The organism is Allorhizobium sp. NPDC080224, assembly GCF_050281005.1.
Taxonomy (GTDB): domain Bacteria; phylum Pseudomonadota; class Alphaproteobacteria; order Rhizobiales; family Rhizobiaceae; genus Allorhizobium.
In genome coordinates this window covers 3358657-3742948 of sequence record NZ_JBNNWJ010000001.1, presented here as the reverse complement: position 1 = coordinate 3742948, position 384292 = coordinate 3358657, and the positions used below count along the sequence as shown (strand labels likewise).

The following is a 384292-nucleotide window of genomic DNA, read 5'->3' as shown; positions in this document are numbered from 1 at the left end:
ACAAAGTTGCGCTCTTGGCGCGGGGTGGAGCAGCCCGGTAGCTCGTCAGGCTCATAACCTGAAGGCCGCAGGTTCAAATCCTGCCCCCGCAACCAATGAGAATTGTAAATTCTCCCTCGCTGGAAACATCTTCACAAGCTCCTCGGCATAAAACTCGAGGAGCTTTTTGCGTTTGATCGAGATGATGTCGAGCAGATCACCTGTGACCTGAGCCCCAATTTCCCTCCAGTTTTCGGGACAGTCTTGGTTTTTTTGCTCTGGTACCAAACCTTGGACCGCCGGGAACTAGAGTTTTCCGGCTCTGATCACGATGGCTGGCTGGTTGCGCCACCGGGATTATGCATGGCGATCGGGACGTTATATCCGATCGCTGAGTGAGGACGTTCCTCGTTGTAGTATCGACGCCAAGTCTCCAACTTTTCGCGCGAATCCGCAAGGGTCAGGAACCAATGGGCGTTCAGGCACTCCGATCGCAGCTTGCTGTTGAAGGCCTCGATGAAGCCGTTATCAGTCGGTTTGCCCGGGCGTGAGAAGTCCAGGGTGACGTTGTTGGCATAGGCCCAGAGGTCAAGATCACGGGAGATGAATTCGCTGCCATTGTCCACCCTGATCGTCTTCGGATAGCCGGTCTTTCGGCAGATGCCTTCCAGTGTCTGGACGACATCCTCGCCGCGATAGGTGAAGCGTGCGTCGGCGGCTGGGCAGTAGCGCGAGTGCGTGTCGACCACGGTCAGGATACACAGCTTCTTGCCGGTTGCGAGCTGGTCATGAACGAAGTCCATCGCCCAGACGTCGTTCGGCCCGACAGCTTCCTGACGATCATCTCGGAGCTTTGCCTTCACACGCCGCTTGGGATGCTTGTTGCGCAGCTGAAGGCCAAACTCGCTGTAAATCCTGCGTGTCTTCTTCATATTGATCTTCCAACCGTCGCGGCGCAAATGCACATGGACGCGGCGGTAGCCATACCGCACACATGTCTCGCAAATCTCCTTGATGCGTCGTTCGAGTGGGGCCTGTCCGGTGCGGCGGGATTTGTAGTGGTAGGTCGATGTATCGAACTTCGGGACCTTGCAGGCCCGTCGAATCGATATGCCCCAGTCCACCAGCATCCCGTCGATCAGCTTGCGCTTCCGGACAGGCCTCAGAGCTTTCGCCGGATAACGTCCTGCAACATCTCGCGGTCCAGCGTCAGATCGGCAACGATCTTCTTGAGCCTGGAGTTCTCATCTTCCAGAGCCTTCAATCGGCGCATCTCGTCGGGCAGCAGACCCGCATACTTCTTGCGCCAATTGAAATAGGTCGCCGGGCTGATCCCGGCCTTCCGGCAGATCTCTGCCACCGGCACGCCGTCATCGCCCTGCTTCAAAATAAACGCCTTCTGCGCGTCCGAGAACTTCGATGCCTTCATGCTTCCGCTCCTTTTCCCAGCCGGGAAATTACAGCGGAAAACTCCAATTATGAACGGTCCAGTTTTTGGGGATCAGAGCACCGGCAATGGGTCTGGCTCCCTTCACGCGGTTCGGACCGCGCTCGTCTGTGGCCGAAGGCATCGCTTATGGGAGAGGCCTCTCTAGGTGTGCAAGATCGGGGTGCCACAGACCTTGAACCTCAAGCATATGCCGGGCCTGACAGTAAAGTACGAATATTGTGGTTAGCGAGCCCACCAGATCGGGACGATTGGCGAATGCTCGATCAAAGGCCTTGACCAAGCCGTATTCTGCGCCTCCTCGCTTGACAAGCTCCCGAGCGAGCAACGCAGCCGGTCCTGTGAAAAGTACCTGGCCCCTTGAGGCTTTTCTCTCGCCTGACAGAGACACATAGCGCTCAAGGCGGCTCATGAAATGGCCGGGGGCGAATAATCGGTTGAGAAGCCACGTCATTCCCGATCGCAATTGCTCCCTGCTCATTGAGGCTGGAATGATGTTCGTGCTCACGAGCGATGCCGAGTGATCGGCCCCTTCAGTCAGGCGTCCCTCTTTCAACATACGGGCATACAGCGGTGTTGTCTCGGGTGCGACGAGCACTCCTGGAGTGATCAGAGGAAGAGGCATGCTCTGGATAAAGTCGAATTGCCGTTCAAAGATATCGAAGCCATCCTGATCGAAGCCGACGATGATGCCCCCGTACACCATCATGCCATGTTGAACGATCGTCTCGACCTGAGCAATCATGTCGTGCCGCAGGTTCTGGCGCTTGCCGGCCTCGGCGAGGCTTTGTTCATTGGGTGTTTCTATCCCGACGAAGAGGGTTTCAAAACCGGAATTTCGCATGAGTGCGAGAATGTCGTGGTCGCGACTGATATCGATCGACACCTGCGTTGCAAAAGCCATACGATCATCCGGTCTCCTCTCGTTCCAGTCAAGGAGCCGTTCGAGCAGAGCCCTGGTCCGCCGTCGCATAACCGTCAGATTGTCGTCAGCAAAGAAGACACTGCGAACACCGCGATCACGCAGGATGTCGAGTTCGGACGTAATCTGCTCCGGCTCCTTCCATCGTTGCTTGCGTCCGAGATATTGGATGACGTCACAGAACTCGCAGTCGAACGGGCACCCGCGAGATGTCTGCACTTGGGCAGACCAGGTCCGCTCGAGCGGATAAAGGTCCCAGCGCGGCACAGGTGAATCGATAAGCGCAGGCTTGCCACCTTGATAGACTGGTCTGTACTGACCCGAAGCAAGGTCCTCGAAGAGCTCGCCTGCAAGCTCTTCAATCTCGCCGATAACGAGAATATCGCAATGCTCTCTCAGGGTATCCGGCGACAAAGAGGCATAGGAGCCCCCGATGAGCACGGTCTTGCCGCGACGTCTGAACTCCGCCGCAAGCTCGATCATCCGGGCCTGTTGGGTCACTTTCCCCGTGATGCCGACGTATCGAGCCGGATGGGAGTAATCGACAGGATCTAGACGCTCCTCGCAGATCGTCACCTTCCAGTTGTCAGGGGCAAAGGCTGCGACTGTCGGGGTTGCCAGATCGGCAATCGCTGTCGCATTGACACCTGTCCATGCGCCGAGAACCTCCAGGCCGAAATAGCCCGGAGCGTTTTCTGCCGGATTGATCAGGTAGATTTCGTGCATCGGGGGATCCGGGAAAGCAGTCCAGGGATGGAGCAGACCTATCTCTGGTCGGCCTGCTCCACTGGGCGCTCATGGATGTTGAGCGGGGTCATGCTTCGTTGCTGAGGTATTCTATGAGTCAACCAGCGGCTGAAAAAAGGCAAGTTATCGGCCAAAAGAGCCTTTCGTGGGCTCCTTGGCGCTAGGTGGCATCATTATTCCACCAGCGACCAGTTCCAGCTCGTCGTCGGACAGCTCGTCGTTCATACTTGCGTGATGCGCCAAGGCGACGCTCAGCTCCTCCGTCGTGAATGAGAAGCCTTCGCGCTCCGCAAGCTTCACGACGGCGTCAGCACCTTCCTGCAAGGCCATAGTCGCCTGCGCCTCCAGGGCCTGATCACTGCGGACGTGTTCATAGAATTTTTCCAAAGCATCGATCGACATAAGATATCCTTTCTTCTGGACTGTGTGGGGAGAGGTTACTGGAGGGGGCCATCGGATCGAAAAATGGTGTCTACCCTGTCAGCGATCGGGGCAAAGCGGCGGCGGGTCAAGTGGACCATGCGTGGCCGCGAGGTGTCGGTGTAGTAAAGGGCAAGCGACTGAGGGCCGAAGAGCTCAACCTGCTTCCTGTAGCAGTGAAAATAGGCACCCACAGCGATGGCCGTGTGCCAATAGCTCGGGTCGAGAAAGGCCTCGAAATACTCGATCAAAGGATCGGTTGGAGTGCCGTTCAAGGTCTCCGAGCCGGACAAGGTTTGCCAGCGCTCGCTGGAGGGGCCGGCCAGTACCCAGCCGACCAGTTCGCCCTGACGGCGCACCAGGCAACTGACCTCTGGCTCCAGTCGCGGCCAAAGTCGCAATGGCCCTTGCATTTGCGCAGCATCGTCGACAGCCAACAGATCATTGACCCTTTGTTCGTCGGTGGCAGTCAGGCACAGCGGATCGAAACTGTAGACTGATTGTTTTGTCAGCTTCTCGGAGACCGGCGCCCAGCTGCCGACTGCCCGCACCATGGGACCGGCTCTTCCGAGTACGAAAAGCCCGTCTTCGACCGGCGGAGTCCAGCCGGCCCCTGCCAGAAGAGCGCAAAGAGCTTCATGCCTTGCTCTGCGCTCCACAAATCGCACGAACATGGAGCGCGCGCCGCGTCCAACCGCATCAGCCATCCAGGTTTCAAGAAGCCGTTTGCCCAGTCCCCGCCGGCGGCGCGCTGTTGCCACCATCAGTGACACCAGTTCGGCCTGTCCCTTATCATCCACGAAGCCCAGTGCCAGTCCCACCGGTAGGCCTGCAACGACCGCGCCAACTGCAAACCATTGGGTCGGAAGTTCAGCCATCAATGGACGCAGGCGCGGAAAGGTCAGTTGAGAAAACAGGCTGGCACTGCCTTGAAGAGACAGGAGCCGAGCCTCGCCGCATGAGGCGGCCGGTAGGGGGGCTGCGTCAGCAAGCAGTGACGTTCCTCTGTGTGTCTTGTCCGTGATCATCAGCATGCACCTTTGGTCACCGGAATCTCCCGGCACCTGATTGGCCGGCAATGTGAAGCGACGGCTTGCTGATGAAAAGTGATCTGCGACGTATCTCTCCGTTGCGCCCAGATTTGGCCTCGCTGTTCGAAACCGATTGGTCGCACTTGCAATCGAGATCCGATAGATCCTCAAATTATTGTTTTGGCTGAAGGGGCAAGCCACACCATGATGAAAATGCAGCGGGAAGACTTGGTCGATGAGCGCTGACAAGCTCTTTCGCCGGGAGGCGCTCCAGAAGCTCGCGTCGCCCGAACGGCTTGATGAAGCCGTGCAAATCAATTCCAGAGGGACCTGGATTGCGGTCACGGCATTTGTAGGGCTCGCTTTGCTGTTTGGATTGTGGAGCGTGGTTGGACGTATCCCCTCCCGTGTCGATGGGCAGGGCATATTGCTCCTTTCCGGGGGGAACGTGATCGACACTGTCGCGCTCGCATCGGGCACTCTTGTCACGCAAGGTGTGGCAGCTGGTGCGGCTGTCACGCCGGGAATGACGATCGCGCGGATCGAGCAACCTGATATTGCGCTTCGGCTGGCGGACATTAACCGTCGCCTTGAAACACTTATTGCAAACCGGCAGCAAGCATTTCTGGATGAAGAACAGCTGCGTAAGGCGAAACTTTCCAATACGAAGGCACGGCGCATTGCTTATGAAGGAAGGTCACGAGACGCCCGGCAGCGCCTCGAGGCCTATCAGGCGCAACTGAAACGGCAGGAAAATCTGGTCGCCACTGGTGCGCTGGCGGTTGCGACCTTGCAGCAGACGCGCGAGCAAATAGAGCTTGCCGCCCAGGACCTGTCGAATGTCGAAGCCAGCCTGCTGGAGATGGAGGCGTCCGGCTTTGCCGCGGATGCCGAAAGCCGCCGTCTGATCAGCGCGCTCGATCAGGAGGTCAGCAAGGTCGAGGCGGAGCGCGATCAACTCGCCCAGATGCTAAGAGAATTCGGCAAGGTTCAGGTGCTTCAGTCTGGAACGCTTGTCGAATGGAAGGTGCCCTCCGGCACCTTTGTCGCGTCCGGAGCGCCGGTGGCGAGTATCGCGACGGGCGATGGCGGCCTGGAGTTGCGCCTTTTCTTGCCACCGGCCAGTGGCAAACGGGTACGGCCGGGCATGCGCGTCGACATTGAAATTTCCGGTCTGCCGCGCGAGCAATGGGGAACGCTGACTGGCCATGTCCGCTCTGTCTCCGATTTTCCGGCGACCCGAGAGGGAATGCGCGCCATCCTGCAGAACGATACACTGGTCTCCAGTTTCTCGTCAGACGGGGCCCCTTTCACCGCAGTGGTAACCCTTGATGCAGATCCTTCCGCGGCGAGCGGATATCGTTGGGTTGGAGGGCCCGGCCCGGCCCAAGCGCTCAGCCATGGCGCCATCGGAAAAGCCAAGGTCACGATCGAAGAGCGCGCTCCGATTGATTTCCTGGTCCCCATGCTTCGCAGACTCACGAGTGCGTAACATGGCACCACGACCACATGCCAAGCGGCGCAAGCCGGTGCCGACTATTCTGCAGATCGAACAGACCGAATGTGGGGTCGCTTGTCTCGCCATGATCCTGGCGTCATATGGGATGCATATCGGCCTCGAGCGACTGCGTGAAATGGCCGGTGTCTCGCGTGATGGTACGAGAGCAAGCAACCTCTTGAAGGCTGCTCGCAGAGTGGGCCTGACGGCGAAGGGGTTTCGCAAAGAGCCTGAACAACTCCACGAAGTTCCATGGCCCGCCATCCTTCACTGGAACTTCAATCACTTCGTGGTTCTTGAAGGTCTCAACGCAAGTTTCGCCTATCTCAACGATCCCGCGACTGGTCGGCGCAAGATCCCTCTGGATGAGCTCCGCCAGGCATTTACCGGTGTCGTCATTGCGTGTGAACCAGGCGCCGACTTCGAACCCTCAGGAGCGCAGCCATCCGTTCTTTCGGCCCTAGCGCAACGGCTCGAAGGCACCCGGGCGCTCTTGCCGCAGATCATCATCACATCCGGTCTCCTGGTCGTGCCCGGGGTCGCCCTACCGGTGCTGTCCCGGGTCTTTGTCGATGACATATTGACCACCCGACAGACAGACTGGATCATCCCCTTCAGTGTCCTGCTGGCGACCATCACGCTTGCGCAGGCGGCGCTCGTCCTGCTGCAACAGATGTTGTTGGCAAGGCTGGAGGTCCGCCTTGCCTTTCTTCCAGCGACGAAAATGCTCTGGCATATGTTGCGCCTTCCGATGAGCTTTTACGCTCAGCGTCATCCGGGCGAACTGGCAAATCGGCTGGACGCCAATGAAAAGTTGGCCAGTCTTCTGTCAGGACAGTTTGCAACAAGCATTTTCAACCTCTTGAGCATGATCGTCTACGCAGGCGTCATGCTGTTGCTTGACCCGGTGCTGGCTGTCGCCATCATTCTCCTGCAATGCATCTATTTCCTCACGCTGAGCGTATCCAACCGTCTTCAGTCCCGTAATGCCCGGCTGCAAGCGGCGCAGTCGGGAAAACTGATTGCGGCGACGGTCGGCGCGATCCGCGCTATCGAGACCATCAAGGCATCCGCAACGGAACGGGAGGCATTCCAGCGCTGGGCGGGGCATCAGGCCCGGCTTCTAAGCCTGCGCAGCAGCCAGGGCAGGGTGGAGGCCCTGATTGGGATCGTGCCTGGGCTTCTTTCTGCCTTGTCAGCCGCAGCAGTTTTGGGCCTGGGCGGGCTGCGTGTCATGGACGGCGCAATCTCGCTGGGAACCCTGATTGCCTTTCAGGCCCTGGCGGTCAGCTTCTACACCCCCATCGCCAGCCTCGTGCAGCTTGCCGGTCAAATACAAATGGTTAAGGCCGACATTGATCGTGCCGATGACCTTATGAGGGCGCCTGCCGCGCACTTTGAGGCTGAAGATGCAACACCGGCCAGTTTCGAATTGCGGGCCGAAGACCTGGTCTTCGGCTACAGTCCTCTTGATCCTCCCTTCGTCAATGGGTTCTCGCTGACATTAAGACCGGGTGCGCGAGTGGCACTTGTTGGCGGGTCCGGCAGCGGCAAAAGCACGGTTGGTCGCCTCCTGGCAGGTCTGTTCACTCCGTGGTCAGGCTCGATTTCCATCGGTGGGATTGGGCTGAACGAATTGGATCCAGCACGTCGGGCGGCTATATGTGGCTATGTTGACCAGGAGATCTTCCTGTTCGAAGGCACGGTCGAGGATAATCTCAGCCTTTGGGACCCGGGCGTCTCGGATCGGCGCCTTATCCGGGCACTCTCTGATGCCGCCGTTCTCGATGACGTCATCATGCGGAAGGGCCAGCTCCTGTCTCAGGTCAATGAAGGGGGTACCAACTTCTCGGGAGGGCAGCGCCAAAGACTGGAAATTGCCCGCGTTCTGGCCGCCGAGCCATCCATTGTCATCCTCGACGAAGCCACCTCAGCGCTTGATCCGGCAACGGAAAAGCGGATTGACGATAACCTGCGGGCACGCGGCTGCACGACCATCATTATCGCCCATCGGCTCAGCACGATCCGAGACTGTGACGAGATCATCGTCATGAAGGACGGGCGGATCGTCGAACGCGGTGACCATGAGACACTGATGGCGGCTGCAGGAGAATATGCCGCGCTGATTGCTGAGGGTGCGGGTCATGGCTGAACGTCAAGCGACCATTGCCGGTGGCGCCAACAGACCCCTGTTTCTTGACGAGGCCGACCGCTTCTACAGGTTGACGCGTGGTTACGCCGATCTTTTTGCGATAGGCGGAGACGGTCTCAGACGGCATCTGTTCCGTATCGAGGTCGGTGAATATCTTTTTCCAGCTGTCTCTTTCGGCCAGCATCGGCTGTGCGCCATCGGTTCTCTTGGTTCGGAGTTTGCGGTCTGCGAGGCAGGCGCCCCAAAGCCACCGCCGGAAGCCGTCATGTCTTGGGTTCAGGCGATGATCGGGGTCCTGGGCCAGACGCCGCAGGGCTGGACTGATCGCATCCTGTTGACGGGCGAGTTCGATCTACCTCAGGGCATGACAGTCTCTGCACCTCATCGGACACTCTGCTTCGGTCGCCCCTTGGGCGGAAGCGTGACCTGGTGCGACCGAACCTGGCCAGTTGGCCTTGAACTGCCGATCACCTCGACGACCTCGGTGACCGCCATTTCCGATGCGGCCCTGCAGGTATCAACCGAGTGCCCCGACCACGCAATTTTGGCAGAAGGCCTCTGCTTCATCGGCGGCGAGGTCCTGTCGCAACTTGATCGAGAGGCGGCTCAACATGGCGCCAAGCTCGAAGATCGGCTGAACATCCGCCGTCAGGCCATGGACCGAAGCCTTGGCAAAAGTCTTTCGGATCTGCTGACCTTGAGGGAGCCGAAAACCGGTCAGATGTCATCTGCCCGGCTTTCGGTTTTTGTTGCCGTCATGCAGACGAGTGGACTGGAGGTATCACAAGCTCTGCGGCGGGATCTCGAGGCCCTGGGCGACAAGGGCTCTTACGAGCCGCTTTTACGATCTGCGGGCCTTTACTATCGCCAGGTGATGCTCGACCACGACTGGTGGCACCGTGACGGCACTGCGATGCTTGCAACGCTGAAGGACGGCTCGCCGGCAGGCCTGGTTCCGGGCAAAGGCGGCGGTTGGCTGCTGGTGACGCATGAAGGTATGCGTCGCCTGACCAAACCGCTTGCGCAAGAGGTTTCAACGGGCGCGCTGCAGATCTATCCGTCGCTTGAGGATCGCCCCATGGGCCTCCTCGAAACCATGCGGTTTGGCTTTTCCGGCACACGCTACGATGTTGTCGCCACACTCACCGTGGCGCTGGTCGCCAGTTTGGTGGTCATGGTCCCGCCGATCGCAGCCACCATGCTTTTTCAGCATGTCGTGCCAGCTGGTGACCGGGGCAATCTGCTATTCATACTGGCGTCACTGGTCGCGCTCGCCTTTGGCCAGTCCGCCTTCGAACTGATGCGCAGCCTTTGCGTCGCACGGATAGAAACGCGTCTGGATTCGTCGATACAGGCCGCGCTTTTCCAGCGCCTTCTAAGACTTCCAGTGAATTTCTTTCGGGCCTATTCCGCAGGTGATTTGACGGAACGGGTGCTGGGCATTCAAGAGGCACGCCAGATGATCACCGGCGCGACCATGTCCGGACTCTTCGGCGCCATGGGAGTGATCGCAAGTGCCGGGGTGCTGGTGTTCCTCGACTGGCGACTGGCATTGACGGGCATCGCCGTCCTTGCCCTCTTTCTTGTCATCTCGGCAATCCTCTCCTTCAGACAGCTTGCACAGGAAAGACGCCAAGCAGCGATCCGGGGGCAGAACCAAGGTTTCGTACTTCAATTGCTGATCGGCATGACAAAGCTGCGCGCCGCCCATGCGGAGAAACTGGCCCTCGCCCAATGGGCCTGGAAGAGCCTTGAGCACCGAAAGGCTTTTGCCACGTCAAGATCCATTCAGTCCGTGCATGCAGCACTTCTGGCACTGATGCCGTGGTTTTCCTTGCTGATGATCTATGTCACGCTTTTGTGGCTGATGAAGTCTGATCAGCAGCAAGCGGCGCTGCTTGCTCTCTTGCCGTCAGGTGGAAGCACAGCTTCCACCGCGCTGCGCGAGCCTTTGACGGCCGCAGCCTTTATCGGTTTCACGACCGCCTTCGGGCAGATGACGACCGGATTGAAGGCGACAGTCGAGGCGTTTACCCATCTGGCAAGCGTGGCCCCCTTGGCAGAACGCACAGCCCCCGTGCTGAAAGCCGTGCCAGATGGTGCCTCGACCAGCCGGGGATCATCACCACAACTCACCGGCAGTCTTGTGTTCCGCAATGTCAGTCTCCGCTACGGCATGGATAGCCCCCTCGTTCTGAAAAGCCTCGATCTTGAGATACAGCCGGGCGACTTCATCGCGGTCACCGGGCCTTCTGGGAGTGGCAAATCCACATTGCTGCGCCTTATCCTGGGCTTCGAGACACCGGATACTGGGGAGATCTTTTATGATGGTATCCCGTCGCATGGGATCGAGCTTGCGTCGCTCCGGTCCCAGATCGGCATCGTGTTGCAAAATGGGGGCTTAAGCGCGGGCTCGATCTACGACAACATCGTCGGATCCTCCGGTCTAGGCGTTGCCGATGCATGGGCTGCGGCCAGAATGGTGGGCCTGGCAGAAGAAATAGAGAGCATGCCGATGGGCATGCACACCGTCCTGAACGACGGCGCCATGACCATCTCGGGTGGGCAGAGGCAGAGGATCCTGATCGCCCGAGCGCTGGTCAGAAAACCGCGCATCCTTCTGTTCGATGAAGCAACCAGCGCCCTGGACAACCGGACCCAGGCGATCGTCACCCGCAGCCTGACCAGTCTCGAGGTTACGCGCATCGTCATCGCACATCGTCTGAGCACCATCAAAGAGGCCGATCGGATCATCGTCCTCGATCGTGGCAGCCTCGTCGAAAGTGGAACTTACAACGACCTGATTAGCGCGGGCGGCACCTTCAGTGACCTCGCTCGCCGGCAATTGCTCTAGGAGATGGTATGCGCAAGGTTCTCTACATCCTTGGCCAGTTGAACGATGAAGATGCCGAATGGCTCGCTCGAACGGGGCGCATCAGGACCTGTAAGGAGGGTGAGGTTCTGATCAACGAGGGTGTGGCGACCCAAGATCTCTACTTCGTCTTGGACGGAGAAGTGGGCGTACAGGTCAAAGGCGCCGGCGAGGTTGCCCGCCTGGGTCGCGGTGAGCTGGTGGGCGAAATGTCCTTTGTCGATTCATCGCCGCCCTCCGCAACAATCCTGGCGCATGGTGGTGCAAGAGTGCTGGCGGTGGAGAAGGCCGCGATCGACGCGCGTCTGCGACGGGATAACGGATTTGCCGGCCGCTTTTACAAGGCCATCGCAATTTTTTTGGCCGATCGACTGCGCTCGACCATGGGCCGCATGCGCAGCACGGAAGGCTTGCACCGCGACCAAATCATGGACGATGAGCTCGATGAGAGCATTCTCGATCAGATTTCCCTCGCCGGCTCAAGGTTCGAACACATGCTGTCAATCCTGTCCAAGGTAAACTGAAGCCCATGGGGTGGGGCCACCGAAGCTGACCCACCGCAAAGACCGTCAGCGAAGTCTAAGCAATCCAGACGATGAGAGACAAAAGCAGAAGGATCACGCTCAGCATGGTCAATGGAGCGGGCAGACTGGACAGCCTCAAAGGGCTGTCGAGATCCTGGGTTGCCGAAAGCCTGCTGAGCGCTTGTGAACGAAAAAGTCGAGCCCCCTTGATCAGGGGCAAGTCGGCGTCTTTCTCTGAAGACATGACACAGTGAACTCCCAGACATCAAAGGGGCAGCTAAACCACTCTGCAGCAGGGCAGCAAGAGGATATTGACGCCCCAGCTTTAGGCGGGCGCCTAAAAGCCTTGATCAGGGGCAGGGAGCGGCCGGTGCATACACCGCAGCTGCGTCAGTCTGCGCTCACCGAATGCGGTCTCACGGCATTGGCAATCATCTTTGCCTGGCACGGGCTCGATGTTTCACTCGAGAGATTGCGCAATGAGATCGGCTCGAGCCGACTGGGGCTCACGGCCCGCCAACTCCTCGAACTTGCCCGACGCTATGACTTCGAGACCAAGGCTTGTCGGCGTGAGATTGATCAACTGGCGACGCTTCCCCTGCCATTCATCGCCCACTACCGATTCATACATTTCGTCGTGGTCGAGCATGTTACAGACCAGCATGTCACGATCAACGATCCTGCAAGCGGGCCACAGCGTCTGACGATTGAAGAATTTGCCAGGGACTTCACCGGTATCGCCCTGACATTCGTCCCACGCTTTGCGCCGCCGCCGCCGGTCCATCCAGCAAGGCGGGAATTCTGGCTGCAGCTGAGCGACAATCGGGTTTCGGCAACCATCATTCTGCTGCTTTGCCTGATGCAAACATCAGCAGTCGCGTTCGGGCTCGTGAGCATGGCCAAGGCTCTGGACGGACATCAGCATCCCAGCGTTGCGCTTCTCGCGTGGATCCTGGTGGCCAAATTGCATCTATTGCTGCACTGGGGCACCGAGAACTTTGTAGAGCGCCTTTCCACTCGGACACGAGACCTCACATGGCAGCGTTTCAAGAGCATGCCGCCCGAATGGTTTTCTACAAAGACGGCAAGCCAGCTCGCAGATATTCTCACCCTCGGTGAGCGCTGGTCTTTGTTGCTACCCATGGCCGCTTCGCTTCTACGGTCGCTGCTCTTGATCCCGGTCCTTCTGGTTGCGCCGTTGATCCAGCTGCCCATTGGACTGGTCATCGCATCGTTGACGGCAATCGCCTCTTGTATCGTTCTTGCAGCATGCCTTCGCCGCGGCGAGACCCGGATGAGACGTGTGCGTGAGGCGCAGCTTCTTGTCCTGCCCGATACGCATATCCTTGCAGATCTTGAGAGCCGACAGTTTGCAAGGCGCGACAGCGAGCTCATCTCTTATTTGGCAGCAGAGCACGCTCAGATGCATTCGCAAGCACAGGTCAACCTGGGCTGGCAGGCGAAACTCGATGTGTTTGTGTCTCTGCCGATTGTCCTCGCTCTGGCGATCATCATGGCCGACGGGCTATTCACTCAAGAGTGGGGAACTGCCGCAGCGCTTGGCACAGTTTGCGTCGTGATTGGCCTCTGCCTGCGAACGGCACGACGCAGTTTTCCCGCTATTTCAGAAGTGATGGGTTTGCTCTCGCGTTTGCACGACCTGCGCAACACAGACTGTGACTCCACAGGATTGCAGTCGCAGCCGGGATCGCCCGCAGGCCTCGCCATTCATCTTGACGATGCGAACCTGTTTTTGAGCAAGGGTGATCTGCTGCAGATTACTGGACCGTCTGGAAGCGGAAAGACACGACTGGCGCGCCAGATTGCAGGCCTCGAACCAAGCCCGAATGGCACCATTACCTTTGATGGAATGGCGACCGAAACGCTCTGTCATCAGGGATTGCCGCGGGTGCTGCTTGTCGACGAGCAGGTTCTCACGATCTCCGGCAGCCTGGCGGAGAACCTCTGTCTCGGTGATAGCCGCTTCGACCGCCAGGCTTTGGACGCGGTGCTGGATCTGGTCGAGCTCAATCAGGAGCTTTGCCAGCGTGGAGGGCTGGATCTGGAACTTTCTGCGGAAAGGCGGCTGTTGAGCGGCGGCCAGCTCCGTCGCCTGGCGCTTGCCCGCGCGCTCTTGCGCCAACCTTCGGTCATCGTGCTGGATGGAGCCCTCGATGCCCTGGACGCCCCGCTTGCTGGACGTATCGTCGAGCGGCTGCGGGAACGACATATACTGGTTCTGATTGGTGAGCGTGGCACGCAATCACGCCGGCCGGACGCGACCATCGATCTGGGCCGTTGCTGATGGTCGATGTCGCGCGTTGTCTGGCAATCTTGGCGCAGGGCCTTGACCATAGGCAGGAAGCAGAGCTTCTGGTTGCAGCGCAAAAGCGGGGGCTTTCGCTTCGGCGCGTCCGGATGCAAGACAGGAACTGGAGAAGGCAGGATCTTGGTATCCTGATCGCCTGGCAGACAGCGACAGGGCAATTCGTCGTGATCGATGCCACTGGCTGCGGATCACCATCTCGTGTCAGCATCGACGGCAGCCGGCAACGGTTGTCCAGGGCCGATTGCGAAGCCTTGGATACAGACATGTTTGCTCTGGCAAAGCCGCAGGGGCGCTCGATCCGAGCGAGCGATGCTGTTCTCGCACTCCTTGTCATGGTTGCGGCGCAGTCCTTGATCCTTCTGGTGTTTTGGAGGCACCCACCTGGAATGGGTGCGATGTTCATCTTGCTGATGGCGGGCCTTGCATGGATCCTGGCGCGCGTTGCCTATTCAATTGCCGCGTCGCGGGCGTCCATCTTGCTCGGATGGCGTCGTCATTCTGATCTCTGGGCCGAAATACTCGACAGAGGAGTAACGATCCTTCAGAGCCGCACGCCTCACGACTACGCCCGGGCGATGCGTTCATTGCTGAAGAACCGGGTCAAGACCTTGTGCGGAAGAATGGCCCTTCCGATGGGGCTTGCCAGTCTGTTGCCGGGTCTTGTGGCCTTGAGCATTTCGGTTCCGCAACTTGGTCTCTACTATGCTCTCATCTGGATACCTCTGCTCGCTTGCGCAATCGCGTCTCGGCGTTTGGTGGGACTGATCGAAAATGCGGAAGGGCAGAGTTTGGGCGAGATGGAACAGTGGCTGGATCTCGCGGCGCAAGGCAGCTTGGGTTTGCGGCCGTTGGGCGCGGAGAGTTTTGCCCTGACGCGTCTGGAGGCTGCTCTGAGACGTCAGAGAAGACTTGCCCGTCGAAGGAGGACGCTGCAGCAGGTTATCTTTGCGTGTGAAGCACTGTTTTTCGTACTTGCAGGCGCGGTATCGATCATCTCGACACTGGACACGCCCCTCACCGCCTTGGTCACTGTGGCCAGCTTTATGGTTGCGCTGGGGCTCGTGGAAGTCGGTTGCGCAGCAGCCGCCATGACTGCGAGCGGGGGATCGTCACATGATAACGCGTCCAAAAGCCGGTTCACACGCGATCTGGCCGAGGAGCACGAAGCACTCGAATCCATCGAACTGATTGGGGTCACCTTCCAGTATCCTGGCGCGTCGCGCCCCCTGTTCAAGCCGCAAGATCTCAGCATCCGGCGGGGCGAGATTGTTGCCATCACAGGACCGTCCGGTGCAGGTAAATCGACCTTACTGAGGCTCGCCCTCGGCATCTTGCCGCCGACCACGGGTGAGGTGAGGATCAACGGGAAATGCGTTTGCGCACAAGAGCAGAAAATCTGGCGAAGACAGCTTGGTGTTGTTCTCCAGGATGAGCATATGGCCGTCGACACCCTCAAGTCCTTCCTGCAGGGGATGAGCGGCCTTTCACTTGAGACAGCGCTTCGAAGTTCCGACAGGCTTGGCCTCCTGAAGGAGATCGAGGCTTTGCCCATGGGCATTCAGACACTTGTTGCGGAAGGGATGGTCCCGGCGGGTTTGCGTGAGCGCTTGCTGATTGCAAGGGTTCTCTTGCGGCAGCCATCACTGCTGATCCTGGACGAAGCGACAACTGGTCTCGACGAAGAGTTCCAGACCAGACTTCTGGAAGAGCTGCGCACAGCCGGGATCGGCGTCCTGATCGCTACACACCGTAAAAGCGTGGTGGCAATCGCTGATAGATGCGTGATGGTGACCCCTGTTTGAACAACACAGGTCTCAAGGCCGTAACCCTTTACAGGGTCAGCAAGCCTTGTTGCTCCACAGGGCGCGTCAGGGTAAAAGCTGCTCAAAGAGGCGATGCCGTTCTGTCGATCAGCTGGCGCGTCGGGATTGGTCGAGGCTCTAAGGGTTAGGTCGCCCCACAAAGAATTGCGGGGCGACCCTGAGACTCGACCTTATTTCGGCTTCCTCTCCGGGTAAGGAGGACCGTAGAGAATGAAGGCGCTGAAAGATGTTCCGCCGGATGCGAGATCCAGCAATTCATCTGGCAATTCATCCAGCTTGAATGGGGCCCGCAAGACGATAGTCGCCTCGCCCGGCTTTTCCTCGATCACGTTGATCTTCAGGTTCTTGAGTGGGTTTTCCCGCTCCAGAACTTCGGCCAACGCCGCATGGGGGTCCTGTTTGAGACGTTCACGGAAGGCAGTGTCGTTGTTCGCCTTTTCAACCACGGCCTTTTCAATGTGAAGTCGCAGGTCGGACATCACATCAGTTTGCGCATTTAACATATTATCACCAGCATCTCTGTATAAATCTGAATATTCAGACTTTCCAAGTATCGAGTCTTCAATGGCAAGGTCAATAATCGAGATGGCGTTGGATACCGTCCAAAGCTGGGCAGAAATAATTTAGGATTTTGAAGGCCATCCCACCGCACTGTAAAATAAGTCTCACGCTTTGATCGCAAGGACTTTGTTTTGGAACGACTGAAGGACTCTATACATTTCATTAATGTTGAGAGCATACGTGAAGAAAAATGTCTGGAAGACTGTGCCGGTCTCACCTGGAAAAGCTATCGGCCGTTTCTTGAGGCAGCGCAGTGCGACAATCGCCTGGCTCTGGCCGCATGCGTGGGAAGCGTCCCCGTGGGATTGTGGTTGTCTGCCAGAACTCCTTCTGAAGACACACCGAAAACCCACACCCTTCTATCGCTGTTTGTCGCTCCGGAATGGCGACGTCGCGGCTTGGCGACTGACCTCATGCAGGCGGCTGAGGGCGAGCTTTCAGCTCTTGGAATCTCATCTGTGACCACCTGCTATTCGTCGATATTGCCTGGCGCCGACGCGATGTGCTGCTTGTTGCGCAAACAATCATGGGCTGAACCTGTACCAGACCGCATTCGCATCTGCGGCCGTGTCGGTGATACGTTTGCCACCTCAAGGGCCTGGGATTTGCTGCTCAAGCGGCTGCAGCGCCAAGGTGTCCGCTATCTGAGTTGGGAAGAAGCCGGTGACGGCGTTCTCGAGCAAGCTGCGGCGATGGTCGATGCAGGTGAGGCACCCGCGTGGTCTGACCCGCGCCCATGGAAGGACGCCCTTTCCGCAGAATTTTCGCTGGCGATCTTCGATGGGGCAGGGGGGCTAGCCGGTTGGGTCATATGTGAGCATCAGGCGAAAATGGACCGCTGGTACTTTCCCATTGGGTGGGTAACGCCGCCCGAACAGGATCGGGGGACTTTGGTTGGCGCATATCTTGAAGGCTCGATGCGCATTGAGATGCGCAACGGCGCGTCGGCACTTGCCGTTCTTGAAGCCTCACCCAGACAAGGGCGCGCATGGAGATTGTTCGAGAAGCACTTCTCAAAGCTGGCACTTTGGTCCGACCGCCTGCTGATCTCACAGAAAAATCTCGGCACTGAACCTACACCGCTGCTTGATTAACCCCAAGCCCCGTAGATCCGCTGGGGCTGCGTCTTTTGCAAGCGATCGAACTCGAGAGGCGAAGCTAACGAAGATGTGGCCTGCTGCCGGTTTCTTGGACACCGAGTTAAGGTGCTTCCAGGCCATCTCGGGGGATGGCTCGAACTCAACTCTCACGGCTAAGGCTTACGCGCGACGATGTAGGGGTTTTGCGGATTCTTGCCGAAGATACGCTCGTCCGTGATCACGAAGCCAGCATCTGTGATCGACTGCAGAAGCTCGGGGATACTGTGTCGTTTGACCGCAGGAAACAGACCGACGGCCCGAAGCGCACTGAATAGCAGGCGGAACCTGAACTTCAGGTCGGCGAAACACCAGGTTTTGGAAACAAGCAGGCCGCCAGGTTTCATATTGGTGAAAATCTGCGCCAAGGTGGCTGGTTGATCTTCCACCAGGTGCAGAACGTTGAATGCGCAGATGACGTCGAATGGTCCGCCGTCATAGGCATTCCCAGCGTCTGCCAACTTGAAGGTCAGATTGGCGCCCGCAGGTTTGTCCTGAGCGATCTTGATCATCTCAGTCGAGAAATCTGTCGCCATCCAGTTTAAAACATGGGGCGCAAGCCGAATTGCCGTGCCGCCGGTACCGCAGCCGAGCTCTAGGACGTGATCTCCGGGTTTGAGACGTGACGCGACATCGCCGATCATGGCGTCATAGGCCGTCACGTCTTTGAGCGGGCGTGCTGCATAGCGCGCAGCAATTCGGTTCCAGAACTTCTGCTGCTTTGACAACGCCATTTTCAAACCTTTCGTCAGAGCGGCAGAATCGCAGCGCTGCTTTTGTACAGGACATAAAATGCAACGACGATGATCAGCACAGCGAAGATCCGGTTGAGGAGGTTTCGCTTCGTCGACAGACGAGTTGCAAGCAGCATGCCGCCGACGCCGCCGATCACGCCGCCACTGATGAACTCGGCCGCGATCGTCCAGTCAATCAAGCCCGAGGCCGCGTAGTTGATCGCAGTGGCGAGGCCGAAAGTCCCGACGGGGAGAAGCGACGATCCGACCGCGTTGATCATCGGCATGCCGGTCGCGAGCATCAGACCCGGTACGATCAGGAACCCTCCGCCAATTCCGAAGAAGCCCGAAGCTGCTCCTGCCGCTATGGCAACTGCTGCCGTTTTCCAGCATGTCAGGCCATCCGTTTTGACGACGTCTGACGCTATGGCCCTTCGGGGCCGGAGCATCAGGCCTGCAACGACCAGCATCAGAAGGCCAAACAGGAAAAGCAGCTTCTGCCCGTTGAAAGCTATTCCAAGTGTCGAGCCCGCGAGTGCGCCAACCGTCCCGGTGGCGGCAAAAACGAAGGCGCAACGCCACCAGACATGTCCTTTTCGGGCATGACCGATGAGATTGACATAGGCATTGACCGATACGGCCAGAGCGCCGGTGCCGATGGCGATATGTGGCTGTGAGATGCCGACGACATAAAGCAACAGCGGCGTTGCCAGGATGGAGCCGCCGCCACCGATGAGGCCGAGCGTAAAACCCACCAGACCGCCGGAGCCGATCGCCGTCAGAGCCTGGGTGACCAGATCGTTCATTCCCACGCAGCCCCTGCGAGTGCATCCAGCGGGATCTTCAGATAGCGCTTGCCGTTCGCTTCCGGTTCTGGGAGGCGTCCTCCACGGATGTTAACCTGTAGTGCATGCAGAATGAGCTTCGGCATGGGAAGGGTTTTGTCGCGTGCGTCGCGCAGCGCGACGAAGGCCGTCTCGTCCTTGCCGGCGATGTGCGGATTGCTGCGCTTCTGTTCGGCGACGGTGCTTTCCCAGAGGGGTTCACGCCCGTCCGGCTGATAATCATGGCCTGTGAACAGGCGCGTGTCGTCGGGCAGTGAGAGGATCTCCTCGATCGAGGCCCAGAGCCGTTTGGCGCTTCCGCCGGGAAAATCGGCGCGCGCCGTGCCGCTGTCGGGCATGAACAGCGTATCATGCACAAAGGCGGCGTCGCCGATCACATAGGTGATCGAGGCAAGTGTGTGGCCGGGTGAGAAGAGGACCTTTGCCTTGAGATTGCCGACCGCGAAAGTGTCGCCTGCTTCAAACAGCCGGTCCCACTGCGAACCATCGGTTGGCAGATCCGGCCAGTTGTAGATCTCCTTCCAGAGCTTTTGTATTTCGGCGACACGGGCGCCGATGGCGGTCGGGGCGCCGGTCTTGTCCTTGAGATACCTGGCAGCGGAAAAGTGGTCTGCATGGGGATGTGTATCGAGGATCCACTCGACGCTGAGCCGCTTTTCCTTGATGTAATCCAGTATCGCATCGGCATTGCGGGTTGCGGTTGCGCCCGACTTTTCATCATAGTCGAGCACCGGGTCGATGATTGCACATTTTCCCGTTGCCGGATCACTCACGACATACTGGATGCTGAATGTGCGTTGATCGAAGAACCCTGTTACATCGGGTTTGCCTGCCATTCGTGTCGACCCTCCTATGGATCATGCAGCCCGGGACGCTTTCTTTTCGTCCTGCCGCGACAAAATATATGCAAACATATATATCTTCATAGTATCGAGATAAAGGCTTGAACCTTCTTGCCTCTGCCTTTCTGCAGCCTTTGGGGCAGGTCTGACGAGTGCTTTGGCGGTTGCCCCTGTGACGGCGCGTCTATCTTCACTTCGGCCTCAGAAGCACTTCCATCTGGGCGTCACTGGGAAGGCCGGGAAAGGTATCGACGGTGCCGTGCGCGCTCTTGAAGACGATCGCTGGCGTGCCGCCGAAACCAAGTTCCTGCATATCGCTCATCACTTGCGAACGATCGGATTCGGCGTCGATCTGGCTTGTGAAGTAGTCCACTGAGCAGAACTTTGAGTATACCCAGTTCGAGCGGCTATCGGACTTGGTTTATTCTGCCAAATACCGAGGCCAAGACCCAAAGCCCCGTTGTAGTAATCGACCGCAATTGACCGCCTTAGGACCTAACTTGGACAGCAGCGCAAGATGTTCTGATGTCCGCTTTCGCCGCTGGGCACATCGTCCTCGGACTGTCCGCACACGGCCCCATTCCTGCCGCCAACCTCGACGGAGTCCATGTCGCCTATTAGCGCTCCTGCGCCATGACCGCCGTCAGCGGATGCAGTTGAAATGGCGCGTACTTATCTGGTGCTCGAGTGAGCAAGTGCACCTGAACGAGGCGTAAAATGTCCGGCTCTAAACCTGGTCTCGCGCGGTTACGAGCCGACGCCAGTTTCCGTTGCCGACCGGCGAGGGTTTAGATCAGCACCCTGAGTGATCTTTGCGCTTCTGTCGGCAAAACTGATCAACGACATGATCGACGTTTGTGGTGAAGGCCACGATATATCTCTCGCTCCCCGGGGAAGCGACGGTAACATCGCATCAGCGATAGATAGTTTTGATATGGATATTGTAACGCTGGTCGGCATAGTGGCCGCGCTTTTCGTTGTTATTAGCCTTAGCGAGCCAATAGCCGACTGGTTGCGGCTTCCTTACACGGTTGTATTAGCCGTCATCGGGACCTTGATAGGTGCGGCAGCAACTGTACTGGTTGAGAACGACCAGGTCGTCACAGAGCTGGCACCATCTCTGGAAATCTTCGAGTTCAGCATTCGTGCAAATGTATTCTTGTATGTCTTGCTACCAACGCTCTTATTTCAGGTATCTCTCGGCCTTAATTTGAGACGTATGGCAGAAGATTGGGTGCCGATCATGGTCATGGCGGTGGTTGCGGTCGTCTTGGCCACCTTTGCTATTGGGCTCGCGTTGCAACCATTCACCGGCTTGTCACTGGTCGCCTGCCTAATGCTTGGTGCCATTGTCGCGACAACTGATCCGTCCGCCGTAGTGTCGATTTTCCGCAACATTGCGGCGCCGCAACGCCTGACGCGCATTGTCGAGGGCGAGAGCCTATTGAACGACGCCGCCGCCACTGCACTGTTCGGTTTTTTCCTGACCTTCGTCATGCTCGGAGTGCCAAATCCGACGGTGCAAGATGCTCTGGTCGGATTTCCGATCCTGATTTTCGGTGGTGCGGCGTTCGGCTGGTCGATGGGTCGTATCTGCTTGAGGATCCTCGCGACGCTTGGCCGTTTTCCCTTGGCTCAGATATCTCTCAGCGTAGCATTGCCTTACTTCACGTACATCATTGCAGAACAGGGTTTAGGGGTATCAGGCGTGATTGCCGTGGTGATGGCGGGGATGACCTTGAATTATCTGGGCCCCGGCCGATTGGCGCCAATGAACTGGACAAATTTGCGGGAGGTCTGGGATGTCCTGGCGCACTGGGCCGGTGCGTTAATTTTCCTTCTCGCCGCTCTGCTCGTTCCGCGGCTACTTGGCGACATGAGGCTCTATGATCTTTTCTTGATAGGGGTCGTTGTCGTTGCTGCCACCACCGCGCGGCTTTTCATGCTGTATTGCGTCCTGCCATTACTCACGACGCTGGGTTTGTCGCCCAAGGTCGAGCCTCCTTTCCGCGTTGCGATCATGTGGGGAGGACTGCGCGGCGCCGTTACACTTGCCTTGGCCTTGGCTGTTTCCGAGAACATCTGGGTTCCGGAGAATGTAAAAGGGGATGTCGGAGTTCTGGCAACTGGGTTCACGCTGTTCACTCTTTTGGTGCAAGGCACAACCTTGCGGTGGGTGATCACTCTTCTCGGATTAGACAAACTGGCCCCCCTGGACCGCGCCTTGTCGAATCAGGTCATTGCGGTCGCGCTGCAGAATGTCCGTGAGGAGGTGGCTGAGACTGCGAAGAAACATGAACTGACGCGCGACATCGTGCGATCTGAAGCGAAGCGCTTTGCTTCAAGGCTCGATGACGCCATGCAGCAAGCTGAGGTCGCTGAGGAAATTCCTGATCGCGATCGTATCAAGCTCGGACTTGTTGCCTTGCGGGGACCCCTGCGCCGGTTCATCGCGCAGTTTCACAATGTCCTGATCTACGTGCTCATCGTGGCTGCCATCGTCACAGCGATCTTGCAGCACTGGGTCGATACCGGTGTGATCCTCGCCGTGGTTTTCGCCAATGCTACGATCGGCTTCCTCCAGGAGGGAAAGGCCGAATCGGCGATGGCGGCCATTCGTCAGATGCTGGCACCGCGCGCGGCGGTTATGCGCAGCGGTCAGAGGATGACCATCAGCGGCGCCGACCTGGTGCCCGGAGACATTGTGTTGCTTGAGGCTGGGGATAAAGTCCCTACGGATCTGCGCCTGATCGAGGCGCACGGGCTAAGCGCCCAGGAGGCCATCCTCACCGGCGAATCCGTGCCGGTGGACAAGGCGACGCCCCCGGTTGCCGTGGACGCACCCCTCGGCGACCGTCGCTCCATGCTCTGGTCGGGAACCCTTGTCACCCAGGGAACCGCGCGCGGCCTCGTCACCGCCACCGGTTCGGCGACGGAAATCGGGCGCATTGGCGGCCTTCTGGCCGGCGTTGAGCAGTTGACGACGCCGCTCGTCGCGCAGATGGATCATTTTGCCCGTTGGCTGTCCTTCCTCATTCTGCTTGTTGCAGCCCTGCTCTTGTCCTGGGGCTATTTCGTCGGGCACATGCCCTTTGCGGATCTGTTCATGACGGTGGTGGCCATTGCCGTCTCGGCCATCCCGCAACGAGATGGTGGTTACCGCCGCCGATACCCCGGAGGGCAGTTTTGCCATCACCGGTGATGGCTATGCACCACGTGGGGAGATCACACCGGCGGGTGACCTGTCAGCGCTCGCCCGCGCCGCTGCTCTCTGCAACGACGCGGCGCTGCATGACCGCAACGGTATCTGGACCGTGGAAGGTGACCCAATGGAAGGCGCGCTGCTTGCTTTTGCCGGCAAGACGGCTCCGGGGAAAGCGGCGCACCGGCTGGATGCTATCCCTTTCGACAGCCGCCATCGCTTCATGGCCGTGCTCACCGATTTAGCGGAAGGCCGGTTTATCCATGTGAAAGGCGCGCCCGAGCGTGTGCTGCGCATGTGCGGGGATATCGACCATGACCAATGGCACGGACGGGCCGAGGCCATGGCACGACGGGGCCTGAGACCTGGCATTTGCCGAACGGCCAACCTCTGACGAACGGATCGAGGCCGCAACTCTGGAGGGAGACCTGACCTTTGTGGGCCTGCTCGGTCTGATTGACCCACCGCGTCCCGAGGCGATCGCTGCGGTCGCCGAGTGCCGGGCAGCCGGCATCCGCGTGAAGATGATCACCGGAGACCATGCCGGCACGGCCGCAGCGATTGCCGCTGAGATCGGCCTTCAGAATTCGGATCGGGTGCTGACAGGCGCCGATCTCGACAAGCTGGACGATGCGCAATTGGCCACTGAAGTGGGAACGGTGGACGTCTTTGCCCGCACCAGCCCCGAGGACAAGCTGCGCCTCGTCACCGCATTGCAGGCCAATGGCCTGTCGGTTGCCATGACGGGCGATGGCGTGAATGATGCACCAGCCCTCAAGCGGGCCGATGCTGGCATCGCCATGGGCCTGAAAGGTTCCGAGGCCGCGAAAGAGGCCGCCGATCTCGTTCTTGCCGACGATAACTTCGCCAGCATTGCGGCCGCCGTGCGCGAGGGACGAACGGTCTACGACAATTTGAAGAAGGTCATTAGCTGGACGCTGCCGACCAATGCCGGGGAGGCGCTGGTCGTCATCGTTGCGCTGGTTGCCGGCATGGCGCTGCCGATGACGGCGGTTCAGATCCTTTGGATCAACCTGATCACCGGGATTACGCTGGGCCTTGCTCTGGCCTTCGAGCCGACGGAAAGCGGCACGATGGCGCGACCGCCGCGCAAGCGGAGCGCACCGATCCTTTCCGGCGAATTGGTCTGGCATGTCGTTTTAGTGGCAAGCCTGTTTTTGGCGCTTGTCTTCGGCATGTTCTCCTATGCGCTCGACCGCGGCTACTCACTGCCGCTCGCCCAGACCATCGCGATGAACACATTGGTGGTCCTGGAGATTTTCCACCTGTTCTTCATCCGCAACATCCATGGCACTTCGCTGACATGGGCTGCGGCGCGTGGCACGAAGGTTGTCTGGACAGTGGTCATCACGATCACTGCGGCGCAATTTGCGATCACCTACGTTCCTGCTCTGCAGTCTGTGTTGGGCACAGAGCCGGTTGCCATTCTCGACGGCCTTCTGATCGTTGGCCTGGGCGCCGTTTTCTTCGCGATCATCGAGATCGAAAAGCAGATCCGACTGGGTCTGCAGGGACGGTGAACCTGCCTTCCAGCTATTGTTCGTATTAATGTCACCAGCATCTGCGTCAGCTTACCTTTTGGCTGACGCTGCTGATGCTATCGCATTTGTGTTTCGTGGAAGATGGACACGACTGTCCCAATTGTTGTGGATTCGATCCCTGTTGACGAGCAGTGACGCCGCCGTCGTAAAAGCCACGATCCAATTGGTTGCGTTGGATATCCCAGTCACGGCCGAAGGTATGGAGACAGAGCCACAGCCAAGTCTTGCGCACGATGCTGGCTGCGAGCTTTTGCAGGGATATCTGATCGGTAGGCCTATGTCATTTGGCCACCTTGTGAATGAGCTGCCTGATGATGCCGATAAGCGGCCGCTTCGTTTGCGTGTCAGCGTGATCGCGCATCATGTAGAGCATGGTGTGGATAACCGTGCGTACTGTGTATGCCGTCCAGAAGCATGATGCGCAGTTTGTAGCTGGCCGCCTCAGGACGGATTGAATGACTGGGTGTTGGAGGCGGTGCTACATTCGGCTGGTCGGCTCTGGCGATTTTGTCGCTATCGTCGGTGCGCAGTTGGCGGATGTTGTGCTCACGCCATATCGGGGGCGAAATCCTGTCCATCTTCATACTATACAGGAAAGACAAGCGGCATATTCAATCAGATTAGGACGTATGACATGGCAGATCCTGTTGAAGATGCGACAGAGTTGAAGGCAATCCTCAGCGATGTTGTCGCTCAAGTGAAAACACGTGCACCTGCGATTTACGACGAGGCCGTTGCGGAAGCCAAGGAGGAGGATAAGCCGACCCCGCGCAAGGCAGACTTTGAAAAGTTCGGCATCGCAGTGTTCACCAAGACCGGTGAACTCGCCTTCGCCGGCAATGCCAGCATCGGCTTTCCGATCCAATCCATATCCAAGGTCTTCGCCCTGGAGCTTGCGCTTGAAGCGCTCGGCGAGGCTTTGTGGAAGCGAGTCGGGCGTGATCCATCGGGCGACCCCTTCAATTCCATTATCGATCTTGAACGCGCCAAGGGTGTTCCACGTAATCCGTTCATCAATGCCGGTGCATTGGTCGTATGCGACGTTCTCGCTGGTCTCGCAGGAAGCGCAGGTCCAAATCGTCACGTGGTTCGCTTTGTTGAAAGCATGCTCGACGGTGAAGCGGTGGTGCTCGACAAGGATGTTATGGCCAGCGACCGTACCGGCGGCGACCTCAATCGATCGCTGATGTTCATGGCGAGGCACCACGGCAATCTGAACCATCCGGTAGATAAGGTCATGGAAGCCTATATCCACCAATGTGCCATCACGCTGGATTGTCGCGGACTTGCCAAGGCAGGCCGCTTTCTCATCCTTGACGACCCCGAACAAGAGAGCGAGGCGACCCTGGCGGCGGCGCGGCGCGCTCGGCGGATCCTTTCGGTGATGATGCTGTGTGGCCAATATGATGGCTCAGGTGACTTCGCCTATCGGGTCGGATTACCAGCCAAATCGGGCGTCGGCGGCGGAATTCTCGCCGTTGTACCCCATTGCGCCTCAATCGCCGTGTGGTCGCCAGCACTCGATTCAATGGGCAACAGTTGGCTCGGTACGCTGGGGCTGGAGTTGGTCAGCTATAAGACCGACTGGTCGGTCTTCGGCAGAGCGCGCCGGCGAATTGCCAGCCAGCACGAATTTCTTTGAAAGAGCTCGCTCGTTTTGGTCGAAGAGCTTCGGGGAGATCACCTCAGGCTTGCCCGGCTCGACTGCGACCATCCGCTGGAAATGCGGTCTTTCGCATGCCATAGACCCGATGTTCTCGTTGAACACCGGCGGTCTCCCCCAACCCAAGGCAGTTCAGTGCGGTGGTGGGGCGGCTCTGAAGAGCCGCCCTCGTTCTGACCTTTGTCGCCAGCACTATTTCGAAAGCGTGGCCTTGATCTCGGACACTTCCGAAGATTCCATCTGGCCCACGGTTGTCACCTCGCCGTCGCTGATCTTCCAGAGGCGGAAGGGGCCGGTGATGTCGCCGTATTGGTCGAAGCTCACGGGGCCGATGACGCCTTCGTATTTGATCGGCTTGCCGTCCTTGAGCAGGCCGAGGGCCTTTTCGAATTCCGCCTTGCCGGCATAGATCGGCGTGCCGCCAGGCGCCGTTACCTCCGAAATTGCCGTCTTGATGGCGTCCTTGTCGGCCTTGCCGGCTTTGGCAATCGCGAGGGCCACGATCGCACCGGCATCATAGGATCGATCGGCTGCCGGTGCAGACGGTTCAATGCCACCGGAGAATTCTGCGTAATTGGCGTTGAAGTATTCGGTCGAGGTCGTCGGTGTCGTTCCCGACGAGGTACCATAGGCTTCGTTCAGATACTGCGCGCCAACGCTTGCGATGAAGTCCTTGGAGTTCATGCCGTCGTTGAACAGGAATTTCTGGACGCCGCCGCCAGAGATCCAGGCGCGGGCAATCGTTGCACCGTCCACCGGTGTCGAGATGAGGTAGAGGGCATCCGGTTCGCCGTCCATGGCAACCGAGGCCTCGGAGGAATAGCTCGCCTGCTTTTCGTTATAGGGTGTCGTCGAGGTGATCGTTCCCCCGAGCTTGGTGTAGGCGGCGGTGAACTCCTGCTTCAGATTGTTACCAAAGTCGTTGTTGACGTGGATGATGGCGATCTTCTTCATGCCCTGGTCGAGCGCATATTTGGCAGCCGCCGTTCCCTGAAGCGCGTCCGAGGTGATGGTGCGGAAGAAGACACCATTGGTCTTGCCCTCGCGGCCGAGTGCGGTCAGCGTCGGGGATGACGATGCCGGAGACACCTGAACCACACCGGCTGGCGCCGTGACGGAGGTCAGGATCGGGATCGAGACCGAGGAAATGATGCCGCCGATGATCACGGGCACCTTCCTGATGTTGACGAGCTGGGTGGCCTGATCCACGGCCACGTTGCCCTGGCTCTGGCTGTCACGCGTGTCCATGACCAGCTTGCAGCCGTCGACGCCACCCGCCTCGTTGAAGTCCCGGAAGGCCATTTCGACGGATTTGGCGCCGGCCTTGCCATATTCGCCGGCAGGGCCGGTGAGTTCCATGACCACGCCGACGGTGATGTCGCATTCTTGCGCGAATGCCGGTGCTGCGCCGATTGCGAAGCCCGCCAGCATGGTTGAAGCCAGGACGAGGTGTTTCAGATGATTTCCCTTGTTCATGTCATTCCCCTTTGTTGAGATTATATTTCATGATGCTGCCGTGGCGCCCGGTGCGGTCCCGCTCGAGCGTATAGACGTCGCCTTCCAGTTCGCGAGCACCAGCCATAGCGGCGTCGATCTCTGCGAGATCGGTGTCCGACAGAACGACATCGGCGATGGCGAGGTTAGAGGCGAGGTGATCGCGATTGCGCGCGCCGACAATGACTGCCGTCACACCCGGCCTACGGAGCATGGCGGCACTGGCAATCGTTGCGATGTCGGTCGTGTGCCGGTCCGCCACCTTGCGAAGCGTCGACAGCAAGGCCTGGAACAGATCCCAGCCACCGAGATCATCGATGATCAGCTTGTATTTGGTCAGCGAGCGGTTCTCGAGCGGATGCTCCGGTTCAGCCTTGCCGAGCCAACGGTCGGAGAGGAAGCCGCCTGCGACCGTGCCATAGCAGAACAGCGCGAAGTCGTGTCGGGCCGCAAGGTCGACCATGCGTTTTTCCGGGCGCCGGTCGAGCAGCGAATATTGCAGCTGCAGCGAGGTCAGCGGGATCCCGCCGTCGAGGATCGCCGTGATATGGTCGCTGTCGAAATTCGTGGCGCTGATCTTGTCGATCCGCCCATCCTGCTGCAGCTCTTTCAGCCAGCCGAGGGTGTCGAGCCAGGCCGGCATTTCGTAGTCCCACCAGTGAAACTGGACCAGATCCAGCCGCTCCATGGCGAGGCGCTTGCGCGACGTGTCGATCAAGCCCTCCACATAGGCCTTGGTGATCGTCGGGAGCACGCCGAGATCGGGCACGAACTTCGTATGGACGCGAATGCGGTCGAGCGCCGCCTGCCCTTGCAGATCGCGGTAGCGCAGCCGGAAGCGCCCGATCAGATCCTCCACGCCGGTGTAGATGTCTGCGCAGTCGAAGGTGGTGATACCGGCGTCGGCAAAGGCCACCATGTCTTCGATGGCTATCTCTTCGTCGATGGCGCCATGGCCACCGGCAAGCTGCCATCCACCGCGGATGACGCGTGAGATCTCGTAACCGGGGGCGATGGAGATACGCTGCATTACTCTTTTCCTTCGAGGGGCACGGCTGTCGTGGCGGCATGGCTGAAGCGGCGAAGCCCGGTGCGCCGAATTCGCAATCGGGTGGAGCAGTTGGGATCCGGGCAGGCGATGTCCGCATCCGTCGTCATCCAGTCATGCGCATGGGTCGGGCGCTGCTTGGCGGCGAGAAGCGGAAGCACGGAGGCCAGGGAGTAGATCGACAGTCCCTGTCCCGGCGGAAGATAGAGCATCTCACCCTGAAGCTCGAAATAATCACCGGGCTTGGCGCCGCAGTAGACCGCGCCGTTTTCGGGGATCACCACCTCGACGCGCAGGTCAAAGAGTTCGAATGTATCGTCCGTTCCGCTCATCTGTGCCTTCCCTCACGCCGCTTCTTCGCCGGCGTCGAGACGCCCTCGCACGAGATCGAACGAGCGACCGATATCATTGGAAAGCGCGTTAACGGCTGCGTCTTCATCGCGCGCTTCGAGTGCTTCGATGAGCGTCCAGTGGTGATTGGTGGCTGCAAGGCCGCCTTGTTCGTCGTGGATATGGGCGGCGGCGCGCACGACTGGACCGGACTGAAGCCAGAGGCTTTCGACCATCGGGATCAGCACGCGCGAGGAGGCGGCGCGATAGATATGGAAATGGAAACGATGGTTGATTTCAGAGGTCACCGGGCCAACGTCCTGGCCATGGCGCTCGAAAGCCGCCTCGCAATCCCGGTTGATCTGTTTCAGGCTTTCGATGTCTTCCGCCGTCAGCCTGTCACAGGCGAGCGCCACAAGACGCCCCTCGATCAGGATCCGCGCACGTTCCAGGTCATCCAGGCGTTCGCGGGTGATCAACGGCACGCGGATCGAGCGATTGGGCAAGGCTTCCAGGGCCTGTTCGGAGACAAGCCGGCCGAGCGCTTCCCTGACCGGCATGGTGCTCGTCTTCAGCCGGTCTGCCATGTCGACGATGCGCAGCATGTCGCCCGCGGCAAAGCCGCCGTTGATCAAGGTGCGGCGCAGCTGGTCATAGACGCGATCCTGTAGCGTCTCGCGGCCCACAGGCGTGAGGACGTCGTCCGACTGGCCTATCGTATCCGTCATGCCGCCTCCCAGAGCCTATCGGAAATATCGGTTGATTTTCGCGTCTGCGTAAAGTTTGATCAAACATCACCGATCAAATCAAGGCTCATTTTTGAAGATGAATGCCGCGCATTCCCCACCCTCTGCGTCGTTTCCGAAAGCCTCAGCCGCCGCCGCCATCGAAGCACGGCATCTGACGAAGCATTTCGATGGGCTGACCGTGGTCTCCGACATGTCGCTTCAACTCGGCCAGGGCGAGATCCTGGGCCTGATCGGGCCGAATGGTGCTGGAAAGACCACCATGTTCAATCTGCTGGCCGGCAGCCTCAAGCCCAGTTCTGGAGAGATCTGGGTCGGAGGACGAGAAGTTTCCAGCGAAGCGCCGGAGAAGCGCATTGGCCGCGGCGTCGCGCGAACGTTCCAGATCCCACGCCCGTTTATGGAAATGAGCGTGCTCGAAAATCTGCTGGTCGGCGCTCAGAGGCAGACAGGCGAAGGCCTGTTTGCCAATTTTCTGAAATCCGGTCTGGTGCGGCGCGAAGAAACGGCAGCGCTTGAGAAAGCGCATGCGATCCTGGAGTTCGTCACGCTGTCGCGGCTGGCCCATGAGCCCGCACGCGTGCTGTCCGGAGGGCAGCGCAAGCTTCTGGAACTCGCGCGCGTGCTCATGGCCGATCCGCAAGTGATCCTGCTCGATGAGCCAGCTGCAGGGGTGAACCCGGCTTTGCTCGAAGTGATTATGGAGCGGGTGGTGGCGTTGAACGCCGAGGGCAAGTCTATCCTGCTCATCGAGCACAACATGGACATGGTATCGAGGCTGTGCTCGAGGGTGGTGGCCATGGCGCTTGGCAAGCTGCTTGCCGAAGGTGCGCCAGCTGACGTGGCGGCTAATCCTGCAGTCGTCGAAGCCTATCTCGGCGGTGGCGCATGATCGATCCGGTTCTCACAACCTCGGCGCTGGTCGCGGGCTATGAGCCGGACCTTCCCATTGTTCGCGGCGTCGATTTTTCCGTCGCACAGGGCGAACTCGTGATCCTCTTGGGGCCGAACGGTGCTGGCAAATCCACTTTCGTCAAGGCGATCGCTGGCATGGTGCCGGTGCATTCGGGTCTGATACATCTGGCAGGCCGGGATATCACGGATGTCGCGCCGAACCGCAAATTGGCTGAGGGTCTCGCCTTCGTGCCGCAGACGGAGAATGTCTTTGCCAGCATGAGCATTCTGGAAAACCTCCAGATCGCCGTGGCACTCCTGCCGAAATCGCAACGTAACCTCGCCATCGAGACGATGCTGACCCGCTTTCCGGATCTCGCCGTCAAGCCGAAGCGGCTGGCCGGTGCGCTCTCCGGCGGGCAGCGACAAATGCTGGCAGTGGCGCGTGCGCTGGCGCTCGACCCGCCGATACTCATCCTCGACGAACCATCTGCAGGCCTCTCGCCGAAAATCGTCGGCGAGGTTTTTTCCATGCTCAAGCGCATCAATAGCGAGGGCGTGACGGTTGTTCTGGTCGAGCAGAACGTCAAGGCAGCCATGGCGATTGCCGATCGCGCCGTCATTCTGGCCGAAGGGCAGATCCGCCACGAAGGGACGCCGGCCGATCTCGCCGATGATCCGCTCGTCGGACAGATCTATCTCGGCACGACGAGCCGCAGTGGCCTGGAGAGGACGCCATGAACCCGCAATTCCTGATGGACGGGCTGATTGCAGGGGCAATCATCGGGCTGGGCGCGGTCGGCGTCACGCTCACCTATTCGATCCTGCGCTTCTCCAATTTTGCCCATGGGGAACTTCTGTCCTGGGGTGCCTATCTCGCACTGGGCATCAGCAGTGCGCTTGGCGTCCTGGCATCTGGACTTACCACGCCGCTCGGGCCGTTCTCCTTCGGCTGGTCGCTGCCGATCGCAGCGGTGCTCGCCATCGCTTTGACGGGGGTCCTTGCGCTTGCGGTGGATGCCGCGCTGTTTTCGAGCTTCCGGCGACGCGGCAGCGCCATCATCATCATGGTCATGGCAAGCTTTGGCGCGTCGCTCGCCCTGCGCAGCCTGCTCGAATTCCTGTTTACCTCGAAGCCCGCTTATTTCAGCCAGGCGCTGCAGATTGCCATGAAGCTCGGACTTGGTCTCAGAGCAACGCCGGACCAATTGGCCATGCTGGCTGTGGCCCTGGTCTCTGTCATCACCGTGCATCTCGTCATGACGCGGACGGATATCGGCCGGGCCATGCGCGCGGTCAGCGAAAATCCGGGCCTTGCCGGTATCGCGGGCATCGATGTCCGCCGGGTTATCCGCACGGCCTGGTTTCTGGGCGCGGCACTTGCCTGTATCGCCGGCATTATGAGCGGGTTGATCATTCAGATCCGCCCCTATCTCGGGCACGACCTTCTGTTGCCCCTGTTTGCGGCTGCCATTCTCGGAGGGATCGGTTCGGTCCCGGGCGCCATGATTGCAGGCCTGTTCATCGGCATTTCGGAAGCCTTCACGGTCCAGCTCATCGGTGCCGAATGGCGGGCGGCGGTGTCATTTGCCATCCTGATTGCGGTTCTTCTCGTCCGCCCCCGCGGCCTGTTCGGAAAAGCGACATGAGCATCGATCTTATCGCCTATGGCGCCTTCTTCCTTACGATGGCCCTCACCTATGCGATCATCTGCCTGGGGCTGAATGTTCAGTGGGGCATGACGGGTTTGTTCAATGTCGGTATCGCCGCATTCGTCGCGGTCGGTGCCTATACCTCGGCCATTCTGACGACACCTGATACGGCAGAGCGCTTTGGCGGCTTCGGCATGCCGATTGCTGTTGGCTGGCTGGGGGCTGCCGTCGTCTCGGGAGCGCTTTCCTGGACCGTCGGCGCGCTGACCATCCGGCTGAGAGCCGACTATCTTGCCATCGCAACCTTCGGCGTCGCTGTCACCGTCCAGCTCTGCATGCTCAACCTGCAGAGCGTCACCGGCGGATCCTTCGGGATCGGCTTCATTCCGCGGCCTTTTGCCGACCTGCAGGGTGACGCGTTGCTTTTCAGCCTGGCCAATTGCGGCCTCATGGCGCTTGTCGTGCTGGTGCTCTATCTCGGTCTGCAACATCTGTCGCACAGCCCCTGGGGGCGAGTTCTGCGGGCGATCCGTGAAGACGAGACGGCGGCGCAGGCGCTCGGCAAGCGGTCTGTCCGCTTTCGCTTGCAGGCGTTCACGGTCGGTGGCGCCATCATGGGCCTTGCCGGGGCCGCCCAGGCGCATTTCATCGGCTTCATCGCGCCCGACAATTACATGCCAGTTCTCACCTTTCAGGTCTGGGCCATGTTGATCGTTGGCGGCTCCGGCAACAATCGCGGTGCGATCGCCGGCGCCATTCTCGTCTGGGGGCTCTGGGCGCTGACGGCTGCTGCCGTCTCGGCCTTCGTGCCGCCAGAGGAACAGGCGCGGGCGGCCGCTTTGCAGATCGTCGCCATTGGTGTCGGGCTCTGCCTCATGCTCCTGCTGCGTCCGCGCGGCCTGTTTGGCGAGGTGAGCCCGCTCGCGCGCCTTAGCCGCAACAAACAATCCTGACCATCGAGGAATGATCTCCGTGTCCCAGCATCCCCAACGCATCACTCTCACTCCGGACCTGTCGATCAGCCGTCTCGTTTGCGGCCTCTGGCAGGTTGCCGATATCGAAAAGAATGGCGCCACGGTCGATCCGGAGCAGGGGGCTGATGCGCTTCAGGCCTATGCGGAGGCCGGGTTCGACAGTTTCGACATGGCCGATCATTACGGATCGGCAGAGATCATCACCGGACATCTCCTGAAGCGCTATGGCCCTGGGGAGAAGAAGCCGGTTGCCTTCACCAAATGGTGCCCGGAGCCTGGCCCAATGACCCGCGATGTGGTGCGCCGGGGTGTGGAGGAGAGACTCGTCCGCCTTGGCGTCGACAAGGTCGACCTGTTGCAATTCCATTGGTGGACATTCGAACACCCGGCCTGGCTCGATGCCTTGCATGAAATGCAGGCGATGAAGGAGGAGGGGCTGATCGGCGCCCTTGGCCTCACCAATTTCGATGCCGCGCATCTTAACCTCGCGCTGTCTGACGGGATTGAGATTGCCAGCAACCAGGTCTCCTTCTCCCTGATCGACAGGCGTGCGGCCGGCGACTTGTCGGCGCTATGCCTCAGTCGCGGCGTGAAGCTTCTAGCCTATGGCACGCTCTGTGGCGGCTTCCTGTCGGAGAAGTGGCTCGGTCAGCCGGAGCCCGCCTCGATCCCCGACTGGAGCCGCTTGAAATACAAGCGCTTCATCGATACGGCCGGCGGATGGAGCGTTTATCAGGGAATTCTCGGGGCGGCATCCACCATTGCGCGAAAGCACGGGGTCTCGATCTCCAACGTGGCCAGCCGCTGGGTGCTCGAACATCCGGCCGTTGCCGCCACGATCATCGGGGCAAGACTGGGTGAGAGCGAGCATCGCGACGACAACGTGAAGGTCTTTACCTTCGAGCTCGATGCGGATGACAAGGCGCTGCTCGGCAGCGCCTTTGCAGCGAGCACCGCCATTCCGGGCGATTGCGGCGACGAGTATCGCAAGCCTCCGTTCCTCACGGCATCCGGCGACCTCAGCCATCATCTCGATGCGATCCCGTCCGTCTACACGGCGGTGCCGGTGCCGGGGCGCGAGGATCGCATGCGGGTTTCCTCCGGTAGCATCTGGGAACCGCTGGCCGGCTACAGCCGGGCCATACGGGTCGGTGACCGGATCCTGGTATCGGGCACGACGGCGACCCACGGCAGTAACCGTTGTGTGGCACCTGGCGATCCGGGCGCCCAGGCGACCTATATCCTCGACAAGATCGCCGCTTCCATCTCGGCTCTCGGAGGCAAGATTGAGGATGTCGTCCGCACGCGCATCTATCTCAAGGATGCATCACAGTGGGAGCCCGTCTCTCGTGCCCATGGTCGCTTCTTCTCCGAGGTCCTTCCGGCGAACACCTTGGTCGAAGCCGGTGCCCTTGTCGGTGACTATGAGGTCGAGATTGAAGCGGAAGCCGTGGTCTAGTTGATGAAGTAGCGGCTCTTTGCTGCGTCAAAGACCCGTTCGCTTTGCCCGCGCCTTTATGAGGCGATGCAAATGGTCTCGAATACGTTCGCGAAGATCTCAAGAGGGAAGGGGTGCGGCGCTCCTCTAAGGCGCCGACACCTTCAATTTGGCCTGCTCGAGTGACCAGTATTCCATATCGAAGAGATCGGCTTCCCCGATCGGTGTAAACCTGCCGTAAGCCTCGGCAGCATTGATTGCCCGTGTCGCCTGCTCGCAGATATCCCCGCCGATTTTCGCCGCTTTTTCCGTGCTTCCGACCGCATACATGCCTTTGTGCCGAACGATGATCACGCGCGGATAGACATCGAGCATCTGCTTGGGCTCGCTTTGGCGTGCGGCATTGCGCTCGAAGTATGATGTGTAACGGCTGGCGTAGCCAGCGAGTGCCTTGTTGATGGCCGCATCGTCTGCGTCGGCCTCGATGATCATCGGCCAAGGCTTGATCCGGATGACGTGATCCGGTGTCACGGTGCCTCGCTGGGCGATTTCTTCAAGCTGGTCGTTGGCGGCATAGTCCCTGATGGCAGACGTCGAGCGATAGTCCAGAAAGACGGCCTTTTCGAATGGTGAGGTCTGCTGAGACAAGGCGCGTTGCAGCCGAAGTTTAAGGGACTGGTCCTCTTGGCCATCATTGCTCTGCGGCCCGGTCAGCGTGACGCCCGCACGGCCGAGTTCCTCCTCTGCCATCGTCACGAATTCTATCATCAGCTCATAAGACGCACGTGCGTCGTTCGCGAAGGTGAAAAGCCCGTGGTTTTCAAGCCAAAGCCCCTCGCAGCCCGGACTGTCCCGATAGATAAGGTCGCCGGCAATAGAGAGGTCAAAGCCTGGCATGACGTAGGGGACATATGCGACGCGGCTGCCGTAGATCCGCTTGACCGTTCCGCGCATGTCCGGCTGGTCGGCCAGCGCGAGAATGGCCGTGGCGTGTGTGTGATCGACAAAGGTGAAGGGCAGGAAGGCATGCAGCAACGCTTCGACCGATGGATTTGGTGCATCCGCTGAGATCAGGCTCCGGCGTAGCAGCGCGACCATGTCAGGATCGGAGAGCTTCGGCCCGTTGCGCACCTCAAGCAGGGGGGCGAGGTGCACGGCAGGTAAGCCCGGAGCTTCGATCGTGTCGAGATCCCATCCGCTGCCCTTGATGTGCATGAGTTTTGAACCATCCTCGGCGACAACCTTGACCGATGTGTTGCCGCCGCCATGGAGGACGAGGTCCGGGTCGCCACCGATGATGCGGGAGGAGTAGATCCGAAGGCCGAGGGCATCACTTTGGCCGGCACCGCGTGCGGCTTCCACATAGCGGTTTGCGTCTTCGTCGTTCCAGCGGCTTTGCATCGGCATATCCTGTCTCTTGAATGAAGTCGGCGGGCAGCCGAAGCCGCCCGCCGTGAGTTTGTCAGTTTGTTAGAAGTCGAAGTTGCCGATGTTGTCCTTGGTAAAGACGGTCCGCTCCGGAAGCAGGATGATGCCATTGCCCTCCGCCTCGTAGTCGTAACCCTGGACGCTGTTTGCCGAGACTTCGACGGTGCCGACGCCAGGGATTTCCAGCTTGTCGCCAACCTTCATCGGTCCGTTCTTCAGGACGTGATCGGCGACGTAAACGGAGATCTTGCCCTGCTGCGTGACGTCCCAGAGGCCGAAGCGCTGGATCGTGCCGCGCTCGATATAGGGGCGCATCACGTTCGGCGTGGAGAAGCCGACAATCGTTACACCTTCGGCGCGCTTGAGGTTTTCGGCGGCCTGCGCCGCAGCGGGAAGCGCGTTGGCATCGGGAGCGATGATCGCATCGAGGTCGGGATAGGTCTGCAGAATGCTTTCGGCTGTCTGCAGGGACTTCTGCGCATCATTGTAACCGTATTGTGTGGTGACGATCTCCCAACCCGGGTGCTCCTTGGCGATCTTCTGCTTTGCCGCTTCCGCCCAGGCATTCTGGTCAGTGACGGTCGGGCTCGAGTAGAAGAAGGCGACCTTTGCCTTTTCCTTCGTCACGCCTTCTGCTGCCATCTCGACCAGCAGGCTACCGAGCTGCTCCGGTGTTCCCTGGTTGATGTAGTAGCTGCGGCAATCCGGATTGACGTCACTGTCCCAGGTCATGACCAGAACATCGCGTTCCATGGCGCGCTTCAGGGCAGGGCACAGGCCGTCAGGCGAAACCGATGACACGATCAGGGCATTGTAGCCCTGGTTGACGTAGTTGTTGATGAACTGCACCTGGCCCGAAACACTCGGCTCGGTCGGTCCGTCATAGGTCACCTTGGCGCCGAGCTCTTCGCCGGCTTTGACGGCACCTGCGCCACCCGAGGTGAAGAAGCCGACACCGACCAGCTTGGGGATGAAGGCAATCTGGTTTTCGGCACTGGCCGAGCCTGCGCCCAGCATGGTTCCGGCTGCAAGAACGCTCGCCAGAGCGCCTGATTTCAACATGGTCTTAATCATTTACTTTCTCCTCCTGAAGTAACCGTTGCCGTGGGCTTTTTCTGTTGCCGGGCAACGGCGATGAAATCGGCCAGCATTGCGCTCCCATGACGCATTGCGACCGCGACAACCAGCAACCCTCCCGAAAGCGCGCTGGAAATCTGGCTGGGGACCCCGGCTGCCTGCAGACCCTGCTGCAGATAGCCGATGACGAATGTCGCAAGGAGCGTGCCGAGGATTGAGCCCTGGCCGCCATAGATCGATGCGCCACCGAGTACGGCTGCAGTGACCGCCGGAAGCAGCGTCGCGGAACCTAGATCGACGCGGGCCGAGCCGAAATAGGCTGACATCACGAGACCGGCAATTGCGGCTGAAAAGCCTGTGATCACATAAGTGATTGTCTGAACGCGCATGACGGGAATACCGGCGAAGCGTGCTGCGTCCTCGGACTGACCCGCAAGGAAGACGGTGCGACCGAAACGGGTGAAATGCAGCAGGACAACAAGGACAAATGCGAGCGCGAGGAACAGTGCAAGCGACGCAGGCAGTCCGAGAAACTCGGCATATCCGAAGGCATTGAAAGCCTCAGGGAAGTTGCCAATTCCCTCGTATCCACCAGCGCCGACAAGGCCGGATGCGACCGTGGCCGTGCCCTGGAAGAGGTAAAGGCTTCCCAGTGTGACAACAAGGGGCTGGATCTTCGACAGGTGAATGAGTGTCGCGTTGAACAGGCCACACAGGCCGCCCGTCGCGAGTGCCAAAGCGATCGCCAGCGGTAAAGGGACGCCGTAGAATGTAGCAACGCCGAAGATGATGGCAGCCAGGCCGATCACCGAAGCGAAGGAAACGTCAATGCCTCCGGCTATGATGACAAGGGTGAGCGGCAGGGCAACCATCCCGATCTGGATGAAGTCGGATGCGCCGTATACGAGGTTGGCGACATTCAGGAACCTGGGATTTATCAGCCCGAAGACCGCGAGTTCGACAACGAGCATGGCAAGGAGAGCGGTCTCCCAGCGGAAGAAGAGATTCTTCATCGGGCAGCCTCCGCTGTGCGTGCTATTTTCTGTTCGGGAGATGGCGAGCGTTCATGGACCGCATAGCGGCGGGCACGGATGCGCCGATCAATGAGCTGCCGGATCCGGCCATCAAGCAGCAACACGCTCAAGAGCAGTGCGCCGGCGATGAAGTCGTTCCAGTAGGCGGGAATTTTCAAGAATACGAGAGCACTGTCGATCGAGGTGATGAAGATCACCGCGGCAAAGACGCCAGCGACCGAGCCTGTGCCACCAAGGAGGCTGACGCCGCCGAGTACGTTGACGGCAATAGCCTTCAACTCGATCCCGTTGCCGGCCTGGTTCGGGATAAATCCAATCTGGGCTGCAAAGACGAGGCCGGCGAGAGCCGAGCAGATGCCTGTCGCAACGAAGGCTGCAAACTGGACACGGCGCACGGGGACGCCCAAGTGGTGAGCGGCCGCCTTGTTGTCGCCGACAGCATAGAAGAAACGACCGAACCGTGTCTTGCGAAGGCCAAGCCAGGTCAGAACAACGAGCGCGAGGACGACGACCGTAAGTGAGGAAAAGCCAAAGCCGAGATTGGCGGCCAGTGCCTTCAGGCCTTGCGGGAGGTCTTCGATCCAACGGCCGCCCGTCATGACCAGCATGATGCCACGATAGAGGCCAAGCGTTCCAAGTGTCGCCACGATGGAGGGGATGCCGAGATAGGCCACCATCAGACCGTTGAATGCGCCGGCAAGGGCGCCTGTCAGAAGGCATGCAGCGATTGCCAGCGGCAGGCTCATGCCGGCATTCAACGAGAGACCGAGAACAGCTGCGCTCAATCCAAGGACCGAACCACTCGAGACGTCGATATTGCGTGTCAGGATGACGATCATCGTGCCGAGCGAGATCAGCATCAGGACAAGGCTGCTCGAAAGGACAGAGGAAAGCGTGGCGCCAGACAGGTAGCCCGGTGCCGCAGCGCCGATGGCGGCATAGGCGAGGGCAAGAACGAGAATGAGGGTTGCGACGCGGTTCTTGGCAAAAAGGTCAAGCATGACGGGCCTCCGAAGCGCCGAAGGCAAGCCGCGCAATCGCATCGACCGAGATGTCGTCCTTCAGTTCGCCCCCTTGCCGTCCGAAGGCCATGACTTCGACCCGGTCGGCCAATTGCTCGATTTCGTCGAAGTCGGAGGAGATGAGGATGATCGCCACGCCTTCGAGAGCGAGTTTTTCGATGAGATTGTAGATGTCGTTGCGCGCCGAAACGTCGACGCCACGTGTCGGTTCGTCGAGGATCAGCACCTTCGGTCGTGCTGCAAGGCATTTCGCCATCAGGACCTTCTGTTGATTGCCGCCCGACAGGCCGCGCGCCTCCTGGCCGGCGCCGCTGCATTTGATGCCCATGGACTGACGAAACGTCTCGAAGCTCTTTTTCTCTGAGCCTGGCCGCAGGAAGAAGGGCAGGCGGTGCACGAGATAAGAGGAGACGTTCCAGAAGAGAGGGGCTTCGAGGAAGAGCCCATGCTGCTGGCGATCCTCCGGCAAATAGACAAGCCCGCGATCGATGCAGAGGCGTGGAGACCTCTTCCTGAGCTCCTGTCCATCAAGTGTGACTTTTCCTGCCGACTGATGTCTCAGGCCGAACAGGGTTTCGGCGAGCTCTGTTCGTCCCGCGCCAACGACGCCGGCAAGCCCCAGGATCTCGCCACTGCGGACCTGAAGACTGATGTCCTGAAATCCTTCACCACTCAATCCGGACACGGAAAGGCGAGGCGCATCAGTGTTGTCTGCGACGCGTTGCTCTCGAATCCTCGAAGGTGTCGCGCCGATCTGGACCCGACTCATCGCTTCGACGATGGCTGCATCGGTATAACTGTCGAGAGACCCTGAAAGCACGATAAGACCATCCCGCAAGACGCTGATCGTCCCGCAGATTTCCCGGATCTCGCGCAGCTTGTGGGAGATGAAGAAAATTCCGACCCCCTGCGCCTGCAGTTTTCGAACGCGGTCAAACAATGCGCTGGTTTCGAATGGGGTCAGTGCCGATGTGGGTTCATCAAGAATGAGGACGCGTGCGTCACGAACAAGGCCACGCAAGATCTCGACAATCTGTCGTTCTGCAATCTCCAGGGCTGCAGCCTGTCCATCGAGATCAAGCGTTACGGAGAGCTCGGCGATGAGTTGCTCGACACGGGGGCGAAGGGCCTGTGGCGAGGACCGCAGGCCAAGGCAGATGTTCTCCAGAACAGTCTGGTTGGGCAGAATATGGGCTTCCTGCGGCACGAGATAGAGACCGAGTGCCTGGGCCTGAGCGGGCGACGCATGTGTTAGTGCTTGCCCATCGATCTCGATCGAGCCCGAATTGGCCGCGATCACGCCCGACATGATCTTCATAAGCGTGGATTTGCCTGCACCATTGCCGCCGAGGAGGGCGTGAACCTCTCCGGCTTGCAAGTCGAGCGAAACGCCTTTCAGCACGGGGATTGCGCCGTAGGATTTCCAGATTTCGGTGAGCTTCGCGACCCTCCCGGTCGTCTGGCTACCTGTCATGCTGCACCTGTTCATATGTATTTTCTGGCAATCAAATGATCATAACGGTTTGGGTTCGTCAACATGTTCGCGAGAGCGGGACAGCTCCTAATGTCACAATGTTGCGCTGCAAATGATGAATATTTAGTGGAAATCAAATGATTAGGTGCGGGAGAATTTTTTCTGCCAAACTCGACGTTGACGGATCAAATGTTTATTTGATATTCAAATGATCAGAGAACGCCGAGGGAGCCCGGGCGCATGGCATCGGAAAATGGTGAATGGAGTTATGCGGATGCAGATGAGGAAATCCTCACGCGGATCGCATGGTACTATTATAATGACGGCCTGACGCAGAATGAGATCGGCGACAAGCTCAACATGTCGCGGATCAAGGTGTCCCGCCTCCTGGAAAGCGGACGGCGGTCCGGCATTATTCAGGTGCGCATCAACTCGCGCTATCAGGGGTGCCTCACACTCGAGCGGCAAATCAAGGAACGTTACGGACTGCTGGAAGCCTATGTCGTTCCGCAGCTTCCCGATCAGGATCCGAGTGATCGCCTTGGCCAGGCTGCAGCACAATTCCTCATGCAAAGGCTTCAGACGAATGATCTGCTCGCCGTCGGCTGGGGGGCAACGGTTTCGAACACGATCCAGCGTCTCGGACACCTGGCAAACGAGCGCAATATCGGCCTGGTCAGCCTGACCGGGGGTGTCGGTACCTATGTCGACGGGATGCGCACGGCCAACTGGGGAAGCAGCGTTCACCTTGTTCCTGCCCCGCTCGTCGTCCGCGATCCCGATGTTGCGCGCAATCTCTCCTCCGAGCCTGCCGTTGCCAATCTCCTCGATATGGCACTCAACGCGACCTACCAGCTGGTGGGTATTGGTGAACTCTCCGGAGCCTCGACAGTCGTGCGCTCCGGCTATGTGAGCCCCGACGAGGTGGAGCCTCTGCGCCGGAAGGGTGCTGTCGGCGATATCCTGTGCCAGTTCTACAATGAACGCGGTGAGCCGCTCGACCTACCTCTGCATGACAGGGTCATCGGGGTTAAACTGGCGGCGCTGTCTCGCGCCGAGAAGGTCGTGGCCGCGGCAGGTGGTACGCACAAGGTACAAGCCATCCATGCCGCATTGCGTGGAAAGTTCGTCGGGATCCTTATTACCGACGAGACGACGGCTGCGGGCCTCCTTGAAATGAAGGACTGAAATCATGACCACTTCCTATCTGCTCGCTGTCGATGCCGGAACTGGCAGCGGGCGCGCCGTCGTTTTCGACGAGAACGGAAACCAGGTGGCGAGTGCGCAGCAGGAGTGGTGGCACAAGGCAGATCCGCGGTTTCCCGGCTCCATGGATTTTGACGTGGAGGGGAACTGGTCTCTTCTTTCGCATGCCATTCGCGGGGCAATCGCCGAAGCCGGCATCAAGGCTGGTGATGTCAGGGCCGTCAGCGCGACCAGCATGCGCGAGGCGATTGTCGCCTATGATCGCAGCGGCCGGGAGATCTGGGCCTGCGCCAATGTCGATAGCCGCTCTGTCAACGAAGTCCGGGACCTGAAACGGGAATTCCCTGAACTGGAGCGAGAGCTCTATGAGAAAAGCGGACAGACGTTTGCGCTAGGGGCTCTGCCCAGGCTTTTGTGGCTCAAGAGAAACCTGCCGGAGGTTTATGGCCGCATTCACCGCATCAGCATGTTGTCCGATTGGGTTCTGGCCCGTCTCTCCGGTGTCATCGCCAGCGAGCCCTCCAATGCGGGAACGACCGGCCTTTACAGTCTGACGGCTCGCGACTGGCTGCCAGACGCGATGGCGAAGGCTGGCCTGCGCGATGACATCTTTCCAGAGAGCGTCGAACCAGGAACCATGATCGGTCGGGTGACCGAAAAGGCCGCGCTGGAAACGGGACTTGAGAAGGGCACACCTGTCGTCATGGGCGGTGGCGACTGCCAGAGCGGTGCTGCAGCAATCGGCGTTGTGCGGGAAGGGGACTGCGCCGTGCTCGGCGGCACGTTCTGGCAGCAAGTCGTCAATGTCGGTCTCGATGTATCCGATCCGTCGATGGACCTGCGGATCAATCCGCATGTGGTGACCGGCCTCAACCAGGCCGAAGCAATCAGCTTCTTCGTAGGCGCCGTTATGCGCTGGTTCCGTGACAGCTTTGGCGCGGAAGAGATGGCCGCTGCCGGACCAGACGGAGACGCCTACACGCTGCTGGAGCAAAAGGCAGCGGCCATTCCACCCGGCGCTTACGGGATCATTCCCGTTTTCTCCGACGTCATGCATTACGGCAATTGGTATCACGCTGCGCCTTCTCTGCTGAACCTGTCGATCGATCCGGAAAAATCCGGCAAGGCCGCCATCTTCCGGGCCTTGCAGGAGAACGCAGCCATCGTTGCTGCACGTAATCTCGATGCGATTTTCAGGCTGACGGGGAAGACACCCGAGAGGATCGTTTTTGCTGCCGGTGCTTCGAAGTCTGCCCATTGGTCACAGATCCTGTCTGATGCCACGGGGCTGCCCGTCGTGACACCGGTCGTGAAGGAGGCAACCGCCCTTGGATGTGCTGCTTCCGCTGCGATCGGCATCGGCCTCAGACGCGATTTTATCGAGGCTGCGGAAAGCTGGGTTCGATGGGACAAACAGTTCGAACCAAACTTAGCGCACAAGGCCATCTATGATGACGCGGGCGACCGATGGGCACGCGCCTACGCCTTGCAGCGCCAGCTCGTCGATGAAGGCATCACCACGGCCATGTGGAAGGCACCCGGCCTCTGAATTTCAAGACAGAACAACAAGTCAGGATTAAAGATATGCTCATTCAAATGGTCGCAATTCACGTCAAGCAAGGCCATGTCGACGAGTTTCTCGATGCTTTCCGGATCAATTATGAAGGCACCCGTCGCGAACCGGGAAACCTTCGCTTTGACGTGCTACGCAGCCCCGAGGATGACCACAGCTTTGTCATTTACGAGGTATTCAAGTCTGCAGAGGCGCTTGATGACCACCGCAAGACCGCGCATTACCTGGAATGCGTCCGCCGCATTGATCCCATCATCACAGGCCCTCGGACGAAAACTTTCTACAATGTCGAGATGGCGGATTTTCTCACTGCCTGATTCATTCAGCTGACGCGGCTTTGCATATCGGATGGCATGGCGTGCTTCTCGGCTAAGGAGTTCCGGACGGACATCCAAGATGTCCGTCCGTTTTGCTTAATCCGGCTTCAGACAGACCTTATGGCACCGCCATCCACGCGGATCTTGCTTCCCGTGACATAGGAAGCTGGCTCGGAGGCCAGGAAGATGGCAACGGCGGCAAATTCCTCCGGCCGGCCGTAGCGTCCGGCCGGAATGCCGGCTGCAGATTCGGCCGCGATCTCCTCGACACTCTTGGCTGAGCGGCTCGCTGCGGCTGCGTCGAGTTCGTCCACCCTTTGCGTGTGAATGCGCCCTGGAAGAATCACGTTCACGGTCACGCCGTCTGCAGCGACTTCCGCAGCAAGTGTTTTCGACCAGCCGATCAGGGCCGAGCGGATGCCGTTGGAGAGCGCCAACCGTACGATCGGCTGCTCCACGCCGGAGGAAGCGATCGATATGATCCGACCCCAGCGTTTTTCCCGCATGCCGGGCAGGAGACTGGTGGTGATATGGAAGATGTTGGCGGCCATGGTCTCGAAATGAGTAAGCCAGTCCGTTCTTTTCGCATCGATGGCTGCAGCCGGCGGCGGGCCGCCAGAATTGTTGACGAGGATGTCGACGCCCCCATCTGCTAAGAGCGACTGGACGGCCTTATTCACGCTGTCGATGTCGGAGAGGTCGAGCTGGAGCGGGATGACGGGACCGGCCGTTGGTGCGAGCTCGGAAGCCCAAGCCGATATGGCTGAGGTGTTGCGGGCGGCGGCATGCACTGTCACCCCTTCTTCCGCGAGCCCTCGGGCGATCGCGGCACCCAGTCCGCGGCTTGCACCCAGCACGAGAGCGGTCTTGTTTTTCAAGCCGAGTTTCATTACCCGAGTTCCTTCAATCTTCTGTCCTGCCGCGCAATCAGGCGCTCGATCTCGCTGATATCGGCGGGAGACAGGGCTCCTCCCGGTTTGCGCAGGGCCGGTGTGGCGATCGCGCCGCGTTTCGCCATGATGTATTTCCGGATGGAGAGGCCGAGGCCCGGTTGCTGTTCGTAGCGGGCGAGGGGAAGGTAAGCGTCGAAGATGTCCTGCGCGCGCTCCGGATTTCCCTGCTCGCTATAGTGAACGACGTCGCGCATCATTTCGGGATAGGCAAAGCCGGTCATCGCACCGTCTGCCCCGCGCGCCATCTCTTCCGGCAGGAAGACGCCGCCATTGCCGCACAGGATTGATATGCGCCTCTTGCCGGACGTCTCCGAAGCGGTCCGTAGTGCGGTAATTTTCGACAGACCGGGCCAGTCCTCGTGTTTCAAGCAGACGCAGGTCGGGATCTGGTCGATGATCGTCTGGATCACGGAGACGGGGATTGTGACGCTGGTGACGAGCGGGAAATCCTGCAGCACGAAAGGCGTATCGCCGATGAACTCCGCCGCCTGCTTGTAATAGGTGACGATCTGCTGATCGTTGCGCAGGGACGAGGGGGGAGCGATCATCACGCCAGCCGCACCATCATCCATAACCATCGACGTCAAGGCCTGCATCTGGGCAAAGCCTGCAGCAGAGACACCTGCAACCACCGGAACGCGACCATCGACCCTGCGAAGGATGCGTCGGACATAGGTCTGCGATTCCTCGATGGTGAGCTTCTGCGCTTCGCCCATCATCCCCAGCACGGTCAGTCCCGTCGCGCCGCGTTCAAGGTAGAAATCGACCATGCGGTCCGTGCTGTCCAGGTCGAGATCACCCGACTCCGTAAAAGGGGTGAGGGCTATGACGTAGACGCCTCTTGCCTGTTCATTCAGCCGCATCATTGGCTGTCTCCTTGATGTTTCGGATATCGTGCATGGCCAAAAAAGCCTTCGGGCTGGCCGATCATCTTCTCGAGGCCCATGCGCTCGATCAGCAGCCGGGCTTGCCTGTCGGCTTCTCCAATCACCTCATCGAGGTTCGTCCGCAGCGGGTGGCCTCCTTCGAGCAGGATCTGCCCGTCGATCACGACGGTGTCGACGTCATTGCCATTGGCGAAATAGGCTAGGCGGAAGATCGGCATCTGGTAGGGCGCGAGGTGCGGGCGCTGCATATCGACCACCACGATATCGGCCTTCTTGCCGACTTCGAGGGAGCCAAGCTCCCTGTCGATCCCAAGGGCTGTCGCCGCATCGATCGTCACCATTTCGACGGCCTTGCCCGGAGGCAGGACCGAGGGATCGCGAAAATGCGTCCGGTGATAATGCATGCACTGCTGCATGTGTCGGAACATGTCCGCCGACCGGTCCGGCGCAGTTGCATCGGAACCGATAGCCACCACAGCACCGGCCTCGATCAGTTCGATCGCCGGGCATCGGCCAAGAATGGAGGCGATCGCGCTCGGATTGTGGGCAATGCGGGTGCCGGTGTCGGCGATGATGCGGATTTCTTCGGGCGTGATATCGATGGCGTGGGACAGGAGCGCATCCGGTCCGAGGATTCCAAGCTTTTCGGCGCGGGATACCGATCCCTTCCAGTGGCCATCTTGGGTGAACACCACGCCCGCCTCGCGCGAGAGCGCCCGCACGGCCTTGGTTTGGGCGACTGCGGCTTCGTAGTCTGCGGCTGACATGTCGCGCTGATGTTCATCACGCAGGACGGGGGTGAGCAAGGCGATCTTCAAGCGTCCGCGCCCGTGCCACGTATCAAGCAGCGTGCGGCTGACGGCAAACTGCTCCTCGAAGGTTACAGGCCTTTCTGACGCCCTGCCGTCGTGCCACGATGCATAGCTTCGCGGATGCGGAGGGCGGGTCGGTCCAACGGCGACGACCGAGCGCGTACCGACGGCTGCGACGCCCTCGCAGTGGGCGCTCCCATAGGTGACGTCATCCGTCCGCATGATGGTATCGCCGCCACCGAGAAGCGAAACGCCGGTGGTGACGCCGAAGCGCAGGCGTTCGAGGGCTGCCAGCCGCGCCTCTGCGAACCAGAATTCCGGTGTCGAGCCGACGGTATAGGCAGCGTTGCAGATCTCTTCCCAGTGATTGCCTTGCTCCATGCCCATGGTCTTGATCAAGCCGTGACCAGCATGGGCATGCACGTCGATCATGCCGGGAATCACCACCTTGCAGTGGGCGTCGATGTGGCGCTCGGCCTGGTATTCTCTGGCGATCTCGTCCGCGCGCCCGACCGCGACGATGCGATCGTTAAGAACGGCGACAGCACCCTGGTCGAGGACGCGGCGACTGCCGTCCATGGTGAGGACGGTACCGCCGCTGATGATCAGGTCGACGCGCCTCATGATGCTTTCTTCCCGGACTGGAAATCAGGGAGCCGCGTCACGTCGAGCACGCAGTCGTGGCGCATGCGCCAGTCCGGCCAGGACCCCGACAGGCCTGTCACCCTCAGGGGATTGTAGAGATAGAGCCATGGGGGATCCACTTGCAGCGCGCGGAAGGCCTTCTCGAAGATCGCCGCACGTTCACTCGGATCAACAGTTGCCCGCCCCGCGTCGAGCAAGTCTTCGGCCTCGGCATTGTGAAAGCCCAGCCACCAGGAGCCTTGGGCTCTGTGATCGATCTTCTCGGCGAGGATGCGGAAGGTGCTCAAGGGGCTTGAATCGAAAACGCACATGTCGCGCACCTGCTTCAGGCGGACACCATGCGCATAGGCTTCGCGGTCTGAGTGGCGGTGAACGTTCAGCGTCACACCAATTGGGGCAAGCTGCGCCGCAAGAGCGGCCGTCAGTGCCTCGGCTTCATCCGGAAGGCGTGTCGGGCAATCGACCTCGATGGTCAGGCCTTCGCTGAAGCCGGCCTCGGCAAGCAGCTTTTTTGCCTGATCCTGATCAGGGCGCAGATCCTCTGACGGCAGGCTGCCGAAATGAATGGGGCTGACGAAGCCGGTCAGTGGCTTTGCTGCTGCTCCCACCACCCGATCGATCAGGGCCTGGCGGTCGATCGCGAGGTTAAGTGCGCGGCGAACGCGGCTGTCGGTGAGCGGTCCCTTGAAGGCATTGAAGAGGTAGATGATGGCGACGGGCACGAGCGATGTGACGCGTGTATGCTTAGCCGTTTCCTCGAGCGCCTTGGAGGCTTCGAAATCGAGGCTGTTTGCCACCTGCGCCTGGCCGGAGATCAGCATCTCCAGCCGCGCTTCCCGGTTTGGCTCCAAGCGGAAGGTTAGTTCAGCATTGGCTGGTCGTTCGCCATGCCAGCCATCGAAACGTTCGAGGTGAAGGGCTTGGCCGGGTTCGTAGGAAACCAGACGATAGGGGCCCGTGCCGACCGGCTTTGACGTGTCTCCCGCCTCGTAGTTGTCCAGTGCCGAGGGAGCGACCACGTAGCCGTAGACCAGGATGTCGAGGAGATCGGCGATCGGCTTCGACAGGCGGATGGTGACGGTCAGGGGACCGACCGCCTCGATCTCCGCGTCTCCGAGATATTGATGCCAGACCCCGGGCGCCCCGAGTGTGTAGCCCTTGTCTGGACGGGCCATGCGTATCAGCGATTGGCAGACGGCCGCCGCATCGCAGGGGGTGCCATCGTGAAAGCTCAAGCCTTCCTTCAGCCTGAACGTCCAGTGTCGCGCGTCTGGTGTGACATCCCAGGCGCTGCTGAGTGCTGGTACATAGCCGCCATCCTTGCCATAGCGCACAAGCCCGTCGAACAGGGCGTCGAAGACGGCCAGCATGTCATTCGCATCGGTGCAGTCATGCGGATCTTCGAGGGCAAGGCGCGGTTGGACAATGACGACGGGCGAACTCACTGGCTTTTCCTTTCGGCATCATTCCGATCGTGGAGGTGGCATGCAACGGCGCTGCCATCCGGCTGGGGCGTCAACACAGGACGCTCGATCGCACATCGATCGAAGGCCATGGGGCAGCGGGTTCTGAAGCAGCAGCCGGAGGGCAGGCGCAGTGCGCTTGGCACTTCGCCGACGATTTCAATCTTCGGCTTAGCCAACGACTTGTCGATGGTCGGCGCGGCCGACAGCAGAACCTGCGTGTATGGATGTTTCGGCTGGCTGAACAACTGGTCGCGGCTGGCCGTCTCCACCATGAAGCCGAGATACATAACCCCGATCCGGTCGGCGATGTGGTGAACGACCGAGAGGTCGTGCGAGACGAACAGATAGGAGAGGCCGAACTCGTCGCGCAGGTCCATCATCAGATTGAGGATCTGTGCCTGGATCGAGACGTCGAGCGCCGAGACGGGTTCGTCGGCAATGATGATCTTCGGCCGGACCGACAATGCGCGTGCGATGCCGATCCGCTGCCGCTGACCTCCGGAAAACTGATGCGGGTAGCGTCCCGCCTGTTCGGCATTGAGGCCGACCTTCGCCAGCAGCGCGATCGCCTCGTCATGCAGTTCGCGTCGGCTGAGCTTACCACCGGCCTGAGCGCGTCTCGGCTCCATCACGATGTCCCGGACCCGTTGCCGGGGGTCGAGAGAGGCATAAGGGTCCTGGAAGATCATCTGCAGCTTGCGGCGGATCGGGCGCATTTCCCGAAACTGCAAACGGGAAATGTCTTCGCCGTCGATCCGGATCTCGCCTGATGTCGGCTCGTAGATCCGGGCAATGGTCTTGGCCACGGTCGACTTGCCGCAGCCGGATTCGCCCACCAGAGCCATGACCTCGCCGGGTGCAATCGACAGGTCGACACCATTCACCGCCCGCAATTGTTTCTGGGGAGCGAGGAGCTTTCCCTTTCCGAACTGTAGCCGATCGAAAAGACCTCCCACGGGAAAGGCTTTGACCAGGCCTCGAACATCGAGCACGGGGGTCGTCATGGCGCCGTCTCCTCCAGCGGGAAGTGGCAGGCTGCATCGAGCGAGCCGCGCACGGGGGTGAGCGCCGGCGTTTCTGCCGAGCAGATGGCCTGGGCCCGGAAGCATCGGTCCCTGAAGCTGCATCCTTGGCCGAGCGTGCGGATGTCCGGCACGGTGCCGGGTATCTGGCTGAGGCGTTCCCGGCGATCGGTGATCTTGGGAATGCTGTCGAGGAGCCCGCGCGTATAGGGATGGGCAGGGGACTGGATGATCTCGCTCGTCAGCCCCCGCTCGACGACCTTGCCGCAATAAAGCACGACCACCCGGTCGGCCATCTCGGAGACAACCGCGAGATCGTGCGTCACGAGGATCATGGCGGATCCGCGATCGACGATCTGGCGCCGCATCAGCTTCAAGATCTGGGCCTGGACGGTGACATCGAGGGCCGTGGTCGGTTCGTCCGCGATGATCAGGCGGGAGCCGGCCAAGAGCGCGATGGCGATGACAACGCGCTGGCGCATGCCGCCCGAGAACTGGTGCGGATAGGCGTCGAGGCGGCTGGCGGCCTCCGAGATGCCGACATCTTCGAGCATCTCGATGCAGCGAGCCCGTCGTGCCTTCTGGTCGAGGTCGGTATGCAGGCGCAGCATTTCGTCCATCTGGCGCCCGACCGTGTAGACCGGATTGAGAGACGTCATGGGGTCCTGGAACACCATGGCGATCTCGCCGCCGCGCACCGCGCGCATCTGGTCTTCGCTCTTGCGCGTCAGGTCTTCGCCGGCAAAGACAATGCTGCCTGCCTCGATACGACCGGGGGGATCGATCAGGCCGAGAATGGAAAAGCCGATGACGGATTTGCCGCCACCGGACTCGCCGACAAGGCCGACCACTTCGCCCGGGCGGACGTCGAAGCTGACGCCGTCGACGGCTTTCACCACGCCGCCGAACGTATGGAAATGAGTTTTCAGATCCCGGACTTCGAGAAGTGCTTCGCCCATGGTCGCTGTCTCCTTCGTCATCTCAGCCGCGGATTGAGTTCGTCCCGCAAGAAATCGCCGAACAGGTTGATGCCGAAGACTAGGAACATGATGAACAACCCCGGGAATGCAGAGGTCCACCAGATGCCCGAGAACAGGACGTCGAAGCCCTCCTTGACGAGCAGGCCCAGCGATGGCTCTGTGATGGGGACGCCGACGCCAAGGAAACTCAGCGAAGCTTCGATCAGAATGAAAGTACCGACCTGGATCGTCGCAACCACGATGAGCGGCGTCATGACATTCGGCAGCACGTGGCGCAGGATGATCTCGCCGTTTCCGAGCCCTGCCACTTTGGCCGCCTGGATGTATTCTTTCTGGATTTCGCTCAAAGTCGATCCGCGCACCGTCCGGGCGTAGACCACCCAGCCGACGGCGGTGAGCGCGATCAGGACCATGCCGATGCCGGTCCCGAAGGCCGACATCAGGAAGAGCGCAATCAGCATCGAGGGAAACGACAGCTGGATGTCGGCGATGCGCATGATAATGCTGTCGATGATGCCACCGTAATAGCCGGAAATCAGGCCGAGTGCCGTCCCGATCACGCAGGAGAAGATCATGGCGGCGAGGCCGATGAAGGCGGAGATCCGCGCGCCGTAGACGACGGATGCAAGCACATCGCGGCCCTGCCCATCCGTCCCGAGCAGATACCTGCTATCGCCACCCTCCAGCCATACCGGCGGCTTGAAGCTGTCCATCAGCTCCAGTTGGGAGACGTCGTAGGGGTCCTGGGACACGAGAAGCGGTCCGAGCGTCGCAAGCAGGGCGAAGAAGGCGAGCAGTGCGCTTCCGAAGACGGCCGGCAGGTTTCGGCGGTAGTGAAAGAAGAATTCCGAAGAGAAGAACCCGGTCATGCGATCCTCACTTCACGGTAATGCGGGGGTCGATCAGCGTGTAGACGATGTCGACGATGAAATTGATGGCAACGAAGATGAAGGCTGTCAGCATCAGGTAGACGACGATGACCGGGCGATCACCGCGGTAGATGGAGTCGATCAGCAGCTTGCCTGTGCCGGGCCATGCGAAGATGGTTTCGGTGATCGTCGCGAAGGCGATGAGGTCACCGAGTTGCAGGCCGAAGATCGTGACGACCGGGATGAGTGCGTTCTTGAGGCCGTGCCTGAACAGGATGTTCTGGCGGGACGCGCCTTTGGCACGGGCAAATCGCATGTAGTCCTGTCGCATCACCTCCATCATGCCCGCACGGGTCATGCGTAGCATGATCGCAAGAGTGGCCAGCGCCAGTGTCACTGACGGCAGGATGATGTGCGACCAGCCATCCGCCGTGAAGATTGATATGCGGAGCCCCAAGATTTCGACCGTATCGCCGCGTCCGGACGAGGGCAGAAACTGGTAGCGGACAGAGAAGAAGAAGATCAGCATCATGCCCACCCAGAAGCCGGGGAGGGAAATGCCTAGCAGTGAGCCCGCCATGATGCCGCGAGACACTGGCTTGTTCGGATTTGCCCCGGCATAGACGCCGAGCGGCACGGCGATCACTGTCGCCAGCATGATTGCGACGAGCACCATTTCGATCGTTGCCGGCAGACGCTCCAGGATGAGGTCCATGGCCGGCTGGCGGAACACATAGGAACGTCCGAAATCGCCCTGCAGCATGTTGCCCAGGAAGATGAAATACTGGCTCAGCAGGGATCGATCGAGACCCAGGAGACGGCGGGCCTGTTCGATCTCGGCGGTAGTGGAATCGATCGGGATCACCATGAAGACGGGATCGCCGGTAAAGCTCATCATCAGGAAGACGATGACCGATACGCAGAAGAGTACCAGCACCATCTGCAGGAGCCGCTTGATCGTGTAACCCAGCAAGGCAGTGTCCCGTCATGAAGAAGTGAGAAATTCGGGACCGTCTCCCTCGAGGTCGACAGTCCCGCGCTTGTTCGTGTCGGCTTATTCCTTGACGTCGATCTCGTAGGCCCAGAGGAACTTGTCCGCACGCGGTGTCATCTCGACATTCGTCTTTGCGGCATAGAGATCCTGCTCGTAATGGATCGGGATCATCGGGATGTCTTCCATCAGGATCTTGGTGACTTCCTGCAGGTATCCGTCGCGCTCTTCGAGCTTGGAGGTCGCATCGGCCTTGTCGATCAGCTCGTCCACCTTCGGATTGGAATAGGATCCGCGGTTGACCTGGCCATAGCCTTCCTTCTTGTCGCGCGAGTAGAACATCACGCTGTACATCGAGCCGCCGTCACCGGAGGGAACGTCCCAGCCGCTCATGATCATGCTCGACTTATCGCTCGGCACCCGGATGTAGCCGAAGAAATTGGACTTCGGCATCAGGTTGAGCTTGAGATCGATCTTGATCTTGCCGAGCATCGACGCAAGCGCCTGAGCGATCTGCTGGTCGTTAACATAGCGGTTGTTGGTGGTGTCGAGGGTCACCGTGAAGCCGTCTGCATAACCGGCCTCAGCCATAAGAGCTGCCGCCTTTTCAAGATCGAAGGGATACATGTCGCGGAAGCTTGCACCTTCGACATAACCCGTGTGGGAAGCAGGGATGTACTGCTCCGACGGTGTCGACAGGCCGTTCATGATGATCTTGTTGATCGCATTGACGTCGATTGCGCGGACCATGGCTTCACGAACACGACGATCCATCATCGGGTTCTTGTCGAGTGCGATCGTCGGGCTCTTCTCGCGATGGTCGATCGACACGACGACGTTCAGCAGGCTCGGCTTGGTCATGACCTTATAGCGGTCATCCGCCTTGACGCGGTCGACGTCGCGGACGTTGAGATCCTGGATGACATCGACTTCGCCGGTCAGCAGGGCTGCCGTGCGGGTGGCGCCATTGGTGATCGGACGGAACGTGACTTCTTCGATCTTCGGTGCGCCAGCGAAGTAGTCAGTATTGGCGGCAAGCGTGATGTGATCTTCCTTGATCCATTCGGCCAGCTTGTAGGGGCCGGTGCCGACAGGCTTCAGGTCCAGCTGCTCGTCGCCCACTTCCTTCGCATACTTCTCGCTGAGGATCAGGACAGCTGCCAGATCGTTGGGCAGGACTGCGTAGGGCTTGGGTGTCGTGATTTCGACCGTGTAGTCGTCGACAGCCGTGAAGGAGGCGATGTTGGCGCCGAGATTGGCCATCAGCGACTTCTTCAGCCGGTCCAGGGTGAAGACGACGTCGGACGCCTTGAAGTCTTCGCCATTGTGGAACTTGACGCCCTGGCGCAGCTTGAACACCCAGGTCGTGTCATCCTTGAGCTCCCAGCTCTCTGCAAGGCCGGGTCCGAAGGAGAGATCGGCATTGCGGCGGACCAGAGGATCGTAGATGTGGTAGAACAGGATGTTGCTGGACAGCTCCTCGCCCGCCTGGGGGTCGAGATTGACGGCGTCCGACGTCAGGCCGACGGTCAGTTCCTTGGCATGGACCAGGCCGCCCAAGGCCGTCGAGCTCAAGAGGACGAATGCGGCAAGGGCCGCGATACGTCCGGATTTCATGCGAAGATTCAGCATTTTTAGTTCCCCTTTTTTGGTATGCCGACACGTTTGCATGCGCGTTTTCACCGAAGTACGGATTGCACCTCGATCTGGTAGCCTTCCGGGTCTTCCAGCACGAAGGCTCGAATTCCCAAGGAGACGCTGTCCTTTGGTTCCGTCAGCCCGATCGCGTTCTGGCTCGAGAGATAGCGATGCCAAGCATCGACATCGGGCACGCGGATGCAAAGCTGCACGGGCTTGACCGGATTGGCGCGATGCATGCCGCGGGTCTCGTCGACTAGGCCGACATAGGCATGCTCGGCAATCTTCAGGATCTTCGACCAGCCCTGATCGATCTCGAGCGGGAAGCCCATTACCTCTGTGTAGAAATAGAACGCTCTGGGCAGGTCGACATAGTAGAAGAAGGTAATCGCCTTCTCGACGATGCCGTGATCGGGCCGGGTGGCTGCCTCAGTCATGTTGTGAGATCCTTCAGAAACCATGTGCTTTCGCCGCGGCGCAGATAGCGTCCGCTGCCGGGCTTGTTGAGGACCGATTGCCCGTCATAGGCGAGCTTGCCCGCGTGATAGGTTGCGGCCACCCGTGCGGCGAAACGCCGTCCGTCATAGGGGCTCCACTTGAGGCCATCCTGAGCGCGGCTGGCGTCCCAGACATCGTCGCCCTCGGCGAGGATCGTGATGTCGGCATCGGCACCGGGGACGAGAGCCCCCTTGCGTGGATAAAGGCCGAAGAAGCGGGCAGGGCGTTCGGCGAGATATTCGGCGCAGTAATGCGCAGCATCGACGCCGCGCTGTTTTGCGACGGTAAAGAAGGCAGGCAGCAGCGTCTCCATTCCGGGTACGCCCGCACCGGCATCGAAGATGCTGTCGGTGAACTTATTGTCGATGGGCCAGCTGGAATGATCGGAGCTGACAAAGGCAATCCGGCCCTCGACCAGTTCCTGCCAGAGCCGATCGATCTGACCGGGACGAATGGGTGGGTTGACCTTCATCCGCGCGCCGAGCTCTTCACCGTCGTGTTCGGGATCGAACCAAAGATAGTGGACGCAGAGTTCGCCGGTCGCCCTGAAGCCCTCTCGCGCATAACTGTCGACCAGCCTAAAGCCGCGCGGCGTGCTGATATGGACGATGTGGGCATGACCGCCGCCATTGGCGGCGAGCTCGAGGAAATGCACTGTTGATGCCAGTTCCGCAACTTCAGGCCGGCTCGGCGAATGCGCGGTGATGCCGTTTCGACCCTCGGCCCTTGCGCGTGAAACCCGTGAGCGCACGATTTCCTGGTCTTCGTTGTGCAATCCAAGCGGCAGGTCGGTCGCGGAAAGCGCTTCCAGCAGGTCGAGGGCGAGGGCCGCATCGATCCTCGGAAAACGGGTAGGGCTGCTTTCGAAAGCGGAGATCTTGAAGGCGACGACGCCACCATCGGCGAGCGATTGCACTTCGTTCAGGGATTGCCCGGGCATGACCGTGCCGTAGAGCGCGACATCGCAATGGGCAAAGCGTTCAACGGCTTCGACCTTCGCGTCCAGATGTTCCCTCGCGCTCAGCGGGGTCGGGTTGTCGTAGGGCATATCGACGATGGTCGTGACCCCGCCGGCAATGGCAGATCGGGTCGTCGGCTCGATCCCCGGGAGGCCGAGATAGCTGCCTGCATGCGTTTGTCCGTCGACGATCCCCGGCAGGACGAAAGCGTCTCCAGCGTCGTGCAAGGTGGCGGCTGCAGGGGCTTCGCCTTCTCCGATTGCGTGGATGACCGAGCCTGAGACCGCGACCCAGCCATTGGCAATGGTCATTTGAGGCGTGACGATCTGCCCACGAATGACGAGATCAATGCTCATGCCGTCCTCCTGCGGTAGCCGAGTTCCGCCTGCATGCAGGCAAGCGCCACGCCGGCCTGAACCGGGTCGATGACAGGCAAGCCGAGTTCCGCCTGCAATGCCTCGCGGTAAGTCCCCAGGCCGGCACAGCCGAGGATGACTGCCTCGGCGCCGTCCTCATCGCGAAGCACGGAGGCGATGCGCGTAACGGGAATGACCGCATTCTGGGCGATAAGTTCAGCAACGGTCATGTCGATCGACCGATCGCCTGCAAGCCTGCCATTGAGTTGAAGGTCCTCAAGGTAGCGCAGATGGCGGTCAATAGAAGACGGCCCCATCGACACGATCCCGAAACGCTGTCCAAGTCCGAGTGCTGTCAGATAGGCCGCTTCGGCGATGCCGACGACCGGAACATTCGTGGCGGCTCGTACGGCCGAAATGCCGGGATCCGAAAAGCAAGCAATCACGATGGCGTCTGCCTTTGCCGCTTGCACAGCTTCGATCAGCATCGGCACGACTTCGGCGACATGGGCATCCGTTTCGATACCAACAGGCGCGCCCTGGAGCTCAGTGCAGCGGATTTCGTGGCCATTGCCTTCGAACGGTTTCAGGCACGCCTCCATCGAGCGTGTGACGGCCTTCGAGCTGTTCGGATTGACCACCAGGATCTGTGCCACGGTTCCTCCAAGGACGGCTCTCCCAAGCCGTTATGCTGTGATATGTATCGTAGTATACTACGAAATATCTCATGTCAAAGGCTGGCCGTCTTGCGAAGTCAGAAAAAGTGGAGGAAGACAGAAAGGGGCGTAAAGCCTTATGATCCACGAGCGGGTCCACAGATCCCATCGAGCTTGGAGAGAAGCCGCCTTGCAGAGTCTCAGCGTCGACAGTGATACCTCGCCGGCCCGGCAGAAGAAAATTTCCCTGACGGAGACCGCTTATGTTTCTCTGCGTGCGCGGGTGCTTTCCGGCTCTTTGAGGCCCGGAGCCGAGTTTTCTGAGCTCGAGCTGGCAGACCAGCTTGCCATGAGCAAGACGCCGGTGCGGGAAGCCCTCGGTCGATTGGTGGCGGAAGGACTGATCGAAGCCTTTCCGAGGCGCGGCTACCGGGTTACGCCCGTGACGGTAAAGGACATCAACGATCTCTTTGCCATCCGCGCGATGACCGAAGGCACAGCCGCCGCCATGGCCGCGCTCAATCTCTCAGCTGAAGACCTCGACCGGCTCGAAGCCCTGGCGGATGCGCGTTACGATCCGCAACAGGGCGAGAGTGTGCAGTCCTTCGTCAAGGCCAACCGCGATTTCCATCTTGCGATCGCCGAGGGCGCGAACAATCCCCGCCTCCTGGCGCTGGTGGCGGCGCATCTCGATGAGTGCACGCGGCTTTTCTATCTCGGCGCCGTCAGTCGCGACGTCAATCCGGAGACCAGCGCGGATCACCGCCGCATTGTCGACGTGCTGCGCCTGCGTGACCCGGACCTCGCCCGTGCGGCGATGGTCGAGCATAGCGAACACACACAGAAGGGCATTCTGAAGGCGCTGATTTCGAGCGACACCACGGCTTTGACTCTGTGACACGCTGCGTCAGTGATGGATAGATGCCGTCCTGGAAACCGTCTGCCTCGGTCCGGATTGGCCGCGCCAATCGCTTCAGCCGCTCGATCTTGCCTCAGCGGCTGGCGACCAGCACGCCCGCCCCGACCATCAGGGTCCCGGCGCCACGATTGAGCACGCCGATCTTTTTCGGATCAGACAGGGCCGTCTTTGCTTTGTAGCCGAGGAGCACATGCCCTCCGACTACGATCACCTCTATCATGGCAATGATAAGCAGCAGTTCCACGGTATCAGATACGGTGAGCGGACGGATGCCCAGAACCCCCGGCAGTAGAGCCAGATAGAAGATCGGCATTTTGGGGTTGGAGATGTTAAGCAGGAAGCCCGTGAGGAAAAGGCGGATCAGGCCGCCCCGCATCACGCGAGGTTTGATCTCTGGCTTCGAGCGCCACATCATGATGCCCGTGTAAATCAGGTAGATGGCACCGACATATTGGATGAAGCGCAGATTTTCGTTCATGTATTGGGCAATGGCGTTGAAGCCGATGGCCGCAAGGATGACGAAGAGGAAGATGCTGCAAACGACGCCGACACCATAGGCGACACCATGGGCAGGGCCACTGGACACGGTCTTCGACAAGATCGTCAGATTGTCAGGGCCGGGGCTCGCCGCAAACACGAAGAACGCCAGGCTAAACGTCAGGACTGTTTGTAGATCCATCATGCGCTCCTTTTCTCCGTTAACTCATCGAATTTAAAATATCCGCCTTTGAAGTAATCGGTTCCGAGCTTCTTATAACGCTCAGCAGGGGCAGTATAACCGAACTCGAGGAAGAGCATTAGTGCATTCCGCACTTGCGCCGTGCGTTGGAGATCGGTGCGATAGAGCTTGTCGCTGCAAGGTCCATCACGTCATTTGCCTTTAACAGGCTCCTCTGACGCCCGATGACTTTTTGGGTGCGACCACCTGCTCCGTCTGGATCAGTCTACCCAGGGGAGAGTGCCCCGTGGCAGACGGCGGGCGGCCGCCGTGGCGAGGGCGGCGAGGATCAGGACCAGAAGCGTCGAAAGGACCGCGACCGCAGCTGCGGCGGTCGAGTTGCCTTCGTATTGCAATGCAAAGATCATGACCCCGATCGTCTCGTTGCCGGACGACCACAACAGAGCCGAGAGCGTCAGTTCGTTCAGCGCCGTCATCACCACCAGGATCGCGCCGGCCGCGGCGGCGGGCAATACACCTGGCAGGAAGATCGCCAGGATGCGGCGCAACAGGCCGGCGCCTGTCACGCGGGCGGCTTCGTCAAGCGAGGGATCGGCTGACTGTGCGGCGGCAGCAACCGGCCGCAGGACCAGTGGCAGGAAGCGCGCGAGGTAGGCGATGACAAGGATCATCATCGTCCCGTAAATAGATACCCCGAGGAGCGGCAGAGGCTTCAGGAAGGCGAGGATCATTCCAAGGGCGACGACTGTTCCGGGGACGACCCAGGGGGCTTCGATGATGATATCCAGCAGTCGCAACACCGGGTTCTGCCGGCGCCTGGACACAAAGGCCAGCGGTACGGCGACAAGCATCGAGATGGCAGCCGTGATCAAGGCGAGCCATAGCGAATTGGCAAAGGCGCGTCTTACAGTCTGATTGTCGAGGACGGCATGGAACTGATCGAGGCTGATCGTGTCAGGTCCGAATGTCACGCCGATGGCTGGCAAGAGTGCGGTCATCGTGAGAGCTGCGAGGGGGACCAGGGACAGGATCAGCACCAGGATCCAGATCAAGATCTCGATCACGGGTGCGCTGCGCTGTGCGACGAAGGGGGCGCCCGCTGGCAATGGCACGGCGAGACGCGTTGTAACGACATTGCGCAAGACGATCGCGATCGCTGCCATCGTGGCGAGCACGAGCGCCAGCGTCGCCACCTGTCCGGCCGCAGCTGGACCAAAGCCGTTGAGGCGCTGGTAGATCAGCGTCGTCAGGACAGAAATGCGGCCAGGAATGCCGAGCAGTGCCGGTACGCCGAAATTGCCGATCGCGGCTGTGAAGGCGATGAGGCTGCCAGCGAGAACCGAGGGCATGACGATCGGCAGCACAATGCCGGTTCCGATCCGCCGTGGCGGGATGCCTAGGATGCGCGCGGCTTCGACCAGGTCGGACGGCAGCGCCCGTAAGGCGGCTCTCACCGCGATGAAGACGAGTGGCATATGCTCAATGCCCATGACCAGTGCTATTCCGCTCACTGAATAGAGTGGGTTGGTCGAGCCGGGCGCTGCGGCAAGACCGAGCGGTTTGAGGATCGGTGACTGTGCGCCGAAGAGTTCGATCCAGGCGAGCGCCATGGTCTGCGAGGGTACGATGAGCGGCATAAGAATGAGGAAGGTCAGTGCTGCGCGTGTCCTGAGCTTGAGCAGGCTGACGGCAAAGGCGAGCGCCACGCCGATGAGCGTCGAGACGACGACAGACAGAAGGGCCGTCTGCAGCGTGCCGGAAAGTGCCCTCAGGGTCGAGCGGCTGGACAAGGTTGCAAGCATCAGCCCGAGCGGTGTGCCATCTTCGCCTGGCTGGAAGGCGCTTGAAAACAGCCGGGCGAGCGGCCAGAGCGTGGTTGCGGCGACATAGAGAACGAGAAGGGAGACGAGCAGATGCTCGCCTCCCCAAGCCGGCATAGCCTGACGGGTTTTGGCCCAGGCGGTGTTGCGCATTGCGGGATCAGCCGCCGAAGAGCTCGGCGAACTTTTCCTTGTTCTCGGTGTCGGCCTTCAGCATGGCATCGCTGTCGGCAGGCAGGATCTTCAGCGTCGTGAGAGCCGGATAGCCTTCCGGCTGGGTGACGCCGGGCAGGATCGGGAAGTAACCCTGGGCGGTCGCCTGTTCCTGCGCGGTCTTCGACAGCTGCCAGGCGACGAAGGTCTTGGCAGTGTCCACTGCATCCGAGCCCTTGAGGACGGCAACCGGCTGGGTGATCGAGCTGACGCCTTCGGCCGGGAAGACGAAATCGACGGGCGAGCCCTTCTTCTTGGCGTTCAGCGCCATGTATTCGATGATTATGCCATAGGCCTTCTCGCCGCGCGCGACGGCCTCGATCACCGTACCATTGCCTTGACCTGCGACCGCGCCGGCTTCTGCCAGCTTCTCGTAGTAGGCCCAGCCAAATTCCGGCTGCTGTGTCATGGTGCCGACATGGATGACGGCGGCACCCGAATAAAGTGGGCTCGGCATGATCAGGCTTTTTGCAGCATCGGCTTCGAGCAGATCGTTCCAGCTTGTCGGAGCCGTCTTTACGAGATCGGTGTTGTAGACGATGCCCGTTGTGATCACCTTGGTGCCGAAGAACGTCTTGTCGGCATCGATGAAGGCCGGATCGATGCCCTCGACCGGAGCGTCGGTGAAGGCGAGCAGACGGTCGTCGTTCTTCAGCTGGGTCATCGCGACCGTGTCGGCGATCAGAATGACGTCGGCGGGGCTGTTGCCGGCGGCATATTCGGCCTGCAGCTTGGCCATGACTTCGGTGGTGCCGGAGCGGAAGAGCTCGACCTTGATATCCGGGTGGTCGGCGTTGAAGGCCTCGATGACCTGGGTCATCTGATCCTGCGGCTGCGAGGTATAGACGGTGATCGTGTCCTCTGCCTGTGCCGTGAAGGAGAGACCGGCAAGGATCGTGGTGGTTAGGAGCGTGCGGATGAACATGGAAACCTCATTGAAGGGGCGGAGCAGGCCCGGAAACTGTCGAATGCCGGCCCTTGGGCGGCAGGAGTTGTCGCCTAGCGCAGCGAGATGACGCCCGGACGACAGGTCGATGATCTTCGTGTGACATCACCACCGCTCTGGTCGCTTCCGTCTTCTCCGATGATCCAGCCGTCGGTGATGACAAGTTCGACAGTTGTGCCCGGTGCGATCCGCTCGTCGAGGGGCAGGCTGACCACGTCGCTGTCGATCTCGGTCGGCAGGCAATGGCTGAGAAGGCTGCCGTTCTGAAAGACCTGGCCGACGAGCTCGGTCTTCAGATGTCCACCCTCGTTGACGCGCTTGAGATCCGAGGCGTGAAAGCAGAGCCAGCCATAACCGACGGGTGCATTTCCCGGCATGTCGAGAAGTTGCTGGCCTAGCATCACCCGGGTCCGGCCGCCTTCCGATTTGATCACTCGGACCGGTAGTGTTCGACCGCGCCCGATGAAGCGGGCGACCATTGGCGAGGCCGGCCTCCTGTACAGTTCCTCCGGCGTTGCCAGTTGCTCCAGCCGGCCGTGGTCCATGACGGCCACATGGGTCGCGACCGCCATGGCCTCGTCCTGGTCGTGGGTGACGAAGACGAAGGTGGAGCCGGTCAGGCTGTGGATGCGCCGGAATTCGGCGAGCATCGCCTCGCGCAGATGTGCGTCGAGATTGGCGAGCGGTTCGTCGAGGAGGATCAGATTGGGTCGGGTCGCAAGCGAGCGGGCCAGTGCCACACGTTGACGCTGTCCGCCGGACAGCTCGTGCGGGCGTCTGTCGTCGAGACCCGCGAGGCCGACGACCTTCAGCACCTCCTCGATCCGTGCGGCGCGTTCCCGGGGTTTCAATCCACCGACCTTCAGGCCGAATTCGATGTTACCGCGCACGGTCATCGTCGGCCACAGCGCATAGGACTGGAATACCATGCCGATCCCCCGCTTTTCTGGAGGAAGGAAGGCGCCATCCCCGGCAACGATCGTCTCGTCGAAGCGAATTTCGCCCCCGTCAGGCACCTCCAGCCCCGCGATCAGCCGCAGCACGGTGGTCTTGCCGGAGCCCGAGGGACCGAGCAGGGCGAGAAATGCACCGTCGGGGATTGTGAGCGAGACGCCGTCGACAGCCTGAAAATCGTCGAAACGCTTAGAGACGGTGGAAAGAGTAAGACGCGGCAAGGATTGTTGCTCCCGAATTTCCCTCGTCCTCTGCCACGTTTGGATGACGTCTGGATGAAGCAGCTGGCGTCGTTGCCATCTCCTCGGTGGTGAGCTTGTGGCGACCAATTTCAGTGGCTGTCATCCGCGTATTCAAGCAGACGTTTCGCCTGTTTGAGATGCGGTGCGTCGATCATTCGGCCAGCGAAACGGAGCGCGCCTGAATTGGGATTGGCGGCAAAGGCGTCGACGATCGCCTGGGCCTCGGCCAATTCCTTTGCGGAAGGCGTGAATGCCTGGTTGATGACGGGCACCTGCGCGGGATGGATCGCCATCATGCCGTTGAAGCCATCGAAGCGGGCGCGCCGCGCATAGACGGCAAGCCCGTCCGCATCGGCAAGCGCGGGGTAAACGGTCTCGATCGCAGCCACGCCGGCCGCGTGGGCGCCAAACAAGGTCAGCGAGCGGGCGAGTTCGTAAGGGGCGGTGTAGCGGCCCGTCTCGTCACGTGCGCCGAGTGCCCCGATGGCAGCCGGCAGGTCTTCCGCGCCCCAGGTCAGGCCGACAAGCCGGTCGGTGACGGATGCGTAGGAGCCCAGCTGGAAGATCGCAGCCGGCGTCTCGGTGGCGATCGGCAGGATGGGGATGCCGGGCGCTTTAGCGCTTAGGGCTTCCACACTTGAGGCGCCCTCCGCCTTCGGGAGCACCAGCCCGTGCGGCGGCACTTCAAGGATTGCGGCGAGATCGTCGTCCAGAAGGCCGCTGTCGAGCGGGTTTATACGGACGAGTAGCGGGATCCTGCCTTTGGCCTGACGGAGGAAGTTGGCCGCCGCCCGCCGAGCCGCAGGCTTGGCGTTCAGCGTCACGGAATCCTCGAGGTCCAGGATCAGGGCATCGGCGCCGCAGCCGAGTGCCTTCTCCATGCGATCGGGTCTATCACCCGGCACGAAGAGCAGCGAGCGCAGCCTCATTGAGGCCTCCGCGAGACGAGTGCGGAGCGCAGGCACTGGCAGACCAGTTCGCCCCGCTGGTTGAAGAGTTCATGCCTGAAGGTGACGATGCCAGCGGTCGGGCGCGATCGACTTTCTCTCAGGTCGGCAATCTCGCTCTCTGCCCGCATCGTATCGCCGATGAACACCGGCTTCGGCATCACGACCTTGTCGTAGCCCAGGTTGGCGACGAGCGTGCCGAGCGTGGTATCGCCGACCGACAGGCCGACCATTAGCGAAAAGGTGAAGGTGCCGTTGACGAGGATCTGGCCGAATTCGCTTGCCTTCGCCGCTTCGACATCGAGATGCAACGGCTGCGGATTGTGGGTCATCAGCGTGAACATCAGGTTGTCTGTTTCGGTGACGGTGCGCCGGAGCTCGTGGGCGATCCTGTCGCCTATCGTCCAATCGTCGAAATAGCGTCCGGCCATCAACCTTCTCCCTCGATCCTGACCAGCAGGCTGCCCTCGACCACCTGACTGCCCTGGCTCGCCCTCAGCTCCGCCACCTTGCCATCGAAGGGGGCGTGGAGCACCTGCTCCATTTTCATGGCTTCGATGACGATCAGCGGCTGGCCGCGGCGGACCGGATCTCCCTCAGCAACGGAAACGGCAATTACGATGCCGGGCATCGGCGCCATGATCGTGCCATCACCGGCGCCTGTACCATGGCCGCTATGCCCCGCCCGTGGCAGCCCGATCTCCCAGGCTTCGCCATCAAGGAAGACGACCCCGTTCTGGCTTCGGACGGTCGACGGCACATCCTGCATCCGAACCAGATAGGGCTTGTTTGCGACCTCGATGGCAACCTGCCGGTCGCATCCGGCGTTGAGACGAAATCCTGTTAGGGCGGTCCAGACATCGGATGTATTCCTCGGCAACAGTGCGGCTGCGGCAGCCTGCAAGACTTGCTCGTCCGGCTCCCTTGATCCTACCAGTTCATCGGCATGCCGATCGATGAAGCCGGTGTCGACCGCCCCTGCCAGAAAGTCTGGATGACGTAGCGTGCGGGCGAGAAAACCGGCATTGCTGCGCACCGGCCAGATCTCGACCTGGCCTACAGCCTTGCCAAGCTTGCGGGCTGCCTCTTGCCGGCTGGTGCCATGGCTGATGAGTTTGGCCAGCATCGGGTCGTAATGCGGGGTGACCTCGTCACCCTGCTCGACGCCACTGTCGGTGCGAAGCGTATCCGGCAGACGTACATGGTCCAGGCGACCGATCGACGGCAGGAAGCCATTTGCGGGGTTCTCCGCGTAAAGCCGCGCTTCCATCGCCCAGCCAGTGATGGAAAGCTGATCCTGTCCCAAGGGCAGCGGCTCGCCCGAGGCGACCCGCAATTGCCATTCGACCAGATCCTGGCCGGTGATCGCCTCGGTCACCGGATGCTCGACCTGAAGCCGCGTGTTCATTTCCATGAACCAGATACGATCGGCACGCAGGCCCTCCGAGGCATCGGCGATGAACTCGATCGTGCCCGCACCGACGTACTCGACCGCGCGGGCCGCCTTGACTGCCGCCTGGCAGACTGCATCCCGGGTCCCGGCATCCATGCCGGGGGCGGGGGCTTCCTCGATCACCTTCTGGTGGCGGCGTTGCAGCGAGCAGTCGCGCTCGAAGAGATGCACGACATTACCTCTGCTGTCGCCGAACACCTGCACCTCGATATGGCGCGGCGAGAGGATGTATTTCTCGATCAGCACGCGGTCATCGCCGAAGGAGGACGCCGCCTCGCGCCGGCAACTGGCGAGCGCGGTAGGGAAATCCTCAGAGCGCTCGACACGACGCATGCCCTTGCCGCCGCCGCCGGCCACCGCCTTGATCAGCACCGGATAGCCGATGGCATCGGCTTCACGTTGCAGTCGTTCTAGGCTCTGGTCTTCCCCGAGATAACCCGGCGTGACTGGCACGCCGGCTGCGATCATCCGTTGTTTGGCGGCGTCTTTCAGGCCCATGGCCCTGATGGCAGCGGGCGGCGCCCCGACCCAGACCAGACCCTCGGCCATCACGGCTTCGGCAAACTCGGCATTTTCCGACAGGAAGCCATAACCCGGATGGATCGCCTGAGCGCCGCTCTTCCTGGCGGCCTCCAGGATGCGGTCCTGACGCAGATAGCTGTCGCGTGCGGGCGCCGGACCGATCGGCAGAGCCTCATCGGCCTCGTGCACGAAGGCCATGTCCGCATCCACATCCGAATGGACCGCGATCGTTCGGATGCCAAGCCGTTTTGCCGTGCGAATGATCCGCCGGGCGATTTCACCACGATTGGCGATCAACAAGCTTTCGATCATCCTCGCCTCACATCCGGAAAATGCCGAACTGCGCCCGCTCTAGGATCGGGGCGTTCAGTGTTGCGGAAAAGGCGAGGCCGAGCACGTCGCGGGTCTGGGCGGGGTCGATGATGCCGTCGTCCCACATCCGGGCCGTCGCGTAATAGGGGTTGCCTTCGTCCTCGTATTTCTGACGGATCGGCGCCTTGAAGGCTTCGGCTTCCTCCGGCGTCCAGCTTTCGGCGTCGCGGTGGACGGTTGCCAGCACCGAAGCGGCCTGCTCACCGCCCATGACGGAGATGCGGGTATTCGGCCAGGAAAACAGGAAGCGCGGCTGAAAGGCGCGACCGCACATGCCGTAGTTGCCGGCCCCGAAACTGCCGCCGATGAGCACGGTGACTTTCGGCACCTGCGCGCCCGCGACTGCGGTCACCAGCTTGGCGCCATGTTTGGCGATGCCTTCCGCCTCGTATTTCCCGCCGACCATGAAGCCGGAAATGTTTTGCAGGAAGAGCAGAGGGATGCGCCTCTGGCAGGCGAGTTCGATGAAATGGGCGCCCTTCAGGGCACTTTCGGAAAACAGGACGCCGTTGTTCGCGAGAATGGCGATCGGCATGCCCCAGAGATGCGCGAAGCCGCAGACCAGGCTTGCCCCATAAAGTGGCTTGAACTCCTGCAGTTCGGAACCATCGACGAGACGGGCGATCACCTCGCGAACGTCATAGGGCGTGCGCAGGTCCTGCGGGATAACGCCGTAGAGCTCACGGGCGTCGAACAGGGGCGGGCGCGGCTTGGCCAGCTCGATGTCCACTGTCTTTGGCCGGTTCAGCGTCGCAACAATGTCGCGCACGATCAGTAGCGCGTGTTCGTCGTTCTCGGCGACATGGTCGACAAGGCCGGACTTGCGGCCATGCACATCAGCCCCGCCCAGATCTTCGGCCGAGATCACCTCGCCGGTTGCGGCCTTGACCAGGGGTGGGCCGGCGAGAAAGATTGTGCCCTGGTTGCGGACGATCACCGTTTCGTCGGACATAGCAGGCACATAGGCGCCGCCCGCCGTGCAGCTTCCCATGACGCAGGCGATCTGCGGGATGCCGGCCGCAGACATCTGCGCCTGATTGTAGAAGATCCGGCCGAAATGATCGCGGTCGGGGAAGACCTCGGCTTGGTGCGGCAGGTTGGCGCCGCCGGAATCCACCAGATAGATGCAGGGCAGGCGGTTTTCCGAAGCGATCTCCTGGGCTCTCAAATGCTTCTTGACCGTCATCGGGAAATAGGCGCCGCCCTTCACCGTCGGATCATGGGCGATGATCATGCATTCACGACCGGAGACGCGCCCGATGCCGGCAATCATACCGGCGCCCGGGGCCTCGTCACCATACATTCCGCCTGCGGCCAGTTGTCCGATCTCGAGGAATGGAGAGCCAGGATCGATGAGCCGCAACACCCGATCCCGGGGCAGAAGCTTGCCACGCGCGACATGCCGTTGGCGATGGTTTTCACTCCCGCCCAAAGCGGCGGTCGCCACCTTCGACCGCAGTTCCTCGGCAAGGGCGCGGTTGCGGGTCGCATTGGCCTTGAAACCTTCGCTTTCGCTGTCGAGTACGGTGGAGAGTATCGGCATCAGCTGATCGCTCCCGCGCCAATCACTTCCCGGCCGATCAGCATGCGGCGCACCTCGTTGGTGCCCGCGCCGATGTCGAGAAGCTTTGCATCGCGCCAGTAGCGCTCGACGGGCCAATCCTTGGTGTAACCCGCACCGCCCAGGGCCTGGATCGCCTGTTCGGCCACCTTCACGGCGCTTTCCGAGGCATAGAGAATTGCGCCGGCCGCATCCTGGCGTGTCGTCTGACCAGCATCGCAGGCCCGCGCCACCGCATAGACATAGGCGCGGGCGGAGTTCAGCGCCACGACCATGTCGGCGATCTTGGCCTGCATCAGCTGGAAGCTGCCGATCGGTTTGCCAAATTGTCTGCGCTCCCTGACATAAGGCAGGACGACGTCGAGGCAGGCCTGCATGATGCCGAGCTGGATTCCTGACAGCACGACCCGCTCGTAGTCGAGGCCGGACATCAACACCTTCGCCCCGCCGTTCAGCGGACCCATGACGTTTTCCTGAGGAACGAAGCAGTCCTGGAAAACGAGTTCGGCCGTGGGCGAGCCGCGCATTCCAACCTTGTCGATCTTCTGACCGATCGAGAAGCCGGGGAAATCCTTCTCGACGAGAAAGGCCGTGATGCCCTTTGATCCAGCCTCCGGCTCCGTCTTGGCATAGACCACGAGCGTTTGCGCATAGGGGGCATTGGTGATCCAGAATTTGGTGCCGTTCAGGCGAAAACCGCCCTCGACCCTGTCGCCGCGCAGGCGCATGGAGACGACGTCGGATCCGGCGCCGGCTTCGGACATGGCGAGACTGCCGACATGGTCGCCGGAGATCAGGCCGGGCAGATACTTCGCCTTCTGCTCGTTCGAACCCCAACGCGCGATCTGGTTGATGCAGAGATTGGAGTGAGCACCGTAGGACAGGCCGACCGAGGGTGAAGCGCGACTGATTTCCTCGCAGGCAACGACATGGTCGAGATAGCCAAGGCCGAGACCGCCGTCTGCTTCCGCGACCGTGATGCCATGCAGGCCGAGCGCGCCCATGGCCGGCCAGAGTTCGACCGGGAAACGATCATTCTTATCGACGTCCGCAGCGATCGGGGCGATGCGCTCGCGGGCAAAGCGCGCCGTCGTGTCGCGGATCATGTCCGCCGTTTCGCCAAGCCTGAAGTCCAATTCGGTCATGGGGCTTCCTCTGCTATTTCAGATCATGCGAACCGGAAGGCCGGTCAGATATGCAGTGCGTGGCCGAGCGCCTTGAGTGCGGCTTCCTGCAGAGCTTCGCCGCGTGTGGGGTGGGCATGAATGGTGGCTGCGATATCCTCCAGCCGCGCACCCATTTCGATGGCGATGGCAAAGGTCGAGGCAAATTCTGAGACACCCGCGCCGACGGCCTGCAGGCCAAGCACGGCATGCGTATCCGCACGCGCCACGACACGCACGAACCCATGTTCATCCTCCACCGTCATCGCCCGTCCGTTTGCGGTGAAGGGGAACTGGCCGATCTTCACATCGAAGCCAAGGCCACGGGCTTCATCCGGCAGAAGACCGGCGCTGACGATTTCCGGATCGGTGAAGCAGATGGCGGGTATGCAGCGCTTGTCCCAGGCGCGCTTGCGTCCGGCAACGATCTCCGCGACCATCTCGCCCTGCGCCATGGCCCGATGCGCCAGCATCGGTTCGCCGGTCACGTCGCCGATCGCGTAGACCCCGCGCATGGATGTGTGGCAGCGGTCATCGACCTGCAGGAACGAGCCGATCCGGTCGAGATCGAGTTCTTCGAGGCCAGAACCCGTGGTGCGCGGTCGTCGTCCGACGGCGACCAGAATGCGATCTGCCGGCAGTTCGCGCCGTCCCTGGGCGGTCTCGACGACCAGCGCCTCGCCCGTGTCGGAAAGCCCGACGGCTCGCGCATCCGTCAGCACCTTGATGCCGCGTTCGCCAAGCCTGCGCAGAACCGGTTTGACCAGATCTGCGTCGTAGAGCGGCAGGATCTGCGATGTCGCCTCGACCACGGTCACCTCGGAGCCCATTCTGGCGAAGGCGGTACCGAGTTCCAGCCCGATATAGCCGCCGCCGACGACAACGAGGCGCTTGGGCAGCTCCGTCAGGGACAGCGCCTCGGTTGAGGAAATGACCTTGCCGCCGAAAGGAAGGGCGGGAAGCTCGACGGGATCGGAGCCCGTGGCGATGACAACGGTCTCCGTGCGGATGACCTGCAGGCCGGTCTCGGTCTCTACCTCCACCGTCTTGCCGTCACGCAAGCGCGCGCGACCGTGAACGATCTTCACCCGTGCCTTCTGCAGGAGGCCGGAGACGCCGCCGGTCAGCCGACCGACGATGGCGTCCTTCCAGGCCATGGTTTTGGACAGATCGATCGAGGCGCCCTCGACGCGAATGCCAAGAGCGTTCTCGCCGGAGGACAGCGCACGGGCCTTGTCGAAAGTCTCTGCTGCATGAATGAGCGCCTTGGACGGGATGCAGCCGATCGTCAGGCAAGTGCCGCCAGGACGGCCCTGTTCGACGATGACGGTATCGATGCCGAGCTGGCCTGCCTTGATGGCGCAGACATAGCCGCCGGGGCCAGCACCGATGATAAGAAGTTTGCAGGAAATCTCTTTCATGGGTCAGCCTTCGATAAAGATCAGCGCCGGCGTCTCCATCAGCACCCGCAGGCGCTGGACGAAGGTGGCGGCGTTCCAGCCATCGACGATGCGGTGATCGAAGCTGGAAGACAGGTTCATCATCTTGCGCGGCACAAACTGCGTGCCGTCCCAGATCGGTCGTATGGCAATTTTGTTGACGCCGACGATGGCGACTTCCGGGTGGTTGATGACGGGGGTCGAGACGATGCCACCCAGCGCGCCGAGCGAGGAGATGGTGATGGTCGAGCCGGTCAGTTCGTCCCGCGTCGCCGTGCCGGCGCGGGTCGCTTCGGCAAGCCGGTTCATTTCGGTCGCGCAATCCCAGATGCCGCGTGCCTCGGCATGTTTGACCACCGGCACCGCTAGACCCGCTGCTGTCTGGGTGGCGATGCCGATATGCACGGCACCGACACGGGTGAGCATTCCAGCGTCGTCGTCGAAGGTGGCGTTGACATCCGGCTGCTCGACGACTGCCTTGACCATGGCGCGCATCAGGAAGGGCAGGAGCGTGAGCTTTGGCTGGTCAGGCCGGCGTTCGGCATTCATCTTGGCGCGCAGTTCTTCAAGCGCTGTGACGTCCACTTCCTCCACATAGGTGATGTGGGGAATGCGCGAGGTGGAGACGACCATTTTCTCGGCGATCCGGCGCCGAAGGCCGGTCAGCTTGATCTCCTCGCGGGATGTTTTCCTGGCGAGCCCGGATACCGCGGGTGCTGGATCGGCACCGCGAGCGAGGTATTGCTCGACATCCTCGCGCAGGATGCGTCCGGCTGGTCCGGTTCCCCGCAACAGGCGCAGGTCTATGCCGTTCTCGCGGGCCAGCAGGCGGACCGAGGGGGCAGCGAGCGGCTTGTCGAATTCCGGAGAGGGTTGCCGGGCGGGGGCAGGGGCAGCTGCAGCGGTGGGTGCTGAGGGCGTGGCTGGCACGGGCTGTGGGCGCGGCGCGTCGTTGTTCGCAGGTCGCTCGGGCTGAGGCTGCGACGTACTCGGAGAATCCGAGGTTGCCGGCTCGTCGCCCGTTGAGTCCGTCGCAATCCGTATGAGGGGGGCCTTGACCGCGATCGTGTCTCCCACTTCGCCGCCAAGCCACACCACTGTGCCACTGACAGGTGTGGGGATTTCCACGGTTGCCTTGTCGGTCATGACAGCGGCCACCATCATGTCCTCGCGCACATGATCGCCGATCTTCACCATCCACTCGACAAGCTCGGCCTCGGCCACGCCTTCGCCGACATCTGGCATCTTGATCGTAAACTCGCCCATGGCTCAGGCCTCCATGACGTCGATGAGCGCGCGGCCGACCCGGGCAGGTCCTGGGAAATAGTCCCATTCCTGGGCATGCGGATAGGGTGTGTCCCAGCCGGCCACGCGCATGACCGGCGCTTCCAGATGGTAGAAGCAGTGCTCCTGCACCAGCGACACGATCTCGCCGCCGAAACCGGAGGTCAGTGTCGCCTCATGCACCACGACACAGCGACCGGTCTTGGCGACGGATTTGACGATGGCGTCGAGATCCAGCGGCATCAGGCTGCGAAGGTCGATCACTTCGGCGTCGATGCCGGTTTCTTCGGCTGCGGCCAGCGCCACATGCACCATGGTCCCGTAGGTGATCACGGTCACGGCGGAACCTTCGCGGCGGATGTCTGCCTTGCCGATCGGGATCGTGTAGTAGCCTTCCGGCACCTCGCCCAGGTCATGGCGGGACCAGGGCGTCACCGGCCGGTCGTGATGGCCGTCGAAGGGGCCGTTATAGAGGCGCTTGGGCTCCAGAAAGATGACCGGATCCGGATCGGCGATCGCCGCAGTCAGCAGTCCCTTGGCATCATAGGGATTGGACGGGACAACCACTTTCAGACCGCAGACATGGGTGAACAGGGCTTCCGGGCTCTGGCTGTGGGTCTGTCCGCCGAAAATGCCGCCGCCGGTTGGCATGCGCACGACGATCGGGCAGGTGAAGTCACCATTCGACCGATAGCGGATGCGGGCCGCCTCCTGGGTCAACTGGTCATAGGCGGGATACATGTAGTCGGCGAACTGGATCTCGACGCAGGGCTTCAGGCCATAGGCCGCCATGCCGATTGCAGCGCCCACGATGCCGGATTCGTTGATCGGCGTATCGAAGCAGCGGGTCTTTCCATATTTGGCCTGCAGCCCCTGGGTACAGCGGAACACGCCGCCGAAATAGCCGACGTCCTCGCCGAACACGACCACGTCGTCGTCGCGTTCCATGGACACGTCCATGGCGCTGCGCACCGCTTCGATCATCGTCATTCTGGCCATGTCAGTATCCTGCCTGCTGTCGCTGGCGGCGCAGATGCGGCGGCATTTCGGCATAGACGCCTTCGAAGATGTCCCGCACCGATGGCTTGCCACCGGCATGCAGCGTGCCGTGTTCTTCCGCCTTGCGCTGGGCCGTGATCACCTCATCCATGATTTCGGCTTCGGCCTGGACATGCCGTTCCTCGGACCAGGCGCCGCGGACGATCAGATGCTTCTTCAGGCGCAGAACCGGATCGCCGAGTGGCCAGGCTTCGGATTCGGTTTTCGGCCGGTAAGCGCTCGGATCGTCGGAGGTCGAATGGGCGCCGACACGGTAGGTCACGTATTCGACAAGTGTCGGGCCCAGATTGCGCCGTGCCCGTTCGGCGGCCCAACATGCAACCGCATAGACCGCGAGATAGTCGTTTCCGTCGACCCTGAGCGCTGGAATGCCGAAGCCAAGGCCTCGGGCGGCAAAGGTGCCCGAGCCGCCTCGGGCTATGCCCTGAAAGGTGGAGATCGCCCACTGATTGTTGACGACATTGAGGACCACAGGCGCCCGGTAGGTCGAGGCGAAAACCAGAGCCGAATGAAAATCCGACTCGGCTGTCGAACCGTCACCGATCCAGGCGGCCGCAATGCGGCTGTCGTTCTTGATCGCCGATGCCATGGCCCAGCCGACAGCCTGGACATACTGGGTGGCGAGATTGCCGGAAATGGTGAAAAAGCCATGCTCCTTCGAGGAATACATGATCGGCAACTGCCGCCCGCGCAGAGGATCGGCCTCGTTCGAGAAGATCTGGTTCATCATCTCGACCATCGGATAGTCATCGGCGATGAGCAGGCCTGCCTGCCGATAGGTCGGGAAGTTCATGTCGCCCTTCTGCAGCGCCTTGCGAAAGGCGCAGCTGACGGCTTCCTCGCCGAGATGCTGCATGTAGAAGGAGGTCTTGCCCTGCCGTTGTGCCATCAGCATGCGGGCATCAAAGGCCCTGAGCGTCATCATGTGGCGCAGGCCGGTACGCAAATCGTCGTCTGTCAGCAGGCCAGCCCAAGGGCCAACCGCCTCGCCATCGCGGTTCAAGACTCGGATGATCGAATAGGCAAGGTCGCGGATGTCTTCTGCGGCCGCATCAACGGGCGGCCGGGGCACCGCACCTGCCTTGGCTATTTTGTCGTTGGAAAAGTCCGGTTCTCCACCCGGCCGAACGGCGGGTTCGGGAACATGCAGGCTCAGGTGAGCGGGTTCCACCATCGATTTCCTCCCGTGAAGACTGCTTCTCTCCCCAGAAGCGTGTCAATCAAGAGGGATGGTATGCGTCTTGCGAGTGGCAAGCCATGACAAAATTGCCTCGAATTTTTGGGCCAGTTTTGCCATAGGTACAATGACTGCCCGTGCTTCCGCTAGGCGAGCTGCATGGATCTTGCGCTCCGGCGGAATGCCTCGGGGCTTTCGCCCATCCACTTCTTGAAGGCGCGGTAAAAGGCGCTCGGTTCGGAATAACCGAGACGGGTGGCAATATCGCTGACGGTCTGTGGCGTGTTGATCAGCATGTCGCGTGCGAGGTCGCGGCGGATGTCGTCCTTGATGCCGGCATAGCTTTGACCTTCGTCGTGCAGTCTATGGCGAAGCGTCGAAGACGACATGCGCATCTCTCGGGCGAGGTCTGCAAAACTGCCCCAATCGGCCGGCCCCTTCTGGCTCAGCCGACGCCGGACAGCCGCTGCCGTGCCCGCGTCGTATCGGTAGCGGATCAGGATATTGGCCGGTGCTCCCCTCAGAAATTGCCGCAAGGCCTGCTCGTTGCGGGCGATCGGCAAATCGAGCAGCGACGCATCGAAGCCGAGGCGGCTTATCGGTTGCGAGAAGCGGATGGGAGCGCCGAAGAAAAGCCGGTGCTCGGCGCTCAACTCCGGTTCGCTGCAGCGGAAATCGACGAGGCGGATCGGGATGCGGCGCCCCACCAGCCAGCAGGTCAATCCATGCAGTATGATCCAGTAGCTGCGATAGGCGAAGGCGGAGCGGGGCTTGCCTGTATCGCAAAGCTCGATCACCGCCGTGCCGTCACGGACCAGGAGCCGCCCGGTCGGTTCGCCCAGGACGACATTCAAAAACCGCAGCGCCCGCCGCAACGCGCGGTCGAGTGTCGGCGCATGCATGACGCAATGGCAGAGAAGCGTGAAGCTGCCGCGTGGCATCGGGCGATCGCCAAGTCCGAAACACTCGTCGTTCAGTTCCTCGGCAATCGCCAGCCACAAGCGGCCGAATGTTTGGGTGGAGACGGGCTTGTCGACGACAGCCGGAAGGCCGAGCCGAGACAGGAGCGGTTCGGTCGGCCGGCCGGCACGTCTGAGGCTGTCGAGCGCCTCCTCTACGAAGCCGGTCGAGATCATATGTCGTTCCATGTCGGCCATGACTGCTGTCGGACCCTCCCGAAGTGGCAAAAGTGGCCGCGATGATGGATCTATTTCGTCATCGGTTGCAACACTGAAACGCGATAGAGTTTGGTTCCGATGGGAGACTGCCGCGGCCTCTGGGAGGAGGATTCAATGCACATTAAGGATGCCGGTTTCATCGTGACGGGCGGTTGCTCCGGTCTCGGGGCCGCTACCGCGCGCATGATCGTCGCGGCTGGCGGCCGCGTGGTGATTGCCGATCTCGATCGGGATCGCGGTCAGTCTCTGGCGCGGGAACTCGGTGAAAACGTGCGCTTCATCGAAACCGATGTCACCCGTGCGGATGATGCCGCAAGGGCTGTCGGTGCTGCGACCAGCACCTTCGGCAGCCTGCGGGGATTGATCAACTGCGCAGGTGTCGCCCCTGCGGAGAAGGTCGTCGGTCGCGACGGGCCGCACGGGCTGGAGAGCTTTTCACGGACGATCGGGGTCAATCTCGTCGGCACCTTCAACATGATCCGGCTTGCCGCTGCCGCGATCCAGAGAAACGAACCCGATGCCGAGGGTGAGCGTGGCGTCATTATCAATACCGCCTCCGTGGCCGCCTTTGACGGCCAGATCGGTCAGGCGGCCTATGCTGCGTCCAAAGGCGGGATCGCCGCCATGACCCTGCCGATCGCCCGTGAACTCGCACGGTTTGGCATCCGGGTGATGGCAATTGCGCCGGGTGTGTTCGAGACGCCGATGATGGCCGGGATGCCGGAGCAGGTGCGCGAAAGTCTGGCGGAGAGCGTGCCGTTTCCGCCCCGGCTCGGCAGACCGGCCGAATTCGCAGCCCTTGTCCGCCATATCGTTGAAAATACCATGCTGAACGGCGAGGTCATCCGTCTCGACGGCGCCATCCGCATGGGCGCGCGCTGACCGCTGCCGCAGGAGGAAAGATGAACTTGCACGATCCCATTGTCATCGTCGGTTCCGCCCGAACCCCGATCGGCGGTTTTCAGGGCGAGCTTCAAGGTATGACGGCGCCTGAGCTCGGTGCTGCCGCCATCCGGGCGGCGCTTGATCGTAGCGGGCTTCCGGTCGAGGCCGTCGAAGAGATCCTGTTCGGCTGTGTTCTGCCGGCCGGCCAGGGCCAAGCGCCGGCACGGCAGGCCGCGATCGGTGCCGGTCTTCCTGTCTCGGCGGGTGCGACGACCATCAACAAGATGTGTGGGTCGGGCATGAAGGCGACCATGCTCGCCCATGACCTGATTGCCGGTGGCAGCGCGTCGATTGCGGTGGCCGGCGGCATGGAGAGCATGACCAACGCGCCGTATCTGCTGGATCGCGCTCGCGCTGGTTACCGCCTCGGTCATGGGCGGGTGCTCGACCACATGTTTCTCGACGGGCTCGAGGATGCCTATGACAAGGGCCGGCTGATGGGTACCTTCGCCGAAGACTGCGCCGAGGCCTACCAGTTTACGCGTGAGGCACAGGATGCCTATGCCGTTGCCTCGCTGACGCGGGCGATGAAGGCGATTGCCGATGGCAGCTTCGATCGCGAAGTCGTGCCGGTGGTTGTCAAAGCAGGCAAGGCGGAGCAGGTGGTCAGTCGCGACGAGCAGCCGGGCAAGGCAAAGCCGGAGAAGATCCCAACCCTGAAGCCCGCCTTCCGCGACGGCGGTACGGTAACGGCTGCCAATTCCAGCTCGATCTCCGATGGTGCTGCAGCACTCGTCCTGATGCGCCGCTCGGAAGCGGAGCGGCGCGGTCTTAGCCCCCTTGCCACGATCCTCGGGCATGCCACCCATTCGCAGGCGCCTAGCCTTTTTGCCACCGCGCCGATCGGAGCCCTGCAAAAGCTTTCTGATCGCATCGGCCTGCCACTTTCAGAGGTCGACCTGTTCGAAATCAACGAAGCCTTTGCCGTCGTCGCCATGGCCGCGATGCGCGATCTCGATCTGCCGCATGACAAGGTCAACGTTCACGGCGGTGCCTGCGCGCTCGGTCATCCCATCGGCGCCTCGGGCGCGCGTATCCTGGTGACGCTGATTGCGGCGCTCGAACGCTACGATCTGAAACGCGGCATGGCAGCCTTGTGCATCGGTGGCGGCGAAGCCACGGCGATTGCCATCGAGCGGGCGTGATTGGAGGAGACCCATGATCCTTTCGGAGCTTCAACAGCAGATACTGGACATGACCCGCAGCTTCGCCCGCGAGCGGCTTGCCCCAGGTGCCGCCGAACGCGACCGGCAACACCGTTTCCCACGTGAGGAACTGACCGAGATGGGTGAGTTGGGGCTGCTTGGCATGCTGGTGCCGGAAGCCTATGGCGGCTCGGATACGGGCGTGCTTGCCTATGCGATTGCGGTCGAGGAAATTGCCGCCGGCGATGGCGCCTGCTCGACGATCATGAGCGTCCACAGCTCGGTCGGGTGTGTGCCGATCCTGAAATTCGGGACGGAAGAGCAGCAGCAGCGCTTCCTGCCGAAACTGGCCTCAGGCGAATGGATCGGCGGCTTTGCCCTGACGGAACCTCAGGCCGGATCGGATGCTTCCAACCTCAAAACCCGGGCACGGCGTGAGGGTGACCATTACGTCATCGACGGTGCCAAGCAGTTCATCACCTCTGGCAAGAACGGCCATGTCATCATCGTGTTTGCCGTGACCGATCCCAGCGCGGGCAAGAACGGGATCACGGCCTTCATCGTGCCGACGGATACACCGGGCTACGAGGTCCTGCGTGTCGAGGAGAAGCTCGGTCTCAACGCGTCAGACACCTGCCAGATCGCCTTCAACGGGATGAAGATCCCCGTCGAGAACAGGCTCGGCGAGGAGGGGGAAGGTTATCGTATCGCGCTTTCCAATCTGGAAGGAGGGCGTATCGGCATCGCCGCTCAGTCGGTCGGGATGGCGCAGGCGGCCTTCGAGGCGGCGCGGGATTATGCCGGTGAGCGAAAGGCTTTCGGCAAAGCGATTGCCGAGCATCAGGCGGTTGCCTTCCGTCTCGCCGACATGGCGACACAGATCGAGGCCGCGCGGCAACTGGTCTGGCATGCGGCCTCGCTGCGGGAGGCGGGCATCCCCTGCATTTCACAAGCCTCGATGGCGAAGCTCTTCGCGTCCGAGATGGTCGAGCGGGTCTGCTCGGATGCGATCCAGATCCATGGTGGCTATGGCTATATGCGGGATTATCCGGTTGAGCGGATCTACCGGGATGCCCGTATCTGCCAGATCTATGAAGGCACAAGCGATGTGCAGCGGATGGTGATTGCGCGGAACCTGTAGGATTCCAAATGGACATCATCCAGGGACTGACGTTTACAGAGGGAGGAAACGGCATGGTTGAGACGATCGCCTTCATTGGTCTTGGCAATATGGGAGGGCCGATGGCCGCCAATCTCGTCAAGGCGGGGTATCCGGTCCGGGGCTTCGATCTTTCCGAGCCAGCCAGGAAGGCCGCGACGGAGAACGGCATCACGCTTTGCGAAAGTGCTGCGCAAGCCGTCGAAGGTTCCTCCATCGTCATCACCATGCTGCCTGCCGGGCACCATGTCCTGTCGGTCTGGAGCGAGCTGGTCGAAGCCGTCGGCAGGGGGACACTGTTGATCGACTGCTCGACGATCGACGTCGACAGTGCCCGCAAGTCCCATGCGCTTGCCAACGAGGCCGGCTGCCTGTCGCTCGACGCGCCGGTGTCGGGCGGAACGACGGGGGCGAGTGCTGCCACGCTGACCTTCATGGTCGGTGGGGAGCCGGACGCCTTGTCCCATGGTCGGCCGGTGCTTGAAGCCATGGGACGACGGGTCGTCCATTGCGGTTCGGCCGGTGCCGGCCAAGCGGCCAAGATCTGCAACAACATGATCCTCGGGATCACCATGGCGGGGGTCTGCGAGGCCTTCGTACTCGGTGAAAAGCTTGGGCTGTCGCATCAGGCCCTGTTCGACGTGGCCTCGACATCATCGGGCCAGTGCTGGGCGATCAGCACGAACTGCCCGGTTCCGGGTCCCGTTCCGACATCGCCTGCAAACCGGGACTACAAGCCGGGCTTTGCCGCCGCCCTGATGCTGAAAGACATGCGGTTATCGCAAGAAGCGGCAAAATCGACCGGTGCGGCCACGGCCCTTGGCGCGCATGCGACTGAGCTTTACGAACTCTTCGACCAGCTCGGGAATGGCGGCGAAGATTTCTCGTCGATTATCAATTACATCAGAGACAAGGCTAGCTAAAGAGCAAGTTGCCAAGGCCTCAAGCGACCAGCGGCATCAAGCTCCCGTTGCCGAGTTTGAGCTGCCGTGAACTCACCCGCTTCAGCAAGGCGGCATCATGGCTGATGGCGAGGATGCCCAGCCCCTGGCGGCAACGGTCCATCAAGAAGGACCAGATTTCCACCTGGGTTATCGGGTCGAGCATGGCGGACACTTCGTCGGCGACCAGGAATCGGGTGTCGGGGCCAAGCGCCCTTGCAAGGACCACCCGTTGCAACTCACCGCCCGAGATTTCATGCGGGTAGCGGTCGAACCAGGTCCGCGACACGCCGATGGCATCCAGCGTCTGATCATCCGGCTGCCAGGCTTCCGCGACGATCCGGCCCAGACGCCATCGCGGATTGACGGCGAAGATTGAGGATTGGTGGATGTGCTGAACCCCGCGGTAGCCGGGGGCAGGGGTGGTGCCATCGAGGAGAACCTCTCCCTTCTGCGGCTTCAGATAGCCCGCCACGATGCGCCCGAGCGTCGATTTGCCGGTGCCGGAGTGGCCAGAAAGGCCGAGGATCTCGCCTTCTTTAAGCGTTAGCGATACCCCATCAAGGATGGGCTCTGCTTTGCCAAAGCCGAACTCAACGCCTCTCACCTCAAGCACGCGCGGCCTCGCGCTCAAGCGGTGCGGTCGTGAACTGGTTTCCTGGCATGGCAAGCCACAGCGCTTTTGCATAAGGCAGCGTCAGCCGTCTGCCATCATCGGAAAACGCATTGGCCGGCTCGATGCCGAGCAATGTGCCCTGTTCCAGGATCGCGACCCGGTCGGCATGGGAAACGGCGGTGACGAGATCATGGGTAATCAGCAAAACGGCCTTGCCGCCATCGGCAAGACGTCGAAGGAGGAGAAGCACGTTTTCCGCTGCGTCCGGATCAAGCCCGCTTGTCGGCTCGTCGGCGACGATCAGATCCGGCTCTCCGATGGTGGCGATGGCGAGAAGCAGGCGGCGCGCCATGCCGCCGGAGACCTGATGCGGATAAAGCCGCATGACCTCGGCATCGAGGCCGAAACTCTCAAGGGTGTTCACGAGGTCTGCCGTCGTTTTCGCTTTGCCGCTGCGTTTGGCGGCCCACAGCAATTGTTTGCCGCAGCGCGCCAGCGGATCGAGATGGCTGAGCGATTGCGGAACCAGTGCCATGCGCGTGCCTTGGCATCTGCCGCCATTCACCGCTTCAACCGGCTCCCCGTTCAGCGATATGCTGCCGCGTACCACCGCATTCTCCGGCAAAATGCCGAAGAGTGCGTGCGCAAGCAGGCTCTTTCCAGCCCCGGAGGCGCCCACCAGCGCAAGGATCTTGCCGCGATCCACCTCGAGGTCGATGCCGTCGAGTGCCGGCACTTCGCTGCGATGGATCAGGCCGTCATAGCGCAGGAAGCCAATGGAGAGGTTTTCAATTAAAAGCATCACGTCTGCTCCTGCCGGGGATCGGTCAGCAGCCGGAGCCCATTGCCGATGGCATCGAAACTTAGGACCACGAGGAGCAATGCCAGCCCCGGAAACAGACCAAGCCACCATTTGCCGGCAGAGAGATAGCGCATCGAATCCGACAGCAGAACGCCGATGGCGGGTTTGGAGGGTTCCAGTCCGAAGCCGATGAAGGTCAGGCCAGCCTCATGCAGGATGGCATGGGGAAAGAGAAGCACGAGGCCGACAAGCAGTTGCGGCACCAGATGCGGCAGAAAGTGGTGCCAACCGATGTAGAACCAGGATTTGCCGAAGTGCCGGGATGCCTGGACGAACTCAGCCTGGCGCAGTTGCAGCAACTCGGCTCTCAGAATGCGGGTGAGCCGCGGCCAATGGGTGACGGCAACGGCGATCATCACCGCCGTCGTGCCGCCGCCGAGACCGAAAGAGATGAGGATCAGAAGCACAAAATGCGGCAGTCCCATCGCAGCATCGATCAGGAAGGAGATGGCTTCATCGGCCAGCCGCCCGCCTGTGGTTGCTGCAAGTGCCAGCAGCATGGCGATGACGACGGAGCCTGCAGCCGCAATCAAGCCGACCCAGAAGCTCAAGGCGAGGCCATGCAAGGTCCGGGCAAACATGTCGCGCCCGAGCTGATCGGTTCCCGCGGGATGGCTCAGCGACGGCCCGAGCAGGCGCGTGGAAAAGTCGGCATCAATGCCGTAGCCGCCGTAGAGATGGGTTGACACGAGAACGGCAGCCAAAGCGAGCACGGCGATGGCAGAGACGAGCAGCGTTCGTATTCGGTGCCCATCCGGCGTGCGGTCGGGGGCGGAGGGCGGGAGATCGAGGATGGCACTCATGCGATGCGCGCTCCCGATGCCATGCGGGGATCGACCAGCCGGTAAAGGAGATCGGCAATCGAGTTGCCGACAAAGACGACAAAGGTCAGCGCCAGCGTGATGGCAAGAAGCAGGGGCACATCGCCCCGGATGCCGGCTTCCACGGTTGCCTTGCCAAGCCCTGGATAGGAAAAGACCTGTTCGGCGAGAACCGAGCCGCCGAAGAGTTCGCCGAGCGAGGCAAAGAGAACGGTGATCGCCGGGAGCGCTGCATTTCGTGCGCCATGATGCAAGGCGATGTCCATGCGCGAGGCGCCCTGCGCCTTGGCATAAAGTGCGTAGTTGGATTGCATGATCTCGATCATTTTTGCGCGGGTGTGCAGCGCGATCTGGGCAATGCCGAGCACGCTGAGCGCCATCAGCGGCAGGGCAAGATGCCGTGCGCGATCAGCCAAGGTCACGTCTTCAGGCAGAACTCCGATCGGCGTGGCGCAGCAGATGGGTGCCCAGTTGAGCCCGACTGCAAAGACGACAAGCAGCATGATCGCCAGCCAGAAGGTGGGCGTCGAAGCGAGCACATAGGAATAGAGCCGGATCAGCCTGTCCGCCCAGGAACCGGCAAAGGCACCGGCGATCACGCCGAGGGCGAAGCCGAGCACGCCGGAGAGCAGCCAGGCAAGCCCCATCAGGGGAAGCGACGCCTTGAACCTCGAGACGAGGATGTCGGCGACCGGCGCGTTATAGGTCATGGAGTAGCCTAGGTCGCCGGCCATCAGATTCTTCGCCCAACGCCAGAACTGCGTGGACGCCGGTTGGTCGAGCCCCCATTTTTCGGCAATCAGGGCGCGCTGCTCAGGCCCAACGCGTGCGATGTCAGCCCCGAGATAGGCGTTGATGGGATCGACAGGGGAGTTCTTCATCAGCGCAAAGGCGACGATCGCGACGGTCAGAAGAACGAGCACAAGCCGGATCGCCTTTGCAGCGATCAACCTGACCCAGCCGAATTGGCCCGCCTTACTCACACGTCCATTTCCAGTTCTGGATCATCGCGGTAACCGGCCAACCATGGCCATGCGGCTCGATCTGGGTGGCGCCAATCTCCAGGCATTCGTTCACGTAGTAGATGTGGTCGAGGTTGACGAGCCAAGCCCATGCGGCGTCGCCCTTGACACCAAACCCAGTCGTCCCGTCCCACTCGGCTTGTCGCCAGTCTGGGAAGGATGCTTCCAGGCTTTCTGCACTCTGCGCTGCGGCAAGATGCCGGTCGACGGCGGGGTTCGAATAGAAGCCGGCGTTAAAGAATTCCACGCCGCCAAGGCTCGACTGGTAGAGATTGTAGACCTCGAGCGGCGAATGGCTGCCCCAGCCAAACATCACCGGCTCGGAATGCATGATGCGGTCGATTTCGTCCCAGCTCTTGCCGGTAGCCTTGGCTTCGATGCCGAGGCCCTTCAATTGCGCCGACACGGTTTCAGCCAGCATGCGGCGGGTGGAATCCGAAGCGGGGTAATTGATCGGGAAGGCTGCCCGGAGGCCATCTTTCACACGGATGCCGTCGTCGCCGAGCGTCCAGCCGGCGTTCTCCAGTTCGGTTTTTGCCTGCTTGAGATCGAAGCTTACCGCTGCGTCCGGATTTGACCAGGCGAGCCCGTCGGCCGGGCCTGCTGCGGGGCGCCCGTGGCCGAGCAGGGCAACCTCTACCAATTGATTCCGATCGATACTGAGATTGACGGCATGCCGGATGGCAGGATCGGCCGTGATGTTATTGCCGAGTTTCTTGCCCTCGCCGACGACCTTGCCCTCGTCTTTCACCATAGGGAAGACAATGCCTCTGTTGTCGACCGACTGGGCAACGACCTGCCTGAAGCCCTGTGGCGGCGCATCGGCGGCCGTCGCCGGCACGGAGACCATGTCGACCTGTCCGGCCTGTGCTGCCGCGAGGCTCGTATCTTCTTCGGTGAACAGGAAGGTGATCCGCTCGAAGGGCCCGGTATCGCCGTAATAGTTCGGGTTTTTCTCGACGATCAACTGTTGGCCTTCGGTCCAGGAGACGAGCTTGTAGGGTCCTGATCCGATCGGATTTCGCGCGTAGCCCTCGCCATAGCTGTCCGAGGGTACGATGCCGAGGGCGTAGAAGTTTTCGGTGAAGGTGATCCAGGGCTTCTTCAGCCGGATCTCGACAGTCTGGTCGTCGATGGCGCGGGCGGCGTCGAGTGCTGTCAGGTCGGCGGCGCTGCCGATCTTGGCCGCCTCGTTGAAGGTGAAGGCGACGTCTTCGGCGGTGAGCGGCGAGCCATCGGAAAACCGTGTGTCCGGCCGGAGCTTGATGGTCCATGTGAGCCGATCATCGGAGAGCGACCATTCCGTCGCCAGATCGGGACGGGTCTTCAAATCGGCATCGCGTCGCAGCAGGGTCGATTGAAAAAGGGGATGACCATAACGTCCCCACCCCGACAGAGGGTCGTAACCGCTTTCGGGTTCGCCGCCGATGGCGAGCACCAGTTGAGATTTCGGCGCGGCAAGGGCGGTGCCTGACAAGACGGCGGCAGCGAAAGCAGTCGAAACTGCAACCCGCAGAATTGCCTTGGTCATTAAAATTCCCCTATACCCAATCAGACGGTGCCGGGCGCACCTACGAAATAACCGGACCATAATCCTGGGAAAGTATGATGTCTATATCAAAACATCATACGATCGGAGTTTGATATGCAGCGTGTGACAATCACCCTTGATGACGAGCTGATGCAGGAGCTTGATGCGCTGATTGAGACTCGCGGCGATCAGAACCGGTCAGAGGCGATCCGCGATCTCGTGAGAGCAGGTCTGAAGGAAGCCACCCGAAATGCGAAGGGTGACGAACCCTGTATCGGCGTGTTGAGCTATGTCTACGATCATGCCGCCCGCGACTTGGCCCGGCGGCTGACGAACAGCTTCCACCATCATCACGACCTGACGATCGCAAGCCTGCATGTGCATCTCGATACCGAGAATTGCCTCGAAGTCGGCATCCTGAAGGGTTCGATGAACGAGGTGCAGCATTTTTCCGACCACATCACTGCAGAGCGATCGGTGCGTCACGGGAGTGTCCAGATCATACCGCTGCAGGGCAGCGAAGACTGACCGCTCGATCGGGCCCTCCTTGAGCTTCGTCCCCGTCTCAGGGCTCGGACAGTCTCACCGAGCCTGGCGCGAAACCTTCATCACCTCGGCTCTGATCTCTGCGCCATGCTCATCCAGTCGCGGTGGGGGCGAGACGGCAAATTCGGGCTCCCCATCAAAGCTGTAAGGCGGCCGGACGGTCGTGAAGTCTCCCATCTCGGCATTCGGAACGGTGACCGCAATTTGCAGATGCCGTGCCTGTGGGTCTTCGAGCGCCTCGTCGCTATCGTAGGCCGGTGCATAGGGCACTTCGTTCGCTTCCAGCAAACCGCACCATTCGTCTCGCGGCTTGCTTCGAAACACCGGAGCGAGAATATCGATCAGCTCATCCTGATGCCGGATGCGATCCAGGCGCTCGCGGAAGCGGGGATCATCTGCCAGATGGCGCTGCCGGGTCGCATCGAGCAAACCTTCCCAGAACTTCTGTGGCGAGGAGAGATGGAAGGCGATCCATTTCCGGTCGGCGCATTCGAAGGTGTAGGACTGGCTGACCACCGGCCGCGATAACGGACCCATCACCTCTCCGGCGCTGTAGTAATGGGTAAAGCTGTCCAGATTGAAGTGGCTCATGGCCTCCAGCATCGAGATGTCGAGCCTGCGACCCTTGCCTGTCTGACCGCGCTCGATAAGAGCTGCCAGGATACCGGTTGCCGCATAGTGTCCCGTCACCGCATCGGCCAGAGCCGGGCCGATGACGCGCGGGCGGTCGGGTGGTGTCACGAGGCGCAGGAAGCCGCTGGCTGCCTGCGCGACAGTGTCGTAAGCCGGCCTGTCCCGCGCCGGCCCCGAGGTGCCGAAGCCTGAAATCGCGCAGTAGACGAGCCTCGGATTGTGTGCTCTCAGCTCGGTTTCGCCCGCGCCGAGCTTTTCGGCGACCCCCGGGCGGAAGTTCTGGATGAAAACGTCTGCCGAAGCGATCAGGGCGTGAAAGACATCGAGATCCTCGGGGTTTCGTGTGTCGAGGGCAATGGAGCGCTTGTTGCGATTGTAGGTCTGAAAATGGGGCGAGTAGAGCCCGCCCTTGAAGGCGCGGAATGGATCGCCCTCTCCGGGGCGCTCGACCTTGATGACGTCGGCACCGAGGTCGGCCAGTTGCATCGCTGCGGCTGGACCCGTGATGTAGGTCCCCATCTCGATGACCCGAATGGACTGAAGCGGTTTCATTCGGATGTCTCTCCGTCATAGGAAATCGCGAGATCCGCATTGTGGGACAGGATGAAGCCTATCGGCCGTTCGCTTTCCTCATAGAGATGGGCGGCAAGGCCTGCGGCTCGGGCAATGAGGGGGATGGCCTTGAGGGCTGCGAGCGGCCATCCGGCATCGAGCATCACGGCGGGAATGGCGCCTGAGACATTGATCGGCAAGGGCCGGTTCATGATGCCTGGGGCAAGCTTGCCGAGCAGTCTTAAGGTTGCGATGTGTGGTCCGGAAATCTGCAGTTCGTCGGCCACGGCCAGCAGACGGTCTGCGCGGGGATCTCCGCTTGCGTGCTGGGGGTGACCAAGTCCCGGAACCTTCAGGCGCTCTTTCAGGTAAACATCAAGCGAGTGGCGGACCGCCGCCTCGTTTCCGCCAGCGGCGACCAGTTCGGCCAGATATCGTCCCGCCACTTCCGAAGAGCCGGCAACGACGGTGCCCATGCCGAGAAGACCGGCGGCCATGGCGCCCTGCCAGGCCTCCGGGGCTGCGGCAAGCGTCATGCGGGCCGCCTGCACCGATGGAACCAGTCCATGCTCGGCAATCGCGACCAGGCAGGCGTTGAGGGCCGTGGTCTGTCGCTTGTCCGGTCGTTTCCCGCAGACCAGCAGCCAGAAATAATCGGTGAAATCGATCTTACCGATCAGGTCGTCACACAGATCATGGCCTCTGACCGTGATGGATGTTGCATCCGATGTGGCGATCGCGGTGAAAGCCTGGTCCTGCTTGCCAATTCTCATTCAGAGTTCCTTTTCGCATAGCGAAAATAAATTCACTTGCCGAATAATAGAACCTGTTCTAGCTTTGCGTCAACCCGGCGGGAGACGGGTCACGAGTGGAGGATGTCGATGGCTCAGATCAATCAGTTCACGATTACCGAGGCGGTGAAGGAAAGTTTCCAGACTGAGGAGGGCAGTCGTTTCAAGTTCCTGCTTGAGACGTTCATCGACCACCTCCACGACTATACGCGTGAAGTGAACATGACCCATGAAGAATGGATGGGCATGCTGATGTTCCTCTATGATTGCGGGAAGATCTCCACCCCGGAACGGCACGAGTTCATTCTGCTGTCCGACGTCGTGGGCCTGTCCGCCCTGGTCGACATGATCAACACCCGCGGCGGGGCGACGGAAGGCTCCAATCTCGGTCCCTTCTACCTCGATGATGCGCCGGAACTCGGCCTAGGCGGCGATCTCGCCCGGGGGCGTGACGGCACGACGTTGCTGGTGCATGGCATCGTGCGTGACTCACTTGGCAATCCGCTTCCAGGAGCGATCGTCGACACCTGGCAGGCGGATGGCAGCGGCACCTATCCGATCCAGGAACATGGGCAGGACAAATACGACTTGCGTGGGAAGATCACCGCAGACGGCGAAGGTCGCTACTACTATACCACTGTCCTGCCGAAGCCCTACACCGTGCCCTATGATGGTCCGGTCGGACGTCTGCTGCGTGCCGGCAACCGCCATGCCTGGCGGGCAGCGCATCTGCACTTCATCGTCCGCGCCGAAAAAATGCGGGCGATCACCACGGAACTGTTCTTCGAGAACACGGAATACATCGACAATGACGCGGTTTTCGGAGTGCGAAAATCGTTGATCGCCAAACTGGAACCTGTCAAGAAATCCGAAGAATTCCCGTTTGACCTCGAGAAGCGTCCGGACGCGAAGTGCAGGTTCGACTTCGTGCTTGCACCCGAGGGCTGAACTTTGCTGGACAGGGTGGACATGGTTGAGGATCCGAAGCGATCGGCGGAGTTTGTTGAAGCGCTGGCAAAGGGGATAGCCGTCATCGAATGTTTCGATGCCGCGCATCCCGACATGACCCTGAGCGAGATTGCGCGGCGCGTCGGTCTGTCACCCGCTGCTGCCCGCCGCAGTCTGATCACGCTTTCGGCGCTCGGTTACGTCGGCTCCGCTGGCAAGCGCTTTTTCCTGAAGCCCAAGGTTATGACACTCGGCTCCGGCTTCTATTTTGCCGCCCGCATTGATGAGATCCTGTTGCCGGAACTTAGGCAGATCGTCGAAACCCATGGTGATGCCGCCTCCGTCGCCATGCTCGATGGGCACGACGTCATCTATATCGCACACCATTCCACCCAGCGCGCGAGAAGGGCGACGGCCGTGGTCGGAGCGCGTTACCCCGCCCATGCGACGTCGCTGGGGCGCGTTTTGTTGGCCGGTCTTCCGAAGGCCGAGCTCGAGCGTTACTTCGCGAGGGTGGAGCCGAAGGCGCTGACTTCACGGACCGTCACTGACAAGAATGCCCTGCGTGCGCTGATCGACGAAGCCGGGGAGCGCGGCTATGCGACGACTGTCGATCAGCTCGATTACGGGATTACGGCTCTCGCAGTGCCCATCCGCAATGCAGAGGGCAAGGTTACGGCTGCGGTCAACTCCTCGGGCTATTCGGGGCTAATCAGCCCGGACCAGATGGTGAGGGACCGACTGGGGGATCTTCGGGTTGCTGCTGGCCGGATCAGCGCGGCTGCGGCCCGAACACCAGCGCTATCGGCAGCACTGAACGGATAAGGGAGCCGAAGGGCCTGCGCAGGCTTTGCGCGCCCGGTTTAGGGTGCGAATTAAATTTCGTATTGCGAAAAATGGGAGGTGGGCATGTGTAAATTCTGTGATGTGAGACTGAGATCCCCTGCAGATGTCGGCGGAGGATCCCTTCCGCAGCTTGGTCGCTCCAGCGCGACGCAGCCGTTGCCGGCTGGACTGGGCCAGCCCGGTCGCAAGACCTTGATCAAGGGCGGCGCCGTCCTGTCCATGGATCCGACCGTCGGCAATTACACTATCGGTGATGTGTTGATCGAGGGGGCGAAGATCCGCGCCGTCGGCCCTCACCTGGACTCTGCTGATGCGGCGGTGATCGATGCCAGTGGTATGATCGTTATGCCGGGTTTCATCGACACCCATCATCATCAGTTCGAGACCGCTCTGCGCAGCCTCTTGTCCGATGCCATTCTGGTGAATGACGGGCGTCCGGAAAGCACCGCCAATTATTATGAGTGGATGCTGCAGAAGTTCTCGGTCCTCTATCGCCCGGAGGATGTCTACATCTCCGAACTCTTCGGCAGTATCGCGCAGATCGATGCCGGCGTGACGACCGTGATGGATGTGAGCCAGATCCATCACTCGCCGGAGCATTCGGATTCGGCCATTGCTGCCCTGAGGGATGCGGGTCGTCGCGCAGTCTTCGGCTATTTCGAAGGCTGGGGCGATCTTGCCAAGTATCCGGGCGATGCGCGGCGGATCAGGGCCGAACATTTCTCCAGCGATGATCAATTGCTGACAATGGTGATGGGCGGGGAGATCTACCTGCCTTTCCATGAAGAGGCGTGGGCGACGGGCCGCGAGCTCGGTCTGCCGATCGCCCTGCATGTTGTCGGAACCTTCGGCATGCAGCCGACCTTCGACGGCCTGGCCATGGCCGGGAAGTTCGGCCCGGACAATATCTTCATCCATATGACCGGCATGAGCGATATGGCCTGGCAGCGGGCGGCGGATGCCGGCGCGCATATCTCGCTCTCCGTGCCGATCGAGATGCAGATGCGTCATGGAGAGCCGCCGCTACAGAAGGCCCTCGACCTTGGTCTGCAGCCATCGCTTTCCACCGATGTCGAATGCACGATGACCGCAGACATGTTCACGCAGATGCGCTCGACGATTACCCTGCAGCGGATGATTGCCAATGAGAAGGCGCTGCGCGGCGACGACTATCCCAAGCTGCTCTCGGCCATGGACGTGATCCGGTTCGCAACCATTGAGGGTGCGCGTGGCCTGAAGCTGGAGCACAAGACGGGAAGTCTCACGCCCGGCAAGGATGCCGATATCATTCTGCTTGATGCAACCGCGCTCAATGTAGCACCCTTGAACCATGTGCCGGGCGCCGTGGTCACGCTGATGGAGCGCAGCAATGTCTCCACGGTCTTCTGCGCGGGCCAGGTTAAAAAGTGGCAGGGAAGTCTGATTGGTCACGATATCGCAAAGCTGCGGCGTGAGCTCGAGGCGAGCCGCGACTATCTGTTCGAAAAGGCGGGCGTGGAGCAGGATCTGTTTCGCCAGTAGCGCGGAAGCTGGCGCACAAAGAAGCTGACGGGCGCATCCGATATGGGCGCGCCCGTCAGCGGGGAGGAAAAGAAGATGAGTTCCGGACCTCAGCTGCTGGTCAAGGGCTCAATTGATCCGCAGTCACACTTGGTCCTTTCGCACCAGCACGAAGTCGTGCTTCACTTCCCAGAATTCTTCGCTGAAACCGTATTCGGCGGCACGCCGCGGATCTTTTCGGCGGTCGAATTTCGCCAGCAAGCTTTCCTTGACGCCGAAGACGGCGTCCGAATGGATGTATTGATCATCTGGATCGAAGATGTGGGTCACGAGCGTCTCGTAGCCCTCGGCCTTGATGATGTAATGCAGATGGGCCGGGCGATAGGGATGGCGGCCGAGCTTGCCGAGCAGCTGGCCGACCGGCCCGTCGTCGGGGATCGGATAGAATTTCGGCTTTACTGCGCGGAACCAGTAGTGTCCGTCCGGCCCTGTGCGGAAGACGCCGCGCAGGTTGAAGTCGGGCTGGATGCCCTTCTGCTGGACGTCGTAGAAGCCCTCGTCATTGGCTTGCCAGACATCGATCACGGCACTTTCGATCGGCTTGCCCTCGGTGTCGAGAATCCGGCCCTCGATCACCATGTCCTCGCCCTTGGAATCCAGGCAGATATTGGCCCCCATCGGTAGTTCGGGAGCGTCGGCCACATGGAAAGGGCCGAGCACGGTGCTTTCCGAGGCGCCAGAGGGTTTGCGGTTGTTGACCGCATCGATCAGCATCGAGACGCCGAGCACGTCTGACAGCAGGATGAATTCCTGGCGCCATTCGTTGCACATCTGACCGGTGCGGGTGAGGAAGAGGATCGCCTCCATCCACTCGTCCTGGCTTGGCTCCAGTTCCTTCACTGCCTCATGCAGCTTGCGGGTGATGACCTCCATCACCTGCTTGAGACGCTCGTCCTTGGCATTGGCGTTGCGGCCGGTGACGACCTCGACCGAGGTCTCCTCAGTGAAATAGCCCTTTTCATGCGCTTCCATGATCGTTCCTTACCGGTCCAGAATGGTTTTCAGGACGCGCCGCAGCTCGCCTTCGGGGTCAGAGACCGCGGCTTCCGCGCGCCAGGCGACGTGATGGTCCGGACGGACGAGCAGTGCACCGGAATCGCGGATTTCGCGGACGCGCGCCCAGTCCCCGGAGAAGTCCTGCCAGGTCTGGCGAGGGCCGATCTTGTGTACCGTGATCGGCAGGCCGAATTCCTTCGACAGGGACTTCGCGGCCGCCACCCAGCCATCGCCGCCGATGCCGGTCAGAACAGTGAAGACGCCATGGCCGGTCAGATCGAGGCTCGAGACCTTTTCGCCTTCCGGGCCGAAGAGCCAGACATGCGGCAGGCGGGCGCCGGGCCAGGTGGTCGGCTGATAATGCAACTCCGCGTCCTTCTCGAATGCCGGTTCCGGCTGGCCATCGGTGACCACGGCGCCGGACTTGTAGCGCTGGTTCATCTCGACACCATGGGCGTCGAATTCGTAGACCTTGTTGGCAATCGCCTGACGGATCGCCTCGCGCTGCTTTTCCGCATCTGATGTGTTGTCGCAGCGGGCGTCCATGTTCTCCTGCATCTTCACGGGGTCGACGGAATCGAGCATGCCGAGCGCCTTGAAGATCGGACCGAATTCCTCGATCGACTTGTTGGCGCGCGTTACGATCTGCTTGGCGACCGGGGCCCGTTCGGCCTGGTAGCTGTCGAGCAGGCCCATGCCGGCCTGGCCGCGGATGACGGCGGCGAGCTTCCAGGCAAGGTTGAAGGCGTCCTGGATCGAGGTATTGGATCCCAGGCCGTTCGACGGCGGATGGCGGTGGGTGGCGTCGCCCATGCAGAAGACGCGGCCGTTCGACATGGTGGTCGCGTACATGTTGTTGACGGTCCAGGTGGAGACCGACTTGATCTTCGGCTGCAGGTCCTGGACGCCTACGAGATCGCGCACAACCTTGGTCGCGAAGGCATCATCGACCGCCGGTGCCGGCTGGTTGATGTCATAGCCCCAGACGATCAGCCACTCGTTCCACGGGCGAACCATGCGGACGAGGCCCATGCCGATACCGCCGACGTCAGCACCTGGCTGCAGCACCCAGTAGAGTACCGAGGGGCGGTGGGCGACATAGCGGGAGAGGTCGCATTCGAAGAGGATGTTCATCGAACCGGCGACGCCCATCTTGCCTTCGAAGGAGAGGCCGGCATGTTCGGCCACCTTGGAGTTGCCGCCATCGGCGCCGACCAGGAATTTCGATCGCACCGTGAATTGCTTGCCGGTCAGGCGGTCCAGGCAGGTTGTCGTGACACCGTCGGTATCCTGCTCGTGGCTCACATATTCCGTCGACATGCGCGACTGCGCACCGCGCGAACAAGCCGTCTTGAAGAGGAGCGGCTCCATATAGGTCTGCGGCAGGTCGTTCATACGGCCGGGCGAGGAGAGGAGGTGTTCGGCGCGCGAGAGCGGATGGTTGCCCCAGCTCTGCATGCGGCCGATTTCTTCGCCGGCGACCGCCGTGCAGAAGACGTTCTGGCCCATCAGGTCTTGCTCGGTCGCGAACATATAGGCTTCGTCTTCGACGTCGCGGCCGAGATCGCGCAGAACCTCCATCGTGCGCTGGTTGGTGATGTGGGCGCGCGGCGTGTTGGCCAGCCAGCGATAGCGGTTGATGACCATTGGCTCGAGGCCGTAGCTCGCGAGCAATGCGGCGGTTGCCGAGCCGGCCGGCCCGGTGCCGATGATCAGGACGTCGGTGGTGATGTCAGCCATGTGGCCCTCCCTTTGTCGTTTGTTCAAGCGATCCGCCTCTCAAGGTGCGACGGACCGGAAAGAGTTCGATGCCGGTGCGGTCGGTGATCAGGCCCCAGATCCCGCGCGGCGCAAACAGCATGGTGATGATGGCAATCGCCCCGAGCAGCAGCAGGTACCAGGACCCGTAGCTCGACAGCGCATTCTGCATCAGGAAGAAGATGATGACGCCGACGATCGGCCCTTCGATGGTGCCGATGCCGCCGATGATGACGATGAACAGCACATAGGCCGTCCAGTCGGTCAGCGAGAAGGCGGCATCGGGTGAGATACGGGCCTTCTGCAGATAGATGATCGCGCCGACGATGCCGGTGATGAAGGCGGTCGAGAGGTAGATCACGAGCTTCAGTCGGAGGGCATCGACTCCGAGAGCACGGGCGGCCGTCTCGTTGTCGCGGACGGCAGCAAGGCCCAAGCCCTGCTTGGAGCGTAGCAGGCGATAGACAAAGCCGATGGTCAGGACGAGAACCACCAATGCTAGCCAGAAGGCGACGGCGTCGGCTGCGGCTGCGGCCCGCATGCCGAACCAGTCTTCAAGCAGGGCGACGCCGAACATGTCGCGCGTTGCCTCGCGCGGGAGCGACGTACCAGTGCCGCCGCCAAGCGCCTTCCACTGGGCAAAGAGCAGCCGGCCCACTTCGGCGATGACCCAGGTGCCGATGGCAAAATACGGACCGTAGAGGCGGAAGGCAAAGAACGCCGTCGGTATCGAGACCAGCACTGCGAAGAGGCCGGCCAGCGGTATGGCCAGGATCGGGTCGAGGCCGAGAAGGATGACGAAGCCGAAGAGGGCATAGGCACCGCAGCCGACGAAGAGCTGCTGGCCGACGGAAATCAGCCCGGCGTAGCCGGCAAGCAGGTTCCAGCTTTGGGCGAGCGCCAGCATGGTCAGGATAAAGAAGAGGTCCTGCACCACGCCGCGCGAGACGACGAAGGGGGCGGCTGCCAGGAGCAGCACGAAGAGGATGGCTGCGATTGAAAACAGCGTGGAGAGGCGGGTGCGGGTTTCGACCCGCCAGGAAGGCGTCGGGCGCATGACGTTCGACAGGATGTCTCGGTTCGGGGTCATCGTCACCTCAATCGACAGCGCGCGGGAAGAGACCCCGCGGGCGGAACAGCAGGACCAGCAGGAAGGCGATATGGCCCGAGAGGATCTGCCATTCCGGGTTGATAGCGGCTCCGAACGTTTGTGCGACACCCAGAATGATGCCCCCGGCAAGCGTGCCCCAGAGTGAGCCGAGGCCGCCGATGATAACGGCTTCGAAGGCGTAGATCAGGCGTGCCGGACCGGCGGTCGGATCGAAATTGGCGCGGGTGCCGAGATAAAGCGCGGCGATCGTGACGATCACCATGGCAAGGCCTGTTGCGATGGCAAAGATCTGGTTCGGACGGATGCCCATCAGGCCTGCTGTGACGACATCGTCGGAGGTTGCGCGGAAGGCACGGCCAAGCGCCGTCTTGTAGATCAACTGGTTGAGGCCGACGATGACTAGGACCGCGGAGGCGAAGGTCAGGAGCGGCATCACGCCGGCATTGATGCCACCGAGCGAGAGCGATGCCTGCTCCAGGGCGCCAGCCGGGATGCGCTGGCTGTCCGCGGTAAAGGCTTCGAGCAAGCCGTTCTGGATGACGATCGACAAGCCGAAGGTGACGAGCAGCGGCGGCAGGATGTCCTTGCCGAGTGTGCGGTTCAGCAGGTGATATTGCAGCAGGTAGCCGATCGCGAACATCAGCGGACCGGCGATCAGTGCCGCGACGAAGGGGTTAAGCCCAAGTGTCGAGACGAGCAGCAGGATCAGGAAGGCGGCAAAGACGATGAGATCGCCATGGGCGAGATTGACGAGCCGCATGATGCCGAAGACGAGCGACAGACCCGCCGCGAAGAGGGCGTAGAGCCCGCCGAGCAGGATGCCCTGGAGAATGGTATCAAGCCAGTTCATGGGTTTCCGCTCCGAAATAGGCCGCGTGAATATCGGCGCGGTCGAGCTCTGCCGGACGCCCTTCGAGCGTGACCCGACCTTCCATCATGCAATAGACGCGGTCTGCGACCTGCAGCGCCTGGGCGATATCCTGCTCGACGATGACGATGGCGGCTCCCGTTTCCCGGATGCGCGGGAAGGCGGCGTAGATGTCCTTGATGACAACGGGGGCGAGGCCGAGGCTCAACTCGTCGCAGAGCAGCACTTCGGGATTCGACATCAACGCACGGCCGATTGCGACCATCTGCTGCTGCCCGCCGGAGAGTGCCGTCGAGGGATTGCGGCGCCGCTCTTTCAGGATCGGGAAAAGTTCGTAGATCGTTTCGAGCGACCAGGGACCATTCACCTTTCGGCCGTGGCGACCGACGAGAAGATTTTCCTCGACCGTGAGTGAGGGGAATAGCCTACGCCCTTCGGGCACGAGCGCGATGCCGCGGGCCATGACATCGGGTGATGCAAGCGAGCCGATCGGCTGGCCACGATGCAGGACGGCCGCTGGATCATTGCGTAGCACGCCTGCTATCGAGCGCATCAATGTCGATTTTCCTGCGCCATTGGCGCCGATAACGGCAATCGTCTCGCCGGGATTGAGGACGATGTTAACGCCGAACAGGGCCTGGAAGTCTCCATAGGAGGCGGTGAGGTTCTTGGTTTCGATGAGGCTCATGGTTCAGACCTCCATGCCTAAATAGATTTCGCGCACCTCGCGCGAGTTCATGATGGTCTGCGGATCGCCATGACCGATCATCCGACCGAAGTTGAGGACGAGGATCTTTTCCGCGACCGCGTTCAAGGCATGAAGGACGTGCTCGATCCAGATGATCGCCATGCCGCGCTGGTGGACGCGCTTGATCGTGGCGACCAGCTGACGGCACTCGCCTTCGGTTAGCCCGCCGGCGATTTCGTCGAGCAGCAGAAGCTTCGGCTTGGTGGCAAGGGCGCGGGCGAGCTCCAGCCGCTTGCGCTCGAGGAGGGTGAGGCTGCCGGCCGGGCGGTTGGCCTTGGCGATCAGGCCGGTCTCGACCAGGATCTCGGCGCAGAACTCGGCGACGTCGGCTTCGCTGCTTTCGCTGCCGAAGGCGCCGGCGACGAGCAGGTTTTCGTAGACCGTCAACCGTTCGAAAGGCTGCGGGATCTGGAAGGTGCGGCCCATGCCGGCGAAACAGCGCTGCATCGGCGGGACATTCGTCACGTCACGACCATCGAAATGGACAGTGCCCCTGGCGACGGAGAGGTTGCCGGTGATCAGGTTGAACAGCGTCGACTTGCCGGCACCGTTCGGTCCGATGACCCCAAGCGCTTCGCCGGGCTCGACGGAAAAGCCGATATCCTCGGCGACCACGAGGGCCCCGAAGGATTTCGACACTCCATTCAATTCCAGGATCGGCATGGACACTCCTCCGTCAGGCTGGCGGCGGCCCGGAACGATCGGGACGCCGCTGCCATGGGTTCACAAGGTTCAGCTCAGCGCTTCCATCTTGCCGCCAAGCGGGATGTTCGGTGCCTGGCCGTTCTCGACGACGACGAGGTCGTAACCGCCGCCGGTTTTGAGGCGCCACTGACCACCGACGAGCGGGGTCTTGGCGACGTTCTTCTGGGCGAAGGGAGGCAGGTTGGCGTTGTTCCAGGCGATCGGGCCGACCAGCGTGTCCAGCTTGGTTTCGCCGATGGCCTTGGCCACGGCATCGCCATCCGTCACGTCTTCCGCGCGCTTCATGACGTCGACCGCCAGTTCGAAAAGCGCATGGGCAAAGCCGATCGGCTGTGTCCAGGGGCGACCGGTCGCTGTGGTGAAGGCCGTTGCCACATCGGCAGCAGTCTCGCCTGTCAGCGAGGACTTGAAGGGATGAGACGGCGTCCACCAGACCTCGGTCGAGAGGTTGTGGCCGGCATCACCCAGGGCTTCCACGGTCTGCGGGAAAAGCAGCGCCTTGCCGATCGAAGCGATCTTGGGTTTGAGGCCCTGCTGCTTGGCTTGGTTCCAGAAGGTCGTGAGGTCAGGCGGGATCATCACGCCGGTCAGGATTTCCGTCTCGGCCTGCTTGAAGGCATTGATCTGGGCGGAGAAATCGTCGGTCAGGTTCTGATAGCGGCCGGTGTCGGTCAGGCCATAGCCGAGCTTCTCCAGCACCGGCGGGAAGCCGACGACCTTGTCGCCCCAGGCATTGCCGTCGCCGTCGTTCGGGAAGAGGCCACCGACCTTTTTGTTGGTCTCGACCTGGCCCCACATGCCGGTGAAGACGGCGATGATGTCCTCCAGGCCCCAGAAGAAGTGGTAGGCGTAGTTGAACGGCTTCCAGCTTGCGGGATCGCCGGGATTGCCCTGCTGGCCGATGAACCAGGGCTGCCAGGGAGCGACCGTGGACAGGCAGGGGATCTGCTCGGCTTCGCAGGTGGTGGAGACCGGATTGGTGGTTTCCGGTGTCGAGGAGACGAGCATCAGGTTGATTTCGTCGTCGACGATCAGTTCCTTGGCGACTTCGGCGGCGCGGTTCGGATTGGACTGGCTGTCCTTGACGACGACCTCGTAGTTCAGGCCCATCTTCTTCGTCGTCGCAAGGAAGCTGTCGATGACGAATTTGTCGGCTTCACCAAAGGCAGCAAGCGGGCCGGTTTGCGGGCTGACATAGCCGAGCTTGACCGCCGCTGACTGCGCAATCGCCGGGGCTGCAAGGCCCGAGGTTGCCAGCACGGCGCCGCCGGCTGCCGTCGTCTGCAGGAATTTCCGTCGCGTAATCATATTTCCTCCCATCATCGTCTCTCCTCCCAAAGAGTGCGCTATGCGCGGGATGTCTTGTCGGTTAGTCGGGCCTGACGCCCTCCCAGGCCTTTTGCAGAAGTGTGCGGATCGACGCCCGGTCGATCGGACGCGGGTTCCAGTAGGGGTTTTCCGTAGCGATATCGGCGGCACGATCGAGATCGGCTTCAACAAGCCCAAAATCCTTGAGCGACAGCGGCGCGCCGATCGACTTGGCAAAATCCCAGAGACCGCCGCCGATGGAGCCGCCGAACAGTTCGGCGGCACCTGAGAGTTCCGCTTGCGCGGCCTTCGCATTGAAGGAGGCCGTGTGCGGCAGCATGACTGCATGGGTTTCGGCATGCGGTGTATCGAAGGATCCGCCCAGTGTGTGGCAGATCTTGTGGTGCAGCGCCATGCCGACTGTGCCGAGCACAGTGCCGCAAAGCCAGGCGCCATAGAGCGCTTCCGCCCGCGCATCAGGATCACGAGGGTTCTTCACCAGAACCGGAAGGCTGTCCCGGAATGCGCGCAAACCGTCGAGCGCCATCAGTGCCGAGACCGGATTGCGATCCTGGGCATAGAGGCCCTCGACCGCATGGGCCATGGCGTTCAGACCACTCGTGACGCTCATGCCGACGGGAAGGCCGAGGGTGAGGTCCGGATCGTAGATGACGACTTCCGGCAGGATGCTGGCGTTCCGGACCGTGGTCTTTCGACCGCCTTCGGTTTGCCCGAGGATCGGGGTGACTTCGGAGCCGGCATAGGTGGTGGGGATGACAACCTGCAGCAGATCGGTGCGGTAGGCAATCGCCTTGCCGAGCCCCGTGGTGGAGCCGCCGCCGAGCGAAACGACGCAATCGGCTTTGGTATCCTGGACGACCTTCAGCGCTTTCTCCGTCACTTCGACGGGCGTGTGCATCACGGCACCCGAGAAGACACCAACTGAGAGGGCTCCGAGCCGATCGGAGAGGGCTTCGGCATCCGCCTTCTGGTGCGGCGTTGACAAGAAAAGCGCTCGGCGGCAGCCGAGGGACTCTACCGCGCTGCTGACCTCCGCGCTGCGGCCGGAGCCGAAGAGAATACGCGCCGGGCTGCCGGCATAGGTGAAGCTCTTCATTTGCCCCTCCCGGGTCGTGCGCGGACCATGACGAACCTGACGTTGACGCGTGAGGCCGGTTTTTCGTCGATCACCGTCTGCTCGAAGGAATGCACCAGTTCCGGTCGGACGCCGAACAGCGCGTCTTCGCCAAGCCTCGGATCATCTGCGTCGTAGATGTGGGTGGTGATCGTCTCGAAACCCGGTGCGCGCACGACGAAATGCAGATGCGCGGGACGGTGCAGCGGATAACCCGCCTGGGCGAACAGCCGCCCCACAGGCCCATCACCGGGAACGCCGTATCCGGCCGGACGGACCGTGCGATAGTGAAACTCCCCGTCCTGATCGGGGCGGAACAGACCCCGCAGATTGAATTCCGGCTGCAGATCCGGCTGCTGGTTTTCGTAGTAACCTTCGGCGTTCGCCTGCCAGGTGATGATTTCGGCCGTGGTGACCGGCACGCCGTCGAGGTCTTCGACGCGGCCCTCGACCAGCAGCGGCTCGCCTTTGCCGTCGAGCGAGATGGAACTGCCGAGTGCCCGCTCCGGGGTATCGGGACGGAAGAAGGGACCGCGGATGGTGTTGGGCGTTGCGCCGGACGGACGCCGCGAGTTGATGTCTTCCACCAGAGCCGACGCGCCCACGAGATCGGAGAACAGCACCCATTCCTGGCGGCGTTCGTCCGAGGCGTGGCCGACCTCGGTCAGGAAGTCGAGAACCTTGCGCCATTGCTCCTGGGTCGGGCGGAATTCCTTGATGAGGTCATGGACGTGACAGACCACGGCAGAGAGCAGACGCGCGGTTGCATCATCTGTTGTGCCGAAGCGGCTTGTGAAGGCCTCCTTCGAGGTCGCTTCGTCGAAGGAAATGAGGTCTGCGGCCCGCGACATGCATCTCCTCCCAAATCCGCATTGCTGGTCGAGAGGAAACTAGCAGGGCTCGCATGCAGGATTGATGATTTGTTTGGGAGGCAATATAACAATCCGTTATGAAGTTCGACGAACGACACCTGATCCAGCTGGCTGCCGTGGTCAAAACGGGTGGCGTGACGGAAGGTGCAGCCCTCCTGGGGCTTGCCCAGCCGGCGGTGTCGCGCACCCTTTCGATGCTGGAAAAGAGGATCGGCGAACCGCTGTTCATCAGGGGTAGGCGCCCAATGCAGCCAACGCCGCTCGGGATTGCGCTCGCCGAACATGGGCTTGCCATGTTGGCGGCCTCGCGCAAGGCCTCCGATCTGATGGAAAGCTTCCGGGTCGGCAAAAGCGGCGTGGTGCGTGTCGGCGGCAGCCCGTTCTTCATGGACTCGCTGATCGCCGGCATGTGTGCCGAGTTCCAGGAGACGCATCCGGATGTGCGGATCGACCAGTCCTATGGCTATTTTCCGGATCTGCGTGCAGCGCTAAAGGCCGATCAGATCGATCTGGCTATCTGCCCCATTGATATTTTGGACGAAGGCTCGGGGCTTGCCTTCCAGCAGATTTTGCCCGGCCGCAATGTCATCGCGTGCCGCGTGACCCATCCGCTTTTGTTGAAGCGCCGCGTGCAGCCGTCCCATCTTCTCGACTACTCCTGGGTAGCGCCGCCGCCGGGCAGTCCGCTTCTGGCCGACCTCAGAGCACTGCTCCTCTCCTTCGGAGCGACGGAAATCCGCATCCGCTATTCCGGCGGGTCGCTGGCGAGTGTCGTCAATTATCTGAAGGGCGCCGATGCGCTCACCGTGATGCCGCATAGCGTGGTCTTTGCGCAGCGCAAGGAAAAGATGATCACGGCCTTGCCTATCAACATTCCGCATCCGGAGCGTGCGCTGGCCATCTTGAGGCGTGTCGATGCGCCGCGGTCTCCGGCGGTCGAGCAGTTTTCATCCTTCGTGCGGTCGAGCTTCGAAAACCTGCGCCACCTGATCAAGCGTCACGAAGAGGCGGTCGTCTGGGGAAGCTGACGGGCCCGCTTGAGCGGGCCCGCCTAGGTCGTGTCCTCAGGCTAGTGCTTCCATCTTGCCGGCCGTTGGTATGTTCGGTGCCGTCTTGTTATCGACGATGACGAGGTCGAACGTGCCATCGTCCTTGCGCCGCCACTGGCCGCCGACCAGAGGCGTCTTGGTGACGTTCTTGGCCGCAAAGGGCGGCACACCCTTGCCGTTCCACTCGACGCGGCCGACGATCGTGTCGACCTTGGAGGAAGCGATCGCCGCGGCCACGGCTTCTGCATCCGTCACGTCGTCGACCCGACCCATGACATTGGTTGCCATCTCGAAGAGCGAGTGGATGAAGCCGATGGGCTGTGTCCAGGGACGACCGGTCTTGGCGGTGAAGTCGGCGGCGAGTTCGCCGGCACTCTGCCCCGTCAGCGATGACTTGAACGGATGCTGCGCCGACCACCAGACCTCCGACGAGAGGTTGTGGCCGGCCGCCCCCAGTGTTTCGACCGATTGCGGGAAAAGGATCGCCTTGGCGACGGTGACCGCTTTCGGATTGAAGCCTTGTTGTTTCGCCTGGTTCCAGAAGGTTGTGAAGTCAGGCGGAATGACGACGCCTGTGATGATGTCGCACTGGCCGTCCTTGAAGGCATTCACCTGGGCGGTGAAGTCGTCGGTCAGGTTCTGGTAGCGGCCCGGATCGAGCAACTCGAAGCCCGCCTGGGCGAGGCCCGGCTTCAGGCCGACATTCGGATCGCCCCAGGCATTGCCATCGGCATCGTTGGGGAAGAGGCCGCCGACCTTTTTGTTGGTATCCAGCTGGGCCCACATGTTGGTGAAGACCGCGATGACGTCTTCCAGGCCCCAGAAGTAATGGTAAGCGAAGTCGAACGGTTTCCAGCTCTCAGGGGCGCCAGGATTGCCCTGCTGGCCGATGAACCAGGGCTGCCAGGGCGCTTTGGTGGAGATGCAGGGGATGCCTTCGGCTTCGCAGGTCGTGGCGACCGGATTGGTGTTCTCTGGGGTCGAGGCGACAAGCATCAGATTGATTTCGTCGGAGAGGATGAGTTCCTTCGCCACATCCGCTGCCCGGTTCGGGTTGGACTGGCTGTCCTTGACGATGATCTCGAAGTTCTTGCCTGCCTCGGTCGCGAGGAAAGAGGCGATGTTATAGGCGTCGCTCTCGCCGAAGCTTGCCAGCGGTCCCGTCTGCGGGCTCACATAGCCGAGCTTGATCTTGGCTCCCTTGGCGATCGCCGGTGCGGCGAGGCCCCCGAGCCCATAGGCGAGACCGGTAGCAGCCCCCGCCTTCAGCAGTTTTCTGCGCGTAATCATGCTGTCCTCCTCCCTGTTGTCCTTGCAAAATCATGCCGCGACGCGGCGGAACGGCTGGCTTCCTTCCACAAGATCCCGAAGCATTGCATCCAGAGCTGCAACCTCCATTTCGGACGCCTGATGGGCGCGCCCGGGAAAGAGTTCACACCTTAGCCTCGCACGCGCCCTCCCAAGCGCTTCGGATGCTTCTGCAAAGGCTGAGACCGGGATCCATGGGTCCTGGTCCGAGCCGGTCAGATAGACAGGAAGCCCGTCGAGGTCGTTTTCGGGACGCGAGTCGCTTGCCTGACCGACGCGGCAGCCGGTCAGGTTGACCATGGCACCGTTCCAGGGCCCGAAGGCCATGGCATATTCGAGCGACAGGCAGGCGCCCTGGCTGAAGCCACCGATGAGCAGCGGCTTCTCGCTGCCGCCCGCCTGTCGCAGGCCCCCAACCAGCCCATGGAGATAGTCGAGCGAGGCTGAAAGTTCGATGCGCGTCGGGTCTGTCAGCGCGTCGGTCGCGCGTGCTGCATACCAGCTGTTGCCGCTCGCTCGGGGCAGACAGAAAGCCACCCCGCGCACCGATAGTTTCCCGACGACCTGCTCGATCATGTCCTCGGGCGATTGGGTTCGTCCGTGAATGAAGACACAGAGCACGTCGGCCTCCGCCGGTGCGACGCCCGCGGTCAGAGGCTCGCCATGGATCGTCATCATCGCCTCCGGGTTAGAAGTTTGCGGGTTCGAGGCCGGCGATCAGCTCCTCGCGGCGATCCTCGAACCATGGCGGGAAGACCAGCGTGGTGCCGATGGCGTCTGCTGGCTCGTCCAACGCCCATCCTCCTTCAACCGACCACGCGATCTCGAAGAGTGCACCGCCCGGCGAGCGGACGTAGCAGGACTTGAAGTAGTTGCGATCCTTCTGGTCGGAGACGTCGGTAAAGCCGAGACCTTCGATATGAGCCTTAAGCTTCAGCTGGTTCTCTTCGTTGACGGTGTTGAGTGCGAGGTGATGGATGGTCCCACCGGACAGCGTCCAGGTCCCCTGAGGTCCGCTCGGCTGGTGAAGCACCTCGACCATGCTCGACGGGCCACCATTGTTCGGCACCGAGAACATCAGGCCCTCGTCGCTGTCGGCTTCCTTCTTCATACCCATGCCGACCGTCAGAAAGTCGTCCATCGAAGTGCGGTCGAAGACGGCGATCGCGGCGCCATAAATGCCCCGGATGCCGTGTGCCTCGCTTATGCCCTTAGCTTGATTGGAAATCGGTGGGCGCGTGTCTGCCGGGCTCTCGACCAGTTCGTGGTCGATGCCGCAGGGATGGGCGAGCGCGACGCGGGTGATGCCGAAGCGGCTGATCTTGGTGGCGGGGATCCCGCGCTCGTTCAACCTGTCGACCCAGAAATCGGCCGAACCGACGGGGATCGCCAACTGGATGATCTTCGACTGGTTGGTGCCGCGCTTGCCATAGATGCCAGGCTTCTTGAAGGGGAAGGTGGTGACGATGGTCGAGGGATCGCCGCTCTTGGCGCCGTAGTAGAGATGGTAGACCGGGATCGTGCCATCGAAGAGCACTGTGCGCTTGATGGAATGCAGGCCCAATGTCTTCGTATAGAAATCGTAGTCCTCTTGCGCACCGTCGGTGCTCAGCGTGAGGTGATGATAACCCGAGATGAACGACATGCTTCTTCTCCTCCAGAAATGCAAATGCACGGATCGCGCCGATCCCGACACACGGGCCCTCCAGCGGCTGACCATGCCGCACCCGTTCTCTTCGTGTCGGAGCGGATCTGCTCCAATTGTCGGACTATAGAGGGCGCAAGGCCGTCTGTTGATAAAATTGCTTATGACCGATATAGCAGATTGCTATGAAGATCGATGAGCGCCACCTCGTCCAGCTTGCTGCCGTCGCCGAAACCGGTGGTGTCACGGAAGGCGCTGCCATGCTTGGCATGACCCAGCCGGCCGTCTCGCGAACCTTGTCCATGCTGGAGCGCAGGGTGGGCGAGCCACTCTTCACGCCCGGCAAGCGGCCGCTGCAACTCACGCCGCTCGGCCAGCAACTGGCCATCCAGGGCCGTTCCATCCTGGCCGCATCGCGCAAGGCGGTCGAGATCGTCAGAAGCTTTCAGTCAGGCACGGCAGGCCGGATCAAGGTGGGTGGGGTTCCCTTCTTCATGGATGCCGTCATCTCGCAGATGATCGCGACCTTCCAGCTTCGCGAACGCGATATTCTCGTCGAGCAGTCCTACGGCAACCTGCCGGATCTGCTGACCGAGCTCGATTCCAGTCAGATCGATATGGCGATCACGCCGATCGGAAGCGCGGACCTGAAGAGCGATTTCGAGTTCCAGTCTATCCTGCCGGGGCGCAATGTGCTGACCTGTGCGGTAGGGCACCCGCTGCTGAGGAAGCGGCGGCTCAGCATCGAAGATATCATGACCTATCCCTGGGTGGCGCCGCTGCCGGGCTCTCCCTTGGTGCTGGATCTGCACAACATTCTGATCACGCTCGGGATCAGCGAGCTACAGGTCCGCTATTCCGGTGGATCGCTTCTGTCCGTCGTCAACTACATCGCCTCGACCGACGCGCTGGCGATCCTGCCGCATTCGGTGGTCTTTTCCTTCAAGGGTGAGAACAAGATCTCCATCGTGCCCGTCGATATCCCGCAGCCGGAGCGCACGCTGGGCATCATTACCAAGCGCAAGACCTATCCGAACCCGGCCTGTCGCAAGTTTCAGGATCATATTGTCCGGGAATTCACCGACCTGAAGAAGGTGATCGAGCGTCACGAGAGATCGATCGTCTGGGGTGAGGGGCCATTCCTGCCCGAACGTGATCGCTGAGCCATTCCCGAGCCTATCCTCGGTATCTAAGAAAAAATGTTCTGAAGACTGTAACGAAACGCAGTTTGCGCCGTCTAATCCGTGAAACCCCATTGTGCGTACGGGACTGTTGATGAGCAGTATGAAACAAATGCCAGGCGCCGCAGATGCGCAGTGGACAAAGCCCAAGCGCTTCGATCGCAACCTTGTCGTGATCGGTGCGGGCTCGGCCGGGCTCGTCTCTGCCTATATCGCCGCCGCCGCCAAGGCAAAGGTGACGCTCGTTGAAGCCAACAAGATGGGTGGCGATTGCCTGAACTTTGGCTGTGTTCCGTCCAAGGCTCTGATCAAGAGCGCCAAGGTGGCGCATCAGATGCGCCATGCGGATCGCTACGGCCTCGAAGCCGTCGAGCCCACGGTGCCCTTTTCCGCCGTGATGGAGCGGATCCACAAGGTGATTGCTGAGATCGAGCCGCATGACAGTGTCGAGCGCTATACGGGGCTCGGCGTCGAGGTTCTCCAGGGCTATGCGAAGCTCGTCGATCCGTGGACGGTGGAGATTGCATTGAGCAGCGGCGGTACGCAGCGGCTGACGACGCGGGCGATCATCATCGCAACCGGCGCGCAACCCTTCGTGCCTCCGATCCCGGGTCTGGCTGAAGTCGGTTATCTCACGTCCGACACTTTATGGGAGAGGCTGCGCGACCGGCCGGAGGTGCCGCGTCGTCTCGTCGTTCTCGGCGGTGGGCCGATCGGGTGTGAACTGGCCCAGAGTTTCGCCCGGCTAGGCTCGCAAGTCGCTCAGATCGAGATGGCCCCGCGGGTGATGATGCGTGAGGATCCGGACGCGGCCGGCTTTGTCGAGGCATCGCTGAAGACCGATGGTGTGCAGGTGCTGACTGGGCACAAAGCCGTGGCTTGCGGCACGGATGGCGACGACAAATGGCTCGAGGTGGAGCATGCAGGTGGCCGAGACCGTATCGGCTTTGACGAAATCATCGTTGCCGTCGGGCGTGCGCCGCGCCTGAAGGGCTTCGGGCTCGAGGAACTCGGCATCAAGGTCGACCGTGTCGTCGAGACCAACGAGTATCTTCAGACGCTCTACCCGAACATCCTGGCCGCCGGTGACGTGGCCGGCCCTTATCAGTTCACCCATGTCGCCGGACATCAGGCCTGGTTTGCGGCGATCAATGCGCTGTTTGGTGACCTCAAGCGCTTCAAGGCCGATTACTCGGTCATCCCCTGGGCGACATTCACGGACCCGGAAGTGGCGCGCGTCGGTCTCTCGGAAACGGAGGCGAAGGAAAAGAAGATCCCCTACGAGGTGACGCGCTTCGGTATCGATGATCTCGATAGGGCGATTGCCGACGGCTCGGCGCATGGCTTCGTCAAGGTGCTGACCGTACCGGGCAAGGACAAGATCCTTGGCGTCACCATCGTCGGCGCACATGCGGGCGATCTAATCGCGGAATTCGTCTTCGCCATGAAGCATGGCCATGGGCTCGGAAAGATCCTCGGCACGATCCACATCTATCCGACGCTGGCCGAAGCGAACAAGATGGTCGCCGGGCAGTGGCGGCGGGCGCATATCAATGGTTTTCTGCTCTCGCTGCTCGAGCGTTTCCAGACCTGGAGACGTGGATGATCGATGCGAAGATCCTGCCGCTGCAAAAGGCGGCGCTCCAACCAATGGCCGCGTTTCTTGCCAGGCGTGGTGTGCGGGCGGATCAAATCAGCGTCGTGGGTTTCCTCGCCGGGCTTGGTGCTTTCGCCGCAATCAGCTTCGGGTACTGGCTGGCAGCGCTTCTGTTGATCCTCGCCAATCGCGGCTTTGACGGCCTCGATGGTGCGGTCGCCCGTATCCAAGGGCCGACGGATCGCGGTGCCTATCTCGATATCGCTTTCGACATGGTCTTTTACGCCTTGATCCCGCTTGGCTTTGCGATCGCCTCGCCTGAGGTGAACGCTCTGCCGGCGGCCATCCTCATCGTTTCCTTCGTCGGCACGGGATCGTCCTTTCTCGCCTTTTCGGCGGTCGCCGCAAAGCTTGGCCGCAAGGCGCCAGAATTTCCGACCAAGGGCATCTATTATGCCGGCGGTCTGGCGGAAGGATTCGAGACGATCGCCGTCTTCGTTGCCATGTGCCTTTTCCCCGAAAACTTCGCCGTGATTGCCTACGGTTTTGCCGCGCTTTGTGCGCTGACCACCGTCATCCGCTGGCGTCAGGGATGGGTCGCCTTTTCGGAGGGATCGCGATGAAGGCTCGACACGCCGTTTCAGCCGGCCGCGTTCAAACGGTCGAGTGCGTTGCGAACCGTGAGCCGGGCGCGATGCAGGAGCACGCGCATATTGCCTTCGCTGATGTTGAGCAATGCGCATACCTCGCTGGGGTCGAGCTCCTGCTGGCCGCGAAGAATGAGCACCGCCCGTTGCGTCGGCGGCAGAGTGTCGATCACATCTTCGACGTGCTGCAGCACGCTTCGACCCTCAATGTGACGTTCCGGGGTCAGGTTCTCCCAGAGTTCCGGGATCTGGCGCCAGTGGCCGCGACCGTCAAACGCGTCTGCCAGGCTGTCGCCACTGGCGTGATCGTCGAAGAAGACGGTACGCCCTTCGCGGCGGGCGCGGCTGCGCGCCTTGTTGATGAGGATGGTGTAGATCCAGCTGGCAAGCGAGCTGCGTCCCTCGAAGAGATCGATACGACCGAGCACGGCGATCCAGGTGTCCTGAACGACCTCCTCGGCAAGGTGCCGGTGCTGAACGATGCCGGTGCCAAAACGGATCATCGCGGCATTGTGGCGCCGATAGAGAACATCGAAAGCCGCAGCATCGCCATCCACCAGGCGCAAAACCAGAGCCTGATCATCCCCTTCGACCTGCGTCACGCCGCCCCTCACATCAATCCGGCGGCCATTAGCGAAACAATCATCTTTAAAGTCCAGCCGCATTCGCGCCCATCAAGTCATAGTGACCATGCCGTGTCTGTCGTCGCGAGCGGTGCGGTCTTACAGCGCGCCGACTGCTTTTCGGGAGATGTCCATGACTGATCGCAACGGGTCTCGTCCTGGCCATCTTTCGCCGGATGCCAACGACACCGCCTCAGCCATCACAAGCCGCCGAAGCAAGATCTGGCGATTTGTGCCCGTGGTCGTCGTCCTTGCTGGCCTCGCTCTCGGTTATGCCTTCGGCCTGCAGGACTATCTGAGCCTGGCGTTTCTTGCCGAGCAAAGACAGGCTCTCAGGGCCTATGTCGATGCCAATTTTCTCTGGTCGGCATTGCTTTTCCTTGGGATCTACATTGCCGCCGTTGCCTTCTCATTCCCGGCCGCGTCGGTGTTGACCATCTTCGGCGGCTTTCTGTTCGGCTGGATGATCGGCGGCGCACTCGTGGCTGTCGGAGCCACCGTCGGCGCGTCCATCCTCTTCCTTGCAACGCGATCGGCCTTCGGCAGTTTCCTTCGCCATCGCGTCGATGGTGTCGTGAAGAAGCTTGCCGACGGCTTCCGCGAAAACGCATTCGGCTATCTCTTCGCCATCCGGTTGGCGCCGGTCTTTCCGTTCTTCGTGGTGAACATTGCCGCTGCTCTGTTCGATATCAGCCTTGGCCGTTTTTTCGCGGCGACATTCTTCGGCATCCTGCCTGGCACCTTTGCCTATGCCTATCTCGGGCAGGGCGTCGACAGTGTGCTTGTGGCCGCACAGCAGAGTGGCCAGCAAGCGAAGATCTCGGATCTTGTCACCCCGGAAATCACGCTCGCCTTTTTCGCGCTGGCGCTTGTCGCGCTGATCCCCACGGTGGTGCGGCAGATCCGCAAGCGAGGTGCTTCGCGATGAACAGTGAGATCACAGGGTTGAGGGAATCGTAAGTCATGTTTCGATGCAGCGAAGTCGCGGAGCGGGCGAGCCTTTTGATCGATGGCGAGCTGGGCTTGTGGCCACGACTGAACATCCGGCTGCATCTGGCGATGTGTCGCGGATGCCGGGCTTTCGTCGAGCAAATGCGGATAACCCGCGATCTTGCCGTATTGGCTGGAGCTGCTGAGGATCCGCTGCCGAGTGCCGAGATCCAGGCCGCGCTGGCCAGACGACGGATCCAGTCTGGACGACCATCATGAAATCCGTCGGACATCATGAGCGTAGTTCCAATGAAGAGAGCTGAAATGCAGGCATGTGACATCGTCAATTTGAGGGAGAAGGGCAGATCATGCGATCAATGACAGGAATTTTCGCCGCAGGCTTCATCGCGGCGGCCAGCGGTTTGCCAGCACTTGCGTCCGGCCCGGATCTTTCCGACTGGGCTGCCATCGAGAAGAGCGCTTACGGCCAGACGGTCTATTTCAACGCCTGGGGCGGATCGGAAAACATCAACGCCTATCTCGAATGGGTCGGCGCCGAGATGCAGTCACGCTATGGCGTGACCGTCGTTCAGGTGAAGCTCGATGACACTGCGAGTGCCGTGGCCAAGGTGATCGCCGAAAAAGCCGCCGGCAAGGATGCAGGTGGCTCCGTCGATCTCATCTGGATCAACGGCGAGAACTTCGTGTCGATGAAGCAGCAGGAGCTGCTTCTTACACCCGGCTGGGCGACGTCCTTGCCGAACTGGGTTTATGTCGATGTTGAAAACCAGCCGACAATCCTCACCGACTTCACCGAGCCGACGGAGGGCTTGGAAAGCCCCTGGGGCGGGGCGAAGATGGTCTTTTTCTACGATGGTGCCCGGACCGAGGCCTCGAGCCTGCCTGACAATGCAAGCCAACTGCTCGACTGGGCCAAGCAGAACCCAGGTCGCTTCTCCTATCCGGCTCCGCCTGATTTCATCGGGTCGTCCTTCCTCAAACAGGTGCTGAGTGAAGTGATCGACGATCCGGGCAAACTTGCCGAACCTGTGAACGAGGAAAGTTTCGAACGGGACGTCGAGCCGCTGTTTGCCTATCTCGACCAGCTCCATGATGCCGCATGGCGGTCTGGCAAGGCCTTTCCGCAAAACTATCCGGACATGAAGCAAAAGCTCGCCGATGGCGAACTCGACATCATCTTCGCATTCAACCCGTCGGAAGCCTCTGCCGGCATCAAGGCAGGGGAGCTTCCCGACACGGTGCGATCCTTCACCTTCTCCGGCGGCACGCTCGGCAATACCCATTTCGTCGCCATTCCCTACAATGCGAATGCCAAGGAAGGCGCGCTGCTGACGGCGAATTTCCTGATTTCGCCGGAGGCGCAGCTGCGCAAGCAGGACCCGACCTATTGGGGGGATCCGACTGTCCTTTCGATGGCGAAGCTGCCGGACGCCGATCGTGCTGCCTTCGCCGCACTCGATCTTGGCGTCGCGACGCTCTCGCCGGACAAACTCGGACCCGTGATCGCCGAGCCGCATGCCAGCTGGATGGAGCGGATCGAAGTCGAGTGGCGTCGACGCTATGCCAGCGGCAACTGAGCCGTGCAGGGAAGACTGAAGGCTCGCAGTTTGGCCGACCGATCGGCTGCGCTTCTTCCCCGAAGCGCGGTCGCCGTCACGCTCGGCCTGCTCTTGCTGCCGATCGCCTTCGGCCTTCTCGGCACATTCCTGCCGGCCTTCGGCTATCTGCCGGCGCTCGGCGGTGTGGGCCTCAGCCTTAATCCTTTCCGAGCCCTTTTTGCAACGCCGGGGCTCGTTCCGGCCGCCGTCCTGAGTCTGGTCACCGGACTTGTCGCCACCATCCTCTCGCTCGGTATAACCCTGTTGTTTGTCGCAGGCTTCGCCGGGACACCTGTTCTTGCGCGCATCCAGCACCTCATCTCCCCGCTTCTCGCGGTGCCGCATGCAGCCGCAGCCTTCGGGCTTGCCTTCCTCATTGCGCCCTCCGGCCTTCTCATTCGGCTCTTGGCACCAATTCTTGGCATCGATCGACCGCCCGACATTCTCATTCCGCATGATCCCTGGGGGCTGGCCATGATCGCTGGCCTCGTGATCAAGGAAACGCCCTTCCTGTTCCTGGTGACATTGGCGGCTCTGCCGCAGGTCGACCTCGCACCCGCCCGAAGGCTTGCGGCCTCCTTCGGCTATGGGCGGATTGCGGGCTTCGTCTATCTGCTCTGGCCGGCGCTCTACCGGCAAATCCGTTTCGCTGTTTATGCCGTGATTGCCTACTCGTCCTCGGCCGTGGATGTCGCGGTGATCCTCGGTCCCAATCTGCCCGGCACGCTTGCCACGCGTCTCGTCCAGTGGATGAACGATCCTGACCTCTCCGTGCGGTTTCTCGCGTCGGCCGGTGCCGTCTTGCAGCTCGGGGTCACGCTGATCGCACTGCTTGCATGGTTCAGTCTGGAAAAGGTCAGTGCCATGCTGGTGAGAGCTCTCAGCGATCGCGGCTATCGTTTCGTGCATGACCTGACTGTCCGCAGGCTCGCGATTATCGCAGTCACCATCATAGGCGCGAGCGTGTTCGCGGGTCTTTTCCTCCTCGGTCTTTGGTCGCTCGCCGGCCTCTGGCAGTTTCCAGATCTCCTGCCGCGCGATTTCACCCTGCGCAGCTGGATGACGACCCTTCCGCGCATCGGCGACCCCTTGGTGACGACGCTAATCGCGGGGCTTGCATCGACGCTGATCGCGGTGGTGCTGACGGTCGGCTGCCTCGAGCGCGAGATCCAGACGGGGCGACGGGGCGGGGACAGGAGCCTGCTGCTTCTGTATCTGCCGCTCATCGTGCCCCAGATCGCCTTCGTTTTCGGCCTTCAGCTGCTCTTCGTCGGCAGCGGCAGCGACAACCGGCTCGCCGGCCTCATCCTGGTGCATCTTGTGTTCGTGCTGCCTTACGTATTCCTGTCCCTTGCCGATCCGTGGCGTGCGCTCGATCGCCGCTATGAAATCATCGCCACCGCGCTCGGCCGCTCCCGTCTCTCGGTGCTTCTGTCGATCCGCCTGCCGCTGCTGATCCGACCGATCCTGACCGCTCTTGCCGTCGGCTTCGCTGTCTCGGTCGGGCAGTATCTGCCGACGCTGCTGATCGGGGAGGGACGGCTCACCACCATCACCACGGAGGCTGTTGCACTCGCCTCCGGCAACAACCGCCGCGTTATCGGAGTTTACGCCCTGTTGCAGACCATTCTCCCCTTCCTCGCCTTCGCGCTTGCCGCATTTTTGCCGGCTGTTCTTCATCGCAACCGTCGTGAGATGAGGGTCTGATGGGGCTGCAAAGACAGGTCGAGACAGGCCTTCACCTCTCCAAGATTAAGATCCGCCTTGGAGACAATCTTCTGATCGCGCTCGATGCAGAGGTGCCTTCCGGCTCGGTCTTCACGGTCATGGGCCCTTCGGGGTCGGGGAAATCGACGCTGCTTTCCTTCATCGGCGGTTTTCTCGAGCCTGCCTTTCATGCGGAGGGTGCGGTCTCCGTTGGTGGTGTCGATCTCCTGGCGCTCGCGCCGGAGCAGCGACGGGCTGGTATCCTCTTCCAGGATCCGCTGCTCTTTCCGCATATGTCCGTCGGCGCCAATGTTGCCTTCGCCATTCCGGGGGAGGTTTCGGACCGGAAGGTCAGACGGCGCATGGCGGCCGACATCCTCCGCGAAATGGAGCTCGCAGGCTTCGAGGATCGCGATCCGGCGACGCTTTCAGGTGGCCAGAAGGCGCGCGTGGCGCTCGCCCGTGTCCTGGTCTCGCAGCCCCGCCTGCTGTTGCTCGATGAACCCTTCTCCAAACTCGACATGGCGCTTCGCAACCAGATGCGCGCACTTGTCTTTGCCCGCGCTCGCAGCGCCGGTCTGCCAGTCATTCTCGTCACGCATGACGAGGCCGATGCGGAGGCGGCGGGCGGGCCGGTTCATCGGTTGGGCGATCGGGAGAACGATCATGGATGAAGATGCCGGCATCAACGCCGAGATCCTGCTGCTCGGCGGCGGCCATGCGCATGTCGAGGTGATCCGGCGGCTTGGCCAGTTGGGTCTCGGGGCGAGGATGACGCTCGTCTCCCCCGGCCGGTATGCGCCTTATTCCGGTATGCTTCCGGGCTACATCGCCGGCGTCTACAGCTTTGACGACTTTCATATCGATCTGGCCGCATTGTGCTTGCGCTTCGGTGTGACCTTTCTCGATACGTCGGCCACCCAGATTGATCCCGAAGAACGGATCGTGAGTTTCGCAGAGGGCAGCTCTATCGGCTATCGCCTCCTTTCGGTCGATATCGGATCCACGCCGTCGCTGCCGCTGGGGATATCAGCCGGCATTTCCGTCAAGCCGATTTCAAGCTTCACCGATCGCCTCGGACGGCTCGATGCTCTGATCGCTGCGGGCGAGCGCGTGAAGCTCGCAGTCGTGGGACAGGGGGTGGCGGGGGTCGAGGTGGCCTTTGCCCTGAAGCAGAGATTTGCCGGCCGGGATGTCGAGATCGCGCTGATCGGACGGTCTGCGGAGCCGGTGCCGGAGCGTAGTGTTCGAGCACGGCGACTGGTGGAAAAGGAGCTAAGGATGGCAGGGATCGCCCACCATCCGGCTTTTGACGTGGTCGGTTTTCAAGCCGGCGAAGTCGTCGCGCGGGATGGCCGGAGGCTTGTCGCTGACGAAGTCATATGGACGACATCGAGCGGTTCCCAAGAGTTTCTTCGAGAGACCGGGCTTCTGCTCGATGCCGGAGGCTTCATTCGGGTCGATGAAAACCTTCGCTCCCTGTCGCATCCGGATATCTTCGCCGCCGGCGACGTGGCATCTCTGGCTGACCCACGTCCCAAGGCGGGTGTCTTCGCGGTCCGTCAGGGTCCTGTCCTTGCGAACAATATCCATCGAAGTCTGAAGGGGGAGGCGCTTCAAGCCTATCGCCCGCAGCGCTCCTGGTTGGTGCTGATATCGCTGCCGAACGGCCGGGCGATTGCCGACAAATGGGGATTAGCCGTTGTGGGGCGCTGTGTTGCTCGCTGGAAGGACCGGATCGACCGAGGTTTCATGCAGCGCTACAAACAGGACATGTGATCGCGCTCCATCACCTGGAGATTGGCTGTGTGGGTCCTCAAAAAGGCCCCGCATACCGAAGTGCGCGAGGCAGGCCAGGGAGGCCTTGGGGAGTCGGGCTGGGATCAGAGATCGCCGAGCAGTTCGTTGACGCGGCTTTCTGCCGAAGCGAGCGCTTCGTCGACCGACTTGTCGCCATTCACGGCAGCACCGATTTCCTCACCGATGATGTCCTGGATCGGGAACTGGCGCTGGACTTCGGCCGGCAGCGAGCGGCCGGTGTCGGCGATCTTCGCGATGTTTTCGCGATGCGGCAGGGACTTGAACTCGTCCATATCGAAGACTGCCTTGGAAGCCGGCAGGTGGCCGGTGCGGGCCCACTGGAAGTCGTTGTCCGACAGGAACTTGAAGAGCTTGCCGATCGCGTCCACCTGCTCTGGTGTGCGGTCCTTCTTCGGCATCACCCAGCTGTGGCCATCTGCATAGGTGCTGTCCTGCGCCGGGAAGAGCTGCGGAACGGGATAGACTGTGTAGCCATTCGAGAGCGCCGTGCCTTCCTTTTCGGACTGGGCAACATAATCGCCGATCAGCCAGGTGCCGTTGACGGCAATACCGCCCGCCCCGTTGGCGAAGCCGGAGACGGCGGCTGCATAGTCGAGGCCGGTGGTTGAGATGCCTTCATCCTTGGTCGCCTTCATCAGCTCGACGGCGGCCTTGGCTTCCGGTGTGTTCAGCTTGATGGCAGTCGGATCGGAGAAGAAGTCGGAGTTCTGCTGCTGCAGCAGGGTGTAGAGAATGCGGGCATAGGACGCCGTCTCGTTGGCCATGATCTGGATGAGATAGGGCTTGCCGGTTTTCTCGGTGAACTGCTTGCCCTGCGAGATCAGTTCTTCCGCCGATGTCGGCAGCATCGGGGTGCCGTCTGCATTGACGAGGCCTGCTTCCTTCATCAGGTTCAGGTTGACGTGGAAGAGCATGGTCCAGTTGTCGAAGGGCAGCCCGAACAGCTGGCCGTCCTTGGTGACGCCGTTGCGGCCGGCATCGGTGAAGTTCTCCGGCGACACGCCCTGAGCGGCCAGCACTTCGTCGATCGGCTCGATGAGGCCGCGGCTCTGATAGTCGGAGATTGCCGAGTAATGCATGGAGACGACGTCGGGTGCTGCACCGGATGCGAGCTGTGCGTTCAGCTGGTCGTAGCCCGGCCATTCGACCGTCGTGACATTGACGTCGATATCCGGGTTGTCGGCTTCGAACTTGTTGATCAGCGCAGTAATGATGCCGCATTCGCCGACGGCGGCCGATACGTCGGTGACGTTGCCATATTCCGCCTCGCAGGCGCCGAAGAAGCGTTGCAGCTCGATCGTCGTCTGCGCCTGCGCCGAGGCGCCGTAGCCCAGCGCGGCGATCGCAACGGTGGTCATCAGAATCTTTTTCATCGTGTCTCACTCCCTTGTGTCGGGCTCTTGGCCCTGTTGGACTAAAGCCGGCCGGCTCCTCTCCGGCCGGGTCGGCTTCACTTCACCGCGCCGCCGGATACGGCCGTGACGATGTGTTTCTGGAAGATCACGTAGACGATCAAAGCTGGGACGCTGGCGAAGACCGCCTGGGCCGCGAGAAAGCCCAGGCCCTCGCTCTGGGCAAAGTTGGATTGCGACGAAGCAAGCCCGACCGTCAGGGTGTACATTTCCTTCTTGGTCGCGGAGATCAGGGGCCACCAATAGTCGTTCCAGCCGCCGAGGAAGGTGAAGATACCGAGCGTTGCCTGTGCAGGCTGGGTCTGCGGCAGCATGACCTTCCAGAAGATCCGCCATTGCGAGGCATTGTCGAGCAAGGCCGCCTCGTCGATCTCCTTGGGGATCGCCCGGAAGAACTGCGTCATCAGGAAGACACCGAAGGCGCCGGACAGGCCCGGCAGCATCAGGCCGAGATAGGTGTTGTGCAGGCCGAACCAGTTGAACATCTGATGGCGGGCGATGATGACCGCTTGTTCGGGTACAGCGAGACCGAAAAGGACGATGATGAACAGCGTCCGGCGGAAGGGGAATTCCAGCCGCGCAAATCCGTAGCCGGCAAGCGATGACAGCACCAGAACAAGCAGGGTCTGACCGCTGGCCACGACCAGGCTGTTGAAGAACCAGCCGAAGACCTGGGATGAATGCCAGATGTTCAGGTAGTTGGCGATCGTGTAGGGCGCACGGAAAACCGAGTCCGTGCCGACCATCAGTTCCTGGTTGCTCTTGATCGACAGGCCGATCAGCCAGGCCACGGGCGCCATCATGACGACCGAGAGGAGGGCTGCGCCCCAAAGCAACGGCCGGTAGGTCGTCAGCACTTCCGGCTTGTAGGTGTCGTCTCGGGCGGTCATGCGCCGTCCTCCGTCTTGCGCGAGGACACGATGTATTGCGCCATCGCGGCCACGAGGATGATCAGGAAGAGGTATTGCGACGCTGCTGCCGCACGACCGACATCCCAGCGGACGAAGCCGACCTCGTAGATGTACATGACCAGCGGACGCGAGGATCCGTTCGGGCCGCCATTCGTCATCAGCTGCGCCTGTCCGAAAAGCTGGAACTGGAAGACGATCTGGATGATTGTGACCAGCATGATGGTGCGTGCTATCGACGGCAGGGTGATCCGTGTCAGGACCCGCCAGGGTCCGGCATTGTCGAGGGCAGCTGCTTCATAGAGATCCTTCGGGACCTGCTGCAGTGCTGCCAGAAAAAGCATCATCGGCAGGCCGACGCACCACCAGACGGTCGCGACACCGACGGCGAACAGCGACCAGCCCCTGGTCGAGATGAAGTTGATCTGGTCGATGCCCGCCTCCGTGAAGAGTACGGACAGCAAGCCATCTCCGGGGATGAAGACGAAGCGCCAGATCAGGGTCACGATCGTGACCGATAGCACCGAGGAGGAGAAGAAGAGGCCTCGGAAGAAACTGGTGGTGCGCGTCGTCCTGTTGAGCGCGAGCGCCAGAAATAGGCCGAGCGCCACGAGTGTCGGCACGCTGACCAGCACGAAGACGATGGTGTTGCGCAGGGCCTGCAGGAAGACGGCGTCACCGGCGACCCGGAAGTAATTGGTCAGGCCGACGAAGCGACCCGGACCGAAGAGGTCCACCTTGTGCAGGCTGAGCCACATGCCCCAGAAAAGGGGAAACACGAGAAGGGCGAGGAAGACCAGCAGATAAGGCAGGATGAAGAGCCCATGGCTCCACTGGCTGCGGCGATAGCTTTCGGCCATGTCACTCCCCCTCCCGGCGATAAGCGCCGCCGTCGGCGCCGAAGAGGTGGAAGGCATTCGGATCGGCCGAGACCATCACCCGGTCTCCGGCCTTGATCAGGGAGCGGCCATCTGCTTCCACGACAAGCTTGCTGCCGTCGTCGAGCACGCCATAGACGAGGGTTCGATCGCCAAGACGCTCGACCACCTCGGCCGTCAGCGGTTCACCGGCGGTCCCGTCGGTCACCACGCGGATATCCTCGGCACGGATGCCGAGCGTTGCGCCCTCTGAACTGGTGCCAAGGGGCATGTGGAAGCCTGTTTCCACCGTTCCAAGGCCTGCCGTGCTCACGGCAAGGCCCGTCGCGCTCTTCTGCCAGCCGGTCACGGGCAAGAAGTTCATGGCCGGAGAGCCGATGAAACTTGCGACGAACTTGCTTGCCGGACGCTGATAGACATCCATCGGCGTGCCGATCTGTTCGATCTTGCGCGCATTCATGATGACAATCCGGTCCGCAAGCGTCATCGCTTCCACCTGGTCGTGGGTGACGAAGATCATCGTTGAGCCGAGGCGGTGGTGCAGTTGTGCAAGCTCGAGACGTGTGCGGCCACGCAAGGCAGCGTCGAGGTTCGACAATGGCTCGTCGAACAGGAAAGCCTTGGGTTCCTTGACAATGGCGCGGCCGATGGCGACGCGCTGGCGTTGGCCGCCTGAGAGCTTCTGCGGCTTTCGGTCGAGCAGGTGGCCGATTTCGAGTGTCTCGGCGGCGGCGAGCACGCGGCTTTCGATCTCGCCCTTGGCCATGCCGATGTTTTCGAGACCGAAGGACATGTTCTGCTTCACGGTCATATGCGGGTAGAGCGCATAGGACTGGAAGACCATCGCAACCCCGCGTTTGCCGGGCGGCAGGGTGTCGACGCGCTGTCCGGCTACCGAGATGGTGCCGCCTGTGACGTCTTCCAGGCCTGCGATCATGCGGAGCAGGGTCGACTTGCCGCAGCCCGACGGGCCAAGGAAGACGACGAATTCGCCTGCTTCGATAGACAGCGAAATGTCCTCGAGCACGGTCAGTGCGCCGTAGCGCTTGGTGACGTTATCGATTTCAATCGAAGCCGACATGGTTTCTCCTCCCCGTCGTCGATTGGTTACTGACCCAGCCGGATCATCCGGTAGCTGAGCGGCGCGATCTCTCCCGTGAGGCGTCCGCTTTTGATGGTTGCTCCATCGCCATCTACCGGAGCGACGGTCTGCTGCTCTGGACCGTTGACCGCCTTCAGCGCATGTCCTGCGATGACCTTGTCCATGATCACCTTCCGGTCGCCGAAGCCTTCGAGCGCGACATCGAGAGCGATGGCGTCGGTCTCGTGGCGGTTGACGATGAAGAGGGTCAGCGCGCCATCGGTGTCGCTTTCGACAGCCGAGACGTCGAGATAGGGAACGGCCTCGGCAAAGTCGGTTGCGTATGTCGGGCAGTCGATCGACAGCTGGTAGGAGGTGCCGCGGCCGTAGCGCGAGGCAAACAGATAGGGGTAGTAGGTCGTCTGGCGCCAGGCAGGGCCACCGGGCACGGTCATGATCGGGGCAATCACATTGACCAGCTGGGCCAGGCAGCCGACCTTCACCACGTCTGCGCGGCGAATGAAGGTGTTGAGGATGCAGCCAACCTGCAAAACGTCCTCGAAATTGTAGATGTCTTCGAGCAGCTCAGGCGCATGCGGCCAGCCATCGCGGCCTTCGAGAACCTTCCGGTCAGCCTCGTTGGAATGATACCAAACGTTCCACTCGTCGAAGCTGATATAGACATCCTTCTTCGAGCGCTTCTTGGCCTTGGTCACCTTGATCACGGAAGCGATGGTCTCGATGTAGTCGTCAAGGCGGGCGTTCTGCGCCAGATAGGCGGCGGTGTCGCCGGCATGGTTCTCGAAATACATGTGCAGGCTGATGTAGTCGACGCTGTCATAGGTGTAGTCGAGCACGGTCGCCTCCCAGGCCGGATAGGTCGGCATCTTCGGGGAAGAGGAGCCGCAGACGACGAGCTCGATCGACCTGTCGAAAGCGCGCATGGCCTTGGCGGTCTCGAAGGCGACCCGACCATATTCTTCGGCCGTCTTCTGGCCGATCTGCCAGGGGCCGTCCATCTCGTTGCCGAGGCACCACAGCTTGACGTTCCATGGCTCTTCGCGACCGTTCTTACGGCGCAGATCCGACCAGTAGCTGCCGCCGGGGTGGTTCACGTATTCGAGGAAGGCACGGGCTTCGTCGAGGCCACGCGAGCCGAGATTGACGGCAAGCATCATCTCGGTATTGGCGGCCTTGGCCCAGTCGGCAAATTCGTGAATGCCAACCTGGTTGGATTCCAAGGTGTGCCAGGCGAGGTCGAGGCGAACAGGGCGTTCTTCCTTCGGTCCGATGCCGTCTTCCCAGTTATAGGCCGAGACGAAGTTGCCGCCGGGATAGCGTACGACGGGCACATCCAGCTCACGCACCAGATCGATCACGTCCTGACGCATACCGTTTTCGTCGGCGGTCGGATGATCGGGCTCATAGATGCCGGTGTAGACCGCGCGACCGAGATGCTCAACGAAGGAGCCATACAGACGTGGATCGATCGTGCTGATCTTGTAATCGCGGTGAACGGTGCCGACAGCCCGCATGTGCATTTCCTCCAAATATATCCGTTTTTCGGATATCTATCATAATTGAGGATATGATACACGGGATGGACCGGAGGTCAATCCGGCAAAATCGACGGGAAAATCAATTGTGATCAGGTCTTGATGCGCAGGACGATGTCTTGGTCGTAATTGCCGAATCCGCGGCCGAAGATATTGATTCCGCCTGGATGTTCAGCCGTTTCCGGCACTTCGATACGAACGCGGATCGAGCGGTGGTCGAGCAATTCGAGATCGCCGAGTGTCGTCTCGGAGACCCGCATGCCATCGATGAAGGTGCCGTTGTCCGTCACCCGGAAGCTCTTCAGAACGCCATATTGGCTGCCACGCAGCTTCCACCAATCCGGTGTGAACTTGCCGCGCCGATCGCCGAAATCGCCGGGTGAGGTCCAGGTCGCGACCGCCTTGCCATTGATCGAGATGGTGATGTCGGACGGCCAGTTTTCGGAGGTGCCAGGCACTTCCGAGGAGAGTTCCATGAGCAGTTCCAGTTCCCGGATTGGGGCGCCCTTGATCCTGGCATTGTTGGGAAACTGGTAGTCGACATAGCCCCTTGTGAACCAGAGCAGGCCGGCTTTCATCCGGTCCGGAGAGAGGAAGGTGTCGGGGCTATCAAGATAACCAATGATCGCGTCTGGACCGCACATGCCGCAGGGGGCGTAGATGTCGTAGCCGCTGTAAAGGCCGACCGGCATGGAGACTTCGATTGCCTCGTCTGTCGCTTCATTCGGGCGCGTGAACGTCAGGACGATCTCGTCGTGAACGGCATGGCAGATCTTCTGGCTACCCTTGCGTGCCTTCTGAACCTCGGTGCGGATGAGGCCCGCGTTCTCCATCTGGTTAAGATGTGTGGATGTCGTGGATTGCGGGAGTTCCAGCACCTCGGCAATCTCGTTGACGTTCAGAGGCCCCCTGGCGTGAAGCAGTTCCAGGATCGCCAACCGTGCAGGCGCGGCGAGGCTCTTGAGGACATCCTTGCCGTCCTCCGGCGTGATCATCAGAAAACGGCTGCTCAAATCGGGTCTCCCTGCATTTCTCAATGCGTATCAGAAATGCTGATGAAAACAAGTCGGGAAGAGCGCCTCGGGTGGTTGTTGAGGATGATGTCGTTGTCTTTGAGCCTGGTTTCCGGCCTTAGGGCGTGTATACATCTGAGGCTTGGGCGGTGAGATTTTTCGCTCACAAGCGGTCTGTACGTAGCTGTTGTTGACATGCTGTATACAGTGTGGCTCTCTATGGCTCGATAGAGGAGGAGCTGTCATGTCCAAACCCACCTTTCCGCTGAATGCCTGGTATGCTGCGGCCTATGATGTCGAATTGAAGCGTCAGCTTTTGCCGCGGACGATCTGCAACAAGCCCGTCGTCCTGTATCGCAAGGAAAATGGCATGCCTGTCGCGCTCGCCGATGCCTGTTGGCACAGGCTCGTGCCGCTGTCGCTCGGGCGGCTCGAGGGTGATAATGTCATCTGTGGCTATCACGGTCTCGAATTCGATGAGACGGGGCGCTGTGTATACATGCCGTCGCAGGACACGATCAATCCGTCGGCCTGTGTGAAGTCCTATCCGATCGCCGAGAAGCATCGCTTCATCTGGATCTGGCCGGGCGATCCGGCGCTGGCCGATCCCGCACTCATCCCCGACATGCACTGGAATCAGGATCCCGACTGGGCTGCCGATGGCAAGCTCATCGAGGTGAAGTGCGATTATCGTCTTGTCGTCGACAATCTGATGGATCTCACCCACGAGACCTTCGTACACGGCTCGTCGATCGGCAATCGCGCCGTCGCCGAGGCGCCGTTCGAGGCAAGTCATTCTGATCGCTTTGCCTATATCACCCGCTGGATGGAAGACATCGACCCGCCGCCGTTTTGGCGCAAGCAGTTTGGTCGCCCGGGCAAGGTTGATCGCTGGCAGATCATCCGCTTCGAGGCACCTTGCACGGTCACCATCGACGTCGGCGTTGCCGAAGCGGGAACCGGCGCCAAGCAGGGTGATCGCTCCAAGGGTGTGAATGGTTATGTGCTCAACACGATCACGCCGTCGACGGACAAGACCTGTCTCTATTTCTGGGCCTTTGCGCGCAACTACGACCTTGGCAATCAGGCGCGCACACATGAGCTGCGCGAAGGCGTCGCCGGTGTCTTCCGTGAGGACGAAGAGGTGCTCGAGGCCCAGCAGCGGGCGATCGATGCGAATCCCGATCACCAGTTCTACAACCTCAACATCGATGCCGGATCGATGTGGGCGCGCAAGCTGATCGACCGTATGATCGATGCCGAGACGAAGCCGCAGGCCGGGCCTCATGCGGTGGCTGCGGAGTGATGGCATGACGGCTGATAACGAACGCGCTCCGAAACAGCAGACGGCAAAGGCACTGCTCGGACTGCGAGATCTCATCCTGACGGCTGAGATCGAGCCGGGCGAGCGGCTGTCGGAAGTCGCTCTTGCAGAGCGTCTTTCGGTATCGCGCACGCCGCTTCGTGCCGCCTTGCAGCGGCTCGAACAGGAGGGTCTGGTCGCGCTCATTCCGTCCGGCGGTTACGCCGTGCGTTCGTTCAGCCGGCAGGAGGTGATCGATGCCATCGAGTTGCGGGGTGTGCTGGAAGGCACCGCCGCGCGGCTTGCTGCCGAACGCGGTGCGACACCGGTCCGGATGAAGGCCATTCGCGACGTGGTCGCGCAACTCGATGAGGTGCTGCTGGTCGATGCGTCTGCTATGGATTTCGAGCGCTACGAAGCCCTGAATGGCAAGTTTCACCGCCTGCTCTGGGATCTCGCGGGAAGCGAAGTTCTGCGTCGCGAGATCGAGCGGATGACGAGCCTGCCCTTTGCGAGCCCGAATGCCTTCGTCAACACGGAGTCCGATGCGCCGGCCTTTTACAGGACACTCGTCGTCGCACAGGCGCAGCACAAGGCAATCGTATCGGCCATCGAATTGCGGGAGGGCGCGCGCGCCGAGGCGCTGGCGCGGGAGCATGCCCGGCTTGCCCGTCAAAACCTCGACTTCGTGCTGGAGGAGCAGCCCGATCTGCGCCGCAAGGTTCTGGCGCTTGCCCTGATGGCGGGCTGAGCGGTCGACAATAGATTATCTGGGAGGATTTCATGCGTTCCAAGCTGGAATGGCGTGCAGCGCGCGTCGTATCGATCGAAACCCCGGCAGAGGATGTCCGGGCCGTGACATTCGCGGTGGAAGGGCTGCGGCAGGCGTTTGATCCGGGCTCGCATACCAATATCAAGGTTGTCATCCGGGGCGAGCCGGCGATCCGGACCTACACGGTGCTGCCGAGTGCGTCGGGCACGCTGAAGATCGCGGTCAAGCTGCATCCCAACAGTCGGGGTGGCTCAGCCTTCGTCTGGAACATGGCTGTCGGTGACGAGACCGAGATGACCGAGCCGGAGAACCGTTTCGAACTCTCCTGGCGAGCGTCGCGTTATCTGCTGATTGCCGGCGGTATCGGGATCACGCCGATCTATGGCATGGCAAAGGCGCTCATCGCGCGCGGTCATTCCGTGCGGCTGCTTTATGGCGCGAAGAGCCGGGCGCAGATGGCTTTTGTCGACGAGCTGCAGGCTTTGCTGGGAGATGGTCTCGAGACCTTCGTGCAGGACGAGGGGCGGGCGTTCGATCTTGCGGCCGAAATTGCCGCCCTTCCAGTGGACGGCGAGGCCTATATCTGCGGCCCGCATGGGCTTCTGGAAGCGGCGCGCAATACCTGGCGCGAGAGCGGCCGGTCTATGAGCCGGCTGCGCTTCGAGGTTTTCGGCGACAGCGGGCGTTTTGCCGAGCAGCCTTTCTCGGTCACCGTTCCGCAATATGGCCGAACCGTCGAGGTGCGTGCGGACCAGACCATGCTCGATGCGCTGATGGAGGCGGGCATCGACATGGTCTATGACTGTCGCCGCGGTGAATGTGGATTGTGTGCGGTCAGCATCGTCGACGCATCCACGCCGATCGATCATCGTGACGTGTTCTTTTCCCCTGAAGAGCGGCATGAAGGCGAAAAGATGTGTGCCTGTGTCTCGCGTGCCGTGGGTGGAAGCGTGACAATCGACACCGGTTATCGGCAGGAGGCATTGCGGGCTTGAGCCCGCAGTGGCATCAGTCGCTCTCACCCTCGATCAGGATCATCGGCCACAGGCGCCTGCGCACGGCATCCGGATAGTGATGTGCAAAGTCCGGCATGGTGGCGAGCAGGCTTTCGGCGAGCGCGATGCCGAGCGCCCTCAAGTCCGGCCGAAAGCAGGTGAGAACCGGGTTCAGGAACTGCGCCTGCGGGCTGTATTGCCCGATGACCGCGATATCCTTGCCGGGCTTCAATCCTACCTCCTGCAGGCCGCGATAGAAGCCTACCACGGTCGCCTCGTTGAGGAGGATGATCGCTGTGGGACGGTCGCGTGATTTCATCACCTGCTGGGCGACGTGATAGCCGCCCGGCTCGTTCGGGCCTGAGCGATAGACATGCGCCGGGTCAAGCTCCAGGCCGTGGCGGGCGAGCACGACGCGGCAGTGGTTCTCGAAGACATGGCCGAGGTTGATGTCGCCATGCGGGCGGCTGATGGCAATTCGCGTGTGGCCGCGCGCCACCAGACGTTCGACCGCGTCTTCCGCCATGCCTTCGAAATCCAGATCGTACCAGGGCTGGCCAACATCGGTCTGGCTTCGGCCAAGCGTGATGAAGGGGATCTTCGTCTTATGCAGGAGTTCGAAGCGCGGATCTTGATAGCGTGTGGCCGACAGGATGATGCCGTCGGCGAAGCCGCGCGCGACGATGCGCTTCAGGTAAGCGTCCGGATCTTCCTCCGATGAGCAGAGCAGGGCGACGAGGTCGAGCTTGTGGCGGGCAAGCACAGTCTGCATGCCGTCGAAGACGCGCATGAAGAAGGTATCCCCCTGACCGGTAATGTCATGGCCGGTCTGCATCATGAAGCCGATGATGCCGGTGGCGCCCTTGCGCAGCGAGCGGCCGGCCTGATTGGCCACGTAACCCAGCTTCTCGGCGGCTTCCAGCACGCGTCGGCGTGTCTCTTCGTTGACGTCGGGCTTGCCGTTCAGCGCACGCGACACCGTCCCGATCGAGATGTCGAGATGTTCGGCCAACTCGCGAATGCCTGTCATTTGCCCTCCCCAAACGATGGTCCGTAATCGTTTACGAAAAACTATTGACACATGCGAAGTCTCGTTCATAGTGTCGTAAACGTTTACGGGGTGTGCGGAAGAGGAGTTCCGCTCATCCTTTGGGAGGATATCAGTGACATCAAGAGCCGTTTTGTGCGGGTGCGGAGCTATGGCCAAAGGCTGGCTTCGAGCGCTTCAGTCTGCTTCCGATCTGAGCGGAGAAGTCGAGATCGTCGGGCTCGTCGACCTTGATCTGACGACGGCAAAGTCGCTCGCGGCTGAATTCGCGCTGGACGACGTTAACATCGGTACGGATCTTGCGTCGGTGATCGAAACGACGCGGGCGAATATGGTGTTCGATGTCGTGGTGCCATCCGCGCGCTTCAACGTCGTCTCCACAGCGCTCAATCTCGGCTGCCATGTGCTGTCGGAAAAGCCGCTCGCCACGTCCATGGATGAGGCCAAGGCGCTGCTTGCGCTCGCTGCCGAGACTGGCCGAGTGCATGCCGTGGTGCAAAACCGCCGTTTTATTTCCGGTGTCCGCCGCCTGCGCCGCGCCGTCGAGGACGGCTTGATCGGGGAGCTCTCCGGTATCCATTGCGACTTCTTCCTGGGTCCGCATTTCGGCGGCTTTCGAGAAGAAATGGACAATGTCTTGCTCCTCGACATGGCGATCCACACGTTCGATGCCGCCCGCTTCGTCTCCGGCAAGCAGCCGCTTTCGGTCTATTGCGTGGAGAGCAATCCGTCCGGCTCCTGGTATGCCCATGGCGCGTCGGCGAACGCGATTTTCAAGCTCTCAGGCGATGCTGTCTTCACCTATCGCGGCTCCTGGTGCGCCGAGGGGAGGCGCACCAGCTGGGAGAGCGCTTGGAGGCTGGTAGGCTCCAAGGGCATGATCACATGGGACGGCGAGGAGAGCTTTGAGGCCACGGTCGCCGGGAACGAGCCGGGGCTGTTGCGCGGCCAGCAGGTGGTCCCGGTGCCGTCGGCGCCCAATGAGGATGAGACCCACGGACATCAGAGCGTACTCGCCGAATTTATTGACGCGGTGAAGTCCGGGCGGAAGCCCGAGACGGTGAGCGACGACAACATCAAGAGCCTTTCCATGGTTCTTGGCGCGATCGAAAGCGCCCGAACCGGACTTCCCGTCAGCATTTCAGTCGAAGGACATTAAGCCCGTGAGCAATCCCGCAAATTCCATCCGTATCGGAACCATGGTCAGCGCCAGCGGCGGCAAGGCGGCCGAGAGGATCGGCCAGATCGCCGACATGGGCTTCGAAAGCTTCGAGCCTTTCTTCTGGCAGACCACCAACGGCCAGGATCTCGCGGATCTCGGCAAGCGCTGCGTCGAGGCGATCGGTGACCGCGACATCACCATCTCGACGCTCGGCATGTTCGGCAATCCGCTGGAAGAGACCGACATGGACCTTCAGACCCTGCAGGGCTGGAAGGACTGCATCGACAATGCCCATCATTTCGGCGCGAGCTGCGTTGCGGGGTTCACGGGGCGCGTTCGTAATAAGCCACTTACAGACAGCTTGCCGCGGTATCGCGAGATCTGGAGCGAACTTGCCAAGCGGGCAGCCGACAAGGGCGTGAAGATTGCCTTTGAAAACTGCGCCATGGATGGCAACTGGCAGACCGGCGACTGGAACATCGCGCACAATCCGGATGCCTGGGAGCTGATCTTCAACGAGACACCGGACGAGCATATCGGGCTCGAATGGGAGCCCTGCCACCAGATGGTCTATCTCATCGACCCGATCCCGCAGATTCGCAAATGGGCGCACAAGTTCTTCCACGTGCATGGCAAGGACGCGACCATCCGCTGGGACGTGATCCGCGAGCATGGCGTCTTCGGCAAACATCCTTTCGTCTTCATGCGCACGCCGGGCTTCGGCGACACCAACTGGACCGATGTGATTTCCGAGCTTCGGCTCGCCGGCTGGTCTGGTTCGATCGATATCGAGGGCTGGCATGACCCGGTCTATCGCGATGCGCTGGAAATGACCGGCCAGGTGCATGGCCTGAATTACCTGAAGAATTGCCGGGGCGGGGACTTCGTCATCGATCCGGTGTGAGCTTTCGGAAATATGGGTCTTGTGGAGGACAAGACCCATGCAGAAACCCAAGAGGAGGAAACCATGGGTATTCGCAAGCATATCGTCTTCGGCGCCTGGGCGCTGGCCAGTGTCTCCCTGTTCGGGCTTCCCGCCCAGGCAGAGGATGTGAAGATCACCGTCTGGTCGCTCGACCGCGATATCCAGCCGGCACCCAACCTGATCAAGGACTTCAACGCACTCGGCAACGGCATCACGGTCGAGTATCGCCAGATCCAGTTCGACGACGTCGTCAGCGAGGCGATGCGCGCCTATTCGACCGGCCAGGCGCCCGACATCATCGCGATCGACAACCCCGAGCATGCGCTTTTTGCATCCCGCGGCGCGTTTCTCGATCTCACGGACCGGATCGCAGCATCAAAGGTCGTGAAGCCCGAGAACTACTATCCCGGTCCGCTGAAGTCGGTCATGTGGGACGAGAAGTATTTCGGCATCCCCAAGGCGACCAACACGATTGCGCTCTACTACAACAAGGACATGTTCCGGGAAAAAGGCCTTGATCCGGACAAGCCGCCGCAGACCTGGGCGGAACTGGTGGAGGCCGCGCGCAAGCTCACCGATCCCTCCAAGAATGTCTATGGTCTGACTTTCTCCGCCAAGGCCAATGAAGAGGGGACCTTCCAGTTCCTGCCCTGGGCCCAGATGGGCGGTGGCGGTTACGACAAGATCAATGCCGAAGGTGCGGTGAAGGCGCTCGAAACCTGGAAAACCATCATCGACGAGAGGCTCGCTTCTCCCGACACGCTCACGCGCAGCCAGTGGGATTCGACCGGCACCTTCAATTCCGGCAATGCCGGGATGGCAATCTCCGGTCCCTGGGAACTCGACCGGATGCTGAAAGAAGCCAAGTTCGACTGGGGCGTAGCACTTCTGCCGGTGCCGGAAGAGGGTGCTCAGCGCTCGTCGGCTATGGGCGACTTCAACTGGGCGATCTTCTCCAACACGGAACATCCCGACGAAGCCTTCAAGGTGCTCGAATACTTCGTCTCGCAGGACGACCGCATGTTCAAGGACTTCGGACAGCTGCCGCCGCGGTCCGACATCACCATCCCGCCGACTGGCGAGGCGCTCAAGGATGCTGGCCTGAAGGTCTTCATTGAGCAGCTGCAATATGCCCAGCCGCGCGGACCGCATCCTGAGTGGCCGAAGATCTCGAAGGCGGTGCAGGATGCCATCCAGGCAGCCCTGACGGGCCAGATGTCGCCCAAGGAAGCGCTCGACCAGGCGGCCGAGAAAATCAGCGCCGTGCTTGGCTGATCACTCGGCAGGCGCCGCGACTGCTGCGCCTGCCCTTCAGACCCTCCCGGAAGGCCGTCCCTCGTTTTCGATCGGGGGGCGGCCAGACCGGACGAGCATTAAGGCAGTGCGGAGACATCCATGCGCAAGATCCTGACCAGCCTGACGGACGGACGAGGCTTCGATATCGGCCTGGTAACCCTGCCGCTCGGCTTCCTATTCCTGCTGTCCGGCCTGCCGCTCATCTACAATGTGCTGATGAGCTTCCAGGAAGTCGACATGTTCTCGCTGGGTAGTTTCATGCGGCCGTTCGTCGGCTTCAAGAATTACCAGACGCTGTTCTCGCAACCCGAAACATGGCCGATCCTCGGCAATACCGCTCTTTTCGTCGTCGCGTCGATTGTCGGCCAGTTCGTCATCGGTTTCTCGCTGGCTCTGTTTTTCTGGGTCAACTTTCCGGGGGCATCCTGGCTCCGCGGTCTCTTCCTCGTGTCCTGGGTGATGCCGGGTCTCGTCGTCGGCGCGATCTGGAACTGGATCCTGTCCGGTGATTTCGGTGTGCTGAACTACATGCTGCGCGAGACCGGCATCATATCCAGCAATATTTTCTGGCGCTCGGATCCCAATTTCTCGCTCTGGGCGGTGATCATCGCCAATATCTGGCTCGGCACCTCCTTCAACATGATCCTGCTTTCCGTCGGCCTCTCCGGCATCCCCAAGGATCTCTACGAGGCTGCAGAGCTGGATGGCGCCAATGTCTGGCAGCGCTTCTGGACGATCACCCTTCCCATGATGCGCTCGACCATCGGCGCGATCATTTCGCTCGGACTGATCTTCACGCTGCAGCAGTTCGACCTGTTTGCCGCCATCACCTCCGGCGGACCCAACAACTCGTCCAATGTCACGCAATACTGGGCCTGGGACCTGTCTTTCCGGCAATACGACTTCGCGCAGGGGGCGACGATCTCCGTCATCATGATCGTCTTCGTGATGTTCGCGTCTGTCGTCTATGTGCGGTCAACACGACACGAGGTGCGCGGATGAGCGAGACCACTCGAAACCGGCTGATGCTGGCGATTGCGCTCGTGCTCGCCGCCATCTACCTCTTCCCGCTCTACTGGATGTATATCACCACCTTGAAAAGCGGCTCGGCGATGTTTGCCACGCCGCCCAGTTTCTGGCCGTCCGATCCGCAATGGTCGACCTATGCCTATGTCTGGGAGAGCCGCAATCTCGCCCGCTACATGTGGAATTCGCTCGTCATTGCCGTTGGCGCCGTAGCGCTGATCACGGTGCTCGGCACGGGATGTGCCTATGTGCTCGCCCGCTATCGCAACCGCTGGATCGATGTCGGGCTCTTCCTGATCCTCATGCTGCAGGTCCTGCCAGCTTCACTGATGATCACGCCGATCTTCGTCGGTTTCTCGCAGCTCGGAATGCTCGACTATCCCAGACTGTCGGTCATCATCGCGATTGCCGCCAAGAGCATGCCGTTCTTCGTGGTACTCGTCAGGGCCACATTCATGAGCGTGCCGATGGAGCTGGAGGAAGCAGCGCTCGTCGACGGCAATTCGCGGATCGGGGCCTTTTTCAACATCGTGCTGCCGCTTGCCCGCAACGGCATACTGGTCGCAGCCATCCTGATCTTCATGCAGGCCTTCGGCGAATTCGTCTATTCGAAGTCGATGATCCAGAACGCTGACCTGCAGCCGGCAAGCGTGGGGCTCAATTCCTTCATGGGGCCGAACACCAACGAGTGGAACAACATCATGGCTTTTGCCGCGATCTATGTGACGCCGATCCTGGCGGCCTTCGTCCTTCTGCAGCGCCGGATCGTCTCCGGGCTCACGTCTGGAGCTCTCAAATGACCCATCAGATCGAACTGTCCGGCGTCAACAAATACTACGGTGCCTATCACGCGTTGCGCGACATCGACCTGAAGATCAAGAAGGGTTCCTTCGTGGCTCTGGTCGGGCCATCCGGTTGCGGCAAGTCGACCTTGCTGCGGTCGCTGGCCGGGCTCGAAAGCATCTCGGCGGGTGACCTGATCATTGCTGGCGAGAAGATGAATGGCGTCCCGCCACGCAAGCGCGACCTTGCCATGGTCTTCCAGTCCTACGCGCTCTATCCGCATATGACGGTCGAGCAGAACCTCACCTATTCGCTGCGCATCCGGGGCGTGAAGAAAGCGGAAGCCAAAAAGGCTGCGGAAGAAGTGGCGGCAACGACGGGCTTGTCCAATCTGCTGCATCGCTATCCGCGCGAACTCTCCGGCGGTCAGCGCCAGCGCGTGGCGATGAGCCGGGCGATCATCCGGCATCCCAAGGCGTTTCTATTCGATGAGCCGCTCTCCAATCTCGACGCAGCACTTCGCGTGCATATGCGAAAGGAGATCCGCTCGCTGCATGACCGGCTGGGCGCAACCTCCGTCTATGTCACCCATGACCAGATCGAGGCGATGACCATGGCCGATCATGTCGTCGTCATGCGGCAAGGCGTAATCGAGCAGCAGGGCGCGCCGCTCGAGCTCTATGACCGTCCGGTCAACAAGTTCGTTGCAGGCTTCATCGGGTCGCCCGCCATGAATTTCATTCCGGCAACGGTGGGGACTGATGGCAAGTCGTTGGTGCTCGATCTCGGCAGCCCGCAAACCATCGCCCTCGATCGACCTGTTCCTGCGGCCTCCAATCTGACCGTCGGGCTGCGGCCCGAGCATCTGCGGCTCGTGCCGGATGAAGAAGCAAAAATCCGCCTGCCGGTCGGTGTCGTCGAGAGCACGGGGTCGATGACCTACATCACCTCGGCCAGCCAGCCGGAGATCAACGTGGTCGTTTCCGAGCGGCAGTCGCTGAGACATGGAGAGATGGTATCGCTCGGCTTCGATCCGGCGCATCTGCATCTCTTCGATGCAGACAGCGAACAGCGGATCGAGATCGCGAGCTGACCAAACGGAAGGCGTCAGATGTCCAGTGTCATCTGGCGTTCCCAGGCCGTGAAGTGGCCGCAATAGCTGTTCCACTCATCGTGCTTGAGCTTGATGTAGGCGTCTGAGAAATCCGATCCGAGAGCGGCTTTCAGGACTTCATCCTGTTCGAAGGCGCGCAGCGCGTCGAGGAGGTTCAGCGGCAGCCGGGGCGCATCCTTCACTGTGTGGCCGTCGCGGTACATGTCGATGTCGTGATGCGGGCCGGGATCGGCATTGCTCTTCAGGCCGCTCAAGCCTGCCGCGATGATGATCGCCTGCAACAGGTAGGGGTTCACGGCGCCATCGGGAAGGCGGAGTTCGAAGCGGCCGGGGCCGGGCACGCGGACCATATGGGTGCGGTTGTTGCCGGTCCAGGTGACCGTGTTCGGTGCCCAGGTGGCGCCGGAGACAGTGCGTGGGGCGTTGATGCGCTTGTAGGAATTGACCGTCGGGTTGGTGATCGCGGCGAGTGCCGAGGCGTGCTTCATGATGCCGCCGAGGAAGGTCTTGCCCTTCGTCGAGAGGCCGAAGGGCATGTCCTTGTCGGCAAAAGCGTTGACCTTGCCATCGATATCCCAGACCGAGATATGCGCATGGCAGCCGTTGCCGGTGAGCCCCTTGAAGGGTTTCGGCATGAAGGTGGCGCGCAGTCCGTGTTTTTCGGCGACTGACTTCACCATGAACTTGAAGAAGGAATGTTTGTCGGCGGTAACAAGGGCATCGTCGAATTCCCAGTTCATCTCGAACTGGCCGTTCGCGTCCTCATGGTCGTTCTGGTAGGGCTTCCAGCCGAGTGCCAGCATGTGGTCGCAGATCTCGGCGATCACGTCGTAGCGGCGCATCAGCGCCTGCTGGTCGTAGCAGGGCTTTTCCGCTGTGTCGTACTGGTCAGAGATCGCCTCGCCGTCAGCCGAGATAAGGAAGAATTCCGCTTCGACGCCGGTCTTGACGCGCAGGCCATGCTCCGCGGCCTCTGCCACCAGTTTCTTCAGAACGACACGGGGGGCCTGGGCGACAGGCTGGTCGTCCATCATGCAGTCGGCGGCCACCCAGGCGACCTCAGGCTTCCACGGGAGTTGGATGACCGAGGAGGCGTCAGGGATGGCGAAGAGGTCGGGATGGGCGGGCGTCAGGTCGAGCCAGGTGGCAAAGCCGGCAAAGCCCGCGCCGTCCTTCTGCATCTCGGCGATCGCCTGAGACGGGACCAGCTTGGCACGCTGGGCGCCGAAGAGGTCCGTGTAGCTGATCATGAAATATTTGATGCCTCGCTCCTTCGCGAAGCCTGCCAGATCCTGTGTCACGTCGTTCCCCTGTTTTTATGGATTGAGACACATGTGTTGAAAAAGAATGGCCGCATCCGTGGGATCAGATGCGGCCATTTTAACGTTAGAAACCTCCCTTGCCGGGATACCAGCTGGTGCCGGCAAGAGGCACCTGCGCCATGGCGGCGGCCTCCATCGTTAGTGCGCAGAGATCTTCCGGCTCCAGGTTGGTGAGCTTGTTCTTGCCGCAGGCGCGGGCAATGGTCTGCGCCTCCAGCGTCATGACCTTGAGATAGTTGGCGAGCCTGCGACCGGCGGCGACCGGGTCGAGGCGGGCGGCAAGCTCGGGATCCTGCGTGGTGATGCCGGCGGGGTCCTTGCCCTCGTGCCAGTCGTCATAGGCCCCGGCTGTGGTGCCAAGCTTCTGGTATTCCTCTTCCCATTTCGGATCATTATCGCCGATGGCAACGAGGGCTGCCGTGCCGATCGAGACGACGTCGGCGCCGAGCGCCAGAGCTTTGGCCACATCGGCTCCCGAGCGGATGCCGCCCGAGATCACCAGCTGCACCTTGCGATGCATGCCGAGGTCCTGCAGGGCCTGGACGGCCGGACGGATGCAGGCGAGCGTCGGCATGCCCACATTCTCGATGAACACGTCCTGGGTGGCCGCCGTTCCACCCTGCATGCCGTCGAGCACGACGACATCGGCGCCGGCCTTCACGGCAAGAGCGGTGTCATAATAGGGACGGGCGCCGCCGACTTTCACGTAGATCGGCTTTTCCCAGTCAGTAATTTCGCGCAGTTCGAGGATCTTGATCTCGAGATCATCGGGACCGGTCCAGTCGGGGTGGCGGCAGGCGGAGCGCTGGTCGATGCCCATCGGCAGATTGCGCATCTGGGCGACGCGGTCGGAGATCTTCTGGCCAAGCAACATGCCGCCGCCGCCGGGCTTTGCACCCTGACCGACCACGATCTCGATCGCGTCGGCGCGGCGCAGATCCTTCGGGTTCATGCCGTAGCGGGAGGGAAGATACTGGTAGACGAGTTTTTCCGAATGGCCGCGTTCCTCATCGGTCATGCCGCCGTCGCCTGTCGTGGTTGAGGTGCCTGCGAGTGTTGCGCCGCGACCAAGCGCTTCCTTGGCGTTGCCCGACAGCGCGCCGAAGCTCATGCCGGCGATGGTGATCGGGATCTTCAGCTCGATCGGCTTCTTGGCAAAGCGGGTGCCAAGGACCACCGAGGTGTCGCATTTCTCGCGATAGCCTTCGAGCGGATAGCGGGAGATCGACGCACCGAGGAAGAGCAGGTCGTCGAAATGCGGGACCTTGCGCTTCGTGCCGCCGCCGCGGATGTCGTAGATGCCAGTGGCTGCTGCGCGGCGGATTTCGGCGAGCGTATGATCATCGAAGGTGGCGGACTTGCGCGGCGGGGTGAAGGGGTTGTGGTAGCTCATGGCCTGTCCTCGCCTTAGTACGCGTCGGCATTGTCGATATTGAAATTGTAGAGCTTGCGGGCCGAACCATAGCGCTTGAACTCCTCGGGCTTGGCATGCGTCACGCCGGCCTTGGCCAGCAGCTCGGCGAGCTTTTCGAGATGTTCCGAGCGCATTTCCTTTTCAATGCAATCCGCGCCGAGGCTCTTCACCGAGCCGCGCACGAAAAGCTTCGCTTCGTAGATGCTGTCGCCCAGGGCCTCACCCGCATCGCCACAGACCACGAGATGGCCTGATTGCCCCATGAAAGCCGACATGTGGCCGATCGAGCCGTGCACGACGATGTCGATGCCCTTCATCGAAATACCGCAGCGGGACGCGGCGTTGCCCTTGATGACGAGCAGGCCGCCTCGACCGGTGGCGCCGGCATATTGCGATGCGTCGCCCTCGATCACCACCGTGCCGGACATCATGTTTTCGGCCACACCGGGACCGGCAGAACCACGGATGGTGACGGTGCCGCCGTCATTCATGCCTGCGCAGTAATAGCCCACCGATCCCTTCACCTCGACGGTGACGGGCGCATCGATGCCGACGGCGACAGCATGATGGCCACGCGGGTTCACCACTTCGAACAGTGTGTCGTTTGCGCCGGTGCCGAGATTGTGCAGCGCGCTGTTCAGTTCTCGAAGTGGGGTGTGGGAGAGGTCGAAGACGGGCATCGGCAAGCTTTCTCGAAAGGGAGAGGTTTCAGGCGGCCTTTTCGTGGTCCCAGAAATAAACGGTCGCCGGCTCCGGCTCCCAGACCCGGGCGGTCTCGATACCGGGCAGGTTGACCAGCGCGCGGTATTCGGAGCCAAAGGCGACATACTGGTCGGTTTCCGCCATGACGGCTGGCTTGCAGGCGATCGGGTCGCGCACCACGCCGAAGCCGGTCTTGGTCCCGACGACGAAGGTGAAGAATCCGTCGAGATCGTCGAGCGCGCCGGTCAGCGCTTGCCCCAGATCCTTGCCCTTGGCCATTTCCGCCGTGAGATAGGCGGCGGCGACTTCCGAGTCGTTCTGGGTCTCGAAGGCCATGCCTTCGCGGATGAGTTCACGGCGCAGGTTGTTGTGGTTTGACAGCGAGCCATTGTGCACGAGGCACTGGTCGGCACCTGTCGAAAAGGGGTGAGCGCCGAGCGTGGTGACTGCGCTCTCGGTCGCCATGCGGGTATGGCCGATACCGTGGGTGCCGCCCATGGCGCGGACGCCGAAGCGCTGGACGACGTCCTTGGGAAGACCGACTTCCTTGAAGATTTCGACGCTTTCCCCGGAGCCCATGATGCGGACATTGGGGCGGATTTCGGCAAGGGCTGCCCGGATCTCGGGCAGCTTGCTCGCAGCGATCGAGATGACCGCATGGGTACTCTTCAATTCGATTTCGGAGTCTATGCCTGCTTTAGCCAGATCTTCCGCGAGACCTGTAAAATCACTTTCCGGGTCGGCCGACTGGATGGTGACCTTGGCGGTCTTGCCGTCGACGCCGCCATAGATGGCGATGCCGGCCGAGTCCGGTCCTCGGTCGGTCATGGTGATCAGCATGTCGGAGAGAAGATCGCCGAGCCGGGGCTCCAGCGCCTTGTCCTTGAGAAACAGACCGACAATTCCGCACATGGCCACGCCCTCCAATGTCTCTGGAGAAAGGGCTAGCAGCGGCATCCAAGAAAATCAATCAAAAGGAATAAAGTTTTCTTGGTGGGCAACTATCGACGTTGGGGATAGGAGATGATCGAGATGTATCGTGCGGGCAGGCTTACGAGTTCTTCAGGGCCATGTGGTGCATCGGCGTCAAAGAAGAGACTATCGCCAGCTTGCATCCGGTAGAGGCTGTCCCCATGGCGATAGACTACTTCGCCCTCCAGCATGTAGAGAAATTCCATGCCCTCATGCTGGAATGTCGGGAATATGTCGGACTCGGCGTTCAGTGTGATCAGATAGGGCTCGACGACGACGCCGGAGGTGTTGTTTTCGATGTGGCCTAGCAGGCTGTAGTGATGTCCGGCGCGGGTTCCACGGCGCTCCAAGTTCACGCCTTCGCCTGCCTTGACGAAGCTCGCCGACTTCGGCTCCTCGAAGCCCTTGAAGAAGGCTGTGATCGGCATGCCCAGTGCCTTCGACAGCGCCTGAAGCGTGGTCAGAGAAGGCGAGATATTGCCGTTCTCGATTTTCGAGAGCATGCCGACCGACATGCCGGTGGCCGCAGCGAGATCGGCGACCGTTATGCCCAGCTTCTTGCGATAGGTGCGGACCTCATGGCCAATCGCCATTTCGAGATTGTTGGCGCGCGGTTCGCGCACGGCATGGGGATCCTGCATCAGCGCCGGCTTCGGGGTGCTCATCGCTGTCTTGGTTGTCTTCGCCATGGATCCTCCTCAAACGCTGCCGACGTCACTCGATGCTCTAGCGGATTCTGCGTCGCTGCCCAATGGGCGAAGAGCAGTCGGTCACAGTCCGACAAAGACCAGAACGGCAAGCACGATGGCCGCCAGGAAGACGGTGTCGGCAACCAGCAGGCCGATCGCCCGTCCGCCGATCTTGAAAACCTCGGGCAGGGAGGTCTTAACACCGACGGCGGCGATCGCCACGAGCAGGGCCCAACGCGACACCATGCCCGCCCAGTCGCCGACCATGGGTGGGATGGTGACGAGCGAGTTCAAAGCGGCGAGCAGCAGGAAGGCGACGACGAAGCCAGGCAGAAGGGGCGGGCGCTTGACGTCGCTTGAGACCGTGCGGCGGAAGGCGAGTGCGGCGACCAGCACGACGGGGGCCAGCATGGTCACTCGGATGAGCTTAACAAAGACGGCCGTTTCGCCTGCGGGCACGGAGACCGAGAAACCGGCGCCCGCGACTTGAGCGACGTCATGGATCGTCGATCCAAGGAAGATGCCGGTCTGGTGGTCGTCAAGGCCGGCAAGGCTTGCGAGGATCGGGTAGAAGATCATGGCGAGCGTCGACAGCATGGTGACGCCGATGACCGTGAAGACCATCTGCTGGTCGGCATCCTTACTGCGGTTTCCAAGGGTGGCAGAGATCGCAAGGGCTGCCGAGGCGCCGCAGATGGCGACCGCGCCGCCGGTGAGCACGCCGAACTGCGTGCCCTGTCCTGACAGGCGCGAGGCGAGGATGCCGAAGAGGATCGTGAGCAGAACTGCACCGACGATCATGGCGATCACGGCAGCACCCAGTTCGGCGAACATCGCCACACTGACCCTGAGGCCAAGCAGCGCGATCCCGAGCCGCAGCACCGTGCGCGAGGCGAAGTCGAGGCCGGCCGCGGTCTTCGGATCCTCGGCCAGGAAATGCAGCGCAAGCCCAATCAGGATCGCCAGCAGCATGGCCGGCGCGCCATAGTGTTCCGAGAGGAAGGCCGATGCCAGCGCGATCAACACCGTCACGGACAGACCGGGAAACAAGGCTTGCCAGCGCTTGCGGAGGGGCAAAGTGCGGCTGTCCCGCTCATGGTTGGGCGAGGCGGTGGACGGGTCTGGCATGGATCACCTCAGGTGGAGCGCCCTTTGACACGATGGCATCAAATGATGCGGGAGGGCGGTATGAAGGGATGCGCGGTCCTGCCGCGCATCCCTGATGTCATCAGTTCAGGTCGGCTGCGCGCTCGGCGTCAACCTTCTTCTGGGCATCGGCGACCGCTGCCGTGAACTGGTCAAACACTTCGGCACCGCCGGTGACATTCGCCTTGAACCAGTCGAAGACCGGCGACACAGCGTTCTTGAAGGCTTCCTTCTCGGCAGGCGTCGGCACGTAGATTTCGCCGCCGGCCTTAGCGAAGTCCTGATAGGCGGCGATTTCCTTGCGCTTCGGCGAGGCGAATGTCGCCTGCTGGAGGGCGGCGAAGCCATCAACGACGATCTGCTTCTGATCCGGCGTCAGGCCTGTGAAGCGGTCGTTCGACATCCACCAGAAGGCGCCCATGTAGCTGTGGCCATCGAGCGTCAGGTATTTGAGACCTGCATCCGGGAACTTCATGGACATGATGTCGGTAATGCCGTTGGCGGTACCTTCGACAACGCCGGTTTGCAGCGAGGTGAAGAGTTCCGGCCACGGGATCGGGGTCGGGGCTGCTCCCACGGCGGTCGCAACCTGCTGCGGCAGATCGGCCGGCACGGTGCGCATCTTCAGCCCTTTCAGATCCTCAGGCGACTTCACCGGCTGCTTGGTGTTGGCATAGTTGCGCCAGCCGCCGGTATTGCCGATGGTCATCAGGCGGATCTTGTTGTCGCTGTCTGCCAATGCCTTCTCGCGCAGCTTGCGGGTGAAGTCGCCGGTCAGCACGGTCTCTGCCACGCGGTCGTCGCTCATCAGGTAGGGCAGGTCGAGGACCTGGATATAGGGGAAGAGACCTGCCGCGCCGCCGGAGGTCGAGATGTATATGTCGAGCGAGCCGTCGGCGATGCCCTGGAGGCATTCCTCACCGGTGGCGCAGAGCTGGGTGCCGATGAAGAGTTCGACGGCGATCGCGCCGTTCGAGGCGTTCTCGACATAGTTCTTGAAGACGACGAGGCCGTCATAATCCTCGTCGTTTTCGTTGGAGTTGGCGGTGGCGCGCAGCGTGATGTCTGCTGCCTGCGCAACACCGGTGATGGTGAGTGCGCTGGCCAAAGCTAAGGTTTTCAACATGGACTTGAGCATTCTGGTTCCTCCCTTTTCTCAAGTTAGTCGACGAAGCCCGCAAGGCGCGGGAGCGTGAGCGTCAAAGCGGGGAAATAGGTGATCAGAAAGATCACGACGATTTCCGCCGCCAAGAACGGCAGTGTGGCCTTGGCGATCGTCTCGACCTTTAGGCCTGAGACGGACGACGAGACGAAGAGCACGAGGCCCATGGGCGGGGTCAAAAGGCCAACTGTCAGATTGACCGCCATGATGATGGCGAAGTGGACGGAGTCCACTCCCATCTGGGTGAATATGGGGCCGAGGATCGGCCCGAGAATGATGATCGCGGGACCTGCATCGAGGAACATGCCGACCACGAAGAGAAGCAGGTTGATCAGCAGCAGCAGGACCAGCGGGTTTTCGCTGAGGCTGAGGATGATCGATGCGAGCAGCTCCGGCGTGTGCGACAGGCTGGCGACCGTCTTGAAAGCCATGGCCGCGCCGACGAGCAGCATGACGACTGCCGAGGTCATGGCGGCGCGCATCAGAATTCTCGGCATGTCGCCGACTTTCAGGCTGCGCAGCACGAAAAGGCCGATGAAAATTGCATAGCCCACAGCAACGGCAGAGGCTTCCGTCGGCGTGAAGATGCCGCCGAGAATGCCACCCATGATGATGACTGGGGTCATTAGCGGCCAGAAGGCATTGAGGCTTGCACGCCCACGTTCGGACCAGGTTGCGCGGGTGGTTGCCGCCGGCAGGTTCTCGCGATCGGCAAGCAGGTAGACGATCGCCATGAGGCTCAGACCGATCAGGACGCCCGGAACGATGCCAGCCAGGAAAAGCGCAGCCACGCTTTCGCCCATGACATAGGCATAAATGATCATGATGCCTGATGGTGGGATGATCGGGCCGATGAGCGAGGATGCGGCCGTAACGGCGGTCGCAAATTTACGGCTGTAGCCCTGCTTTTCCATTGCCGGGATCAGCATCGAGCCAAGGGCGGAGACGTCCGCCACGGCCGAGCCTGAGAGGCCGGCAAACAGCATCGAGGACAGAATGTTGACGTGCGCGAGGCCTCCGCGCAGATGGCCGATCACCGCCTGGGCGAACTCTACGAGGCGCATGGTGATGCCGGCCCGGTTCATCAGTTCCCCGGCCAGCATGAAGAAGGGGATCGCCATCAGCGGGAAGCTGTCCATCCCGTTATAGACATTGCGATAGAGGAGCACGATGTCGCGCTCCTGGCCGTTCAGCCAGAGGAGAATGGCGGGTGCTGCGATCAGGCCGAACACGATCGGGAAGCCGAGCAGCAGAAGGAACATGAAAAGGGGGAGGAAGAGGCTCAGCATCACTCGGCTCCCAGTCCTGCGAGCGAGGCGACCGGCTCGAGTTTTTGCTGATGTCCCGTCAGTTCGATCAGGTTGCGCAGGATCAGTTCGATGCTGACCACGAACATCATGGTCACACCCGTCGCAAGCGATGCCATCATCCAGCCACGCGGCACCTTCATCCAGGTGCTGAGGTCAAGAGACGTCGGCACCGCAATTGCCGGCATGGCAAACCGTCCGCCGAGCCCTGTCACTTCTGCCCAGCCGATGCGCATGGCGACGTAAAGAAGGACTGCAGTCAGGACGAGGAAAAGCAGGTTGATGATGCCGCCGATCAGGCGCGGAAAGATGTCGAGGATCATCGTGATGGCGACAAAGCCGCCCTGGCGGAATGCCGTCGGCACCATCAAGCCCGTCATCCACAGCATTAGGAAACGGGACCCTTCCTCACTCCACGGCAGCGCATTGCCGAGAACATAGCGAAAGAAGACCTGAACGAGGATGAACACGAGCATGATGCCGAGCGCGCCGGCCCCAAGCCACAATCCGACCGTCAGCACCGCGGCATTCAGCCGGCCGAGCAGATTGGTCAGGTTCGAAAGTGCCGTCATGTCTCCACCCGTTTCTTGTCATCGGTCAATTCGGCGCAAATATCGAAGACTTGTTCCCGCCGCGCAAACACGGCTGTTCCAGTTTCCGTACGAGGAGAGGTAAATTTCTCCTCGCATACCTGTTGCTGATCGTCTTTGACCGTTCGCCGCGGCATGTCCAAAGTGCCGCCGACGACCTCCTCCCAAACTCAACTCAGACGGCGAAGCGTCCGAACCGTCCCCCTGAGAAGCACAGCGGTTCTCCCTGCCGATGTGCAACCCTTAACACCTTGCCGATGATGATCGTGTGATCACCGGCGTCGTGCTGCGCCTGCTCGGTGCATTCGAAACGCGCCAGCGTGCCGGGCAAAACCGGAACGCCTTCGTCGTTGAACCTGACCTCGATCCCGTCGAAGCCGCTGCCGCCGCGGGTGAAGGCGGCGCTCAGGTGATCCTGATCCGCGCCGAGCACGTGGATCGCGAAATGCCGGGCGCCCGTGAAGGCGACATATCGCGATGAACTCTTGGCGGGCGACCAGAGCACCAGAGGCGGATCGAGCGAAACGGATGCGAAGCTATTCACCGTCATGCCGATCGGACCGTCCGGTGTCATCGCCGTCACCACGGTGACACCCGTCGTGAAACTGCCCAGCGCATTGCGGAAATCCCGATGATTGTCCGCGCCAGGCACGAAGACGGCCTCCAACGCATGAATGTCATTGGCAGCCATCATCAGGCAACCTCCCGTCCGATCGCAAGCGTGTAAAGCTCGAACCATGTCTGGCGATCCATCTCCACCTTCGTCGCGTCTGCAATCTTCGCAATACGCTCGAGTGAGTTGGTGCCCATGACCGGCAGGATGGCAGCGGGATGCCGCAGCAGCCAGGCGACGGCGACAGCCGTTTCGTCGACGCCGTGTTCTGCGCCGATGCGCTTCAGGGCAGCCAGAAGTTCCGGCTTCGATCCGTCCATGAGACGACCGCCGCCGAGCGGCGACCAGGCCATCGGCGACACCATGCGCTCCTGCAGATAAGCGAGGTCGCCGTTGACGAAGGTATCGGTCGCCAGGAGGCTCATCTCGATCTGGTTGGTGACGAGATTGTTCTCCATCGACGACTGAAGCAGCGAAAAGTCCCAGGGCCGGAAGTTGGAAACGCCGACGGCGCGGACCTTGCCGGAGGTGACCAGCGCATCGAGAGCAGGGCCTGTTTCGTCAGGATCGATCAGCGGATCGGGGCGGTGGATCAGGAGCAGGTCGACATGATCGGTGCCCATGTCGGTCAGCGAGGCTTCGACCGAGGCGGTGATGTGAGCGGCCGACGTGTCATAATGTTTGACGCGGGCTGCCGAATGTCGACCGGCCGGGGCGACAATGTCACATTTGGTGACGATTTCGAGCTTGTCGCGCAGGCCGGGGGAGGCCTTCAGAGCATTGCCGAGCACGGCTTCCGCCGTATAACCGCCATAGATGTCGGCCTGGTCCATGGTGGTGATGCCCTGGGAAAGGCAGGCCTCGATCTTGGCCTGGACATGTTTGGGCGAGGTGTCGGCATCGTCGCCGATGCGCCACATGCCGTAAACGATGCGGCTGAAGGTGAGGTCAGGGGTAAGATTGACGCGCTGCATTAGCGGCGAACTCCATTTCCGAGAGGGGTGGCGGGCGTTTCCGCGGGAACGCGGCCATAGGCATGCGGGAGCGAGACGGTTTTCAATTCCGGCAGCACCATGGTGCCGAAATGAACCGCCTCGTCGATATGCGGATAACCGGACAGGATGAAGGCGCGGATGCCCATCTTTCTGTAGGCTTCCAGTTCCGAAAGAATCTGGTCCGTCGAGCCGACAAGGGCCGCACCACAGCCGGAGCGGGCGCGACCGATGCCGGTCCACATATGCGGCTCGATATAGCCGAACTGGTCGGCGAGTTCGCGGGCACGGGCCTGATGGGCGACACCCAGTGAGATCGAGTCATGGGCGCGATCGCGGATGAGCTTGCCGTATTCGTCATCGAGCTTCGAGACGATGTATTCGGCGTATTCGCGGGCTTCCTTCTCGGTGTCGCGCACGATCATGTGGACGCGCAGACCGTAATCGAGGGTCCGCCCATGGGCTTCGGCGCGTGCATGCACGGCCTTCATGCGTTCTGCGAGCTGATCCTTCTTTTCCGGCCACATCAGATAGACGTCGCATTGCGCACCGCAGAGTTCGAGCGCGTCGGGCGAATAGCCACCGAAATAGAGAAGCGGCCCGCCGTTCTGCTGATAGGGCCGGGCGGGTTCGGTCGAGACGCCCTTGAACTGGTAGACCTCGCCTTCGTGGTCGATCGTGTCTCGTGTCCACGCCTGGCGGAGGATCTCCACCACCTCGTGGCTGCGCTTGTAGCGGAAGGCGCTGTCTGCGACTTCGCCGGGGAAGTCTGAGCTGATGACGTTGAGCGTCAATCGACCCTTCAGCATGTGATCGAGGGTGGCGACCGTGCGCGCCAGCATGATCGGCTGCATCTCGCCGCAGCGGATGGCGGCGAGCATGTTGATCTTGGACGTGATCGGGGCACAGCCGGCGACGAAGCTCAGCGTGTCCTGGCCTACCTGATAGGAGGAAGGGCAGAGGATGTTGCGGAAGCCCAGCTGCTCGGCCTTCTGGACGATGTCGGAGCAGTGCTCGAAGCTTGATCGCAGGTTTCCGTCGGGCACGCCGAGGAATTGATAATCGTCAGAGCAAAGGGCTGCAAACCACGACACTTCCGCGCCATCGATATCGGCCGATGTGACAGGTACGACAGTCATTGAGGTCTCCTCCACGGCTCCAACTTTCCTCTTGCCTAACACTCGATTTGATGTAGATCAATAGTGTATCAATTTTTTCTCGGCGATACCGAAGTGCCACAGAACCACGCAACGCAGCCGCCTGGCAGCCTTCCCATCTATGTGCAGATCACCGAGCTGCTGGTGCGTGACATCGCGGCGGGTCGGCTGATCGATGGTGAAAAGCTGCCCCCTGAACGGGATATGGCGGAAGAGCTCGGCATTGCCGTCGGCACGCTGCGCAAGGCATTGGCAGAGCTGCAGAATCGCGGGCTGCTGGAGCGCATTCAGGGTTCCGGCAACTATGTCCGGGCGATCTCTGATCCGAAATCTGTCTATGCCATGTTTCGCTTGGAGTTGCTGGGCGGCGGTGGCCTGCCGACGGCCGAGATCCTGTCCATCGACCGGCTGCCGAAGCCTTATGGACTGCCGACATTCGGAACGTCCGCGGAGGCGCACCGGATCCGGCGCCTGCGGCGTCTCTCCGGCAGACCGGCTGCACTCGAAGAGATCTGGCTCGATGGCTCCTATGTCGAGACCATCGATCCGGAGGCGGTTTCTGAATCCCTCTATCTTTTCTATCGCACCAAGCTGTCGCTCTGGATTGCAAGGGCCGAGGACCAGATCGGACTCGACGTGGTGCCGGACTGGGCGCCTGCGAGCTTCGGTCAGAAGGCCGGCGCGCCCGCTACACATATTCAACGCATCAGCCAGGATCAGGAGGGAGCCCGTGCGGAAGTCTCGCGGACCTGGCTCGATCACACCGTCGCTCGATACGTATCGCGGCTGAAATGACATGACCGCGAGGAGCGGTTCAATTGAGGAGGAAAGCGTGGCAGGACTTCAATACGGGATCATCGGCTGTGGCATGATGGGGCAGGAGCACCTGCGCAACATCGCCCTTCTGCAGGATGCATCGGTGGTCGCGATCTATGAGCCGGATTCCGGCATGCGCGCGCTCTCGGCGGAGGCTGTCCCAACGGCAAAGATGGTCGCCTCGATCGAGGAGCTTCTTGCTGTCGAGGCCGTGAACTGCCTGCTGATAGCAAGCCCCAATTACCTGCATCTCGAGCAGCTGGAAAAGATCGCCGCAATCCGGCCGCTGCCGGTGCTGGTTGAAAAGCCTCTGTTCACCGATCCCGCCGATGCGCCCCGCCTTGCCGCGCTTCGAGCCGCCTATCCGGCGCCGATCTGGGTCGCCATGGAATATCGTTACATGCCGCCGGTCGCGCGGATGATCGAACAGGCGGACGAGGCCACCGGTGGCATCCGCATGTTGACCATCCGCGAGCATCGTTTTCCGTTTCTCGAAAAGGTCGGCGACTGGAACCGGTTCAATCGCAATACTGGCGGAACGCTGGTGGAGAAATGCTGCCACTTCTTCGATCTGATGCGGCACATCCTGAAATCCGACCCGGTTCGCATCATGGCTTCGGGTGGACAGACCGTGAATCATGTCGACGAGGTCTATGACGGAAATCGCTCCGACATCTGGGACAATGCCTATGTGATTGTCGACTTTGCCTCCGGGGCGCGGGCGATGCTGGAGCTCTGCATGTTTGCCGAAGGTGCCCGCTATCAGGAGGAAATCTCGGCAGTTGGCCCCACCGGCAAGATCGAGTGCTTGGTGCCCGGCCCCGGTCGCTTCTGGCCCGAACACCTCGGCGAGCCACCGATCGCTCAGGTCATCGTCTCGCCGCGCGATCCCAAGGGGCCGCACGTCGTTGAAATCCCGGTTGATTCGCAACTGCTGGAAGCCGGTGACCACAACGGCTCGACCTTCTATCAGCACCAGCGCTTCCAGAAGGCGGTGAAGGGCGAGCGGCCGGTCGAGGTTGCGCTCGATGACGGCTGGTGGGCGGTGGCCATGGGGCTCGCAGCACAAAAGTCCGCGGAAACGGGTCAGGCTGTCAGCTTCCCGCTGCCGTTTTCACCCAAGGCATCGTGACGCGATAAGCGTCCTTCCACCTTTCGCGCTGGGGTGCGAACCATTCATCGCTTACTGCGTTGCCTCCCCGTGGCAGCGTAGGAGAAGCAGCGGTGACAGACTATCTTTTTGGCCCCGTCATTGAAGATGACGGGGTTTTGTTTCGGTTGTGGGCGCCGCATTGCAAATCGGTGACGCTCGAAATTGACGGCACTCCTGCGAAGGACATGGACCGGCAGGCCGATGGAGTGTTTGACCTCAAGGTTATGGGGGCAGGGCCAGGTACCCGCTATCGGTTTCGACTGCCGGATGGCATTCTGGTCCCGGATCCTGCAAGCCGGCACCAGCCCGAGGACGTGTTCGGGCCGAGTGAGGTCGTCGATCTTTCGACGCAGAAGACCCGCGACGCCATTTGGCGCGGGCGGCCCTGGGCGGACATGGTCACCTACGAGCTGCATGTCGGGACATTCACGAGCGAGGGCACTTTCCGAGGCGTAATCGAGCGGCTGGATCACCTGAGTAGCCTCGGGATAACGGCCATTCAGCTGATGCCGATCTCCGACTTTCCCGGCCGTTGGAACTGGGGCTATGACGGCGTCATGCCTTATGCGCCGGACAGCCGGTATGGGCGGCCGGAAGATCTGGCGCTTCTCGTTCAGGCAGCGCATCAAAGGGGCATCTCCGTCTTCCTCGATGTTGTCTACAACCACTTCGGCCCGTCCGGAAACTTCATGCCGGCTTATGCGCCGCTGTTCTCGCCGCATCATCAGACGCCATGGGGCGACGGCATCAACTTTGATGATGCGCAGAGCGAGATGGTGCGCGCATTCCTGATCGAAAACGCGCTCTTCTGGATCGAGGAATTTCATGTCGATGGACTGCGGCTCGATGCTGTGCATGCCATCCGCGACGACAGTGAGCCGCACTTCTTGCAGGAACTTGCGGCGCGTGTGCGGGAGCGTTTTGTCGATCGCCACATTCATCTGATCGTCGAGAACGAGGAGAATGACCCGCTTCTGCTCGAGCGGGGTCAGCCCAAGACCGACACGTTCGACGCTCAGTGGAATGACGACGTCCACCACGCCTTGCATGTGGCCACGACCGGCGAAACCTTCGGTTATTACGCCGATTACCGGGATGCCGGTGCGGCTCTCGCAAAGGCTCTCGCCGAAGGCTTTGTCTATCAGGGCGACGTGATGCCCTATCGCGGTGAACGACGCGGTGGGCCGAGCGCCCATCTGACGCCTTCCGCCTTCGTTTCCTTCCTTCACAATCACGACCAGATCGGCAACCGCGCCCAGGGTGACAGGGTCATGGCCGCGCTTCCCGAACAGGCGCTCGCCTTCGCCGTTTCGCTGATACTGCTCTCACCGCAAATTCCCATGTTATTCATGGGCGAAGAGTGGTGTTCGCAAAAGCCGTTTCCCTATTTTTGCGACTTCGACGAGGAGCTCAACGCAGCCGTACGCGACGGCCGGCGGAATGAGCTTTCAAAGTTGCCGGGTTTCGACGGCGATCATGTGCTCGACCCGACATCGCTGGAGACATTCCGCTCTGCGATCCTCGACTGGGAGCAGGCAGGTTCAAAGCATGGTTCGACCTGGATCGAACGCTACCGCCAGCTCATTGCGCTTCGGCGAGAGCGTGTCGTGCCGTTGCTGGCGCGGATGCGTCAGGGCGGGCGTTATGCTGCCGAGAATGGCGTCATCCGAGTCGAGTGGCCGCTTGAGGACGGACGGCACTACATACTCGTCGCCAATCCCACATCGCATGCCGTGAGTGCCGCTTTTGAGGTGGATCCTATCGAGATCATCTATGCACTTGGCGAGCGCCGGACTGACGCTCGCGGACCCTGGTCGCTGGTCTTTGGTGTCACGGGCTGACGCCAGCGACCTCACCGCTTGCAATGCGGTCAGGCACCCATCCTGTCCGCCAGATGCATGACCTCAAGTGCTGATTTCGCCACCATGTCGGCGCCGATATTGCCGAAGGCGCGCGGGTCCTTCATCACGGCCGGACCGCCGACCGCGATCTTCATCGGACCCGGGCTACGCCTGGACTGTACCCTACGAATGGCGGCGGCGCATTCATCCACTTCGTCGACACGGCCGACCGAGATGCCCAAAAGAGTGTAGGAGGAATTCGACAGGCGCATGTAGAGGCTGTCGTTGAGTTCGAGGTCTGCCCCACCTTCGACGTCCCAGCCCATGTCGCGAAAACAGGAAGCGACGATCGATACGCCGATGGTGTGGAGGGCGCCCTGGGTCCGCGCCAGCAACACACGGCGCGCCTTTTGGCGATCGCGAATGGTCTGGCTGCGGTTCTGCGACAGATGGTTGACGATCATGCCGAGCCTGGTTGAGGCCACCGCAACCTGGATGAAATCGGTTTCGTCATTGCACCAGAGCCGACCGAGTTGCGCGGCGACAGGCGAAAAGAGCTGGATCGCGAGCGTATGCATGGGCAGGTCAGTGCGCTGCAATTCCTCGATGATCTCGCGGTGACCACGAGGATCTGCCTGGACGAGGGCCTCAGTGAGCGCGGATCGGTAGGTGATCGCTTTCTCGGTTCCGGGTAATTCGCGCGCCTTCGGATCCAGTTCCGGATGAAGGTGAAAATCGATCTCCGGCGGCATTTCGCTAACATGCGGACCCGCTGTCAGATCCGTATGGCTCGCTCCCACAAGCCGCGGCACGGCATCCCGGATCGCGCTTTCGAGAATACGCTGCTCCAGGCTTGTCAGCCGCGTATCCGATTTCGATAGTACAGACTTACCATCGCCATTGGACGGAGGTTCGTCCGCCCTTCCGGGTGGTCCCCCGTTCTTTTCACCCGCCATGTCACCCTCCCGGTCATCGGTTTGGGCGGATCCGCTCATCCCGATGGGATATTAGTGCATTCTTGCGCCTACGCCAAACCTCTCGTAGTCGAATACGCCTGATGTCGTCTTTTGGTTTAGCTCAGCGGTCCTCCGCGCGGTGAAGGCGCGTCGGCAGTTCCTGCTGTCCGGCCCTTGCGGACCTGCGAATATCGGCATTAGGCCTTGCCACCGTAAGACCGTTGCGCGCTGCAGCTGCAATGTGGCGGGCCGTCAGCTTGGCTTCCTCGTACATGTCCTCGGGGCTTGCCTGGGCAATGAACGTGTCCGGTAGGGTCAAGGTGCGGACGGCACAACGTCCGTCGAGCATGCCACGATTGGCGAGGTGGTGAAGGACGAGGGCGCCGAACCCGCCGGTCACGCCTTCCTCGACCGTCACCAGCATCGAATGGTTGTCGACGAGTTCAGCCAGAAGCGCGGTATCGAGCGGCTTGGCAAAACGCGCGTCGGCGACCGTCACGGAAATTCCTTCGAGTGCCAGAAGGCGGCGGGCCTTGAGACAGTCGGCAAGCCGGGTGCCGAATGACAGAAGCGCGATCTGGCCTCCCTGCTCGATGATGCGACCGCGGCCGATCGGCAGAATTTCGCCACGGATCGGAAGTGGCGCGCCCGTGCCCTCGCCACGCGGGTAGCGAAATGCAATCGGGCCGTGATCATGGGCTGCCGCCGTTGCAACCATGTGGACGAGTTCAGCCTCATCGCTTGCGGCCATCACGGTAAAGCCCGGCAAATTTGCCAGGTAGAGGATATCGAAGGCGCCGGCATGGGTCGGGCCGTCAGCCCCCACGAGCCCGGCTCTGTCGATCGCGAAACGGACAGGCAACTGCTGCAGGGCCACGTCATGGACGATCTGATCATAGGCGCGCTGCAGGAAGGTCGAATAGATCGCGCAGAAGGGTTTCATTCCGGCGGCCGCGAGACCGGCCGCGAAGGTGACCGCATGCTGCTCGGCAATGCCGACATCGAAGGTGCGATCGGGAAAGGCGGCACCGAAGCGGTCGACACCGGTGCCGGCCGCCATAGCGGCGGTGATCGCGACAATGCGGTCATCCGTTTCCGCTTCCGCAATCAGGGCGTCGGCGAAGACCCGCGTATAGCTCGGCGCCTTTGCTTCTGCCTTGTTCTGCTTGCCCGTGGTCACATCGAACGGGGTGACGCCATGATACTTGTCCTCGGCTGCTTCGGCCGGTGCGTATCCGGCGCCCTTGCGCGTGACCACATGCAAGAGGATCGGGCCATCCTTCTCGTCCCTAAGCTCTGCCAGAAGTGGAATTAGCACGTCGAGATCATGGCCATCGACTGGGCCGCGATAATCGAAGCCGAAATTCTCGAATACGTTGCCGACATTCGAACCAGCTTTCCGGCGGACGTCCGACAGGTGGCGGTTGAGCGCTCCAGTCGAGGCAGAAATCGACATATCGTTGTCGTTGAGAATGACGATCAGCGGGCGGCCTGATGCCCCGGCATTGTTCATCGCCTCGAAGGCCATGCCGGCGGACATCGCGCCGTCGCCAATGATGCACACGACGTGTCCGTCTTCCCCCTTCAAGTCCCGGGCAGTGGCAAAGCCGAGGCCTGCCGAAATCGACGTGGAGGAGTGAGCGGCGCCAAAGGGGTCGAAAGGGCTTTCACCGCGGCGGGTGAAGCCTGACAGACCGTCCTTCTTGCGCAGGCTGCGCATGCGGTTCCGCCGTCCGGTCAGGATCTTGTGGGGATAACACTGGTGGCTCACATCCCAGATGATGGTGTCGCGCGGCGCCGAGAAGGAGGCGTGAATGGCGACCGTCAGCTCTATGACGCCGAGACTGGAGCCGAGGTGACCGCCGGTCTCGGACACGACCCTGAGGGTCTCGCCGCGCAGTTCCTGCGCGAGACGACAGAGCGTTGCATGGTCCATGCTTTTCAGGTCGTCAGGGACGAACACCTGGTCGAGCAAAGGGGTGGCGACATCATTCGCAAAAGAAAAACCCACTGCGCTCTCCTCCCACGAAAGAGCCCTATCCTCCTCGTTCCGCTGTCGCTGCGAGCGCCGATTTGGCGCATCCGCTGAGCGGTTGCATGAGAATGGTGCAATATCTGCATATTCGGAGAAGACGAGCGATATGTAAACTTTTTTTTACACTCCTGAGCGGAATTCCGCCGGAATTGGCATCCCGGCGGAACGAACCCCCAACGATCAGGGGGCCGGGAAGGTTTTCATATACGCGATGACGTCGGCGATTTCCTTCGGATCCTTCAAACCGGCGAAGGCCATGCGCGTACCCTTGACCACGCCACGGGGGTTCTCGAGGTAGGCAGCCAACTGTTCGTCGTCCCATACCTTGTCGGCGCCAAAATCCGTCATTGCCTTGGAGTATCTGAAGCCTTCAGCCACACCGGGTTGACGGCCGACGACACCCTGAAGGGAAGGGCCGACCTTGTGCTTGGCGTCGGCGACGTTGTGACAGGCCGTGCATTTCTTGAATACGGCTTCGCCAGCTGCCGCGTCTCCTTCTTGCGCGAAAGCATTCTGAGACAGCAAAAGGGCTGCGGCGGTGCAAGCGGCTGCAATTATCCTCGACATGTGTATCCTCCCATGGCATCGCGGATGAAGTAAGAAATCATGCTGGCATAAAATTGACCAGTCCGGTTCACTCGCCGGGTGGTTCGCTTCTCATTCTGAAGCCCAGTTTGGAACCAGAATGCAGGCCATATGCTTCAATATACGCAAACCAACCCGGAGCCGGATCATGGCCGCAGTCGTCTTTCTCGTCATCGTTCTCGCAGCCGCCTCAAGCGGCGCGGTCTTCAAGCCCGGTGAGTGGTACGAGAATCTGCGCAAACCGAGCTGGACTCCGCCCAATTGGGCCTTTCCCGTGGTCTGGACGATCCTTTACGTGCTGATCGGCTATGCAGGCTGGCTGATTTGGGATGTTGCCGGCTGGTCGCTGCCCATGGCCCTGTGGTCAGTACAAATCGTGGCCAACGCGCTCTGGTCGTATTTCTTCTTCGGCATGCGGCGCATGGATCTCGCGCTCGCGGATGTTTCAGTTCTCTGGCTTTCGATTGCGCTGTTCATCCTGTTTGCCTGGCCCGTGGCGCCGCTTGCCTCCGCCTTGTTCGTTCCCTATCTTGTCTGGGTGACGGCTGCTGCCGCACTCAATCAATCCGTCCGACGCCTCAATCCGGAGGCCTGATCCGCGAGCCTGATCCGCAGATCGATCAGGAAAGCGACCAGCGAGACCGCCAACAGCAGTGCCAGCCACACGACCTGTGTCTGGCGCATGGCAAGGCCGAAAGCGGCGAGAAGCGCGCTGCCAGAGATGGCATTGGGCGCGAGATTGGCGATAGCCACTCGTGGCTCTGGTGAGCGCCCGGCGACAACCAGAGTGATTGTCCACAATATCGCGATCGCCACTGCACTGATCCAGCCCGACGTGAAGAGAAAGACCAGCGGTGCCGTCATCTTTGCCCCGCAGGGATGCCGAACAGCTTGGCGAGATCTTTGAAGAAGACCCGCACATGGGCGAGGGGATCACGGCGCACCAGTTTCTTGTTGAGATAGGATTCCCAGGTCAGTCGCTGCACGTCGGGGTCGGCGCACATGGCCACGAACTTCTCGCGCAGCCTGTCGTTGCGATACCAGATCATCTGCATGATACCGAGAATCAGAAAGACCCGGCCATGGGCGCGCATGAAGGTCCGACGCGCATCTGCCAAGGCCCGTCCGCTGTCGGTCAGCAGTGACTGGTGTACGGCGTCTGCCGATAGCCTCCCGCAAAGCATGGCGTAATAGATGCCTTCGCCCGATGACGGCGCGACGGTGCCTGCGGCATCGCCAGCCAGCAGAACGTTGCGACCGTTGTCCCAGCGCTTCATCGGTTTCAACGGCAGCGGCGCCCCTTCTCTTCGTATGACCCGACAGTCGCCGAGGCCAGCGGCAAGCTTCAAGGCCCGGGTTGCTCCCCGGATGTTGTGTCCCTTGACTGCGGTGCCGGTGCCGATGCTGGTCTGTCCGCCATGGGGGAAAACCCAGCCGTAGAAATCCGGCGAGATCCGGCCATCATAGACGACGTCACAGCGGTCGGCCTTGAAGACGGCCTCATCGGCGTTGGGCGGGCTTTCGACGATCTCGTGATAGGCAAAGACATAGGGCGGCTTGCGGGAGGCCGGGAACATCAGGCGCCGCACGGCCGAGTTGGCGCCGTCTGCACCGATGACGCGTCGGGCCCGGATCTGGATCGGTTCCGGACCGGCATCCTTGATCGTCGATTCCACGGTCAGTTCGAGCAGGTCGCCATCTCCTTCCGTCATCTCGTCGAGCTTGCCGCAAAGTCTCTCCGCCCCGGCGTCGGCTGCGCGCTGACGAAGGTAAGGGTCGAAGGCGGCGCGATCCACCATGCCGACATAACCGATGTCGCCGATCGTCATGTCCACGGTCCGACCCGATGGTGCGATGATCCGCGCGGCATTGGCGCGCGCCACCAGCTGGGTCTCGGGAATGGCGAAATCGGCCAGCGCTCTCGACGGGATTGCCCCGCCGCAGGGCTTTATGCGGTTATCCGGGTCGATGAGGAGCACGCTATGCCCCTTTTCGGCCAGCCGCTCGGCCGCCATGGCGCCACAAGGGCCTCCACCGACAACGACAACGTCATAGATCTTCGACATGCGCGTCTCCCTGCCGGGCATCCGGCCTCAGGGTTCATTCTCCAGGCATGATTGCAGCGTTTTGGATCGGGGGTGGCGATCGCATCGCTTGACGTCCGATCCGCGTCGCGACGAGGGCAGACACGAGGAAAAGGCCCGCCTCGATCGAGAAAACTGCGGCGAAAGCATGAGCATCACTTGCCGTCAGCCAGCGACCAAGATCGAGCGCCACCGTTCCCAGGACGCCGCCGAGTCCAAAGGCGATGGCCTGTGCGGCTCCCCAGACGCCCATCCGCATTCCGTAGTTGGATGTCCGGCCCTGTCCCGCAAGGATCATCATCGTGCCGACGGCCGCCACCGCGAAGGCGCCGTTGGCTGCGCCGAGCAGAAAGATGTTGAACTTCAGCGGCCAGATGGGCGCGGCTTGCGTGGACAGTGCAAGGGCGCCCAAAGCCACGGCCGAGCCGAAGCAGCCCCAGGTGATGAAATGTCTCGGCAGACCGGGATGGCGTTTTCCGAGAAGCGCGCCCGACAGCCCGACCGTCATCATGCCAAGCAGCACGCCGCCATGCTGGATGCCTGAGAGGGCTGTCGTTTCGCCCGGCGTCATGCCGAAGAGAAGGCCGGCATAGGGCTCGAGGATGAGGTCCTGCGTGGCGAAGGCCAGCATGGAGACGAAGATGAAAAGTGTGAAGAGCCGCGACTCCCGATCGTCGAGCACGTCTCGGAGGCTCTCGCGAAGACTCGCCGCGGCCGGCCGCGCTTCCGATGCATCCACCGTTGGCCGGGATTCCATGCCCATCACACCGATGATGCCGATCAGAAAGGCAACCACGCCGGTCGCTGCCGTGACGGCTATGAGACGCTCGTGGGAATAGGGATCAAGCTGCGCGCCAACGACGATGGATGTCACGATGATGCCCGTGATCATCAGCATCCAGGTGATCGTCGCGGCTGCTGCGCGTTTCTCGACTGCGGTCTTCATCGCGATCAGCGCAAGCAGAGATGTTCCAGAGGCGCCAATGCCGATGCCTATCAGTATGTAGGCAGCGATCGCTGCCATGATGCCGGCGAGAACCGACTGCTCGAAGAGAAGTGTTGTTGCAGCCGCGCCCGTTCCAGAAACGGCGAGGAGGGCAAGGCCGCCGAGGATCCAGTGTGTTCGCGATCGGCCGGTATCCGACTTGTGGCCCCAGATCGGGCGCGTGATCTGGACACCGTAGTGCAGGCCGACCAGAAGGCCAGGGATGACGGCGGCGAGACCCAGTTCAACAATCATCACCCGGTTCAAGGTTGAGGTCGTCAGCACCACGATTGCGCCGAGTGCTGCCTGGACAAGGCCCAGCCGGATGATCGCGAACCAGCCTAGGCCTTTGTCTGCGGGACGGCTGGATCGGGGCTTGGTGGCGAGCTGACGCATCATCGCCCTTTCTATCCGAAGGATGGCGCGGGGGACGTCAGTGAGCCGAGCGCCACGGCTGCCGCCATCATTCCGGTGACATAGAGACCCACACCCACCGCCGAATACCAGATGGCCTTGCCTTCTGGGTCGCCCAGGAAACGGATCATGCAGAGGAGCTGCAGTGCAAGCACGACGCCGACGAGCATTGCCCCTGTCTGAAGACCTGCTTGTGCGAGCAGAAGAATGACGCAGGCCTGCGGGATCGCCATGACGAGGCAGGCAATCCGGGCGGCGTTTTGCGCGCCGTGCAGAACCGGCAGCGTGTCGACGCCCATCTGCTGGTCGCCCTTGATCGATTTGAAATCATTCAGCGTCAGGATGCCGTGAGCGCCGACGCCGTAGAGAAGTGCAATCAGCAGGGTGCGCGTGGACGGCGCATGGCCGAGCGCCGCCGTCGCGGCCGTGATCCAGGGTAGGGTCTCGTAGCTCAGGCCGACCACACCGTTGCCAATCCAGCCATTCTGCTTGAAGCGGAAGGGCGGGGCGCTGTATCCCCAAGCGAGCGCGAGGCCAACCAGGGCAGCGGCAAAGACGAGTGGCCCAAGAAATGCTGCAACGGCCATGGACAGAACGGACATGGCTATGGCGATGGCCAGTCCCCATTGGCCGGGCATTCGGCCCGATGGAATGACCCTATGCGGCTCGTTAATCGCATCGACATGGCGATCGAACCAATCGTTGACCGCCTGGCTCATGCCACACAGCAGCGGTCCGGCAAGGAGCATGCCGAGCGCGATCGGAAACCACCGGTCGCCTATGCCGGCACCCGAAGCAATCGCCCCGCAGGCAAAGGCCCACATCGGCGGAAACCATGTAATCGGCTTCAACAACTGCACCACCGCCTTGGGCGACGGGTAGGAGGCTGCCGGGACATGGGAAGGGATCTGAGCCATGGGAGGAGGCTAGTCCGCACCCCGGAATGTGTCAACTGAAATTGACGGTTTTGATCGTCTGTCAGGCTTGACGATCAGAGCCGGGACGGTAGTCCTCAAGGCCGTGGCGCCGGAGCTTGATATAGAGGCTCTGGCGCGAAAGGCCGAGGATCTCCGCTGCGTAGGCGCGGTTGTTGCTGGTTTGGTCGAGTGCCGCCTCGATGCAGATCTTTTCGATGACGTCGAGGGATTCCCGGATCAGATCCTTGAGCGGAACCTTACCCACGAGTGCGGAAAATCCCTCGGCCTGGTCGGACATGCCCGGAGACGGAATGGTCAGGCGCTCATTGCCCGTCTGCTGCGGGATCACGATCAACTGGATCGTGTTGCTGCTGGCATTGAGCCGGGCCGAGATGCTGACGGCGCTCTCGCCGGAAAGGTTATCGGTCAGGGTCGAGGTGAAGCCGCGAATGGAGGGCTCGTCCAGAAGGCGCGTGTAGAGCACGCGTATATCGATGGCGGCACTCGTGAACCAGGAGCCGATGTTGCGACCCAGAACCTGGGTCAGAGACGGCGCATGAATGAGGTCCAAAAACAGGGTATTGGCCGCGAGGACGACACCTTCGGCATCCGTCAGCAAGACGGCCTCAGGCAGATCCGCAATCTCGACCCCCGTGCCGCCGACCGGTCGCTCTGTACGCTGGCGCTTGCTTTCCTTGTCCTGATCGGCTGGCCAGATCGCCAGAAGAACATTGGTGATGCCGTTTTCCCGATAGGAGCGGATTGTGAGCGAAACGGGCTCGCCCTTGGCGACGCTTACGCCATCCAGACTGACCGGATTGGGACTGTGGCGTGCCTCGCTGATCGCGTCTCCAACCCGATCCCGGTCTTCCTTTGCGAAGAGGTCGCGGATGGACTTGCCGGACAGGGGGGCGCCGGTCGAGGAAAGAAGCGTGCTGGCAGCCGGATTGGCATCCAGAATCGTACGCCGCTCGCCGTCGAGCATGATATAGGCGACGGTTGCGACCTTGAAAGCCGTCCGATAGCGGGTCTCGGCTTCCTTCAGTTCGCGGTAGTCGGCCTCCAGTTCCATCTGGGTCTGCACGAGGCGCTGCTGGTCGAGCATCTGCTGACGCAGCTCGCGGCCAACCACGATAGTATAGGGAAAGTCTCGGGCGGTGTACGCGGAGTAGACGACCGGAAGATCGGGCTTGCCGCTGCACTTGTGGTTGACCTGGTAGCCGCGCAGGGGGCGGTGGCTGGTCTCTGCCGACAGCATGGAGTCGATCTTCGGTACCGACTCGATCGTCACGCAGTCCTGCAGCCGCTTGCCAACCGTCTTTGACAAGCCATAGTCTGCAAGATCTTTGTTTGTGAAATAGACTTGCGAGATGATCGAGGATTGGTCGACGAGCAGAACGACGTCTGCGCCGAGGCTCACCAGCGAGCCTATCGAATCCGGATCGAGCGTCTTCAACAGGCTGTCTGCAACCGCGAAGCCATCTGTACCGCTATGACCGTTCAGTGGCTTCATGGAGTGAGCCAATCGATTCCGCTGGGTGTAACCACTGCCGTTCGGCCAGCGGCGCTAGCCTGCTGGCTGATTCTTTCCAATTCATAGTAACTTTCGCAGATCTTCACGGCGGAGTAAACGCTGTCACAGATGCAGTCAATCCCCAAACCTACAAGAAAATCAACGGAATCCAGCGCTGCTGCGCCGCCGACTATGAGGGGTAGGCGCGGCCCGGGGCGAAGCTTGCGCACATCCTGAATCAGGGTCTTGAATTCTGTAGCAAGCCGGATGTTGCTCCAGCCGATGCAGGCGACATCCGCCTCTTCGACGGCACGTGCGAAGGTCGAGGTCTTGAGGGCTGAAGGCTCTAACACCTCGCTTGTCCAGCCGAGGCTGTCGAAGAGCACTCCGATCAGGTGCGGCATGAGCGTGTGCTGCTCGCCAGACGGCGTCAGAACCAGGGCTGTGGGCGCATTGCGAGTGCGGTCGGCTTCCCGCAGGTCGAGCGACAGGGAGATCGCCAGGGCCTGCAGACGCGAAGTTGCGATCGTGACGTCGATGAAGTCACAATCATCCGAAACCCATTCCCGGCCGAGCAGGCGCGCGACGGTTTCCAGGAACAGAACCTTGACATAGTAAGGCCGGCCGCGCGGAAGTTCATGGTCGAGAAACGCGCGCAGGGACGCCAGGCGCGTGCGTGGGTGAAGAACGAGCATGCGAAACTCAGCGAGCGCCCTCTCATAGAGGCGATCGTGCTCCAGACCTCGGTCGTAACGCGTCGACAGCTTTTCGGCGGTCATCGAAGCCACCGTTCCCTCAATCAGGCGGCGGAGTTTGTCCCCGTCGCATTGGGTTAGGTATGCTCTCTTGCCTTCCGCGGCAACCCTTGTGAGCGGCTGCAGGCCCTCGCAATGCGACGGAGCCGTGCCATCTTGCCTCTCATTCATTCCCTGAAGTGATCCGTCCATCATCCCGCGCCGTGCCCCCGCCCGCGAAACCGTTTCAATGCGGCGTCAGGCGTGGACGGCAGGCATCCCGTCAGACGAGCACGAGTAACATGTACCCAGTTTTCATTTCTGTAAATCAAAATATACGTCAATCTAAGTTGACACTTTCATCGTGGCGGGCGTAGTCTTCAGTCAATCCCGATTTCCCTTGGGAGGGGATGGGAGAAGGGATGACCGCCATGCGCATACCCAAACCATCGGCATCAAGCCGAGCCCTTTACACACCGGACGAGCGCCGTAGGCGCGACGAAAGCGTGTGGACCTTGGTGCAGGGTATCTTGGCTCCCGTGCAGTTTCTCGTTTTCCTCGTCAGCCTCGGTCTGATCTTTCGCTTTCTGGTGACGGGTGAAGGTCTGTTCGCCGCCCAGATGTCCATCGTCGTGAAGACGTTGACGCTCTATGCAATCATGATCACCGGCTCGATCTGGGAAAAGGTCGTGTTCGGCCGCTATCTGTTCGCTCGCCCGTTCTTCTGGGAAGACGTCTTCTCGATGTTGGTCCTGGCGCTGCACACGGCCTATCTCGTCGCTTTGTTTGCCGGCTCGCTGACCTCGGGCGCATTGATGGCGCTCGCGCTTGCCGCTTATGTCACCTACGTCATCAATGCCGGGCAGTTTCTCTGGAAGCTGCGTCTTGCCAGGCTTGATCATGCCGAAAAGCTGAGATCGTCTGCGGCGCTCGGCAACGGCTCCTCTCTCACGGGGAGCACGTCATGAACCAGCCGCTCGTCTCTTGCGCCACACCTTCCGCCACCATTCGCCAACGCGGCCAGCATGAGGTCTTCTGCGGGCTGACGTCCATCATCTGGCTGCATCGCAAGGTGCAGGATGCCTTTTTCCTGGTGGTCGGATCGCGCACTTGCGCCCATCTCATCCAGTCCGCCGCCGGCGTGATGATCTTTTCCGAGCCGCGCTTTGCGACGGCGATCATGGAAGAGCGCGATCTGGCCGGCATGGTCGACATGCATGACGAGCTCGACCGCGAAGTTGCCCGTCTTCTCGAGCGTCGCCCCGATATCCGCATGCTGGTACTGGTCGGCTCCTGTCCGTCCGAGGTCATCAAGTTCGACCTCAACCGCGCCGCCGAACGGCTCGACAAGCGTTTCGGCTCAAAGCCGCGGGTCCTTTGCTATTCCGGCAGCGGTATTGAGACGACCTTCACACAGGGTGAAGACAATTTCCTTGCGGCTTTGGTGCGCGACCAGGCCGTGCATGGCGCAGGCGACAAGGTCGCCAAGCTGGTTGTCGCCGGCTCGGTTGCCGATGTGGTGGAAGACCAGTTTGCCCGGCTGCTCGATGATCTTGGTCTCGAAGACGTCGTCTTTCTGCCCGGCCGCAGCAGCGAACGTCTGCCACAGATCGGCCCCCAGACGCGCTTCATCCTCGCACAGCCCTATCTTGGTGCCACAGCCGCCGCACTCGAAAGCCTCGGCGCATCGCGCATCAATGCAATCTTCCCGCTCGGCGAAGAGGGTACGACGGCGTGGCTGAAGGCGATTGCCGATACGTTTGGCGTGTCGCCGGCCCGTTTTGCCGCTGTCACCGAAGCTCCGCGCCGCCGCGCGCTCGAAGCAACCGCGCATTACCGCAGTGCCCTCCAGGGCAGACGCATCTTCCTCTTCCCCGACAGCCAGATGGAGCCGTCTCTCGCCCGCTATCTCAGCCGCGAGCTCGACGCCACGATCATCGAAGTCGGCAGTCCTTATCTGCATCGCGAGCATGTGGCTGGCGAACTCGCCATGCTGCCGCCGGGCGTCTCCATCTCCGAAGGTCAGGACGTCGAGATCCAGATCGACCGCTGCCGCGCAGCCTCGCCAGACCTGGTCGTTTGCGGAATGGGGCTTGCCAATCCCTTCGAGGCGCAAGGTATCGTCACCAAGTGGTCGATCGAATTCGCCTTCACACCGATCCAGGGCTACGAACAGGCAGGCGACCTCGCCGAGCTCTTCGCCCGCCCGCTGACACGCAAGGCCATGATCGCGGGCGACCGCTCCGGCAACCGGAGGGCCGCATCATGAAACTCACCATGTGGACCTATGAAGGACCGCCGCATGTCGGTGCCATGCGCATCGCCGCCTCGATGAAGGGCGTGCACTACGTGCTGCATGCGCCGCAGGGCGATACCTATGCCGATCTGTTGTTCACCATGATCGAGCGTCGCCCCTCGCGTCCGCCCGTCACCTACACCACCTTCCAGGCGCGTGATCTCGCAGGCTCCACGGCCGATGTGTTCAAGACCGCCTGCCGCGATGCGGTCGAACGATTCCAGCCGGATGCGCTTCTGGTCGGCGCCTCCTGCACGGCCGAACTTCTGCAGGACGATCCGGCGGGGCTTGCCAAGACGCTCGATGTCGGTATCCCGGTCGTGCCGCTGGAGCTTCCTTCCTATCAGAAGAAAGAGAACTGGGGTGCGGCGGAGACTTTTTATCGGCTTGTGCGCAGCTTTGCCGGCGGTCGCGAGCGTCCCACTGAGATTGCTCCGAACAGCTGCAATATCCTTGGGCCCTCCGCCCTCGGTTTCCGCAATCCTGACGACGTCACCGAAATCTGCCGGCTGCTCGCCGCGAACGGTATCGACGTGCGTGTCGTGGCACCCCTCGGTGCAACCGTAGCCGATCTCGCCCGCCTGCCGGACGCCGCCTTTAACATCGTGCTCTATCCGGAGATCGGCGAGAGTGCGGCGCGCTATCTGAAGAAGACCTTCGGGATGCCCTTCGTCTCGACCGTGCCGATCGGCGTCGGCGCGACACGCACCTTCCTTGCGGAAGTCCGGGCGCTAGCAGGCCTTTTGAACGATGAACCTGTCGGCGAGGCCGAGGACCGGGCAACCTGGTACGCCCGCTCGGTCGACAGCAACTACCTCACCAACAAGCGTGTCTTCGTGTTTGGTGATGCAACACACGCCATTGCCGCTGCACGCATCGCTGCCCGAGAACTCGGTTTCAAGGTCTGCGGCATCGGCACCTATATGCGCGAGTTCGCCCGAGAGGTCCGCGAGGCGGCCGAAGAATTCGGCGTTGAGGCCTTGATCTCCGACGACCATCTCGATGTCGAACAGGCGATCATCGACGCTCGTCCGGAGCTTGTTCTCGGCACGCAGATGGAGCGCCACATCGCCAAGCGGCTGCGCGTTCCCTGCGCCGTCATCTCGTCCCCCGTGCATGTCCAGGATTTTCCGGCCCGTTACTCGCCGCAAATGGGCTTCGAAGGCGCGAATGTCATCTTCGACAGCTGGGTTCATCCGCTGATGATGGGGCTTGAAGAGCACCTTCTGCAGATGTTCCGGGATGACTTCGAGTTCAACGATCAGGCGCAGGCATCGCATCTGCATGCCCACGCCCCGGCAGCCGCAGCCGCTGCGACCGAAGTGGTCTCCGACGATGAGACGCTCGTGCTCGCCGAGGTACCCGCTGACGACGCGGCCTGGACGCCAGATGCCGAGCGCGAGCTGAAGAAGATCCCCTTCTTCGTGCGTGGCAAGGCCCGCCGCAACACCGAACTCTTCGCCGCCCGTAAGGGTATCCGCCCCATTACCGTGGAGACGTTGTATGACGCGAAAGCCCATTTCGCCCGCTGACGCGACCCCGGTCCGGGTGGTGTTCGTGACACTCGACAATCATATTGTCGCAGCTGTCGATGATGCACGGCGCAGCCTCGCACAAGACCTGCCGGGGCTCACACTCTCCGTGCATGCCGCAACTGACTGGAACGACAATCCGGCGAGCCTTGAAGCCTGCCGCGCGGCGATCCTTGGTGGCGACATCATCATCGTCTCGATGATCTTCGTCGAAGAGCATGTGCGCGCCATCGCAGACGTTCTGGAAGCACGCCACCTCGAATGCGACGCCATGGCCTGCTGCATGTCGGCCGGCACGATCATGAAATACACGACCATGGGTCGCTTCAAGATGAGCGAGGAGCAGAAGGGTCCGCTCGCGCTCCTGAAGAAGCTTCGTGGAAAAAGCTCGCGTGGTGGCAAGGACAGCGGCCGCACCGCAGGCGAACGCCAGCTCGCCATGCTGCGCCGCCTGCCGCAATTGCTGCGCTTCATTCCGGGTACCGCGCAGGACGTGCGCAATTATTTCCTGACGCTGCAATACCGCATCGCGGCTTCGGATGAGAACATCGCCAACATGGTTCGCCTGCTGGTCGGCAAATATGCCAAGGGCGAGCGCAAGGGCCTCCAGGGCCGCATCACGGTCGGAGATCCGGTCGAATATCCCGATATGGGTCTCTATCATCCGGGCCTGAAGCCAAGGGTCACGACGCAGCTTTCCAGCCTGCCGCACAAGGCGGGTGCGCGTGGGACGATCGGGCTTCTGCTTCTGAGAACCTACATCCTGTCTGGCGATACCGGCCACTATGATCGTGTCATCCGCGAGTTGGAAACGCGCGGCTTCAATGTCGTGCCGGTATTCTCGAGCGGTCTGGACATGCGCGGCGCAATCGAGCGGTTCATGACGCCTGGAACGGGAGGCGTCCGCATCGATGCCCTCTGCTCGCTGACCGGCTTCTCGCTGGTCGGCGGACCGGCCTATAGCGATGCCGCTGCCGCTGCCGAGACACTTGCGGCGCTCGATGTTCCCTATTTCTCCGCGATGGCGACCGAGTTTCAGAGCAAGGAAGTCTGGTTCTCGTCGACACAGGGGCTGACCCCGATCGAAACTACACTGATGGTGGCGATCCCTGAACTCGACGGCTCGATCGGCTCCATGGTCTTCGGCGGTCGTTCTGACGCGGGCGGCGGGGCGAGAGCCTGCATCTGCTCGAGAGAGCTTGCCTCCTGCCCGTCCGGCAGGGCCTGCATGCAGCCGGATGACGAACGCGTCGTGCTGCTCGCCGATCGCCTCGCTGCCATGGTCGACCTGCGGCGCAAGGAACGTGCCGAGCGCCGTATCGCCATTGCGATGTTCAACTATCCGCCGAACAGCGGCAGCATTGGCACCGCCGCCTATCTCTCCGTCTTCGAGAGCCTGTTCGAGACCATGCGCCGGCTGAAGTCGGAAGGGTACGATGTCGACTTGCCCGCCGATGCCGAAGCGCTGAAGGACGGCATTCTTGAAGGCAATGCAGCACTTTATGGCGTCGAGGCGAATGTCCACACGGTCATCCCTGTCGACCAGCATGTGCGCCATGAGAAACACCTCGCCGACCTCGAAGCCAAATGGGGACCGGCACCGGGACGCGTTTTGAGCAATGGCCGCGGCATCTTCGTGCTCGGCCGCCAGTATGGAAACCTCTTGATCGCGATCCAGCCGCCCTTCGGTTACGAGGGCGACCCGATGCGCCTGTTGTTCGAAGGCGGTTTCGCCCCGAACCATGCCTTTGCTGCCTTCTACCGCTATCTGCGCGAAACCTACCGCGCCGATGCCGTCTTGCATTTCGGCACCCATGGCGCGCTCGAATTTATGCCCGGCAAACAGGTCGGCCTGTCTGCAGATTGCTGGCCGGATCGCCTCCTGGGCGCGCTTCCCAACTTCTATCTCTATGCCGCCAACAACCCGTCGGAAGGCACGATCGCAAAACGTCGTTCTGCCGCGACGCTGATCTCTTATCTGACGCCGCCGATCACGCATTCCGGGCTCTACAAGGGCTTGAGCGAGCTAAAAGGCAGCCTGGACCGCTATCGCAGTGCAGCCCCCGAAGTGCGTGTCGAGCGGGAAAGGCTGTTCCAACTCATTCAGGTCCAGGCCGAACAACTGGATTTGGGCAAAGATAGCCTCGGGCTTGCGGAAGCCGACATGATCCAGGCGCTCGTGGCCGAGGTGGCTGAAGTCGAATACGCGCTCATTCCGCACGGTCTGCACATTGCCGGTCGCGCCATGGAGGAAGGCGAGCGTCTGGAAATGCTCGACCATGTCGCCGCCAACATGCCACCTGCCGTGCGTCCGCACCTTCAGACTGAGTTGATCGCCGCGATCGCCAAGGGTGACGCCGCGACGACTGCGCGGATGACGAAAAACGCAGTCGGTGAGCTCAAGGAGTGCATCGACAAGCTCGTCACGATGAACCGCGAACTCTCTCACAATGGAGAGATCGACGGCCTCGTCCGGGCTCTGGACGGTCGGTATGTGCTACCGTCGCCCTCTGGTGACCTGCTGCGCACGCCTGAACTCCTGCCGACCGGCCGCAATATCCACGGCTTCGACCCCTTCGGCATTCCGAGCGCCTTTGCCATCCAGGATGGCGAACGTCAGGCCGCGAAGGTGCTCGAACGCTATTTCGCCGCCGATGGACGCCTGCCGGAAACGGTTGCCGTGGTTCTCTGGGGCACCGACAACCTGAAGACTGGCGGTGCGCCGCTGGCGCAGGCCATGGCACTCATGGGTGCGCGCCCGAAACTCGACGCCTACAATCGCGTCTGCGGCGCTGTTCTGGTGCCACTCGAAGAACTGCAACGCCCACGCATCGATGCGGTCATGACGCTGTCTGGCATCTTCCGGGATCTCCTGCCGATCCAGGCGAGCATGCTGGCCGAGGCGAGCTATCTCGCAGCTGTCGCAGACGAACCGGTCGAGATGAACTTCATCCGCAAACATGCGCTCGCCTATTGCGAAAGCCATGGCTGCGACATCGAGGCTGCGGCGTACCGTGTCTTTTCGAATGCCGATGGCGCCTATGGATCGAACGTCAACATGCTGGTCGCATCCTCCTCTTGGAGCGACGATGATGAGATCGCCCAGACTTACAGCAATCGCAAGAGCTTCGCGATCAACCGTTGCGGCAAGACCAGCGCGCAGGCCGAGGTCTTCGATGCGATGATCGGGCAGGTCGACATGGCTTACCAGAATCTCGACTCGGTCGAGATCGGGGTGACCACGATCGAGAACTATTTCGATACGCTGGGCGGCCTGACCAAGGCGGTCTCGAAAGCCAAAGGCGGTGCGACGCTGCCGGTCTTCATCTCCGACCAGACACAAGGCGAGGGACGCGTGCGTACCCTCGGCGAGCAGGTGGCTTTGGAGACACGCACACGCACGCTGAACCCGAAGTGGTTCGAAGGCATGCTGAAGCATGGCTATGAGGGCGTGCGCAATATCGAGACGCAGGTCACCAACACCTTCGGCTGGTCGGCGACCACAGGCGATGTCGACCCCTGGGTCTACCAGCAGATTACCGAGACCTTCGTGCTCGACGCTGACATGCGCGAACGGCTGGCCACACTCAATCCGGCGTCTGCCGCCCGTGTCGCCAACCGGCTGATCGAGGCGCATGAGCGCAACTATTGGCAGCCGGATGCAGAAACGCTCGCCGCCCTGAAACAGGCCGGTGAAGAATTGGAAGACCGTCTCGAGGGGCTGGTCAGGGAGGCTGCCCAATGAACATCTACACCCATGGCAAGATCGCCGAACGCGAGGCCCGCATCGCCGAGAAGCTCCGGGAGCGCGCCGATGGCGAAGGCAGCGTGCAGGTCCATCTCGACCCGACGATGGAAATCGATGGCGCCAAGGTCTTCGCGGTCTACGGCAAGGGCGGGATCGGCAAATCGACGACGTCGTCGAACCTCTCGGTTGCCTTCTCCATGCTCGGCAAGCGCGTGCTACAGATCGGCTGTGATCCGAAGCATGATTCCACCTTCACGCTGACCAAGAGCCTGATCCCGACCGTCATCGACGTTCTCGAAAAGGTCGATTTCCATTCGGAAGAACTCCGTCCGGAAGACTATATGGTCGAGGGCTATAACGGCGTTCAGTGCATCGAGGCGGGTGGCCCGCCGGCCGGCACCGGCTGCGGCGGTTATGTCGTCGGACAGACGGTCAAGTTGCTCAAGGAGCATCACTTGCTCGACGACACCGATGTCGTGATTTTCGACGTTCTCGGCGATGTTGTTTGTGGTGGTTTTGCCTCGCCGCTGCAACATGCCGAACGCGCGGTCATCGTTGCCGCCAACGACTTCGATTCCATCTTCGCGATGAACCGGATCGTTGCTGCCATCAAGGCGAAGTCGAAGAACTACGATGTGCGCCTCGGTGGCGTGATCGCCAACCGGTCGCGCGAGACAGACCAGATCGACCGTTACAATGATGCGATAGGCCTCAAGCGCCTCGCGCATGTGCCTGACAGTGACCATGTGCGGCTGAGCCGGCTGAAGAAGAGCACGCTTTTCGAGATGGGCGACAGCCCGGAGATCCTGGGCATCCAGAAGGAATACATGCAATTGGCCGAGCGCCTTTGGGCGGGCACGCCAGCACTTGAAGCCGAACCGATGAAGGACCGGGAAATTTTCGAATTTCTCGGCTTCGAGTGAGGTTGCCATGAGCCAGGCCGATTACATCAGACGCACCGGCGAGATCGAACACTACTTCGACCGCACCGCGCTCGATGCCTGGAAGCGGCTGACCGGCGACCAGCCGGTGAGCGGCATTCGCGCGACGGTCCGCAAGGGGCGCGAAGAGATGCGTGGCACGCTTGCTTCGTGGCTGCCGCAGGACCTCACCGGCTGGCGCATCCTCGATGCAGGCTGTGGCTCCGGCGTTCTCTCGTTCGAACTGATCGCACGTGGTGCAGAAGTCGTCGGCATCGATCTCTCGGCGCAGATGATCGCCCACGCCCGCCAGCGGGCGCATGAAATCGAAGCATCGCAGGGACGCTTCAAGGGCTCGGTCACCTTCCACAGCGGCGACATGCTCGACCCGCGTCATGGCCGTTTCGATGCCGTGGTCGCGATGGATGTGCTGATCCATTACCGCCCTGCGGACGCCGTTCGGGTGCTTCACACTTTGGCCGGGCGCACCTCGCGCCAGATGATCTTCACCCTGGCGCCTGGATCCCGCCTGCTGCGGGCGATGCTCGCTGCCGGCAAGGTTTTCCCTCGTGGCAATCGTGCGCCGGCGATCTACCCGGTCGATCCGGTGCGGCTTGTCGCGCAGATGGTCAACCATCCGGAGTTTGCCCATTGGCAGGCTGGTCGCAGCCACAAGGTTGCCGTCGGCTTCTACACCTCGCAGGCCATGGAGGTGATCCGGTCATGACGATCGCTGCCGCCAACCGCAAAATGATCTCGTTCTGGCAGAAGCTCGGAACGCGCTTCATGCCGTTTGCGGATGCGGCGTCGGCGGAGATGCCGTTGTCGAGGTTGTTGCGCCTGTCGCTCTTCCAGATCTCTGCCGGTTGCGTGCTCGTCCTTTTGACCGGGACACTGAACCGCGTGCTGATTGTCGAACTCGGCGTTTCCGTTGCGCTCGTCTCGGCGGTGGTCGCCATTCCGGTTCTTGCCGCTCCACTCAGGCTCCTCTTCGGTTTCCGCTCGGACACCTACAAGTCCGTGCTCGGCTGGCGGCGGGTGCCGTATGTCTGGCTCGGCAGCCTGCTGCAATTCGGCGGGCTCGCGATCATGCCGTTCGCGCTGCTTCTGCTCCAGTCGCAGACGCTTGGCCCCGAATGGGCCGGTGCTGCAGGTGCGAGCCTCGCCTTCATTCTCACCGGTTTCGGCATGCATATGTCGCAGACGGCCGGTCTGGCGCTTGCCAGCGACCTCGTACCGGAGGAGAAGCGCCCGCGCGTCGTCGCACTTCTCTACTTCATGCTGCTCATTGGCATGATCGGGGCATCGAGCTTCTACAGCTTTTTCCTGGTCGACTTCTCGCCGAAGCTCTTGATCCAGGTGATCCAGGGCACGGCGCTGCTCACCATCATCATCAATGTCATCGCCATCTGGAAGCAGGAAGCGCGCGATGTGCGCCGCACGGCCGTCGATCGCGATCTCGCAAGCTTTTTCGATGCGCTCGACGACTATCGCAGCGCGCCCGGCGTGATGCGGCTTCTTCTGGCCGTCGCCATCGGATCTGCAGCCTTCTCGATGCAGGACATCCTGCTTGAGCCCTATGGCGGGGAGATCCTGGGTCTATCCGTCGGTGAGACGACAAGGCTGACGGGAATCTGGGCCCTCGGCACCATGGTCGGCTTTGCCTGGGCGGCCCGCAGCCTGCAGAATGGCGCCCAGATGTACCGTGTCGCGGCGCGGGGCTTGCTGATCGGTCTCGGTGCCTTCTCGGCCGTCATCTTCGCCTCGCCGCTTGGCGTCAACCCGCTCTTCCATCTTGGTGCATTTGGCATCGGTCTCGGCGGCGGACTGTTTGCCGTCGGCACGATGCTCGCCGCCATGGGTATCGCCGAGCGCTCGGACAGTGGTCTCGTCGTGGGCGCCTGGGGTGCCGTGCAGGCGACCGCCATCGGTGCGGCCATGCTGGCCGGCGGCGTGATCAAGAACACGATCAATGCACTGGCGCTCAATGGCTCGCTGGGTGACGTCATGATGACGCCGGCTGCTGGCTATCTGGTCGTCTATAGCTTTGAAATCATTCTCCTCTTCCTGTGCCTGGCGGTTCTCGGTCCGCTGACCGGCCGGCGCTATCAGAGGGACTATCTGCAAGACATGCGTTTTGGATTGGCGGAGCTGCCCGGCTGACCGCCGGCAGATGCGCTTTACACGGGAGGGTCTGGATATGACCGGGTCGCTGGTTGGGAATATCGATGTCGCACAAGTGGTGCTCTATGCGTTCTGGCTCTTCTTCGCGGGGCTGATCTGGTATCTGCGCCAGGAAGATCGTCGTGAGGGCTATCCGCTCGAAGAAGATGTGACGGGCCGCTACAACAAGAGCCCCTGGCTGTTCGTGCCGCCGAAGAAGACCTTCATCCTGCCGCATGGCCAGGGCGTCCGACATGCGCCTGACTTCAAGCGTGACGAGCGGACGTTCTCGAGCCGCCGCATCGCGCCAGCGCCGGGCTATCCGAGCGAGCCGGTTGGTAATCCGCTGCTCGCGGGCATCGGCCCCGGCTCCTGGGCCGAACGTTCCGACAGGCCTGACGTGACGGCTCATGGCGATGCCCGCATCGTGCCACTCCGTGTCGCCGAAGGCTTCGGGCTTGCCGAAGGCGCTGCCGATCCGCGAGGTCTCGCCGTCCTCGGTTGCGACAAGCAGATTGCCGGCACCGTCAAGGATATCTGGGTCGACCGGGCCGAGCATCTGATTCGCTACTATGAGGTGGAACTCGCCGATGGCGGACGCACCGTGCTTTTGCCGAACAACTTCGTCGTCTTCCAGACCGGTCGTGGCAATGTCCGGTATCTCTATGTGCATGCGGTAACAGCCGCGCAATTCGTCGATGTGCCGGCCACCGCCCGCCCCGAACTCGTGACCCTGCTCGAGGAGGACAAGATCGCCGCCTATTTCGGTGCCGGTCTCCTCTATGCGGATCGCTTTCGTCAGGAGCCACTGCTGTGAAAAAGTTCGTCACTCGAGAACATGAGATCGAGCCGCTGCCGGGCCTTCCAGGCGTGCCTCCGGCAGGTGAAGTCATCCTCTGGCAGGGGCGGCCATCGTCCGCCCTTGTCGCCCGGCACCTTTTGAAAGTTCGCTGGATCGTCGGCTATTTCCTGATCCTCGCCAGCTGGGCCGTGCTTGCCGGCTTGAACGATGCTCAACCTGTTGGCGGCATCGTCTTTTCGGTTGCCGTTCTGACCGCCCTGGCCGGGGTGCTGATCGGCATGATCGAACTCTTCGCCTGGGCCGTTGAAAAGACGACCCTCTACACGATCACCACGGAGCGCGTCGTCATTCGCTTCGGTGTGGCCATTTCGATGACGCTGAACCTGCCGTATCGGCAGGTCGATGGTGTGGCTCTCGCACGGCTTGGCGAAAAGGCGGGCATGATCGCCATTGCCCTTGTGCCAGAGCAGCGCCTGTCCTGGCTCATCCAGTGGCCGCATGTGCGGGGCTTCCGTTTCTCGAGGCCGGAGCCGAGCCTGATCTGCCTGCCCGACGCGGACAAGGTGGCAAATGTGCTGTCGGCCGCGATCGGCCAGTATCGTGGCGCGCGGGCCGAACAGCCGCGGATCATCATCCAAGAGACTGCCGGAAGCGCCATGCCGCCTTCCGTCGTTGCCGCCGAATAGGAGCCGTGTGATGGGATCGGCCTCGCATCTCGGTTACTGGGCAGACCGCAAGGGCAAGACGCCCAATCGTGTGCCTCGCGGCGTGTTTCTTGGTCTTGTCGGTCTGCTGGCTTTCACGGCAGGCGCAATCCTTTTCGGAACAACGACAGGGATCGGGCTCGTCAAGCAGCAGCAGGCCGCACCGATCGCCATCCGCGATCTCATCATCACCCGCACCACTTCAGACTTCGTCGTCGTGAGAGACGCTGCGACGGATCAGGAGATCGCAAGCTATGCACCACAGGCCGGTGGCTTTGTGCCGGGCTCGTTGCGCGCGTTCGAGCGCATGCGCCAGGTCTCGAAGGTACCGTTCGATACGCCTTACCGACTGATCAAATGGGATGCCGGTGGACTGAGCCTGTCCGATACGGGCACAGGCGAGCGGATCTATCTCGATGCATTCGGCCCGGACAACGTGGCCGCATTCGAAGCCCTTCTGGGCTCACAGGGAGGAGAAAACCAATGAACCCGGTCTTTGCCTTGATGCGACGGAAGGAGACGGTCGATTGTACCGTCGAGATCAACAACACCTTCGAGGCGCTCGGTGCGCATCTGAGGTTCGACAACGGGGTGGTGGTGCATCCGGGTGACGAGGTCTTGGTGCATGGCGCACCGGTCCAGATCCCCTATGGCTCCTGCCAGAATTTTCGCCGGAAGGCCACCATCACCCGGGCGGGTTTCCTGGAGCGGGCCTGGACCCGCGCCACCGGCGATCTCGACATGATGGAATTGTGCGAATTCAGCTTCACGGAGAGGGCACTGTCATGAACAATCATGTTTCGCCTGTTGATCTTGCCGATCACGAACCGACCGTCGAGGAACGCATGGCCGGTGTCAGCGACACGACCCGCAGCGCGCTCGTCTCGACGATGCTGACACCGCGCTTCTACACCACCGATTTCGAAGAGATGGACAAGATCAATGTCGAGCCGGTGCGTGCCGAATGGGACGTGCTTATCGCGCAGATGAAGAGCGATCCGAACCGCGGACACTTCAAGCGCAACGAGCAGTGGGACGATATCGACATCGACGCCCTGCCGGACGATCTGCGCGAGGAGTTCATCGACTTCCTCGTCTCGTCGCTCACCTCGGAGTTTTCCGGCTGCGTCCTCTACAAGGAGATGAAGCGACGCGGAAAGAACCAGGAAATCTGCGAGCTCTTCGGCTACATGAGCCGTGACGAGTCCCGTCATGCCGGCTTCATCAATGATGCGCTGAAGGAATTCGGTATCGGCGTGAACATGGGCTTTCTGGCCAAGGCGAAGAAATACACCTTCTTCAAGCCAAAGTTCATCTACTACGCGACCTATCTGTCCGAGAAGATCGGCTATGCCCGCTACATCACGATCTTCCGCCATTTGGAAAAACATCCGGACAAGCGGTTCCATCCCATCTTCAAGTGGTTCCGTGAATGGTGCAACGACGAGTTCTCCCACGGCGAGGCTTTCTCGCTGATCATCCGCTCCGACAAGCGGCTGATGGAGGGCATGAACAAGTACTGGATCAAGTTCTTCCTGCTTGCGGTCTTTGCCACCATGTATGTGCGCGACCATATGCGGCCCGCCTTCCACAAGGGGCTCGGCGTCGATATCGACGATTACGACATGAAGGTCTTCCGGCTGACGAGCGAAATCTCGCGCCAGTGCTTTCCGCTCGTGCTCGATCTCGACAATCCGGCCCTGCATGAAGGCTTCCGTCGCATGGAGCGGATCAACCGCAAGGTCATGGCGGCTGACGCGAAGGGTGGCCTTTCGGGCAAGATCGCCAAGGGCTTCTGGTCGGCGGCTGCTGCCGTCAACTTCGTCCGGATGTATGCGATCCCGACCAAGTCGAACGCCATCCCGGCGACGTCGCGCCTGCAGCCGGTCTGGTGAGGAAATTGCCATGACGATCACGCACCCGATCGTTGTCGTTCTGGTCGCCATCTCGGTATGGTGGCTTTCGACCGGGCTGGTGCTCGCCATGGTCAATCGATCCGACGGGCCACGGGCGAGGAGCTTCGTCCTCATGGCGCTGATGACCGTTGTCGGCGCCTTCGGCTTCGCCCTCATGCTCTGGGGCGCAGGGGAACCAACGGTGCTCGGTTCCTATCTCGGCTTCTTCGGCGCGCTGCTCGTCTGGGCTTGGCATGAAGCGGCCTTCCTGACAGGGATACTGACAGGTAGACGGACCGGTGAATGCCCGCCCGGACTGACAGGCTTTTCCCGCTTCCGCGCGGCCTGGGAGGCGGTCAGCGATCACGAGATCGCCATCCTGGTGACCGCGATTGCTCTGTGGTTAGCGCTCGAGGGATCGGCCAACCTCTTCGGGCTTGCCGCGTTCGGGCTCCTCTGGGGCATGCGGATCTCCGCCAAGCTGGTAATTTTCCTTGGCGCGCCGCATGCGATCAGCGAGTTGATGCCGAAGGGCATCCGTCACCTCAAAAGTTATTTCAAGACCGATCGGATGACGCCGCTGTTTCCGATCTTCCTGGCCCTCGCGGCTGGCATCTTCGCCGTCCTCGTCGTCGGTGCCAACCGCGCGACGCAGGCGCATTCGGTCGTTGGCCATACGCTGCTCGCGACTTTCATGGCGCTTGCCATCATCGAGCATCTGGTTCTCGTCCTTCCCGTCTCGGACACAGCGCTCTGGCGCTGGGCGATGGCGCGTCAGGATCGGGGCAATCTTGCCATTCGCCCGGTGGCGGACGGCGTTTCCGCACTCAAGGAGGGTGGGCCGGTGTCCGGGCCACACACCGCCTGGACAACAATCGGACACGACACGATCGGGAAGAGGAAAGACTGATGACTGTTTTCCAGCACATGGAAGAGGCGCTCGCCGGCCTGCATACCGCCGGCAATTACCGCGTTTTCGCGGATCTGGAGCGTCACTGCTCGGCCTTTCCGAAAGCCGCGTTTCATCATGCTGACGGGACGGCCCGCGATGTCACCGTCTGGTGCTCCAACGATTATCTCGGCATGGGCCAGAACCCGCTCGTGACCGAACGGATGATCGAGGTCGTGCGCAAGTGCGGCGCCGGTGCCGGCGGTACACGCAACATTTCAGGCACCAACCACTATCATGTCTTGCTGGAGCACGAACTCGCCGACCTGCACGGCAAGGAAGGCGCGTTGATCTTCACGTCGGGCTATGTCTCGAATTGGGCAGCGCTCGGCACGCTGCTCGCAAAGATCCCCGGCATCATCTGCTATTCGGACTCGCTCAATCACGCCTCGATGATCGAAGGTATCCGGCATTCGCGCTGCATCAAGCGACAGTTCCGTCACAATGATTACAAGCATCTGCGTGAGCTGATGGCGGCGGATGATCCGGCAGCGCCGAAGCTCGTCGCCTTCGAAAGCGTCTATTCGATGGATGGCGACATCTCGCCGATCAAGGAGATCTGCGATGTCGCCGACCAGTTCGGCGCCCTGACCTATCTTGATGAGGTGCATGCCGTCGGCATGTACGGGCCGCGCGGCGGTGGCGTGGCTGAGCGCGAAGGTCTCATGGACCGGTTGACGGTCATTGAGGGGACGCTCGGCAAGGCTTTCGGCGTCATGGGCGGCTATATCACCGGTCCGGCCGTTCTGGTTGACTTCGTTCGCTCATTCGCATCAGGCTTCATCTTCACCACCGCGATCCCCCCGGCGCTTGCGGCCGGCGCGACTGCGTCGATCCGCCATCTGAAAGAAAGCCCCTTCGAGCGCCATATGCACCAGGCGACGGTTGCGAAGGTCAGGCGGGCGCTCGACGTGCGGGGGATCCCGCATATGCATAACCCAAGCCATATCGTGCCGGTCATGGTCGGCAATGCGGCCAAGTGCAAATGGATCTCGGACGTGTTGCTCGATGACTTCGGCATCTATGTCCAGCCGATCAACTATCCGACAGTCGCCGTTGGCAAGGAAAGACTGCGGATCACGCCAACGCCGCTTCATACAGACGCGGATATCGAGCACCTCGCCGAAGCGCTCTGTTCGCTTTGGTCGAAATGTGCATTGGCCAGGGCGGTTGCCTGAGGCTTACAAAAGCCGTATCGGCACGGCGCAGCCAGGAGTTTGGAGCCGGACAGGATGACGGACAGCATTTACATTCCGGCAATTGCCGGCGACGGATCGCTTTATCCGATCGAAAAGATGCAGGCGCATCTCGATGGCCAGCTGCATCTGGCCGTGTCCGTCTTCGTCTTCGACGGTGACCTGTTGCTCATCCAGAAACGTGCCTCGACGAAGTATCACTGCGCTGGACTCTGGGCGAATACCTGCTGCACCCATCCGCATTGGGAGGAAAGGATCGAGGACTGCGCCGAGCGCCGCCTCTCCGAAGAGCTCGGCTTCACTGTCCCGCTCACCCGTCATCAGACAGTCGAATATGCCGCCGATGTCGGTCAGGGGCTGAGGGAGCACGAGCGCGTGACGCTGTTCAGCGCCCAAGTCGACAGCCGGACACTTGAGATCGCGCCTGTGGAAGGCGAGGTCGAAGAAACCCGCTGGATTGGCCCTCGTGAACTGATGCGGGAGGTGCGTGAGCGCCCGCAGGATTTCACGCCCTGGTTCCGCATCTATCTTCAGCGCTTTCCGGGCTTGAGTTTCGCCGAAGCGGCCTGACCCTCTGGCCTGTCTCTCCCCATCATGATCCAGCCGCGATCGGTGCCGTCGTGCGCGCCTATATGCGGGTATAATCCGCCCAACTTCATTGAAGCTCGGAGCCTGGCCACGGCATTCAGTAATACGATCAAGGACAAAAAGAAGGGGAGCTCGAGAGCTCCCCTTTTCATTGTGGTCCGCCTTCTTAGGGCGTTGCGGGCGGGGTCGCCGCAGGTGGTGAGGTCGCCTCGGGTGTAGAGGGTGTCGCCGGGTCAGCCGGTGGCGTGACGGCGGCGGGGTCTGCCGGAGGTGTGGCTTCGACCGGATCAGCAGGGGGGGTAACGTCCGCAGGGGCGGCCGGGGGCGTCGTGGTGTCGCCTGCAGGTGCCAATCTCTGGGTCGTGCCGGGCTGGTAGCTCGCAAAGTCTGGAACTTCCGTCGGTCCCTTCCTCGTCAGCGAGTCGGCATAATCCTGCAGCATCGAGACACCGTAGAGCGGCTTCTGAACACCGGCATGGCAGGTGCCGCAGCCGACCTTGAAGACATCGCCTTCCGGTCCCTTGCGGGTGTCCGGGAAGACCGGCGTCAGGCCGACCATGTAGTTCGCGTTGATGTCCCTGACCATGCGGATGCCGTGCCAGGCGGTGACGCGCTGCGGCGGGCTTTCATCCCAGGCGTTGAAGGCTCTGGAGTTGTGGCAGGTGGTGCAGTTCACGCCGAGCGATTCCGACATGTGCATCATCAGAGACCACGTGGCTTCGGTTTCCTTGGTGCCAGCCAGATTGGCGCTTGTCGGCAGAGCCGTGGTGGAATGCACGCGGATCTGCTTTGCATCGAGGAGGTAATCCTTGAGGACATTCTGCGGCAGCGAGGAATTGCCGGCGAACATTGCGACGACATTCTGTCCCGCGCGGTTCTGTGTCATGCCGCCGGCCGGCTTCGGTTCGAGATCCTCGTACCAGTAGTTGGCGGGGATCGCCTGTCCGCGGTGACAGGTGTAGCAGGTGGCGCCAACCTGACCGACATGGCTCTGCCAGTCGACATTGATCGCCTGGGTCATCTGGATCATGCGGCGGGAGACCACCTTCTGGTAGACCTCGTCGGAGGCGAGGTTTTCCGGATTGTGGCAGTAGTTGCAGCCAGCTTCCGGGGCGATCCATTCGGTGATCGAGGCCATGAACTGATTGAACTGATCGTCCGACAGATCGCCCAGTACCTGGACGTTTTCATAGATGTCGCCGGCCCGGTCGCCCGAAGGGTCCGCCTCCCACGGGGCGGGCGGCACGACGTTTGCCAGCTTCAATGCTTCCTGATTTTCGACATCCCGGTGGACATACATGCCGGTACCGCGAAAGCCGATCTGTTCGCTCTCGACGGGTGGAGCATCCCAGCCGGCGCCGACGAAGCTCGCGATCGTCAGCAGGGAACCGGCGGAGATAGCGAAGGGAATCCAGAGTTTCATCGTCCTTCTCCTTAAAGCGCCGGGTCGACGACACCGGGATAGCCCGGCAGCGGGGAGACGATCCCGTGATTGATGCCCCAGAGGTACCAGTTCTCGACGACGGTGCCCGTGAGCAGGATGCCGATGCCACCGGTGATGGGGGTGAGGATCGCGAACCACCAGGCCCAGCGGTGGACGGATTCCATGGTGGCGTTGAAGCCCATGGTCCATCTCCAGAAGAGGGCTGCGCGTTCGGAAGCGGTGCCGCGATCGGTGATCTGTTCCAGCTCGCGTTCACCGCCGTATTTGCCAACGGCCAGGATCGTTGCACCATGCATCGCAAAGAGCAGGACCGAGCCATAGAGGAAGACGATCGAGAGGCAGTGGAAGGGATTGTAGTAGAGGTTGCCGTAGCGGATCGAAAAAGCCGCCGTCCAGTCGAGATGCGGGAAGATGCCGAAGGGCACGGCTTCCGAGAAATTGCCCATCAACAGTGGACGAATGAAACCGAGCACCAGGAAGAGCCAGATCGCGGCGGCGAAAGCCCAGGCGACATGCGTGCCCATTTCCAGCTGACGTGCGCGGCGATAGACGCGCACCCACCACAACAGGACCGAGATGGTGAGGAAGAAGCCTGCGATCAGCCACCAGCCACCTTCCGCGAGCGGCGGCAGGACTTTCAGGCCGTATTCGGCAGCTGGCGGCTCCAGCCCCAGCCAGAATAGCTGGCGTACGAACTGGATCGGATCCCAGCCGACCGAGGCCAGCATGTTGAGGCCGATGATCTCGAAGGCGATGAAGCCGAAGACCAGCGACAGTGTGCCGAGCCAGCCGAGGTAGATCGGTCCGATCTGGGCGTTGCCGATGATGCCGAACAGACGGACGAAGATAGGTTTGCCGGTGCGCGGGCTGTCGCCTGCGGGAAGGGGCATGCCCTCTTCCGCTGGACCGCTGACCTGGATCGGCGTGATGATATTTTGATACTGCGCTAAGAACATGGTCCGGTCCCCCTCAGTTCCAGATCGGCAGCGTCAGCCACCAGTTCCACCATTGCGGCCAGCCCTGGTTCCAGAACGGTCCGCTGATGACGATGCAGACGGCGCTCCAGAAGCCCGCGTTCAGCGCCAGGATCAGGCCGAGGCGGTGGATGCCGAGCGTGCCGATCGAGTAGCCGATGATGTCGCGGAAGAAGGTGTCTTCGTATTCGGGTGTCTTCACTTCCGCCTGCTTGCCGGCCTCGGTGTTCGATGCACCTGGATTGGCGGCTGACAGAATGAGGCCACCGTGCAGAGAAAGAGCCAGCGTCGTGGTGAAGAAGAAGGTCACCGCGATCATATGCGCCGGATTGTAATGGAAATGCAGATATTGGTAGCCGACGTTCGAAACCCAGTCGAGATGGCTGAAGATGCCGTAGGGAAAGCCATGCCCCCAAGCGCCGAGCAGCAACGGACGGAAAACGACGAGCGTCGCATAGGCGAAGATCGCGACGGAGAAGGCAAAGGGTACGTGGTAGCCCATGCCGAGCTTGCGGCAGATCTCCACTTCACGAAGCGCCCAGGATATGAAGGCGCCGAGCGCGCAGACGGTCACGATCTGCCAGAGGCCGCCTTCCTTCAGTGGCGCCAGCGCCAGACCGTAGGACAGGTCGGGTGGCGCGATCGAGATCCGCCAGATGTTCCAGGTCGGACCGATGGCTGCGCCATAGATCAGGAGTGCCGTCCCGAGGATCGCGAAGAATGCCGTGGTGACGCCGAAGAACCCTACATAGAAGGGTCCCACCCAGAAATCGAAGAGATCGCCTCCGAGCAGCGTCCCGCCTCGTACGCGATATTTGCGTTCAAAACTCAGCAGCGCCATGTTCGTTTCCTCCAGAGGTGATCAGCCAGGCGGCGTTGTCGGGTCATGCCGTTTGGCGGCGGGCGAGACCGAAGTGCCGCCCGCTGCCGTCTTGGTTCTTCAGCCAATGAGCCGGAGATCCACACCTTCAGAGATCGAATGCTCGATCGAACTGGTTGTGAGGGGCCTGCCCTCCAGCCAGTTGAAGCGTTCCGTGCTCAGCAGGATGAAGTGGATCAGGATCGCAAGCGTGAACAGGAATACAGACAGTGCAACCAGCGCCTTGCGCGGGTCGAACATAAGCCAGACTCTCCACATATCGCGTCCTCCTCAGGTCAACATCGGCAGAAGCGTGAGAGCCGTCTGGTTAATGCCCTCGAGAGAGCTGTAACCTTCCGGACCCGGGATCCAGGGACGCCACATCCAGACCAAGATATGCGCGACGATGGCAATCGCCGTGAATATCATGAAGCCTTGGATGAAGAATCCATGGACCTCGCGCGCTTCGCTTTCGGTCAGACCCGAAAGTGAAACATTTGATGTTTCAGCCATCAAATTCACCTCCTAGTCTCGAACACCGCGGCGCCCCCGCGGCGGGGTTTCGGGAGGTCTTTGAAAAGACCTGCCGGGTTTCTGCCGGTGTCGAGAACACCGGCAAAGGGATCGGGTTACGCGTGGAAGGCGTAACCGGCAGCTGCATAGGCCGAGCAGCGAGCCTCGGCGAAGATCGATTGAGCGGGCCGCTCGGCGGCCTCTTCCGCATGGCCGGTCATGCGCGACGCGACGGCCGCGAACAGGCAGAGCGGATAGAGGAGCAGGTAGAGGCGCCGCATGTTCTGGCGCTCGGACTGGCGGTCGCGATGTCGACGCAGGTCCTGATCGGATCGGGTTGCAGTGATCATGGCTTTGCCTCCAGTTGTCCCGTTGATGGGTGTCGTTCCGATATTCATGCGTAGGCTCCCTCAAGTCGGGCGGCCGTTTCGACATGATCCCGGGTAACTTCGTGGTCTTCGGCACGGCGAGCCTCGCGTTCCGCTGCTTCCCGCAGCCGCTTGGCGGCCGAGATGCGGACGAGGACCGGCTCGTTGCCGATGAGTTTTTCCAGCGATGCCTGAGCATCCGATTGCCAGGCCATCTCCGTGCGCGGGCGTGCCGTCGTCGCCTCGATCGCGTCGAGTTCTCCGGCGCGCGGCAGGATGTCGAACAGCATGTCGAAGAGGGCGTTGCAGACTTCCTGGATCAGCCAGGCCGCACCTGAATAGCCCATGACCGGCGTGCCGGGATGGCGGCGGACGATGGCGCCGGGATAGGACAGCTGCACGAACTTGCCGCGCGCACCGCGCTCGGCCATGTACATGTGCTCGTTGAACGAGCCGAACATGATCATCGGTGGTTTCTTTGCGGTCAGCTCCGCGACCTCGATGTTGTCGGTTTTCGAGCCGGCCTTGCGCGGGATCGCGAAGTTGCAGGGCAGGCCCATTTCTTCTTCGAGGAAGTTGCGAATGCCGCGCACATAGGTCTCGTTGGCGACGATCGCGAAGCTTGCAGTTGCAAAGAAGTCCTGGGTGACGGAGCGCCAGAGATCCCAGAGCGGTTTCAGCGTCGTGTGCTTTTCCTTCAGGATAAAAGGTTCAGGGTCGAGCCCGAGCATGTCGCCGAGTTCACGCAGGAAGGCCGTCGTCGAATGGATGCCGATCGGTGCCTGCAGATAGGGGCGGTCGAGTGTTTCGCAGAGCAGACGGCCGAACTCGCGGTACAGGCAGATATTGGCATCGGCATCGGCGAGCTTGCGCACGTCTTCAAGATGGCTGCCCAAGGGGAAGACCATGTTGATCTCGGCGCCTAGCCCCTCGACGAGGCGGCGGATCTCGGCGAGGTCTGAGGGCATGTTATAGGTGCCGTAGATCGGGCCGATGATGTTGACGCGGGGCTTGGCGCCTTCCGGGCGTCGGCGCGGAGCCGGCACCTTGCCGCCCTTCGGGCCGAATTCGGTCCAGAGCCATTTCAAGGCGCGGTCGGCGCTCTGCCACTGGTCTTCGTCGATCGTGCGCGGCAGAAAGCGGACGATGTTGGATCCTTCAGGCGTCACGCCACCACCGATCATTTCGGCGATCGAGCCGGTGACGACGACGGCGGGCAGGTCCGGATCGAGAGCGAGCCGCGCCCGCTTCATCGCGCCTTCCGTGCCGTGCTGGCCGAGTTCGTCTTCCGACAGACCGGAGACTACGATCGGCAATTCGTGCGGCGGCAGGGCGTCCGTGTAGTGGAGCACCGAAGTGACCGGCAGGTTTTCGCAGCCCACGGGGCCGTCGATGATGACCTGGAGGCCCTTGATCGCGGTGAAGGCATAGACGCTGCCCCAGTATCCGCCGGCTCTGTCGTGGTCGAGGATCAGCATCCGACGCTCTCCCCATTGTCGACGGCGTTGCGGGACTGCTTGACCTTGGCGGCGAACTTCTTGCGATAGGCGCTGCGGTCTTCGGGCACGCCTTCCCAGATGCCGGCGCTGTCGCCCGAGCCGACGCCCTCGAAGAAGGCGTTCATGGCGAGGAAGCGGTCCTTGTTGCCGATCGCGGCATTGATAACCGCTGGCAGCGAGGCGACACCGGCAGGGCCCATCAGGGGACGGGCGGAGATCAGGTTGGTGAAGTAGAGGGCAGGGGTGGCGCTCTCCTTGGCTTTCTGAACGACGGGGGTCGTGCCGATGGCGAGGTCCGGCTTGAATTCTTGGAAGGCGGCGAGGTCCTGCTCCAGCGAGGCGCGGAAACGGAGTTCGACGCCGTGGGCCGCCAGCCACTCGGCGTCCTCGCTGTTATAAGGCGTCTTCGGACAGGCCGTGCCGACATAGCGCAGGTCAGCGCCGAGTTCGACCAGCAGGCGGGCAACGAGGAGTTCGGAGCCCTCATAGCCCGAGAGCGTGATGCGGCCGTTGATCCTGTTTTCGGCGAGTGCCGCCTTGATTGCGCCGCGCATGGCGTTGCGGCTGATGTTGGTCTTGGCTTCAGCCACGCCGCAGCTATCACCAATAGCTTTCAACCAAGCATCCGTTCCGTCGACACCCACCGGGGCCGAGCCGATGATCGGACGACCGGCTGCCTGAAATTCGCGGATACTTGCCGTGTAAAACGGATGGATCGCCGCGACCGCAGCGCAGTCGAGGGCGGAATAGAGTTCACGCCATTCGCGGACGGGGACCGTCGGGCCGGCTGCAAGCCCCATGGGCTCCAGCATGCCGCCGATCACAACCGGATCGACCGGGAACATTTCGCCGAGCAGGGTGACTGTCGGCCGGTCCTTCAAACCGCCACGCGGGCGCTGCACCGGGCCTTCGCCAATTTCCTGGCGAGCATAGGCGAGCATGGCGCCCGAGAGCACATCCTTGGCTTCTGCATGGGTCGGGACACCAAAGCCGGGGACGTCGATGCCAACGATGCGCACGCCATCGATCTCGCGCGGCAACATCTTGAGCGGCACGCCCGAGGCGGTGGGGACACAGAGGTTGGTGACCACGACGGCATCGAATTTCTCCGGGTCTGCCATCTGATGCACGGCCTCGACGATGTCCTCGTAGAGCTTGCCGGTGACCAGCGTTTCGGAGGAGAAGGGCACGTAGCCAACCGAGCGCTTGGCGCCATAGAAATGCGAGGTGAAGGTCAGGCCGTAGACGCAGCAGGCAGACCCTGAGAGGATCGTGCCGACGCGGCGCATGCGAAGTCCGACGCGCAACGAGCCGAAGGCGGGGCACATGGATTGCGGCTGGTCATGTGGGCCCTTGGGATAGTCCGCCTCGAAGCGGTCCATCAATTCGCCCTGGCCGGCGGCGCGGGCCGCAGCCTTGGAGAGCTCGACGCCGCCATGGCAGCCGATGCCGTTTATGTCCGCGACCGCCGCGTCGCCAAGGACGGCGGCATCGTTGCCGACGGGAGCAGTCCCGCTGGCATCGTCCAGCTCGAATTCCTTGCGCAGGTCATCCATGGTTGTCACCCGATCTCACACGTTGTCGTAGACGACTTCCAGCGACGGCCGTTTCAGTGCGCCGGTGGCGCACATGTCTTCCGGCAGGGCTGGCTGGAGTTTGTAATCGGCACCTGTTTCGCTCGCGTCGAAGAGGCCGAGCAGGCCGTCCTGGTCGAGCGGTCGGGGGAGGACCGGGGGAGCTTCGGCAAGATTGATGGACAGCGCTTCGAAGAGCGGTCCCCAATGGCTCTCATGCGTGCCGATGATCTGGTAATTGGCGCTCTTGCGGCGGATGTCGTCGTCCTGCGGGATCGAGGCGAGCACCGGAATGCCGACCGCTTCGGCAAAGGCCTGGGCCTCGCCTGTGCCGTCGTCCTTGTTGATGACGAGGCCGGCCACTCCGACATTGCCGCCGAGATTGCGGAAGTATTTCACCGCAGAGCAGACATTGTTGGCGACATAGAGCGATTGCAGATCGTTCGAGCCGACCACCACAACCTTCTGGCACATGTCGCGGGCGATCGGCAGACCGAAACCACCGCAAACCACGTCGCCGAGGAAGTCGAGCAAGATGAAGTCGAAGTCCCATTCATGGAAGCCGAGCTTTTCCAGCGTCTCGAAGCCGTGAATGATGCCGCGGCCACCACAGCCGCGGCCCACTTCCGGTCCGCCGAGTTCCATGGCAAAGACGCCGTCGCGCTTGAAGCAGACGTCGGAGATCGAGACTTCCTGACCTGCTTCCTTGCGGCGCGAGGCTGTCTGGATGATGGTCGGGCAGGCACGGCCACCGAAAAGCAGCGAGGTCGTGTCGCTCTTCGGATCGCAGCCGATCAGCAGGACCTTTTTACCGAGCTGGGCCAGCATGTAGGAGAGGTTGGCGAGCGTGAAGCTCTTGCCGATGCCGCCCTTGCCGTAGATCGCGATGATCTGAGTTTCCTTGGTGACCTTGCCTGTGGCCGGCGCATCGGGTTCGATGCCGGCTTCTTCGCGAAGATTTTCCTGCAGGCGCTCCAGGCCGTCCTGTGCGAGGTCGAGGCTCATGCGGCATTCCTCCAGTCGATGATCATTTTCAGGCAGTCGGGGTCGTTGAATGCGATCCGATAAGCGGAGGCCGCATCCGATGGGGCTGAATGGTGGGTAATCAGGCCGCCCAGGGAGAGGCGTCCGGCTTCGACAAGTGCGAGCACCGCCTGGACGTCGTCAGGCGTAAATTCTGCGGAGATGGCGATCGAGGCTTCCTTCATGAAGGCCGCCGGGAAGGCAAAGTCGAGCCGTTCGCCATAGAAGCCGGCGAGCACGACTTCTCCGCGCCGGTTGAGGCGCGCGACGGCCTTGTCGATCACGCCGGAATCGCCGCTTGCATCGATGACGGTGGCGTGACGCTCGTCGCCGGCGGCCTCCGGTGTCTCGACGACATAGCCGGTCGCTCCGTCACGGCGGGCCAGACGTGTCTCCCAGACTGTCGGGGCCGGATGCCCGGTTGCGATGACAATCCGGGCAATCAGGCGGCCGAGGACGCCATGGCCGATGACAAGTGTGGCCGCATGGGCCGATCGACAGACTGCATGGTATGCGGTTGCTGCCAGCGCGAGCAGCGCTGCCTCTTCCGCATGCTGGAAATGGGTCTTGACGGTGCGGGCACCGGGAACCACGAGCCTTGCGGCACTGGCACCGAACAGTCCGGCAGCATCTTCATAACAATTGGCGCCCGGGACAAAGACCTGATCACCGACAGAGCGGCCCGAGTCTGGGCCCGCCTCGACTACCGTGCCAACCGTCTCATAGCCTGGGACCAGGGGATAACGCATGCCCGGAAAGGCGGGCATGGTGCCCTCGTAGAGCATCTTCTCGGTGCCACTCGAGACACCGCTGAAGCAGGATTCGACAACCACGTCCGACGCCTCAGGCGCGCGGAGCGCCAATCGCCTGACGGCGAGTGTTCCCGGTTTTTCAAAGACGATGGCTGAACTGCGCATTGTCGTGCCCTCCCCGGACACGGGATGCTTTCTGCTCCCAATGTCATCTTAAGATTACGCAACAAAGTGTCAATCTAAATTTACACATGAAGGTGTCCAGAACGGGTTTCATTCACCGTTCTGCGGTCACCAGCGTCGCCAGAAGCGGATTGGTGGTGGTGAGGGCGCGGGCATTGCGAAAGCCTGAGCGCGTCAGCAGGTCGATGATTTCATGAGACGAACGGCAACGGCCTGAGCCCATGGCGGCGAAATAACTGGTGAAATACAGGGCCGCGAGATTGGCGCCTTGGCTCTCCCCGGCCATGGCCTCCGCGACCACCAGGCGCGTGCCCGGCTTCAGCGATCGCTGAAGGTTTGCCAGAATCAGAAGCACGCGGTCATCATCGTGGTCGCAGAGAATGCGGATCAGGGTCACGCAGTCGCTGTCCGCCGGAATGGCGTCTCTGGCAAAATCTCCGCCGCGGATCTGTGTCCTGTGCAGAACGCCTCTCTCGTTGAGATGTCTGCGCGCCAGTTGGGAGACCACGGGCAGATCAAAGAGGGCGAGGTCAAGAGCGGTATGGTGTGTGCCAAGCGCGGCAAGGAACGCACCTTCGCCGCCTCCGACATCCAGCACGGACGTGAACCGACCGAAATCGAAGGAGGCAAGGATACAGTCGGCCAACATGGCCTGACTTTCGCGCATCAGCGCCGAATAGGGGGCCGCGTCGTCATTTTGCAGCGCGGCGGGATCATTGCCCCGAACATAGGCCCAATAACGGCGCAGCTCCGTTTCGCCGCCATCGCCGCGCCAGAAGGTTTCGGCATCGGCGAGGTCACGATAGAGCATGTCATGATGGCGGATCATCTCGCGCAGCCCGCGATCGGTGGCCAGCACGGTGCCCGCATCGGTGAGCATCCACAGATCCGGGGCGGGGCTGACGACGAGATCAAGGCGTCTTGCCTGCTCCAGCAGGCGGCGCATGGGCTCTAGCGGTACGCCGCAGCGCGTTGAAAGGGCGGAACTCGGCAGCGCCTTGCCGTTCAGGGCTTCGAAAAGACCAAGGCTGACGCAGGCCGAGAGGATCTGGGTGTGCACGAAGCCGGACGTCAGGCGGAAAAGATGGTTCGCCTTGCGATTGGAGATCCGCCGCAACAGCGGCAGACGCGCGACCAGCGAGCGGAAACGGGGTGAGGCGATCTGGCGGTTTCGCCAGAGCCGCATGCGGATCGTCAGGGACTGCAACAGTCCGGGCTCGCGCCCCGGTCGGTCACCGGTGCCGGTCAAACCGAGTTTGGCTGGCAGGCTGTGTCGGCTGCCGGTATCCATCGCACTACGCGGCGCTGGTGGCGAGCGTTTTCGGCATCAGCCGCGTCGCTTCGTTGCGGATCATTGCGCGGAAAGCATCCGCACCGGGGCAGTCGGGGACGCTGTCGACAGCCTCAGCGACGAGGCGCTTGAGGCGGACCAACGCGGCTTCGAGGCCGATGCTGGCGACGATGTTGGGCTTGCCGTTGCGGCTGTCCTGTCCTGCCGGCTTGCCGGCATCGGACTGCCCCACGGCATCATAGAGGTCGTCCGCCACCTGATAGGCGGCGCCGAGTGCATCGGCGAGCACCAGCCATTCGCGTGGATTGCCGCCGGAGGCGATGGCGCCCGTCGAGACCGCGCCGCTGAATAGGGAGGCGGTCTTGGCCCGGTGATAGGCGGCGATGTTGATCTCGGGTTCGCTTTCCCAGGCCTGGCCGGCCACGAGGCCATAGGGGCTGCCCACGGCATTGGCGATGGTGGCGATCATTGGCGCCGTCAGCAGTGGCGTCTGTTGCGTCTCTCTCGCTACCGTCTCAAAAGCGGCGATGATCAGGCCGTCGCCAACGAGAAGGGCGATTTCCTCGCCGAACTGGGCATGCACGCTCGGTGCTCCGCGGCGGGTCATCGCGTTATCGAAACATGGCATGTCGTCATGCACGAGCGAGGCGCAATGCAGAAGCTCGATGGCCACGGCGGCGCAGTCGGCGGCAAGAGGTTCGCGGTCGCCGCAGGCTGCAGCGACCGCGAGGCAGAGGCGGGGCCTTATGCGCGCACCACCGGGAAACACCGCATGCCGCAGGGCTTTCGCCAGGATGGGCGGACATCCGTTGGCGGTCGCGTAACGCAATGCGCGCTGCATGCCGGTTTCGATGCGCTCGGGGAAATCCATAAGGCCTGCCTCCGAAGAATGCGCAGTTGTAAAATCTGCGCAACTCAATAATGTGTAAATCAAGATTGACACATTGAGTCCGTAAGTCAACTAGCCACAGGAGTTCAAGGTGCCTGTTTCGACAGACGATACCGTCCTGGTAATCGGTGCCGGCATGGCGGGGCTCTCGGCTGCCATTCAATTGGCTGCGGCCGGCTATCGCGTCGTCGTCTGCGAGGCGCAGGCCAAGGCCGGCGGTAAGATGCGTCGTGTCGAGGTGGCAGGCAGAGGCTTCGATGCGGGCCCGACGGTGCTGACGATGAAATGGGTCTTCGAGGCGCTTTTTGCCGCTGCAGGGCGCAGGATGGACGATGACCTCAAGCTGGTCCCATCGACCGTGATCACGCGCCATTACTGGCGGAGTGGTGCCTGTCTCGATCTCCATGCCGACCAGAACGAAACGATCAGGGCAATCGGAGACTTTGCCGGACGGCGGGAGGCCGAGGGATATCGACGCTTTGCTGCCGACAGCCGGCGCACGTTCGAGGTGTTGAAAGACAGCTTCATCGACGCCTCCAGACCCAATCCGGTTTCCCTGTCCCGCCGCATCGGGCTCGGTCGGCCGGCTGATCTGCTCGCGATCAAGCCGTTCTCGACGCTCTGGTCCGCGCTTGGCGGCTATTTTTCCGATGTGCGCCTGCGCCAGCTTTTCGGCCGTTACGCTACCTATTGCGGCTCTTCGCCCTTTCTGTCTCCGGCAACGCTGATGCTGGTCGCGCATGTCGAGCAGGAGGGTGTATGGACCGTCGAGGGCGGGATCAGGGCGCTTGCCATTCGTCTCGAAGCGCTTGCCGCCGATCTCGGTGTCGAGTTCCGTTATGGCGATGCTGTCAGCGAGATCCTCATCGATCCCTCGCGACGGGCCGTGTCCGGGGTCGTCACCCGCAGCGGCCGAAAAGTCGAGGCCCGGCAGATCGTCTACAACGGCGATGTCGCCGCGCTGCCCCGGCTGATCGGCGCCCCGCTTCCGGACCCAGCTCGCAGCAGGGCACAACGGTCTCTGTCGGCCCTGGTGTCCTGCAGCGTCGCCGAGCCCAAAGGTGTCGAGATTGCCCATCATACGGTGTTCTTTTCCGACGACTATGAGCGCGAGTTCGAGGCGGTCTTCAGGCGGCGTGAAGCACCTTCCGACCCGACCGTCTATCTCTGTGCTCAGGACCGCGATGCGACCGGTTGCCTTCAGGCCGGCTCTGTCGGGCCCGAACGCATCTACGCCCTGATGAACCTTCCGGCGGATGGCGATCGGCACCGGTTCGATGAAAGCGAGGTCAATGCATGTCTCAAGAGCATGGAACGGCGACTGGAGCTGAACGGCCTGACGCTCTCGAACCAGCAGGGCTCGGCGAGTATCACCACGCCGGATCGCTTTGCGAGCCTCTATCCGGGAACGGGAGGAGCCCTTTACGGGATGGCCTCGCACGGGTGGATGGCATCCTTCGCTCGGCCGGGATCGGAGGGGCCGGTGCCGGGGCTCTATCTGGCGGGGGGCAGCGTACATCCGGGCCCGGGCCTGCCGATGGCGGCGCTCTCCGGCAAGCTCGCGGCCGAACGGTTGATGGCGGACCGGCCTTTGACCAGGCGGTCGCGCCCGGCGGGTATCACTGGTGGTATGCCGACGGAACAAGCGACTGCGGGCGCTTCGCCTTCACCGTGATCGCCTTTATCGGCTCCGTGTTTTCGCCCTACTATCACTGGTCCGGCCGGCATGATCCGGAAGACCATATCGCCTTCAATGTCGCGCTCTACGGGCCGCAGGGACACGCCTGGGCGATGACCGAGCGTGGCAAGGCCCGGCTCAGTCGCGACCGGCATTCCCTGGCGATCGGCAAAAGTTCGTTCCGCTACGATGGTTCAGGTTTCGTGATCAGCTTCGACGAGATCTTCCTGCCCTGGCCCGGACAACGCTTGCTGCCAAAACGCATGCGGGGCGACATCCGTCTTGCCCCGGATTTTCTCGGTGCGCGGGCCTATGGTCTCGATCGCGCCGGGTTTCACATCTGGCAGCCGGTCGCTCCCAATGGGCGGGTCACCGTCGCCTGCGAGGCGCTGGCCGATGGTGGATGGATAGGGACAGGCTATCACGACATGAACCATGGCGCCCGGCCGCTCGAGACGGATTTTTCCGGCTGGGATTGGGCGAGGGGCACTACGGATGATGGCCGTACGGTGATCCTTTACGATTCCGTGCTGGCCGACGGGACAAACAGCCGTTTCGGGCTCGTATGTGGGCGTGACGGTGCGGTGGCGGAGTTCGATCCTCCGTCGAGGAAACCGCTGAAGCGCGGGTTCTGGGGCGTCGGCGGCGGGATCGCCTGCGACGGCGGCGCAAGTCCCGTCTTGAAGAACGCTCTGGAAGATACGCCGTTCTATAGGCGCTCGCTGGTCGAAACGGTGATTGCCGGGGATCCGGTCGAAATGATGCACGAGACGCTCGATTGTCGCCGACTGGCAAATCCTGTTGTCAGGATGATGCTTCCGTTTCGTATGCCGCGGCGCGCCTAGTCGGTTTTCGGCTCGTCTGTAAGAGGCTGGCTCGCCTGCCGCTCGCGGGCTTCCGCCTCGCGCTTCGCTTTTTTCAGATCGCGCATCTGCCAGACATAGAAGGCGATCGCCAGACTGAAGACGAAGATGGCTTCAATGATGCCGAAATAATGCTCAAGCAAGGCTCGCCGCCTTTTCTCGCGCCGCCTCTCGGCGTCTCAGCGTCTCAAGTCGAGCGTCGGTATGCAGCCTGAGCAGGATGTCGGTGACCCGTCCGACGGCCGTTTCCGCATCGGAGGTAGGCTTATCAGCACGTTGCATTGGTGCACTCTCGCGTAAGAGTCCACTTAGTGTCACCAGCGATCGCGCGACAGGTTCTGTTCCGGCATGGAGATCGCGCACGGCCGTCGCCGTCCAGCGGCGATCGTCGGAGCGTGCCTTGATCAGGAGGCGAAGCTTGGTGCTGAGCCCCGTCGTCGCACGATGGTTGACGCTGTCATAGCCATTGGCTGCGATGCCCTGGCCGATCGCCTCATAGACCAGGGCGGCCGTGCGGATCGCATGACGACAGGGTTTCGGCAGGCTGCGAATGCCGGCATGGCCGAGCCGGTAGTGGCGGGCAGCCTCGTCGAGCAGCCGCCTTACCACCAGACCGAGCGCGGGGGTAAAATGCGGAGTCTCGAGGAAGGTTGCGACGTCGACACCCTGTTCTTCCAGCCAGTCGAGCGGCAGATAGAGTCTTCCGTTTCGCGCGTCTTCTCCGACATCGCGGGCGATGTTGGTCAGTTGCATAGCGATCCCGAGGTCGGCTGCACGGGCAAGTGCTGCCCTGTCGCTGACGCCCATCACCGATGCCATCATCAGCCCGACGCTTGCTGCGACGCAGGTCGCATAGGCCTTCACGTCGTCGATGGTCGCGTGGCGCCGGCCATCGAGATCCATGGCGAAGCCATCGAGCAGGGCTTCGACGACCGGCTTGGCGATGGCATGGTCATGCACCACCCGTGCGAAGGCGCGGTCGCAGGCAAAGGGTGCCGGGTCGCCGGCATAGATCAGATCCAGCCGCACGCGGAGGCGCTGAAGGGCTGGCATGCCGCTGCGTGGATCATCGATCAGGTCATCGGAATGCCGGCAGAAGGCATAAAGCGCGCGGGCGGCCTCGCGGGTCGGTCCAGGCAGAAGCAGAGAGGCGAGGTGAAAGGATTTCGAGCCACGACGGATGGCCGCCGAACAGGCCCTTTGATCCTCGAAGTCGCCCGAGAAACCATAATTCAAGAGGATGGGGCGACGGGCGAGCGGACGGGCGAGCAAACTGTCCAGGGCGGCGCTGTCGGGAGGGGTCATGGGCGCTTCTCCCGTGTCTGGCGATGCCAGGTTTCGGCCAAGATGCTGGCTGGATCCGGTACGAGATCGGCAACGATGCGCGCCGACGACACGACGCCCGGGAGGCCTGCACCGGGATGTGTGCCAGCACCGCAGAGGAAGAGATTGTCGAGTTCCTCGCTTCTGTTATGCGGTCGGAACCAGGCGCTCTGAAAGAGCTTGGGTTCAAGCGCGAAGGCGGCCCCCTGCCAGGAGAGAAGCCTGTCGCGGAAGTCGAGCGGTGTCGCAATTCGCGAGGATACGATGCTCTTTGAAAGACCGGGCAGCATGGTTTCCTCAAGCCGTTTTTCGATCTTGCGGCGGTAGATTTCTGCTGCCTCGTTCCAGTCGGTGCCGCTTTGAAGGTTCGGCACCGGGCTCAAGACGTAGAAGGCATCGCCGCCGGGCGGAGCCAGCGAGGGATCGCTGGCCGTCGGCCGATGCAGGTAGAGGCTGAAATCGTCTGCGAGGCGGTGGTTGCGGAAGATGTCGTCGAGAAGTCCTCGATAGCGCGGGCCGAAGAGCATCGTATGATGCAGGACGTCGTCATAGCGACGGTTCGTGCCGAAGTACCAGACGAAGAGGCTCATCGAATAGTCGCCACGTTTAAGCTTGGCATCGGTCCAGCGTTTCCGGGGGTGGTGCTTCAGGAGCTTGCCATAGGTGGTGGCAGGATCCGCACTCGAGATGACAATGTCGGCAGCGATCCGCTCGCCGGATGCCAGGCGCACGGCCTTTGCCCGACGCCCGTCCGTCTCGATTTCGGTCACGGTTTCATTCAGCCGTATCTGTCCGCCGTTGCGGGTGACGAGCGATGCGATGCCGCGCACCAGCGCGTTCGTGCCGCCGATGGCGTGATGTACGCCGTATTTGCCCTCGAGATGGGCGATCAGGCAGTAAAAAGAGGTGGCCGAGAAGGGATTGCCGCCGATCAGCAGCGGATGAAAGGAGAAGAGGGTGCGCAGCTTGTCGCTCTTGAAATGCTTCGAGACGACCGAATAGACGGAGCGATAGCCGCCCAGGCGCACCAGACCGGCAAGCGTCTTGGCCGTGAACAGCAGGCTATGGAAGGGTTTGTGCGCCAGTTGCTCGAAGGCGACTTCATAGATCCGCCGGCTCTCGTCGAGAAAGCTGCGATAGCCCGCGACATCCCTGGGCTCGATCCCCGCGATCTGCGTTTCCATCGCCGCGCGGTCGCCGGAATAGTCGAAGACCGTACCGTCGTCGAAGCGCACACGGTAGAAGGGCGTGTTGGGCCGCAGTTCGACATCGTCGCTCAGGCGGCCGCCGCAGTCATGCCAGAGCTTTTCGAAAAGCCAGGGGGCGGTGATGATGGTCGGGCCGGCGTCGAAGGTGAAACCGTCCTGGCGATGGGCATAGGCCCGTCCACCGGGTTCGTCCAGCGGATCTATGATCGTGACGCGATAGCCTTTGGCGCCGAGCAGGGCACCGGTCGCGAGGCCTCCGACACCCGCGCCGATCACGACGGCATGCGGCCGGGTATCGACGGGTTTGGGTCTGTGTCTGGGAAAACGGCTGGCGACATTCATGCTGCGTCCGCTCCGTTTGGTCTTTCGTTTCCGATGGCCTCGTCCAGCCACCGCACGATGTCGGCGGGCCGGCATTCATGTAAAAGGTGTCCGCCCGTGTCGGTCAGCACGAGCCGGCTCCCTGGAGCCTGTCGCGCTGCGTGTTGAGAGTTTTCGATCGGTAGCATGGGGTCGTCCTTGGCGGCGATCAGCGTCATGGGGAAGGGCAGGCGCTGCAAGGTGGCGTCGAAACGGGACAGGTCCCAGGCGGCCATCATGCCGAGCGCGCCGCGAACATGGGCGGGGGAGGCAAGCAGCACGCGGTAGATCGCGCGCCCTTCCTCATCGATCGGTGAGCCGGTGGCGGTCAGCAGATTGCCGCCTAGCGGGGTCACCCGTGACATCAGGGAAAACATCGAAGCGGAAAATGGGTTGGCGAAGAGCGCCTTGGCCAACGGCGAAAACAGTGCGTTGCCACGGATCGGCAGGTAGGCGCCGTTGATACCGATGACATGGCGCGGCACGGCAGCGGCCTTGCTGGCCGCCAGCGTGACGGCGATGGCAGCACCGGCCGAATGTCCGATGATGACAGCGGGGCAGCGATCCAGCTCCGAGAGCAATTCCGTCAATGCCCGCACCATGCCGGAGAGCGAGAGGTCTGTTGTTCCGCGCGGACGGGTGAAGCCGTGGCCGGGAAGGTCGGGCGCCACGACGCGGAAGCGCGTGCTAAGCAGCGGCACGAGATGGCGCCAGGAATGGGAGGACGCGCCTGTGCCGTGCAGTAAGAGGATCATCGGTGCAGTGTCAGGCCCCGCGATCTGAACATGCCAGTCACAGGCATTGGTCTTCACGAACTGGCTTGCGCTGCGGTTCGGCCAGTTGCGGCCGTCCGTTTCCCAGTTCAGTCGATCGCGCCCGAGTGTCATGCGCGCGCCTCCTGCATCGAGCGGTCCACGAGTTGTGAGACATGACCGGCATCGGCTTTTCGCAAGATGTGCAAGTCGGCGTCGAGCATGTTCGCAAGAGTGGTCACGCTTTCGCGGGGGCGGCGTGCAATGTCGATGCAGATCGTCTTCAAGTCCCTGGATTTGCAGTTTCGGGCAAGACGCGAGAGTTCTTCGGCGGCCAAGGCCCGATCAGGGGTGCCATCGAGGGCGATGTTGCCGCTGCCATCGGTCAGCAGGACCAGCACAGGGCTGCTGCCGCGTCGCTCGACAGAGAGCGCCAGCTCAAGGCCGGCTTTCAGCCCCGCAGCAAGCGGTGTCGGTCCACCGCCTGGAAGGGCGGCAAGTTGGCGCTTCGCGGCGGTGAGCGAGCGGGTCGGTGGCAGAAGCAGCTCAGCGCTTGTGCCCCTGAAGGCGATCAAGGCTACTTCGTCGCGGCGGACGTAACAGCGCGTCAGGAGTTGTTCAATCGCGCCCTTGGTTTCGCCGAGGCGTTCCAGCGCGGTGGAACCCGAGGCGTCGACGACAAAGATTGCCGTGGACGGGGCTGCATGGCGCAGACGCAGATACCGGAAGTCATCGCGGCTGACATAGGCGCGCGGCGCCGTGGCTCCGGACGATGGACGAGGGTTCGCCACACCCAGAGCCTGCCGCTGGGCGGCCCGGATGCGCTGAAAGGGCGCTGCTGCGCGCAGGGTCGCGATGATGTCGGGCCTAGCCTCCGCATGGGGCGGCGCGAGCCCGATGCCGAAAGGCCGTCCCCGCCGGGTGTTCTTATGCAGGTCACCCGATTTACCCGCCCCGCCCCCGTTGCGGCTGGGGCGCTGGGCGATAGTGAGCCAAGGATCTGCCGAGAGCGCACCTGCCTTGATGGCCGCCAGCATTTCCTTCAGCGCGTCGAGCTGTGTTGGCTTATCGGCATTGTTGTCTTGATCCTGATCGGCCGGGTCCGTCGAAGCCGAAGGATTAACCGGTTCTTCGTCCTGGCGGGGAGGAACATCTGTCGATGGATCGTCCGGCTGCTCGGCCGGCGCTTCAGCCTGAGGCGTCAGTCGCAGACCAAGGCAAAGGCGAAGGGCCGTCAGGGCGTCGCGCTCCTCAACTGCCGTACGGTCCTCGCGACACGCCAGAAGTCGTGCCGTGCGTGCGAGATGGGCCAATATGCGGGTCGAGCCATGGCCTGATATTGCCGAGATCGTGGAGAGGCCCTTCAGCAGCCGATCATTGATCGTCACATCCTGCCAGTTGGTGGCCGGGGCCTGCAATCGTGCTGGTTCTGTCTCCGTGCCGTTCACATGATGCCAGCCGATGCCGTCGAGATCGATGCGCAGCGCAAGGCGATCGGCAATTCCTGTGGAAAGCGGGGCTTCATCATCAAGGGATTCGTCGAGGGCGACCAACAGAAAGCTGCTCTCTGCAGGTTGATCCATCGCGCGGGCGACCATGGCGGCGAGCGACGGGTCGAGGCGTTCTGCCATGGGAACCATCAGTCCGCCACCTTCGGCCCTGGTCAGAAGACCCTGTTGTCGGACGAGGCTTCCTGTCGCAGCGGTTGCCGCGAGATCCACGCCGCCTGAGAGATTGGCCGCAGATGTGCCGGGTGGCAGGCGGACAAAGCCGATCCCGAGGCGTTCCTGGAGTCGTGACATGAAAAAATCGCGCACACCGCCCGATCGGCCCTTCAGCCAGACGCCGCCGAGGCTCGCGCCTCCCAGGCCAAGTAGCTCGATCGCCAGCCGCGCATCCGCCCACAGTTCGGCCCCCCTGTCGTCAAGGGCCTTCTCATAGGCGTCGTGGGGGCCAAGTTCAGCCATGGGCGTGACGGTCTTTGCCTGTGTCGTTGATCGACGCCAGGGCGCGCTCGATGCGTGGTGCAGAACCGGCATCGTCAAGCGGGTCGCGGCGCAGGCGATGACAAAGCACCATGGGCGCGATGTCGGCGACATCATCCCAGGTGACCTGCAGACGCGCGGAGAGCGCTGCGGCAGCTCGACTGGCGCGCATCAGGGTCAGCTCGCCGCGCATGCCGTCGATCCCGAGACGCAAACAGAGCTGCGACATGCGCCTCACCACATGGTCGGGGATCTCCACCTGACGGAGAATTTTTCGCGCGGCGATCACCCGGCGACCGACGGCTGCGTCTCGCTTGGCCCAGAGCTTGATGAAACCGCGCGGGTCTGTCTCGTAGGTATCGCGGCGACGGATCACCTCGATGCGCTGGTCGAGATCGTCGATGGTGCGCACGTCGACGGAAAGACCGAAGCGATCGAGCAATTGCGGTCTGAGATCGCCTTCTTCCGGATTGCCGCTGCCAACGAGGACAAAACGGGCAGCGTGGCGGATGCTCAGGCCCTCGCGCTCGACGACATTGACGCCGGAGGCTGCTGCGTCGAGCAGCAGATCAACAAGGTGATCTTCCAGCAGATTGATCTCATCAATGTAGAGGAAGCCGCGATTGGCGGCGGCCAGGAGCCCGGGCTCGAAGTGCTTCTCCCCGGCGACCAGGGCCTTTTCGATGTCGAGCGAGCCGCAGACACGATCTTCGGTCGCGCCTAGTGGCAGATCGATCATCGGTGCGCGATGCTTGACGATAGCAGGTGGCTTAAGTCCGCTTGAGGCATTGCAGACGGTGCAGGCGGATTGCGGCTCTGCCGGAAGGCAGTTGTAACGGCAACCGTCGCGCGTTTCGATCGGTGGCAGTAGCTCCGTCAGGGCGCGGACTGCCGTGGATTTTCCCGTGCCGCGATCGCCGAAGATCAGCACGCCGCCGAGCAGAGGCTCGACGGCCGCCATCAGGAGGGCCTTCTTCATGTCCTCTTGGGCGACGATGGCGGCGAATGGGAATGGTTGGGCCATGGGTCCCGCCTCAGCTTGAGTGTAAAATTTAATTTACACTTTTTAATGTCGCTTTGAAGGGGGTGTGCTGAGAATCTTCTGTCCAAATAAAAATGGCCGCGCTTGCGGCGCGGCCATATGTGCTCAGCTCACCTACTTTCAGGTGCGTAGCACCCTGTAGATGGCGGGGATCACCAGGACCGTCAGCAGGGTCGACGAGATAAGGCCGAAGAGCAGCGAGATCGCCAGCCCCTGGAAGATCGGGTCGGTCAGGATAACGGCCGCACCGATGATCGCGGCAAGCGCGGTCAGGAGGATCGGCTTGAAACGGATCGACCCGGCTTCGATCAGAACATCGGTTAGCGTTTTCCCGGTGTGATCGGCGTGGCGGATGAAATCCACCAGCAGGATCGAGTTGCGGACGATGATGCCTGCAAGGGCGATGAAGCCGATCATCGAGGTGGCAGAGAAGGGCGCGCCGAAGAGCCAGTGGCCGCCGAGAATGCCGATGAAGGTCAATGGCACGGGTGTGAGGATCACCAGCGGAACCTTGAACGAACCGAACTGGGCGACGACGAGGATGTAGATGCCGAGGAGCGCAATCATGAAGGCTGCCCCCATGTCGCGGAAGGTCACCCAGGTGACTTCCCATTCGCCATCCCAGAGAAGCGTTGCCTGATCCTCGTTGGTCGGCTGGCCGTTGAGGGAAATCGCCGGTTTGGGAAGTCCCGTCCAATCCTGCGCGTCGATCGCTTCCTGCACGGCGAGCATGCCGTAAAGGGGCGCTTCGAAGTCGCCGGCGAGTTCGGCCGTCACCATTTCTGCATTGATGCCGTTGTGGCGGAAGATCGGCAGCGTGGTCATTTCGTCGATGACGCGCACGACGTCGCCGAGTTCGACGACACCCTTGTCGCCGGGCAGGACATTGGCCGGCATCGGCGTCGAGAGGAAACGCTCGTCGATCACCTTCTCACTCTTTGCGCGTTCCAGCCGGATCGGGATTGGCGGACGGCCTTCGCCGCGATGCGAGTAGCCGATGGTCTTGCCGTTCGCGAGGATCGCGATGGTGTCGAAGACGTCGCCTTCCTCGACACGGTAGAATTCCGCGTCGTCGGTCGAGATGACCAGCCGCTTGCGCGGTGCTTCCACGCCATAGGAGTTGTCGACGTCGACGATGAAGGGCACCGAGCGGAAGGCTGCCTCGACCTTTTCGGCCACGGCGCGGCGGATCTCAGGCGTTGGGCCATAGATCTCGGCGAGCAGGGTTGCCATGACCGGCGGTCCCGGCGGTGGCTCGACGACCTTAAGGCTGGTGCCCTCGGGCATGGCGATGCCTGCAATCTTCTGGCGGATATCGAGGGCAATATCGTGGCTCGTGCGATCGCGATCGGCCTTGGGCGTCAGGTTGATCGCGACGTCTCCCTGATAGGAAGCGGCGCGCATATAGGCGTGACGGACAAGACCGTTGAAGTTGAAGGGTGCCGCTGTTCCAGCATGCGTCTGGACGGAGACCACTTCCGGCATGTCGAGCACGGTGCGCCCCACGGCCTGGGCCACGGCGTCGGTCGCCTCGACGGAGGAGCCTTCCGGCAGATCAATGGTGACCTGCAGCTCCGACTTGTTGTCGAAGGGCAGCAGCTTCACCGTGACATGCTTGGTGTAGAAGAGGCTCAGCGATCCGAGCGTCAGTACGCCGACGAGGATCAGGAAGACCCAGCTGCGGGTCTTTGTTGCAAGGATGGGGCGGGCAGTCGCCGCGTACATCCGGCCCAGTATGCCGCCGGTCTCGTGATCGGCATGGGTGTGCACGGGTGCGTTGCCGGCAATCTTCAGCATCAGCCAGGGGGTGACCATGACGGCGACGAAGAAGGAGAAGATCATCGCGGCCGAGGCATTGGCCGGGATCGGGCTCATGTATGGGCCCATCATGCCGGAGACGAAGAGCATCGGCAGGAGGGCGGCGACGACGGTCAGTGTCGCGACGATCGTCGGATTGCCGACCTCGGCTACCGCCTCGATGGCGCTGCGACGGCGCGAGCGCTTGTCGCCCATGCCCCAGTGGCGGGCGATATTCTCGATGACGACGATGGCGTCGTCGACGAGAATGCCGATCGAGAAGATGAGCGCGAAGAGCGACACCCGATTTAGCGTGTAGCCCATCAGCCAGGAAGCGAAGAGGGTGAGCAGGATCGTCACGGGAATGACGATCGCCACGACCAGCGCTTCGCGCCTGCCGATCGCCAGCCAGACCAGCGCGATGATCGAAACGGTCGCGAGGCCCAAGTGGTAGAGGAGTTCGTTCGCCTTTTCATTCGCGGTTTCGCCGTAGTCGCGGGTGATCTCGACACGGATGTCCTCAGGGATCAGCTTGCCTTCCAGGGCTTCGACGCGCGCGAGGATCGCTTCGGCGACCACGACCGCGTTGGAGCCGGCGCGCTTGGCGATGGCAAGCGTGACAGAGGGCACGCGTTCGACTGTGTCGCCGTCCTTGCGCAGGGTGGAAACGAGGGCTTCGCTGGTGTCGGTGGCAAAGTCGATGGTCGCGACATCGCGGACGTAGACGGGGCGGCCATCGCGAGCTGTCAGCAACAGGTTGTCGATCTCGGCCGGTGTGGACAGGGTCTCGCCTGCGATTACGTCGATCTGGAGGCCGTTTTCGCGGACCTGAGAGGCCGGCATGGCGGTATTTGCGCCGCCGACCTTGCCGGCAAGCTGTTGCAGGGTAATGCCGTAAAGGGCGAGCCTTTCCGGCTGTGGAGAGATGCGGATGATCTCGTTGGTTTCGCCGACGACATAGGTGAGGCCAACATTTTCGACCTTGGCGATCTCGTTGCGGACTTCGCGGACGATGCGGGTCAGGTCGTTTGCGCCCACATGGCCGCTCGCGTCTTTCGTCGGGGAGAAAGTGAGGGTGACGATCGCAACGTCATCGATGCCACGGCCGACCACCTTGGGCTCGGCGATGCCGACGGGGATGCGGTCGATGTTGGCGCGCACCTTGTCGTGGACGCGCAGCACCGCGGCATCCGCGGAGGTGCCGACCAGGAAGCGGGCGGTGACCATGACCATGTTGTCCATGGACTGGGAGTAGATGTGCTCGACGTCGTTGATGCTCTTGACGATGGTCTCGAGCGGCTCGGTGATCAGCTTCTGCGCATCGTCGGCGCGCAGGCCCGGGGCCTGGACGATGATATCGACCATGGGCACGGAGATCTGTGGCTCTTCCTCACGCGGGAGCGAGAGCAGGGCCACAAGACCGAATGCGAAGGCGGCAATCAGGAAGAGCGGTGTGAGCGGCGACTTGATGAAAGCGCGTGTCAAATGGCCGGCAATGCCCAGATTGGTCATGGGCGTATCGTCATCCGGTTCCGGCCTATTGGGGGATCTGTCGATGGGAGTGCTCATTCTGTCACCACGATATCGCCGGCCGCGAGGCCCGAGAGTATTTCGACCTGCTTCTCACCGTCGATCCCCAGAGGCCTGCCTGCAACCACGGCGCGTTCGACGATCTTGTCGTTCTCGCGCACGGCGACGAAGTTGACGCCGGAACGGTTCGACAGGGAGGCTGCCGGCACCACAAGCGCCTGACGCTTGCCCACCGGCAGTTCGACCAAAACCCTTGCTGCGACGAAATCGGTATCGAGCCCGTCGACCTCGACGTCAGCGGTAACCCGGCCGCCTTCGATCTGCGGATAGATCTTGACGAGTTCACCTTCGAGCGTCGCGCCACCCGCCTCGATGCGGATCGGTGCCCCCTGCGTGAGGTCCTGCGCATGACGCTCGGGGATTGCGAGCCGCAGGAAAAAGCCGCCGCCGGCAATCGTCGCAACCGTCTCGCCCGCCATGACGACGGCATCGCGGGTCACGGGAACGGCAATAACACGCCCGTCAGAGGGGGCGAGCACTGCGCCTTCCGATGCCTGCTGGACGAGTACGGAGCGCTGAGCTTCTGCCTGGCGGACCTGGTTGGTGACGACGTCCAGCTGGGTCTTCAGCTGATCGAGACGCTGGGTGCTGGTGGCGCCACTGCGCACCAGCCGATCGGCACGATCCAGTTCGACCTCAGAATCCCGCAGAGAAGCATTGAGGCCCTGTAGCTGAGCGTCGACGGCCTTGATCTGGAAGTCGATCTTGTCGTCCTTCACTTCGGCGATCACATCGCCAGCCTTGACGATGTCGCCTTCGGTGACATTCAGTTCGACCAGGGTGCCTCCCAGCCTTGTCCGGGCCAGGACGCTGTTGCGCGGCTGGATCTGGCCGTAGACCGCCTTCATCTCCGTGATGTCGACAGCTTCGAGTTTGAGATCAGCGGCATGGCTGACGGTCAGTCCCATGGCAGTCGCTGCCGCAAAAAGGGCGATGAAGGCGGATTTCGGCATGACTTGACCTCAGAATGCTGTGCCGGGGCGCAGCCCCAGCTTGCGGAAAATCGTAGCCGCCGGACAGAAACCGGTGAAGGCCGACTGTATCATGTTCACGCCGATAAAGGCGGTGAACCAGACAAAGCCCGGATGCACGAAGTACGTCAGCAGAAGGGAAAGCAGGATCATGAACCCTGCGAAGGCGAGAACGGCGCGATCGATCGACATGTTTTTCTTCTTAAGATACATATCTACGATGATTCGTATATATTAGGTAAGCCGATGTCAAGCCGTCATTCGTAGAATGGAAGACGGCGTTGGTTGCCGTCAGGCGGCGCAGTCGGAGGTCTTGCAGAAGCTGTCGTAGAGTGTGCCGATGATCGCGCGTGCCGGTTCGCTTTCGATCCGGTACCAGATGGTCTGGCCGTCGCGCCGCCCCATGATGATCTTCTCCCGGCGCAACAGCGCCAGATGCTGCGACACGGTGCTGTCGCGGATCCCGAGGAATTCGGCAAGCTGACCGACGGAGTGCTCGCCATCGGCCAGACGGCAGAGGATCAGCAGTCGATATCGATTGGATAGCGACTTGAGGAGTTCGCTGGCCATGTCGGCACCAGCCTTCATCTGTTCAGGATCAATCTTCATAGATACGAATATATATGAGAAATCGGCGCTGGCAAGTGTTGACACCTACTGCAGATCCTAAATATATAAAAAATAGTATGTGTTGGGCGGCGACTTCGGTGGGCAGCCGTCTTTAGAAGGACTTCTCATGAGCATTCGCAGCATAGATCCGAGTTTCCATGTCACCGGACAGATCAAGCCGCAGCAGCTGCAAGCGATTGCCGGACTCGGCTTCAAGACCGTCATCTGCATGCGGCCGGACAAGGAAGGCTTCTTTCAGCCGGCCTTTGACGAAATTGCAAGTTCAGCCCGTGAGGTCGGGCTCGACGCGCATTATCTTCCGGTCGTCCCAGGCTCCATATCCATTGATCAGGCGCGCGATCTAAAAGCGATCATCAGCCGGCAGTCGGGACCGATCCTCGCTTATTGCGCATCCGGCCAGCGATGCGCCGCAGCCTACGATCTTGCCAAACGCGTTCCCTGATGCGGGGCGAGGCGTCGCAGGGTGCCTTCAGATCTTCGTTGATTAGGGTTGACTACTAAAATTACCAATCGACGGCATCAGTGAATTGCCGTCCTATGCACAACTCTGGTCTGGAGTTGTGCCATGGATCAATTGCGTGCCGAACCTGATCGGGACCGACTGGTGGTCCATCCCGGTGTCGCGGAGCTTCTGGGCGAACCTGTGTGGCAATTGGCGAGCGGCTATCTTGCCCATCCGGGCTTCGACAGGGCTGTGTACGCCTATTGCCGCAGCATGGTGGAGGCCAGTGCATTCCGCTGGCCGGCCAACAAGATCTTTGCGCAGAAGATGCGCTACATCACCTGCTATATGCTGATCGGGTTGTCGGCACGTTTCGAGGAGGGCACGGGCCCCGCGCCGACCATGACCCTGCTGCAGACGCTGGTGCCCGGCAGCGCTCGCCAGGTCAGCGATCTCATTTCGGGCTTGCGGGCCGGTGGCTATGTCGTGGCAGAACAGAATGCGCGAGACCGGCGAGAAATCAGGTTGCGTCCAACGCCGCCCCTCGTCATGGAGATCGCCCGCTCCCCTCTTGCCTTCATTGCTGCTTCCGCCATGCTTGAAGGCCATTCACTTCGTGAAGCGCTGGACGCCGATGTGTCGCTGATCTGTCGGCTGATCGGCCGATCGACCGTTGCCTTCCAGTCGATGGATGTCCTGTTCACACCCTTCGAGACGGTCGTCGACTTCACCGGTCGCGACAGCGGATATCTCATGCTCTGTGCCGTCATGGGTGCCCATCTGGCTGGGGTGCTGGGCGAAGACTGGCCGCTTGCGCTCACCTATGATGCACTCTCGCAGCGCTTTCAGGTGTCTCGCCAGCATGTGGGAAATGTACTGGCGATCGCGACGACGCAGGGCATGCTCAGCCTTCAAGGCGGTCGCATCGGTGAGGTCGCGCCCTCACTGCTGCGAGAATTTTCTTGGTGGAGTGCCGGACAGATGGCGCATTTCACCATGCTTGCCCGGTGAGGGGCATGTCCGCAGCGCCCGTTGCGCATTCTCCTAATTGATTTAGATATTCTTTAATTACTGGTGGGCTAAATTGATTTGGAGTGCAGAGCAGGCCTCTGCCGCCGGGATCCCCGGTGAACCAACATCGTGACAAGCTGCCAGCCGACGCAGGCTCGCAGCAGGAGGAAATCGCAGATGAATACGACGTCGAACGCCGCCGATGCCCTCGAAATCATCGCCTTCCGGCTTCATCAACAGGAGTTCTGCGTCAAGACGACATCGATCCGCGAAATCCGCGGCTGGGCCCCGGTTACGCCCATCCCGCACTCGCCCTACGAAGTCCTCGGCGTCATGAATCTTCGCGGGACGGTCATCCCGATCGTCGATCTCGCTGTGAAGCTCGGAATGCCGGCGGCCCAGGCGACGGAGCGCAGTGCCGTTGTTGTCACCGAAGTCAACGGCATGACCGTCGGTCTGCTGGTCGACGGCGTCTCCGACATCCTGACGGTGGCTGGCAGCACGCTGCAGCCTCTCCCGGCCGCGACCGGCCCGAGTGCAGCCTTCTCCGACGGCATCATTGCCCATGACAAGAGCATGATCTGCTTCCTCAGCCTCGAGCGCATGTTCGGCGATGACGATCCCTCCGCCTGGGGCATGGCTGCCTAATTCAACTCCGGGGGCGCAAAGCCCCCGTTGAGTCTTCCGGCCGACGCTCACTGATCATCACACTTTGTTTGCCATTCTGCTCGAAAGCGGCGTGCTTGGGCGCGCCGCTCACGAGGAATTGCGACTTTTTTAAGTGTTTGGGGCCAGCTTTGATGGCGAACGGCTTCCGCAATGCCCATGTTTGTAGCAGGATGTCGTCAGAGGAGCACCGAGGTGACGCAGTCCCCGCATATCCCGACCGAAGACCTTCTGAGCCGCCTGGGCGAGGCGCTGGCCGGCACGCATGGCCGCGAGCGGTCGCTCGACGCTGTCCGTTCGCTCGTCCAGCTTGAAATTCAGGACTGGCAGATGGACTCTGGCGCAGACGCTAGCGTGGCAGGTGCTGCCCGAAGCGATCAGCCCCTGATTGGTCATCGTATCCGGCTGTCCTCGGACTGACCCTGATCAGTTCTGTACCGTGATGGTGCAACTGATCCTTTGATCGTCGTAGAGATTGGTCTGGTTTCCGCCCAGCTTCGAATTTGAAAGCGGTCTCAGCGACGCGAATTCCTTCTCCATGTCCAGATCGTTGGTGAGCGCCACATAGGGTTCCAGCCAAGCCAGTGACGTGAGGTTGTTCTTCAGCCCCGGTTTCACCGTCTGGCTCTTGCCATTGATCTTCTGCACGATCTTCGGGTCCTTCACGGCCTTGACCGAGAAGTGCGCCATGGTCCGCAGTTTGTCGAGATCTGCACCGCCCTTGCCGTATCCTGCCTCGCAGAGCCTTGCGACGGAGGCGACCAGCGGCGTCATGGCGTGCAATTGGTAGTGCAGGGCATAACGCTGGCGATTCATTTCCAGCGGCAGGCTGCCATCGGTCGCCGCATTGGTAATCATGGTGTTGTTGCTGAGGATCGACCATTCGACGAGACCTCGGTCCCGGTTGAGCACCCCGACCTCGCCGACAGCCATGCTGGCCCAGGCGCGCAGGTTGTTGCGGGCAGCCCCCTTGGTCGCTTCGTTTTCGAAGAAATAGACGATCTCCTGCGCGCGCTTCTGCAGCCACTTCTCCACGATGCGTTCCCGGTCGTGGAGCCCCGGAACCTGGTCACGGCTTTCGGCAAAGAGGATGGCGAGGCCGCCGATCCGTGCCGGCACCGACAGCTTGGCGTTGAACGTGCGCATGTCGTTGAGAGCATCCGCCTTCGCCCAGGCGTAAACAGAATCCACGACACAGCGGTGATAGGCGCGCCTTGTCGCGACGTCCTTCTCGGTTTGTGCCTTCGAAACGATCTTGGCGAGGTTCTGGATGAACTGGTCTATCGGCTTCAGAGCCTTGGTCACGGCTGCATCGGACTCCTCATCGATGTCGGAGCGACTTTTGGAATCGGCTTCGTAGCGACTGCCGAAGCCGAGACTCATGACCGGCGTCGGCGTCTTGAAGCAGGTCTCGTCTGCAGCCTGCGCCGCTGGCGCTGTTGCCATCGCGGCTGTGATTGCGAGCAGCGAGGCTGCGATATGGCGGTTCAGTGTCCAATGGTTGAGATCGGCCAATGGTCAGCCCTCCGTTCCTGCGTTGTTGAGCTTCAGGACCTGGGTGGCTGCGGGATGCCCGGCTTCCGCCGCGCGTGCCATCCAGGCTTGTGCGTCGTCGAGAGCTGTGCGCGTGCCCAGCCCGTAGGCGTAGGATTGCGACAGGAGGAACATGGCCTCCGCATCGCCGGCCTCTGCCGCCTTCTTCAGCCAATTGAAGGCGGCGAGAATGGATTTGCTGTCCTTCGCATCGCTGCGCAGCAGTTTTGCCACTTCGCGCATGGCCACCGGCTGGCCGTTTTCAGCTGCCTCCTCATAGAGACCGCGCACGTCGATCCGCTGTGACACCTGACGCCGGATATCCGGCTTCATGTTGGCCAGCATGAGGAGTTTTTCGGGCACGTCCTTGATGTCCGAGCTCTCCACGAGGTCCACGAAGATGTCGCTTGCCTTCTCGGGGTCGTAGCTCCCGGTCGCGTCGTTGGCATAGTATTTGACGAGGCGATAGAAGGCAGCCGGCTCGCCGCCGAGGCGCGCTTCTTGGTACAGTTCAAGCGCCCGTTCCCGGGTCTTCGGCTGGTTGAGCGCCATGTAGACGTCGGCGATCTTGACCTTGCGCCAGGCGTCGTCACCAGCAATGTGGCTTGCGATCGACAGCCAACGCTCGGCATCCTGGCGCTGATGCCGGATGGAGAATTCGGCCAGAGCCATCGTGTCGTCGTAGTCGCAGCGCTGCGTGCTGATCGCCTGGTGATACAGGCGTGCCTGATCCTCTTCCGAGGTCGCGTTTTCAGCCAGCAGAAGTTGCGCCGACATGTCGCCGCGACCGCGCATAACGTCACCAAAACGCTGGAGTGGCGAGGAACTGGTCTCGACGTTGGAGCCCTCCAGGTCCTTCAGCAGCCCGACGGCCCGGCCCGAACCGGTCTCCGCGAGCGGCATCAGGATCTCCCTGGCAAGGGCGACGCTTTCCGGATCGGTCGCGTAGTTGTTGACGAGAAAGCGAGCAAAGCTCAGGCCGGCATCGACGGTCATGCCTTCGCCGGTCATCTGGATGCTGCGCTTGGCATCGTTGATGCGGCCTTTCTCCAGGTTCTGCTTGAATTCGAGGAGTGCTGCTTCGACTGTCGCGCCGCGCCGCACTTCCGCGCGCTCCGCCCAGAACTTGAGCACCTGGTCGGAGTAGCCCGCGCCCTTCAGGTAGCGCTGGTAAAGCGCGAGCGCGCTGGCTCGGCCATAAAGTGCCTGGGTCTGGATGGCCGCAATGACCATCGGATCTTTCAGTTCCGGCAGCTTGTCGATCTGTTCGGGTGCCAGGTTGAGGGTCTTGTTGCCGGCGCCCGCCTCGATGTTCGACCAGTATTTGGATGCCTCGATGTCGGGGCCTGCCGGATCCATGCAGAGATAGACGCGCTGCAGCTTGGCAATCGCATTGATTTCGCCGTTGATGTGGATGGCGCCGGACAAGAGGTCGGTCGAACGGGCGATGGTTTTCGGCGACAGGTCTTCCCGCATGAGAAGCTCTGCCAGGTCGATGCCCCCCTCGATGTCACCGCGCTTGACGGCTTCTTCCAGGAGCGGTTTGACCTCCGCTGCCGATTTCCAGATGCCGTCACGGGTCTGAATGACACGCGCGAGGCGAGTAAAGGCCCATGGCGGCGGGTCGTTGCGGGCGATCAGTTGGCGCAGGAGATCTTCATAAGCAGCCGCATCTTCCGGTGACCGGTCCTTGGTCTGTTCGAGCAGTTGCGCCTGCTTGATGATGCCAGCCTGGTTTCCGGCGGCTTCCGCCTGCTTGAAATAGTCGAAAGCCTTTTTTCTATCGCGGGGTAGGAGGGCGCCCTCGGCATAGAGGCGGCCCATCTCAAGGATCGCGGACATGTTGCCGCCGTCGGCTGCCTTCTTCAGATATTTGAGCAGGACCTCGTTGTCCTTGACGATCTTTTCGCTGAGCAGGTTCAGTTCCGCGACTTCCCAGGCTGCGGCCGTGTCGCCGAGATCAGCGGCGAAACGATACCAGGCCATGCTCAGCTGCGGGTCCTTCACCACCACTTCGCCATCGTCATATTCACGGGCCACGCGGCTGATGCGGTCGCAGATGCCTTCGTCGAGAACGCCGACCAGCGAGCCGAAGGCCATGTTGACGGCAAGTTCGGGTTCAATGTCCCAGCCGTCCACGGTCTGGCCCTCTTCGGTCATGCGGGCGAGATCGAGGATCGCATCGGCATTGCCGCCATAGGCCGACTGGACCTTCATCTTCAGACCGGCCTGCTTGTCCTGGGCAATGCCGCGGCCTTCGATCAGATAATCGGCGAGTGTGTTGAGCGAGCCTGCCGGATGGGAGCCGGCGTCGATGAGCTTCTGCACAAGGCCCTCGTTGCGCACCTTGTCGCCTTCGCCCTTGGCCAGCATGAGTTTAACACGATCGAACAGGGCGTCTGTTTCGTCGTAATTCTTCTTGACCGTCGGCATCAGCGCCTGGATGCGGGTGATGATCGGTTCGAACCTGCGCGCATCGAGATCGCGCATGCGGTTCATGTCGCGGGTGATCGCGAAGGTCGCTCGTTTGGGCAGGGCCTTCTGATCCCAAGCCGTCCATTCGGCGATCATGTCTTCGTCGCGGACGCGCGGTGCGCAGACCGCCTGCTTCGGCAGTTCGACATCCGGCGGTGCGAACCGGACGTCGATGGCGGCCGAGCGCCCCGGGGTTCCGGCGGCCATCGTCATCACGCCTGCCATCAGCAGCGACTTCGCCATTCTTGCAATCGTCATGATAAACCTCCGGAACCTGTCTTCAATTATCGGGCAATGGTGCTGGGAACGGCGACTGCGTCGACCTGATCGCCTTCGCCGGTGACTACGATGGTCACACCGGCGAGCCGCTTGAATTCGACCTTGTCGAGCTTGGCGAGATCCTTGTCGCCTTCGCGAACGACCAGATCGACGGCAAGCGGTGCTCTGAGCGCCACGGACTTCGAGCCGCCGCTGTCGACATCCGAAACGGCTTCTGCGCCTGCCTGGGGCACGAAGAGATCGATCGCGGCCTTTTCGGTGAGGTTGTAGAGCGAAAGCGTCGCCTTGGACGGATTCTTGGTCATATCGTCGACGACGGTCGTCGCACCCGCCTTGGTGACGACGACGGAATAGAACTTGCCGGCGCTCGCCTTGACGCTGCCTTCGCCGAAGCTGGAGGAGACAGGAATGTCTCCGGGCGCCACAGCTACATAGGGCGAGACACCCTCTTCGAGCTGGTTGAAGGCGCTGTTCTGCACGGATGCCGTCGTCGCACCCGGTGCAATCACCCGGACGAAGGCGGAGTTGGGATCGAGCGGCTTTTCATAGAGCCCGCCGTCGTCGGCGAAAGCCGCAGTCGAGAGGGCAAGGGTGGCCGCAAAAGTTGCGAGGGCGAAGCGTGTGGGGACCTTGGTCATCATGACTGTTCTCCAGTTTTGGTCTTGCAGATGGATAGGGTGGTGGTGTCGTCGATCGGAGCGTCGAAGCTGACGGCGACTTTCTCGATCGAACCTTCGGGGAAGCCGCCGAGCGAGAAGAAATAGCGGCCGGTGGAGCGCAGGCGGTCACCGCGTTCGATCGAGCGGGTGCGCACGGTGCCGTCGGCGCCGGTCAGCGTGAAGGTGGCCTTGCGGCTGACGTCACTGCCGATATCGGCAAGGATGACATCGTCATCGCTGAGCTTCGTCGTCGAAAGATCGGCTTTGACCGTGTTGCTGCCGCTGGCATTGGCAGGAATGGCGGGGCTGCATTCGCCGAGCGATGCGGCGACGATTTCCGCCCAGGGGGCTGCACCATACTGGCCGAGATTGTTGTAGATCGGGTTTTCCCAGATCAGGAAACGAGGACGGCGCTCCTGGAACTCGCGGGAGGTGATGTAGGAGAGGATCGAACCGAACTGGTTGCCGCCCGAGATCGAGTAGTTTTCGACCGGGATGCTGCTCCAGTGCTCCAGATAGCCCGAGAAATTGCTGATCGGCTTGTCGGAGTAACTGGTGCCGATCAGGGCAATGGCGGTCTCATCGCCGCTGCCGAAGATGTCCATGGCGCCTGACTCGGCTGCGTCATCCTCGACGCGCACAGCCTCGTAGGTGTGGGCCGTCACGGTCGGCACATGCGAGATGCAGTGCTTCTGCAGCATTTCGCGCATGCTCGAGAATTCTTCCGGCGGTGGCACTTCCCGCATGTCGAAGCGGACCGGGGTCACGTCAGCATAGGCCGGCAATGCCTTCAGCCGGTCGCCGATCGCCTTGGCTGCGACGTCTGCGCCGTGGGCCGTCCAGTGGAAGTCTGCCTGGAAGAAGGAATACTCGCCGAAACTATTGCGATTGTTCTTTCGCATCGGCGTGGCGATGTCGACGGCAGCGACGCCCTTGTCGTTCAGGCGGCGAACGACGTCGTCGTAGATTTCCGTGGCGATCCCGGCATCGAAGCCATAGAGGGAAGCGCGCTCCGGCACGAGTTCCGGAAGAACCTGCGACTTGGTGGGAAGCGGCACATAGATCAGGGTCGTGCCATTCTTCTCCAGGGCTTTCGCCATGGCGGCAAGATGATCGACCGTCTGATCGGTGAAAGCGTGCTGCAGGCGCAGGTCGGCAAGGATACGGAAGAACATTCCATCCTGACCTTCGATCATCTGGAGCTCAGCGATTTCCTCCAGGCTGCGGCATCCGTAGCTGGAGGCGGCATCGCCTTCGGGCATTTCGGCGCGGGCGTGATGGCCGGACGCCACGATGACGGCCGCGAGTGCGGTGCCGGCGAGTATGCGTGTCTTGCGAACTCGGGTCATGGCATAACCTCCATGTTTGTTTCACTGGACTTCGTCTCAAGCTGGGCCAGAAGGTTGCTGGCCGCCGCCTTCATCCCGATGCTGCCGTTCTCCTTGGCGATCGTCAGAAATCGGCTGGCTTGCTCGGTCTTTTCAGGCGTGCGGTCGCGATCGGAGAGGAGAAGCACGGCAAGCTTGAAAGCGGTGTCGCCGCTCTTCTTGCCCTTGCCGGAGGCGAGCAGGGATTCCAGTTCGTCGCGCTTGTCGCCGAACCGCCGGCCCTCGCTGTAGAGCCGGATGAGACCCTCAACCGCCTGGTCGTTTCCTTTGCGTGCCTCCCGCCGAAGGGCTGCTTCCGCGCTTTCAAGATGGGAAGGCGCGAGCTCCAGGCTGTCGTTGCCGAGGATGTCCATCATGTGCCGCACCGCGTAGCCGCGGTCTTGATAGGCGGCGATGGCGAAGTAGTGCAGCGCGTCGGTCGCGAGCTTCGGATCGCCCTGTTTCTGGATCCGCTCGGCCAGCTTGAAGGCGCCGATCCCGTCCTTGGCATCAGCGAGCGACTGAAGCTCTTGATAGGAAACCCGCTTGCCGGCCAGCAGCCGCTTGCGCGCCTCCTGCAAGGCGAGCGGCAGATGCGAGGCAGGCCCCATCGTCTTGCGCTTCACCGGTTTGGCAGGTTCGGCGGCTTCCGGCGGGTTGCGTGGAAAGAGGGGCTTGACCGCATGGGCGGGCGAGGCTGCCATCAGAGGCAATCCTACAAGGGCCGAGCAGAGCAGGCGGACGAGACGATCAGACATTGCCGCCCTCCGTCTTCGTCTCACCGTCACGCTGCCAGAGTGTCTTGGTGCCGAGATAGCGGACCGGGAACTCCCAGACGACGACGGTCGGGTCGGTCTCGTCGAGCGTGGAACCGGCAAGCAGGTCCATCATCGGGACGCCGGGTCCGAGACCTTCCTTCGCCACGTTCACGACATCGGCTTGCAGCGATTGGCGGAGGAAATCGGCGAATGACCAGTTCTCGTTGGCGCTGTAGCTGGTGCCGACGAGCATGACCGGGACGGAGGAATCGTCGCCGAAGATGTCGGCGCCGCTTGCCGCCTCACTGACCCGCGTCCGGTAGATCGGCACGCTTTCCTCCGCCAGGCCGACCGTCGGTGCATAGTCTGGAGAGGTGACGAACTTGGTCAGATCTCCCCACAGGGTCACCGGGGTCTGCCACTGCGCGGTCAGATCCTGCGGGGCAAGATCTATGCCGCTCAGCTGAAGGCTTGACTGGACGGCCTCTGCTGCGGCATTGGCGCCGGCCGGCGACCAATGCGTGTCCGACTTCAGGAATACGTCGCCGAATGGTTTTGCCGTCAGCATCGTGGCGCGGGTGTCCGCGACGATGATCCCCTGTTTCTGAAGAGCAGTCGAAAAGTCGCGATAGGCGTCAGCCATGGCGGCGCTGCGGACGAGGGAGGGCACGTCTTCGGCATAAAGGTCGGACTTTGCCGGCAGCGGTGCGAGCACCAACTGGATGCCTCGGGCTTCAAGCTCTCGCTTGACTTCCACGATCCGCTGGACGGCGTCGTCAATGTCGCTGGGCGAGACGGTCTTGAATTCTTCTGCGGTGAAGAACCATCCGTCGTCACCGACGACGACGCCCTTTCGGCCCGCTCCGAGAAGCGCGTAGCGCGCGTTGCCGAACAGACCGACAGAGGCTGCGCGATGGGGAAGTTCATTCTTGTAGAGCGTATCGAGATCGCGTGTCGCCTCGCCGTCCATGACGTAGGAAAGCGAGAGGTTCCTCGCCTCCGAAGCCTGGGCTGCCGGGGAGGCCGCATTCGTCAGCAGGGCCGAATTCGCATAGAGCGCGTAGCCGAAGAAGGCGGAGGGCAGAAGCAGTGTCGCTGTGTACTGGCGCAGACTGGGCATGGTCTTGCTCCTGTCAGAACTGGAAATAGAGGAATGGTGAGGCCGACTGCTCGGCGAGGCGTGCGATCGTCACCGCCAGGAGAGCGGTCATTGCGAGCGGATAGGCGATCGACGACGTTGCAATCACCGTGCCATCGGCCGCCACCTGCGGTGTCCCGATAAGCGGCACGCGGTCCGGATCGGTCAGGTGCTTGAAGCGGGGCTCCATCACCACGGCCACGACGGCAATCATGATGAAGACGAGGTGCTCCTGGTTGACGCTTGCTAGGAATTCCAGGCTCGGCGCCATGCCGTTTAGTCCGAGCATGCCGGCATAGACCGAGAAGGCTTCGCCAACGCTTGCGGCGCGGAACATGACCCAGCCGATGACAACAAGCAGGAGGGTTGCCGGAACGGTGAAGGCTTTGTTGAGCCCGGCCCGGGCGTATCCCGTGTAACGCTCGATCGCGAGCCATCCGCCATGCCAGGCGCCCCAGAATACAAAGGTCCAGGCAGCGCCGTGCCACAGCCCGCCGAGCAGCATCACGAGGAAGAGATTGAGATAAGTGCGCAGCGGACCCATGCGATTGCCGCCGAGTGGGATGTAGAGATAGTCGCGCAGCCAGGTCGACAGGCTGATGTGCCAGCGCTGCCAGAATTCGGTGATCGAGGCGCTCACATAGGGCGTGTCGAAGTTGCGGACGAACTTGAAGCCCATCATCAGGCCAAGGCCGATGGCCATGTCAGAATAGCCGGAGAAGTCGAAATAGAGCTGCAGCGTGTAGGCAGCTGCACCGAGCCAGCCCTCGACGAAGGTGACGTTGCCTGACGCGAAGGCTGCGTCTGCGACAGGGGCGATCGAGTCGGCGAGGAGGACCTTCTTTGCAAGGCCGATCGTGAAGACACCGAGGCCAGTCGAAAAGAGAGCGAGGCTATGGCTGCGGGAATGGAACTGGTCAGCCAGATCCTTGAAACGGAGGATGGGGCCGGCGATCAACTGGGGGAAGAGCGCAATGAAGGCGGCAAAATCGACGAAGTTGCGGGTTGCCGGCGTGTCCTTTCGGTAGACGTCGATGACATAGCCGACGGCCTGGAAGACGTAGAAGGAAATGCCGATCGGCAGGATCAGGCGCCAGTGGATTCCGAGATCATCGGGCGTCGTGCCGAGCAGGGCGGCAAAGCTGTCGACGAAGAAATTCAGATACTTGAAGACGCCAAGGACGGAAAGGCAGCCCACCACACCAAGTATGAGCGGGATTTTCGCCTTGGCCTGGCCTTCCCACCGCTCGATCATCAGACCACAGCCATAGGCCCAGGCCGTCACGCCGACGAAGAGCAAGAGGAAGTCCGGTCGCCACCAACAGTAAAAGAGGTAGGACCCGATCAGAATGGTCCAGGACTTGAACCGGTCCGGGGTCAGGTAATAGGCAGCCAGGAACAGCGGCAAAAAGAGAAACAGGAAAGTCTCTGACGAGAAAACCATTGTCAGCTCCCGGTCTTGCAGTCCACCGGATCGGCGGACGACGTGTTGGCGTGAATGGTGAGGGCGCGACTGTCCGCGTTGGAGCCTGCGGCTGCCCGCAAGAGATGCGGCACGTACGGGGCGAATTCGCCGTCGAGCAGGATCGGCGACTGGCCGCTAAAGTCATTGGCTGTCAGAGCTACTTCGCTCGCGGCGCCGCCATGGATGCCGGACTTGTTGCCCGTAAACACATTGCCGTCGACGACGACGCGTGCGTTCTCATCCTGGTCGACGATCGAGACACCCGCGCCGGCATTGGCGACGAGATCATTGCGCGAGAGGGTCAACGCGTGGCTGGCGCGCAGCTTGATCCCGACCTGGCTGTTCGACAGCACGATATTGTCGGTGATCGTCACGCAGGCGCTTCGAACAACGGAGACACCGCCGCGTCCATTGCCCGACAGGAGATTGTCGGTGATTGCAATGTCGCGCGCATCGTTGGCAACGAAGATGCCGCTGCCGCGATTGCCGATGAGGATATTGCCGGTGACGTCGATCGAAGAACTGGTGTTCTGCACATCGATCGCCTGGGCCTCGGTGGTGCCGGTGATGACGTTGTCCCGGATTTGTGCCCCGGTGACGCCTTTCAATGCGATGGCCGGACCTGTTCCGCCAGAGAAGTGGTTGTCTGAAACGACCACCCGATGGGTGTTTTCGAGACTGATGCCCGACATGTTCTCGAAGCTGCTATCCGTCAGATAGGAGGCAATCTTGGAGGGGAAGAGGGCGGCGCCAAGCACGGAGAGGCCGCTGGTTGCGCCGGAACCGCCAAAGCCGAGGCTTTTGAAGTGGGCTCGCCGGGCCTGCACAGCGCCGGTCATGGCGGTCGCCACGAAGGGACGGAAGGCGTTGAGACCCGGGTTGGTGCCGTCCGAAGCGGAGAGTTCGCCGCCGTCCACGGTCAGAAGCCCGGAATTCAGGATAAAGGCACCATCCTCCGTCGACAGCTCGAGCGACTGCCCGGGGGCAATCACCAGCGCGGAATCGGACCAAATGACGATCGGCCAATGGGAGACGACTTTCTCTCCCTTCTGCTCCAAAGCGCCGGGATGACTGTTTGCTGCTTCGGCCAGCAACTGGTCGAGCGTCATCGAGCCGCCGCGGATGAAGAGCGCCGGTGCCGCGCGGTTGGCCAGCGCCTTTTCGATCTCGACATTGAAATGCCTTGCCGTCTGCAAGCGCAGCTGGGCCAGCATGAAGTCGATGGGCACCGTATGCAGCTTCCCGGCGGTCGCGAGGCGGTCGAGGGCGAGGGGCGTTTCAGCGCCGTCCTGTCGAACCTCGGCCAAGCGACCGGAGAGGAGCGCGCGCACGTCGTCCTTTCGGGAGGCGGGGTCGCGAAGCTGTCCTCTGATCTCCGAAACTGTCCGGGTCAGTCCGTCCACGTCAGCGTGGCCGAAGCTCTCGGCGCGCAGGCCGGGAGCGGTCGACGTCATCAAGAGTGTCAGAAGAAGAGGGAGCCCCTTGCGCATCGCCATTCCTCAGCTGTGCACGAGTTGCAGGGTGGCCACCGCATCGACGGATGCGGCGACAGCGACTTCGCAGACGACTTCGACCAACTGCATTTCGGTTTCCGGGCCGCAATAGATCGACGCCGCCTCGCCGGCTGGCACCTCGAAATTGTCACCCATGCGCAGCGGCCGTGTGACGGCACCGGTCTTCAAAAGCCCGGATCCTGTCGTCACCGTCACCATGCGGTGTGACGAGGCATCTTCTGCGATCGGCAGCATGGTGCCGGGGCGCAGCGTCATCATTCGCAGCTCGTAGCCCGGGCCTGATTGGACACGGCGGACCTCACCCCAGGCCATCTGGTTGCGCATGTGCTGGGCGAGTTCGCGGCGCTTGATGCTCTCAAGCTTCTTGACGATCTGCTTGACCTGCTGGGCCTGATCCCGCGTCGTGATGAGCAGGGCATCGTCGGTGTCGACCACGACCACATCATCCATGCCGACAACGGCAACCAGCTTGCTCGATGCGCGCACATAGGAGTTGCGAGTGTCGATGCTGATGACGTCACCGCTCAGGACGTTGCCGTCATCGTCTTTCTCGGCGATGTGGTGCAGGGCATTCCAGGCCCCGACATCGCTCCATGCCACGAGCAGGGGAGCAATCACGGTGCGGGGCGAATGTTCGAAGACGATGGACTCGGTTGGCAGATTGGCGGCCGGCTGCAGGGCCTCGGCATTGAGATAGAATGCGTGCTCGGTCTCGAAGCCATGATCGAGCGCGTTCTTCACGGCCTCGAAGGTCGTTGGATCGAGGCGCTTGAACTCTTCGATCAGGACGTCGGCTCTGAAGAGGCTCAAGCCCGAGGCCCAGTAAGCGCCGCCGGCGTCGATGAGGGCCGTTGCGACTTCCACCGGCGGCTTTTCGATGAAGCTCGACACCTTGCGGGCGCAGGTGAGATCCTCGAGGGCGCCGCCGTCGACGATGTAGCCATAGCCGGTCTCCGGGTATTCCGGCGGAACGCCGAAGAGAACTATGTGGCCCTGTTCCGCGGCCCTGCGAGCGGCGAGCACGTTGGCCGGCAGGTCTCCCTTGACGATGTGGTCGGAGGGGATGACGCAGATCAGCGATGCCGGATCGGTCTTGGCAAGTGTCAGGGCGGCTGCGAGCACGGCCGGACCGGTGTTGCGCGAGATCGGCTCGGCGAGAACGCGGGCCGGGCACTTGAGGTCACTCAGCTGGCGTAGCACCGTTGCGACATGGGCGCTGCTGACGGCAACGATCGGGTCGGCGAAGCCCGGCGCGCGATGGCGTTCGACGGTTGCGTGGAAGAAGGTGGTCTCCGAATTGCCGTCGATGCGCTGGAACTGCTTGGGATGTTCCGTGCGCGACAGAGGCCAGAGGCGCGTGCCGATTCCTCCGCAGAGGATAAGGGGATGAACGTCTTGCATGGCTGCTCCTGTGAATCCGTTGGAGTGATTGCGCGGGATAGTCTGCCTGGACGGGCTACTCAGCTTGCCGCTCCTTCGCTGAACCACTGGCCAAGCTTCTGGCGGAGCGTGAAGATGCGCTGGCTGATGATGCGGACGGAGACGGGGGAGCCGACGGCTTCGCTGCCGAGCTCGGTATTCGGCTCGATCAAGGCACGCATCTCGCCTTCGTTGCCAACCGCCGTCAGGGCTTCGGCATTCTGGGCGAGGCTGCCGAAGGCGACCTTGCCGTCCGAGAAACGCAGTTCGGCGATGTCGCCAGAGACGAGTTGCTTGGCCTGATCGGCGGAAACGACGGCCTGCACGATCGGGGTTGCCGTTTCGTCGACGACCTCGACGATCGCGTCGCCGGCCATGACCGTCGAGCCCTCACCGGCGCGGGTCGGCAGGATACGGCAATCGCAGGGCATGTTGACGCTGAGCGTCGTGCCGGAGACCGATTGAAGCGTGTAAAGCACCTCGCCGCGGGTGGCGCCAAGGTCGAGATAGGAAATCTGGCCGCTGGCAATGGCACGCAACGGCTGGCCGCCGGCAGACAGCACCGCAAGCTGCTTCACCTCCTTGGAGAAGACGCGCTCGTAGACGAGGTTGGCGGCGATCCCGGCAAGGGCAAGGCTGAAGGCAACGGTTGCTGCCATCTTGAGACCGCGACCGACGATGTTGCTTATGCTCGCCTGACCCGCCTGCTTCTTGCTGCCGCTGACTGCTGCCCTCTCTCGCAGGGTGATGATGCCATCGACCGAGGTGATGTCACCGGCGATATAGCTGTTCAGGAGGTAACGCAGGGTCGGGAGGTGTTCGCCGGTCGGCTCGAGGAAATCGAGGCGCACTTCGCCTGTTTCTGCATGGGTGCGGCTGATGCGGACATCGACCTGCAGGGAAATCGTGTAGCCATCGAAATCGAAACGCAGGACGGCAATGCGCTCCTTGCCCTCGAGTTCCGGACCGGCAAGGCCGGAGACTGTGGCGGAAACGAGCGAGAGGCTGCGGCCGCTGAACTGGCGACCGTCGATCACGGTGACGAAGGGGATGTTGGTCTTCGGGTGTTCGGTGCCCGTGTCGAGCAAGATCGGGAAGCTTTCTGCCTGTCCGGCGTAGCCCTTGGAAGCGGTGTCGCGTACGGCCTTCGTTTCGATATCCATGGTTACGGTCCTTAACGGGTTAGATGATGTTGCCGACATAGGCCACGCCGAGGATGAGCCATCCGATGGCAAGGCAGTGCATGTAGGTGGAGCTCATGGCGCGCCAGCGCTGGCCAAGTGGGATGGTCCGGTTTGAGCCGGAGCCCGACTGACGGGTCCATCTCTGGCGATCGAGGCGGAAGAGGATGAAGCTCTTGACGATCGCGCCGCCGACCTGGCTGAAATACAGCAGGAAGGGGTAGGTGATCGGGAAGCTCTCGCCGCGAAAGGCCATGATGACCGTGCAGAACAGGTAGCGGGTGAACATGACCCAGGCGATGTAGATCGGCAGGATCCAGGGGCTGACGAAGAAAGCGGCCAAGAGGATGCTCGCGGGGCCGGCCAGCGTCGTCCAGATCGACAGCGCCTGATCGAGGATCGACCACCAGGTGAAATAGCCGATGCGCGAGGCGGGAAGGGCGAGCGCCCGGGCGTTGGTGCGCAGCATGTTGCCGAACCAGCGGGTCATCAGCGTCGTGGCGGATTCGAAGAAGCCGTCCTTGGGCTGGGTCTCGATCGACAGGGTGCAGAGATCCGGCAGATAGAGCATCTTGTAGCCGCGCTGCAGCAGCCAGAACCAGGTAGACTTGTCGTCGCCGGTCAGGAAGTGGACACGGCCGAGACGCCAGTGGTCGATGAAATCGTTGCGGACGAGGTCGACGAAGCCGGGATCGGTCGCAAGGCTTGCGCGAAAGATCGACATGCGGCCGGTAAGGGTGAGCACACGTCCGCCCAAAGACATCGACGACATCATGACGTGGCGCTGCGAGAAGCGGAGGTCGAACCAGTCGCGGAAGAGGCGTCCGCCCTGGGTGTCGCTGAGTTCGTCGGTGGTGACGGCACCGATGCTCGGATCGGTGAAGAAGGGAATGCTGCGGTCAACGACATCATGGGGCACGCAGCTGTCACCGTCGACGAAGATGACGATGTCGTTGCGGCCGGGATTGAGCCTTGCGATCGAGCGGAGCGAGGTTGCGAGCGCGTCACGCTTGCCGGTACCCTCGATCTTGTCGATCTTCAGGCCGACGGTCGCTTCGCGGCCGGGATGGTGGAGGGCAACCGATGCCATGACCCGACGGATGAGGCGCGCATCTGCCTCATCGACGATGGAAGCGACAATGGTCGCGCCGCCGGATGCCCGGAAGGCGGCCTCGAAGATCGAGCGATAAACGCGGGTCGAAATCTCAGGAGCGATTTTGTAGGTCGTGACCAAGAAGTAGGCATGATCCTTCAAACCCCGGGCTTTGTAGGCCTCGGCGGCCTGACGGCGCCGCCGAGGATAGGCGAAGTTGAGGAAATAGGCGGCCCGCGCCAGGTTGATCCCGGCCCAGGCATAACGCCAGGCGCCAATCAGTCCGACGGTGATCAGGGTGCCGGAGACCGCAGATACGGTCGGGTGCGGCACGCTGAGCGCCAGGATCGTCATGGACAAGAGATAGATGACGTGGGCCAGCATATCGGCGCTCCTTACCAGCAGATGCCCTGGTAGGTGCCGGACGAGCGGATGTCCGGCCGGATGCGCAACAGGTCGACCATCGGCACCTTATCGCTCGACTGGTCGAGAGCCTGCATCGCCTCGGCATAGTGATTGCCGACGAGGATGACATCCGAGGAGTCGATGAGGTCGTCGAGTTCTCCGACCAGCCGGTTCTTCAGGTCGATCGAAGTGTCGTTGCCGCGACCGGCCCCGCTCATGCCCTCGGCATAGGCCTGCTGGACGAAGGGGTCGTAGATCTTCAGATCATAACCCTTGGCGATCAGGCGTGACGCGAGGCTCGCCAGCGGGCTCTCGCGCAAGTCGTCGGTGCCCGTCTTGAAACTGATGCCGACCATGCCGATCGTCTGGCCGCCCATCTGGGAAACCATGGTCTCAGCGCGGTCGATCTGGGCTTCGTTGGCTTCGAGGACTGCGTCGAGAAGGGCGCTTTCGACATGCGCTTCCTTGGCCAGATGGCGGAGCGCACGCACGTCCTTGGGCAGGCAGGAGCCACCGAAGGCGAAGCCCGGACGCATGAAGTAGGGGGAAATGTTGACCTTGAGATCCGAGCACAGGATCTTCATCACCTGCTGGCCATCGACGCCGCAGGCCTTGGCGATGTTACCGATTTCGTTGGCGAAGGTGACCTTCACGGCGCGCCAGGAGTTGCTGGTATACTTGATCATCTCGGCGGTCGCGAGCGGCACCGAGTGGCAGACGCAGGGCAGACCGGCATTGATCTCGTGCAGGATCTTGTCGGTCGTCTCATCGATCGCACCGAACACGATCAAGCCCGGATCGTAGTAATCTTCGATGGCCGTGCTTTCGCGCAGGAATTCGGGATAGTAACCGACGCCGAAATCCTTGCCCGCGATCAGGCCAGACGCGGCTTCCAGTGCCGGGATGCAGACCTTGTCCATCGTGCCGGGCACGATGGTCGAGCGAACGACGACCGAATGAAAGGCTTTCTTACGGGCAATAGCCTCGGCGATGGCCTCGCAGGCCTTGACCACATAGGTCAGGCCGACGGAGCCATCCGGCGCACTCGGCGTGCCCACGCAGACAAAGGATAGATCGGTCGCGGCGATCGCCTCGTCGATATCGAGCGTGGCCCGGAGGCTGCCATTGGCCACCGTCATCTCGATCAGCGGTTCAAGGCCCTTTTCGACAATGGGGGTCTTGCCGCGATTGATCGTATCCACCTTGGCAGGATCTATATCCACCGCGACCACTTCATGGCCGTCCTTTGCCAGGCATGCCGCGGCGACGACGCCGACATAACCGATCCCAAATACGCTGATCCTAGCCATTTGCTGCCCTCTATCCGGTCGGCAGAACCCGAGCTTGGGGCTTGCCGATTGTTAACTTCCGTTAATGTCGGCTGTAGAATTGGCAGTATTGCTGTCCTGATCAAAGTCAGGAAAATACGACGTTTGTCAGGAATTTCCCGTCTTCTAAAAAGTAAATTTCAGAATTTCATGATAAATAGAAAATTAAAACGCAAAAAAGCCGCAATCAAAATGACGCGGCTTTTCTAATGTCTATGTGGAAATTACTAGTGCTGAAGCCAGCCTACGCTTATTGCATAATTTACAATATCTGATCTTGTCCGAAGATCGAGCTTTTTTATTGCTCTATACTTATATGTCTCGACCGTCTTTGCGCTCAGCTGAATGTCAGCTGCGATCTCTTTCATCGCTTTGCCGAGTGCCACATGGCGAAGGACGAACTCTTCCTTCATGGACAGCTTCCGCTGGTCGATTGCGCAGGGTCTGGACGGTCGATCCGACAGCGCGAGCACTGTTTCGTCGATGACGACATCTCCGGCATGGACGCTTTTGATCGCGCGCAGGAGGCGTGGGCTGGCAACCGTCTTCGTGACCACACCACTGTAGCCACGGTTTATATAGGTCTCTCCAGACTGCGTTTCTCGCGCATCACAATAAGCGATCAGCTTGGTCCTGGCGCGAAGGTCCTGCAGTTGCAGGCCGCATTCGGAGACCAGTCCGTCCAGGAAGTTCGGGTCTGCCACGATCACGTCGGGCTCGAGCTTTTCGATGGCTTCGCACAGCTTTTGATTGCGTTGCGGCAGGATAATCGCATGCAGTTGGCGGGTAGAGTTGATGAGGAAGTTCAGCCCGTCGATGAGAACCGGGTTGTCGTCCAGAACCAGCACCCAGATCTTGCTAGTGTAATCCATTGCAGCTCCAATCTTTCGACAACGCCACAAAACCCTTCTCCGGTCACAACCGGTTGAACAAGTCTCACCCACCTAGCCAAGTGCGGGAATGGTCCGGGAGAACGTCCATGGTGTCAAGATGTTGCAGTGCCGCGAAAATTCTAGACAAATTGTTGGGCTGCAAATCCGGTTTTGGCGTGTCATGTCACTTTTGCGAAAAAATACGTATTTCTATCAGTGCATTAGTTGACTTCTCAGCGCGCCGCAAATCGGTTGCGAATGGTACCAATGCAATTTTGCGCTGCGAAAAATTGTATCTTTTTGGCGCACCAGCGGTCCTTTCGATAGCTGCTTTATAAGGAATGACAGATGAGAATTTCGCGTGGGCCGGGCTCAAGGCCACTATGAAATCCGGCAGGAATGTGGCGATTTCGCCCATCGCCCGCGCTGTTCCGTCATCTCTTACGTCGCAATCTCCTTGTTGCCTTTCACGACGCCTGACGGAATCGTGATTTGGCGAAGGCTAGAGAAGTTATCGGGCAAAATTGCAGCAGCGACATCGCTGTCGCAAAATGACCAGAAAACGAAAGGAGGCGCCGGGCTGTTGGCCGCGACGCCTCGCAAGAATTTCTGCTTCCGTTGGTTGTGTTGTGATGGAGCCCTCAGGCGGCGGTCTCCAGTGTCTGCAGATTGCGTCTTGCAGCGCAAGCAGGGGCTGCTGCCTTGCCAATATTGACGTGCGACAGGACCTCGTCGGCGAAGGCCCGTGCGTTCAGGATTGCCTTTTCGCCACCCGCGGTCGGGGCATTGTCGAGCTTTCGAAGCGGGCGATGCATGTCGAACATTTCCCGGAATGCGGCGCGTTCAGCAATCGGTGTGTCGAAGACGCGGATGTCCTGCTCCGACAGCAGACGCTTCACCGCCTGCATCGAACGAGTCGTGATGGCCGGATTGACCCGGGACAGGACGACGGAATGCGGAATGCGAATGCCCGCCTTGCGGTCGAGGTAGCGCAGGAGATCAAGCACCTGGGCGCCTCCCTGCGCGTCCATGCTCGAGCCCTGGATCGGAACGATGACGTGGTCCGATAGTCCAACGGCCGAGGCGAGCAGGGGTGACTGGAGGCCGGGAAGGTCGACGATGACGAAATCCCACTGGCTGCGGCGCTCGTGGACGATCTTTTGAATGGTTGGTGCGGAGACATAGGTCTCGACGGAAAGCCTCGGCATCAATGCAGCGCCTTCGTACCACTTGGAGAACCACCGCTGGGGGTCGGCGTCTATCACGCAAACTCGGTAGTTGCGGTGGAGAAGTTCGGTGGCCAGAAGAAGGGCCGCAGTCGTCTTTCCTGCGCCGCCCTTCGTATTCGCGAAGGTGATCACTGCCATTTGGTATTCCTGTCTCGAATAGCGGGAGCCGGAATCGCTCATGCGGAGGCACAGCCATCGTGCATCGGGAAATATAAAGAAAACTGGTTAACAGGAAATTACGAAAATTGGGGAGGCGTCGCTGTAACCCCTGTATTTCAGGGCTTTCGCGTTCGCCTGCTTTGCCTATACTCGGCCAGTGCTTTTTGACCATGTTAACCTTTCGGCCCCCGAGGTCCTGACGAGGGGCGGCGAAGTGTAGCTCAGGATTATGCTGCAACGCACAACATATAATAGTACTTTTGCACTTTACAGGTCTCGAAGCTTTGCCTATGCATAATGCCAGGCACCGTGGAGGCGGTGTCTTTTCAAGGGAGGACATCATGACATTTCTTCGCAAGCTTGCGCTCAGCGCAAGCGTGATCGCACTCGGCTGCTCGTCTGCCATGGCTGCAGACCTGACCGTCGGCTTCTCGCAGATCGGTTCGGAATCCGGCTGGCGCGCTGCTGAAACTTCCGTCACCAAGCTCGAAGCTGAAAAGCGCGGCATCGAACTGAAGTTCGCCGATGCCCAGCAGAAGCAGGAAAACCAGATCAAGGCCATCCGTGGCTTCATCGCCCAGGGCGTTGACGCCATCCTGGTTGCTCCCGTCGTCGCAACCGGCTGGGAAGACGTTCTGACCGAAGCCAAGGAAGCCGAAATCCCGGTCATCCTGCTCGACCGCGGCGTTGACGCTCCGCAGGATCTTTACCTGACCTCGGTCGCTTCCGACCAGGTGAAGGAAGGCCGTGTTGCCGGCGAATGGCTGGTCAACACCGTCGGCGACAAGCCGTGCAAGGTGGTCGAGCTGCAGGGCACCGTCGGTTCGACGCCTGCCATCAACCGCAAGAAGGGCTTCGAAGAAGCGATCGCCGGCAAGTCCAACATCTCGATTGCTCGCAGCCAGACCGGCGACTTTACCCGCGCCAAGGGCAAGGAAGTCATGGAAGGCTTCCTGAAGGCAGAAAATGGCGGCAAGGACATCTGCGCGATGTATGCCCACAATGACGACATGGCCGTCGGCGCCATCCAGGCGATCAAGGATGCCGGCCTGAAGCCGGGCACTGACATCCTCGTCGTTTCGATCGACGCCGTTCCGGATATCTTCGCTGCCATGGTTGCCGGCGAAGCCAATGCGACCGTGGAACTGACCCCGAACATGGCGGGTCCTGCCTTCGACGCGCTCGACGCCTTCCTGAAGGACGGCAAGGAGCCGGAGAAGTTCATCATCACGGAATCCAAGCTCTACACGCCTGCGGACAACCCGCAGGGCGAGTATGACAATCGCAAGGGCCTCGGTTACTAAGGTAACCCTCCCGGCAGAGACCCCGCCCTCCCTGGTGGCGGGGTCTCTGTCGCTTTCTCGCGGCATCGTCGTGGGCTAGCTTCGTGGGAGTGGGGGAAGAGGCATATGACCGAGCATTCATCGATCGTGCTTGCGGCGGCGGGCATCACCAAGACATTCGGCAATCATACGGCGCTCGACGCTGTCGATATCGCGTTTCATCGCGGCGAAGTGCATGCGCTTCTCGGCGAAAACGGTGCCGGTAAATCCACGCTGATCAAGATCCTGACCGGTGCCTATATCCCGGATGGCGGGACCATCACCGTCGATGGCGAGCCTGTGAATTTCACGACGCCGCAGCAGGCCCAGACGCTCGGCATCGGTACGGTCTATCAGGAGGTCAATCTCCTGCCGAATATGACCGTCGTCGACAATCTGTTCATTGGCCGGCAGCCGACCAACCGCCTTGGTTTGGTCGACAAACGTCGTATGGAGCGGGAATCGCGCGAGATCCTGGCGACCTACGGCCTCGACATCGACGTGAAGGCGGAGCTTTCGACATTCTCCGTCGCCGTCCAGCAGATCATTGCGATCGCCCGTGCCGTCGAGCTCTCCGGCAAGGTGCTGATCCTCGACGAGCCGACTGCCAGTCTCGACCGGTCCGAGGTCGAAAAGCTGTTTAGCATCGTCCGGCAGCTGCGCGACCGTGGTCTCGCGATTGTCTTCATTACCCACTTCCTCGACCAGGTCTTCGAGCTCTCGGACCGCGTGACGGTCCTGCGCAACGGACGTCTCGTCGGCACCCAGGCGATTGCCTCGCTCGACCGCACCAGCCTGGTGCGCATGATGCTCGGCAAGGACCTGGCATTCCATCACCCCGATGTTCTCGGTGAAGAGGCTGAAGTCGGCGAGACGCTGATGGAATTCGAGAACTTCGGTCTCTCGAACAGCGTGCAGCCCTTCGATCTCAAGATCCATCGCGGCGAAGTCGTCGGTGTCGCGGGTCTGCTCGGCTCGGGTCGTACCGAGATGGCGCGGCTGATGTTCGGCATCGACCAGGCCGACAGCGGCTCGATCAAGATCGACAGTTCAAGCCGCCAGGTGCGCAATCCGCGCGAGGCGGTCGAGCTCGGTTTCGGCTTCTGCCCTGAGGATCGCAAGATCGACGGGATCTTCGGCGACCTCTCGGTGCGCGAGAACATCGTGATTGCCATGCAGGCCCGGCTCGGCTGGTTCAAGGCGCTCAACCGCGACGAACAGCTGGAGATCGCCGGCAATTTCATCGAGGCGCTCGACATCCGCACGGCGTCTGCCGAGCTTCCCGTCAAGCTTCTCTCCGGCGGCAACCAGCAGAAGGTGATCCTTGCCCGCTGGCTTGCTACCGATCCGCGGTTCCTCATTCTCGACGAGCCGACGCGCGGCATCGATGTCGGCGCTCATGCCGAAATCGTGCGCATGATCAGCCGGTTGCGCGAAGACGGCCTCGCGCTGGTCGTCATCTCGTCCGAGCTCGACGAAATCGTCAGTTATTCCTCGCGTGTCGTCGTCATGCGTGACCGCAAGATGGTCGCCGAACTGCATGGCGCCGACATCACCCCGGGTGTCATCGTCCAGACCATTGCCGCCCAGCCGGCGGAGGCCGAGGCATGAAAAGGCTTTCCATGTCCCGCATCATTTCCCCACAGCTTCTGGCTCTTGCCGGCGTGCTGTTTTTTAACTGGCTGGTCTTTCCCGGCTTCTTCAATGTGACCTGGCAGGATGGCCGGCTGTTCGGCAGCCTGATCGACGTCATCAATCGTGGTGCGCCGGTGGCAATCCTGGCGATCGGCATGACCGCGATCATTGCCACCAAAGGCGTTGACCTCTCGGTCGGTGCCGTGATGGCGGTTGCCGGAGCTGTGGCTGCGACCTCGGCCGTCGCCGGTCAGCCGCTGATCGTGACGCTCGCGGCAGCGCTTGCCGTCGGGATCCTGTGCGGTCTGTGGAACGGTATTCTGGTCGCCTATCTCGGTATCCAGCCCTTCGTTGCAACACTGGTGCTGATGGTGGCCGGACGAGGAGTGGCGCAGCTGATCACCGAGGGCTCGATCGTCACTTTCTCCGATCAGGCGCTGATTTTCGTCGGGACCGGCAATCTGTTCGGTCTGCCTATGCCGGCTGTCATTGCCATCGTGCTGATGGTGGTCGCGCATTTCGTGATGCGCCGGACAGCCATCGGCCTGTTCATCGAAGCCATCGGCATCAATCTGTCGGCCGCCAACTATACCGGTCTGCGCAGCAAGGTCGTCATCCTCGCCATCTACGCCTTCGGCGGCTTCTGCGCTGCTACCGCGGGCATCATCGCCGCTGCCGATATTCGTGGGGCCGATGCCAACAATGCCGGCCTTTGGCTCGAACTCGACGCCATCCTCGCGGTCGTCATCGGCGGCACATCGCTGCTCGGTGGGCGCTTCTCGATCCCGATGTCGGTGCTCGGCGCAATCATCATCCAGGCGATGAACACGGGTGTTCTGGTCTCGGGCTTTCCGCCGGAATTCAACCTGATCGTCAAGGCGGGCATGATCATCATCATCCTGGTGTTGCAATCGGCCCGGATCGCCCAAGTGCTCGGGCGCAAATTCGGCCCGCGTCAGGCACCCGCCACGACACCGACCCAGACCAAGACCCAAACTTCGGGACAGGCACGATGAATCCGCGTTATCGCCCTCTCGCCGCGACCACCCTCATCTTCGTGATCGCCTATGCCATCTGCATCTTCCAATATCCGGGCATGTGGTCAACGCGCGTCTTCGGCAACTTTCTGACCGACAACGCCTTTCTCGGCATCGCTGCCGTCGGAGCGACCTTCGTCATCATTTCCGGCGGCATCGATCTCTCCGTCGGTGCCGTGATCGGCCTGACAGGCGTCATTACGGCCATCCTCATTTCCTGGGTCGGCCTGCATCCCATGGCGGTCTTTGCGATCGTTCTGGTTCTGGCCGCAGCCTTCGGGGCATCCATGGGGGCGGTCATCCACTTCCTGCAGGTGCCGCCCTTCATCGTGACGCTGGCGGGCATGTTCCTGGCGCGCGGCATGGCCTCGGTGCTCAGCCAGGATTCCATCCCGATCGATCACGAGTTCTACCGGACGATTTCCAGCCTATACTATCGACTGCCCGGTGGTGGGCGCCTGAGCTTCATCGGTCTCTTGATGCTCGCCACCTTCATCGTCTTCGGGTTCATCGCCCACAAGACGCGGTTCGGCTCCTATGTCTATGCGATCGGCGGCAATGCCAATTCGGCCTCGCTGATGGGCGTTCCGACCGGGCAAGTGACCATCGGCATCTATGCCCTGTCGTCCTTCCTGGGCGGGCTCGCCGGGATCGTCTACTCGCTTTACACTTCGGCGGGCTACCCGCTGGCGGCGGTCGGCATCGAACTTGACTCGATTGCAGCCGTGGTGATAGGCGGAACCCTGTTGACGGGCGGTTATGGTTTCATCTTCGGAACCCTGATCGGGGTCATGCTGCAGGGCCTTGTCCAGACTTACATCGTCTTCGATGGGACGCTCTCCAGCTGGTGGACTAAAATCGCCATCGGGTTCCTGCTGTTCATGTTCATCTTGCTTCAGAAGCTGGTGTTTACCGCGCAGACCGGGCGTACGCGCCTGAAGAAGGCCCCTGCATGAGTGAGCCGGGGAGCCTTCTTCGCTCCCTGTCCGGGCGGTCGACGGCGCGTAACTACCATTCGCATGTGATCAACGAAATCGGGGCCGGGGTTATCTCCGGCCGTTATCCGATCGGCACCACTTTGCCGAACGATGCCGAATTGATGGAGGAATTCGAGGTCTCGCGCACGGTGTTGCGCGAGGCCTTGAAGACTTTGGAGGCCAAGGGGCTGCTCGAAGCCCGCCCGAAAGTGGGCACTAAGGTCGCCAAGAAGAGCCGCTGGAGCCTTTATGATCCGCAGGTTCTGGCCTGGCATCTGGAAGCCCCTGTCGATGCCGAGTTCCTGTCGGGTCTGCACGAGGTGCGCCGCTCGCTGGAGCCGCAGGCCGCGGCCGAAGTGGCACGGCGCCGTACCGCCGACCAGATCCGCCTGATGCTCTACTGGATCCACCAGATGGAGACCTCGCTCGGTTCGCTTCAGAATTTCGCGCTCGCCGATTTCGAACTGCACCGCATCATCGCCGACTCGGCTCACAATCCTTTCGTGCGGGCGCTATACGGCGTCATCGAGCTGGCCCATGCGCTGGCCTACAAGGCGCTGATGGCGGCGCCGGATCCATGCCTTCTGGATGCGCTCCTCGAGAAACACCGGTTGCTGGTCAACCGGATCGAATATGGCGACGAAGCCGGAGCGAGAGCCGCCATGCTCGAAACAATCGAGCACGATCGCAAGGTCGCGCAGCGATCCGGCTGACATGGTCTTAAGACCCGCTCGAAACGACGAGGTCAGAGGGCGAGCGCGTCCTTGAGCGTGCGGGCTTCGGCCATGGTGAGATCGAGATCGGCCTCGATGTGATCGATGTGATGCAGCATGAGATGGGTCGCCTTTTTAGCGTCGCCCTTTTCCAGCGCATTCAGGATTTCGTCGTGCTCGTCATGTCCGCAGCTGGAAATGCCTGTGCGGCCATAAAGCGCGATGACGAGGGATGAGCGGGCGACGAGCTCGTCCATGAATTTTTCCAGCACCTGATTGCCAGCCACCTTGGCCAGCATGAGGTGGAAATCGCCCGATGCCTTGATCTCGGCGCGTCTTGCATTCGCGCCGCGTTCGGTGCGGTATCGCGCCTCTTCCTTCAGGTGTTCGCGCAGGGCTGCGATATCTGATGACGTGATGCGCTCGGCAGCGGCCGCAATGATGCCGGCCTCGATCAGTCGGCGCGATGCGAAGACCTGGCGTGCTTCTTCCGTGCTCGGATTGGATACGAAGGCACCCCGATTTCGCTCCGTTTTCACCAATCCCTCGAAGGCCAGCATCTGCAACGCGTCGCGCACGACCGTCCGGCTGACGTCGAAAAGCGTGCCGACTTCGGCTTCGGAGAGCTTTGTGCCGGGGGCTAGGCGTCGGTCGACGATCGCGTCACGTAAGGCGTCGCGGATCGCGCGGGCGCGGTCTTCGAGATTGGGGTCAAGTTGCCTGCGGAGTGAGCTGTTGGCGGTCATGGGATCATCCGGTGTCTGATAGTCTTGTAGCCCGCAGATCGAACTTGCGAAAGATCTATCCGACACCAAGTCTCCGTAAGATTGCATACAATTTGGATCGTAAGTTGACGGCAATCGATTAATTGCTGTGCATGCATTCGTGTCAGTTGCTCATTCCTTTTGCGCTGCAACAATTGCCCTCATGGGATTCAAGCACTTAGCGGCGAGGCGCGGAACTGGCACGGCTTATGCATCGTCCCTGACGAGACGAAGGAGCCGTCATGACGAAAGCCGCCGAGATCGAACTTGCTGCCGTGACCAAGGTTTACGGTGCTGCGACTGCAGTTCATGCCATCAGCCTCAAGATTCCGGCCGGCACTTATTGCTGCCTGCTCGGACCCTCTGGTTGTGGCAAGACATCGACGCTTAGAATGGTCGCCGGGCATGAAAGCGTGTCATCCGGCGATGTGCTCTTCGGCAATTCAAACGTGACGGATCTGCCGCCAGCAAGACGTGGCACGGCGATGATGTTCCAGTCCTATGCGTTGTTCCCCCATCTTGATCTTGTCGACAATGTTGCGTTCAGCCTGAAGATGAAGGGTGTCGACAAGGAGACGCGCCGTGCGCAGGCGCTGGAGATGCTCAAGCTGATGCAGCTCGAGCCCTATGCCGAGCGTCGTCCGGCCCAGCTCTCCGGTGGTCAGCAGCAGCGCGTGGCGCTGGCGCGTGCCCTGATCACAAGGCCCGAGGCTTTGCTGCTCGACGAACCCCTCTCGGCGCTCGATCCGTTCCTCAAGATCCGCATGCGCGCCGAACTGAAGAAACTGCAGACCTCCCTCGGCATCACTTTCGTGCATGTGACTCACAGCCAGGAAGAGGCGATGGCGCTCGCCGATCTCATCGTCGTGATGAACGAGGGACGTATCGAACAGGCAGCGACGCCACGCGCCGTCTTCGAGCGTCCAGCGACCGCCTTTGTCGCCCGCTTCATGGGAGACCATAACGTCCTGTCCGGGCGCATCGTCGAACGCACGGCCGAGGGTCTCTTCATCGAGGTGATCGGTGGCGGGAGGTTCTTCGCGCTCGGCGCCGCGCCGGTCAAAGATGACCAGGCCGACATCGCCATCCGGACGGACCATGTGCGCATCGGCGGCGTGCCGGCCGATGGTCTCGGCTTCGACGGTATTGTGTCGAATGTCGAATATCTCGGCGCCAAGGTGAAGCTGACCGTCACCACCGCTTTCACCGACGAATTCACCGCCGTGCTTTCGGACGCGGCCTTCTTTGCCTCTCCGGTTCGCGTCGGGGAAGGCGTCACCCTGTCATGGGATCAGCCGGATTCGATCGTCCTTGGACGCATCGTGAAGTGAAACCAAACCAATAAACCAGGAGAACAGCGCAATGTCAGACAGCAGCAAGACCAAGAAGGGCGTATCCCGCCGCACGTTCCTGAAGACCGCATCGGCCGCTGCCGGCCTCGCCGCCGGGTCGGGCGCGATCACCGGCTTCCCGACGATCTGGGCGCAGAACCCGATCACGCTTCGCCAGTTCGGCACGGGCGTGTCGAACATCAATGCGATTGCCCAGAAGTGCAAAGAAGACCTCGGCATCACGCTTGAGATGACGGCGACCGATTCCGACGCCGCAGCCCAGCGCGCCGTGACCCAGCCGAACTCCTACGACATCGCCGACATCGAATACTGGATCCTGAAGAAGGTCTATCCGACAGGCGTCATCCAGCCGATGGAAACCTCGAAGCTCAAGTTCTACGACAAGGTCGTTCCGCTGTTCAAGAACGGCAAGCTGCTGCCCGATAACGTGATCGCGCAGGGTACTGCCCCGCATACCGTCGGTTATGTCGAAAGTAAGGATGCCAAGACCTTTGCATCCGGCGAGACCGAACTCTTCACGATGATGCCGACCATCTACAATGCCGACACGCTCGGCATCCGCCCGGATCTGGTTGGCCGCGAGATCACCTCCTGGGCCGACATCATGGACCCGGCATTCAAGGGCAAGACCTCGATCCTCAACATACCCAGCATTGGCATCATGGATGCCGCGATGATCTGCGAAGCCATGGGTATCATCAAATATGCCGACAAGGGCAACATGACGAAGGAGGAGATCGACACGACGATCGAATTCCTGATCAAGGCCAAGCAGGACGGCCAGTTCCGCGCCTTTTGGAAGTCGTTCGACGAGTCGGTCAACCTGATGGCCTCTGGCGAAGTCGTCATCCAGTCGATGTGGTCGCCGGCCGTTGCCGCCGTGCGCTCGAAGGGCATCGCCTGCAAGTATCAGCCGCTCAAGGAAGGCTATCGCTCGTGGGGCGGTGGTCTCGGCCTTGCCGCCCACCTCACCGGCGCGCAGCTCGATGCGGCCTATGAATACATCAACTGGTACACGTCGGGTTGGGTCGGCGGCTACCTCAACCGTCAGGGCTACTACTCCGCCTGCATGGAAACCGCGAAGGAATTCATGTCCGCCGACGAGTGGGGTTACTGGATCGAGGGCAAGGCCGCGGCCGGCGACATCATGTCTCCGGAAGGTGCCGTCATGGAGAAGGCCGGCGCGGTTCGAGACGGCGGCTCCTTCGAGGAGCGCATGGGCAAGGTCGCCTGCTGGAACTCCGTCATGGACGAAGACCGCTACATGGTCCGCCGCTGGAACGAATTCATCGCGGCTTGATCTTCTAGCCGCGCTCGCCCCTCATCCCCCTGCCGGGACCTTCTCCCCGCAAGCGGGGAGAAGGGGGCGAGCCGCCGACCGCGCCACAAGTGCCTTCTCCCCGCATGCGGGGAGAAGATGGCGGCAGCCGGACGAGGGGCGACTCTCTCTGTCTGATTTTTTTGCAGCGACAGGAGACCAAAGATCATGGTGGAAGTCCGATTTCTGGGGGGCGGCGAGCCGAAGCCGAAGCGCGTGATCCGTGTGCCGCTCGGGCTTGTCTCCTATCTGCAGGCGACGCCGCTGATACTGATCCTCGGTTGCTTCCTGCTGCTGCCGATCCTGATGATCGGGACTGTTTCCTTCTGGGACTATGACTTCGCCCAGATGTATCCCGACTTCGTCACCTTCAACTACACCGAGACGCTCGGGTCCTGGGTCACCTGGAAAATCTATTTCAACACGTTGAAATTCGCCTTCATCGTCTGGGCGATCACGCTTTTTGTCGGCTTTTGGGTCGCCTATTTCTTGGCTTTTCATGTGCGAACATCCACCATGCAGGGCGTGCTGTTCCTCGTCTGCACCGTGCCCTTTCTGACATCCAACATCATTCGGATGATTTCGTGGATCCCGGTGCTCGGGCGAAACGGGTTGATCAATACGGCGCTGGTGAATGCCGGCATCGTGCCGCAGCCAATCGAGTGGCTGCTCTATTCCGATTTCGCCGTCGTGCTTGCCATGGTGCACCTTTACACGCTGTTCATGGTCACCCCGATCTTCAACACGATGATGCGCATCGACCGGTCGCTGCTCGAAGCGGCGCGTGATGCCGGCGCCAGTGGCTGGCAGATCCTGACCAATGTCATCATCCCCTTGTCGAAGCCCGGCATGGCGATCGGCACGATCTTCGTGGTGACCCTCGTCATGGCCGATTTCTCCACCGTGCAGGTCATGTCCGGCGGACAGAGCGCGTCCGTCGCGCTGATGATGAAGAACCAGATGTCGCTGCTGCAATATCCGGCAGCCGCCGCCAACGCCGTCGTGCTCTTGGCACTGGTGCTGCTGATGGTCGCGGCCATTCTCCGCGTCGTCGATATCCGGAAGGAGCTTTGAGATGAACACCGAGAAACGGTCGCGCGAGTTCTACGTGCTCGCCATCTTCTTCACCCTCTTTGTGCTCTTCCTCTACGGCCCCTTGTCGGCAATCGTGATCCTCTCTTTCCAGGGGCCGAATGGCGGGTTGACCTTTCCGCTGAACGGGGTCTCGCTGCGCTGGTTCGCCAACCTGTTCGAACAGCAGGCTGTCGGTGATTTCGGCGGTTCGTTCCGGCGCTCGTTTGCGCTCGGCGTGATGGTCATGGTGGTGACGGTTGTCGTGTCACTTCTGGCGGGCCTTGCCTTCCGCCGCAAGTTCCCCGGGGCGACGGCGCTCTTCTATCTCTCGGTTGCCAGCCTCGTCGTGCCCTCGATCATCATTTCGCTCGGCATCGGCGTCTTGTTCAGCCAGCTTGGTTTCCAGCCTGCCTGGTACACATCCGGCTTCGGAGCGCATCTCACCTGGACGCTGCCCTTCGGCGTGCTGATCATGTTCGCGATCTTCAATCGCTTTTCGCCCGCTTATGAAGAAGCCGCACGCGATCTGGGTGCCACCTCCTGGCAGACCTTCCGGCATGTGGTGCTGCCGATGATCGCACCGCCGCTGATCGGGGTCGGGCTCTTCGGCTTCACGCTCTCCTATGACGAATTCGCCCGCACGCTGATGACCTCGGGCACCTACAACACGCTGCCGCTCGAGATCTACGGCATGACGACCAATGTCACGACGCCGGTGCTTTATGCGCTCGGCACGGTGACGACGCTCTTCTCCTTCCTGGTGATTGCGGGAACGCTTGGGCTCATCATGGCCATGAACCGCCGCCGGGGGCGGGCGTAATCGCATGAAAATTGCCGTCATCAATCCGAATACGACCGTCAGCATGACTGCGACCATCGCCGATGCTGCGCGGCGGGTCGCCAATGCCGAGACCGAAATCGTGGCAATCACCTCGTCGATGGGGCCGGTCTCGATCGAGGGCTACTATGACGAGGTCTTCGCGGTGCCCGGCCTGCTGGTGGAAATCGCCAAGACAGAGCGGGAAGGGGCAGATGCGATCGTCATTGCCTGTTTCGACGATACCGGGCTGGATGCAGCCCGGGCGCTGGCCGGTATCCCCGTCGTCGGCATCTGCGAGGCTGCCCTTTCGGCGACCTCCTTCATTGCCCAGCGCTTTTCCGTCGTGACCACCATGGAACGCTCGCGACTGCCGGTCGAACATCTCGTGCATCGCTACGGCATGGGTAGCCGATGCAAGGTGCGGGCGGCGGATGTGCCGGTGCTTTCGCTGGAGGACCCGAACTCCAATGCCCGCGATCGTCTTCGGAGCGAAATCTCGGCGGCGCTCAAGGACGACAGGGCTGAGGCGATCGTGCTCGGCTGCGCGGGCATGGCGGATCTGACGGCAGCACTCCGGCAGGAGTTCGGCGTGCCCATCGTCGACGGCGTGGCGGCGGCCGTCAAACAGGCAGAGAGCCTTGTCGCTCAGGGCCTGTCGACCGCCAAACGCGGCGCCTATGCAACGCCCGTCTCCAAGACCTATCACGGGGATCTCGCCCGTTTCTCTCCTGCTGCCATGGGAGTATGAGCTTGGCAGAGGACGCGCAAATCCGGGTCCTGACGGCTGGTGAAGTCGAGGACCTCGTCGAGTGGGCGGCGCTTGAAGGCTGGAACCCGGGGTATGGCGATGCCGCAGCCTTCCGTGCAGCCGATCCCAAAGGCTACCTCGGCTGTTTTGTCGAGGGGCGTTTGGCTGCCGGGATCTCGGCCGTGCGCTACGGCGACGGATTCGGCTTCATCGGGCTTTATATCTGCCATCCGGATTTTCGGGGTAGAGGGCTCGGGCGGCGCGTCTGGGATGCGGGCATGGCGCATCTCGGGGATCGCGTCATCGGCCTCGACGGGGTTGTCGAGCAGCAGGCGAATTATGGCCGCATGGGTTTTGCGCCCGCCTATGACACCGTGCGCTGGAGCATCGAGCGCATGCCGGCTTTGCCTGCTAGCTTCGCACGGTGTGAGGCGGTCACGGAAGATGACACCCCCGATATCCTAGCGCTTGATCGGGCTTTCTCTCCCGCGCCGAGAACAGACTTCCTTCCAGGCTGGCTCAAGCCGCCGCGCCGTGCCTTCCTCTGCCGCCGGCAGGGAGTGTTGGCCGGCTATGCCGTGATGCGACCCTGCCTCAGCGGCTACAAGATCGGGCCGCTGTTTGCCATGGATGGGCGAACGGCGGAGGATCTGCTGAAGGTCTGTCTCGCAAACCTCACGGGCGAGGAAGTGCATCTGGATGTGCCTGACTATCAGGACGGTTTTCGCTACCTGCTCGGCCGCCTCGGCTTCAAGCCGGGGTTCAAAACAGCGCGCATGTATCGCGGCGAACCGCCATCCGTGCAGAAGACAGGCGTGTATGCGATTACGACGCTGGAACTCGGCTGAGGCGCGTCAGTCCGCCATGCCTGACGGTGCGGCAAGCGGCAGCATATCTCTGTAGATACCGGGCGACGAGCCGGGGATGGCGATGGCGCCGACGCTCTTTTCATAAAAGCCCATGGGCCCCGCGCCGCCAATGATCGCATAGCCATAACCCTGGTCGCGCATGTCGAGCAGTGTGCGGATCAAGAGGGCATGGCCGATGCCGCGACCGCGGGCTACCTCGTCGACGCCGGTCGGGCCGAAGAAGCCCTTCATTGTTGCTTCATGACAGGCAAAACCAAGCAGCGTCTCGCCCTCATGGGCAATCCAGCAGGTGACCGGCTGGCGCATGATTGCCGCCGTCGCTTCGGACGCCCAGCCGGCGCCGAAGCGGGGCTCGATCCAGGCGCAGATCCCCTGCAATTCTGGCACAAGCGCGCGCCGGATGGTCACGCCCTGGGTCGCCATGCGCTGCTCAAGGGCTGGGTCAGCCTCAAGTTCGTAGAGTTTTACGAGCATGTCGGCGGCCACGTCAGTCTCCCTTGGGGCTTTTGGCGAAGTCGAGGCCAAGGATGGCAGCGCCGATGAGACCCGGCTCAACTCGGCAGGCGGCGGGAACGACGATCGGATTGTCGAACTTGCGCAGGATGCGTGCTCTCAAGGCCTTATCGATCCGGGTCAGCAGTTCCGGAACATTGGAGAGGCCGCCGCCGACGGGCAGGATGGTGGTTCCGGTGACATTGACCACCATCGACAGCGCATCGGTGAGGATATCGACATAGACGTCGATGGTGCGTTCGGCCTTGGCGTCGCCCTTCTGCCAGTTTGCGATGATCTCTTCGCTGGTCAGCTGTTCGGCGTGAATATGCTTGTGCAGCTTTTCCAGCCCTCGCGCGCTGCAGATCGCGTCGATACAGCCGATCTGACCGCAGCCGCACTGGAAGCGTGGCACATGCATCGGAGGCGTGCCGGCTTCGGTTGGCTGGATCGGCCCATGGCCCCATTCGCCGGCAAAACCACTCTCGTTGATCAGTTTCCCATCGATGACGAGGCCGCCGCCGACGCCGGTGCCGAGGATGACGCCGAACACGACCCGATGGCCGCGTGCCGCGCCAATGCCGGCTTCGGCCAGCACGAAACAATCGGCATCATTGGCGACAATGACCGGCAGGCCGAGGGCGGCTTCGAGATCGGCCTGCAGAGGCCGGCCATGGATGCAGGGGATATTGGCAACAACGGCGTTCGCCGTATCCGGATCGATGACGCCGGCGATCGAGATCGCAATGCAGGCGGGTCGCCCACCGGCGCTTGCTTCGGCTTCCGCGATCACGGAGGCGAGTGTGGCGACGAAGGCGTCGAAATCGTGGATGGGCGTCGGCTGCCGCGGGAAGGGACGGATGTCTTCCGGGCTCGTTGCCAGCGCACCCTTGATGGCGGTGCCGCCGATGTCGAAGCAGACGATCATGCGAAGGCCCTGCTCGGCGCCGTGTCGGCTGCATGGACGCAGGCGCCTGAAATCCAGGTCGAGTGGATGTCGAGATCAGGGCTCAGCACGATGAAGTCGGCATCCTGGCCTGGGGCCAAGCTTCCCTTGGTCTTGGCACCAATGGCCTCAGCGGGATAGAGCGATGCCATGCGCAGCGCTTCCTCCAGCGGCTGTCCCAGCTTTTCGTGCACGTAACGAACACAGGAGAGCATGTCGATGTCGGCGCCGGCCAGCGTTCCATCGGCAAGAGTCAGGCGCCCGTCGCGGCGGTAGACGGTCCGGCCGTTCAGGTCGAAGCTTGTCTCATCAGAGCCAATGGTCGACATGGCATCGGTCACGAGGAAGATGTGGGCGGGGCCTGTCTTGGCAGCGAGCGCGATCTTCATGGTGACCGGATCGACATGGAAGCCGTCAGCGATCAGGCCGCAATGCAGGACCGGCGAGGTGAGGGCAGCACCCACGAGGCCGGGCTCGCGATTGCCGAGTGGGCTCATGGCATTGAAGAGATGGGTGACGAGCGTGGCGCCCGCCGCGACATAGGCCTCGACGCTGGCGCAGCTCGTGTCGGTATGACCGAGGCTGACGCGGTATCCCGCCTCCACCAGGCGCTTCACCTGATCCGGTGTGACGCTCTCCGGCGCGACGGTGATCATCGGGATACCGAAACGCCTCGCCTGTTCGACGAGATAGTCGAGATCGACTTGCGCCATCGGGCGGATCAGGGCCGGATCATGGGTGCCCTTGCGGGCGATCGAGAGGTGTGGTCCCTCAAGATGCAGGCCGAGATAACCCAGCTCGCCCACCTTGGCTGCTGCCTCGCCGGCAGTGATCGCCTCGCGCTTGATCTCGGGCGCATCGGTGATCAGCGTGACCATGAGGGCTGTTGTGCCAAAGCGGGCATGGGCCTCGCAGATCGTGCGGATACCGGTCACAGTCGGGTCGTTGTTGAACAGCACACCGCCGCCGCCATTCACCTGCAGGTCGATGAAGCCGGGGGCAATCAGCGCATCGCCCATATCCTGCTTGGCAATGCCCGCGGGCAAGTCGGCTCTGGCGAGAACAGCCTTTACCCGGCCGTTTTCGACCAGGAGGGCTGCATCTTCGTGGAACTGGTGCCCATCGAAGATGCGGCTTGCTGTGATGGCGAAGGCTGACGTCATTGTGTCTCGGTAACTTTCTTCAGTGCGACCGGCTTGTCGGGATTGAAGCCGCGGGCACGGGAGAGGGATTCGATAAAGCCATAATAGGGAACGATCAGGGCCAGCGCATCCGTGATCGGATGTCCCGTCGCGACGAAGGGCAGTTTATGACCGGCCGTTGCCTGATCCGAGGTGATGAAGCAGGTAGCGTTGCTGGCCGCGAGCTTGGAAATGGTGCCGGCGATCGAGGCCTCGGCCTTGTCGCGGGCGGCAAAGGCGACGACGGGGAAGTCACGGCCGACGATCGAGACAGGACCATGCAGGACTTCTGCGGAGGAATAGGCTTCCGCATGCAGTTCGCAAGTCTCCTTGCACTTGAGCGCTGCTTCCGCGGCGATGGCAAGTGCCGGGCCGCGACCGAGCATGTAGAGCGACTCGGCCGACTTCAGCGGTTCGAGCAGGGCGCTCCAGTCGAGAGCGAGTGCCTTTTCAAAATGCTCGGGCAGGGCATCCACGGCGCGGGTCAGCGCCTCGTCCCGGCTCCAGCTTGCCAGGATTGCCAGGCCCGCTACGATCGAATTGACAAAGGATTTGGTGGCGGCGACCGCAATCTCCGGGCCGGCCTTGATGTCGATGGCGAAGGTCGCGGCATCGGCGAGCGGGGAGGGGAGTGTGTTGACCAGGCTTACCGTAGTCGCACCGCCATCCCTTGCGCCTCTCGCCATAGCAACGATATCTGGGCTTGCGCCGGACTGGGAGACGGCAAAGGCGGCAGCCTTGCCGAGCTTCATCGGCGTTTCGTAGATCGAGGCGAGCGAGGGGCCGAGCGAGGCGACCGGCAGGCCCATCTGCAGCTCGATCGCATATTTCAGGAAGTGCGCCGCATGATCGGATGAGCCTCGGGCAATGGTCACGACAACGCCCGGATCCTTGGCGCGCAGTGCGTTTGCCGCCTCTGATATCACGGTTCTGGAGCTTTCCAGCAATCGGGCGGCGGCTGCGGGGATCTCGTCGATCTCCTCACGCATCTTTGTGGTCATCGGGCAAACTTTCAGTCTTGAGGCTTCATGGGCGAGCCTATGCCGAGTTCGGCAACCAGGTCATAGGCGTCGCTGCGATAAAGCGCGCGCGACATTTCCATCACGCGGCCGGTTTCGAGATAGGCGATGCGCTGCACCGACAATGCCGCCGAGCCGGGAGGAACGCCAAGCAGTTTGGTTTCCTCGTCCTTGAGGAGGACAGCGGAGATCCGCTGGTTGGCACGGACGGGCCGGATGCCGGCATCGAGCAGGCAGAGATAAAGCGAGTCCTCAATCTTATCCGGATCCGGCAGCAGATCGTCCGGCAGGCTGGTCCGTTCGAGCGCGATCGGCATGTCGTTGGCGGTTCTCAAACGGTCGATGCGAGCGACGCGCGCGCCACCAACGAGACCGAGCATCATGGTTTCCTCGGCCGTCGGATAAAACAGCCCGCGGCTCAGCCAGCGGGAGCCTGCGACCATTCCGCGTCGGCGCATGTCTTCGGTAAAGGAGGTCAGCTGGCTGAGAGGCTGCTGCATGCGCGGGACGGGTTTTACGACGAATGTGCCGGAGCCGCGTCGGCGGACGAGCAGGCCCTCCTCCACGAGTTCGTCGATGGCTTTGCGGACGGTGACGCGGCTGATATCGGCGGCTTCCGCTATGTCGCGTTCCGCCGGCAGCGCGTCGCCATGCTTGAGGCGACCGGAGGCTACGGCATCCTCAATCATCTTGCGGAGCTTGACGTAAAGCGGACCGCCGCGAACCGATTGAAGCTGTTCCAGGGGAAGGGGCGTGCTCATGCGGTTCCTCTGGCCTTGTGGTCGATCTTCCGCAAGCGGAGGGATGATGTGCAACCCGTCATCAATATCGGCATGTTTCTGTCCCCCACTGGCCTTACAAAAACAATACCAACCCGAAACCTATTTCGCAAATGGTTTTGAAAAGAGCATGTTCAATGATGGGGAAGCGCAGAAATTTCATCGCCAAAACAGCCGTTTGCAAGATTTATCCTCAGATTCTGAGGGTTCTGGCTTTACGATTGGACTAGTTTTGGTATCTTAAATTAACGATTGGAGAGGGGCCAATCAAAAAGCCTTTCCTTTTGCCGCGAAGCTGGAATGTGCGGTGCTGAAGGACGGTGATTTTTCGCTCCTCATCCAATATCGACGACTGATGTGAAAACTATTTTCATCTGGCGTGGGAATTTCGCTTCCTGTGTTGACGATGTTGGATTTTTGACGCAGTCTGCGAAAAATAATTACGAAACCAGGGGAATGCATCATGAAGGTCGCCATTATCGGACTCGGATTCCGTCTTGGATATCTGGGTCGGGTGTTCAAGGAGATCGACCCGACTTTCGAGATCGTTGGTTATGTCGATCCGGCGCCAGCCGGCATGGCGACGCTCGACGAGCATGGTATCTCTCCCGGCAAGGCCTATGAGACGCCCGAGGCTCTGATCGCCGGCGAGGCTTTCGATCTTCTGATGATCGGGTCGCCGAACCACCTGCATCTCGATCATATACGTCTCGGCCTTGAGGCTGGTCTGACCGTTTTCACCGAAAAGCCGATCGTCACCAGCATCGAGGAAAGCTATGCGCTTGCCTCTCTGCTCAACACATACGGCCATGATCGCCTGCTGGTCGGTCTGGTGCTGCGTTATTCCCCGCTCTATCGTGATTTGCGCAAGGCGCAGGAAGAGGGACGGCTCGGTAATGTCGTCTCGATCGAGGCGTCGGAGCATATCCAGCCCTATCACGGCGCTTTCTTCATGCGCGACTGGCGTCGTTATGGCCGTTATGCTGGCGGCTTCATGCTGGAAAAGTGCTGCCACGACCTCGACCTTTACAACGGTGTCGTCGGTGCCCGCCCGCGCTTCGTTGCAAGCTTCGGCGGCCGCAAGAGCTTCGTGCCGGAGAACGCGCCCGAGGCTTCCGGCGTCAACGATCTCAACGTCTATCACCGAAAGCCGAGCGGTTGGCAGGGCTCCGACAAGGTGTTCGACAGCGATGGCGACATCATCGATTTCCAGACCGCGATCGTCGAATACGAGAACGGCGTGTCGATGACCTTCCATACCAATCTCAATGTGCCCGACGAGTTCCGCCGCTTCTGCGTGATCGGTTCCAAGGGCATGGCGGAAGGCGATTTCGTCCGCGGTTTCATGGATGTGCATGATGCGCGCACCAATGAAAAGGTGGTTGCCAATACCTACAAAGCGCCGTCCTCACTGTCGCAGCACTATGGTGCGGACGAGCAGATGGCCGAAGATGTCATCGCCTTCGTGCAGACGGGTGCAAAGCAGCCCGTATCCGCAATCGATGCACTGGAAGCCGGCATTCTGGCGCTTGCCATGGACGAGGCCCGTCTCGGGCGCAAAGTCGTGGACCTCAAGCCGGTCTGGGAGAAGTTTGATGCCTGCCTGCACGGCGCGTCGGATAGCTCATCCCGCGTTCGGTCGGCTTGAAGGAGCGGTCGGATGCAAGCTCGCCAAAGCGCCATCATCTTCGCCTGGCTGCTGATCGCGCCGGCTCTTCTCTACATCACGGCCATCGTCGCCTATCCGCTTGTCGATACCTTCATTCTCTCGTTTACTGATGCGTCTCTGCGCAGGACGACGAACTGGGTCGGCTGGACTAATTACGAGAAGATCTTCAACGACACATTTGCCACCGTCATCGTCAGGACCTTCATCTGGACCTTCTTCTCGGTGGCGATCAAGATGATCATCGGAACCTTCGGGGCGGCCATGCTGAACACGGCCGTGCCCGGCCGCACGCTCTTCCGTGTGCTCACCATGCCGCCTTGGATTGTACCGATGGCGATCGGCATCTTCATGTGGGGCTGGATGTATAACGGCCAGTTCGGCATGATCTCCGGCGTGCTCCAGCGCACTGGTGTGGTCGATGGTCCGGTCGCCTTTCTCGCCTATGGCTCCACCGCCTTCTGGGCGACCATCATCACCGATGTGTGGATCGGCGTGCCGATGGTGACGCTCTATATGCTGGCTGCCATGCAAGCGATCCCGCAGGATCTCTACGAGGCCGCATGGACCGATGGTGCCGGCCGCTTCTACCGCTTCCGCCGCATTACCCTGCCGCTGATCCTGCCGGCGATGATTACCATGTCGATGATTTCGCTGATCTCGACCTTCAACTCCTTCGACATCATCTGGATCCTGACGCGTGGTGGCCCGAGCGGCGAAACGACCACCATGATCATCGACACCTACCACACGGCGATTGGCTCCAAGAAGTATGGCGAGGGGGCGGCCCGCGCAGTTCTGATCTGCATCTTCCTGTCGATCTTCTGCGTCGCCTATTTCCGCGTGACCAGCCGTCTTTCGCAGGAGCATGCGCGATGAGCTACGACAAGACAGCCCTGATCAACCGCTATCGCTGGTACGAACTGGTCGGCATCTATGCCGGGATCGCGGTGTTCCTGACCTTCGTTCTGGCGCCCTTCGTCGAAGGTTTCCTGGTTTCGCTGAAGCCGCTCAGCCAGCTCTTCTCTTCACCCTATCGCTTCTGGCCGGAAAACGGTTCGTTCGCTGCCTACTTCACGATGTGGGACAGCGTGCCGGGCTTTGCCCGCTACATCTTCAACTCGTTCTTCATCTCGACGATTGCGACGCTTATCGTGCTTCTGCTCGTGGTGCCGGCTTCCTATGCCTTCGCTCGTTTCGAGTTCAAAGGCCGTGGCCAGTTGCTCGGAGCGTTCCTCGCGGTCAACATGTTCTCGGGTGCCGTCCTGCTCATTCCGCTCTTCCGGCTGATGCGGACGATGGGCGTGCTCAACACCTATTTCGCCATGATCGTGCCTGGTGTGGCCTTCCTCATTCCGACCGCCATCTGGCTGCTGCGCACCTACATGCTACGCATTCCGCGGGAGCTGGAAGAGGCGGCCTATGTCGATGGGGCCAGCTACTTCTACACCTTCCGCCGAGTCGTTTTGCCCCTCGCCATGCCGGGTATCGCCGTCGTTGCCATCACCACCTTCATCGGCGCCTATGCCCAGCAGTTCATCTTTGCCCTCACCTTCAATTCCAAGACCGAATACATGCCGCTGCCGATCGGGTTGTTCGCCTATTTCGGTCGCCAGGAGGTCATCTGGAACGAGCTGATGGCGGCGAGCTTCGTCGGCATCGCACCCGCCATGATCGTGATCTTCTTCCTGCAGCGCTACCTCGTCAGCGGCCTGACCGCCGGCGCGGTGAAGTAAGGGCTGCCAATCAAATTCGGGCCAACCGGACGCTTTCAACCTGTCAACAAAGGGGAACTACCGATGACAAGAAAACTGACCATGCTCGCAGGCTCGTTTGCCCTGCTCGCAGGCTCGGCGCTCACCACGCTTGCCGCGGACCAGGAAATCAGCTGGATCTATTGCGGTGATGTGATCGATCCGATCCATCAGAAGTATATCGCCGAATGGGAAGGCAAGAACGAAGGCTGGAAGGTCAAGCCAGAAGTCGTCGGCTGGGAGCAGTGCCAGGACAAGGCGACCACGCTCGCCGTCGCAGGCACGCCGGTTGCCATGGCCTATGTCGGCTCGCGCACGCTAAAGGAATTCGCCCAGAACGAGCTGATCGTTCCGGTTCCGATGACGGATGAGGAGAAGGCCTCCTACTACCCGAACATCGTCGACACCGTCACGTTTGACGACACGCAGTGGGGCGTTCCGATCGCCTTCTCGACCAAGGCACTCTACTGGAACAAGGACCTCTTCAAGCAGGCCGGCCTCGACCCGGAAACCCCGCCGAAGACCTGGGCCGAAGAAATCGAATTCGCCAAGCAGATCAAGGAAAAGACCGGCATCGCCGGTTACGGTCTGCCGGCCAAGACCTTCGACAACACCATGCACCAGTTCATGCACTGGGTTTACACGAACAACGGCAAGGTCATCGACGGCGACGACATCGTCATCGACAGCCCGGAAGTCCTCGCCGCCCTTCAGGCCTACAAGGACATCACGCCTTACTCCGTTGAAGGTGCGACTGCCTATGAGCAGAACGAAATCCGCGCCATCTTCCTCGATGGCAAGGTCGGCATGATCCAGGCCGGTTCGGGCGCTGCCTATCGCCTCAAGGACACCCAGATCAATTGGGGTGTTGCCCCGCTGCCGCGCGGTCCGTCGGCCCAGGGTGAAGGCACACTGCTGATCACCGACAGCCTCGCGATCTTCTCGGGTTCGGGCGTCGAGGAAAAGGCGATCGAGTTCGCCAAGTACATCACCTCAACCGATATCCAGCATGAATACGAGCTCCAGGGCGGCGCTGGCCTCACCCCGCTGCGACCGGGTGCTGTTGTCGACCAGTTCGTCGCCAATGAGCCCTTCTGGAAGCCGTTCATCGACGGCATCGAATATGGTGGTCCGGAGCCGCTGTTCACCGATTACAAGGGCTTCCAGAACGTCATGATCGAACTGGTCCAGTCTGTCGTTACCGGCAAGGCTGAGCCTGCTGACGCGCTGAAGAAGGCTGCTGCCGATCTCGAGCAGTACAAGTAATCTCGGGCAACCGAGGCTCCGCGGGCCGGGATCGGCCCGCGGATTTCATCAAGCGGATTTGGCCGGTCCTTTGAGGGAACGGCAATGGAGACTGAGGGTCGTGGGTCAGCTATTTCTGAAAAAGGTGCGCAAGTCGTACGGGCATTTCGAGGTCATCAAGGGTGTCGATCTCGAGGTGAAGGACGGCGAGTTCGTCGTTTTCGTCGGGCCGTCGGGCTGCGGCAAGTCCACGCTTTTGCGCATGATCGCGGGCCTCGACGACACGACGGATGGTGACATCGTGATCGACGGCGAGCGCGTCAATGACAGGCCGCCGGTCGAGCGCGGCATTGCCATGGTCTTCCAGTCCTACGCACTCTACCCGCATATGTCGGTCTTCGAGAACATCGCCTTTCCACTGCGCGTCGAGAAGCTCCCGGAGGAGCAGATCCGCGAGAAGGTCGGCGCTGTTGCCAAGATCCTGCAGCTCGATCAGCGCCTGCAGCAGCGTCCCGGCCAGCTTTCCGGCGGCCAGCGCCAGCGTGTCGCGATCGGCCGTGCGATCGTGCGCGAACCGAAGATCTTCCTTTTCGACGAGCCGCTCTCCAACCTCGATGCGGCCCTGCGCTCCGACATGCGCATCGAACTCACAAAGCTGCATCGCGACCTTGCAGCGACGATGATCTACGTCACGCACGACCAGGTCGAGGCCATGACCATGGCCGACCGGATTGTCGTGCTGAACGCCGGCAACATTGCCCAGGTGGGCGCGCCGCTCGAGCTCTATCACAAGCCGCAGAACACCTTTGTCGCCGGCTTCATCGGCAATCCGAAGATGAATTTCGTGCCGGTCACCTGTGTCGGCGTCGACGCGATCGGCGTGACGATTTCCTATGAAGGCCAGACGGCGATGATCCCAGTCGATGGGCGCCCAGATCTTGTCGGCCAGACGCTGACGCTCGGCATTCGCCCCGAACACACGCGTCTCAGCGATGGCGACATCAACATCATGGTGACGCCTTCCGTCATCGAGCGCTTGGGCATCAACACGATTGCCTATGCCGCACTGCCGAATGGTGAACCCTATTGCGCCCTGCTTCCAGGGTCTGCTCCGGTGCGAGCCGAGCAGCCCATGACGACGGGTATCATGGCTGCCGACTGCCATCTTTTCGACGCCAATGGTCAGGCGCTGGAACGGCGCATCGACTGGCGCACCCTCGATCTCCCGGCCTCTGTCACAGCGGCCGAATAAGTTCCTCCCGGCCATGCCAAAGGCCAATCCCCTGGTCCGCCTCCGGGCGGACCTTTTTTCGTTTGGGGGCCAGAGCTGGTCCTCAAAGTGACGCGCGGCAGTTCCGGCAAACTGTAGAGATCTGGTCGGAGCGTGGAAAACCTTGGAGCCTCTTGCCTTTCCACTGTCCTGTCGGGGACACTTAAGCATCATCGAAATGACTCGGTGTGGAAAGGTGCAACGAAAGGCTCTGAATGAAAGAACCCCAGAATGAGTTTCGATTGAAGATTGCTGCTGCTGAAATGGTGGCCAAAGGTCCTTTTGCGATTGCTGTTGTGGCAATCGTTTTGATCTTCGGCCAGACTGATCTACTCGCAGCACTCATTCCCTGACGGACGATCCACCTCCTCGAAGCAATCCCCCGCCGTTTGCAAGAAGCGGCGGGAGCTCAACGAGCGAAGCCGCCTTGGGCTTTTCCATTCTTCAATCCGGAAAGCCATCGAATTGCGGGAGGTCGTCGAGTATCTCGTACCAGGGCGCCTTCGAGCCGACGAAGATGTGCATCGAGGGTTTCATTGAGGGTGGGTCGATGAGCGTTCCCATGGGAATATGGACCTTCACGCTGCCGTTTTCGGCGATCCAAGAATAGACGAGGGAGCCGCAGGTGTGACAGTGCATGTCATGGATGCCCTCAGGATCGCCGTGGCGAAACAGAGCGTCCGAACCTGCTGTCACGGCAAAGTCCTCGCCCGCGACACCGGCGATCGGCTTGAAGGCCGAGCCCGTGGTGCGGCGGCATTTCGAACAGTGGCAGTTCATCGCATAGAGGAAGCGATCGGCGATTTCGTAGGACACCGCACCACACATGCAGCCGCCGCGCAGCCGGCGGATACCCTGCAACTGACTGTGCTCAGCCATGCTTGTCCTTCCATGCTGGGGCCAAAAATCCGTTCATCGCAGCACTACGCTGCCGAGCGAATGTCCGTCTCCGTGAAGTCTTTGCCCTTGAATAGCAGCGGTTCATCGAGATCTTTGGCGAGGGCGTAGGCAAAGCAGTCGCCAAAGTTCAGTGCAGCTCTATGCCTGCCCTTGCCGAAATCGAGAAAGGCCTGCCGCGCCAGATTGCCTTGCTCGACCGTCACTGGCTCAACGCTGATTGCCGCGCGGCGGAAGAAAGCCTCGACCTGCCTCATTCCCTCCGAGCCGAGCTGCTTTTCGATTACCATGGAGAGCTCGACAAGGTTAGCGACGCTGATCCGCGTGACTGCAGCGTCGTGGATCAGTCGCGTGAAGCCGGCAGCTTCCGGTTCGCCGTAGAAGATTGCAACCATGGCTGATGTGTCGACAATCATTTCGGCAGGCCGTCTTGGTCATAGAGAAGCTCGGCGTGATCGGCGTAAGGCTGCTTCAGAAGCGCTGCGGCCCGGTTTGCGATCATCAAAAGCTCGTCGACGGAAGCCTTGCCATTCTGCTTTTCAAGCTGCGCGTACCGCTCGCGCAGAGCATCGGTCACAACACGGCTCATACTCTGCCCGGTGGCAAGGGCGATCGCCTGAGCAAGGCGATGTGCTTCGGGATCTTTTATGTTGAGACTCATGTCGCGACACCACGTTCTACCCAGGTAGCTAGAATTCTACCATTCTACCGGATTTCACGGCCGTTTCAAAGTTTCCTCGCGTTCACTGAGACAGCTGTCTTGAGAGAGAATGCCAATCGGTCTGTGACCTTAGCTATTTGCGGCAGGCTCTACCTAGTGGCGGCGTTTCACCAAACAAGCCCACGCGCAGCGACCTCTTCCACGCGGGTGACGAGGCCATCGCGGTGGAAGGTCATGACGTCGAAGAGGTTCGATACAACGCAGGTGTGGTTGGGGATGATCCTGACCTTTTCGCCGATCTCGGGACGTCGCCCCTTAACCTTCGACAGATCGACCGTGCCGTGCTCTTCGGAGAGGCCCGAGATCACGGCGTCAGGATACTCGACGATCATGCCGTAGTCGGCGAAGCCGAGCAGGTCCGAAGTTAGCGCCTTGGAGCCGGCGTCTAGAATGGCGCGATCCCTGGTCGGGCGTGAGACGACGGTTGCCAGGATGTGCATGGCGCAGTCGTCGAGGCTGCAATGGCCCGCGTGGGCCATGGCGCGGTCGTTGTAGACATAAGTGCCGGCGCGGTGCTCGGTCGCCGATGTCACCTTGTGGGCGGAGAAGAGGCTGGGCGTGCCGCCATTGGAGACGATGGGGCAGGGGATGCCTCGGGCCGCGAGGCCGGCGAGCGTGGCGGCGAAGAAGGCCTCGACGCCTTCCTCGGTGTCGGCCTTGGGATAGGTCAGGATGCCGCCGAAGGTGAGGCCTGGGGCGGCGGCGATTGTCTCGGCAAGCGCTACGGCCTCTTCCGGGCTCTGGACGCCACAGCGTCCGCCGCCCGTATCGCATTCAACGAGAACGGTGAGTGGGCGGGTCTGGGAGAAAGCGCAGGAGAGACCGCGCACGGTGGTTTCGCTGTCGGCGACGACCTTCAGGCCGGAGATACGGGTATTCAGGGCCGCAAGGCGCTTGTGCTTTTCCGAGCCCAGAATGTTGAAGGTGATCAGTAGATCTTCGAAACCGTGATCGGCGAAGACCTCGGCTTCGGTGATCTTCTGGCAGTTGATGCCCTTCGCGCCCGCCTTCACCTGTTCGGCAGCAATGGCCGGGACCTTGTGGGTCTTGATATGCGGACGGAAGGCGAGGCCGTGGCTGTCCATGTAGCTCTGGACGCGAGCGATGTTGGCGGTAAGCCTGTCTTCGTCGATGATCGGCAGCGGAGTCGACAGTTCGGCAATCGGCTGGCCGGGCTTGGGGCGGAGGAGTTCCATCATGCGGCCTCGCTGCCTTCGGGCGTCTCATGCGGATTGGCCATGATCGGCCAGATGTCGCGGCGCACATGGCGATAGGCGGTCTTTGCCGGATCGTTCGGATAGGGGGTTCCCGCGGCGCAATAGAGGATTTCCGAGGCGATCTGGGAGAAGGCCGCATAGAAGTGGTTGGTCGACTTGATGACCAGAAGATGCTTTTCCGTCGGATCGATGCCGAGTGCCGTGAACAGCGATGGGTCGTAGCTCTGCACACGGACCGAGCTCAGGATGATGTCGATGCCTTCGAGCCGGATATGGGCGGCATCGCCGAAGGGCGCGATGCTGTCGCCGAAACGCATTTCAGCATTCGGCACCACCTTGACCACCTTCACCAGCCCATCGATCGGATGGCCGGTGCCGGGCGCTGATTTCGCGCCGAACCGCAACGGAATCTCGGCGCCTTCGCCGGCGGCCATGCAGATCTGAACGGCAATCGGATCCCAGATCATGCCGACCGCGGCATTGGTCACGCCACGCGCCAGCATTTCTTCCAGGATCACGGTCGCATCACCCGCCGTGCCACCGCCCGGATTGTCCCACATGTCGGCGATGACGACGGGGCCTTCCGGATAGGCAAGCGCCTGATCGAGCGCTGTTTTCTCATCGATCTGGGGCATCATGAAGGTGCCGCGCTTGGAGAACAGGTCGAGACCGAGTTCGCGTGCGAGAATGGCACCCTTTTCCGGATGGCCATTGGTGACGGCGATTGTCTTGGTGCCCATTTCCGGTACGTCGCCGGCCATGAAGCCATGAATGACGGAAAGCGACAGCACCTCCGGATCGACCTTTTCGATGGCCATAAGCCTGTCAACAAAGCTACGCATGGGTTCGCGCGAGGTCGGGAAAATATCGATCATCCGGCAGTCGAAAACGGACATGACCGGCTTGACGCGGCCCTCCAGCGTGTCGACAGCGATGCGCCACAGGTCTTCGGCCCGATCGACGAAATCGGTATGCGGAAATTCCTTGAAGACAACGAAGAAATCGGCGGCTGCCACGCGCTTCGCCGTCAGGTGGCTGTGCGGATCGAGTTCGGCGCAGAGCAGGATATCAGGGCCGATGATCTCGCGGATCTTGGTCAAGAGATCACCTTCCGGGTCGAGATATCCGTCGGCGACCATGGCGCCATGCAGACCGAGCACGACAGCGTCGACGGGCATGGCTGCGCGGAGTTGATCCAGGATCTCGTCGCGCAGGCTCTCGAAGGTCTGTCGGTTGACGAGACCCGCCGGGTCCGCCCAGGTCGCAGTACCCTCGATCAGCGTCCAGCCCTTGTCGGCGCAGACCTTGCGACCGACGGTGATCGGCGCGGTACAGAGCGTCGGCGTTGCCGGGTGTTGTCCCGGAGGTGCATAGAGCGAATCCTCGAAGGCGCGCCGGTCGATGCAGATCGGGGAGAAGGTGTTCGTTTCCGTTGCAAGCGCGGCGGTGAAGATGCGCAAGGGCCGACCTCCGGGGTCTTGAGTGTGTAAGGGCGGGTTCAGCGCTTGCCCATCGGATTGGGTAGATAACCGGTGAAGCCGGAGATTTTCCACCGGCCTTCATGCAGGCGGCAATAATAGAGCGTCTGCCAGCGCATGATGTCGAGTGTGCCGTCTGCCTTCTTGATCCCGCCGTCGAACTTCTTGCGCACGAGCGCCGTCTCGGCCGAAATCTCGATGTCCTCGAGCGTCGTCGTGGTGAAGATTGCGGTGCGCTGATCCTCGCCATAGGTCTGAGCGGCGAAGTCATGCGCCTGCTTCAGCCACTCGTCGCGATAGGCGACAAGATTGGGGAAGGCGAGCGTCCACTTGTCCGGGTCTTCCTCGCGATTGCCGCTGATGCCGATGAAGCCGTCCTCGACAAAGTCATGGGCGACCATGCTCCAGTCGGCGGCGAGAAAGGCGTCGATGTCGCGGGGGACGAGCATCTCCCAGATGGCGTGGCGTGCTTCGTCCGATTCCGGGAATGGATTCTGGAATGGGTCGCGCATTTCTTCCCCGCCTTTAAATTCTTTTCATGAATGTCGATTTTGTCTGGTCAAAATCCGTTTTTTGTGGTCGCTTGTCAACGATCGAAGAAAATAATTTGCATGAGGGGTGTCCATGACGATCAAGCGTTACGGGGCCGAGAAGGCGGGTGCGGGTGGCCAGCGGTTGCCATTTGCCCGCGCGGTCGAGGCCGATGGCTGGCTTTATGTCTCCGGCCAAGTGGCCATGGAAGACGGGGAGATCATTCCCGGCGGCATTATCGAGCAGACCCACAAGACGATCGCCAATGTGATCGCCATTCTGGAAGAGGCCGGCTACGGGCTAGAGCATGTCGTACGCTGCGGCGTGTGGCTCGATGACCCCCGCGATTTCTGGACCTTCAACAAGATCTACCAGCAGTATTTCGGCGAGCATCCGCCGGCGCGGGCCTGCGTTCAGGCCTCGATGATGGTCGATTGCAAGGTCGAGATCGACTGCGTAGCCTTTAAGCCTTCGAAATAACAGAGAAGAGGGCAGGGCATTGGATATCTTCGCGCGCATTCAGGAAGAGGCAGGGCAGTTTTCGGCCTCCGAGCAACGCATCGCGGATATCCTGCTCAATTCCTTCGACTTCGCGGTCAATGCCTCGATCATCGAGCTCGCCGAGAAGGCAGAGGTCTCACCGCCCACGGTGACGCGTTTCTGCCGTCGTCTCGGCTGCCAGAGCTTTGCCGACTTCAAGGTCAACCTCGCCCGCACCGCCTATGTCGGCGTGCGTTATCTCAACCCGGAGGCGCAGAGCACGGAGCCCGCCGACGTCGCGAGTGATGTGATCACCAAGGCGCAGAACGCGATGTTCATGGTCCATCGGGCGCTCGATCCTGATGTGCTGGACAAGGTTGCGGACCGGTTGGCGCGGGCAGAGATGGTCTATGCCTTCGGCTCGGGCGGCAACTCCTCCATGATCTCAGGCGAAATCCAGAATCGCCTGTTTCGTCTGGGGTCGCGCATCACGGCCTCTGCCGATCACAACATGCAACTGATGCTGACGGCGGCGGCACGCTCGAACGACGTGCTGATCGGCTCGTCGTTTTCGGGGCGCAATGCCGAACTGGTCAAATGCTTCAAGCTCGCCCGCGAAAACGGCATCACCACGATCGCGCTCACCCAGAGCAACAGCCTGGTGGCCGAGGCATCCGAACTCGTGATCGGCATCGATCTGCCGGAGGGCGAAAACATATTCCGGCCGACCTCGACGCGATTTGCCTATCTCGCCGTCGTCGACGTGATCGCGAGCCTCGTTGCCTATCGCAATCGCAAGCAGTCGCAAGTGACGCTTCGCCATATCAAGCAACAGCTGGTCGAGCACCGCGATGGTGGGGACGACCGGCAACTTCTCGGAGATTGATCCTATGCCCGTATCGATAGCGGAGACCTGCCGTGACGCATAAGGTTGCCGTCGTAACCGGTGCTGCCGGAGATATCGGTCGGGCGATCGCAAAGCGCCTCGCCGACAGCCATGACCTCGTTGTTCTGCTGGATCTGGATTGTCAGGCGCTTGGCCAGGCGATGGTCGAGCTCAATGACGATGTCCGCTTCGCCTCGCTGGTCTGTGACGTGACGGACGAGAAGGATCTCGCCGACACCGCGGCTCGCATTTCCACGCTCGGTCTCGTGCATACACTGGTCAACAATGCCGGTGCGGCGCGGGCCGTCAGCCTCGGCGATACCGATGGCGAGATCTGGCGCAAGGACAATGCGCTTAATCTCGAGGCGCCCTTCCTCTGCTTCCGCGCCTTCGAGAATGCGCTGAAGGAAGCCAAAGGCGCGCTCGTCAACATTTCCTCGGTCAATGGCATGGCCGTCTTCGGTCACCCGGCCTATAGCGCGGCCAAGGCGGGGCTCATCCATCTGACCAAGCTGATTGCCGTCGAGTATGGCAAATACGGCATCCGCTCGAATGCGGTCGCACCCGGCACGGTTCGCACCCAGGCCTGGGAGGCGCGGGCTGCCGCCAATCCGCATGTCTTCGAAGAAGCCAAGCGCTGGTACGCCCTGCAGCGGATCGCCACGGCTGAGGACATTGCCAATGCCGTCTTCTTCCTCGCAAGCGATCAGGCCGCTGCCATCACCGGCGTCTGTCTTCCGGTCGATTGCGGGCTGACGGCCGGTCAGGCCGAGCTCGCGCGCACCTTTTCGCAATCCGACAATTATTGACATCAAGAAGCCAGGAGCATTCCCCATGGCACCAGCCGTTCAGTTCCGCCTCGAAAACGCGTGGCATCCGGTGGAGGGCGACGACTGCGGCGCCTTCGTCTTCACGCTGGTCAATCTCTCCGATGTGGCGCTTGCCGATTTCAAGCTGGCCTATACGTCGCTCACCCGCGTCAAGGATACCGAAGAGCCGATCCTCGAGAACGCCGTCTTCCTGAAGCGCAACGCCAATTTCCACCAGTTCGCGCCGCCGGCCGGCTTCGTGCTGGAGCCGGGTGAATCCTGGAGCTTTCGGGTCGGCGGTTTGTGGCGGCCGGCCAAGCATCGGACAGATGGGGCAAAATCCGCCTACATCACGTTGTCGACCGGTCAGCATGCGGCCGTTGCGGTGGCCGATCTGATGCTCGGTGGTGGTCACAGCGCACCGCCGCCGGCCTTGCTGCCCGAGGGGCAGGTCACGCAGCCTTTCGCCATGCTGCCTTGGCCTGAAACTGCCGAGCTGGTGGCTGGCGAAGGCTTCCCCGTCGCGCTTTATCCGGCAGAAGGCGCCTCGCTGGTCGAGCTGCGCGCCATTGAAAACGTGCTGCGCCTCTTCTGCCGTCTCTTCGCAGTCGGCCATGCGCCGCTGTCGCTTGCACCGGTTCATCAGGGGCGGGCGGTCTCCCTCAAGTCTAACGAGGAGCTTGGCGCCTCCGCCTATCGGCTGGACTTTGCCGCTGATGGCATCACGCTTGCCTATGGCGATGTCGCGGGCCTGCAGTACGCGCTGACCCTGCTCTCGCAGATGCTGCATGGTGCGCGCACGCAGCCGGAGACGTTCCGTTTCCCGGTTTCTGGCACCATCACCGACAAGCCGCGCTACGACTGGCGCGGTTGCCATCTCGATGTTTCTCGTCAGTTCTTCCCCGTTGCCGACGTCAAGCGGCTGATCGACATTCTTGCCTGGTTCCGGATGAACACCTTCCACTGGCATCTGTCCGACGACGAAGCCTGGCGTCTGGAAATCAAGGCCTTCCCGCAGCTCACGACCCTTGGCGTTCTGCGTGGTCCCGACGAGCCGCTTCTGCCGCAACTCGGCAATGGGGCCGAGCCTGTCGGTGGTTTCTACGCTCAGGACGAGGTCCGCGATATCCTCGCCCATGCCGCCGCCCTTCAGGTCGAGGTGGTGCCGGAGATCGATGTGCCCGGCCACAGCACGGCCATGCTGGTGGCCCTGCCGGAGCTTGTCGATGGTCAGGAAGCTCCTGATAGTTACCGCTCGGTGCAGGGTTACCCGAACAATGCGCTGAACCCGGCGATCGAATACACCTACGAGGTGCTGGGCAAGGTGTTCGACGAAATGGTCGAGCTCTTCCCGTCCAAGCTCATCCATATCGGTGGTGACGAAGTGGCGGCCAATACCTGGATGGCTTCGCCGCTGGCCCGCAAGCTGATGGAGCACGAAGGTATCGAAGGCACCTTCGGGCTGCAGAGCTATTTCATGAAGCGCATCCAGAAGATGCTGGCCGAGCGCGGCCGAAAGCTCGCCGGCTGGGACGAGGTCAGCCATGGCGGCGGCGTCGATCCCGAGGGAACGCTGCTGATGGCCTGGCAGAAGCCGGAGGTCGGACTGGAGCTCGCAAAACAGGGCTACGACGTCGTCATGACGCCGGGTCAGGCCTATTATCTCGACATGGTGCAGGACGAAGCCTTCCAGGAGCCGGGTGCCAGCTGGGCCGGCACCGTGCCGCCCAAGCATACCTACACGTATGAGGCGGTCGCCGAGTTTCCGGCAGAACTCGCGGCTCGCATGCGTGGCGTGCAGGCCTGCATCTGGTGCGAACACTTCCTCACCCGCGATTACTTCAACCACCTCGTCTTTCCGCGTCTTCCAGCCATTGCCGAGGCCGCCTGGACGCCGAAGGAGAACAAGGACTGGCTGCGCTTTGCCGCCATCGTCCGCCTGAGCCCCCGTTACTGAGGATCTGAGCCCCATGAGTTTCCGCATAGTCGTTGGCGGTATCCATACCGAATGCTCGACCTCGTCCCCCGTCTTGATGCAGCCCGAAGATTTTCGCGTGCTGCGTGGGCCGGATCTACTCGCACATGAATATTTTGACTTCCTCGAAGCGGAGGGAGTCGAACACCTTCCGCTGTTGCATGCGCGTGCGGTTCCCGGCGGTCCCTTGGCGCGCGCCACCTATGAAGGTTTCAAGGCGGAGTTCCTTGAGCGGCTGAAAGCTACACTGCCGATCGACGGGCTCTATCTCGCCATGCATGGTGCGATGAATGTCGAGGGCATCGATGATGCCGAGGGCGATTGGATTTCTGCGGCGCGTGCGGTCGTCGGGCCCGATGTACCGGTTGCTGCGAGCTACGACCTGCATGGCAATGTCACCCAGAAGATTGTCGACCAGCTGGATATCTTCGCCGGCTATCGCACGGCACCGCATATCGATGTGCGCGAGACCATGGTTCGGGCCTGGTCTATGCTGGTTCGGGCGCTCAAGACCGGTGAAAAGCCGGGTGTCGCCTGGGCGCCTGTGCCGGTTCTCCTGCCCGGCGAACGGACCTCGACTGAGGACGAGCCGGCCAAGAGCCTTTATCTCAAGCTGCCGGAGCATGACACGGTCCCGGGCATCTGGGACGCCAACCTGATGGTCGGCTATGTCTGGGCCGACGAGCCCCGCGGCACGGCCTGCGCCGTCGTCACGGCCGTGGATAAGGCTGCGGCGGAAAAGGTCGCGGCTGCCATTGCGCAGTCTTATTGGGATGCGCGTGAAGACTTCCGTTTCGGCCCCGTCACGGGCCCGCTGGCGGAGATGTTGGATATCGCTGAACGCACCGAGACACGGCCGGTCATCCTGGCGGATTCCGGCGATAATCCGACCGGGGGCGGCGTTGGCGATCGGGCGGATGTGCTGAAGGCGCTTCTGGCCCGGTCGATCGATGATGTCTTGATCGCCGGCATTACCGACCGACCCGCCGTCGAACGCTGCTTTGCGGCAGGTGCCGGTGCGCGGGTTTCGCTGAAGGTTGGCGGTTCGCTTGATCCGGCAAGCCCTTCCGTCGAGGTCGAGGCGGATGTCGTCTTCCTCGACAATCCGGGTTCGGTTGCCAACAGTCAAGCCGTCGTCAGGATCGGTGGCATCACGCTGGTGCTCGCAGCGCGGCGTCGGCCCTATCACAATATCTCGGATTTCACCCGGCTCGGGCTCGATCCGACCACGGTGCGGCTGCTCGTCGTCAAGTCTGGCTATCTCTCGCCGGAGCTCGCGCCGATCGCCAATCCTAACCTGATGGCGCTGACTGATGGCGTGATCAACCAGGATATCGAGAACCTGCCGAGCCATCGCCGCCACCAGCCCAGCTATCCCTTCGTCAAGGATTTCAGCTATAGGCCACAAGTCTTCTTCTCGACGCGATTCCCTTGAGACTTTGATGTCGGTGCCGCCCTTCCGGCGGCACGATCCCCAACCCGATTGTACCCTTGATGTTGTCCTCCTTTTCGGTGGTCTATCGCCACAAGCCGATCCGAGTCAGTGCGGCCGCGATCTTCTTCTTCGGCTTCTCCGGCGCTGCGACGTCGCCCTACATGTCGCTGATCGGCATCCGTGAACTCGGACTGTCGGACGCCGTCTATTCGGTGCTGATTTTCCTCGCGGCTGTGGTGAATGTCAGCGCCAGCGTAACCGCCGGCATCATCGCTGACCGGTTAGGCCATTTCCGCTCGCCGATGATCCTGGCCGCCATCTTCGGCATCATCGGTTTCGGGCTCGTCTACGTGGTGCCGACGCCTGTCATGTTTGCCATCGCGACGCTGGTCTTGATCCCGGTTTTCGGCACGATCAACTCGCTGATCTTTGCCAATATCCGGGCGGTTTCTTCCGGCATGGCGGTACGCGAGCTGATGGCGGTGAATTCGGCCGTCCGGGCCATCCTTTCCGCCTCCTGGGTGCTCGTGCCCGGCATCGTCGGGGCGCTTCTGGTCGGTCGGCCGAGCATGCTGCCGGCCTTTCTGCTTGCAAGCCTCGCCTGTCTCGTCTGTCTCTTGCTCTTCGTCTTCGGGCTCGATCGTTCCAAACCCGTGCAGGAGGGGGAACGGCAGCACTATTCCTTCTTCCGCTCCATCCGGCAGATCGGCTCGGCAAGTGTCCTGCCAAGGCTTCTGGCGATTTCGCTGATCTCGGCCATGCTGCATGCCAATGGCACCGTTCTGCCTCTGATCGTCACCGGCAAGGCGGGCGGCACATCTGCTGATGTCGGCGTGATCGTCGGGATCGTGGCCTTTCTCGAGATCATCTTCATCCTCTTCTGGGGATGGGTCGAAGCCAGAACCTCGATCCTCTTTGCCATGGTTACGGCAGCGCTGATCTATTGCAGCTATCTCGTCTTCCTCGGGCTCGCCGACCGGCCGATGGACGTCTATCTGCTCACGGTTGTTGCAGGCCTTGGCGCCGCCGGCATCATCGCGATCCCGATCACCTATCTACAGAACCTGATCGCCGACCGGGCGGGTCTCGGCAGCTCGCTGATTGCGGTCAACATCTTCTTGAGCGGTGGAATGGCCTCGCTGATGTTTGCGCTCGGCACCAGCATCAGCGACTATGCGGGTACGGCGATCATCGCCTCGATCGCGGGCTTCGTGGGTGTCGGGCTGCTGTGGCTGCTCGATCGGACACCGAAGCTCAAAACAGAAGGGTGAAGAACAGGTGGCCGCGACTCCCCAAGGCAAACCATCAGGACTGCTACTCGAAATCTGCGTCGATGACTTCGCGGGTCTTGAAGCGGCGATTGTCGCTGGGGCCGACCGTATCGAGCTTTGCTCGGCGCTTGGCTCGGGTGGCCTGACACCGTCTTGTGGGTTCATGGCGATCGCTGCACGCGCACCGATCCCTGTGCATGCCTTGATCCGTCCGCGTGCCGGGCATTTCACCTACTCGATGGATGAGATCGCCGTGATGGAGGCGGATATTCATGCTGCGCGGGAGGCGGGGCTGGCCGGTGTGGTGATCGGTGCGACCACCGATACTGCTGCGCTCGATATCGACGCGATCCGGCGGCTGATCAAAGCGGCCGACGGTCTCGATCTGACCCTCCACCGGGCAATCGATGTGGTATCCGACATGGACGTCGCGCTCGATCTCGCCATGGAACTCGGTTTTTCCCGCGTTCTCACCTCAGGTGGCGCGCGGCATGCGGAGCAAGGGCTCGCGGTAATCGAACGTCTCGCCCGCCACGGTGCAGGACGCATCTCGATCATGCCCGGTGGGGGTGTGCGGCCCGAGAATGCCGCCCTTTTCCTTGCTGTCCCTGAAATCCGAGAACTGCATGCCTCTTGCAGCCAGGCTGACAGCGGACAGGATCGACTGGTCGAACTCGGTTTTGAGGATCAATCCGTTCGCCGCACGGATGCGGACACGGTCCGGCGTCTCAAGGCGTCGATGGGCATGCGTTCATTGTGAGATCTCAGGAGGCGAGAGCCTGGGCGTCCTGCAGGGCGAGCCGCTTCAACGTTTCCTCTGCCGTCATGGGCTTGCCGAAATAATAACCCTGGACTGCCCGGACACCGAGATTTTCGAGGATGCGCAGTTCCTCTTCGGTCTCGACGCCCTCGACGATCGCTTCCAACTCCATCTCGTAGCACAGCGCCAGCACCGACTTGACGATGTTGAAGCTCGTCTTGCGGTTATGGATGTTGCGTACGAAGCTCCCATCGATCTTGATCTTGGTCAGCGGCAGCTTGTGCACGTGGTTCAAGCTCGAATAACCGGTGCCGAAATCGTCCAGCGAGATGCCGGCGCCGAGCTCGCGCAGCATCTGGATCGAGGCGCTCGCCTGCTCGAAATCATGCATGACCGCGGTTTCGGTGATCTCGAAGTTGATGCGGCGGGGATCGAAATTGCTTTTGAGCACGATCGACACGATCTTCAACGTGTTCTCCGGCGATGTCAGATCGTGGGGAGAAAGATTGAAGGAGAGGTAGACATTGTCGGGCCAGAGCGCGGCTGTTCTCAGCGCCCGCTTCAGCAGCATGCGGGTCATCAGCGTGATGCGGCCGTTGTGCTCTGCCACGGGGATGAATTCCGCCGGAGAGACCTGACCGATCCGCGGGCTTTGCCAGCGGGCAAGGGCTTCGAAACCGATGCAGATGCGCCGGTCGACGCAGGTGATCGGCTGGTAGACGAGCGACAGTTCCTTATCGAGATCCGCTGCGACCAGCGCTTCCTCGACGATCTTCTGCCGGTTTAGCTCGTTCGCCTGGACCGCGTTGAAGATCACAGTGCCGGCACGGTGCCGTCGTTTAGCGGTATAAAGAGCGTAATCGGCGAGTTCGTAAATCTCCTGTCCGGTCGCACCGACGTCGGGATAGAGCGCAAAGCCGACCGACCCGGTCACCTGCACCATGCCGCTCCCGATATTGATGCGTTCGGCGATCAGTTCGCAGACCTTTTCGCCCAGCGCCATGGCGTCGCCCTCGGCCACGTCGCCTTGCAGCAGAAGACCGAATTCGTCGCCGCCGAGACGGTAGACCGATAGCCGCTTGTCCGTGATCGTCGACAGGCGGTTGCTGATCTCGATCAGCACCTTGTCACCGGCCGAGTGACCGTAGAGATCGTTGACAGGCTTGAAGCCGTCCAGATCGATCACACCCACAGCCAGCCGGCCATTGCTGCTGCTGGCGCGGTTGAAGGCCGTTTCGAGCATGTGGAAGAAGCTGCGTCGGTTGGCGAGCAGCGTCAGGCTGTCGAGATTGGCAAGGCGCAGGTTCTCGTCCGACAGCGCCTGCATCGCCTTGTTCTGTTCCTGCAGGGCTTGCTGCTGCAACATTAGAACGTTGCGGGACTCGTGCAGCTGGCGGAAGTCGCGGTAATGCGAGACGAGGATCATGATCATCGCCATCGTCACCAGAATGACATTCACGCCTGTGGCGATAAACGTCGGCTCGCCCGACATCAACATGACCACGAAGAAGGGCAAGTTGACCGTGACCGTGACGATCAGGGCTGCCGACCTCAGATGCATCAGGCAGAAGATGCAGCCGATGACGGTGATCGCCATGAAGAAGGCGACATGGGCCTTCTGGTATGGGTCGCCATAGGGCAAAAGCGAGACCGACCAGGCGGTGCAGAACACCGCGATCGGAAATGACAGGATGTTCGTGGCTCGGAGCTGGCGATAGGCTTGTTCCGGCGTGCGCTCACGCTTGCGCCCGCGCAGCCAGATGAGCGAGCGCAGTGCAAAGAGCGTGGTCAAAACAGCAGGCAGATAGACAACGAGATAATCGGGAGCCGCACCCTGGTGGGTCCAGGCCAGTGAGACCATGTTGGTCGCGAGAATGAAGTAAAGAAGCGGGACCTGCTTCGAAAAGGCTTCGAATTGAGCCGCGGTCAGCGCGGGATTGCCGTTCGGAACCTTGAGCAGGTCGAGCCAGCGTCCTGCACGTGTCTGGATGCCCTGTGTCGTCCCTTTGTTATCCACGCCTACAGCTTCTCCCCGCGCCTCAAGTTGAAAAACCTATATGAGATTCCGTTAAAATTACGGAAATTGCAGACTATCAATTTGTGGCGATGCGGCGCGCTTCTGGCAGATGATCGTTGCAGTTCCTTGGCGCCACAGATATCAGGATGGCCGATCCAGGGAGCTTTTTTGATCGTGACAGCAAGACTTCATGCGTTCGTCGGCCTTTTCGTCGTTATCAGTGCAGCGATACCGGCCGCCGCTCAGGAGTGGCAGGCGACGGAGAAGGTCGATCACTATAAGGTCAATGGTGCGTCGCCGATGGCGCTCTACCAGTCCATCGGTGAGCGTGGCCCGAAACTCAGCCTTGGTCGGGTGATCGCCCATACGACCTTCAAGCTCACCTGGCAGCGGGACTATCAGCAGCAGGGCCAGGCTTGTGTGCTCGCGTCTGCGAAGCCGCGACTGATCATCACCTATACGCTGCCGAAGCCTGCGCAGAAGCTATCGCCCGATGTCGCGGCGAAGTGGCAAGCGTTCTACGATGGCATTGTCGAGCACGAGAAACTGCATGGGCAGTTTATGAAGGACCTGACCCAGAACATCCAGGATGTTTCGATCGGTCTTCGCGACGAGAATGATCCGGGATGCAAGAAGGTGCGGGCAGCACTGCAGGCCCAGTTGAAGCCGATCTCGGATGCGCATGTGGCGCGCCACAGCGAATATGACCGGGTCGAGATGTCACCGGGCGGAGCTGTGCATCAGCTGATCCTGGCCTTCCTCAATCCCTGAATTAAAAAGGCGCCCGTATGGGGCGCCTTCAATCGTCTGTCAGACCCGTTCGAGCGCTATTGCGATGCCCTGGCCGACGCCGATACACATGGTGGAAAGCGCGTAGCGCCCGCCTGCTTCCTTCAGTTCCAGCGCTGCCGTTCCTGCAATGCGCGCGCCCGACATGCCGAGCGGATGGCCAAGCGCAATTGCTCCGCCATTGCGGTTGACGCGCGGGTCGTCGTCGGCGATGCCGAGATCGCGAAGCGTGGCGATGCCTTGGCTTGCGAAGGCCTCGTTCAGTTCGATGACGTCGATCTGCTCCTGCGTCAGGCCTAAGCGGGCGAGCAGCTTCTTCGAGGCCGGTGCAGGGCCGAAGCCCATGATGCGCGGCGGAACGCCTGCCGTCGCACCACCCAGGATGCGAGCGATGGGGTTGAGGCCATATTTCTTCACGGCGGCCTCCGAAGCGATGATCAGGGCGGCGGCCCCGTCATTGACGCCGGATGCATTGCCGGCGGTGACTGTGGCGCCTTCCATCTTGTTGACCGGCTTCAGCTTTGCGAGCGCCTCGACAGAGGTTGCGCGCGGATGTTCGTCGCGGTCGACGATGACAGGATCGCCCTTGCGCTGGGGGACGGTGACGGCTGTGATTTCCTTGGCCAGCCGGCCATTGGCTTGCGCTTCCGCCGCTTTGGCCTGGCTGCGCACGGCAAAGGTGTCCTGATCCTCGCGTGAGACCTTGAAGTCAATCGCGACATTGTCGCCGGTCTCCGGCATGGAATCGACGCCGTATTGCTTCTTCATGAGTGGATTGACGAAGCGCCAGCCGATCGTGGTGTCGTAGATCTCGGCATTGCGGGAAAAGGCTGTCTCGGCCTTCGGCATGACGAAGGGCGCGCGGCTCATGCTTTCGACGCCACCTGCAATCATCAATTCGGCTTCGCCCGACTTGATGGCGCGGGCGGCGGTGATCACCGCATCCATGCCGGAGCCGCAGAGGCGGTTGATCGTGGTGCCGGTGACGGAGACCGGCAGGCCCGCCAGCAGGGCCGACATGCGGGCAACGTTGCGATTGTCTTCGCCGGCCTGGTTGGCGCAGCCGAAGATCACGTCCTCGATGGCTTCCCAGTCGATACTGGCATGGCGCTCCATCAGCGCCTTCAGCGGCACGGCGCCGAGATCATCGGCGCGGACGGAGGAGAGCGAACCGCCGAAACGGCCGATGGGCGTGCGGATGTAATCGCAGATAAAGGCTTCGGTCATGGCTTGTACTCCTTACAGCGCGGGCACGACGAGGTCGGCGACCGGACCGTCGGTATGCAGCTTGGCGCCGGTCATGGCCTGGAGCTCGTCCATCGTCATAGCAGCGAGCTTCTCGCGCACGACGAACTTGCCGTCGACGATGTCGATCACGGCATGGCTCGTGTAGACACGGGTGATGCATCCGACGCCGGTCAGCGGGAAGCTGCAGCGCTCGACGAGCTTTGGCTTGCCGTCCTTGGTGACGTGTTCGGTGATGACGACGACCTGCTTTGCGCCATGCACGAGATCCATGGCGCCGCCGACGGCCGGAACGCCCTTGGAGCCGACGCGCCAGTTGGCGAGGTCCCCGTTTTCGGCGATCTGATAGGCGCCGAGGATCGCGACATCGAGATGGCCGCCACGCACCATGGCGAAACTGTCGGCGTGGTGGAAGAAAGCCGCCCCCGGCTTCAGCGTGATCGCCTTCTTGCCGGCGTTGATCAGGTCCCAGTCTTCCTCGCCGGCGGCTGGCGCTTCGCCGAAGTTCAGCACGCCGTTTTCGGTGTGGAAGATGGCCTCACGTCCCTCGGGCTGGAACTTGGCGACCATTTCCGGAAAGCCGATGCCGAGGTTGACATAGGCGCCGTCCTGGATGTCCTGAGCGGCCCGCCAGGCGATCTGGGCGTTGGAGAGCTTGATGTCTTCGCGGGTGTCGATTGCAGCTGCGTCGGTCATGCGTATACCACTCCGGCCCGGATGAGCTCTTCTTCCTGTTGCGGGTTGGCGACTTCGACGACGCCATCGACGAAGATGCCGGGGGTGATTACCTGCTCGGGATCGATCTCGCCGGGCTTCACGATCTTCGAGACCTGGGCAATGGTCTTGGCAGCCGCCATGCACATCAGCGGATTGAAGTTGCGGCCGGCCATCCGGTAGGTCAGGTTGCCCATGGTGTCGCCGAGATGTGCCTTGACGATGGCAAAGTCGGCCTTCAGCCAGCGTTCCTGAACATATTTGCGGCCATCGAACTCGGCGATCACCTTGCCCTCGGCCAGTTCCGTGCCGAAGCCTGTCGGGGTGTAAAAGGCCGGGATGCCGGCGCCGCCGGCGCGGATGCGCTCGGCAAGCGTGCCCTGCGGCACGAGTTCCAGCTCGATCTCGCCGGCGAGATAGCGGTCGGTGAAGGCGCGGGGATCGGATGAGCGCGGGAAGGAGCAGATCATCTTCCTAACCATGCCGGCATCGATCATCGCGGCAATGCCGATGCGCCCGTTTCCGGCATTGTTGTTGATGACCGTCAGGTTCTTCGGCCCCTTATCGATGAGCGCATGAATGAGCTCGATCGGTGCGCCGGAGCCACCGAAGCCTCCGATCATGACGGTTGCGCCATCGCCGATCCCGGCCACGGCATCCGCCGGGCTTGCAATTCTCTTGTCCATGGGAACTCCCGTTTCCTCGAGCGCGGTCACCCGGCTCCTCGTCTAACAAATAGGTCCCTCCATCCATCGACAGCAAGCAATTTGTGCGATATTTGATATTTGTTCGATAATCGCACATTTTGGGGATGCATATGGGGATCGGAGAGCGGGATCTCATGGGCGGTTTTGCCAAGGGGCTGAAGGTGCTGGAAGCCTTCGGTGTCGACCGCCAGCGCCTGAGTATCAGCGAGGCTGCAGATCTGAGCGGCCTCGACAGGGCGACCACACGGCGCTGCCTCTTGACGCTCGCCGAGCTGGGCTATGCGGATTATGACGGGAAGTTCTTCTCGCTGACGTCGAAGATCCTGCGGATCGGCCATGCCTGGCTGTCCGCCACGCCGCTGCCGGTGCTTCTGCAGCCGCATCTGGATGAGCTGTCCGAGCGTCTCGGGCACAGCGCCTCGGCCTCGATCCTAGACAATACCGAGATCGTGTATATCGCTCGCGCCGCACAGAAGCGGGTCATGTCGATCAATCTGATGCCGGGGTCGCGGCTGCAGGCCTATAGCGCGTCGATGGGACGGGTGCTGTTGGCGGCGCTTTCGGATGCCGAGGTCGATGCCATCCTCGCCGCTTCGCAGTTGAAGGCGCATACGCTTCGGACGTTAACCGATCCTCGTTTGCTGAAAGAGGAAATCGTCAAGGTCCGGCAGCAGGGATATGCCGTCATCGATCAGGAGCTTGAGATCGGTCTCTGTTCCATCGCTGTGCCCATCAGCAACGACCGGGGCCGTGTGGTGGCCGCCATCAATGTCGGCGCGCCGGCCGCGATCCTGCCGGCTGCGGAACTGCCGTCACATTGCCTGCCGGCCCTGCGCGAGATGCAGGCTCGGCTGAAGCCGCTCTTGCCCTGAGGTTCAGGTCTTCGCCACCTCGGTGGCGGCCTCGCGGATCGTGCGCATCAGAAGCGCCAGCGGCATGGAGGGGACGGCATCTGCCCGAACGGTAAGGCCGACCGGTCCCTTGGTCTCGCTCGTGTCGATCGGCAGGGCTGCCAGCGTGCCATCGGCAAGGTCCGTTGCCACAACGCCGGCTGAGATGATCCAGACCGCATCCGTCTGGCGGACAAAGGCGCGGCCGAAGCTGTCGGACACCGTTTCGATCTGGGTGGGGATGCCGGAGATGCCGTTTGCGATCAGGAAGCGCTCGACGAAGGGGCGGATGATCGACGCCCGTGTGGGCATCAGCACGGGGTAGCGCTCAAGCTCGCCGAAGAGGTCGGAGCCGGCCAAGAGGAGCGGATGTCCGGCGCGGACGCAGAAGATCACCTGCTCGGAATAGAGATGCTCGAAGGAGAAGCCGGTCATCTGCTCGGGGGCTGCCAGACGGCCGACGACGAGGTCAAGATCGCCGACCCGCAGCTGTTCGAGAAGGACGGCGTTCTCGCCGGTGACGATCTTGATGCGGGCGGGCACATCCTCCTTGAGGAACAGCGTCATCGCCTGCGGCATGATGCGGGTTGAGACCGTCGGGAGCGCCCCGATCCGGATCGGCGGGGCATCGGCATGCAGGGCATGGGAGACGGAATCGAAACCCTGGCGGAGCGCTGTCAGTGCGGCGCCTGCGTGCTTGAGGAAGGCTTCGCCATAGCGGGTGATGCGGATGCCGCGACCATCCTTTTCGAACACCGCGACACCCAGCACCTCCTCGAGCTCCCGGATTGTCTTGGTCACGGCTGGCTGGCTGACATGCAGGAGTTCCGCTGCCTTCATGACGCTCTTTTGACGTGCCACCTCGACGAAGGTTTGCAAGTGCCGAAACTTCACGCGGTTGTCGATCATCGGGAAACATAACCCTGCGGTTAGGAATAAGATGGAAAACATCATTTTACCTAACCAAACCGCATGAGCAATATGCAGATAACGGAGGAGGAACCCGTGCAGTTCGTTCAGCTCAACGGCGTCAGCCTGCATCACCAGATCATTGGTGGGCCGGGCAACAAGCCGGTCATCGTCTTCATCAATTCGCTGGGCACCGATTTTCGCATCTGGCGCGACGTGATCGTCCGGCTCGCCGGCAGCTATCCCTTGCTGACCTATGACAAGCGCGGCCATGGTCTCTCTGATGTCGGGCAGGCGCCCTATACGATCGAGGACCATGTCGACGATCTGATCGGCTTGCTTGAGCATCTCAAGGTCAGCAATGCCGTGATCTGCGGGCTCTCTGTCGGCGGTCTGATTGCGCAAAACCTCTATGCGCGTCGGCCTGATCTGGTGAAGGCGCTCATCCTCTGCGACACGGCCCACAAGATCGGCACGGCGGAGATGTGGGCTGCCCGCATCTCAGCCATCGAGGAGGGTGGTCTTGACGGTATTGTCGATGGCGTCATGGAGCGCTGGTTCACACCGGCCTTCCGCAACAGCGATCCGGGCTTACTCGGCTATCGCAACATGATGCTCCGGCAGCCGGTCGACGGCTATATCGGCACATGTGCTGCGATCCGCGATGCTGACTACACCGAGGCCGCGGGGCGTATCGCCGTTCCCACGCTTTGCGTTGTCGGGGATCAGGATGGGGCAACGCCACCCGATCTCGTGCTGTCACTTGCCAAGCTCGTACCCGGCGCGCGCTACGAAGTCATCAAGGACGCCGGACACATCCCCTGTGTCGAGCAACCGGAAATGCTTACCACCATCATCGAGGCCTTTCTCGCGCCCGTCATTTCAGGAGAGGCAGCCCATGGCTGATGCCCGCAGTTCTTCCGACCGTTATCGACAGGGTATGGAGACCCGCCGCCGTGTGCTGGGCGACGCCCATGTCGATCGCGCCTCGGCCTCGGCCACGCCCTTTGATCAGCCCTTCCAGGAAATGATCACCGAGGGCGCCTGGGGCACTGTCTGGTCGCGACCGGGCATCAGCCCGCGCGAGCGCTCGATGATCACCATCGCGCTGCTTGCAGCCCTTGGTCATGACGAAGAGGTCGCGATGCATGTGCGCGCCACCGCCAATACCGGGGCGAGCCGCGAAGACATCACCGAAGCCTTGATGCATGTCGCCGTCTATGCCGGTGTTCCCGCCGCCAACAGGGCTTTCAAGATCGCCAAGCACGTGTTTGATAGGATAGACGCCGGGGAAACCGGGGGAGGGAGCCATGACTGACCTTTCGAACAAGAAGCCGGAGACGGGCGCCTTCTTTGCGCGCGATCGCGCCTGGCACCCACCGGCCTATACGCCGACCTACAAGACCTCCGTCTTGCGTTCGCCGCAAAAAGCGCTGCTCTCGCTCGACGGCACCAAGTCGGAGATAACAGGCCCGGTCTTCGGCCACTCGATGCTCGGCGAGCTCGACAATGACCTGATCCATAATTTCGCCAAACCCGGCGAAAGCGCGATCGGCGAACGGATCATCGTGCATGGGCGCGTGCTCGACGAGCGTGGACGGCCGGTTCCGGGTGCTCTCCTCGAGTTCTGGCAGGCCAATGCCGGCGGTCGCTATCGCCACAAGAAGGAAAGCTACCTCGCGGCCCTCGATCCGAATTTCGGTGGCTGCGGGCGCACGATCACCGACGAGAACGGCTATTACGCCTTCCGCACCATCAAGCCCGGTCCTTACCCCTGGCCTAATGGCGTCAACGACTGGCGGCCGGCGCATATCCATTTCTCGATCTTCGGTCACGGCTTTTCGCAGCGTCTGATCACCCAGATGTATTTCGAGGGCGATCCGATGATCTGGAAGTGTCCGATCGTGCTGACGATCCCGGATCGTGCGGCGATCGAGCAGCTCGTCGCTGCTCTCGACTGGTCGGCAACCATCCCGATGGATGCGCGCGCCTACAAGTTCGACATCATCCTGCGTGGCCGCCGCTCGACGCTATTTGAAAACCGGATGGAGGGGAACTGATGGTCCAGGATCTCGGCTACCTCAAGGAAAGCGCCAGCCAAACGGCGGGCCCTTACGTGCATATTGGCCTCACGCCGAACTTCGCGGACATCAAGGGCGTCTATCCCGTTGATCTCGGCACCACAATGGTGAACGACAAGACGCGCGGCGAGCGCATCACGATCACCGGTCGCGTCATCGATGGATCCGGCACGCCGCTCAAGGATGCGTTGATCGAGATCTGGCAGGCGGATACCGACGGGTTCTATAACAGTCCGTCCGAGACGCGCGGCAGTGCGGATCCGAACTTCACTGGCTGGGGACGCTGCCCCTGCGATCTTACGACCGGTGAATATCGGTTCGAGACGATCAAGCCGGGCCGGGTACCCTTCCGCGATGGCCGGTTGATGGCGCCGCATATCTCCTTCTGGATCGTCGCGCGCGGCATCAATCTCGGTCTCAACACGCGCCTTTATTTCGGCGATGAAGAAGCGGCCAATGCCGAGGACCCGATCCTTGCGCGCATCGAGCATCGCGTGCGCGTGCCGACGCTGATTGCGCAGCGTGACGGTTCGACCTATCACTTCGACATTCATCTGCAAGGAGAGAAGGAAACGGTCTTCTTCGACATCTGAGAAGGGCCTGGAGATCAGCATGACAGCTTCCGTCTTCGACCATCCGATCCTCTCCGGCCTTCTGGGCGATGACGAGATCGGCGCCCAGTTTACGGCTTCAGCCGAGCTTTCAGCCATGCTCGGTTTCGAGGTGGCACTTGCCGAGGCGGAGGCCGCGGAGGGTCTGATCACTGCGGAGGCTTCACAAGCAATTTCGGCTTTGCCGGAGGTCTTTCTCGCTGATCTCGATGCCATGAAACAGGCGATCGGCCGCGATGGCGTGGTCATTCCCGATCTCGTCCGGCAATGGCGGGCAGCCCTCGGTGAACACGGCAAACATCTGCATTTCGGCGCCACCAGCCAGGATGCCATCGATACCGGCCTGATTCTGCGACTGACGACGGTGCTTTCGATCCTTGATCAACGACTGGCAGCCGTGGCCACAGCACTCGACGGTCTGGATACGCGCTTCGGGGCGAAGCCGTTGATGGGCCGTACGCGCATGCAGGCGGCGATACCGATTACGGTTTCGGATCGCCTTGCGAGCTGGAAGTCGCCGGTGGTTGCCCACAAGGCGGCCGTTCAGGACATGCTGAAATCGGGTTTGCCGCTGCAATTCGGCGGGGCTGCCGGCACGCTCGAAAAGCTCGGCGACAAGGCGCTTGCCGTGCGCGCCCGGCTCGCCGATCTGCTGTCGCTCGCTGACCGCCCGCAATGGCACAGCCAGCGCGGGGTCATTGCGGACATCGGCGGTTTGTTGGCTCAAATCACCGGCAGCCTCGGCAAGATCGGGCAGGATCTGGCGCTGATGGCGGACAATGGCACCGCGGTGATCGGCGGCGGCGGTGCGTCCTCGGCCATGCCGCACAAGCGCAATCCCGTGAAGGCGGAAGTGCTTGTGACGCTCGCCCGGTTCAACGCCGTGCAGATTGCGGGCCTGCATCAGGCGATGGTGCATGAGCAGGAAAGATCCGGAGCCGCCTGGACGCTCGAATGGATGATCCTGCCGCAGATGGCGATTGCGACGGGCGCTGCGACGAGGTTAGCAACCGATCTGCTTCTGTCGATCGAGGACCTTGGCGATCGCTGATCAGCGCTCATCCGGATCGGAGGCGTCGGTCGCGACATAGCGGCGAGTCGCCTTGCGCATCATCCCGATCTGCCGGACAAAGCCCGAGCAGGCGTCACAGCCGAAGAGATGCAGCCGCAGCCGCAAGGTCTCGCCAATCGACAGGCGTCGATCGAGTTCATCCGAGGCGAGTTTCGTGGCATTTTCGCACATCATGACAGGCTCTCCTCCGGTGCAAACCAGTGCCCTTCGAGGCAATTGCGCAGACGCAGCCTGGCGCGATGCATCAGGACATGCATGTTGGTGGTGGTGATGCCGATCTCGGCACAGATTTCTGGTGTCTCCATCTCGACGAATTCGCGCATCATGAAGACGCGGCCCTGGTCGGGCGGCAAATGGTCGAGGCAGGCCTCGAAGACCCGCCAGAAATCCTTGCCCAGCAATTCGACCTCCGGATTGCCCCAATCGCTCGGCCTGTTTTCCGGGGCCCAGGAGCCCTTGGCGTCAAAGTAGCGAGGCTCATCTTCATCCGGGAAGTGACCAAGTGGCATGGCTATCATCTGCGATTGGCGGCGCTTGAAGCGGATCTGGTCCGCAATCTTGTTACGCAGGATGGCAAAGACCCAGGTGCGAAAGGCGGAGCGTCCGGCAAAGGCCTTGGCGTTGCGCAGCGCACCCGCCAGCGCTTCCTGCACCGCATCTTCGGCAAGGCCGGGATCGGCAAGCTGAAGGCTCGCAAATTTCAGCATGCGCTGGCGCAGTTCCGCCATGTAAACAGCATCGGCCAGGAACGGTGCGGCTGCACCGTTTCCGCCGTTCAATTCCTGCTCGCCCGCATTCGCCATCATGATCCCCCGGACATTGCCCGCGCTGCCAAGATCCAGCGTGCCACACAGCACGCCCCCATTTGTCGCGGCTCCCCAGGGGATCTTACAGCATGGAATAAAAAAATCTCATGTCAGTATCATCACCACAGCATAGGCGGCGATCACGAGCAGCGTGACATTGCGCCGAAGCGCCAGATACCAATCGGGTTGATCGCCCTTCCGATGGAAGGCCAGATCGCTGGCGAGGAGGGCGAGAAACACGGCCATATGCATCGCCATCGTCAGAGTGGGGAGTGACGTGTGGAGCAGCAGTGCGCCGATGGCGGTCAGGGCCGCGACATTGCTGACGACAAGCATCAGCTGTGGTTTCTCTGCCTTGATCTGTGCCTGGCTCCAGAGCGTTCCCGCCATGAAGCAGGCGATGCCCGTGCCGTAGGCAACAAAGGCCTGGGCGGCGAGTGCGGGCTCGAAGCGGAGCACCTGGGCCAGCCCGAGCACCCAGAAGGGGAGGGCGCCTGCATAGGTCAGAATTTTGGTGAGCGCGGGGTCGCGGTACATCGGTCAGGCTCCTTGCAGGCGGGCGATCAGTATTTCAGACAAAGCGAGGGCACTTTCGACCGCTGCCTCGACCCGGTTGCCAAGGCACCAGTCGCCACAGGCGCCAAGGCCGAGGGCTGGATCAAAGAGGAAAGGCTGACCCACCGGTCTTTCGACATTCGCGTAGCGCCAGCGGTGCAGGTCGAGCCAGGCGGGCGTGGAGAAGTTCTTCCCGAGAAGTCGCTTCAGAGACTGTAGCATCTCGGCCTGTACCTCGCCGCGGTCACGCTCCAGATTGGCCTCTGCCCAATCGTTTCGGCTGTGGATGGTGAGCGCGGTCTTTTCGGATCTACCCGGCTTGCTTGCCTCGATGGCAATCCAGCTGAGTAAGGGATCTTCGATGCGGGCGGCCTCGAAGCCGAGGTCCAGCTGGGCGTCGAGGCCGATCATCAGGGTTAAGCAGCCGCTCATCTTAACGGTTTTCAGGTCGGCATGGGCGGAGAAAGTCTCCGGCATCAGTCGGACGGTCTGCGGGGCGGGGGCGGTGGAGATGACAAGATCGAAATTGCCAAGATGTCTGTCCTCGTTGTCGCTCAGAGCCCAGCCATTTCCGGAGGGCGCAAGCCGTGCGACGCTCGCTTCCTTGCGGATCTCAAGCCCTTCGGCCAATCCGTTCGCAAACCCGCTCATGCCGGGAATGCCGATATAGCGCGGCTCGGTCGGGCGGCTGTCTGCCACAAGGCCGTTTGTGGTCAGCGTATGAACTGCCTTTGGCCAGATGCCGGCATGGCCCTGTGCCACGGCCTGTTCCGCTGCCGCCTTGAATGCCTTCGAGCGGGCCGTGAAATACTGCGCACCATGATCGAAGGAAAACCCCTCGCGCCGGCGATTGGCCATGCGGCCGCCGAGACCTCGGCTCTTTTCGAAGACGGTGACGTCGGCGTGAGCGGAGAGATTGCGGCCGAGCGTGATGCCGGCAATGCCGGCTCCGATGATGGCGATGGATGTGTTCACGCAGTCCCCTTCTCAAATGCTTGATGCGCTTGAGCTTTACGTTGTTCAGGCGCCAGCGGTTTTGCCGTCCTCGCTCGCTTCGAGCAGCGGCCGAATGAGCGGGTTGGGAAAGCGCCGCTTCACTGTGACGGCGAAGAAGGATTCGATCATGCCAGGGAGCGCATCGAACTCGACCAAAGTCCCGGCCTCGAGTTCGCCCTTGACGACGATCGGCGGGAGAACGGCTAGACCCGCCCCTTCGCGGGCCAGAAGACGCATCATCGCCATGTCGTCGACTTCCGCCGCGATCTGCGGGGCGATGCCGAGGCGCGCAACGAGGGCTTCGAATTGCGAGCGCACGCCGCTTTCCAGCGTCGGGAGGATGACCGGATGCTCTGTGAGCAGATCGCCGAGGGTCGCGCCCGGTTTGCCATAGGATGGCTTGCCGATCAGGCTGACGCGCTGCTGGTAGACGTGCTGGGCGATGAAGGGCGTGACGGAATCGGCCATCGGCGCCTGGTTGAGCAGGACTATGTCTAGGTTCAATGCTTCGAGTGCGCCGAGAAGCTCGCTGGTGCTGCCGGAGCGCAGGATCATATCGACATCGGAGCGGCCCAGGATCGGGCGCAGGAACTCCATCTGGAAGTTGCGCGAGAGCGTTGCAAGCGCACCGATACGAATGGCGCGGCGGGTTCTTCCGGTTTCGTTCAGCGTCTCGACCAGTTCCTCGCCGGCTGAAAAGATAGTGTCGGCATGGTCGAGCGCGATGCGGCCCGCCTCGGTGAGATAGAGCTGTCGACCACGACGCTCGAAGAGAGAGTGGCCCAACCGCTCTTCCAGCTGCTTAATCTGGATGGAGAGCGCCGATTGCGACAGGTTCAGCCGCTCGGCCGTGCGGGTCAGGTTGCCGTCATGCGCAACGGCGCGGAAATAGCGGAGGTGGTGGTAGTTCAATTCGGGCATAGTTCTATTTTATAGAACGAATTTAGAGAAACAATGAATTTTTCTTGAGATCACGCGGCTGATAACAGGTCCGTGAGATCGCCGCTGCCTCCTCCCAAGCAGCGGCCCAGACCGGAGACATCACGTGATCCACCTGCTGCCACTCCTTGCACCGCTGTTGCTTGCCGGTGCCTCGTTCTATGCCTTCCAGGCGCCCGGCCTTCGCCCGCGTCAGGCGATCCGCGTTGCCGAACTCGCGGCTCTCGGTTCGATCGTCGTCGCGATCCTTTCCGCTGTCGTCCTCGTGTTGCAGGGGCCTGGCACCAGCCCGGCAATCGGCTACAGCTACTTCGCGCTGGCCTCGCGGCTTGACCTTGTCAGCCTTGTCATGCTGCTGCTCGTATCCTTCATCGGCTGGGTGGTGCTGCGTTATGCCGGCACCTTCCTCGACGGGGAAGAGCGGCAGGGCCCGTTCACCGGCTGGATGACGGCAACCCTCGCTGCCGTCCTTCTGCTCGTCCAGTCAGGTACGCTGCTTCAGCTCGTTATCGGCTGGGTCGCGACCAGCCTGCTCCTGCATCAGCTGTTGCTCTTCTATCCTGACAGGATCGCTGCCCAGCGGGCCGCGCGCAAGAAGTTCATCGTCTCGCGCACGGGTGATGCCGCGCTGATCGGCGCCGTCATCCTGCTTGCGATTTCCTTCGGCACTGGCGACATCGCCACCATTCTTGCCGCTGCGCGCGCAGGCGAGGGGCTGCCGCTGACGATTGCCGCCGCAGCCCTGTTGGCAATTGCCGCACTTCTGAAGTCCGCCCAGTTCCCCACCCATGGCTGGCTGACGGAAGTGATGGAAACGCCGACCCCGGTTTCGGCTCTGCTGCATGCCGGCGTCGTCAATGCTGGCGGCTTCCTCCTGATCCGCTTTGCCGATGTCATGCTGCAGGCGCCTGTGGTACTGGCGGTGCTGGTCATGGTTGGTGGCTTCACGGCGCTGTTCGGCAGTCTCGTGATGCTCACCCAGTCAGCGGTGAAGACCTCGCTCGCCTGGTCCACGGTCGCGCAAATGGGCTTCATGATCCTGCAATGCGGCCTGGCGCTCTTCCCGATCGCGCTTCTACACATCGTTGCCCATTCGCTCTACAAGGCACATGCCTTCCTCGCCTCCGGCTCGGCCATCGAAACGGTTGCCTCGATCAAGCGCCCCGGTCCGGTCGCGATCCCCAATGCCAAGGCGGTCGGGCGCGCCTTCCTGCTGGCGCTTGCCATCTATGCCGTCATTGGCCTGCTCTTCGGTTTCGCCGATAAGCCGCCGCAGGCTCTGGCGCTTGGTGCGATCCTGATCTTCGGCGTCGCCTATCTGATTGCACAAGGCCTGGCGGACGCGGCGCCCCGGGCGCTCACCTGGCGGACCTCGCTCTACGCGATCTCGGCGGCCACGGCCTACTTCGCCTTGCAGCGCATTTCCGACAAGCTGATGCTCGGGACGCTGCCTGCGACCCCACAGCCCGAGCCGCTCGAATGGACGCTAATGCTGCTTGCCGTCGTCACCTTCGGCGTCGTGGCTGTTGCCCAGTCGCTCTTCCCGCTCTGGGCCTATCATCCGGCAGCGGCGGGCCTGCGCGTCCATCTCGCCAACGGCCTCTACGTCAATGCCCTCTTCGATCGCCTGCTCGGTGGCTGGACGCTTCCGCGCACCCCCTCCGCAACGCCTGCTTCCATCAAGGAGTGAACCGATGACCGAGATGACCACGATCGACACCCTGCATGGTGAAGCACTCGCGCTTGCGGCGGATCAGGCCGTGCGGGCGATCCCGCCGGCCTGGCCGCTGACGGCGACCGTTGCCGTCAACCCATTCCTCGGCCAGATCACCGAGACGCTCGACCAGACGGCGGCCCGGCTCGCCCGGATCGGCGGCGTCAGGCTGGCATTGCCGCGCAAGCATTTTGCCGACCAGATCGCCAGGAGCGAGATCACGGATGAGGATCTGGCGGCGGCGCTCCAGTCGAGCGCGCTCTTCAGCCACATCGACCTGCCGGCGCTCAAGGCTGCCGTTGGCGAGGAGCCGCAGCCGGTGGCGGCACTCCCGACGATCGCGGAGCTTGCCGCGCGGGCCACGGGCAAGGATTGGCCGGGGCTCGTGTCCGAGCGGATCGGCAGTTTTGCGGCCGGCTTCTTCGATCAGGGGCAGGCCCTTTGGGCCGCCTCCCGGCGCAACGGGCTTTATGCTGCCTGGCGCGCCTTTGCGACCCATGATCTGACACCGGAAATCTTGGGGCTGAAGGGCTTCAGCATCCATGTCGACGAAACGCCGGAGACCCCGCATGGGGCGATCGAACGGGCTGCCGTCGCGCTTGGCCTCGGCGCCGAACCCGGCACCTATTTCCATCAACTTCTGCTGACCGTCGGCGGCTGGGCGCAGTATGCGCGCCACATCCAGTTCAAGGCCGAGGTCGAGGGACGGACGGACACGACGGCGCTCGAGCTGCTGGCGATCCGGCTCGTCTTCGAGGAGGCGCTTTATGCGCGTCACAAGACCGCCATCGAGAGTGAGTGGCAGCAGGTGCGGCGTGCCCATGCCGAGCCGGTCAGCCCTGATTTCGACACCACCATCGACGGGTTGCTGCAGGTCGCCGCCGAGCGCGCAGCGCAGCGGAAGCTTGCGGCCACGCTTGCTGCACCCTCGCCGATCAAGGTTGCCGAGTTGCGGCCGGTGCTGCAGGCGGCCTTCTGCATCGACGTGCGCTCGGAAGTCTTCCGCCGCGCGCTCGAAAGGGTTGATCCTGCTGTCCGCACGCTTGGCTTTGCCGGCTTTTTCGGTCTCGGCGCCGGCCACAAGGGCTTTGCCTCCGACGTATCAGAGCATCGCTTGCCGGTTCTCCTGAAGCCTTCCGTCTTCAGCTGCAGCGCCGTCGATCACGATGAGGATGCCGATCAGCAGGCGCGGTTCAGCGCGCGTGCCACCCGCGCCTGGGGCCGGTTCAAGCTGGCCGCCGTGTCGTCCTTCGCCTTCGTGGAAGCCATGGGCCCCGTCTATGCCGGCAAGCTGATGCGTGACGGTCTCGGTTTCGGCAAGGGCAAAGGTCCGGACGCCGCAAAGCCGCGCTTTGCCCCGAGCCTTGATCTGGATACCCGCGCCGTGGTCGCTGAAACCGTACTGAAAGCGATGTCGCTGACGGAAGGTTTCGGCCGTTTCGTGCTGATCGCCGGTCATGGGGCGAATGTGGTCAACAACCCTTACGCCAGCGCCCTTCACTGCGGCGCCTGCGGTGGCTATGCGGGTGACGTCAACGCGCGGCTGCTGGCCGATCTGCTGAATGATCGCGCGGTGCGGGAAAAGCTGGCGGTGAACGGGATCACCATCCCGGCTGATACCGTCTTCCTCGGTGGCCTGCACGATACCACGACGGATAGCGTGACGCTGTTCGAAGACGACTTGGAGAACGATATTCTGCCTGAAGACATCGTTCGCATCCGCCAGTGGCTCGCGCAGGCCGGCAGCCTGACGCGGGCAGAGCGGGCGCGGCGTCTGCCGCGGGCGACGGCTGACCGTGTCATCGAGCGCAGCAAGGACTGGTCGGAAGTTCGCCCAGAACTCGGGCTTGCCGGTTGCCGCGCCTTTATCGCGGCCCCGCGCTCGCGCACTGCAGGCCGGTCGCTGGAAGGTCAGGCCTTCCTGCACGACTATGTCTGGAAGAAGGATGAGGGCTTCAAGATCCTCGAACTCATCCTGACGGCCCCCGTCGTCGTTGCGAGCTGGATCAGCCTGCAGTATTTCGGCTCGTCGGTTGCGCCGTCGCTCTTCGGGGCCGGCAACAAGCTGTTGCACAATGTCGTTGGCGGCATCGGCGTGGTTGAGGGCAATGGTGGCAATATGCGGGCCGGGCTCCCCTGGCAGTCGGTCCACGACGGGGAGAATTTCGTCCACGAGCCGCTGCGCTTGACCGTTGCTGTCGAGGCGCCGAAGGATGCGATTTCAGACATCCTGAAGCGGCATGCGCAGGTTCGCGCCCTCTTCGACAATGGCTGGCTGCATCTCTTCACGCTCGACGAGCAGGGGCAGATGGCTTGGCGTTATGCCGGCAATCTCGGCTGGACGGATGTCCGGCAGAGAGCGGCATCGGGTGTTGAGCAGAAGGCCGCGAGTTGAGTTTCAAGACAGGACCGTCGGCTCCTCCGCCGGCGGTCCATACGCTGCGCGTCAGACGGCATTCATCGCTGGCGGCCGCCGTCCCTCGCCTTGCTGGGTGAGGGCGAGGTCCTCTGCGAGCAGACGTTCGGCCTCCGCCATCATCAGCGGAGCAACACCCTTGATGTCGTCGGGGCGGATGGCCTCGGTGAGGTAATAGGCAACGCTGCCATCGCGATAGATACCGTGGAAGGGGCCGAGGCCCGCGACGCAGCAGACATTCTGCAACTGCCGCCGCCCGCCCTCGACAGGTCTGACTTCGAGATCCGCAAGAGCCTGAAGCGCTGAACGCCCGAGGGCAGCATGTCGATCGATGCCCAGGCGCTCGGACTTCTGCAGGGCGTAAGCGAACATGGCCGTTGCCGAACTTTCGGGGTAGTTGTCCGTTGCCTCGGGCGCGTCGATCACCTGCAGCCAGCGATGGTCTTTCGTCACCAGGGCGGCAAGCCGATCGTTCAGCGCGGTAAGACGTGTCGACAGGTCGCGGCGCGTCTCGCCCTGCGGCAGATGCTCGATGACGTCAACGAAGGCCATGGCGAGCCAGCCGATCGACCGCGCCCAATGGGCTTGTGAGAGACCCGTATCCGGATCGGCCCAGTCCTGCAGCCGCGACTCGTCGTAGCCGTGGCGATAGAGGCCGGAGGCTGCGTCGAAGGTCAGGTCGAGCGCGGTGATGAATTGTGCGATCGCGTCGTCCACGAGGCGCTGATCACCCAATGCCAGGCCAAGCTCGATCTTGAACGGCATGGCCATGTAGAGGCCATCCAGCCAGACCTGATGCGGGTAACGCAGCTTGTGCCAATAGGGGCCGCTGGCGATGCGGGGATGGTGTGTGAGTTGCCTGCCAAGGAGCCTGGCAGCCTCCAGATAACGGGCCTGTCCCGTCAGGCGATGGAGGTAAAACAGCGCGCGCCCGGGCAGAATGTTGTCGATGTTGAATTCGGTGATCCGGTAGTCGGAGAGACCGCCATCGGCATCCACCTGCGCATCGACGAGCCGGGTCAGATGGTCGAGCCAGCGCCGATCTCCGGTCGCCTCATGCAGCGTGATCAGGCCGCGATAGAGGCAGCCGTCCTCATAACACCAGGCACCGGCCTTGTAGGGTTCGTAGTCGCGAGCATAGTCGTCGAAATAGGAGATCAGCATTGGTCTTCAGGGGTCCGGGTGAATGGATGCGGGTGAGAGGCCGGCAATCCGGCTGAAATTGGTGTTCTCGGCGATGATGCCGGCATGGCGCAGTTCCGGGAGATGGCAGGCCATCTCCGGCACGGCGGGTTTCGCATCGGCGCTGTAGGCGATGCTGAGGCCGTCGATCGATACGGCGTCGATGGTCGATTCCGGCAGTCCGTAGAAGACGGCTGCCGCCGTTTCGGCGCCTGAAACCTCGAGATTGCGGATCTCGATGCCCTCGATCTTCGGCGTGGTGAGGGAGACGGGCAGGGCGGTGCGGGATTGGACATAGTCGGAGCGCCCATCGGCATCGCAGAAGTAGAAAGCGTTGACGGCGATCGGGGTGGCGACATCTTCCATGCGGCAGTCTTGGACGCTGATCATGGAGACGGTGCCGCCTCGGCCACGCCGGGTCTTGATGCGCAGGCCCCGATCTGTGCCGATGAAATGGCAGCGGCTGATCGTGACGTCGCTGATGCCCTGGCTCATTTCGCTGCCCATGACCACGGCGCCGTGACCGCGCTGCATCAGGCAGTTGCGGATCTCGACATTGCGGGTCGGCCGATCCGGGCCGCCACGCGGGTCGCGCTTGCCGGCTTTGATCGCCACGCAATCGTCGCCGACGGAGATGTCGAGGCCAACAAGGCGGATGTTCTGGCTGGATTCGGGGTTCAGCCCGTCGGTGTTGGGGGTATCAGGATGGTTGCGGATCGTCAGTCCCACCGCGAGCACATCCTCGCAGAGTACGGGATGGACAGTCCAGGAAGGGGAATTGCGCACCGTGATGCCGGCAATCGTCAGATGACGGCAGCCGGACAGGAAAATCGTGCGCGGGCGCCGGGCGCCGTCGCGGGTTTCCTTCGGCCAGGTCCACCAGTCGCCACGGTCGCCGCCGCCGTCTACGATACCCTTGCCGCAGATCGTCAGGTTGTCGCAGTCGATGGCGTTGAGGAGGCTGGCGAAGCAGGCTTCCGCGACCCCTTCCCAGGTGCCGAGCACGCGTCCGTCCGCATGGCGGGCTGGTAGGATCGGGCGCCCCTCGCGGGCGCCGATGTCCTGCAGAACGGCGCCCTCTTCGATCAGCAGCGTCATGTCACTCTTCAGGAAAAGCGGGCCTGAAATCCAGGAGCCGGCGGGCAGCCGGAGTGTTCCACCCGCCGGCACCGCGGCGATCGCGGATTGTATCGCCGTGGTATTGTCCTTGCTGTCTGGTCGCGCTCCGTGGTCGCGGATATCGACCAGGGCCGTTTCGTCGGCTGTTCGAAAGGTGATCCCACCGATCGCGGTCGAGAAGCGGTACTCGCTCTTCGGTTCCAGACCATCGAGGGACAGCACGACCGAGGTCGCACTGCCGGTCTTCACCGTCGTGCCGTCACCCAGCTGCAGCACCCAGGGCAACGCCCGGTCGAGGGCGAACAGATGCCTGTCCGCCTCGATCGTCAGTGTTGCCGTCCTTGACGACAGATGCAGCAGCTGGATGGGGCCGTCGGTCAAGATCGTCCTCCTCAGATGCCGGTGAGTGCGCTGTTAATGCCGTCGATGATCTCGGCGGCTGCGTCTTCGGCCGAAGCCTGACCATAGGCAAAGGCCTCGAAGGTGCTGTCGAAGGCTTCCGTCACGCGCGGATGTTCGTTGAGCGGCGAGACGCCGACGCCATTGCTTTCCAGCACGATCTTGTTGGCCTCAACCTGCACCGGCTCGATCGATCCGGCCTTGGAGAGCTCTTCGAGCGCGATTTTGCTCGAAGGCACGCCACGGGTCGCGCCGAGGATCTTGATCGCTTCCGGATCGTTCAACAGGCAGTTGACGATCTCGGCGGCGGCCTTCGGCTCCTTGCTGTTCTTCGATATGGCCAGGAGCATCGAGGGTTTGCGATAGACGCCTTCGGTCGTCGCGCCTTCAATCTGCAACAGCTTGACGGGCACGAGTTGCTGGCCTTCCTCCATCGGACCGGAGATCTTGCCGTAGGTGCTGTCCCACTGATAGGTGCCGGCGATTTTGCCGCTGGCCCAGGCCGGGTTTTCGTGCAGCGGCGCATTGCCACCAGCGGCCACGTCCTTCCAGGACTTGATGACACCCTCGTCCACCATGGTCTGGTAGAACTGCAGGCCTTCCGCTAGCTCGTCCACGGTCCAGGCAACCTGGTTGGTCGCCGGATCGATCAGGTCCTTGCCGGTCTTCTGCGTGGTGCGCAGGATGACGACGAGGCGGGCATCGAGGGCCGTGCCTTCGAAGGGATAATAGTCCTGGCCGAGCTTTTCCTTCATCACCGGAGCTGCCGCGAGCAGTTCGTCCCAGGTGGTCGGGATCGCAAGGCCCGCCTTGTCGTAGGTGGTCTTGTTGAACATGAAGACGCGGCCAGTGGTCGATACTGGCAAGCCGTTCAGCTTGCCCTCGACGGTGCCGCCTTTCAGATCCGTCTCCGACCAGTGGCTTAAGTCGATGACGTCCTTGAACTCGTTTAGGTCGACGAAGCCGTCGCCGCTTTTCGAGAAGATCGGCAGCCAGGGCCAGTTGATCTGCATGATGTCGGCTTCGGTGCGGCCGGCAAGCTGGGTGGTGATCTTTTCCTGGTGTCCGGTCCAGCCGGTGAATTCCGGCGAGATGGTATGACCGAATTTACCACCGCAGAGCTTCAAGGCTTCCTGCGTGGCGATATGGCGATCATCGCTGCCCCACCAGGACATGCGCAAATCGGCGGCATAGGCAGTGCTCAGGCTGGTTGCCGCAAGAAGTGCGGCGGTCATGATCAAGGTTCTCATACTGGCTCCTCCCAAGTTTGAACGATGACGGCTTTCAGTCGGCGAGCGAGATGTTCTCGCCCGTCATGCGGTTAAAGATGTGTGCGGACCGGATGTCCGGGCTCAGCCAGACATGGTCGTCGCGGATCTGCGACCTATCGTACTGGCTGGAGGGCACGACGGCGATGACGCGTTCGCCGCCGATATCCACGTAGAGATAGACCTCGTGGCCCATGAACTCGACATGGCTGATGCGCCCCGACAGCGTGCCCGGTGTCTCGGGCGGCGCGATCCGTAGATGCTGCGGACGAATGCCGATCGTGACCTCGCGCGCGGCATCACGATGCAGTCGCTGAGCAAGGCCATCCATGATCGAGAGCGTCTGCCCGGCCGTGACGAGTTCGCCTTTTCCAGAGAGCTCAGCCGAGATCAGGTTCATTTCCGGGCTGCCTATGAAGCCAGCGACAAAGGCATTGGCCGGACGGTTGTAGAGCGTCACCGGGTCGGCCACCTGCATGATGTGCCCGTCCTTCATGACGCAGATCCTGTCGCCCATGGTCATCGCCTCGGTCTGGTCGTGGGTGACGTAAATGACGGTCGCGGCCATGCCGTCGGCCTTCAGCTGCTTGTGCAGGTCGGTGATGCGCACACGCATCGAGGCGCGCAGCTTGGCGTCGAGGTTGGACAGCGGCTCGTCGAAGAGGAAGACCTGCGGCTTCTTGATCAGCGCGCGGCCAACGGCGACACGCTGGGCCTGGCCGCCGGAGAGCTGCTTCGGCAACCGGTCGAGCAGGGCGCCGATTTCCAGGGTGCCCGCCACCTTCTCGGTGGCCTCGTCGATTTCTGCCTGCGGACGGCGCTTGAGGCGCATCGAGAAGGAGAGGTTCTTCTTCACCTTCATATGCGGATAGAGCGCGTAATTCTGGAAGACCATGGAGATGCCGCGGTCACCGGGCGCGCGGTCGTTGACGAGTTCGCCGCCGATGCGGATCTCGCCGCCTGTGATGCGTTCCAGGCCGGCAATCATGCGCAGCGTCGTCGACTTGGCGCAGCCGGAGGGGCCGACCAGGACCATGAACTCGCCGTCTTCGACATCGAGGTTGATGCCATGCACGGCACGGAAGGCGCCATAGTCTTTTTCGAGGTTTTTCAGTTGCAACCGGGCCATTGTTTTATCCCTTGATGCCGCCGGCGGAGATGCCGTCGATGAAGTATTTCTGGGCGAGGAAGAACACGGTGAGAGCGGGCAGAAGTGTCAGCACGGACATGGCCAGCACCCGGTTCCATTCGAAGGCCTCCGTTGTGTCGATCGAGAGTTTCAGCGCCAGCGACACCGGGAACTTCTCGACGGAGGAAATGTAGATGAGCGGTCCTAGGAAATCGTTCATCGTCCACATGAACTGGAAGAGGCAGACCGAAATCAGCGCCGGCATCAGCAGCGGGATGACGATGAAGACGAGGACCTGCCAGGTATTGGCGCCATCCACACGGGCTGCTTCCTCCATGTCGCGCGGAATGGCGCGCAGGAACTGCACGAGCATGAAGACGAAGAAGGCATCGCCGGCAAAGGCCGAGGGGACCCAGAGCGGCAGATAGGTGTCGAGCCAGCCAAGATCGCGGAACAAGAGGTATTGCGGAATGCGGGTGACGACATTCGGCAGCAGCAGCGTGGCGATCAGGGTTGCGAAGAGCAGCTTCTTGAACGGAAAATCGAAGCGGGCAAAGCCATAGGCCACCGCCGTGCAGGAGATCGCCGTCCCAATGATCTTGGGCAACACGATCCAGAGCGTGTTCAGGAAGAAGGTGCCGAAGGTATAGGGCGTCGAGGTCTGCCACCCCCTGATATAACCATCGGCCGTCGGGTTTTCCGGCCAGAAGCCAGGATTGGCGAAGATCTCGGAATTGGTCTTGAACGAGGCGCCGATCAGCCAGACCAGCGGGTAGATCATGATCAAGCCTACCACCGTCAGGACAGCATAACGCAAGACGGTCGTGATCTTTTGCCGGCGCAGATCGCGGCGGTGGGCCTTGTCGGCTTCTTCGATACCAGCGGCATAGGGGGGAAGGGCGTGGTCTGTCATGATCAGCTCCGCTTGTCGCCGGCGTAGTAGACCCAGTGGCGCGAAGACCAGAAGGCGATGAGGGTGAGCGCCATGATGATGACGAAGAGCACCCAGGCGATGGCCGAGGCATAACCCATGTCGAAACGCTTGAAGGCTTCGTCATAGATGTAGATCGGCAGGAAGTAGGTGGCCTTCAGAGGGCCGCCCTGCGTGATGATGTAGGGGCCGTTGAACTCCTGGAAGGCTTGGACCATCTGCATGATCAGGTTGAAGAAGATGACAGGCGTGATCAGCGGCAGGGTGATGTGGACGAAGCTCTTCCACTTGCCGGCGCCATCGATCGCGGCGGCCTCGTAAAGGCTCTTGTCGATGCTCTGCAGGGCGGCCAGGAAGATCACCATGGCCGAGCCGAACTGCCATAGGCGCAGAAGCGTGATCGTGAAAAGTGCATTGGTCGGGTCGCCGAACCAGTTGACCGGCTCAAGGCCGATCATCGTCAGGCCCATGTTTACCAGGCCGACATCGGCGAACATGTAGCGCCAGAGAACAGCAATCGCGATCGAACCGCCGAGGATCGAGGGCACGTAAAAGGCCGTGCGGTAAACGTTGATGAACTTCAGCTTGTAGTTCAGGATCACGGCGACAAAGAGCGCGAAAATCAGCTTCAGCGGCACCGTCGTGAAGACGTAGATGAGGGTCACCCAGAGCGACTTGCGGAAGGTCCGGTCACCTGTGAACAGCCTCACATAGTTGTCGAAGCCGGTGAAGATCGGCGCACTCATCAGATTGTAGTCGGTGAAGCTCAGATAGAGCGAGACGACGAAGGGCAGGGCCGTGAAGATCAGGAGCCCGATGATGTAGGGCGCGAGATAGAAGAGCCCGAGGTAACGGCTGTCTCCGCTCATGCAGCACCTCCGGCTTTCGCCAAGGTTTCAGGCAGGCGATGCTGGGTAGCCGTCACCATTTCTCGGAAGAGGCGGGTCGGCTTATCCTGGGGCAGGGCGGCGACAAGCGGATCCGAGACGAAGAGCGGCAGGAGCGCATCGACGTCTTCAGACAGGACTGATGCCACGAGGGCGTTCTGCCGGTCGGCATGGGGACGGGCGAGCAGTTCAAGACCCTTCGGCAGACGGCCTGCAACGATGGGCTGGATGCCGAGTGCACTGAAGCGGGCATTGGTTTCGACGATCGTGCCCTCTGCAAAGCCGGCGAGCTGCCCCCGGTTCGGCAGGTTGACATTGCTCACATGCTCAGGCCCGCCCATCAGAGCCTTGATCTGCTCGACGATGGCTTCGTCCGAGGCGCGGGCTGGCGGCAGCTCGGCGCCCTTGTCGAGGGCATCCGCATAATCGACCTTCTCCTGTCGTTCCCGCATCCGGAACTCGACCGGGGTGAGGCCGAACTTCCAGGCGGCGTGATCATCGAGGTACCAGCTCTGCGGCAGGAACTCGACGAGGTGCCGGTCGCCCGCTGCTGCGGCGATGCCGAAGCGGAGCGAGAGGTCGAACTTAACGCGGAAGCTGTCGGTGAAGTAGCGATCGTGTTCGTTGGCGGGATCCAGCGGCGATTCCCGCCAGCCGGTCGCATGATGCTGTCTCGCGAAATCGAGAAAGGCCGGCATCATGTCGATACCGCCAACAGCGGCCCGATCAACGAAGGTGAAGTGGTTGATGCCGAGCACGTTCACCTTGGCATTGCGATAGCCGTAGAGCACTTCGCCTGCCTGGCGGTTGGCGAGGTAAGCCATGATTTTGCGGGTCTTGATCACTTCGTGACAGGAACCCCAGGCGCGGATCTGCGGGAAAACGGCATAGAGCGTGCCTGTCAGCACGGACATCGGGTTTGTCAGATTGCAGACGTAAGCCTCAGGGCAGTGGTTGGCGATGGCGCGGCCGATCTCGGCGATCATGGGGATTGCACGCATGGCGCGGACAAAGCCGCCGGGCCCGACGGTGTCGCCGACCGATTGGCGGATGCCGTAGCGTTCGGGGATCGCGATGTCGTTTGCCATGTCCTCGAAGGAACCTGGCAGGATCGAGATGATGACGATGTCGGCACCACGAAGCGCTGCCTCCAGCGTGCGTTCTGCCGTATAGGTGACGGGCGCGCCGGTGTCGCTGCGAGCGGCATAGCGGGTGCCGATACGGGCGTTGCGCTCGGCCGCAGCATGGGCGAGGTCGTAGAGCCGGACTGTCGCTGGCACCGTTCCGTCCTGGGCGAGGTCGCCCATCAGTTTCGTCGCCCAATTGAGCGAGCCGCCGCCGACATAGGCGATGGTGACGGGGCGCGTGTATTCCGTTTTCTGCATCGCAATATTTGGGGTGGACCAAGCCAAGACCGACCCACCTCCGTGGCCTGTCTCGCAGTCTACCCTCCTCCTCCTGATATCCTCCCCGGTCTTCCCAAGTCGACCGGTCCTGTGTCTACTATCTCGCTATACGGTTCGCGCGGAAATCGACAAATAGGGGAAAAATGATGGACGAAACTGAAGGTAGTGTGCTCGGCGGTATTCCGATGCAGGCGCTGGCGCTCAACCTGACACGCTCGACCATCCGCATGCAGCATTCGCAGACCTGGTCGATCGACAAATCGAACCGGGTGCATGACCTCGTGATCTGTCTGAGCGGTCGCGGGATCTATGAGGTCGAGGGGCGGACGGTGGAGGTGGAGCCGGGTTCGGCGATGCTTTTGCCCGCCGGCACGCGGTTCGTCGGTCGATCGGCGTCGGTCGAAGCCTATACCGGGGTTGCGCAGCATTTCACGCTCGATCTTTTCGGTCGGCTCGATCTCATCGGGCAGATGGATCTCGCCTTGTCGGTGAAGCTTGCCCGCTGGGACATGCTGGAGAAGGTGGTCCGTCACTTTCGCGAGACGGCGCCGCCTTATTCGACGAGCCTGCAGCAGCATCATGTCTTCATGTTCCTGTTGATCGAGTTCATCGAACAGGCCTTCATCGGCTGGCGCGAGCAGTCGGTCGGGACGGTCGCCAATCCCGACCAGCTGTCGCTGGCGATCATGGTCGCTGCCAGCCAGATCGCTGCGGATCCGCTGAACGAGGCGATCACCTCGCAGGTGCTTTCGGCCGCACCCTACAATCCCGACTATTTCAAGCGCGAGTTCCGCAAGCGCGTCGGCTGGACCATGGACAAGTTCCAGGAGTTCAAGCGCATGGAGCGTGCCATGGGGTTGCTGGCCGGTGGATGCACGGTGAAGCGGGCGGCTGCTCTCTCCGGCTATGCGGACGCCTATTATTTCTCCCGTATGTTCAAGCGCTATATCGGGATCAGTCCGCAGGGTTATAGGGAAGCCGAACGGCGCAACCGGGAGGGCGCTTTTCCGAGGGGGGAAGAAGATGGCCAGGTGGCCTATCCGCTGCCGAGGAGCTGAAAACCTGTCTTAGGACTTATCTTGGCGCACGCACTTTTCATCTTCTTATGCCGCTAGTGAAAAGATTTTTTGCCTTGTCGCATGATCTGCAACATGTATGATAAGTTGACGTAACATGTATGGGAGGAATGATGTCGCACACCGATTTCACCAATCGCTTCGCCATCGATCCGTTGACCGCTGCCGGGTTTGGCACGGATGAACTACGCTCGAATTTTCTGCTGCCGCCGCTCTTCGTGCCGGGCCGCATCCAGCTGCACTACACGAATTACGATCGCATGATCGTCGGCGGTGCCGTGCCGCTCGCCTCGGAACTGCCGCTCGAAACCATCAAGCCGGCGGGTACGCCTGAACTGCTCGCACGTCGTGAGATGATTGCGGTCAATATCGGCGGGGCAGGCGTGGTGACGGTCGATGGAGAGCGGTTCGAGGCCGGCACCCGGGACATGGTCTATGCCGGTATGGGATCGTCGGTCACCTTCGCCTCGGTGTCGGCGGACGAGCCTGCGAAATTCTACCTGCTCAGTGCTCCGGCACACACGCAGCACCCGCCTCGGCACATCGGCATCGGTGACGCCAAGCGGCTCGATCTCGGCGCGCAGGAAACCAGCAATGAGCGCTCGATCTTCCAGTTCGTTCACCCCGAAGGCGTGAAAACCTGCCAGTTGGTGGTCGGCATGACGAGCCTTGCCAAGGGGTCGGTCTGGAACACCATGCCCTGCCACATCCATGACCGGCGCATGGAGGCCTATCTCTATTTCGACATGGCGGAGAAAACCCGCGTCTTCCATCTGTTCGGCGAACCGGACGAGACGCGCCACATCATCATGAAGAACGAGGAAGCCGTCCTGTCGCCCGGCTGGTCGATCCATTCCGGGGCCGGCACGGCGAATTATTCGTTCATCTGGGCCATGGCCGGCGACAATGTCGATTACACCGATGTCGATGCGGTCGCCATCGAGGATATGCGGTGACATCCTCCTCTTATCGTGGGGAGATAGGCTTAAGTTGGGGCATGCGGGATCGTCCATCTCGCGTGCCCTGATTCTATGCTTGATCTCTATTTTGGGTTGTGGTTCGGCTGGTCATTCGGATCGCTGATCCAGCACTGCCCATGCCCCAATCTGAGCGATCTTATTAAACTCATATTAGTCTTCCTTGCCCATGCTCCGTTCGATTCAGACATGGACTTCGACGACAGCAAACTTTGCTCGTCGGCGATGTCGGGGGAGACCAAGACCGTGTTCATTGACCGTATATTGTCGCGCTTTAACATTCAGACGAAGGTGCTGATTTTCATTCTGCCTTTCGTCATCAGCATTTCCGCTGTCGGCTTCACCGGGCTCTATGCGTCGGGATTGCTACAGGGCCGCATCGAAATCTCGAACAGCGTGCTGCAGTCATTGAGCGGTTTCCGTGACGTCTCCGCCTCGATGAACAGCTTTCTCGCCAATACGACCGAAGAGGCCAAGGCTGATCTGACCGGCCGCCTTGAGCAGCAGCGACGTGATCTGGACAGCACGCTTGCTCAACTAGCTCCCGACGCGGATGGTCGCGGTGAGCTCGAAGAGGCCGGTAAGCTGATCGATCAGGTCTTTGTCCATATCGACGATCTCTGGACGCTGCATGCTTCGGAGACCGCCCTTGTCGAGACCCTGCAGCGGGGGGGCAAGCAGGTGGTCGTTGCACAGGGACGCGTGACGGCCGCCATGGCGACCATGGAGCGCGCCGTGCAGGCGGATGACGCTGAGGCCAAGACGATGCTGCGCGACGCCGAGAGCATTCGCAGCACCGGCACTTTCCTCACCGAAACCAATTCCGCTTTCACCAAGGCCAAGACGCCGGAGGAGAAATTCGCCGTCATTGGGGAGCGCATCGACGAAATCCTTGCCCGCCAGCAGGTGCTGGCGGAAGTGCTGCCGAAGGCGAACCTGTCGGCCGCCAAGACGCTTGAGAAGATCGGCGGCGAATTGAAGGCAGCGCTCGCAAGCAACGACATGTCCGAGGATGCGATCAAAAGCATGACCGGTCAGTTGCGCAATTTCACGCAGCTCAATGCCTATCTCGGCCTTGCAGCACAGCAAAAGATGAAGGAAGCGACGATCAAGTTCGGCGAACTCGATGCGCCGCTTGCCAAGGCCCAGGCTGTCATCGAAGACGGTCGACAGGTCATGGCCGCCGGCTATGCCGTGCAGATCATGATGGCCCGTTTCCTGCTGGAGCCGACCGAGCAGAACCGCATGCTGCTGGAGCAGCAGTTTAATGCCGTGAAGAAGTTCCTTGCAGAACTCGACAAGACGGCCGCCGATCAGCCGATCCTGATGCAGGTGAAGAAGGATCTCGGCCCGGCTGTCGATACGATGATCGGTGCCGGCGCCGAACTCGTGAAGGTCAGCCAGGAACGCAAGGCAAGCTTCGAAGAGGCAGCTGCCGACCTTAACGTCATCTGGAGGCAGCTGACGACCTTTGCGGAGATGCAGAAGGTTTCGGCCGGGCAGGAACGTCAGGAAGCCAACTCGATTTCCATCAGTGCAACGGCGCTCGGCATCCTGATTTCCATCTTCGCCGGCATCGGGCTTGTCATGACCTTCAAGGGGCCGATCGGCCAGATCACTGGCGCCATGCGTCGCCTGGCCGAAGGTGTTCTCGATACGAAAATCAACGGCGAAGCCCGTGTTGACGAGATCGGCGAGATGGCCCGTGCGCTCGGCGTGTTCAAGCAGAACGCACTTTCGAAGATCGAAATCGAAAGCCGCAGCGAAGCCGAACGCGCTCAGGCGGAAGAAGAGCGTCGTCGCAACGATCTCGAAAAGCAGGAAATCGATCGCCAGATCGACTTCGCCGTCAATGCGCTGGCCAGCGGTCTCGGCCGTCTCGCCAAGGGGGATATCTCCGAGACCATCGACACGCCGTTCCACGGCCGTCTCGAGCAGTTGCGCAACGACTTCAACCAGTCGCTCGAGCATCTGCAGGATACGATGACGCAGATCCGCTCGAACACCTACATGATCCAGCGCAACGCCGCCGAAATGAGCAGTGCGGCCGATCAGTTGGCCAAGCGCACTGAACAGCAGGCCGCCTCGCTCGAGGAAACGGCAGCTGCCGTCGACGAGATCACGGTTACCGTCAAGTCGTCCGCGGAGCGGGCCGAGGAAGTAAACAACATCGTCGCCGATACCAAGGGCCGTGCCGATACCTCGTCGACGGTTGTCGGAAACGCCATCGATGCCATGGGTCGCATCGAAGACGCGTCTGGCCAGATCGTCCAGATCATCGACGTGATCGACGAAATCGCCTTCCAGACCAACCTGCTGGCGCTCAATGCCGGCATCGAGGCCGCCCGTGCGGGCGAAGCCGGCAAGGGCTTTGCGGTCGTTGCCCAAGAAGTGCGCGAGCTCGCACAGCGATCGGCGGGGGCTGCCCAGCAGATCAAGGATCTGATCCACAAGTCGAGCACGGAAGTCTCTTCCGGCGCCAAGCTGGTGCAGCAGACAGGTTCTGTGCTCGCCGAGATCTCGGCCAATATCATCACGGTCGCCGACCGCGTCTCGGTCATCGCCATGGCCAGCCGCGACCAGTCGAATGCGCTGGCCGAGGTCAACTCCTCCGTCAACGAGATGGACCAGATGACCCAGCGCAACGCCGCGATGGTCGAGGAAACCAATGCGGCGACCCGCCAGCTGGCCGACGAAGCGGATGCGCTGATGCAGCTTATCAACCAGTTCAAGCTCGCGCCTGAAGGCCGCCGTCAGCAGGCCACGCACGCGCAGCATCGCGCTGCCTGATTCCCGCCAATCGCTGCAAGATCACGAGCCGCCGGTCCCTGTGGATCGGCGGCTTTTTCGCGGCCGGACATTGTCGCGTGAAAGCCGGGTTGGAAAGCTGCAGACAGGCAGCTATCCTTTGGACAAGGAGGAGCGCGCATTTGACGATCGGAATGATACCACCCGCACGGCGAATGGCTGCAGCACGGCGCATGATCATCGCGCTCGTTCTGGTTTTGCTTGCCGCAAGCCTCGCGCTGCTGACGGTCGGCAACCGGCTGATCACGCGCAAGGTCATGGAAGAAGCCTCGCTCCAGGCCAATAGCGCACTGCGTCTGGCGAGTTCGGCCTTGTCAGGCCATCTCAGCCGCTACGAAACGCTGCCAGCGCTGATCGCCGACCACGATGACATGAAGGAGCTTGTTCTCGATCCCGGCAATCCGGCGCTTCGCGATGCGACCAATCGTTATCTCAAAGAGATCAACGCGCTGCTCGAATCCTCCGACATCTATGTGATGACGATGGACGGCAACACGATCGCGGCGAGCAATTTCGACGGGGCGGCGAGCTTTGTCGGCGAGAACTTCAGCTACCGTCCCTATTTCTACGAAGCGGCGGCCGGCAAGCAGGCACGCTTCTATGCGCTTGGCACGACATCGGCCAAGCGTGGCTACTATTTCTCCTCGCCGATCGAAGTGAATGGCGCAGTGCGCGGCGTTATCGCCTTCAAGGTTGACATCGAAGACATCGAAACGTCCTGGCGCGGTGGCGAATACAAGATCCTGGTGCATGATCCCGAGGGAATCATCTTCATGACCGGCAACCCGGAATGGCTCTATGCCTCGGTCCTGCCGCTGACACCCGAACGTCTCGAACGGACCACCGCCTCGCGGCGGTATTCGGACGCCGTCCTGCGGGAATTGCCGATCAAGCGCGGTGCACTCGACGACCATGTGTTGATGACCATCAACCAGAGCGATGGAAATCGCGAATATCTTGTTCTGCAACATTATATGCCGGACGCTGACTGGACCGTGAAGGTGCTCTTCGACACAGGCACCATCCACGCCCAGGCGCGCACCATGCTGGTCGCCATCCTGCTCTTTCTCTGCCTCTTCGTGCTGGGGCTCGCCGTGGTCATTCAGCGCCGCGCCCGGCTGCAGGAGCGGATGCACATGCAGATCGAAGCTCAGGCCGAGCTGGAGCGGCGGGTCGAGGAGCGGACGGCCGATCTTGCGCGCGTCAATCTGCAACTGCGCCAGACCCAGGCGGATCTCATCCAGGCTGGCAAGCTCGCCGGCCTCGGCCAGATGTCGGCGGCTTTGTCGCATGAGTTCAACCAGCCGCTCGCTGCTGCCAAGACCTATGCCGACAGTGCGACGATGCTGATCGATCGCAACCGGATATCGGAGGCACGCGACAATCTCGGGCGCATTTCCAGCCTGATCGACCGCATGGCCTCGATCTCGCGCCATCTGCGCAACTTCGCCCGCAAGCCGAATGAGAAACTCGGCCCGATCTCGATCGAAGAAGTGGTCCGTGAGACGCTCGAAATCGTCTCTGCGCGGCTAGGGACAGCCGATGCCAGCCTGTCTCTCAGTTTCGAGCCCGGTCTGCCAGCAGTCCAGGGTGGGCCCGTGCGTCTGCAGCAGGTTCTGGTCAACATCCTGACCAATGCTTGCGACGCTGTCGAAGGTTTGGAGGACCGCAAGATCGAACTTTCGGCGCGGAGTTCACAGGGACGCGTCGTGATCGAGATCGCCGATCGTGGGCCAGGCGTTCCGCCGGCGATCGTCGAGCGCATCTTCGATCCCTTCTTCACCACCAAGGGCGTGGGCAAGGGGCTTGGTCTCGGTCTCTCCATTTCCTACAATATCATCAAGGATTTTGGTGGCAGCCTGACGGTCGGCAAACGGGAAGGCGGCGGCGCACTCTTTCGCATCGAACTCCTGCAGGCTGAAGCATTGAACGAGGCGGCGGAATGAATTCTGGACAGGTCTTGCTCGTCGATGACGAGGAGGAGCTGCGCTTCTCCACCAGTCAGGCGCTCGAACTGCACGGCCTGCAGGTCAAGGCCTTCGCCTCTGGAGAGGAAATCCTTTCGCGGGTCGGTTTCGGTTTCGATGGCGTGGTCGTGAGTGACATCCGCATGCCGGGCATGGACGGGATGACGCTTCTCCACCGCATCCGCGAACTCGATCACGAAATCCCCGTCATTCTTGTGACTGGACATGGCGAGGTGCAGCTTGCCGTCAAGGCGATGCGTGAAGGCGCCTATGATTTCATCGAAAAGCCGTTTGCCAGCCAAGCGCTTGCCGGTGTCGTGCGTCATGCGCTCGACCGCCGATCGCTGGTGCTCGAGAACCGGCGCCTGAGGGCGGTCGCGGGCAAGCGCGACGATATCGAGACGCGGCTTCCGGGGCGCACGCCCGTCATGGTCGACCTGCGTTACCGTGTGCGCGCCATCGGCGCCACCGAAGCGGATGCGCTGATCATCGGCGAGACGGGTGCCGGCAAGGAAGTCGTGGCGCGCAGCCTGCACGACGTCAGCGCTCGGTCGAAGGGACCGTTCATCGCGATCAACTGCGCCTCGCTGCCGGAGACGCTGATCGAAAGCGAGCTCTTCGGTCATGAGGCCGGTGCCTTTCCGGGCGCGATCCGTGCACGCTACGGAAAGTTCGAGCATGGCCGTGGTGGGACAATCCTGCTCGACGAGATCGGCTCCATGCCTTTCGACCTGCAAGCGAAGTTCCTGCGTGTCCTGCAGGAGCGTACCATCACCCGGCTCGGGTCCAACGAGACGGTGCCGCTCGATGTGCGCTTTCTGGCGACCAGCAAGGTCGACCTCGAAAGCGAGGTCGCTGCCGGGCGGTTTCGCGCCGATCTTTTCTACCGGCTGAACGTCGCGACGCTCAGGGTGCCGTCGCTTTCGCAGCGACGGGCCGATATTCCGCTGCTTTTCCTGCACCTGGTGCGCGAAGCCTCGGCGCGCTACGGTCGCGACGACATGGAGGTCGAGCCGGATATCTTGTCCGAGATCGCCGAGCGCGACTGGCCGGGCAATGTGCGCGAGCTAAGGAATGCTGCGGATCGCCTCGTGCTTGGCATTGAAACCGGGCTCGACGTCACGACCGATCCTGATGCATCCGCCACACGTCTTGCCGAGAAGGTGGCAGCCTATGAAAAGCAATTGATTGCCAGCGCGATTGCGGCCCATGGGGGCGCGCTGAAGCCTGTCTACGAACAGCTCGGCATTTCGCGAAAGACGCTTTACGAGAAGATGCAGAAGCACGGATTGGACAAGAATCTGGCCGTCGACGGTTGAAGCTGGGCCTGGATCTCTTGGACTTAGGTCGGCCGCGTGCACGAAATGGGTGGCTTTCCACCCATTGACCTGTCGAAATGTTACGATTTCCCCCCATGCGCGGCGTGAAAATGGCCGGGCGCGGGTGAGGGGGGCTCACACCTCGTTGCCTCCCGCTCAAGCCGAGGCTTAGCTCGCCCAAGGTCCGGCCCAGAGGAGGCGTCGGACTCTGTCACGTCAAAACATGCAGGGAGGACTTCATGAAAAAGTTCATGATCGCTATGGCTGGTGCCATGGCTCTGACGTTTGCCGCATCCGTTTCCGCTCAGGACAAGGCCGACTGGCCGGGCAGCCTGACCATCGGTACCGCCAGCCAGGGCGGCACCTACTTCATTTATGGCACGGGTCTTGCCGGCCTCATCACCGAAAAGCTGGGTGTCAACGCATCTGCTGAAGTCACCGGCGGTCCTGTCCAGAACGCCACGCTCATTGAGACCGGCGACCATCTGATGGGTCTCGTGACCATGGGTCCGGCCTACGAAGCCTGGACCGGCAACAGCGAACTTGCACCGGGTGTCGAACACAAGAACCTGCGCGCCCTGTTCCCGATGTATCAGACGCCGTTCCAGGTCGTTGCGTTGAAGTCGTCCGGCATCACGTCCGTGGCTGACCTCGACGGCAAGCGCGTCTCGGTCGGTCCTGCCGGCGGTACTGCTGCGACCTACTGGCCGCGCTACTTCGAAAGCGTCGGCGTAAAGCCGGTCATCTCCTTCTCGGGTGCCAATGACGCGACCAGCCAGGTGAAGGATGGTCTGATCGACGCCTTCGCCTTTGCTGCCGGCGTTCCGATTTCGGCCTTCGCGCAGATCGCCGCTGAAAACCCGGTCAACATCTTCGGCTTCAGCGCGGAAGAGCAGGCGAAGATCCTCGAAGCCATGCCGGAACTGGCTGCCTTCGAAGTGCCCGGTGGTCTCTATCAGGGTTTCCCTGACCCGCAGGGCACGGTCAGCCTCTGGAACTTCGCGGTCGCCAATGCCGAAATGCCTGAGACGCTTGCCTACGAGATCACCAAGCTGGTGATGGAAAACAACGATCGCATGGTCCAGATCCATGCCACGGCCTCCGAGACCATCCCGGCAAACATTGAGAAGAACACCTTCTTGCCGTTCCATCCCGGCTCGGTGCGCTATTTCGAAGAAAAAGGCATCACCATTCCCGATGACCTGAAGGGCCAGTAAAGCCCGGAACCTGCGCCGCGCGGTGCAGGCAATCGGCGGCAGCTCCGGCTGCCGCCCTCCTTCGTGCAAGATCCGGCTTCCTTATCGGGACACACCACCATGACACAAGCTGACAACATCTCAGCGCAGCAAGCCGCTGGGCCCATCGTGGCTCAGAACGTCGATGACGAGCCGGTTGCGAGCAACCAGCGGCTCCATGCAAACTGGACGAACAAGGCGATCATCGTTCTCTGCATCGCCTATACCGCCTTCCATATCGGGGTGATGAACCTCTATCCGCTCGAAACCTGGACCTATCGCCTGATCCACGTCTGCGGCGGTCTGCTTCTCGGCTTCCTGATCTATTCGGCCGTGCAATTGCCGGTCGCCGTGCCGGAGCGGGTGCGGCGCAATCCGATCGAGTGGCTTCTTCTTCTGGTGGGTGTCGGTGGCATCGGCTACGGCTTTGCCATGATCGCCTATGCCTGGGGCGCCTACTGGGTCGCCGGCATTGCGCGTCCTCCAGCCTTCGTTTTCTCGACCTATGGCCTGCCGCTCCTGGCGGGCACTGCTGCCGCGCTCCTCGCTGCCTGGTTCTTCCCCAGCCGTGACCGGACCCGCGTCGATTGGGCCGACTATGCGCTCGGCGTCGCCTCGATTGCGGTCCTCGGCTATATCCTGTTCAATGTCGGACCGCTTCGTCTGAGAGCTGGAACGGCCATGGCGCAGCCGGCGGACTTCTATGCTGCCCTGGTTGGCGTCATTCTCATCCTCGAAGTGACGCGGCGTGTCGCGGGCCTTGCCCTGGTGGTGATCGCCTCGATCTTCATTCTGTATTCCTTCGCCGGTCCCTATCTGCCCGGCTTCCTCGCCCATCGTGGATACGAGGCACGGCGCTTCTTCACCTACATCTTCACCGACCAGGGCATCCTCAGCGATCCCGTGGCGGTGTCCTCGACCTACATCATCCTGTTCATCACCTTCGCGGCTTTCCTGCAGGCGTCTAAGGTCGGCGATTACTTCGTCAACTTCGCCTTTGCGGCAGCCGGTCGTGCGCGTGGCGGTCCGGCCAAGGTTGCGGTTCTCGCGTCCGGTCTGATGGGCATGATCAACGGTACATCTGCGGGCAACGTCGTCTCCACGGGCTCGCTGACCATCCCGCTGATGAAGAAGGTCGGCTATCCCGCAAAGACATCCGCGGCGGTTGAAGCTGCAGCGTCCTCCGGCGGCCAGATCATGCCGCCGATCATGGGCGCCGGTGCCTTCATCATGGCCGAAGTCACGGGGATCCCTTACACGGACATCGTGGTTGCCGCGATCATTCCGTCGGTTCTCTACTTCGCATCCGTGTATTTCATGGTCGATCTGCAGGCGACGAAACTCGGCATGAAGGGGCTTCCGAAGGAAGAACTGCCGGTCTTCAAGGAGCTGCTGAAGCAGGTCTACCTGTTCATCCCGATCATCATGCTGATCTACACCCTGTTTGCCGGATATTCGGTTATCCGCGCTGGCACGGTGTCGATGATGGCAGCGGCCGTGGTCAGCTGGCTGACACCGCATCGCATGGGACCGCGATTGCTGGCGAAGGCCTTCGACATCGCCGCACGCATGTCGGTCCAGCTTGTCGCCGTCTGCGCGTGTGCGGGCATCATCGTCGGCGTCATCGCGCTGACGGGCGTCGGGGCTCGCTTCTCCAGCCTGCTCCTGGGCATTGCCGAACAGAACCAGCTGTTGGCGCTGTTCTTCGCCATGTGCATTTCCATCGTGCTGGGCATGGGCATGCCGACGACCGCCGCCTACGCCGTTGCTGCCGCTGTGGTCGCACCCGGTCTGGTCAATCTCGGCATTCCGGTTCTCACCGCACACTTCTTCGTCTTCTACTTTGCGGTGATGTCGGCGATCACGCCACCGGTGGCGCTCGCGGCCTATGCGGGTGCGGCGCTCTCGGGATCCGATCCGATGAAGACCTCCGTCGAGAGCTTCAAGATCGGCCTCGCGGCCTTCGTGGTGCCGTTCATGTTCTTCTACTCGCAGGCCATGCTGATGCAGGGTACCTGGCTGGAAGTCCTGCATGTGTTCGTGTCGGCAAGCCTCGGCATCTACATGCTCGCGGCCGCGGTTCAGGGATGGTTCTTCGGTGCACTCGGGGCGCCGCTGCGGCTTGTGTTGCTTGCAGGCGCACTCAGCATGATCAGTGGCGGACTGGTCTCCGACGTGATCGGACTGGTCGTCGGGGGCTCGCTCTTCCTCTATCAGCGCCGCTTCGTTACCACGGACGCCATTGCGCGCGGGGTGGACTGAGCGCCTGCCTGGAAGCATCGATCAGAATGATGGGGGCGGCGCCGACAAGGCGCCGCCCTTTTTTAGCGCCACGCCGTTTTCAGCGTCACCTTGCGCCGGGCGCGAAGAGCGAGGTCCAGTTGCGGATGAACTCTTCCCGGGTGGCCCGGTCCTGGGCCGCGAGCAGTGCGGGGCCGACACGGATCGGCCTGCCGATGCCGGATTCGATCAGCGAGATCGGACCGTCGACGCCCGGGGGCAGGGGGGCGTTTTCGGCAAAGTAGAAGGCTTTCTCGCGGGCCACCTTCTGGCCGCGCTCGGAAACCAGGTAATCGACGAAGCGGGCAGCGAGATCCGGCTGGGGCGAATGGGTCGGGATCATCGCGCCGCGGGTCAGGATCAGCGTGTAATCGCGGGGGACGACCACCTGCATGTCGTTGTTGCGCAGATAGCGCGCATAGGCATAGGAGCCGAGGATGTTGTAGGCGATCTTCAGCCTGCCTTGCTCGATCAGATCGAGCACTTCCTTGTTGCAGCAGCTGGTCACCACCTGGGCGCGGCTGAAGCTCTCCAGGAGGCGGCCATAACTCGTCGGTGCCTGCTGGGCATCGTGAAAGGCGAGCAAATAGCCGACGCCTGACAGCTGAACATTATAGGTGCCGATGCGGGTCCAGTATTCGTCAGGCTTGCGGCGCAACAGTTCGGCGATCTCGACATGCGAGCGGGGGACATCTTCCGGCGGCACTTGCGAGGCGTCATAGACGATGACGGCGGGCTCGAAGGCGAAGCCGAAGATTTCGTCGCGCCAGTTGGCCCAGGCCGAAACATGCTCCGTTTCCTCCGATTGGTGGGATCTGGCGCAGCCGTCATTGGCGAGCTTGACGAGATGGTCGACCGAGGAGGAAATCCACAGGTCGCCGTGGCTCCGCCGCTGACGACAGGCCAGTTCCGCCTCGCGGAAGAGATCGTTGCTGACATAGTCGTTGAATTCGACCGTCACATCGCGCGCTGTTTCCTGGAAGTCCCGGATCAGCGGCGCAATGACATCGGCATCGGTCACCCCGTTGATGACAAGTTTCATTCGTTCCGAGCCGGGTGCGGGAAAGACCGAGCGCTCCCCCTCAAGGGCGAAAACCGAAGTCGAGGTCAGGGTGGCCGCCAACAGGCCGCCGACAAGGGTGCGGAATTGCGTTGAAAGGCTCATATGGTCGGCCTCGCATCAATCAGGGGGAGCTCGAGGAAAACGGTGAAGCCCGTCTCTGGCGTGCGTTCGCGGAATGCGAGCGCACCGTTGAGCGTCGTTGCCACTTCAGAGGCGATGGCAAATCCAAGACCCGAGCTGCCTTCGCCTGACTTCGACGAGACGAAGCGGCGCGTGACTTGAGCCCAGTCCTGGGCCGGGATGCCGGGGCCATCGTCTTCCACCTCGACCAGAACGAAATCGCCGCGACGGATCACACGCACGGCAAGGCTTGAGACCACACCATGACGCAGCGAGTTGTCGATGACATTGACGATCGCCTCGCGCAGGCTCAAGCCATCGCCGAGCACCATCAACGGCTCTGGCGGTGCCTCGAAGGAGACGACGATGTCGGGGTCGATGGTGATCGGCACGGCAGCCCGGAAGGCCTTGCGTGCCACATCGACGACGTCAACCGGCGAGAGCTGCACGGAGTCGAAGCGGTGGATGACCATGGCATGGTTGAGCAACTGCGTGGTGAAGCGCGCGAGCTCCGATGCCCGGTTCTTCACCCGGTCGAGGTGGCGGCGGTCATTCTCCGAAAGAGCCTCTTCGTTGATCAGGCTGACCTGGGCCGATAACGCCGTCAGGGGCGTGCGGATCTGATGGGCACTGTCGGCAATGAAACGCTGCAACAGCTGCAATCGGTCATCCAGCCGGCCCATGAAGTGGTTGATGGACTCCACGAATGGGGAGATTTCGCGAGGCACGTCTATAGCGAGCGGTGTCAGATCCTGGCTGTCCCGGCGGCGAAGCGTGTCGCCGAGTGCATCGAGCGGTCGCAGCGAATAGCGCACGGCAACAATGGTCCCCCCGAGCGCAAGCAGGCTCATGACGCCGACAAGTACCAGGGCGCGGGTCGTCAATTCGGTCGTCAGTTCCTGACGGGCCTCGATGGTCTGGGCGATCAGGACCTTGGCCCAACCACCGAGCGAGGGATCGGCAATCGCGCGGCTGGCGGCCACCATGCGCACCGGCTGATCGCGAAAGCGTGACGTCTGGAACAGGACCTCGGTGCGGGCATTGGCAATGTCTCCAGGAAACTCTAGGTCCTCATAGCCGGTCAGCGTCGAAGCGTCGGGTGCCATGACGCGGTAGAAGATCTTGTCTCGCGGTGCGAGGCCGAGCAGTTCGAAGGCACTCGGCGGCAGGTTGACCGCGATGCGGCCTTCTTCGACCACCAGACTGTCGAGGATCTGGATTGCCGCGCCCTGCAGGAGCCGGTCATAGGCCTCGTCGGCCGCCGCACGAGCATAAAGCCACGCCGCCGTCATCAGGATCGCGGCGCCACCCGCCAGCACGATTGCAACGCGGATGACGAGGCGTGCGAAGAGGGAGCGCCTAGTCCTCTGCATCGGACACCAATTGATACCCCACACCACGCACGGTCACGATACGCGCCCTGGCGCCTTCAAGCTTCTTTCTCAGGCGTCCGACATAGAGCTCGATGGCATTCGGGCCTGCAGGTTCGTCGAAGCCGAAGAGCTGGTCGAGCAACTGGTCCTTGCTGAAGACGCGTCCCGGACGGCTTGCCAGGATTTCGAGCAGGGTCATTTCGCGGCGCTTCAGCTGAACCTCGCGGTTGCCGACCTTGACCGTCCGCTGGGTGCGGTCGAGCAACACGTCACCACAGGCAATCACGTTGGTCGCCTCGCCACCGGCATGTCGCCTCAGCAGCACGCGGGCACGGGCTTCGAGTTCCCGGAAATCGAAGGGTTTCACAAGGTAATCGTCCGCGCCAAGGTCGAGGGCGCCGACGCGGTCGTCGATTTCCGAACGAGCTGTCAGCACAAGCACAGGCACGGTCGAGCCCTGGTCGCGCATCCGCTTCAGTATCGAGAAGCCATCCATGCCCGGCAGCATGACATCCAGGATCACCAGATCATATTCGGTAAAGTCGAGGATCTCGGATGCGGCACGGCCGTTCGTCTCCCAATCGACCGTATGGCCGATGGTTTCAAAGCGGCGAGAGATGGCCTCTCCAACGTCGAGCGTGTCTTCCACGAGCAGAATGCGCATGGCCGGACGCTCGCATGTCTGACTGCTGCGATCAAGGTGAGGTAACGCTTGCATCGCCCGGGGAAAACGCGATCTGAGAGCTTTCCCGTCCAGTTACTTTCGAACGCGACGTTCAATCGAGCAAGCCGGCCACCAAGGGCGCCGTTCGATGTCCTTGCCAGGTTCCGATGCTCGGCCGCTCGAGCCTCGTCTCAGGCCTGCGCCTCCATGGAAACCAAGGCTTCCGCAGGCGGTGATTTCATGGCTTCGATCAGCGATGCCATGATCGCGCTGCGAAGCGCATAAGTGTTTGCGGTGGTTTTCTTGTGATCCAGCCTCTGCGCCGCGACAACCAGATTTGCGCCTTGCTGCATGACGATCTGTTGAGCCCGGACCATCGCCCAGGTCTCGATATCAGTCTGTTCCCTCATGTCCGCATCCCCAGCTAAGTCATTTAGCCCGCGAGGCTTTCTCGAATCAGCCTCGTATTCGAGGATATCCTATTATTTGAATTGATTAAATGAGGTACCCAAAAAAGGTCATGAAATAAGGACGATGCTGGTTGATATTTTAAGAGTGACCTGTGTAGCCGCCTTCAATCTTCCTTAAGAGCCCCACGCTTTAATGCATTCCTCGGCTTCAAGGAGACAACATGACCTGCCAAGGTTGCAAGAATGGGGCTGCGTTCAGCTCCACGTTCACGATGGCCTTCCAGCCGATCATGGATACGCGTCGCGGAGAGATTTTCGCACATGAAGCGCTTGTGAGAGGCGCTGACGGGAGCGGGGCAGGTTCCGTCCTGTCCCTGGTCGATCCCGACAATCGCTATGCGTTCGATCAGCAGTGTCGCGTGCGAGCCATCGAGCTGGCGGCTCACCTCTTTCCGCGCAGCAACATGCCGCATCTGTCAATCAACTTCATGCCCAATGCGGTCTATGAGCCGCGCGCCTGCATCCGACAGACGCTGGAGACTGCCAAGCGCACCGATTTTCCACTCGATCGCATCATCTTCGAATTCACCGAAGTCGAGAAACTCGACACGGCGCATCTGCTCAACATTCTCCGGAGCTACCGCGAGATCGGCTTCAAGACGGCGATCGACGATTTTGGCGCGGGCTATTCCGGGCTCAATCTTCTGACCCGCTTCCAGCCTGACCTTGTAAAACTCGACATGGATCTGATCCGGGGCATCGATACCGATGCGGTCAAGCAGGTCGTGGTCCGGCGGACACTCGACATGCTGCGCGATCTCGGCGTCACCGCCGTCTGCGAGGGTGTGGAGACGGCTGGCGAGCTTCAGGTGTTGACGGAACTCGGCGTGGATCTGATCCAGGGCTATTACATCGCCCGTCCGACCTTCGAGGGACTGAGCCCGGTTTCTCCGGCGCTTGCGGCCTGATCGAGGCCAGGCCGTTTCAAACAAGGAGGGGCCGCCTGCGACAGGCGGCCCCTTGCGTTTTTGCGAAAGCGGATCTCAGAAGTCCATGCCGCCGGCCGGCATCGCCGGGACTGCGTCCTTCTTCGGCTTCTCGGCAATCATCGCCTCAGTCGTGATCAGGAGGCCAGCAACGGAGGCTGCATCCTGAAGGGCCGTGCGGACCACCTTGGCGGGGTCGATGACGCCCTGCGCAAAGAGATCTCCGTATTCGCCGGTCTGGGCGTTCCAGCCATAGGCGAATTCGGGCTTCTCACGCAGCTTGCCGACGATGATCGAGCCTTCGGCGCCGGCATTCTCAGCGATCTGACGGACCGGGGCCTCGATCGCACGACGGATGATGTCGATGCCGACGCGCTGGTCTTCATTGGCGGTCTTCAGGTTTTCGAGCGCCTTGACCGAGCGCAGCAGGGCGACACCGCCACCCGGCAGGACGCCTTCTTCGACGGCGGCACGGGTTGCGTGCAGGGCGTCGTCGACGCGGTCCTTCTTTTCCTTCACTTCGACTTCCGTCGACCCGCCGACGCGGATGACGGCAACGCCGCCGGCAAGCTTGGCCAGACGCTCCTGCAGCTTCTCGCGGTCGTAGTCGGAGGAGGTTTCCTCGATCTGCGCCTTGATCTGGGCAACGCGTCCGTCGATCTGGCTCTTGGAACCGGCACCGTTGATGATGGTGGTGTTTTCCTTTTCGATCGACACCTTCTTCGAACGGCCCAGCATGTTGAGGGTGACGTTTTCGAGCTTGATGCCGAGGTCTTCCGAAATCACCGTTCCGCCGGTCAAGATGGCGATGTCCTCGAGCATGGCCTTGCGGCGGTCGCCGAAGCCGGGAGCCTTGACGGCCGCGACCTTCAGACCGCCACGCAGCTTGTTGACGACGAGGGTGGCGAGCGCTTCGCCTTCGACGTCTTCCGCGATGATGACGAGCGGCTTGCCCGACTGGACCACGGCTTCAAGCATCGGCAGCAGAGCCTGCAGGTTCGACAGCTTCTTCTCGTGGATCAGGATGTAGGGATCGTCGAGCTCGACGCGCATCTTCTCCTGATTGGTCACGAAATAGGGGCTAAGATAGCCGCGGTCGAACTGCATGCCTTCGACGACTTCGAGTTCGGTTTCTGCGGTCTTGGCTTCCTCGACGGTGATCACGCCGTCATTGCCGACCTTCTCCATCGCTTCGGCGAGGTAGCGGCCGATCTCGGTATCGCCATTGGCCGAGATGGTGCCGACCTGGGCGATCTCAGCATTGTTGGAGATCTTGCGCGCATTGGCCTTCAGCTCCGCGACGACGGCTTCGACGGCCAGATCGACGCCGCGCTTCAGGTCCATCGGGTTCATGCCGGAGGCAACGGCCTTGGCGCCTTCCTTGACGATGGCCTGGGCGAGAACGGTCGCGGTGGTCGTGCCGTCACCGGCGAGGTCGTTGGTCTTGGACGCAACTTCCCGCAGCATCTGTGCGCCCATGTTCTCGAACTTGTCTTCCAGTTCGATTTCCTTGGCGACCGAAACGCCGTCCTTGGTGATGCGCGGCGCGCCAAAGGACTTGTCGATGACGACATTGCGGCCCTTCGGGCCAAGCGTCACCTTCACGGCATTGGCGAGGATATCGACGCCACGCAGCATCTTCTCGCGGGCATCGGTGTTAAACTTCACTTCTTTTGCAGCCATGGTTCACTCCTCAATAAAGCAAATGATGACCGATTTGGATCAGGCGGCTTTCTTTTCGGCAGCCTGGGCTTCGATGATGCCCATGATGTCGGCTTCCTTCATGATCAGCAGCTCTTCGCCGTCGATCTTGATTTCGGTGCCGGACCATTTGCCGAAGAGAACGCGATCACCGACCTTCACGTCGAGTGCGACGATCTGGCCGTGATCGTTGCGGGCGCCGGGGCCGACGGCGATGACCTCGCCTTCCTGCGGCTTTTCCTTGGCAGTGTCGGGAATGATGATGCCGCCCTTGGTCTTTTCCTCGGACGAAACGCGGCGGACGACGATGCGGTCGTGCAGCGGACGGAACTTCATGTTTTCCTCCTGGACAAACAAAATGGAACGTCCCCAAAGGCCGGACCGGATACGGTCCGGACGGGTGCCGGACCCTTTCCTGGCATCCGGCGCGCGATGATTTGGTTTTTCCGATTTTATCTTTCAAGAGGATCGCGCGAAAAAATCAGCACTCTTGTGTGCCTGCTGCTAACAGTCTGAATTTCAATCACAAATTCAAGTCGCCTCTTGCCAGATCGCGAATTTTTGTCAAACTTTTTATCGTCGATGTTCACGAGGGAAACCGCATGAAATCTTCCAATGACTTCACCCTCCAGATGGAGGGCTACGGCCTAACGACCGCACACATCCTGTACCGCATGCCAGACTTCCGCTCGGTGCTGCAGACGTTTCTCTGGCAGGACTACGATCTGGCTCCCGACTTTCCGCAGATGACGAAATTCCTCGATTTCTGGCGGACCAATCTGGATGGTGACCTCCATTCCGTGCGCTTCAGCCACAAGCGGCTGATCGGCCCGAACGAATGGCGCAAGGTGGACGGAGAATTCAACCTACACTGAGGATCCTGGATCCACCGGGACGACGGGAACAAGGCAGGCTGGTGGGCGTTGGTCCGGGTCGGACACCCCACCCCCAAGGATGCCAGCATGCCCTTTCCCGTTTCGACCTACCGTTTGCAGTTTCGCGGCGGCATGGACTTCGACCGCGCCATCGGGCTCGTCCCCTATCTCAAGCGCCTCGGCATTACCCATCTCTACGCGTCGCCCGTGTTTGCCGCGACCGATGGCTCGACGCATGGCTATGACGTGACCGATGCCAATGTCATCGATCCCGTGCTTGGCGGCCGGGAGGGGCTCGAACGGCTGGCTGCCGCGTTGAAGGCCGAAGGTCTCGGCCTGATCCTCGACATCGTGCCGAACCACATGGCAGCCAGTCTCGAGAACCCATGGTGGCGCAGCGTCATCGAATGGGGCGAGGCGAGCCGCTACGGGCATTATTTCGACATCGACTGGAGTCAGCGGCTCACGCTTCCGTTTCTCGGCAAGCCGTTCGAGCAGGCGGTGGTGGATGGAGAGATCTCGCTCACGCTCGATGCTGACCAAGGGGTGCTCGCGCTCGCCTATTTCGATAGTCTCTATCCGCTGAACCCATCGACCTATCCGGCGGCTCTCGCCAGCTGCGAGAATCCTATGGCCGCACCGCTCTCGGATCTCGGGCGCCAGGCGACAGCCGGGGAGGAGGCCGAGTTCCATCAAGCCGTCGTTTCGCTTTGCCGCGAGCATGGTTGCGACGGGCTGCTCGAGGAGCTCCGGGCGAAGGCGCAGGAACATGAGTTTCTGCTCTTTCTCCACGACCTCCAGCCCTTTCGCCTGATGCATTGGACGGAAGCCGCCAAAGGCCTCAACTACCGGCGCTTCTTCGAAATCGCCGGTCTGGTCGGTTTGCGCGTCGAGGCACCGGACGTTTTCGAGGCTGCCCATCGGACGGTGCTGGAACTGGTGCAAGCCGGCCAGGTCGACGGCTTGCGCATCGATCATGTCGATGGTCTCGCAGATCCTGGCCGTTACTTGCAGCAGCTGCGCGACGCAGTCGGGCAGGACATTCCAATCTATGTCGAGAAGATCCTGGCGCCGGGAGAGGATCTGCCAAAGATCTGGCCTGTGCAGGGTTCGACTGGCTATGAATTCATCGCGGCGCAGGTGCCGGTTCTGCTCGATCCCGCGGGCTTCCTTGCCATGCGTCAGGCCTATGTCGGGATCGCCGGGCAACAGACGCCTGTTGCGGACAAGATGCGTGAGGCGAAGCTTCGTATGATCCGGGTCAACTTCGCCGGTGAGGTGAAGGCCCTGGTCGGGCAGGGCGCCGAACTGCTCCGGCTCGACGAGGAGACGATGAACCGGGCCCTGGAAGAGCTACTTCTCGCCTTCCCACGTTATCGAACCTATGCAGCCCAGGGAGAAATGAGCGCCGAAGATCGCGAACTCGTCGATCAGGTGCTGAGCGAAGCAAAAGCGAGGCTGGACGAGACCGCGGCCGATGCGGCCTGGTCTATCGCCGATCTCCTGAAGGGGGAAGGGCGCCTTTCGGTTGGGGGTGTCGGAACCGATCTCTTCCGTCGCCGCTTCCAGCAGCTGACCGGGCCGCTGATGGCGAAGTCGCTTGAGGACACGCTGTTCTTCCGCCATGTCGAATTTCTTGCCCTGAACGAGGTTGGCGGAGAACTGGAGCCGGAAGAGGGCGGCCTCGATCATTTCCATTCCGAGATGCAGCGGCGTGCGCAGACGCAGCCATCTGGGCTTTCCGCCTCCTCGACCCATGACACGAAGCGCGGCGAAGATGCCCGCGCACGTCTCTTTGCGCTTGCCGAGGATGCGCCCCGCTTTGCGGCCCTGATCGACGGCTGGCGCAAGGCACATCGAGACGCCGTCATCGACGTCGACGGTAAGCCCGCGCCCGAAGCCGAAGTGGAGTGGATGATCTTTCAGGCGCTGATCGGCCACTGGCCGGTCGATCTCACGGCGGACGACCGCGAAGGGATCGCCGATTTCGCCGAGCGCGTCTTAGCCTTCGTGGAGAAGTCCTTGCGGGAGGCAAAGCTCCGGACGGATTGGAACGAAGTGGATGAGACCTATGAGACCGCCGTGAAGGACTATGTCCGGACGCTGCTTCTCGACAGGCCTCATTTCGTCACCGAGTTCGTGCGCGAGATTCAGCCGCTGATCTGGGCGGGTTTGACGAACGGCCTGACCCAGACCGTCATCAAACTCACAGCACCCGGCGTTCCCGACATCTATCAGGGAAGCGAAGCGCTCGATTTCAGTTTCGTCGATCCTGACAACCGGCGTCCGCCGCCATTTGAGACCCTGTCTGCCTTCGATCCGAAGGCGCCGATCTCGTTCAGTGACCCGCGCGCGCTGGCGGAGGGCTGGCTGAAGCAAGCGTTCATCGGCCGCGGCCTGTCGCTTCGCAATCGGTATCCTCAGCTTTTCCTGCAGGGGCGGTATCTGCCGTTGACGATCACGGGTCCCCGCCAGTCGCAGGTCGTTGCGTTTGCGCGGGAAATAGACGGTGCCGCTTCGATCACGGTCGCCTGCCGTCTGCCGATCGCCATGCTGCAGGCGGGCGAGGGGCTGACGTCGGAGCAGTTCTGGGGGGATACCCTCGTGGAAATGCCGGAGGCACTTGCGGGGCATGGCTGGACGGAGTCCTTGTCTGACCGCCAGATTTCCGCCGGGAATGGCCTTCTGATGCGCGAGCTGATGGACGGGCAGACGATCGCTCTGCTGATTTCGGGAGCCGGCTGAGCGGCTCCCCTTCAACGCGGATCCAGCCGGCGGATCTGGCAATCCGTTCCGTCGGCGGCGGTGATGCGTTTTTCCGGACTATCAGGCGACGGCGGATCGTGCTCTCGGCAGGAAGCTCACCATCTGCTTGCGCGGGTTTGAACATTGGCGCATGCCGGCTTCGTCTGCCGCCGCGATGAAAGCGCTGCGCGCGAGCTCCGCGGCACGTGCGCCACGCAGGGCGTTGCGGCAAAGCCGAAGGGCGCGTTCATAGGCGGGGCCGCGTCTTGTCGGCCACTCCGCGTCGAGAAAATCAAGCGCATCATACGCATTCAGAAAGCGCCTCGTCAGCCCACAGGGCAGTTCCAGTTCGACGGGTACGTTCCAGGTGAAATCGGCTTCTGTCATGCCTTCCTCCGTTTGGCCCCAGCAACTCGGAGGTGGGTCAGGAAGTTCCCAGACGTCGATCAAATAAAAATGTTATGATATTGATTTTTCTGTTGCACTTCGCGTTTGCGATTCTCGGCGTTCAAGCCATGCCGTGGTCGCGTCACCGGCAAGCTGGCTTGCCTCAACCACGTTCTTCCCGCCCAGCACGGTGTGCAGCAGACTGCCGCTGAAGGTGTCGCCGGCACCGATCGTGTCGCGCACGGTAACGCGCCGGCCGAGGGTCACTCGCGTTTCCGTGTTTCCGTCATAAACCGAGATGGCGGCGGGACCGTCCGTCATCACCAGATGGGTGAGCCGATTGCTCGCGAGCCTCCTTGCCTTGCCCCAGACATCGGCGATGGGAATGTCGGGCAAATCGGCTTTCGAACCGACCATGATATCGGCGGCACGGAGCTCGCCCTCGCGTAGCGGCAACTGCGAGATGACCAGCGGCGCGCGGTTCAGGGAGGCGAGGATGGTGTCCGGCAGTTTGGGTGCGTTGACGTAGAAGGCGTCGGCCGCAATCTCGTGGTCGAGCAGGAACGTGCGGAAGAGGCGTCGCTCGCTGGAAAGGATGGTCCGCTCGCCGGTCGGGTCGAGCAGGATGTCGGCGAAGTCCGTCTCGCCGTCACGCTGGGTAATCAGCGACGTATCGAAGCCCGCATTCTGCAGGTCCGCAAAGGCGTTCTCGCCGTGGGCGTCACTCATCAGGTTCGAAAGGAGTGCCACGTCGTGTCCGAGGTCGAGCAGCCGCCGCGCGGTGAAATATCCGCCGCCGCCGAGCCGTGTCTCCCGCGATGACCAGGCAATCCGGCCACCGGCACGCAGCGGTTCGGTCAGACGCCAGATGCGGTCATGGTTGATGTGGCCGATGACGACGACCCGCTTCCTGCCTGTCTTGGTCATACGGAAGCTCCCTCCGGTGCGGGGCGGCTGGTTTCGCGCAGAATGAGTTCGACGGGCCAAAGTTCTTGAATGTCGTGGGCTTGCTGACCCGCGAGAATCTGCAGAAGGAGATCGGCGATGCGTTTGCCGGCGGCCCGGATCGAGGAGCGCGTGGTCGATAGCGGCGGCACCATGTTCTCGGCTGTGAGATAGGGGAAGACATCGTCATGGGCGACGATCGAAACATCCCGGCCGATCCCAAGGTTCATCGATCGCGCCGCGCGGTAGATGCCGAGCGCTGTCATCATCGAACCTGCAACGAAGGCGGTCGGCTGCGGGTGTTGTTTGAGCGCGGAGCAGGCAAATCGGAAACCGATCTCGTCGGTGAAGTCGCCATGGCTGACCAGCTTTGGATCGTACTGAATTCCGCGGTCGGCAAGGGCTTGTCTGTAACCCTTTAGACGATCCAGCGTGAAGGTCAGTCCCTCACGACCGTTCAGCAAGGCGATGCGCCTATGACCGAGGTCGAGGAGGTGCTCCGTGCTTTGTCGGATCGCACCCTCATTGTCGATGTCGAGCCAGGCATGCGGCACCTCGGTCACGGAGCGACCATGGACGATGAAGGGCAGCTTCAATCTGTCAAGCAGAGCGATGCGCGGGTCATTCGGCAAGGGGGAGTGGATGACGACAGCATCGACACGACGGCTCTCGGCCAGTCTGCGGTAGAGCTGCAACTCGTCACTTGGATCGTGCCCGATCATCGGTGTGATCAGGATGTCGGTGTCCTCGCTGCTCAGGCGGTCGGCCATGCCGCTGATGAATTCGGAGAACTGGTAGTCGCCGGCCTTGGTCATGACCACGCCGATCGCGCCGGCCCGACCCGTCGCAAGCCGGACCGCATTGATGTTGGGCCGATAGCCGAGACGTGCCGCCTCTTCCATTACCCGTACGCGGGTGGAGGCGCTCACCTCAGGATAGCCACTCAGCGCGCGGCTGACTGTGGTCGGTGACAATCCGATCTCTCTGGCAAAGTCCTTGAGCTTCATCCGTTCGCCTGCACCTTCGCGAGGCTATTGCTGCCCGCCCACGGCTTATGTCATGCGTCGGCGCATTGTGGCAATTCTTGTATCGCGATGTCAAAGCGCTTCCAAAATATGGGAGCTGCCCAGTGTCTCACAGATCGCGATATGTGTCCGTGGAGAACATAAATCCTGACATAGAGGCTGTTTGACACCCAAGCGACCAACTGCAAGTGTGGCTCTTCAAACCGCTTTCAAATTTTCCGCTTCGTGCCCTAGTTTCGTTTTGATTCATTCCTAGTTCTGACGGAACGATGGGTCTCGTCGAGGCTTTTCTGATGGCCGGTTGACTGGCGCTAACCAAGGAGAATTCAGATGACGATCAGAACGGTTGTCTGGGGTGAAAACATTCACGAGCGCGAAAACGACATTGTCCGCGGGATTTATCCCGACGGCATGCATGCGACGATTGCCGCGGCTCTGAACACTGACAGCGAAATCGAGGCAACGACGGCCACCCTGCAGGAGCCGGAGCATGGCCTTTCAGAAGCCCGGCTGGCCGAGACCGATGTGCTCGTCTGGTGGGGCCACAAGGCACATGGCGAGGTCTCCGACGAGATCGTCGAACGGGTCGCAAGCCGTGTCTGGGAAGGCATGGGGTTGCTTGTTCTGCATTCCGGCCATTTTGCCAAGCCCTTCAAGCGGCTGATGGGCACGCCCTGTGCTCTCAAATGGCGCGAGGCGGGTGAGCGTGAGCGGATCTGGACGGTCAATCCCGGCCATCCGATTGCGGCCGGCATTCCGGAGAACTTCGTGCTGGAAAACGAAGAGATGTATGGCGAGTTCTTCTCCGTTCCGGAGCCGCTGGAAACGGTGTTCATCTCGTGGTTCGCCGGCGGCGAGATCTTTCGCTCGGGTCTCACCTGGCGCCGCGGTGCGGGCAATATCTTCTATTTCCGGCCGGGTCACGAGACCTATCCGACCTATCACGACGCGACCGTCCAGCAGGTGCTTCGCAACGGTGTGAAGTGGGCCTACAATCCGATGTCGCGCTATTCGGCCGTCCATGATGCGCCGAATGTCCCGGTCGAACAGGCGCTCGAGCCGATTACCGAGCGCGGTCCGCGCCTGCACCAAGCCGGTGAGGAAGGCTACAAATGAGCACTGCCCCTATACGCCTGCTGATCCTTGGTACCGGCGGCATGGCAAATACCCATGCCATGAACTTCTCGACCATTACCGATGTGCAGCTTGTCGCGGCTGTTGATCTCGACATGGCGACGGTGCGCGCCTTTGCCGCCCGGCACAATATTCCCCACACCTTCACCTCGCTGGAAGAGGCGATCGCCTGGGGCGAGTTCGATGCGGTCACCAATGTCACACCGGACAAGGTGCATTATCCGACGACGCTCAAGCTTCTCGCTGCCGGCAAACATGTCATGTGCGAGAAGCCGCTGGCCGAGAACTATGCCAAGGCCGACGAGATGGCGACGGCGGCGGAAATGTCCGGTCTCGTCAACATGGTCAACCTCACCTATCGCAATGTCGCGCAGGTGCAGAAGGCAAGGCAGATGGTCATCGGTGGCGAGATCGGCAAAGTCCGCCATATCGAGGCCTCCTACCTGCAGAGCTGGCTCGTCTCCAAGGCCTGGGGCGACTGGTCGACCGAAAGCCAATGGCTCTGGCGCTTGTCCACAAAACACGGCTCGAACGGCGTGCTGGGCGATGTCGGTATCCATATCCTCGACTTTGCCGGTTACGGTGCTGCGACCGACATCGATCATGTCTTTGCGCGGCTGAAGACCTTCGACAAGGCGCCTGGCAACAGGATCGGCGAATATGATCTCGACGCCAATGACAGCTTCACCATGACGGCGGAGTTCACCAATGGCGCGATGGGCGTGGTTCACGCCAGCCGCTGGGCGACGGGGCATCTCAACGAGTTGCGCCTGCGTGTGCATGGCGACAAGGGCGCGTTGGAGGTCATCCATCGGCTCGACGACTCAAGTCTTCGGGCCTGCCTGCAGGAAGATGTCGAAAAGGCCGTCTGGCGGGAGATCGAGGTCGATCCGGTCGAGACGAACTATCAGAAGTTCATCACGGCGATCCGCTCCGGTTATGGCCAGGAGCCGAGCTTCCGGCATGCCGCAAATCTGCAGAAGATCCTCGATCTTGCCATGCTGACGGAAGTCGAGCGGCGCGAGCTGGCGGTCTAGTCTCAGCGATCGAAACGGAAAACGCCGCCCGAGGAGGTTCGGGCGGCGTTTCCATTCTGCGTGACCTTACGGTTACGCGGGAGCTCTTGCGTCTCAGTAGCTGACGGTAACGGCCGACTTGTCCTTGGCGGACTTGACGGCGGCGTCAGCGAGGGCTAGCGCAATCAGGCCGTCTTCCGCCGAGGGTGCCATCGGCGTGCCGTTGTCGAGCGCGTCGATGAAGGCAGAGATTTCAGCGGCATAAGCTGCCGTGTAGCGAGTCATGAAGAAGTCGTGCAGCGGCGGGCGGGTGTAGCCGTCCTTGTTGGCGACTTCGATCGAGACCGGGCGCTGATTTTCGGCCGAGACAGAACCCAGCGAGCCGTGGACTTCGATGCGCTGGTCGTAGCCGTAGGATGCGCGGCGGGAGTTGGAGATGATCGCCTGGCGGCCGCTCTTGGTCGTCAGGATCAAGGACGCACTGTCATAGTCGCCGAGTTCGCCGATCTTGGGATCGACCAGAACGGACGCCGAGGCCTGGACCGTTTCGATCTCTTCGCCGAGCAGGAAGCGGGCCATGTCGAAGTCATGGATAGTCATGTCGCGGAAGATGCCGCCGGAGACCTTGATATACTCGGCAGGCGGCGCGCCCGGGTCACGGCTGGTGATCGTGACCATCTCGACCTTGCCGATCGAGCCCTTGTCGATCTCCTTGCGCACGGCCTGGAAATGCGGGTCGAAGCGGCGGTTGAAGCCAAGCATGACCTTGCCGCCGACGGCGCGCACGGTCTCGAGGCAGGCCTTCGCACGGGCAACATCCAGATCGATCGGCTTTTCGCAGAAGATCGCCTTGCCGGCCTTGGCGAAGCGTTCGATCAGGTCTGCATGGGTGTTGGTCGGCGTGCAGATGATGACGGCGTCGATGTCCTTGTCGGCCTCGATCTCCTCGATCGTCTTCACCGCGCAGCCGGTCTGTGCCGCGATTGCGTTTGCGGCCTCGGCAAAGGCATCGGCGACTGCGACGAGTTTCGCGCGCTTGTCCTCGGCGATTGCCTTGGCGTGCACCTTGCCGATGCGGCCGGCGCCCAGAAGTGCCAGTCTCGTGACCATGTTCATTTCCTCCCTATGCGCCTTGGTCCCTCGTCAAAGGGCGGCGATTGTGATGTGCTTTTGGGTGCTCCTGACGGAGGCGCCTGATTGATGTTCCATTTCGCGCTGGCCAAGCCGATGTTTTGGAATATATGTTCTATTTTGCTAGATCTTGATACGGTTTCTGTCAAGCGGGACGGTGGCGCGGGGTAAGGATAGGAAAACGGATGAACGAAATCGGCGGACCGCAGACGATCAAGGACTTTGAAGATCGGCTGCTGGAAGTTTCCGGCAGCTTGCCGAAGCGGCTCAAGCAATGCGCCGACTATGTTGCGGCGAACAAGGATCGCATCGCGGTCTCCACGGTTGCCGAGATGGCGGAGGGTGCGGGCGTGCAGCCCTCCGCCTTCATGCGCTTCTGCCAGATCATGGGCTTCACAGGATTTTCCGAGATGCAGAAGCTGTTTCGGGAGAGCTTCGTGGGGGGGTGGCCCGACTATTCCACCCGTCTCCAGCATCTGCGCGAAAAAGCCGAAGGCTCGCCCTCGGCGCTTCTCGCCGAATTCGTTGAGGCAGGACGGCTTTCGCTGGAAAATCTCGTCAAAACCGTTGATCCCCAGGCGATGGAGGTGGCCGTCAAACAGCTTTCTGAGGCGCGCATGATCCACATCATCGGTCTGCGCCGCTCCTTTCCGGTCGCCAGCTACATGGCCTATGCCTTCGAGAAGATGGGCGTGCCAGCCATGTTGCACAGCGTCGTCGGCCGGCTCGATAACCATCATGCGATCCGCGAGGGAGACGCGCTGCTCGCCGTGACCTTCTCGCCCTATTCCGCCGAGACGCTCGAACTGGTCGAGCAGGTTCGGGCGCGCGGTGTTCCCGTCATCGCCGTCACCGATACGGTGGTCAGTCCGCTGCGCCGCATGGGTGCAACCCTGTTGTCGGTCTCCGAGGTCGATTTCGGTGCTTTCCGGTCGCTGTCGGCCACGCTCTGTCTGGCGATCACGCTGTCCGTCGCCGTCGGGACTGCGCGACAGGAAGGCTGAACGTCCGTATTGAAATTCTAAAAAATAGAATTTATAGTCCATTTTTAGATATGGCCGTTCCAAATCGTGGAATGGTTTCGAGGCGGGGCGTTAGATCCCGCATCACAGGGAGGACATCGCTTGGCTTCGCTCGATCTGATCACGATCGGTCGCTCGTCCGTGGACCTTTATGGGGCCCAGGTCGGCGGTCGGCTGGAGGACATGGCCTCCTTCAACAAGTATATCGGTGGATCACCGACCAATATCGCGGCTGGCACTGCGCGGCTCGGCTTGAAGTCGGCGCTGATTACCCGCGTCGGCGATGAGCATATGGGGCGCTTCATCCGCGAGCAGCTGATGCGCGAGGGCGTGGATGTGCGCGGCGTCAAGACGGACAAGGAGCGTCTGACGGCGCTTGTTCTGCTTGGCATCCGCGATGAGCATCAGTTTCCGCTGATCTTCTACCGCGAGAACTGTGCCGACATGGCGCTGTCGGAAGAGGATATCGATCCGGATTTCGTCGCAGAAGCGCGCTGCGTCTGCGCGACGGGCACGCATCTGTCGCATCCGCGCACGGAGGCCGCCGTACTCAAGGCGCTGAAGATTGCTCGCGAGAAGGGCGGTCTGACTGCGCTTGACATCGATTACCGCCCGAACCTCTGGGGTCTTGCCGGTCACGGCGACGGCGAAAGCCGCTTCGTCGAATCCGAGAAGGTGACGCGCAAGCTTCAGTCGACCCTGCATCTGTTCAATCTGATCGTCGGGACGGAAGAGGAATTCCACATTGCCGGCGGTTCGACCGACACGATCGAGGCGCTGAAGGCGGTTCGCAAGGTGTCCTCGGCCACGCTCGTCTGCAAACGCGGCCCCATGGGCGCTGTGGTCTTTGACGGTGCGATCCCCGACAGTCTCGATGCCGGCCAGACCGGCCAGGGTTTCCCGATCGAAGTCTTCAACGTCCTCGGCGCCGGCGACGGCTTCATGTCGGGACTGCTCAAGGGCTGGCTCACCGGCCAGGACTGGCCGACCTCGCTGAAGTTTGCCAATGCCTGCGGTGCATTCGCCGTCTCGCGCCACGGCTGCACACCGGCCTATCCGAGCTGGGAAGAGCTGCAATACTTCTTCCGCACTGGCATCAGGAACAAGGCGCTGCGCAAGGACGAGGCTCTGGAGCAGGTGCATTGGTCGACCAACCGCAAGAATGACTGGTCGACCATGCGGGTCTTTGCCTTTGACCACCGCATGCAGCTCGAAGCCATGGCCAAGGATGCCGGCGTTTCGGAGGAGAAGATCGGTGCCTTCAAGAACCTCTGCCTGGATGCGGCACTTAAAGTCTCCGACGGCAATTCCGGTTATGGCCTGCTCTGCGACAGCCGTCTCGGTCGTGAGGCACTTTATCGCGCGGCCGGCACGGGTCTCTGGATTGGTCGCCCAGTGGAATGGCCGGGTTCGCGTCCGCTGACTCTGGAGCCCGAGATCGGCCCGGATTTTGGCGGTCTTGTCGAATGGCCTGTGGATCATGTGGTGAAGGTACTCGCCTTCTATCACCCGGACGATACGCCGGAGATGAAGTCCGAGCAGGAGCAGACGGTGCTCAGGCTCTTCCATGCGGCGCGCCGCAATCGCCTCGAATTCCTGCTGGAGGTCATCCCCTCCAAGGTCGGCGCCTGTAACGACGAGACGGTGGCCAAGATTATCGAGCGTTTCTACGAAATCGGCGTCTATCCCGACTGGTGGAAGCTGGAGCCGATGAAGACGACCGCGTCCTGGGCCAATGCCTGCAACGCCATCGAACGCAACGACCCGAACACGCGCGGCATCGTGGTGCTTGGTCTCGATGCACCGCAGGCGGAGCTTGAGGAGAGCTTCCAGCTTGCCGCCGGTTTCGATCTGGTGAAAGGTTTCGCCGTCGGACGCACCATCTTCGGCGACGCCGCGCGCAAGTGGCTCGCTGGCAGCATCACGGATGGTCAAGCCGTGGAGGACATGGCGGCCCGTTACCAGAGCCTCTGCGCGATTTGGGATGCGGCACGCCAAAAGGCGGTTTCCGCCAAGGGAGGAAAAGCATGAAGACGATCCGGCTGACCGCCGCCCAGGCGATGATGCGTTACCTCGCCAACCAGATGAATGAGGACGGCGTTCCCTATATCGCCGGCATGTGGGCGATCTTCGGTCACGGCAATGTCGCCGGCATCGGCGAGGCGCTCTACGGCATCCGCGACGAGTTGCCGACCTATCGCGGCCAGAACGAGCAGTCGATGGCGCATGCGGCGATCGCCTATGCCAAGCAGCTCGGCCGTCGCCGCGCCATGGCGGTTACCTCCTCGATTGGCCCCGGCGCACTCAACATGGTGACGGCTGCGGCGCTCGCGCATGTGAACCGCCTGCCGGTGCTCTTCATCCCCGGCGATGTCTTCGCCAATCGCGGCCCCGATCCTGTGCTGCAGCAGATCGAGGATTTCGGCGACGGCACGATGTCGGCGAATGACTGCTTCCGTCCCGTCTCGCGCTACTTCGACCGGATCATGCGGCCGGAGCAGCTTCTGACCGCTTTGCCGCGCGCCATGCGCACGCTGACCGATCCCGCCGATTGCGGCCCTGTGACGCTTGCCTTCTGCCAGGACGTCCAGGCCGAGGCCTATGATTATCCCGAGAGCTTCTTTGCCAAAAGGACTTGGCGTTTCCGCCGTCCGGAACCCGATGTCGTCGAATTCGAAGCGGCTGTTGCGGCGCTGAAGACGGCGAAGAACCCCGTGATCGTCGCCGGTGGCGGCGTGCATTTTGCAGGCGCCACCGACACCCTCAAGGCCTTTGTCGAAAAGCACCAGATCCCCGTCGTCGAGACGCAGGCCGGCAAGTCGGCACTGGCCTGGGACCATAACCTCAACTTCGGTCCTGTCGGTGTGACCGGTGCCGAAAGCGCCAATGTCGTCTCCGAAAAGGCAGATCTCGTGATCGGTGTCGGCACGCGCTTCCAGGATTTCACCACCGGGTCCTGGGCGCTGTTCAAGAACCCTGATCGCAAGATCCTGGCGCTCAATGTCCAGCCTTACGACAGCGCCAAGCATGATGCGATCCCGTTGGTGGCGGATGCGAAAATCGGCCTGGAAAAGCTCTCGGCGGCGCTCGGTGATCACACGTATGCCGCACCGGATGCCGGTCTCAAGGCCTCCTGGTTTGCCAAGGCGGATGCCGTGACGGCGGCTCCCAAGGACAGCAATTCGCTGCCGACCGACATGCAGGTGATCGGCGCCGTGCAGCGCGCCTCGCGCGACAACACGGTCGTCATGTGCGCCGCCGGCACCATGCCGGGCGAGCTGCACCAGCTTTGGAAGTCGAAGCTGCCGCTCTCCTATCACATGGAATACGGCTTCTCCTGCATGGGCTACGAGATCGCCGGCGGTCTCGGTATCAAGATGGCCGAGCCCGAGCGCGACGTCATCGTCATGGTCGGCGATGGCTCCTACATGATGATGAATTCGGAGCTCGCAACTGCTGTCGGCATGGGCGTGAAGATCACCGTGGTGATCACCGACAACAGGGGCTACGGCTGCATCAACCGCCTGCAAATGGGCACCGGCGGGGCGCAGTTCAACAACCTCTACGCCCATTCGAATGTCAGCCCGATCGCCATCGATTTTGCCGCTCATGCGGCGTCGATGGGGGCGAAGGCGCACAAGGTGTCGTCGATCTCAGAGTTGGAAGCGGCGCTGAATGCCGCCCGCGAGGCGACCGAGACCACTGTTATCGTCATCGATACCGATCCTTATCCAACCACCGGTGCCGGCGGCTACTGGTGGGATGTCGCGGTGCCGGAAGTCTCCGCCCGCGCCGAAGTCAATCAAGCCCGCGTTGACTATGAAGCGGCTCTGAAGGAAAGAAACTGATCATGATCCTTTTCGGAACCAACCCGATTGCCTGGTCGAACGATGACGACCGCCGTCTCGGCGCCCATATCAGCCTGGAACAGTGCCTGGACGAAACCGCCAAGATCGGTTTCGACGGCATCGAGAAGGGTCACAAACTGCCGACCGATCCCGAAGGCTTGAAGTCGGTGCTCGAGCCGCGCGGCCTGAAATTCGTCTCCGGCTGGCACTCGCTGAACCTGCTGACCAACTCGATCGAGGACGAAAAGGCCGCCATGCAGCCCTTCCTCGACGTGCTGAAGGCCATGGGCTGCAAGGTCATCATCGTCTGCGAAACTTCGAACGCCATCCATGGCGCCGATGACACGGCGCTTGCCGACCGTCCGGTCCTGTCTGATGCCGAATGGCCCAAGTTCGGTGCTGGCGTCGAGGCGCTGGCGGAGTTCTCGGCTGCCCAAGGCATCTCGCTGGTCTATCACCACCACATGGGGACGGTTGTCGAGACCGAGGCCGAGATCGACAAGCTGATGGAACACACGGGCCCGCATGCCAAGCTGTTGCTCGACACCGGCCATTGCTATTTCGGCGGCGGCAATCCGGAAGCGGTTGCAAAAAAGTACATGCATCGCGTCGGCCATATCCACGCGAAGAATGTCCGTCCCGTCATCGCCGATCAGGTGCGGAGCGAAAAACTCTCCTTCCTCGAAGGCGTTCGTCGCGGCGTGTTCACCGTTCCCGGCGATAGCGAAGGCGGCGTTGATTTCACGCCGGTTCTAAAGATCGCCGCCGAGCATGGATATCAGGGCTGGATCGTCATCGAGGCCGAGCAGGATCCAGATGTGCGCAATCCCTTTGAGTATCAGAGCCTCGGCCTGAAATCGCTCAAGGGCTTTGCCAAGGATGCCGGCCTCATCTGAATTGAACACGGGGTGGGGATATAATCTTCGCCCCGTGTTTTGACAGCACACGGATTTGGGCTCTATTGCAGGCGACCCATTCACAAGACTGCCGGGAGCAAAGCGTTGAAGTTCCAGATCCTCGATCCGACCCATCCCTTCTTCAAGCCGCTTTATCGCCGCATCCTCTGCGTCGTGCTGCCGCTGGCCTGGGCCGGGGTGGAGTATTCGAATGGTGCCACCGGCTGGGCGATGGTCTTCGTGGTGGCTGGTCTCTATGCGGGTTACGAGCTGCTTTTCATGTATGATCACACGATGAAAAAAGCGGAAGCCAAGGCCGAGGCCGAGCGTGTCAGGATCGCTGCCGAAGCGGAGCGTTCCGACGCGGATTGATTAAAAAATTTGGGAGACGAGGAATGACGGATCTGTTGCGCAAGCCTTCCGGCAAGACCGGCAAGGTACACGATATCACGCCGGCGAGCGCTGGCTGGGGCTATGTAGGATTCGGCCTCTATCACCTGAAGGCGGGTGAGCGTGCGGCAGAGCAGACCGGTGAAACGGAAGTCATCCTCGTCCTTGTCGAGGGCAAGGCCGAAATTTCCGGCGGCGGCAAGGCGTTCGGCGAACTCGGCCATCGGATGTCGGTGTTCGAGAAAACCCCGCCGCATTGCGTCTATGTGCCGGCCGGCAGCGACTGGTCGGCGGAAGCGACGACCGATTGCGTGCTCGCGATCTGTACTGCTCCGGCCATGCCCGGTCGCGAAGCGCAGCAGATCGGCCCCGATGGCATCTCCTTTGTCGAGCGCGGCAAGGGCGCCAATACGCGTTATATCTATCCGATCGCCATGGAAGATCGCGACGTCGCCGACAGCCTGCTGGTCACGGAAGTCTTCACGCCCTCGGGCAACTGGTCGTCCTACCCGCCGCATCGGCATGACGAGGACAATTTCCCCGAGATGACCTATCTCGAGGAGACCTACTACCACCGCCTCAACCCTGCTCAGGGCTTCGGTTTCCAGCGTGTCTTCACCGAAGACGGCTCGCTGGACGAAACCATGGCGGTGTCGGATGGCGACGTGGTGCTTGTGCCGAAGGGGCATCACCCCTGCGGCGTGCCGCATGGCTACGAGATGTATTATCTCAACGTCATGGCCGGGCCGCTGCGCAAGTGGCGCTTCCAGAACCATCCGGAGCATGACTGGATCTTCAAGCGCGACAATCCCTGACATGGGCGTGAAGGCAGCCTTTGCTTTCACGAAAGCGTTTCCTGGAACAATCCCAGATCCGTTCATCGATTGGCGCCGTAGTGGATGCACAACGCGCCAATGATGGAGACGCACCCATGCCCAAGTTCAGCTTGGCCCTTGTCGGGCTTGCCCTGAGCCTGTTGCCGTCCGCCGGACAGGCGGCCGACAGGTTTACGTTCGAGGATTACTTTACGGGACGCACCGAGGCTGTCGGTTCATTCAGCGCCATTAATGGCGTGAAGCGAACCTTCACGGTCGATCTGACCGGCAAATGGGACGGCAAGACGCTGACGCTGCGCGAAGACTTCGTCTTCGATGATGGCACGAAGGATCGTAAGACCTGGCGCTTCACCAAGACCAGCCCGACTACCTATAGCGGCACCCGCGAGGATGTGATCGGCGAGACCAAGGTGACGCTCAACGGGGCGGTCGCCCGCTTTAACTATCTCGTCTATCTGAGCCCGGAGACACAGGGCAACAAGGTGCGTTTCTGGGACAAGATGGTGCTGCGTGAGGACGGGACGGTTCTGAATACGGCGCTCGTCACCAAGTTCGGTATTCCGGTCGCCAAGACGACCGTCGAGTTCCGTAAGCCTGGCGCCTCGCACAAAACCGCCAGCCGCTGAGGTCAGCCGCTTTGCGTATCGAGCCAGCGGCCGATCCCTTCGGCCGCGGCAATGCCGGTCGCGAAACAGGCCGTGAGCAGATAGCCGCCCGTCGGCGCCTCCCAATCCAGCATTTCGCCTGACACAAAGGTTCCCGGGCGCGCCTTCAGCATGAAGTGGTTGTCGAGCGCATCGAAGGCGACGCCCCCGGCCGTCGAGATGGCTTCGGCGATGGGGCGAGGGCGTTTGACAGGGAGCGGCAGGGCTTTGATGAGGTGTGCCAGCGCCTCCGCATCCAGCTGGTTCGCATCCGGTGTCACCTCACGCAGCAGTGCTATCTTCACGCCATCGAGATTAGCGGCCTTCTTGAGCCGCGTGGAAAAGCTGGCCTTGCGGTCCTGACGCGCGAGGTCAACTGAAAGCTTCTCTGTCGTTCGCCCCGGCGTGAGGTCGAGGATCAATGCGGCATGGCCATCCCGGTCGAGCGTGTCTCTCAGTGCCGCCGAATGGGCATAGATCAGGCTACCCTCGATGCCACCTTTGCTGATCACGAATTCACCCTGGATGGTGCCCGCTGCAGAGCTGGCCTTCACCGATTTGATCGGCTGGCCGGAGAAGCGACTGTCGAAGTGTTCGGAAAAATCACAGTCGAAGCCGCAATTGGCGGGGCGGAGCGGCGTGATCTCAATGCCTTCGGCTTTTAGTTGGGGCACCCAGGCCGCATCCGAACCGAGCTTCGGCCAGCTCGCACCACCGAGTGCAAGAAGCGTAGCGTCGGCGGTCACGCGCTTCTGACCATCCGGCGTTTCGAAGAGCAGGGCATCTCCGTCGAAACCCGTCCAGCGGTGGCGGGTGAGGATGGTCACGCCCAGTCCTTCGAGCCGTTTCAGCCAGGCGCGCAAGAGCGGCGATGCTTTCATCACCTTCGGAAAGACGCGGTCGGAGGAGCCGACAAAGGTTTCCGTGCCGAGATCAGCTGCCCAGACCCGAATGGCCTCCGGCGTCATCAGGTCGAGCACCGGGCGCAGCCGGCTGTTGGCTGCGCCGTAACGGGTGACGAAGCGCGCATAGTCCTCGGCATGAGTGATGTTGAGGCCGGATTTGCCCGCGAGCAGGAACTTGCGGCCGACCGTCGGCATGGCATCATAGATGGTGACGCGATGGCCCTTGCCGGCGAGATGCTCCGCCGCCATCAGGCCCGCCGGGCCGCCGCCGATGATCGCCACGCTCTTCTGCATAAGTGATCAGCCCAGCTTGAAGGTCGAAAGACGGGCGACCAGACCTTCGATTGTTGCGCTGTCGGCATTGGCGAAGGCGAAGCGCAGGTAGTCCTGGCAGTCGTCGCCGAAATAGGCGCCGGGGATGCAGAGCACGCCCGCCTTCTTCGCCAGTCGTTCGGCCACCTCTGCCGAGCCGCGACCTGGGAAAGGATGGCGGATGAAGGCGAAATAAGCGCCGAGCGAGTCCATCTTCCATGCGGGAAGCTTGGCCATGACGCCTTCCAGCGTTTCGGCGCGCTTGAGGATTTCGAGACGGTTCTCGTCGCGCCACGCCTTCAGTGCCGGAATTGCCTTTGCAACGGCCGCCTGGGGTGCACGAGGTGCGCAGATCTGCAGGTTGTCCATCACCTTGGCGATTTCCGAGACGGCGCGGGGGCCGGCGGTGATCGCGCCAAGTCGATGGCCTGGGATGCAGAAGGATTTGGAGAAGGAGTAGAGCAGGATGAGGTTCTCTTCCCAGCCGGGGATCGAGAGCAGATCATGCGGGCGGCCTTCGCCGGGCAGGAAGTCGCGATAGGTCTCGTCGAGAATGAGGAAGGCGCCGGCCTTGCGGCAGGCGTCGAAAGCCTGGCGCAGGAGATCCGCAGGATAGATGGCGCCCGTCGGGTTGTTGGGCGAGACCAGCGCCACGGCCTTGACGCCCTTCGCCAGGACGGCCTCGATGCCTTCGATGGTGGGTACGAAGCCGGTTGCCGGATCGAGCGGGATCAGCTCGCGACGAATGCCCATCATTGCCAGCGTGGTTTCCTGGTTGAAGTAGAAAGGATCGGTCAGCGCCACCGCATCGCCGCTTGCGGCAATTGCAGAGACTGTTGCCATGAAGGCCTGGTTGCAGCCCGCGGTGATGTGGATGTTGTCGGCCGTGACCTGCGCGCCGTAGACGGCAGCAACCTCCGCCGCATAGGCCTCGCGCAGCGGCGCTTCGCCTTCGATCGGGCCGTAGCCGGCATTCGCCCGGGCGGAAGCGGCCTCGGCCAACCAGGTGAAGAGATCGGGGTGTGGCGGATAGCCGGGCACGGCCTGGCTCAAATCGATCATCGGGCCGCTCGCGCCATCATAGGCGCGTGCCCAGGCAAAAACCGAAGGCACCGGCGGGGCCGAGAGATCTGCGACGAGCGGATTGAAGGGGGCGGCGGGCATGTCTCTTGTCCTCGGTGTTATCAGCTCTCTTCCGAGAGCACGGCAGTGGTGTTGGTGTTGCGCTTGCGGGTTGAGGGCAGGCCTCGTCCCGAAGGGCGGCTTGCCGGGCGCGGTTGGGCGGTGCGCTCGGTTTCGATCATGTCGAAGATCCAGTCGATGAAGACCTTGGCGATCGGGGCGGCGCGAACATCGTTGCGGGCGGCGACATAGAAGGCATCCGGTGCTGGCACTGCGAGATCGAAGGGGATCACGAGTTCGCCGGCGGCAATCAGGCTTGATGCCGTGATGCTGTCTCCCAGCGCCACGCCCTGGCCGAAACGGGCTGCCTCGGTCGAGAGCCTAGCATCGCCCATGAAATGTTCACGCGCTTTTGGCATGTCGAGTTCGTCGGCGGCCGCGAGCCAGCTTCGCCATTCGCGTCCGTCGTCGCCATGCAGCAGCACATGGTCACGCAGATCGCGGGTCGAGCGCAGCGGCCGCGTGTTGAGCAAAGTGGGACTGACCACCGGAAAGAGATCAAACGTGCTCCAGAGCCGTGTCCAGCAATCCTTCCAGCCGCCCGGGCCATAGAGGATCGCTATGTCTATGTCGGGGGAATAGATCAGGCTGGAATCATTGCTGGAGGTCAACGTCAGGCTGATTTCGGGATAGCGATCGGTGAAGGAGCCGAGGCGAGGCACGAGCCACAGCGAAAGCAGGGCGGGCACGCAGGAGATGCGCAGGCTGCCGCTGGTCGAGGGGCGGTTCATCAGCGCTGTTGCCGCTGCAATGCCATCGAAGGCCTGGGTGACGGCCGGCAAGAGAAGCGCGCCCTGGGGCGTCAGTTTCAGCCGCTTGCCGCCGCGCTCGAAGAGTGCGGTCTTCAGCGTTTCCTCAAGGCTGCGGATCTGATGCGATATCGCGCCATGGGTGACGCTCAGCTCCCGCGCTGCAGCCGAGATCGAGCCGCGGCGAGCCGCGGCCTCGAAGGCGCGCAGGGGGTTGAGCGGGGGCAGGCGGCTTGCCATGACTGGTTCAGGATCCGTGAATTTTTCTCACATCGATTGCTATAACATCGTGAATTGATTTTCCAAGTCTGTTGCGGGTTAATGCTCACAATAAAGGCAGGTGCGGATCGTGCCGCAAAAATGGACGATGGTCTCTCCATTGTTCACAAACAGGGAACGAGACATGACTTTCGACGAAAAGCGCTTGGCCGCGCTGCGCGAGAAATACGGAAACGACAAGGCCGGCGAGATCTTCGATCCGAAGTTTGCCAAGGTCGGCGAGAAGATCTTCTCGAACGGTACGCGCGCTGCCCCTTACGCCGGCGTGCCGACCTTCGTGTCCGCGCCCTATCGCCAGGTCGATCAGCGCAATCCTGAGGTCAGCGACCTCGATGTCGCGATCGTCGGCGTGCCGATGGACCTAGGTGTGACCAACCGTCCCGGCTCGCGCTTCGGGCCTCGGGCGCTGCGGGCCATCGATCGTATCGGCCCCTACAATCACGTGCTCGAATGCGCGCCGGTCTTCGATCTGAAGGTCGCCGATATCGGAGACGTGCCCTTTTCCAGCCGTTACCGGCTGGAAATGAGCCATGATGACATCGAGGCCTATCATACGAAGCTGGTTGCTCAAGGCGTTCTGCCGCTTTCCGTCGGCGGTGACCATTCGATCACTCATCCGATCATGAAGGCGATTGCCAAGAAGCACGGCCCGGTCGGTATGATCCACATCGACGCCCATTGCGATACCGGCGGCGCCTTCGACCAGACGAAGTTTCACCATGGCGGCCCGTTCCGGAATGCCGTGCTCGATGGCGTGCTCGACCCTGTCAGGACGATCCAGATCGGCATTCGCGGACCTGCCGAATATCTCTGGGAGTTCTCCTACGAGTCCGGCATGACCGTAATTCATGCCGAGGAGATCAACGGTCTAGGCATTCCCGCAATCATCGAAAAGGCGAAGGCCGTGATCGGCGACGGTCCGACCTATCTCTCCTTCGATATCGACAGCCTCGATCCAAGCGTCGCTCCCGGCACCGGCACGCCCGAGGTGGGCGGCCTGACATCGCGCGAGGCGCTGGAACTGATCCGTGGCTTCAAGGGCATCAACCTTATCGGCGGTGACGTCGTCGAAGTCGCGCCGCAATATGACGCGAACCACAATACGGCGCATGTGGGCGCACAAATCCTCTTCGAAATCCTCAGCCTGATGGTCTACAGTCCGGCGATCAAAGGGCGCTGAGCGCTTATATTCCGGACGGCTCCTGCGGTCCGGCCACCGATACAGATGAACGGGCGAAAACGCCTCAACAACAACCAAGGGAACAGGACCATGAAAGACATTTTCTCCACTTCCGTCAGCCGGCGCGGCGTGCTCGCGGGCTCTGCCGCCATTGCTGGCACGCTCGCCATGCCGTCGATCCTACGCGCCCAGGACAAGTCGATCAAGATTGGCGTCTATGGCGGCTACTTCAAGGACTCGTTCGACGCGAACATCTTCCCGGAATTCACCAAGGCAACCGGCATTGCCGTCGAATCCATCGCCGAGCCGACCGGTGAAGCCTGGCTCGTGCAGCTCGAACAGGCCGCCAAGGCCGGCCAGGCACCGGCTGACCTTTCGATGATGTCGCAGGTCGCGATGCTCAAGGGCCAGGCGACCGAGCTCTGGGCGCCGATCGACATGGCGAAGATCAGCAATGCCTCGGGCCTGATAGACCGCTTCGTCAACAAGTATCCGGATGGTCGCGTCGCCGGCGTCGGTGCCGTTGCCTGGTACATCACGCTGGTCACCAATACCGATGTTTACAAGGAAGCCCCGACCTCCTGGGAAGCCCTGTGGGATCCGGCGAATGCCGACAAGCTCGGCCTTCTGGCGCTTGTCTCCAACTCCTTCCTGCTGGAAGTGACAGCCAAGACCTTTATGGGCGGCACCAACGCGCTCGATACCGAAGAGGGTATCCTGAAGGCGCTGGAGAAGCTTGCAGAAGTGAAGCCGAATGTGCGCCTCTGGTATCGCGACGAGGCACAGTTCGAGCAGTCGCTGAAGTCGGGCGAAATCCCGATGGGCCAGTATTACCACGACGTCACGGGCCTTGCCGCTGCGGACGGCCAGCCGGTTCGCTCGACCTTCCCGAAGGAAGGCGGCATTCAGGACTCCGGTTGCTGGGCTCTGTCGCGCGCTTCGGCCAAGACCGAGGAAGCGCATATCTTCATCGACTACATGTGCCAGCCTTCGGTTCAGGCGACCCTGTCGCGCAAGGTCGGCACGGCGCCGACGGTCAAGCGCGAGCTGCTCGATCTGACGGCAGAAGAATTCGCCGCCGTTTCCTCTGACATCGAGCCGATCACGCCGCGTTATGATCTCTACCAGACCAAGTCGGACTGGCTGAACCAGAAGTGGACCGAGCTGATCGTCGGTTGATAGCGGCAGAGGCTCGCCCCTCATCCGCCTGCCGGCACCTTCTCCCCGCTCGCGGGGAGAGGGTAGGGTGAGGGGCGCTTGCTCCGGTCTAAAACGCATATCTCGTCGTATGTGACGGCATAGCGTTTGCAAGACAATTCGGGCGTGAGATGCTATTGCCGCGCCAAAGGGCTTTGAGCCTGCACCATTTGATTTCGGAGACATGATGTCCGGCCTCGCCCTTAATTCCGTCACCAAGCAGTTCGGCCCGTTCACGGCGGTCGATCAGGTCGAGCTTTCCGTGCCGCATGGCACCTTCGTCTGCCTGCTCGGCCCCTCCGGCTGCGGCAAGACCACATTGCTGCGCATGATCGCCGGGCTCGACAGCCCGACCAATGGTGCGATCGTGCTGGATGGCAAGGACATCACCCAGGTGCCGACGCACAAGCGCGATCTCGGTATGGTCTTCCAGTCGCTGGCGCTTTTCCCGCATCTGACCGTCGGCGAGAACATCGCCTATCCCTTGCGCATCCGAGGCATCGGTCGTGAGGAGCAGGTGAAGCGCGTTGACGAGCTGCTCTCGATGATCCACCTGACTGGCTATGCCGACCGGCCCGTGCACAAGCTCTCAGGCGGCCAGCGGCAGCGCGTGGCGATTGCCCGGGCGCTCGCCATCTCGCCCAAACTCTTTCTGCTCGATGAGCCGCTCTCGGCGCTCGATGCCAAGCTGCGCGAGGCGATGCAGGTCGAGCTGCGCAAGCTGCAGCAGCAGCTCGGCATCACGACGATTGTCGTGACCCATGACCAGCGGGAGGCGATGACCATGGCCGATACCGTCGTTGTCATGAATGGCGGCAAGATCCGACAGGCGGCGAGCCCGATCGAGATCTATCGCAAACCCGCTGACCGCTTCGTGGCCGATTTTATCGGTTCGACCAATCTCCTGCCGCTGAACGCGCAGGGTGGTACAGCGCTGGTGCTCGGTCATGCCGTCGCCGGCATATCGGCGCCGTCGGGGCAGGGGCAGGCCAGCCTCTCGGTTCGCCCCGAGGATGTGAAGCTCGCGGCCCCCGGCGAAGGCCGCATTACCGGCAAGGTCACCTTCATCCGCGATCTCGGCGGCACGATCGAGACCTTCCTCGACGTTTCCGGCACCGAAGTCGTCGCCGTCTCGACACCGCGCGAGCGGCCGGTCGTCACCGTCGGTCAGGATGTCGGCATCGCCATCGATCCCGAAACCGCCGTGGTGCTCTCAGCATGAGACGCGAGCCCCCGAAAACCGCACTCGACTATGCGCCGCTCGCCTTTCCGGCGGGCATGCTGATCCTGTTCTTCGTCGTGCCCTTCGCGACGATGATCGCCGTCTCCTTCTTCAAGCGGGATCCGACCGGCTTCTATTCGCCGGATTTCGTTTTCGACAACTACGCCCGTTTCCTGTCGTTCTTCTTTGGGGGCGTGCTCAGCTTCTCACTGGGGCTTGCGATCGCCGTTGCCGTGGTCTGCGTGACGCTGGCGTTGCCCTTCACCTATCTGCTCGCGCGCATGTCGCGCAAAGCGCAGGTGCTGTGGCTGGTGGCGCTCCTCTCCGTGCTGTCACTCTCGGAAGTCATTATCGGCTTTGCCTGGTCGACACTGCTTTCGCGCACGGCCGGAATCACCAACCTGCTTGTGATGATCGGCTTGATGGAAAGCCCCGTGGCACTCATGCCGAATTTCGGCGCTGTGCTGACTGGCATGACCTATCAGGCGCTACCCTACACGGTCCTCGTGCTCTACCCCGCGCTGGTCCGGCTCGATCCGACACTGACGGAAGCGGCGCGAACACTCGGGGCCTCGCCGCTCAGGGCTTTCTTCACGGTCGTCGTGCCGGCTCTGCGCAACACGCTGATTGCGACGCTGATCATGGTCTTCATCTTCGCGCTCGGCTCATATCTTTTGCCGCAGATTCTTGGTCGCCCCTCCCACTGGACGCTGTCGGTGCTGATCACCGATCAGGCCATCTACCAGTCGAACATGCCGTTTGCGGCAGCCATGGCCGTGTTCCTCGTGCTGGTCACGCTCGGCATGGTGGCGCTGACGCTCCTCATCGGTCGCAAGGGAGAGCCAGCATGAACACGGCTCTGACCCGTCTCTACTTCACGCTCATCGGCATTTTCCTTGCTGCGCCCATCGTCGTGGTCGCCGGCGTCTCGGTGAATGCCAAGCAGAGCCTCAACTTCCCGCCGCAGGGCTTTTCGCTGTCGTGGTACAGCGCGATCTTCACCGATCCCGGCTGGCGGGCGGCTCTGTTCGCCTCCGTTATCCTCGCGCTCTGTGCCGCTGCTCTTGCCGTTGCCATCGCGCTGCCGCTTGCCTGGTTCCTGTGGCGCCGCCTTGCGCCCTGGGCACAGGTCTTCCAGCTGCTCGGCATCGCGCCTTTTACGCTGCCGCCCGTCATCACGGCGCTGGGTTTGCTCACCTTCTGGGCCGCGACCGGTTTCTACGGCCAGCCCTGGACGGCCGTCATCAGCCACGCAATCTTCTTCGTCACGCTACCGCTGGTGACGCTGTCGCTCGGCTTCTCGGCGATCGACCGCTCGCTGGTCGAGGCGGCTGCCACCATGGGGGCCGACGACCGGACGATCTTCCGCACGGTCGTTTTGCCGCTGATCGCGCCCTATCTCGTCTCTGGCTATGCCTTCGCCTTCGTGCTCTCGCTCAACGAATACATCGTCGCCTATATGACGGTCGGCTTCGTCATGGAGACGCTGCCGATCAAGATCTTCAACGCGCTGCGCTACGGCTATACGCCTGTGATGGCTTCGGTGACGATCCTGTTCGTGGCAGTTGCCGCCATCATCTTCGGCCTCGTTGCCCGCTTCGGCGACCTACCGAAGCTGCTCGGGGCGAATGCCGACGATCGCAGCTGATGGTCTGGCGTCAGCGGTGGTCCTCAAGGATCATCGCGGCCGCCTTCTCAGCGATCATGAGGGTGGGGGAATTCGTGTTGCCTGAGGTGATCGTCGGCATGACCGAGGCATCGGCGATGCGCAGGCCCTTCAAGGCGCGGAGCCGCAGGCGCGGATCGACGACGCTGTCCGGATCCGCCCCCATGCGGCAGGTGCCGACGGGATGGAAGATCGTCGTGCCGATATCGCCGGCCGCCTTTTCCAGCTCTGCGTCGCTTTCGAGATCAGGTCCGGGGCGGTACTCCTCGGGGTGATAGCGGGCAAAGGCGGGCTGGGACGCGATGCGGCGGGTAAGCCGGATCGACCGGACGGCGACGTCGCGGTCGCCTGATGTCGAGAGGTAGTTCGGCGCGATCTTCGGCTGGGCGGCGAAGTCCGGCCCTGAGATATGCACCGAGCCCCGGCTTTCGGGTCTGAGATTGCAGACACTCGCCGTCATCGCCGGGAAGGGATGAACGGGATCGCCGAACTTGTCGAGCGAGACCGGCTGGACATGATATTCGAGGTCGGCGGTTTCCTTGTCCGGGCCAGAGCGGGTGAAGATGCCGAGCTGGCTCGGGGCCATCGACATCGGGCCAGAGCGGCGCCAAGCATATTCCAGCCCGATCATCGCCTTGCCGTAGAGGCTCGACGCGCGCTCGTTTAGGGTCAGCACGCCCTTGACCTTGAAGACGAGGCGCAGTTGCAGATGGTCCTGCAGGTTCTCGCCGACGGCGGGCAACTCCCGTACCGTCTCGATGCCGGCATTTTGCAGGACATCGCCACGGCCGATGCCGGAGAGTTCCAGGATCTGCGGCGAGCCGATGGCGCCGGCTGACAGCACCACTTCGCGGCGGGCGACAAAGCGCTTCAACTCGCCGTCGTGATGCACCTCGGCGCCGGTTACGCGGTCGCCCTCTATCGTCAGGCGCTTGACATGGGCGCGGGTGAGGATGGTCAGGTTCCTGCGGTGGCGGATCGGTTTCAGAAAGGCTTTCGCCGTGTTCCAGCGGATGCCGGAGCGCTGGTTGACCTCGAAGAAGCCGGAGCCCTCGTTGTCGCCGCGATTGAAATCGTCGGTTTCCGGAATGCCCGCCTGTTTGGCCGCCTCGCGAAAGGCCTCCAGCACATCCCAGCGGAGCCTCGCCTTTTCTACGCGCCATTCGCCACCGGCGCCATGTTTGTCGTCGGCTCCCCGGTGGAAGTCTTCCGTCCTCTTGAAGAGGGGCAGCACATCATCCCAGCCCCAGCCTTCACAACCCATCTGGCGCCACTGGTCGTAGTCGCGGGCCTGGCCGCGCATGTAGATCATGCCATTGATCGAGGAGCAGCCGCCGAGCACTTTGCCGCGCGGATAGCTGATGGCGCGACCGTTCAGGCCCGGCTCGGCTTCCGTCTTGAAGCACCAATCGGTGCGCGGATTGTTGATGCAGTAGAGATAGCCGACCGGGATATGGATCCAGTGATAGTTGTCGCTGCCGCCGGCTTCGAGCAGCAGCACACGGCGCGCGGGATCGGCGGAGAGCCGGTTCGCGAGCAGGCAGCCGGCAGTGCCGGCGCCGATGACGATGTAATCGTAGGTCTCCATGCTCCTCCCCGAGCCGTCAGCCTTCAACTGTTTCGCAGGCGACCCTCAAGCAGGTCAAGCACGGAGCGCGCGGCATCCATGACATTGGTGCCCGGACCGAAGACGGCGGAGACACCATGCTCCAACAGGAAGTCGTAATCCTGGCGCGGAATGACCCCGCCGACCACGACGATCACGTCATTCGCGCCCTTGGCCTTCAGCGCCTCGACCAGCTGCGGCGCGAGCGTCTTGTGGCCGGCAGCAAGCGAGGACATGCCGACGACCTGGACCTTGTTGGCTACGGCCAAGTCTGCTGCTTCCTCTGGCGTCTGGAAAAGCGGGCCGGCCACGACATCGAAGCCGATATCGCCGAAGGCAGAGGCAATCACCTTGGCGCCCCGGTCATGGCCATCCTGGCCGAGCTTGGCGATCAGGATGCGCGGCTTGGACGCCGCTTTGCCGTAATCCTTGAGGCGTGTCGACAGCGTCTCCATTTCCGGATCGCCCTCATAGGCCTTGCCGTAGATGTCGTGGACCACTTCCGGCGTTGCGGCATGGTCGCCGAACACAGCCCGCATGGCATCCGAAATCTCGCCGACGGTGGCGCGCGCCCGGGCCGCCTCGACAGCGGCTTCGAGCAGGTTGCCCTCGCCTGAGCGGGCGATATCGGTGAGGCGCGCAAGGGTTTCGCTCACCCGCTTCGGATCCCGCTGGCGGCGCGTCTGCTCGATGCGTCTGACCTGCGACAGCCGAACGGCGGTGTTGTCGATTTCGAGGATGTCGATCGGCGCCTCGTTTTCCAGACGGAACTTGTTGACCCCCACGATTACTTCCTCGCCCCGGTCAACGGCTGCCTGGCGGCGGGTGGCGGCCTCCTCGATCAGGCGCTTCGGCAGGCCGTCATCGACAGCCTTGGTCATGCCACCCAGGCTTTCGACCTCCTCGATCAGCGCCCAGGCTTTTTCCGCCAGTTCGTTGGTCAGGCTCTCGACATAGTAGGAGCCTGCCAGCGGATCGACCACCTTGGTCACGCCCGTCTCGTTCTGCAGGATAAGCTGGGTGTTGCGGGCGATGCGCGCGGAAAATTCCGTCGGTAGGGCAATCGCCTCGTCGAAGGAATTGGTATGCAGCGACTGCGTGCCGCCCAGCGCTGCCGACATGGCCTCAAACGCGGTGCGGATGATGTTGTTGTAGGGATCCTGTTCGGCCAGCGACACGCCCGAGGTCTGGCAATGGGTGCGCAGCATCAGGCTCGACGCCTTTTTCGGCTCGAATTCCTGCATGATGCGGGTCCAGAGCAGGCGGGCGGCGCGTAGCTTCGCCGCCTCCATGAAGAAGTTCATGCCGATGGCGAAGAAGAAGGAGAGGCGACCAGCGAATTCGTCGACATTCAGCCCCTTGGCGATGGCCGCGCGGACATATTCGCGCCCGTCCGCCAGGGTGAAGGCAAGCTCCTGCACCAGCGTCGCACCCGCCTCCTGCATGTGGTAGCCGGAGATCGAGATCGAGTTGAACTTCGGCATCTCCTTCGCCGTGTATTCGATGATGTCGGCAATGATCCGCATCGAGGGCTCGGGCGGGTAGATATAGGTGTTGCGGACCATGAACTCCTTGAGGATGTCGTTCTGGATGGTCCCCGACAGCTTCTCACGCGAGACACCCTGTTCCTCTCCGGTGACGATGAAATTGGCGAGGATCGGGATGACGGCGCCATTCATGGTCATCGACACGGAGATGTCCTGCAATGGAATGCCGTCGAACAGGATCTTCATGTCTTCGACCGAGTCGATCGCCACACCCGCCTTGCCGACATCGCCCTCGACGCGCGGATGATCCGAGTCATAGCCGCGATGGGTGGCAAGGTCGAAGGCGACCGAGACGCCCTGCTGACCTGCGGCAAGCGCCTTGCGGTAGAAGGCATTCGATTCCTCCGCCGTCGAGAAGCCGGCATATTGCCGGATTGTCCATGGCCGCCCTGCATACATGGTGGCGCGCGGCCCGCGCACAAAGGGGGCAAAGCCCGGCAGGCTCTCGAGATGGCCGATGCCGGCAATGTCGTCTGCCGTATAAAGCGGCTTCACCGGAATGCCCTCGGGCGTGTTCCAGACGAGGCTGTCCGCCGGACGCTTCAATTCCTTCTCGGCAAGCGCCTGCCAGTCGGCGATGGTTTTCTTGGTCATCGATGCGATCCTTATCTGAAGGCTGCGCGGTTCGGCGGTTTGCCGAGGGAGGTGAGTTTGACGGGGTTTCGGGGCCGGGCTATTCTTGTGAGCCTAACCGGAGCGCCTTGCCATGACCGTGAAAGCCTCTGTCTCGCTCTCGCCCCAGCAGGCGGAATTCGCACGCAAGCTGGTCGAGGACGGCCATTTTCCAAGCCTTGCCGCCGTCGTCGAGCGGGGGCTTGATCTGGTGCGCGAAGAGACGGAGATGCGGGAAGAGGATCAGGAAGCGTTGCGTGCTCTTCTTCTGCGTCGGATGGAAGGGCCATTTCTCTCGGAAGAAGAGAGCCGAGTGCAGATCGAGGAGATGATCGCGCGCAAGAAGGTCGAGTATGGCCTATGAAATCAGGCGTACCAAAGACAGCATCCAAGATCTCGATGCAATCTTCGACCACCTGGTAAGCACCTATCTTGGCTTCGGCGACGAATTGCAGGTTGCCTATGAGCGGGCGGGGAAGCGGGTTCGCGGAATAACGGCAGACATGTTTGCGCTGGCCGCCTATCCACATCGCGGCACGCTGGATGCAGGCCTTGGCTTCGACCTTCGACACTTTTCGAAAGACAATGCTGTCATTCACTTCCGTATAGACGAGGCGGCTAAAGTCGTTCACGTCCTTGCCGTCTTCTTCGGCGGGCAGGACCATCAGCGGCATATGCTGAAGCGGCTGTCCTAGGCGGCTTTTCTTCGTCTGCCGGCGTTCCGCGCGGGTACCCCCCTCTGTCCTGCCGGACATCTCCCCCTCAAGGGGGGAGATCACGGTGGGGCTTGCCTTCTGCCAAATTGCTGACGTCGAGTTAGTGAGTCGGGCGAAACGCCAGCGGCCACTCTCACCCCTTGAGGGGTAGATGTCGGCGTAGCCGACAGAGGGGGGTACCCCGACCGCAATTGCCGACGGCGTCCTCACCCCTCGAACTCCATGATCAACTCATCGACCGCCAGACTCTGGCCCGGCTTGACGACGATCTTCTTCACCGTGCCGCGGCGTTCTGCCTTCAGGATGTTTTCCATCTTCATAGCCTCGACGGTGGCGAGCGCCTGACCGGCTTCGACAGTCTCGCCTTCCTTCACGGCCACCCCGGTGATCACGCCCGGCATCGGGCAGAGCAGCATCTTCGACGTATCCGGCGGCAGTTTTTCCGGCATGAGTTTCGCAAGCGCTGCGACACGCGGCGAGCGGACGCGGACGGTCAAATCCATGCCGCGCCAGCGGAGCCGGATGGCGGGGCCCTTGAGGTCGACCTTCACCGCGAGCGTGTCACCGCCGATGTCGACGGTTGCCAGTGTCTGGCCGGGCTGCCAGTCGGTGGCGACCACCATCTCGTTGCCGGTCTCGAATGCGACACGCGTGTTGCCGGTGCCTTCGGTGACGGCCAGCGCGTGGTCGCTACCGGCCAGATTGACGACCCAGTCTTTGCCGAGTTTGCGGGTATGGTTGCCGATCGTGCCGGAGATCTGGATCGCGCGCGCCTGCAGGCGATGGTTGATCACCGCGGCGATGGCAGCGAGCTTTTCAGCTGAGGCGGCATCCGGCGTCACGCCGCTAAACCCGTCCCTGAACTCCTCGGCGATATAGGCCGTGGTGATCTTGCCTGAGCGGAATCGATCCTGGTTCATCACCGCCGAGAGGAAGGGCAGATTGTGGCCGATGCCTTCGACCTCGAAGCTGTCGAGCGCTTCCGACATCGCGTCGATGGCGGTCAGGCGATCGGGAGCCCAGGTGCAGAGCTTGGCGATCATCGGGTCGTAATACATCGAGATCTCGCCGCCTTCGAAGACGCCGGTGTCGTTGCGGACAACGGTTCCCTCGGCGGTCATTCCTTCTGCCGGCGGGCGGTAGCGGGTGAGGCGACCGATCGAGGGCAGGAAGTTGCGATAGGGGTCTTCGGCATAGAGCCGGCTTTCGATGGCCCAGCCATTGAGCTTCACATCCTCCTGGCCGAATGAGAGTTTCTCGCCGGCCGCGACGCGGATCATCTGCTCGACGAGATCAAGGCCGGTCACCAGTTCGGTGACGGGATGCTCGACCTGCAGGCGGGTGTTCATCTCGAGGAAGTAGAACTTGTTTTCCTTGCCATCGACGATGAACTCGACCGTGCCGGCGGAGTGATAGCCGACGGCTTTTGCCAAGGCGACTGCCTGTTCGCCCATGGCCTTGCGGGTGGCGGCATCGAGGAAGGGCGAGGGGGCCTCTTCGATGACCTTCTGGTTGCGCCGCTGGATCGAGCATTCGCGTTCGCCGAGATAGAGCGTGTTGCCGTGCTTGTCGCCGAGCACCTGGATTTCGATATGGCGCGGTTCGGTGACGAATTTCTCGATGAAGATGCGGTCGTCACCGAAGGAATTCTTCGCCTCGTTCTTCGACGACTGGAAGCCTTCACGGGCCTCTTCGGCATTCCAGGCGATGCGCATGCCCTTGCCGCCGCCGCCGGCCGAGGCCTTAATCATCACGGGATAGCCGATCTCATCGGAGATTTTTACCGCCTCGTCGGCATCGGCAATCAGGCCCATATGACCGGGCACGGTCGAGACGCCGGCCTCTGCCGCCAGCTTCTTCGAGGTGATCTTGTCGCCCATGGCCTGGATCGCGTTCACTGGCGGGCCGATGAAGGTGACGCCTGCCTTTTCCAGCGCCTCGGCAAAACCGGCATTTTCCGAGAGGAAGCCGTAGCCGGGATGCACCGCATCCGCGCCGGTCTGTCTGATGGCATCGAGGATCTTGTCGATGACGATATAGGACTGGTTCGACGGCGCCGGGCCGATATGCACCGCCTCATCGGCCATCTCGACATGCAGCGCATTGCGGTCGGCATCGGAATAGACGGCGACCGTCTTGATGCCGAGCTTCTTGGCGGTCTTGATGACCCGGCAGGCAATTTCGCCCCGGTTGGCGATGAGGATTTTCTGGATCATTGTGGTCACTCGGCAGCTTGAGCAGGTGGGACGGCGCCGGGAGCGGCACCTCCGATGATGAGCGCCTTGGCGCTGATATATTCGTCGATGTCTTCCCAGCCGACGGCGTCACCGAAGGGGAGGATTTCCCCCTTGGCGCGTTGGTCATGCGATGCCTTGGCGAGCCGCGGATACCACCAGAGCGGCGCCACGATCCTGCGCCCATCCATCATGTCGAAGATGATGCTGTCGTCCGTGACGTCCACGGAGCGGATCTGCAGTTGCCGCTCATCAATGTCCAAAGTGGTCATTCCACGCCTCCTCGAAACCCTGCCGGTGTTCCGCGACGACTTTGAGGATAGCATTCACCTCATGTGCCGCGAAGCCTGCGTTGCGGGCAACACCGAGATCCCGCAACCACACTTTCAACTGCTTTCCGTCCTTCAGGACGTGAATATGTGGCGGCTCGCCGATCTCCTTCGAGTAGAAAAGAAAACGATGTCCTTTCCAGAGAAGGAGTGTCGGCATGCCCGCTATTCCCTGACCTTCTTTTTCAAGCCTTTCGCCACGCTCTTTTCGTCCTTCACCTCGCCAAAGGCTTCCGGAAAGTTCTTCCGCGCCAGCTGCTCGTTGATCTTGAGCTTGGCGAAGTAGGATTGCGGATCAAAACCGCGCTCGGCGGCAATCACTTCGCGGCCGAACAGGCGGCAGAGGCGTTCACCGTCGAGATTGCCCCGCTCGAAAGGTTCGGTGCCGAAATACTGCCAGAGCGCTTGCATGAAGCCGAGGTCGGCGAGTGCAACCGTCTGGTCCATTGTGCGGTGGCGCGGCCAGTTTGTCACCGGCGTCACCTTTGGGTTCGGCCGGCGGATCGTGTATTGCCACTGGGTTCCCGGCAGACCGAGCGGAAAGCCCTGGTGTTTCGGCATAAGCGGATCTTTTGCCATGGGTTTAGACCTCGAACACGTCTTCGAAGGATTCCGGGAAGCTCTTGCGGGCGACGCGCTCGTTGATGACGAGCATCTCGTCATAGGATTGCGGGTCAAAGTCCTTGTTGACGGCCACGACCTCGCGGCCGAACAACAGGCTGAGGCGGGCTGCATCGAGATTGCCACGGACGAATGGTTCTGCCCCGAACTGGTGCCAGAGCGCATGCAGAAAGGCGGCGTCGATCCGGTGCTCCTTCGTCCCCGGCCGCGCCTTACGCGGCAGGGTCTTGATCGGGGTGACACCCTTGTCATTGGCGCGGCGAATGGTGAACTGCACACCGGTCCCCGGCATGCCGGAGGGAAAACCGCGATGTTTGATCATGTCGGGTGCTTTGGACATACCGCTCTCCCTCACGCCTGATCGGCCAGTTTGTCCTGCGTCTTCGTCAAGAAGTCGGAGGCGTCGTGGCGTTCATGCAGCTGTTCGGAGAGCGGACCGGAGGTCTTGTTGACCATGGCGCCACGCTTCACACCCGGGCGGACGGCGAGCTGCTTGGTCCAGCGCTGGACATGTTCGTATTCGTCGACCGAGAGGAAAGTGCCGGCATCATCATAGGCGCCGTGCAGGGCGAGACGTCCATACCAGGGCCAGATCGCCATGTCGGCAATCGTGTAGTCCTGGCCGGCCATGAACTCGTTGTTGGCGAGATGGCGGTCCAGTACGTCCAGCTGGCGCTTCACCTCCATGGCGTAGCGGTCGATGGCATATTGGATCTTCATCGGCGCATAGGTGTAGAAATGGCCAAAGCCGCCGCCGAGGAAGGGCGCGGAACCCATCTGCCAGAACAGCCAGTTTAGCGTTTCCGCGCGTGCCCGCGTCTCGGACGGCAGGAAGGCGCCGAATTTTTCCGCGAGATAGGTCATGATCGAGGCACTCTCGAACAGGCGGATCGGCTCGCCGCCATCGACAGGCGCATGGTCCATTAAGGCCGGGATCTTGGAATTCGGATTGACCTCAACGAAGCCCGAGGAGAACTGGTCGCCCTTGCCGATATTAATCAGCCAGGCATCGTATTCGGCGCCCTCGTGACCGGCTGCCAGCAGCTCCTCCAGCAGTATCGTCACCTTCTGGCCGTTCGGCGTGCCCAGCGAATAAAGCTGCAGCGGATGTTTGCCGACCGGGCGTTCCTTGTCATGCGTAGCACCCGCGATCGGGCGGTTGATATTGGCAAAGGCGCCGCCATTGCCGGGCTCCCAGGTCCAGACCTTCGGGGGCTGATAGCCGGCGGGCAGGTTCTTCTCGGGCGGGAATTTTGTCTCGGTCATGAAATCGGATCCTTTCTCGGTGAAGCGCCTCGGGCGCGCCGAGAGTTATATAGGCCTTCCGTGTTGTCCTTGCCCACTCTCAATGCATGATCACAACGGGCCACTGTTACAACGGGATCGTGTCGTGCTTTTTCCAATGGGTGCCGACCTGCTTGTTCCTGAGGCTCGCAAAAGCCTTGGCAATGCGGCGGCGTGAGGAATGCGGCATGATCACCTCGTCGATGAAGCCGCGTTCGGCGGCCTTGAAGGGGTTGGCGAAGTTGACCTCGTACTCCTTCGTCCGCTCTGCGATTTTTTCCGAGTCGCCCAGTTCCGAACGGTAGAGGATTTCGGCAGCGCCTTTCGCGCCCATGACGGCGATTTCTGCCGTCGGCCAGGCATAGTTGATATCGGCGCCGATATGCTTTGATGCCATGACGTCGTAAGCGCCGCCATAGGCCTTGCGGGTGATCAGCGTCACCATCGGCACGCTTGCCTGGCTGTAGGCGAAGAGCAGCTTCGCGCCATGCTTGATGACGCCGCCATATTCCTGGGCGGTGCCGGGCAGGAAGCCGGGCACATCGACCAGCGTCAGGATCGGGATCGAGAAGGCATCGCAGAAGCGGACGAAACGGGCAGCCTTGCGCGATGAATCGATATCCAGGCAACCGGCCAGCACCATGGGCTGGTTGGCGATGACGCCGACCGTCTGGCCTTCCATGCGCATGAAGCCGGTAATGATGTTTCTGGCGAAAGCTTCCTGGATCTCGAAGAAATCGCCTTCGTCAGCCAGCGCGTAGATCAGCTCCTTCATGTCATAGGGCTTGTTGGAACTGTCGGGGATCAGCGTGTCCAGCCGCATTTCGACGCGAGCCGGATCGTCATGGAAGGGGCGGACCGGCGGCTTTTCGCGGTTGTTGAGCGGCAGGAAATCGAAGAGCAGGCGGACCTGTTCCAGGGCTTCCACGTCGTTCTCATAGGCGCCATCGGCAACGGAGGATTTCTTCGTATGGGTCGAGGCGCCGCCCAGTTCTTCCGCCGTCACGATCTCGTTGGTCACGGTCTTCACCACATCAGGGCCGGTGACGAACATGTAGGATGAGTCCCGCACCATGAAGATGAAATCGGTCATGGCGGGGGAATAGACGGCCCCGCCGGCGCAGGGGCCCATGATCACGGAGATCTGCGGGATGACGCCCGATGCATCGACATTGCGCTTGAAGACATCGGCATAGCCGGCAAGCGAGGCCACACCTTCCTGGATGCGGGCACCGCCACTGTCGTTGAGGCCGATGACCGGGGCGCCTGTTTTCATCGCCATATCCATGATCTTGCAGATCTTCTGGGCATGGGTTTCCGACAGCGAGCCGCCGAGCACGGTGAAATCCTGGGAGAAGACATAGACCTGGCGGCCGTTGATTGTGCCCCAGCCGGTGACCACGCCATCGCCCGGCACCTTTTGGGTCTCCATCCCAAAATCCACGCAACGATGCGTGACATACATGTCGTATTCTTCAAACGAGCCTTCGTCGAGCAGGACCTCGATGCGCTCGCGGGCGGTCAGCTTGCCCTTGCCATGCTGGGCGGCGATGCGCTTTTCGCCGCCGCCGAGGCGGGCCTCGTCGCGACGGGCTTCGAGCTGGTCCAGGATCGTCGACATGCTTCCTCCGGAATGATCTGTTTGGCTTTAAGGCCTTGTGTGACACCTATTCCACTGTGCCGCAGAAGAAAACGGTTGAACAGGTGCATCTGTGGATTTATGAATTTGCAAATTGAAAATTGCGATTTTGCGAAATGGCCATCGGGAAACTCTTCATCGGCCGCAAGGTCCGCGACATCCGCCAGGCAAACGGGGCCACCCAGGCGCAGTTTGCCGATATGGTCGGCATTTCCACCAGCTATCTCAACCAGATCGAAAACAACCAGCGCCCCGTCTCGGCCTCGGTGCTTTTGTCGCTGGCGGAAAAGTTCGGCATCGACATCACCGAGCTGTCGTCGGGCCAGAACGACCGGCTGATGTCGGCGTTGACGGAAGCGCTCTCCGATCCGCTGTTCGAGACCTATTCGCCAAGCCTGCAGGAGCTGAAGCTTGTCACCCAGAACGCACCCGGCTTTGCCCATGCGCTGATTGCCGCCCATCAGGCTTACAGGCGCGGCAACGAGCAGCTGGCGAGCCTCGACGACCGGCTGGGCGCGGCCCCCAGCCAGGAGGTGACGCCTTACGACGAGGTGCGCGACTTCTTCCACTTCGTCGACAATTACATCCACGATCTCGACCTCGCTGCCGAGCAACTGGCGACAGAGCTGAAGCTCGGGGAGGGGGAGAATTACGCGGCCCTTTCAGGCCATCTCGAAGCGCGGCATGGCGTGCGCGTCGTGCGCGGTGAGGCGGGCGACGAGGCGATCCGGCGCTTCGATCCGGTGGGGCGGATCCTGACCGTCAGCCGCTATGCCTCTGCCCCAACCCGCGATTTCCAGATCGCCATCCAGATCGCCCAGCTGGCGGCGGCCACGAAAATCGACAAGGTGCTGAAGCAGGCGAATTTCCGCAGTGAAGAGGCGGTCGAGATCTGTCGCATGGGGCTTTACAACTATTTCGCCGGTGCTCTGATCCTGCCCTATCGCAGCTTCCTCACCGCCGCACGGGATCTGCGCCACGACATCGAACTGCTCGCCGCCCGTTTCGAGGCTTCGCTGGAACAGGTCTGCCACCGTCTTTCGACGCTGCAGCGACCGGGCCTAAAGGGCGTGCCGATTTTCTTTGCCCGCATCGACCGGGCCGGCAATATCACCAAGCGGCACAGTGCCGCCCGCCTGCAATTTGCCCGCTTCGGGGCGGCCTGTCCGCTGTGGAATGCGCATCAGGCCTTCGAGACGCCGGGCCGGATCATCCGCCAGACGGCGGAGACGCCCGACGGCGTGCGCTATCTCTGCATCGCGACGCAAGTGTCAAAAGGCTCCGCCGGCTTCCGCGCCGCCAATCCGCGTTACGCCTTGGCGCTCGGCTGCGAGATCTCCTATGCCGGCGCCTTCGTCTATGCCGACGACCTCGACCTCTCCAACCGCGGCGCCTTCGACCCCATCGGCATTTCCTGCCGCATCTGCGAGCGCATCAAATGCACCAGCCGCGCCGTGCCGCCGCTGAAAAGGAAGCTGGTGGTGGATCATCGGGTGCGGAACCCGATGCCGTATGAGATTGAGTGAGGTGGGTTTCTTTAAGGAGCAATTTCTCCGGGGCGGCGGCTACAAATTATCGGGTAATGGGCCTATTCGTACATTTCATTCGGTATTGGTTGTATTTTGCTTTCAAGCATTAGATCTAATTTTCTTTTGCTCACTTGTTCAGCGGGTGGAGCTATGATGAGAATCGGTGCATCCTTTAGTAACGGTGTGCCCTCTATGCTCGCCCAATACGCTCAATCATTGTTCTTTCGCTCGGGGTCAGCATGTCGAGAAAATATGCAATTCTGGTCAAAATTCTCGACCAGATACGGGAGGAAGCACGCGGTACAAAATGGGCAAATCAGTATGCAGTCGATAATGACTCGCACGATGCCGTCATGGCTGCTCGAAGTCGTGCCTATATCCACCTCTACCTCAAAGTTATGTTTGGTATTGGCCGATTTGAGGAGCGTGAAGCCTATGTAACAGATGGTAGCTATGACGGCGGAATCGATGGTTTTTTTATCGATAAGGAGCGCAAGAAAATCTACCTTCTTCAGTCAAAATTCCGTAATACTGAAAAGAATTTTGAGGAAAAGAATATTGAATATGAAGAACTACTCTCCATGGATATTGACCGCATCACTGCTGGTCATGAGAAGGATGACGCTGGAAATAAATACAATGGCAAAATACAGGGTCTTATTCGTAGAATATCTGAAATAGATGATGTGGCTAGGTACGGTTATGAGGTCGCGATTCTCGCAAATTGCAGCATCACCCCTCAAAATGTGAGAAGGCTCACTGACGGCTTCAAGGCCGAGGTATTCGACTTTTCCCGCGTCTACAATGATCTGGTGTTTCCGATTATCAGTGGTACCTATTTTAAAGCCTCTGACTTAACAATAAAATTGGATCTAAATAATAAGAGTGCTGGCGCAAAAACCAGTTATTCTGTGAATACCCCATCATATGAGTGTGAAATTACCGTTCTTTTTGTCCCTGCAATCGAAATTGCTGAAGTGATGGACAAATACAGAAATTCAGTACTTGAGTTCAATCCGCGCAGCTATCTCGACCTAGACGGTCAGAACGTCAATGCCGCGATCAAGGAGACGCTACTACGGCCAGACAGTAATGAATTCGCCCTCATGAATAATGGCCTCACCATTCTATCGGACGAGACCAACCTCAATGAGCGAATTGGCCAGCACAACAAGGCGCAACTGCGATTGCTGAATCCACAAATCATTAATGGCGGGCAAACGGCCTACACCCTTAGCCGAGCTTTAAACGAAGATCGTGAGAATGCAGCACAACGGTTTCACGGTAAGGAAGTCTTGGTCAAGGTGATCACACTGACAGCTAAGGATGCAACACAAGATAATGTTGCGGAGCGCCGACGCCTTATCGATGAAATTTCATCCGCAACGAACCGCCAGACGGCTGTCATCACAACGGACAAATTTTCGAACGATTCAATTCATCTTGACGTTCAGAAACTCCTCTTCGATCGGTTTGGTCTGCTGTACGAGCGCAAGCGTGGTGAATTCAGCGACGGCGTTTTCGCGGGGTATATCGACCGCTCAGACGTTTTGGACCGCACATTGTTTATGCGCCTGTTGCTCACGGTTTACGGCAGGATTGGGCGCGCCGTGAGGAAGAGAATATTCGCAATACATGGATTTAGCGATGTCGAACTCAAAGACATTGCTCTTCTCGATAGGTTTAACCTTGGTCTGGAACTCTTCCGGAGAATTGCGCCACGCAACACGAACTCGCCAAAGAAATTCAGGGATGCGCTGGCAAAGGTATACATAGGTGTTTCGATGGTTAACGACGCTAAGATGAGCGTCAGAGAGGCTTTTGATTTTATAGATAGCGCATGGGATGAGTTGCTGAGACAGGTCGCGCAAACAAGAAAGAAACATGTAGCGCGGTATGTCGATCCTGATACCGGGAATTCGCGTACCGCTTTCAGCCCTGAGAAGTGGATGAACAGCTCCGATTTTCAGACTGACTTGTCAGAATTCGTAGCAATGCAGGCTAAATCAACTCCGCCCTGGAAGAGTATTCGTAGTAATGAGCAAGACATCGAACAGACGGCGTAGATTTTCGCCCAATCTCAAGGTTTCAGCAGCTGTTCGCAGCGAGTCGTCGCCATTTCGGGTCCACTCTTAAGTACATCGTGCATTCGCGACACCGGAGTTTTATTCTTTGGTATCTCGGCTGCGGTCCGCTTGCCTTAAACATTCAATGATTTTGGTCACTTACGCACGCTATCCGCGCAAAGCGGTAGATCCCTCGGCCCATTGCGGGACACGGTCTACGTGATCAACTGCCTTCCCGTGTTGCGGCTAATTGAGAAGCGGAGAGATTGAGTTGATGCAGATGCGGAGCGTCATGCCATTCCAGTGAAAGATCCGCAGACTGCCCAGCATCCCCAAACCTACCCAAACAACCGCTCATCCCGTGCCACAAAAAACGCCTCGACACTCTCCGGCGCCACATCCTCCAGCGTCGCCGGGGACCATTTCGGGTTCCTGTCCTTGTCGATGATCGCAGCCCGGATGCCTTCGTAGAAGTCGGGGACTTTCACCACCTGGAGGGTGCCGGCGAATTCGCGTTCGAGGCAGGTTTCGAGGTCCTTGGAGCGGCGGGCCTCGCGCAGCATCCTGAGCGTCACCTTCAGGCTGGTCGGCGATTTCGCGCTGATGGCGTTGAGCGTTCGGGCGGCGAGGTCGCCCTGTTCCTTGTCGAGGGCGGCGATGATCTCTTCCACCGTGTCGAAGGCGAAGCAGCGGTCGATCATGGCGCGGCCTTCGGAAAAGATGCCGGTCGGGCCGTCCACGGTATAGTCGCGGATGATCGAGGCCATCGTTGCCCCGAGGGCGGGTGCGGGCAGGGCGGCGATCCGCTCAAGGAGTTCCGCCACCCGGTCCTGCGGGACATACCAGTCGGCAAAGCCGGCAGTGATGGCATCCGCGCCGTTCACCGCTTCGCCTGTTAGCCCCATCCAGGTGCCGAGTTCGCCTGGTGCGCGGGAGAGGAGCCAGGTGGCGCCGATGTCGGGGAAGAAGCCGATGCCGGTTTCGGGCATGGCGAGTTTCGTGGTTTCGGTGACGATGCGGTGGCTGCCATGGCTGGAGACGCCGACGCCGCCGCCCATGGTGATGCCGTCCATCACGACGACATAGGGCTTTTTGAACCGGGCGATCCGCGCGTTCAGGCGGTATTCGGCCTTGAGGAATTCCGACGCCTTGCCGTCGCCGGCCTTGCCGCTTTCGTAAAACATCCTGATGTCGCCACCGGCGCAAAGTCCACGTTCGCCCTCGCCGGTGACGAGGACGGCGGCCACTTGGTGGTCGGCCTCGAAGGCGTCGAGCGCCTTGCCGAAGGCGAGAATCATGTCGTGGGAGAGGCTGTTCAGCACACGCGGCCGGTTGAGGGCGATCAGCCCGAGCGCGCCTTCTCTTCCCGTCAGGATTTCCTCACCCTGATAGTCCGCCTCCAGATACCGCATGCCGTCCTCCCTTGTCTTTTGAGAGAGTTAGATATGCGTCGCGGCCAAAGGGCAAGGGGTGGGGTGTTGCATAGCGAGCGGACCCCCCTCTGCCCTGCCGGGCATCTCCCCCACAAGGGGGGAGACTGGCTGAACCGCCGGCCCGCTCACATTCCTTTGGCGCCGCAAAGGGATCGGCAAACGCGGCGATCCGCTCTCCCCCCTTGTGGGGGAGATGTCACGCAGTGACAGAGGGGGGTATCCACATGCGACAGCCTTAGACTGCCAAAGCAGGATCAGCCGACGAGATTGCGCGGCTTACCCGCAAGAAACAGCTCGATATTCTCGATCAGCTGGTCGGCCAGCGCCTGGATTGCCTCGCGGCTTGCCCAGGCGACATGCGGGGTGAGGATGACGTTTTCGCGTGACGCGATCCGCATCATCGGGCTGTCGGCGACGGGTGGTTCGCCATCGGTGACATCGAAGCCGGCGCCAGAGATCTGGGCGGCATCGAGGGCCTTTTCCAGCGCCAGTTCATCGACGAGGCCGCCGCGTCCGGTGTTGATGAGCAAGGGCTTGCGTTCCATCAGGGCGAATTCGCGCGCACCGATCACGCCGCGCGTTTCCGGTGTCAGCGGGCAGTGCAGGGTGATGACGTCAGAGCGCTTCAGGACCTCGTCGAAAGCCGTCTGGCCGGGCTTGAGGTCTGTTGCGCCGCGACGACCGGCTGAGAGCACCGTCATGCCGAAGGCCTCGGCGATCTTTCCGACGGATTGGCCCAGCGTGCCATGGCCGATGATGCCGAGCGTCGAGCCGCCGAGATCGGCGATGGGATAATCGAAATAGCAGAATTGCGCCGCCTGCTGCCAGCGGCCCTCGATGACCGACTGACGATAAGGCAGGATCGAGCGGCGCAGTGCCAGCATCAGCGCGAAGGTGTGTTCGGGCACCGTATGCTTGGCGTAGTTCCTGATATTGCAGACGGCGATGCCACGCGCCTTGGCTTCCGCGAGATCGACGATATCGGTGCCGGTGGCGGAGACGGCGATCAGCTTGAGTTTTGTGGCGCCGGCAAGCGCTTCGGCGCGGACCGGGGCCTTGTTGGTGATCACCACATCGGCATCGCGGATGCGTTCAGCGACCTCGTGCGGGTCGGTGCGGGCATGGACCACCATTTCATGCGGCACGGAGGGCGCGCGGACCACGGTTTCCGGCGACAGCGTGTCGCGGTCGAGAAAGACGATGCGGATCATGGCGGACCTCCCTGCGTTGCCATCGACCTAGCCGAGCGGCTTTCGGCCAGCAAGGCAGGTCAATGGTAATCCGGTACGCCGGGCATGGTGATGAAGCCCGGAAGCGCGCGGAAACGGCGCAGCCAGCGGCGAAGGGCCGGGTATTCGTCGTGATCGATGCCGCAGTCACGCGAAAGCGCAAAGCTTGGCAGGAGGGCCAGGTCGGCGAGTGTCGGGGTGTTTCCAACGAACCAGTCCGAGCCTTCGATCTGCCTGAGCGTCATGTGGTCCTCCATGATGCGGAAGGCTTTGCGGGCGGCCTTCAGATCGCTGTCGCTGGCGCCCTCCGAGGTGAATAGTGCCGCCTCGCGGGCGTCCACCGCGGGTTTCAGCTCCCGGGTGGAGAAGCCCAGCCATTGCTGCACGCGTCCGAAGTCGCCGGGATCTGTCGGGAGCCACGGGCTGTCTGGCGCATAAGCGCGGACGATATAGGCGAGGATGGCCGCCGTGCCGAACAGCCTGACGTCGCCGTCTTCGAGGATCGGCAGCGTGCCGGTCGGGTTGAGCGCCAGCATATGCGGCTTTTCCTGCTCGCGTCCCGGTGCCCTGTCGATGGCAACCGTCTCGAAGGTGAGGCCGAGCATGGAGAGGAGAAGGCGGACGCGAAAGCCGTTTTCGTCGAGGTGGTAGTCGTAAAGCCTGATCATCACGCGGCCTCCACCATTTGGGCTTCAACGCGGTTGCGCAGGTCCGTGGCCCATAGGATCAGGTCTCGGCGAATGGCTGCGGAAGTGTTTCCGGTCACCGTGATGTGCAAGGCCGTGCGTGCAAGGTCGCGGGGTTGGGCCGCGACCAGGACGGTCACGTCGTTACCTTGGAAGGTAACCAAGCCAGTCCCACTCTCGACCGGACGATAGCCCTCGGGTGGGGCTGCTGTTGCCGCCAGAAGAGCCGCGTTCGTCGATAGGTCGACGAAGAGGCTGCGAACGGGTTCGGCGCTCTCGGGATGCGCCGAGAGGTCCGCTGCATCCGCCCCGTCCGGTGCCATCCAGATTATCCCGGCGCGTTCGGTTGCGGCAAAGGTCGGGACCTTGATGGTCTGGGGCACCTCGAGATCCGGGTGCGCCGGAATGTAGCGACATTGGCCACCCGTGTCGTAGCGCCAGCCGTGATAGAGGCAGGCGATGTGGTCGCCGCGCACGAAGCCGAAGCTCATGCGCATGCCGCGATGCGGACAGCGGTCCTCCCAGACATGGATTTCGCCCTTGTCGTCACGCCAGACGACGCGCTCCTCGCCGTTGACGAGGGTGCCGGCAGAGGTGCCGGCCTCGACGTCCGCGGAAAGGGCAACGGGGATCCAGGGAGAGGTTGATGTCATGATGCGGCCTTTGCGGGCAAGTCTTCGTCTGTTTGAAATCTTGATACGTCGAGCACGATGCTGTCATAGGGGCCGAGGCTGACCGCCATTTCGAAGGCGTCGATCAGGGCTTCCGGGCCCGACAGCGTCAGGCGACAGCGATGGTAGTCGCAGGCCGCAATCTTGAGCCCGAGCGAGAGGCGGGCGGCCCGATGTTCGGCGAACGCGATGAAGCCCTGCGGCTCCAGCCTTCCGGAAAAGGTGAAGCCGACGGTCATATGGTCGGCTTTCGCCGTCATCGGATGGGGATCAGTGTTGCCTTGCAATTGTGCGCGCTCTAATTTTTGGGCAATCTAGCGGCGGGTGAGATCGGGTTTCAAGCGGTTTCTCCCGTGCTCCAGAGGAAAGACAGACTATGCAGAACGGTATCGACAAGGCGTCGCTTGATCAGTGGTATGTGCTCGATACCGAGGCGGTGATCCCTGTGGGCCGATCGCAGAACCGGTTGCTCGGGACGGATCTGACTGTCGTCAGACAAGCGGATGGGGCGATCGAAGTGTTTGCCGAGGGGCGGGCCGAGCCGCTGCCGCTACGCCATCGCTTCGGCTTTCTCTGGGCGACGCTGGGCGAGCCCGAGCGCGAGATCTTTCCGCTGCCGGAGGCCGACGAGCCGGATAGACGCTATGTGCCCTGCGGCGTGGTCACGGTGAAGGCTTCAGGACTTCGCATCGTCGAGAACTTCCTCGACATGGCGCATTTCCCCTTCGTGCATACGGATGTTCTGGGAGCCGAGCCGCATACGGAAGTACAGAGCTATGATGTCGAAATCCGCCGCGACGAAGACGAGGTCTGGGCGACCAACTGCACCTTCTTCCAGCCGCAGGCGGCTCTGTCGGCGTCCGACGGCATCACCACCCAATACATGTACCGGGTGATGACGCCGTTCACCACGATCCTCTACAAGACATGTCCCAACGCTACCAATCGCTGGGATGTCATCGGCCTCTTCGTCCAGCCGCTCGATCCCGGCCGCTGCCGGGCGCATCCGATCATGTATCTGATCGACGATGTCTCAACGACCACGGAGCTTATCCATTTCCAGCAAATGATCTTCCTGCAGGACCGCATCATCCTTGAAAACCAGCGGCCGGTACTCCTGCCGCTGGAGCCGCGCAAGGAAATCCCAACGCGGGCAGATGCCTCGTCCATCGCCTATCGCCGCTGGCTGAAAGAAAAGGGCGTGACCTACGGCGCCAGCACAGTGGCTGCCTGAGGCGCAGCAAAAAACCCGGAAGCGGGCGCTTCCGGGTTCCGGGCATTCCTTAGCCTGCAGGTCTTAGCTGCGGCTCATCCACTCGTCGATCTCGCGATCGGCTTCTTCCTGGGTCTTGCCATAGGCAGCCTGGATCTTGCCTGAGAGCTCCTTGCGCTTGCCGGCGATCACATCGAGATCGTCACCTGTCAGCTTGCCCCACTGGGTCTGGGCTTTGCCCTTGAACTGTTCCCAATTGCCTTCGATCTGATTCCAATTCATCGGATAACTCCCGTGTCGGTGAATGGTCGAGGCTTGATGTCCTCGGGGCTGAAAACGTCGGCTAATGCGGGAAGTTCCATCGGCTGGGTCGAAGCCGATCAGATCGGGCCCGTGGCCTCGTGCACAAGAAAAGGCCGAGGTGATGATGGAACACTCGTCCGGTCACGGCGTTCTTGTTGCGAACTGCCTTTCATGAACAATCCAAGGAGAATTCCATGGCCCAGGTACCGAGCGCCTCCAAGAGCAAGATCGAAGTCAAGGCAAACGATCTCGCAGACCGCATCGAAGACAAGGCGAACACGGCGGGTACCGCGACCAGCGGTGACGTCCAGGCGGACCTCGAAGCCCTGCGCCGCGATATCGCTTCTCTGACGCAGACCGTCGCCTCCTTCGGTAGCGGCAAGATCCGTCAGGCGGGCGAAACCTCACAGGAATATATCGACAGCGCACGTGAGCGCTTCATGAATGCTGAAGAAGATATCGAAGCCTATGTGCGCGCAAAGCCGCTGCAGTCGCTCGCTATGGCCGCTGGCGTCGGCTACGTTCTTGCGCTTCTCAGCCGGCGCTGATCATGCTGCCACTCCTTAGACATTTGGGCATCGTCGCCTTTGGCAAGGTGCGGCCGACCGCCAACAAGGTCGGGCGCTCCGTGATGGCGGGTGCGATTGCCGGTGTGTTGGGGCTAACGACCTATGTCGCCCTGCTTCTGGCTCTCGGCTTCTATCTGACCAGCATCATCGGTCCGATTTATGCTGCCTTGGTCATCGCTGGCGTCACGGCGCTCTGCGCCATCATCGTCATCGTCGTGGTGCAGTCGATCAACCGTCGCGCCGAGCGTCGCATGGAAGCCCGTCAAAGGGCCGCCAGGGCACGGCTGCCTGATCCGATGACGCTGCAGTTATTGGCTGGTGTGCCGGCGCTGATGAAGGGACGGTCCCTGCTGACTGCCGCGGCGATTGCAGCAGTCGCCTATGGGGTCGCCAAGTCGCAAGGTGTCGGCAACGATCGCGATTGACCTGCGCTTTTGAGAGACGGTTGGGCTTTTCGAAGCCCGGCCGTTCATATGTCAGGGTTTCCTGGACTTGGCTTTTGCTTCCGCATCGTGAAGCTTTTCGAGAAGGTCGAGAAATTGGGACGGAGTGCCTTCGTCGACGATACTGTCGTAGTAGCCACGAAGCTTTGACGCGATCAATGCGTTCGCATTTTGCCGCTTTGCCTCCGACGGCTTCTTCGATTTATTTCCATCCGGAGGGCCTTCAGCCATGTCTGTCCAATTCCGTCAGTTTGCCAAGCGAGACGACAATTAACGTGATAAGCCCGAACAGGCAAAAAAGTTCCAAAGACGATGGAACATTTTTTTTCGAGCCGCGTTTTCTGCCGAGTCCGCACCTTTATCCATTTCGATTGGAGAACTGCATGTCCCTTACTGCCCGCGTCGCTGTCCATCTTCCTTACCTGCGCCGTTACGCACGCGCCGTCACCGGTTCGCAGACCTCCGGAGATGCCTATGTCGCAGCGGTCCTGGAAGCGCTGATCGCCGACATCTCCATTTTTCCCGACACCGGTGATGACCGTGTCGCTCTCTACAAGCTGTTCGTGACGATCTACGATTCGACCAAGGTCGAGCTTCCCCAGATCACCTCGCCCTTTGCATGGGAAAAGCGTGCCGCCGCCAACCTTGCATCCGTGCCGACGCGCGCGCGCCACGCCTTTCTTCTGATCACGGTCGAAGGTTTCACCACCACCGAAGCGGCCAGCGTGCTGAGCGTCGGCGAAGCCGAATTCAACGCGCTCTTCAACGAGGCCTCGATGGAGATCTCCCGCCAGGTCGCGACCGACATCATGATCATCGAAGACGAGCCTCTGATCGCGCTCGACATCGAGCAGATGGTCGAAGACCTCGGTCACCGCGTGACCGGCATCGCCCGCACCCATGCCGAAGCCGTCGATCTCTATAAGCGTACCAGCCCGAAAATGGTCCTCGCCGACATCCAGCTTGCGGATGGAAGCTCGGGCATCGATGCCGTGAACGACATTCTCAAGGTCGATACCATCCCGGTCATCTTCATTACGGCATTCCCGGAGCGCCTGTTGACTGGCGAGCGTCCTGAGCCTGCCTTCCTGGTCACCAAGCCGTTCAACCCCGACATGGTCAAGGCTTTGATCAGTCAGGCGCTTTTCTTCAACGAGCGCGTGACCGAGCAGGCTTGATATAGCTCTTGTGGGGCATAGGTTAGAGCGAGGAATGGACCGGCAGACGGAGCCGGTCCCAGATGCCGATAATGGCGGAGCAGGCAATTGGTACATCGGTTGACATGGTTTGAACCTCAGCGCGGCGACGAACAGCTGCGGGAGTTCTTCATAACCGCGCTCATCGACATGGGCGCCAGCCTCACTCTTCAGGATAAAGATGGTACCTATGTCTGCATCACCTCGCTGCCGGCTCGCTGGCGGCTGGCGGCGGGGGCAACTCCGTCCGACGACACCATCTTCGGGCCGGAGATCGGGCAGAAACTCGCAGAGCTCAAGTCCGGGTTACAGAATGCCGGAGATCGTGCTGAGCTCGAGATTGAGGCGGGAGACGATACCTTCTTCGAATTCCGCTGCCGCATGGTCGAGATGGCGGATCATGATTTGCATTTGATCACAGTTGTCATCGATCGCACCGAAGACCGGCGGCGCGAAAGGCTTTTGCGCGCACTCCTGCGGGAAGTCAGCCACCGGTCGAAGAACCTTCTCGCGATCATTCAGAGCATCGCATCCCAGACGGCCCGGTATTCCGGGACGCTGGACATGTTCCTCGGAAAATTCCGGGGCCGGCTGCATGCCCTTTCTCAGTCGCAAGACCTGATCACCGACTCCAGCTGGCGCGGGGCCTATTTTCGCGATCTCCTGAAGCAGCAGGTCGATCGCTACGTTCAGGAAAACGCAGATCTGGTTCAGGTCGTGGGCGACGACGTTCTTCTGACACCCAATGCGTCGCTGCATATCGGGCTTGCCTTGCATGAGCTGGTGGTCAATGCCGTTAGCCATGGTGATTTCCTGCAACGACGCCAGCCGATCGAGGTCTCGTGCCGGAAGCTCGAAACGCCCGCGGGTCCCGTGGTGGTGATCGTCTGGTCCGAACCATTTACCGCTCGCGAAAACGAAGAAACCAAGGCGGCGCGCTTCGGCAGCACCGTTCTGGAGCGAGTCGTCCCATCTTCGGTAAACGGCGAAGCGCATCACGAACTGACGAACGGACAGGTGCGCTACGAGCTGCGCTTTCCACTCGAGATCTTCGACTGAATCTTTGGCGCCCCCGCGGGTGTCCTTTCATGGAAAGATACGGCCATGCGCCTGTTCAGTTGCAGCAACTGTTCGAACGTCGTGCATTTTGAGAATGACGGTTGCGTCACATGTGGGGCGCGTCTGGCTTTTCGTTCGACCAGTCTCGACATGGTGGCGCTGGATGGTTCCGGCACGCATGTGCTCAATAAAGGCATAACGGAAACCGGGAGCGTCCGGCCTTGCGCCAATGCGGCCCTGGGCGGGTGCAACTGGCTCGTTGAAGATGAGGATGCCAGCGGCTTTTGCGTCGCCTGCCGGCACAATGTTACGATCCCGGATCTTTCGGTGCCGGAAAACCTCCAGAACTGGCAGAGAATCGAGCTCGCGAAACGCGGGCTCTTCTATTCCATTCTCAGGTTCAGGCTGCCCCTGGTCACACGCACAGCCGATCCCGAGCAAGGGCTGGGTTTCGAATTTCTCGCGGATGATCCGGCAGACAGCGGTGACGGGCCAGTGCTGACCGGTCATGCCGACGGCCTGATCACGCTCAATATTGTCGAGGGTTCCGACGCAGAACGGGAGGCGCGGCGTGTGGCGCTTGGAGAGCCATTCCGCACCCTGCTTGGCCATTTCCGCCATGAGGTGGCCCATTATTACTGGAATGTCCTCGTGCGGGACAGGAATGCCTTCGAGGCCTTCCGGAGTGTGTTCGGCGACGAGCGAGCCGATTACGGTGAGGCTCTGAAACGCCACTATGCCGAGGGCCCCCCGCTAGGCTGGGAGAACAGCTTCATCTCCGCCTATGCCGCGAGCCACCCTTGGGAGGATTTCGCCGAGACCTTTGCCCATTACTTCCACATCGTCGACGCGCTGGATACGGCGGATGCCTTCGGTCTCAGAACCAATCCCGATGTCGAGGCCGATGTGCCGGCGATCGAGCTGAAACGCACTTTTGACAGTTACGGCATTGGCAGCGCAGGCGCCCTGATCCGCGCCTGGGTGCCGCTGACGCTAGCGATCAACAGCATCAATCGCAGCATGGGTCAGCCGGATCTCTATCCCTTCGTGCTGTCCGAGCCGGTGATCGGCAAGCTGCACTACATTCATGGCTTGATCCGCTCCTAATCCCTGCCGTATGGGCGTTTCACGCCATTGTTCCTGGAACTGTCGTGCAGTCTTCGCGTTAACCTTTAGGTAACACGGAGAACGATCATGAACAGTATGGCTGCCCTGATGGTCATTGTGGCCTGCCATCCGCAAGACACCACATGTCTGCAGGATCCGGTCGCTGTTATTTCTTATGACACGGACGAGGCTTGCTACGGCGCGCTGCCAAAAGAACTTAAGCGCGCGCGGGCCATGGCCGAGATCATCTATGGCGATTGTTTCCCCGTGAACTCCGATCTCGTGGCTGGTCGAAACATCCGCCAGACGATCGATCCCAACAAGCTGGCCGTGCTCGAGGCGCCTGTCTCAACCGCCGGCCCTGCCGAAGCGCAGGCCTTGATGCCGCCTGTCCCTGCCGAACGTTATGGAGAATGATGATGAAGCCCGAAGTCTCGGCCGATCCGAATTTAGTCAACGTCGACGCACAGAACCGCCATGTCTCGCAACAGGCGGGCCTCGATCAGGACCTCGAATCTCAGGTCCCGCCCCGCTACGGCTCGTTCACCGTCACGACGCTCGGCGTCATTCTCGTCCTGTTATTCGCCGCTGTCGTCTGGATCCTGCTCTGAGCTTCGATCTGAATTTCTCCCATGAAAAAAGGCCGCTTCTTCGGAAGCGGCCTTTTTTGCTACGTCAGTTTCTCGTTCACGCCTGACGGAAGAGCCGCATGGCGAGCGAAACGAGGAAGAGAATGATAAAGATACCAAAGAGGATCTTGGCGATGCCAGCCGATGCGCCAGCAATGCCGCCGAAGCCGAGAACGCCAGCGATCAGGGCGACGACCAGAAATACGAGTGCGTAGTAAAGCATGTTGGGTTCTCCGTGTTTCGATGCCGGATGAACGTTGGCTCGTGGGCTTTGTTCCATTCGGATCACGGTTTCGAGAGCTACGCAGCGTTGAAATAAAATAATTGCATGTTCGGGAACCTTCTGCGCCCTTTGGCGTTGTCAGGCGACACTGTTTCAAACCCGTTGGACCAAATGACAGAACATTCGAAGAAAGCGCCGGCTACGAACGGGCTGCCTGGAATGGCCGCCTTTCATCCCGGCGTGTCCGCGCAATTGCGCGAATACTATCAGTCGGTACAGGAAGAAGGGATTCCGGATCGGTTCCTCCAGCTCCTGGAGCAACTGGATGTGGCCGAACGCCAGGCCAGTGAGTCCACTCGCATCAAGGACAATGCTCGATGACTGTTGGCGATAAGTCGACCGACCACTCCTTCAAGCGCGACCTCTTGGCAGCGCTGCCAAACCTGCGTGCCTTTGCCGTATCGCTGACCGGCCGACATCACGTCGCCGACGATCTGGTGCAGGACACGATCATGAAGGCATGGGCGAAGCAGGATCATTTCGAGCCCGGCACCAACATGAAGGCTTGGCTCTTCACCATTCTTCGCAACGAATTCTATTCGCAAATGCGCAAGCGTGGCCGTGAGGTCTCCGACACCGACGGCATCTTCACGTCGCAGCTCTCCACCCATCCCCAGCAGTATGGTTCACTCGACCTGCAGGACTTCAAGCGTGCACTTGATCAGTTGCCGAGCGACCAGCGCGAGGCGATCATTCTCGTTGGCGCTTCCGGCTTCGCCTATGAAGAAGCTGCGGAGATCTGCGGTTGTGCCGTCGGCACGATCAAGAGCCGCATCAATCGAGCACGCAACAAGCTTCAGGAGATCCTGGGTGTGAGCGGCGAGGGCGATTACGGCCCCGATGCCCACAGCTCAGCGGTCATCAAGAAGGCTTTTGCCGTCTGAGGGCCCGCGACCATGCGCCGCTTTCAAAACCGCCGCAGCCAGTTCGTGGGCTTGCGGCGGCTTTGTGACCAGCGGATGCTCGGTCACGATGCTTGGGATGTCGGTAAAATGTCCGTAGGACGACAGAAAGACGGGCTTCGCACCAGCTTTCATGATCAGGTCTGTGCGCTCGACATTCAAGGCCTCGTTCAAGGCCGCATCGATGATCACCACATCGAATGCGGTCGTCTGGACGGCTTCTGCCAGTCGGGCCAGCGGGGCGATGGTCACATCGCAAGGCAGATCGTCAAGAAGAATGCGCTCCACCTCCATGGCAATCAGATACTGGTTCTCGGCAACGAGAACGCGGAGCGGCGCAGTCATCATGGAATTTCCTTTTGTCAGGCGCGCGTTATGGGACGTGCCCCGACCAGCGTCATTTAAAAAAGACATGTGCAGCCTGCATTGTTCCAATCCGGAACAGCATGACGGACAAACGAGGTTATCCCGTGGCAATCGAACCGCGTCATTCCCCCATTCGTGTAAGCTGTTTCGAATGTCCCTTGCGGCATATGAAACGGTTCCGCCCTTTCACTGAGTCAGAACTGGAATTCGTCTCCACCTTCAAGCGTGGCGAACTCGTTGCCGATCCGGGAACGACCGTGCTCGTCGAAGGCGCGCGCAGCGCCCATCTTTACACGGTGCTGTCGGGTTGGGGCTTCCGCTACAAGATCCTCGAAGACGGCCGACGACAGATCCTGAACTACATCGTGCCTGGCGACATGATCGGCCTGCAGGGCGCTGTCATGGCCGAGATGCAGCATTCGGTTGAAGCCCTGACACCCATGACGCTCTGTGTCTTCGAAAGAAGTCGGCTGTTTTCCCTGTTCGAGCTGCATCCGGGGCTGAGCTTCGATCTCACCTGGCTTGCAGCGCGCGAAGAGTGCATTCTTGACGAACATCTGCTCAGCATCGGGCGCCGGTCTGCGCTGGAGAGAGCCTCCTACCTCCTGGCCTTCCTGTTCGATCGTGGCATGAATGCCGGCATCCTCGGCGACAACCACCGCCATATTCCAGTCACGCAGATGCATTTTGCCGATACGCTCGGGCTCTCGATTGTCCATACCAACAAGACGCTGAAGAAGCTCGCCGACCGGGGGCTCATACGCTGGCGCGAGCGGGGCTGCGACATCGTCGACCCCCTCGGCCTGCAGGAAATTTCCGGTTGGACGCCGGCCGAGCAAAGGGTCAGGCCTTTCATCTGATCGCTGCATAGAAAAAGGCCCGCATCGCTAATAGCGTGCGGGCCTTTTCCGTCTGGGTGAACTCTCGTCAGGCGACGATGACGACGCCGGTAAAGAGCGCGATGATCATAACGACCAAGACGATGAAAATCAGGATCTTGGCGACGCCGGCCGAGGCGCCGGCCACGCCACGAAAACCGAGCAGGCTTGCGACAGCGGCGATCAGAAGAAGGATGAGGATCCATTGCAGCATGTGGGTCTCCTTGTGCGTTGTTCCCGTGGGAAACAGGGCCAGCGGTCAATTGTTCCATCGGGTGTCATCGGGAGCCGCGTGTGTGCGCTGCAACAAAAATCGGTTTAAGCGGATAAGCCTCAGGACAAAACAGTCATTTGTTCTCGGAGCTGGACTAGACAGGGGGCCTTAGTTCTGGTCGTGTCCGCGATCGGAGAGTCCTTCGACTTTGGACGAAGGACAGTAGGTGGAACCCGTTCGAACGGAGTTTGGGAGATGGGATTGAAGATCGGATCGCCAAGGGAGATTTATGCCGGCGAGGCCCGCGTCGCGATGACGCCTGATAGCGCCTCGCAGTTGCGGAAACTCGGCTATGAATGCGTCATCGAAAGCGGTGCCGGCAAGGCCGCGGGGTTGTCGGACGATGCCTATCGCGCCGCCGGCGTGACGGTGGTCGAGACGGCCGCTGCGCTTTATGAAACAGCTGACATCATCGCCAAGGTGCGTCCGCCGGAAACGGCTGAAGTCGATCGTCTCGGACCTGGCAAGACGCTGATCTCCTTCTTCTATCCGGCCCAGAACACGGCTCTGCTCGAGCAGGCCAAAGACAAGGGCGCGACGGTCGTTGCCATGGACATGGTGCCGCGCATCAGCCGCGCCCAGAAGATGGACGCGCTGTCGTCGATGGCCAACATCGCCGGCTATCGCGCAGTGATCGAGGCTGGCAATAATTTTGGCCGTTTCTTCACCGGTCAGGTGACGGCGGCCGGCAAGGTGCCGCCGGCCAAGGTGCTGGTGATCGGTGCGGGCGTCGCGGGTCTGGCCGCCATTGGCACGGCCACGTCTCTCGGCGCCATCACCTATGCCTTCGACGTGCGGCCTGAAGTTGCCGAGCAGATCGAGAGTATGGGCGCTCAGTTCGTCTATCTCGAATTCGAAGCGACGCAGGATGGCGCAGCGACCGGCGGTTACGCGGCACCCTCTTCACCGGAATTTCGCGAAAAACAGCTTGCCAAGTTCCGCGAGCTGGCGCCCGAGATCGACATCGTGATCACAACCGCGCTGATCCCCGGCCGTGATGCGCCGAAGCTGTGGCTCGCCGACATGGTCGCTGCGATGAAGCCGGGCTCCGTCGTCGTCGACCTCGCAGCCGAGCGAGGCGGCAATTGTGACCTGACGGTTCCCGACCAGAAGATCGTCTCCGAGAACGGCGTGACCATCGTCGGCTATACCGATTTCCCGAGCCGCATGGCTGCGCAGTCCTCGACGCTCTACTCCACCAATATCCGCCACATGATGACGGACCTGACGCCGGCCAAGGATGGCGTGGTCGTTCACAACATGGAGGACGACGTCATCCGTGGGGCGACGGTCACCAAGGGTGGCGAGATAACCTTCCCGCCGCCGCCGCCGAAGATTCAAGCGATCGCGGCTGCCAAGCCTAAGGAAAAGGTGAAGGAGCTGACGCCCGAGGAGAAGCGGGCGCAGGAAATCGCCGCCTTCAAGACGCAGACCCGCAACCAGGTGGCGATGCTCGCCGGTGGCGGTGCGTTGATCCTGCTCGCGGGCCTTTACGCGCCGGCCAGCTTCATGAGCCATTTCATCGTCTTCGTGCTCGCCTGCTTCGTCGGTTTCCAGGTGATCTGGAATGTCAGCCATTCGCTGCACACGCCGCTGATGGCGATTACCAATGCCATTTCCTCGATCATCATCCTGGGGGCCCTGATGCAGATCGGGTCGGGCAACTTCCTGGTGATCATCCTCGCCGCACTGTCGGTTCTGATGGCCGGCATCAACATCTTCGGCGGCTTCATGGTGACACGGCGTATGCTCGCCATGTTCCAGAAGTCTTAAAGAGCGGGGAGGGGAAAACTCATGGAATACGGATTCACCACAGCGGCTTATGTCGTCGCAGCCGTTCTCTTCATCCTGTCGCTCGGCGGTCTCTCAGGTCAGGAAAGCGCCAAGCGCGCCGTCTGGTACGGTATATCAGGCATGGCGCTTGCAGTTCTCGCGACGATCTACGGTCCTGGCGCCGGTAACTGGTTGGTCTCGGTCGTGATGATCGCCATCGGCGGCAGCATCGGCTGGGTCGTTGCCCAGCGCGTGCAGATGACCGAGATGCCGCAGCTTGTGGCTGCCATGCATTCGCTGGTCGGTCTGGCTGCCGTCTTTATCGGCTTCAATGCCGAAATCGAGATGTGGCGGATTGCTAGCTCGCTCGCCAATGCCAATATCGCGTTCTGCGATCCCGCGCTCAATGCGGTCGTCTGCGCTGCTCAGAACGGTCACACGGCCCTCTTCAATGACTTTACCGGCTTTGCCCTGAAGATTGCCGAGAAGACCAGTGCCGAGATAGCGGTTCTGAAGATCGAGGTCTTCCTCGGCGTCTTTATCGGTGCCATCACCTTCACGGGTTCCGTGGTCGCCTATGGCAAGCTGGCGGGCAAGGTCGATACGACGGCCAAGAAGCTGCCGGGCGGGCACATGCTGAATGCGGGTGCTGCTCTCGGCTCGCTGATCCTGCTGGTGCTCTATTTCAACGGCGCCGGCAGCTGGACGCTGATCCTGATGACGCTTCTGGCGCTCTTCATCGGCTATCACCTGATCATGGGCATCGGCGGCGCCGACATGCCCGTCGTCGTCTCAATGCTCAACAGCTATTCCGGTTGGGCTGCTGCTGCCATCGGCTTCTCGCTGTCGAACGATCTCCTGATCGTCGTCGGTGCTCTCGTCGGTTCGTCCGGTGCGATCCTTTCCTACATCATGTGCAAGGCGATGAACCGCAGCTTCGTCTCGGTCATCTTGGGCGGCTTCGGCGGCACGACCGGGCCGCAGATGGAAGTCGTGGGCGAGCAGATCGCCATCGACGGCGACGGCGTGGCCAATGCGCTGAACGATGCAGACAGCGTCATCATCGTTCCGGGTTACGGCATGGCGGTCGCCCAGGCGCAGCAGTCTGTATCGGAACTGACCCGCAAGCTGCGCGCCGCCGGCAAGACTGTGCGCTTCGCGATCCATCCGGTCGCCGGACGCCTGCCGGGCCACATGAACGTGCTGCTCGCGGAAGCGAAGGTGCCTTACGACATCGTTCTGGAAATGGACGAGATCAACGAGGACTTCCCCGAAACGGACGTCGCCATCGTCATCGGCTCGAACGACATCGTCAACCCGGCCGCCCAGGAAGATCCGAACTCGCCCATCGCCGGCATGCCAGTTCTGGAAGTGTGGAAGGCGAAGCAGGTCTTCGTTTCCAAGCGCGGCCAGGGCACCGGCTATTCCGGCATCGAGAACCCGCTGTTCTACAAGGAGAATACGCGCATGTTCTACGGTGACGCGAAGAAGTCGATCGACAGCATCCTGCCGCTGATCAAGTAAGGCGGTTGCTGCACTACGAATGAGGAAGCCGGGTGGAAACGCCCGGCTTTTTTGTTGGCAGAATTCTTGATTGGCGCGGGCAGACAAGGCCTCAATAGCCGGCCTCTCTTTGGTGCCTGAATGCGAGCAGGTAGACGACCTCCTCCGAGGCTTCGTACCGATAGAGGGCGACGTAGCCGTAGGCGCCGAAACCGATCGTCAACTCCCGCAATTCCGGCTGCCGCTCCAAGCGGCGGCCTATCTCAGGACGACTTTCGAGCAATTTGAGCTGTTGATTGATGGCTTTTGCGGCTCTTTGAGCTGCTTCTGGAGATTTCGCCCGAGGAACCGACGGCATCGCTCCAAACCAATAGCTGCTCCCTCTGTCACGATTACTCGTGGCACTCGGGCACCGGTTTTTCGTCGGCTGTGCCCCAGGTTTCGAGCCAGTCGCCAACTTCCTCCAGTGTCAGGTGGCGGCCCGTTTCCCTGAAAGCCGTCCAGGATGCCAGTGCCTCTCGCGTGAAGGTCTCACGGGCCTCCTCACGCTCCACATACTGCTCAATCGCTTCCAGCATCAGTCCATGCGCCGAGCGTTTGCGGTCGTTGGCCAGTTGCTGCACCCGCTCTTTTAACGCGTCATCGATCTTCAGCGAGGTCGCCATGGTCGCTCCAGACTACTGGGTGATACCTGCTTACAAGATAGTGGGCGAACCAGGATGAGTCCACATGGACAGAGCGTCGCCAATATCAGGCCCCATGCATGGCGCATAAACGTAAAACCCCGCCACATGGGCGGGGTCAACAACGGTCCTATCGGTGAACTCAAGCATCAGCCTTAAACGTCTGCTTCTGCGTGCCGAGCCCCTCGATGCCGAGTTCGACCACATCGCCGGCCTTCAAGAACTGCGGCGGCTTCATGCCGAGGCCGACGCCTGGAGGCGTGCCGGTGGAGATCACATCGCCCGGATGCAGGCTCATGAACTGGCTGAGATAGGAGACGAGGTGAGCGACGCCGTAGACCATAGTCTTCGACGAGCCGTCCTGCATCATCTTGCCATTGACCGAGAGCCACATCTTGAGGTTCTGCGGGTCGGCGACTTCGTCCTTGGTGACGAGCCAGGGGCCGATCGGACCGAAGGTGTCGCAGGACTTGCCCTTGGTCCATTGTCCCGCGCGTTCTGTCTGGAAGGCTCGCTCGGAGACGTCGTGGGAGACGCAGTAGCCGGCGACGTAGTCCATGGCGTCCGCTTCCGAGACGTATTTCGCGGTCTTTCCGATGACCACGCCAAGCTCAACTTCCCAGTCGGTCTTCTCCGAACCGCGGGGGATAAGCACGTCGTCGTTCGGGCCGCAGATGGCGGAGGTTGCTTTCATGAAGATCACCGGCTCCGGCGGCACAGCGGCACCGGTTTCGGCGGCGTGGTCGGAATAGTTGAGGCCGATGCAGATGAACTTGCCGGTACCGGCGACGCAGGGGCCGATGCGGTCTGCGGCGATCTCAGGCAGCGAGGCTGGGTCGATAGCGGCGATCTTCGCCAGACCTTCCGGGGATATAGCCGCACCGCCGATATCGCTCACATGAGCCGAGAGGTCACGAACCTTGCCGTCCTTATCGAGGATCGCAGGCTTTTCCTGGCCGAGTGGGCCGACGCGCATGAGTTTCATGGGTTTCTTCCTTCTTCAGAATTAGATGGTCCAGCCGCCGTCGATGGCGAAGGCTTGGCCCGAGGTATAGGTAGCGCCGGCGATGTAGACGGCGAGGTCGGCGATTTCTTCCGGGGTGCCCAGACGCCCCATGGGCTGGCGGGCGATGAAGGCGGCGCGGGCGGCATCGTAGTCGCCTTGTGCGCGCATGCGGTCCTGCAGGGAAGGGCTTTCGACCGTGCCGGGGCAGATCGCGTTGCAGCGGATCCCTTGCGTCACATAGTCGGCGGCGACGGATTTGGTGAGCCCCACCACAGCGGCCTTGGTGACGGTATAGGCGCAGCGGTTCGGCACGCCCTTCACGGAGCTGGCGACCGATGCCATGTTGATGATGGAGCCGTCGCCCTTCTCCAGCATGGCAGGTAGCACGGCACGGATTGTGCGGATCATCGCGCGGACATTGAGGTCGAGTGCAAAGTCGAGATCCTTGTCGGCCATGTCCATGATGGTGCCGCCATGCACGACACCGGCGCAATTGAACAGCACATCGAAGGGTCCTGTCTCTCCGACCACGGCCTTGACCGCGTCGTCCTTCAGGACGTCCAGCTGGCGCGTCGTGATGCCGGCCTCGCCGTCCAGTATCGCCAGAGTCTCGGTGTTGATGTCGGTCGCGACGACGGTCGCGCCGGCGCGGGCAAAGGCGATGGCGCTCGCGCGGCCGATACCCTGGCCGGCAGCCGTCACCAAAACATGCTTGTTCTTCAGGGGCAGATACATGCTCTTGGCTCCTCCAGCCGATCCCTCGTCACGCGACCCTTGCATATTCCGGCCGTCGATGCGAGCATCATTCATATGCAAAACATTTATTCATGAACGTCAAGGTCAGTCGTCGAACTTCAGGGAGAGAAAAGCGTGAATGACCTCGACCAGGATCGTTATCGGGCGCCGGCTCTCGACAAGGGGCTAGATATCATTGAGCTCTTGGCCGGCGTCGACGGGGGGCTCAGTCAGGCGGAGATCGCCAAGAAGCTCGACCGCAGCCCGAATGAATTCTACCGGATGCTCGATCGGCTGGTGAAACGCGGCTATGTCGCGCGGCTGGACGGCGATCGCTATGTGCTGACGCTCAAGCTCTTCGGGCTTGCGCACCTGCATGCGCCGACCCGGCGGCTCGCGTCGCTTGCCATGCCGCTGATGCGCGAGCTTGCGGAAGTGACCCGGCAGGAGAACCATATCGTCGTCTATGATCGCGGCCATCCGGTCGTCATCGCGCAGCTAGAGGCGCCTGGCTATTGGGGCATCTCGATGCGGGTCGGCTCGCGCATGGGCCTGTTCGATACCGGGTCGGGTCATGTGCTGCTTGCCTATCGCAGTCCGGACGTGCGGGCGATGATGGTGGCCGAACATGTCGCGAGCGGCGGGCCGGAGGGACGCTTGACCGAGGCCTTTGCTCGCCACCTCGATGAGATCCGCGCGCGCGGCTACGAGATGATGCCGAGCGCCCAGACCGCTGGCGTCACCAACCTTTCGGCCCCGATCCTCGGCGCGGACGGCGAGGCATTGGGCGCGCTGACCGTGCCCTATATCGGCATCATCAATGCGCCCGAGGCGCCCGATATCCCCCGCACGCTTGAAGCATTGCGGGAAACGGCACGGAGGATTTCTGCACTGGCGGGCGCCGGACTTGGTGGCGAAACCGGGGACACTTCATCAGTTTAAATTGCCTTGGGAGGGGCCACACATGATTATCGATACCCATCTGCACCTCATCTACCGCGACAAGCTCAGCTATCCCTGGTTGAAGGACGTCGCCGCGCTCGATGCCGATTTCACCTGGGATACCTATGCGCGGGAGGCAAAGAGGCTCGGGATTTCCTCGGTGCTGCATATGGAGGTGGATGTCGCGCCCGAGGACATCCCCGGTGAAACCGCCATGGTCCAGGAGTTGTCGCAGGCGCCTCATAGCCTCATCCAGGGTGTGATCGCCTCCTGCCGGCCGGAAGATCCCGGCTTTGCCGCCTATCTCGATGCACAGCTGGCAAACCCGTTCGTCAAAGGTTTCCGCCGCGTTCTGCATGTCGTGCCCGACGATGTGTCCGAGGGCGCGCTGTTCCGGGAGAACGTGAAGCGTTTGGGCGCGACAGGCCTCACCTTCGATCTCTGCATGCTGCCGCATCAGATCGACAAGGCGAAGGCACTCGTCGATCTCGCGCCCGATGTCACCTTCATCCTCGACCATTGCGGCGTGCCCGACATCAAGGGGCATGGTTATGACATCTGGAAGACCGGGATCACTGACATTGCCAAGCGCGACAATGTCCGCGTGAAGATCTCCGGCATTCCGGCCTATGGCGATCTCGAGAGCTGGACGCTGGAAGATCTCAAACCCTATTTCGACCACACGATCGGCGCGTTCGGTTTCGGTCGCGCGATCTGGGGCTCGGACTGGCCGGTCTGTACACTCGGCGGGGGGCTGTCGACCTGGGTCGCGACGACGCAGGCGCTGCTGCATGGCTGCACGAGAGAAGAGAAGGACAACCTTTTCTCCGGCAATGCCAGAGGCATCTGGAACCTTGGCTAGCGCGCCTTGCCTCGCTCGGCCATGAGGCGGCGAAGGTAGCCGCGCATGGCGATGATCAGGGCTTCGATGTCGTCGTTCGATGCCGTGAGATCCTGCAGGGCATAGCTCTGCAGGATGATACCGTCGATGCCGATCAGCATCTGGCGACCGACGGCTCGGCCGATGCGGCGTAGCTCTTCATCGCTGTCATCCTCGAAAACGAGGTGGCCGTAGAAATCGATATAGGCGTTGTACTGTCTTGCCGCGAGCCATTCGGAGCCTTTGGTCCGCAGCGCGTAGAGCGTCAGCTCGGTTTGGGCGATCTGCTTGTTTCGGGTGCGCTGGATGTAGCGCCAGCTGGCGCGGATCAGGGCTTCGACCCGGTCCTCGGGCGCCGGTGGCAGGTCGACGTCCGCGCGGTAGGCAGCATCCATATCCGCGATCAGGTCTTCGAGCACTGCGAGTAGCAGGCTTTCCTTGCTGTCGAAGTAGTAGTGCAGCGTCGCGAGCTTGACGCCGGCGGAAGCTGCGATGCGGCGTGTGGTCAAGGCCTCCATGCCGCCGTCTTCGAGCGCCTCGCGGGCGCCCTTGATGATGCGGACGCGGGTTTCGAGACCCTTGCGGGTCGCGCCCGGTGGTCGCCCGCGTCTCGCTGCGCTGCTCGATGTCTCGGTCGACGCTTCCGTCGTTTCGCTCATCGGCCCCCTCCGCCTTCGAAAGTGACGCGCCCGTTGCAGATGGTGAAAACAGGCGATAGCGATGCGATGTGCTCCGATGCTGTTGCTTCGATATCGCCGGAGAGGACGACAACATCCGCCAGATACCCCGGTTTCAACACGCCCTTTCTGTCTTCCATGTATTCGACCCAGGCGCTGGTGCGGGTATAGGCGGCAAGCGTTTCGTGCAGGCTGAGGCGGTGATCCGGCATATCGTCCGCCCAGGGCTTTCGGGTCAGAGCATCGCCGATGCAGCTGAGTGGCGGGAGCGGCGAGACCGGCCAATCGGTGGCGAAGACAATCTTGGCCCCGGCATCGACGAGCGTTTTCCAGGCGAAAGCATAGGGCCAGCGTTCGCGGCCGATATAGGTGAGATAGGGTTCGAGCGGCAGGCCGGCAGAGCCTGGCGGATGGGTGGGCTGCATGGAGGCGATGGTGCCCGTTTCGGCAAAGCGGGGGATGTCGTCGGGATGCACCACCTCAATGTGTTCGATGCGGTTGCGCAAGTCCTTTCCGCCATTGGCGATGATCGAGGCCTCGTAGCCATCGAGCACCATGCGCACCGCGCCGTCGCCGATCGCGTGAACGGCGACGGATAAGCCCAGCCGGTTTGCCTCGGTCGCGACAGCATTGAAGGCTTCGCCCGAGAATAGCGGCTCGCCCTTCCAGCCGGGCTTGTGGGCGTAGTCATCGACGAAGACCGCGGTTTCGCCTTCGGTCACACCATCCATGAACAGCTTGACGAAGTTGCAGCGCAGCTTGTCCGTATCGAAGCGGGCGTTCCAGGCTGCGGCCTTCTCTTCCAGGTCGGAGAGAGGCATGAAATTCTTCATGTGATAGGGCATGCGCACGCGCACCGGCAGACTCTCGGTTCTCTCGATCTCGTCCAGCATTTCCAGCTGATAGAGATTTCCGTCCATGTTCTGGAAGGAGGTAATGCCGAGCGAGGCGCAATAGGCGAGGCCCTTCTTCAGCACTTCGATGTCTGCAGCACGCTCTTCCGATGTGACGTGTTCGGGATCGCCGCCGGTGCCGACGCCGAGGCCTTCGCGGCCGCCGGTCACGCTCATGGTCGCGACGGGGCGGATGGCATTGCTCTCGCGCAATTCGCCATTCGCCAGACCGTCCTCACCCATGACGATCTCGTTGCCGACACCGACATCGCGGCCCTGCAGGATACCGGCCTTCTCAAGCGCGATGGTATTGGCCCAGGCCGTGTGTCGGTCGGGGGCAACCATCATGAAGGGGCGGTCTGATATGATCCTGTCGAGATGGTGGCGCGTGACGCGCTCTGTTTCCGAAAGGATGGTGTAGTCTGCCGTCTGGGCGACGAGCAGCGGCAGGTCCGGGTTGGCAGCCGCATAGTCCTTTACCGCCTTGGACAGGGCGTCAAAACCCTTCATGCCGAAAAGCGAGAGTTCGCCAAGCGCGACCGAACCGCCGAAGATGTGCATATGGGCTTCGTTGAAACCTGGAAGTACCGTAGCGCCGCCTGCATCCACGACGCGCGTCTTTGACCCCGCCAGCGTCAGGATCTCGGCATTGCCGCCCACCGCCATGATACGATTGCCGGTGAGTGCAATGGCTTCCGCACGCGGATGCTCATGGTCCATGGTTAGGATGCGGGCATTGTGGATGACGATCTCGGCGCTCATGGCGGTTCTTTCTTCAGGCCTGGAAGGTGATGCGGCCGTCGCAGATGGTGACGGCCGGGCGGACGATGTCCATGATCTCGTCGGGGGCGATGGCTTCGATGTCTTTGGTCAGGATCACGACATCGGCGAGATAGCCCGGTTTCAGCGCGCCCTTGCGATCTTCCATAAACTCCACCCAGGCACCGATTGCGGTATAGGCCTCAAGCGCTTCCATTAGCGAGAAGCGCTGGTCTTTCAGCCCGTCTTGCCAGGGTTTGCGGATAAGCGCATCCTGGATGCACTGGAAGGGTGAGACCGGTGACACCGGCCAGTCGGAGGCGAAGACAACGGGTGCGCCCGCTTCCTTCATCGTGCGCCAGGCATAGGCATAATCCCAGCGGTCCTCGCCGATCTTGGCCGTGGTCGGCTCGGCCGGGAAGCAGGTGCCGCCGGGGTAGTGCACGGGTTGCATCGAGGCGACGATGCCGAGGGTGGCAAAGCGCGGGATATCATCAGGATGGATGATTTCGATGTGCTCGATGCGGTGGCGGTTGTTGCGCTTGCCGTTCGCCTTCACCGCCGCCTCGTAGCCGTCTAGCGTCTGGCGAATGGCTGCACTGCCGATCGCGTGGACTGCGACCTGCAGGCCGAGCGCATCGGCCTTGGTGGCGATGGCGTTAAACGCTTCGGGCGTGAAGAGAGGTTCATAGGTGTAGCCCGGCCGGTCGCCATAACCGTCCAGCATATAGGCCGTCTGGCTGTCCAGCACCCCGTCCATGAAAACCTTGACGAAATCGCCGCGCAGCATGTCGGTGGCGAATTCCTTCTTCCACGCCGCTGCCTTGTCGAGATCCTCCAGCGCCATGAAGTTCTTCATGTGATAGGGGATGCGGATGCGGCAGGAGAGCTCGCCCGAAAGCTCCAGATCGCGCATCAGCCGCAGCTGATAGTGATTGCCGTCGAAATTCTGGATCGAGGTGACACCCCAGGAGGCGCAGTAGTCGAGGCCGGCTTTCAGGATGGCGCGGTCGAGCGCGAATTGCTCCGGCGTGACATTTTCCGGGTCCATGCCGGTGACCATGCCGAGCTCTTCGCGTCCACCAGTGGAGGCGAGTGCCGAGACCGGGCCGAAGGCATTGCCTTCGCGCAGCTCGCCGTTTGCGAGCCCATCGGGCCCCATGACGATCTCATTGCCGATGCCGACATCCTTGCCCTGCAGAATGCCGGCCTTTGTCAGTGCTGCCGTGTTCGCCCAGGCGGTGTGATGATCCGGCGCAAACATCATGAAGGGGCGATCGGGCAGGATCGCATCCAGGTGATGGCGGGTGCAGGGCTCGGTCAGAGAGATGATGGAGTAGTCAGCCGAAAAGCCCATCAGCAGCGGCTCGTCCGGGTTCTTGGCTGCATAGTCGAGGATTGCGGATTTCAGCGCCTCGAAGCCCTGGATGCCATGCAGGTTCAGCTGGCGCAGAGACACCGAGCCCGGGAAGATATGCATATGGGCTTCGTTGAAGCCCGGCATGACGGTTGCGCCTTTGGCGTCGATTGTCTGCGTCTCGGGTCCTGCCAGTGCCTCGATCTCTGATCGCGTGCCGACTGCGAGGATCCGGTTGCCGGCGAGCGCGACCGCTTCGGCGCGGGGAGATGCCGGATCCATGGTGAGAACCGGGCCGTTGATGATGATGGTGTCTGCGGTCGTGGCCATGACGGGGTCCTCTGAGGTCATGCGGTCCAGGCGCTAAGCGCGCGGAAGAAGGCGAAGTTGTCGTGTTTCAACTCGTCGTCCAGCGGGTTGGGCTGGGACGAGAGCTTGACGATCGTGGTTTCGGTCGATGGGTCGACGTAGAGCCATTGGCCGTGGATGCCGATGGCGCAGAAGGCGCCGTCAGCTTCGCCCGACTGGTACCACTGACTGCGATAGCGTCCGTTGGGGAAGAAATTGGACTTGCCATCCACCCAGGCCTGGTGGTCGCCCGCCGTCAGCATGTCGGCGAGCCAGGCTTCGGGGATGAGGCGTTTTCCATCGATGGTGCCGCCATTTCGCAGCATTTCGCCGACACGGGCGAGATCGCGGGCAGTAACCGAGATGCCGCCTGCTGCACGTGCCGTGCCTTCGGCGTCGACCGTCACGCTGGCGTGGTTCTTCGCGCCGAGCGGCTTCCACAGGCGCGTCGACAAGACATCGGCGTAACGTTCGCAGGTTGCGCGCTCGATGAGGATGCCGAGCAGGTCGGAATTGGGAGAGGCATAGAAATGTGCGCCGCCATGCGGGTGTGCTTCCTTCTTCAGCGTCAGCAGGAAGGCCAGCAAGGTTTCGTCCGGCTGGGACGGATCGGCCGGGTTCCAGAGCGTGGCGCGGCGGTAGCGGGCATAGGCGCCGTCGGTGTTGAGATAAGCCTCGTCGAAACTGAGGCTCACGCGCATGTCGAGCACGTCTCGGATGCTGCAGTTGCCATAGGCGGAATCGGACGCTTCGGGCAGCAGGCTGGTGACGGGCGCGTCGGGGTCCATCAGCCCGTCGGCTTCCAGGGTTGCAATGGCCAGAGCAGTCAGCGACTTGCTGATCGAAAAGACAATATGGCGCTGGTCGATGCCAGCATGCGGGGCATAGTGTTCGGCGACGATCGTGCCCGCCTTCATCAACACGAAGGCGTCGGTATGGGCATAGTCGAGATAGCTCTGGACGTCGGGCTGACCGGCAAGCCCCTGAGGCAGGGCCTGCGACAGAAGATCGGACGCCACGGTTTCGCCTTCGCTCAATTCGGCGGTGGCGGCGATCATGGCACTCGGGACAACTTCTTCGGCATGGCCAAAGCTGAAGCGGCTGAACGGGGCCGTGCGCCAGTTGGCAAGCGTCACGTCACGCCTCTCGAATCCATAGGCTTTGGCAAACTGTGCGGTCATCCGGGTATGCTCCTCCTGCGGGAGGGCCATTGGCCCTCCCGTTTCGGCCTTTTCGTTTGTGGTTCGGTATTACTTCTGCACTTCGGTCCAGATGCGGGTGTAGAGCTGCTGGACGTCGGGTTCGCAGCTCAGCAGGAACTCACCCGCACTTTCCAGTTCAGCCGGGATCACCAGTTCGGGCGCGCCCTGCATTTCCTTGTCCATGAACTGCTCCGAACCCGTGATGCCATTGGCATATTTGGCAAAGTTCGACAGCATAGCGGCATTTTCAGGCGCCATGATGAAGTTCATGAATGCCTTGGCGTTGTCGACGTTCTTCGCATCCTTGAGGATAACGACGCTGTCCATGAAGACCGGATAGCCTTCCTTCGGATAGCCGAACTTGACGTCGGGGTTCTGCAGGCGTGAGCGCATGATCGCGCCGTTCCAGTAGTAGACGCCGGCATAGTCGCCGGTCGGCAGCTTGTCGGTGACGCTATAGTCCATGGCCAGCCACTTGGCCTTGGCCTCGACCAGCTTGTCGCGCACCTTCATCAGCACGTCCCTGTCGGTCGTGCACCAGTCGCCGTCGAAATACTTGATCGTCGCGAAGAGCACGTCATTCATTTCGGGCGTGACGTTGAGCTTGCCGACCAGCTCTGCCGGCGGATCGAGGAAGATCGCCGAGGTGTTGATGTCGCCGTTGTAGAACTTGGTGTTGACGCCGATGCCGGTGACGCCCCACTGCCACGGAACGGAGTAGCGGCGGCCCGGATCCCATTCGACATCGGCCCAGCGCGGGTCGACATTCTTGAAGTTCTCCATCTGGTCCGGACGGGCTTCCAGCAGCAGGCCTTCGCTGATCCAGATCGGCATGTAGTTGGCCGAGGGTACGACGATGTCGAAGCCATGGCCGCCGGCACGGACCTTGGCGAGTGCCGTGTCGTTCGAGTCATAGTCGGTGATCGTTACCTTGACGTCGAACTGCTCCTCGAATTTCTTGATCAGCTCGGGGCTCGTATAGTCGCCCCAGTTGTAGATGTTGAGCTCGCCGGCGGCAGAGGCCGCTCCTGCGAGACCCAGTACCGAGATCGCGGTGATCGCCGTGGTCGTCATCCATTTCATTGTCATGTCCGTTCCTCTCTGTTGGTTGCTTTTATGCTTGCGGCTTGCGCCGGTTGATGAAGAAGAAGATCACGATCAGGACCGTCGAAGCGGCCAGGAAGATCGTCGCGATTGCGTTGATCTCCGGTGTCGTTTCGCGGCGGATCTGGCCGAGCATGTAGGTGGGCAGGGTGTCCTGCCCGCCGGATTTGACGAATTCTGTGATGACGACATCATCCAGCGAGATGACGAAGGCGAGCATGAAGCCGGCGATGATGGCGGGTCGCAGCAAAGGCAGCGTCACGAAGCGGAAGGCCTGCCAGGGCGTGGCGTAGAGATCGGCGGCTGCCCGTTCGAGCGTGAGGTCCATGCTTTCCAGCCTGGCCCGGATGGGCAGATAGGCGAAGGGAATGCAAAACGCCGTATGCGCCAGGATCAGGTAGCCGAGGCCGGAATAGCCGGTCCAGACCTTGATGCGGGAGAAAACGATCAGGAGCGCCACGGCGGTGACGATTTCCGGGATCATCAGCGGCTGGTTGATGACGGCGTATTTGGCGGTCAGTCCGCGATAGGGTTCGGTGCGTGTGGTGGCCAGCGCTGCCATGGTGGCGGCGATCGTCGCCAATCCTGCGGCCCAGAGGGCGATGATGACGGAGCGCAGAGCTGCTGCTTGCACGGCGTCGTTCTCAAGCGCCGAGGCGAACCAGCGCAGCGAGAAGCCTCCCCAGGATGAAAGCGAGTCGCTTGCATTGAAGGAGTAGGCCACCAAGGTCGCGATCGGCAGGTAGAGCGCGAAAAAGGTGAAGAGGGCGATCAGGCCGAAGCCCGGCTGCGAGCGGATGTCGAAGCGACGTTCAGCCATGACGCACCCCCGATTTCGCGGCGTTGCGGACATAGAAGAGCAGGGCGATCATCACGAGGGCCATCAGCGTGATGGACATTGCAGCGCCTAGCGGCCAGTTGCGACCGGCGCCGAATTGGAGCTCGATCAGGTTGCCGAGCATCAGGTTCTTGCCGCCGCCGAGCACGCGCGGAATGACATAGGCGCCGAGCGAGGGAATGAAGACGAGGATCGAGCCGGCGATCAGGCCGGGTTTCACCAGCGGAATGACGATCCGCCACAGCACTTGCAGGCGGTTGGCGTAAAGGTCATATCCTGCCTCTACCAGCCGGAAATCAAGCTTCTCGATAGAGGCATAGAGCGGCAGTACCATCAGCGGCAGATAGACATAGGTCATGCCGAGCAGCGTGGCCGTGTCGGTGTAGATGATCTGCAGGGGCGTATCGATGACGCCGAGCCAGATCAGAACATTGTTCAGGATACCCTCATTCCGGATGACCTGCTGCATGGCGAAGGTGCGGATGAGAAGGTTGGTCCAGAAGGGAATGGTGATCAGGAAAACCCAGATCTCCCGGGTGCGGGCCGGCCTTGTTGCAATGAAGTATGCGGTCGGGAAACCGAGGATCAGGGTGAAGACGGTCGTGTAGAGGGAGAGCTTGATCGAGCGCCAGAAGATCGCGAGATGCGCGTCGGCGATGCCGAGCGTGTCGTCGAAGATGTCGCGCTGCATGAAGACTGAGGTCCAGCCTTCGAGCGAGAAGGTGCCGAACTTCACGTCGCCATAGTCGCCCTTCTCCAGGAAGGAATAGAGCACCATGACGAGGAGGGGCCCGAGGGCTGCGACGAAGATGATGACAAGCGCCGGGAGGCTCAGGAACCAGCGGTTTCGGATGTCGCGCGATTTGGCATTTTCAGGGGCCGTCTTGATCGCGCTCATGATCAATCCCTCAAGATCTGCGCGACATCATGGCTGACCATGATGCCGACATGTTCGCCCTCGACCAGTCCGCAACTGCCGCTGCGGCTGTTTTGCTGGCGCACGGTGAAGAGCGATCCGCCTTCCAGGCGGACATTGATATTGGTGTCCGTCCCCAGATAGACGATGCTTTCAATCGTGCCCTGCAGGGTAGCCTCGTCCGTCGCATCGACGATCGCGGCGTGCTCGGGGCGGATAACGATGGTGACCTTGCCCGACGGCGTGGTGTTGTCCGGGAAGCTTGCGGGAATCTCGCGGCCGGAGCGCAGCCGGACACTTGCCCGGTCGCCCTGAACGGAGGCGACTTCAACCTCAAGGAAGTTGGTTTCGCCGATGAAGTCTGCGACGAAGCGCTCGGCCGGGCGGTCGTAGATGTCCCAGGGCGAGCCGACCTGGCGAAGGCTGCCCGTCGACATGACCGCGATGCGGTCCGACATGGTGAGCGCCTCTTCCTGGTCGTGGGTGACGAAGATGAAGGTGATGCCGGTCTCGGCCTGGACCCGCTTCAGCTCGATCTGCATCTCCTTGCGCAGCTTGTAGTCTAGCGCCGACAAGGGCTCGTCGAGCAGCAGGACTTTCGGCTTGGGGGCGAGTGCGCGGGCGAGCGCCACGCGCTGTTGTTGGCCGCCGGAGATCTGGCTCACCTGACGGTCGCGCATCTGGGTCATGTGGACGAGTTCCAGCATTTCGGCGACGCGGGCCTCAACCTCGGCCTTCGGTTTCCCGAGCATCTTCAGGCCGAAGCCTATATTGTCGGCGACCGTCATGTGCGGGAAGAGCGCGTAGGACTGGAAGACGGTATTGACCGGTCGCTTGAAGGGCGGAAGCGGGGCGATGTCCTCGCCGTGCAGGAGGATTTCGCCTGTTGTCGGGAAATCGAAGCCGGCGATCAGGCGCAGAAGGGTGGTCTTGCCGCAACCGGATGGCCCCAGCAGCGTGAAGAACTCGTTTTCCCTGATCTTGAGAAAGATCCCGTCGAGGGCTTTGACCTTGTCCTGTCCTGATCCGTAGATACGGCTGACGCTGCGGATTTCGATGGCTGCCTTGTCTGATGCGGAACTCAAGCCGTGCCCCCTGGCGTTCGGGTTATGCGTGAAGTGCTTCGTTCGACCCTGTGCCCGGCGATCGCAGGCTGCAGGGTGGCGCAGAGGGTATCACGCAAGTCACGTGCCAGCTTTCAAGCATGCCGATCTCTCCCTCCGTGGCGCTCGCCGGTCTGCCCCTTTTTCGGGATCTGAGCCGGATTTCGTCGATGTTCCCGTGTTTTGGAAGTGCGGTTCGACGAGACCCGCAGCATCCTCTTTTGTGGCATGTTGCCTCTAATTTGGTCGTTTGACCATTTTTATTTTGGGTGGGTGGAAAGTTTTCCGGATGCGCATGGCTGGCCTGCGTGAGGCGCTCGGCCCAACGCTTGACAGTGTCCTGTCGGGAAGCCCATCGTCTCTGTCTGCCCGACCAGAGCGCCCATTCGAACGGAGCCCCGCGTGTCCGACCTGACCTCCCTGTCCCTTGCCGACTTGCTAAAATCCCTCAATGCGGGAGGCGTCTCGGCCGAGGACGTCATGGAAGCCTATCTCGATCGGATCGAGCGGCTAAACCCTCAGATCAATGCGCTTGTCAGTCTTCGTTCGCGCGAGGCACTGCTTGCTGAGGCCCGGTCCAGGGATGCCGAGCGCAAGCAAGGCAAAACCCTTGGCCCGCTGCACGGCGTACCGATTGCGATCAAGGACATGAGCGAAGCAAAGGGCATTCTCTGTACCTATGGTTCGCCGCTCTTCCACGACTATGTTCCGGACTTCGACGACATCCAGGTCCAGCGCATCAGGGCCGCCGGTGCCATGATCATCGGCAAGACCAATACGCCGGAGTGGGGTTTCGGCTCGCATAGCTACAATCCAGTCTTTGGCGTGACCCGCAATCCGTGGGACCTCACCTGCTCTGCCGGGGGCTCAAGCGGCGGGGCAGGGGCAGCGCTTGCGGCGCGTCTCGTGCCGGTCGCAGATGGCAGCGACATGATGGGCTCTTTGCGCAATCCGGCCGCCTTCAACAATGTCGTCGGATTCCGTCCGAGCTTCGGCCGTGTGCCCACGCTTCCGGGGCGGGACGCCTATCTCAATCAGTTGTCAACGCTCGGGCCGATGGGTCGCTCCGTGAAGGATGTCGTAGCGCTCCTCAACATCCAGTCCGGTTTCGATCCGCGCGATCCCTCCTCTTTCGAAAGCGGGCCAATCTCCCTCGACCCGGCGATCCCTGGAAAGGGCGGTCGCATCGGCTGGCTCGGGAACTTCGGTGGACATCTATCCTTCGAAGCCGGCGTGCTCGACTTGAACGAGAAGGCACTCGGCGTCTTCGAAGGACTGGGTTTTGCCGTCGAACCGGTGAAGGTCGATTTCGACCTGAACAGACTCTGGTGGGCCTGGACGACGCTCCGCAGCTATTTCACTGCCGGCAGCATGCGCGACTTCTATGAAGATCCCGGCCGACGTGGCGCGCTGAAGGCCGAGATCCTCTACGAGGTCCGCTCCGGGTTGCGCATCCAGGCGGCGGATGTCTACGAGGCCTCGGCTGTTCGCACGGCCTGGTATCAGGCGATGATGAAGGTTTTCGAGACTTGCGATTATCTCGTGGCGCCGGCCGCGCAGGTCTTCCCCTTCGATGCGGACATTCCGTGGCCGCGCGAGATCGCGGGCAAGCATATGGACACCTATCATCGCTGGATGGAAGTCGTGATTGGTCCCAGCATGGCCGGCCTGCCGGTCGCTGCACTGCCCGCAGGCTTTTCGGCGACGGGCCTGCCGAATGGCTTCCAGCTGATCGGGCGACCGAGGGCGGATCGAGCGGTGCTGTCGGTTGCCGCAGCCTACGAGGCGGCGACCGACTGGCTCGCGCGAGTGCCGCCGCTTGTTTCCGCGACTGCGGGATAAATCGTCGCGCAGCTTGAAGCGCGACATGATTTGGTCCAACGATTCCGAAACAGTCGCGGTGTTTCGCCTCATACCCCGTCCGGGCTTTTGCCTGGACGCTACTTCTGGATCCTTTTTCATGAACCTAGTTTTCGACGGCCACAACGATGTTCTTCTGCGCCTCTGGCGCAGCCGCAGCGAGGGCCGAAATCCGGTCGCAGAATTTCGTAACGGAACGAGCGCCGGGCATATCGATGCGCCGCGCGCGCGGAAAGGCGGGCTCGCCGGCGGTCTCTGCGCCATCTACATTCCGTCGCCGCATGACTTCAATCTGCGCGAACCGGATGTGAACGGTCACTATTCCACGCCACTCGATCCGCCGCTGGAGAGGATCCCCTCGCTCGACATCGCCCTGCAGATGGCGGCGATCGCCCATCGGCTCGACCAGGACGGCAGCTGGCGGCTTTGCCGGACGACGGCCGAAATCAGCCAGGCCATGTCGGACAACGTCTTTGCCGCTGTCCTGCATATGGAAGGCTGTGAGGCGCTCGATGCCGATCTCGAGACGCTGGAGGTTTTCTATGCCGCCGGCTTGCGCTCGCTCGGACCGGTCTGGAGCCGCCACAACACCTTCGGCCATGGCGTGCCCTTCGCCTATCCGAGTTCGCCCGACACCGGGCCGGGGCTGACGAAAGCCGGGGAAGATCTGATCAAGGCCTGCAACCGGCTCGGGATCCTGATCGATCTCGCCCACATCACCGAGAAAGGCTTTTGGGATGTCGAGCGTCTGAGCGATCAGCCGCTGATTGCCAGCCATTCCAACGTCCATGCCCTGACGCCTGTCGCCCGCAATCTGACGGACCGGCAGATGGATGCGATCAAGGCCAGCCACGGGCTCGTCGGTCTTAACTATGCCGTCACCATGCTGCGGCCTGATGGTCGCGACGATGCGGAAACCTCGCTTGCGACCATGGTCAGCCATATCGACTATCTCGTCGACCGCATGGGGATTGACTGTGTGGCGCTGGGGTCCGATTTCGACGGCGCGACGATCCCGAATGTCATCGGCGACGCCACCGGCAACCAGCGGCTCGTGACGGCGCTTAAGGAGCGCGGCTACGGTCCTTCAGACCTCGACAAGATCTGCCGAGAGAACTGGCTGCGGGTGCTGGCATCTGCCTGGCACGAGTGAGCCAGGTCGTTTCCCTGGTCAGGCGACCCGGTTGCCGGAGCGCCAGGCCGACTTGACGAAGGGCTGCCCGTCCTGCAGGTCGACGCGGATCAGATCGGCCTTCAGGCCGGTCGCGATCGCACCGCGATCGGGTAGGTTGCCCGCGAGCGCCGGATTGCGGGTCACCATGGCAACGGCGCTCGGCAGGTCGTAGTCGAGGCCGGGATCAGCGGAGATCATGAAAGCAGCGTCGAGCATCGAACGGGGCACATAATCCGAGGCGAGGATGTCGACAAAGCGCGCTGCGAGCAGGTCGCGGACCGCTATATTGCCCGACTGTGAGCCACCGCGGACGAGGTTCGGGGCGCCGGCTACGATCTGCATGCCGGACGCGCGTGCTGCTTCGGCTGCTTCCATCGAACAGGGGAATTCGGAGATCGACACGCCCTCGGCGATGACCTCCTCGATATGCGCGTTTCATGAAGCTTTGGTGTCACTTGCCGCGAATGCCGTTTCAGCCCAGGAGTTTCAGGCAGTCGTCGGCGATGACCTGTTCCTCGTCGGTTGCGATCACCCGGATCTTCACGCGGCTTTCCTCGCGTGAGATGACGGCCTCGTTGCGGTCGTTCGCCTCGCTGTCCAGGAGCAGGCCGAGGAAGCGCAGGCGCTCGACCACCGAACGGCGGATCGTCGGCTGGTTTTCGCCGATGCCGGCGGTAAAGACCAGCGTATCCAAACCACCGAGCGAAGAGGCGAGCCGCGCCACCTCTCCTGCGATGCGGAAGGTGAAGACATCGAGGGCCTCGCAGGCTTCCTTCGACGGTGTCTCCAACAGCAATCGGCTGTCGGCACTGATGCCGGAGAGACCGAGCAGGCCCGACTGCTTGTAGATCATCTCCTCGACCTGTTTGACGCTCAGCCCATGCGCATCGACCAGATGGAAGAGCACGCCCGGATCGATTGCGCCGGACCGTGTTGCCATCGGCACGCCGTCGATCGTGGAAAAGCCCATGGAGGTGTCACGGCTCACACCATTCTCCAGCGCGCAGAGGCTGGCCCCGGAGCCGAGATGCGCGACGACGGCCCGGCCACCTGCCGTTTCCGGTTCGAGCCTCTTCAGGGCACCTGCGACATAGGCATAGGACAGACCGTGAAAGCCGTAGCGCTTCACCCCCTTGTCAAACCATTCTCGCGGGATGGCAAACCGGCGCACGACATCGGATTGCGTGCGGTGAAAGGCGGTGTCGAAGGAGGCGGTCTGGGGGAGGCCGGGCTTGAGCTCGCCAATCGCGCGGATCAGGCGCAGGTTCTGCGGCTGGTGCAGCGGTGCCAGCGTCACCAGGCTCTCGATTGCGGCGAGGCCCTCCTCGTCGACGACGGCAGCATCTGCGAAGCGATCGCCACCATGGACCACGCGGTGGCCGACGGCCGAGACGGCGTCGAGATCGTAGTGCTCGGACAGCCAGTCGAAAACCTCTTCCAGAACGTCGTGCAGCAGATCATCAGTTTTGGCGACCAGCGGCACGTCGAAGACCTGGGGCCCCTCGACCAGATGGAAAGTCAGAGGTTCGGCGCGGAAGTCGATGACACCCTTGCCGACGCGCTTCGCCCCTTCAGGCTCGCGGGCGAAGATGCCGATCTTCACCGTCGAAGAGCCGGCATTGAAAGTCAGCAGCAGTTTCTGGCTCATGCCTTGTCACCGAGCGCTGCCGCACGCTTGGCAGCGACCAGCTTGGCGAGTGCGGCCGAGGCGATCCGGACCCTAAGACTGTCGGAGCGGCTGGTGAGGATGACCGGCACGCGAGCGCCGAGCACCAGGCCAGCGGCATCTGCATTGGCGAAATAGAGGAGCTGTTTGGCCAGCATGTTGCCGGCTTCGAGATCCGGCACCAGCAGGATGTCGGCATCGCCGGCGACGGGCGAGATGATGCCCTTGGTGCGGGCGGCTTCCATGCTGATGGCATTGTCGAAGGCGAGGGGCCCGTCGACCTTCGCACCCCGGATCTGGCCGCGGGCGGCCATGACGGTGAGGGCTGCCGCTTCAAGCGTTGCCGGCATCTTGTCATTGACCGTCTCGACGGCGGCGAGCACGGCGACCTTGGGCTCGGCCACGCCCAGCATATGCATGAGATCCACGGCGTTCTGGCAGATGTCGCGCTTGTGCTCGAGCGTCGGCGCTATGTTGATTGCAGCGTCGGTGACGATCAAGAGCTTCGAATAGGCTGGAACGTCCATGACATAGACATGGCTGACGCGGCGTTCGGTCTTGAGGCCCGATCCGCCACCGACGACGGCGCCAAGCAATTCGTCGGAATGCAGGCTGCCCTTCATCACCGAGCCGACCTTGCCGGCGACCGCGAGCTGGACGGCAAGTGCTGCTGCCGCATGGCTGTGCTCGGTGTGGACGATTTCCAGCCCATCAATCGAGATGCCTGCCTTTTCGGCGGCCGCGCGGATCTTCGCCTCCGGGCCGATCAGGATCGGCTCGAGCAAGCCCTCGTCGCGGATCTCGACCGCTGCCTCGATCGCTTCCGGCGAACAGGGGTGGACCAACGCCGTCTTCACCATCGGCAGCCCGCGAGCCTCGGCGACGATGGTGTCGAAGCGATCGTGGCGTTGCAGCGAAACGTCTGGCGGCAGGTTCTCCGACCAGCTGATGCGTTCGACGGGCGCGCGTACACGGGCCTTGCCGGCAAGCACCGGCTCGCCATTCTGGTTGACGCACCGGGTATCGAAGATGAGTGTCCGGCCGTCGCTTTCCTTCTTCATCAGGGTCACTGTTGCGGTAATGCGATCCCCGGTCGCGATCTCTTTCCAAAACTCCAGATCCTGGCCGAGATAAACTGTGCCGGGGCCGGGTAGGCGCGTGTCGAGCAAGGCGGAGATCATGCCGGCCGGGATCAATGATTGGCCGAGGGGCACCGGATTCCTATCGCCGGAGAGAGCGGCGAAGAGTTCGATGTCATCGGGGCCGATGATCCGTGTCAGGCTTGCCGCATCGCAGAGTTTCAGCTCGTCGAAGGTGCGGTTGGTGAGGATTGGTCTTTCCATATCGCTTTCGTCTTCCATTCTCGAACCGTCCTCCCCCGATCCGTTTATCATACGGCAGGCCTGCTTCGTCAGCATGACCAACCCTTGCGGGCAATCTCTAGAGCTAGGGAGGGCCTGTCCTTGACTTGGGTCAAGGGAGGGTTGGACGAAAGTCTTGTGGGGGATGGGGAGCCTCTCCCCTTGTGGGAGAGGATGGAAAATCGAAGGCCAGCGCTCGCCTAATTCATCGAAATCGCTTTCTCACCCACCAAGGGGGAGAAGAGATCACCCCCACCTGTCACGCCAGGCCGGCTGCGCATCCGGATATGGCAGTGCCACCGCCTCGAACACCCCGCGCGCAATCGCCCGGGCGGTCACCAGCGTTGCCAGATGGCAGAGTTCCATCAAGTCCGCCGCGCCATTGCTCTGGCGCTTGCCCGTCGAGGCCGAAAACATCGTGTCGCCGTCGAGCGGCAGATGCGCTGGCAGTACGGCACGGGCGAGGCCGTCATGGGCCGAGAGCGAGAGACGATGAAGTTCTGGCTTGGAAATGGTGCAATCGGTCACGACGGCGCCGATGGTCGTTGCCGTCAGCCGAAGCCCCTTGATGCGTATGGCCCTATCTTCAACGGTCACATGAGCGGGTTGGCCAAGTCCGCCAAATTCCTGGCCCTCCTCGAAAGGAGCCGCCCAGAAATGCGGGCCGTCGCCGATCACCACCGAACCCATGGCGTTGACGGCGACGAGGGCCGCAATGGTATGGCCCGACGAGGAAATGGCGCTGGCCGAGCCGAGGCCGCCCTTGAGGTTCGCCGTCGTCGCACCCGTTCCGGCGCCGACCGTGCCGAGCGGGAAGGCGCCTTTCGCGGCGTTCTCGAAAGCCTGATAGCCGAGATCTCGATAGGGAGCATGCAAGCCCCAGTCCTTGTTCCCACCATTGAGCAGATCCATCAGGATCGCCTGCGGCACGATTGGCACCCGCACGGAGCCAACGGTAAAGCCCCGTCCGGCAGCGCGCAGACCTGATTGCACGCCGCCCGCCGCATCCAGCCCGAAGGCCGAGCCCCCCGAGAGCACGAAGGCATCAACCTGTTGCACTGTCATGGAGGGATCGAGCAGCGTCACGTCGCGTCCACCGGGCGCGCCGCCGAGCACGGTGCCGGATGCGGTCGCCGGTTCGTCGAAGACAATCACGGTGACGCCGGAGCCGAGGGCAAAGTCTGTCGCATGGCCGACGGAAAGGCCTTCGATGTCGGTCAGAAGGTTGAGCGGGCCTTGGGGCATGGGGCATGTCTCCGGATGTGCGGGCGGAGAGTGGCGGGGGCGTGGTAGAAGATCAAGTTCTTTGAACGTCATAGGGCTTCACCCCCTTCACCGCTGCCTGCTCCACCCTTGCCCCTCATCCGCCTCCTGAGCCTGTCGGATGGCGGCACCTTCTCCCCGCAAGCCGGGAGAAGGTATTGTGAGGGGGGCAAAACTCCGGGCTCGGTGCAATCATCGCGCCCACCCTTTCCCGCGCGGGGAAACGATACCGCTGAACTAGTCGTATGGAACAACCGCGACCCGCCCACATTTGCTCCTCGCGTCCCGGTTGACGCACATAATTTGCAAGGCGATGTAGCCTCAACACCACCGATCAGGATCTTGCCCATGCAGCAGCTCAAGCGCCATCTCACCCGCATCGTCTCGGTCGCCGAAGCCCGTGTCTGGCTGACGGCACTCGTGGCGGCCCTCGTCGCCTATTTCCTGTTCGAGCTCACGGGAGAAGTGCTGGAGGGCGAGACACGGGCGTTGGACGAGAGCGTGCTGCTCATGCTGCGCGATACCTCCGACGTCGGCATGCCGGTCGGTCCCGCCTGGCTCACCAAGGTGATGGTCGACATCACGGCGCTTGGCGGCGTGACCGTGCTGACTCTGCTCGTGACCCTGGTCGTCACCTATTTGGCGCTGCGTCGCAAATTCCGCACCGCCGCATTCGTCACCATCTCGATCCTCGGCGGCTGGGCCTTGAGCAGCGCGATGAAGCTTGGGATCGCCCGGCCGAGGCCTGAAGTCGTGCAGCATCTGGTCGAGGTGTCGGACATGAGCTTTCCGAGCGGCCACGCCATGCTGTCGGCGATCACCTACCTGACACTCGGCGCCATGCTGTCCCGGCTCGAGGAGCAGCCGTCGCTGCGCTATTTCTTCCCGGCCGTCGCGGTTTTCCTGACCCTGATCATCGGTCTCAGCCGCATCTATCTCGGGGTGCATTACCCGACTGACGTGCTCGGTGGCTGGGCGGCGGGAACGGTCTGGGCCTGTGCCAGCTGGTTCGCGGCGCGCTGGATATTGGGGCGGCCAAGCGGGCGCTGACGCGCCCGCTCATGCCCTCAATGCTTCAACGCCTTCGGGTCGAGCGCATCGCGGATCGCGTCGCCAATGTAATTCACGCTCAACACCGTCAGCGAGATCGCGAGACCCGGCCATAGGACGCGTGACGGGTTGATCTGCAGAAAGTTGGCGCCGTCGAAGAGCAGTCGGCCCCAGGTCGGGAAGTCCGGCGGGAAGCCGAGTCCCAGGAATGAGAGCGCGGACTCGGTGATGATGGCGGTGGCGATTCCAAGCGTCGCCGAAACCATGATCGAGGACATCACATTGGGCAGGATGTGCTTGATGATGATGCGGTATTCCCGCATGCCGCTCGATTTCGCCGCCAGGATGAATTCCTGACTTTTGATCGCCAACACATCGCCGCGGACGATGCGGGCCGTGTGCATCCAGCTGGTGATGCCGATGACGAAGACGATCAGGATGAAGATGCCGGTTTCCGGGCCGAAGGCGGTGCGCAACGTGTCGCGGAACAACATGATGATCACGAGCAGCAGCGGCAGGAGCGGCAGCGCCAGGAAGAGGTCGGTCAAGCGCATCAGCGGGCCGTCGAGCTTGCGAGAATAGCCCGACAAGACCCCGACAAGCGTGCCTACGACCAGGGCCAGCAGCATGGCTGCCATGCCGACGGCAAGCGAGATCTGACCACCGGCGAGAACCTGGGCCAGCATGTCGCGGCCAAGGTTGTCGGTGCCGAAGGGATGCTCCCAGGACGGCCCCTGGTTCTTGGCGCGGATGTCGAGTTTCGCCGGATCGATCGTGTGGATGTATGGGCCGATGAAGACGGCGGCCACGATGAAGACGAAGACAACAAGGCCGGCAACGCCGCCCTTGTGGGCGCGGAACTGACGCCAGAGCATGGGCCAGAAGCTGCCGCTTTGAGGTCTGGTTTGTGGAACCGGCGCACCGGTCGTCGCGATTGCGGCATCACTCATAGCGGATCCTCGGATCGAGTATGCCGTAGAGAACGTCGGCAATCAGGTTGAAGAGCACGATCAGGATCGCGAAGATGAAGGTCAGCGTCTGCACGAGCGGGATGTCGGCGCCCTGGATCGCGGTGATCAGCAACTGCCCCAGACCATTCACGCGGAAGACCTGCTCGGTGATGATGGCGCCGGAGAAGATCGTGGGAACACCCAGCGCAATCACGGTGACGACCGGGATCAGGCTGTTGCGCAGCACATGCACGAGCAACACGACCTTTTCCTTCACACCCTTGGCACGCGCCGTGCGGACATAATCCATGTTGAGATTGTCGAGCATGGAGGCGCGCACGAAGCGGCTGATCTGGGAGACGTTGAACAGCGTCAGGACCAGGACGGGCAGGAACATCTGCTTCACCTGAAGCACGAAACTGTCCCAGCTGTTGACCACCAGCGTGGTGTCGTAGATCGACGGGAACCACTGCAGCCAGGAGGAGAAGACGACGATCAGCAGAACGCCGGTGAAGAAGGTCGGCACGGAGTAGCCGACCATCGAGACGAAGGTGCCGATCTGGTCGAACCAGGAATACTGGCGATAGGCGGAGATAACGCCGATCGGGATCGCGATCAGGACACCGAAGAGGTAGGAGAGACCGACGACCCAGAGGGTCTGCGGCAGGCGCTGGACGATCAGGTCGACCACGGGGCTGCGGGTCGCCCAGGAAAGCACGCGCATGCGCTCGCCGGAGCCGACGGTGATGCCGGTGATCTGTTCGAAGATGTTCAGCGGTTCATTGATGAAGAACTGCTGCAGCCATTTGAAATAGCGAATGATGAAGGGCTGATCGAGGCCCATGGCCAGCCGGATCTGCTCGCGCACTTCGGGCGGAATGGTGAGCGGCAGGTCGCCCAACGGGTCGCTCGGTGCGAGGTCGAGCAGGGCAAAAATTATGAAACTGATGGCCAGTAGCGTCGGGACTGCGAACAGCAGTCGCCGCACGGTGAAGGTAAACATCGGCTGGTCTCCAGACTGTCGGCAAAAAATGCGAACGCCGGGCCCGCCCGTGAAGGCAGGCCCGGCGTGTAGGGCATTACTTAGCGCGCGACCAGTCGGCGACGTTCCAGAGTTCCGAGTCCCAGGCGTTCATCTTCACGCCAAGCAGCGTGTTGTTGACAGCCGAGGGCTGACCGCGATGGATCAGCGGGATCTGGGCGACATCGTTGGAGAGCATGTCGTTCAGCTTTTTGGCGATTTCGGCACGCTTTTCGAGCTCGCCGGTCTGGCCGAGTTCCTTCACAAGCGCATCATATTCCGGGTTGCAGTAGCGGACGATGTTCTCACCCTGCCAGCCATTGGCCGGGCTCGGGATCTTGTCGCACATCCAGCCGGCCATGTACTTCTCGGGGTCGGTGCCGTCGAAGTTGTTGGTGTACATCTGGATGTCGGCCATGAACTTCTGGAAGGTGTCCGGAGAGGCCGGGTCACCGCCGAAGAAGACGGAAGCCGAGATGTTGCGCAGTTCGACGGACACGCCGATCTGGCTCCACATGTCCTTGACCAGCGCCTGGGTGCCCTGGCGGACGGAGTTGGTCGAGGTCTGGTAGAGGAAGGAGAGCTTGACGCCGTCCTTCTCGCGGATGCCATCCGAGCCCATCTTCCAGCCGGCATCGTCGAGCAGCTTGTTGGCGCCCTCGATGTCCTGCGTCAGGCACCAGTCGACGGCGGTCGAGACATAAATGTCCGGAGCGGGCAGGATGTTGCAGGTCGGCTGACCGTTCGGGCCGTAGCCAGCCTCATCGATGATCTCGCGGTCGATGGCGATCGAGAGCGCGCGGCGAACGGCCGGGTCTGACAGGGCCGGATGCGGTCCAGCCTCCTTGGTCGAGCGCTTGTCGCCGAGCGAGGGATCGACGCCGTAAGGATTGATGTCGATACGTTCGACTTGCGTGCCGAAGGCGACTTCGATCTTGCCCTTGCCGGCGGCCATCATCTGCTCGAGGATCTCGGGCTCGACCTGCATGTTCCAGGCGTAGTCGAATTCGCCGGTCTCGAGAACCGAGCGCGCTGCGGATGCTGCGTCACCGCCACCCTTCAGGGTGACCGAGGCGAATGCAGGCTTGGCGGCATCGCGGTAATTGCTGTTGGCTTCGAAGGTCACGACGTCGTTCGGCTTGAACTCCTTGACGACGAAGGGGCCGGTGCCGATTGGGCCGAAGTTGGCCGAGGTGCATTCCGGTGCCTTGGCGCCGAGGCAATCCTTGAACTGGGCCGCCTGGATGATCGGCGACTGGGCGCCGACAAAGGCGCTGTAAGGATAGGGCTTGGCTTCGGAGAAGGAGACCTTGATGGTGGAGGCATCAACGGCTTCCACATTGGTCACGCCTTCGAAATAGGCGCCCTGGGCGCAGCCGCCGTCCGGCGCCGTGCAATATTTCCAGGTGAAGATTGCGTCTTCGGCCGTAACGGCCGAGCCGTCAGACCATTTCAGATCGGGCTTCAGCTTCCAGGTGATGCTCTTGAGGTCTTCGGCCACGCCGCCATTTTCGACGGTCGGAATTTCGGTGGCGAGCATCGGCACCAGTGCGCCGGTCTCGTCGTAGCGGGCGAGCGGCTCGATGACCATCGAGGCGGCGTAAACTTCCTTGGTGCCCCCCGACAGATACGGGTTCATCGTCGAAACGGCCTGCCAGAAGATGATCTTCAGGTCGCCGTCCGTGCCGCGTTCGGCCATTGCCGGCGCTGCCGTCAGCGCGAAAGCGGCAGCCGACGCCGCCAGCATCAATTTGCGAGTGTTCATGTGCTCATTCCCCATTATTTTTGTTTGCAGGCATGATGGAAGACCGATCTGCCGGCCAGCGATGTGGCCAGCCCATTCGTTAAATGTCAACCACCTATCTTCTTGGTATTGCAGGAAAGTTTTTCAATTTTTAGCGCTCAGCAGAGTCGCGAAATGCGTTCCCGGACAGCCTGGTTTCTGTCGGGTTGGCTAAAATTTAGGCCATGTAATCACAAGCCTATTTTCCATGCAAGACGGAATTTTGCGGCTTGCCAAAGCTGCGCATCGCGGCACAGTATGCGCGAAATCCTGCGGGGAACAACGACAAAAAGAGGTTACTTCATGCCAGTGCTCAACCGCGCCAGCGAACTCCAGCCCGAAGTCGCTGAGTGGCGCCGCCATCTGCACCAGAATCCCGAACTCCTGTTCGACGAGCATGGTACAGCAGCCTTCGTGGCCGAGAAGCTCGAGGAATTCGGCTGCGATGTAATCGAAACGGGGATAGGTCGCACCGGCGTGGTCGCGATCATCAAGGGCAATCGCGGCGATGGGCCGGTCGTCGGCTTCCGTGCCGACATGGATGCCCTGCCGATCCACGAAATGTCGGGTAAGCCCTGGGCCTCCAAGACGCCCGGCAAGATGCATGCCTGCGGCCATGACGGTCACACGGCCATGCTCCTGGGTGCTGCCAAGTATCTCGCCGAAACCCGCAACTTCCGCGGCTCGATCGCCGTGATCTTCCAGCCGGCCGAAGAGGGAGGCGGTGGCGCGCGCGAGATGGTCGCCGATGGCATGATGGAGAAATTCGGCATCCGCCAGGTCTATGGAATGCACAACCATCCCGGCATGGCGGTGGGCACATTTGCCACGAAGAAGGGCCCGGTCATGGCCGCTGCCGATCAGTTCGACATCGTGGTGGAAGGCCGCAGCGGTCATGCCGCCCAGCCGCACAAGAGCGTCGACCCGGTGCTTGCCGCAGCACAGGTGGTCGTGGCGCTGCAGTCGATTGCCGCCCGCGAGACGGATCCGCTCGGTTCCGTGGTGGTCACCGTGACCAAGATCCATGGCGGCGATGCCTATAACGTCATTCCCGATGCCGTCACCTTGTCCGGTACCGTGCGTACGCTGATGCCGGAAATGCGCGACATGGCCGAGGCTCGCATCGGTGAAATCGCTACCGGAGTGGCCATGGCCATGGGTGCCAAGGCGACGTTGCGCTATCACCGCGGTTATCCGGTTACCGTCAACCATGAACCGGAGACCGAGTTCGCGCTCGACATCATGCGCAAGGTGGCCGGGGACCATGCGGTCAGCGACGCCTTTCCGCCGGCGATGGGTGCGGAGGATTTCTCCTATATGCTCGAAGCGCGGCCCGGCTCTTTCGTCTTTATCGGCAATGGCAACACGGCCAACCTCCACAACTCGGCCTATGACTTTAACGACGAGGTCATTCCCTACGGCATTAGCTACTGGGTGACGCTTGCCGAAACGGCACTCGCCGCCTGATTACACGACCACATCTCGACACAGATAAAAACAGGGGAACGGGATATGGCTGTAGTGGAACAGGCAACAGAAGCAAGCAGGGCGCCGGTGCTTTCGGTGCGGGGTCTGACGACCTCGTTCAGGGTCGGAACCGAGTGGAGGTCTGTGGTGCGAAACATGGATCTCGACGTCGCCTCGGGAGAGACCGTGGCGATCGTCGGCGAATCGGGGTCGGGCAAGAGCGTGACCTCGCTGTCGATCATGCGGCTTCTGCCGGAGTTGACGAGCCGCATCGCGGGGAGCGTCAAACTGGAGGGGCGTGAGCTTCTGACGCTTGATGCCGAGCAGATGCGCCAGGTGCGCGGCAACCAGATCTCGATGATCTTCCAGGAGCCGATGACCTCGCTCAACCCGATCTTTCCGATCGGCAAGCAGATCGCCGAGGCCATCACGTGCCATCGCGACATCTCCAATTCCGAGGCGAAGACCGAGGTGTTGCGGCTGCTCGACCGCGTCCGTATTCCGAATGCGAAGAACCGCTTCGATGAATATCCGCACCAGTTTTCCGGCGGCATGCGCCAGCGCGTGATGATCGCCATGGCGCTTGCGTCCCGGCCGAAGCTGCTGATCGCCGACGAGCCGACCACCGCGCTTGATGTCACCATTCAGGGTCAGATCCTCGACCTGATCAAGACGCTACAGGACGAGGAGGGCATGGCGGTCCTGTTCATCACCCATGACATGGGTGTGGTGGCCGAAGTGTCGGACCGCACGATTGTCATGTTCCGCGGCGAGGCCGTGGAAACGGGGACGACGGACGACATCTTTAATCGTGGCCACCATCCCTATACGCGCGCGCT

General features: G+C 61.5%; 361 protein-coding genes, 1 tRNA gene and 1 pseudogene (1 of these 363 cut by a window edge). 154 read left to right on the top strand and 209 right to left on the bottom strand.

Annotation, left to right across the window (positions count from 1 at the left end; translation table 11 throughout):
* Positions 1–18: 18 nt before the first annotated feature.
* Positions 19–95 (top strand) — tRNA-Met (locus ACQKP1_RS18360).
* A 210-nt stretch (positions 96–305) separates the two neighbouring features.
* On the opposite strand, the gene ACQKP1_RS18355 is transcribed toward ACQKP1_RS18360, so the two are convergent.
* The 4 genes from ACQKP1_RS18355 to ACQKP1_RS18340 form a co-directional block, all read right to left on the bottom strand.
* Positions 306–1408 (bottom strand): IS3 family transposase gene (locus tag ACQKP1_RS18355; protein ID WP_427276364.1). Its coding sequence is split into 2 segments (ribosomal slippage): positions 306–1147 and positions 1147–1408, totalling 1104 coding nucleotides; the frame shifts between segments, so codons are not numbered across the junction.
* Positions 1409–1553: 145 nt separating this feature from the next.
* A complete protein-coding gene (locus ACQKP1_RS18350; protein WP_427276363.1) occupies positions 1554–3074 on the bottom strand; it encodes a radical SAM protein in 1521 nt (506 codons plus the stop codon).
* Positions 3075–3218: 144 nt separating this feature from the next.
* Entirely contained in the window at positions 3219–3497 is a 279-nt protein-coding gene (locus ACQKP1_RS18345; protein WP_427276362.1) for a Nif11-like leader peptide family RiPP precursor, read from the bottom strand.
* A 35-nt stretch (positions 3498–3532) separates the two neighbouring features.
* Positions 3533–4795: a GNAT family N-acetyltransferase gene (locus ACQKP1_RS18340; protein ID WP_427276361.1), complete on the bottom strand. Its 1263-nt coding sequence runs from the start codon at positions 4793–4795 to the stop codon at positions 3533–3535.
* Here ACQKP1_RS18340 and ACQKP1_RS18335 point away from each other — a divergent pair.
* The 6 genes from ACQKP1_RS18335 to ACQKP1_RS18310 all read left to right on the top strand — a co-directional run bounded on the left by ACQKP1_RS18335 (position 4782) and on the right by ACQKP1_RS18310 (position 15723).
* A complete protein-coding gene (locus tag ACQKP1_RS18335; protein WP_427276360.1) occupies positions 4782–6038 on the top strand; it encodes an NHLP bacteriocin system secretion protein in 1257 nt (418 codons plus the stop codon). The two genes, ACQKP1_RS18340 and ACQKP1_RS18335, sit on opposite strands and share 14 nt — an antisense overlap.
* Position 6039: 1 nt before the next feature.
* Positions 6040–8196: an NHLP family bacteriocin export ABC transporter peptidase/permease/ATPase subunit gene (locus ACQKP1_RS18330; protein ID WP_427276359.1), complete on the top strand. Its 2157-nt coding sequence runs from the start codon at positions 6040–6042 to the stop codon at positions 8194–8196.
* A complete protein-coding gene (locus ACQKP1_RS18325) occupies positions 8189–11050 on the top strand; it encodes an NHLP bacteriocin export ABC transporter permease/ATPase subunit (RefSeq protein WP_427276358.1) in 2862 nt (953 codons plus the stop codon). Before ACQKP1_RS18330 ends, ACQKP1_RS18325 begins: the two co-directional genes overlap by 8 nt.
* Positions 11051–11058: 8 nt before the next feature.
* Positions 11059–11592, top strand: coding sequence for a cyclic nucleotide-binding domain-containing protein (locus tag ACQKP1_RS18320; protein WP_427276357.1), 534 nt, complete (start codon positions 11059–11061; stop codon positions 11590–11592).
* Between the two features lie 370 nt (positions 11593–11962).
* The gene (locus tag ACQKP1_RS18315) at positions 11963–13897 is read left to right on the top strand and encodes a cysteine peptidase family C39 domain-containing protein (RefSeq protein ID WP_427276356.1); all 1935 of its coding nucleotides are present in this window, start codon (positions 11963–11965) and stop codon (positions 13895–13897) included.
* Positions 13897–15723 (top strand): ATP-binding cassette domain-containing protein, encoded by a 1827-nt coding sequence (locus tag ACQKP1_RS18310; protein WP_427276483.1) that lies wholly within the window; start codon positions 13897–13899, stop codon positions 15721–15723. The genes ACQKP1_RS18315 and ACQKP1_RS18310 overlap by 1 nt, the downstream gene beginning before the upstream one ends.
* Before the next feature lie 191 nt (positions 15724–15914).
* On the opposite strand, the gene ACQKP1_RS18305 is transcribed toward ACQKP1_RS18310, so the two are convergent.
* Positions 15915–16223: an NHLP leader peptide family natural product precursor gene (locus ACQKP1_RS18305; protein WP_427276355.1), complete on the bottom strand. Its 309-nt coding sequence runs from the start codon at positions 16221–16223 to the stop codon at positions 15915–15917.
* A gap of 213 nt (positions 16224–16436) precedes the next feature.
* Here ACQKP1_RS18305 and ACQKP1_RS18300 point away from each other — a divergent pair, with 213 nt between their 5' ends.
* Positions 16437–17399 carry an N-acetyltransferase family protein gene (locus ACQKP1_RS18300; protein WP_427276354.1) on the top strand — a complete coding sequence of 321 codons (963 nt, stop codon included), beginning with the start codon at positions 16437–16439 and terminating at the stop codon, positions 17397–17399.
* A gap of 158 nt (positions 17400–17557) precedes the next feature.
* Here the strand turns inward: ACQKP1_RS18300 and ACQKP1_RS18295 are convergent, their stop codons facing one another.
* The 4 genes and pseudogenes from ACQKP1_RS18295 to ACQKP1_RS18280 form a co-directional block, all read right to left on the bottom strand.
* Positions 17558–18175 carry a class I SAM-dependent methyltransferase gene (locus ACQKP1_RS18295; protein ID WP_427276353.1) on the bottom strand — a complete coding sequence of 206 codons (618 nt, stop codon included), beginning with the start codon at positions 18173–18175 and terminating at the stop codon, positions 17558–17560.
* Between the two features lie 14 nt (positions 18176–18189).
* Positions 18190–18981: a sulfite exporter TauE/SafE family protein gene (locus ACQKP1_RS18290; protein ID WP_427276352.1), complete on the bottom strand. Its 792-nt coding sequence runs from the start codon at positions 18979–18981 to the stop codon at positions 18190–18192.
* Positions 18978–19847: pseudogene (locus tag ACQKP1_RS18285) on the bottom strand (MBL fold metallo-hydrolase); the annotation flags it as partial. The gene ACQKP1_RS18290 and the pseudogene ACQKP1_RS18285, both read right to left, overlap by 4 nt.
* Before the next feature lie 205 nt (positions 19848–20052).
* On the bottom strand, positions 20053–20235 hold the full coding sequence (locus tag ACQKP1_RS18280) for a hypothetical protein (protein ID WP_427276351.1): 183 nt from the start codon (positions 20233–20235) through the stop codon (positions 20053–20055).
* 432 nt (positions 20236–20667) lie between these two features.
* Between ACQKP1_RS18280 and ACQKP1_RS18275 the strand changes: the two genes are divergently transcribed.
* The 4 genes from ACQKP1_RS18275 to glsA all read left to right on the top strand — a co-directional run bounded on the left by ACQKP1_RS18275 (position 20668) and on the right by glsA (position 26268).
* Positions 20668–23064, top strand: a complete 2397-nt coding sequence (locus ACQKP1_RS18275) for a cation:proton antiporter (protein ID WP_427276350.1) — start codon at positions 20668–20670, stop codon at positions 23062–23064.
* A complete protein-coding gene (locus tag ACQKP1_RS18270; protein WP_427276349.1) occupies positions 23012–23458 on the top strand; it encodes a hypothetical protein in 447 nt (148 codons plus the stop codon). Before ACQKP1_RS18275 ends, ACQKP1_RS18270 begins: the two co-directional genes overlap by 53 nt.
* A gap of 43 nt (positions 23459–23501) precedes the next feature.
* Positions 23502–24605 (top strand): HAD-IC family P-type ATPase, encoded by a 1104-nt coding sequence (locus ACQKP1_RS18265; protein WP_427276348.1) that lies wholly within the window; start codon positions 23502–23504, stop codon positions 24603–24605.
* A gap of 655 nt (positions 24606–25260) precedes the next feature.
* Positions 25261–26268, top strand: coding sequence for a glutaminase A (glsA, locus tag ACQKP1_RS18260; protein WP_427276347.1), 1008 nt, complete (start codon positions 25261–25263; stop codon positions 26266–26268).
* Positions 26269–26481: 213 nt separating this feature from the next.
* Here the strand turns inward: glsA and ACQKP1_RS18255 are convergent, their stop codons facing one another.
* Genes ACQKP1_RS18255 through ACQKP1_RS18240 form a run of 4 tightly spaced genes read right to left on the bottom strand, consistent with a single transcriptional unit; the run spans position 26482 to position 29889 of the window.
* On the bottom strand, positions 26482–27720 hold the full coding sequence (locus ACQKP1_RS18255; protein WP_427276482.1) for an ABC transporter substrate-binding protein: 1239 nt from the start codon (positions 27718–27720) through the stop codon (positions 26482–26484).
* Positions 27721–27766: 46 nt separating this feature from the next.
* Entirely contained in the window at positions 27767–28813 is a 1047-nt protein-coding gene (locus ACQKP1_RS18250; RefSeq protein WP_427276346.1) for an aldo/keto reductase, read from the bottom strand.
* On the bottom strand, positions 28813–29163 hold the full coding sequence (locus tag ACQKP1_RS18245) for a TIGR04076 family protein (protein WP_136560499.1): 351 nt from the start codon (positions 29161–29163) through the stop codon (positions 28813–28815). Before ACQKP1_RS18245 ends, ACQKP1_RS18250 begins: the two co-directional genes overlap by 1 nt.
* Before the next feature lie 12 nt (positions 29164–29175).
* On the bottom strand, positions 29176–29889 hold the full coding sequence (locus ACQKP1_RS18240; RefSeq protein WP_006728271.1) for a GntR family transcriptional regulator: 714 nt from the start codon (positions 29887–29889) through the stop codon (positions 29176–29178).
* 97 nt (positions 29890–29986) lie between these two features.
* Between ACQKP1_RS18240 and ACQKP1_RS18235 the strand changes: the two genes are divergently transcribed.
* From ACQKP1_RS18235 to ACQKP1_RS18215, 5 genes are read left to right on the top strand one after another with little or no spacing between them, the layout of a single operon-like run.
* A complete protein-coding gene (locus ACQKP1_RS18235; protein WP_427276345.1) occupies positions 29987–30799 on the top strand; it encodes an ABC transporter ATP-binding protein in 813 nt (270 codons plus the stop codon).
* Positions 30796–31542: an ABC transporter ATP-binding protein gene (locus tag ACQKP1_RS18230; RefSeq protein ID WP_427276344.1), complete on the top strand. Its 747-nt coding sequence runs from the start codon at positions 30796–30798 to the stop codon at positions 31540–31542. The genes ACQKP1_RS18235 and ACQKP1_RS18230 overlap by 4 nt, the downstream gene beginning before the upstream one ends.
* Positions 31539–32450, top strand: a complete 912-nt coding sequence (locus ACQKP1_RS18225) for a branched-chain amino acid ABC transporter permease (RefSeq protein ID WP_427276343.1) — start codon at positions 31539–31541, stop codon at positions 32448–32450. Before ACQKP1_RS18230 ends, ACQKP1_RS18225 begins: the two co-directional genes overlap by 4 nt.
* Positions 32447–33406 (top strand): branched-chain amino acid ABC transporter permease, encoded by a 960-nt coding sequence (locus ACQKP1_RS18220; RefSeq protein WP_427276342.1) that lies wholly within the window; start codon positions 32447–32449, stop codon positions 33404–33406. Before ACQKP1_RS18225 ends, ACQKP1_RS18220 begins: the two co-directional genes overlap by 4 nt.
* A 10-nt stretch (positions 33407–33416) precedes the next feature.
* Positions 33417–34886: an aldo/keto reductase gene (locus tag ACQKP1_RS18215; RefSeq protein WP_427276341.1), complete on the top strand. Its 1470-nt coding sequence runs from the start codon at positions 33417–33419 to the stop codon at positions 34884–34886.
* A gap of 126 nt (positions 34887–35012) precedes the next feature.
* Here the strand turns inward: ACQKP1_RS18215 and ACQKP1_RS18210 are convergent, their stop codons facing one another.
* The 5 genes from ACQKP1_RS18210 to lsrA all read right to left on the bottom strand — a co-directional run bounded on the left by ACQKP1_RS18210 (position 35013) and on the right by lsrA (position 40900).
* Positions 35013–36266 carry a class II aldolase/adducin family protein gene (locus tag ACQKP1_RS18210; protein WP_427276340.1) on the bottom strand — a complete coding sequence of 418 codons (1254 nt, stop codon included), beginning with the start codon at positions 36264–36266 and terminating at the stop codon, positions 35013–35015.
* Between the two features lie 69 nt (positions 36267–36335).
* Positions 36336–37367 carry an autoinducer 2 ABC transporter substrate-binding protein LsrB gene (gene lsrB, locus ACQKP1_RS18205; protein WP_006727859.1) on the bottom strand — a complete coding sequence of 344 codons (1032 nt, stop codon included), beginning with the start codon at positions 37365–37367 and terminating at the stop codon, positions 36336–36338.
* Positions 37364–38383: an ABC transporter permease subunit gene (locus ACQKP1_RS18200; protein WP_427276339.1), complete on the bottom strand. Its 1020-nt coding sequence runs from the start codon at positions 38381–38383 to the stop codon at positions 37364–37366. Before ACQKP1_RS18200 ends, lsrB begins: the two co-directional genes overlap by 4 nt.
* Positions 38380–39405 (bottom strand): autoinducer 2 ABC transporter permease LsrC, encoded by a 1026-nt coding sequence (gene lsrC, locus ACQKP1_RS18195; protein WP_427276338.1) that lies wholly within the window; start codon positions 39403–39405, stop codon positions 38380–38382. The genes ACQKP1_RS18200 and lsrC overlap by 4 nt, the downstream gene beginning before the upstream one ends.
* Positions 39398–40900, bottom strand: coding sequence for an autoinducer 2 ABC transporter ATP-binding protein LsrA (gene lsrA, locus ACQKP1_RS18190; RefSeq protein ID WP_427276481.1), 1503 nt, complete (start codon positions 40898–40900; stop codon positions 39398–39400). The genes lsrC and lsrA overlap by 8 nt, the downstream gene beginning before the upstream one ends.
* 240 nt (positions 40901–41140) lie before the next feature.
* Between lsrA and ACQKP1_RS18185 the strand changes: the two genes are divergently transcribed.
* Genes ACQKP1_RS18185 through ACQKP1_RS18175 form a run of 3 tightly spaced genes read left to right on the top strand, consistent with a single transcriptional unit; the run spans position 41141 to position 43996 of the window.
* Positions 41141–42088, top strand: a complete 948-nt coding sequence (locus ACQKP1_RS18185) for a sugar-binding transcriptional regulator (protein ID WP_427276337.1) — start codon at positions 41141–41143, stop codon at positions 42086–42088.
* 4 nt (positions 42089–42092) lie between these two features.
* Positions 42093–43655 carry an autoinducer-2 kinase gene (gene lsrK / locus ACQKP1_RS18180; RefSeq protein WP_427276336.1) on the top strand — a complete coding sequence of 521 codons (1563 nt, stop codon included), beginning with the start codon at positions 42093–42095 and terminating at the stop codon, positions 43653–43655.
* Between the two features lie 35 nt (positions 43656–43690).
* Positions 43691–43996 (top strand): antibiotic biosynthesis monooxygenase, encoded by a 306-nt coding sequence (locus ACQKP1_RS18175; protein WP_427276335.1) that lies wholly within the window; start codon positions 43691–43693, stop codon positions 43994–43996.
* A 107-nt stretch (positions 43997–44103) separates the two neighbouring features.
* Here the strand turns inward: ACQKP1_RS18175 and ACQKP1_RS18170 are convergent, their stop codons facing one another.
* The 12 genes from ACQKP1_RS18170 to ACQKP1_RS18115 form a co-directional block, all read right to left on the bottom strand.
* Positions 44104–44886, bottom strand: coding sequence for an SDR family oxidoreductase (locus ACQKP1_RS18170; RefSeq protein WP_427276334.1), 783 nt, complete (start codon positions 44884–44886; stop codon positions 44104–44106).
* Positions 44886–45815, bottom strand: a complete 930-nt coding sequence (locus tag ACQKP1_RS18165; protein ID WP_427276333.1) for a dihydrodipicolinate synthase family protein — start codon at positions 45813–45815, stop codon at positions 44886–44888. The genes ACQKP1_RS18170 and ACQKP1_RS18165 overlap by 1 nt, the downstream gene beginning before the upstream one ends.
* A complete protein-coding gene (locus ACQKP1_RS18160; protein ID WP_427276332.1) occupies positions 45812–47272 on the bottom strand; it encodes an amidohydrolase family protein in 1461 nt (486 codons plus the stop codon). The genes ACQKP1_RS18165 and ACQKP1_RS18160 overlap by 4 nt, the downstream gene beginning before the upstream one ends.
* Positions 47269–48738 carry an ABC transporter substrate-binding protein gene (locus ACQKP1_RS18155; protein WP_427276331.1) on the bottom strand — a complete coding sequence of 490 codons (1470 nt, stop codon included), beginning with the start codon at positions 48736–48738 and terminating at the stop codon, positions 47269–47271. Before ACQKP1_RS18155 ends, ACQKP1_RS18160 begins: the two co-directional genes overlap by 4 nt.
* On the bottom strand, positions 48735–49763 hold the full coding sequence (locus tag ACQKP1_RS18150) for an ABC transporter ATP-binding protein (protein ID WP_427276330.1): 1029 nt from the start codon (positions 49761–49763) through the stop codon (positions 48735–48737). The genes ACQKP1_RS18155 and ACQKP1_RS18150 overlap by 4 nt, the downstream gene beginning before the upstream one ends.
* Positions 49760–50740: an ABC transporter ATP-binding protein gene (locus ACQKP1_RS18145; RefSeq protein ID WP_427276329.1), complete on the bottom strand. Its 981-nt coding sequence runs from the start codon at positions 50738–50740 to the stop codon at positions 49760–49762. The genes ACQKP1_RS18150 and ACQKP1_RS18145 overlap by 4 nt, the downstream gene beginning before the upstream one ends.
* A 17-nt stretch (positions 50741–50757) precedes the next feature.
* Complete coding sequence (locus ACQKP1_RS18140; RefSeq protein ID WP_427276328.1) at positions 50758–51630, bottom strand: ABC transporter permease; 873 nt, start codon at positions 51628–51630, stop codon at positions 50758–50760.
* Between the two features lie 7 nt (positions 51631–51637).
* Positions 51638–52603 (bottom strand): ABC transporter permease, encoded by a 966-nt coding sequence (locus tag ACQKP1_RS18135; protein ID WP_069043141.1) that lies wholly within the window; start codon positions 52601–52603, stop codon positions 51638–51640.
* An 81-nt stretch (positions 52604–52684) separates the two neighbouring features.
* On the bottom strand, positions 52685–54253 hold the full coding sequence (locus ACQKP1_RS18130; protein ID WP_427276327.1) for an ABC transporter substrate-binding protein: 1569 nt from the start codon (positions 54251–54253) through the stop codon (positions 52685–52687).
* A gap of 47 nt (positions 54254–54300) precedes the next feature.
* Positions 54301–54696, bottom strand: coding sequence for a VOC family protein (locus ACQKP1_RS18125; protein WP_427276326.1), 396 nt, complete (start codon positions 54694–54696; stop codon positions 54301–54303).
* A complete protein-coding gene (locus tag ACQKP1_RS18120; RefSeq protein ID WP_427276325.1) occupies positions 54693–56072 on the bottom strand; it encodes a dihydroorotase in 1380 nt (459 codons plus the stop codon). Before ACQKP1_RS18120 ends, ACQKP1_RS18125 begins: the two co-directional genes overlap by 4 nt.
* Entirely contained in the window at positions 56069–56728 is a 660-nt protein-coding gene (locus ACQKP1_RS18115; RefSeq protein ID WP_427276324.1) for an aspartate/glutamate racemase family protein, read from the bottom strand. The genes ACQKP1_RS18120 and ACQKP1_RS18115 overlap by 4 nt, the downstream gene beginning before the upstream one ends.
* A 190-nt stretch (positions 56729–56918) precedes the next feature.
* Between ACQKP1_RS18115 and ACQKP1_RS18110 the strand changes: the two genes are divergently transcribed.
* Positions 56919–57626: a GntR family transcriptional regulator gene (locus tag ACQKP1_RS18110; RefSeq protein ID WP_427276323.1), complete on the top strand. Its 708-nt coding sequence runs from the start codon at positions 56919–56921 to the stop codon at positions 57624–57626.
* A 94-nt stretch (positions 57627–57720) separates the two neighbouring features.
* On the opposite strand, the gene ACQKP1_RS18105 is transcribed toward ACQKP1_RS18110, so the two are convergent.
* The 14 genes from ACQKP1_RS18105 to ACQKP1_RS18040 form a co-directional block, all read right to left on the bottom strand.
* Positions 57721–58329 (bottom strand): LysE family translocator, encoded by a 609-nt coding sequence (locus ACQKP1_RS18105; RefSeq protein ID WP_427276322.1) that lies wholly within the window; start codon positions 58327–58329, stop codon positions 57721–57723.
* A gap of 257 nt (positions 58330–58586) precedes the next feature.
* A complete protein-coding gene (locus ACQKP1_RS18100) occupies positions 58587–60299 on the bottom strand; it encodes an ABC transporter permease (protein WP_427276321.1) in 1713 nt (570 codons plus the stop codon).
* Positions 60300–60306: 7 nt separating this feature from the next.
* On the bottom strand, positions 60307–61284 hold the full coding sequence (locus ACQKP1_RS18095) for an ABC transporter substrate-binding protein (protein WP_427276320.1): 978 nt from the start codon (positions 61282–61284) through the stop codon (positions 60307–60309).
* A gap of 74 nt (positions 61285–61358) precedes the next feature.
* Positions 61359–62480 (bottom strand): ABC transporter ATP-binding protein, encoded by a 1122-nt coding sequence (locus tag ACQKP1_RS18090; protein ID WP_427276319.1) that lies wholly within the window; start codon positions 62478–62480, stop codon positions 61359–61361.
* Positions 62481–62590: 110 nt separating this feature from the next.
* Positions 62591–63430 carry an HpcH/HpaI aldolase/citrate lyase family protein gene (locus ACQKP1_RS18085; protein WP_427276318.1) on the bottom strand — a complete coding sequence of 280 codons (840 nt, stop codon included), beginning with the start codon at positions 63428–63430 and terminating at the stop codon, positions 62591–62593.
* Entirely contained in the window at positions 63427–63879 is a 453-nt protein-coding gene (locus tag ACQKP1_RS18080) for a MaoC family dehydratase (RefSeq protein ID WP_203018065.1), read from the bottom strand. Before ACQKP1_RS18080 ends, ACQKP1_RS18085 begins: the two co-directional genes overlap by 4 nt.
* Positions 63879–65735: an acetyl/propionyl/methylcrotonyl-CoA carboxylase subunit alpha gene (locus ACQKP1_RS18075; protein WP_427276317.1), complete on the bottom strand. Its 1857-nt coding sequence runs from the start codon at positions 65733–65735 to the stop codon at positions 63879–63881. The genes ACQKP1_RS18080 and ACQKP1_RS18075 overlap by 1 nt, the downstream gene beginning before the upstream one ends.
* A gap of 7 nt (positions 65736–65742) precedes the next feature.
* Positions 65743–67338 (bottom strand): carboxyl transferase domain-containing protein, encoded by a 1596-nt coding sequence (locus ACQKP1_RS18070; protein WP_427276316.1) that lies wholly within the window; start codon positions 67336–67338, stop codon positions 65743–65745.
* Entirely contained in the window at positions 67338–68501 is a 1164-nt protein-coding gene (locus ACQKP1_RS18065; protein ID WP_427276315.1) for an isovaleryl-CoA dehydrogenase, read from the bottom strand. Before ACQKP1_RS18065 ends, ACQKP1_RS18070 begins: the two co-directional genes overlap by 1 nt.
* Positions 68502–68545: 44 nt before the next feature.
* Positions 68546–69940, bottom strand: coding sequence for a dihydrolipoyl dehydrogenase (lpdA, locus tag ACQKP1_RS18060; protein ID WP_427276314.1), 1395 nt, complete (start codon positions 69938–69940; stop codon positions 68546–68548).
* A 3-nt stretch (positions 69941–69943) separates the two neighbouring features.
* Positions 69944–71224, bottom strand: a complete 1281-nt coding sequence (locus tag ACQKP1_RS18055) for a dihydrolipoamide acetyltransferase family protein (protein ID WP_427276313.1) — start codon at positions 71222–71224, stop codon at positions 69944–69946.
* Between the two features lie 3 nt (positions 71225–71227).
* Complete coding sequence (locus ACQKP1_RS18050) at positions 71228–72241, bottom strand: alpha-ketoacid dehydrogenase subunit beta (RefSeq protein WP_427276312.1); 1014 nt, start codon at positions 72239–72241, stop codon at positions 71228–71230.
* A gap of 1 nt (position 72242) precedes the next feature.
* Positions 72243–73475 carry a 3-methyl-2-oxobutanoate dehydrogenase (2-methylpropanoyl-transferring) subunit alpha gene (locus ACQKP1_RS18045; protein ID WP_427276311.1) on the bottom strand — a complete coding sequence of 411 codons (1233 nt, stop codon included), beginning with the start codon at positions 73473–73475 and terminating at the stop codon, positions 72243–72245.
* Between the two features lie 149 nt (positions 73476–73624).
* Positions 73625–74635, bottom strand: coding sequence for an AraC family transcriptional regulator (locus ACQKP1_RS18040; RefSeq protein ID WP_427276310.1), 1011 nt, complete (start codon positions 74633–74635; stop codon positions 73625–73627).
* Positions 74636–74770: 135 nt separating this feature from the next.
* Between ACQKP1_RS18040 and ACQKP1_RS18035 the strand changes: the two genes are divergently transcribed.
* The 4 genes from ACQKP1_RS18035 to mmsB are packed head-to-tail and all read left to right on the top strand — an operon-like array spanning position 74771 to position 78828.
* Complete coding sequence (locus ACQKP1_RS18035; RefSeq protein WP_427276309.1) at positions 74771–75538, top strand: 3-hydroxyacyl-CoA dehydrogenase; 768 nt, start codon at positions 74771–74773, stop codon at positions 75536–75538.
* Positions 75539–75558: 20 nt separating this feature from the next.
* A complete protein-coding gene (locus ACQKP1_RS18030; protein ID WP_427276308.1) occupies positions 75559–76746 on the top strand; it encodes an acetyl-CoA C-acyltransferase in 1188 nt (395 codons plus the stop codon).
* Between the two features lie 13 nt (positions 76747–76759).
* On the top strand, positions 76760–77887 hold the full coding sequence (locus tag ACQKP1_RS18025) for an acyl-CoA dehydrogenase family protein (protein ID WP_427276307.1): 1128 nt from the start codon (positions 76760–76762) through the stop codon (positions 77885–77887).
* A gap of 53 nt (positions 77888–77940) precedes the next feature.
* Positions 77941–78828: a 3-hydroxyisobutyrate dehydrogenase gene (mmsB, locus tag ACQKP1_RS18020; protein WP_427276480.1), complete on the top strand. Its 888-nt coding sequence runs from the start codon at positions 77941–77943 to the stop codon at positions 78826–78828.
* Between the two features lie 19 nt (positions 78829–78847).
* Here the strand turns inward: mmsB and ACQKP1_RS18015 are convergent, their stop codons facing one another.
* From ACQKP1_RS18015 to ACQKP1_RS17995, 5 genes are read right to left on the bottom strand one after another with little or no spacing between them, the layout of a single operon-like run.
* A complete protein-coding gene (locus ACQKP1_RS18015) occupies positions 78848–79462 on the bottom strand; it encodes an ABC transporter ATP-binding protein (protein ID WP_427276306.1) in 615 nt (204 codons plus the stop codon).
* Positions 79455–80264: an ATP-binding cassette domain-containing protein gene (locus ACQKP1_RS18010; RefSeq protein WP_427276305.1), complete on the bottom strand. Its 810-nt coding sequence runs from the start codon at positions 80262–80264 to the stop codon at positions 79455–79457. Before ACQKP1_RS18010 ends, ACQKP1_RS18015 begins: the two co-directional genes overlap by 8 nt.
* On the bottom strand, positions 80264–81127 hold the full coding sequence (locus tag ACQKP1_RS18005; protein ID WP_203018050.1) for an ABC transporter permease: 864 nt from the start codon (positions 81125–81127) through the stop codon (positions 80264–80266). Before ACQKP1_RS18005 ends, ACQKP1_RS18010 begins: the two co-directional genes overlap by 1 nt.
* Complete coding sequence (locus ACQKP1_RS18000; RefSeq protein ID WP_427276304.1) at positions 81124–82128, bottom strand: ABC transporter permease; 1005 nt, start codon at positions 82126–82128, stop codon at positions 81124–81126. The genes ACQKP1_RS18005 and ACQKP1_RS18000 overlap by 4 nt, the downstream gene beginning before the upstream one ends.
* The gene (locus ACQKP1_RS17995; RefSeq protein WP_427276303.1) at positions 82121–83698 is read right to left on the bottom strand and encodes an ABC transporter substrate-binding protein; all 1578 of its coding nucleotides are present in this window, start codon (positions 83696–83698) and stop codon (positions 82121–82123) included. Before ACQKP1_RS17995 ends, ACQKP1_RS18000 begins: the two co-directional genes overlap by 8 nt.
* A 114-nt stretch (positions 83699–83812) precedes the next feature.
* Here ACQKP1_RS17995 and nikR point away from each other — a divergent pair, with 114 nt between their 5' ends.
* Complete coding sequence (gene nikR / locus ACQKP1_RS17990) at positions 83813–84226, top strand: nickel-responsive transcriptional regulator NikR (protein ID WP_427276302.1); 414 nt, start codon at positions 83813–83815, stop codon at positions 84224–84226.
* 54 nt (positions 84227–84280) lie between these two features.
* Here the strand turns inward: nikR and ACQKP1_RS17985 are convergent, their stop codons facing one another.
* Together ACQKP1_RS17985 and ACQKP1_RS17980 are read right to left on the bottom strand one after the other, a co-directional pair.
* Positions 84281–85429, bottom strand: a complete 1149-nt coding sequence (locus tag ACQKP1_RS17985; RefSeq protein WP_427276301.1) for a CaiB/BaiF CoA transferase family protein — start codon at positions 85427–85429, stop codon at positions 84281–84283.
* On the bottom strand, positions 85426–86202 hold the full coding sequence (locus ACQKP1_RS17980; protein WP_427276300.1) for a citryl-CoA lyase: 777 nt from the start codon (positions 86200–86202) through the stop codon (positions 85426–85428). The genes ACQKP1_RS17985 and ACQKP1_RS17980 overlap by 4 nt, the downstream gene beginning before the upstream one ends.
* 108 nt (positions 86203–86310) lie before the next feature.
* Here ACQKP1_RS17980 and ACQKP1_RS17975 point away from each other — a divergent pair, with 108 nt between their 5' ends.
* From ACQKP1_RS17975 to ACQKP1_RS17965, 3 genes are all read left to right on the top strand, one after another.
* A complete protein-coding gene (locus tag ACQKP1_RS17975) occupies positions 86311–87168 on the top strand; it encodes a dioxygenase (protein ID WP_427276299.1) in 858 nt (285 codons plus the stop codon).
* Positions 87169–87189: 21 nt separating this feature from the next.
* The gene (locus ACQKP1_RS17970) at positions 87190–87993 is read left to right on the top strand and encodes an IclR family transcriptional regulator domain-containing protein (RefSeq protein ID WP_427276298.1); all 804 of its coding nucleotides are present in this window, start codon (positions 87190–87192) and stop codon (positions 87991–87993) included.
* Positions 87994–88170: 177 nt separating this feature from the next.
* On the top strand, positions 88171–89535 hold the full coding sequence (locus ACQKP1_RS17965) for an amidohydrolase family protein (RefSeq protein ID WP_427276297.1): 1365 nt from the start codon (positions 88171–88173) through the stop codon (positions 89533–89535).
* Between the two features lie 123 nt (positions 89536–89658).
* Here the strand turns inward: ACQKP1_RS17965 and ACQKP1_RS17960 are convergent, their stop codons facing one another.
* The 9 genes from ACQKP1_RS17960 to ACQKP1_RS17920 form a co-directional block, all read right to left on the bottom strand.
* Positions 89659–90546, bottom strand: coding sequence for an intradiol ring-cleavage dioxygenase (locus tag ACQKP1_RS17960; RefSeq protein ID WP_427276296.1), 888 nt, complete (start codon positions 90544–90546; stop codon positions 89659–89661).
* A gap of 9 nt (positions 90547–90555) precedes the next feature.
* Entirely contained in the window at positions 90556–92310 is a 1755-nt protein-coding gene (locus ACQKP1_RS17955) for an FAD-dependent oxidoreductase (RefSeq protein WP_427276295.1), read from the bottom strand.
* Entirely contained in the window at positions 92303–93418 is a 1116-nt protein-coding gene (locus ACQKP1_RS17950; protein WP_136537826.1) for a branched-chain amino acid ABC transporter permease, read from the bottom strand. The genes ACQKP1_RS17955 and ACQKP1_RS17950 overlap by 8 nt, the downstream gene beginning before the upstream one ends.
* A 7-nt stretch (positions 93419–93425) precedes the next feature.
* A complete protein-coding gene (locus ACQKP1_RS17945) occupies positions 93426–94289 on the bottom strand; it encodes a branched-chain amino acid ABC transporter permease (RefSeq protein WP_427276294.1) in 864 nt (287 codons plus the stop codon).
* Positions 94276–94995, bottom strand: a complete 720-nt coding sequence (locus ACQKP1_RS17940; RefSeq protein WP_427276293.1) for an ABC transporter ATP-binding protein — start codon at positions 94993–94995, stop codon at positions 94276–94278. The genes ACQKP1_RS17945 and ACQKP1_RS17940 overlap by 14 nt, the downstream gene beginning before the upstream one ends.
* A 3-nt stretch (positions 94996–94998) precedes the next feature.
* Complete coding sequence (locus ACQKP1_RS17935; protein ID WP_427276292.1) at positions 94999–95718, bottom strand: ABC transporter ATP-binding protein; 720 nt, start codon at positions 95716–95718, stop codon at positions 94999–95001.
* Positions 95719–95787: 69 nt separating this feature from the next.
* Entirely contained in the window at positions 95788–97068 is a 1281-nt protein-coding gene (locus tag ACQKP1_RS17930; RefSeq protein ID WP_427276291.1) for an ABC transporter substrate-binding protein, read from the bottom strand.
* 61 nt (positions 97069–97129) lie between these two features.
* Positions 97130–98185: a maleylacetate reductase gene (locus ACQKP1_RS17925; RefSeq protein ID WP_427276290.1), complete on the bottom strand. Its 1056-nt coding sequence runs from the start codon at positions 98183–98185 to the stop codon at positions 97130–97132.
* Positions 98182–99054 carry a dioxygenase gene (locus ACQKP1_RS17920; RefSeq protein WP_427276289.1) on the bottom strand — a complete coding sequence of 291 codons (873 nt, stop codon included), beginning with the start codon at positions 99052–99054 and terminating at the stop codon, positions 98182–98184. Before ACQKP1_RS17920 ends, ACQKP1_RS17925 begins: the two co-directional genes overlap by 4 nt.
* A 98-nt stretch (positions 99055–99152) precedes the next feature.
* Between ACQKP1_RS17920 and ACQKP1_RS17915 the strand changes: the two genes are divergently transcribed.
* Positions 99153–100103 carry a LysR family transcriptional regulator gene (locus tag ACQKP1_RS17915; protein WP_427276288.1) on the top strand — a complete coding sequence of 317 codons (951 nt, stop codon included), beginning with the start codon at positions 99153–99155 and terminating at the stop codon, positions 100101–100103.
* Between the two features lie 36 nt (positions 100104–100139).
* Here ACQKP1_RS17915 and ACQKP1_RS17910 read toward each other — a convergent pair whose 3' ends face one another.
* The 3 genes from ACQKP1_RS17910 to ACQKP1_RS17900 are packed head-to-tail and all read right to left on the bottom strand — an operon-like array spanning position 100140 to position 103077.
* Positions 100140–101414: an ABC transporter substrate-binding protein gene (locus ACQKP1_RS17910; RefSeq protein WP_427276287.1), complete on the bottom strand. Its 1275-nt coding sequence runs from the start codon at positions 101412–101414 to the stop codon at positions 100140–100142.
* A 30-nt stretch (positions 101415–101444) separates the two neighbouring features.
* Positions 101445–102110 (bottom strand): alpha/beta hydrolase, encoded by a 666-nt coding sequence (locus tag ACQKP1_RS17905; protein WP_427276286.1) that lies wholly within the window; start codon positions 102108–102110, stop codon positions 101445–101447.
* A 10-nt stretch (positions 102111–102120) separates the two neighbouring features.
* Positions 102121–103077, bottom strand: coding sequence for a VOC family protein (locus ACQKP1_RS17900; protein ID WP_427276285.1), 957 nt, complete (start codon positions 103075–103077; stop codon positions 102121–102123).
* 185 nt (positions 103078–103262) lie between these two features.
* Between ACQKP1_RS17900 and ACQKP1_RS17895 the strand changes: the two genes are divergently transcribed.
* The 3 genes from ACQKP1_RS17895 to ACQKP1_RS17885 all read left to right on the top strand — a co-directional run bounded on the left by ACQKP1_RS17895 (position 103263) and on the right by ACQKP1_RS17885 (position 106478).
* Positions 103263–104240, top strand: coding sequence for a LysR family transcriptional regulator (locus ACQKP1_RS17895; protein ID WP_203018022.1), 978 nt, complete (start codon positions 103263–103265; stop codon positions 104238–104240).
* Between the two features lie 112 nt (positions 104241–104352).
* Positions 104353–105864: a dihydrolipoyl dehydrogenase family protein gene (locus ACQKP1_RS17890; RefSeq protein ID WP_427276284.1), complete on the top strand. Its 1512-nt coding sequence runs from the start codon at positions 104353–104355 to the stop codon at positions 105862–105864.
* Positions 105861–106478 carry a CDP-alcohol phosphatidyltransferase family protein gene (locus ACQKP1_RS17885; protein ID WP_427276283.1) on the top strand — a complete coding sequence of 206 codons (618 nt, stop codon included), beginning with the start codon at positions 105861–105863 and terminating at the stop codon, positions 106476–106478. The genes ACQKP1_RS17890 and ACQKP1_RS17885 overlap by 4 nt, the downstream gene beginning before the upstream one ends.
* Before the next feature lie 17 nt (positions 106479–106495).
* Here ACQKP1_RS17885 and ACQKP1_RS17880 read toward each other — a convergent pair whose 3' ends face one another.
* Positions 106496–107104, bottom strand: coding sequence for an RNA polymerase sigma factor (locus ACQKP1_RS17880; protein WP_427276282.1), 609 nt, complete (start codon positions 107102–107104; stop codon positions 106496–106498).
* Between the two features lie 154 nt (positions 107105–107258).
* Between ACQKP1_RS17880 and ACQKP1_RS17875 the strand changes: the two genes are divergently transcribed.
* The 6 genes from ACQKP1_RS17875 to ACQKP1_RS17850 all read left to right on the top strand — a co-directional run bounded on the left by ACQKP1_RS17875 (position 107259) and on the right by ACQKP1_RS17850 (position 113160).
* Entirely contained in the window at positions 107259–108053 is a 795-nt protein-coding gene (locus ACQKP1_RS17875) for a TVP38/TMEM64 family protein (protein WP_427276281.1), read from the top strand.
* A 35-nt stretch (positions 108054–108088) separates the two neighbouring features.
* The gene (locus ACQKP1_RS17870) at positions 108089–108334 is read left to right on the top strand and encodes a zf-HC2 domain-containing protein (protein ID WP_427276280.1); all 246 of its coding nucleotides are present in this window, start codon (positions 108089–108091) and stop codon (positions 108332–108334) included.
* Between the two features lie 86 nt (positions 108335–108420).
* Positions 108421–109653, top strand: coding sequence for an ABC transporter substrate-binding protein (locus ACQKP1_RS17865; RefSeq protein ID WP_427276479.1), 1233 nt, complete (start codon positions 108421–108423; stop codon positions 109651–109653).
* 30 nt (positions 109654–109683) lie between these two features.
* Positions 109684–111381 (top strand): ABC transporter permease, encoded by a 1698-nt coding sequence (locus tag ACQKP1_RS17860; protein ID WP_427276279.1) that lies wholly within the window; start codon positions 109684–109686, stop codon positions 111379–111381.
* Positions 111381–112055, top strand: coding sequence for an ATP-binding cassette domain-containing protein (locus tag ACQKP1_RS17855; RefSeq protein ID WP_427276278.1), 675 nt, complete (start codon positions 111381–111383; stop codon positions 112053–112055). Before ACQKP1_RS17860 ends, ACQKP1_RS17855 begins: the two co-directional genes overlap by 1 nt.
* Positions 112048–113160: an FAD-dependent oxidoreductase gene (locus ACQKP1_RS17850; protein ID WP_427276277.1), complete on the top strand. Its 1113-nt coding sequence runs from the start codon at positions 112048–112050 to the stop codon at positions 113158–113160. The genes ACQKP1_RS17855 and ACQKP1_RS17850 overlap by 8 nt, the downstream gene beginning before the upstream one ends.
* A 104-nt stretch (positions 113161–113264) precedes the next feature.
* On the opposite strand, the gene ACQKP1_RS17845 is transcribed toward ACQKP1_RS17850, so the two are convergent.
* The 6 genes from ACQKP1_RS17845 to ACQKP1_RS17820 all read right to left on the bottom strand — a co-directional run bounded on the left by ACQKP1_RS17845 (position 113265) and on the right by ACQKP1_RS17820 (position 120050).
* On the bottom strand, positions 113265–114575 hold the full coding sequence (locus ACQKP1_RS17845) for an extracellular solute-binding protein (protein ID WP_427276276.1): 1311 nt from the start codon (positions 114573–114575) through the stop codon (positions 113265–113267).
* A gap of 77 nt (positions 114576–114652) precedes the next feature.
* The gene (locus ACQKP1_RS17840; RefSeq protein ID WP_427276275.1) at positions 114653–115504 is read right to left on the bottom strand and encodes a carbohydrate ABC transporter permease; all 852 of its coding nucleotides are present in this window, start codon (positions 115502–115504) and stop codon (positions 114653–114655) included.
* Positions 115501–116382, bottom strand: coding sequence for a carbohydrate ABC transporter permease (locus ACQKP1_RS17835; protein ID WP_006724882.1), 882 nt, complete (start codon positions 116380–116382; stop codon positions 115501–115503). Before ACQKP1_RS17835 ends, ACQKP1_RS17840 begins: the two co-directional genes overlap by 4 nt.
* Position 116383: 1 nt before the next feature.
* Positions 116384–117481, bottom strand: coding sequence for an ABC transporter ATP-binding protein (locus ACQKP1_RS17830; RefSeq protein WP_427276274.1), 1098 nt, complete (start codon positions 117479–117481; stop codon positions 116384–116386).
* A gap of 26 nt (positions 117482–117507) precedes the next feature.
* Entirely contained in the window at positions 117508–119016 is a 1509-nt protein-coding gene (locus ACQKP1_RS17825; RefSeq protein ID WP_427276273.1) for an alpha-N-arabinofuranosidase, read from the bottom strand.
* Positions 119017–119129: 113 nt separating this feature from the next.
* Complete coding sequence (locus ACQKP1_RS17820) at positions 119130–120050, bottom strand: ArsR/SmtB family transcription factor (protein WP_427276272.1); 921 nt, start codon at positions 120048–120050, stop codon at positions 119130–119132.
* 244 nt (positions 120051–120294) lie between these two features.
* On the opposite strand from ACQKP1_RS17820, the gene ACQKP1_RS17815 reads away from it, so the two are divergent.
* Genes ACQKP1_RS17815 through ACQKP1_RS17805 form a run of 3 tightly spaced genes read left to right on the top strand, consistent with a single transcriptional unit; the run spans position 120295 to position 123120 of the window.
* Positions 120295–121356, top strand: a complete 1062-nt coding sequence (locus ACQKP1_RS17815) for a Rieske 2Fe-2S domain-containing protein (protein WP_427276271.1) — start codon at positions 120295–120297, stop codon at positions 121354–121356.
* Positions 121357–121360: 4 nt separating this feature from the next.
* A complete protein-coding gene (locus tag ACQKP1_RS17810) occupies positions 121361–122104 on the top strand; it encodes a GntR family transcriptional regulator (protein ID WP_427276270.1) in 744 nt (247 codons plus the stop codon).
* A 32-nt stretch (positions 122105–122136) separates the two neighbouring features.
* Positions 122137–123120, top strand: coding sequence for a PDR/VanB family oxidoreductase (locus ACQKP1_RS17805; RefSeq protein WP_427276269.1), 984 nt, complete (start codon positions 122137–122139; stop codon positions 123118–123120).
* Between the two features lie 13 nt (positions 123121–123133).
* On the opposite strand, the gene ACQKP1_RS17800 is transcribed toward ACQKP1_RS17805, so the two are convergent.
* Positions 123134–124150: a LacI family DNA-binding transcriptional regulator gene (locus ACQKP1_RS17800; protein WP_427276268.1), complete on the bottom strand. Its 1017-nt coding sequence runs from the start codon at positions 124148–124150 to the stop codon at positions 123134–123136.
* A gap of 133 nt (positions 124151–124283) precedes the next feature.
* Between ACQKP1_RS17800 and ACQKP1_RS17795 the strand changes: the two genes are divergently transcribed.
* The 6 genes from ACQKP1_RS17795 (at position 124284) to ACQKP1_RS17770 (ending at position 130453) form a co-directional block, all read left to right on the top strand.
* On the top strand, positions 124284–125327 hold the full coding sequence (locus ACQKP1_RS17795) for a Gfo/Idh/MocA family protein (RefSeq protein WP_427276267.1): 1044 nt from the start codon (positions 124284–124286) through the stop codon (positions 125325–125327).
* A gap of 4 nt (positions 125328–125331) precedes the next feature.
* Entirely contained in the window at positions 125332–126234 is a 903-nt protein-coding gene (locus ACQKP1_RS17790) for a sugar phosphate isomerase/epimerase family protein (RefSeq protein WP_427276266.1), read from the top strand.
* Positions 126235–126297: 63 nt separating this feature from the next.
* On the top strand, positions 126298–127530 hold the full coding sequence (locus ACQKP1_RS17785; RefSeq protein WP_427276265.1) for an ABC transporter substrate-binding protein: 1233 nt from the start codon (positions 126298–126300) through the stop codon (positions 127528–127530).
* Between the two features lie 120 nt (positions 127531–127650).
* The gene (locus ACQKP1_RS17780) at positions 127651–128553 is read left to right on the top strand and encodes a carbohydrate ABC transporter permease (RefSeq protein WP_203017997.1); all 903 of its coding nucleotides are present in this window, start codon (positions 127651–127653) and stop codon (positions 128551–128553) included.
* Positions 128550–129377 carry a carbohydrate ABC transporter permease gene (locus ACQKP1_RS17775; protein WP_203017996.1) on the top strand — a complete coding sequence of 276 codons (828 nt, stop codon included), beginning with the start codon at positions 128550–128552 and terminating at the stop codon, positions 129375–129377. The genes ACQKP1_RS17780 and ACQKP1_RS17775 overlap by 4 nt, the downstream gene beginning before the upstream one ends.
* Positions 129374–130453: an ABC transporter ATP-binding protein gene (locus ACQKP1_RS17770; RefSeq protein WP_427276264.1), complete on the top strand. Its 1080-nt coding sequence runs from the start codon at positions 129374–129376 to the stop codon at positions 130451–130453. The genes ACQKP1_RS17775 and ACQKP1_RS17770 overlap by 4 nt, the downstream gene beginning before the upstream one ends.
* Before the next feature lie 14 nt (positions 130454–130467).
* Here ACQKP1_RS17770 and glnT read toward each other — a convergent pair whose 3' ends face one another.
* The 12 genes from glnT to ACQKP1_RS17710 form a co-directional block, all read right to left on the bottom strand.
* Complete coding sequence (gene glnT, locus ACQKP1_RS17765; RefSeq protein WP_427276263.1) at positions 130468–131775, bottom strand: type III glutamate--ammonia ligase; 1308 nt, start codon at positions 131773–131775, stop codon at positions 130468–130470.
* Between the two features lie 85 nt (positions 131776–131860).
* Positions 131861–133189, bottom strand: a complete 1329-nt coding sequence (locus ACQKP1_RS17760; RefSeq protein WP_427276262.1) for an FMN-binding glutamate synthase family protein — start codon at positions 133187–133189, stop codon at positions 131861–131863.
* 14 nt (positions 133190–133203) lie between these two features.
* On the bottom strand, positions 133204–133890 hold the full coding sequence (locus ACQKP1_RS17755; protein WP_427276261.1) for a protein GlxC: 687 nt from the start codon (positions 133888–133890) through the stop codon (positions 133204–133206).
* 28 nt (positions 133891–133918) lie between these two features.
* A complete protein-coding gene (locus ACQKP1_RS17750) occupies positions 133919–134824 on the bottom strand; it encodes a class II glutamine amidotransferase (protein ID WP_203017991.1) in 906 nt (301 codons plus the stop codon).
* An 89-nt stretch (positions 134825–134913) separates the two neighbouring features.
* The gene (locus ACQKP1_RS17745) at positions 134914–135573 is read right to left on the bottom strand and encodes a helix-turn-helix domain-containing protein (protein ID WP_427276260.1); all 660 of its coding nucleotides are present in this window, start codon (positions 135571–135573) and stop codon (positions 134914–134916) included.
* Between the two features lie 81 nt (positions 135574–135654).
* The gene (locus ACQKP1_RS17740) at positions 135655–136701 is read right to left on the bottom strand and encodes a YeiH family protein (RefSeq protein WP_427276259.1); all 1047 of its coding nucleotides are present in this window, start codon (positions 136699–136701) and stop codon (positions 135655–135657) included.
* 100 nt (positions 136702–136801) lie between these two features.
* Positions 136802–137857, bottom strand: a complete 1056-nt coding sequence (gene dctP, locus ACQKP1_RS17735) for a TRAP transporter substrate-binding protein DctP (protein WP_427276258.1) — start codon at positions 137855–137857, stop codon at positions 136802–136804.
* Between the two features lie 23 nt (positions 137858–137880).
* Positions 137881–139170 carry a TRAP transporter large permease gene (locus tag ACQKP1_RS17730; RefSeq protein WP_427276257.1) on the bottom strand — a complete coding sequence of 430 codons (1290 nt, stop codon included), beginning with the start codon at positions 139168–139170 and terminating at the stop codon, positions 137881–137883.
* Positions 139170–139760: a TRAP transporter small permease gene (locus tag ACQKP1_RS17725; RefSeq protein ID WP_203017982.1), complete on the bottom strand. Its 591-nt coding sequence runs from the start codon at positions 139758–139760 to the stop codon at positions 139170–139172. Before ACQKP1_RS17725 ends, ACQKP1_RS17730 begins: the two co-directional genes overlap by 1 nt.
* A 193-nt stretch (positions 139761–139953) precedes the next feature.
* Positions 139954–140472, bottom strand: coding sequence for a flavin reductase family protein (locus ACQKP1_RS17720; protein WP_203017981.1), 519 nt, complete (start codon positions 140470–140472; stop codon positions 139954–139956).
* On the bottom strand, positions 140472–141365 hold the full coding sequence (locus ACQKP1_RS17715) for an aldo/keto reductase (protein ID WP_427276256.1): 894 nt from the start codon (positions 141363–141365) through the stop codon (positions 140472–140474). The genes ACQKP1_RS17720 and ACQKP1_RS17715 overlap by 1 nt, the downstream gene beginning before the upstream one ends.
* The gene (locus tag ACQKP1_RS17710; protein WP_427276255.1) at positions 141365–142522 is read right to left on the bottom strand and encodes an LLM class flavin-dependent oxidoreductase; all 1158 of its coding nucleotides are present in this window, start codon (positions 142520–142522) and stop codon (positions 141365–141367) included. Before ACQKP1_RS17710 ends, ACQKP1_RS17715 begins: the two co-directional genes overlap by 1 nt.
* 63 nt (positions 142523–142585) lie before the next feature.
* On the opposite strand from ACQKP1_RS17710, the gene ACQKP1_RS17705 reads away from it, so the two are divergent.
* From ACQKP1_RS17705 to treZ, 3 genes are all read left to right on the top strand, one after another.
* Positions 142586–143335 (top strand): GntR family transcriptional regulator, encoded by a 750-nt coding sequence (locus ACQKP1_RS17705; RefSeq protein ID WP_427276254.1) that lies wholly within the window; start codon positions 142586–142588, stop codon positions 143333–143335.
* Between the two features lie 37 nt (positions 143336–143372).
* Entirely contained in the window at positions 143373–144488 is a 1116-nt protein-coding gene (locus ACQKP1_RS17700; RefSeq protein ID WP_427276253.1) for a Gfo/Idh/MocA family protein, read from the top strand.
* Between the two features lie 92 nt (positions 144489–144580).
* On the top strand, positions 144581–146350 hold the full coding sequence (treZ, locus tag ACQKP1_RS17695) for a malto-oligosyltrehalose trehalohydrolase (protein WP_427276252.1): 1770 nt from the start codon (positions 144581–144583) through the stop codon (positions 146348–146350).
* Positions 146351–146379: 29 nt separating this feature from the next.
* Here treZ and ACQKP1_RS17690 read toward each other — a convergent pair whose 3' ends face one another.
* The 3 genes from ACQKP1_RS17690 to ACQKP1_RS17680 all read right to left on the bottom strand — a co-directional run bounded on the left by ACQKP1_RS17690 (position 146380) and on the right by ACQKP1_RS17680 (position 149908).
* A complete protein-coding gene (locus tag ACQKP1_RS17690) occupies positions 146380–147306 on the bottom strand; it encodes a cobalamin B12-binding domain-containing protein (RefSeq protein WP_427276251.1) in 927 nt (308 codons plus the stop codon).
* Positions 147307–147427: 121 nt separating this feature from the next.
* Positions 147428–149242 (bottom strand): 1-deoxy-D-xylulose-5-phosphate synthase, encoded by a 1815-nt coding sequence (locus ACQKP1_RS17685; protein WP_427276478.1) that lies wholly within the window; start codon positions 149240–149242, stop codon positions 147428–147430.
* A 279-nt stretch (positions 149243–149521) separates the two neighbouring features.
* Positions 149522–149908 carry a c-type cytochrome gene (locus tag ACQKP1_RS17680; protein ID WP_427276250.1) on the bottom strand — a complete coding sequence of 129 codons (387 nt, stop codon included), beginning with the start codon at positions 149906–149908 and terminating at the stop codon, positions 149522–149524.
* A 166-nt stretch (positions 149909–150074) separates the two neighbouring features.
* Here ACQKP1_RS17680 and ACQKP1_RS17675 point away from each other — a divergent pair, with 166 nt between their 5' ends.
* Positions 150075–150521 carry a TspO/MBR family protein gene (locus ACQKP1_RS17675; protein WP_006724850.1) on the top strand — a complete coding sequence of 149 codons (447 nt, stop codon included), beginning with the start codon at positions 150075–150077 and terminating at the stop codon, positions 150519–150521.
* Here ACQKP1_RS17675 and ACQKP1_RS17670 read toward each other — a convergent pair.
* From ACQKP1_RS17670 to ACQKP1_RS17645, 6 genes are all read right to left on the bottom strand, one after another.
* Positions 150488–150790, bottom strand: a complete 303-nt coding sequence (locus ACQKP1_RS17670) for a hypothetical protein (RefSeq protein WP_427276249.1) — start codon at positions 150788–150790, stop codon at positions 150488–150490. The genes ACQKP1_RS17675 and ACQKP1_RS17670 overlap by 34 nt on opposite strands.
* Positions 150787–151992 (bottom strand): geranylgeranyl diphosphate reductase, encoded by a 1206-nt coding sequence (locus tag ACQKP1_RS17665; protein WP_427276248.1) that lies wholly within the window; start codon positions 151990–151992, stop codon positions 150787–150789. Before ACQKP1_RS17665 ends, ACQKP1_RS17670 begins: the two co-directional genes overlap by 4 nt.
* Before the next feature lie 34 nt (positions 151993–152026).
* Positions 152027–153394, bottom strand: coding sequence for a BCD family MFS transporter (locus tag ACQKP1_RS17660; RefSeq protein WP_427276247.1), 1368 nt, complete (start codon positions 153392–153394; stop codon positions 152027–152029).
* An 8-nt stretch (positions 153395–153402) separates the two neighbouring features.
* Positions 153403–154326, bottom strand: a complete 924-nt coding sequence (chlG, locus tag ACQKP1_RS17655) for a chlorophyll synthase ChlG (RefSeq protein WP_427276246.1) — start codon at positions 154324–154326, stop codon at positions 153403–153405.
* 61 nt (positions 154327–154387) lie between these two features.
* Positions 154388–155839 (bottom strand): transcriptional regulator PpsR, encoded by a 1452-nt coding sequence (gene ppsR, locus ACQKP1_RS17650; protein ID WP_427276245.1) that lies wholly within the window; start codon positions 155837–155839, stop codon positions 154388–154390.
* Entirely contained in the window at positions 155836–156618 is a 783-nt protein-coding gene (locus ACQKP1_RS17645) for a cobalamin B12-binding domain-containing protein (protein ID WP_203017968.1), read from the bottom strand. Before ACQKP1_RS17645 ends, ppsR begins: the two co-directional genes overlap by 4 nt.
* 377 nt (positions 156619–156995) lie before the next feature.
* Here ACQKP1_RS17645 and bchF point away from each other — a divergent pair, with 377 nt between their 5' ends.
* Genes bchF through ACQKP1_RS17570 form a run of 15 tightly spaced genes read left to right on the top strand, consistent with a single transcriptional unit; the run spans position 156996 to position 173348 of the window.
* Positions 156996–157541 (top strand): 2-vinyl bacteriochlorophyllide hydratase, encoded by a 546-nt coding sequence (gene bchF / locus ACQKP1_RS17640; protein ID WP_203017966.1) that lies wholly within the window; start codon positions 156996–156998, stop codon positions 157539–157541.
* A complete protein-coding gene (locus ACQKP1_RS17635; RefSeq protein WP_427276244.1) occupies positions 157538–158842 on the top strand; it encodes a ferredoxin:protochlorophyllide reductase (ATP-dependent) subunit N in 1305 nt (434 codons plus the stop codon). The genes bchF and ACQKP1_RS17635 overlap by 4 nt, the downstream gene beginning before the upstream one ends.
* On the top strand, positions 158839–160401 hold the full coding sequence (bchB, locus tag ACQKP1_RS17630; RefSeq protein ID WP_427276243.1) for a ferredoxin:protochlorophyllide reductase (ATP-dependent) subunit B: 1563 nt from the start codon (positions 158839–158841) through the stop codon (positions 160399–160401). Before ACQKP1_RS17635 ends, bchB begins: the two co-directional genes overlap by 4 nt.
* Complete coding sequence (locus ACQKP1_RS17625; RefSeq protein ID WP_427276242.1) at positions 160373–164146, top strand: magnesium chelatase subunit H; 3774 nt, start codon at positions 160373–160375, stop codon at positions 164144–164146. Before bchB ends, ACQKP1_RS17625 begins: the two co-directional genes overlap by 29 nt.
* A complete protein-coding gene (gene bchL / locus ACQKP1_RS17620) occupies positions 164143–165072 on the top strand; it encodes a ferredoxin:protochlorophyllide reductase (ATP-dependent) iron-sulfur ATP-binding protein (protein WP_246754016.1) in 930 nt (309 codons plus the stop codon). The genes ACQKP1_RS17625 and bchL overlap by 4 nt, the downstream gene beginning before the upstream one ends.
* Positions 165073–165079: 7 nt before the next feature.
* The gene (bchM, locus tag ACQKP1_RS17615; protein WP_203017960.1) at positions 165080–165796 is read left to right on the top strand and encodes a magnesium protoporphyrin IX methyltransferase; all 717 of its coding nucleotides are present in this window, start codon (positions 165080–165082) and stop codon (positions 165794–165796) included.
* Entirely contained in the window at positions 165793–167232 is a 1440-nt protein-coding gene (locus ACQKP1_RS17610) for an MFS transporter (protein WP_427276241.1), read from the top strand. Before bchM ends, ACQKP1_RS17610 begins: the two co-directional genes overlap by 4 nt.
* A 37-nt stretch (positions 167233–167269) precedes the next feature.
* Positions 167270–168049, top strand: a complete 780-nt coding sequence (gene puhA / locus ACQKP1_RS17605) for a photosynthetic reaction center subunit H (RefSeq protein WP_203017958.1) — start codon at positions 167270–167272, stop codon at positions 168047–168049.
* On the top strand, positions 168046–168720 hold the full coding sequence (gene puhB / locus ACQKP1_RS17600) for a photosynthetic complex putative assembly protein PuhB (RefSeq protein WP_427276240.1): 675 nt from the start codon (positions 168046–168048) through the stop codon (positions 168718–168720). The genes puhA and puhB overlap by 4 nt, the downstream gene beginning before the upstream one ends.
* A gap of 10 nt (positions 168721–168730) precedes the next feature.
* The gene (gene puhC, locus ACQKP1_RS17595) at positions 168731–169225 is read left to right on the top strand and encodes a photosynthetic complex assembly protein PuhC (RefSeq protein ID WP_203017950.1); all 495 of its coding nucleotides are present in this window, start codon (positions 168731–168733) and stop codon (positions 169223–169225) included.
* Positions 169222–169527 carry a hypothetical protein gene (locus ACQKP1_RS17590; protein ID WP_203017949.1) on the top strand — a complete coding sequence of 102 codons (306 nt, stop codon included), beginning with the start codon at positions 169222–169224 and terminating at the stop codon, positions 169525–169527. Before puhC ends, ACQKP1_RS17590 begins: the two co-directional genes overlap by 4 nt.
* 56 nt (positions 169528–169583) lie before the next feature.
* A complete protein-coding gene (gene acsF, locus ACQKP1_RS17585; RefSeq protein WP_153763626.1) occupies positions 169584–170633 on the top strand; it encodes a magnesium-protoporphyrin IX monomethyl ester (oxidative) cyclase in 1050 nt (349 codons plus the stop codon).
* Positions 170634–170643: 10 nt separating this feature from the next.
* The gene (gene puhE / locus ACQKP1_RS17580; protein ID WP_427276239.1) at positions 170644–171543 is read left to right on the top strand and encodes a putative photosynthetic complex assembly protein PuhE; all 900 of its coding nucleotides are present in this window, start codon (positions 170644–170646) and stop codon (positions 171541–171543) included.
* Positions 171543–172760: a 5-aminolevulinate synthase gene (hemA, locus tag ACQKP1_RS17575; protein WP_203017945.1), complete on the top strand. Its 1218-nt coding sequence runs from the start codon at positions 171543–171545 to the stop codon at positions 172758–172760. Before puhE ends, hemA begins: the two co-directional genes overlap by 1 nt.
* 54 nt (positions 172761–172814) lie before the next feature.
* Positions 172815–173348 (top strand): isopentenyl-diphosphate Delta-isomerase, encoded by a 534-nt coding sequence (locus tag ACQKP1_RS17570; RefSeq protein ID WP_203017943.1) that lies wholly within the window; start codon positions 172815–172817, stop codon positions 173346–173348.
* A gap of 184 nt (positions 173349–173532) precedes the next feature.
* Here ACQKP1_RS17570 and pufC read toward each other — a convergent pair whose 3' ends face one another.
* The 12 genes from pufC to ACQKP1_RS17510 all read right to left on the bottom strand — a co-directional run bounded on the left by pufC (position 173533) and on the right by ACQKP1_RS17510 (position 184717).
* Positions 173533–174789 carry a photosynthetic reaction center cytochrome PufC gene (pufC, locus tag ACQKP1_RS17565; protein ID WP_203017941.1) on the bottom strand — a complete coding sequence of 419 codons (1257 nt, stop codon included), beginning with the start codon at positions 174787–174789 and terminating at the stop codon, positions 173533–173535.
* Positions 174790–174800: 11 nt separating this feature from the next.
* On the bottom strand, positions 174801–175700 hold the full coding sequence (gene pufM, locus ACQKP1_RS17560) for a photosynthetic reaction center subunit M (protein ID WP_427276238.1): 900 nt from the start codon (positions 175698–175700) through the stop codon (positions 174801–174803).
* Positions 175701–175779: 79 nt separating this feature from the next.
* Positions 175780–176625, bottom strand: a complete 846-nt coding sequence (gene pufL, locus ACQKP1_RS17555; protein WP_203017938.1) for a photosynthetic reaction center subunit L — start codon at positions 176623–176625, stop codon at positions 175780–175782.
* A gap of 99 nt (positions 176626–176724) precedes the next feature.
* On the bottom strand, positions 176725–176922 hold the full coding sequence (gene pufA / locus ACQKP1_RS17550; protein WP_006724823.1) for a light-harvesting antenna LH1, alpha subunit: 198 nt from the start codon (positions 176920–176922) through the stop codon (positions 176725–176727).
* Between the two features lie 12 nt (positions 176923–176934).
* Positions 176935–177156, bottom strand: coding sequence for a light-harvesting antenna LH1, beta subunit (gene pufB, locus ACQKP1_RS17545; protein WP_006724822.1), 222 nt, complete (start codon positions 177154–177156; stop codon positions 176935–176937).
* A 116-nt stretch (positions 177157–177272) separates the two neighbouring features.
* On the bottom strand, positions 177273–177506 hold the full coding sequence (locus ACQKP1_RS17540; protein ID WP_203017937.1) for a hypothetical protein: 234 nt from the start codon (positions 177504–177506) through the stop codon (positions 177273–177275).
* Between the two features lie 44 nt (positions 177507–177550).
* Entirely contained in the window at positions 177551–179002 is a 1452-nt protein-coding gene (gene bchZ / locus ACQKP1_RS17535) for a chlorophyllide a reductase subunit Z (protein ID WP_427276237.1), read from the bottom strand.
* The gene (gene bchY / locus ACQKP1_RS17530; RefSeq protein WP_427276236.1) at positions 178996–180579 is read right to left on the bottom strand and encodes a chlorophyllide a reductase subunit Y; all 1584 of its coding nucleotides are present in this window, start codon (positions 180577–180579) and stop codon (positions 178996–178998) included. The genes bchZ and bchY overlap by 7 nt, the downstream gene beginning before the upstream one ends.
* 15 nt (positions 180580–180594) lie before the next feature.
* A complete protein-coding gene (locus ACQKP1_RS17525) occupies positions 180595–181602 on the bottom strand; it encodes a chlorophyllide a reductase iron protein subunit X (RefSeq protein WP_427276235.1) in 1008 nt (335 codons plus the stop codon).
* Positions 181599–182537, bottom strand: coding sequence for a chlorophyll synthesis pathway protein BchC (bchC, locus tag ACQKP1_RS17520; RefSeq protein WP_427276234.1), 939 nt, complete (start codon positions 182535–182537; stop codon positions 181599–181601). The genes ACQKP1_RS17525 and bchC overlap by 4 nt, the downstream gene beginning before the upstream one ends.
* Positions 182538–182649: 112 nt before the next feature.
* Positions 182650–183846 (bottom strand): methyltransferase, encoded by a 1197-nt coding sequence (locus ACQKP1_RS17515; protein WP_427276233.1) that lies wholly within the window; start codon positions 183844–183846, stop codon positions 182650–182652.
* Positions 183847–183850: 4 nt separating this feature from the next.
* Positions 183851–184717 carry a polyprenyl synthetase family protein gene (locus ACQKP1_RS17510; protein ID WP_427276232.1) on the bottom strand — a complete coding sequence of 289 codons (867 nt, stop codon included), beginning with the start codon at positions 184715–184717 and terminating at the stop codon, positions 183851–183853.
* Positions 184718–184826: 109 nt separating this feature from the next.
* On the opposite strand from ACQKP1_RS17510, the gene crtD reads away from it, so the two are divergent.
* The gene (gene crtD, locus ACQKP1_RS17505; protein ID WP_427276231.1) at positions 184827–186410 is read left to right on the top strand and encodes a 1-hydroxycarotenoid 3,4-desaturase CrtD; all 1584 of its coding nucleotides are present in this window, start codon (positions 184827–184829) and stop codon (positions 186408–186410) included.
* Positions 186407–187258, top strand: coding sequence for a carotenoid 1,2-hydratase (locus ACQKP1_RS17500; protein ID WP_203017926.1), 852 nt, complete (start codon positions 186407–186409; stop codon positions 187256–187258). Before crtD ends, ACQKP1_RS17500 begins: the two co-directional genes overlap by 4 nt.
* Here ACQKP1_RS17500 and ACQKP1_RS17495 read toward each other — a convergent pair.
* The 10 genes from ACQKP1_RS17495 to ACQKP1_RS17450 form a co-directional block, all read right to left on the bottom strand.
* Positions 187255–187419 (bottom strand): hypothetical protein, encoded by a 165-nt coding sequence (locus ACQKP1_RS17495; RefSeq protein ID WP_153762894.1) that lies wholly within the window; start codon positions 187417–187419, stop codon positions 187255–187257. The genes ACQKP1_RS17500 and ACQKP1_RS17495 overlap by 4 nt on opposite strands.
* Positions 187412–188581, bottom strand: a complete 1170-nt coding sequence (locus ACQKP1_RS17490; protein WP_427276230.1) for a phytoene/squalene synthase family protein — start codon at positions 188579–188581, stop codon at positions 187412–187414. The genes ACQKP1_RS17495 and ACQKP1_RS17490 overlap by 8 nt, the downstream gene beginning before the upstream one ends.
* Entirely contained in the window at positions 188578–190149 is a 1572-nt protein-coding gene (locus tag ACQKP1_RS17485) for a phytoene desaturase (protein WP_427276229.1), read from the bottom strand. Before ACQKP1_RS17485 ends, ACQKP1_RS17490 begins: the two co-directional genes overlap by 4 nt.
* A complete protein-coding gene (bchO, locus tag ACQKP1_RS17480) occupies positions 190146–191054 on the bottom strand; it encodes an alpha/beta fold hydrolase BchO (RefSeq protein WP_427276228.1) in 909 nt (302 codons plus the stop codon). Before bchO ends, ACQKP1_RS17485 begins: the two co-directional genes overlap by 4 nt.
* Entirely contained in the window at positions 191051–192886 is a 1836-nt protein-coding gene (locus ACQKP1_RS17475) for a VWA domain-containing protein (RefSeq protein ID WP_427276227.1), read from the bottom strand. Before ACQKP1_RS17475 ends, bchO begins: the two co-directional genes overlap by 4 nt.
* Entirely contained in the window at positions 192879–193928 is a 1050-nt protein-coding gene (bchI, locus tag ACQKP1_RS17470; RefSeq protein WP_427276226.1) for a magnesium chelatase ATPase subunit I, read from the bottom strand. The genes ACQKP1_RS17475 and bchI overlap by 8 nt, the downstream gene beginning before the upstream one ends.
* Before the next feature lie 138 nt (positions 193929–194066).
* On the bottom strand, positions 194067–197255 hold the full coding sequence (locus ACQKP1_RS17465) for an efflux RND transporter permease subunit (RefSeq protein ID WP_427276225.1): 3189 nt from the start codon (positions 197253–197255) through the stop codon (positions 194067–194069).
* Between the two features lie 53 nt (positions 197256–197308).
* The gene (locus ACQKP1_RS17460; RefSeq protein WP_427276224.1) at positions 197309–198286 is read right to left on the bottom strand and encodes an efflux RND transporter periplasmic adaptor subunit; all 978 of its coding nucleotides are present in this window, start codon (positions 198284–198286) and stop codon (positions 197309–197311) included.
* Between the two features lie 9 nt (positions 198287–198295).
* On the bottom strand, positions 198296–198496 hold the full coding sequence (locus tag ACQKP1_RS17455; RefSeq protein WP_427276223.1) for a YgaP family membrane protein: 201 nt from the start codon (positions 198494–198496) through the stop codon (positions 198296–198298).
* A 99-nt stretch (positions 198497–198595) separates the two neighbouring features.
* Positions 198596–198913, bottom strand: a complete 318-nt coding sequence (locus ACQKP1_RS17450) for an ArsR/SmtB family transcription factor (protein ID WP_006724804.1) — start codon at positions 198911–198913, stop codon at positions 198596–198598.
* An 82-nt stretch (positions 198914–198995) separates the two neighbouring features.
* Between ACQKP1_RS17450 and ACQKP1_RS17445 the strand changes: the two genes are divergently transcribed.
* From ACQKP1_RS17445 to ACQKP1_RS17430, 4 genes are all read left to right on the top strand, one after another.
* Positions 198996–199376, top strand: a complete 381-nt coding sequence (locus ACQKP1_RS17445; protein WP_427276222.1) for a TIGR01244 family sulfur transferase — start codon at positions 198996–198998, stop codon at positions 199374–199376.
* Positions 199377–199499: 123 nt separating this feature from the next.
* A complete protein-coding gene (locus ACQKP1_RS17440) occupies positions 199500–200387 on the top strand; it encodes a MarR family transcriptional regulator (RefSeq protein ID WP_427276221.1) in 888 nt (295 codons plus the stop codon).
* Between the two features lie 177 nt (positions 200388–200564).
* The gene (locus ACQKP1_RS17435) at positions 200565–201035 is read left to right on the top strand and encodes a chemotaxis protein CheW (protein WP_006724800.1); all 471 of its coding nucleotides are present in this window, start codon (positions 200565–200567) and stop codon (positions 201033–201035) included.
* Positions 201036–201248: 213 nt separating this feature from the next.
* The gene (locus ACQKP1_RS17430; RefSeq protein WP_427276220.1) at positions 201249–201473 is read left to right on the top strand and encodes a hypothetical protein; all 225 of its coding nucleotides are present in this window, start codon (positions 201249–201251) and stop codon (positions 201471–201473) included.
* Between the two features lie 6 nt (positions 201474–201479).
* Here the strand turns inward: ACQKP1_RS17430 and ACQKP1_RS17425 are convergent, their stop codons facing one another.
* The 15 genes from ACQKP1_RS17425 to ACQKP1_RS17355 form a co-directional block, all read right to left on the bottom strand.
* Entirely contained in the window at positions 201480–202568 is a 1089-nt protein-coding gene (locus tag ACQKP1_RS17425; RefSeq protein WP_427276219.1) for an alginate lyase family protein, read from the bottom strand.
* Between the two features lie 3 nt (positions 202569–202571).
* On the bottom strand, positions 202572–205319 hold the full coding sequence (locus ACQKP1_RS17420; RefSeq protein WP_427276218.1) for a tetratricopeptide repeat protein: 2748 nt from the start codon (positions 205317–205319) through the stop codon (positions 202572–202574).
* A 26-nt stretch (positions 205320–205345) separates the two neighbouring features.
* Positions 205346–205981, bottom strand: a complete 636-nt coding sequence (locus ACQKP1_RS17415; RefSeq protein WP_427276217.1) for an alginate O-acetyltransferase AlgF — start codon at positions 205979–205981, stop codon at positions 205346–205348.
* The gene (locus ACQKP1_RS17410; protein WP_427276216.1) at positions 205978–207348 is read right to left on the bottom strand and encodes an alginate O-acetyltransferase AlgX-related protein; all 1371 of its coding nucleotides are present in this window, start codon (positions 207346–207348) and stop codon (positions 205978–205980) included. Before ACQKP1_RS17410 ends, ACQKP1_RS17415 begins: the two co-directional genes overlap by 4 nt.
* Positions 207345–208124, bottom strand: coding sequence for a hypothetical protein (locus ACQKP1_RS17405; protein ID WP_427276215.1), 780 nt, complete (start codon positions 208122–208124; stop codon positions 207345–207347). The genes ACQKP1_RS17410 and ACQKP1_RS17405 overlap by 4 nt, the downstream gene beginning before the upstream one ends.
* The gene (locus ACQKP1_RS17400; RefSeq protein ID WP_427276214.1) at positions 208117–209244 is read right to left on the bottom strand and encodes an alginate O-acetyltransferase; all 1128 of its coding nucleotides are present in this window, start codon (positions 209242–209244) and stop codon (positions 208117–208119) included. Before ACQKP1_RS17400 ends, ACQKP1_RS17405 begins: the two co-directional genes overlap by 8 nt.
* A 13-nt stretch (positions 209245–209257) precedes the next feature.
* Positions 209258–210706 (bottom strand): MBOAT family O-acyltransferase, encoded by a 1449-nt coding sequence (locus tag ACQKP1_RS17395; RefSeq protein WP_427276213.1) that lies wholly within the window; start codon positions 210704–210706, stop codon positions 209258–209260.
* 2 nt (positions 210707–210708) lie between these two features.
* Positions 210709–212217, bottom strand: coding sequence for a NosD domain-containing protein (locus ACQKP1_RS17390; RefSeq protein WP_427276212.1), 1509 nt, complete (start codon positions 212215–212217; stop codon positions 210709–210711).
* Positions 212218–212226: 9 nt separating this feature from the next.
* A complete protein-coding gene (locus ACQKP1_RS17385) occupies positions 212227–213642 on the bottom strand; it encodes a mannose-1-phosphate guanylyltransferase (protein WP_203017894.1) in 1416 nt (471 codons plus the stop codon).
* 59 nt (positions 213643–213701) lie between these two features.
* Entirely contained in the window at positions 213702–214823 is a 1122-nt protein-coding gene (locus ACQKP1_RS17380) for a pilus assembly protein PilZ (RefSeq protein WP_427276211.1), read from the bottom strand.
* 19 nt (positions 214824–214842) lie between these two features.
* Positions 214843–216318 (bottom strand): glycosyltransferase, encoded by a 1476-nt coding sequence (locus ACQKP1_RS17375; RefSeq protein ID WP_427276210.1) that lies wholly within the window; start codon positions 216316–216318, stop codon positions 214843–214845.
* An 11-nt stretch (positions 216319–216329) separates the two neighbouring features.
* On the bottom strand, positions 216330–217649 hold the full coding sequence (locus ACQKP1_RS17370; protein ID WP_427276209.1) for a nucleotide sugar dehydrogenase: 1320 nt from the start codon (positions 217647–217649) through the stop codon (positions 216330–216332).
* A 245-nt stretch (positions 217650–217894) separates the two neighbouring features.
* On the bottom strand, positions 217895–218515 hold the full coding sequence (locus ACQKP1_RS17365) for a LuxR C-terminal-related transcriptional regulator (protein ID WP_427276208.1): 621 nt from the start codon (positions 218513–218515) through the stop codon (positions 217895–217897).
* 208 nt (positions 218516–218723) lie between these two features.
* On the bottom strand, positions 218724–218957 hold the full coding sequence (locus tag ACQKP1_RS17360) for a hypothetical protein (protein WP_427276207.1): 234 nt from the start codon (positions 218955–218957) through the stop codon (positions 218724–218726).
* Between the two features lie 223 nt (positions 218958–219180).
* Positions 219181–219906, bottom strand: a complete 726-nt coding sequence (locus ACQKP1_RS17355; protein ID WP_427276206.1) for an AAA family ATPase — start codon at positions 219904–219906, stop codon at positions 219181–219183.
* A 362-nt stretch (positions 219907–220268) separates the two neighbouring features.
* On the opposite strand from ACQKP1_RS17355, the gene ytfQ reads away from it, so the two are divergent.
* The 5 genes from ytfQ to ACQKP1_RS17330 all read left to right on the top strand — a co-directional run bounded on the left by ytfQ (position 220269) and on the right by ACQKP1_RS17330 (position 225611).
* A complete protein-coding gene (gene ytfQ / locus ACQKP1_RS17350; RefSeq protein WP_203017881.1) occupies positions 220269–221231 on the top strand; it encodes a galactofuranose ABC transporter, galactofuranose-binding protein YtfQ in 963 nt (320 codons plus the stop codon).
* A gap of 105 nt (positions 221232–221336) precedes the next feature.
* Positions 221337–222860, top strand: coding sequence for a sugar ABC transporter ATP-binding protein (locus ACQKP1_RS17345; RefSeq protein ID WP_427276205.1), 1524 nt, complete (start codon positions 221337–221339; stop codon positions 222858–222860).
* Positions 222857–223900, top strand: coding sequence for an ABC transporter permease (locus ACQKP1_RS17340; RefSeq protein WP_427276204.1), 1044 nt, complete (start codon positions 222857–222859; stop codon positions 223898–223900). The genes ACQKP1_RS17345 and ACQKP1_RS17340 overlap by 4 nt, the downstream gene beginning before the upstream one ends.
* Positions 223897–224877, top strand: coding sequence for a galactofuranose ABC transporter, permease protein YjfF (gene yjfF, locus ACQKP1_RS17335; protein ID WP_427276203.1), 981 nt, complete (start codon positions 223897–223899; stop codon positions 224875–224877). The genes ACQKP1_RS17340 and yjfF overlap by 4 nt, the downstream gene beginning before the upstream one ends.
* Positions 224874–225611 carry a FadR/GntR family transcriptional regulator gene (locus tag ACQKP1_RS17330; RefSeq protein WP_006724778.1) on the top strand — a complete coding sequence of 246 codons (738 nt, stop codon included), beginning with the start codon at positions 224874–224876 and terminating at the stop codon, positions 225609–225611. Before yjfF ends, ACQKP1_RS17330 begins: the two co-directional genes overlap by 4 nt.
* A gap of 32 nt (positions 225612–225643) precedes the next feature.
* Here ACQKP1_RS17330 and ACQKP1_RS17325 read toward each other — a convergent pair whose 3' ends face one another.
* The gene (locus ACQKP1_RS17325) at positions 225644–226357 is read right to left on the bottom strand and encodes a GntR family transcriptional regulator (RefSeq protein WP_427276202.1); all 714 of its coding nucleotides are present in this window, start codon (positions 226355–226357) and stop codon (positions 225644–225646) included.
* A 260-nt stretch (positions 226358–226617) separates the two neighbouring features.
* On the opposite strand from ACQKP1_RS17325, the gene ACQKP1_RS17320 reads away from it, so the two are divergent.
* The 6 genes from ACQKP1_RS17320 to ACQKP1_RS17295 all read left to right on the top strand — a co-directional run bounded on the left by ACQKP1_RS17320 (position 226618) and on the right by ACQKP1_RS17295 (position 232535).
* Positions 226618–227706, top strand: coding sequence for an ABC transporter ATP-binding protein (locus ACQKP1_RS17320; RefSeq protein ID WP_427276201.1), 1089 nt, complete (start codon positions 226618–226620; stop codon positions 227704–227706).
* Positions 227707–227737: 31 nt separating this feature from the next.
* Positions 227738–229027 carry an ABC transporter substrate-binding protein gene (locus ACQKP1_RS17315; RefSeq protein ID WP_427276200.1) on the top strand — a complete coding sequence of 430 codons (1290 nt, stop codon included), beginning with the start codon at positions 227738–227740 and terminating at the stop codon, positions 229025–229027.
* A gap of 186 nt (positions 229028–229213) precedes the next feature.
* Positions 229214–230119 (top strand): ABC transporter permease, encoded by a 906-nt coding sequence (locus ACQKP1_RS17310; protein WP_427276199.1) that lies wholly within the window; start codon positions 229214–229216, stop codon positions 230117–230119.
* Between the two features lies 1 nt (position 230120).
* Positions 230121–230939 (top strand): ABC transporter permease, encoded by an 819-nt coding sequence (locus tag ACQKP1_RS17305; protein WP_427276198.1) that lies wholly within the window; start codon positions 230121–230123, stop codon positions 230937–230939.
* 4 nt (positions 230940–230943) lie between these two features.
* Entirely contained in the window at positions 230944–231687 is a 744-nt protein-coding gene (locus ACQKP1_RS17300) for an aspartate/glutamate racemase family protein (protein ID WP_427276197.1), read from the top strand.
* Complete coding sequence (locus ACQKP1_RS17295; protein WP_427276196.1) at positions 231684–232535, top strand: GNAT family N-acetyltransferase; 852 nt, start codon at positions 231684–231686, stop codon at positions 232533–232535. The genes ACQKP1_RS17300 and ACQKP1_RS17295 overlap by 4 nt, the downstream gene beginning before the upstream one ends.
* Positions 232536–232541: 6 nt before the next feature.
* On the opposite strand, the gene ACQKP1_RS17290 is transcribed toward ACQKP1_RS17295, so the two are convergent.
* Genes ACQKP1_RS17290 through ACQKP1_RS17270 form a run of 5 tightly spaced genes read right to left on the bottom strand, consistent with a single transcriptional unit; the run spans position 232542 to position 236955 of the window.
* Positions 232542–233030 (bottom strand): GNAT family N-acetyltransferase, encoded by a 489-nt coding sequence (locus ACQKP1_RS17290; protein WP_427276477.1) that lies wholly within the window; start codon positions 233028–233030, stop codon positions 232542–232544.
* 13 nt (positions 233031–233043) lie between these two features.
* A complete protein-coding gene (locus ACQKP1_RS17285) occupies positions 233044–233976 on the bottom strand; it encodes an ROK family protein (RefSeq protein ID WP_427276195.1) in 933 nt (310 codons plus the stop codon).
* Entirely contained in the window at positions 233973–235157 is a 1185-nt protein-coding gene (nagA, locus tag ACQKP1_RS17280) for an N-acetylglucosamine-6-phosphate deacetylase (protein WP_427276194.1), read from the bottom strand. Before nagA ends, ACQKP1_RS17285 begins: the two co-directional genes overlap by 4 nt.
* The gene (locus tag ACQKP1_RS17275; RefSeq protein WP_427276193.1) at positions 235154–236176 is read right to left on the bottom strand and encodes an SIS domain-containing protein; all 1023 of its coding nucleotides are present in this window, start codon (positions 236174–236176) and stop codon (positions 235154–235156) included. Before ACQKP1_RS17275 ends, nagA begins: the two co-directional genes overlap by 4 nt.
* Positions 236177–236187: 11 nt before the next feature.
* The gene (locus ACQKP1_RS17270; protein ID WP_203017858.1) at positions 236188–236955 is read right to left on the bottom strand and encodes a GntR family transcriptional regulator; all 768 of its coding nucleotides are present in this window, start codon (positions 236953–236955) and stop codon (positions 236188–236190) included.
* A 481-nt stretch (positions 236956–237436) separates the two neighbouring features.
* On the opposite strand from ACQKP1_RS17270, the gene ACQKP1_RS17265 reads away from it, so the two are divergent.
* From ACQKP1_RS17265 to ACQKP1_RS17240, 6 genes are all read left to right on the top strand, one after another.
* A complete protein-coding gene (locus ACQKP1_RS17265) occupies positions 237437–238621 on the top strand; it encodes a Gfo/Idh/MocA family protein (protein ID WP_427276192.1) in 1185 nt (394 codons plus the stop codon).
* Between the two features lie 12 nt (positions 238622–238633).
* Complete coding sequence (locus ACQKP1_RS17260) at positions 238634–239518, top strand: carbohydrate ABC transporter permease (protein ID WP_203017854.1); 885 nt, start codon at positions 238634–238636, stop codon at positions 239516–239518.
* Positions 239515–240375, top strand: a complete 861-nt coding sequence (locus ACQKP1_RS17255; RefSeq protein WP_427276191.1) for a carbohydrate ABC transporter permease — start codon at positions 239515–239517, stop codon at positions 240373–240375. Before ACQKP1_RS17260 ends, ACQKP1_RS17255 begins: the two co-directional genes overlap by 4 nt.
* Positions 240376–240456: 81 nt before the next feature.
* Positions 240457–241659 carry an ABC transporter substrate-binding protein gene (locus ACQKP1_RS17250; RefSeq protein WP_427276476.1) on the top strand — a complete coding sequence of 401 codons (1203 nt, stop codon included), beginning with the start codon at positions 240457–240459 and terminating at the stop codon, positions 241657–241659.
* Positions 241660–241759: 100 nt separating this feature from the next.
* Positions 241760–242890, top strand: coding sequence for an ABC transporter ATP-binding protein (locus tag ACQKP1_RS17245; RefSeq protein ID WP_203017851.1), 1131 nt, complete (start codon positions 241760–241762; stop codon positions 242888–242890).
* A gap of 233 nt (positions 242891–243123) precedes the next feature.
* Positions 243124–243261 carry a hypothetical protein gene (locus ACQKP1_RS17240; protein WP_203017850.1) on the top strand — a complete coding sequence of 46 codons (138 nt, stop codon included), beginning with the start codon at positions 243124–243126 and terminating at the stop codon, positions 243259–243261.
* Positions 243262–243352: 91 nt separating this feature from the next.
* Here the strand turns inward: ACQKP1_RS17240 and ACQKP1_RS17235 are convergent, their stop codons facing one another.
* From ACQKP1_RS17235 to ACQKP1_RS17210, 6 genes are all read right to left on the bottom strand, one after another.
* Positions 243353–243787, bottom strand: coding sequence for a GFA family protein (locus ACQKP1_RS17235; protein WP_427276190.1), 435 nt, complete (start codon positions 243785–243787; stop codon positions 243353–243355).
* A 44-nt stretch (positions 243788–243831) separates the two neighbouring features.
* The gene (locus tag ACQKP1_RS17230) at positions 243832–244221 is read right to left on the bottom strand and encodes a type II toxin-antitoxin system VapC family toxin (protein WP_427276189.1); all 390 of its coding nucleotides are present in this window, start codon (positions 244219–244221) and stop codon (positions 243832–243834) included.
* The gene (locus ACQKP1_RS17225; RefSeq protein WP_203017848.1) at positions 244218–244466 is read right to left on the bottom strand and encodes a type II toxin-antitoxin system VapB family antitoxin; all 249 of its coding nucleotides are present in this window, start codon (positions 244464–244466) and stop codon (positions 244218–244220) included. The genes ACQKP1_RS17230 and ACQKP1_RS17225 overlap by 4 nt, the downstream gene beginning before the upstream one ends.
* 167 nt (positions 244467–244633) lie before the next feature.
* Positions 244634–245725: a D-TA family PLP-dependent enzyme gene (locus ACQKP1_RS17220; RefSeq protein ID WP_427276188.1), complete on the bottom strand. Its 1092-nt coding sequence runs from the start codon at positions 245723–245725 to the stop codon at positions 244634–244636.
* Positions 245722–247203 carry a M81 family metallopeptidase gene (locus ACQKP1_RS17215; RefSeq protein ID WP_427276187.1) on the bottom strand — a complete coding sequence of 494 codons (1482 nt, stop codon included), beginning with the start codon at positions 247201–247203 and terminating at the stop codon, positions 245722–245724. Before ACQKP1_RS17215 ends, ACQKP1_RS17220 begins: the two co-directional genes overlap by 4 nt.
* A 38-nt stretch (positions 247204–247241) precedes the next feature.
* Positions 247242–247733, bottom strand: a complete 492-nt coding sequence (locus tag ACQKP1_RS17210) for a hypothetical protein (RefSeq protein WP_427276186.1) — start codon at positions 247731–247733, stop codon at positions 247242–247244.
* A gap of 112 nt (positions 247734–247845) precedes the next feature.
* On the opposite strand from ACQKP1_RS17210, the gene ACQKP1_RS17205 reads away from it, so the two are divergent.
* Genes ACQKP1_RS17205 through ACQKP1_RS17175 form a run of 7 tightly spaced genes read left to right on the top strand, consistent with a single transcriptional unit; the run spans position 247846 to position 255368 of the window.
* Positions 247846–248232 carry a RidA family protein gene (locus ACQKP1_RS17205; protein ID WP_054147861.1) on the top strand — a complete coding sequence of 129 codons (387 nt, stop codon included), beginning with the start codon at positions 247846–247848 and terminating at the stop codon, positions 248230–248232.
* Between the two features lie 19 nt (positions 248233–248251).
* On the top strand, positions 248252–249118 hold the full coding sequence (locus ACQKP1_RS17200; RefSeq protein ID WP_427276185.1) for a MurR/RpiR family transcriptional regulator: 867 nt from the start codon (positions 248252–248254) through the stop codon (positions 249116–249118).
* A 32-nt stretch (positions 249119–249150) separates the two neighbouring features.
* Positions 249151–249927, top strand: coding sequence for an SDR family oxidoreductase (locus ACQKP1_RS17195; RefSeq protein ID WP_427276184.1), 777 nt, complete (start codon positions 249151–249153; stop codon positions 249925–249927).
* Positions 249928–249952: 25 nt separating this feature from the next.
* Positions 249953–251884 carry a beta-N-acetylhexosaminidase gene (locus ACQKP1_RS17190; protein ID WP_427276183.1) on the top strand — a complete coding sequence of 644 codons (1932 nt, stop codon included), beginning with the start codon at positions 249953–249955 and terminating at the stop codon, positions 251882–251884.
* 13 nt (positions 251885–251897) lie between these two features.
* A complete protein-coding gene (locus tag ACQKP1_RS17185) occupies positions 251898–253337 on the top strand; it encodes a M81 family metallopeptidase (RefSeq protein ID WP_427276182.1) in 1440 nt (479 codons plus the stop codon).
* A gap of 59 nt (positions 253338–253396) precedes the next feature.
* Positions 253397–254608: an MFS transporter gene (locus ACQKP1_RS17180; RefSeq protein ID WP_427276475.1), complete on the top strand. Its 1212-nt coding sequence runs from the start codon at positions 253397–253399 to the stop codon at positions 254606–254608.
* A 7-nt stretch (positions 254609–254615) separates the two neighbouring features.
* The gene (locus ACQKP1_RS17175) at positions 254616–255368 is read left to right on the top strand and encodes a copper homeostasis protein CutC (protein ID WP_427276181.1); all 753 of its coding nucleotides are present in this window, start codon (positions 254616–254618) and stop codon (positions 255366–255368) included.
* A gap of 4 nt (positions 255369–255372) precedes the next feature.
* Here the strand turns inward: ACQKP1_RS17175 and ACQKP1_RS17170 are convergent, their stop codons facing one another.
* Positions 255373–257385 carry a putative bifunctional diguanylate cyclase/phosphodiesterase gene (locus ACQKP1_RS17170; RefSeq protein ID WP_427276180.1) on the bottom strand — a complete coding sequence of 671 codons (2013 nt, stop codon included), beginning with the start codon at positions 257383–257385 and terminating at the stop codon, positions 255373–255375.
* A 174-nt stretch (positions 257386–257559) separates the two neighbouring features.
* Between ACQKP1_RS17170 and ACQKP1_RS17165 the strand changes: the two genes are divergently transcribed.
* Positions 257560–258156 carry a DUF922 domain-containing Zn-dependent protease gene (locus ACQKP1_RS17165; protein ID WP_427276179.1) on the top strand — a complete coding sequence of 199 codons (597 nt, stop codon included), beginning with the start codon at positions 257560–257562 and terminating at the stop codon, positions 258154–258156.
* Positions 258157–258195: 39 nt separating this feature from the next.
* Here ACQKP1_RS17165 and pcaF read toward each other — a convergent pair whose 3' ends face one another.
* Genes pcaF through ACQKP1_RS17150 form a run of 3 tightly spaced genes read right to left on the bottom strand, consistent with a single transcriptional unit; the run spans position 258196 to position 260819 of the window.
* Positions 258196–259401 (bottom strand): 3-oxoadipyl-CoA thiolase, encoded by a 1206-nt coding sequence (gene pcaF, locus ACQKP1_RS17160; protein ID WP_427276178.1) that lies wholly within the window; start codon positions 259399–259401, stop codon positions 258196–258198.
* 12 nt (positions 259402–259413) lie between these two features.
* Complete coding sequence (locus tag ACQKP1_RS17155) at positions 259414–260115, bottom strand: 3-oxoacid CoA-transferase subunit B (protein WP_203017833.1); 702 nt, start codon at positions 260113–260115, stop codon at positions 259414–259416.
* On the bottom strand, positions 260112–260819 hold the full coding sequence (locus ACQKP1_RS17150; protein ID WP_427276177.1) for a 3-oxoacid CoA-transferase subunit A: 708 nt from the start codon (positions 260817–260819) through the stop codon (positions 260112–260114). The genes ACQKP1_RS17155 and ACQKP1_RS17150 overlap by 4 nt, the downstream gene beginning before the upstream one ends.
* Positions 260820–260950: 131 nt before the next feature.
* On the opposite strand from ACQKP1_RS17150, the gene ACQKP1_RS17145 reads away from it, so the two are divergent.
* On the top strand, positions 260951–261712 hold the full coding sequence (locus ACQKP1_RS17145; RefSeq protein WP_427276176.1) for an IclR family transcriptional regulator domain-containing protein: 762 nt from the start codon (positions 260951–260953) through the stop codon (positions 261710–261712).
* A 3-nt stretch (positions 261713–261715) separates the two neighbouring features.
* Here the strand turns inward: ACQKP1_RS17145 and pcaQ are convergent, their stop codons facing one another.
* Positions 261716–262639, bottom strand: coding sequence for a pca operon transcription factor PcaQ (pcaQ, locus tag ACQKP1_RS17140; RefSeq protein ID WP_427276175.1), 924 nt, complete (start codon positions 262637–262639; stop codon positions 261716–261718).
* Positions 262640–262735: 96 nt separating this feature from the next.
* Between pcaQ and pcaD the strand changes: the two genes are divergently transcribed.
* Genes pcaD through ACQKP1_RS17115 form a run of 5 tightly spaced genes read left to right on the top strand, consistent with a single transcriptional unit; the run spans position 262736 to position 266382 of the window.
* Complete coding sequence (gene pcaD / locus ACQKP1_RS17135; RefSeq protein WP_427276174.1) at positions 262736–263545, top strand: 3-oxoadipate enol-lactonase; 810 nt, start codon at positions 262736–262738, stop codon at positions 263543–263545.
* A complete protein-coding gene (gene pcaC / locus ACQKP1_RS17130; protein ID WP_427276173.1) occupies positions 263538–263957 on the top strand; it encodes a 4-carboxymuconolactone decarboxylase in 420 nt (139 codons plus the stop codon). Before pcaD ends, pcaC begins: the two co-directional genes overlap by 8 nt.
* Positions 263950–264699: a protocatechuate 3,4-dioxygenase subunit beta gene (gene pcaH, locus ACQKP1_RS17125; RefSeq protein WP_427276172.1), complete on the top strand. Its 750-nt coding sequence runs from the start codon at positions 263950–263952 to the stop codon at positions 264697–264699. The genes pcaC and pcaH overlap by 8 nt, the downstream gene beginning before the upstream one ends.
* Positions 264699–265313, top strand: a complete 615-nt coding sequence (gene pcaG, locus ACQKP1_RS17120; protein WP_427276171.1) for a protocatechuate 3,4-dioxygenase subunit alpha — start codon at positions 264699–264701, stop codon at positions 265311–265313. Before pcaH ends, pcaG begins: the two co-directional genes overlap by 1 nt.
* Before the next feature lie 19 nt (positions 265314–265332).
* Entirely contained in the window at positions 265333–266382 is a 1050-nt protein-coding gene (locus ACQKP1_RS17115) for a 3-carboxy-cis,cis-muconate cycloisomerase (protein WP_427276170.1), read from the top strand.
* Here the strand turns inward: ACQKP1_RS17115 and ACQKP1_RS17110 are convergent, their stop codons facing one another.
* The 5 genes from ACQKP1_RS17110 to ACQKP1_RS17090 form a co-directional block, all read right to left on the bottom strand.
* The gene (locus ACQKP1_RS17110; protein ID WP_069043282.1) at positions 266383–266577 is read right to left on the bottom strand and encodes a zf-HC2 domain-containing protein; all 195 of its coding nucleotides are present in this window, start codon (positions 266575–266577) and stop codon (positions 266383–266385) included.
* Positions 266574–267209, bottom strand: a complete 636-nt coding sequence (locus ACQKP1_RS17105) for a sigma-70 family RNA polymerase sigma factor (protein WP_427276169.1) — start codon at positions 267207–267209, stop codon at positions 266574–266576. The genes ACQKP1_RS17110 and ACQKP1_RS17105 overlap by 4 nt, the downstream gene beginning before the upstream one ends.
* Positions 267210–267314: 105 nt before the next feature.
* Entirely contained in the window at positions 267315–267746 is a 432-nt protein-coding gene (locus ACQKP1_RS17100) for a DUF3429 domain-containing protein (protein WP_427276168.1), read from the bottom strand.
* Between the two features lie 3 nt (positions 267747–267749).
* Positions 267750–268739 carry an NAD(P)/FAD-dependent oxidoreductase gene (locus ACQKP1_RS17095; protein WP_427276167.1) on the bottom strand — a complete coding sequence of 330 codons (990 nt, stop codon included), beginning with the start codon at positions 268737–268739 and terminating at the stop codon, positions 267750–267752.
* Between the two features lie 45 nt (positions 268740–268784).
* A complete protein-coding gene (locus ACQKP1_RS17090) occupies positions 268785–269681 on the bottom strand; it encodes a LysR family transcriptional regulator (RefSeq protein ID WP_427276166.1) in 897 nt (298 codons plus the stop codon).
* 124 nt (positions 269682–269805) lie between these two features.
* Here ACQKP1_RS17090 and ACQKP1_RS17085 point away from each other — a divergent pair, with 124 nt between their 5' ends.
* Positions 269806–271389, top strand: a complete 1584-nt coding sequence (locus tag ACQKP1_RS17085) for a proton-conducting transporter membrane subunit (RefSeq protein WP_427276165.1) — start codon at positions 269806–269808, stop codon at positions 271387–271389.
* 4 nt (positions 271390–271393) lie between these two features.
* Positions 271394–273808, top strand: a complete 2415-nt coding sequence (locus ACQKP1_RS17080) for a YbcC family protein (RefSeq protein WP_427276164.1) — start codon at positions 271394–271396, stop codon at positions 273806–273808.
* Between the two features lie 51 nt (positions 273809–273859).
* On the opposite strand, the gene ACQKP1_RS17075 is transcribed toward ACQKP1_RS17080, so the two are convergent.
* Genes ACQKP1_RS17075 through ACQKP1_RS17045 form a run of 7 tightly spaced genes read right to left on the bottom strand, consistent with a single transcriptional unit; the run spans position 273860 to position 282129 of the window.
* The gene (locus tag ACQKP1_RS17075) at positions 273860–274993 is read right to left on the bottom strand and encodes a glycoside hydrolase family 88/105 protein (RefSeq protein WP_427276163.1); all 1134 of its coding nucleotides are present in this window, start codon (positions 274991–274993) and stop codon (positions 273860–273862) included.
* Between the two features lie 6 nt (positions 274994–274999).
* Positions 275000–276511, bottom strand: a complete 1512-nt coding sequence (locus ACQKP1_RS17070) for a glycoside hydrolase family 28 protein (RefSeq protein WP_427276162.1) — start codon at positions 276509–276511, stop codon at positions 275000–275002.
* 11 nt (positions 276512–276522) lie between these two features.
* On the bottom strand, positions 276523–277779 hold the full coding sequence (locus ACQKP1_RS17065; RefSeq protein ID WP_427276161.1) for an ABC transporter substrate-binding protein: 1257 nt from the start codon (positions 277777–277779) through the stop codon (positions 276523–276525).
* A gap of 34 nt (positions 277780–277813) precedes the next feature.
* Positions 277814–278926, bottom strand: coding sequence for an ABC transporter ATP-binding protein (locus ACQKP1_RS17060; RefSeq protein WP_427276160.1), 1113 nt, complete (start codon positions 278924–278926; stop codon positions 277814–277816).
* A gap of 4 nt (positions 278927–278930) precedes the next feature.
* The gene (locus tag ACQKP1_RS17055) at positions 278931–279839 is read right to left on the bottom strand and encodes a carbohydrate ABC transporter permease (protein WP_006724724.1); all 909 of its coding nucleotides are present in this window, start codon (positions 279837–279839) and stop codon (positions 278931–278933) included.
* Between the two features lie 2 nt (positions 279840–279841).
* Positions 279842–280726, bottom strand: coding sequence for a carbohydrate ABC transporter permease (locus ACQKP1_RS17050; RefSeq protein ID WP_006724723.1), 885 nt, complete (start codon positions 280724–280726; stop codon positions 279842–279844).
* Positions 280723–282129: an alpha-galactosidase gene (locus ACQKP1_RS17045; protein ID WP_427276159.1), complete on the bottom strand. Its 1407-nt coding sequence runs from the start codon at positions 282127–282129 to the stop codon at positions 280723–280725. The genes ACQKP1_RS17050 and ACQKP1_RS17045 overlap by 4 nt, the downstream gene beginning before the upstream one ends.
* Before the next feature lie 167 nt (positions 282130–282296).
* On the opposite strand from ACQKP1_RS17045, the gene ACQKP1_RS17040 reads away from it, so the two are divergent.
* The 7 genes from ACQKP1_RS17040 to ACQKP1_RS17010 all read left to right on the top strand — a co-directional run bounded on the left by ACQKP1_RS17040 (position 282297) and on the right by ACQKP1_RS17010 (position 293794).
* Positions 282297–283208 carry an AraC family transcriptional regulator gene (locus ACQKP1_RS17040; protein ID WP_427276474.1) on the top strand — a complete coding sequence of 304 codons (912 nt, stop codon included), beginning with the start codon at positions 282297–282299 and terminating at the stop codon, positions 283206–283208.
* Positions 283209–283339: 131 nt separating this feature from the next.
* The gene (gene kduI, locus ACQKP1_RS17035) at positions 283340–284182 is read left to right on the top strand and encodes a 5-dehydro-4-deoxy-D-glucuronate isomerase (protein ID WP_427276158.1); all 843 of its coding nucleotides are present in this window, start codon (positions 283340–283342) and stop codon (positions 284180–284182) included.
* A 267-nt stretch (positions 284183–284449) separates the two neighbouring features.
* Positions 284450–286993, top strand: a complete 2544-nt coding sequence (locus tag ACQKP1_RS17030; RefSeq protein WP_427276157.1) for a methyl-accepting chemotaxis protein — start codon at positions 284450–284452, stop codon at positions 286991–286993.
* Between the two features lie 191 nt (positions 286994–287184).
* Positions 287185–288957, top strand: a complete 1773-nt coding sequence (locus ACQKP1_RS17025) for a sensor histidine kinase (protein WP_427276473.1) — start codon at positions 287185–287187, stop codon at positions 288955–288957.
* Positions 288954–290297, top strand: a complete 1344-nt coding sequence (locus ACQKP1_RS17020; RefSeq protein ID WP_006724717.1) for a sigma-54-dependent transcriptional regulator — start codon at positions 288954–288956, stop codon at positions 290295–290297. Before ACQKP1_RS17025 ends, ACQKP1_RS17020 begins: the two co-directional genes overlap by 4 nt.
* A gap of 239 nt (positions 290298–290536) precedes the next feature.
* Entirely contained in the window at positions 290537–291514 is a 978-nt protein-coding gene (locus ACQKP1_RS17015) for a TAXI family TRAP transporter solute-binding subunit (protein ID WP_427276156.1), read from the top strand.
* 99 nt (positions 291515–291613) lie between these two features.
* The gene (locus ACQKP1_RS17010) at positions 291614–293794 is read left to right on the top strand and encodes a TRAP transporter permease (protein WP_427276155.1); all 2181 of its coding nucleotides are present in this window, start codon (positions 291614–291616) and stop codon (positions 293792–293794) included.
* An 85-nt stretch (positions 293795–293879) separates the two neighbouring features.
* Here ACQKP1_RS17010 and ACQKP1_RS17005 read toward each other — a convergent pair whose 3' ends face one another.
* The 4 genes from ACQKP1_RS17005 to ACQKP1_RS16990 form a co-directional block, all read right to left on the bottom strand.
* Positions 293880–294977 (bottom strand): ABC transporter substrate-binding protein, encoded by a 1098-nt coding sequence (locus ACQKP1_RS17005; RefSeq protein WP_427276154.1) that lies wholly within the window; start codon positions 294975–294977, stop codon positions 293880–293882.
* A complete protein-coding gene (locus ACQKP1_RS17000; protein ID WP_427276153.1) occupies positions 294974–296368 on the bottom strand; it encodes a sensor histidine kinase in 1395 nt (464 codons plus the stop codon). Before ACQKP1_RS17000 ends, ACQKP1_RS17005 begins: the two co-directional genes overlap by 4 nt.
* Positions 296355–297032: a response regulator transcription factor gene (locus ACQKP1_RS16995; RefSeq protein WP_054147896.1), complete on the bottom strand. Its 678-nt coding sequence runs from the start codon at positions 297030–297032 to the stop codon at positions 296355–296357. Before ACQKP1_RS16995 ends, ACQKP1_RS17000 begins: the two co-directional genes overlap by 14 nt.
* Before the next feature lie 191 nt (positions 297033–297223).
* The gene (locus tag ACQKP1_RS16990; protein ID WP_203017802.1) at positions 297224–297442 is read right to left on the bottom strand and encodes a hypothetical protein; all 219 of its coding nucleotides are present in this window, start codon (positions 297440–297442) and stop codon (positions 297224–297226) included.
* A gap of 221 nt (positions 297443–297663) precedes the next feature.
* On the opposite strand from ACQKP1_RS16990, the gene ACQKP1_RS16985 reads away from it, so the two are divergent.
* Positions 297664–298410 carry an EAL domain-containing protein gene (locus ACQKP1_RS16985; protein ID WP_427276152.1) on the top strand — a complete coding sequence of 249 codons (747 nt, stop codon included), beginning with the start codon at positions 297664–297666 and terminating at the stop codon, positions 298408–298410.
* 75 nt (positions 298411–298485) lie between these two features.
* On the opposite strand, the gene groL is transcribed toward ACQKP1_RS16985, so the two are convergent.
* Both groL and groES read right to left on the bottom strand, forming a co-directional pair.
* Positions 298486–300111, bottom strand: coding sequence for a chaperonin GroEL (gene groL / locus ACQKP1_RS16980; protein ID WP_427276151.1), 1626 nt, complete (start codon positions 300109–300111; stop codon positions 298486–298488).
* A gap of 39 nt (positions 300112–300150) precedes the next feature.
* Complete coding sequence (groES, locus tag ACQKP1_RS16975) at positions 300151–300465, bottom strand: co-chaperone GroES (protein ID WP_203017797.1); 315 nt, start codon at positions 300463–300465, stop codon at positions 300151–300153.
* A gap of 266 nt (positions 300466–300731) precedes the next feature.
* Between groES and ACQKP1_RS16970 the strand changes: the two genes are divergently transcribed.
* Together ACQKP1_RS16970 and treY are read left to right on the top strand one after the other, a co-directional pair.
* Complete coding sequence (locus ACQKP1_RS16970) at positions 300732–301004, top strand: usg protein (RefSeq protein WP_006724706.1); 273 nt, start codon at positions 300732–300734, stop codon at positions 301002–301004.
* 87 nt (positions 301005–301091) lie between these two features.
* Entirely contained in the window at positions 301092–303749 is a 2658-nt protein-coding gene (treY, locus tag ACQKP1_RS16965; protein WP_427276150.1) for a malto-oligosyltrehalose synthase, read from the top strand.
* Between the two features lie 81 nt (positions 303750–303830).
* On the opposite strand, the gene ACQKP1_RS16960 is transcribed toward treY, so the two are convergent.
* The 3 genes from ACQKP1_RS16960 to ACQKP1_RS16950 all read right to left on the bottom strand — a co-directional run bounded on the left by ACQKP1_RS16960 (position 303831) and on the right by ACQKP1_RS16950 (position 306088).
* Complete coding sequence (locus tag ACQKP1_RS16960) at positions 303831–304136, bottom strand: DUF982 domain-containing protein (RefSeq protein ID WP_006724704.1); 306 nt, start codon at positions 304134–304136, stop codon at positions 303831–303833.
* A gap of 72 nt (positions 304137–304208) precedes the next feature.
* Entirely contained in the window at positions 304209–305063 is an 855-nt protein-coding gene (locus ACQKP1_RS16955) for a PfkB family carbohydrate kinase (RefSeq protein ID WP_427276149.1), read from the bottom strand.
* The gene (locus ACQKP1_RS16950; RefSeq protein ID WP_427276148.1) at positions 305060–306088 is read right to left on the bottom strand and encodes a LacI family DNA-binding transcriptional regulator; all 1029 of its coding nucleotides are present in this window, start codon (positions 306086–306088) and stop codon (positions 305060–305062) included. Before ACQKP1_RS16950 ends, ACQKP1_RS16955 begins: the two co-directional genes overlap by 4 nt.
* Positions 306089–306436: 348 nt before the next feature.
* Here ACQKP1_RS16950 and ACQKP1_RS16945 point away from each other — a divergent pair, with 348 nt between their 5' ends.
* Together ACQKP1_RS16945 and ACQKP1_RS16940 are read left to right on the top strand one after the other, a co-directional pair.
* The gene (locus tag ACQKP1_RS16945) at positions 306437–307222 is read left to right on the top strand and encodes a ThuA domain-containing protein (RefSeq protein WP_203017784.1); all 786 of its coding nucleotides are present in this window, start codon (positions 306437–306439) and stop codon (positions 307220–307222) included.
* On the top strand, positions 307219–308277 hold the full coding sequence (locus ACQKP1_RS16940) for a Gfo/Idh/MocA family protein (protein WP_427276147.1): 1059 nt from the start codon (positions 307219–307221) through the stop codon (positions 308275–308277). The genes ACQKP1_RS16945 and ACQKP1_RS16940 overlap by 4 nt, the downstream gene beginning before the upstream one ends.
* 93 nt (positions 308278–308370) lie before the next feature.
* Here the strand turns inward: ACQKP1_RS16940 and iolG are convergent, their stop codons facing one another.
* The gene (iolG, locus tag ACQKP1_RS16935) at positions 308371–309366 is read right to left on the bottom strand and encodes an inositol 2-dehydrogenase (protein ID WP_427276146.1); all 996 of its coding nucleotides are present in this window, start codon (positions 309364–309366) and stop codon (positions 308371–308373) included.
* 206 nt (positions 309367–309572) lie between these two features.
* Between iolG and ACQKP1_RS16930 the strand changes: the two genes are divergently transcribed.
* From ACQKP1_RS16930 to ACQKP1_RS16900, 7 genes are all read left to right on the top strand, one after another.
* Positions 309573–310391: a MurR/RpiR family transcriptional regulator gene (locus tag ACQKP1_RS16930; protein ID WP_427276145.1), complete on the top strand. Its 819-nt coding sequence runs from the start codon at positions 309573–309575 to the stop codon at positions 310389–310391.
* Positions 310392–310511: 120 nt separating this feature from the next.
* Positions 310512–312440, top strand: a complete 1929-nt coding sequence (locus ACQKP1_RS16925; protein WP_427276144.1) for a bifunctional 5-dehydro-2-deoxygluconokinase/5-dehydro-2-deoxyphosphogluconate aldolase — start codon at positions 310512–310514, stop codon at positions 312438–312440.
* Positions 312437–314257, top strand: coding sequence for a 3D-(3,5/4)-trihydroxycyclohexane-1,2-dione acylhydrolase (decyclizing) (iolD, locus tag ACQKP1_RS16920; protein WP_427276143.1), 1821 nt, complete (start codon positions 312437–312439; stop codon positions 314255–314257). The genes ACQKP1_RS16925 and iolD overlap by 4 nt, the downstream gene beginning before the upstream one ends.
* 2 nt (positions 314258–314259) lie before the next feature.
* Positions 314260–315153 carry a myo-inosose-2 dehydratase gene (iolE, locus tag ACQKP1_RS16915; RefSeq protein ID WP_427276142.1) on the top strand — a complete coding sequence of 298 codons (894 nt, stop codon included), beginning with the start codon at positions 314260–314262 and terminating at the stop codon, positions 315151–315153.
* A 105-nt stretch (positions 315154–315258) separates the two neighbouring features.
* On the top strand, positions 315259–315525 hold the full coding sequence (locus ACQKP1_RS16910; protein ID WP_203017771.1) for a hypothetical protein: 267 nt from the start codon (positions 315259–315261) through the stop codon (positions 315523–315525).
* 23 nt (positions 315526–315548) lie between these two features.
* The gene (gene iolB, locus ACQKP1_RS16905; protein ID WP_427276141.1) at positions 315549–316358 is read left to right on the top strand and encodes a 5-deoxy-glucuronate isomerase; all 810 of its coding nucleotides are present in this window, start codon (positions 315549–315551) and stop codon (positions 316356–316358) included.
* Positions 316359–316474: 116 nt separating this feature from the next.
* Positions 316475–317005 (top strand): DUF3833 family protein, encoded by a 531-nt coding sequence (locus ACQKP1_RS16900; protein ID WP_203017767.1) that lies wholly within the window; start codon positions 316475–316477, stop codon positions 317003–317005.
* A 2-nt stretch (positions 317006–317007) separates the two neighbouring features.
* Here the strand turns inward: ACQKP1_RS16900 and ACQKP1_RS16895 are convergent, their stop codons facing one another.
* From ACQKP1_RS16895 to ACQKP1_RS16885, 3 genes are read right to left on the bottom strand one after another with little or no spacing between them, the layout of a single operon-like run.
* Positions 317008–318222, bottom strand: a complete 1215-nt coding sequence (locus ACQKP1_RS16895; protein WP_203017765.1) for a TIGR03862 family flavoprotein — start codon at positions 318220–318222, stop codon at positions 317008–317010.
* 6 nt (positions 318223–318228) lie between these two features.
* Positions 318229–319404 (bottom strand): aminotransferase, encoded by a 1176-nt coding sequence (locus tag ACQKP1_RS16890; RefSeq protein WP_427276140.1) that lies wholly within the window; start codon positions 319402–319404, stop codon positions 318229–318231.
* Between the two features lie 20 nt (positions 319405–319424).
* Positions 319425–320411 carry a LysR substrate-binding domain-containing protein gene (locus ACQKP1_RS16885; RefSeq protein ID WP_427276139.1) on the bottom strand — a complete coding sequence of 329 codons (987 nt, stop codon included), beginning with the start codon at positions 320409–320411 and terminating at the stop codon, positions 319425–319427.
* 163 nt (positions 320412–320574) lie between these two features.
* Here ACQKP1_RS16885 and speB point away from each other — a divergent pair, with 163 nt between their 5' ends.
* The 5 genes from speB (at position 320575) to ACQKP1_RS16860 (ending at position 325697) form a co-directional block, all read left to right on the top strand.
* Positions 320575–321630, top strand: a complete 1056-nt coding sequence (speB, locus tag ACQKP1_RS16880; RefSeq protein WP_427276138.1) for an agmatinase — start codon at positions 320575–320577, stop codon at positions 321628–321630.
* A gap of 90 nt (positions 321631–321720) precedes the next feature.
* Entirely contained in the window at positions 321721–322809 is a 1089-nt protein-coding gene (locus ACQKP1_RS16875; protein WP_203017757.1) for an ABC transporter substrate-binding protein, read from the top strand.
* 205 nt (positions 322810–323014) lie between these two features.
* Positions 323015–324049: an ABC transporter ATP-binding protein gene (locus tag ACQKP1_RS16870; protein WP_427276137.1), complete on the top strand. Its 1035-nt coding sequence runs from the start codon at positions 323015–323017 to the stop codon at positions 324047–324049.
* Entirely contained in the window at positions 324046–324900 is an 855-nt protein-coding gene (locus ACQKP1_RS16865) for an ABC transporter permease (protein ID WP_427276136.1), read from the top strand. The genes ACQKP1_RS16870 and ACQKP1_RS16865 overlap by 4 nt, the downstream gene beginning before the upstream one ends.
* Positions 324897–325697, top strand: a complete 801-nt coding sequence (locus ACQKP1_RS16860; protein ID WP_427276135.1) for an ABC transporter permease — start codon at positions 324897–324899, stop codon at positions 325695–325697. The genes ACQKP1_RS16865 and ACQKP1_RS16860 overlap by 4 nt, the downstream gene beginning before the upstream one ends.
* A 10-nt stretch (positions 325698–325707) precedes the next feature.
* Here ACQKP1_RS16860 and ACQKP1_RS16855 read toward each other — a convergent pair whose 3' ends face one another.
* Positions 325708–327303, bottom strand: coding sequence for a GMC family oxidoreductase (locus ACQKP1_RS16855; RefSeq protein WP_427276134.1), 1596 nt, complete (start codon positions 327301–327303; stop codon positions 325708–325710).
* A 23-nt stretch (positions 327304–327326) separates the two neighbouring features.
* The gene (scpA, locus tag ACQKP1_RS16850; RefSeq protein ID WP_427276133.1) at positions 327327–329462 is read right to left on the bottom strand and encodes a methylmalonyl-CoA mutase; all 2136 of its coding nucleotides are present in this window, start codon (positions 329460–329462) and stop codon (positions 327327–327329) included.
* Positions 329463–329574: 112 nt separating this feature from the next.
* Between scpA and ACQKP1_RS16845 the strand changes: the two genes are divergently transcribed.
* On the top strand, positions 329575–329844 hold the full coding sequence (locus ACQKP1_RS16845) for a type II toxin-antitoxin system ParD family antitoxin (RefSeq protein WP_203017749.1): 270 nt from the start codon (positions 329575–329577) through the stop codon (positions 329842–329844).
* On the top strand, positions 329834–330175 hold the full coding sequence (locus ACQKP1_RS16840; protein ID WP_427276132.1) for a type II toxin-antitoxin system RelE/ParE family toxin: 342 nt from the start codon (positions 329834–329836) through the stop codon (positions 330173–330175). The genes ACQKP1_RS16845 and ACQKP1_RS16840 overlap by 11 nt, the downstream gene beginning before the upstream one ends.
* A 227-nt stretch (positions 330176–330402) precedes the next feature.
* Here the strand turns inward: ACQKP1_RS16840 and ACQKP1_RS16835 are convergent, their stop codons facing one another.
* The 7 genes from ACQKP1_RS16835 to ACQKP1_RS16805 all read right to left on the bottom strand — a co-directional run bounded on the left by ACQKP1_RS16835 (position 330403) and on the right by ACQKP1_RS16805 (position 336285).
* Positions 330403–332412: an acetyl-CoA carboxylase biotin carboxylase subunit gene (locus ACQKP1_RS16835; protein ID WP_427276131.1), complete on the bottom strand. Its 2010-nt coding sequence runs from the start codon at positions 332410–332412 to the stop codon at positions 330403–330405.
* Positions 332413–332417: 5 nt separating this feature from the next.
* Entirely contained in the window at positions 332418–332702 is a 285-nt protein-coding gene (locus tag ACQKP1_RS16830; RefSeq protein WP_427276130.1) for a DUF2442 domain-containing protein, read from the bottom strand.
* Positions 332683–332919: a DUF4160 domain-containing protein gene (locus ACQKP1_RS16825; RefSeq protein WP_110792574.1), complete on the bottom strand. Its 237-nt coding sequence runs from the start codon at positions 332917–332919 to the stop codon at positions 332683–332685. Before ACQKP1_RS16825 ends, ACQKP1_RS16830 begins: the two co-directional genes overlap by 20 nt.
* Positions 332920–332924: 5 nt before the next feature.
* A complete protein-coding gene (locus ACQKP1_RS16820; protein WP_203017741.1) occupies positions 332925–333338 on the bottom strand; it encodes a hypothetical protein in 414 nt (137 codons plus the stop codon).
* Between the two features lie 4 nt (positions 333339–333342).
* Positions 333343–333720 carry a hypothetical protein gene (locus ACQKP1_RS16815; protein WP_006724674.1) on the bottom strand — a complete coding sequence of 126 codons (378 nt, stop codon included), beginning with the start codon at positions 333718–333720 and terminating at the stop codon, positions 333343–333345.
* A gap of 11 nt (positions 333721–333731) precedes the next feature.
* Positions 333732–334646, bottom strand: coding sequence for a glutathione-dependent disulfide-bond oxidoreductase (yghU, locus tag ACQKP1_RS16810; protein ID WP_427276129.1), 915 nt, complete (start codon positions 334644–334646; stop codon positions 333732–333734).
* A 106-nt stretch (positions 334647–334752) separates the two neighbouring features.
* Positions 334753–336285, bottom strand: coding sequence for an acyl-CoA carboxylase subunit beta (locus tag ACQKP1_RS16805; RefSeq protein ID WP_427276128.1), 1533 nt, complete (start codon positions 336283–336285; stop codon positions 334753–334755).
* Positions 336286–336419: 134 nt separating this feature from the next.
* Between ACQKP1_RS16805 and ACQKP1_RS16800 the strand changes: the two genes are divergently transcribed.
* Together ACQKP1_RS16800 and ACQKP1_RS16795 are read left to right on the top strand one after the other, a co-directional pair.
* Positions 336420–337829 carry a helix-turn-helix domain-containing protein gene (locus tag ACQKP1_RS16800; protein WP_427276127.1) on the top strand — a complete coding sequence of 470 codons (1410 nt, stop codon included), beginning with the start codon at positions 336420–336422 and terminating at the stop codon, positions 337827–337829.
* Between the two features lie 242 nt (positions 337830–338071).
* Complete coding sequence (locus ACQKP1_RS16795; RefSeq protein WP_427276126.1) at positions 338072–339898, top strand: AIPR family protein; 1827 nt, start codon at positions 338072–338074, stop codon at positions 339896–339898.
* A 338-nt stretch (positions 339899–340236) separates the two neighbouring features.
* Here ACQKP1_RS16795 and ACQKP1_RS16790 read toward each other — a convergent pair whose 3' ends face one another.
* From ACQKP1_RS16790 to ACQKP1_RS16770, 5 genes are all read right to left on the bottom strand, one after another.
* Positions 340237–341310, bottom strand: a complete 1074-nt coding sequence (locus tag ACQKP1_RS16790; protein WP_427276125.1) for an enoyl-CoA hydratase/isomerase family protein — start codon at positions 341308–341310, stop codon at positions 340237–340239.
* Positions 341311–341585: 275 nt separating this feature from the next.
* Positions 341586–342542 carry a D-2-hydroxyacid dehydrogenase gene (locus ACQKP1_RS16785; protein WP_427276124.1) on the bottom strand — a complete coding sequence of 319 codons (957 nt, stop codon included), beginning with the start codon at positions 342540–342542 and terminating at the stop codon, positions 341586–341588.
* 59 nt (positions 342543–342601) lie between these two features.
* A complete protein-coding gene (locus tag ACQKP1_RS16780; RefSeq protein ID WP_427276123.1) occupies positions 342602–343228 on the bottom strand; it encodes a glutathione S-transferase family protein in 627 nt (208 codons plus the stop codon).
* Positions 343228–343899, bottom strand: coding sequence for a Rieske 2Fe-2S domain-containing protein (locus ACQKP1_RS16775; RefSeq protein WP_427276122.1), 672 nt, complete (start codon positions 343897–343899; stop codon positions 343228–343230). Before ACQKP1_RS16775 ends, ACQKP1_RS16780 begins: the two co-directional genes overlap by 1 nt.
* Entirely contained in the window at positions 343896–344177 is a 282-nt protein-coding gene (locus tag ACQKP1_RS16770) for a hypothetical protein (protein WP_427276121.1), read from the bottom strand. The genes ACQKP1_RS16775 and ACQKP1_RS16770 overlap by 4 nt, the downstream gene beginning before the upstream one ends.
* A 116-nt stretch (positions 344178–344293) precedes the next feature.
* Here ACQKP1_RS16770 and ACQKP1_RS16765 point away from each other — a divergent pair, with 116 nt between their 5' ends.
* Complete coding sequence (locus tag ACQKP1_RS16765; RefSeq protein ID WP_427276120.1) at positions 344294–345151, top strand: aromatic ring-hydroxylating dioxygenase subunit alpha; 858 nt, start codon at positions 344294–344296, stop codon at positions 345149–345151.
* A 63-nt stretch (positions 345152–345214) separates the two neighbouring features.
* On the opposite strand, the gene ACQKP1_RS16760 is transcribed toward ACQKP1_RS16765, so the two are convergent.
* Positions 345215–345412 (bottom strand): CsbD family protein, encoded by a 198-nt coding sequence (locus tag ACQKP1_RS16760; RefSeq protein ID WP_203017722.1) that lies wholly within the window; start codon positions 345410–345412, stop codon positions 345215–345217.
* A 215-nt stretch (positions 345413–345627) separates the two neighbouring features.
* Between ACQKP1_RS16760 and ACQKP1_RS16755 the strand changes: the two genes are divergently transcribed.
* Both ACQKP1_RS16755 and ACQKP1_RS16750 read left to right on the top strand, forming a co-directional pair.
* The gene (locus tag ACQKP1_RS16755) at positions 345628–345981 is read left to right on the top strand and encodes a DUF883 family protein (protein WP_203017720.1); all 354 of its coding nucleotides are present in this window, start codon (positions 345628–345630) and stop codon (positions 345979–345981) included.
* A gap of 2 nt (positions 345982–345983) precedes the next feature.
* A complete protein-coding gene (locus ACQKP1_RS16750) occupies positions 345984–346427 on the top strand; it encodes a phage holin family protein (protein WP_203017718.1) in 444 nt (147 codons plus the stop codon).
* A gap of 51 nt (positions 346428–346478) precedes the next feature.
* Here ACQKP1_RS16750 and ACQKP1_RS16745 read toward each other — a convergent pair whose 3' ends face one another.
* A complete protein-coding gene (locus tag ACQKP1_RS16745) occupies positions 346479–346676 on the bottom strand; it encodes a NepR family anti-sigma factor (protein ID WP_203017716.1) in 198 nt (65 codons plus the stop codon).
* A 152-nt stretch (positions 346677–346828) separates the two neighbouring features.
* Between ACQKP1_RS16745 and ACQKP1_RS16740 the strand changes: the two genes are divergently transcribed.
* From ACQKP1_RS16740 to ACQKP1_RS16720, 5 genes are all read left to right on the top strand, one after another.
* A complete protein-coding gene (locus tag ACQKP1_RS16740) occupies positions 346829–347623 on the top strand; it encodes a response regulator (RefSeq protein WP_203017714.1) in 795 nt (264 codons plus the stop codon).
* Between the two features lie 99 nt (positions 347624–347722).
* Entirely contained in the window at positions 347723–348700 is a 978-nt protein-coding gene (locus tag ACQKP1_RS16735; protein ID WP_246754009.1) for a sensor histidine kinase, read from the top strand.
* 45 nt (positions 348701–348745) lie between these two features.
* Complete coding sequence (locus tag ACQKP1_RS16730; protein ID WP_203017712.1) at positions 348746–349807, top strand: zinc-binding metallopeptidase family protein; 1062 nt, start codon at positions 348746–348748, stop codon at positions 349805–349807.
* Positions 349808–349894: 87 nt separating this feature from the next.
* Positions 349895–350224: a hypothetical protein gene (locus ACQKP1_RS16725; RefSeq protein WP_427276119.1), complete on the top strand. Its 330-nt coding sequence runs from the start codon at positions 349895–349897 to the stop codon at positions 350222–350224.
* 2 nt (positions 350225–350226) lie between these two features.
* Complete coding sequence (locus tag ACQKP1_RS16720) at positions 350227–350418, top strand: hypothetical protein (RefSeq protein WP_203017711.1); 192 nt, start codon at positions 350227–350229, stop codon at positions 350416–350418.
* A 76-nt stretch (positions 350419–350494) separates the two neighbouring features.
* Here ACQKP1_RS16720 and ACQKP1_RS16715 read toward each other — a convergent pair whose 3' ends face one another.
* Entirely contained in the window at positions 350495–350659 is a 165-nt protein-coding gene (locus ACQKP1_RS16715) for a DUF1328 domain-containing protein (protein ID WP_006724652.1), read from the bottom strand.
* A gap of 105 nt (positions 350660–350764) precedes the next feature.
* Here ACQKP1_RS16715 and ACQKP1_RS16710 point away from each other — a divergent pair, with 105 nt between their 5' ends.
* Both ACQKP1_RS16710 and ACQKP1_RS16705 read left to right on the top strand, forming a co-directional pair.
* Positions 350765–351040, top strand: coding sequence for a NepR family anti-sigma factor (locus ACQKP1_RS16710; RefSeq protein WP_054147944.1), 276 nt, complete (start codon positions 350765–350767; stop codon positions 351038–351040).
* Entirely contained in the window at positions 351037–351603 is a 567-nt protein-coding gene (locus ACQKP1_RS16705) for an RNA polymerase sigma factor (protein ID WP_006724650.1), read from the top strand. Before ACQKP1_RS16710 ends, ACQKP1_RS16705 begins: the two co-directional genes overlap by 4 nt.
* Here the strand turns inward: ACQKP1_RS16705 and ACQKP1_RS16700 are convergent.
* Entirely contained in the window at positions 351571–351969 is a 399-nt protein-coding gene (locus ACQKP1_RS16700) for a response regulator (RefSeq protein WP_006724649.1), read from the bottom strand. The two genes, ACQKP1_RS16705 and ACQKP1_RS16700, sit on opposite strands and share 33 nt — an antisense overlap.
* Before the next feature lie 122 nt (positions 351970–352091).
* Between ACQKP1_RS16700 and ACQKP1_RS16695 the strand changes: the two genes are divergently transcribed.
* Positions 352092–352847 carry a Crp/Fnr family transcriptional regulator gene (locus tag ACQKP1_RS16695; RefSeq protein ID WP_203019798.1) on the top strand — a complete coding sequence of 252 codons (756 nt, stop codon included), beginning with the start codon at positions 352092–352094 and terminating at the stop codon, positions 352845–352847.
* Positions 352848–352914: 67 nt separating this feature from the next.
* Here ACQKP1_RS16695 and ACQKP1_RS16690 read toward each other — a convergent pair whose 3' ends face one another.
* Complete coding sequence (locus ACQKP1_RS16690) at positions 352915–353079, bottom strand: DUF1328 domain-containing protein (RefSeq protein ID WP_006724646.1); 165 nt, start codon at positions 353077–353079, stop codon at positions 352915–352917.
* 261 nt (positions 353080–353340) lie between these two features.
* Between ACQKP1_RS16690 and ACQKP1_RS16685 the strand changes: the two genes are divergently transcribed.
* Positions 353341–354912 carry a Re/Si-specific NAD(P)(+) transhydrogenase subunit alpha gene (locus tag ACQKP1_RS16685; RefSeq protein WP_427276472.1) on the top strand — a complete coding sequence of 524 codons (1572 nt, stop codon included), beginning with the start codon at positions 353341–353343 and terminating at the stop codon, positions 354910–354912.
* 21 nt (positions 354913–354933) lie between these two features.
* Positions 354934–356436 (top strand): NAD(P)(+) transhydrogenase (Re/Si-specific) subunit beta, encoded by a 1503-nt coding sequence (locus ACQKP1_RS16680; protein ID WP_203017709.1) that lies wholly within the window; start codon positions 354934–354936, stop codon positions 356434–356436.
* A gap of 91 nt (positions 356437–356527) precedes the next feature.
* Here the strand turns inward: ACQKP1_RS16680 and ACQKP1_RS16675 are convergent, their stop codons facing one another.
* From ACQKP1_RS16675 to ACQKP1_RS16660, 4 genes are all read right to left on the bottom strand, one after another.
* Positions 356528–356773 (bottom strand): type II toxin-antitoxin system RelE/ParE family toxin, encoded by a 246-nt coding sequence (locus tag ACQKP1_RS16675; RefSeq protein ID WP_427276118.1) that lies wholly within the window; start codon positions 356771–356773, stop codon positions 356528–356530.
* 34 nt (positions 356774–356807) lie between these two features.
* Positions 356808–357080: a CopG family ribbon-helix-helix protein gene (locus tag ACQKP1_RS16670; protein WP_427276117.1), complete on the bottom strand. Its 273-nt coding sequence runs from the start codon at positions 357078–357080 to the stop codon at positions 356808–356810.
* A gap of 160 nt (positions 357081–357240) precedes the next feature.
* A complete protein-coding gene (locus ACQKP1_RS16665) occupies positions 357241–358083 on the bottom strand; it encodes a fumarylacetoacetate hydrolase family protein (RefSeq protein WP_427276116.1) in 843 nt (280 codons plus the stop codon).
* Between the two features lie 21 nt (positions 358084–358104).
* Complete coding sequence (locus ACQKP1_RS16660) at positions 358105–358839, bottom strand: SDR family oxidoreductase (RefSeq protein WP_203017700.1); 735 nt, start codon at positions 358837–358839, stop codon at positions 358105–358107.
* Between the two features lie 135 nt (positions 358840–358974).
* Here ACQKP1_RS16660 and ACQKP1_RS16655 point away from each other — a divergent pair, with 135 nt between their 5' ends.
* Positions 358975–359781: an IclR family transcriptional regulator gene (locus tag ACQKP1_RS16655; protein WP_427276115.1), complete on the top strand. Its 807-nt coding sequence runs from the start codon at positions 358975–358977 to the stop codon at positions 359779–359781.
* 22 nt (positions 359782–359803) lie between these two features.
* Positions 359804–360643, top strand: coding sequence for an amidohydrolase family protein (locus ACQKP1_RS16650; RefSeq protein ID WP_427276114.1), 840 nt, complete (start codon positions 359804–359806; stop codon positions 360641–360643).
* On the opposite strand, the gene ACQKP1_RS16645 is transcribed toward ACQKP1_RS16650, so the two are convergent.
* The 8 genes from ACQKP1_RS16645 to ACQKP1_RS16610 form a co-directional block, all read right to left on the bottom strand.
* A complete protein-coding gene (locus tag ACQKP1_RS16645; protein ID WP_427276113.1) occupies positions 360640–361320 on the bottom strand; it encodes a TetR/AcrR family transcriptional regulator in 681 nt (226 codons plus the stop codon). The two genes, ACQKP1_RS16650 and ACQKP1_RS16645, sit on opposite strands and share 4 nt — an antisense overlap.
* Positions 361317–362993: an amidohydrolase gene (locus ACQKP1_RS16640; protein WP_427276112.1), complete on the bottom strand. Its 1677-nt coding sequence runs from the start codon at positions 362991–362993 to the stop codon at positions 361317–361319. Before ACQKP1_RS16640 ends, ACQKP1_RS16645 begins: the two co-directional genes overlap by 4 nt.
* Positions 362994–363006: 13 nt before the next feature.
* On the bottom strand, positions 363007–364677 hold the full coding sequence (locus tag ACQKP1_RS16635; protein WP_427276111.1) for an amidohydrolase: 1671 nt from the start codon (positions 364675–364677) through the stop codon (positions 363007–363009).
* Positions 364678–364694: 17 nt separating this feature from the next.
* The gene (locus tag ACQKP1_RS16630) at positions 364695–365876 is read right to left on the bottom strand and encodes a serine hydrolase domain-containing protein (RefSeq protein WP_427276110.1); all 1182 of its coding nucleotides are present in this window, start codon (positions 365874–365876) and stop codon (positions 364695–364697) included.
* A gap of 69 nt (positions 365877–365945) precedes the next feature.
* Positions 365946–366980, bottom strand: a complete 1035-nt coding sequence (locus ACQKP1_RS16625) for an extracellular solute-binding protein (RefSeq protein ID WP_427276471.1) — start codon at positions 366978–366980, stop codon at positions 365946–365948.
* Positions 366981–367011: 31 nt separating this feature from the next.
* Positions 367012–367821 carry an ABC transporter permease gene (locus ACQKP1_RS16620; RefSeq protein WP_427276109.1) on the bottom strand — a complete coding sequence of 270 codons (810 nt, stop codon included), beginning with the start codon at positions 367819–367821 and terminating at the stop codon, positions 367012–367014.
* Positions 367814–368737: an ABC transporter permease gene (locus tag ACQKP1_RS16615; protein WP_427276108.1), complete on the bottom strand. Its 924-nt coding sequence runs from the start codon at positions 368735–368737 to the stop codon at positions 367814–367816. The genes ACQKP1_RS16620 and ACQKP1_RS16615 overlap by 8 nt, the downstream gene beginning before the upstream one ends.
* A 2-nt stretch (positions 368738–368739) precedes the next feature.
* The gene (locus ACQKP1_RS16610; protein WP_427276107.1) at positions 368740–369840 is read right to left on the bottom strand and encodes an ABC transporter ATP-binding protein; all 1101 of its coding nucleotides are present in this window, start codon (positions 369838–369840) and stop codon (positions 368740–368742) included.
* Positions 369841–370260: 420 nt separating this feature from the next.
* On the opposite strand from ACQKP1_RS16610, the gene ACQKP1_RS16605 reads away from it, so the two are divergent.
* Together ACQKP1_RS16605 and ACQKP1_RS16600 are read left to right on the top strand one after the other, a co-directional pair.
* Entirely contained in the window at positions 370261–371700 is a 1440-nt protein-coding gene (locus ACQKP1_RS16605; protein ID WP_427276106.1) for an amidase, read from the top strand.
* 118 nt (positions 371701–371818) lie between these two features.
* Complete coding sequence (locus tag ACQKP1_RS16600; protein WP_427276105.1) at positions 371819–372871, top strand: dipeptidase; 1053 nt, start codon at positions 371819–371821, stop codon at positions 372869–372871.
* A gap of 18 nt (positions 372872–372889) precedes the next feature.
* Here ACQKP1_RS16600 and ACQKP1_RS16595 read toward each other — a convergent pair whose 3' ends face one another.
* From ACQKP1_RS16595 to ACQKP1_RS16580, 4 genes are all read right to left on the bottom strand, one after another.
* Positions 372890–373294 carry an amidohydrolase family protein gene (locus ACQKP1_RS16595; RefSeq protein WP_427276104.1) on the bottom strand — a complete coding sequence of 135 codons (405 nt, stop codon included), beginning with the start codon at positions 373292–373294 and terminating at the stop codon, positions 372890–372892.
* 70 nt (positions 373295–373364) lie between these two features.
* Positions 373365–374540: an acetate/propionate family kinase gene (locus tag ACQKP1_RS16590; protein WP_427276103.1), complete on the bottom strand. Its 1176-nt coding sequence runs from the start codon at positions 374538–374540 to the stop codon at positions 373365–373367.
* Entirely contained in the window at positions 374537–375919 is a 1383-nt protein-coding gene (locus tag ACQKP1_RS16585; RefSeq protein ID WP_427276102.1) for a bifunctional enoyl-CoA hydratase/phosphate acetyltransferase, read from the bottom strand. Before ACQKP1_RS16585 ends, ACQKP1_RS16590 begins: the two co-directional genes overlap by 4 nt.
* A 246-nt stretch (positions 375920–376165) precedes the next feature.
* Complete coding sequence (locus tag ACQKP1_RS16580) at positions 376166–377164, bottom strand: P1 family peptidase (RefSeq protein ID WP_427276101.1); 999 nt, start codon at positions 377162–377164, stop codon at positions 376166–376168.
* 366 nt (positions 377165–377530) lie between these two features.
* On the opposite strand from ACQKP1_RS16580, the gene ACQKP1_RS16575 reads away from it, so the two are divergent.
* Positions 377531–378232: a phosphatase PAP2 family protein gene (locus tag ACQKP1_RS16575; RefSeq protein ID WP_427276100.1), complete on the top strand. Its 702-nt coding sequence runs from the start codon at positions 377531–377533 to the stop codon at positions 378230–378232.
* A 17-nt stretch (positions 378233–378249) separates the two neighbouring features.
* On the opposite strand, the gene ACQKP1_RS16570 is transcribed toward ACQKP1_RS16575, so the two are convergent.
* From ACQKP1_RS16570 to ACQKP1_RS16560, 3 genes are all read right to left on the bottom strand, one after another.
* The gene (locus ACQKP1_RS16570) at positions 378250–379182 is read right to left on the bottom strand and encodes an ABC transporter permease (RefSeq protein ID WP_427276099.1); all 933 of its coding nucleotides are present in this window, start codon (positions 379180–379182) and stop codon (positions 378250–378252) included.
* Positions 379175–380185: an ABC transporter permease gene (locus tag ACQKP1_RS16565; protein ID WP_427276098.1), complete on the bottom strand. Its 1011-nt coding sequence runs from the start codon at positions 380183–380185 to the stop codon at positions 379175–379177. Before ACQKP1_RS16565 ends, ACQKP1_RS16570 begins: the two co-directional genes overlap by 8 nt.
* A 76-nt stretch (positions 380186–380261) precedes the next feature.
* A complete protein-coding gene (locus ACQKP1_RS16560; RefSeq protein WP_427276097.1) occupies positions 380262–381968 on the bottom strand; it encodes a peptide ABC transporter substrate-binding protein in 1707 nt (568 codons plus the stop codon).
* A 321-nt stretch (positions 381969–382289) separates the two neighbouring features.
* Between ACQKP1_RS16560 and ACQKP1_RS16555 the strand changes: the two genes are divergently transcribed.
* Both ACQKP1_RS16555 and ACQKP1_RS16550 read left to right on the top strand, forming a co-directional pair.
* Entirely contained in the window at positions 382290–383453 is a 1164-nt protein-coding gene (locus ACQKP1_RS16555) for a M20 aminoacylase family protein (RefSeq protein WP_427276096.1), read from the top strand.
* A 45-nt stretch (positions 383454–383498) separates the two neighbouring features.
* Positions 383499–384292, top strand: the 5' portion of a protein-coding gene (locus ACQKP1_RS16550; protein ID WP_427276095.1) for an ABC transporter ATP-binding protein. 1042 nt of this gene lie beyond the right edge of the window; the window shows 794 of its 1836 coding nt (coding positions 1–794); its start codon is at positions 383499–383501; its stop codon lies off the right edge, out of view.

What these genes read in the sequence shown, in the direction of transcription:
- ACQKP1_RS18335 (WP_427276360.1), top strand. Translation starts at nt 4,782, where the DNA reads ATGAGCGCTGACAAGCTCTTTCGCCGGGAGGCGCTCCAGAAGCTCGCG.
- ACQKP1_RS17115 (WP_427276170.1), top strand. Translation starts at nt 265,333, where the DNA reads ATGACAGCTTCCGTCTTCGACCATCCGATCCTCTCCGGCCTTCTGGGC.
- ACQKP1_RS17680 (WP_427276250.1), bottom strand. Translation starts at nt 149,908, where the DNA reads ATGTCGAGGATAATTGCAGCCGCTTGCACCGCCGCAGCCCTTTTGCTG.
- ACQKP1_RS16630 (WP_427276110.1), bottom strand. Translation starts at nt 365,876, where the DNA reads ATGACCGCACAGTTTGCCAAAGCCTATGGATTCGAGAGGCGTGACGTG.
- ACQKP1_RS17855 (WP_427276278.1), top strand. Translation starts at nt 111,381, where the DNA reads ATGGGGCTGCAAAGACAGGTCGAGACAGGCCTTCACCTCTCCAAGATT.
- bchB (WP_427276243.1), top strand. Translation starts at nt 158,839, where the DNA reads ATGAAACTCACCATGTGGACCTATGAAGGACCGCCGCATGTCGGTGCC.
- ACQKP1_RS16930 (WP_427276145.1), top strand. Translation starts at nt 309,573, where the DNA reads ATGAACGAAATCGGCGGACCGCAGACGATCAAGGACTTTGAAGATCGG.
- ACQKP1_RS17235 (WP_427276190.1), bottom strand. Translation starts at nt 243,787, where the DNA reads ATGGCTGAGCACAGTCAGTTGCAGGGTATCCGCCGGCTGCGCGGCGGC.
- ACQKP1_RS16675 (WP_427276118.1), bottom strand. Translation starts at nt 356,773, where the DNA reads ATGCCGTCGGTTCCTCGGGCGAAATCTCCAGAAGCAGCTCAAAGAGCC.
- pcaC (WP_427276173.1), top strand. Translation starts at nt 263,538, where the DNA reads ATGGCTGATGCCCGCAGTTCTTCCGACCGTTATCGACAGGGTATGGAG.
- ACQKP1_RS18225 (WP_427276343.1), top strand. Translation starts at nt 31,539, where the DNA reads ATGAACCCGCAATTCCTGATGGACGGGCTGATTGCAGGGGCAATCATC.
- ACQKP1_RS16785 (WP_427276124.1), bottom strand. Translation starts at nt 342,542, where the DNA reads ATGATCCGCATCGTCTTTCTCGACCGCGACACGCTGTCGCCGGAAACC.
- ACQKP1_RS16990 (WP_203017802.1), bottom strand. Translation starts at nt 297,442, where the DNA reads ATGAGGGAACAGACTGATATCGAGACCTGGGCGATGGTCCGGGCTCAA.
- ACQKP1_RS18235 (WP_427276345.1), top strand. Translation starts at nt 29,987, where the DNA reads ATGAATGCCGCGCATTCCCCACCCTCTGCGTCGTTTCCGAAAGCCTCA.
- ACQKP1_RS17645 (WP_203017968.1), bottom strand. Translation starts at nt 156,618, where the DNA reads ATGACCGCCGAAAAGCTGTCGACGCGTTACGACCGAGGTCTGGAGCAC.
- ACQKP1_RS18240 (WP_006728271.1), bottom strand. Translation starts at nt 29,889, where the DNA reads ATGACGGATACGATAGGCCAGTCGGACGACGTCCTCACGCCTGTGGGC.
- ACQKP1_RS17805 (WP_427276269.1), top strand. Translation starts at nt 122,137, where the DNA reads ATGCGTTCCAAGCTGGAATGGCGTGCAGCGCGCGTCGTATCGATCGAA.
- ACQKP1_RS16900 (WP_203017767.1), top strand. Translation starts at nt 316,475, where the DNA reads ATGCCCAAGTTCAGCTTGGCCCTTGTCGGGCTTGCCCTGAGCCTGTTG.
- ACQKP1_RS17715 (WP_427276256.1), bottom strand. Translation starts at nt 141,365, where the DNA reads ATGCAGCGCGTCAATCTTACCCCTGACCTCACCTTCAGCCGCATCGTT.
- ACQKP1_RS17905 (WP_427276286.1), bottom strand. Translation starts at nt 102,110, where the DNA reads ATGATGACGATCCATGGCGAGCCTCTGACCGCGGGCGTCGCACCGGCG.
- ACQKP1_RS18140 (WP_427276328.1), bottom strand. Translation starts at nt 51,630, where the DNA reads ATGACCGGGTTCTTCTCTTCGGAATTCTTCTTTCACTACCGCCGAAAC.
- ACQKP1_RS16830 (WP_427276130.1), bottom strand. Translation starts at nt 332,702, where the DNA reads ATGACCACTTTGGACATTGATGAGCGGCAACTGCAGATCCGCTCCGTG.
- ACQKP1_RS17540 (WP_203017937.1), bottom strand. Translation starts at nt 177,506, where the DNA reads ATGATCACTGCAACCCGATCCGATCAGGACCTGCGTCGACATCGCGAC.
- ACQKP1_RS18350 (WP_427276363.1), bottom strand. Translation starts at nt 3,074, where the DNA reads ATGCACGAAATCTACCTGATCAATCCGGCAGAAAACGCTCCGGGCTAT.
- ACQKP1_RS16620 (WP_427276109.1), bottom strand. Translation starts at nt 367,821, where the DNA reads ATGGCTGAACGTCGCTTCGACATCCGCTCGCAGCCGGGCTTCGGCCTG.
- lsrK (WP_427276336.1), top strand. Translation starts at nt 42,093, where the DNA reads ATGACCACTTCCTATCTGCTCGCTGTCGATGCCGGAACTGGCAGCGGG.
- ACQKP1_RS18255 (WP_427276482.1), bottom strand. Translation starts at nt 27,720, where the DNA reads ATGCTGGCGGGCTTCGCAATCGGCGCAGCACCGGCATTCGCGCAAGAA.
- ACQKP1_RS17845 (WP_427276276.1), bottom strand. Translation starts at nt 114,575, where the DNA reads ATGAAAAAGATTCTGATGACCACCGTTGCGATCGCCGCGCTGGGCTAC.
- ACQKP1_RS18175 (WP_427276335.1), top strand. Translation starts at nt 43,691, where the DNA reads ATGCTCATTCAAATGGTCGCAATTCACGTCAAGCAAGGCCATGTCGAC.
- ACQKP1_RS16860 (WP_427276135.1), top strand. Translation starts at nt 324,897, where the DNA reads ATGAACACGGCTCTGACCCGTCTCTACTTCACGCTCATCGGCATTTTC.
- ACQKP1_RS17015 (WP_427276156.1), top strand. Translation starts at nt 290,537, where the DNA reads ATGAAAAAGTTCATGATCGCTATGGCTGGTGCCATGGCTCTGACGTTT.
- bchF (WP_203017966.1), top strand. Translation starts at nt 156,996, where the DNA reads ATGACCGCCATGCGCATACCCAAACCATCGGCATCAAGCCGAGCCCTT.
- ACQKP1_RS17800 (WP_427276268.1), bottom strand. Translation starts at nt 124,150, where the DNA reads ATGACAGGCATTCGCGAGTTGGCCGAACATCTCGACATCTCGATCGGG.
- ACQKP1_RS17395 (WP_427276213.1), bottom strand. Translation starts at nt 210,706, where the DNA reads ATGGTTTTCTCGTCAGAGACTTTCCTGTTTCTCTTTTTGCCGCTGTTC.
- ACQKP1_RS17060 (WP_427276160.1), bottom strand. Translation starts at nt 278,926, where the DNA reads ATGGCCCGGTTGCAACTGAAAAACCTCGAAAAAGACTATGGCGCCTTC.
- lsrA (WP_427276481.1), bottom strand. Translation starts at nt 40,900, where the DNA reads ATGACAGGTAGCCAGACGACCGGGAGGGTCGCGAAGCTCACCGAAATC.
- ACQKP1_RS16755 (WP_203017720.1), top strand. Translation starts at nt 345,628, where the DNA reads ATGGCCCAGGTACCGAGCGCCTCCAAGAGCAAGATCGAAGTCAAGGCA.
- ACQKP1_RS17255 (WP_427276191.1), top strand. Translation starts at nt 239,515, where the DNA reads ATGAGCTACGACAAGACAGCCCTGATCAACCGCTATCGCTGGTACGAA.
- ACQKP1_RS16625 (WP_427276471.1), bottom strand. Translation starts at nt 366,980, where the DNA reads ATGAAATGGATGACGACCACGGCGATCACCGCGATCTCGGTACTGGGT.
- ACQKP1_RS16985 (WP_427276152.1), top strand. Translation starts at nt 297,664, where the DNA reads ATGACCTGCCAAGGTTGCAAGAATGGGGCTGCGTTCAGCTCCACGTTC.
- ACQKP1_RS17250 (WP_427276476.1), top strand. Translation starts at nt 240,457, where the DNA reads ATGCTCGCAGGCTCGTTTGCCCTGCTCGCAGGCTCGGCGCTCACCACG.
- ACQKP1_RS17320 (WP_427276201.1), top strand. Translation starts at nt 226,618, where the DNA reads ATGACGAAAGCCGCCGAGATCGAACTTGCTGCCGTGACCAAGGTTTAC.
- ACQKP1_RS16795 (WP_427276126.1), top strand. Translation starts at nt 338,072, where the DNA reads ATGTCGAGAAAATATGCAATTCTGGTCAAAATTCTCGACCAGATACGG.
- ACQKP1_RS16635 (WP_427276111.1), bottom strand. Translation starts at nt 364,677, where the DNA reads ATGGCCACGACCGCAGACACCATCATCATCAACGGCCCGGTTCTCACC.
- ACQKP1_RS16825 (WP_110792574.1), bottom strand. Translation starts at nt 332,919, where the DNA reads ATGCCGACACTCCTTCTCTGGAAAGGACATCGTTTTCTTTTCTACTCG.
- ACQKP1_RS17745 (WP_427276260.1), bottom strand. Translation starts at nt 135,573, where the DNA reads ATGGCGAAGACAACCAAGACAGCGATGAGCACCCCGAAGCCGGCGCTG.
- pcaH (WP_427276172.1), top strand. Translation starts at nt 263,950, where the DNA reads ATGACTGACCTTTCGAACAAGAAGCCGGAGACGGGCGCCTTCTTTGCG.
- treY (WP_427276150.1), top strand. Translation starts at nt 301,092, where the DNA reads ATGCCCTTTCCCGTTTCGACCTACCGTTTGCAGTTTCGCGGCGGCATG.
- ACQKP1_RS17825 (WP_427276273.1), bottom strand. Translation starts at nt 119,016, where the DNA reads ATGCGGGCTGTCGGCACCGTTCACCGCGATTACAAGATCAGCACGATC.
- ACQKP1_RS17755 (WP_427276261.1), bottom strand. Translation starts at nt 133,890, where the DNA reads ATGCCCGTCTTCGACCTCTCCCACACCCCACTTCGAGAACTGAACAGC.
- acsF (WP_153763626.1), top strand. Translation starts at nt 169,584, where the DNA reads ATGGCCGGTGTCAGCGACACGACCCGCAGCGCGCTCGTCTCGACGATG.
- ACQKP1_RS17220 (WP_427276188.1), bottom strand. Translation starts at nt 245,725, where the DNA reads ATGATGGAACTCCTCCGCCCCAAGCCCGGCCAGCCGATTGCCGAACTG.
- ACQKP1_RS16995 (WP_054147896.1), bottom strand. Translation starts at nt 297,032, where the DNA reads ATGCGCATTCTGCTCGTGGAAGACACGCTCGACGTTGGAGAGGCCATC.
- ACQKP1_RS17080 (WP_427276164.1), top strand. Translation starts at nt 271,394, where the DNA reads ATGACCGAGATGACCACGATCGACACCCTGCATGGTGAAGCACTCGCG.
- ACQKP1_RS17290 (WP_427276477.1), bottom strand. Translation starts at nt 233,030, where the DNA reads ATGCTCGTAAAACTCTACGAACTTGAGGCTGACCCAGCCCTTGAGCAG.
- ACQKP1_RS17355 (WP_427276206.1), bottom strand. Translation starts at nt 219,906, where the DNA reads ATGGCAGTGATCACCTTCGCGAATACGAAGGGCGGCGCAGGAAAGACG.
- ACQKP1_RS18070 (WP_427276316.1), bottom strand. Translation starts at nt 67,338, where the DNA reads ATGCCGATACTCTCCACCGTACTCGACAGCGAAAGCGAAGGTTTCAAG.
- ACQKP1_RS17025 (WP_427276473.1), top strand. Translation starts at nt 287,185, where the DNA reads ATGATCATCGCGCTCGTTCTGGTTTTGCTTGCCGCAAGCCTCGCGCTG.
- ACQKP1_RS17005 (WP_427276154.1), bottom strand. Translation starts at nt 294,977, where the DNA reads ATGAGCCTTTCAACGCAATTCCGCACCCTTGTCGGCGGCCTGTTGGCG.
- ACQKP1_RS16750 (WP_203017718.1), top strand. Translation starts at nt 345,984, where the DNA reads ATGCTGCCACTCCTTAGACATTTGGGCATCGTCGCCTTTGGCAAGGTG.
- ACQKP1_RS17930 (WP_427276291.1), bottom strand. Translation starts at nt 97,068, where the DNA reads ATGATTACGCGACGGAAATTCCTGCAGACGACGGCAGCCGGCGGCGCC.
- ACQKP1_RS17000 (WP_427276153.1), bottom strand. Translation starts at nt 296,368, where the DNA reads ATGCAGAGGACTAGGCGCTCCCTCTTCGCACGCCTCGTCATCCGCGTT.
- ACQKP1_RS16940 (WP_427276147.1), top strand. Translation starts at nt 307,219, where the DNA reads ATGAGCACTGCCCCTATACGCCTGCTGATCCTTGGTACCGGCGGCATG.
- ACQKP1_RS16765 (WP_427276120.1), top strand. Translation starts at nt 344,294, where the DNA reads ATGCAGAACGGTATCGACAAGGCGTCGCTTGATCAGTGGTATGTGCTC.
- ACQKP1_RS17720 (WP_203017981.1), bottom strand. Translation starts at nt 140,472, where the DNA reads ATGATGGCTGCCAATGACATTCATGCGTTGGAGGCCGTCTTCGTGCCT.
- ACQKP1_RS17980 (WP_427276300.1), bottom strand. Translation starts at nt 86,202, where the DNA reads ATGAGAATTGGCAAGCAGGACCAGGCTTTCACCGCGATCGCCACATCG.
- ACQKP1_RS17450 (WP_006724804.1), bottom strand. Translation starts at nt 198,913, where the DNA reads ATGAAGATTGATCCTGAACAGATGAAGGCTGGTGCCGACATGGCCAGC.
- nagA (WP_427276194.1), bottom strand. Translation starts at nt 235,157, where the DNA reads ATGACGTCAGCCTTCGCCATCACAGCAAGCCGCATCTTCGATGGGCAC.
- ACQKP1_RS18085 (WP_427276318.1), bottom strand. Translation starts at nt 63,430, where the DNA reads ATGAGGCTGCGCTCGCTGCTCTTCGTGCCGGGTGATAGACCCGATCGC.
- ACQKP1_RS16890 (WP_427276140.1), bottom strand. Translation starts at nt 319,404, where the DNA reads ATGCCCGCCGCCCCCTTCAATCCGCTCGTCGCAGATCTCTCGGCCCCG.
- ACQKP1_RS17815 (WP_427276271.1), top strand. Translation starts at nt 120,295, where the DNA reads ATGTCCAAACCCACCTTTCCGCTGAATGCCTGGTATGCTGCGGCCTAT.
- ACQKP1_RS18120 (WP_427276325.1), bottom strand. Translation starts at nt 56,072, where the DNA reads ATGAGCATTGATCTCGTCATTCGTGGGCAGATCGTCACGCCTCAAATG.
- ACQKP1_RS16865 (WP_427276136.1), top strand. Translation starts at nt 324,046, where the DNA reads ATGAGACGCGAGCCCCCGAAAACCGCACTCGACTATGCGCCGCTCGCC.
- ACQKP1_RS17875 (WP_427276281.1), top strand. Translation starts at nt 107,259, where the DNA reads ATGACTGATCGCAACGGGTCTCGTCCTGGCCATCTTTCGCCGGATGCC.
- ACQKP1_RS16945 (WP_203017784.1), top strand. Translation starts at nt 306,437, where the DNA reads ATGACGATCAGAACGGTTGTCTGGGGTGAAAACATTCACGAGCGCGAA.
- ACQKP1_RS18305 (WP_427276355.1), bottom strand. Translation starts at nt 16,223, where the DNA reads ATGTCCGACCTGCGACTTCACATTGAAAAGGCCGTGGTTGAAAAGGCG.
- ACQKP1_RS17400 (WP_427276214.1), bottom strand. Translation starts at nt 209,244, where the DNA reads ATGCCCAGTCTGCGCCAGTACACAGCGACACTGCTTCTGCCCTCCGCC.
- ACQKP1_RS17850 (WP_427276277.1), top strand. Translation starts at nt 112,048, where the DNA reads ATGGATGAAGATGCCGGCATCAACGCCGAGATCCTGCTGCTCGGCGGC.
- ACQKP1_RS16575 (WP_427276100.1), top strand. Translation starts at nt 377,531, where the DNA reads ATGCAGCAGCTCAAGCGCCATCTCACCCGCATCGTCTCGGTCGCCGAA.
- ACQKP1_RS16950 (WP_427276148.1), bottom strand. Translation starts at nt 306,088, where the DNA reads ATGAAGCTCAAGGACTTTGCCAGAGAGATCGGATTGTCACCGACCACA.
- ACQKP1_RS16840 (WP_427276132.1), top strand. Translation starts at nt 329,834, where the DNA reads ATGGCCTATGAAATCAGGCGTACCAAAGACAGCATCCAAGATCTCGAT.
- ACQKP1_RS18250 (WP_427276346.1), bottom strand. Translation starts at nt 28,813, where the DNA reads ATGCAGCGTATCTCCATCGCCCCCGGTTACGAGATCTCACGCGTCATC.
- ACQKP1_RS16895 (WP_203017765.1), bottom strand. Translation starts at nt 318,222, where the DNA reads ATGCAGAAGAGCGTGGCGATCATCGGCGGCGGCCCGGCGGGCCTGATG.
- ACQKP1_RS18075 (WP_427276317.1), bottom strand. Translation starts at nt 65,735, where the DNA reads ATGATCGAAAGCTTGTTGATCGCCAATCGTGGTGAAATCGCCCGGCGG.
- ACQKP1_RS17945 (WP_427276294.1), bottom strand. Translation starts at nt 94,289, where the DNA reads ATGAACTGGCTTGATACCATTCTCCAGGGCATCCTGCTCGGCGGGCTC.
- ACQKP1_RS17510 (WP_427276232.1), bottom strand. Translation starts at nt 184,717, where the DNA reads ATGGATTTCCCCGAGCGCATCGAAACCGGCATGCAGCGCGCATTGCGT.
- ACQKP1_RS17110 (WP_069043282.1), bottom strand. Translation starts at nt 266,577, where the DNA reads ATGATGTGCGAAAATGCCACGAAACTCGCCTCGGATGAACTCGATCGA.
- pcaG (WP_427276171.1), top strand. Translation starts at nt 264,699, where the DNA reads ATGGTCCAGGATCTCGGCTACCTCAAGGAAAGCGCCAGCCAAACGGCG.
- ACQKP1_RS17265 (WP_427276192.1), top strand. Translation starts at nt 237,437, where the DNA reads ATGAAGGTCGCCATTATCGGACTCGGATTCCGTCTTGGATATCTGGGT.
- ACQKP1_RS18230 (WP_427276344.1), top strand. Translation starts at nt 30,796, where the DNA reads ATGATCGATCCGGTTCTCACAACCTCGGCGCTGGTCGCGGGCTATGAG.
- lsrB (WP_006727859.1), bottom strand. Translation starts at nt 37,367, where the DNA reads ATGATTAAGACCATGTTGAAATCAGGCGCTCTGGCGAGCGTTCTTGCA.
- ACQKP1_RS17475 (WP_427276227.1), bottom strand. Translation starts at nt 192,886, where the DNA reads ATGGCTGAACTTGGCCCCCACGACGCCTATGAGAAGGCCCTTGACGAC.
- ACQKP1_RS16770 (WP_427276121.1), bottom strand. Translation starts at nt 344,177, where the DNA reads ATGACGGCGAAAGCCGACCATATGACCGTCGGCTTCACCTTTTCCGGA.
- ACQKP1_RS16665 (WP_427276116.1), bottom strand. Translation starts at nt 358,083, where the DNA reads ATGAAACTCATGCGCGTCGGCCCACTCGGCCAGGAAAAGCCTGCGATC.
- kduI (WP_427276158.1), top strand. Translation starts at nt 283,340, where the DNA reads ATGTCGCACACCGATTTCACCAATCGCTTCGCCATCGATCCGTTGACC.
- ACQKP1_RS16845 (WP_203017749.1), top strand. Translation starts at nt 329,575, where the DNA reads ATGACCGTGAAAGCCTCTGTCTCGCTCTCGCCCCAGCAGGCGGAATTC.
- ACQKP1_RS18170 (WP_427276334.1), bottom strand. Translation starts at nt 44,886, where the DNA reads ATGAAACTCGGCTTGAAAAACAAGACCGCTCTCGTGCTGGGTGCAAGC.
- ACQKP1_RS16720 (WP_203017711.1), top strand. Translation starts at nt 350,227, where the DNA reads ATGAAGCCCGAAGTCTCGGCCGATCCGAATTTAGTCAACGTCGACGCA.
- bchO (WP_427276228.1), bottom strand. Translation starts at nt 191,054, where the DNA reads ATGACACTCGGGCGCGATCGACTGAACTGGGAAACGGACGGCCGCAAC.
- ACQKP1_RS18160 (WP_427276332.1), bottom strand. Translation starts at nt 47,272, where the DNA reads ATGAGGCGCGTCGACCTGATCATCAGCGGCGGTACCGTCCTCACCATG.
- iolD (WP_427276143.1), top strand. Translation starts at nt 312,437, where the DNA reads ATGAAGACGATCCGGCTGACCGCCGCCCAGGCGATGATGCGTTACCTC.
- ACQKP1_RS17995 (WP_427276303.1), bottom strand. Translation starts at nt 83,698, where the DNA reads ATGACCAAGGCAATTCTGCGGGTTGCAGTTTCGACTGCTTTCGCTGCC.
- ACQKP1_RS18210 (WP_427276340.1), bottom strand. Translation starts at nt 36,266, where the DNA reads ATGCAAAGCCGCTGGAACGACGAAGACGCAAACCGCTATGTGGAAGCC.
- ACQKP1_RS18295 (WP_427276353.1), bottom strand. Translation starts at nt 18,175, where the DNA reads ATGGCGTTGTCAAAGCAGCAGAAGTTCTGGAACCGAATTGCTGCGCGC.
- pufM (WP_427276238.1), bottom strand. Translation starts at nt 175,700, where the DNA reads ATGCCCCTTCCCGCAGGCGACAGCCCGCGCACCGGCAAACCTATCTTC.
- iolG (WP_427276146.1), bottom strand. Translation starts at nt 309,366, where the DNA reads ATGGTCACGAGACTGGCACTTCTGGGCGCCGGCCGCATCGGCAAGGTG.
- ACQKP1_RS17660 (WP_427276247.1), bottom strand. Translation starts at nt 153,394, where the DNA reads ATGATGCGTCAGCTCGCCACCAAGCCCCGATCCAGCCGTCCCGCAGAC.
- iolE (WP_427276142.1), top strand. Translation starts at nt 314,260, where the DNA reads ATGATCCTTTTCGGAACCAACCCGATTGCCTGGTCGAACGATGACGAC.
- ACQKP1_RS17670 (WP_427276249.1), bottom strand. Translation starts at nt 150,790, where the DNA reads ATGACGGCACCGCTGGTCTTTCTCTTCACGTCGGGCTGGATCAGTGCA.
- ACQKP1_RS16715 (WP_006724652.1), bottom strand. Translation starts at nt 350,659, where the DNA reads ATGCTTTACTACGCACTCGTATTTCTGGTCGTCGCCCTGATCGCTGGC.
- ACQKP1_RS17840 (WP_427276275.1), bottom strand. Translation starts at nt 115,504, where the DNA reads ATGACCGCCCGAGACGACACCTACAAGCCGGAAGTGCTGACGACCTAC.
- ACQKP1_RS17230 (WP_427276189.1), bottom strand. Translation starts at nt 244,221, where the DNA reads ATGATTGTCGACACATCAGCCATGGTTGCAATCTTCTACGGCGAACCG.
- ACQKP1_RS17780 (WP_203017997.1), top strand. Translation starts at nt 127,651, where the DNA reads ATGCGCAAGATCCTGACCAGCCTGACGGACGGACGAGGCTTCGATATC.
- ACQKP1_RS16815 (WP_006724674.1), bottom strand. Translation starts at nt 333,720, where the DNA reads ATGTCCAAAGCACCCGACATGATCAAACATCGCGGTTTTCCCTCCGGC.
- ACQKP1_RS17385 (WP_203017894.1), bottom strand. Translation starts at nt 213,642, where the DNA reads ATGCAAGACGTTCATCCCCTTATCCTCTGCGGAGGAATCGGCACGCGC.
- ACQKP1_RS16855 (WP_427276134.1), bottom strand. Translation starts at nt 327,303, where the DNA reads ATGGAGACCTACGATTACATCGTCATCGGCGCCGGCACTGCCGGCTGC.
- ACQKP1_RS16565 (WP_427276098.1), bottom strand. Translation starts at nt 380,185, where the DNA reads ATGTTTACCTTCACCGTGCGGCGACTGCTGTTCGCAGTCCCGACGCTA.
- ACQKP1_RS17105 (WP_427276169.1), bottom strand. Translation starts at nt 267,209, where the DNA reads ATGATGGCGAATGCGGGCGAGCAGGAATTGAACGGCGGAAACGGTGCA.
- ACQKP1_RS17890 (WP_427276284.1), top strand. Translation starts at nt 104,353, where the DNA reads ATGAGCAGTATGAAACAAATGCCAGGCGCCGCAGATGCGCAGTGGACA.
- ACQKP1_RS17390 (WP_427276212.1), bottom strand. Translation starts at nt 212,217, where the DNA reads ATGCGCAAGGGGCTCCCTCTTCTTCTGACACTCTTGATGACGTCGACC.
- ACQKP1_RS17955 (WP_427276295.1), bottom strand. Translation starts at nt 92,310, where the DNA reads ATGGCTGACATCACCACCGACGTCCTGATCATCGGCACCGGGCCGGCC.
- ACQKP1_RS18050 (WP_427276312.1), bottom strand. Translation starts at nt 72,241, where the DNA reads ATGGCCAGAATGACGATGATCGAAGCGGTGCGCAGCGCCATGGACGTG.
- ACQKP1_RS17485 (WP_427276229.1), bottom strand. Translation starts at nt 190,149, where the DNA reads ATGAATGTCGCCAGCCGTTTTCCCAGACACAGACCCAAACCCGTCGAT.
- ACQKP1_RS17325 (WP_427276202.1), bottom strand. Translation starts at nt 226,357, where the DNA reads ATGACCGCCAACAGCTCACTCCGCAGGCAACTTGACCCCAATCTCGAA.
- ACQKP1_RS17045 (WP_427276159.1), bottom strand. Translation starts at nt 282,129, where the DNA reads ATGCAGAAAACGGAATACACGCGCCCCGTCACCATCGCCTATGTCGGC.
- ACQKP1_RS16650 (WP_427276114.1), top strand. Translation starts at nt 359,804, where the DNA reads ATGATTATCGATACCCATCTGCACCTCATCTACCGCGACAAGCTCAGC.
- ACQKP1_RS16780 (WP_427276123.1), bottom strand. Translation starts at nt 343,228, where the DNA reads ATGATCAGGCTTTACGACTACCACCTCGACGAAAACGGCTTTCGCGTC.
- lsrC (WP_427276338.1), bottom strand. Translation starts at nt 39,405, where the DNA reads ATGCTTGACCTTTTTGCCAAGAACCGCGTCGCAACCCTCATTCTCGTT.
- ACQKP1_RS16590 (WP_427276103.1), bottom strand. Translation starts at nt 374,540, where the DNA reads ATGAGCCAGAAACTGCTGCTGACTTTCAATGCCGGCTCTTCGACGGTG.
- pufB (WP_006724822.1), bottom strand. Translation starts at nt 177,156, where the DNA reads ATGGCTGAAACATCAAATGTTTCACTTTCGGGTCTGACCGAAAGCGAA.
- bchI (WP_427276226.1), bottom strand. Translation starts at nt 193,928, where the DNA reads ATGGCCCAACCATTCCCATTCGCCGCCATCGTCGCCCAAGAGGACATG.
- iolB (WP_427276141.1), top strand. Translation starts at nt 315,549, where the DNA reads ATGACGGATCTGTTGCGCAAGCCTTCCGGCAAGACCGGCAAGGTACAC.
- ACQKP1_RS18010 (WP_427276305.1), bottom strand. Translation starts at nt 80,264, where the DNA reads ATGCTTTTAATTGAAAACCTCTCCATTGGCTTCCTGCGCTATGACGGC.
- ACQKP1_RS17835 (WP_006724882.1), bottom strand. Translation starts at nt 116,382, where the DNA reads ATGGCCGAAAGCTATCGCCGCAGCCAGTGGAGCCATGGGCTCTTCATC.
- ACQKP1_RS17100 (WP_427276168.1), bottom strand. Translation starts at nt 267,746, where the DNA reads ATGTACCGCGACCCCGCGCTCACCAAAATTCTGACCTATGCAGGCGCC.
- ACQKP1_RS17960 (WP_427276296.1), bottom strand. Translation starts at nt 90,546, where the DNA reads ATGGAAGCGCATGAAAAGGGCTATTTCACTGAGGAGACCTCGGTCGAG.
- ACQKP1_RS17040 (WP_427276474.1), top strand. Translation starts at nt 282,297, where the DNA reads ATGGACGAAACTGAAGGTAGTGTGCTCGGCGGTATTCCGATGCAGGCG.
- ACQKP1_RS17740 (WP_427276259.1), bottom strand. Translation starts at nt 136,701, where the DNA reads ATGCCAGACCCGTCCACCGCCTCGCCCAACCATGAGCGGGACAGCCGC.
- ACQKP1_RS18245 (WP_136560499.1), bottom strand. Translation starts at nt 29,163, where the DNA reads ATGAGCGGAACGGACGATACATTCGAACTCTTTGACCTGCGCGTCGAG.
- ACQKP1_RS16970 (WP_006724706.1), top strand. Translation starts at nt 300,732, where the DNA reads ATGAAATCTTCCAATGACTTCACCCTCCAGATGGAGGGCTACGGCCTA.
- yjfF (WP_427276203.1), top strand. Translation starts at nt 223,897, where the DNA reads ATGAATCCGCGTTATCGCCCTCTCGCCGCGACCACCCTCATCTTCGTG.
- ACQKP1_RS17970 (WP_427276298.1), top strand. Translation starts at nt 87,190, where the DNA reads ATGGTTGAGGATCCGAAGCGATCGGCGGAGTTTGTTGAAGCGCTGGCA.
- ACQKP1_RS17050 (WP_006724723.1), bottom strand. Translation starts at nt 280,726, where the DNA reads ATGAGCGGAGACAGCCGTTACCTCGGGCTCTTCTATCTCGCGCCCTAC.
- ACQKP1_RS18080 (WP_203018065.1), bottom strand. Translation starts at nt 63,879, where the DNA reads ATGGCCGGACGCTATTTCGACGATTGGACGATAGGCGACAGGATCGCC.
- ACQKP1_RS18025 (WP_427276307.1), top strand. Translation starts at nt 76,760, where the DNA reads ATGATCCTTTCGGAGCTTCAACAGCAGATACTGGACATGACCCGCAGC.
- ACQKP1_RS17205 (WP_054147861.1), top strand. Translation starts at nt 247,846, where the DNA reads ATGACGATCAAGCGTTACGGGGCCGAGAAGGCGGGTGCGGGTGGCCAG.
- ACQKP1_RS18270 (WP_427276349.1), top strand. Translation starts at nt 23,012, where the DNA reads ATGGTGGTTACCGCCGCCGATACCCCGGAGGGCAGTTTTGCCATCACC.
- glsA (WP_427276347.1), top strand. Translation starts at nt 25,261, where the DNA reads ATGGCAGATCCTGTTGAAGATGCGACAGAGTTGAAGGCAATCCTCAGC.
- ACQKP1_RS18320 (WP_427276357.1), top strand. Translation starts at nt 11,059, where the DNA reads ATGCGCAAGGTTCTCTACATCCTTGGCCAGTTGAACGATGAAGATGCC.
- ACQKP1_RS17570 (WP_203017943.1), top strand. Translation starts at nt 172,815, where the DNA reads ATGACGGACAGCATTTACATTCCGGCAATTGCCGGCGACGGATCGCTT.
- ACQKP1_RS16710 (WP_054147944.1), top strand. Translation starts at nt 350,765, where the DNA reads ATGTTCGGGAACCTTCTGCGCCCTTTGGCGTTGTCAGGCGACACTGTT.
- yghU (WP_427276129.1), bottom strand. Translation starts at nt 334,646, where the DNA reads ATGACCGAGACAAAATTCCCGCCCGAGAAGAACCTGCCCGCCGGCTAT.
- groES (WP_203017797.1), bottom strand. Translation starts at nt 300,465, where the DNA reads ATGAAGTTCCGTCCGCTGCACGACCGCATCGTCGTCCGCCGCGTTTCG.
- ACQKP1_RS17885 (WP_427276283.1), top strand. Translation starts at nt 105,861, where the DNA reads ATGATCGATGCGAAGATCCTGCCGCTGCAAAAGGCGGCGCTCCAACCA.
- ACQKP1_RS17405 (WP_427276215.1), bottom strand. Translation starts at nt 208,124, where the DNA reads ATGTCTGATCGTCTCGTCCGCCTGCTCTGCTCGGCCCTTGTAGGATTG.
- ACQKP1_RS17910 (WP_427276287.1), bottom strand. Translation starts at nt 101,414, where the DNA reads ATGATTACGCGCAGAAAACTGCTGAAGGCGGGGGCTGCTACCGGTCTC.
- ACQKP1_RS18105 (WP_427276322.1), bottom strand. Translation starts at nt 58,329, where the DNA reads ATGATGGATCTACAAACAGTCCTGACGTTTAGCCTGGCGTTCTTCGTG.
- ACQKP1_RS17330 (WP_006724778.1), top strand. Translation starts at nt 224,874, where the DNA reads ATGAGTGAGCCGGGGAGCCTTCTTCGCTCCCTGTCCGGGCGGTCGACG.
- ACQKP1_RS16570 (WP_427276099.1), bottom strand. Translation starts at nt 379,182, where the DNA reads ATGAGTGATGCCGCAATCGCGACGACCGGTGCGCCGGTTCCACAAACC.
- puhA (WP_203017958.1), top strand. Translation starts at nt 167,270, where the DNA reads ATGACCGGGTCGCTGGTTGGGAATATCGATGTCGCACAAGTGGTGCTC.
- ACQKP1_RS16645 (WP_427276113.1), bottom strand. Translation starts at nt 361,320, where the DNA reads ATGAGCGAAACGACGGAAGCGTCGACCGAGACATCGAGCAGCGCAGCG.
- ppsR (WP_427276245.1), bottom strand. Translation starts at nt 155,839, where the DNA reads ATGAAGCCACTGAACGGTCATAGCGGTACAGATGGCTTCGCGGTTGCA.
- ACQKP1_RS18215 (WP_427276341.1), top strand. Translation starts at nt 33,417, where the DNA reads ATGATCTCCGTGTCCCAGCATCCCCAACGCATCACTCTCACTCCGGAC.
- ACQKP1_RS17370 (WP_427276209.1), bottom strand. Translation starts at nt 217,649, where the DNA reads ATGGCTAGGATCAGCGTATTTGGGATCGGTTATGTCGGCGTCGTCGCC.
- ACQKP1_RS17190 (WP_427276183.1), top strand. Translation starts at nt 249,953, where the DNA reads ATGGCACCAGCCGTTCAGTTCCGCCTCGAAAACGCGTGGCATCCGGTG.
- ACQKP1_RS17440 (WP_427276221.1), top strand. Translation starts at nt 199,500, where the DNA reads ATGGATCAATTGCGTGCCGAACCTGATCGGGACCGACTGGTGGTCCAT.
- ACQKP1_RS18100 (WP_427276321.1), bottom strand. Translation starts at nt 60,299, where the DNA reads ATGCGCAACACCGCCTGGGCCAAAACCCGTCAGGCTATGCCGGCTTGG.
- bchC (WP_427276234.1), bottom strand. Translation starts at nt 182,537, where the DNA reads ATGCGCAGTTCAGCCATCGTCTTTGAAAAACCGGGAACACTCGCCGTC.
- ACQKP1_RS17340 (WP_427276204.1), top strand. Translation starts at nt 222,857, where the DNA reads ATGAAAAGGCTTTCCATGTCCCGCATCATTTCCCCACAGCTTCTGGCT.
- pcaF (WP_427276178.1), bottom strand. Translation starts at nt 259,401, where the DNA reads ATGACCGAAGCCTTTATCTGCGATTACATCCGCACGCCCATCGGCCGT.
- ACQKP1_RS16580 (WP_427276101.1), bottom strand. Translation starts at nt 377,164, where the DNA reads ATGCCCCAAGGCCCGCTCAACCTTCTGACCGACATCGAAGGCCTTTCC.
- ACQKP1_RS17380 (WP_427276211.1), bottom strand. Translation starts at nt 214,823, where the DNA reads ATGGATATCGAAACGAAGGCCGTACGCGACACCGCTTCCAAGGGCTAC.
- ACQKP1_RS16760 (WP_203017722.1), bottom strand. Translation starts at nt 345,412, where the DNA reads ATGAATTGGAATCAGATCGAAGGCAATTGGGAACAGTTCAAGGGCAAA.
- ACQKP1_RS17870 (WP_427276280.1), top strand. Translation starts at nt 108,089, where the DNA reads ATGTTTCGATGCAGCGAAGTCGCGGAGCGGGCGAGCCTTTTGATCGAT.
- ACQKP1_RS17895 (WP_203018022.1), top strand. Translation starts at nt 103,263, where the DNA reads ATGAAGATCGATGAGCGCCACCTCGTCCAGCTTGCTGCCGTCGCCGAA.
- ACQKP1_RS18310 (WP_427276483.1), top strand. Translation starts at nt 13,897, where the DNA reads ATGGTCGATGTCGCGCGTTGTCTGGCAATCTTGGCGCAGGGCCTTGAC.
- ACQKP1_RS17525 (WP_427276235.1), bottom strand. Translation starts at nt 181,602, where the DNA reads ATGAGCCTCGACCTCGCACAGGACGGCCTGGAGCGCCTGCAGGAAAAT.
- ACQKP1_RS16660 (WP_203017700.1), bottom strand. Translation starts at nt 358,839, where the DNA reads ATGTATCTGCCCCTGAAGAACAAGCATGTTTTGGTGACGGCTGCCGGC.
- ACQKP1_RS16585 (WP_427276102.1), bottom strand. Translation starts at nt 375,919, where the DNA reads ATGGAAGACGAAAGCGATATGGAAAGACCAATCCTCACCAACCGCACC.
- ACQKP1_RS17285 (WP_427276195.1), bottom strand. Translation starts at nt 233,976, where the DNA reads ATGATCGTCTGCTTCGACATCGGCGGCACCGCCATCAAGGGTGCGCTG.
- ACQKP1_RS18145 (WP_427276329.1), bottom strand. Translation starts at nt 50,740, where the DNA reads ATGGGCGAAGCACTTCTCGAAGTCCGGGATCTGAAAACTCATTTCCAT.
- ACQKP1_RS16705 (WP_006724650.1), top strand. Translation starts at nt 351,037, where the DNA reads ATGACTGTTGGCGATAAGTCGACCGACCACTCCTTCAAGCGCGACCTC.
- ACQKP1_RS17625 (WP_427276242.1), top strand. Translation starts at nt 160,373, where the DNA reads ATGACGCGAAAGCCCATTTCGCCCGCTGACGCGACCCCGGTCCGGGTG.
- ACQKP1_RS17225 (WP_203017848.1), bottom strand. Translation starts at nt 244,466, where the DNA reads ATGAGTCTCAACATAAAAGATCCCGAAGCACATCGCCTTGCTCAGGCG.
- ACQKP1_RS16700 (WP_006724649.1), bottom strand. Translation starts at nt 351,969, where the DNA reads ATGATGACTGCGCCGCTCCGCGTTCTCGTTGCCGAGAACCAGTATCTG.
- scpA (WP_427276133.1), bottom strand. Translation starts at nt 329,462, where the DNA reads ATGACCAAGAAAACCATCGCCGACTGGCAGGCGCTTGCCGAGAAGGAA.
- ACQKP1_RS17240 (WP_203017850.1), top strand. Translation starts at nt 243,124, where the DNA reads ATGAAAGAACCCCAGAATGAGTTTCGATTGAAGATTGCTGCTGCTGAA.
- ACQKP1_RS17375 (WP_427276210.1), bottom strand. Translation starts at nt 216,318, where the DNA reads ATGCTGGCCCACGTCATCTATCTCTTGTCCATGACGATCCTGGCGCTC.
- ACQKP1_RS16670 (WP_427276117.1), bottom strand. Translation starts at nt 357,080, where the DNA reads ATGGCGACCTCGCTGAAGATCGATGACGCGTTAAAAGAGCGGGTGCAG.
- puhE (WP_427276239.1), top strand. Translation starts at nt 170,644, where the DNA reads ATGACGATCACGCACCCGATCGTTGTCGTTCTGGTCGCCATCTCGGTA.
- ACQKP1_RS16740 (WP_203017714.1), top strand. Translation starts at nt 346,829, where the DNA reads ATGTCCCTTACTGCCCGCGTCGCTGTCCATCTTCCTTACCTGCGCCGT.
- pufC (WP_203017941.1), bottom strand. Translation starts at nt 174,789, where the DNA reads ATGAAACTCTGGATTCCCTTCGCTATCTCCGCCGGTTCCCTGCTGACG.
- ACQKP1_RS16600 (WP_427276105.1), top strand. Translation starts at nt 371,819, where the DNA reads ATGAACCTAGTTTTCGACGGCCACAACGATGTTCTTCTGCGCCTCTGG.
- ACQKP1_RS18290 (WP_427276352.1), bottom strand. Translation starts at nt 18,981, where the DNA reads ATGAACGATCTGGTCACCCAGGCTCTGACGGCGATCGGCTCCGGCGGT.
- ACQKP1_RS17770 (WP_427276264.1), top strand. Translation starts at nt 129,374, where the DNA reads ATGACCCATCAGATCGAACTGTCCGGCGTCAACAAATACTACGGTGCC.
- ACQKP1_RS18165 (WP_427276333.1), bottom strand. Translation starts at nt 45,815, where the DNA reads ATGATGCGGCTGAATGAACAGGCAAGAGGCGTCTACGTCATAGCCCTC.
- ACQKP1_RS18065 (WP_427276315.1), bottom strand. Translation starts at nt 68,501, where the DNA reads ATGACCGAATTGGACTTCAGGCTTGGCGAAACGGCGGACATGATCCGC.
- ACQKP1_RS17975 (WP_427276299.1), top strand. Translation starts at nt 86,311, where the DNA reads ATGGCTCAGATCAATCAGTTCACGATTACCGAGGCGGTGAAGGAAAGT.
- pcaQ (WP_427276175.1), bottom strand. Translation starts at nt 262,639, where the DNA reads ATGATCGACAACCGCGTGAAGTTTCGGCACTTGCAAACCTTCGTCGAG.
- ACQKP1_RS16555 (WP_427276096.1), top strand. Translation starts at nt 382,290, where the DNA reads ATGCCAGTGCTCAACCGCGCCAGCGAACTCCAGCCCGAAGTCGCTGAG.
- ACQKP1_RS17420 (WP_427276218.1), bottom strand. Translation starts at nt 205,319, where the DNA reads ATGACGATTGCAAGAATGGCGAAGTCGCTGCTGATGGCAGGCGTGATG.
- ACQKP1_RS18045 (WP_427276311.1), bottom strand. Translation starts at nt 73,475, where the DNA reads ATGGTGGAACCCGCTCACCTGAGCCTGCATGTTCCCGAACCCGCCGTT.
- ACQKP1_RS17685 (WP_427276478.1), bottom strand. Translation starts at nt 149,242, where the DNA reads ATGGACCATGCAACGCTCTGTCGTCTCGCGCAGGAACTGCGCGGCGAG.
- ytfQ (WP_203017881.1), top strand. Translation starts at nt 220,269, where the DNA reads ATGACATTTCTTCGCAAGCTTGCGCTCAGCGCAAGCGTGATCGCACTC.
- ACQKP1_RS17180 (WP_427276475.1), top strand. Translation starts at nt 253,397, where the DNA reads ATGTTGTCCTCCTTTTCGGTGGTCTATCGCCACAAGCCGATCCGAGTC.
- ACQKP1_RS16885 (WP_427276139.1), bottom strand. Translation starts at nt 320,411, where the DNA reads ATGGCAAGCCGCCTGCCCCCGCTCAACCCCCTGCGCGCCTTCGAGGCC.
- ACQKP1_RS18220 (WP_427276342.1), top strand. Translation starts at nt 32,447, where the DNA reads ATGAGCATCGATCTTATCGCCTATGGCGCCTTCTTCCTTACGATGGCC.
- ACQKP1_RS17275 (WP_427276193.1), bottom strand. Translation starts at nt 236,176, where the DNA reads ATGACCACAAAGATGCGTGAGGAGATCGACGAGATCCCCGCAGCCGCC.
- ACQKP1_RS17925 (WP_427276290.1), bottom strand. Translation starts at nt 98,185, where the DNA reads ATGAAGAGCTTCACCTATGCCGGCAGCCCGGCGCGTATTCTCTTCGGC.
- ACQKP1_RS16960 (WP_006724704.1), bottom strand. Translation starts at nt 304,136, where the DNA reads ATGACAGAAGCCGATTTCACCTGGAACGTACCCGTCGAACTGGAACTG.
- ACQKP1_RS17435 (WP_006724800.1), top strand. Translation starts at nt 200,565, where the DNA reads ATGAATACGACGTCGAACGCCGCCGATGCCCTCGAAATCATCGCCTTC.
- ACQKP1_RS17775 (WP_203017996.1), top strand. Translation starts at nt 128,550, where the DNA reads ATGAGCGAGACCACTCGAAACCGGCTGATGCTGGCGATTGCGCTCGTG.
- ACQKP1_RS16640 (WP_427276112.1), bottom strand. Translation starts at nt 362,993, where the DNA reads ATGAGCGCCGAGATCGTCATCCACAATGCCCGCATCCTAACCATGGAC.
- ACQKP1_RS17515 (WP_427276233.1), bottom strand. Translation starts at nt 183,846, where the DNA reads ATGGATACCGGCAGCCGACACAGCCTGCCAGCCAAACTCGGTTTGACC.
- ACQKP1_RS17020 (WP_006724717.1), top strand. Translation starts at nt 288,954, where the DNA reads ATGAATTCTGGACAGGTCTTGCTCGTCGATGACGAGGAGGAGCTGCGC.
- dctP (WP_427276258.1), bottom strand. Translation starts at nt 137,857, where the DNA reads ATGCTCAAGTCCATGTTGAAAACCTTAGCTTTGGCCAGCGCACTCACC.
- ACQKP1_RS18055 (WP_427276313.1), bottom strand. Translation starts at nt 71,224, where the DNA reads ATGGGCGAGTTTACGATCAAGATGCCAGATGTCGGCGAAGGCGTGGCC.
- ACQKP1_RS17760 (WP_427276262.1), bottom strand. Translation starts at nt 133,189, where the DNA reads ATGAGCTACCACAACCCCTTCACCCCGCCGCGCAAGTCCGCCACCTTC.
- ACQKP1_RS16875 (WP_203017757.1), top strand. Translation starts at nt 321,721, where the DNA reads ATGAAAGACATTTTCTCCACTTCCGTCAGCCGGCGCGGCGTGCTCGCG.
- ACQKP1_RS17940 (WP_427276293.1), bottom strand. Translation starts at nt 94,995, where the DNA reads ATGAGCCTCATCGAAACCAAGAACCTCACCGCCTCCTATGGAGACTTC.
- ACQKP1_RS16805 (WP_427276128.1), bottom strand. Translation starts at nt 336,285, where the DNA reads ATGTCGACGATCCTGGACCAGCTCGAAGCCCGTCGCGACGAGGCCCGC.
- mmsB (WP_427276480.1), top strand. Translation starts at nt 77,941, where the DNA reads ATGGTTGAGACGATCGCCTTCATTGGTCTTGGCAATATGGGAGGGCCG.
- ACQKP1_RS16560 (WP_427276097.1), bottom strand. Translation starts at nt 381,968, where the DNA reads ATGAACACTCGCAAATTGATGCTGGCGGCGTCGGCTGCCGCTTTCGCG.
- ACQKP1_RS16615 (WP_427276108.1), bottom strand. Translation starts at nt 368,737, where the DNA reads ATGAGCGCGATCAAGACGGCCCCTGAAAATGCCAAATCGCGCGACATC.
- ACQKP1_RS17610 (WP_427276241.1), top strand. Translation starts at nt 165,793, where the DNA reads ATGACGATCGCTGCCGCCAACCGCAAAATGATCTCGTTCTGGCAGAAG.
- pufA (WP_006724823.1), bottom strand. Translation starts at nt 176,922, where the DNA reads ATGTGGAGAGTCTGGCTTATGTTCGACCCGCGCAAGGCGCTGGTTGCA.
- lpdA (WP_427276314.1), bottom strand. Translation starts at nt 69,940, where the DNA reads ATGAAAGAGATTTCCTGCAAACTTCTTATCATCGGTGCTGGCCCCGGC.
- ACQKP1_RS17315 (WP_427276200.1), top strand. Translation starts at nt 227,738, where the DNA reads ATGTCAGACAGCAGCAAGACCAAGAAGGGCGTATCCCGCCGCACGTTC.
- ACQKP1_RS17055 (WP_006724724.1), bottom strand. Translation starts at nt 279,839, where the DNA reads ATGACAGACCACGCCCTTCCCCCCTATGCCGCTGGTATCGAAGAAGCC.
- hemA (WP_203017945.1), top strand. Translation starts at nt 171,543, where the DNA reads ATGACTGTTTTCCAGCACATGGAAGAGGCGCTCGCCGGCCTGCATACC.
- ACQKP1_RS18125 (WP_427276326.1), bottom strand. Translation starts at nt 54,696, where the DNA reads ATGACTGAGGCAGCCACCCGGCCCGATCACGGCATCGTCGAGAAGGCG.
- ACQKP1_RS16820 (WP_203017741.1), bottom strand. Translation starts at nt 333,338, where the DNA reads ATGGCAAAAGATCCGCTTATGCCGAAACACCAGGGCTTTCCGCTCGGT.
- ACQKP1_RS17915 (WP_427276288.1), top strand. Translation starts at nt 99,153, where the DNA reads ATGAAGTTCGACGAACGACACCTGATCCAGCTGGCTGCCGTGGTCAAA.
- ACQKP1_RS17155 (WP_203017833.1), bottom strand. Translation starts at nt 260,115, where the DNA reads ATGACCGACGCAGCTGCAATCGACACCCGCGAAGACATCAAGCTCTCC.
- bchL (WP_246754016.1), top strand. Translation starts at nt 164,143, where the DNA reads ATGAACATCTACACCCATGGCAAGATCGCCGAACGCGAGGCCCGCATC.
- ACQKP1_RS16775 (WP_427276122.1), bottom strand. Translation starts at nt 343,899, where the DNA reads ATGACATCAACCTCTCCCTGGATCCCCGTTGCCCTTTCCGCGGACGTC.
- ACQKP1_RS16800 (WP_427276127.1), top strand. Translation starts at nt 336,420, where the DNA reads ATGGCCATCGGGAAACTCTTCATCGGCCGCAAGGTCCGCGACATCCGC.
- bchM (WP_203017960.1), top strand. Translation starts at nt 165,080, where the DNA reads ATGAGCCAGGCCGATTACATCAGACGCACCGGCGAGATCGAACACTAC.
- chlG (WP_427276246.1), bottom strand. Translation starts at nt 154,326, where the DNA reads ATGGCTCAGATCCCTTCCCATGTCCCGGCAGCCTCCTACCCGTCGCCC.
- ACQKP1_RS17920 (WP_427276289.1), bottom strand. Translation starts at nt 99,054, where the DNA reads ATGTCGCGGGCCGCAGACCTCATTTCCTTCGACGAAGCGACCTCGAAG.
- speB (WP_427276138.1), top strand. Translation starts at nt 320,575, where the DNA reads ATGACTTTCGACGAAAAGCGCTTGGCCGCGCTGCGCGAGAAATACGGA.
- ACQKP1_RS17710 (WP_427276255.1), bottom strand. Translation starts at nt 142,522, where the DNA reads ATGACTGTCGTACCTGTCACATCGGCCGATATCGATGGCGCGGAAGTG.
- ACQKP1_RS17675 (WP_006724850.1), top strand. Translation starts at nt 150,075, where the DNA reads ATGGCCGCAGTCGTCTTTCTCGTCATCGTTCTCGCAGCCGCCTCAAGC.
- ACQKP1_RS17415 (WP_427276217.1), bottom strand. Translation starts at nt 205,981, where the DNA reads ATGATGACCAAGGTCCCCACACGCTTCGCCCTCGCAACTTTTGCGGCC.
- ACQKP1_RS18345 (WP_427276362.1), bottom strand. Translation starts at nt 3,497, where the DNA reads ATGTCGATCGATGCTTTGGAAAAATTCTATGAACACGTCCGCAGTGAT.
- ACQKP1_RS17065 (WP_427276161.1), bottom strand. Translation starts at nt 277,779, where the DNA reads ATGAGAACCTTGATCATGACCGCCGCACTTCTTGCGGCAACCAGCCTG.
- ACQKP1_RS17090 (WP_427276166.1), bottom strand. Translation starts at nt 269,681, where the DNA reads ATGCCCGAATTGAACTACCACCACCTCCGCTATTTCCGCGCCGTTGCG.
- ACQKP1_RS17810 (WP_427276270.1), top strand. Translation starts at nt 121,361, where the DNA reads ATGACGGCTGATAACGAACGCGCTCCGAAACAGCAGACGGCAAAGGCA.
- groL (WP_427276151.1), bottom strand. Translation starts at nt 300,111, where the DNA reads ATGGCTGCAAAAGAAGTGAAGTTTAACACCGATGCCCGCGAGAAGATG.
- nikR (WP_427276302.1), top strand. Translation starts at nt 83,813, where the DNA reads ATGCAGCGTGTGACAATCACCCTTGATGACGAGCTGATGCAGGAGCTT.
- ACQKP1_RS16790 (WP_427276125.1), bottom strand. Translation starts at nt 341,310, where the DNA reads ATGCGGTATCTGGAGGCGGACTATCAGGGTGAGGAAATCCTGACGGGA.
- ACQKP1_RS17075 (WP_427276163.1), bottom strand. Translation starts at nt 274,993, where the DNA reads ATGCTGATCTCCTATTTCGACGACTATGCTCGCGACTACGAACCCTAC.
- bchY (WP_427276236.1), bottom strand. Translation starts at nt 180,579, where the DNA reads ATGGATGACCTGCGCAAGGAATTCGAGCTGGACGATGCCAGCGGGACT.
- ACQKP1_RS18330 (WP_427276359.1), top strand. Translation starts at nt 6,040, where the DNA reads ATGGCACCACGACCACATGCCAAGCGGCGCAAGCCGGTGCCGACTATT.
- ACQKP1_RS18200 (WP_427276339.1), bottom strand. Translation starts at nt 38,383, where the DNA reads ATGAAGAATCTCTTCTTCCGCTGGGAGACCGCTCTCCTTGCCATGCTC.
- ACQKP1_RS17270 (WP_203017858.1), bottom strand. Translation starts at nt 236,955, where the DNA reads ATGAGCACGCCCCTTCCCCTGGAACAGCTTCAATCGGTTCGCGGCGGT.
- ACQKP1_RS17950 (WP_136537826.1), bottom strand. Translation starts at nt 93,418, where the DNA reads ATGACCCCGAACCGAGACATCCTGTCGAACGTCATGCGCCCGACGCCT.
- ACQKP1_RS17310 (WP_427276199.1), top strand. Translation starts at nt 229,214, where the DNA reads ATGGTGGAAGTCCGATTTCTGGGGGGCGGCGAGCCGAAGCCGAAGCGC.
- ACQKP1_RS18005 (WP_203018050.1), bottom strand. Translation starts at nt 81,127, where the DNA reads ATGAGTGCCATCCTCGATCTCCCGCCCTCCGCCCCCGACCGCACGCCG.
- ACQKP1_RS17490 (WP_427276230.1), bottom strand. Translation starts at nt 188,581, where the DNA reads ATGACCCCTCCCGACAGCGCCGCCCTGGACAGTTTGCTCGCCCGTCCG.
- ACQKP1_RS17830 (WP_427276274.1), bottom strand. Translation starts at nt 117,481, where the DNA reads ATGTCGGCTTCGATTGAAATCGATAACGTCACCAAGCGCTACGGCGCA.
- ACQKP1_RS18185 (WP_427276337.1), top strand. Translation starts at nt 41,141, where the DNA reads ATGGCATCGGAAAATGGTGAATGGAGTTATGCGGATGCAGATGAGGAA.
- ACQKP1_RS16955 (WP_427276149.1), bottom strand. Translation starts at nt 305,063, where the DNA reads ATGACCAAGACAGGCAGGAAGCGGGTCGTCGTCATCGGCCACATCAAC.
- ACQKP1_RS18095 (WP_427276320.1), bottom strand. Translation starts at nt 61,284, where the DNA reads ATGTTCATCCGCACGCTCCTAACCACCACGATCCTTGCCGGTCTCTCC.
- ACQKP1_RS17690 (WP_427276251.1), bottom strand. Translation starts at nt 147,306, where the DNA reads ATGGCGGGTGAAAAGAACGGGGGACCACCCGGAAGGGCGGACGAACCT.
- ACQKP1_RS16745 (WP_203017716.1), bottom strand. Translation starts at nt 346,676, where the DNA reads ATGGCTGAAGGCCCTCCGGATGGAAATAAATCGAAGAAGCCGTCGGAG.
- ACQKP1_RS17300 (WP_427276197.1), top strand. Translation starts at nt 230,944, where the DNA reads ATGAAAATTGCCGTCATCAATCCGAATACGACCGTCAGCATGACTGCG.
- ACQKP1_RS17635 (WP_427276244.1), top strand. Translation starts at nt 157,538, where the DNA reads ATGAACCAGCCGCTCGTCTCTTGCGCCACACCTTCCGCCACCATTCGC.
- ACQKP1_RS16835 (WP_427276131.1), bottom strand. Translation starts at nt 332,412, where the DNA reads ATGATCCAGAAAATCCTCATCGCCAACCGGGGCGAAATTGCCTGCCGG.
- ACQKP1_RS17750 (WP_203017991.1), bottom strand. Translation starts at nt 134,824, where the DNA reads ATGTGCGGAATTGTCGGTCTGTTTCTCAAGGACAAGGCGCTGGAGCCC.
- ACQKP1_RS17145 (WP_427276176.1), top strand. Translation starts at nt 260,951, where the DNA reads ATGGGGATCGGAGAGCGGGATCTCATGGGCGGTTTTGCCAAGGGGCTG.
- ACQKP1_RS17730 (WP_427276257.1), bottom strand. Translation starts at nt 139,170, where the DNA reads ATGCTGAGCCTCTTCCTCCCCCTTTTCATGTTCCTTCTGCTGCTCGGC.
- ACQKP1_RS17900 (WP_427276285.1), bottom strand. Translation starts at nt 103,077, where the DNA reads ATGTCGTTCATCTCGGGTTATCATCACCTCACGCTGAGCACCGACGGT.
- ACQKP1_RS17455 (WP_427276223.1), bottom strand. Translation starts at nt 198,496, where the DNA reads ATGTCGATCGATCGCGCCGTTCTCGCCTTCGCAGGGTTCATGATCCTG.
- puhC (WP_203017950.1), top strand. Translation starts at nt 168,731, where the DNA reads ATGGGATCGGCCTCGCATCTCGGTTACTGGGCAGACCGCAAGGGCAAG.
- ACQKP1_RS18040 (WP_427276310.1), bottom strand. Translation starts at nt 74,635, where the DNA reads ATGGCCGACATGGAACGACATATGATCTCGACCGGCTTCGTAGAGGAG.
- ACQKP1_RS17010 (WP_427276155.1), top strand. Translation starts at nt 291,614, where the DNA reads ATGACACAAGCTGACAACATCTCAGCGCAGCAAGCCGCTGGGCCCATC.
- ACQKP1_RS17185 (WP_427276182.1), top strand. Translation starts at nt 251,898, where the DNA reads ATGAGTTTCCGCATAGTCGTTGGCGGTATCCATACCGAATGCTCGACC.
- ACQKP1_RS18030 (WP_427276308.1), top strand. Translation starts at nt 75,559, where the DNA reads ATGAACTTGCACGATCCCATTGTCATCGTCGGTTCCGCCCGAACCCCG.
- ACQKP1_RS17295 (WP_427276196.1), top strand. Translation starts at nt 231,684, where the DNA reads ATGAGCTTGGCAGAGGACGCGCAAATCCGGGTCCTGACGGCTGGTGAA.
- ACQKP1_RS18325 (WP_427276358.1), top strand. Translation starts at nt 8,189, where the DNA reads ATGGCTGAACGTCAAGCGACCATTGCCGGTGGCGCCAACAGACCCCTG.
- ACQKP1_RS16725 (WP_427276119.1), top strand. Translation starts at nt 349,895, where the DNA reads ATGAACAGTATGGCTGCCCTGATGGTCATTGTGGCCTGCCATCCGCAA.
- ACQKP1_RS16690 (WP_006724646.1), bottom strand. Translation starts at nt 353,079, where the DNA reads ATGCTGCAATGGATCCTCATCCTTCTTCTGATCGCCGCTGTCGCAAGC.
- ACQKP1_RS18035 (WP_427276309.1), top strand. Translation starts at nt 74,771, where the DNA reads ATGCACATTAAGGATGCCGGTTTCATCGTGACGGGCGGTTGCTCCGGT.
- ACQKP1_RS17985 (WP_427276301.1), bottom strand. Translation starts at nt 85,429, where the DNA reads ATGAAACCGCTTCAGTCCATTCGGGTCATCGAGATGGGGACCTACATC.
- ACQKP1_RS17465 (WP_427276225.1), bottom strand. Translation starts at nt 197,255, where the DNA reads ATGACCAATCTGGGCATTGCCGGCCATTTGACACGCGCTTTCATCAAG.
- ACQKP1_RS17665 (WP_427276248.1), bottom strand. Translation starts at nt 151,992, where the DNA reads ATGTCGAAGATCTATGACGTTGTCGTTGTCGGTGGAGGCCCTTGTGGC.
- ACQKP1_RS17785 (WP_427276265.1), top strand. Translation starts at nt 126,298, where the DNA reads ATGGGTATTCGCAAGCATATCGTCTTCGGCGCCTGGGCGCTGGCCAGT.
- ACQKP1_RS17725 (WP_203017982.1), bottom strand. Translation starts at nt 139,760, where the DNA reads ATGACGGCACTTTCGAACCTGACCAATCTGCTCGGCCGGCTGAATGCC.
- ACQKP1_RS16680 (WP_203017709.1), top strand. Translation starts at nt 354,934, where the DNA reads ATGGAATACGGATTCACCACAGCGGCTTATGTCGTCGCAGCCGTTCTC.
- ACQKP1_RS16870 (WP_427276137.1), top strand. Translation starts at nt 323,015, where the DNA reads ATGTCCGGCCTCGCCCTTAATTCCGTCACCAAGCAGTTCGGCCCGTTC.
- ACQKP1_RS17305 (WP_427276198.1), top strand. Translation starts at nt 230,121, where the DNA reads ATGAACACCGAGAAACGGTCGCGCGAGTTCTACGTGCTCGCCATCTTC.
- ACQKP1_RS18150 (WP_427276330.1), bottom strand. Translation starts at nt 49,763, where the DNA reads ATGACGACCCCCGTGCTCGATGTTCGAGGCCTGGTCAAAGCCTTTCCC.
- ACQKP1_RS17935 (WP_427276292.1), bottom strand. Translation starts at nt 95,718, where the DNA reads ATGCCGATCCTGGAATTGAATGGAGTGTCGAAATCCTTCGGGGCCCTC.
- ACQKP1_RS17590 (WP_203017949.1), top strand. Translation starts at nt 169,222, where the DNA reads ATGAACCCGGTCTTTGCCTTGATGCGACGGAAGGAGACGGTCGATTGT.
- ACQKP1_RS17360 (WP_427276207.1), bottom strand. Translation starts at nt 218,957, where the DNA reads ATGGGCGAAATCGCCACATTCCTGCCGGATTTCATAGTGGCCTTGAGC.
- ACQKP1_RS17260 (WP_203017854.1), top strand. Translation starts at nt 238,634, where the DNA reads ATGCAAGCTCGCCAAAGCGCCATCATCTTCGCCTGGCTGCTGATCGCG.
- ACQKP1_RS17345 (WP_427276205.1), top strand. Translation starts at nt 221,337, where the DNA reads ATGACCGAGCATTCATCGATCGTGCTTGCGGCGGCGGGCATCACCAAG.
- ACQKP1_RS18130 (WP_427276327.1), bottom strand. Translation starts at nt 54,253, where the DNA reads ATGCTGAATCTTCGCATGAAATCCGGACGTATCGCGGCCCTTGCCGCA.
- pufL (WP_203017938.1), bottom strand. Translation starts at nt 176,625, where the DNA reads ATGGCGCTGCTGAGTTTTGAACGCAAATATCGCGTACGAGGCGGGACG.
- ACQKP1_RS16730 (WP_203017712.1), top strand. Translation starts at nt 348,746, where the DNA reads ATGCGCCTGTTCAGTTGCAGCAACTGTTCGAACGTCGTGCATTTTGAG.
- ACQKP1_RS17410 (WP_427276216.1), bottom strand. Translation starts at nt 207,348, where the DNA reads ATGACCCGAGTTCGCAAGACACGCATACTCGCCGGCACCGCACTCGCG.
- ACQKP1_RS17210 (WP_427276186.1), bottom strand. Translation starts at nt 247,733, where the DNA reads ATGCGCGACCCATTCCAGAATCCATTCCCGGAATCGGACGAAGCACGC.
- ACQKP1_RS17150 (WP_427276177.1), bottom strand. Translation starts at nt 260,819, where the DNA reads ATGGACAAGAGAATTGCAAGCCCGGCGGATGCCGTGGCCGGGATCGGC.
- bchZ (WP_427276237.1), bottom strand. Translation starts at nt 179,002, where the DNA reads ATGCTGATCCTCGACCACGACAGAGCCGGCGGATACTGGGGCAGCGTC.
- ACQKP1_RS17460 (WP_427276224.1), bottom strand. Translation starts at nt 198,286, where the DNA reads ATGCCGAAATCCGCCTTCATCGCCCTTTTTGCGGCAGCGACTGCCATG.